The organism is Pseudidiomarina homiensis (assembly GCF_003987225.1).
In the GTDB taxonomy this organism is placed as follows: domain Bacteria; phylum Pseudomonadota; class Gammaproteobacteria; order Enterobacterales; family Alteromonadaceae; genus Pseudidiomarina; species Pseudidiomarina homiensis.
In genome coordinates this window covers 1,549,285-1,900,389 of sequence record NZ_PIPX01000001.1, presented here as the reverse complement: position 1 = coordinate 1,900,389, position 351,105 = coordinate 1,549,285, and the positions used below count along the sequence as shown (strand labels likewise).

General features: G+C 49.6%; 336 protein-coding genes, 1 tRNA gene and 1 pseudogene (1 of these 338 only partly in view). 175 read left to right on the top strand and 163 right to left on the bottom strand.

The window, feature by feature from the left end; translation table 11 throughout:
• The first annotated feature begins 537 nt into the window (after positions 1-537).
• Positions 538-1,086, top strand: coding sequence for a gamma carbonic anhydrase family protein (locus tag CWI70_RS09110; RefSeq protein ID WP_126772566.1), 549 nt, complete (start codon positions 538-540; stop codon positions 1,084-1,086).
• Here the strand turns inward: CWI70_RS09110 and CWI70_RS09105 are convergent.
• From CWI70_RS09105 to CWI70_RS09095, 3 genes are read right to left on the bottom strand one after another with little or no spacing between them, the layout of a single operon-like run.
• A complete protein-coding gene (locus tag CWI70_RS09105) occupies positions 1,083-4,208 on the bottom strand; it encodes an error-prone DNA polymerase (RefSeq protein ID WP_126772563.1) in 3,126 nt (1,041 codons plus the stop codon). The genes CWI70_RS09110 and CWI70_RS09105 overlap by 4 nt on opposite strands.
• Positions 4,192-5,673, bottom strand: a complete 1,482-nt coding sequence (locus CWI70_RS09100) for a Y-family DNA polymerase (protein ID WP_126772561.1) — start codon at positions 5,671-5,673, stop codon at positions 4,192-4,194. Before CWI70_RS09100 ends, CWI70_RS09105 begins: the two co-directional genes overlap by 17 nt.
• On the bottom strand, positions 5,670-6,311 hold the full coding sequence (locus tag CWI70_RS09095) for a hypothetical protein (protein ID WP_126772558.1): 642 nt from the start codon (positions 6,309-6,311) through the stop codon (positions 5,670-5,672). The genes CWI70_RS09100 and CWI70_RS09095 overlap by 4 nt, the downstream gene beginning before the upstream one ends.
• 158 nt (positions 6,312-6,469) lie before the next feature.
• Between CWI70_RS09095 and CWI70_RS09090 the strand changes: the two genes are divergently transcribed.
• Positions 6,470-7,384 (top strand): acyltransferase, encoded by a 915-nt coding sequence (locus tag CWI70_RS09090; protein ID WP_126772555.1) that lies wholly within the window; start codon positions 6,470-6,472, stop codon positions 7,382-7,384.
• On the opposite strand, the gene CWI70_RS09085 is transcribed toward CWI70_RS09090, so the two are convergent.
• Genes CWI70_RS09085 through ccoG form a run of 3 tightly spaced genes read right to left on the bottom strand, consistent with a single transcriptional unit; the run spans position 7,350 to position 10,428 of the window.
• Positions 7,350-7,955 (bottom strand): thiol:disulfide interchange protein DsbA/DsbL, encoded by a 606-nt coding sequence (locus tag CWI70_RS09085; protein ID WP_126772552.1) that lies wholly within the window; start codon positions 7,953-7,955, stop codon positions 7,350-7,352. The two genes, CWI70_RS09090 and CWI70_RS09085, sit on opposite strands and share 35 nt — an antisense overlap.
• A 36-nt stretch (positions 7,956-7,991) precedes the next feature.
• On the bottom strand, positions 7,992-9,020 hold the full coding sequence (locus CWI70_RS09080) for a serine/threonine protein kinase (protein WP_241967852.1): 1,029 nt from the start codon (positions 9,018-9,020) through the stop codon (positions 7,992-7,994).
• Entirely contained in the window at positions 9,013-10,428 is a 1,416-nt protein-coding gene (gene ccoG, locus CWI70_RS09075; protein WP_126772549.1) for a cytochrome c oxidase accessory protein CcoG, read from the bottom strand. The genes CWI70_RS09080 and ccoG overlap by 8 nt, the downstream gene beginning before the upstream one ends.
• Before the next feature lie 220 nt (positions 10,429-10,648).
• Here ccoG and CWI70_RS09070 point away from each other — a divergent pair, with 220 nt between their 5' ends.
• The 6 genes from CWI70_RS09070 (at position 10,649) to CWI70_RS09045 (ending at position 19,372) form a co-directional block, all read left to right on the top strand.
• Positions 10,649-13,126 carry a S8 family peptidase gene (locus tag CWI70_RS09070; RefSeq protein WP_126772547.1) on the top strand — a complete coding sequence of 826 codons (2,478 nt, stop codon included), beginning with the start codon at positions 10,649-10,651 and terminating at the stop codon, positions 13,124-13,126.
• A 137-nt stretch (positions 13,127-13,263) separates the two neighbouring features.
• A complete protein-coding gene (locus CWI70_RS09065; protein WP_126772544.1) occupies positions 13,264-14,109 on the top strand; it encodes a DUF6689 family protein in 846 nt (281 codons plus the stop codon).
• A 5-nt stretch (positions 14,110-14,114) separates the two neighbouring features.
• The gene (locus CWI70_RS09060; protein ID WP_126772541.1) at positions 14,115-14,966 is read left to right on the top strand and encodes an FHA domain-containing protein; all 852 of its coding nucleotides are present in this window, start codon (positions 14,115-14,117) and stop codon (positions 14,964-14,966) included.
• Between the two features lie 77 nt (positions 14,967-15,043).
• Positions 15,044-18,049 carry a protein kinase domain-containing protein gene (locus CWI70_RS09055; RefSeq protein WP_126772538.1) on the top strand — a complete coding sequence of 1,002 codons (3,006 nt, stop codon included), beginning with the start codon at positions 15,044-15,046 and terminating at the stop codon, positions 18,047-18,049.
• Entirely contained in the window at positions 18,003-18,758 is a 756-nt protein-coding gene (locus tag CWI70_RS09050) for a sensor histidine kinase (protein WP_126772535.1), read from the top strand. The genes CWI70_RS09055 and CWI70_RS09050 overlap by 47 nt, the downstream gene beginning before the upstream one ends.
• Positions 18,755-19,372, top strand: a complete 618-nt coding sequence (locus tag CWI70_RS09045) for a response regulator (protein ID WP_241967851.1) — start codon at positions 18,755-18,757, stop codon at positions 19,370-19,372. The genes CWI70_RS09050 and CWI70_RS09045 overlap by 4 nt, the downstream gene beginning before the upstream one ends.
• Here the strand turns inward: CWI70_RS09045 and CWI70_RS09040 are convergent.
• From CWI70_RS09040 to CWI70_RS09025, 4 genes are all read right to left on the bottom strand, one after another.
• Entirely contained in the window at positions 19,369-20,601 is a 1,233-nt protein-coding gene (locus CWI70_RS09040; RefSeq protein WP_126772533.1) for a Zn-dependent hydrolase, read from the bottom strand. The genes CWI70_RS09045 and CWI70_RS09040 overlap by 4 nt on opposite strands.
• A gap of 43 nt (positions 20,602-20,644) precedes the next feature.
• Complete coding sequence (locus tag CWI70_RS09035) at positions 20,645-21,172, bottom strand: GNAT family N-acetyltransferase (RefSeq protein WP_126772530.1); 528 nt, start codon at positions 21,170-21,172, stop codon at positions 20,645-20,647.
• A gap of 196 nt (positions 21,173-21,368) precedes the next feature.
• Positions 21,369-21,896, bottom strand: a complete 528-nt coding sequence (locus CWI70_RS09030) for a carboxymuconolactone decarboxylase family protein (RefSeq protein ID WP_126772527.1) — start codon at positions 21,894-21,896, stop codon at positions 21,369-21,371.
• Positions 21,897-21,972: 76 nt separating this feature from the next.
• Positions 21,973-22,518: a peroxiredoxin gene (locus CWI70_RS09025; RefSeq protein ID WP_126772524.1), complete on the bottom strand. Its 546-nt coding sequence runs from the start codon at positions 22,516-22,518 to the stop codon at positions 21,973-21,975.
• Positions 22,519-22,707: 189 nt separating this feature from the next.
• On the opposite strand from CWI70_RS09025, the gene CWI70_RS09020 reads away from it, so the two are divergent.
• The 3 genes from CWI70_RS09020 to CWI70_RS09010 all read left to right on the top strand — a co-directional run bounded on the left by CWI70_RS09020 (position 22,708) and on the right by CWI70_RS09010 (position 26,907).
• On the top strand, positions 22,708-23,622 hold the full coding sequence (locus tag CWI70_RS09020) for a hydrogen peroxide-inducible genes activator (protein WP_126772521.1): 915 nt from the start codon (positions 22,708-22,710) through the stop codon (positions 23,620-23,622).
• 87 nt (positions 23,623-23,709) lie between these two features.
• A complete protein-coding gene (locus tag CWI70_RS09015) occupies positions 23,710-24,861 on the top strand; it encodes a PQQ-dependent sugar dehydrogenase (protein WP_241967850.1) in 1,152 nt (383 codons plus the stop codon).
• A 3-nt stretch (positions 24,862-24,864) separates the two neighbouring features.
• On the top strand, positions 24,865-26,907 hold the full coding sequence (locus tag CWI70_RS09010; protein WP_126772520.1) for a TonB-dependent receptor family protein: 2,043 nt from the start codon (positions 24,865-24,867) through the stop codon (positions 26,905-26,907).
• Here CWI70_RS09010 and CWI70_RS09005 read toward each other — a convergent pair.
• Positions 26,891-28,267, bottom strand: coding sequence for a sigma-54-dependent transcriptional regulator (locus CWI70_RS09005; RefSeq protein ID WP_126772517.1), 1,377 nt, complete (start codon positions 28,265-28,267; stop codon positions 26,891-26,893). The genes CWI70_RS09010 and CWI70_RS09005 overlap by 17 nt on opposite strands.
• An 11-nt stretch (positions 28,268-28,278) precedes the next feature.
• The gene (locus CWI70_RS09000; RefSeq protein WP_126772515.1) at positions 28,279-29,586 is read right to left on the bottom strand and encodes a sensor histidine kinase; all 1,308 of its coding nucleotides are present in this window, start codon (positions 29,584-29,586) and stop codon (positions 28,279-28,281) included.
• 174 nt (positions 29,587-29,760) lie between these two features.
• Here CWI70_RS09000 and CWI70_RS08995 point away from each other — a divergent pair, with 174 nt between their 5' ends.
• Positions 29,761-30,147: a DUF4168 domain-containing protein gene (locus tag CWI70_RS08995; RefSeq protein WP_126772512.1), complete on the top strand. Its 387-nt coding sequence runs from the start codon at positions 29,761-29,763 to the stop codon at positions 30,145-30,147.
• A gap of 90 nt (positions 30,148-30,237) precedes the next feature.
• Here the strand turns inward: CWI70_RS08995 and CWI70_RS08990 are convergent, their stop codons facing one another.
• Positions 30,238-30,918, bottom strand: coding sequence for a type 1 glutamine amidotransferase domain-containing protein (locus tag CWI70_RS08990; RefSeq protein WP_126772510.1), 681 nt, complete (start codon positions 30,916-30,918; stop codon positions 30,238-30,240).
• Between the two features lie 79 nt (positions 30,919-30,997).
• On the opposite strand from CWI70_RS08990, the gene CWI70_RS08985 reads away from it, so the two are divergent.
• The 3 genes from CWI70_RS08985 (at position 30,998) to CWI70_RS08975 (ending at position 34,109) form a co-directional block, all read left to right on the top strand.
• On the top strand, positions 30,998-31,495 hold the full coding sequence (locus tag CWI70_RS08985; RefSeq protein WP_126772507.1) for a PH domain-containing protein: 498 nt from the start codon (positions 30,998-31,000) through the stop codon (positions 31,493-31,495).
• Positions 31,488-33,002, top strand: a complete 1,515-nt coding sequence (locus CWI70_RS08980) for a PH domain-containing protein (protein ID WP_126772504.1) — start codon at positions 31,488-31,490, stop codon at positions 33,000-33,002. Before CWI70_RS08985 ends, CWI70_RS08980 begins: the two co-directional genes overlap by 8 nt.
• A gap of 102 nt (positions 33,003-33,104) precedes the next feature.
• A complete protein-coding gene (locus CWI70_RS08975) occupies positions 33,105-34,109 on the top strand; it encodes a hypothetical protein (protein ID WP_126772502.1) in 1,005 nt (334 codons plus the stop codon).
• Here CWI70_RS08975 and CWI70_RS08970 read toward each other — a convergent pair.
• Positions 34,106-36,688: an EAL domain-containing protein gene (locus CWI70_RS08970; protein ID WP_198677672.1), complete on the bottom strand. Its 2,583-nt coding sequence runs from the start codon at positions 36,686-36,688 to the stop codon at positions 34,106-34,108. The genes CWI70_RS08975 and CWI70_RS08970 overlap by 4 nt on opposite strands.
• A 154-nt stretch (positions 36,689-36,842) precedes the next feature.
• Between CWI70_RS08970 and CWI70_RS08965 the strand changes: the two genes are divergently transcribed.
• Complete coding sequence (locus CWI70_RS08965; RefSeq protein WP_126772496.1) at positions 36,843-37,418, top strand: gamma-glutamylcyclotransferase; 576 nt, start codon at positions 36,843-36,845, stop codon at positions 37,416-37,418.
• Here CWI70_RS08965 and CWI70_RS08960 read toward each other — a convergent pair.
• Genes CWI70_RS08960 through CWI70_RS08940 form a run of 5 tightly spaced genes read right to left on the bottom strand, consistent with a single transcriptional unit; the run spans position 37,415 to position 40,739 of the window.
• Positions 37,415-37,753: a zinc ribbon domain-containing protein YjdM gene (locus CWI70_RS08960; protein ID WP_126772494.1), complete on the bottom strand. Its 339-nt coding sequence runs from the start codon at positions 37,751-37,753 to the stop codon at positions 37,415-37,417. The two genes, CWI70_RS08965 and CWI70_RS08960, sit on opposite strands and share 4 nt — an antisense overlap.
• Positions 37,750-38,226 (bottom strand): hotdog fold domain-containing protein, encoded by a 477-nt coding sequence (locus CWI70_RS08955; protein WP_126772492.1) that lies wholly within the window; start codon positions 38,224-38,226, stop codon positions 37,750-37,752. Before CWI70_RS08955 ends, CWI70_RS08960 begins: the two co-directional genes overlap by 4 nt.
• Positions 38,227-38,236: 10 nt before the next feature.
• On the bottom strand, positions 38,237-39,190 hold the full coding sequence (locus CWI70_RS08950) for a phospholipase A (protein WP_126772490.1): 954 nt from the start codon (positions 39,188-39,190) through the stop codon (positions 38,237-38,239).
• Between the two features lie 25 nt (positions 39,191-39,215).
• Positions 39,216-40,250 (bottom strand): saccharopine dehydrogenase family protein, encoded by a 1,035-nt coding sequence (locus tag CWI70_RS08945; protein ID WP_126772487.1) that lies wholly within the window; start codon positions 40,248-40,250, stop codon positions 39,216-39,218.
• Between the two features lie 27 nt (positions 40,251-40,277).
• Positions 40,278-40,739 (bottom strand): YccF domain-containing protein, encoded by a 462-nt coding sequence (locus CWI70_RS08940; RefSeq protein WP_126772485.1) that lies wholly within the window; start codon positions 40,737-40,739, stop codon positions 40,278-40,280.
• 146 nt (positions 40,740-40,885) lie between these two features.
• On the opposite strand from CWI70_RS08940, the gene CWI70_RS08935 reads away from it, so the two are divergent.
• The 4 genes from CWI70_RS08935 to CWI70_RS08920 all read left to right on the top strand — a co-directional run bounded on the left by CWI70_RS08935 (position 40,886) and on the right by CWI70_RS08920 (position 44,810).
• On the top strand, positions 40,886-41,401 hold the full coding sequence (locus CWI70_RS08935; protein WP_126772482.1) for a BON domain-containing protein: 516 nt from the start codon (positions 40,886-40,888) through the stop codon (positions 41,399-41,401).
• Positions 41,402-41,493: 92 nt separating this feature from the next.
• Complete coding sequence (gene yghU, locus CWI70_RS08930) at positions 41,494-42,345, top strand: glutathione-dependent disulfide-bond oxidoreductase (protein ID WP_126772479.1); 852 nt, start codon at positions 41,494-41,496, stop codon at positions 42,343-42,345.
• 73 nt (positions 42,346-42,418) lie between these two features.
• Positions 42,419-44,089: a putative bifunctional diguanylate cyclase/phosphodiesterase gene (locus CWI70_RS08925; protein WP_126772476.1), complete on the top strand. Its 1,671-nt coding sequence runs from the start codon at positions 42,419-42,421 to the stop codon at positions 44,087-44,089.
• On the top strand, positions 44,070-44,810 hold the full coding sequence (locus tag CWI70_RS08920) for an SAM-dependent methyltransferase (RefSeq protein WP_126772474.1): 741 nt from the start codon (positions 44,070-44,072) through the stop codon (positions 44,808-44,810). The genes CWI70_RS08925 and CWI70_RS08920 overlap by 20 nt, the downstream gene beginning before the upstream one ends.
• Here the strand turns inward: CWI70_RS08920 and CWI70_RS08915 are convergent.
• From CWI70_RS08915 to CWI70_RS08905, 3 genes are all read right to left on the bottom strand, one after another.
• The gene (locus CWI70_RS08915) at positions 44,807-45,226 is read right to left on the bottom strand and encodes a hypothetical protein (protein WP_126772471.1); all 420 of its coding nucleotides are present in this window, start codon (positions 45,224-45,226) and stop codon (positions 44,807-44,809) included. The two genes, CWI70_RS08920 and CWI70_RS08915, sit on opposite strands and share 4 nt — an antisense overlap.
• 7 nt (positions 45,227-45,233) lie before the next feature.
• A complete protein-coding gene (locus tag CWI70_RS08910; RefSeq protein WP_126772469.1) occupies positions 45,234-45,773 on the bottom strand; it encodes a carboxymuconolactone decarboxylase family protein in 540 nt (179 codons plus the stop codon).
• 115 nt (positions 45,774-45,888) lie between these two features.
• Complete coding sequence (locus CWI70_RS08905; RefSeq protein ID WP_126772466.1) at positions 45,889-46,806, bottom strand: AraC family transcriptional regulator; 918 nt, start codon at positions 46,804-46,806, stop codon at positions 45,889-45,891.
• Positions 46,807-46,835: 29 nt separating this feature from the next.
• Between CWI70_RS08905 and CWI70_RS08900 the strand changes: the two genes are divergently transcribed.
• Together CWI70_RS08900 and lpdA are read left to right on the top strand one after the other, a co-directional pair.
• A complete protein-coding gene (locus tag CWI70_RS08900) occupies positions 46,836-49,226 on the top strand; it encodes a TonB-dependent receptor (RefSeq protein ID WP_157980890.1) in 2,391 nt (796 codons plus the stop codon).
• A gap of 11 nt (positions 49,227-49,237) precedes the next feature.
• Complete coding sequence (gene lpdA, locus CWI70_RS08895; protein WP_126772462.1) at positions 49,238-51,382, top strand: dihydrolipoyl dehydrogenase; 2,145 nt, start codon at positions 49,238-49,240, stop codon at positions 51,380-51,382.
• Between the two features lie 106 nt (positions 51,383-51,488).
• Here lpdA and CWI70_RS08890 read toward each other — a convergent pair whose 3' ends face one another.
• Entirely contained in the window at positions 51,489-52,172 is a 684-nt protein-coding gene (locus tag CWI70_RS08890; protein ID WP_126772459.1) for a DUF6920 family protein, read from the bottom strand.
• Positions 52,173-52,233: 61 nt separating this feature from the next.
• Here CWI70_RS08890 and CWI70_RS08885 point away from each other — a divergent pair, with 61 nt between their 5' ends.
• Positions 52,234-52,869: a cation efflux transmembrane domain-containing protein gene (locus CWI70_RS08885; RefSeq protein ID WP_126772456.1), complete on the top strand. Its 636-nt coding sequence runs from the start codon at positions 52,234-52,236 to the stop codon at positions 52,867-52,869.
• Here CWI70_RS08885 and CWI70_RS08880 read toward each other — a convergent pair.
• The 5 genes from CWI70_RS08880 to CWI70_RS08860 form a co-directional block, all read right to left on the bottom strand.
• Positions 52,866-53,471 carry a hypothetical protein gene (locus CWI70_RS08880; protein WP_126772454.1) on the bottom strand — a complete coding sequence of 202 codons (606 nt, stop codon included), beginning with the start codon at positions 53,469-53,471 and terminating at the stop codon, positions 52,866-52,868. The two genes, CWI70_RS08885 and CWI70_RS08880, sit on opposite strands and share 4 nt — an antisense overlap.
• Positions 53,471-53,722 (bottom strand): hypothetical protein, encoded by a 252-nt coding sequence (locus CWI70_RS08875; protein ID WP_126772451.1) that lies wholly within the window; start codon positions 53,720-53,722, stop codon positions 53,471-53,473. Before CWI70_RS08875 ends, CWI70_RS08880 begins: the two co-directional genes overlap by 1 nt.
• 54 nt (positions 53,723-53,776) lie before the next feature.
• A complete protein-coding gene (locus tag CWI70_RS08870; protein WP_126772448.1) occupies positions 53,777-54,022 on the bottom strand; it encodes a GlsB/YeaQ/YmgE family stress response membrane protein in 246 nt (81 codons plus the stop codon).
• A gap of 204 nt (positions 54,023-54,226) precedes the next feature.
• Entirely contained in the window at positions 54,227-54,562 is a 336-nt protein-coding gene (locus CWI70_RS08865; RefSeq protein ID WP_126772446.1) for a hypothetical protein, read from the bottom strand.
• A gap of 61 nt (positions 54,563-54,623) precedes the next feature.
• Positions 54,624-55,067: a cupin domain-containing protein gene (locus tag CWI70_RS08860; protein ID WP_126772444.1), complete on the bottom strand. Its 444-nt coding sequence runs from the start codon at positions 55,065-55,067 to the stop codon at positions 54,624-54,626.
• Positions 55,068-55,162: 95 nt separating this feature from the next.
• On the opposite strand from CWI70_RS08860, the gene CWI70_RS08855 reads away from it, so the two are divergent.
• Together CWI70_RS08855 and CWI70_RS08850 are read left to right on the top strand one after the other, a co-directional pair.
• Positions 55,163-55,732: a TetR/AcrR family transcriptional regulator gene (locus tag CWI70_RS08855; RefSeq protein WP_126772442.1), complete on the top strand. Its 570-nt coding sequence runs from the start codon at positions 55,163-55,165 to the stop codon at positions 55,730-55,732.
• A 211-nt stretch (positions 55,733-55,943) separates the two neighbouring features.
• A complete protein-coding gene (locus CWI70_RS08850; RefSeq protein WP_126772440.1) occupies positions 55,944-56,585 on the top strand; it encodes a hypothetical protein in 642 nt (213 codons plus the stop codon).
• Here the strand turns inward: CWI70_RS08850 and CWI70_RS08845 are convergent.
• From CWI70_RS08845 to CWI70_RS08825, 5 genes are read right to left on the bottom strand one after another with little or no spacing between them, the layout of a single operon-like run.
• On the bottom strand, positions 56,582-57,508 hold the full coding sequence (locus CWI70_RS08845; RefSeq protein WP_126772437.1) for a hypothetical protein: 927 nt from the start codon (positions 57,506-57,508) through the stop codon (positions 56,582-56,584). The two genes, CWI70_RS08850 and CWI70_RS08845, sit on opposite strands and share 4 nt — an antisense overlap.
• Positions 57,509-57,519: 11 nt before the next feature.
• On the bottom strand, positions 57,520-57,861 hold the full coding sequence (locus CWI70_RS08840; protein ID WP_126772434.1) for a hypothetical protein: 342 nt from the start codon (positions 57,859-57,861) through the stop codon (positions 57,520-57,522).
• Between the two features lie 9 nt (positions 57,862-57,870).
• Positions 57,871-58,353 (bottom strand): rod shape-determining protein, encoded by a 483-nt coding sequence (locus tag CWI70_RS08835; RefSeq protein ID WP_126772431.1) that lies wholly within the window; start codon positions 58,351-58,353, stop codon positions 57,871-57,873.
• Positions 58,350-58,616, bottom strand: a complete 267-nt coding sequence (locus CWI70_RS08830; protein WP_126772428.1) for a hypothetical protein — start codon at positions 58,614-58,616, stop codon at positions 58,350-58,352. Before CWI70_RS08830 ends, CWI70_RS08835 begins: the two co-directional genes overlap by 4 nt.
• Entirely contained in the window at positions 58,609-58,920 is a 312-nt protein-coding gene (locus tag CWI70_RS08825; protein ID WP_126772425.1) for a hypothetical protein, read from the bottom strand. The genes CWI70_RS08830 and CWI70_RS08825 overlap by 8 nt, the downstream gene beginning before the upstream one ends.
• 199 nt (positions 58,921-59,119) lie before the next feature.
• Between CWI70_RS08825 and CWI70_RS12520 the strand changes: the two genes are divergently transcribed.
• Together CWI70_RS12520 and CWI70_RS08815 are read left to right on the top strand one after the other, a co-directional pair.
• The gene (locus CWI70_RS12520) at positions 59,120-59,434 is read left to right on the top strand and encodes a type II toxin-antitoxin system ParD family antitoxin (protein WP_126772422.1); all 315 of its coding nucleotides are present in this window, start codon (positions 59,120-59,122) and stop codon (positions 59,432-59,434) included.
• On the top strand, positions 59,434-59,751 hold the full coding sequence (locus CWI70_RS08815) for a CcdB family protein (protein ID WP_126772421.1): 318 nt from the start codon (positions 59,434-59,436) through the stop codon (positions 59,749-59,751). The genes CWI70_RS12520 and CWI70_RS08815 overlap by 1 nt, the downstream gene beginning before the upstream one ends.
• Before the next feature lie 59 nt (positions 59,752-59,810).
• Here CWI70_RS08815 and glmS read toward each other — a convergent pair whose 3' ends face one another.
• From glmS to CWI70_RS08730, 17 genes are all read right to left on the bottom strand, one after another.
• The gene (gene glmS, locus CWI70_RS08810) at positions 59,811-61,643 is read right to left on the bottom strand and encodes a glutamine--fructose-6-phosphate transaminase (isomerizing) (protein ID WP_126772418.1); all 1,833 of its coding nucleotides are present in this window, start codon (positions 61,641-61,643) and stop codon (positions 59,811-59,813) included.
• Between the two features lie 5 nt (positions 61,644-61,648).
• Positions 61,649-63,013 (bottom strand): bifunctional UDP-N-acetylglucosamine diphosphorylase/glucosamine-1-phosphate N-acetyltransferase GlmU, encoded by a 1,365-nt coding sequence (gene glmU / locus CWI70_RS08805; RefSeq protein WP_126772415.1) that lies wholly within the window; start codon positions 63,011-63,013, stop codon positions 61,649-61,651.
• 177 nt (positions 63,014-63,190) lie between these two features.
• The gene (locus tag CWI70_RS08800; RefSeq protein ID WP_126772413.1) at positions 63,191-63,607 is read right to left on the bottom strand and encodes a F0F1 ATP synthase subunit epsilon; all 417 of its coding nucleotides are present in this window, start codon (positions 63,605-63,607) and stop codon (positions 63,191-63,193) included.
• Positions 63,608-63,623: 16 nt separating this feature from the next.
• Positions 63,624-65,009: a F0F1 ATP synthase subunit beta gene (gene atpD, locus CWI70_RS08795; protein ID WP_126772410.1), complete on the bottom strand. Its 1,386-nt coding sequence runs from the start codon at positions 65,007-65,009 to the stop codon at positions 63,624-63,626.
• Between the two features lie 39 nt (positions 65,010-65,048).
• Positions 65,049-65,921 carry a F0F1 ATP synthase subunit gamma gene (gene atpG, locus CWI70_RS08790; protein ID WP_126772407.1) on the bottom strand — a complete coding sequence of 291 codons (873 nt, stop codon included), beginning with the start codon at positions 65,919-65,921 and terminating at the stop codon, positions 65,049-65,051.
• Between the two features lie 57 nt (positions 65,922-65,978).
• The gene (gene atpA, locus CWI70_RS08785) at positions 65,979-67,520 is read right to left on the bottom strand and encodes a F0F1 ATP synthase subunit alpha (RefSeq protein WP_126772405.1); all 1,542 of its coding nucleotides are present in this window, start codon (positions 67,518-67,520) and stop codon (positions 65,979-65,981) included.
• Positions 67,521-67,534: 14 nt separating this feature from the next.
• A complete protein-coding gene (atpH, locus tag CWI70_RS08780; protein WP_126772402.1) occupies positions 67,535-68,068 on the bottom strand; it encodes a F0F1 ATP synthase subunit delta in 534 nt (177 codons plus the stop codon).
• Positions 68,069-68,086: 18 nt separating this feature from the next.
• A complete protein-coding gene (atpF, locus tag CWI70_RS08775) occupies positions 68,087-68,557 on the bottom strand; it encodes a F0F1 ATP synthase subunit B (protein ID WP_126772400.1) in 471 nt (156 codons plus the stop codon).
• Positions 68,558-68,605: 48 nt separating this feature from the next.
• The gene (atpE, locus tag CWI70_RS08770) at positions 68,606-68,839 is read right to left on the bottom strand and encodes a F0F1 ATP synthase subunit C (RefSeq protein ID WP_034733567.1); all 234 of its coding nucleotides are present in this window, start codon (positions 68,837-68,839) and stop codon (positions 68,606-68,608) included.
• 53 nt (positions 68,840-68,892) lie between these two features.
• A complete protein-coding gene (atpB, locus tag CWI70_RS08765) occupies positions 68,893-69,750 on the bottom strand; it encodes a F0F1 ATP synthase subunit A (RefSeq protein WP_126772398.1) in 858 nt (285 codons plus the stop codon).
• Between the two features lie 16 nt (positions 69,751-69,766).
• The gene (locus CWI70_RS08760) at positions 69,767-70,153 is read right to left on the bottom strand and encodes an ATP synthase subunit I (protein ID WP_126772395.1); all 387 of its coding nucleotides are present in this window, start codon (positions 70,151-70,153) and stop codon (positions 69,767-69,769) included.
• 74 nt (positions 70,154-70,227) lie between these two features.
• On the bottom strand, positions 70,228-71,133 hold the full coding sequence (locus CWI70_RS08755) for a ParB/RepB/Spo0J family partition protein (RefSeq protein ID WP_126772392.1): 906 nt from the start codon (positions 71,131-71,133) through the stop codon (positions 70,228-70,230).
• A gap of 14 nt (positions 71,134-71,147) precedes the next feature.
• Positions 71,148-71,945 carry a ParA family protein gene (locus CWI70_RS08750; protein WP_126772390.1) on the bottom strand — a complete coding sequence of 266 codons (798 nt, stop codon included), beginning with the start codon at positions 71,943-71,945 and terminating at the stop codon, positions 71,148-71,150.
• Between the two features lie 6 nt (positions 71,946-71,951).
• Positions 71,952-72,593, bottom strand: a complete 642-nt coding sequence (gene rsmG / locus CWI70_RS08745; protein WP_126772387.1) for a 16S rRNA (guanine(527)-N(7))-methyltransferase RsmG — start codon at positions 72,591-72,593, stop codon at positions 71,952-71,954.
• A 20-nt stretch (positions 72,594-72,613) separates the two neighbouring features.
• On the bottom strand, positions 72,614-74,515 hold the full coding sequence (mnmG, locus tag CWI70_RS08740) for a tRNA uridine-5-carboxymethylaminomethyl(34) synthesis enzyme MnmG (RefSeq protein WP_126772384.1): 1,902 nt from the start codon (positions 74,513-74,515) through the stop codon (positions 72,614-72,616).
• Positions 74,516-74,893: 378 nt separating this feature from the next.
• Positions 74,894-75,349: a flavodoxin domain-containing protein gene (locus CWI70_RS08735; protein WP_241967849.1), complete on the bottom strand. Its 456-nt coding sequence runs from the start codon at positions 75,347-75,349 to the stop codon at positions 74,894-74,896.
• A 30-nt stretch (positions 75,350-75,379) separates the two neighbouring features.
• Positions 75,380-76,816 (bottom strand): GGDEF domain-containing protein, encoded by a 1,437-nt coding sequence (locus CWI70_RS08730; RefSeq protein ID WP_126772378.1) that lies wholly within the window; start codon positions 76,814-76,816, stop codon positions 75,380-75,382.
• Positions 76,817-76,974: 158 nt separating this feature from the next.
• Between CWI70_RS08730 and CWI70_RS08725 the strand changes: the two genes are divergently transcribed.
• From CWI70_RS08725 to CWI70_RS08700, 6 genes are all read left to right on the top strand, one after another.
• On the top strand, positions 76,975-79,422 hold the full coding sequence (locus CWI70_RS08725) for a M1 family metallopeptidase (protein WP_126772375.1): 2,448 nt from the start codon (positions 76,975-76,977) through the stop codon (positions 79,420-79,422).
• Positions 79,419-79,934, top strand: coding sequence for a DUF6702 family protein (locus CWI70_RS08720; RefSeq protein ID WP_241967848.1), 516 nt, complete (start codon positions 79,419-79,421; stop codon positions 79,932-79,934). The genes CWI70_RS08725 and CWI70_RS08720 overlap by 4 nt, the downstream gene beginning before the upstream one ends.
• A gap of 15 nt (positions 79,935-79,949) precedes the next feature.
• The gene (locus CWI70_RS08715) at positions 79,950-80,408 is read left to right on the top strand and encodes a hypothetical protein (RefSeq protein ID WP_126772372.1); all 459 of its coding nucleotides are present in this window, start codon (positions 79,950-79,952) and stop codon (positions 80,406-80,408) included.
• Positions 80,405-81,523 (top strand): PQQ-dependent sugar dehydrogenase, encoded by a 1,119-nt coding sequence (locus CWI70_RS08710; RefSeq protein ID WP_126772369.1) that lies wholly within the window; start codon positions 80,405-80,407, stop codon positions 81,521-81,523. The genes CWI70_RS08715 and CWI70_RS08710 overlap by 4 nt, the downstream gene beginning before the upstream one ends.
• Positions 81,524-81,541: 18 nt before the next feature.
• The gene (locus tag CWI70_RS08705) at positions 81,542-83,788 is read left to right on the top strand and encodes a PAS domain-containing protein (protein ID WP_126772366.1); all 2,247 of its coding nucleotides are present in this window, start codon (positions 81,542-81,544) and stop codon (positions 83,786-83,788) included.
• Positions 83,789-83,894: 106 nt separating this feature from the next.
• Positions 83,895-84,524 (top strand): YiaD family glycine zipper/OmpA-like lipoprotein, encoded by a 630-nt coding sequence (locus CWI70_RS08700; RefSeq protein WP_126772364.1) that lies wholly within the window; start codon positions 83,895-83,897, stop codon positions 84,522-84,524.
• Positions 84,525-84,571: 47 nt separating this feature from the next.
• On the opposite strand, the gene CWI70_RS08695 is transcribed toward CWI70_RS08700, so the two are convergent.
• The 5 genes from CWI70_RS08695 to flgA form a co-directional block, all read right to left on the bottom strand.
• Positions 84,572-86,257, bottom strand: coding sequence for an FUSC family protein (locus CWI70_RS08695; RefSeq protein ID WP_126772361.1), 1,686 nt, complete (start codon positions 86,255-86,257; stop codon positions 84,572-84,574).
• Positions 86,238-87,380: a dicarboxylate/amino acid:cation symporter gene (locus CWI70_RS08690; protein ID WP_126772359.1), complete on the bottom strand. Its 1,143-nt coding sequence runs from the start codon at positions 87,378-87,380 to the stop codon at positions 86,238-86,240. The genes CWI70_RS08695 and CWI70_RS08690 overlap by 20 nt, the downstream gene beginning before the upstream one ends.
• Positions 87,381-87,440: 60 nt before the next feature.
• Positions 87,441-87,896, bottom strand: coding sequence for a flagella synthesis protein FlgN (locus CWI70_RS08685; protein ID WP_126772357.1), 456 nt, complete (start codon positions 87,894-87,896; stop codon positions 87,441-87,443).
• Entirely contained in the window at positions 87,896-88,177 is a 282-nt protein-coding gene (gene flgM, locus CWI70_RS08680) for a flagellar biosynthesis anti-sigma factor FlgM (RefSeq protein ID WP_241967847.1), read from the bottom strand. The genes CWI70_RS08685 and flgM overlap by 1 nt, the downstream gene beginning before the upstream one ends.
• An 81-nt stretch (positions 88,178-88,258) precedes the next feature.
• Positions 88,259-88,918, bottom strand: coding sequence for a flagellar basal body P-ring formation chaperone FlgA (flgA, locus tag CWI70_RS08675; RefSeq protein ID WP_157980888.1), 660 nt, complete (start codon positions 88,916-88,918; stop codon positions 88,259-88,261).
• Positions 88,919-89,125: 207 nt separating this feature from the next.
• Here flgA and flgB point away from each other — a divergent pair, with 207 nt between their 5' ends.
• From flgB to flgL, 11 genes are read left to right on the top strand one after another with little or no spacing between them, the layout of a single operon-like run.
• On the top strand, positions 89,126-89,533 hold the full coding sequence (gene flgB / locus CWI70_RS08670; protein WP_126772352.1) for a flagellar basal body rod protein FlgB: 408 nt from the start codon (positions 89,126-89,128) through the stop codon (positions 89,531-89,533).
• Between the two features lie 10 nt (positions 89,534-89,543).
• Positions 89,544-89,939, top strand: a complete 396-nt coding sequence (gene flgC / locus CWI70_RS08665) for a flagellar basal body rod protein FlgC (protein ID WP_126772349.1) — start codon at positions 89,544-89,546, stop codon at positions 89,937-89,939.
• A gap of 8 nt (positions 89,940-89,947) precedes the next feature.
• Positions 89,948-90,625: a flagellar hook assembly protein FlgD gene (locus tag CWI70_RS08660; protein ID WP_126772347.1), complete on the top strand. Its 678-nt coding sequence runs from the start codon at positions 89,948-89,950 to the stop codon at positions 90,623-90,625.
• A gap of 11 nt (positions 90,626-90,636) precedes the next feature.
• The gene (flgE, locus tag CWI70_RS08655; protein WP_126772344.1) at positions 90,637-91,815 is read left to right on the top strand and encodes a flagellar hook protein FlgE; all 1,179 of its coding nucleotides are present in this window, start codon (positions 90,637-90,639) and stop codon (positions 91,813-91,815) included.
• Between the two features lie 18 nt (positions 91,816-91,833).
• Positions 91,834-92,577, top strand: a complete 744-nt coding sequence (locus CWI70_RS08650) for a flagellar basal body rod protein FlgF (protein ID WP_126772341.1) — start codon at positions 91,834-91,836, stop codon at positions 92,575-92,577.
• 12 nt (positions 92,578-92,589) lie between these two features.
• Positions 92,590-93,372, top strand: a complete 783-nt coding sequence (gene flgG, locus CWI70_RS08645; protein ID WP_126772340.1) for a flagellar basal-body rod protein FlgG — start codon at positions 92,590-92,592, stop codon at positions 93,370-93,372.
• 19 nt (positions 93,373-93,391) lie between these two features.
• Positions 93,392-94,054, top strand: coding sequence for a flagellar basal body L-ring protein FlgH (locus CWI70_RS08640; protein ID WP_126772338.1), 663 nt, complete (start codon positions 93,392-93,394; stop codon positions 94,052-94,054).
• 21 nt (positions 94,055-94,075) lie between these two features.
• Positions 94,076-95,179, top strand: coding sequence for a flagellar basal body P-ring protein FlgI (locus CWI70_RS08635; RefSeq protein WP_126772335.1), 1,104 nt, complete (start codon positions 94,076-94,078; stop codon positions 95,177-95,179).
• On the top strand, positions 95,179-95,484 hold the full coding sequence (locus CWI70_RS08630; protein WP_126772333.1) for a rod-binding protein: 306 nt from the start codon (positions 95,179-95,181) through the stop codon (positions 95,482-95,484). The genes CWI70_RS08635 and CWI70_RS08630 overlap by 1 nt, the downstream gene beginning before the upstream one ends.
• 58 nt (positions 95,485-95,542) lie before the next feature.
• Positions 95,543-97,150 carry a flagellar hook-associated protein FlgK gene (gene flgK / locus CWI70_RS08625; protein ID WP_126772330.1) on the top strand — a complete coding sequence of 536 codons (1,608 nt, stop codon included), beginning with the start codon at positions 95,543-95,545 and terminating at the stop codon, positions 97,148-97,150.
• Positions 97,151-97,161: 11 nt separating this feature from the next.
• The gene (flgL, locus tag CWI70_RS08620; protein WP_126772328.1) at positions 97,162-98,358 is read left to right on the top strand and encodes a flagellar hook-associated protein FlgL; all 1,197 of its coding nucleotides are present in this window, start codon (positions 97,162-97,164) and stop codon (positions 98,356-98,358) included.
• On the opposite strand, the gene fliR is transcribed toward flgL, so the two are convergent.
• From fliR to fliF, 13 genes are read right to left on the bottom strand one after another with little or no spacing between them, the layout of a single operon-like run.
• Positions 98,355-99,137 (bottom strand): flagellar biosynthetic protein FliR, encoded by a 783-nt coding sequence (gene fliR, locus CWI70_RS08615; RefSeq protein WP_126772325.1) that lies wholly within the window; start codon positions 99,135-99,137, stop codon positions 98,355-98,357. The two genes, flgL and fliR, sit on opposite strands and share 4 nt — an antisense overlap.
• Before the next feature lie 11 nt (positions 99,138-99,148).
• The gene (fliQ, locus tag CWI70_RS08610; protein WP_126772322.1) at positions 99,149-99,418 is read right to left on the bottom strand and encodes a flagellar biosynthesis protein FliQ; all 270 of its coding nucleotides are present in this window, start codon (positions 99,416-99,418) and stop codon (positions 99,149-99,151) included.
• Positions 99,419-99,430: 12 nt separating this feature from the next.
• A complete protein-coding gene (fliP, locus tag CWI70_RS08605; RefSeq protein WP_126772319.1) occupies positions 99,431-100,174 on the bottom strand; it encodes a flagellar type III secretion system pore protein FliP in 744 nt (247 codons plus the stop codon).
• Between the two features lie 4 nt (positions 100,175-100,178).
• The gene (gene fliO, locus CWI70_RS08600) at positions 100,179-100,556 is read right to left on the bottom strand and encodes a flagellar biosynthetic protein FliO (protein WP_126772316.1); all 378 of its coding nucleotides are present in this window, start codon (positions 100,554-100,556) and stop codon (positions 100,179-100,181) included.
• On the bottom strand, positions 100,556-100,960 hold the full coding sequence (fliN, locus tag CWI70_RS08595; RefSeq protein WP_126772313.1) for a flagellar motor switch protein FliN: 405 nt from the start codon (positions 100,958-100,960) through the stop codon (positions 100,556-100,558). Before fliN ends, fliO begins: the two co-directional genes overlap by 1 nt.
• The gene (gene fliM / locus CWI70_RS08590) at positions 100,950-102,035 is read right to left on the bottom strand and encodes a flagellar motor switch protein FliM (RefSeq protein WP_126772310.1); all 1,086 of its coding nucleotides are present in this window, start codon (positions 102,033-102,035) and stop codon (positions 100,950-100,952) included. Before fliM ends, fliN begins: the two co-directional genes overlap by 11 nt.
• A gap of 9 nt (positions 102,036-102,044) precedes the next feature.
• Positions 102,045-102,539 carry a flagellar basal body-associated protein FliL gene (gene fliL / locus CWI70_RS08585; RefSeq protein WP_126772307.1) on the bottom strand — a complete coding sequence of 165 codons (495 nt, stop codon included), beginning with the start codon at positions 102,537-102,539 and terminating at the stop codon, positions 102,045-102,047.
• A gap of 32 nt (positions 102,540-102,571) precedes the next feature.
• A complete protein-coding gene (locus CWI70_RS08580; protein ID WP_126772304.1) occupies positions 102,572-104,005 on the bottom strand; it encodes a flagellar hook-length control protein FliK in 1,434 nt (477 codons plus the stop codon).
• A 10-nt stretch (positions 104,006-104,015) separates the two neighbouring features.
• Positions 104,016-104,465: a flagellar export protein FliJ gene (fliJ, locus tag CWI70_RS08575; RefSeq protein ID WP_126772302.1), complete on the bottom strand. Its 450-nt coding sequence runs from the start codon at positions 104,463-104,465 to the stop codon at positions 104,016-104,018.
• Positions 104,458-105,819 carry a flagellar protein export ATPase FliI gene (gene fliI / locus CWI70_RS08570; protein ID WP_126772300.1) on the bottom strand — a complete coding sequence of 454 codons (1,362 nt, stop codon included), beginning with the start codon at positions 105,817-105,819 and terminating at the stop codon, positions 104,458-104,460. The genes fliJ and fliI overlap by 8 nt, the downstream gene beginning before the upstream one ends.
• Positions 105,803-106,540 (bottom strand): flagellar assembly protein FliH, encoded by a 738-nt coding sequence (locus tag CWI70_RS08565; protein ID WP_126772298.1) that lies wholly within the window; start codon positions 106,538-106,540, stop codon positions 105,803-105,805. Before CWI70_RS08565 ends, fliI begins: the two co-directional genes overlap by 17 nt.
• Positions 106,527-107,546, bottom strand: a complete 1,020-nt coding sequence (gene fliG / locus CWI70_RS08560) for a flagellar motor switch protein FliG (RefSeq protein ID WP_126772295.1) — start codon at positions 107,544-107,546, stop codon at positions 106,527-106,529. Before fliG ends, CWI70_RS08565 begins: the two co-directional genes overlap by 14 nt.
• Entirely contained in the window at positions 107,539-109,329 is a 1,791-nt protein-coding gene (gene fliF / locus CWI70_RS08555; protein ID WP_126772293.1) for a flagellar basal-body MS-ring/collar protein FliF, read from the bottom strand. Before fliF ends, fliG begins: the two co-directional genes overlap by 8 nt.
• Positions 109,330-109,523: 194 nt before the next feature.
• Between fliF and fliE the strand changes: the two genes are divergently transcribed.
• On the top strand, positions 109,524-109,844 hold the full coding sequence (gene fliE, locus CWI70_RS08550; RefSeq protein WP_126772290.1) for a flagellar hook-basal body complex protein FliE: 321 nt from the start codon (positions 109,524-109,526) through the stop codon (positions 109,842-109,844).
• Between the two features lie 31 nt (positions 109,845-109,875).
• On the opposite strand, the gene CWI70_RS08545 is transcribed toward fliE, so the two are convergent.
• The 4 genes from CWI70_RS08545 to CWI70_RS08530 all read right to left on the bottom strand — a co-directional run bounded on the left by CWI70_RS08545 (position 109,876) and on the right by CWI70_RS08530 (position 113,212).
• Positions 109,876-110,226 carry a flagellar protein FlaG gene (locus tag CWI70_RS08545; RefSeq protein WP_126772287.1) on the bottom strand — a complete coding sequence of 117 codons (351 nt, stop codon included), beginning with the start codon at positions 110,224-110,226 and terminating at the stop codon, positions 109,876-109,878.
• Between the two features lie 96 nt (positions 110,227-110,322).
• Positions 110,323-110,682 (bottom strand): hypothetical protein, encoded by a 360-nt coding sequence (locus CWI70_RS08540; RefSeq protein ID WP_126772285.1) that lies wholly within the window; start codon positions 110,680-110,682, stop codon positions 110,323-110,325.
• Positions 110,683-110,751: 69 nt separating this feature from the next.
• Positions 110,752-111,945 carry a FliC/FljB family flagellin gene (locus CWI70_RS08535; RefSeq protein WP_126772282.1) on the bottom strand — a complete coding sequence of 398 codons (1,194 nt, stop codon included), beginning with the start codon at positions 111,943-111,945 and terminating at the stop codon, positions 110,752-110,754.
• Positions 111,946-112,099: 154 nt separating this feature from the next.
• Entirely contained in the window at positions 112,100-113,212 is a 1,113-nt protein-coding gene (locus CWI70_RS08530) for a FliC/FljB family flagellin (RefSeq protein ID WP_126772272.1), read from the bottom strand.
• A 208-nt stretch (positions 113,213-113,420) separates the two neighbouring features.
• Between CWI70_RS08530 and CWI70_RS08525 the strand changes: the two genes are divergently transcribed.
• From CWI70_RS08525 to CWI70_RS08455, 15 genes are all read left to right on the top strand, one after another.
• Complete coding sequence (locus CWI70_RS08525; protein ID WP_126772271.1) at positions 113,421-115,124, top strand: HD domain-containing phosphohydrolase; 1,704 nt, start codon at positions 113,421-113,423, stop codon at positions 115,122-115,124.
• Between the two features lie 119 nt (positions 115,125-115,243).
• Entirely contained in the window at positions 115,244-116,602 is a 1,359-nt protein-coding gene (gene fliD, locus CWI70_RS08520; RefSeq protein WP_126772270.1) for a flagellar filament capping protein FliD, read from the top strand.
• A gap of 15 nt (positions 116,603-116,617) precedes the next feature.
• A complete protein-coding gene (gene fliS / locus CWI70_RS08515) occupies positions 116,618-117,016 on the top strand; it encodes a flagellar export chaperone FliS (protein ID WP_126772269.1) in 399 nt (132 codons plus the stop codon).
• 63 nt (positions 117,017-117,079) lie between these two features.
• Entirely contained in the window at positions 117,080-117,382 is a 303-nt protein-coding gene (locus CWI70_RS08510; protein WP_126772268.1) for a flagellar protein FliT, read from the top strand.
• A 59-nt stretch (positions 117,383-117,441) separates the two neighbouring features.
• Complete coding sequence (gene fliK, locus CWI70_RS08505; protein ID WP_126772267.1) at positions 117,442-118,182, top strand: flagellar hook-length control protein FliK; 741 nt, start codon at positions 117,442-117,444, stop codon at positions 118,180-118,182.
• Complete coding sequence (locus CWI70_RS08500) at positions 118,169-118,438, top strand: EscU/YscU/HrcU family type III secretion system export apparatus switch protein (protein ID WP_126772265.1); 270 nt, start codon at positions 118,169-118,171, stop codon at positions 118,436-118,438. Before fliK ends, CWI70_RS08500 begins: the two co-directional genes overlap by 14 nt.
• 172 nt (positions 118,439-118,610) lie before the next feature.
• On the top strand, positions 118,611-118,916 hold the full coding sequence (locus CWI70_RS08495) for a flagellar transcriptional regulator FlhD (RefSeq protein WP_126772263.1): 306 nt from the start codon (positions 118,611-118,613) through the stop codon (positions 118,914-118,916).
• 10 nt (positions 118,917-118,926) lie between these two features.
• Complete coding sequence (gene flhC, locus CWI70_RS08490; protein WP_126772261.1) at positions 118,927-119,472, top strand: flagellar transcriptional regulator FlhC; 546 nt, start codon at positions 118,927-118,929, stop codon at positions 119,470-119,472.
• 56 nt (positions 119,473-119,528) lie between these two features.
• On the top strand, positions 119,529-120,395 hold the full coding sequence (gene motA / locus CWI70_RS08485) for a flagellar motor stator protein MotA (protein ID WP_126772259.1): 867 nt from the start codon (positions 119,529-119,531) through the stop codon (positions 120,393-120,395).
• Positions 120,395-121,294, top strand: coding sequence for a flagellar motor protein MotB (gene motB / locus CWI70_RS08480; RefSeq protein WP_126772257.1), 900 nt, complete (start codon positions 120,395-120,397; stop codon positions 121,292-121,294). The genes motA and motB overlap by 1 nt, the downstream gene beginning before the upstream one ends.
• 70 nt (positions 121,295-121,364) lie before the next feature.
• Entirely contained in the window at positions 121,365-122,507 is a 1,143-nt protein-coding gene (gene flhB / locus CWI70_RS08475; protein WP_126772256.1) for a flagellar biosynthesis protein FlhB, read from the top strand.
• The gene (gene flhA / locus CWI70_RS08470) at positions 122,504-124,591 is read left to right on the top strand and encodes a flagellar biosynthesis protein FlhA (protein ID WP_126772254.1); all 2,088 of its coding nucleotides are present in this window, start codon (positions 122,504-122,506) and stop codon (positions 124,589-124,591) included. Before flhB ends, flhA begins: the two co-directional genes overlap by 4 nt.
• Positions 124,588-126,684, top strand: coding sequence for a flagellar biosynthesis GTPase FlhF (gene flhF, locus CWI70_RS08465; protein ID WP_126772252.1), 2,097 nt, complete (start codon positions 124,588-124,590; stop codon positions 126,682-126,684). Before flhA ends, flhF begins: the two co-directional genes overlap by 4 nt.
• A gap of 5 nt (positions 126,685-126,689) precedes the next feature.
• On the top strand, positions 126,690-127,175 hold the full coding sequence (locus tag CWI70_RS08460) for a hypothetical protein (protein ID WP_126772250.1): 486 nt from the start codon (positions 126,690-126,692) through the stop codon (positions 127,173-127,175).
• 16 nt (positions 127,176-127,191) lie between these two features.
• Entirely contained in the window at positions 127,192-127,896 is a 705-nt protein-coding gene (locus tag CWI70_RS08455) for an RNA polymerase sigma factor FliA (RefSeq protein ID WP_126772248.1), read from the top strand.
• A 9-nt stretch (positions 127,897-127,905) separates the two neighbouring features.
• On the opposite strand, the gene mnmE is transcribed toward CWI70_RS08455, so the two are convergent.
• From mnmE to rpmH, 5 genes are read right to left on the bottom strand one after another with little or no spacing between them, the layout of a single operon-like run.
• Positions 127,906-129,279, bottom strand: coding sequence for a tRNA uridine-5-carboxymethylaminomethyl(34) synthesis GTPase MnmE (mnmE, locus tag CWI70_RS08450; RefSeq protein ID WP_126772246.1), 1,374 nt, complete (start codon positions 129,277-129,279; stop codon positions 127,906-127,908).
• Positions 129,276-130,964 (bottom strand): membrane protein insertase YidC, encoded by a 1,689-nt coding sequence (yidC, locus tag CWI70_RS08445; RefSeq protein ID WP_126772244.1) that lies wholly within the window; start codon positions 130,962-130,964, stop codon positions 129,276-129,278. The genes mnmE and yidC overlap by 4 nt, the downstream gene beginning before the upstream one ends.
• Positions 130,961-131,245 carry a membrane protein insertion efficiency factor YidD gene (yidD, locus tag CWI70_RS08440; protein WP_126772242.1) on the bottom strand — a complete coding sequence of 95 codons (285 nt, stop codon included), beginning with the start codon at positions 131,243-131,245 and terminating at the stop codon, positions 130,961-130,963. The genes yidC and yidD overlap by 4 nt, the downstream gene beginning before the upstream one ends.
• A complete protein-coding gene (rnpA, locus tag CWI70_RS08435) occupies positions 131,176-131,571 on the bottom strand; it encodes a ribonuclease P protein component (protein ID WP_126772240.1) in 396 nt (131 codons plus the stop codon). The genes yidD and rnpA overlap by 70 nt, the downstream gene beginning before the upstream one ends.
• Positions 131,572-131,706: a 50S ribosomal protein L34 gene (rpmH, locus tag CWI70_RS08430; protein ID WP_055439485.1), complete on the bottom strand. Its 135-nt coding sequence runs from the start codon at positions 131,704-131,706 to the stop codon at positions 131,572-131,574. It abuts the gene before it with no gap.
• Between the two features lie 324 nt (positions 131,707-132,030).
• On the opposite strand from rpmH, the gene dnaA reads away from it, so the two are divergent.
• Genes dnaA through gyrB form a run of 4 tightly spaced genes read left to right on the top strand, consistent with a single transcriptional unit; the run spans position 132,031 to position 138,118 of the window.
• On the top strand, positions 132,031-133,422 hold the full coding sequence (gene dnaA, locus CWI70_RS08425) for a chromosomal replication initiator protein DnaA (protein WP_126772238.1): 1,392 nt from the start codon (positions 132,031-132,033) through the stop codon (positions 133,420-133,422).
• A 58-nt stretch (positions 133,423-133,480) separates the two neighbouring features.
• Positions 133,481-134,581 (top strand): DNA polymerase III subunit beta, encoded by a 1,101-nt coding sequence (gene dnaN, locus CWI70_RS08420; RefSeq protein WP_126772236.1) that lies wholly within the window; start codon positions 133,481-133,483, stop codon positions 134,579-134,581.
• A 22-nt stretch (positions 134,582-134,603) separates the two neighbouring features.
• Positions 134,604-135,686: a DNA replication/repair protein RecF gene (gene recF / locus CWI70_RS08415; RefSeq protein ID WP_126772234.1), complete on the top strand. Its 1,083-nt coding sequence runs from the start codon at positions 134,604-134,606 to the stop codon at positions 135,684-135,686.
• Positions 135,687-135,697: 11 nt separating this feature from the next.
• Positions 135,698-138,118 carry a DNA topoisomerase (ATP-hydrolyzing) subunit B gene (gene gyrB, locus CWI70_RS08410; protein WP_126772232.1) on the top strand — a complete coding sequence of 807 codons (2,421 nt, stop codon included), beginning with the start codon at positions 135,698-135,700 and terminating at the stop codon, positions 138,116-138,118.
• A 68-nt stretch (positions 138,119-138,186) separates the two neighbouring features.
• Here the strand turns inward: gyrB and glyS are convergent, their stop codons facing one another.
• Positions 138,187-140,256: a glycine--tRNA ligase subunit beta gene (gene glyS / locus CWI70_RS08405; protein ID WP_126772230.1), complete on the bottom strand. Its 2,070-nt coding sequence runs from the start codon at positions 140,254-140,256 to the stop codon at positions 138,187-138,189.
• Between the two features lie 3 nt (positions 140,257-140,259).
• The gene (gene glyQ / locus CWI70_RS08400) at positions 140,260-141,165 is read right to left on the bottom strand and encodes a glycine--tRNA ligase subunit alpha (RefSeq protein WP_126772228.1); all 906 of its coding nucleotides are present in this window, start codon (positions 141,163-141,165) and stop codon (positions 140,260-140,262) included.
• Positions 141,166-141,264: 99 nt separating this feature from the next.
• Here glyQ and CWI70_RS08395 point away from each other — a divergent pair, with 99 nt between their 5' ends.
• Together CWI70_RS08395 and CWI70_RS08390 are read left to right on the top strand one after the other, a co-directional pair.
• Complete coding sequence (locus CWI70_RS08395; protein WP_126772226.1) at positions 141,265-141,879, top strand: DNA-3-methyladenine glycosylase I; 615 nt, start codon at positions 141,265-141,267, stop codon at positions 141,877-141,879.
• Positions 141,872-142,351, top strand: coding sequence for a GNAT family N-acetyltransferase (locus tag CWI70_RS08390; RefSeq protein WP_126772224.1), 480 nt, complete (start codon positions 141,872-141,874; stop codon positions 142,349-142,351). Before CWI70_RS08395 ends, CWI70_RS08390 begins: the two co-directional genes overlap by 8 nt.
• A 300-nt stretch (positions 142,352-142,651) precedes the next feature.
• Here CWI70_RS08390 and tusA read toward each other — a convergent pair whose 3' ends face one another.
• From tusA to fadB, 3 genes are all read right to left on the bottom strand, one after another.
• Complete coding sequence (tusA, locus tag CWI70_RS08385) at positions 142,652-142,888, bottom strand: sulfurtransferase TusA (RefSeq protein WP_258240746.1); 237 nt, start codon at positions 142,886-142,888, stop codon at positions 142,652-142,654.
• Between the two features lie 96 nt (positions 142,889-142,984).
• Positions 142,985-144,151 (bottom strand): acetyl-CoA C-acyltransferase FadA, encoded by a 1,167-nt coding sequence (gene fadA / locus CWI70_RS08380; RefSeq protein ID WP_126772220.1) that lies wholly within the window; start codon positions 144,149-144,151, stop codon positions 142,985-142,987.
• An 11-nt stretch (positions 144,152-144,162) separates the two neighbouring features.
• Positions 144,163-146,304: a fatty acid oxidation complex subunit alpha FadB gene (fadB, locus tag CWI70_RS08375; RefSeq protein WP_126772219.1), complete on the bottom strand. Its 2,142-nt coding sequence runs from the start codon at positions 146,302-146,304 to the stop codon at positions 144,163-144,165.
• A gap of 113 nt (positions 146,305-146,417) precedes the next feature.
• Here fadB and CWI70_RS08370 point away from each other — a divergent pair, with 113 nt between their 5' ends.
• The 3 genes from CWI70_RS08370 to CWI70_RS08360 are packed head-to-tail and all read left to right on the top strand — an operon-like array spanning position 146,418 to position 150,486.
• Complete coding sequence (locus CWI70_RS08370; protein ID WP_126772217.1) at positions 146,418-148,412, top strand: transglycosylase SLT domain-containing protein; 1,995 nt, start codon at positions 146,418-146,420, stop codon at positions 148,410-148,412.
• Positions 148,393-149,025 carry a YigZ family protein gene (locus CWI70_RS08365; protein WP_126772215.1) on the top strand — a complete coding sequence of 211 codons (633 nt, stop codon included), beginning with the start codon at positions 148,393-148,395 and terminating at the stop codon, positions 149,023-149,025. Before CWI70_RS08370 ends, CWI70_RS08365 begins: the two co-directional genes overlap by 20 nt.
• 9 nt (positions 149,026-149,034) lie before the next feature.
• Positions 149,035-150,486, top strand: coding sequence for a TrkH family potassium uptake protein (locus tag CWI70_RS08360; protein ID WP_126772213.1), 1,452 nt, complete (start codon positions 149,035-149,037; stop codon positions 150,484-150,486).
• Here the strand turns inward: CWI70_RS08360 and trkA are convergent.
• The 4 genes from trkA to def are packed head-to-tail and all read right to left on the bottom strand — an operon-like array spanning position 150,483 to position 154,616.
• On the bottom strand, positions 150,483-151,859 hold the full coding sequence (gene trkA, locus CWI70_RS08355) for a Trk system potassium transporter TrkA (protein ID WP_126772211.1): 1,377 nt from the start codon (positions 151,857-151,859) through the stop codon (positions 150,483-150,485). The two genes, CWI70_RS08360 and trkA, sit on opposite strands and share 4 nt — an antisense overlap.
• Positions 151,856-153,154, bottom strand: a complete 1,299-nt coding sequence (gene rsmB / locus CWI70_RS08350; RefSeq protein ID WP_126772209.1) for a 16S rRNA (cytosine(967)-C(5))-methyltransferase RsmB — start codon at positions 153,152-153,154, stop codon at positions 151,856-151,858. The genes trkA and rsmB overlap by 4 nt, the downstream gene beginning before the upstream one ends.
• Positions 153,147-154,103 (bottom strand): methionyl-tRNA formyltransferase, encoded by a 957-nt coding sequence (gene fmt, locus CWI70_RS08345; protein ID WP_126772207.1) that lies wholly within the window; start codon positions 154,101-154,103, stop codon positions 153,147-153,149. Before fmt ends, rsmB begins: the two co-directional genes overlap by 8 nt.
• A gap of 6 nt (positions 154,104-154,109) precedes the next feature.
• Positions 154,110-154,616 carry a peptide deformylase gene (def, locus tag CWI70_RS08340; RefSeq protein WP_126772206.1) on the bottom strand — a complete coding sequence of 169 codons (507 nt, stop codon included), beginning with the start codon at positions 154,614-154,616 and terminating at the stop codon, positions 154,110-154,112.
• 81 nt (positions 154,617-154,697) lie between these two features.
• On the opposite strand from def, the gene CWI70_RS08335 reads away from it, so the two are divergent.
• From CWI70_RS08335 to hemF, 6 genes are read left to right on the top strand one after another with little or no spacing between them, the layout of a single operon-like run.
• The gene (locus CWI70_RS08335) at positions 154,698-155,810 is read left to right on the top strand and encodes a LysM peptidoglycan-binding domain-containing protein (protein WP_126772204.1); all 1,113 of its coding nucleotides are present in this window, start codon (positions 154,698-154,700) and stop codon (positions 155,808-155,810) included.
• A gap of 39 nt (positions 155,811-155,849) precedes the next feature.
• Positions 155,850-156,914 (top strand): DNA-processing protein DprA, encoded by a 1,065-nt coding sequence (gene dprA / locus CWI70_RS08330; protein ID WP_126772202.1) that lies wholly within the window; start codon positions 155,850-155,852, stop codon positions 156,912-156,914.
• Between the two features lie 2 nt (positions 156,915-156,916).
• A complete protein-coding gene (locus CWI70_RS08325) occupies positions 156,917-157,390 on the top strand; it encodes a DUF494 family protein (protein WP_126772200.1) in 474 nt (157 codons plus the stop codon).
• A complete protein-coding gene (locus CWI70_RS08320; protein ID WP_126772198.1) occupies positions 157,391-157,786 on the top strand; it encodes a DNA topoisomerase family protein in 396 nt (131 codons plus the stop codon).
• Positions 157,787-157,799: 13 nt separating this feature from the next.
• The gene (gene tsaC, locus CWI70_RS08315; RefSeq protein ID WP_126772196.1) at positions 157,800-158,351 is read left to right on the top strand and encodes an L-threonylcarbamoyladenylate synthase type 1 TsaC; all 552 of its coding nucleotides are present in this window, start codon (positions 157,800-157,802) and stop codon (positions 158,349-158,351) included.
• A gap of 2 nt (positions 158,352-158,353) precedes the next feature.
• Entirely contained in the window at positions 158,354-159,271 is a 918-nt protein-coding gene (hemF, locus tag CWI70_RS08310) for an oxygen-dependent coproporphyrinogen oxidase (protein ID WP_126772850.1), read from the top strand.
• Here the strand turns inward: hemF and CWI70_RS08305 are convergent.
• Positions 159,268-159,681 carry a group II truncated hemoglobin gene (locus CWI70_RS08305; protein WP_126772194.1) on the bottom strand — a complete coding sequence of 138 codons (414 nt, stop codon included), beginning with the start codon at positions 159,679-159,681 and terminating at the stop codon, positions 159,268-159,270. The two genes, hemF and CWI70_RS08305, sit on opposite strands and share 4 nt — an antisense overlap.
• A 1-nt stretch (position 159,682) precedes the next feature.
• On the opposite strand from CWI70_RS08305, the gene aroE reads away from it, so the two are divergent.
• Positions 159,683-160,519 (top strand): shikimate dehydrogenase, encoded by an 837-nt coding sequence (gene aroE / locus CWI70_RS08300; protein ID WP_126772192.1) that lies wholly within the window; start codon positions 159,683-159,685, stop codon positions 160,517-160,519.
• Here aroE and CWI70_RS08295 read toward each other — a convergent pair.
• Positions 160,516-160,794, bottom strand: a complete 279-nt coding sequence (locus CWI70_RS08295; protein ID WP_126772190.1) for a hypothetical protein — start codon at positions 160,792-160,794, stop codon at positions 160,516-160,518. The genes aroE and CWI70_RS08295 overlap by 4 nt on opposite strands.
• A 575-nt stretch (positions 160,795-161,369) precedes the next feature.
• On the opposite strand from CWI70_RS08295, the gene polA reads away from it, so the two are divergent.
• The gene (gene polA / locus CWI70_RS08290; protein ID WP_126772188.1) at positions 161,370-164,144 is read left to right on the top strand and encodes a DNA polymerase I; all 2,775 of its coding nucleotides are present in this window, start codon (positions 161,370-161,372) and stop codon (positions 164,142-164,144) included.
• A gap of 193 nt (positions 164,145-164,337) precedes the next feature.
• Here polA and CWI70_RS08285 read toward each other — a convergent pair whose 3' ends face one another.
• Positions 164,338-165,240: a DMT family transporter gene (locus tag CWI70_RS08285; protein WP_126772186.1), complete on the bottom strand. Its 903-nt coding sequence runs from the start codon at positions 165,238-165,240 to the stop codon at positions 164,338-164,340.
• Positions 165,230-165,844: a ribosome biogenesis GTP-binding protein YihA/YsxC gene (gene yihA, locus CWI70_RS08280; protein ID WP_126772184.1), complete on the bottom strand. Its 615-nt coding sequence runs from the start codon at positions 165,842-165,844 to the stop codon at positions 165,230-165,232. The genes CWI70_RS08285 and yihA overlap by 11 nt, the downstream gene beginning before the upstream one ends.
• 113 nt (positions 165,845-165,957) lie before the next feature.
• Between yihA and CWI70_RS08275 the strand changes: the two genes are divergently transcribed.
• The 3 genes from CWI70_RS08275 to CWI70_RS08265 all read left to right on the top strand — a co-directional run bounded on the left by CWI70_RS08275 (position 165,958) and on the right by CWI70_RS08265 (position 168,047).
• Positions 165,958-166,584, top strand: coding sequence for a c-type cytochrome (locus tag CWI70_RS08275; protein WP_126772182.1), 627 nt, complete (start codon positions 165,958-165,960; stop codon positions 166,582-166,584).
• Between the two features lie 532 nt (positions 166,585-167,116).
• Positions 167,117-167,596 carry a Der GTPase-activating protein YihI gene (gene yihI / locus CWI70_RS08270; RefSeq protein WP_126772180.1) on the top strand — a complete coding sequence of 160 codons (480 nt, stop codon included), beginning with the start codon at positions 167,117-167,119 and terminating at the stop codon, positions 167,594-167,596.
• Entirely contained in the window at positions 167,589-168,047 is a 459-nt protein-coding gene (locus tag CWI70_RS08265) for a DUF2489 domain-containing protein (RefSeq protein ID WP_126772178.1), read from the top strand. The genes yihI and CWI70_RS08265 overlap by 8 nt, the downstream gene beginning before the upstream one ends.
• On the opposite strand, the gene CWI70_RS08260 is transcribed toward CWI70_RS08265, so the two are convergent.
• Positions 168,040-169,341 (bottom strand): metal-dependent hydrolase family protein, encoded by a 1,302-nt coding sequence (locus CWI70_RS08260; protein WP_198677671.1) that lies wholly within the window; start codon positions 169,339-169,341, stop codon positions 168,040-168,042. The genes CWI70_RS08265 and CWI70_RS08260 overlap by 8 nt on opposite strands.
• A gap of 164 nt (positions 169,342-169,505) precedes the next feature.
• Here CWI70_RS08260 and cysE point away from each other — a divergent pair, with 164 nt between their 5' ends.
• Positions 169,506-170,318 (top strand): serine O-acetyltransferase, encoded by an 813-nt coding sequence (gene cysE / locus CWI70_RS08255; protein ID WP_126772174.1) that lies wholly within the window; start codon positions 169,506-169,508, stop codon positions 170,316-170,318.
• A gap of 65 nt (positions 170,319-170,383) precedes the next feature.
• Here the strand turns inward: cysE and CWI70_RS08250 are convergent, their stop codons facing one another.
• Both CWI70_RS08250 and CWI70_RS08245 read right to left on the bottom strand, forming a co-directional pair.
• The gene (locus CWI70_RS08250; RefSeq protein ID WP_126772172.1) at positions 170,384-170,590 is read right to left on the bottom strand and encodes a cold-shock protein; all 207 of its coding nucleotides are present in this window, start codon (positions 170,588-170,590) and stop codon (positions 170,384-170,386) included.
• Between the two features lie 199 nt (positions 170,591-170,789).
• Complete coding sequence (locus CWI70_RS08245; RefSeq protein ID WP_126772170.1) at positions 170,790-171,338, bottom strand: hydrolase; 549 nt, start codon at positions 171,336-171,338, stop codon at positions 170,790-170,792.
• Between the two features lie 108 nt (positions 171,339-171,446).
• Here CWI70_RS08245 and CWI70_RS08240 point away from each other — a divergent pair, with 108 nt between their 5' ends.
• From CWI70_RS08240 to CWI70_RS08225, 4 genes are all read left to right on the top strand, one after another.
• On the top strand, positions 171,447-172,490 hold the full coding sequence (locus tag CWI70_RS08240) for a GGDEF domain-containing protein (protein WP_126772168.1): 1,044 nt from the start codon (positions 171,447-171,449) through the stop codon (positions 172,488-172,490).
• Positions 172,491-172,551: 61 nt separating this feature from the next.
• Positions 172,552-173,565: a GGDEF domain-containing protein gene (locus tag CWI70_RS08235; protein WP_126772166.1), complete on the top strand. Its 1,014-nt coding sequence runs from the start codon at positions 172,552-172,554 to the stop codon at positions 173,563-173,565.
• 57 nt (positions 173,566-173,622) lie between these two features.
• On the top strand, positions 173,623-174,117 hold the full coding sequence (gene purE, locus CWI70_RS08230; RefSeq protein WP_126772165.1) for a 5-(carboxyamino)imidazole ribonucleotide mutase: 495 nt from the start codon (positions 173,623-173,625) through the stop codon (positions 174,115-174,117).
• The gene (locus CWI70_RS08225; protein WP_126772163.1) at positions 174,114-175,199 is read left to right on the top strand and encodes an ATP-grasp domain-containing protein; all 1,086 of its coding nucleotides are present in this window, start codon (positions 174,114-174,116) and stop codon (positions 175,197-175,199) included. The genes purE and CWI70_RS08225 overlap by 4 nt, the downstream gene beginning before the upstream one ends.
• Here the strand turns inward: CWI70_RS08225 and CWI70_RS08220 are convergent.
• Both CWI70_RS08220 and CWI70_RS08215 read right to left on the bottom strand, forming a co-directional pair.
• Positions 175,182-175,838: an alpha/beta hydrolase gene (locus CWI70_RS08220; RefSeq protein WP_126772161.1), complete on the bottom strand. Its 657-nt coding sequence runs from the start codon at positions 175,836-175,838 to the stop codon at positions 175,182-175,184. The genes CWI70_RS08225 and CWI70_RS08220 overlap by 18 nt on opposite strands.
• 3 nt (positions 175,839-175,841) lie before the next feature.
• Positions 175,842-176,438, bottom strand: a complete 597-nt coding sequence (locus CWI70_RS08215) for a DUF502 domain-containing protein (protein WP_126772159.1) — start codon at positions 176,436-176,438, stop codon at positions 175,842-175,844.
• A gap of 51 nt (positions 176,439-176,489) precedes the next feature.
• Between CWI70_RS08215 and CWI70_RS08210 the strand changes: the two genes are divergently transcribed.
• Complete coding sequence (locus CWI70_RS08210) at positions 176,490-177,050, top strand: glutathione S-transferase family protein (protein WP_126772158.1); 561 nt, start codon at positions 176,490-176,492, stop codon at positions 177,048-177,050.
• 36 nt (positions 177,051-177,086) lie between these two features.
• A complete protein-coding gene (locus CWI70_RS08205) occupies positions 177,087-179,252 on the top strand; it encodes a prolyl oligopeptidase family serine peptidase (protein ID WP_126772156.1) in 2,166 nt (721 codons plus the stop codon).
• A gap of 97 nt (positions 179,253-179,349) precedes the next feature.
• On the opposite strand, the gene CWI70_RS08200 is transcribed toward CWI70_RS08205, so the two are convergent.
• Entirely contained in the window at positions 179,350-181,407 is a 2,058-nt protein-coding gene (locus CWI70_RS08200) for a tetratricopeptide repeat-containing diguanylate cyclase (RefSeq protein ID WP_157980887.1), read from the bottom strand.
• A gap of 312 nt (positions 181,408-181,719) precedes the next feature.
• Here CWI70_RS08200 and CWI70_RS08195 point away from each other — a divergent pair, with 312 nt between their 5' ends.
• Positions 181,720-183,879, top strand: coding sequence for a S9 family peptidase (locus CWI70_RS08195; protein ID WP_126772152.1), 2,160 nt, complete (start codon positions 181,720-181,722; stop codon positions 183,877-183,879).
• A 1-nt stretch (position 183,880) separates the two neighbouring features.
• Here the strand turns inward: CWI70_RS08195 and CWI70_RS08190 are convergent, their stop codons facing one another.
• Complete coding sequence (locus tag CWI70_RS08190) at positions 183,881-184,597, bottom strand: YebC/PmpR family DNA-binding transcriptional regulator (protein WP_126772150.1); 717 nt, start codon at positions 184,595-184,597, stop codon at positions 183,881-183,883.
• 127 nt (positions 184,598-184,724) lie between these two features.
• On the opposite strand from CWI70_RS08190, the gene CWI70_RS08185 reads away from it, so the two are divergent.
• The 6 genes from CWI70_RS08185 to CWI70_RS08160 all read left to right on the top strand — a co-directional run bounded on the left by CWI70_RS08185 (position 184,725) and on the right by CWI70_RS08160 (position 193,684).
• The gene (locus tag CWI70_RS08185) at positions 184,725-185,600 is read left to right on the top strand and encodes an MBL fold metallo-hydrolase (protein ID WP_126772148.1); all 876 of its coding nucleotides are present in this window, start codon (positions 184,725-184,727) and stop codon (positions 185,598-185,600) included.
• 6 nt (positions 185,601-185,606) lie between these two features.
• Entirely contained in the window at positions 185,607-186,533 is a 927-nt protein-coding gene (locus tag CWI70_RS08180; RefSeq protein WP_126772147.1) for a YeiH family protein, read from the top strand.
• Positions 186,534-186,551: 18 nt separating this feature from the next.
• On the top strand, positions 186,552-187,319 hold the full coding sequence (locus CWI70_RS08175; RefSeq protein WP_126772145.1) for an EAL domain-containing protein: 768 nt from the start codon (positions 186,552-186,554) through the stop codon (positions 187,317-187,319).
• Between the two features lie 265 nt (positions 187,320-187,584).
• Entirely contained in the window at positions 187,585-189,798 is a 2,214-nt protein-coding gene (locus CWI70_RS08170; protein ID WP_198677670.1) for a glycosyl transferase family protein, read from the top strand.
• Positions 189,786-192,806, top strand: coding sequence for an NfrA family protein (locus tag CWI70_RS08165; protein ID WP_126772143.1), 3,021 nt, complete (start codon positions 189,786-189,788; stop codon positions 192,804-192,806). Before CWI70_RS08170 ends, CWI70_RS08165 begins: the two co-directional genes overlap by 13 nt.
• Positions 192,728-193,684 carry a DUF4434 domain-containing protein gene (locus CWI70_RS08160; RefSeq protein WP_126772141.1) on the top strand — a complete coding sequence of 319 codons (957 nt, stop codon included), beginning with the start codon at positions 192,728-192,730 and terminating at the stop codon, positions 193,682-193,684. The genes CWI70_RS08165 and CWI70_RS08160 overlap by 79 nt, the downstream gene beginning before the upstream one ends.
• 4 nt (positions 193,685-193,688) lie before the next feature.
• On the opposite strand, the gene CWI70_RS08155 is transcribed toward CWI70_RS08160, so the two are convergent.
• Both CWI70_RS08155 and CWI70_RS08150 read right to left on the bottom strand, forming a co-directional pair.
• Complete coding sequence (locus CWI70_RS08155; protein ID WP_126772139.1) at positions 193,689-194,306, bottom strand: glutathione S-transferase family protein; 618 nt, start codon at positions 194,304-194,306, stop codon at positions 193,689-193,691.
• Between the two features lie 26 nt (positions 194,307-194,332).
• Positions 194,333-195,274 carry an META domain-containing protein gene (locus tag CWI70_RS08150; protein ID WP_126772137.1) on the bottom strand — a complete coding sequence of 314 codons (942 nt, stop codon included), beginning with the start codon at positions 195,272-195,274 and terminating at the stop codon, positions 194,333-194,335.
• Positions 195,275-195,432: 158 nt separating this feature from the next.
• Between CWI70_RS08150 and CWI70_RS08145 the strand changes: the two genes are divergently transcribed.
• Positions 195,433-196,200, top strand: coding sequence for a thioredoxin domain-containing protein (locus CWI70_RS08145; RefSeq protein ID WP_126772135.1), 768 nt, complete (start codon positions 195,433-195,435; stop codon positions 196,198-196,200).
• A gap of 6 nt (positions 196,201-196,206) precedes the next feature.
• Here the strand turns inward: CWI70_RS08145 and trxC are convergent, their stop codons facing one another.
• Positions 196,207-196,638: a thioredoxin TrxC gene (trxC, locus tag CWI70_RS08140; protein WP_241967846.1), complete on the bottom strand. Its 432-nt coding sequence runs from the start codon at positions 196,636-196,638 to the stop codon at positions 196,207-196,209.
• 137 nt (positions 196,639-196,775) lie between these two features.
• Between trxC and CWI70_RS08135 the strand changes: the two genes are divergently transcribed.
• Both CWI70_RS08135 and CWI70_RS08130 read left to right on the top strand, forming a co-directional pair.
• Positions 196,776-197,441 (top strand): cupin domain-containing protein, encoded by a 666-nt coding sequence (locus CWI70_RS08135; RefSeq protein WP_126772133.1) that lies wholly within the window; start codon positions 196,776-196,778, stop codon positions 197,439-197,441.
• A gap of 59 nt (positions 197,442-197,500) precedes the next feature.
• Complete coding sequence (locus CWI70_RS08130; protein WP_126772131.1) at positions 197,501-198,187, top strand: dUTPase; 687 nt, start codon at positions 197,501-197,503, stop codon at positions 198,185-198,187.
• Here CWI70_RS08130 and CWI70_RS08125 read toward each other — a convergent pair.
• From CWI70_RS08125 to CWI70_RS08115, 3 genes are read right to left on the bottom strand one after another with little or no spacing between them, the layout of a single operon-like run.
• Positions 198,184-198,879 (bottom strand): SDR family oxidoreductase, encoded by a 696-nt coding sequence (locus CWI70_RS08125; protein ID WP_126772129.1) that lies wholly within the window; start codon positions 198,877-198,879, stop codon positions 198,184-198,186. The genes CWI70_RS08130 and CWI70_RS08125 overlap by 4 nt on opposite strands.
• A 15-nt stretch (positions 198,880-198,894) precedes the next feature.
• Positions 198,895-199,641 (bottom strand): thioredoxin family protein, encoded by a 747-nt coding sequence (locus CWI70_RS08120; RefSeq protein WP_126772127.1) that lies wholly within the window; start codon positions 199,639-199,641, stop codon positions 198,895-198,897.
• A complete protein-coding gene (locus CWI70_RS08115) occupies positions 199,635-201,029 on the bottom strand; it encodes an amidase (protein ID WP_126772125.1) in 1,395 nt (464 codons plus the stop codon). The genes CWI70_RS08120 and CWI70_RS08115 overlap by 7 nt, the downstream gene beginning before the upstream one ends.
• 115 nt (positions 201,030-201,144) lie before the next feature.
• Here CWI70_RS08115 and CWI70_RS08110 point away from each other — a divergent pair, with 115 nt between their 5' ends.
• The gene (locus CWI70_RS08110; protein WP_126772124.1) at positions 201,145-203,580 is read left to right on the top strand and encodes a S9 family peptidase; all 2,436 of its coding nucleotides are present in this window, start codon (positions 201,145-201,147) and stop codon (positions 203,578-203,580) included.
• A 46-nt stretch (positions 203,581-203,626) separates the two neighbouring features.
• Here CWI70_RS08110 and CWI70_RS08105 read toward each other — a convergent pair whose 3' ends face one another.
• A complete protein-coding gene (locus CWI70_RS08105) occupies positions 203,627-204,070 on the bottom strand; it encodes a YaiI/YqxD family protein (RefSeq protein WP_126772122.1) in 444 nt (147 codons plus the stop codon).
• Between the two features lie 62 nt (positions 204,071-204,132).
• Here CWI70_RS08105 and CWI70_RS08100 point away from each other — a divergent pair, with 62 nt between their 5' ends.
• The 3 genes from CWI70_RS08100 to CWI70_RS08090 all read left to right on the top strand — a co-directional run bounded on the left by CWI70_RS08100 (position 204,133) and on the right by CWI70_RS08090 (position 206,839).
• Entirely contained in the window at positions 204,133-204,840 is a 708-nt protein-coding gene (locus CWI70_RS08100; protein ID WP_126772120.1) for an SGNH/GDSL hydrolase family protein, read from the top strand.
• A 54-nt stretch (positions 204,841-204,894) separates the two neighbouring features.
• On the top strand, positions 204,895-205,380 hold the full coding sequence (locus CWI70_RS08095; protein WP_126772118.1) for a protein disulfide oxidoreductase: 486 nt from the start codon (positions 204,895-204,897) through the stop codon (positions 205,378-205,380).
• Between the two features lie 79 nt (positions 205,381-205,459).
• Positions 205,460-206,839 (top strand): M23 family metallopeptidase, encoded by a 1,380-nt coding sequence (locus CWI70_RS08090; protein WP_157980886.1) that lies wholly within the window; start codon positions 205,460-205,462, stop codon positions 206,837-206,839.
• Here the strand turns inward: CWI70_RS08090 and CWI70_RS08085 are convergent.
• The 5 genes from CWI70_RS08085 to CWI70_RS08065 all read right to left on the bottom strand — a co-directional run bounded on the left by CWI70_RS08085 (position 206,806) and on the right by CWI70_RS08065 (position 210,575).
• Positions 206,806-207,498 (bottom strand): class I SAM-dependent methyltransferase, encoded by a 693-nt coding sequence (locus tag CWI70_RS08085; protein ID WP_126772114.1) that lies wholly within the window; start codon positions 207,496-207,498, stop codon positions 206,806-206,808. The genes CWI70_RS08090 and CWI70_RS08085 overlap by 34 nt on opposite strands.
• Before the next feature lie 154 nt (positions 207,499-207,652).
• On the bottom strand, positions 207,653-208,648 hold the full coding sequence (locus CWI70_RS08080) for a branched-chain amino acid aminotransferase (RefSeq protein WP_126772112.1): 996 nt from the start codon (positions 208,646-208,648) through the stop codon (positions 207,653-207,655).
• A 102-nt stretch (positions 208,649-208,750) separates the two neighbouring features.
• Positions 208,751-209,278, bottom strand: a complete 528-nt coding sequence (locus tag CWI70_RS08075) for a CC0125/CC1285 family lipoprotein (RefSeq protein ID WP_241967845.1) — start codon at positions 209,276-209,278, stop codon at positions 208,751-208,753.
• A 2-nt stretch (positions 209,279-209,280) separates the two neighbouring features.
• The gene (locus CWI70_RS08070; protein ID WP_126772110.1) at positions 209,281-210,048 is read right to left on the bottom strand and encodes an RseA family anti-sigma factor; all 768 of its coding nucleotides are present in this window, start codon (positions 210,046-210,048) and stop codon (positions 209,281-209,283) included.
• Entirely contained in the window at positions 210,045-210,575 is a 531-nt protein-coding gene (locus CWI70_RS08065) for an RNA polymerase sigma factor (RefSeq protein ID WP_126772108.1), read from the bottom strand. Before CWI70_RS08065 ends, CWI70_RS08070 begins: the two co-directional genes overlap by 4 nt.
• 168 nt (positions 210,576-210,743) lie before the next feature.
• Here CWI70_RS08065 and CWI70_RS08060 point away from each other — a divergent pair, with 168 nt between their 5' ends.
• Positions 210,744-212,096: a S8 family serine peptidase gene (locus tag CWI70_RS08060; RefSeq protein ID WP_126772106.1), complete on the top strand. Its 1,353-nt coding sequence runs from the start codon at positions 210,744-210,746 to the stop codon at positions 212,094-212,096.
• Positions 212,097-212,103: 7 nt separating this feature from the next.
• Here CWI70_RS08060 and CWI70_RS08055 read toward each other — a convergent pair whose 3' ends face one another.
• The 4 genes from CWI70_RS08055 to CWI70_RS08040 all read right to left on the bottom strand — a co-directional run bounded on the left by CWI70_RS08055 (position 212,104) and on the right by CWI70_RS08040 (position 216,546).
• Positions 212,104-213,024, bottom strand: a complete 921-nt coding sequence (locus CWI70_RS08055) for a hypothetical protein (protein ID WP_126772104.1) — start codon at positions 213,022-213,024, stop codon at positions 212,104-212,106.
• A 66-nt stretch (positions 213,025-213,090) separates the two neighbouring features.
• A complete protein-coding gene (locus CWI70_RS08050) occupies positions 213,091-213,687 on the bottom strand; it encodes a hypothetical protein (protein ID WP_126772102.1) in 597 nt (198 codons plus the stop codon).
• Positions 213,688-213,839: 152 nt separating this feature from the next.
• A complete protein-coding gene (gene katG / locus CWI70_RS08045; RefSeq protein WP_126772101.1) occupies positions 213,840-215,993 on the bottom strand; it encodes a catalase/peroxidase HPI in 2,154 nt (717 codons plus the stop codon).
• Positions 215,994-216,156: 163 nt separating this feature from the next.
• Complete coding sequence (locus tag CWI70_RS08040; protein WP_126772099.1) at positions 216,157-216,546, bottom strand: nuclear transport factor 2 family protein; 390 nt, start codon at positions 216,544-216,546, stop codon at positions 216,157-216,159.
• Positions 216,547-216,734: 188 nt separating this feature from the next.
• Here CWI70_RS08040 and CWI70_RS08035 point away from each other — a divergent pair, with 188 nt between their 5' ends.
• The 4 genes from CWI70_RS08035 (at position 216,735) to CWI70_RS08020 (ending at position 221,502) form a co-directional block, all read left to right on the top strand.
• Positions 216,735-217,841, top strand: coding sequence for a threonine aldolase family protein (locus CWI70_RS08035; RefSeq protein ID WP_126772097.1), 1,107 nt, complete (start codon positions 216,735-216,737; stop codon positions 217,839-217,841).
• 19 nt (positions 217,842-217,860) lie between these two features.
• A complete protein-coding gene (locus CWI70_RS08030; protein ID WP_126772095.1) occupies positions 217,861-218,667 on the top strand; it encodes an SDR family oxidoreductase in 807 nt (268 codons plus the stop codon).
• 90 nt (positions 218,668-218,757) lie between these two features.
• Positions 218,758-220,344, top strand: a complete 1,587-nt coding sequence (locus CWI70_RS08025) for an ABC-F family ATPase (protein WP_126772093.1) — start codon at positions 218,758-218,760, stop codon at positions 220,342-220,344.
• A gap of 72 nt (positions 220,345-220,416) precedes the next feature.
• Positions 220,417-221,502 (top strand): DUF2891 domain-containing protein, encoded by a 1,086-nt coding sequence (locus CWI70_RS08020; protein ID WP_126772091.1) that lies wholly within the window; start codon positions 220,417-220,419, stop codon positions 221,500-221,502.
• 22 nt (positions 221,503-221,524) lie between these two features.
• Here CWI70_RS08020 and CWI70_RS08015 read toward each other — a convergent pair whose 3' ends face one another.
• The 7 genes from CWI70_RS08015 to CWI70_RS07985 form a co-directional block, all read right to left on the bottom strand.
• Positions 221,525-221,911 carry a nuclear transport factor 2 family protein gene (locus CWI70_RS08015; RefSeq protein WP_157980885.1) on the bottom strand — a complete coding sequence of 129 codons (387 nt, stop codon included), beginning with the start codon at positions 221,909-221,911 and terminating at the stop codon, positions 221,525-221,527.
• A gap of 74 nt (positions 221,912-221,985) precedes the next feature.
• Positions 221,986-223,224, bottom strand: a complete 1,239-nt coding sequence (locus CWI70_RS08010) for an RNA polymerase sigma factor (RefSeq protein WP_126772087.1) — start codon at positions 223,222-223,224, stop codon at positions 221,986-221,988.
• A gap of 5 nt (positions 223,225-223,229) precedes the next feature.
• A complete protein-coding gene (locus tag CWI70_RS08005; protein WP_126772085.1) occupies positions 223,230-223,574 on the bottom strand; it encodes a YciI family protein in 345 nt (114 codons plus the stop codon).
• Between the two features lie 8 nt (positions 223,575-223,582).
• The gene (locus CWI70_RS08000; protein WP_126772083.1) at positions 223,583-224,047 is read right to left on the bottom strand and encodes an SRPBCC family protein; all 465 of its coding nucleotides are present in this window, start codon (positions 224,045-224,047) and stop codon (positions 223,583-223,585) included.
• 113 nt (positions 224,048-224,160) lie between these two features.
• Positions 224,161-224,595 (bottom strand): YybH family protein, encoded by a 435-nt coding sequence (locus CWI70_RS07995; RefSeq protein WP_126772081.1) that lies wholly within the window; start codon positions 224,593-224,595, stop codon positions 224,161-224,163.
• A 16-nt stretch (positions 224,596-224,611) separates the two neighbouring features.
• The gene (locus CWI70_RS07990) at positions 224,612-225,460 is read right to left on the bottom strand and encodes a CopD family protein (RefSeq protein ID WP_126772079.1); all 849 of its coding nucleotides are present in this window, start codon (positions 225,458-225,460) and stop codon (positions 224,612-224,614) included.
• Positions 225,457-225,810, bottom strand: a complete 354-nt coding sequence (locus CWI70_RS07985; protein WP_126772077.1) for a copper resistance CopC family protein — start codon at positions 225,808-225,810, stop codon at positions 225,457-225,459. The genes CWI70_RS07990 and CWI70_RS07985 overlap by 4 nt, the downstream gene beginning before the upstream one ends.
• A 124-nt stretch (positions 225,811-225,934) precedes the next feature.
• On the opposite strand from CWI70_RS07985, the gene CWI70_RS07980 reads away from it, so the two are divergent.
• On the top strand, positions 225,935-226,141 hold the full coding sequence (locus CWI70_RS07980) for a hypothetical protein (protein ID WP_126772075.1): 207 nt from the start codon (positions 225,935-225,937) through the stop codon (positions 226,139-226,141).
• Positions 226,142-226,457: 316 nt separating this feature from the next.
• Positions 226,458-227,507 (top strand): isopenicillin N synthase family dioxygenase, encoded by a 1,050-nt coding sequence (locus CWI70_RS07975; protein WP_126772073.1) that lies wholly within the window; start codon positions 226,458-226,460, stop codon positions 227,505-227,507.
• Between the two features lie 7 nt (positions 227,508-227,514).
• On the opposite strand, the gene CWI70_RS07970 is transcribed toward CWI70_RS07975, so the two are convergent.
• Complete coding sequence (locus CWI70_RS07970) at positions 227,515-228,252, bottom strand: endonuclease/exonuclease/phosphatase family protein (RefSeq protein ID WP_126772072.1); 738 nt, start codon at positions 228,250-228,252, stop codon at positions 227,515-227,517.
• 193 nt (positions 228,253-228,445) lie between these two features.
• Between CWI70_RS07970 and CWI70_RS07965 the strand changes: the two genes are divergently transcribed.
• Complete coding sequence (locus tag CWI70_RS07965; RefSeq protein ID WP_126772070.1) at positions 228,446-229,273, top strand: MipA/OmpV family protein; 828 nt, start codon at positions 228,446-228,448, stop codon at positions 229,271-229,273.
• A gap of 8 nt (positions 229,274-229,281) precedes the next feature.
• Here CWI70_RS07965 and CWI70_RS07960 read toward each other — a convergent pair whose 3' ends face one another.
• Complete coding sequence (locus tag CWI70_RS07960; RefSeq protein WP_126772068.1) at positions 229,282-231,108, bottom strand: SLC13 family permease; 1,827 nt, start codon at positions 231,106-231,108, stop codon at positions 229,282-229,284.
• 479 nt (positions 231,109-231,587) lie between these two features.
• On the opposite strand from CWI70_RS07960, the gene CWI70_RS07955 reads away from it, so the two are divergent.
• The 13 genes and pseudogenes from CWI70_RS07955 to CWI70_RS07900 all read left to right on the top strand — a co-directional run bounded on the left by CWI70_RS07955 (position 231,588) and on the right by CWI70_RS07900 (position 239,714).
• On the top strand, positions 231,588-231,830 hold the full coding sequence (locus CWI70_RS07955) for an AbiEi antitoxin N-terminal domain-containing protein (protein ID WP_241967844.1): 243 nt from the start codon (positions 231,588-231,590) through the stop codon (positions 231,828-231,830).
• A complete protein-coding gene (locus CWI70_RS12540; protein ID WP_420849348.1) occupies positions 231,757-231,939 on the top strand; it encodes a type IV toxin-antitoxin system AbiEi family antitoxin domain-containing protein in 183 nt (60 codons plus the stop codon). The genes CWI70_RS07955 and CWI70_RS12540 overlap by 74 nt, the downstream gene beginning before the upstream one ends.
• A 51-nt stretch (positions 231,940-231,990) precedes the next feature.
• Entirely contained in the window at positions 231,991-232,386 is a 396-nt protein-coding gene (locus CWI70_RS07950; protein WP_126772066.1) for a hypothetical protein, read from the top strand.
• 11 nt (positions 232,387-232,397) lie between these two features.
• Positions 232,398-233,024: an RHS repeat-associated core domain-containing protein gene (locus CWI70_RS12480; RefSeq protein ID WP_241967843.1), complete on the top strand. Its 627-nt coding sequence runs from the start codon at positions 232,398-232,400 to the stop codon at positions 233,022-233,024.
• A gap of 58 nt (positions 233,025-233,082) precedes the next feature.
• Entirely contained in the window at positions 233,083-233,427 is a 345-nt protein-coding gene (locus CWI70_RS07940) for a hypothetical protein (RefSeq protein WP_126772065.1), read from the top strand.
• A gap of 66 nt (positions 233,428-233,493) precedes the next feature.
• Entirely contained in the window at positions 233,494-233,985 is a 492-nt protein-coding gene (locus CWI70_RS07935; protein ID WP_126772063.1) for a DUF411 domain-containing protein, read from the top strand.
• Between the two features lie 2 nt (positions 233,986-233,987).
• Entirely contained in the window at positions 233,988-234,206 is a 219-nt protein-coding gene (gene tatA, locus CWI70_RS07930) for a twin-arginine translocase TatA/TatE family subunit (protein ID WP_126772061.1), read from the top strand.
• Positions 234,196-235,953 (top strand): copper resistance system multicopper oxidase, encoded by a 1,758-nt coding sequence (locus tag CWI70_RS07925; protein WP_126772059.1) that lies wholly within the window; start codon positions 234,196-234,198, stop codon positions 235,951-235,953. The genes tatA and CWI70_RS07925 overlap by 11 nt, the downstream gene beginning before the upstream one ends.
• Positions 235,954-235,964: 11 nt before the next feature.
• Complete coding sequence (locus tag CWI70_RS07920) at positions 235,965-236,708, top strand: copper resistance protein B (protein WP_126772057.1); 744 nt, start codon at positions 235,965-235,967, stop codon at positions 236,706-236,708.
• A gap of 26 nt (positions 236,709-236,734) precedes the next feature.
• Positions 236,735-237,085 carry a copper resistance CopC family protein gene (locus CWI70_RS07915; protein ID WP_011234483.1) on the top strand — a complete coding sequence of 117 codons (351 nt, stop codon included), beginning with the start codon at positions 236,735-236,737 and terminating at the stop codon, positions 237,083-237,085.
• Positions 237,085-237,930, top strand: coding sequence for a copper resistance D family protein (locus tag CWI70_RS07910; RefSeq protein WP_126772055.1), 846 nt, complete (start codon positions 237,085-237,087; stop codon positions 237,928-237,930). Before CWI70_RS07915 ends, CWI70_RS07910 begins: the two co-directional genes overlap by 1 nt.
• A gap of 134 nt (positions 237,931-238,064) precedes the next feature.
• Positions 238,065-238,382 (top strand): annotated as a pseudogene (locus tag CWI70_RS07905) (YybH family protein); the annotation flags it as partial.
• 21 nt (positions 238,383-238,403) lie between these two features.
• Positions 238,404-239,714, top strand: coding sequence for an APC family permease (locus CWI70_RS07900; protein ID WP_126772053.1), 1,311 nt, complete (start codon positions 238,404-238,406; stop codon positions 239,712-239,714).
• 26 nt (positions 239,715-239,740) lie between these two features.
• Here the strand turns inward: CWI70_RS07900 and CWI70_RS07895 are convergent, their stop codons facing one another.
• The 4 genes from CWI70_RS07895 to CWI70_RS07875 form a co-directional block, all read right to left on the bottom strand.
• Positions 239,741-240,487 (bottom strand): MauE/DoxX family redox-associated membrane protein, encoded by a 747-nt coding sequence (locus CWI70_RS07895; RefSeq protein WP_034732797.1) that lies wholly within the window; start codon positions 240,485-240,487, stop codon positions 239,741-239,743.
• Positions 240,488-240,815: 328 nt separating this feature from the next.
• Positions 240,816-242,105 carry an ISL3-like element ISPpu12 family transposase gene (locus CWI70_RS07885; RefSeq protein WP_126772047.1) on the bottom strand — a complete coding sequence of 430 codons (1,290 nt, stop codon included), beginning with the start codon at positions 242,103-242,105 and terminating at the stop codon, positions 240,816-240,818.
• Positions 242,106-242,126: 21 nt separating this feature from the next.
• Positions 242,127-242,639 carry a signal peptidase II gene (lspA, locus tag CWI70_RS07880; protein WP_126772045.1) on the bottom strand — a complete coding sequence of 171 codons (513 nt, stop codon included), beginning with the start codon at positions 242,637-242,639 and terminating at the stop codon, positions 242,127-242,129.
• A gap of 3 nt (positions 242,640-242,642) precedes the next feature.
• Positions 242,643-243,539: a cation efflux transmembrane domain-containing protein gene (locus CWI70_RS07875; protein WP_126772043.1), complete on the bottom strand. Its 897-nt coding sequence runs from the start codon at positions 243,537-243,539 to the stop codon at positions 242,643-242,645.
• Between the two features lie 95 nt (positions 243,540-243,634).
• On the opposite strand from CWI70_RS07875, the gene cadR reads away from it, so the two are divergent.
• The 11 genes from cadR to CWI70_RS07815 all read left to right on the top strand — a co-directional run bounded on the left by cadR (position 243,635) and on the right by CWI70_RS07815 (position 256,027).
• Positions 243,635-244,042 carry a Cd(II)/Pb(II)-responsive transcriptional regulator gene (gene cadR, locus CWI70_RS07870; protein ID WP_126772041.1) on the top strand — a complete coding sequence of 136 codons (408 nt, stop codon included), beginning with the start codon at positions 243,635-243,637 and terminating at the stop codon, positions 244,040-244,042.
• Positions 244,043-244,170: 128 nt separating this feature from the next.
• Complete coding sequence (locus tag CWI70_RS07865; protein WP_224798370.1) at positions 244,171-244,881, top strand: FAD-binding oxidoreductase; 711 nt, start codon at positions 244,171-244,173, stop codon at positions 244,879-244,881.
• 660 nt (positions 244,882-245,541) lie between these two features.
• Positions 245,542-246,831, top strand: coding sequence for a TolC family protein (locus CWI70_RS07855; RefSeq protein ID WP_241967840.1), 1,290 nt, complete (start codon positions 245,542-245,544; stop codon positions 246,829-246,831).
• Position 246,832: 1 nt separating this feature from the next.
• On the top strand, positions 246,833-248,359 hold the full coding sequence (locus CWI70_RS07850; protein WP_126772038.1) for an efflux RND transporter periplasmic adaptor subunit: 1,527 nt from the start codon (positions 246,833-246,835) through the stop codon (positions 248,357-248,359).
• On the top strand, positions 248,352-251,474 hold the full coding sequence (locus tag CWI70_RS07845; RefSeq protein ID WP_126772036.1) for an efflux RND transporter permease subunit: 3,123 nt from the start codon (positions 248,352-248,354) through the stop codon (positions 251,472-251,474). Before CWI70_RS07850 ends, CWI70_RS07845 begins: the two co-directional genes overlap by 8 nt.
• Positions 251,475-251,576: 102 nt before the next feature.
• Positions 251,577-251,945 (top strand): hypothetical protein, encoded by a 369-nt coding sequence (locus tag CWI70_RS07840; protein ID WP_126772034.1) that lies wholly within the window; start codon positions 251,577-251,579, stop codon positions 251,943-251,945.
• Between the two features lie 96 nt (positions 251,946-252,041).
• Complete coding sequence (locus CWI70_RS07835) at positions 252,042-252,380, top strand: P-II family nitrogen regulator (protein ID WP_006956222.1); 339 nt, start codon at positions 252,042-252,044, stop codon at positions 252,378-252,380.
• A gap of 57 nt (positions 252,381-252,437) precedes the next feature.
• On the top strand, positions 252,438-252,809 hold the full coding sequence (locus CWI70_RS07830; protein ID WP_126772032.1) for a cation transporter: 372 nt from the start codon (positions 252,438-252,440) through the stop codon (positions 252,807-252,809).
• A 27-nt stretch (positions 252,810-252,836) separates the two neighbouring features.
• Positions 252,837-253,295, top strand: coding sequence for a hypothetical protein (locus CWI70_RS07825; RefSeq protein WP_006956218.1), 459 nt, complete (start codon positions 252,837-252,839; stop codon positions 253,293-253,295).
• A gap of 79 nt (positions 253,296-253,374) precedes the next feature.
• Complete coding sequence (locus CWI70_RS07820; protein WP_126772030.1) at positions 253,375-255,636, top strand: heavy metal translocating P-type ATPase; 2,262 nt, start codon at positions 253,375-253,377, stop codon at positions 255,634-255,636.
• Between the two features lie 37 nt (positions 255,637-255,673).
• Positions 255,674-256,027 carry a cupredoxin domain-containing protein gene (locus CWI70_RS07815; RefSeq protein WP_034732779.1) on the top strand — a complete coding sequence of 118 codons (354 nt, stop codon included), beginning with the start codon at positions 255,674-255,676 and terminating at the stop codon, positions 256,025-256,027.
• A 391-nt stretch (positions 256,028-256,418) separates the two neighbouring features.
• Here CWI70_RS07815 and CWI70_RS07810 read toward each other — a convergent pair whose 3' ends face one another.
• On the bottom strand, positions 256,419-257,477 hold the full coding sequence (locus CWI70_RS07810) for a nucleotidyl transferase AbiEii/AbiGii toxin family protein (protein WP_241967839.1): 1,059 nt from the start codon (positions 257,475-257,477) through the stop codon (positions 256,419-256,421).
• Entirely contained in the window at positions 257,477-258,097 is a 621-nt protein-coding gene (locus tag CWI70_RS07805) for a DUF6088 family protein (protein ID WP_126772026.1), read from the bottom strand. Before CWI70_RS07805 ends, CWI70_RS07810 begins: the two co-directional genes overlap by 1 nt.
• A gap of 635 nt (positions 258,098-258,732) precedes the next feature.
• Here CWI70_RS07805 and CWI70_RS07800 point away from each other — a divergent pair.
• Positions 258,733-260,523: a GmrSD restriction endonuclease domain-containing protein gene (locus CWI70_RS07800; protein ID WP_034734392.1), complete on the top strand. Its 1,791-nt coding sequence runs from the start codon at positions 258,733-258,735 to the stop codon at positions 260,521-260,523.
• Between the two features lie 101 nt (positions 260,524-260,624).
• On the opposite strand, the gene merA is transcribed toward CWI70_RS07800, so the two are convergent.
• The 3 genes from merA to merT are packed head-to-tail and all read right to left on the bottom strand — an operon-like array spanning position 260,625 to position 262,747.
• Complete coding sequence (gene merA, locus CWI70_RS07795; protein WP_126772024.1) at positions 260,625-262,028, bottom strand: mercury(II) reductase; 1,404 nt, start codon at positions 262,026-262,028, stop codon at positions 260,625-260,627.
• Between the two features lie 55 nt (positions 262,029-262,083).
• Positions 262,084-262,383, bottom strand: coding sequence for a mercury resistance system periplasmic binding protein MerP (merP, locus tag CWI70_RS07790; protein ID WP_034818174.1), 300 nt, complete (start codon positions 262,381-262,383; stop codon positions 262,084-262,086).
• A gap of 13 nt (positions 262,384-262,396) precedes the next feature.
• The gene (merT, locus tag CWI70_RS07785) at positions 262,397-262,747 is read right to left on the bottom strand and encodes a mercuric ion transporter MerT (RefSeq protein WP_006956211.1); all 351 of its coding nucleotides are present in this window, start codon (positions 262,745-262,747) and stop codon (positions 262,397-262,399) included.
• Positions 262,748-262,821: 74 nt separating this feature from the next.
• On the opposite strand from merT, the gene merR reads away from it, so the two are divergent.
• Positions 262,822-263,265, top strand: a complete 444-nt coding sequence (gene merR, locus CWI70_RS07780; protein ID WP_126772022.1) for an Hg(II)-responsive transcriptional regulator — start codon at positions 262,822-262,824, stop codon at positions 263,263-263,265.
• 51 nt (positions 263,266-263,316) lie between these two features.
• On the opposite strand, the gene CWI70_RS07775 is transcribed toward merR, so the two are convergent.
• The 5 genes from CWI70_RS07775 to CWI70_RS07755 form a co-directional block, all read right to left on the bottom strand.
• Positions 263,317-263,652 (bottom strand): YnfA family protein, encoded by a 336-nt coding sequence (locus tag CWI70_RS07775; RefSeq protein WP_126772020.1) that lies wholly within the window; start codon positions 263,650-263,652, stop codon positions 263,317-263,319.
• A gap of 2 nt (positions 263,653-263,654) precedes the next feature.
• On the bottom strand, positions 263,655-264,542 hold the full coding sequence (locus CWI70_RS07770) for a cation diffusion facilitator family transporter (protein WP_126772018.1): 888 nt from the start codon (positions 264,540-264,542) through the stop codon (positions 263,655-263,657).
• Between the two features lie 62 nt (positions 264,543-264,604).
• Positions 264,605-267,802, bottom strand: a complete 3,198-nt coding sequence (locus CWI70_RS07765) for an efflux RND transporter permease subunit (RefSeq protein ID WP_126772016.1) — start codon at positions 267,800-267,802, stop codon at positions 264,605-264,607.
• A gap of 11 nt (positions 267,803-267,813) precedes the next feature.
• Positions 267,814-268,959, bottom strand: a complete 1,146-nt coding sequence (locus CWI70_RS07760) for an efflux RND transporter periplasmic adaptor subunit (RefSeq protein ID WP_126772014.1) — start codon at positions 268,957-268,959, stop codon at positions 267,814-267,816.
• 3 nt (positions 268,960-268,962) lie between these two features.
• Entirely contained in the window at positions 268,963-270,213 is a 1,251-nt protein-coding gene (locus CWI70_RS07755) for a TolC family protein (protein ID WP_126772013.1), read from the bottom strand.
• 477 nt (positions 270,214-270,690) lie between these two features.
• On the opposite strand from CWI70_RS07755, the gene CWI70_RS07745 reads away from it, so the two are divergent.
• Positions 270,691-271,653, top strand: a complete 963-nt coding sequence (locus tag CWI70_RS07745; RefSeq protein ID WP_157980884.1) for a HindVP family restriction endonuclease — start codon at positions 270,691-270,693, stop codon at positions 271,651-271,653.
• Between the two features lie 189 nt (positions 271,654-271,842).
• Here CWI70_RS07745 and CWI70_RS07740 read toward each other — a convergent pair.
• From CWI70_RS07740 to CWI70_RS07730, 3 genes are all read right to left on the bottom strand, one after another.
• A tRNA-Arg gene (locus tag CWI70_RS07740) sits at positions 271,843-271,919 on the bottom strand.
• A 105-nt stretch (positions 271,920-272,024) separates the two neighbouring features.
• The gene (locus tag CWI70_RS07735) at positions 272,025-273,581 is read right to left on the bottom strand and encodes a serine hydrolase (RefSeq protein ID WP_126772009.1); all 1,557 of its coding nucleotides are present in this window, start codon (positions 273,579-273,581) and stop codon (positions 272,025-272,027) included.
• A 46-nt stretch (positions 273,582-273,627) separates the two neighbouring features.
• A complete protein-coding gene (locus CWI70_RS07730; RefSeq protein WP_126772007.1) occupies positions 273,628-274,701 on the bottom strand; it encodes a beta propeller repeat protein in 1,074 nt (357 codons plus the stop codon).
• 133 nt (positions 274,702-274,834) lie between these two features.
• On the opposite strand from CWI70_RS07730, the gene CWI70_RS07725 reads away from it, so the two are divergent.
• Positions 274,835-275,293: a flotillin family protein gene (locus tag CWI70_RS07725; protein ID WP_126772005.1), complete on the top strand. Its 459-nt coding sequence runs from the start codon at positions 274,835-274,837 to the stop codon at positions 275,291-275,293.
• Positions 275,294-275,298: 5 nt separating this feature from the next.
• On the opposite strand, the gene CWI70_RS07720 is transcribed toward CWI70_RS07725, so the two are convergent.
• The 5 genes from CWI70_RS07720 to CWI70_RS07700 form a co-directional block, all read right to left on the bottom strand.
• Positions 275,299-276,441 (bottom strand): GGDEF domain-containing protein, encoded by a 1,143-nt coding sequence (locus CWI70_RS07720; RefSeq protein ID WP_241967870.1) that lies wholly within the window; start codon positions 276,439-276,441, stop codon positions 275,299-275,301.
• A 95-nt stretch (positions 276,442-276,536) separates the two neighbouring features.
• A complete protein-coding gene (locus tag CWI70_RS07715) occupies positions 276,537-277,814 on the bottom strand; it encodes a sugar MFS transporter (RefSeq protein WP_126772001.1) in 1,278 nt (425 codons plus the stop codon).
• Positions 277,815-277,816: 2 nt separating this feature from the next.
• The gene (nagA, locus tag CWI70_RS07710; protein WP_126771999.1) at positions 277,817-278,941 is read right to left on the bottom strand and encodes an N-acetylglucosamine-6-phosphate deacetylase; all 1,125 of its coding nucleotides are present in this window, start codon (positions 278,939-278,941) and stop codon (positions 277,817-277,819) included.
• Positions 278,941-279,936 carry a glucosamine-6-phosphate deaminase NagB-II gene (gene nagB-II, locus CWI70_RS07705; RefSeq protein WP_126771997.1) on the bottom strand — a complete coding sequence of 332 codons (996 nt, stop codon included), beginning with the start codon at positions 279,934-279,936 and terminating at the stop codon, positions 278,941-278,943. The genes nagA and nagB-II overlap by 1 nt, the downstream gene beginning before the upstream one ends.
• On the bottom strand, positions 279,933-280,847 hold the full coding sequence (locus CWI70_RS07700; protein ID WP_126771996.1) for a glucosamine kinase nucleotide-binding domain-containing protein: 915 nt from the start codon (positions 280,845-280,847) through the stop codon (positions 279,933-279,935). The genes nagB-II and CWI70_RS07700 overlap by 4 nt, the downstream gene beginning before the upstream one ends.
• 112 nt (positions 280,848-280,959) lie before the next feature.
• Between CWI70_RS07700 and CWI70_RS07695 the strand changes: the two genes are divergently transcribed.
• The 4 genes from CWI70_RS07695 (at position 280,960) to CWI70_RS07680 (ending at position 286,066) form a co-directional block, all read left to right on the top strand.
• Positions 280,960-282,243, top strand: coding sequence for a hypothetical protein (locus CWI70_RS07695; protein WP_126771994.1), 1,284 nt, complete (start codon positions 280,960-280,962; stop codon positions 282,241-282,243).
• A gap of 122 nt (positions 282,244-282,365) precedes the next feature.
• Complete coding sequence (locus tag CWI70_RS07690; RefSeq protein ID WP_126771992.1) at positions 282,366-283,934, top strand: sodium:solute symporter; 1,569 nt, start codon at positions 282,366-282,368, stop codon at positions 283,932-283,934.
• Between the two features lie 9 nt (positions 283,935-283,943).
• On the top strand, positions 283,944-284,876 hold the full coding sequence (murQ, locus tag CWI70_RS07685; RefSeq protein WP_126771990.1) for an N-acetylmuramic acid 6-phosphate etherase: 933 nt from the start codon (positions 283,944-283,946) through the stop codon (positions 284,874-284,876).
• A complete protein-coding gene (locus CWI70_RS07680; RefSeq protein ID WP_126771988.1) occupies positions 284,873-286,066 on the top strand; it encodes an exo-beta-N-acetylmuramidase NamZ family protein in 1,194 nt (397 codons plus the stop codon). Before murQ ends, CWI70_RS07680 begins: the two co-directional genes overlap by 4 nt.
• On the opposite strand, the gene CWI70_RS07675 is transcribed toward CWI70_RS07680, so the two are convergent.
• On the bottom strand, positions 286,063-286,911 hold the full coding sequence (locus CWI70_RS07675) for a MurR/RpiR family transcriptional regulator (protein WP_126771986.1): 849 nt from the start codon (positions 286,909-286,911) through the stop codon (positions 286,063-286,065). The genes CWI70_RS07680 and CWI70_RS07675 overlap by 4 nt on opposite strands.
• Positions 286,912-287,030: 119 nt before the next feature.
• On the opposite strand from CWI70_RS07675, the gene CWI70_RS07670 reads away from it, so the two are divergent.
• Together CWI70_RS07670 and CWI70_RS07665 are read left to right on the top strand one after the other, a co-directional pair.
• Positions 287,031-289,769, top strand: coding sequence for an FAD-binding and (Fe-S)-binding domain-containing protein (locus CWI70_RS07670; RefSeq protein WP_126771984.1), 2,739 nt, complete (start codon positions 287,031-287,033; stop codon positions 289,767-289,769).
• Complete coding sequence (locus CWI70_RS07665; RefSeq protein ID WP_126771982.1) at positions 289,766-290,923, top strand: M14 family zinc carboxypeptidase; 1,158 nt, start codon at positions 289,766-289,768, stop codon at positions 290,921-290,923. Before CWI70_RS07670 ends, CWI70_RS07665 begins: the two co-directional genes overlap by 4 nt.
• Here the strand turns inward: CWI70_RS07665 and CWI70_RS07660 are convergent.
• Positions 290,910-292,733 carry a glycoside hydrolase family 3 N-terminal domain-containing protein gene (locus CWI70_RS07660; RefSeq protein ID WP_126771981.1) on the bottom strand — a complete coding sequence of 608 codons (1,824 nt, stop codon included), beginning with the start codon at positions 292,731-292,733 and terminating at the stop codon, positions 290,910-290,912. The two genes, CWI70_RS07665 and CWI70_RS07660, sit on opposite strands and share 14 nt — an antisense overlap.
• Before the next feature lie 455 nt (positions 292,734-293,188).
• Here CWI70_RS07660 and CWI70_RS07655 point away from each other — a divergent pair, with 455 nt between their 5' ends.
• The 7 genes from CWI70_RS07655 to CWI70_RS07625 all read left to right on the top strand — a co-directional run bounded on the left by CWI70_RS07655 (position 293,189) and on the right by CWI70_RS07625 (position 304,567).
• On the top strand, positions 293,189-296,065 hold the full coding sequence (locus CWI70_RS07655; protein WP_198677669.1) for a TonB-dependent receptor domain-containing protein: 2,877 nt from the start codon (positions 293,189-293,191) through the stop codon (positions 296,063-296,065).
• Between the two features lie 95 nt (positions 296,066-296,160).
• A complete protein-coding gene (locus tag CWI70_RS07650; RefSeq protein WP_126771979.1) occupies positions 296,161-297,669 on the top strand; it encodes a tryptophan halogenase family protein in 1,509 nt (502 codons plus the stop codon).
• Positions 297,666-300,134, top strand: coding sequence for a penicillin binding protein PBP4B (gene pbp4b, locus CWI70_RS07645; RefSeq protein ID WP_126771977.1), 2,469 nt, complete (start codon positions 297,666-297,668; stop codon positions 300,132-300,134). Before CWI70_RS07650 ends, pbp4b begins: the two co-directional genes overlap by 4 nt.
• Positions 300,135-300,246: 112 nt before the next feature.
• Complete coding sequence (locus tag CWI70_RS07640) at positions 300,247-300,591, top strand: helix-turn-helix transcriptional regulator (RefSeq protein ID WP_126771975.1); 345 nt, start codon at positions 300,247-300,249, stop codon at positions 300,589-300,591.
• On the top strand, positions 300,578-301,846 hold the full coding sequence (locus CWI70_RS07635; protein ID WP_198677668.1) for a type II toxin-antitoxin system HipA family toxin: 1,269 nt from the start codon (positions 300,578-300,580) through the stop codon (positions 301,844-301,846). The genes CWI70_RS07640 and CWI70_RS07635 overlap by 14 nt, the downstream gene beginning before the upstream one ends.
• A gap of 99 nt (positions 301,847-301,945) precedes the next feature.
• Complete coding sequence (gene olsF, locus CWI70_RS07630) at positions 301,946-303,682, top strand: bifunctional ornithine lipid synthase OlsF (protein WP_126771973.1); 1,737 nt, start codon at positions 301,946-301,948, stop codon at positions 303,680-303,682.
• A gap of 60 nt (positions 303,683-303,742) precedes the next feature.
• Entirely contained in the window at positions 303,743-304,567 is an 825-nt protein-coding gene (locus CWI70_RS07625; RefSeq protein ID WP_126771971.1) for a prephenate dehydratase, read from the top strand.
• An 84-nt stretch (positions 304,568-304,651) separates the two neighbouring features.
• Here the strand turns inward: CWI70_RS07625 and cydB are convergent, their stop codons facing one another.
• Positions 304,652-305,653 carry a cytochrome d ubiquinol oxidase subunit II gene (gene cydB / locus CWI70_RS07620; protein WP_126771969.1) on the bottom strand — a complete coding sequence of 334 codons (1,002 nt, stop codon included), beginning with the start codon at positions 305,651-305,653 and terminating at the stop codon, positions 304,652-304,654.
• A 2-nt stretch (positions 305,654-305,655) separates the two neighbouring features.
• Entirely contained in the window at positions 305,656-307,047 is a 1,392-nt protein-coding gene (locus CWI70_RS07615) for a cytochrome ubiquinol oxidase subunit I (RefSeq protein ID WP_126771968.1), read from the bottom strand.
• A gap of 206 nt (positions 307,048-307,253) precedes the next feature.
• Between CWI70_RS07615 and CWI70_RS07610 the strand changes: the two genes are divergently transcribed.
• The 3 genes from CWI70_RS07610 to CWI70_RS07600 all read left to right on the top strand — a co-directional run bounded on the left by CWI70_RS07610 (position 307,254) and on the right by CWI70_RS07600 (position 310,397).
• Complete coding sequence (locus CWI70_RS07610; RefSeq protein WP_126771966.1) at positions 307,254-307,754, top strand: TIGR00645 family protein; 501 nt, start codon at positions 307,254-307,256, stop codon at positions 307,752-307,754.
• A 114-nt stretch (positions 307,755-307,868) separates the two neighbouring features.
• Positions 307,869-309,950: a S9 family peptidase gene (locus CWI70_RS07605; RefSeq protein ID WP_126771964.1), complete on the top strand. Its 2,082-nt coding sequence runs from the start codon at positions 307,869-307,871 to the stop codon at positions 309,948-309,950.
• Positions 309,951-309,959: 9 nt separating this feature from the next.
• Positions 309,960-310,397: a YqaA family protein gene (locus CWI70_RS07600; RefSeq protein WP_126771963.1), complete on the top strand. Its 438-nt coding sequence runs from the start codon at positions 309,960-309,962 to the stop codon at positions 310,395-310,397.
• Here CWI70_RS07600 and CWI70_RS07595 read toward each other — a convergent pair.
• The 5 genes from CWI70_RS07595 to CWI70_RS07575 form a co-directional block, all read right to left on the bottom strand.
• Positions 310,363-311,466, bottom strand: a complete 1,104-nt coding sequence (locus CWI70_RS07595; protein ID WP_126771961.1) for a dipeptide epimerase — start codon at positions 311,464-311,466, stop codon at positions 310,363-310,365. The genes CWI70_RS07600 and CWI70_RS07595 overlap by 35 nt on opposite strands.
• 12 nt (positions 311,467-311,478) lie before the next feature.
• Positions 311,479-312,921, bottom strand: a complete 1,443-nt coding sequence (locus tag CWI70_RS07590; RefSeq protein WP_198677667.1) for an SH3 domain-containing protein — start codon at positions 312,919-312,921, stop codon at positions 311,479-311,481.
• Between the two features lie 74 nt (positions 312,922-312,995).
• Positions 312,996-314,099 (bottom strand): alanine racemase, encoded by a 1,104-nt coding sequence (alr, locus tag CWI70_RS07585; protein ID WP_126771959.1) that lies wholly within the window; start codon positions 314,097-314,099, stop codon positions 312,996-312,998.
• A 14-nt stretch (positions 314,100-314,113) separates the two neighbouring features.
• Positions 314,114-315,712 carry a serine hydrolase gene (locus CWI70_RS07580; protein WP_126771958.1) on the bottom strand — a complete coding sequence of 533 codons (1,599 nt, stop codon included), beginning with the start codon at positions 315,710-315,712 and terminating at the stop codon, positions 314,114-314,116.
• Between the two features lie 15 nt (positions 315,713-315,727).
• Positions 315,728-317,104, bottom strand: a complete 1,377-nt coding sequence (locus tag CWI70_RS07575) for a Na+/H+ antiporter NhaC family protein (RefSeq protein WP_126771957.1) — start codon at positions 317,102-317,104, stop codon at positions 315,728-315,730.
• Positions 317,105-317,223: 119 nt separating this feature from the next.
• On the opposite strand from CWI70_RS07575, the gene CWI70_RS07570 reads away from it, so the two are divergent.
• From CWI70_RS07570 to CWI70_RS07560, 3 genes are all read left to right on the top strand, one after another.
• The gene (locus CWI70_RS07570; RefSeq protein WP_126771956.1) at positions 317,224-318,069 is read left to right on the top strand and encodes a MurR/RpiR family transcriptional regulator; all 846 of its coding nucleotides are present in this window, start codon (positions 317,224-317,226) and stop codon (positions 318,067-318,069) included.
• Positions 318,070-318,188: 119 nt separating this feature from the next.
• Positions 318,189-320,306 (top strand): TonB-dependent receptor, encoded by a 2,118-nt coding sequence (locus CWI70_RS07565; protein WP_126771955.1) that lies wholly within the window; start codon positions 318,189-318,191, stop codon positions 320,304-320,306.
• Positions 320,306-321,343, top strand: coding sequence for a PepSY-associated TM helix domain-containing protein (locus CWI70_RS07560; RefSeq protein ID WP_126771954.1), 1,038 nt, complete (start codon positions 320,306-320,308; stop codon positions 321,341-321,343). The genes CWI70_RS07565 and CWI70_RS07560 overlap by 1 nt, the downstream gene beginning before the upstream one ends.
• On the opposite strand, the gene dinB is transcribed toward CWI70_RS07560, so the two are convergent.
• Complete coding sequence (dinB, locus tag CWI70_RS07555; protein ID WP_126771953.1) at positions 321,340-322,422, bottom strand: DNA polymerase IV; 1,083 nt, start codon at positions 322,420-322,422, stop codon at positions 321,340-321,342. The genes CWI70_RS07560 and dinB overlap by 4 nt on opposite strands.
• Before the next feature lie 140 nt (positions 322,423-322,562).
• Between dinB and CWI70_RS07550 the strand changes: the two genes are divergently transcribed.
• Positions 322,563-322,946, top strand: a complete 384-nt coding sequence (locus CWI70_RS07550) for a c-type cytochrome (protein WP_126772831.1) — start codon at positions 322,563-322,565, stop codon at positions 322,944-322,946.
• A 195-nt stretch (positions 322,947-323,141) separates the two neighbouring features.
• A complete protein-coding gene (locus tag CWI70_RS07545; protein ID WP_126771951.1) occupies positions 323,142-325,718 on the top strand; it encodes a sensor domain-containing phosphodiesterase in 2,577 nt (858 codons plus the stop codon).
• On the opposite strand, the gene rep is transcribed toward CWI70_RS07545, so the two are convergent.
• Positions 325,715-327,727 (bottom strand): DNA helicase Rep, encoded by a 2,013-nt coding sequence (gene rep / locus CWI70_RS07540; protein WP_126771949.1) that lies wholly within the window; start codon positions 327,725-327,727, stop codon positions 325,715-325,717. The two genes, CWI70_RS07545 and rep, sit on opposite strands and share 4 nt — an antisense overlap.
• A 127-nt stretch (positions 327,728-327,854) precedes the next feature.
• Here rep and CWI70_RS07535 point away from each other — a divergent pair, with 127 nt between their 5' ends.
• Complete coding sequence (locus CWI70_RS07535) at positions 327,855-328,106, top strand: accessory factor UbiK family protein (protein WP_126771947.1); 252 nt, start codon at positions 327,855-327,857, stop codon at positions 328,104-328,106.
• Here CWI70_RS07535 and CWI70_RS07530 read toward each other — a convergent pair.
• Positions 328,103-328,768 (bottom strand): hypothetical protein, encoded by a 666-nt coding sequence (locus tag CWI70_RS07530; RefSeq protein ID WP_198677665.1) that lies wholly within the window; start codon positions 328,766-328,768, stop codon positions 328,103-328,105. The genes CWI70_RS07535 and CWI70_RS07530 overlap by 4 nt on opposite strands.
• 80 nt (positions 328,769-328,848) lie before the next feature.
• Here CWI70_RS07530 and CWI70_RS07525 point away from each other — a divergent pair, with 80 nt between their 5' ends.
• The 3 genes from CWI70_RS07525 (at position 328,849) to CWI70_RS07515 (ending at position 334,978) form a co-directional block, all read left to right on the top strand.
• Complete coding sequence (locus CWI70_RS07525) at positions 328,849-329,592, top strand: ferredoxin--NADP reductase (RefSeq protein ID WP_126771944.1); 744 nt, start codon at positions 328,849-328,851, stop codon at positions 329,590-329,592.
• A gap of 133 nt (positions 329,593-329,725) precedes the next feature.
• Positions 329,726-332,992 (top strand): VPS10 domain-containing protein, encoded by a 3,267-nt coding sequence (locus tag CWI70_RS07520; RefSeq protein WP_126771942.1) that lies wholly within the window; start codon positions 329,726-329,728, stop codon positions 332,990-332,992.
• A gap of 69 nt (positions 332,993-333,061) precedes the next feature.
• Positions 333,062-334,978 carry a TonB-dependent receptor domain-containing protein gene (locus tag CWI70_RS07515; RefSeq protein ID WP_126771940.1) on the top strand — a complete coding sequence of 639 codons (1,917 nt, stop codon included), beginning with the start codon at positions 333,062-333,064 and terminating at the stop codon, positions 334,976-334,978.
• On the opposite strand, the gene CWI70_RS07510 is transcribed toward CWI70_RS07515, so the two are convergent.
• On the bottom strand, positions 334,961-335,494 hold the full coding sequence (locus tag CWI70_RS07510) for a PepSY-associated TM helix domain-containing protein (protein ID WP_126771938.1): 534 nt from the start codon (positions 335,492-335,494) through the stop codon (positions 334,961-334,963). The genes CWI70_RS07515 and CWI70_RS07510 overlap by 18 nt on opposite strands.
• 90 nt (positions 335,495-335,584) lie before the next feature.
• Entirely contained in the window at positions 335,585-337,312 is a 1,728-nt protein-coding gene (locus CWI70_RS07505; protein WP_198677664.1) for a bifunctional diguanylate cyclase/phosphodiesterase, read from the bottom strand.
• 192 nt (positions 337,313-337,504) lie between these two features.
• Between CWI70_RS07505 and CWI70_RS07500 the strand changes: the two genes are divergently transcribed.
• Positions 337,505-339,040 (top strand): YifB family Mg chelatase-like AAA ATPase, encoded by a 1,536-nt coding sequence (locus CWI70_RS07500; protein WP_126772829.1) that lies wholly within the window; start codon positions 337,505-337,507, stop codon positions 339,038-339,040.
• Positions 339,041-339,054: 14 nt separating this feature from the next.
• Here the strand turns inward: CWI70_RS07500 and ltaE are convergent, their stop codons facing one another.
• Complete coding sequence (gene ltaE / locus CWI70_RS07495; protein WP_373567103.1) at positions 339,055-340,068, bottom strand: low-specificity L-threonine aldolase; 1,014 nt, start codon at positions 340,066-340,068, stop codon at positions 339,055-339,057.
• A gap of 20 nt (positions 340,069-340,088) precedes the next feature.
• On the bottom strand, positions 340,089-340,682 hold the full coding sequence (locus CWI70_RS07490) for a hypothetical protein (protein WP_126771934.1): 594 nt from the start codon (positions 340,680-340,682) through the stop codon (positions 340,089-340,091).
• A 66-nt stretch (positions 340,683-340,748) separates the two neighbouring features.
• Between CWI70_RS07490 and CWI70_RS07485 the strand changes: the two genes are divergently transcribed.
• From CWI70_RS07485 to CWI70_RS07470, 4 genes are all read left to right on the top strand, one after another.
• Positions 340,749-341,807 (top strand): PLP-dependent cysteine synthase family protein, encoded by a 1,059-nt coding sequence (locus CWI70_RS07485; protein WP_241967838.1) that lies wholly within the window; start codon positions 340,749-340,751, stop codon positions 341,805-341,807.
• Positions 341,808-341,810: 3 nt separating this feature from the next.
• Positions 341,811-342,974 carry a cystathionine gamma-synthase gene (locus tag CWI70_RS07480; protein ID WP_126771932.1) on the top strand — a complete coding sequence of 388 codons (1,164 nt, stop codon included), beginning with the start codon at positions 341,811-341,813 and terminating at the stop codon, positions 342,972-342,974.
• A gap of 93 nt (positions 342,975-343,067) precedes the next feature.
• Complete coding sequence (locus CWI70_RS07475) at positions 343,068-343,277, top strand: hypothetical protein (protein ID WP_126771930.1); 210 nt, start codon at positions 343,068-343,070, stop codon at positions 343,275-343,277.
• Positions 343,278-343,301: 24 nt separating this feature from the next.
• Positions 343,302-343,736 (top strand): VOC family protein, encoded by a 435-nt coding sequence (locus CWI70_RS07470; protein ID WP_126771929.1) that lies wholly within the window; start codon positions 343,302-343,304, stop codon positions 343,734-343,736.
• 23 nt (positions 343,737-343,759) lie between these two features.
• Here CWI70_RS07470 and CWI70_RS07465 read toward each other — a convergent pair whose 3' ends face one another.
• A complete protein-coding gene (locus CWI70_RS07465; RefSeq protein WP_126771927.1) occupies positions 343,760-344,677 on the bottom strand; it encodes a pyridoxal-phosphate dependent enzyme in 918 nt (305 codons plus the stop codon).
• Between the two features lie 139 nt (positions 344,678-344,816).
• Here CWI70_RS07465 and CWI70_RS07460 point away from each other — a divergent pair, with 139 nt between their 5' ends.
• Genes CWI70_RS07460 through CWI70_RS07450 form a run of 3 tightly spaced genes read left to right on the top strand, consistent with a single transcriptional unit; the run spans position 344,817 to position 346,015 of the window.
• Positions 344,817-345,074 carry a type II toxin-antitoxin system ParD family antitoxin gene (locus CWI70_RS07460; protein ID WP_126771925.1) on the top strand — a complete coding sequence of 86 codons (258 nt, stop codon included), beginning with the start codon at positions 344,817-344,819 and terminating at the stop codon, positions 345,072-345,074.
• Positions 345,064-345,387, top strand: coding sequence for a type II toxin-antitoxin system RelE/ParE family toxin (locus CWI70_RS07455; protein ID WP_126771923.1), 324 nt, complete (start codon positions 345,064-345,066; stop codon positions 345,385-345,387). The genes CWI70_RS07460 and CWI70_RS07455 overlap by 11 nt, the downstream gene beginning before the upstream one ends.
• Positions 345,388-345,397: 10 nt before the next feature.
• Positions 345,398-346,015, top strand: coding sequence for a YjaG family protein (locus tag CWI70_RS07450; protein ID WP_126771921.1), 618 nt, complete (start codon positions 345,398-345,400; stop codon positions 346,013-346,015).
• Here the strand turns inward: CWI70_RS07450 and CWI70_RS07445 are convergent.
• Entirely contained in the window at positions 346,012-346,290 is a 279-nt protein-coding gene (locus tag CWI70_RS07445; RefSeq protein ID WP_126771919.1) for a DUF1145 domain-containing protein, read from the bottom strand. The genes CWI70_RS07450 and CWI70_RS07445 overlap by 4 nt on opposite strands.
• A complete protein-coding gene (gene rsmD / locus CWI70_RS07440; RefSeq protein WP_126771917.1) occupies positions 346,287-346,919 on the bottom strand; it encodes a 16S rRNA (guanine(966)-N(2))-methyltransferase RsmD in 633 nt (210 codons plus the stop codon). The genes CWI70_RS07445 and rsmD overlap by 4 nt, the downstream gene beginning before the upstream one ends.
• 123 nt (positions 346,920-347,042) lie before the next feature.
• Between rsmD and ftsY the strand changes: the two genes are divergently transcribed.
• The 5 genes from ftsY to CWI70_RS07415 form a co-directional block, all read left to right on the top strand.
• Positions 347,043-348,401 (top strand): signal recognition particle-docking protein FtsY, encoded by a 1,359-nt coding sequence (gene ftsY / locus CWI70_RS07435; RefSeq protein ID WP_126771915.1) that lies wholly within the window; start codon positions 347,043-347,045, stop codon positions 348,399-348,401.
• Positions 348,398-349,075 carry a cell division ATP-binding protein FtsE gene (gene ftsE / locus CWI70_RS07430; protein ID WP_126771913.1) on the top strand — a complete coding sequence of 226 codons (678 nt, stop codon included), beginning with the start codon at positions 348,398-348,400 and terminating at the stop codon, positions 349,073-349,075. The genes ftsY and ftsE overlap by 4 nt, the downstream gene beginning before the upstream one ends.
• A complete protein-coding gene (gene ftsX, locus CWI70_RS07425) occupies positions 349,072-350,052 on the top strand; it encodes a permease-like cell division protein FtsX (protein WP_126771911.1) in 981 nt (326 codons plus the stop codon). The genes ftsE and ftsX overlap by 4 nt, the downstream gene beginning before the upstream one ends.
• 164 nt (positions 350,053-350,216) lie before the next feature.
• Positions 350,217-351,083 (top strand): RNA polymerase sigma factor RpoH, encoded by an 867-nt coding sequence (gene rpoH, locus CWI70_RS07420; RefSeq protein WP_126771909.1) that lies wholly within the window; start codon positions 350,217-350,219, stop codon positions 351,081-351,083.
• Positions 351,084-351,086: 3 nt separating this feature from the next.
• Positions 351,087-351,105, top strand: the beginning of a protein-coding gene (locus tag CWI70_RS07415) for a YkgJ family cysteine cluster protein (RefSeq protein ID WP_126771907.1). Its footprint extends 233 nt past the window's final position; 19 of the gene's 252 nt are visible here — the first part of the coding sequence; it begins with the start codon at positions 351,087-351,089; its stop codon lies beyond the right edge, outside the window.

Sequence of the window (351,105 nt, the reverse complement as noted above, 5' to 3'; positions counted from 1 at the left end):
GGCCTGCCGCCAGCGTTCAATCTGAGCCATGATCAAACTCTTCAGTTTAAAAGTTTAATCGACCCATTGAATTTCATGACTTAAGCTTTATTTTGTTAAGCACTTCGTTCAATCAGTCAGGTGTACCATCTAAGGTACTTGTCGCATCCGAAGATGCTTTTCTCTGCCTGAATCCGGTAAGTGCCCACACAGTTTGCTTGGCTTGATATATTGTTAAAGAACGTTTCGCTTCGTTGAGCGAGGCCGCGTATTCTACATGGCCCTTGTTTTCTGTCAAGCCTTTCGGCGTAATTTTTTCTGACTGAAAACTTCTGCTTTTGGCGGCTTCGTTGCCTGCCTCAAGCGTGGAGCGCATTTTAGAGATTTAAGTGCGCACGTCAAGCGCCTTTTTGAAGTTTTTGCGTGTTTTTTTGCTGACTGCTGGTTTGTTGTGCAGATCGCTGTATTTTTAGCTCAACTCGCGCGTTATAAGGGTTTCTGCTAGGCTAAGAAGTATCAATTTCGATCAAAAAGCTAACAATTTAAGGAGTAGGTCCCATGAATGGTGATATTCGTAGTTATCAGGGCATCGAGCCGACCATTGGGGAACATGTCTATATTGATCGCAGTGCGGTTATCGTCGGCGACGTCACGCTGGGTGAAAACAGCAGTGTATGGCCACTCGTTTCCGCGCGGGGGGACGTCAATTACATAAGTATTGGCGCACGTACCAATATCCAAGACAATTGTGTGCTACATGTCAGCCGCAAAAGCAGTGGTAATCCAGACGGTCATCCTTTAGTTATTGGGGACGATGTCACCGTGGGTCATCATGTGATGCTGCATGGCTGTACGATTGGTTCCCGTATCCTTATTGGTATGTCAGCGGTGATCATGGACGGTGTGGTGGTAGAAGATGACGTTATTATTGGGGCAGGGAGTTTAGTGCCGCCAGGTAAAACGCTACGCAGCGGCTATCTCTATGTAGGCAGCCCAGTGCAAGAAGCACGTCCGCTTACCGATGAAGAAAGGGCGTTTTTACCTGCGTCTGCTGCCAACTATGTAAAACTTAAAGATGAGTATGCTTTAAACGTACATTCCGTTTAGTGAAAGTCACGCGAACGCTTCCCTTCCATCTCGAGTTGCGCCAGCAATGGCGCGCCATCTTCTAAGCGCCCGGCAATAACGTGAATGACCTCGCCATGTATTTCGACAGTCCCCACAACTTTTAATAACCTTGCAGTAAGGTATTCCTGGCGCTGGGCGCGGGCCGTTGCTTGCCATATCACCACGTTCACCATACCCGTTTCATCTTCTAAAGTAATAAAGGTCACACCACCCGCCGTGCCTGGTCGCTGTCGACACGTAACCAATCCCGCCACTTGTACGATTTGTTGATGGCGGCAACCTGCCAGCTCAGCAGCTGTGCGCACACCAGCTAACAACCGACGTTCACGCAGTAATGCGAGAGGGTGGCGACGAATAGAGGTGCCCAACACCCGATAATCTGCCGCTAAACTCTTCACTTCGGTAGGTGGCGTTAGCTCTAAGACATGTCTATCTTGGCAAGCACTCGTTTCGCCATCAACAAACAAAGGTAACTGTTCAACTTTCTCGGCAAGCGTCTGCCACTGACTTTGATAACGGTGTCCAGTTATTTTCTTCAATGCATCGGCGGCAGCAAATCGTTGTAATAATGCAGGACTTGCGCCAGCGCGGCGTAAGGCACTTAATGAAGCAAAGCCTGCTGCAGGGCGGAGCGCCAACACAGCTTGCACTTGTGTTTCGTTCAACCCGCGAACTAAACAAAAACCTAGCCGTAAAGCCATACCATTTTGCATTGGCACCAGTTGATGGTGCCAAGTACTGGTTTGAATATCGACCGGCAAAATGGTGACATCATGACGGCGCGCATCTTGGATCAGCTGATCCGCCGAATAAAACCCCATCGGCAAACTGTTCAAAAGACCACAATAGAACGCTGCAGGGTAATGGTACTTAAACCACGCCGATGCATAAGCTAAGTTAGCAAAACTCGCCGAATGTGACTCTGGAAAGCCGTACTCGCCAAAACCACAAATTTGCTGGTAAATGCGCTGGGCAAAATCAAGTCGATAGCCACGTTCCTGCATACCCGCAATCAAACGTTGTTCGAATTGCTGTAGCTCGCCGGTACTACGCCAGTTGGCCATAGCACGGCGTAATTGATCTGCCTCGCCACCACTAAACCCAGCTGCCACCATAGCCAGCTTGATCACTTGCTCCTGGAAAATCGGTACGCCCAAAGTGCGCTCGGTCACTTGCCGTACCTCTTCACTCGGATAGGTCACCGCTTCTTCGCCCGCACGGCGCCGTAAATAAGGATGGACCATGTCACCTTGAATTGGCCCTGGCCGCACAATGGCGATTTGCACTACCAAGTCATAAAAGGTAGCTGGGCGCAGCCGTGGCAACATATTCATTTGTGCGCGTGACTCGATCTGGAATACGCCTATGGAGTCGGCGCATTGCAACATCTGGTAAACCTTAGGGTCTTCGGTAGGAATACTGGCTAAATCCAGCGGCCGTTGATAGTGCTCGGCAACCAATTGCAACATGCGTCGCAAGGCCGACAACATGCCCAAAGCTAGAACATCAACCTTGATCAACTTTAGTGTTTCTAAGTCGTCTTTGTCCCATTGAATCACAGTACGATCAGCCATACTGGCACGCTCAATAGGCACTAAATCGGCTAATGGGCCAGCAGCAATGACAAAGCCGCCCACATGCTGTGATAAGTGCCGCGGAAAGCCTCGTAGCTGTTCGGTAAGTTGCAATAACCAACGTCCGCGCTCGGTATGCGGTAAACCTTTTTGTAGCAATGCCAATTGCTCATACCAAGGAGTGTCTTGGTCGCGACGATCTATTTGTCGCAAGTAGTGCCCGAGTTCTTGCTCATTAAAACCAAGCGCCTTACCGACATCCCGAAAGGCACTGCGTAACCGGTAGCGAATCACCGTAGCCGCCAACGCTGCACGATCACGACCGTACTTCTTATAGATGTATTGAATGACTTCTTCGCGGCGCTGATGCTCAAAGTCGACATCAATGTCGGGGGGTTCATCACGCTCTTTCGAAATAAAGCGTTCAAACAAGACATCGACTTGGTCAGGATTAACCGCTGTGATTTGCAGGCAGTAACAAACAACAGAGTTGGCGGCAGAACCACGGCCTTGATACAGAATCCCACGCTGCTGAGCAAACTGCACAATGTCATGAATCGTTAAAAAGAAATACTCGTACTTTAATTCGGCAATAAGACTCAGTTCTTTCTCTAGCTTTGCCTGTACGTCGCTTCGCAAACCATCTGGAAAGCGCTGTTTGGCGCCTGCATAGACAAGCTGACGCAGGTGCTCTGTGGCGCTCATGCCCTCGAGGACGAGTTCGGCAGGGTACTCGTAGCTAAGCTCACTCAATTGAAAATCACAACGCACCACAATCGTATCGGTAGCATATAACCACGACTCTGGATAACAACGTTTTAGCTGTGCCGCCGAACGTAAATAATGCTCAGCATTCGGGCGTAAGTTGGCACGACCCTCAGACAACGTTTGCCGATAACGAATCGCCGTCATCACATCATGCAATTTCTGCCGCTCAGGTTCAGGGTAAAGCACTTCGTCAACGGCAACGACTGGGAGCTGACTGATGCGTTGGTAATGCTGATATGTGCGTACTTCACTTACATCCGTGGCCTGATAGTGCCGTGCATAGGCCAACCATAAGCGCTCCGAAAAAGCCGTACGTAGCTTACTCAAGTGTTCGCTAAAGCGCTGTTCTTGAGGACGCCAAAGCAGCAAACAGTCGTCGAGTCCCTGTAAAAAATCACTGATCTCAACCTGATAACTACCTTTGGCGCAGCGGCTACGGCCTAAGGTTATTAAGCGGCAAAGTTGACCGTACCCTTGGCGATTTTGCGCTAACACGATGAGTGTGCCGACGTCAGCCACGACAAAGAAACTGCCAATTAAGAGCTTAAGTTGGTGAGCTAGACCTTTCATCGCGATGAAGGCTCGCACGACACCTGCCACTGAACACTCGTCAGTAATCGCTAACGCTCGGTAGTCAAGCTGCACTGCACGTTGAATATACTCATGCGGATGTGCCGCACCATACAAGAAACTGTAGTTGGTGACACAATTAAGAGCGCTCGGGCGCCACTGTTCGCCGCTGTTAGCTATACCAACCATGCAAATACCACTGTTCGCTGCTTTCGTTGCTCTGGTAGCTTACGCAAGTGCGGTAGATCCAACCTTGTCGTTGCCACCTATCCAGCGCAATAAAGTAATCGCGCACCATACTTTGCCCATCCCACCAACCGCTTTGAATGCGTTCTGGGCCCCACTGCAATTGCCAGTCACTAACGTTGATCGGCTCGGCTTCAGGCAATAACCACAGCGGCCGCGGCAAATGCGCGGATATTGCCGTTTTCATTTGCGCTGCGGCACTCGTTTGCCATTGCTGCGCCAGCTCTGGTCGCCAGTCCTGCACCCATTGTGCTTGTTGCACGGCTTGCTCACCTAAACGCGCTTGCAGCTTACCCAATAACGCTTGCAACTGCCGTTGCTCGTTACGCTGCGTATGGGCATCTTGCTGGGCAGGCAAGCAACTGCCGTGCTGAACTTCCCGGGCACTAAAGTCTTCCGCACGTAAGCTTAATTCCAAAGCGGGAGTCTTTAACTGCTGCCGTTCTAACTGGAGCTGCACCAATTGCAACATGTCGCGCTGCCGCCATAGAGGCAGGGCAAACGCCACTCGCACAAAGGTCTGTCGTTTATCACGGTGGTGTGCAATCAGCGCCAACTCTGTCACGCTCAGTTGCCGTACTTGTAAAAACGCCTCTAATTGTTGCAATAGCCGCCGTAACGGAAACAAAAGCTGTTGCCAACTAGCGACTTCGGTCAATAAATCGAGACACTCACGGAAGCGTAATGGCGGGTGATACCATTGCTGCGGTGGTAACAATTCACCTTTTAATTGCGCCATATAACTGAGCATATTGCGGCCAAAGCGCGCACCTAATTCAGCAACAGGAAGGTGTAACAACGCTCCAAGTCGCTCAATACCGACCTCTTGTAACTGTTGTTGTTGCTGCGCTGGCAATAAGCTTTGCGCTATGGACACTTGCCCAAGCTCATGCTGTAAAACCGCCTTATCGGCGCTCAGTATGTTTTTACCTGATTGTGCCAATAACTGCGCAACCAAGGGGCTGTAACCCGCCGCTACAACATACTCCACAGCAATACAATGCAAGCGCCGTTGTAGTTGCCGCTGTACCCCAACATAACCTCCGTACATACGTTGTAGATCATGCACGGCCAGCAATAAGCCATGCGGTGGGTACAGCGCAATCTGTGCAATATCTTGATGTAGCCACTGCGCCAACCGTCTAAGCACTTGTACTTCACGATCTTCGTCGTAATCACGTTGCTGTAAATCAGGCAACAAAGTACTTGCTGTCACCTCAGCCATACCCACACGTACACCTCCTGCGACTGCTGCACGATTCACTTGCACCACCTGGCGTCGACGCTGACCATCACTAGTACAGAGTACCTGTGGCCGCTGTTGCTGCTCCTGACTCTGCAAACTCAATTGCTCATCAAGCAACAACTGCGGTACATGCAAGAACCACCAAAGTTTGGCTTGTCTCATGCTGATAGCCGTCGCCGCTCCGGCAAGTGGCGCTCTACACTGCAAGGAAAAGCGGGCAAAGGCCAACCGGCACGCCGCTTGAGTACCGCAACCTGAAGTTGTTCAGCCGCCCAACTGAGTTGTATGCGATTCACATAAGCACGGGCTTCGGTGGTTTGTTGCCATGGCGTGATGACAAAAGCGAGTTGCTGGTGCTTAGCGGCGCTTTGCTGCAAACGTCGTACAGCGCTGGCATCGACCGTGTTAAACCACGCCACCACCACGCCTAACGCTTCGCTCTGCAATGCTTGCTCAAATGCCCACAAAGCTTGCTTTTGTTCACTTTCGTGGAGCCATAATGGTGCTTGCTTAAGTTGCTGATAACGCAAACCAGGCCAATAAGGCTGACAAGGCGGATTCAACCATAGGCAAGGCTTGTTTTGCGCGAGCAACACCGGCAACAACAAAGCCAGCTCGCCCTGAAAGTCACGCTGCACCTGTACTTCATGAACTGCCCCACGCAGCCAACCACCACCCAGCCGCCGATCGAGCTCTGCCCAACCACTACTGACTAACTGCTCTGGCGCTAACTGTTCAGCGGCTTCACGTCCCTGCCAGACCCATCCTTTGTGCACTAAATCTTGTAAAGGGTGTGCCATAACAACCTCGCAACTACTGTATAGATATACAGTATAACTGTAGCTGTTTTCTTCGCCACTGGCAAGTGCATAGATGGCTCTTTCAGACCGAATTAAAGTTGAGCTTTACCCCGCAATTTCCGTATGATGAGATGATACTTGGCTGGTCGGGATCTCTTATGCTTACGCTATTATTAGCGCCTTTTCGCGTCATCATTAACTTCACTTTTGGTGCGCTTGCCACTGCGATTATCGGCCTTTTAGTGATCTTGGTCGGATTACCTAAGCTGCTGCTCCCCATTCCAGTCATTCAGCGCGGTTTATCGACCTTTGCCAATGGCCTCTTTCGCCTATGGGGTTACGCTATGTCAATGATGTTCCGCCTCACCCAACCGATGCACTGGCATATTCAGGGTGATGCGCAGTTACATCGCGACCGTTGGTACATGATTTTATGCAATCACTTAAGTTGGGTAGATATTTTGGTACTCATGCACTTAGCATCGCGCAATATGCCGATGCCACGGTTTTTCTTAAAACAGCAATTGTTTTGGGTACCGATTATTGGACTTGGCTGCTGGACGCTCGATATGCCGTTCATGAAGCGTTATAGCCGCGAAAAAATTGCTCGCAAGCCGCATTTGAAAGGGCGTGACATTGCCACGACGCAAAAGAAGTGTGCTAAGTTCCGGCATATTCCCACCACCGTGATTAATTTTTGTGAGGGCACGCGCTTCACACCTGAAAAGCATAAGCGCAAAAAAAGCACGTTCAAGCATCTATTACCACCGAAAGCAGGTGGCACAGCATTTACTCTACAAACCATGGGCGAGCAATTCGATGCAATCTTGGACATCACCATTGTCTATCCGTCGAGCAAACGTCCAGCCGTGTGGTTGTTGCTTAGCGGCCAGCTACGCGATATTTATGTGAATGTCGAAACCATTCCAATGCAGCCAGAACTTATTGGTGATTACTTTAACGATGGGGACTTTAAAGACACTTTCCAGCGCTGGTTAAACCAACGCTGGAAGCATAAAGATGAGGTAATTGAGGAGCTTACTTCTCGAGCAGATAACCCGCCGCAGCAATAAAGTCGTCGGCAAAATTCTGGCTTTCGCTGAAACCTTGCGGAATCAACTTATACTTGCCGTTGACGATAAAGGTTGGTGTTGAGTTCACACCGTAGTTGGACGCTTCACGATCCATCTTGTTCGCCATACCGCGTACACCAAAGCTATTAATCATCTTGTTGAAGTCGGCTTTCTCAACACCGTTGGTGGCAAAAATAGCTTCAAAGTCTTCTTTGCTGCCAATCATATTGCCTTGCGCAAAGTTACGCTGAAAGATCGCTGCCGAAATTTCTTTCTCTTTATCGAGTCGCTGCGCTAACGCCCACGCTTGGTTCATCATCATCCCTTGACCTTTATAGTTGATGAACGATACATGCGACTTTTCAAACGCTTGGGGGTACTTCTCTGCCATAGCTTGAGCGATCGGCTCAAAGCGATAGCAAGCGCCACAGAAAAACGAGAAATATTCAGTAATGATTGGCTCTTCAGTACCCTGTTCAGCGATCACTTCGTAGTGTACGCCTTCTTCAAATTGCTGCGCAGCGGCAGGGAACAGCATCAAGGCCAAAACGGCAAACAACAACTTCTTCATTTGGTTATTTCCTGTAGTTACTAATAGTTACTTAACTTAAAAATTAAAATTCGGGCGCAATTCCAACGGCGCTTCTTGCAACGCAGCATACTGTTCTTTGAGTGCCAACACTTGTTGTTCCCAGTAGCGTTGCTCAGCAAACCACGGAAATGCGCGTTGAAACGCTGCGTCTTCCCAGCGCCGCGCCAGCCACGCCATGTAGTGTATGATGCGAAAACCGCGTAAGGGTTCAATCAATTGCGTTTCACGCTCATCAAAATCACAAAATTCTTCGTAGCCGCTCACCAACGCATCAAGCTGTTGCCAGCGTTGCTGACGATCATCACCCGCTAACATCATCCAAAGATCTTGGACCGCAGGGCCCGTCATGGCGTCATCAAAATCAACAAAGGTCAGCAAGTCATCACGCAACAGCATATTGCCAATATGGCAGTCGCCATGCAAACGTTGTTGATCAAAACCGCTGAAATCGGTCTCAAGCAATAAGTCGCTCAACGGTTCAGCAATGGCCCAGAATGCGCTCTGCAGATTGTCGGGGATAAGCGGGGTCTGTCGCAACGTGACCAACGAGGCACTGACATGATCTTCAGCAGTCAGGCGCTTTCGATGTTTAAATTCACCTTGCCGCGCCACCGCATGTAAACGGCCAATTTGCCGACCAATACGCTCAAGCTGGTCGACATCGCCTGGCTCAACAGCACGCCCACCAACGCTAGGGAAAACGCTAAAGCGGTAGCCTTCAAAGCTATGCAAGGTGGCACCATCAAGCACTAAAGGCGCCACCGCAGGCACGTCCTCGGCAAGGAGCTCTGCGGTAAAGGCATGTTCTTCGAGAATCTGCTCATTGCTCCAGCGTGCTGGCCGATAAAACTTGGCCACATAACGCTTTTGGTCGTCCGCAATGAATTGGTAAACCCGGTTCTCGTAGCTATTCAGTGCCAGCAGACCCGACGTAGGATCAACACCCACACTGGCAAGGGCATTGGCGATAAGGTCCGGTGTCAAACCTGAAAAGCTAAAATCACTGCCAGCATCCATGCGCTGGTCGTCCTCACGATTACTCATAAAGGAAGCTCGTTTCGTGTTGCTCGGTGACTTCACCATCAGTACTGGTCACCACAAAGCGAATATCGTGAACGCGTTGAGTCACATCGTCTGGATGCACCGCCAACGTGACCGGCACTGTAGCGATACTGCCGCCATCAATGGTGACTGTGGTGTTGCCGCTTAGCTGGGTGCGTTCGAAGCCTGCAACGTCGATGGTAAACGTCTGTGGTAGCTGCGACTTGTTCAGTACTTTCAGCGTGTAAACGTTCTGCACCCAACCTTCCATGCTGATGCTATAAAGCTGGTTACGATCACGCAAGACATCGACTTCGAGAGGTTTGCGGGTTGAAATATCCCAAATCAACAAGCCCGTCATGGCAACCATCACCACAAAGTAACCCACCGCTTTGAAACGTGTTTTGCGCGTGCGGCCACCTTTCAGATTGCGTTCAGTTGTAAAACGAATCAGCCCACGCGGGTAATTCATTTTATCCATCACGTCGTTACAGGCGTCCACACAAGCTCCGCAGTTGATGCACTCGTATTGCAAACCATTGCGGATATCGATACCTGTCGGACAAACCTGCACGCACATGTAGCAATCAATGCAGTCGCCTAGCCCCTGCTCTTTGTGGTCGGCTTTACGCGAACGCGGCCCGCGCGGTTCACCACGATTCGGGTCATACGAAACAGTCACCGTGTCTTGATCGAACATCGCCGATTGGAAGCGTGCGTAAGGGCACATGTGGGTACACATAATTTCGCGCATCCAGCCCGCGTTACCGTAAGTACAAAACGTGAAGAACAAGACCGAAAAAATCGCCCAGAAGCCGACGTTAAACGTCCAAAAATTCACGAATAGGTTGCTAACATCGGTGAAATAACCGACAAACGTCATTGAAGTCAACAAAGCCACCAAGAGCCATGCTGCATGCTTACCGGTTTTACGCCACAGCTTGTCAACATCCCAAGGTCGACGATCTAATGCGATTTGCTTGTTGCGTGGACCTTCAAATTTCTTTTCAATCCACATGAAAATAAACGTCCACGTGGTCTGCGGGCACATAAAGCCACACCAAACACGGCCGTATAAAGTCGTAACAAAGAAAAGGGCGAACGCAGCAACAATAGAAATCCATGCGAGAATAGTGAGGTCTTGCGGCCACAGCGTCATGCCGAAAATACGGAAGCGTTGGTTGGCAATGTCGAGGAGTACCGCTTGATCGCCATTCCACTGGAGCCAAGGAATAGCAGCAAACACAAACAACAGTAAAAAGCCAAAGGTGCGACGGAAGTATTCGAGCTTACCTTTCACGTCGCGCACATAAATCCGGCTGCGCGGCGAGTAGTCGTTGTTTTTCTTGTTCGGATCGGGGCGTTGGATCTTCACTTTATCCGCCGCCATGACTTTGACTTTCTGCTCCATAACCGTACACCGCCCTCAGCTATTTCCACAAGATATAAGGGGATTATACGCTTATTTATTGACAAATATCAGTGCGTCAGATCAATCAAAACGTCCAATTTGCTTGCCAAAAAGGAAATTCCTTTGCAGGCAAGATAGGGGATCTCCCCTATAGAGACAGGCCACAATCGCAGCAATGATAACGGTGTACAAAAATCCAGCAGAACAGGACAACGTTATCATGAAGAAATTTACCCTATCGACGATCGCAGCGTTAACCCTTGCCGCTGCTCCCGGTCAAGCAATGGCCGAAGCGGTTATCGGCGAACAGCTGCAAGCGAAGTTACCCAGCTTATCAGTGACTGACACCGTAATGGCCGTCGTCACATATAACCAAATGGAGCCCGTCACGGAGTCTCAGATTCAGCAACTGCTCAATTTGGGACTCACCGACGGCGTGCAATTCTCAACACTGCCTATTATTGGTGTGGTCGCAACGCGTCAACAAATTGAAGCCTTAGCGCAACAGGATGATGTGCGGTCAATTTGGCTCAACCGCGAGCTCGAATACTTTAATGCCGACGCACGCAAAATTACCGGTGTTGAGCAATTGCAAAGCACTGAATTCATGCAGCGCAATAACACGACGTTTACCGGTAAAGGCGTGACCATCATGGTCAATGACTCGGGCATCGACGCCAGTCATCAAGACTTGTTTTACGGCGACACTGTTGTACAAAACGTGCAAGCAGTAACCCATGCGCAGGCGATTAGCTTGGTGGCACCAACCGGTGGCTTTGTGCTGGAAGACCAAATTAATACTGACCTCAATGTCGGCCATGGTACACACTGTGCCGGTACTATTGCCGGTTCAGGTGTGATGTCTGATGGTAAATACATGGGGGCCGCCCCCGATGCTGAGCTGGTCGGTTATGGCTCTGGTGCAGGTGTATCGATTCTCGATGCCGTCGGTGGTTATGATTATGCGCTGAGTAATGTGTATGCCTTTAACTCACCGATGCGCATCATGAGTAACTCGTGGGGCTCAAGCGGTAAATTTAGCCCTGACAGCCCGGTCAGCATCGCTTCTTACAAAGCCTACAAGCTAGGTATTTTATCGGTATTTGCGGCGGGTAATTCAGGTCCGGGTGAAGACAGCCATAACCCGTACGCACAAATTCCTTGGGGCCTCTCGGTCGGCGCCGGTGACAAGTTTGGTAACCTAGCTGGCTTTTCGTCACGTGGATTAAAAAGCGAGTCGGGTACATTTACCATGCCTGACGGCAGTGAGTGGACCTACAACAATGAAGTTACTATTGTGGCACCGGGCGTCGATATTATTTCAACGCGCGCCAGCACTAACTTGGTGTCCAACGGTGGTGACGCTGACTTAGACGCCATCGAAACCGAATACGTGCCGTTCTACACCATGATTTCCGGCACCTCAATGGCAACGCCTCATGTGGCTGGCATTATTGCGTTGATGATGGAGGCCAACCCAACGTTATCGCTGTTAGAGATCAAGCGACTTCTACAAGAAACCGCAACCAACATGCCTGGTTACGAAAAATGGGAAGTTGGCGCCGGCTATGTCAATGCGAAAGCCGCAGTCTCTGCAGCACTCAACTATGACATGGACTACGCCCAAACCGTAAATAACTTAAACAGTTTCAATGCTAATGCCCTGATCACGCCAAGTGACCGCGTGGAAAACTTTGAAGTACTGTATGCGCCAGTCGGCGAACCCGAAACCTTCAGCTTTGAAGTGGGTGAAGATGTCGCTTGGGTGAAAGCCAGTGCCGAAACCTTAGCCAACACCACGAAACTAGTGTTAGTTGCCCCAGATGGCACCGAGTACTTCGGTAACCTAACCTTGCCAGTGCTCGAAACCGGCATGCGTGTTTCTGCTCCGGGACAGGTTGGTACATGGCAGGTTTATGTTTACGGCCTAACTTCGCTGTCAGGTGTTGACCCGGATCCGTTAGATGTCACCAATGGTCCAGGCATTCCAGAAGTCATTGCTGGTACCGTCAGCTTCGAACTAAGTGGCGGCTATGACGGGGTCGATGACATTGAAGGTCATCCGCAGCAAAACGCTATTGAATTCGCCGTTTCTGAGCGCTTGATGGACGGTTTCCGAAATGGCAAGTTCCGTCCTGATCAAGATCTGAAGCGTAAAGACCTTGCGCAATATCTCGTCATGGGTGGCGCCATTCGTCAGTACCGCGACTTATTGAATGAGTCACAGCCCCTGATTCAAGATGTCAACGCTACGTCTATCGCTTATGCCGAGGCGGTTTCTGTGAACGGTGCTGCGCTGAAAGATAGCGATCAGGTACAAGCTCCTGTCATGCTCACACAAAACGGTAGCTTCGACCCTAACGGCAGCGTGAATAAGCTCGATTTGGCCTATTCGCTGGTGCAAACCTTAGGCTTGCAAGCAGAAGCAGAAGCTTTTGCCAGCAACGCGGATATTGTCTTCGACTATCAAGGACAAACTCTAGTGTTAGCTGATCAACACCTGATTCCAGCGCATCTGAAAGGCTACGTGCAAACAGCTCTGAACTACTCATTGCTCAACGTGAACTTTACCGTGAATCAAGGCCCCTTCGACCTTGAGCCACAACTCGAAGTGCGTTTCGCACCAAGCACTACTCTCAGTCGCGCAGGTTTCGCGGTAACAATGGGACGGTTGTATAGCAACTACTACGGAATGTAGTCGAGGACAAGGAGTCCACCCTTTGAGGGGCTCATCTGAGCCCCTTCTCTTTTGCCAAAAGTAATGACTTTTTCGCCAGAAGAGAGTAAGTTTAAAGGGCAAATGTAACAAAATGTAACTCATACGAGGGTATTTGTATGTTACCTACTAGCTCCATCAAAACAGTCTTTGGCGTGGTTGCGGCGCTATTTTTCGCATGTTCCTCGATGACTAGCCGCGCGGAAGTGTTGGACTTAACGATTCAACCACAGAGCAATAAAGTAGAGACCTCGGTTCAGCTCACCGAGCTTATCGGCTTTGATCTCACCATCACATTTGAGAACGCCGTCGGCCTCACAGCGCAGAACTTCACGGTGAATGCGCAGCTGATCGACCTCAACGATCTTACCATCCTGAATCGCTTACCGGACTCGTTGCTGACAGGAATTCCATCGGCTTTTCCCGTACTGATTTCGATTGAACCAGATCCAGCGAAAGGCTTTTCATTTAGCGGTGCATATGAAATTGAGCTGTACACCAAATCGCTCCATTACACCGCAGGCTCACCGTTACGGATGTTTCATTCACACAACAATGGTGAGTTTGAGGACATCACTACGATGACAGGTTCAGGCAGTTACCGCGTGAGAACGAATGGCGGTCAATTTTCAGATTTCATCATCGTCGCCGACCTACGTGATATCAATACCGTCATTTCTACCAAGGTCAATCGATTAGCTGACTACGTTGACTCCGTATCGCACTCGCTTACAGCGATAGCAAGTCAAACTTTGAGTGATGCTATTGCCAGCATCGAAGTCGCCCTTGCAAGTGGTAATTATCAACAAGCACAACAGGCGACCAATGCTCTTATCCAGTTAATGCGCGCAGACGACGGTACACTTTATCCTGATGTTTGGCGTTCAGCTGGCGACCTAGAGAATATCCGCGGTCGTATTCTTAGTATGGCGAATACGCTGCGCTATAGTTTGAGAATTAGGTAGCGCCAATGCCTGCACTCTTTGATTGCGTCTACCAAAACCGTTTTGCGCCTCGAATTTCCTTATTCGAGGCCAAATCTTACGTTGTTGGCCGTGATCCGGAGTGCGACATCGTTATCGAACACCCGACAGTATCCAGACGCCACTGTGTCATGACTTTTCATGATGGCCAGTGGCGCATTCAAGATTTACAGAGCACCAATGGCTTAAACTTCCTCGGCAAGCGCCATAGCAAACTTGCCTTGGAACAACGTTTAGTTTTTCAATTGGGGTCTGTGACCTGTGTGCTGCAAGCAAAAAACGCACAGGAGCTGACAGTAAACCTTAACCGCAGAATCTGGGGCCAACAGCAGCTCCGCGCCTTCAATACCCGTTGGCGAAACCAGCATGACGTCGCCGCCTTGTTGCCCGCCTTGCAGTTTAACTTGGCACAAATTCTTGGCAGCGACCGCTGTGCGGTACTTTTATTTAACGCTACCCACGAAGCCACCTTAGCTAGCGACTTTCCCGGCTGGATGAAAACCAGTGACTTTGACGGAACGACAACATTGATCAATGCCGCAGTGAAAAATAGGCGCCCCTACGTTGTCAACAATGCACTTTTACATGAGCAGCTCAAACACCGCGCAAGTGTGCAAAAAGCGCAGATTAAGGCAGCTTTTGCGTACCCCATTGAGGTGGAAGGTAAAGTCATTGCGGTGATTTATGCTGACAGCCTTGAAGATCAGCATTATTTTACCGATCACGATATTGATTTAATTGATAATTTTTCATCTATGCTGGCGTTTCAACTACAGCTCAAAAGCCTTGATCAGCAATTAGATGTATTGGCCGCTGCGGCAACATCACTGGCCGTCTAAACTATAATTCATTCGCCACTTCTCCGAACTGTGTTAAGTTGAGGCTGTAGCGTTTCAACAACAACCAGTGATATTCGATGACAGATGTAAACGATTCATCAACACAGCCATGGCATGCTGAACCTACACGCCCAACTGATCTAGCGCTGCTAGCACCTGGAACCATGCTTGCTGAGCGTTTTCGTGTCGTGCGGCTATTGGGGCATGGTGGACAAGCACGCGTCTACGAGGTCTTCGATACTGTCCTCGAGCAACCGTGTGCGTTAAAACTCTTGGTCACCAACGAACACCTTTCGACCGATGCTATCGAACACTTGCGCAATGAAGTCTTGCTCACGCGGCAAATCAACCATCCCAATGTTGTCCGCGTACACGAATTTTATGTGACCGAGAACTATGTGTTCTTCACTATGTCGCTGATCACCGGCACGCCGCTTACCGATGTCATTGACAGTAGCATCCACGCAAAAGACGTTATTCACTGGTTTCGGCAACTTCTTAGTGCTTTGCAAGCCTGCCATGAAACCGGCATTATTCACGGTGATATTAAGCCCGCCAACTGTATTGTGAATGACCAAGGTGACTTGATTGTGGTCGACTTTGGCATTGGTAGACAAGACCATCAATCGCCGACAACTCATTTCAGTGCCGGCTATACCGCCCCAGAACTCGCTCAATCACACCGCGCAACCCACGCCAGCGATCGCTATGCCCTTGGCAAGGTCCTCGCCGCGCTACTCCAGGCCGGCGAACAGAAATCATGGGCAAGTGTAGAGCTGAAGCACAGTCGATTGCGCAAACTTGCCGAAAACCTTCAAGCCGACGAGCCAGAGCAGCGCCCGTCACTCGCCAGCTGTACCTCGGCCTTGGCGCCGCAGCAGCGCCATCACGCGCTGACGCTTAGTGTCATTGCCATCATGATACTTGTGTTTGCGATGCTATGGTTTTTCCAGCCCGCACAAAATGAGTCGAACGCATCCTCTGAAAAGCAAGTTTTTACGCTAGCGATAGCGAGCGATGACCCTACCATTGCCATCGCACAGTTAACCCATTTGATGCTACAAACCGAACCACAAATCTATTCAGTTGAGCCTAATGCAGTGGCCGAGCTCACCAAACAACTCGGTATTCGCGTACTCGATTCAGCGCGCGAGCGTACACGTCTTGCTGAGCTCACCGATGCGCAATATGTGTTGGTACTCAACCAGCAAATCATTGCCGAGCAACCGCATTTGTTAGCCTTGTTGTTGCGTTTCCCGGGCGAAGAAGTACTGCTCAACGAAACCTTTCTACTTAGCCAAGAAACACCTCGACAACTTGCCCAGCAGGTGGCGACGCAAGTGAGTGCGCAGTTAGGAGCAGGGCAAAGCTCCGCAGAGCTTACACTTAACGACAAAGTAGCTGACTACCTTGAACAACTGCAAAACGCCCAAAATGTTGGCGATACAGAACGCGCGCAAGGGATCTTGAAAACCATGATCGAAACGCCTGAAGTAGGCGATTTCTGGCGTCAGCAGGCACGCGCACAACTCGCCATGTCGGAACAAAATTATACCCTTGCAGCGCAAGTGCTGGACGGCGTTATTGCCAATTACCCAGATCGTGCGGATGTGCTTGAACAACGTGCACAGGTGGCCACTGCGCTAGGAGATTTGCAAGCCGCAAGAACGTTCTACCGACAAGCCCTAGCACTCGACCCTATGCAACCCATGTGGTGGTTTGAGCTTGCTAAGTTAAAAATCATTCAGGGCGAAATGAAAGAGGCCATTTCGCAAGAACTGACCCAAGCTTTACTCGGTTTTCGGCAGCAAGAAAACCAACAAGGACAGGGACTCGTGCTGAATGCTTTTGGGGTCGCCTACCTGCGCTTGGCCGAAGTTGAGCAGGCGCGCGATTATTTTGAAATGGCCTTGCCATTTCGAACTGCCGACAACCAACCGGTTGAACGAATTACCACGCTCAGTAATATCGCCACCACAGCCGCTATACTTGGCGATTACGCCGCTGCCGAAGAAGCTCTGCGAGAAGCACGCGATCTAGGATTGCAGACCGGAGATGAACTCGCTGTTGCACACATTGAGAACGAGCGAGGATTATTATTTGAAGAGCAGGGGCTTTACCAACAAGCGTTGAAGCATTATAAACGCGCTCTCGATTTGCGGTTGCGCTCGGGCGATGACTACGCACGCAGTCAAAGTATCAATAATGTCGCCTTTATCAACTTCCTACTCGGCGAATTCAGCTTAGCTGAAGTTTACTGGCGACAAGCGCTCGACATCGCTCGGGCAATTGATGAAACAGCAACCCTACATAGTATACAAATAAGCCTCGCGCACTTACTGATCTTGCAGGGGCAGTTCAAACAAGCGGAACACCTACTCGCTGAACTCATCAGCACCACCGACAAGAGCCCTGATGCGCAATCGAACACACAACTACAAGTCAGCCGATTGAATTTTGCCTTAGGCCGCATGCAAGCGGCGGCAGAAGCCGCCGACGCTTCGGTTAAGATAGCTGAACAACTGAGTGACCAAAGGGGGCTTACCGAAAGTTTGTTGTGGCAGGCCGAGATTGCCTTACACCTTAACCAAACTGGTTTGAGTAGCGAGATTTTAGCCACCTTGCGACAGCACCAAGAGCATTTTAACCATGAGCAGCAACTTGCCTTTGACTGGCTGCAACTAATGAATGGTGAGTTGCAGATGTCACCGCAACAGTTTGCCGAGCGAGTTCTACAGACGAACCTATCACGCCTGTTAGAAATGAAAATCCTCTCGGAACTTATCTACAACTTCGAGTTTTCGAAAAACCAAGCGACTTGGGCACGACTCGAAACGATCCTTAATGAAACCATGTATGATGCGTACTTTATTACCTTAGCGGCACGTGGCGACACTGAGTCACATCAGATCTTATTGAATAAAATAAGAAGTTTCCCTAGCTACTGGCGCAATTTTGAACTACTTCAAGTACTATCTAATCCATCTACGGAAACTTTGGCGCAGGAAGCTCTCGAACAACTACTAGAAAACATGAATGACAGCCAACGAAAAGCCTATACAGAACAATTTAACCTCCAGTGAGCTACTGGCGGCGATTGAGGAGCTGCGGGAACAACAAAAATCACTGCAGCACCGACTCGACGCTGAGCAAGCACAGTTGCAACAACTGGCGAAGCGTTTATGGCTGCAACAGGAGCATGAGCGTGCGCGGCTAGCCCGCGAGTTACACGACGATTTGGGACAACAACTTACCGGCATCGCCACCCAACTCTCGCAGTTGTCTGCTACTGACGAACGCCTTACGACCATCTATCAGCATGTTAAACATGCTATTGAGAGCACTCGCACACTTTCGCGACTACTGCATCCGACCTTGGTTCACGACCTTGGCTTACAGGCCGGTATTCAATGGCTTGGCCGCCAACTCCTCGCGCCTGCGGGAGTCCATTTACAGCTTGACTATAATGTTACACATCAACTCGAGAGTGATGTGGAGTTGTTTTTCTTTCGTATACTCCAAGAAGCAATGGTGAATACCGTCAAGTATGCAAAAGCTTCGCAATTTGAGGTCTTTTTCAGTCAATCTGAAACCGCATTATTGCTACTTTTGCGGGACAATGGTCAAGGGTTTGACGCAGCTCAAACGGCTTACGGTGTCGGGCTACAAAGCATTCACGATCGCACACAAGCGTTCGATGCAATGCTCAAACTGACCACGGCGCCGGGCAAAGGCTGTGAAATTCAAGTCCAGCTTCCCTACCAAAACGTAACTGTTGAGGAGGCGCCGTGATACGACTCATACTTGCCGACGACCATGTAATGGTGCGCCAAGCAATCGCCACAACCCTTCAAGCGACTGGGCAATTCGACATCCTCGCCGAATGTGATGATGGCGTCGCGTTGGTGAGCGCGGCCTTGCGCCACGATGCTGACGTTATCCTTATGGATATTTCCATGCCCAAAATGAACGGCTTCGTCGCTTTGGAAAAAATTCTGCATCACCGTCCAAAGAGTAAGGTGATTGCCCTGAGCATGCACAACGAGCCCGAGTACATCGACGCAATTCGTCATGCTGGAGCGGTAGGTTACGTATTTAAGGACGCACCAACAACAACCCTCCTCGAAACTATTCAAACCGTCCTTAACGGCAAGACAAGCTTTCCGCTAACTGAAAACGCTGCAGGTGCGGAGTTACACCAGCCGCTTGCAGCGTTAACACGGCGCGAACGCGAAGTGTTTTTTCTTGTTGTTGCTGGTCGTTCCAATAAGGAAATTGCGAACTTGTTGGCGATGTCTGCGAAAACCGCCGAGAATCACCGTGGTAAGTTGTTCAAAAAGCTCAACGTAAACACCACCGTTGAGCTCATTCATTTTGCGGCCAAACACGGCCTTTTAGAGTCTTAGTTCTCGGCTAAGTTAGCTAAGACCGAATGCAACAATACATTGGTACCCGCTTCAATGTCATGCCAATGCGACCACTCATCGGGAGCATGACTCACGCCATTGACTGAAGGGATAAAAATCAGGCCTGCGTCGGTGATTTCGGACAAAAACTGCGTGTCGTGACCGGCACCACTGGGCATTCGCAAATAACTGTAATCGAGCGCTTTGACTTGCTCTTCAATGAGATCGGTAAGTTTTGCCGAGCAGGGTTTAGGGGCTAACCAGCTGGATTGTTCGTATTCGAACATCAGTCGATGTTTGCGAGCAATCGCCGACAGAGCTTTACGACAAGCGTTGGCGACTTCTTTCATAACCTCTTCGTCCATGTCGCGACCGACAATGGTAAAAATAGCTTCGCCTGCCACCGTATGTGGATAACCTGGTTTCAGCTCGACTTTACCCACAGTGATACGCGTTTTGTCGGTACCGTTTTCGGCGATGATACGCTCAATTTCGTGAGCAAAGTCGGCAAGTCCCATAAAAGCATCGCTGCGCATATCCATGGGTGCTGTGCCAGCGTGGTCGGCCTTGCCTTTTAAGTGGACAATCCACTTAAACACGCCGGAAATACCTTCAACGACACCAATTTGCAGATTTTCTTGGAATAAAACTGGGCCCTGTTCAATGTGTAGTTCAAGATAAGCTTTAAGTTGTTCGGGCCGCCATGCTGCATCGAGTGCATCCATCGCATTTAAGCCTTGCGCAGCCATGGCATCTTTTAAATACACACCGTCAGCGTCATGCGCAGACATAATCCAGTCAGGGTTGAGCTTGCCAGAAATCGCTTGGGCGCCAAGCATGCCACCGAAACGCCCTTCTTCTTCTGCGGTGGCTACACCCCAAACTGGTGTTTCGGTCACCACTTGGTTTTCATCCAGGGTCTGCATGACTTCTAGCGCAGCTAAAACGCCAAGTGAGCCGTCGAAAATACCGCCCGCAGGCACCGAATCAATGTGTGAGCCCATCAATACTGCTGGCTTATTGAGTTCCCCACGGCCGAAGAACACATTGCCCGCGCCGTCCATATAGGTTTCATAACCGGCTGCTTTGGCTTTTTCTTGCAGCCAGCGCCGGCTTTCCATATCGGCATCGCTATAACCCGGCCGATAGATGCCGCGATCTTCTTCGTTGTAGCCAATTTTGGAGAGTTCGATGAGGTTAGCTTTCAGACGTTCGCAATTAATCTGCATAGTACTCCTTGAAACTCGATGTTTGCTGTTTGCTAACAAAAGCTTAGTTACTGAGGGGGGATTGGGCAAGTGGGATGCGGTAGCGTTGAATGACCGACTCGTGGGTGGCGTCGGTGATTTCGGAGTGTAGTTTGCCGCCATTCGCGAGGATCATCGCCGCTGACGCTGGATTACTTTTCTCGCAGTGGATATGGACCTCGTGGATGCCTCTTTGCTGAGCTTGCTCAAGGGTCAGCTTTAGCAAGAGCGTGCCGAGGCCTTGCCCGCGGTGACTGGGGCGAATGCCTAAGCCGATGTGTCCACCTGCGCGTTCGATTTGCGGCGTTAGGTAATGTCGGAGGTTGCTGACGCCGATGAGTTCGTCATTATCGATTAGCCAATAGGTCGTGCTTGCGGCATATCCCTGCGGTAAGTCTTCGCCTTGGCGGAAGGCTTCAATGCGCGCCAGCATAGCGCCGAAGTTCTGATGGTCAAAATCCAGCGGAAACGGGTAGCGTTCTTCGTCACCTAGTTCCGTGATGTAGGCGCAATAGCTGGCTTGGTACTCCGCTGATGGCAGTATTAATTGCATAGAATAGATAAACATGGACGAAAAGGAGAGTTTAACCCGTAGTAGAACTACGGGCTACCACAATCCACGAATAGCGAAGCAAAAAAAAGCCCGGCGCGAAGGCCGGGCGAAAGGGTATAACAACCAGATCTCAGGGAAGTCGATGGGTAATCTACCGCACGACTATGACAAACATGTGACTGCAGCCGAATATTTTTTAAGCGATTCGGCGCGCTGTTGCTGCAGCGTTAAGTACCGCAGCCATTTTGATCGAGTTTTGAATCACTTGTGCAGAAATATCATGCTTCAGCAAGACGCCTACGTGTGAATCAATGCACATTCCACAGCCGTTTAGTGCAGAAACGGCAAGTGAGTACAACTCGAAATCTGCTTTATCAACACCAGGATTCGCCATGCCGTTCATGCGTAGGCCTGCTGGCATTTTACTGAACTGCTTATCGCTGCTCAGGTGTAAAAAACGATAATAAACGTTGTTCATCGCCATCAAGGTCGCGGCAAGTTTTGCTGCACCAACAACGTTTTCTTCAATTTTGCCTTCGGCTTCGGCTGAAACTGCAGCCGTCAACGCGTCATCACCAATCGCATAGGCGAGTGATAAAGCGGTACCGTAAAATTGGGTTGGGGTCATGCCAGAGGTATCGACATTGCCGAAAATGCTCGACAAGTTCAATTTGGTGTCTTTACCGTGGTCGCCCAAGCCTTGTTTATAATCTGCAATGCTCATAAATTCCTCCGTAAAAAAAGTGCCGCCGAAGCGGCACTCAAAGTGACATCATCAAATGTGGGGGTAATGATGTCGCTTACAGGGTGTCGCCACCAACTGCGCGGTTACATGGGCACAGCTCGTCAGTTTGCAAACCGTCCAAGATACGCAGGATTTCAGCTGGGTTACGACCGACGTTCAGGTTGTTCACCGACACGTGTTGGATTACGCCGTGCGGATCAACTACGAAAGTTGCGCGCAATGCTACGTTCTCTGCTTTGTCACGTACGCCCAAGCCATCAACCAATGAACCATTGTCAGCGAATGAGTACTGGTTCAAGCTTTTCAGGTCTGGGTGCTCACGACGCCATGCCAGCTTAACGAATTCGTTATCGGTGCTGCCGCCCAATACCACTGCATCACGGTCAGCAAATTCTTCGTTCAATTTCGCGAACTCAACGATTTCAGTTGGGCAAACGAAAGTAAAATCTTTCGGATAGAAGAAAATGATTTTCCACTTGCCTGCAAAGCTGTCGTTGGTGATGGTTTCAAACGCGCTCTCGCCATTTTCTTCTGGCATATTGAAGCCAGGCTTCGCTGCTACAACTGAAAACTCTGGTAATTTATCGCCTACGGTTAACATATAGGTGTACTCCTTGATTAAGCGTTAAGTGTTAAATAAGAAATCGGGTGGCGTTTCGTGTTACGCCATCTCGGTACGGGGAGAATGATAGGGGGTAGGATGGATTTGTTAAAACGAATAAAACGGATTATAGTAATCGGAAAATATGATTGAACCTTGAGAACAGGTTCCGACATCGTGGGGGATTCGATGAGTAAGTTACCAAGCTTAAAAAACTTGAGCTATTTGCTGGCGCTGCATCAGCACCAAAACTTTAATCGGGCGGCACAAGCCTGTCACGTCAGCCAGTCAACACTCAGTAGCGGTATTCAAAACCTAGAAGAGCAATTGGGCTGCCAGCTGATTGAACGTGACCATAAATCCTTCTTGTTCACTGGCATGGGCGAAGAAGTCGTCAGACAAGCGCGTAAGATCCTTACCGAAACTGAAGAATTGCTACATTTTGCCCAAAGCCAAGGTAAAACCATGGAGGGACCGCTGCGCTTGGGCTGCATCCCCACCATTGCGCCGTTTTTGCTTGGTGAACTGAGTAAGTTTGTGCATCAGCATCATCCACAGCTGCACCTTAATATTCGTGAGGACACCACCGCCAACCTGCTGCAGTTACTCCGCAACGGTGAACTAGATGTGCTCATTCTTGCTTTACCGATGGATATTCAGGGTAATCAAAGTTATTTGCTCGGGCGCGACCCGTTCAAGCTGGTTATGCATAAGTCGCTTGCTGACAACTTGCAAGAACCGGTGGCCTATGATCAGTTACCCGACGAATCGATTTTTTTACTAGAGAAAGAGCATTGCTTAACTGGCCACGCTGTCGCGGCCTGTGAATTAGCCGACTCGAGTAAAATTAATCCGTTTACCGCAACCAGCTTACATAGCCTTGTACAAATGGCTGACGCCGGACTCGGCGCAACCTTTATCCCGCAGATGGCCATTGACCGCGGCATTCTGAATGGCACTGACCTTGTTGCCTTACAACCTAAAGGACAACAAGCGGCTCGCGATATTGGTTTAATTTACCGTTCAACGACAAACCGCCGACAAACATTTCGCAAGCTTGCTGAAATCATTGCCGACTTGTTGCCTGAACGCACTTTGCAGTAATTCGGTCGCATTGCAGATAAAAAAAGCAATCCAAATCACGAATTTGACTATAGTAATGGGTACGCTACAGAACTTAAGGAGCACACAATGTTGCACAGCATGTTCAAACCCGCCGCTTTAGCCCTCGCTACTGCGAGCCTCGTCTTTGCCAGCAGCGCCAGCGCTGAAACTGCGCAAACGGAACGTCATAAAGTTGAGGCGACCACTATCGCCGAAGGCTTAAGCTTTCCGTGGGGCATTGCCTTTTTGCCCAACGGTGATGAAGCCTTGGTTACTGAAAAGTCGGGCACGCTGCGCCGTGTCGGCATGAACGGCGTGATCAGTGACGCCATTACCGGTGTTCCTGATGTCGTTTATAAAAGCCAAGGCGGTCTACTCGACGTGGCTATCGACCCGAACTTTAATGACAACAACTATGTTTACTTAAGTTATTCCGAAGCCGACCCTGACGGTGGTGAAGGCAACAGCACAGCAGTTGCCCGCGGCAAGCTGATTGGCAATAATTTACAAGAGGTCGAAGTGATCTTCCGCGGTGCCCCGAAATATAAAAGCGGCGCGCATTTCGGCTCACGTTTGGTGTTCTCACCAGACGGCTACCTGTTCATCACCTTAGGCGATCGCTATTCCGCCATGGATGATGCCCAAACGCTAGATAACCATCACGGTAAAGTGGTGCGCATTTGGCCAAATGGCACGGTCCCCGAAGATAACCCGTTTGTCGGTAAAGACGACGCCCTTGATGAAATTTGGTCTTATGGCCACCGCAACGTACAAGGTGCAGCCATTCACCCTGATAGCGGTGAATTGTGGACCGTAGAGCACGGTCCGAAAGGTGGTGACGAGATCAATATTCCACAAGCTGGCGAGAATTATGGTTGGCCGATCGCCACCTATGGTGTGGACTATGATGGCAGCATCATCAGCGACCAAACTCATGCTGAAGGCACGGTACAACCACACTATTACTGGTTGCCATCAATTGCGACCTCGAACATGATCTTCTACACCGGTGATGAGTTCCCAGCTTGGCAGGGTGATGCGCTTGTTGCGGCATTGAAAACCATGAAGGTGGCGCGTCTTGATCTTGAAGGCAACCGCGTGATGCACGAAGAATCACTGTTCGAAGACCTGATCAAACAGCGTATTCGTGATATTGAGCAAGGTCCTGACGGGGCCATCTACCTTGTCACCGACGACCGTAACGGTAAACTCATTCGTATTAGCAACGCTGACGAGTAAACTATGCACTTTCCATCGAAGTTAGCGCTGGCTGTAGCCAGCGCTAGTATGGTTTTTCTGCCTGTAGGTATTCGCGCAAGCTTCGCCCAAGAAGCTGACAATGCACCGATCGAACGCATCGAAATTACTGCCAATCAACGTTCTTCCACGCAGACGACGCCTGCCGCCGTCACCAACTTAGCCACTGACCAGCAACTTCCCGGTTTGCGAATTGACGCTGCCGAGCTGCTTGGCGGTATCGCTGGCGTACAAAGTGACTCGCGCGCCAATTATGCGCAAGATACACGTATTACCTTACGCGGTTTCGGTGCGCGTTCAGCTTTTGGCGTACGGGGCGTGTTGTTGCAACTTGATGGCGTACCGTTAAGCATGCCTGATGGGCAAGCGCAGACCTCCAGTATTCTGTTAGATGAGCCTGATAACGTCCAAGTTATCCGTGGTCCATTAGCTGCCTTATATGGCAATGCCGCTGGCGGTGTCATTGATTGGCGTAGTGCTACACCGCGGACTACCGCGACGCAAATTGATCTGATGGCAGGCGGCAATGACACCCAACGGCTTTTTATCCAACAAGACCTAGTACAAACGGACAGCGCTTTGCGTTTTGCCGCAGCGACGTTTAGTACCGACGGCCCGCGTCCGCACAATAGTGCGGAGCGCCACCAAGTGGCGGCCCGCTGGTACCAGCAGCTGAACGACACCACTCGCCTCGTCGTGCGTCTCGATAATAACAACGCGCCACACCTTCAGGACCCAAGTTCACTTACGCCAGATGCATGGCGCGCTGACCCTACGCAAACGGTCGAACGAGCCTTCACCTTTAACACCCGCAAAAGTATTCATCACCAACAAGCTTCGGTGAGTATTGAGCATGACACAGCCGAGCGTTCAGCAACGGCTACTTTCTGGCGCGGCTGGCGTGATGTCGAACAGTATTTACCTTTTCCTGGCAGCGATCTGAACGGCGATGGCGCAGTCATCGATCTACGTCGCGACTTTATTGGTATGAATGCCAATTACCAATGGCGGCCTTTACGTCTGCCAGAGTGGCAGTTTAGTAGTGGCCTACAAATTGCCGAACAGAATGACCGTCGGTTTGGTTACGTTAATGATTTTGGCGAGCGCGGCGAAATACGTCGTAATGATGACGGCGTAGTGCGCACCAAGTCGGTGTATGGCTTAGCTGAATGGCAGGTAGCACCCGCTTGGAAACTGTTAAGCGGAGTGCGTTACAACGACACTGAGTTTGCCGTCGATGACTTTTATGTTATCCCAGAAAATCCTGATGATAGCGGTGCCGCAGACACGCAAGAAACCAGTTGGATGGTCGGTTTTAATTACGCGCTTAATGACGCACTCTCATTTTATGTGAGTCGCGGTGCTGGCTTTGAAACGCCCACCTTGACCGAGCTTGCGTACCGCAACGACGGTACTGGCTTGAATACCGAACTCGGTCCAGCCAATAACTTACAGTGGGAAGCTGGACTGAAATGGCAAACGAATACCGCACAAGCGCGGGTAATCTGGTTTGATATTCAAACCAGCAATGAAATCGTCGTCGATCAAAACAACGATGGCCGTACCACCTATGTGAATGCCGAAAACACCTCACGGGAAGGTGTTGAAGTTGAGCTGCAAGCGCAATTAGCTGAGCGTTGGAGCACGCGAGCCAGTGCCACCTACCTTGATGCAACCTACAGTAATGGCGCCCGCCTGCCCGGCATTGCGCGCCAGCAAGCCTATTGGCAAGTGGCGTGGCAACCTAACGAACGTCAACGCCTACAGCTTGTCGGCGACTATCGCGGTGAGGTTACTGCCAACGATGCCAATAGCGTCTTTGCACCGAGCCATACGCTGTGGCATTTGGCTTATCAGCACAGTTGGCGGCATAACAACATGCAGCTGCAACCTTGGCTAAAACTGCATAACCTAACCGACCGAGATTATGTTGGTTCGGTGGTGGTCAATCAGGGTAGCGGTCGCACATTCGAGCCTGGCATAGGTCGCGAAGTACAGGCCGGACTGCGCATCAACTATCTTTGGTAGTGTCGTCGGCGAGCCATCGGTAGAGGGTTCGCCGCGTGATCCCCAATATTTTAGCTGCACTTTGCTTATTGCCGTTAGTGGCTTGCAAAACTTCTTGCACATAGCGTTCCTGCACTTCTTGCAGACTTGGCCAAGCCTCCACAGCACCGCTGGTTGAAGCAACAACGCCCATTGGAGTATTGCCATGCTCTCGCATCCGCTCAGGAAAGTGCTCCGGCTCGATTCGCTCACCATCACAAAAGGTGTAGGCGCGTTCAATCGCATTTTGCAGCTCCCTGACGTTCCCCGGAAAAGAATACGTTTGCAATAAGGCTTGTGCTGCATTAGAAAACCCAACTACATGCTTATCTTGCTGTTGCTGTAGCTGCTCAAAAAAGTGCTGGGCAAGGACTAAGCGATCATTGCCACGCTCGCGTAACGGCGGAACTTCGATACGAAATGTCTCAAGGCGATAAAATAGGTCAGCTCGAAAGGCGTTCTCATTGACCCGTTCTTCAAGGTTTTGGTGCGTCGCTGCGATGATGCGCACGTCGACCTGCTCTTCACGATCACTACCCACCGCTCGTAAAGTTCCTTCTTGTAGCACCCGCAACAATTTCGCCTGCAACGGCAGCGGCATTTCACCAATCTCGTCGAGCAATAACGTTCCGCCGTCAGCTTCTTTTAGTAACCCTGAACGCTCTCGCTGCGCACCTGTGAAGGCTCCGGCGGCATGGCCAAAGAATTCACTTTCCATCAATTCGGCCGGGATGCCAGCACAGTTTACGGCCAGAAACGGCTGTTCGGCGCGCGGACTCAACTGATGCAAAGCCTGCGCGACCAGTTCTTTACCGGTGCCACTTTCACCCTGAATCAACACCGCACCATCGGCTTGTGCGACCTGTTCAATGGTGTGGTACAGCTGCCGCATCACTCGGCTTTCCCCGACAATTCCCGCCGGACCTAGCACGGCACCACCGCGTGAACGGTAATGCGCTACTTCACGCTGCAACTGATGATAATCAAGAACCCGTGCGACACTCATCAATAGGTGTTCAAGGTCGAGCGGCTTGGTCAGAAAGTCATCTGCGCCCTGCTTCAAGGCGTCGACCGCCTGCGATACGGTGCCAAACGCAGTAATCAAGATGAATGCCGGCCGCTCGCTCTGGCGTTGCAACTCGGCAAGCAACTCCATTCCGGATGCTCCTGGCAAGCGAATATCACTAATCACGAGTTGTGCAGTATCACGCCGTTCACTTTGCAGAAACAGTTCGGCACTTTCATAAGCCTGCACCTGATAGCCTTCGGCTTCGAGTTCTTCATGAAGGAGCTCGCGTAAACCGGGGTCGTCTTCCACAACTGCAATATGTGCTTTTATCATCGCTCCCCCTGCTAGCCGGCCTGCGTAAATATGAGCCGCGCTTCACAACCACCAGCGGCACGGTTTCGCAACGTGAAACGTCCACCATGGGCATGGACGATATGTGCGACAATAGCTAAACCTAAGCCGGTGCCTTCACCAATAGGCTTGGTCGTCGAAAACGGTTCTATCAGCTGCTCCATGGTGGAATTCGTCGGTAGGCCTTCGCCATCATCAGTGATACTGATCACAATGGCGTCAGCGCTCTGTTCACAACTTACCCGCACTTCACTGTGGGCTGCTTGTGCGGCATTACGCAATACATTCACTAAGGCGAGCTCCATGCGTGCCGCATCACACTGTAATGTGATGGCAGGGTCAATCTCAGCAATGACAATCTGCGGTCCTTGCTCAGTTTGCTCATGTAAAATGGCTTGCTGTGCATTTGCTACCACATCACTTAGATGATGACGTTTGCGCGCACTTACTGGGGTACGACTGAAATCCAGCAACTGTTGCACAAGATCAGTAAGGCGCTCTACTTGGCCACGAATTGCCACCAATTGACGTTGACTATCCGCGTCAGCATGACGCTGCAATAAGCGCTTCGCGCGCCCAGCAATTACCGTTAATGGAGCACCCAATTCGTGCGCTACACCACGTGCGAGTTGACCAATCGCTGCCATCTTTTCATGTTCGCGTAAACGCTGGTCAAGCTCCTGTTGCTGCTGTCGTCGCGTTAAAAAATAACCAACGGTTAAAATCGTCAGCAAGGCTAAGGCCACCACACCCCACGCTAACCAAGCAATGTTTTCCAATTGCTTAAAACTACGATCAAAGTCTTCAGCACGACGGTTTAACTGCATAAAGCCAATAAGGCGTTCAGCTCGATCATGTACGGGAATAAATTGCGAATAGACATCTCGGCCTGCCACTTCACGATAACTGTCTTGCTGTTCGCCAGTAAGAATCAGCTGCTCGGCCAACACACTTTCAGACAAGTCGCGCTCGGTCACACCAGCTGACGCCACTAACTCGCCATTAGTGTCATAAACCGAAGCACCATAAACGCGACCAATCGCAAACACTGCATCAAGTTGTGCTTGGACACGAGCGATGTCGTTATTCATCAAGGCATCACTTATCGGTAGTCGGATAGCTCGCCCTAAAAGCTCAATATCATCCCGCAAACGTTCGTCTTGAAATTCACGAGCCTGTTCTAAAGCAATATTGATAGCCAACCCGGACAAGGCAAAAAGCGGAAGGACCAAGTAGAACAGGAACACCCGTTGCCAACGCGTCGCGATCTGCTGCAGTCGAAAACTGTATCTTTTTGTCACACGCACCTCAAAAATGTCACTGACAAAAGTATACACTCGTGCGTCTATTTTTTCACCTTCAAACCTAACTTATTGATTATCACGATGTAAAAAGTTGGCACGGGCATTGCTTAGTTATTAATGAACGTAAATTACGTGAACATAAACTATTGAACCGACAAAGGAGTTCAGACTATGAAACTACAAGTACCAACCGTTATCGCCGCAGCCGTTTTTGCCGCTTTTGCTACGACCGCTGCGACGGCAGCTCCCGTTGCTCAGCAAGCCGCTCAAGGTCAAGCAATGCAACAGCAGCAACCGCAAGTTGAGATCACTGATGCATTGTTAGAGAAGTTTGTTGTTGCCATGAGTGATGTACAAAAAGTGAGCCAAAAGTACTCTGACCAATTCCAAAATGCTGAGAATGCCGAAGAAGCGCAAGCGATTCAGCAGAAAGCGCAGGAAGAGATGTTGGCTGCTGTAAACGATGCTGGCTTGTCACCTGACGAGTACAACGCGGTGATTCAACGGGTTCAGCAAGATCCTGAATTGCAACAGCGTTTGCAAGAAATGACTGAATAAGTCGTTTTTATTTCGCGCAACACTTGCAGAAAAAAGAAAGCCAGCCTTGTGACGAGGCTGGCTTTTTTCTTGTTTACTCAAGCAAGGTCGTTACGAACTTAAACGTTGAATCAACTCCCGCGCAACTGCCTCTGAACTTGCTGGGTTCTGGCCGGTAATCAAATTACCATCGACCACCGCGAGAGGTGCCCAATCTTCAGTTTTTTGATAGTTGGCGCCCAGCTCAATGAGTTTATCTTCGAGTAAGAATGGCACAACTTCAGTTAACCCTACACCAGCCTCTTCGCTGTTGGTGAAGCCACTTACTTTCTTGCCTTTCACTAATGTCTGGCCTTGTTGATCTTTGGCGTTCACTAATACTGCAGGCGCATGACATACCGCAGCAACGGGTTTACCTTGGCGCCAGAACTTTTCAATCAGTTGCAAGGATACTTCGTTGTTTACCAAGTCCCACAAAGGACCGTGACCGCCAGGATAGAAGACCGCATCAAAATCGTCAGCGTTAACCTCATTGAGTTTCAATGTCGTCGCCAGTTGGTCCATCACCGCTTCATCTTCAAATAAACGCACGGTCGCTGGCGTTTGCGCATCTTCTTGCTGACTATTCGGATCGATAGGAGGCTGACCGCCCAACGGTGACGCCAAAGTGATCTCAGCACCAGCATCTTTAAATGCATAAAAAGGGGCCGCAAACTCCTCTGCCCAGAAGCCGGTTTTGTGCCCGCTGTCTCCGAGTTTATCGTGCGAGGTCAGAACCATTAAAATTTTCATGGGCTTACTCCTGTATTTTTGCGAGTGTATCTAGTTAAATGGGGTTTCTTATTACGATTTCAAGCAAGGATCTGATCACATGAGCATTGCCTGGGTAGCCCCCGAACCGAGTTACCGCTCTTACTTACAAGTGCGTTCATTACTGTCGATGCTCATCTTGGCTGGTATGGTTGCTGGCGCCTTTTTTACTGGCATTTACCCAGCTGATGTATTCCCGCTTTGGTGGGCAGGAGCGATATGGGCCGTGCTCACTTTGTTCTTCAGCGTATTCTTTGCCTCGCGACGTTTCCTCTTCACCGCTTATGCGCGCAGCCCTGAAGGTATGCACTTGAAACGCGGCGCGCTGTTTCGCAAAATCCGCGCGGTACCTTTGAATCGCATCCAGCATGTTGAATTCAAGCAATCGTTTTTAGAGCGACTGTTCGGCATTGCTCGCCTGGCCATGTATACCGCGGGTAGCGGTGGCGCAGATTTGACCATTCCGGGTTTGGCTCCCGAATATGCGTTGCAACTCAAAACCGAGTTGTTGACCACCATCGCTAACGAACCTGAGCAGGAAGAAAGCAACAATGAGTGAACTTGCTTGGCAACGCACGCCGCTGATCACCATTGCATTCTTTTTACTCAAACAGCTTAAACAGTTCGTCACCAATATTTCGAACTTGATTCCGGTATTGGCGGCCGTTTTTGTTGCGGGTAAGAATGCTGTTTGGCTCCCGTTTGCTCTTGCTGGCGGCTACCTTGTTTTCACTATAATCAATGCGGTTTTACAACAACGGTTCTTTTTGTATGCGATTGCCGATGACGCAGTCCATATTCGATCAGGCTTGTTCAACCGCCAGCATTTAACGCTGAAGTACGAGCGAATTCAGCAGGCTGAAATCCATGAAGCATGGTACTTTCGTCCCTTTAAACTGACCATCTTAAGTGTTGATAGCGCCGGCTCCGCAGGCAAGGAAGTCATGATCCCAGGGCTAACTATGCCACTGGCGCAAGAGCTTCGCCAACGTATGCTGGAAGCCCAAGATGCTCCCCAAAGCACAAACACTGCAAGCAGCACTACTGCGCCATATGACGAAGCCGACGTTGAACAACATTTTCCGGTGAGTGAAATCATTCGTGCGGGGATTATTGACAATAAACTCTTCGTGTTACTCGCGGTTTTGATTTACCCCATTAGCCAATTAGACTTACTCGAAGACTACGTCGTGCCATGGGTGCAAGCAAATGTCTCTTGGCTTAATGACGACAATGCCTGGCTACTCGTCAGTGGAGCGGTCGTCGCTGGCTTAGCGGTATTGTTTTTGCTGGCGATTATCGTCAGCTTGATTACCTATCATGATCTAAAGCTCAGCATTCGTGGCGAGCGGTTTCAGGCGAAATCCGGAGCGCTGTCCATCCGTACCCTAAGTTTCCGCTATCCCAAGTTGCAAGCAGTGTATTTGCGCCGTAATTTACGTGCTCGCTTGTTAAAGCGTAGTGTCGTTCGGGTAAGCCAATTACAACCGCGACAAGCACAAGGCGGTGCACAACAAGGCGGGCAACAGTTTATTTTGCCAGTGGTTGACGCTGACTTTTTAGCGCGCTTTCGCCTTCTGCTGCGCCTACCCGACAGCGCCCAAGTAAATTGGCAACGCCTGTCCAACTTGGCCTTACTCGGGCCCAGCGTGTGGCTGGGGGTGCTTGCACCGGTCGCCGCCGGAGTGCTCTTTTTCGCCCTAGAAAGCGGGGTTCTAGGGTTAGTGCTAACAGCGCTCGGTTGGTTACTGTTACAAACGCTGGTGGTTTTGCGCTGGCGCAACTATGGCTATAGTTTTGTCACCAGTGACACACAACCAAAAGAACAGTGGTTCGTGGTGCGCCGCGGTATTTTTAGCCGTAATGAAAACTGGTACCCGCGCCACAAAGTACAACAAATCGATGTTGAACAGGGCCCGTGGCTACGTTTGCTTGGTTTTTCGCATCTCGTACTTCATACCGCTGCCGGTTCTGAGTCCATTGAGTTCTTAGCCCGCGACGAAGCGCTTCGACTGCAAGAAGAATGGACACAAGAAATTGCCCGCAACCACCGACGCTGGATGTAGTAGACACAGTTTGTAACGCTTCACACTCGCCAATTGGTCATTTTTTTGCCAATCTAAAAGAGGTGAATGTTTAGCAACAGACCCAAACAGAGGAAATACATCATGTACAGTGATGACGATTTACGCTCCGCCGTTGCTGCGGGCGTGATTAGCGACAAGGACGCCAACGCTCTACGTGATTACGTAGAACGCCAACGCGCCACACATTTTCAAGACGAAGAACATTTTCGTTTAGTTAGCGGTTTCAACGATATTTTTGTAGTCATTGCTGCAGTGTTAGCGCTTGCCGCTTTATGGACGTTGGGTAATCTTGTCGCACCATGGTTAGGCGGCGGTGCCGTTGCTATCGCTAGTTGGCTTCTCGCTGAATACTTCACCCGCAAACGACGGATGGCACTACCTTCGATCGTTTTATTATTTGCCTGTCTTGCCGGTGTTTTTGCTGGGGTCTTCATTAGTTTGATGGACATCTGGCAGGAGTCTCCTGTGGTGCCCTTGTTAGCCTTCTTACCCACCACGATCGTCGCTTGTGCTCACTGGTTTCGTTTTCGTGTGCCCATTACGCTCGCTGCAGGTGCGGCGACCACCGTAGGCTTGATCGTTTCGTTATTAGCTTGGGCTTTTGCCTTTTCTGACGAGTTACTCAAAGTCATTTTGTTTGTCGCGGGACTCGCAGTGTTTTCGTTAGCCTTGTACTGGGACCGTAGTGACTTGGAACGCCAAACTCGCCGAGCTGATGTGGCTTTTTGGTTGCACTTACTTGCCGCGCCACTCCTCGTCCATCCGATTTTCGTCACCCTTGCCGGCAACGATATGAATGTCGGTTTAGCGCAAGCCTTGCTGACTATTTTGGTTTATTTGGTGCTAGCGGGCGTATCCTTGGTCATTGATCGCCGCGCCCTGATGGTATCGGCATTGTCGTACGTCATTTATGTCTTCAGTGCACTGCTCAACAGCTATGGCCTCGTCTCAGTGAGTACGGCATTAATTGGCTTAGTGGTCGGCAGCGGACTGTTATTACTTGCCGTGTTTTGGCATCCATTACGCAGTTCATTGGTGAAAGCGTTGCCGCAACGTCTATCGACAAGCGTACCGGCTATTCGTTAAACGTCAGAAATCGCCAACGACTGCTTAAAGCGCTCCACCCAATGCGTTGCGGGTTGCGGGCGCCCATATAAGAAACCTTGGAATTTTCGACAGCCTAGTTGACGCAACGCATCAGCTTGGCTGTCAGTTTCAACGCCTTCCGCGACCACTTCTAAGCCTAAACTTTCACCCAAACCAACAATAGTTTCGACAATCACCGCATCATTCACATCGGTCAGTACATCGCGTACAAACGATTGATCGATCTTCAACTGGTAGATAGGTAGACGCTTCAAATACGCCAATGACGCATAGCCGGTACCAAAGTCATCGAGCGAAAAGCGCACGCCTAAGCGACCTAGTTTCGACATCCGCTCAATTGTCAGCTCGACATTGTCAATCAACATATTTTCGGTGATCTCAAGCTCCAAACGGCCGGCAGGAACCTGATAACGCTGTAAGCAAGATGCCACGTAGTCGACAAATGCCGCTTGCCGAAACTGTTTGGGGCTAATATTGATAGCTAATTGTAAGTCACACAGCTTGGTATCATTTGCCCACTGTTGCAACAGCACACAGGCTTGTTCAATCACCCAGTTCCCTAGCGGAACAATCAAGCCACTGCTTTCAGCTACCGGTATAAACTCACTAGGCGGCACTTGACCGAACTCTTCATCTTGCCAGCGCAGCAACAGTTCACCGCCCGTCACGCTGCCTTCATTATTCACCTGGGGCTGTAAATAAAGCTCCAATTGACGCTCGTCGATGGCGCGCCGCAATGCCGTCTCCAAATGCAGTCGCCGATTAATTGACTGCTGCATTTCCGGATTGAATAATCGAATGGAGCCCGTACCTAAACGCTTCGCTTCACTTAATGCGAGATCAGCATTCTTTATGGTTTCAGCGGCACCACCATTGCTATCAGAGAACATACTTATGCCGATACAGGCCGCCGTGGTGTGGCTACGTACCCCTAAATCTATTGGTTCTTGGATTGCTTCCACCAATTCATTTGCCAAACGCCGGGCAGTTAGAATCGCTTCATTGCGGTCCGGGCCCAAGTCTTCGAGCACGACCACGAAGTCATCGGATCCCAAGCGCGCCGCAAAATCGGTATCTTCAATACTTCGCTCTAGGCGTTCAGCAACAGCTCGCAGCAGCCGGTCTCCAACAGGGTGACCCATGCTGTCATTGACCAGCGTAAAGTCGATCAAATCGACCGCTAACACTGCACCTTCGAAACCGGTTCGACGGTAACTCGCCAAGGCATGATCCAATTGCTGAATAAGTAACTTACGATTCGCTAAACCCGTAATACCATCGTAATATGCCAGTTGATTAAGCTGTTCTTGAATACGTACATGCTCGGTAATGTCGGTCGAAATACCGCAGAGCGCATAAATGTTTTCGTTGGCGTCCCGCAGTGGGATCTTCACCGACAAAAACTGCCGAGTATCACCTTCACGGGTCGTGTTGTGTTCCTCATCGACTAGCCGCTCACCATACTCGATAACTCTTAAGTCATTGTCACGTAGGTATTCTGCGGTAACCTCGTCGAACAGATCGAAGTCTGACTTGCCGATAATCGATTCTTCCGTTTCGCCCAGCAGTTCGCAAACGCGCTTGTTGGCGTAACGGTACTTTAACTGGGCGTCCTTTACGAAAATGTAGGCTTCGACCGAGTTTAAAATCACATTAGAGCGTTGCTCGGTTTCAAGTAATGCACGCGACTTGCGGACCACTTGATGGCGTAGAAACGCAACCACCAGAATTGCGAAAGCGAGTAACCCTACTAGTCCAGGGAGCAACCATGGTGCGAGAGGAGACACTTCAGCAGGGGCATAGACACCCCACTTTTGCATCATCGTGTGATAAGGCGAATTGGTATCAGCACGCCACGTTGCCAACCAACGGTCGACGCTATTTAACACCGGCCGCAGCTCAGCCTTCGGCGCAGTGGCGAAGAATAAACGGCTTGGCTGAAACATCACCGGCGTTGCTTTCATACCAAGTTCACGCGCACGCTGATCACCATACAGATGATTCACCGCGACAAGATCAACACGGTCCGCCAGCACCGCGGCAAATCCTTCATCGAACGAACCGACCGGAACAAACCGTACATTAATACCAAAATTACGTACTAAGTTCTGCAAGTATTGGCTTTGTACTGAGTCACGTAATACCGCAACTCGCATGCCATCCAGTTCTATTAAACTGGTAACCGTTCCGCTGGACTGGGCATAGAGTTGCGACCAACTGTGTAGAACAGGAATTTCATGAAACAGGAAAGTTTCGTCACGGATATCGGTAATCGCAACATCCGGCATAAGGTCGATCTCGCCCGCCGCCAGAAACTGCAAACATTGCGACCACGAACACGGAACAATCTCGATTTGCCAATCTTCACGATCAGCAATTTCATAGAGAATTTCGCCGAAAACGCCAGAAAGTTTTCCATCTTCGTCGATAGTTACCTTGGGTGGGTTTTCATAGGCACCGACACGAAGTACTTGCTGTGCTGCCACAGGCGACACAGCAAAAAAGGCGAAAGCGGCAAGTAAGAGTGGCGCTAGATAGGGCCGAACAACAAGCGGCATGAAGATTTTGTTTCCTCGATAGAAGTTACTTTTATCTATAGCAGATAAAGCTGCTTTCTGCCCAAGTATTACGTGCTTAGCGAGCGTATTTTCGCAACTGCCGAAGCGTTTTGTTAGACTGACTTTCTCCTTCGTCGCAGGTAAAGAGTCCGCCATGTCGCACAACACTATCGCTATTAATCAGCAGCAACAGCCTCTTGACCACCTCGAAAGCGTTTGGTTGTTTGGCTATGGTTCTTTGATTTACAAGGCCGACTTTCCCTATCTACAACGCCATCCTGCGGTTATTCACGGCTGGCAACGACGTTTCTGGCAAGGCTCCCATGATCATCGAGGTACGCCCGAAGCTCCGGGGCGTGTGGCAACCCTCATTGAAGTTCCCGAGGCACGATGTGCGGGAATGGCTTACGAAGTTACCCCTGACGTATTCGCCCACCTTGATCATCGTGAAAAGAATGGTTATCTACGTTTTTTCACGACCTTTGCATGGCTTGATGAACCCGCCACCGTAGAGGGCTTAGTGTACGTTGCAGGACCTGATAACGCGGCGTACTTAGGCCCAGCAAGCGAAGCTGAAATTGCCACACAGATTGCCAACTCGGCGGGGCCAAGTGGACCAAACAGTGAGTATTTGCTGAAACTTGCCGATGCTTTAAGAGCGTTGGGCGAACACGACGAACACGTGTTCACCATTGAAGCGGAATTAAAAAAGCTACTGCAGCAAGGTTAGGCTTTCTTCACAAACTCGGTTTTGAGTTTCATTGGGCCTATGCCATCGATTTTACAGTCGATATCATGGTCACCTTCGTCAGTAAGGCGAATGTTTTTGACTTTGGTACCGACTTTCACCACCAGCGATGAGCCTTTCACCTTTAAGTCCTTGATGACCGTGACGGTATCACCATCAACCAGTTCATTACCGTTGGCGTCACGATAAACCTTTTGTGCTGGTGCTGTCGGTTCGGTGGCGGACCATTCATGCGCGCACTCGGGGCAGACCAGCATTGGACCATCTTCGTAGGTATAAGGCGAATCGCACTTCGGACAGGCTGGCAGTTGGCTCACGTTGGGTTCCTTTTCGGTTTGGCGGAAATATAGATCATAATTTCGCCGACAATGACCGCTGTGCCATCTGCACGAAAACCCTTCACTTGCACGGGTAAGTCACCTTCACGCCAAGCATCGGCAGGGGTCTCTGCGATGATGCGAATATCACTGTCGGCTTTGGCCGTGTAGTTTACTGTCATTCCCTTGGGGATCCAACGTAAATGCTTAGGAATACTGGCTTCTGCTAAAGCTCCCATAGCCATTTCGAGGCCATTGCATAGCGCAATGGCATGTACAGTACCAATGTGATTTTCGACCGCCTTGCGCTTCTTAAAACACAACTCGCAGAAATTCGGCTGTAATTCCGTGATCAGCGGTTTAATACTGCGGAAATAAGGAGCTTTTCGCGCAAAAAACGCACTAAATAGCTGCCGTCCAAACGGATAACGCAAACACTTGTGGTAGAGCTTTAATAGATAATTTTCACTCATTACCTAAGCCTTAGATATTCAACAACAAAAAGCCAATGCCAATACGGTTTTGGCGGTGATTATAGTCAATTAACGTTTCGCCATAACCAGAGAAAAACTGAATATAAAAGCGCAGACCATCAGGCTTATTGCTGTTAACTGGATGGGTAAAGTCCAGCTGCCATGAACCGCGATCCCACGACAGTTCGCGCGTGATTCGGGTCACGCTGTAGGTACTCAGGTCATTGCGCCAAGAAAAACGGTTTTCAAAGTTACCGCGAAAGCGAATCAAATCCGGGTTATCGTCATCATCACCGGTTTCGTTGACACGCTGCTTATAGGTGGTTTCCCATAACAAGTCCCCCCATTGCACCGCGCCGCCAAAGTGAAAGTAGTTCCAACTACGCGAGTCAGGCTTCGTTTGACCATTGGACTCATGCGCAAAGCCCACTTTGGCAAAGCGCACTCTAGCCGGACCAGGAATAAAATCTAAATCATCAGACCAGGGTACAATGTAAAAAACATCGGGATTGTAATTGGTACTCCGAAACGGCGATGACTCATCGCCATTCCAAGCTTGCCATAACGACGTCTGCGTGTACGAAACCCACAAGTCAGCGTTCGGCAACAGCAAGTTTTCGAATAACTTGGTTCGCAACGAGATCTGTAGCTTCACCTCGTTCGGTTTGTAGCTATTAAGCGTCTCTGAAGATGGCCCTCGCGAGGGTGATTCCGGCTGCGTGTTAATCTCCGAACTATGGTGGATTGGCAAGATAAAGTTCGGTTCATAGGTGCGTAGCTGAAAAATCCCACGCTTATGCTCTTCATCAAGCTCCCACAAACGACTGACTAAGTCTTCGGTATCAAACTCTTGCCAACTTAAACCTTTGCTTTGTTGTGGTTCTTCGTTTGCCGCATCATCAGCAACAGCCGACGTACTCATCAAACCAACCCCAAGCACTAGCGCACTCACCCATAACCGCATGGTTTGCTTTCCTTCTTCGCCGAAATTAGTCCGTCACTCGATAACGTTCGATAAGTTCCGCACCACAAAGTTTGGCCGGAGTGTAATAACCACCCTCAGGGTTATGTTCAAGTAACCACAATGTCACATCAACCGCACCACGACTGGTTAGCTTATAGCCATTCATTACCTTTTCTCGCTTACTGATCACTTTGCCCTCAGCATTGGTGGCTTCACCCCATACAAAAGTATGAGCTTGTTCAAGCTGCTTTTCGCTGGGCCCAGCGGGTTGTTGCTCGATCTTTTTCTCGAGCCAGTTCTTCATCCACTCGAAACGTAACAGCCAACGGAAGTAATTCATGCGTTTTAAGCGTTTCACCAGATTAGGCGAGGCCGGAATATACACTTCGATCGAGCCGATGCCGGTGGTGTAATAAGCCGTTGAAACATCTCCCCAAGGAATCGTCATGGCCAGCTTTTCACCGTTACCAAAATCGATTTTGCGCGTCTTATACGCTAGTGGCACCGTTTCGATCTTACCGTTACGCCGTACAGCGCCGCCTTCACCTAGTCTTCGGACGCTGGTTTTTGCCGTACCGCGACTCATGCGTGATGCTGAATCGAAACCCAGCGTCAGCGCTGTAGCATCGGGCATCTCGGCCTTCAATTGCGCGGCAACACAGTCAGTGGGAATCACATCGAAGCCAACACCAGGGCAGAGCACCACATTCGCTCGCTTTGCCTCATCATGTTTACTATGTGCCAACTCGAATACAGCTAACTCTCCAGTGATATCTAAATAATGCGTGCGCGTCGCGATGCAAGCATCCATCATCGGCGCAGCAGTCACGTCAAATGGCCCTGCACAATGCACGACCACCTGTTGCTCAGCCAAGGCTTGGCGCAAAGCAACAGGGTCTTCAAGATTCACGACTTGATAAGGCAAGTCGAGCTTGTCGGCAACAGCTTTTAACTTTTGTTCATTGCGTCCGGCAAGTAACGGCGTTTGCCCACATTCTTTAGCGTATGCGGCCACCAACTCTCCGGTGTAGCCGTAAGCTCCGTAGATCATCCACGACATGTTGTTCTCCTGATTTGTGTTTCGCTGTTACTTTTCGTTACGTACTTTATTAACGTATGACTCAGCATTTTTTTGCCGCGCGGCTTTCGCTACTTCTTTCGGAACGATCGTCTGGCCAATCGGCAACAAGGCGATCATGGCTAGCTTCAAATGTTGGATTCCAAACGGAATACCAATAATGATAATAAACATTCCTAGTGCAGCGACTAAATGACCAAGCGCCAGCCACCAACCAAAGAAAATAAGCCACAGGATATTGCCGATGGAACCAAAAATACCGGTACCAATATCCGTTCTTTGAGTGAGTTCGCGCCGGCTCATCGCCTCATAACCGAACGGTAAAAATGCAAACCGACCGATCACAAAACAAGCTTTACCCCATGGAATACCGATAATCGAGATAAAAGCGATTAATCCGGCCAGCCACCAGCCAAGGCCCATGACAAACCCACCAAATATCAACCAAAGTATATTACCGAGAAGCGCCATTCGTTACCTCGTTATTTTAATAACTTTAACCACTTTACTTTCGCACAGTCCCAGCGTAACGCAAATTCGGGGTAAATAATCTCGCAAAATTGTAAATACGAGCTACATTTAACAACGGAAGTTAACTAAAAACAGGGGGTTATTAGATGAAAAAAATGAATCGTTTAGCTTTATTGGCGTTATTTTCGAGTTTGACCCTAGCGGCGTGTAGCCAAGCCGAGCAAGAGTCGGCAGAGAATCAAACCGAACAAGCAATGGAGCAAACCGAAGCAGCAGCAAATGAAGCCGCTCAAGAAACCGAGGAAGCTGCTGAAGAAGGCGCTGATGCCGCCGGTGATGCTTGGGATGAAACCAAAGATGCTGCTGGTGATGCTTGGGACGAAACCAAGGATACAGCTGGTGATGCATGGGACGAAACCAAAGAAGCTGCCGGTGAAGCGGGCGACTTTTTAAGCGATGCTGCCATTACCGGCCGCGTCAAAGCTGCACTGGTTGAAGCGGACCAGATCGAAGCCATGAACATCAATGTGGAAACCATCGATGGTAACGTGGTTCTAAGTGGCATTGTTGCAAGCGCAGACATTGCGGATCTTGCGGCGCAAATCGCTGAAGGTATTGAAGGCGTGCAATCCGTTGAAAACGATATCGAAGTACAAAACTAAGTGCATCGATACAAAACTAACGGCAATTGATTGATCTAAAAAGTCCGTATTCGGTTATGCTGAATACGGACTTTTTTTATGGAGGTTGATCAATGAGTGATGCTATCTACCACCCCCCGAAAGTATGGACATGGGACCAAGAAAGCGGCGGCAAGTTTGCGAAAATAAACCGTCCAATCGCTGGTGCAACGCACGACAAAGAATTGCCGGTTGGTGAGCACATGCTGCAACTCTACTCACTCGCCACGCCAAATGGTGTTAAAGTCACCATTTTGCTAGAGGAGCTCTTAGAATCAGGTATCACCGACGCAGAATATGACGCTTTTTTGATTGATATTAGCGAAGGTGAGCAATTCAGCAGTGGCTTTGTCGAGCTCAACCCGAACTCCAAAATTCCAGCACTATTAGACCGCAGCACACAACCGCCGACGCGAGTGTTCGAGTCAGGTTCAATCTTGCTTTACCTTGCTGAGAAATTTGGTGCGTTTTTGCCCACCACCCCTGCACAACGCACCGAAACCTTGAATTGGTTATTTTGGCAAATGGGTGCGGCACCCTTTTTAGGCGGTGGTTTCGGTCACTTCTATGCTTATGCACCAGACAAATACGAATACCCTATCAACCGTTACACCATGGAAGTGAAGCGACAGTTTGATGTCCTGAATCGTCAACTCGCTGCGAACCGCTATATTGCCGGAGACACCTACACCATTGCCGATATGGCTATCTGGCCGTGGTACGGTGCGGTGGTGAACAACGAAGCCTATGATGCGGCCGAGTTTTTGCAGGTCCAAGAATACGAGCATGTGTTGCGCTGGGTTAAAGAAATTGGCGAGCGGCCTGCGGTGAAACGTGGCCGCATGGTTAACCGCGCATGGGGTGACGAGAATGAACAAGTTCGGGAACGTCACAGCGCCGCCGATTTTGCGGGAAAGAATTGTTAAACTTTGTTGAATTTGTAGACAAATCTTAGGGTAGCGCCTATTTGTTAAGAGTAACTTCCATGAGGCGCTGCCAGTGAACATCGGTAATTATCTATTTCGTAAATACACCCAGCCACAACGGCTGCTCCTTATTGTCGTGCTGATGTCGGCGGTCGCCGGTGTGACCGCCCTCGTCTGGATTACCGGCGGGATAAAGTACGTTTACTCCCATTCCATGTACATTCCTATCGCCATCGCCGGCATTATTTTCGGTTATAAAGGCGGTATTATTATTGGTTTGATCGGTGGTATAGCCCTTGGCCCTTGGATGCCAATTAATACTGAAACTATGGAGATGCAAGACACCATTAATTGGGTGTACCGCACTTTCTATTTTGTTGCTGTTGGCACGCTCGCTGGCTTATCGAGTGATACCAGTCGACGCTACATCGAGCGTCTAAAGCAATTAGCACGCCGTGACCCGGTAAGCAAATTACCGAACCGTAAAGCACTTTTAGAACGTCTACAGGATCTACGCGACAGCCATGAGCTTACCACCCAGAATTATTTTCTCGTCACCTGTAGTATCGACAATGGCATGGCGTTACGTTCAGCGTTTGGCTTTACCGTTATCGATGCGATTATTCAAAGCTACGCTAAAGCCCTACAAGCTATGTCGGCGCATCAACCCGAAGTGTTTCGTATTCACGCAGGCCAACTTGCCGCTTTATTCCCAAACATCGCCGCCAATGACACCGATGCAGTCATGAATGAATGCCTTTCGACGCTACGCGAGAATGCGAACTTCGAGAATCTCTCTGTTTATGTAAATCGTCACTTGGGTGGTGTCTTCCTCAATGACTTATCTATTGAACCAGCGACGTTGTTACAGCACGCCGAAATAGCGATCGCACGTGCCAACGACAAGATGATGGACTCTTTTATTTATACTCCAGAGGTTAGCGAAACGATTAGCAAGCACCTAGCGTTAATGGCGGAGGTGTCGGAAGGCATTGAGCGCGGTGATTTTCTTATGCATTATCAACCGAAACTTGAGCTCGCAAGCGGTAAAGTGTTTGGTGTTGAGGCACTGATACGCTGGCATCATCCTGAAAGGGGTTGGATTCGACCCGACGAATTTATTCCCAGCGCTGAACACAGCACGCTCATTCTCAAAATTAGTGAATTCGTTCTGCGTGAAGTCATTCAACAAACCAGCGCTTGGCAAAAACAGGGGGTTTACTTACAAGTCGCCATCAATGTTACCGGTCACGATTTACTGCAGCCAGGATTTTCACAGATGTTGTTTGATTTGTTGAGTGAATACGACGTCGATGGCAACTGGATTGAAATTGAGATCACCGAAGGCACGCTCATTGAGGATATTGATGATGTTGTCGCTGAATTGTTGAAGCTCGCGAAAGCCAAAATCACCGTATCCATTGATGACTTCGGTACTGGCTATTCATCGCTACAGTACTTGTACAAATTACCTATTTCATTACTCAAAATTGATCAAGTCTTCGTCAAGACGCTACCAGACGACGAGGGCGCCAGTCATATTTGCGCCGCAGCCGTCGTGCTGGCGCAAAAGATGGGCATTAAATCATTGGCTGAGGGGGTAGAAACCGAAGCCCACCTTAATTACCTGCGCGAGCTTGGTTGCGATTATGGGCAAGGCTATCTATTCTGTAAGCCCCTAGGAGCAGACGAATTCATCGATTGGTATCGGAGTCATCAAGATCATGAGCAACAACTGGGATGAGCGCTACAACACAGAGGAATACATCTACGGCACTGCTCCAAATGATTTTCTCCAAGAACATGCAACCGACCTGTTAGCTCCTCACGAGCAAGCTCATGTGTTATGTGTTGCTGACGGAGAAGGCCGCAATTCCGTTTACCTCACTGAATTAGGTGCGCACGTTTGCGCCATGGATATTTCTAGCGTTGCGCTTAAGAAAGCAGTCAAGCTTGCCGAGCAGCGTGGTGTCAGTATCCAAACCGAAGTCGTCGATCTTACTCAGGCAGAACTGCCGAAAGCTCATTACGATGGCATCGTGGCTATTTTCTGCCACTTACCAGGATCTGGCCGTGCCCACCTTTATGAACAAATTGCTGCGAGCCTAAAGCCCGGCGGTTTTTTCTTGCTGGAAGGCTACACAACTGCGCAAATTGGTCGCGGTACCGGTGGCCCTGACAACGCAGATTTAATGATTTCCAAAATCGAGCTCGAGCGCGCATTCAAAGGCTACACGATTCAGGTCAGCCAAGAGATCGAACGCGACATCCATGAGGGCGATCGCCACAATGGTCGTGGCGCAGTCTGTCAGTTTATCGCCCGCAAACCCCAGCAGCGTCAGCAAAGCTATCAATTCAGTGCCAATCGAGACAAAGCCTCCCATCGCATGCGCTATGTGGAAGGCTCAGCCGCCACTGACGGTGAATGCACCCTCTGCAAAGGACCACTCACTAGTGATGATTAAAGCTCGGTTTTGCTAAATAACGTGAAGCGGTCATAGGATCGCAGGTAAAACAACACAAAGCAGGCTGCCCACATCGGCCACGCAGCGAAGAACAGTAAGTTATTGAAGGCGTCGAAATAGGAAGGCATGGACGACAACGTTGAAACACCATGTAAGACAAAGATGAGTCCGTAGGTTAGGGTTTTCCAAAGTCCCAACACAAAGGCAACGCATAAGGCGATCTGTAGACCCCCGAGCACCGCTGCCAAGGTAGCTGATAAATCACCGATGCCGTAAAAATTCTCAAACACTGCGGCGGTGTGACTTGGATTCACAAACTTATCGAGCGCCCAAACAAACATAACGATGAAGACACCAAGGCGCAGAGCAAGTAAGCTCCACGCCAGTTTTTTCTGTAATTGTGTCGAATCTGTCATAGCGCCCTCACTTAAAGTCTTGAAATGCTTCATCCACCGGCGTTTCAGCCACATGGTTGGTATAGTTACTCATGGTTTTTTGCGCAATACCGAGTATTACCGCCAACACATGCTTGGGCTCGTAACCAGCCTCAGCAAAATCCTTAAATGCCTGCTGATCAACGTTGCCACGAGCATCCAGCATACGTTCGGTAAAGACCCTTAATGCCTGCAGCTTGTCATCGGCAAGCGCTTCACCTTGCTTAATGTTTGCTGTGATAGCGTCATCCGCACCCATTTGCTTCGCAATGGCTGTGTGGGCTGGCACGCAGTAATGGCAATCGTGGTAAACATTGATCGTTTGCCAAACCACGGTTAGCTCATTTTTGTTAAAACCCGCCTCTTGAAACAAGCTATCTAGCGTTTGATAGGCTTCCAGCAGCTGCGGTGAGCTTGCCATGACAGCGAACAAGTTGGGTACCATTCCCATACTATCTTGCGCTGATTGCAGACGTTCTTTACTGCCATCGGGAGCTGACTCAATCGAATGGAGCTTAAATTTTTGCATAGTTGACCTCCTTAAAGGTTTCGAATTGCGCAAAGCTTAGATAATGCTTCGCGTTATTTCGAGCGCCGAAAGGTGGTTCCGGTGATTTGGTAGGGTATTAAGGTGATTTAGTTACTTAACGCTGTTCGCGAAAAGCTTGTGCAGTGCAGCCTAAGTAGCGCTTAAAAAAACGGCCAAACGCTGTCACCGATTGATAACCGATAGCCCATGCGATCGACTCGACCGCTAATGTGCTGCTGCGCAATAAATATTTAGCGCGTTGTAAACGAATCGCATCCAAAAGCTTTTTCGGGCTTAGCGCGGTCGTCTTCACGCAACGTTCAGCAAACGCACTTACCGATAAATGAGCCTGTTCCGCCATTGCTTCCACGCTCCAGTCATGACCTGGGTTGGCAAGTATTGCGGCAACCACAGGAGCTAATGCACGGTCTTGCAACGCGGCGAAGAGTCCCGGGGAGTGATGCGTCGTCTGAATAACTTGACGTAACAACTGTACAGCTAAAATTTCGCTTAGCCGCTGTAATACCGTTCGATAGCCTGGTTTGCGTTGTTGGGTTTCGGTACGAACCATCTGTAACAGCTGCGCGAGTTGCTCAGTTTGTTGTCCAGCAGGCACGACCAACCATGGCGGCAACAGCTGAAACACCAATTGATTTGACTCACCTTGATCCTGCAACTCATAACAAACAATACCTTGCTGATCGTGTTCAGCAATGCAATGTTGCGCTAACTGTTGCAAATCCATATCGGTGGGCAGCGCATGTTGACTCAAAAAGTGCGAAACACCTTGGTTTACAAAGACCACATCACCAGCTTGCAGACGTTGTTTGGAGTGTTCATTGCCCGTCACACCAAACCAGCATTCACCTTGAGATAAAACATGAAAACCTACTTTTTCTGGTTGTTTGGCCTGAATTGACCAAGCACCACAAAGACCTGATTCAAAATGCAGTTCAGTCCCCAAGGCTACAGAACTTAGCAGTAGCTCAATGGATTCCGTCGTTTTAGTTGGTTGCTCAGGCGTTTCGGTCATTTACCTACTACTCTTAAATCGCTGATACTATGTACGATACTAATAAACTTATTCAGGCGTCTACGCGTAGTCTAAACCTATTCATCTGTTTTGGAGAGCTTTCGTTGAAACTATTACCCCTTTACGCCGCCTTATTTATCCCGTTAAGCGCAACAGCACAACAAGAGCAGCCTGATGAAGTCATTGAGGTGCGCGGTGAGCAACGAGAAATTGTGCTCCCGAGTGAACAAGAGGTAGAGGGCGTATTTGGTGCCAATGAACAACTGCAGGATATCCCTCGTTCAGCCACAGTGATCACCGAATCGCTTTTGCGCGAGGCAAACATCGACGATTTGCATGATATTGCCAAGTTTGCGCCTAACAGCCATGCTGCAGCTGGATTTGGTAACCCATCATTACCCAGTATGCGCGGCCAACTTGGCGAGCTCTTCACTGGCGGTATGCGCCGCCAAGCCGGTAATAATGGTTTAGGGATTCCGCTATCGCTCAACGCTTATGAAAGTATGGTCGTCGTGAAAGGCGCACCGCCAGTAATGCTGGGCACTACACAACGGGTCGGCGGCTTTGTGAACCTGTTACCGAAGCGCGCACGCACTGACACTTCACGTACCGAACTAAAGGCGCGTGTTGGTGAATGGGATCAGTACCGCTGGCAGGCCGATCACAACACCGTCATTGAAGAAGATCGTCAAGCCTTTCGCGCCAGCGTAGAAGTGATCGACGAAGGCAGTTTTTACGACTATACCCACCTGCGCAGCGACGACTTATTACTCGCCTATGAATGGACGCCATCCAACAGCACCCGTTGGTCGTTGAATTTTGAGTATTATGACGTCGATTGGACCGATAATGCGGGCATAAACCGGCCCACGCAGGATCTCATTGACGCCAACCTCTACATTACCGGTCAGGGACAGCAGCCAAACGGCTCTTATGTGCCAGGCGCTGGCGCAGTCATAAGCCCAACAGGTTTAGTTGCAATTGATCGGAGCACTGTGCTGACCGATCCATTAGATACCAACACCGCCGAAACCTATTTGCTGCATTCCGTTATTGAGCAGCAACTTAATAGTGATTGGTTATTGCTCAATCGTAGCTACTTTCAATACCTAGAGCGCGAAGGCATTAACCAAAACAGTTTTGTCGAAATTGTTGATGGTGCGCACACCTTTGAGCATCGCGTCGAGCTCCACTACGGTGAAAACACCAGCTTTGGGGCAAACCTTCGCTACAACGATGTGCTAGGTTACAGCCAGTTTACGACCGAAGCCGATAACCCTATTGATTTGACCGGCTCCCTCGACCAACGACGTATTCCATTAACGGCCGAACAGCAGGCACGCTTGGTGGAATTGCGCCCGAATTTATTTGTGTCACCCGGCGCCCAATACGATCTGAATAACGATGGCGTTGGCGATTTTAATCTTTCTGATACCACTGACTCGACCAGCTACCAATGGGGCTTGTTCGCGCAACAAAAGTGGGCGGTGACCAAGCAATTTCGCCTCACCTTGGGCCTGCGCGCCGATTACTATGACGTTGAAGCACGCGATCCTCTGGCGCCAGCGGGTGTGACCGCCAAACAAGACAGTTATAGCGATTGGCTCACCGCAGCGAGTTTTGCTGCGCAGTACAACTGGTCACCTGATCTTGTGGTTTATGCGACCGCTTATGATAGCGATTCCACCTCGAACTCCATGGCCGGCGGCAACGTCTTGAATGCGGCTGGGGTTATCGATTCGCAGAATTTTGCTACTGAAAATCGGCTCTACGAAGTTGGCGTCAAGTACGCCCCGAGTGGGGCGCGTTGGTACGCCGATGCGGTGTGGTTTGAGCAAACCCGCAGCCTGCGTAACCGTGATGGCTCCAATAGCGGCATCGCCAGCGAGGGCGTTGAATTGCAGTGGCATTATCGCCATGAGCAAGGTTACTGGGTAACGCTCGCCGCCAGCTATATCGATGCGTACTGGGACGATTCGGCCTCCTTTCAAGGCACCCGTCAAGTTGCCGATGCTTTCGATAACTCTCGTCCCGATATCATTGCAGGAACCGGTGTCGGCTCGCCGAGCTTTACCATCTTTCCAGCGTCTAATCAGCAACTGCAAGGCGTTCCCGAGGTACAGGCAAGCGCTGTTGCTGGCTGGCAAGTCTCAGACGCATGGTCGCTTGGCGGCGACTTAAGCTACACCAAGTCCTATCCGCTCGATTTTTTACAAACGGTGATGATTCGTGACCAACATCAGCTGAACCTGCACACGCAATATCGCTTTACCCCCCGATTGAGTGCGCGCTTAGACGTTATCAACGTGACCGATCAAGACAATTGGGCGCCGGTATTCGAGGGTGGTTACTTTGGCGCCACCTTGGCATTTCCTTCGCTACCTCGACATGCTCAGCTAAGCTTAAGCTATCGCTTTTAATAGGAATTTAAATGTCACTGAAGAAGTTACTCTTTATTGCAATCGTTGCTGCACTGGTCGCTAGTGTTTTTGTTTTCGACTTGACGCAATATCTAACACTAGAACAACTCAAGCAGCAGCGTGAGCAGCTGACCGACTTATTTACTAAGCAACCGCTACTTATGTTTGGTAGTTACTTTGCGTTGTACGTGCTTTGCACCGCGCTATCAATTCCGGGTGCCACTATTCTGACCCTCGGTGCTGGCGCGATTTTTGGTCTTGCTTGGGGGCTTTTGCTCGCCTCATTTGCGAGCTCTGTTGGCGCGCTTCTCGCCTTCCTTAGTGCCCGCTGGCTATTGCACGACTGGGTACAAGAACGCTTTAACCAACGCCTAAAAGCCGTCAATGAAGGCGTGCAACGTGACGGTGCTTTTTACTTACTCAGCTTACGTCTAGTACCGCTCTTTCCATTCTTTGTGATTAACCTAGTGATGGGGCTTACCAAGATCAAAACCTGGACCTACTACTGGGTCAGCCAAGTGGGCATGCTTTTAGCGACCGCCGTCTATGTTAACGCCGGTACACAGCTCGCTGAGGTTGAGAGTCTTGGCGATGTGTTGTCAGCCGACTTACTTGGTGCGCTGGTATTGCTTGGCTTAGTACCGCTGATGGCGAAACTCATTCTAACCTTACTGAAGAAGCGTCGAGTTTATCAAGGGTACACCAAGCCAGCTTCGTTTGATAATAACTTAATCGTTATTGGTGCAGGCTCTGCTGGGTTGGTAAGTGCTTACATTGCTGCTGCGGTGAAGGCCAAGGTCACGCTTATTGAGAAGAACGAAATGGGCGGCGATTGTCTAAATACCGGCTGCGTACCATCAAAAGCTTTATTGCATGTCGCTAAGTCTATTCGGCAGGCTCGGGCTGCGCAGCGGCTTGGTGTGCAGACCACGATTGAAAGTATCGACTTTGCGCGCGTGATGGATGAGGTGCAAAACGTTATTCAGCGTATCGCACCCCATGACTCCGTTGAACGCTATACCGAGCTCGGTGTCGACGTGATGAAGGGCGAGGCGACCCTTACCTCACCTTGGCACGTGAAGGTGCGTACCGCAGAGGGAGAGCAGACGATTTCTAGCCGCAGTATCATCATTGCGTCGGGCGCTCGGCCTCTGGTTCCGCCATTTGACGGGCTTGAGCAGGTAGATTACCTAACCTCGGATAACCTGTGGCAGTTGCGTAAACTGCCTGAACGTTTGTTGGTACTAGGTGGTGGCCCGATAGGTTGTGAGCTTGCGCAAGCGTTCCAGTTGCTAGGTAGCCAAGTAACTCTAGTTGAAATGGCCCCGCGGGTGCTGAGCAATGAAGACACTGACACCTGTGCTTTGCTGCAAAAACAGTTACGTGAAGATGGCGTGGATTTGCGTTTGAACCATCGTGCCGAGAAATTTGTGGTGGATGAAAGTGGTCAAGCAAAACTACTGACAGAACACGAAAACGAAACTGTGGAGCTCGCTTTTGACCGCGTCCTCATCGCCCTTGGTCGGCAAGCCAATACGCAAGGCTTTGGACTCGAAGAATTAGGTGTTCAAGTCGACAAAACCGTGCACGTGAATCAGCTGTTGCAAACCAACTTTCCCAATATTTATGCTTGTGGTGATGTGGCGGGACCCTATCAATTTACTCATGTTGCTTCACATCAGGCTTGGTATGCAGCCGTAAACGCTCTGTTTGACCCCTTTAAGACCTTCCGCGCAGACTATTCAGTTATCCCTTGGGTGACCTACACAACGCCTGAAATCGCCAATGTTGGGCTCACTGAACAAGCAGCAGAGCAACAAAATGTCAGCTACGAAGTTGTCGAATACGACATCAGCGACATGGATCGAGCCATTGCCGACCAACAAGATTATGGCCGTATCAAGGTTCTAACCGAGCCCGGTAAAGATAAAATTCTAGGCGTTAACATTGTCGGAGCGCAAGCAGGCGAGCTGCTGGCCGAATATGTCTTAGCGATGAAGCAAGGGATCGGTCTGAACAAGATTCTTGGCACTATTCACAGCTATCCAACCATGTCGGAAGCCAATAAATATGTGGCGGGGCAGTGGAAACAGGCACATAAGCCGGAGAAATTATTGAATTGGGTGACAAAGTTTCACCGCTGGCGCCGCGGTTAGGCATGTCACTCGATCACCTACTGGCGACCGTTTACGCAGTTGGTTGGGGGCGACCGTGCGACGTTATTCCGATTCTACAAGAACGGGTCAAAGCGCTACTGACTGATTAAGCTAAATCATAGTCTGCGTCCGCAATATCGCCGCGCCAAACCCATTCCCACTTACCATCTATTTGCCATCCTACTTCACCAAAAAACGGAATACGCATACCCTGAACTTCGCGATAATCGGCAAAACGGCCGCGCCATGGGCAGCGCTTGTAGCTTTTGCCAAAGCGGCCAAAGCGCGCTGGCGTGTAAATTTCTTGCACTGCACCGTTCTCGGCAAAGGTAAATTCCAGCTCCACGTGTACGCCGTGATCGTCAATACTGGCGATGGCTCGGTGGTCGTCTACTACACGCCATTGCACACCAGCTGCGGGCAATAAATTGGTTGGGCACCAAACACCTTCGGCTAAATACCTGTGTAGAGCACCTTCATTTAATTCTGGCTTATCGCGTTCAGCTGCGAGAGTTAACCACGAGAACAACTGCACCTTTCCAGAACCCACACCAGCAGCATAACTGTCTGTTACAGCCACACTAAATGGTCCCCAAACTGCGACTTTTGCCTGCCACTCGAACGCACCTCTGGTAAAGCGTTGCTTGGCTATAAAATGCAGCCATTTATCGCGCTTCATATCGGTACGTAAGACTCCAGTTTGCCGCAAGCGCGCTTCGTTCACTTGCCTTATTTGCGGCAAGGCATACGCAAAATAACGTTGCACCGGTGCGGGAAGTTCGTGTGTCATGACAATGCTTTCCTGTTAAAATAGCGCTCACAGTTACCTTAGCATTTATTTGGAAATAACCATGAGCAGTTGCTGCGGCATTGATAGCCAAGCACAAATTGACAGCGCCCAACGCAAGCTACTTTGGACCGTATTAATTCTGAATGCGGTGATGTTTTTCGTCGAGTTCATTGCTGGCTGGATAGGGCAATCGAGTGGCTTGATTGCTGACTCACTGGATATGCTGGCCGACGCCCTCGTTTATTCGGCAAGTCTTTATGCCGTTGGCAAAACCTTAAAACACAAAGCCAATGCAGCCTTGTTGAACGGCAGCTTACAACTCGTGCTGGCGACATTGGTCGTACTCGATGTGATTAAACGTTTTCTATTTGGCAGCGCGCCCAGCGCAGATGTTATGCTGTCAGTGGCACTTCTCGCTTTGGTGGTAAACGTGATCTGCTTTGCAATGCTCTATCGCTTCCGCAATGGCGACATCAATATCCGCGCAAGTTGGATCTGCTCCCGCAACGACATGCTTTTAAATACTGGTGTCATCTTCTCTGCGCTGCTGGTCAGTTCACAAAATGCCGCTTGGCCAGACTTACTTATTGCGCTCGTTATCGCCGCAATCGTTATCGTCTCAGCCATTGGGATTGTGCGCAACGCCCTGCAAGTACGCCGTGGCGAAGCTGACAAAATCGAAGACTGCTGCGGTTAGTCTGTAGCAGCTTCAGAAACGCACTTAGGTACAGTTTGCAGTGCATGCTGCCATGCGGCTGGGCCATCAAAGTCGGCAATCAAGCCGCCTTTCTCTTCAGGCATTGCACTAAAAGCTTCCATACCGTGCTTAATCATGTAATCAGGGTGGTATTGCGGCGCACCCAAACTTTGTAGCTGCCCGCACAGTTCTGGTGCTTCTATGCGCGTAGCAATTGCCTCTTGCAACTTCACCAGTTCACTTTGTTGAGCCTTGGTGAATGCGTTCATGCGAACCACCATCAGCGCTTGGTGCGCCGTTTGGTCGCTGACGCGCAGGGTATCGTAAAAGCCATAAGTCATCGCCACCGTATAAAGATCAGCGGCCTGTAGGTAGTTTTCTTGTTCGATGCACTGCGCTACACCCGCGATCAGGTCGACTGGATTATGCTTGGCGGTAACCTCGCTGAGCTGTACACAAGCCAGCGGTTGCGGACTCTCTAAGTTGCGCTCAGACTCAAGGTTTAAAATAGCACTTTGCCCTTGCTGAGCTGGTTTATTGGCAAGCACTGCCCAAATCGCTGCCACTACGAGTGCGGCCAAAATCGCCAATTTGATCTTCATTATTTCACCATCACTTTACCGCCAACTATTTTATAGGCTGGCGTACCACGGATCATTGTTTCACGGGCAAATTCCTGCCCGCAGCCAGGGCATATCCCGACCTCGGTTGTGTGATCTTCCACAATACGTTCAACAAAACACTTCACCAGTGCGCCTTTACCGCCTTTGCGGTATTTATATAAAGGCGTTCGACACTTGTTGCAGCTGATTTGAACCGTACGAAGCGGTTGTTTTTTGCGAGGTTTAGCCATGCCGAATCATGTTAATGACTGGCATGGCAAATGCAATCGAAACAGGAAGGAGCGCTAAGCTTTTTTCAACGCGCGTACAATGACGAGTAAAACAATAGCGCCAATAGTGGCTACAACAATACTACCAATCAGCCCACCATTACTTGAGAGGCCGAGTAAGCCGAACAAGAAACCGCCCAACATGGCACCTATAATGCCGATAACAATGTTGCCCAAAATGCCGAAACCACCGCCTTTAACCAGCGTTCCTGCTAACCAGCCAGCGATAAGACCTACCAATAAAAACCATAAAAAGCTCATTGGAATTTCCTTCTGTTGCTATAGGTGATTGAGATAACTCACTCTTAAACATAGCAAAGAAGTTGAATTTTGGTAGGTGTTGACGAGCTCTTTACGTTTTAACGACTTGAACCAAACTCTTGTAATTTTTGCGCTAATTTTGTTCTTGTTCGTCGCAATAGCGTCGCCGCAAGCGCAAGTACAATCCCAATAAGTAAACGCATATTAGTCCTGATCTGTAATCGTTAAACGTAGTCCCGTAGAGCCAATCATGACTGACGCTGGCTCATTCGGCTTTATGAGTAGACTCGGGGAAATATCACTTTGATTGGTCTTTAAACGCGTTGTCACTGCGTAGAACGCATCTTGTTTGCGTACCGTCATACTCAAATCAAAGGTGTTTGAAACGGATACCGCGGCTTCTTCACCTTCTTTCACGATCAGCGTTGGTGAAGCAATGACTTCATCCTTATCAATAACCTCAACAGCTACATTGTAATCTTGTGCCAACGCTGAACCGCACAGCAGTCCAACCATCCATATCCATTGTCTTCGTTGCATTTTTAACTTCCTCTATTGATTTATGCGGCTAACGCTAACAACAACCCTATAACATTTTGTTTTAATTCACCATTGTTACCTGATGTCGTTCGCCAATAGCCAATACTTTATCAAGATCGTCTGGCATCGCTTGAATGGTGTCGTTAATTTCTTTGAAGAAGAGATGTGAATGGCTCGGAGATTCGAATGCAATTAACAAACCTTCTTCGTCCGACAACCCTTTAAAGGCGTGCACCGTATTCGCGGGAACAAGCACATACCCGCCTGCAGCTAAATGGTGTCGTTCGTCGCCAATTTGCAGCTCTACCTCACCTTTGAGTACGTAAAATGCCTCATCCCAGGGATGTTTATGAGGCGGAGCACCTAAACCTTTGGGCACCGTATTAAGTAAGCTTGAATAACGGCCCTGAGTGTCTTCACTCGTACAAAGAAACTTCACTCGCATACCTAATACATTTAGCCACTCACCTTGGTTATCATGCATAATCACAGAACGCGTAGACATTGAATTTCTCTCCCCACGTAAATAGCGGTGGCTTAAATGTAGAAAATGCCCTACGATAAGTCAAACTGACATACATAATGACATTAAAGGTGTTTATGAGTGCTCTATTAGAGAAAAAGGCTGCGTTTACCGTTAAACTTTTACTCGATGCGGCCTGCGAGTTAATTGAAACGCATGATATCAGCGAGTTAAGTTTCAAAATGGTTTCCGCACATGCTGATATCTCACAGCGCACCATGTTTCGACACTTTACCTCCCGTGATGCTTTTCTTGATGCCTTAACTGAGCGACTCTACAGCGAACTAGGGCTCCCCGATATCCCCTCATCAATTGATGCATTGCCAAACTATGTTGCCACCCTTTTCAACAAATTGGACGCACAGCCGCGCAAGGTAGAGGTTCTACTGAGTGCCGACCTCTTGCCCCGAGTACTTGCAACCACAGCTAAGCAGCGACTTCGATCGTTAACTATTTTATTGGCACAGAGCTTTCCAAAGGCAAATGAACGCGACATTACAATGACCGCTGCTAATCTACGCTACGTAATGAGTGCAAGCAGTTGGCACTACTACCGAATGTCTTTTGAGTTCGATCTGGACATGTCAATTCAGTGTGCGCAGTTGGTACTGAAGCAAAGCCTGGATTATCTAGCAGCACAGCACTAGCACGTTAACGGCCAACCCTCGTAGATGAACATTCCACTTTGCTCCGGCAGCGACTTTTTTCTTCGAAAAATTCGCAGCTTGAGTCATTTCCAGAAATAAAATTGCGCAATATATGCCTTAGTGTCATATACTATGTCATTAGTTTCCGTGCAGTGTCACTAATTATGTTTCTTCGGAAGCTGTTATGTCCTAACAGAAAGGAGGAATACGCATGAAACTTATCCTACCCTTGGCAATTGCTATGGCTGCAACGATGCCAACCAGTAGCGTGGCTCAGACTTCCGGCGATGGTGCGCAACAAGGCAAAAGCGCAGAGCTTGCCCGCGTGATCGCTGCAACCAATCAATACCGCGACGTCGAGGTCGCTCTGCAAGCGGGCTACATTAGCTCGGTCGATATGGGCGCAGGCTGCTCGACAGCAACAGGTGGTGGACACCCCAGCCAACTTGGCGCAATGGGAATTCATTTCGTGCAACTGGCGGGCTTTGGCGAGCCCGACGTCGATTTTGAGAATCCTAATGTGCTGGTGTACATACCCAAAGAAGACATGCCCAGCTGCACCTATTCTACCGGCGAAGTACTGAGCAATGAGGCTTGCCGAAATAACTTGTCGTTAGCGGCCGTGGAAGAATTGGTGTTCGCGCATCTTATTCCCTCGGATAACGGTGAATATTGGAATAATGTGCCGCAGTTCGGCGGACAGGACTTTTACTACCTGCATGACAACCCAGAAACCACCTGGGTCGACGAAGCTCATGGCTTTCCGCCACATTATGCGCTGCATATCTGGCTATTTGAGAATAACCCAGCCGGATTATACTCACCGTGGAATCCTAACGTGAGTTGCTATTAATGTTGTGCAAACTCTTTGAGTTTTTGGCTGAGCTGCGCCGCAACTTGTTCAAGTTCGGCGCGCTCACTTTCGTCGTCACTCATAGCTTTCAGTATTTGCGCTTGACCGTGCCAACGTTGTAGTCGATTGATGAGGTTCTGCCGCTGTAGATGCTTTTTAGCATCGCTTGTTTCATCGAGTTGTTGCTTAAGTTGCGCGTATCCGTCTAAAGATCCCTTCACCTCATTCGTCAATTCGGAGATGTACTTGTCCTCTTCCTCGTTAAGTACCAACTGCGTACCCACCCCATTCGTTAAAAAGTCATAGAGCGCGGTATTACCAAAAGTGATCGCATTGCCAAATAACTCCTTATGAACTTCTGGCCCAAGCGCCGCATGGGTGTACCACTTATCCAGAACTTTACCATTTGTTTGTTTAGCCATGACGATACGCCAAAGTTTCTCACCATTCACGTCGGCACCTAGCTCTATGAGTTTGTTGAATTGATCGAGCGTCAAATCGTGAGGCGCATTGCCCGCAGCAGACTGTGCAACCGTATAGGGTCCCCAAAAACGGAAGTTCGTAATCAACTCGTCGGCCGCCATATCGCCCCTCTCTATCAGAGCGATGATAAAGTCGACTCTTATCTTTTTTAGCTCAGGATTATTAGCAAAAATAGCTTCGAGTTCATGCGCCGAAATGTGCGGAAAACGTAATAGGGCTTGTTCGACCAAGCTCAAATCCTTATGTTCAATGGTGTCATTTGTCCTCGCAAGTTCTGGCTGTGCGGTATTCTCCTCGTTAGAATTCCGCTCGTGACGTGACAGCTCCACACTGGTCGATAGCTCGCTAACGTCAGGATCGGGTGACGGCGAGTTGAGCGTCATCAGCCAAATAGTGATCGCCGTTGTAAGTACTAAAATAACCCCGAAGACGAATCGCATGGCATCATTACCTAAAGCTCTTCTAATGACTTCTTCAACTTAACCCCATCGACAACCATGTACCATTTGCCGTTTTCAAGGTAGGGCGGTTGACTCACTTCAAAGGTGGTAGCGAACAGACCAATACCAACTTCAAAATCATTACCCTTAAAGCTCTTCATTGGTCCGTTAATACTCACTTTGCCGCCATCTTTTAACCGCTCATAAGCAACAGTGCCGTCAGCTAAGATCAACAGGTACATCTCTGGACTTCGCCATTCACCAACGTAATCGAGCTTTTCATTTGGCACGGGCTGGCTACAACCGACAAGACCGGCGAGGGCGATGATAAAAATAGCTAAATACTTTTTCATAACCTTTCTCTAGGCGTTCTTTAAATCGTCAAATGTGGTCGTGCGCGTATTTACTTTGGCGCCAATATGAACAACGACCTCGCGGGCGCCAGCGCCCAACGCCAATTCACGTAACACACGATCTTCAATACCCGTCAAACCACCTTCGGTTTTCTCTAGCTGGTGCATCACAACACGCGGTGACGGCCGAATTTTTGACTTATGAATCTCGAAAATGCCGTACTGTAATACCTTTTCTGCCAACAAAAAGTCCGCGACAAAGCTACGCGTATGTAGGAATGGATTCTCAATCTTTAGGTTCGGATCTGTCATTTCGCGTGCAGCTTTACCAATCGCTTTAATCTTCTCTTTGTTGTTTTCATTAGATATGGCAATCCATGGCTCGTATTCAAAACCTTCGTGATTGTCGAAGCGCCGCATAGTGATGCGTTGCTGACTTAATTCGACCACAACATCAAACGAGAATAGGCTGCGTAGTGCTTTGAATATCATTGGCTAACTAATCCTGGGCGAATTTCGGCTTCTACCAGATCGCCAACACGTTGGGTACTTTTAAAGCTAAGTAAATTGTTGAAGTCGAAGCCTGTGACCTCCACACGCTCATCACTGGACCAGTCAATGACATAACTGAGGCCCTTAGGGTGACCATCGAGGCTTACCAAGAGCTCGCGTTCATCGGTATCTTGTAAATCAGCGACCACAATATCCGTTTGCCAATTGGTGGTGGCGCCGGCGTTCCATAAAAACTTAAACATTCTGTTCCTGTTCTTGTTCCGTACGGTAAGCAATGCCGCCGGTTTTCTGCGCGACAAGGTTATACATCCATGCCGCAATGAGCGCAAAGATGTACGTGGTAATACCGTAAAACAAAGGGGCGAGCGTTATGCTAAATAAGGAGAACCCGAACGTGACAGCGACACCACCGTCTGCGCCACTAATAGCAGAAATAACAGCCATTAAAATGGATAGCGGGAACAAAATTACAACCGATACTCCTGCTGCAACCATTCCGCATACCACACCAGCCTTGTGCGGAGCTATGTACGAAAGCCTTTTCATTGACTGCTATTCCTTTCACATTTGATTTACATATTTGTCGCTTTGAAACTAGCATTCTAGTCATTGTTTTTCCAGACTACTTGAAGCCTTTTACTGCTGATTATTAGGCATTTTCAATTTGACCTTATTGAGTCGATATACCAATATATATTAATTATTGGTATTAAATGCTATTAATTATTCAGCGAACGAGGCAAATATGGCAAAGAACACGAGCATCAGTCTAGGGCACCACTTTGATCAATTTGTCGATGAACTTGTCGCTAGCGGCCGCTATGCGTCTGCAAGCGAAGTCGTGCGAGCAGGTTTACGTAAGTTAGAGGAAGAGCGCGATCGCATGGTCTTAGGCGAAGGCGTCGCTAGTGGCACTGCGACATACAATTACCGAGCCATTTTTCGAAAACTGAATGACGAACGCGAGCAATGGCTAAAAGACAATGCCAAGGCTATTAAAGCCTACAACGAAAAGGTTGAATCAGGCGGTACATTTAGCGATAGCGTAAGGAAGTTCTGATGTCTCAATTTTGGGCGTACCATAATCCGAACCCTAGAACGCGCGATGAATATCCTTTTTTGCTTGAGATTCAAAGTGACTTATTAGGTGATTTGAAAACAACCGTGGTGATCCCGCTAACCCCATCCCTAGGCGCAGTAATCACTCCTATGGCAAGACTTAATCCAATGTTCAATATAAACGGAAAGGATTATATTGGAATGATGCAAGAAATAGCTGGGCTCGAACGGAAATACCTAGGAGAACCAGCTGCAGATTTAACCGAATACCATGCTGATATTATTGCTGCTTTTGATTTCTTGATAAGTGGCGTTTAACAAGCAGCGACGAATTAAAAAAGGCGCCGTAGCACCTTTTTTTGATCCGAAACTCAAAATCACTCCACCGTCACCGATTTCGCCAAGTTCCGCGGCTGGTCGACGTCGGTGCCTTTAATGATGGCAACGAAGTACGACAGCAACTGTAGCGGAATGGTATAAACGATCGGAGCGATCAGCTCGTCGCAATGACTGACGTTGATCACGTGCATGCTATCGTCGCTTTTGAAGTTGGCGTCACGGTCAGCGAACACATACATGATGCCGCCGCGGGCACGGACTTCTTCAACATTCGACTTCAGTTTCTCAAGTAGCTCGTCATTCGGCGCAACCACGATGACTGGCATTTCGGCGTCAATCAATGCCAATGGCCCGTGCTTGAGCTCACCTGCGGCGTAGGCTTCAGCGTGAATGTACGAGATCTCTTTGAGCTTCAGCGCACCTTCCATCGCAATGGGATATTGCGAGCCACGGCCTAGGAAAAGACTGTGATACTTGTCGGCAAATTGTGGCGCTAGCGCTTCGATTTCGTCGCTCAACAACAATGCTTCTTCCAACTTCGCAGGCAAGGTCTTCAGGCCTTTGACAATCACATCTTGTTTGTCTGCGTCCAGGCCACGGGATTGCCCAAGGGCTAACACCAGCATCATTAAGCCTACCAACTGCGTGGTGAAGGCTTTGGTTGAGGCCACACCGATTTCCGTACCGGCGCGGGTCAGGTAGGCGAGGTCAGACTCGCGAACCATCGAAGAGGTCGACACGTTACAGATGGTCAAAGAACCTTTGTAGCCGAGCTCTTTCGACAAGCGCAATGCGGCCAAGGTATCGGCAGTTTCACCAGACTGTGAAATCGTCACCAGCAAACTGTTTGGGTGCACATGCGACTGGCGGTAACGGAACTCGGAAGCAATTTCGACATTACATGACACGCCAGCAAGCGCTTCGAGCCAGTAACGCGCAACCATTCCAGCGTGGTAAGAGGTGCCGCAGGCCACAATTTGCACGTGCTCAACACTCTTCAACAGCGCCATTGAGCCTTCACCGAAAGCGTTGTCAGCGACACGCCCATCGATCAACCGGCCCTCTAGCGCGTTGCGCACTGCCGCTGGCTGCTCGTGGATCTCTTTGAGCATGAAGTGGCGATAATTGCCTTTGCCGCCAGCGTCATATTGGCCGTCAGACTCGTGCACCTCACGTTCAATGCGCGCTCCTTGCGCATTATAAACTTTTACGTCAGTGCGAGTAATATCAGCCATATCACCTTCTTCAAGGTACATAAACTTGCGCGTGACTGGTAATAGCGCCAACTGATCAGAGGCGATAAAGTTCTCGCCAATACCAAGGCCTATTACGAGTGGGCTGCCTGAACGCGCCACCACTAAGCGACCTGGTTCTTGGCAATCCATGACCACAGTGCCATAAGCTCCTTCGAGTTGCTTCACCGCCGCTTGCACCGCTTCAAATAAGTCGCTGTGCGTCTTTTTCTCGTGGTGGACCAAGTGACAAATCACTTCGGTGTCAGTGTCAGAACGGAATTCGTAACCTTGTGCACGCAATTGCTCACGCAGTTTGTCGTGGTTCTCGATAATGCCGTTATGGACAACGGCAATACAGTCGTTTGAAATATGCGGGTGGGCGTTTGCTTCAGTCACGCCACCATGGGTTGCCCAGCGCGTATGCGCGATACCTGTAGTTCCACTCAGCGGATGTTCACCGACTGCATCTTTCAATTCTTGCACTTTACCTGTACGACGAATGCTTTCAATAACGCCATCTTCGCTCAATACGGCAAGGCCAGCAGAGTCGTAACCACGGTATTCAAGGCGCTTAAGGCCTTCCAGCAGGATTTCGCTAATACGGCGCTCAGAAGTAGCGCCTACGATTCCACACATACGTCTTATCCTTTCTTTTGCGGGCGTTGCCAGCCCGTCATATTGCGTTGTTTACCACGGGCGATACCCAGCTCGGCATCCTCCACGTCCTTGGTAATGGTTGAGCCAGCACCAACTGTGGCTTGTTTGCCAATGCGAACCGGCGCAACCAAAGAGCTATTGGAGCCGATAAAAGCACCATCATCGATTTGGGTGGTGGACTTATTCACGCCATCGTAGTTGCACGTGATGGTACCTGCACCAATATTCACGTGCTCACCGATGATGGCATCGCCTAGATAGGTGAGGTGATTGGCTTTTGAACCCTTGCCAAGCTTCGACTTCTTCATTTCAACAAAGTTGCCTACCTTCGCGCCCTGCTCAAGTACCGAGCCTGGACGCAAGCGAGCATACGGGCCAACTTCGCATTGTTCGCCAACTTGCGCATCTTCAACGATGCTGTGCGACTTAATGCGTGCACCCGCAGCAATGCTGCAGTTACGCAAAATACAGTTGCTTTCAATGACAACGCCTTCGCCAAGCTCGACATGACCCTCAAAGATGACGTTCACATCGACCACCACGTCATTGGCAATAGTTACCGTGCCGCGCACATCAACACGGGCGGGGTCGAGCAGAGTAGCGCCATCGATCATTAGCTGCTCTGCTTGGCGTTGTTGATACGCGCGCTCAAGCGCTGCAAGCTGTACGCGGTTGTTCGCGCCCTCGACTTCATGGATGTCTTGCGGTTGGGTCGAAGCAATTTGTACGCCTTCTTGGGCGGCCATGGCGACGATATCCGTCAGGTAGTATTCGCCCTGAGCGTTATCATTCGATAAAGCGCTTAACCAACGTTTTAATGCCTTACCCTGAGCAAGCATCATGCCTGTATTAGCTTCTGTAACTTTCAACTGTTCAGAGGTTGCGTCTTTTTGTTCAACGATGCCCGTAATGTTGCCAGCAGCGTCGCGCAAAATGCGCCCATAGCCAGTTGGATCAGGTAAAGTCACCGTCAACAAAGCTAATTCGGTTGTTTGTCCAGCCGCAACCAGTGCCTGTAAGGTTTCGGTACGCGTCAATGGCACATCACCGTAAAGAATCAGCACATGCTCGTCATCCCCTAGGTGCGGTACCACTTGCTGAACGGCATGCCCAGTGCCAAGTTGCTCTGCCTGTTCGACAAAACTCAACTGTTGCCCACCAAGACGCTCTAACAGTGCCTCAGCACCGTGACCGTAAATCACGTGAATAGCGCTCGAATCGAGCTGCCGTGCGGTATCAATCACATGTTGCACCATCGGCTTATGAGCAACCGGATGTAGCACTTTAGGTAAGGCTGAACGCATACGCGTGCCTTTGCCAGCAGCCAGAACCACTACACTCAATGCCATGAATTCGTCCATTTTTCAGTTGGTGAATTGGAAAGCCCTATTCTAGCGGGATTACAGGAAATTAACAGGAGGAAAATTACTAAGTAGCGCTTGGTCTTAACGACTTTGCAGAATATTTGCAAAAACAAAAAAGCCCAGCTCGAGGCTGGGCTTTTGCTTCTATTAGGCTGGACCAGATTATTTGCGGATTTTGCGAATAATCTGCAATTGTGCCAACGCCCGAGACAATTCTGCCGCCGCTTCTGCGTAGCTAAGGTCAGAACTTGAATCTGCGATTGCTTCTTCAGCACGTTTCTTCGCATCAAGTGCTTGTTGTTCGTCAAGCTCTTCACCGCGAACGGCTGTATCAGCCAAAACCGTGACGTTGTGTGGCTGCACTTCCAGCACACCACCAGCAACGTAGATGATTTCTTCGTCACCGCCTTCTTTCACGACGCGCACCATACCTGGTTTGATTTTCGTGATAAGTGGCGCGTGACCTGGGTAAATACCCAGCTCACCTTCGCTACCGGTCACTTGCACGGTCTCTACGGCGCCACTATAAAGGCTATCTTCCGCGCTGACCACGTCAAGGTGTACAGTTTTTGCTGCCATTTAAACCTCCCGGTTCTTACATTTTCTTGGCTTTTTCGGCCGCTTCTTCGATGCTGCCAACCATGTAAAACGCTTGTTCTGGAAGGTCGTCGTAATCACCGCTTAAGATGCCTTTAAAGCCAGCAATAGTATCTTTCAACGCAACGTATTTACCAGGCGCGCCGGTGAATACTTCTGCGACAAAGAACGGCTGTGACAAGAAACGCTGGATCTTACGTGCACGAGATACCGTCAGTTTGTCTTCTTCTGACAACTCGTCCATACCCAAGATGGCAATGATGTCTTTCAGCTCTTTATAGCGCTGCAATACAGACTGTACGCCACGTGCTACGTCATAGTGCTCTTTACCGATAACTTGCGGGTCAAGCTGACGTGACGTTGAATCCAGTGGGTCAACCGCAGGGTAGATACCCAAAGACGCGATATCACGTGACAATACAACGGTCGCATCCAAGTGCGCGAAGGTTGTTGCTGGTGATGGGTCAGTCAAGTCATCCGCAGGTACGTATACGGCCTGGATTGACGTGATTGAACCGGTCTTGGTTGAAGTAATACGTTCCTGAAGTACACCCATCTCTTCAGCAAGTGTAGGCTGATAACCTACCGCTGATGGCATACGACCCAACAATGCTGATACTTCTGTACCGGCTAGGGTGTAACGATAGATGTTATCAACGAAGAACAAGACGTCACGACCTTCGTCACGGAACTTCTCTGCCATGGTCAAACCGGTCAACGCTACACGTAGACGGTTACCTGGAGGCTCGTTCATCTGACCGTAGACCAATGCTACTTTGTCGAGTACGTTTGAATCTTTCATCTCGTGATAGAAGTCATTACCCTCACGCGTACGCTCACCAACACCTGCGAATACTGAGTAGCCGCTGTGCTCGATAGCGATGTTACGGATAAGTTCCATCATGTTGACGGTTTTACCTACACCGGCACCACCGAACAAACCGACTTTACCGCCTTTAGCAAACGGGCAAATCAAGTCGATAACTTTGATGCCTGTTTCTAACAGCTCGGTAGAGCTTGATTGCTCTTCGTACGACGGTGCGGCACGGTGAATCGACATGCGCTCTTCTGCGCCAACATCACCGGCTTCATCGATTGGCTCACCCAATACGTTCATGATGCGGCCGAGGGTTTGTTTACCCACTGGCACCATGATTGGTTCGCCTGTATTTTCTGCTGTAATTCCACGACGCAGGCCGTCAGTAGTACCCATTGCGATTGTCCGCACGATACCACCACCAAGCTGCTGCTGCACTTCGAGGGTCAAACCCTTGAGGTCACCGTCGGTCACCTTCAGCGCGTCGTAGACCTTTGGCACGCTTGATTGTGGAAATTCAAAATCCACAACCGCGCCAATTATTTGCACGACCTTACCTTGACTCATGACATTTCCTCTAACTCTAAAATTCTTGCAAGCTTCGCCTTAAACCGCTTCGGCGCCCGATACAATTTCCGAAATTTCCTGCGTAATCGCTGCCTGGCGTGCTTTGTTGTACACCAACTGCAACTGATCGATGAGGTCTTCGGCGTTGTCGGTAGCGGCTTTCATTGCCACCATCCGCGCAGCCTGTTCACTCGCGATATTATCAACCACACCTTGGTAAACCGTTGATTCAACGAAACGGCGAATCAAGGTATCAAGGATTGATTGTGGCTCAGGCTCATACAGGTAGTCCCAGCTACCTGATTGCACGCGATCACGCTCTTCGTCGTCAGCTTTTGGCAACGGTAGCATCTGCGCTATCGTTGGCTCCTGCGTCATGGTGTTGACAAACTTGTTGTACACCAAGAACAAGCGGTCGATTTTGCCTTCATCGAAAGCATCGAGCATCACTTGCACGGTTCCGAGCACATCGTTCACACTTGGCTTATCGCCAAGGCCTGATGTTTGCGCCAGTAAACGGCCTCCAAAGCGTTTAAAGAAACCCGTTGCCTTGCTGCCAATCGCCGCGAAATCAACTTCAACACCGTTTTCTTGCTGTGCTTTTGCGTGCTTGACCACCTGTTTAAATTGATTGGTGTTCAAACCGCCACACAAACCACGGTCCGTTGAAATCACGATATAACCAACTCGCTTGGCATCACGTTCTTCTAAGTACGGATGCTTGTATTCGAGGTTGGCATGGGCAACATGGCCGATCACTTTGCGAATGCTGTCGGCATACGGACGGCTAGAAGCCATACGTTCCTGCGCCTTTTTCATTTTGGACGCAGCTACCATTTCCATCGCACTAGTGATCTTCTGAGTATTATTAATACTCCCGATCTTGGTTTTTATCTCTTTACCGCTGGCCATGATAATCTCCTGTTAACTCAACGACGTGTGGCCACTCTTTAGAAGTGGCCACGTTGCTTACCAAGACTGCGTCTTCTTGAAGGTTTTCAGACCTTCGTGCAGCTTAGCTTCGATGTCGTCGTTATAGTTGCCAGTTTTATCAATATCAGCCATCAGATCGGCGTACTCGCTCTTCATGTACGAAATTAACGCACTTTCAAAGTCGAGGATTTTGTCCTGCGCCACATCTTTGAGGTAGCCTTTTTCAGCTGAGAAGATAGACACTGCCATCTCTGCAACGCTCATTGGCTCATATTGGTTCTGTTTCATTAGTTCAGTAACGCGCTGACCGTGTTCAAGCTGTGAACGTGTTGCTTCATCAAGATCCGAAGCAAACTGAGCGAACGCCGCAAGTTCACGATACTGGGCCAAGGCCAAACGAATACCACCACCAAGCTTCTTAATGATCTTGGTTTGTGCTGAACCACCTACCCGCGATACCGAGATACCTGCGTTTACAGCAGGGCGGATACCAGCGTTAAATAAGTCAGTTTCTAAGAAGATCTGACCATCGGTGATTGAGATCACGTTGGTTGGTACGAAGGCTGAAACGTCACCGGCTTGGGTTTCAATGATTGGCAAAGCGGTCAATGAACCGGTTTTACCTTTCACTTCACCATTGGTGAATTTCTCTACGTAGTCAGCATTCACTCGCGCTGAACGCTCAAGTAAGCGTGAGTGCAAGTAGAACACGTCACCTGGGTAAGCTTCACGGCCCGGCGGACGACGCAACAACAATGAAATTTGACGGTAAGCAACAGCTTGCTTCGACAAATCATCATAAACAATAAGCGCGTCTTCACCACGGTCACGGAAGAATTCACCCATGGTACAACCTGAATAGGCTGCAAGGTATTGCAACGCTGCTGATTCAGAAGCAGAAGCTGCAACCACAATGGTGTTTTCCAGAGCGCCATGCTCTTCAAGTTTGCGCACTACCGCAGCGATGGTCGATGCTTTCTGACCGATAGCTACGTACACACACTTAATACCAGAGTTCTTCTGGTTGATGATGGCGTCAACTGCCAAAGCGGTTTTACCGGTTTGACGGTCACCGATCACCAACTCACGCTGGCCACGACCGATTGGAATCATCGCATCGATAGACTTATAACCAGTTTGTACTGGCTGGTCTACTGATTGACGTTCGATAACGCCCGGTGCGATTTTTTCAACAGGTTCGAAACCGTCGGCTTCGATAGGACCTTTACCGTCGATTGGCTCACCCAAGGTGTTCACAACGCGGCCCAATAGTTTACGACCTACTGGTACTTCAAGGATACGGCCTGTTGATTTAACTTTAACGCCTTCTTGCAGGTCCGCGTACGGACCCATTACTACGGCGCCTACAGAATCGCGTTCTAAGTTCAACGCGATGGCGTAACGATTGCCAGGAAGCTCAATCATCTCACCTTGCATACAGTCAGCAAGGCCATGAATGCGGATAATACCGTCGGTTACCGAAACGATAGTACCTTCGTTACGAGCTTCACTGACCACTTCGAACTGTTCAATACGTTTCTTGATCAGTTCTGCGATTTCATTTGAATTCAGTTGCATGCTCAAGTCCCCAATTAGGATTGCAGTGCATGGGCAAGCCGATCGAGCTTACCGCGCACCGTACCGTCAATCACGGTGTCACCAGCTTTAATGTATAAGCCGCTGACAATCGCTGCATCGACACTGCAATTCAGCTTAACTTTGCGTGAAAAACGTTTTTCTAACGTCTGTGCTAGATTGTCCTGCTGCTTCTTGGTCAATTTGACCGCAGCGGTTACATCTACAGTGACTTCTTTCTCATAATCTGAGCGCAGTTCACCGTAGAGTTTCTCGACAGCAGGTAAGGCTTTCAAACGGCTATTTTCCGCCATCAAGCGCACGAAGTTTTGGCCTTTTTCATCCAATTGTTCGCCGCAGACGTTAATGAAAACCTCTACCTTTTTCTCTAGCGTTTCGGCACTACTCAAAAAAGTGGCCATACCTTCATCGCTCGCAACTGCGGCAGAGAAAGCAATCATGTCATGCCATTTTTCGATCGCGCCGTGCTCTAGTGCAAAATCAAAAGCTGCTTTTGCATAGGGGCGAGCAACCGTAGTCAATTCTGACATTTGCACAAACCCCTTTGGTTAGAGTTCAGCGACCAGTTTTTCAACGATGTCACTGTGAGCGTCTTTATCAATTTCACGCTCAATGATTTTGCTAGCACCAGCAACAGCTAATACTGCTACTTGCTTGCGCAGCTCTTCGCGTAAGCGGTTGCGCTCTGCTTCGACTTCAGAGTGGCCGGCAGCAACGATTTTCTCGCGCTCTTGCTCGCCACGCTTCTTGCCGTCTTCGATTGTTTCGTCCGCACGTTTTTTCGCTTGGGCGATAATCTCTGCAGCTTGCGCTTTCGCGTCTTTCAGTTCGTCAGCAACTTTAGCTTGCGCTTCTTCGAGGCTTTTCTCAGCTTTTTCACCAGCTGCAAGGCCATCGGCAATCTTCTTCTGACGAGCTTCAATCGCATTGTTTAGCGGTGGCCAAACAAACTTCATGCAGAACAGCACGAAGACGATAAACGCGATTAATTCACCGATCAGGGTCATATTTAAACTCATAGACCCACCCTCCTATTCGTTCAGTTGTTCGAAATGATGTAACGAGCCTTACAGAACGAACAACAGAACCATGGCGATACCAACACCGATCATTGCTACCGCATCGATCAGACCCGCCAAGATGAACATTTTAACTTGCAGAGAAGGCGCTAATTCTGGCTGACGTGCACACGCTTCCAAGAATTTACCACCCATGTTACCGAAACCAACTGCAGTACCGATTGCACCGAAACCGATCAATAGTGCTACAGCGATATATTTAAGACCTAACATTAGTTCCATTGTTTTCTCCGATATTTCAAAGGTTGAAGTTAAAAATAAAAGTTAATACAAAACTAGTGACTTTCTGAGCTGGCCATACTCAAGTAAACAATGGTCAGCATCATGAATACAAACGCTTGCAGCACGATAACCAGAATGTGGAATACGGCCCAAACAAAATGCAATGGCAACTGCATGAGGCCAATCGCACCAATCAAGATGAAGATCAGCTCACCGGCATACAAGTTACCGAACAGACGCAGGGCGAGCGAGAATGGCTTCGCAACCAGCGCAATGGTTTCCAACAACAAGTTGAAAGGAATGAGTAAGACTTGCACGACCATGTTACTTGAGTTGAATGGGTGCAAGGTCAGCTCCTTAATAAAGCCGCCAATACCTTTCATGCGAATTCCGTAACCGATCATCAGTAAGAACACGCCAAGTGCCAACGCTGCGGTCATGTTGATGTCTGTGGTCGGTACGATCTTCATGTAAACATCGTGCGAGTCAACGCCGAAGCCTGTCTCGCCAACCCAACCTGCAAATGCTGGCAGGAAGTCCACTGGGATCAAGTCCATCAAGTTCATCAGGAAGACCCAGACGAAGATGGTTAATGCCAATGGTGCAATAAGCTTACTTTTACCGTGGAAGGTGTCGCGCACGTTGTCCGAAACGAACTCAACGATCATTTCGATGAAACACTGGAATTTACCAGGAACACCGGTATTCGCTTTTTTCGCTGCGCTACGGAAAATCATTAAGAACAGGATGCCCAGTCCGATCGACCAAGCGAGTGTGTCTATGTGCCACGTCCAGAACCCTGCTTCACTACACGCTTTGTTAAAGGCTAAACCATTTTCGGTAGAGCACATTTTGGCGTTAGTTAAGTGGTGCTGAATGTGACTCTGGAGCGTTAACTCTTCTGCAGCCATCTTAATTCCCACAAGTTTAAGTTGATTTTAAAAACAAAATCGGCGCCAACCATTGCACGATCAAAACTGCTATGTAGCCGCTACAAACCGCAACTAGCGGGAGCGAGGTCAACAATAGCAGTGCGACCAGCAAGATTACTGTGAGGCTAATTTTCAGCGCCTCACCGGCAAAAAAATTACTGACGACTTGTTGCGCCGCACGCGCGCCGCCTTGAGCAAAAGCGCGCCATGCAAAAAGTGCTGTTGGAAGCATGACGGTTAGGCCACCGCCAACAACACCCCAAAAATATTCATACGATGTCGCCAAAGAAAACGTGCAGGCCAATAAAAACAAGGTACCTGCTTGGGCACGCAACAGTTTTACAGCGAGCTGTTTTCCGGCTTGTGTTAACGTTCCACTCACGGGCTCAGAACCTCAGTTAAAAGCCCGCGATAGTATAAAGATTTGCGCTCTAATTGCAACAAAATGCAAACGGCTTAAGTATCATCAGGCAACTGAAAGTGGGTGAGTATGCCGTCAAGCTCATCTAAACTACTGTAATTTATCACCACTTTGCCTTTGCCTTTGCGGCCGTGGTTAATCGCAACTGCAGCACCCAAGCGATCGCTCAAACGCTGTTCCAAGCGTTGAATATCGGCATTCGGTTTTTGCGGTTCAACTGGTTTTTTCGGTTCCAGCGTAAGTCGCACCAACTTTTCTGCCTCACGCACAGTCATCGCTTTCGCAGCAATAGTACGCGCAACTTCGCTTTGTTGTTCACCCTGAAGGGCAAGAAGTAGTTTGGCGTGGCCATGTTCAATGTCACCACGTTCAAGGAGGGTTTTGGTTTCGTGTTCTAAGTTGTTTAAGCGTAATAAGTTAGTGACGGTTGCACGCGATTTACCTACTGCGTCAGCAACCTCTTGATGGGTCAGTTGAAATTCATCCAATAGACGTTGCAGGGCAGTTGCTTCTTCCATCGCATTCAGATCTTCACGCTGAATGTTCTCGATCAATGCAATAGCAACTGCAGCTTCATCAGGTACGTGTTTAACCAAACAGGGCACTTCGCTCAAGCGCGCCATTTGTGCCGCACGCCAACGCCGCTCGCCCGCGATAATCTCGTACTTATCTTTCTCAATTTCGCGCACCACAATCGGCTGAATGATGCCTTGTGCTTTCACCGACGCAGCAAGATCTTCGAGGGCTTCTGGCGACATATCTTTGCGCGGTTGGTATTTGCCTGGCTGCAAAAACTCAATCGGCAATTTTTGTAATTCGCCTTTGCTGATGTCCTGTACGTCATTGCCCTCAGGCTGCTCATGTTCGTGCTCGCGAGCATGCTTACTGGTGGTTAATAACGCGTCCAAGCCGCGTCCTAGTCCTCGTTTCTTGGCAGACATAGCTCGTGGTTTCCTCAGGCTTCAGCCGCTGCTTCGGCTTTTTTTAATTGTTCTGCGCGGCGAATCAGTTCGCCTGCTAGCGAGAGATAGGCTTTTGCCCCGGTTGATGATTTGTCGTAGTACATGGCTGGAGCACCAAAACTTGGCGCTTCAGCCAAACGCACGTTGCGTGGAATCACCGTGCGATAAACCTTATTGCCGAAATGCGCTTTAAGTTGTTCTGAAACATCGTTGGCTAAGCGATTACGCGGATCATACATGGTGCGCAAAATACCTTCGATTTGCAGCCGCGGATTCACCGCTTCAGCTAAGCGCTCGATAGTATCCATTAGGGCAGTTAACCCCTCGAGTGCGTAATATTCGCACTGCATAGGAACCAAAATGGAGTCGGCTGCCGCCATGGCGTTCACCGTCAACATGCTTAGTGACGGTGGGCAATCAATAAAAATGAAGTCGTAATTATCACTCACTGGTTTGAGTGCACTGGCCAGTCGTTGCTCACGGGCAAATTCTTCCATGAGTTTAACGTCAGCTGCGGTCACGTCGCCGTTGGCGGCGATCAAATGATATTTACCGTTCGTTTCGGTAACAACTACATCTTGAAAAGGCTTTTGATCGACCAGCAACTCGTAAGCGGTATTTTCGATATCGTATTTATCGATGCCACTACCCATGGTGGCATTGCCTTGTGGATCGAGATCAATCAACAATACTTTACGCCGTGTTGCGGCCATCGATGCCGCCAAATTCACCGCCGTGGTGGTTTTACCCACGCCGCCTTTCTGATTTGCAATGGCAATGATTCTACCCACGGGCGTTTAACCTCTTGTTGAGATGATAACTAAGTGACGCTCTGCATCGACTTCAGGTACTTGCAGCGCAATGACGTCGTCCACCTGAAATTTTTCGGCTGAAAAATCAGTCGCTAACGCAGTGATTTCAGCTTCAGGATAGACGCCTTTTAAAGCGTAAAACTTACCTTGTGGCTTTGGCAAGTGCTGACACCAATTCAGCATATCACTAAGCGAGGCAAAGGCTCTACTGATGACTCCATCAAATTTAGTTGGATCAGCAAAATCTTCCACGCGGCTTTGCACAGCTTTAACATTCTTAAGCCCCAGTTCGTGACAGACCTGACGAATAAAGCGAATGCGCTTACCTAAACTATCAAGTAATACAAACTCTTTATCCGGTTGTGCAATCGCGAGCGGCAAGCCTGGCAATCCAGGTCCGGTGCCAACGTCGATAAAACGTTCACCCTGAAGATAAGGTAACACTACCAGACTATCGACAATGTGACGACTCAGCATTTGCTGTGGATTACGTACCGACGTCAAATTGTATGCTTTATTCCATTTATCCAGCAATTCCACCAAACGCACGAGTTGCTGTTGCTGTTGCTGTTCAGGTGCAATGGTGAGGCCTGCACGCTCAATAAGTTCTGCTAATTTTTTCTGCATGCTCGTTTCGATAACCACTGTTAGGCGCTTTTGCGCAACAATCCTTGTTTTTTCAAATGAACTAATAACATTGAAATAGCCGCCGGAGTGACGCCTGAAATACGCGCTGCTTTACCGACTGTTTCAGGTTGATGCTCATTCAGCTTGGCAATCACTTCATTTGATAAACCTTTGATGCCCGCGTAATCAAAACCCATCGGCAAACGCGTATTTTCATGGCGTTGCTGTTTTGCGATCTCGTCTTGTTGGCGCGCGATATAACCAGCGTACTTGGTTTGAATTTCGACTTGTTCCGCGGCTTCGTGATCCGTAAGGCCTGGACCCAACACATCGATCGCCATCATCGCTTGATAGGTAATTTCTGGTCGACGTAACAGATCTTCACCGTTTACTTCTTTCGTGATTGGCGTTTTCACCAGTTCGTTAACCGCTGTAACAGCTGGGTGATCTTTGTGGATCCAAGTACTACGTAAGCGTTGTTGTTCTTGTGCAATAGCTTCCATTTTTTCGTTAAAGCGTGCCCAACGAGCATCATCAACCAAGCCAAGTTCACGGCCTTTTTCGGTTAAGCGCATGTCAGCATTATCTTCACGCAGCAATAAGCGATACTCCGCCCGTGAGGTAAACATGCGATAAGGTTCTTTGGTACCTAACGTCGAAAGATCATCGATCAGTACACCCATATAACTATTGTCACGACGTGGTGCCCAACCTTCTTTGTCTTGTGCTTGCAGAGCAGCGTTTAAACCGGCTACCAAACCTTGTGCACCGGCTTCTTCATAACCTGTCGTGCCATTAATCTGGCCAGCAAAGAACAAACCATGGATGTACTTGGTTTCTAAGGTTTGCTGCAGATCACGTGGGTCAAAATAATCATATTCAATGGCATAACCTGGGCGCGTAATATGCGCATTTTCAAAACCTTTAATTGAACGAACCAATTCAACTTGCACGTCAAATGGTAAGCTCGTTGAAATACCATTTGGATAGACTTCGTGCGTATTTAAGCCTTCCGGTTCAACAAAGATTTGATGCGAAGTTTTATCGGCAAAACGCATCACTTTGTCTTCTATCGATGGACAATAGCGTGGCCCAACACCTTCAATAACACCTGAATACATCGGCGAACGATCTAAACCACCACGAATGACATCGTGGGTGCGATCGTTGGTATGAGTGATGTAACAACTAATTTGTTGAGGATGATCTTCCGATTTTCCCATAAACGAGAACAACGGTGTTGGTGTATCACCGGGTTGTTCTTGCATCACTGAAAAATCTATTGATTTTGCATCAATACGAGGTGGTGTACCGGTTTTCAAGCGATCAACACGTAAAGGTAACTCACGTAAACGCTTCGCTAATGCATTTGCTGGAGGATCGCCAGCGCGGCCGCCTTGATAATTTTCTAGACCAATATGAATTTGGCCACCCAAAAATGTGCCAACCGTTAAAACGACCGTTTTCGCACTAAATTTCAGACCCATTTGGGTGACAACGCCAACGACACGATCGTTTTCAACGATCAGATCATCACAAGCTTGCTGAAATAGATTTAAATTCGGTTGATTTTCAAGTAATTCGCGGATTGCAGCTTTGTACAATACACGATCGGCTTGTGCTCGCGTAGCACGAACTGCTGGGCCTTTGGATGAATTCAGCGTACGAAATTGAATACCTGCACGATCAGCTGCTAGTGCCATAGCGCCGCCTAAAGCATCGATTTCTTTGACCAAATGTCCTTTACCAATACCACCAATGGCTGGATTACATGACATTTGACCTAAGGTTTCGATGTTATGCGTCAACAATAGCGTTTGACAGCCCATACGTGCGGCAGCAAGTGCTGCTTCAGTACCAGCATGTCCACCACCAATGACAATAACGTCATAATGCTGATGGTAAGTTGGAGTATTCGACATAAACGTAATCCTAGAGCCTTACGAGCAAAAATTGTAGCCGTATAGTTTAACCTGAATTAGCTTGGATCGAAACGGTTAAATTTCGTTCAGTTGCTTGTTCGGAAATTTTTTTTTAGCGGTCTTAAAGATCTAAAAATAACTTAAGATCTTTTGTTTAGATCTTTTATTGCTATTACTACTAGTGCGGAGAATTCTGTGGATAAGCATCTGCAGGCCTTAATGACTAAGGATCAAAACGATCCGTAAAGTTGTGATCAATACATGATCCTTGTTCTGATCAACCTGTGCGTAACTTGCTTGGTTATCCACAGACATAGTTATCAACAGTTTTGTACAGTGTGTATCTACAGATCTCAGAGGATCTTATACAGTGATTACTCACAAATGCGCGAGTAGAGATCCTAGCCATGTTGATGCTTTTTCCTCCGGATCGTCTTGTGACATGTCTATTTCGAGGCGTTCGATTACTCGTTTAGCACCAGCATTGGCAAGCTTTTCATCAAAATCACGACCTGCAGCACAATAGGTGTCGTAACAACTATCGCCAACCGCAATAACTGCGTATTGCAAAGGTTCTAAACGCGGTTTTTTGGCATGCAGATCGTCAGCAAACGCCAACATACTGTCGGCGTAATCACCTGCGCCGTGGCTGGCAATACAGCCGATCCATAAGGTTTCGTCAGTTATCGTTTCTACTAAGTCGGTATAGTCTGGTTCGTAATGAACACGTGCAGTGTAGCCCTGTTGTTGGAGCTGATCGGCGAGTTGATCAGCCAAATATTCGGTGTTTCCTGAAGTGGTAGCGACCAGGATTTCAATAGATGTAATAGCCATGATGGCAACCTTAAAACGTACAAAAGATACTTAAGATGATACCACTTGATCGCGACCTTTGCGTTTAGCTTCGAGTAAAGCTTGGTCGGCACGTTGCAAGGCTTCATTGATGGATTCGTGGGCTTGGATCTCAACAATACCAAAACTCGCTTTGATCGGTACTAAACCCTTGGGCGTTGGGATAGCTGGGAGTGAATGCCGCAGGCGTTCTGCAGTAGTAGTGGCCTGAGCTAAGTTTTGCTCGGGTAATAAAATTAAAAATTCGTCGCCACCAAAGCGGGCAATCAAATCACAGTTACGAATGTGAGTGCGTACACTTTGTGCGGCCATGATAAGCGCTTGATCACCGATTAAATGACCGTGGGTGTCGTTGATGTTTTTAAACTGGTCAAGATCAAACACAATAAGGGCGAGCGGGAAATCGTTACTGCGCTGTCCTTGCAGTTTGGCCTCGGCGATTTCAATAAAATGCGCTCTCGTCGCAACGTGTGTCAGCGCATCTATTTGCGTTTGATGGTGTAGGCGTCGATTTTGATTCAGTAGCGAAGGAACTGCCAGACCAAAGTATGCGTTAGCGGCAACAACACACATCGCAAACTGGTAGGTAAGTGCATGTTCGTCAACGCCATAAAAACCGAACCATAGTGCTATCACCACGCTAACAAGTGCTAAAGAAAATACGGTTTGTTCCATGCGCTCGGTAAACACAATCCACATTTGTGGGATGCTAATAAATAAAATGAAGTAGGCAATAGCCGGATGCTCGTAATGGTGGTCAGCGATAATGACAAGCCCTACCAAAACCAGCATCAAGGTTATCTTATGGCTCCACATCGGACGTTTGCGTTGGTCACTTGCACGACGTTCGTTCGTGGGGCGTAGCCATGAAATATCGTGATTCCAAAGTCGGCTTAAAATTAAAATAAAGAAAGGCGTTAGAACGACTGCCCCTGCGAGGTCGCCGACCCACCAGTTGATCCAAGAGTCGCTTGCTTGCACCCAATCCATGCCGTCAATAAAGAGAAAAGCCCCAATTCCAAGCCAAGCGGCTAAGAGCGTCGTCAACATGGTCACAACGAGAAAATAGAGGATACGTTGGGGGAGTTGCTGAATATCCCATTTACCAACGGTTTGTCGGAAATACAAACCGCCGATTCCGTAGGCAAGCGTATGAGAGAGCGCTAACATCAGACTATTATAGGCTTGTTCGATATAGGGTAGCGCACTATCGAGTTGCAGATACATCCACATGCCGACAATGAGGGAGGCCATCAGTATCGGTAAAAAAGCGCGCGTACCCATTAAGATGAACGCTGCAAGCGACAGCCCTGCTGGTGGGAACCAAAGGCTAATAAAAGGTTGGTATTCCATTAGTGTGGCCGACCACCACACCAATACCCAAAGCGCAATAAAGGCTAGGTAGCGAAAAGACGAAGCAGAAAATTGTCGGATAGCGGGCGCTGTCACAGTGGAGATCCATCTTCTTACTTTTATTTAACTAACTTTATGTAAAGCACATTTAGCGATAAAAGGAAACTTTTTACGACCAACGCAATGGTTTGAACAAGCTCGCTTTGGTACTTTAAGCAAGTGATTTTAAAATACTTCGAAAAAAGAGAGCTCCCATGCATCGTTCAAGTTTCTGGTTAGCCTTTGCGGCGATAACCGTGGCAAGTTTTGGTTCGATTGGTGATGTGTCAGCATCAGCAATTCAACAGACAAAAGGCGATTTTGAAGATAAATTTCGCCAGTTAGATGAAGTGTTACCCACTCCTAATGTTTATCGGAGTGCAGCTGGCGAACCAGGCGAAAGTTACTGGCAACAGCGCGCAGACTATGACATCAACGTACGTTTGGATGAAGAAAAACGTCGACTTGATGCGGCCGAAACGATCACCTATTACAACAATTCACCCTACACACTGAAATATGTATGGATTCAATTGGATCAGAACATTTTCCGTGATGATTCACGTGCCGAGCGCAGTGCAACTTTTGGTAGCCATCCCGATACTGATCTAAACGGCATTGATAAACCTGCACGGCTTTCGTTAGGTCAGTTACGACGTCAGCAGTTTATGACCGATAATGAGCTCGGTTTTGCCATTGATAAAGTTGCGACGGCCAGTGATGAAGCTTTAAGTTTTACTATTGTTGGCACCAACATGCGCGTTGATTTGGCAGAGCCACTGGCACCTGGTGAGCAAACTGAACTAGCCATTGATTTTGGCTTTAACATTGTTGAAGAAGATGCCGTTGGTGCGCGTTCGGGTTACGAACATTTTCCTGATGATGCACGTGAAGGTGGCAATGACATCTTTTTGCTAGCGCAATGGTACCCGCGTGTTGCGGCGTTTACGGATTACGAAGCGTGGACCAATAAAGAATTTTTAGGGCGTGGTGAATTCACCATGGAGTTCGGCGAATTTAATGTCGCCATTGACGTCCCAGCTGACCATATTGTTTCGGCCAGTGGCGTGTTGCAAAATCCGGAGCAGGTGCTTACTGCGACGCAGCGCGAACGTTTAGAAGAAGCTCGTACGGCGAAGCGACCGGTTTTTGTGGTCACCGCAGAAGAGGCTTTAGAGAACGAAAAGGCGGGGACAGACGAACGTAAAGTATGGCGTTTCAAAGCAGAGAATGTGCGCGACTTTGCCTGGGCTTCATCACGTAAATTTATGTGGGATGCTAAAGGTTATCAACAAGGCGGTGATGTGCAGCCGGAAGTCATGGCAATGTCGTTTTACCCGAAAGAAGGTGGCGATCTGTGGAAGAAGTATTCCACCGAATCGGTGATTCATACCATGGAAGTCTACAGCCGTTTCTCGTTTGATTATCCCTACCCAACGGCGCAATCGGTGAACGGTCCAGTCGGTGGTATGGAATACCCAATGATTACCTTTAACGGTCCGCGTACCGAGTTACAAGACGACGGTAGCCGAACTTATTCATTGGCCGAAAAACGCTTCTTGATTGGCGTGGTGATTCATGAAATTGGCCATATCTACTTTCCGATGATTGTGAATTCTGACGAACGCCAGTGGACCTGGATGGATGAAGGACTTAACAGCTTCTTAGACGGCGTTGCTGGGCGTGAATGGGATCCGCAAATTCCATGGGGTGTTGAACCGCGTGGCATTATTGATTACATGAAGTCGTCGGTACAAGTACCGATCATGACGCAATCGGATAGTGTATTGCGATTGGGCCCGAACGCTTATACCAAACCAGCTGCGGCATTGAATATTTTGCGTGAAGTCATTCTAGGCCGTGAGCTGTTCGATTTTGCTTTCCGCGAATATGCACAACGTTGGATGTTTAAGCGTCCAACGCCGGCTGATTTCTTCCGTACCATAGAGGAAGCATCGGGAGTTGATCTTGATTGGTTCTGGCGCGGTTGGTTCTATACCACCGATCATGTCGACATCAGTCTCGATCGTGTTTACAAATTGCGTTTAGATACAAAAGATCCTGATATCGATTGGCAGCGTCGTCGGCAAGAAGAAGCCGATAAACCGGTTTCGTTTTTTGTTCAGCGTAATGAAGCTGCAGGACGTAAAACATGGGTGGAACTCAATTCTGATGTACGTGATTTCTACGACGAAAATGATCGCTTCACGGTAACCAACAAGCAGCGTAACGCGTATCAGAAATTCCTTGAGAAGCTCGAGCCATGGGAGCGTCAGGTGTTTGATCGCGCGATTGCTGAAGACCAAAACTATTACGTTCTCGACTTTTCGAATGTTGGTGGTTTGGTGATGCCAATTTTGTTGCAGATGACCTATGCTGACGGCACAACCGAAGACTATCGTATTCCCGCAGAAATTTGGCGTCGCAATGCGAAGAATGTCAGCAAACTTATTGTGACGGATAAAGAAGTCGTGAGCTTTGCTGTTGATCCGAATTGGGAGACCGCAGACGTGGACATCGAGAATAACTACTATCCGCGCAAGATCATTGAGTCTCGAATTGAAGCATACAAGTCAGAGCGCGGCACTGACCACATTAGCCGTGACTTGATGCAAGAAGCGAAATCAAAACTCAAAGCTGACGAGAGCGATAACGACGAATGATGCGCTGTGCATTTTTCTTGATGGTAATGTTGATGTTGGTGGGCAGTGCTACTGCCCACCAACTCAAATCGGCCGTCACTACTATTTTGTTCAATCAGCGTACGGGCAACATTGAAGTGATGCATCGCTTTGTGTTGCACGATGCAGAGCATGCAATGAGGGAGTTATTTAATAAGAAGCAAGCAGATATTCATACCGATGAAGAAACGCGTGCGTTATTTGCTGCTTATGCACTTGAGTCTTTTCATCTTGCTTCTTTAACGGGACAACCGATCACCCTTGAGCCGGTCGGGTATCAGGTCGATGGTCGTGACTTTTGGGTATATCAAGAAACCGCAATTCCTGCAGATTTGCAAGGACTGGCGGTGCGGCACAAAGCATTACAAGAGCTTTGGGCTGAACAGCAAAACTTAGTTAATATAGAAGGCAAGGGTGCGATTAAGAGTCTACAATTCAATGCAAAAGATGAATGGCTAACGGTCTCGTTTAGTGACGATTCCGCAGAAGATTAGCACCGAGGAGGTGCCATGCTAAAGACCTTAATTGCTTTTGTTATCGCCGTGGTTGCCGGTGCTATTGTCGGTAGCGTCATCCAGACCCAGTTTAATCTAGCAGCACTTATCGAACTTTCAGTTCCGATTTCTTTAGATACTAGAATTTCAACGATAATTCACGATCTTCTTAATTTTTCGCCGATTTTCGCTGCAATTTTAGCGCTAGTTTTACTTGTTGCGCTACCGATTGCGGCAGTTTGTAGTCGTAAATTAGGTGGGTCCGAGCGTTGGTGGTTCATTAGTGCCGGCTTCTTCGGGTTATTGTGCTGCTTTGCCGTGGTTAACTCTCTTGCTCCGATGCCAACCTTGATAGCGGCGACACGCAGTTGGGCTGGGCTCGGGGCTATGGCACTCAGCGGGGCTTTTGCGGGGTGGATTTTTGATCGTTTATGGCATCCTCTGCCACGTGAACTTGCGGAGCCTCTAGCATGATGAAAAGCTTTTTTTTAGTCCTTGTCATAGCGTTCACGAACGTTGGTATTAGCCAGGCGGCGGATAACGAGACGTTCCAGGTCGAAGTTGTTACTGATAGCCTAAGTTTTCCTTGGTCACTACAAGAACTACCCGAACAACGCGCTGGTTGGTTGGTAACCGAACGTGGCGGGCGCCTAATACACGTCGCCGACGATGGCTCAGTCAATGCGATACCCTTGCAGTTGCCAGAGCTCTTTGTCGCTGGCCAAAGTGGTCTGTTTGACGTGATTTTAGCGCCGGATTTTGTGCAGACCCGTGAGTTCTATGTCAGTTATTCCTGTGGTTCTATCAACGCTAATACAACCTGCTTAGCGCGGGCAAAACTGTCGTTAAACCCACCGTACACTACGTCAGAAGTGCAACAGATATTTGTCGCACAACCGTTGCGTAAAGGCGCCGCTCATTACGGTGGACGTATGGCTTGGTTGCCAGACGACACTTTGCTACTGACTTTGGGCGATGGCTTTGATTATCGCGAACAAGCGCAAAACTTAGCGAATCACCTCGGTAAGGTGGTTCGTTTACAGCGCGATGGCAGCGCCGTTTCGGACGGGCCGTTTCCAACGAAGGCTGACGGTTTTATCTTTAGCTACGGGCATCGTAATAGCCAAGGTATAGTGTATGACGCTCAACGTAAGACCATTTGGCAACATGAGCATGGACCGAAAGGCGGTGACGAAATTAATCAACTGCAAGCCGGTAAGAACTATGGTTGGCCGATTGCCAGTTATGGCGTTGATTACACTGGTGCTATGGTGACCCCATACCAAGAATTACCCGGAGTGACCCCGCCTCTGCACCAATGGACCCCGTCACTGGCACCGTCAGATATGGCTCTTTATGCTGGCCAGCTGTTTGCTGATTGGCAAGGCGATTTGTTGGTGACGCATTTGGCCGGGAAAACATTACAACGGCTGCGTTTAGTTGACGGGCAGTGGCAAGTGATGAGTGAGCACGCTTTTGCTAACGGCAGTCGTTTACGAGCCGTTGAAGTGGCTCGAGATGGCGCTATTTGGCTTGCTACTGACGCTGAAAATGGACAATTATTAAAGCTGACCCCGAAAGGACGCTAATTCACCAAGGAGTGGGCTATGCCCAACATTGACAAGACTCAACCATCAGTTCGTCCATCACCTGAGCAACCATGGTGGAGCAAGGCCATTGTTCTACTGGCGATGCTATTCGTATTTTTGCTTGAGGCGCAAACCCAATTAGGGTTCGCCCATGGCTTTTTACATTTGCCTATAGTGCTGTTCTGTTTGTTTGCTGCTTCACAACAATTCGCTCGCGGCGTTGCTTGGGCGTCGTGTTTATTGATCGTATTGGGTTATCTCATTTCGCCACCGCCGCCAATAGGATTCTCTGAATTATTCGTGGTGGGCAATCGCCTAGGTGCGATCGTTGCGATAATAGCGCTGTACATTATCTACACCCACTACTACATGCGCTTAAAAAGACAGCAGGATTTTGCTTATTTTGTCGAAAGTTTACCGATTCAGATTTGGACCGCAACGCCGCAAGGTGAGGTCGATTTTGTTGGTGATAAGTTAGCCGCTTACGCTGGTAAACCAAAAGCAGTCATCGTTCCTGACTGGCTTAGCGTCGTACACCCTGATGATCACGAACATACCATTGAGGTCTGGTCAGCTGCGGTGCAACACCAGCACAAATACGAAGTTGAATTCCGTATGCGTCGTTACGATGGACATTATCGTTGGCATTTGACCGAAGCTGTTCCCGAGTACGATGAGGCCGGTAATTGTGTGCGTTGGCTGGGTTCGTCAATCGACATTCATCATCTTAAAGAGGTCGAAAAAGAGGTAACCATAGCATTAGAGCGCTTTGATTTGATGTCGAAGGCGACCAATGATGCAATTTGGGACTGGGACTTCACGACCGATAAAGTGTGGTGGAATCAGGGCTTTGAGGACATGTTTGGCTACGATAGAACGACGTTAGAGTCAGGTCCGGAGTCGTGGTCGAATCGTATTCACCCCGACGATTTAGATGAGGTGTTGCATAGTATTCATGATGCGATTGATAGCGACGCAACGCGTTGGCAGATGGAATATCGGTTCATGCACGCAAATGGCGAACCAATAACAGTCATGGATCGGGGGTTTATCGCTCGCAACGCCGACGGTAAAGCGACCCGCATGGTTGGTAGCATGATGAATATTACCGAACGGCGGCAATTAGAACAGCGCTTACAGCAAGCACAAAAACTTGAAGCGGTGGGTCAGCTTACTGGTGGCGTTGCGCATGACTTTAATAATTTATTGACGGTTATACTCGGCAATAGTGAAGTGCTCGATCTGCGTCTTAGCGAACAGCCAGAGCTCAAAGCGTTGGCGCAAATGAGCTTGACCGCAGCTGAGCGCGGCGCCGAATTGACGCAACGCTTGTTAGCCTTTGCCCGGCGCCAACCGTTGGAGCCGACCACGGTTAATATCTATGAGACGGTGGTCGGCATGGAGCCGTTACTAAGGCGTACGTTACCTGAATCGATTGCACTTGAATTTACCGTTACTGAACAGCCTTGGCCGTGCCAAGTCGACGTCCATCAGCTGGAGTCGGCATTGCTAAATTTGTGTTTGAATGCCCGCGATGCGATGCCCAAAGTTGGTCGCATTGTTGTTGATTTATACAACCAGTCGTTCGACGAAGATAGCGCAGACATGGCTCGAGGTGACTATGTTGCTGTTGCGGTATCGGATAATGGTGTCGGTATGAGCGCTGATGCCGTTCAACAGGCCTTCGAACCATTCTTCACGACCAAAGAAGTAGGTAAAGGGAGTGGTCTAGGCCTGAGTATGGTGTACGGCTTTATGAAGCAATCCGGCGGTCACGCTAAGATCTATTCAGAGCCAGGTGAAGGTACGACGGTTCGATTGTTTTTCCCTCGCGTTGATGCGGAACCCGAAATTAAAGCCAGCGAAGATGATGCGACGCTCCTGGATACCGGTCATGAACGGATTCTTGTGGTTGAAGATAATGATTTGGTGCGGCAAACCTTGGTAAGCCAACTGCAGGGCCTCGGTTATCAAGTTACTGCAGCGGAAAATGGCGATGCAGCTTTGCGTATTTTGCAGCAAGGCGAGCGTTTCGACCTGTTATTTACAGACGTTATTATGCCGGGCTCACTCAATGGCCCGCAGCTCGTTGCAAAAGCCAATGACATCGATAGTTCGATGCGTGTGCTCTACACCTCAGGTTATACCGAAAACGCGATCATACATCACGGTCGCTTAGACGAAGGCGTTCAGCTGTTGAGTAAGCCTTATCATGCGAAGGAATTAGCGGAAAAAGTACGTAAAGCGCTTACCGTGAAACGCTAGTGATAAAGTGCTTTGTGACCCTTAAAAATTATGTAAAGCAACCACGCAGATTTTTACCTTTGTGCTACTTTGTAAAGACACATTGTAAAGACGAAGAGGTAGCTTTATGAAAGTTTGGATTCCAGTAGTTGTAGCTTCAGCAGTGGTTTTAGCAGGCTGTCAGACACCGATGACAAACACCCAAAAAGGTGCCGCGATAGGTGCTGTGGCGGGTGCGTTGATCGGTAAAGGCACCGGCGACCACGATAAGAGTCGCTACGTCTGGGGTGCAGCAGTAGGCGCCTTGGCAGGAAGTGCCATCGGTAATTACATGGATCGGCAAGAACAACAGTTCCGCGAAGAGCTTTCAGGTAGCGGCGTTGAAGTGATTCGTGATGGCGACAATATTCGCTTGCAATTACCAAGTAATATCACCTTCGCGACGGATAGCTCGCAAATCGCATCGAACTTCGATCCGATCTTGGTGGATGTTGCCCGGGTACTACAGCAATATGAAAAGACCACAATGGTGGTAGAAGGACACACCGACAGCACGGGTAGCGCTGATTACAATCAGCAATTATCAGAGAGCCGTGCATGGTCGGTAAGTAATCACTTGGCCCGTAATGGTGTCGACACACGTCGTATCACCATTATTGGCTATGGTGAGAGCCAGCCGGTAGCTACAAATGATACGGCAAGCGGTCGTCAACTGAACCGACGGGTTGAGTTGCGCATTGTTCCAAATCGTGCGTAGCAAAGGATTGGAGAGCAAAGTGGAAGCGCGTCTTTGGGCGCGCTTTTTTATTGCATTTGATTCAGTTGTTGTTGGACGCGGATCAAGTAACGAGCAGCCGTGAGTTTGTCGTTAAAACCCAGTTTGTCGGCCATTTGGTAGAGTTTAAATAAGCGATGGTAGAAGCGTGCGCGATAGCGCTTTAGCTGCTGGGCCGTAAGACGTCGAGCTTCGAGTTCATCGAGCTCGCGCTCCAAAGCTTTCAGTAAATGGCGTTGACGAGAGCGTAAATTGGTCGGAAAAACTAACTTAAAACTCGCCATGGCGAGTAAAGGTGCGGCAACCACAGCAATGGCTATACCGACAGCTGTGTAGGGTTCAAAGTGATAGTGCAACGAAGGTTGCATGAGTAGTAAAAACACTAAGTTAAAGTCCATGGCACCGGGCGCAGTGCGATTGTGCGACAACGGCAAACCGGCGACGAGTATGACAGGCATCACTACCGCCAACATGCCCAACAGCGAGTCAATGTGGGGCCATATAAAAGCTTGGATCGTTAATGCAACGCCGGCACCTGCGGCCTGACCGAGGAACACGTAGTACATGGTCTTGGCTGGATTCTCCATGGTGGAGAACAACGTGAGCATGACTGAGGCGCCGAGTAATAAATAAGCGAGTTGCATCCAACCGGTGTAAAACCATGCAAAACTGATCAACAGCATCACCGCTAACGTGCGCAACGCAGCTTGTTGTGCACCCCGCCAATCGCGGTGCAGCAACACAGAGAAACGATGGTGTGAACGTGCAGTCGAGCCACTCTCACGAAACTGAATGCGATCTTCAATCGCCTCGCTGAACTCTTGAAACTCAAGTTGTAGCGTACTGCCTTGGATAAGTTCTAGCGTGGTCTGCAAACCTTTACGAATTGGTCGCACTTCATTGTCGATAAAGGCTTGTGCAGTATCACGCAGGGCTTGTGCCAAATTTTCGCGGTGTTGCACCGAACTGGTTTCAAGTTGCGCAAGTAAACCAAGCTGTGCATTGAGCAATCGCCGCAGAAGCTTGGCCGACAAATGCGCTGAGGGAGAACCTGCACCATGGTCAGCAAGCTGCGTTTCAAGGTGCGCAAGGTTGGTAATTTGGTCATGTAGCGGGATTTTATCAATCGAGCCTTGATCAAACGCGCGAGCTAGTGTTCTTAAAGTCTCTGCAGTTTGCCGCCGGACTTTATTCACGAGGGTTTGTTCGGCGCGTTTGTAGGTAAAAAACCAACCGACAATCAGTGCCGTTAAAACGCCAAGCAACACCGTGAAGAGACGGTCAAGGCCAAGTGGAAGTAGGGCGTCCGGCGCGCGCGAGAGAAGCACCACCATCGATGCCGAGTAGCCGGCTAAGACTGCACCGTAAGAAATAAGTCCGTGCAGCAAGTTGGCGCCGTAGACACAAAGGACCACCCACAACGTCAGGCCGATGCCTTTAAGTAAAACGGCATCTCCGGCAACCATGACGATACCAATACCAATGCTGGTGCCAATGAGTGTGCCAAGGCTTCGATAGCCGGCTTTTTCGAACAGTAAACCACGGGTGGGTTGTGATACCCCCCAAACGGTCATTGCGGCCCATTGTGGATGCTCTAACCCAAACACCCAAGCAAGCAGTAACGCCAAACAGGCCGCTATACCGGTTCGTGTGCCGAACCGGAAGCGGGAATAGTCAAAACCGTAATTTGCTAAGCTAGTTTTTAGTTGGCTCATCTACAAGTAGCGCAATCGCTCCATCTCCGGTGACATTACAGGCCGTGCCGAAACTATCTTGCGCCATATACAGGGCAATCATCAAGGCAATCGCTGTTTCGCCAAAGCCTAGCATAGAACCGAGTAAACCGACTGCCGACATCACTGCGCCGCCGGGCACGCCAGGCGCCGCCAACATCACCACCCCGAGCATAAAGATGAACGGCAATATCGTAAAAAACGAAGGTATAGCGAGGGCATCATGTAAGAACATGACGGCTAAGGTGCAGCTTACAATGGTAATCGTTGAGCCGGCTAAGTGGGTCGTTGCGCACAAAGGCACAACGAAATTAGCAACGTCATCATTCACTTTGTTGGCTTTTGCACAGCGCAAACTTACCGGAATTGTCGCTGCGCTCGACATGGTGCCCAGCGCGGTGAAATAGGCTGGCAACATGTTCTTTAACAGGTGCAATGGACTGCGTCCATGACGCAGGCCTGCCAGTATGTACATTGTCGTAAGGTAAACCCAGTGCAAGGCGACGGCCATCAGTAGCACAATGCCAAAGGTCTGCAAGGTTTGAAAGACAGTTCCAGCATGTGCCATACCGGCAAACACACCGGCGATGTAGAATGGCAACAGTGGAATAATCACTTTAGCTAAGAGTCTCTCGATGATGTCTCGGCCTTGATCAGAGAACTGCTTGAGAAGCTCCGCTCGCGTTGCCGCGATGCCTAAGCCAAAAATAAATGCCAGAGCTAATGCAGTCATGATGCCGAACACCGGAGGCAAATCAACGGTGATAAAAGGCTCTAGAGCTTGAGTGCTCGTTTCTGTTCGGGTGCCTGCCGCCGTGAGCATCGGAACTATGAACCGCGCTAGCCAATAGGCTGCAATGCCCGCAAGGATTGTGGATAAGTACGCGATAATAAGTGTACGGCCGAGAAGTTTTCCAGAGTTTTGCGGTAATCCAGCGATACCGCTGGTGATGAAGAATAGAATGAGTAATGGAATCGTGAAGAATAACAGCTCACCAAACAAGCTCTTGAAGGTTAACAGCAGTTGGGTGAACCACTCCGGCATGTACAAGCCAATCACAATACCAAAAACTATACCAAGCACTAGTTTAACAATTAGACCCATGTTGTTGCTCTCGTTGTGGGGTGATGTCGGAACGAACTAGGGGTCTAGTGTACCTGAAAATTAGGCTTTTGAACTAAGGCGTTGGACTTTTGCGGATTGACTACCCGATGAGGAATACGTAGGGGCGTGTTCGGCTGAACTCTCGCGCAACAAATTGAGCATTTGTTGATTGTGGCGCAGGCGGTGATCGATAAGCTCGCCATTGAGGCGGTTGAGTTGTGCAACACGCTGGGCAACTAAACGCATTGCATTCCAGTCGTTTACGGTATTTTCTTGTACCGCAAAAGCTTGCATATCACGTGGTGAATTACTAAACCCAGCTTGTTGAGCAAACTCGTCGCGTTGGTGTTCCAAACGCTCAAGTTGCTCGTACAATGGTGTTTTATCTGCCGCAACTTGGGTAAGCGCTTCACCGTCAATCGAGCCTTGACTCAACAGCTGTTGCTCGTGTTCGAGGAGCTGCTTGAGCTTTTCAAGTAACTGATGTTGCTGCTGTACGACAGAGCTTAGCGACATTAGGACTGGCCACTCTCGGTGAGTTCCTGCAATAACGCATCGGCGATTTGGTCTGTCCGCATCGTGAGCTGACCGTCACGGATAGCTTGACGGAGCTCATCCACACGAGCTTGATCAATGTCCATGCTGCTATCTTGAGCCGTCGTGCTAAAGTGCGTGACGACTTCAGCAGCTTGTTGTTGTGCCGCTGAGGAATCAGTTGCTTTCTTCGCTTGTTCAGATGAACGTTGCGAGTCAACTTGATTTAAATTGTTAGGTGGTTGAAATCCATTGATTTTCACGAGAAATCACCTCTTTTGGAATCGCTGTCTACCCTTAACTATCGGCGGCTCAGCACATTTCTTTAGGGTAGAAGCGAAAAATTATTTTGCAACTTCAGCCTTGTTCTCACCGACGATTTTAACGTTCAGCGTTTTACGATTTTGCAATTGCACCCGAATGATATCGCCGATGGCACCTTGGTTTAAAGCTTTTGCTTGCTGTTCCACGTGGAACCCTTGTCCAGCATAGCGCACGGTAATCATGTCGCCGTAGTTTATCACGTTTGTTTGGTTCAGGAGCGACTCGGTAAGTGCTGCTCCTGCATTGATCGAGCGGCGTAGTGACCAGTTCGACGTAAGGCTCTGTAATGACACGTGTTCGGCAAGCAACACATCTTGCGGTAGCTTACGCAGATCACCCGTTACCATGTTGATGTCCGCCGCCGTTAACTTTTGCTCCGCCGCAATGGCGCGCGCTGTCACCCAGTAGCTCGCACTCGCTGAAACGTCGACTTGGAGAAAAAGCGGTCGTTGTGCTGCAGCTTCACAGCTCACCTTGAGAACGACGCGACCCAATACCTTATCGGGACGATGGGTAAAGTTGAGTAATGGTTGGCTGCAAGCATTGAAATAAAGCGCAGCGGCATCCGCGTTGCGGATGCTAACGTCAATGTTTTGGTACGCAGGGTCAGCATGGCGTTGCAAAAAGCTCGTTACGCTTTTTTGCCACGACGGCTGCTGCCGCGAAGGCTCTTCAGCCATTGCTGGCGCACTTATTATTAGCAAGACCCACAGCGAGGCCAGCCTGCGAAAACGCATATCAAAACCTATTCAGCATAAGAACTGCACAAAGTATAAGCAGGGGTGAGTTTTTAAAACGTTCGAAATAGGACTTAAAAAATCCCCTTTTCTTTGCTTTGTCTTCCAATTGAGCGCTGTACTCTGCATCGTGTAATGGAGGGTTTAGTCATGATTGACAAGTTATCGAACGCACTACAATTTCAACAACAAGCTTTGGCGTTACGTGAACAGCGGCAACATGTGTTGGCCGACAATATTGCGAATGCGGACACGCCCAACTATAAAGCCCGCGACTTTGATTTTAAAGCTGAATTGCAACGCGCAACAGCTCAGCAAAGCGGCCCCGTTAGTGTGGCTAAAACCCATGCGGGGCATATGTCAGTAGGCGTCTCGAACACCCCCGATGTAGATCTTATGTATCGTAATCCAGCGCAGAATCGCCTTGATGGCAACACCGTTGATATGGACAAGGAGCGCGCAGCGTTTCTTGAAAATTCACTGCGTTATCAAGCGGACATTCAGTTTATGGATGACAAAATCAGCGGCCTGCGCAAGGCCATGCAACCTGAGCAATAGGAGCTAGCAAATGGCTGATTTCTCTATTTTAGATATTTCTGGCTCAGCACTGTCTGCGCAATCCAAGCGGATGAATGTGGCCGCGAGCAATTTAGCGAATGCGAATAGTGTCGCTGGGCCAAATGGTGAACCGTACAAAGCGAAGCAAGTGATTTTTGAGCAACAGTTAGCCAGTGGTGGCGTAGCGGTAAAAGAGGTCGTAGCTTCAGAAGCCCCTCCTCGTATGGAGTACAAGCCTGGGCATCCGCTTGCGAATGACGAAGGTTACGTGGCGATGCCAAATGTCGATCCGGTTGCTGAAATGGTGAATATGATTTCTGCCAGCCGTTCTTATCAAGCAAACGTTGAGGTAATGAACACCAATAAAGATTTGCTGATGCGTACACTCACCATCGGTAAAGGCTAGGAGGCGTGATGAATACCATCGACAGTAATGTGCTGAATCAAATCAACCAAGCACCGAAATCTGAGCAAATTGCATCCGATAGCGAGAGCATGCGGAACAACTTTATGACCTTGTTGGTCACGCAATTGCGCAATCAAGATCCATTGAACCCAATGGAAAATAACGAAATGACTTCGCAGTTAGCGCAAATCAACACGGTGAGCGGGATCGAGTCATTGAACACGACGATGCAAAACATCAATGGCCAGATTGAAGCCGGCCAAGCGATGCAAGCCTCGGCCATGATTGGTCGAGCAGTGTTGGTCCCAGGGCAGCGCATCATGGTTGGCGCGGAAGCCAATGACATTACGCCGTTCGGCTTCGAGCTCAACAGCCCAGCTGAAAGCGTAAAGGTCAATATTTTCAATGAAAGCGGAATGTTAGTTCGACAGATGGATCTCGGCAGCGTTGGGTCAGGCACCCAGACGTTTACTTGGGATGGTCAGATGAATGATGGCAATACTGCGCCCGCAGGTGCATACCGTTTTGCGATTGAAGCCAACAATGGCGAGCAAGCTGTCACTTCAGAAACATTTAATTACGCTCAGGTCATTGCGGTAAGTAACAGCGCCGAAGATGGCGTTCGTTTGGACTTAGGCGGAATTTTTGAACCTGTGCGTTTACAAGACGTACGGCAAATCATTTAAGGAGCTCGATTATGGGTTTTTCACAAGCACTTTCAGGTTTACGCGCAGCGGCAACGAATCTTGATGTCGTTAGTAATAACATTGCGAACTCACAAGTGGTTGGTTTCAAATCAGCCCGCGCACAATTTGCTGACGTATACGCCAGTGCGCAGGTGGGTTTGGGTACTCGAGTAGCTGGTATTTTCCAAGACTTTAGTGATGGCAACATCGAAGCGACGTCACGTAACATGGACTTAGCGATTGCCGGTAAAGGCTTTTTCCGCATGGATCAGCAAGACCAAATCCAGTTCTCTCGTAATGGTCAGTTCACCATTGATAAAAACGGCTACATTGTCAACGCAGACGGCGCACGATTAACGGGTTACCCACGCGGTGAGGGCTTCGGTGGTCAACCTGAAGTTCTGCAAATTCCTTCTGCTGGACTTGAGGCGAACCAAACTGCCAACGTATCGGGTGTCTTCAACCTCGATGCAGGAAGCCCTGTTTTGCCTGCCGGCACGTTTGATATCAACGATTCGGACACCTACTCGTATGCCAACTCAATCACTATGTACGACTCCCTGGGTAATGCGCATCCGAGCATGATGTACTTTACCAAAATTGGTGATAACCAGTGGGAAGTCCGCATTTCACGTGGCGGTGAGCTGGCTCCTGAAGTGGGACAAATTGACTTCGATACCAATGGCTTGCTCGTCAACCAAACGAACATGGATGCCTTTACTTTTGCGCCGGGCGCCGGTGCGGCGAATATGTCGGTTGATTTTGAACTTGATGGCACCACCCAATTTGCCAATCAATTTGAACAAACAGAAATCGCTCAAGACGGTTATGTCTCAGGCACCTTGATGCAAGTTGCCGTCGATGAAAATGGCGGCATTATCGGCACCTATTCAAACGAACAACAGGTGACTTTAGGAACCGTAGCTTTAGCAAACTTCCAAAGTCTTGAAGGCTTAAAGTCAGTTGGTGGTAATGCTTGGATTGAAACAAAAAGCTCGGGTATCCCGATTCTTTCAGTTCCTGGTGAAGGTCAGTTTGGTTCGTTGATGTCTGGTGCAGTAGAGGCGTCAAACGTCGACTTAACGCAAGAGCTAGTCGCCATGATCATTGCGCAGCGTAACTATCAAGCGAACGCGCAAAGCATCAAAGCGCAGGACGAAGCCTTACAGACAACCATGCAGTTGAAGTAAGACTGAAGGGGTAAACCGATGGACGCAATGATCTATACCGCAATGAATGGTGCGCGCCAAACGCTCGATGAGCAGACGGTGGTCACGCACAATTTAAGCAACGTTTCGACCACAGGCTTTCGCGCGCAGCTTGCTGCTGCGCGAGCTGTCCCGGTAAACGGCGTCGGTGTGCATGATACGCGCGTGGCATCGGTTGCCGCAACGGGGCTATTCAACAACCAGCAAGGCGCACTGCAAACGACCGAGCGCGAGCTTGACGTCGCTTTGGCGGAAAACAATTGGCTGGCGGTACAAACACCAGCTGGCGAGGCTTACACCAAGCGTGGTGACTTGCAAGTTGATGCCAATGGCCAGTTAAGCGTCAACGGCATGCCGGTGCTGGGCGATGGTGGGCCTATCATGATTCCGATGGGCACGCAGTTATCGATTGGCGACGATGGCACCATAAGCGGTATTGGGCTTGGTGGCGATCCGAATGAACTGGTCCCTTTTGATCGCATGAAATTAGTACGGGTCGATCAACCCAATCAACTTGAACGTCGTGAGGACGGCTGGTTCCAGTCGCTTAGCGGTGCTCCTTTGGCGCGCGATGAAAACGGCAGTTTACGTTCGGGCGCCTTGGAAAGTAGCAACGTCAATGCGGTTGAAGCCATGGTGGCGATGATTGATACCCAGCGACGTTACGAACTCAATATGAACGTTATCAAAACCGCAGATGAATCTGCTCAGCAGGCCAACAGCTTGCTCTCGGTGAAAGGTTAAAGGGGGTTACCCATGATTAAGTCACTATGGATCGCGAAAACCGGGTTAACTGCCCAGCAACAACAGCTTGATGTGATTACCAACAACTTATCGAACGTTAACACGTCAGGTTTTAAGCGCTCGCGCGCAGTTTTTGAAGACTTGCTGTATCAAAACATGCGCCAACCAGGCGCAATGAATAACGCGCAAGATTCATTACCTTCAGGCTTACAAGTAGGTTCTGGGGTGCGCACAGTCGCCACCGAGCGTTTGCATACGCAGGGCGCACTGAATAACACCGGTAACTCTCGCGACCTCGCGATTAACGGTAAAGGTTACTTTCAAGTATTGATGCCTGATGGCTCGCGCGCGTACACACGCGATGGCAGCTTTCAGATCAACGAAGATGGACAAATGGTGACCGCCAACGGATTACCTTTAGAGCCAGCGATTTTTCTGCCTGCCAATGCGCTGAGCGTCACTATCGGCCAAGACGGTATTGTAACCGTGACCCAACCTGGCAGCCCGCTGGGTAATCAAGTTGGGCAAGTGACGTTGAGTACGTTTATGAATGACGCTGGGTTGGAAGCTCGCGGCGGCAACCTTTACGTCGAAACTCAATCTTCAGGGGCGCCGGTTGAAGCGCTGCCAGGTTATAACGGTGCAGGTACCTTGTATCAGGGGTATGTCGAGGCATCGAATGTGAACGTTGTGGAAGAAATGGTCAACATGATCCAGACCCAACGTGCATACGAAATTAACAGCCGTGCGATTTCAACCAGTGACGAAATGCTGGCGCGTTTAGGTCAGCTTTAAACGCTGAGGAGTGTTGCACATGCGGTTCGTAAACCTTTACATTATTGCGCTGCTTGGGTTGGTCGGTTGTTCTTCAGTGCCCGAGCCCGTGGTCGTTGAGCCTTACGAACCTGTCGCGATCCCAGCACCGCAGCCAGCAGAAGCGAATGGTTCCATCTACCAGGCCCAGATTGGTTACGTTCCCTTGTTTGAAGATCAACGGCCGCGTCTAGTCGGTGATGTGATTACCATTGTCCTTGAAGAACAGGTCAATGCGACGAAATCGTCGTCGTCAAATGCAAGCCGCTCAAGCAATGTAGGTGTTGATCTTGAAGGACTACCGGATGTGCTCCAAGAGCTTGCTGATTATGGCTTTGAAGTCGGCAGCGCGAATGATTTCAATGGTTCCGGCGGTTCGAGTGCATCCAACCAATTTTCGGGCGTCATTACCGTTCAAGTCACGCAAGTCTTACCTAACGGAAACTTGCAAGTGCGTGGTGAAAAACAAATTGCGATTAACCAAGGAACTGAGTTTATTCGCTTTTCCGGAATCGTCAATCCGCGCATGGTGAGTGGCCAAAACACTGTGTTATCGACCCACGTCGCCGAAGCACGCTTAGAGTATATCGGTGATGGTTATATTACCGGTGCACAGCGCATGGGCTGGTTACAGCGCTTTTTCAATTACGTGTCGCCACTGTAAAGCAAACGAGGTCATGTCGTTATGTTGTCTGTAAAAAAGGCTTTTTTCTTACTCGCTTTATTGCTCACTAGCGAAATAGCCTGTGCTGAACCGATTAAGCAATTAGCGGACTTTGCTGGCGTACGGCCCAACAACCTTGTTGGCTACGGTCTTGTCGTGGGCCTCGATGGTAGTGGTGACCAAACCATGCAAGCGCCATTTACCGGGCAAAGTATGGTGAATATGTTGTCACAGCTTGGGGTGACGATTCCGCCGGGAACCAATATGCAATTGCGTAATGTGGCGGCAGTGATGGTGACCGCGACGTTGCCCGCATTTGCCAGACCTGGGCAGCGCCTTGATGTGGTGGTGTCATCGATGGGGAATGCGCGTAGTTTACGCGGTGGAACATTGTTAATGACGCCACTCAAAGGTGTAGATGGGCAAGTTTACGCCTTGGCTCAAGGTAATCTACTTATCAATGGTGTTAGCGCTGAAGCACAAGGGGCCTCGGCGGTGATTAATCAACAGGCGGGTGGACGAATCACCGGCGGTGCTATTGTTGAGCGTTCAGTGGCGCTGGATTTAGGCCGCAATGCCGGCATGCTGCAATTGAATCTCAAGCAACCGGATTTTGCCACTGCCCAGCGCATGATGGATGCCATCAATCAAGAGTTTGGTTTCGGAACCGCAGAAGCCTTAGATGGCGGTACGTTGCAACTACAGGGGCCAACCGATTCAAGTCAACGTGTGCGTTTTATGGCACAAGTTCAGCAACTGAACGTTAATCCAAGTGCGCAGTCACCTCGTGTGGTGTTGAATTCGCGCAGTGGTGCGGTAGTCATTAGCGGGCCGGTGCGGTTGCGGCAAGCAGCCGTTGCCCACGGTAACTTGTCGGTCACCATCAGCTCCGAGCCATTTGTCAGTCAGCCAGGACCATTGAGTGGCGGCGATACTGTGGTGGGTACCACTAGCGACATTACTATTGAACAAGAAGCGGGCACGTTACGGGTTGTTGAAGGTGTCGATTTAATGGCTGTTGTCGATGCATTGAACAGTCTTGGCGCGACGCCAAATGACCTGATGGCGATCTTGCAAGCGTTGCAAACGTCGGGCGCTTTGCGTGCCGAGTTGGAGATTATCTAATGGCAGATATGAGTGCACTACATGGTGTAGCAATGGATGGTAAGCAGCTGGATTCGTTAAAAACGTTGAATCAACGAAATCCCGAGAAAGCTGCTGAACAAGCCGCGCAACAATTCGAGGCTCTGTTTATCCAGCAGATGATGAAAACCATGCGACAAGCGGGCGGTGAGTCAGAGTTCTTTAGCAGTAATGCCATGCGCACTTACACTGACATGCTAGATCAGCAGTTTTCGAGCGAGCTTGCGCAACGCGGCATTGGCCTTGCCGAGCAGTTACTTGGCGAGTTACAACAAAAAGCAAAATAACCCTTAAGTTTTTGCTGTTTCGGCCGATGCTAAAAGTAAGTTGCAGAGGAATGATTGCATGAGCATTTTTTCAATTGGCTTAAGTGGTTTGCGCGCGGCGCAAGCGGGTCTCTACGCCACCAGTAATAACATCAGTAACGTCAACACTGACGGTTATAATCGAGAGTTGGTAAACCTCTCTGAGAACCGTATGCAAGGTGTCGAAGTCGATGGCATTACGCGACAGTTCAATCAGTTTGTGGCGACGCGCCTGAACGCTGCAAGTGGCAGCTATGAATCGTTGGAAACTTACTATTCTCAGGTACGCCAAATTGACAATGTATTGTCCGATGAGCGCTCGGGCTTGAATGCGGTCATGGAAAAGTTTTTTGGTGCGCTAAGCCAGTTTGCTGGCAATCCGGCAGACCCATCAGCACGCGAAGGCGTACTCGGCACTGCAAGTACGCTTACCGCTCAGTTTCGTTCTTTTGATAACTATCTGCGCGACATCGAAACCAACGTTAACTCGCAAGTGAAGTTCGAAGTCGACGCAATTAATACAATGACGGGGCAAGTCGCTTCGTTAAACGAAGAAATTCTAATGGCTCGTGCCGTTTCTGGGGTCGCACCAAACAGTCTATTGAACCAACGTGATCAAATCGTGCACGAGCTGAGCCAGAAGATGGATGTGCGTGTTTATGAGCAAAAGTCAGGCTCGTATACCCTATCGTTAAGCAATGGTTCGCCGTTGGTTGCAGGTGATCGTGTTTATCAACTGGAAACAGTGACCGATCCTGCGGACCCATCGCGGGTAAGCATTATGTACAACGACGTGGCGGGCAATCCAGTTGCATTAAAGGATAGTGTTTTTAGTCGCGGTGCTGTAGCTGGTTTGTTGGAGTTTCGCGCGCAAAGCTTAGATAAGATTCGTGACCAATTGGGTCAGATGGTCGTGGCGTTTGCCTCGGCCTTTAATGAGCAACACATGGCGGGTACCGACCTTAACCAGCAGCCGGGGCAGGCAATGTTCTCGCTCGGACAAACGGTCACCAACACCAACCTTCAAAATGCTGGTACAGCGACCGCAACAACGACCATTACTGACCCGCAAGCCTTGCTGGCGACGGGTTACGATGTTAAGCAAACCGCAACTGGGCTAGAAGTCACGCGTTTAGATAACGGTAAACAAGTCGCCGCAACCTTTGACGCAGGAACGAATACCTTGTCGTTTAATGGTCTTGAAGTTGCCTTTGATGCCGGAACATTGGTCGATGGCGATCGCTTCCGCGTGAATCCTTTGCGCGAGCAAGCTGCTAATTTTGACTTATTGCTTACCGAAGGTTCTGAGCTCGCGGCCGCGCAGTCGAATGCGAGTGGTGATAACCGCAATGCGCTGGCATTGAGTCAACTGCAAGGTGACTTGATCGTCGAAGGTAATGCGACGGTGAGCCAAGCCTACGGCGCTATGATTAGTAGTCTCGGCAACCAGATCAATGTGGTGCAAGCCAATATGGCTGCGCAGCAAGGGCTTACCGAGCAACTTGAAGGTCTGCAGCAATCCGAATCTGGAGTCAATCTTGACGAAGAGGCAGCGAACCTTATTCGCTATCAACAGTATTACCAAGCCAACGCCAAAGTCATCGAGACGGGCTCGACCTTGCTTGATACGATTTTATCGCTTAGATAACGGAGCTGGACATGCGTATTAGCACCCCCACCATGTACAACTTGAATGTGTCGTCGATGAACCGACAACAGGCCGAGTTCAGTCAAATCAGTCAGCAAATTGCGAGTGGCAAGCGAGTTGTGAATATTGCTGATGATCCGCAGGCGATGACGCAGGCGGTGAATATTAGACAGTCCAAGGCTGTAACTGAGCAATATGCTGAGGCGCGGGTTGGTGTGCGGAATTCACTTGCACAAGAAGAAAACGTGCTCAATACCGTTAGCGATGTTTATGCACGTGCGAAGACGCTGCTCGTACAAGCATCTAGCGATACCTTGGCTGACCCTGATCGCGCGGCAGTAGCGAGTGAACTTAAGGGGCTGTATGAGTCGCTGCAGGGGCTTGCAAATACGCGTGATGGTAATGGCCGTTATTTGTTTGGTGGGTACCAAGATGATACCGCGCCGTTTATCAAAAATGGCGCGGGTACCGTCGACTATGTTGGCAATACCAATGTCCGTGAACAGCAAATTGATGGCGACCGCCGCATGGCGATCGGTCATAGCGGTCAAGATGTATTTCTAAATGTGCATAACAGCGCAAATTACGGCGTGCAAGCCGATGCAGCGAATCAAGGCGCGTTGCGTTTTGATAACGTGAATATTATTGACCCTAATGATCCTAATTTCGGCCAACAATACGACATTACGTTTGAAGAAAATGCTGGGCAATTACAGTACCGCGTTAACGGTGGCGCAGCCATTGATTATAATGATCCGATGAAAATTCCATTGGACGGCATTGAGCTCGAGGTCAACGGTGTTCCAGTGGCGGGTGATCAGCTCACAGTGGCGCGCGGCGCCGACTTGAATACCAATATTTTCCGCACCTTTGAACAAGCTATCGCAGTGCTTGACCAGCCAGCGGCGACGGATAATCAAAAGGCCAATCGTGCCAATCAGATTCGCTCGGCAATGCAGCAATTCGATAATAGTTTGGATAACGTTTTAACCACCCGTGCCGAAGTGGGAGCGCGTCTCAATGAGCTAGACGGCCTCGATACGATTGGTGGTAATCGTGAGCTTGCCTATGAGCAAGCGTTATCTGACTTGGTCGACCTTAATTATGTTGAGGCCAGTGCGGAGTATAGTTTACGTATTGTCGGCTTACAGGCGGCGCAAAAGACGTTTGTTTCGATGAAAGAAATGAGCCTGTTTAAGTTCCTTTAAGGGCCAACGAACAGCGTATCTAAAAAGTTAAAGCCGAGCTGGAATAGGTTTTGTAAGTAATAGCCCAGCTCGGTCATTAGCACCACTAATAACACCATTCCTAACGTCAGTGACATCGGAAAGCCGACTGAGAAAACGGTTAACTGTGGCGCTGAACGATTCAAGATGCCCAAGGTTAAGTTGACGATGAGCAACGCACCAAAGACCGGTAAGGCAAGCAATATCCCCGAGCTAAATACCATCCCCCCAAGTCGCGCAATCGATTCAAAGACGCCGCTTTCGAAAGAGCCAAAACTCGCGATGGGCATCCAAGTAAAAGACCGTACTACGATTTCGAGCAAGATAAGGTGTCCGTCGATCGTGACGAACAGAAGTGTTGCGAAGACATAAAAAAAGCGCGAGAGAATCATCGTATTGGCGCCGCTGTCGGGCGAAAAGAAGGTCGCGAAGGCTAGTCCCATTTGCAAACCGATATACTCGCCAGCGGCCTGTACCGCGGCAAAGGTAATTTGCACCACGAAGCCAATGGCAACACCAATAATCAACTGTTCAACGACAATGCCAAAACTTGCCCACGACAACAGCGGAATGTCGGGAATAGCAGGAAGCAGCGGTGCAATGATGATGCTAATTATCGCGGCAACGCCAAGCTTCACCCGGTTCGGCACGCTGGAGTGACTCAGCACCGGAGCAATGAGGAGCAAGCCACTAAAGCGACAAAAAGGCCAAAAGAATAGACTTATCCAGGCTTCGAGTTGGGCAAAGGTGATCGAAACCATAACGTACTGCCTTACTGCAACATGTTAGGAATGTTAGTAAAGAGACGCGTCGTAAAATCAATAATGACTTGTAAGAGATAGGGACCAAGAATCACGAGTACCGCCAAAACACCGAGGATTTTTGGAATAAACGATAAGGTCATTTCATTGATTTGCGTAGCCGCCTGGAACAGGCTGATCAATAGGCCGAGTAACAGCGCAGTTATCAATAACGGTCCAGCAAGGTGCAAACACACAAGCATGGCTTGGTAGGCGATGGTCATGACGGTTTCTGGAGTCATCGCACGACCTTGCTATAAGTAGAAGCTGTTGGCTAATGAACCAATCAGCAGTTGCCAGCCGTCAACCAGCACAAACAACATAAGTTTAAATGGTAGTGAGATTGTGGCCGGAGGCACCATCATCATACCGAGAGCCATCAGTACACTTGCGACAACTAAGTCAATGATTAAAAACGGAATAAAAATCGTGAAGCCGATTTGGAAAGCGGTTTTCAGTTCGCTAGTAACAAACGATGGCACGAGGACCTGAAAGGGTACATCAGCAGGGGTCTGAATAGGACCAACGGCAGCGAGCTCGGCAAACATGGCTAAATCGGACTCACGCGTTTGTGCCAGCATGAATTCCCGCATGGGTTGACCAGCGAGCTCTAAAAAGCGCTCAAAGCCGATGCTTTCTTGGCTGAACGGGAGCCATGCAACGTTATAAACCTCAGTAAACACCGGACCCATGATAAAAAAGGTTAAGAACAGCGCCAGTCCAAGTAGTACCTGATTTGGCGGTGCAGATTGGGTTCCCATTGCGGTGCGCAACAGACTGAAGACGATAATGAGCCTAACAAAACAGGTCATCATCAACAGTACGGCTGGTAGAAAAGTAAGGCTACTGAGAAAAAGTAGTGTTTGTAGGGGTAATGACCAACGCTGGCCGCCGTCATCCGTAGGTTCACTTATCGGCCCAGGGATCGACTGCGCAAAGGCTGTTTCGGGCAGCAGCACTGCGAGCACAAATAAACCAAACAGAACGACGCGCAGCATTAGACTAACCTCTATTTTTTTGCTTTGTTAATTGCTGCTGTAAAGCCGCTTGGAAGCGTGTCGCAAAGGAACCCGACGACGGCTTGGGGATTTCTTGTGGCGCCATTTCGTGCAATTTGGTGATGCTTTGCGGGGTGACCCCTAATACGAGCCAGCGCTCGTCGACTTCGACAATCATCACGCGCTCTTTCGCACCTAGATGACTGACGCTAACTATTTTTGTCCATTTTTGTGCATTGTTGCCGTTTAAAGCAACGCGCTTAAAGACCCAGCCACAAAATAAAATCAGTAGAATAATCAGCAAGAGGATACCGACAACTTGCCCAAATAAGGCAAGACTGCTGGTCATTTCTAAAGGTTGTGGCGAGGTAGTCGCAGTCATTATCGGTTCAACTTTTGTACACGTTCTGATGGCGTGACAATTTCGGTGATGCGGATGCCATATTTATCATCTAAGACGACAACTTCACCTTGGGCAATCAAATAACCGTTGATAAGAATATCCATGGGCTCGCCGGCTAAGCCGTCGAGTTCGACGACGGAACCTTGTGCTAGCTCTAAGAGTTGTTTGATCGTGATTTTGGTACGTCCAAGCTCAACGCTAAGCTTCACCGGAATGTCCATAATCAGATCAAGATCATTCATTGCTGGCTTGGTAGCGCTATTCGCGACGGTTTCGCTATGCGTGGTTTCCGCTTCCGCTAATGCTTCATCCCAAGGTTGCTCTTGATCCTCGGTTTGTTCCGTTGCTTGAGCCGTCTCTTGGCTTTTGTCTTTATTCGTCATGATCATACTCCTTGGCGCGCATTGGCGAGAACACGCTGTTCTTGCGCTCCTTAAAAATTGAATCAGGGAAACGATGATTATTCAGTACGCGCTTCACTTTTAGCGCACGGTTTTCATCGGTGCTACCGAACTCGCATTCCAGCATGGGCAAGCCATTAACGGTCGCTAGGACTGTTTCCGGAAGATCGATAGGAAGCACATCACCGGGTTTGAGCGACATCACCTGAGGTAACCGTAGTGGCAGTTCGACAAAGTCGGCAATAAGCTCGACATGTGACTGTTGCACCTCATGACTGATGCGTTCCCGCCAAGCCTGGTCATTGCGATTACCGCCAAGATCCGCGCGCAAATTTGTGAGTTTTTCCCGCAACGGCTCAACCATTGCGTATGGCATGCAAATCGAGAAATTACTCTCGAGCTGCCCCACCTCTAAATGAAATGTCGTCGTGACCACTATTTCGCTCGGTGAGCTGGTAATCGTCGCAAACTTTGACTGTATTTCGGAACGGATAAAACTTATGTCGAGCGGGTGTACTGCACGCCAAGATTCTTGATAGGCGTCCATTGCTAAATTCAGGACGCGAGTAATGATGCGCTGCTCCGTGCCAGTGAATTCACGCGCTTCGTTACGCGTCATAAAACGGCCATCACCACCAAATAGGTTTTCGACAATCAATGACACGAGTGCATGCGGAAAGACAATCAATGCGCTGCCACGCAGAGGTTTCATCGAAATCATATTGATATTCGATGGTGACGGTGTGGCCTCAGCAAAATCACTAAACCGTTGGTAACGTACAGACTCTACAGTGATGTCGGCGTTGCGTCGCAATAGGTTAAACAAATTCATGCGAAACTGGCGCGCAAACCTTTCATTAATGACTTCTAGAGTATGTAAGCGCTCACGTACAATGCGTGCCTGAGAGGCTGGGTCAAAGGGCTGTTGAGAGACCTTTTTTTTGGTTTTGCTGGACAACTTTTGCGACGGATCAGGCGCAGCTTCGCCACGTCCGACATCGGACGTAGCAAGCATAGCGTCAAGTTCGTCTTGCGAAAGTTGGTGGCCGTTACTCATGTTCTTCCTTTACTGCACAATAAATTCGGTAAAGAGCACATCATTGATTTCAATGGGTTCATCGCCGTTGTACGGTTGGCTTAACGTGCTAGCAATCGATTGTGCGAGCGTCTTCTTGCCTTCCGATTGGGCAATCTTCTCTGCACGTTGACCTGACAATAAAACCAGCAAGCGGTTGCGCACCTGTGGCATATTTTTGTTCAGGGTTTCTTTAACCTTGTCGCTCGGTAATTCAAGGGTTAGCCCAGCATAAAGTAGCCGCGGACCAAATTGATCACTCGCTAGGTTCACGGTAAACGGTGAAATCGAAAGAAAGACTGGATCAGCACTTTCCTGCTCGACAGGTTGTCCATTCCCGGCTGCAGCTTGCGCTGCAATCGAGCGTGTGTCCCATAGCAGCCAAGTATTTAAAGCTACTAGGATCATCATAAAAAACACGAGCACATAAAGCAGTTTTGAACTCGATTTTGCTTGTTGTGCTGCTTGCTCTTTCTTTGTTGCCATTACTGCGCTCCTTTATTTCTACGCATTCCTATCTATGCATAAAGATCCACGCGACCATCATCTGGAACACGGGAACTTTGGTTAGCCGCCATTTCTTCACTATTATTTTCGGCGGATTCGCGCAAATCTAAAGGGTTGTTTGGCGATTGTCGAGTCGATTGTTGTTGCTCCTGCTGGCCAGACTGCTGCCAAGAGCTTTGTTGCTGACTGACGGTACTGTCAGCCAACTGTAAGCCTTGGGCTTGCAACGCTTCACGTAACATTGGTAAGGCGTTTTCTAGAGCGCCACGAACGTGTTGGCTATGCGTCAAAATGTGCAACTGTGTTGCTTTGTCATCTTGAATCAATTGAATCTGCAGTGGGCCTAGATCCGCTGGCCGTAAATGCAATGTCATTTCATTCTGATTGCGCATCACCATTTGCACGACCGAGTCATTAAGTTGTGCTTGCCACGCTTGAGTTCCGACCGACGGTTGTAATACCGATGCTTGGTTCACCGCAGCAGGCATTTGCGCTCGCTCAGTGGTGACGACTTGAATAGTTTGTAGTGCGTGCGGTTGGCTTGTTTGCGCTGACTCCGACGCCGATAACGTTGCCGAAGTACTTACGCCGGTTAAATTTTCAGCTGCAAATGCGGCCGACGATGATGTACTTGTTAATGTTGGAACTTGCTGTTCGGCAGAACGGTTCGCATTGGTCGCAGTCATTTGCGCTGCTTTTAAGCTTTCTGTCGCCGCACGAGATGAATCGCGCGCGGCAGCATTGCCACTAGCGCTTTGCTGTTCGGCTGCGCGAGCTACTTCTACGCGCTGCTGCATACGCTCATGTTGTGCCAGCTCTTGGCTCATCATGGAGGCCTGACCGTTGGCTGGGCTCGCAGTTGCCGTTGCATTGGTCGTTACAAGAGTGCCTGCCATTTCTTTACGGGCTAATGCAGCCTGTTCGGTAACTTGCTGGGCGGCATTCGTTTTATTTTGTGGGGTGGCCTCGGCCGATGCTTGCACACCGTCGGCAGGAGCCGGGTTCGTTCCGTGAGAATGTGCTTTAGGATTCCCCGAATTGGTCAGGGCAGCAGTAGCAATGTCACGTTGGCCGATCGGTAAAGGGTCGAGAGCTGCGTTATTCGCCCGCACTGTTGCGGTAAGCTCTGGTTTTGGCAGTTGCTGAACGTCGCCTTTAGAAGGCTCTTGCGCACGCTGGGCTACCAGTTGCAATTGCGCATTTTGCATTGCTAACCACTGTGCTGCGTCGGGCGATACCATTGCTTCGATGTCTTCAACCGAGGAAAAATCACGCGAGGCGAGTTGCATAGCGTTCTGGCCAGCTGTTTGTTCGGTTGGCTGGGATGAAAGCGCCTGAAAAACATCAGCGAACGCACCTTCGCCTCGCGTGTGGGAGTCTTGGTTCGCATCTTGACGCGCACTAAAGGCGTGCGTCAGAGCTTTCAGTAAAGCGAGTTGAACCATGTGTGTATCCTCAAGTTGTTTTGCGTCGATGGCGCAAATACATCGTCAGTGATAATTCGTCGTTCTGCCGTTGTTCGGCACGTTCACGTTGCTGTTTTATGCTTGCGTGTTGACGCTCTTGCAAAAGGTCAAACGATTGCCAGCGACGCTGTTTTTCTAACCACTTTTGCTTACTTTTCGCAACGCGTTCTTCATTTTGTGTTAGTGCTTCTTGGGCCTGCGCGATAGCTCGGTCAAGACTGGCCAAGAAGGCGCGATAGGTACCAAGCATGGTCGACTGAATACCAATCCGCATTTGCTGCTGTAGCTGCAGAGCGTACTCGTGACGATACTGCTGAAGCATTTGTAACTGTTGCGCAATCTTTTCTTTGTTATTGCGGTCCTCAGCAAGCAATTGCGCCGCTTGCGTGCGTGCTTTCTCAGCTTGTTCAGTCAAATGAGCTAATGCGACACTATTCATTATGCCCTCCTAAAAGCAAATCTAAGCTTTTAATAGCGGCCTCAAAAGTGGCTTGTTCATCCATTTGCTGCTGCAAAAACGACTCGATGCGGGGGAATTTTTGCACCGCTTGGTCAAGCAATGGATCGTGTCCGGGACTGTAAGCCCCAACACTGACAAGGTCTCGGTTGCGTTGGTAGACCGAGAATAGCTTTTTGATTTTTTGCGCGGCGATGACTTGTTGTTGTTGCACGACTGCCGGCATCACACGGCTAATCGAAGCTTCGATGTCGATCGCTGGATAATGACCGCTGTCGGCGAGTTCTCGTGACAACACGATGTGACCGTCGAGTATGGCGCGGGTTGCATCCGCAATAGGATCTTGTTGATCATCGCCCTCGGTGAGCACGGTGTAAAAAGCGGTAATCGAGCCACTCCCTCGGCGGCCATTACCTGCGCGCTCAACCAAAGCTGGTAGCTTGGCAAAAACGCTGGGCGGATAGCCTTTGGTGACTGGTGGTTCGCCAATTGCTAGCGCAATTTCACGTTGTGCCATGGCATAGCGCGTAAGGGAATCCATAATCAACAGGACGTTCTTACCCTGATCACGAAAGTCTTCCGCCAGCCGTGTGGCATAGGATGCGCCTTGCAATCGTTGCAGCGGCGAGGCATCAGCTGGGGCTGCCACCACCACCGAGCGTTGGCGCCCTTGCTCACCTAAGATACTCTCAATAAATTCTTGAACTTCGCGGCCCCGTTCACCGATTAGGCCGACGACAATGACATCAGCTTTGGTGTAACGCGCCATCATACCGAGCAGGACCGACTTACCTACCCCAGAACCAGCAAAAAGACCGATACGTTGGCCGCGGCCCACGCTAAGTAACGCATTGATGGCGCGGATACCAACGTCAATGGGCTGTTTAATGGGCGCCCGTTGCATGGGATTGATTTGTGCCGAGGCTAATTCGCCGTAACGTGTTCCTTTTGCTAACTTTTGCCCGTCCAACGGGCGACCGGAACCGTCAACGACCCGTCCGAGAAGTGCTTCACCAAGCGGAAAGCGGCGCTTTGTCGTGGTACCGCCCATCGGGATGACGCGCGCTCCAGGGGTGAGGTTTTGGACCGATTCAAGCGGCATTAAAAACGTAATGTCATCCGCGAAGCCAACAACTTCTGCTTCAAGAGTGATGTGCTCGCCAACAATTTCACAGGCACTGCCAACCGGAAGTTTCAAGCCGACGGCTTCGAGGACCATGCCAGTAGCGCGGACCAGACGCCCGCAAGCAAACCAGCGTTGGTGGTCGGCCACCCGCTGAGAAACACTTGCAAGAGTACTTTGCCAATGGCTTATGGAGTTAGCTGTGCTGTTCACTACGCCCCCGCAATTGACTGATGATACGTTCCCAACGCGCTTCAATGGTGGCGTCGATTTCGCCCTGAGAGCTGACCAAGCGACAGCCGCCACGCTCAAGCTTTTCGTCTTGTCGGACGCGCCAACCGTGCGTTTTCAGCTCGTCATTGAGATGCTCTTGTACTATCGGTGCGTCCTCTGGGTGCAACAACAAGGTTGGACGGTCTTTAATAAATGGGTCTTCGTGAATGATTTCGCGCACCAGCGTTAGAATTTCTTCGGGGTGCGTTTGCAATGCCTCGCCGGCAAGTTGGCGACCGACAGTCACAGCCAACTGCACGAGGCTTTCGGCGAGCTGTTCGTCAATGCTTTGCAATGCACCCTCAAGCTCTGAGAGCATGGTATTTAGCGGGCTCAAGGTCGTTTGGCAACGCTCCTCAAAAGCCTGTGCGACTTCTTTTTCGGCAGTTTCTTTGCCTGCGCTATAACCTTCTGCGGAGCCTTTTTCAAAGCCTTCTTGGTAACCTTTTTCGTAAGCCTCGGTGCGCGCTTGTTCACGCAGCTGCTTGAGCTCTTCTTGTGCCTTAAACGAACCTTTTTGCGGCGTTTTTGTAACCGCAGGAGATGCGCTTTCTGCTTGCAATGTTTTAAACGACCATGCTTGCCACTCGCCTTCTGGCTGCGCTGCTGGCTTTTGCTCTAACGGCTGTGCCGCTTTGGTAAAAGGCTTAAACGTAGGCATCGTCACCACTGCTTAGGACAATTTCACCGCTATCGGCCAAGCGTCGAACAATTTGCAAAATTGCTTTCTGCTCGGTTTCGACTTGCGAGACGCGAATAGGACCGCGGGTTTCCATTTCTTCACGGATGATTTGGCCTGCGCGCTGCGACATGTTGCGCAAGAACTTATCAACCAATTCATTAGGCGCACCTTTGAGTGCAACCACCAACGAAGATGTTTCGACTTGGCGTAGCAATACTTGAATACTGCGGTCGTCCAAATCGAGTAGGTTTTCGAATAGGAACATTTCGTCGATGATTTTTTGTGCCAATTCGTCGTTGTAGGCACGAATGTTTTCCAAGGCAGTGTCTTCTTGGCCGGTGCTGAGCAAGTTGAGGATTTCAGCGGCAGTACGGACGCCGCCCATTTTACTGCGTTTCAGCGACTGGCCGTCAAGCATACCGCCAAGTACTTCGGTAAGTTCTTGCAAGGCTGCAGGCTGCACACCTGTGAAAGATGCAATACGGAGAACTACGTCATTACGTAAACGTTCTTCGAAGAGTTCCAAAACCCCAGCGGCTTGCGCTCGGTCAAGATGAATCAAAATGGTTGCAATGATTTGCGGATGTTCGTCCTTGATCATTTCGGCAACTTCCGGAACGTCCATCAAATTAAGAGCGTCAATGCCAACGCCGCCCACCTTATGCTCCAAGACATCTTCGATCAGCGTGTTGGCGCGATCGGCACCTAATGCTTTGGTAAGTACCGAGCGAACATAGTCGTCGTATTTGTCTAACGCCGGTGTGTTCGACAAGTCTTGATGGAAAGCTTCAAGGACGCGTTTTATCTCGGCATGCGAGACGTCATTGAGCTTGGTCATTTCTTTACTGATTTTTTGAATCATATTTGGCGGGAAGTGCTTGAATACTTCCGCCGCAGACTCTTCTTCGAGCATGAGCAGCATCAAGGCGGCACGGCGAATGCCCGACATTTCTTGGCGTTGGGTGTCGTTCGTGGCGTTAGACATGGTCATCCTCGTCAATCCAATTCTGCAAGATTCGCGCGACTTGGCGCGGATTCGTCTCTGCGGCCTCTTTAGCCTTCGTTAGTGCTTCGTTGTAGCTTTGATTCGAGTTCTTTTCAGGCCAGTTAAAGTCGTCTTTGACTGGCTCTTGGCGAGCTGCTTCAGTACTTGTTGCTCGTTCACGGACTGTCGCGTTGCTTGCTCCAGTGGGCTCGTCGTCATCGCCAACTACAGCACGGAGTTGACCGCGTTGAGCAGGGCTTGCGCTAGCTTCGACAGCGGCTTGGCGGCGGCGCAGCAGAGGTCGCAACACCAGTAAGTAGAAGAGTAATGCTGCGACGCCAGCGGCAACGTATTTGATGATTTGTTTAATCAAGTCGAGTAATGCTTGTTGTTCGTACCAAGCGCGCACGACAGGATCTTCTTGTTCTGGAACAAACGCCGTGTTCACCACCTCAAGTTGGTCACCACGTTCGGCCGAGAAGCCCATGGCTTGACGGATGAGGCGTTGAATGTATTCGATTTCTTCGTCGCTGCGTGGCACCAGAACTGGCTGACCTTCTTCATCGGTGCTGGTGCGATGGTTGACGACGACGGCAACCGATAGGCGCTGTAATACACCTTGTTGGTGCTGAATATGTGAAATGGTGCGGTCGAGCTCGTAATTCACGACCTGATCTTGCTGTAGACGGTAGTTGCCGTCAGCGTCGTTATTGGCGACCGCTTGCTCGTTGTTTTCCGCATTCGCTGCGTTGCTTACAGGGGATGGCTCTACACCAGGTGGCGTGTTGGTCAATGCGCCGGGAACGCCTTGTGCTCCGTTGCCATTGCCGTTGACGTTCAGATTGCGCTGAATACTACGAATTGCCGCGGTTTCTGCGGTCGGATTCGGGGTATAACGTTCCTCAGTAGCTTCCCGCTTGGAAAAGTCTACTTCGGCAACAACTTGCGCTTGCAGATTATCGACGCCGAGAATAGGTGTCAGGATAGCCTCAATGCGCTGTTGATACGTACGTTCAATTTCACGCACATAATCGAGCTTTGTTCCGCTTAAGGCATCATTGTCCGCCTTTTGCGAAAGCAGGGCGCCGTGCTGATCGACAACAGTGACCTGATCAGGAGCAAGGTCGGCAACACTGCTCGATACCATGTGCACGATGGCCTGAATCTGCCCGTCACCAAGCTTTCGCCCTGGGTGCAAGGTTAGCACCACAGACGCTTTTGCCGGCTGACGGTCGCGCACAAACACCGAGTCTTTCGCCATGGCCAGATGGACGCGGGCGCGCAATACTGGGCCTAATGCTTCCATCGAGCTGGCAAGTTCGCCCTCAAGCGCCCGCTGAAAGTTTACTTTTTCAGCGAATTGACTAATACCGAAGGCTTGGTTGTCGAGTAATGAAAAACCAACGTTGCCAGCGTTGGGAAGCCCCTGTTCAGCGAGTTGCAAACGCAAGCGGTGTACTTGATCACTAGGAACGGAGATAGTGCCATTGGCATCAATTTGATAGGGGACCTGGCGACTATCAAGTTCAGTGATAATACGACCACCATCGGCCTCGCTTAAATTACTATAAAGGACTCGGTATTCCGGTGCTGAGACCCACAAGAGCAGTACAAAAATCAAGCCAATGAATGCGGCCCCACCAAGCAGTAGCGGTACAAGACCGTTTTCTTTGATCGCCATCAACCAAGCAATCGAGCCATTTGTGGCTGCGCTGTTGTTGCTGTCGTTTGGCTGCGGCTTGGTGGCTCCGGCGGCAGTCGCTGTTGCTTGGGTTGCTTCCATATCGCTGATTGACTCTTGGGTTGTAACACAAATGAAAAACGGATTTATCTAGAGCACATTATGCGGATGTGAAGGCAAGGCAAAGAAAAGAAAAGCGTACTTTTTTACGGCCTTTTACTTCTTTCGACCATGAAGCAAGCTGTTACCTTAGCAGCTGTAAAAAGTTACAGAACCGGCGTGGAAGGTAGTAAAAAATGAGTGTACCAGCGATTCAAACGGCACTAAATAAAATGCAAGCCCTGCAAAGCCAAGCGACGACGCAGCCTCAAACAGCTGCGCAAGAGCCGGCTAAAAATGGTTTTGCTGGCGAGTTAAAACAGTCCATTGAACGTATTAACGAGTTGCAACAAACAGCGGGCGCAAAAACCACAGCATTTCAGTTAGGCGACCCTAATGTGTCGCTCAACGAAGTGATGGTGGCGAAACAAAAAGCTGGTTTGGCCTTTGATATGGGCGTGCAAGTGCGCAACAAGCTGGTCAGCGCCTACAAAGAAATCATGAATATGCAGGTTTAATTCTGTTCATCCTAGAAATAAGCTGCGCGAACTAAGCTTGTTCGCGCACCAGTAAGCCAGACATTTCTGACAAGTGCTGCGAAATGCGTAGCACCTCTTCTGATGGAATTTGCCGAATCACTTCGCCTGAATCACGGCTGACCACTTGAATGATTATGCGGTCAACGGCGTCATTCATTTCAAAATGAATCCCGTAATTGTTCATTACTTCATTGATTTGTTGTACCGGTTTCACCAGCTCATCGCGCTTGAGCTCGCGTTGAACTTCACTTTGGCGCACAGCGGGGAGTTGTTGTAATACCCGATCCAAGCGTTGGCGCTCTGCAGCCGCATGCGTTGCAGGCCAATTTTGGGTGGTAGCGTCATTAATGGGATTTGCCATGATTTGTCTCCGCAATTGTCCCCTCGTTTGGGGTCTCTAACGATGACTATCGGCAAGTTTGAACAAAACTTTAGCTGCGGTTATGTAGATAGTTAGCTAAAGCGAAATATTGAAGTGCGCAGCAATTTTGTCGACACGTTGGTAGAGTTTCCAAGCCGCAGTTACCGCTGTTTGTTCCCGCTCATCGAGCTCGAGTACAGTTTCGTCATGTTCTAAATCAGCGACATTAATGACGTTTTGATGGCGCTTTAGTAAGTGCTTCATATTCATCTTGATCATCATCAACTCAAGCTCAAACTCATTTTTCAAGGTTTCGAGCTGAAACTTACGCGTCGGCGTTGGTGCTTTCCAAATTAAGTCGTCGAGTCGCTTTTCAATGACATGTTCGATGGTCCGTAACTTTGGCATAAGCTCGGTTACTAAGCTACGAACTGTAATGGTCGTGTGTTCTGGCATGATACAACCTTAATTGTTTTTAACATCAAACTCCGCTGGGAGTTAACTAGACGACTTAGGTGGGCGGCTTTACCCTAATAAAGATAGCACTGATTGCGGTACCTGGTTGGCCTGAGCTAATACCGATGTGCCCGCTTGTTGCAGAATCTGGGCGCGTGTCATATTGGCAACTTCAACCGCGTAATCAGCGTCTTCAATTCGCGAGCGGGCGGCGGATAAATTAGTTTCATTGGTTTGTAGGTTTGAGATTGCAGATTCAAACCGGTTCTGTATAGCGCCTAAGTCAGAACGCAGCGTATCGACATTTGCGATCGCTTCGTCAATTGTACTTAATCTATTTACCGATGCCGCCGGCGTTACGTCAGCACTGGTGTAATCGCCAACTTCCCAGATAAAATTTAAATTGGTTGCCGACTCTGTGGTCCGGTCAAAATTTGCCGGCGTATAGACTTTAAAGTTACCGCCTCCTTCGTCGACGTATCCCATCGACTCAAGTTTCGCAATATCGTTACCGGTTACCGTAATATTGTCTTCGATGTAGAAGTCACCCTTGTCGTCGGCTATAGCATAGATGTCGTTAACGACCACGGTGTTTTCTAGGTCTAGCAAAGTAGCCCATTCGGCGCCTGTTGGGGTGGAGGAAACGCTAGTAGATGATAACGTTGTATCGTTACCAAACTTTGCTTTTAGCGCATCTGTAATGTTCATGCCTACGCCATCATCACCGAGTTGTGGGCCGTTAAAGACGATGCGGTCAAGGTTTAGCGTTTGCGAGTCGACTTGCTTCAAGCCAATGGCAATGGCTTCACCGTCGTTGGCTCCTACTTGAATGTTGAGCTGCTGATCGCTTGCCAAGACTCTTACACCGTTAAATTCGGTTTGTTTAGAAATGCGATTGATTTCGTCTAAACGTTGATCTATTTCAGCACGGATGGAGGCTAAGTCCGCCGATGAGTTAGTGCCGTTCAAGGATTGCACACTCAATTCGCGAATACGTTGTAAATTGTCATTGACCTGATTAAGCGCACCTTCAGCGGTTTGTGCCGCTGAAATACCGTCGTTGGCATTACGTTGTGCTTGGGCGAGTCCACTTATTTGAGCTGACATGCGGTTGGCAATTGCTTGGCCTGCAGCATCATCTTTTGCGCTATTTATACGTAAACCCGAGGATAGACGCTCCATAGCTGTTGTTAATGATGACTGCGATTTATGTAAATTCTGTTGCCCAATCAGCGACGTAATATTGGTATTGATTACGGACATTTGGGTTTCCTTAAGAAATGGGCTTAGCTACTGCCGGCTGTTATAAAAGTCTGGACTCTTAAATTCGTATTCCTAAGTTATCGCTTCCCGACCGTAATAACTTAAGCAAAAAGGCGCTTCATGTAGAAGCGCCTTTATAAATATCATTAGGATGTTAACCCAATAATGATAGTACTGATTGTGGAACCTGGTTCGCTTGCGCAAGAACCGAAGTACCCGCCTGTTGTAGAATCTGCGCACGCGTCATGTTCGCAACTTCTACCGCGTAGTCAGCGTCTTCGATACGTGAACGCGCTGCTGCCAAGTTAGTTTCGTTGGTTGCTAAGTTAGTGATAGCAGATTCGAAACGGTTTTGGATAGCACCAAGGTCTGAACGTAAAGTATCAACTTCGCTTAATGCTGAATCGGTCGCCGCAAGTGGAGAAGCTGTGCGCTCAGCAAGGATAGTAGCAGTATCTGAGTCGAAGTTTACGGTGAGTGTACCGTCGTTAGTTCCGGCGCCGGCGGTTCCATCACCAATCGTAAATGTTGATGAATCTACAGCAATGTACGCATTGTTGCCGTCGACATCGGTACCTGAAACATACCAGTTACCACTCTCATCTTGAGATAGACCTGTTGCTGTGAAAGCCGTACCTGCGCCGCCGTCTGTTAAAGTTAAGTTACCAGCAGGGACATCGTCACCATCACCGTCGACAAAATCGCCGGTTGCAAGAGCGGTAAGGCCTGTTGCATCAACGCCATTCACGTTAAAGGTGTCCATGTTTAACGTTTGTGCACTGATTTCTTTAAGGTTTACGTCGATTTTCTCACCGTCGTTGGCACCTACTTGAATCGAAAGCGCTTGATCGGTCGCAAGAACTTTCACGCCGTTAAAGCTGGTTTCTTTAGAGATACGGTCGATTTCACCAAGACGCTGAGTGATTTCAGCTTGGATTGAATCTAAGTCGTCTTGTGAGTTAGTGCCGTTTTCGGCCTGAACGCTCAGCTCACGGATACGCTGTAAGTTGTCGTTGACCTGGTTCAAAGCACCTTCAGCGGTTTGCGCGACAGAGATACCGTCGTTAGCGTTACGCTGTGCTTGTGACAAGCCGGTGATTTGAGCTGACATACGGTTCGCGATAGCTTGACCAGCTGCGTCGTCTTTAGCGCTGTTGATACGCAGGCCTGAAGACAGACGTTCCATAGAAGTTTGCAATGCAGATTGCGACTTCATCAGGTTTTGCTGACCAATCAGCGAGGTGATGTTGGTATTGATTACTGACATAGTCTTATTCCTTCTGTTTCCAAATTTGGCCGCCAAGTTTGGCCTGCCGTCACAGGGGTTATCGGTGGCTGGAAAAAAACCTTTAGAACAATTTACAAAAAAATTTTTGCGGCGTGTTGCACAATGGTGCTAAAGAACTGCGAAGAGTTGACGATAACTAAAGCTAAACAACCCTTCGGATAAACAATGTGCGAATAAGGACTCTTGGGTGAACAATGCGGTAAAAGGCTCTGACGAGTTTACAACCATAAGCAACGGACTACAGATGGCAACCTACCTTGAGGCGCTAGGGCAACCTGGTGTGGCGGCGTTGCGATTGGAGAGTGGCAATACGGAAGAGCATCCGCTGGTCGTCGCAGATGAAGAAACTGATGTGCACTTAGTGTTTGAGTTCACGGCTATTAGAGATGTAGTACCAGCCCTGCGTGCTGGCGCAAAGTTCACCGTGTTTGGTTATACTTCTGGTGGCTTTGTTCGTACCGAACCGATGAAGGTGAAAGGGTTTGAGAGCAAAGACGGACGCTTGTTTGGCACGGTCGACTGGCCGGAACAAATTGAAGTGAAGCAGCGTCGTGCGAGCTTTCGTGCCACTTTGCGCGTTGGCATGGAAGTTGGCGTTTATCTGCGCAGCTCAGATCACGAAGGTGATGAAACCGTCGAATTACAAGGTGACTTGCGTGATTTATCTGCCGATGGCTGTCTCGCTGAATTTAGTATTTATGATGGCGCCTCCAAGGTGTTGCCGAATCAGTCGACGGTTATTGAGTTGTATTTTCCAAATGGACGAACGCTTGAGCTGATGGCAGGTGTGCGCCATGTGCGCACTGATAATGATCGGAAAGTACTGGCGGTCGGCTTCGAATTTCAAAACGTCGATCAAGAACTGCACAAAGAGCTATGGAATTTCGTTAAAGAAATTGAGCGGGAGTCGAGCCGCAGTGCTGGTGGTGGCGATAATCGCACGCCATCAGAGTTATTTCGTGTCAAAGATCCGGAAACAACGAAGTTGGGTCGGCGACGTAGTCACGATTACCCCACGCCCACCGCAAAGCGTTTGGCGACCATTGCCGGCTATCTTGATAGTCAGATGATTTTGCTCAAACAAGAAGGTGTGTTTGACCCCTATCAGTTATCGGTACAAACCGATCATCTATTAGATTTATTAAAAGAAGACCGAGAGGGCGTATTGTTCGCCTTGCATTGTTTGTACCGCGAATCGCGCTGGGTGCAACACGGTATCGCGGTAGCGGCACGTTTAGGTGATTTACTGTACAGCATGAAGGTTCCGCATACGGTGCTCAAAGCTGCTACTGCGGCAGCGATGGTACATGACTTAGGTAAGGGGGTCATCAATCAAGACATCTGGCGTGCAACGACGTTGAGCAGGCCGATGTACCTTGATATGCAAGACCATGTGCCGCAGGTGCTCGATGCAGCGAAGAAGATCAAATGGTTGGCGCCGGCGATTCGCGACAATGTGATAGGGCAGGTGAACGAGCGCTTGGATGGCAGTGGCTATCCACAGCATCTTAAGGGTGAGGCGATAGGCCAGTTGGCGCGGGCGGCGATGGTTGTTGACGCTATGGATGCGATGCAGCGCAGTCGCCCCGATCGGGCTGCGGTACATGCCATTAGTGCGCTTGCTCAGCTCCAAGCGGTGAGTGGGCGTTATGACCCTATATGGATAGAGCGTTACTTAAATCGATTTGGGCGGCTACCGATAGGGAGCTTATTGAAGTTTGAAGGTGGCGTCCTGGCTTGGGTCGTTGGGCTTGATCGGCACAACCGTGTCGAACGTTTGCGCTTAACACCACACAAGAATCATCCCGATCATAAACTTGGCGAATTGATTCAAGGCAGTAAATTAAGAGAGCTGGGCAGTATTCGAGATGTCTTAGTCGTCGATGACTAAAGTTTTTCTTTAAGGTGTCGATAAAAGTGAAAATGGCCCTTATAAAAGGCTTTTTTATAAGCTTTGGGTGGCAAAGTTTCAGGCACACTGGCCTGACACGATAGAAGAGGTGTTTGATTATGGCATCAATAGCAGCGTTAGGTGTAGGCTCCGGCCTTGACTTAAATGGCTTGCTCAGCCAACTCGAATCGGCGGAGCGGCAGCGACTGCAACCGTTGGCGCAACAAAAAGCGAGCTACCAAGCGCGCATCTCTGCGTATGGCAAACTTGAGGGTGCGTTGGCGCAGTTTCAGACGGCGCTGGGTTCGTTAGGCAAAGCTGAGACCTTTGCGGCAGTGAAAAGTAACGTCACAGGCGATGCTGTAACGGCTGCGGCCAACTCGTCGGCGGTACCTGGTAGTTATAACGTGTCCGTTACCAGTCTTGCCAAGTCTTACAGCGTGGCAACGTTAGGCTTGGACGATAAAGCTCGTGATTTAGGTGCTGGCAGTGTCGATTTTACCCTCGCCGATGGTACTGCTCACTCGGTTGCTATTGGCGCTGATGCCTCATCGTTAGAAGATGTTCGGGATGCCATCAACAGCGCACAAACAGATGTGGTTGCCAGTATTGTAAACGATGGTGACGCAGCGAACCCTTATCGTTTGGTGTTGAATTCAGCAAAGACCGGCGTCGACGCTGGTGTACAGAGTTTAACCTTTATCGGCATGGGTGGTGAACTCAGTAAAGATGCAGCCACTGAACAACTTGCCGCAAATGCTCAGTTCAGCGTTAACGGTTTGACCATGCAAAGTGCGTCGAACCAAGTTGACGAAGCGATCGCAGGTTTAACGCTTAATCTTGCGAAAGAAAACGAGACTGCGGTGATTACGGTTACTCGTGACAACGCCGCGATTGAAAAGTCAGTCAACGATTTCGTTAAGGCTTATAACAGTTTAAATAGCACTGTGCGTGATTTAGGGGATTACAACCCTGAGACACAAGTCGGCGGTCGTTTGCTAGGGGATAGCAGTTTACGCATGGTGCAATCGGAATTGCGCTCAATGTTCAGTGAAACGGTCGTTGAAGGTTCGGCATTCACGTTTTTGTCTGACTTAGGTATTTCGCGTGAGCTTGACGGCTCGTTAAAAGTCGACAGCGAGCAGTTGAAAACAGTCACTTCAGATCAGTTACAAGACCTCCAGAGCTTCTTCGCCGGGAGCGACGTTAACGAAGGCTTTAGTGCACAGTCAAAGGGCGTTATTGATCGATTGCTGGACGAAAATGGCTTGATTGCAACAAGCACTGAAGGCATGAAAAGTGCGATTACGCGAATTGATGAACGCATTGAACGTGAAGAGGTTGCGATTGCCCGAACGGTCGAACGTTATCGTACGCAGTTTGCCAAGCTCGATAGCATGATCGCCAACATGAACTCCACCAGCGCTTATCTGACGCAGCAATTTGATGTCATGAACGCGCAGTTAGGCCGTAAATAGTAAGGGAGAATAGAGATGTACGGAATGCGAGGAGCAGCAGCTTACGGACGGGTTAATGTGGAAAGCCATGTATTGAGTGCGAGTCCACATAAGCTGATTGAGTTGCTATTTGAAAACTGTTTGCGCCAGATTAAGACGGCGCGTGTTCATCTTGAGCAAAAGCAAATTTCGGCTAAAGGTGAAGCGATAGGCAAGGCTCTCGATATCGTCAATCAGGGTTTGTTAGCGGCGGTCGATAAGGATAAAGGTGGTGAGGTTGCCGAGCGACTCGAGTCACTTTATTTGTATGTTGGCGAGCTGTTAGTGCAAGCGAACTTGCGTAATGATGCGAGTAAGCTCGACACCGCTGAGACGATTTTGTCGCAGTTAGCGGGCGCCTGGAAGGAAATCGCTACTGAGGCTGCAGAGGCCTAGATTATTGTGGTTACGCAACCAAAACTTAAACCAAAGGAATCGATAACTCCAACGGAGGTGCTTATGTCCTATCAAGCCCTATTGGAACACTCGAACAAAATGCTCGATAGTGTTCGTAACGGCGACTGGGATACGCTGATTGAAACGGAAGTCGAATACGTGCGTGAAGTGGAACGTTTAAGCTACGCTGAGAGCGGCGTTGAACTTTCCGATGAACAAAAGCTGCAAAAAATGACCTTGTTGCATACCATCATGGACCAGGATCGCGAGATCCGTGAGCGTCTGATTGAACGGCGTGCCAAGTTAGAAGAGACTTTGTTAAGTATGCAAAAAAAGCAGCAACTTGAGCATAGTTATCGCAATTGAGCAGCATAACGCCTTTATTGGATACATTGGTCCATCAAGTCGCCAAGCAAAAAGCGACAATGGACCTTCTACCTCGTGGTGCACCTCCGGTGGTGCCAGCGCAAGCTACCGCGAGTACGACAGAATTTAGTCAAGCTGGACAGCAGTTTTCTCGGTTATTACAGATTATTGAAGGTTTACAACAAAAACTGCCATCGCAAACCCCTGGCCGAGCCATTCGGCCAACGGCAAATCAGCCTATCTTTCCTAGCAGCCATGTTTTAAGTGTTGCATCGCTAGCTGACCGATTAGCATCATTGACGCGTAATTCTGGATTATTTTACGAAGCTTTTTTAAGCCAGTGGGTTAAAAATAAAGTGCCTTTCGAGGTGGTTCGTCAACAACCTCAAAATCTTGCGCAAAATCAACAAATAAAGATCGCTTCGCAGCAGCTTGAGATGATAAGCTCTGGCGTGGTTCGCTTCGAGTTTGATGTGAGTCCGGACATTCAGTTGTTTGGCGTTATCCAACCGGACGTTCATCCCTTGTTAAAGCGCTGGCAGCAAGAGCAAGCGCAGCCCCAAGAGCATGATGAAACGAATGACTGGACAACAGAGTTGCGCATCACTTTCCCAATTCTTGGCACCTTGCGGGCGCGTTTGCGCATGCAAGACGCTCAACTTAGCATTGAGTTGCAGTGCGACGAAGAGTGGCGCGACAAACTAAAAGCTGCGAGTGAAGCGTTTCGAGAACGGTTGATCAACGCCCATGGCATCAAAGTGTCGTCGCTGATCGTTAGGGGGGCCAATGAGCGAACCTAAAGGCAACGACAAAAAAGCGATCGCTTTGCGGTATCAAGCTTTTGAACCGGCGCCGAAGGTTGTCGCTAAGGGCGACGGTTTGATCGCTGAAGAGATCATCCGTCGTGCCCAAGAGCATGGTATCTTTGTGCACGATTCACCCGAATTGGTGAACCTTTTATCGCAAATTGAACTTAACGATTATGTACCGCAAACGCTTTGGGAAGTTGTTGCAGAATTGTTGGTTTGGGTCCGATCTATTGAAATAACTCGTTGATACTTTCCTCGTCTGTCTGCTTTTTATACACAAAGTTAACATTTCTCTAGTCCAAGTCGCTGAAAAAGTCCTTGCGCTTTGCATCTTTCTAATGTAAAAGTTTTACAAAGATCGTGAAAAGATCGCAGAACGTGTTCTCGCGATCGCAAGTTTGCTAAAGAGGAATGACATTATGACGCAATCAAAAGTTTTAGCAGAGCTACAAGAGTTGAACTTGAACTACTTGTTGTTGGTGCAAAAACTTGTCACTGAAGATCGCGATGCGGCGATTTTTAGATTAAAGATCGACGAAGATCTTGCGGACTTGATTGCTGAAATGTCGGTGAAAGACCTTACTTTATTGGCACGCCAGCCGCAAAGTTGGTTACGCCCTTGTGTTGATGCAACGAATACATTGAAAGAGATTCTCTCAAACTCGCGTGCACCAAGCATGCGCGAAACCCATTTAGCGATGCTGATGGCGTCCGCTAGCGCGTAAGGTTACAACGATGGCGACTCGCAAACTACTCGAAGAACTCAGCCAAGTTCAACTGGCGATCGAGCTCATTGAGCTCGGTGCGCGGCTGCAGGTACTCGAGTCCGAGGTTGGCCTAAATCGCGGTCGTTTAGTTCGCTTGTATAAAGAAGTTTCAGGCAAGTCGCCGCCGAAAGGAATGCTGCCGTTTTCCACAGATTGGTTCATGACTTGGCAGCCCAACATTCATGCTTCGTTCTTTTATACGATCTACTCACGCCTGCGTGAAGGGCAAGATCTTGAACGTATGCAAGCGTTTATCAAGGCCTATCGCTTGTATCAAGAGCATATGCGTCTACAAGATGACGAAGAGGTGCTGGCATTGACACGAGCGTGGACTTTGGTGCGCTTTTTCGAGAATGGCATGTTCCAGTTGTCTAAGTGTAATCAGTGCCAATTAAATTTTGTTAATCATGCGCATACACCGGATGACGACTATGTTTGTGGCGTCTGCCAACCGCCATCAAGAGCTGGTAAGCCTCTTAAGAAAAACCGCACAAAATCGGTAAAACAAATTTAAGTTCCAGCGCCTAAGGCCGATAAGTTTAGTAAATAAGATACTAGAAGGATTCGGTCGTGCTCATTCCATTAGGTTTCTTCATTGTTATTGCCTGTGTATTCGGCGGCTTTGCCCTTGCCGGTGGTGCACTAGGCCCGCTTTTTCAACCGCTCGAATTCGTTATTATCGGCGGCGCGGCAGTGGGCGCCTTTATTGCGGCCAATAATGGCAAGGCGATTCGCGCAACCTTAAATGCTTCAAAAAAACTCAAGGCCTCAACTCGTTATAACAACGAAACCTACTTGTCGTTGCTTTCAGTCATTTACAAATTACTCAACAAAATGCGTCGTGATGGCATGTTGGCGGCAGAGCAAGATGTTGAAAATCCGCAAGAAAGTGCAATTTTTGGCGAGCATCCGGATATTTTGGAAGATCCAATGTTGGTTAATTTTATCACCGATTATTTGCGCTTAATGATCAGCGGTAATATGAATCCTCATGAGTTAGACGAATTGATGCTGCATGAGATTGAAACCATGGAGCAAGAGGGCGAAATTCCGTCCGATGCGCTAACCAAAGTAGGTGATGCCATGCCTGCCTTTGGTATCGTCGCAGCAGTACTCGGCGTGGTACGCGCCCTTAGTACTGCCGATGTTCCGCCCGATGTTATGGGGACGATGATTGCACACGCCTTGGTGGGTACATTCTTAGGTATTTTGCTGGGTTATGGATTTATTAATCCACTAGCGAGTCGGATTGAGCGGCAAGTTGCAGAAGTCATCAAAACCTTACAAGTTATCCGCGTCACGTTGCTAGCAAGCATGCACGGTTATGCACCTCAGTTAGCGATTGAATTTGGTCGAAAAGCTTTGCATGTAGAAGAACGCCCAAGCTTTACTGAATTGGAAGACCACGTTCGAGGCAATGCAACGGAGTCTGCCTAATGGCTGATGAAAAACAACCCATCATCATTCGTCGCCGAAAGGCGAAGAAACACAAGCATCATGGCGGCAGTTGGAAAATCGCGTTGGCCGACTTCATGACGGCTTTGATGGCGTTGTTTTTGGTCATGTGGATTTTGTCGATGTCGAGCGAAGAGGAACGGCAAAGTATCTCGGAATACTTTCGAACGCCGCTGGTTGTTGCAATGGCCGGGGGCGACAAAGCCTCCGCTAGTACCAGTGCTATAAAGGGTGGTGGTGATGATCCAACGCACATGAAGGGTGAGGAAGCACGCATTGACCTGCGCCGTGAAACTCGTCCCGCCGATATCCGTCGGCACTTTAATGAAATTCAGCGAAAAGTCGAAGCGGCAATCGAAGCTGATCCGGTATTGCGCGCGTTGAAGGCGCAGTTGCGCTTTGATATCACTCGTGAAGGGTTGCGTATCATGATGCTCGATACTGAAGCCCGTCCGATGTTTGAGTTGGGAAGTGATAAAATCGCGCCTTACATGGAGCGGCTGTTACGCACCATGGCTCCGCTACTTAATGAAATACCAAATGAAATCACCATTAGTGGCCACACCGATTCGCTTCCTTACGCTGGCGGTGAGCAAGGTTATAGCAACTGGGAGTTATCTGCTGATCGGGCCAATGCTTCGCGCAAGGCCCTACTTGAAGGTGGCTTTAAGTCTGAGCAACTACTCCTGGTCATGGGGGCGGCAGACAGGATTCCGCTGGATGGTACGAGCGCCGATGACCCGCGTAATCGACGCATTACCATTGTGATCCACACACCAGAATCTGCCGACTTTATTCGTCGCCAAGGATTTTTCCCTCAGGATCAAACTGCCGAGGCGGCAATAAGCAAAGGTGAACTGCGTAATAGTGCTGCGCCATAAACTGAAATAAGCGGGATTTTTCCCGCTTTTTTAGCTCTTCAATTCGCTTCTTAGTCGCCATAATGCTTGCATGGCACAAGAAGAATCTAACGACCAAGAAAAAACAGAAGAACCCTCCGCGCGAAGATTACAAAAATCGCGTGATGAAGGTCAGGTCGCTCGCTCGCGCGAGCTGACCACTTTTGTGATCTTGTTCGGTGGCGTTTTGCTGCTGTGGAGCATGAGTTCGCCGCTTTTTAATCACTTGGGCGTGGTCATGGAACAATCGTTCTTGTTTGATCGGCAGCAAGTGACGGAGCCTGGCCCCATGCTCCAGAGCGTATTGCGGCTCGGCGAGCAGGCGCTTTGGGCGGTTCTACCTTTGTTTGCAGTGATGCTGGTTCTCGCCGCTGTCGCTCCAGCGCTTCTAGGCGGTTGGGTTGCCTCAGCGAAGGCGTTGCAACCGAAGTTTAGCAAGCTCAACCCGATAAAAGGGGTTAAGCGGATTTTTTCCGGACAGGCACTGGCAGAATTAGGCAAAGCGATTGCGAAAACAGTGTTGGTTGGTGGTGTACTGGCGTTATTTTTGTGGGTTGAGCGCTTTAGTTTCATGGAACTGTTGCGCCTACCGGTCAAGCAAGCACTGGTATCAGCATTAGAGCTCGCGGCCACGGCATGTTTGTATATGGTCTTGACGCTGATTGTTGTCGCCCTCTTTGATGTGCCGTATCAGCTCATGAGTCACACCAAGAAGTTACGCATGACCAAAGAAGAAGTGAAGCGCGAGAATAAAGAAACCGATGGTGACCCGCATATCAAGGCCAAAATTCGCCAACAGCAACAAGCCATGGCACGCCAGCGCATGATGAGCGAAGTACCAAAAGCAGATGTTATTGTTACCAACCCGACCCATTTCGCTGTGGCACTTAAATATGACGAAGCAACCATGGGCGCTCCGCGTGTCGTTGCTAAGGGTACTGACTTAGTGGCCCAGCGTATTCGTGAATTAGCCAATGAACATCGCATTCCTCAGCTAGAGATGCCGCCGTTGGCACGCTCGCTGACCAAGCATGTTGATATCGGTCGCGAGGTCCCTGTGGCCTTATATAGTGCGGTAGCAGAGGTATTGGCGTGGGCGTTTCAAGTGAAAAAAGCGCAAGTAGGTCAGGCGGCGACACCACCTGAACCCTTAGCGATTTCGATTCCTGAAGATTATGAGGTACCGGCACAATGAGTGTAGCGTTTAGAGAAGTTATGCGCGGCCTTCGTTATGACCGACTGCAAGTGCTGGTCGGCCCGGTCCTTATCTTGATGATTTTGGCGATGATGGTATTACCGTTGCCGCCCTTCTTGTTGGACTTTTTGTTCACCTTCAATATCGCGCTCTCACTGATGGTCTTATTGGTGAGCATGTTTTCGGAAAAACCTTTGGAATTTGCCGCGTTTCCTGCGGTGCTATTGTTCTCAACCTTGTTGCGTTTGTCGCTTAACGTTGCGAGTACTCGAGTGGTGTTGATGGAAGGGCACCAAGGTGGTGATGCGGCTGGTAAGGTGATAGAGGCGTTTGGGCAATTCCTCGTGGGTGGTAATTTCGCGGTCGGCTTAGTGGTGTTTTTGATCCTGGTGATTATTAACTTTATGGTCATCACCAAAGGCGCCGGACGTATCGCTGAAGTAGGTGCACGGTTTACCCTTGACGCCATGCCCGGCAAACAGATGGCGATTGATGCGGATCTTAACGCTGGGCTGATCGGCGAAGAAGAAGCCCGTAGCCGTCGACAAGAAGTCGCTCAGGAAGCCGAATTTTATGGCTCCATGGACGGTGCGAGCAAGTTTGTGCGCGGCGACGCCGTGGCGGGTATGGTGATCATGGTCGTCAATATTATTGGCGGCCTGTTGATTGGCGTCATGCAGCATAATATGTCGATGGGCGACGCGGCACACACCTACGTGCTGTTGACGATTGGCGATGGTCTTGTGGCACAAATCCCAGCGCTCATTATTTCAACTGCTGCCGGTGTAACAGTATCTCGGGTAAATACCGAGCAAGATGTCGGTCAACAATTGATCAAACAACTTTTTGTTAATCCAAAAGTTCTCATGTTGGCGGCTGGAGTAATTGGCTTGTTAGGCTTAGTGCCGGGCATGCCGAATTTTATTTTCTTGTTGTTTACTGCGATGTTAGGTGGCTTTGCTTGGTTTCTCTATCGCAAACAAGAACAACACCGCGTGCAGGCCGCAGCAGACAATATATCGGCCGAACCGCCTGCTGCTTACAGCGCACCCGAAGCAAGTTGGCAAGACGTCAACTTGGTCGACACTTTGGGTATGGAGGTTGGTCATCGCTTGATACCATTGGTTGACGATAATCAGCAGGGTGAACTGTTGGCCCGTATCAAGAGCGTGCGAAAAAAATTCGCACAAGAAGTTGGCTTTTTACCACCCGTAGTTCACATCCGAGACAACCTCGAACTCAAGCCAAATGTTTATGTCATCACGCTCAAAGGCAGTGAAGTAGGGCGTGCCGAAATTTATCCAGAAATGTGGTTGGCGATTAATCCTGGACAAGTCACCACTGAAATTGAAGGCATCGAAACCACGGATCCAGCCTTTGGCTTGCCTGCCTTGTGGATTGAAAGTGAGCAACGAGAGCACGCACAAATCTACGGTTATACAGTTGTCGATTCAAGCACTGTGGTGGCGACTCACCTTAATCATTTGCTACAAGTTCATTCGGCAGAACTGCTTGGTCGCGAAGAAGTTCAAAAACTGGTTGATAAGCTTGGCGAAGAAAATAAAACCTTGGTCGATGATGTCATTCCGAAGTGCGTGACCGTGACCAACTTACAACGGGTACTTCAGCGTTTGCTTGACGAAGATGTTTCGATTCGTGATTTACGCACGATTTTTGATAAGTTGGCGGAATTTGAAGGGCAACAGCTCGATGTCCAGCAACTCACGGCGGAAGTACGTATCGCGTTAGGCCGCATGATTACCCAAAAATGGTTCGGTGGTGCGGCTGAACTTGAAGTGATTGGACTAGATGCGAACCTTGAGCAAATGCTCATGCAGGCATTGCAGCAAAATAGTGCACTCGAGCCGGGGCTTGCCGCGACATTGCAGCAACAGGCACAACAGGCAATACAACGCGCACAGGCTATGGGACAACCACCAGTTCTGGTGGTACCCCATGCATTACGTGAGTTGATGGCGCATTTCTTGAGACGCCAAGTGAGCGATATTGTTGTTGTTTCTCAAGCGGAAATTCCGCATGATCGAGGCATCAAAGTGGTACAAATAATTGGAGAGCGTCAATGAGCTTGAAGCGGTTTGAGGCTCAGAGTCATAAAGAAGCAATGCGTCTTGTGCGGGCAGCCATGGGCGCTGACGCGATTATTGTGACCTCGCGTAAAACAGCGCAGGGGTTCGAGGTTTTCGCGTTACGCGAGGAAGACCTTGATAACGTGGTCGGTGAAGCCCCCGCCGAAGCTGCATCGGACATAACCCGTCAGTTGTTGCATGATGTGCAAGAAATGCGCAGTTTGCTGCAACAGCAAATGAATCAGAATCCTCCAGAAGATAAACGCAAGTGGAGCTATTTAAAGCTCCGTTCGTCCGGTTACTCAGAAGCACTCGCGCGTGAATTAATCACCTTAATGCCGCAGCACTTATCACGTTCAGAGACCCGTAGTGAGGCCATCGAAGCGTGGCTTACGCAACAACTTGCAGCGCGGTTACAGCATCCGCAGCAGGATTGGGATTTACTGCAACATCAAGGTGTAATTGCGTTAGTCGGCCCTACAGGTGTTGGGAAAACCACGACCACAGCGAAACTTGCTGCGCACTATGTGATGCAAATGGGCAGCGAGAGTTTACTCTTGGTGACCACAGATAGTTATCGTGTTGGAGCACAACAGCAGTTAGCAACTTACGCAGAGTTACTCAATGTTGAGTTGTTTGCGATGACCGATGACAGTGATTTAGAAGTGTTGGCCGAAAAAATTAAGAACAAGCGTTTGGTGCTGGTGGACACGGTGGGTATGAGCCAACGTGATCACCGATTGACCCAGCGGATCGCCTCGTTTTCGGTGCCCGAGTTAGGTAGTAAACCGCGTCTTGCACTGCTCCTCAATGCGGCATCACAACAGGCGACGTTGCACGAAGTCGCCAGCGTTTATCAAACGATCGCAGAACAACTAGAGCTGCCGTTGCGCGATTGTATATTGACCAAAACAGATGAGGCATCATGTCTTGGTGGGGCGCTGGATACGGCGATGCATTTTGGACTGTGCTTGCAAGCTGTTTCGGGCGGCCAGCAGGTACCAGAGGATATACAGGCGCCTGATTTTAATGCCTTGGTTGCAGCGTCGCTCACGGTAACCGCAGAAACCCATGCGTTCGCAGAGTCAGAAGGTGCTCAGTTGTCCTCTGGGCTGTCGCCCGACAGTTATGCTTTAGTGAGTCACGCGCAGGTGATTCGCCAGTGCGTCGAAGGGCTTGCTGCTGTCGTGCCAGACTTTGCTGAAGTATCTGCGCGGATCGGCGATGCCTCGACGATTGGAGAACTTCCTCGCCAGTTGCCGCAAGCTACGGCGTGGGCTTTGTGGTCGGCGCCGCGTCCGTTTCAAGGTTGGGGGCAGCTTACGCCTCATATTGCGTTAGACTCAGCGGGATTGCCGTTAGTGGATGCTGTGCTCCAGCATTTATGTGATGACGCTGAGGTTTTGCAACCCAACCAAGGGCACTTGTTTGACTATTTGCCGAATGTGACGCAGTTGATGGCTCTTGAGCAGGAACAAGTTGCGTGGCTGGCAAAGCCAAGTCGCAATCACCATGTGGTGAGTCAAGGTGAGAAAAATTCTTGTGTTAAGGTCATTGCTCGCAATGGTATTGATCTTGATCAGTGGACGATGACGTACCGCGGTGAGCAACGCAAAGTAAAATTACGCATTGCCGCAGTGAGTTTGCAGCGTGATAGCGAGGAAACATTACAGTTACTTGGCGTGAAGGTGAGTGCCGGGAAAGCGAAAGGCAGTCAGTTTGAGCGGTTTTTTCTTGTTCATTCAGCGTGCACAGCGGAGCAAACGCGCTGTCTCGTAGATTACATGCTACTGAATGATGAGCTTCCTCGATTGACGCGTCTCGCTTGGCAGCAGTTGGAAAGTAACGCCGCCATTACGGAAAATTCGGTTGAGGCCAATAACAAACGGCTCTATCTTAGTGGCGTCTTAGCCGCTTTGGCGAGCCGTGTGGAGCACACGCAGCATCAAGGCGGCAGTCAAGTTCGTGCGCAATTAATGGCGCTGACACAGCGTTCAGGTAGAATCGAGGCCAGTAAGCTAATGTCGGCGATGTGGCAAGTTATTCAGGCCCATGAGGCGTTCCGCGTCGTGTATCAACAAGAGCAGTAACCCCTATGACCGATCAGGCAGCAAGTTTAAGAGCGTGGGCGGCAAAACAAGAGCGGCCAAACGAAATACAGGACACTGTACCAGCAACAAATGCCGATGCGGCCAAACGCACGGTAATGGTACTTGATAACACTCCCGCAGGGAGCGTTAAGGCGACTGAAAATTATACTAACGTGTTTACCCGTTGGGCTGACCAAGGTCGCAAGTGGGTCGGGTCCCCAGCGCAATGGCAATTCGTACAGGTTGGGCCGAATCATCCTGAACTAACGGATATAGCGCAACAATGTCGGTATTGGGCGATTTGGATTGATAATGACTTGGACGGATTTAAACGTGCTTATACCTGTTTGAAAGCCCTAGCAGCAACGGGACAGGTTAAGCAGGTGTTAGCGTTACATGAGCCAATACGCTCACGGCGCGGCCTACTTAGTAATCTGCAGCAGGTCGCACAGAACTATTTTGATCTCCAGTTGTTGGTCTTCTCGGATTAAAGCCGGATAAAAGCCTATGTATACAGCGGAAGGTAAATTAAATAAGCATCATTTAGTGGAGCAGTATTACCCGCTCGTGCGCCGCATTGCGTTTTCACTTAAAGTGAAATTGCCGGAGAGCGTAGATGTCGACGATCTTATTCAATCAGGGCTCGAAGGCTTGTTGGTAAGCGTCGATCGTTTCGACCCTGAGTCTGGTGTGGCATTTTCAACGTTTGCGCATCAACGCATCAAAGGTGCAATGATCGATGAGCTACGTAGCCGAGATTGGTTACCACGTAGCGTGCGGCGCAGCGGACGCGAACTCGAAGCGTGCATGCGGCGTTTAGAGCAAACGTTAGGGCGACCGCCAGAAGAACGCGAAATTGCTGAAGCGATGGGGCTCGACATCGACGCCTATCGTAGCTTGTTGAGCGACACTAACAATGGCCTTGTGCTTTCTCTTGACGAACTGACCTCCGCCGGCAGCCATATGGAAGTAGGCGATGGAGCTGTCGACGACCAACCTGAGCAACAACTCGGCGCTGCCGAGCTGCGCGGACTGGTTATTCATGCCATCGATGCTTTGCCTGAGCGCGAAAAGCTGGTCATGACGCTGTATTACCAAGAAGAGCTTAATTTGAAAGAAATTGGTGCGGTATTGGATGTGACGGAGTCGCGCGTATCGCAATTACATAGTCAGGCCATTAAGCGCATTCAAGGGCGGTTGAGCGCGCAGTAAGAGCCGCTGTTATTTACCGATACAGAACGAACTGAAAATTTTGCCAAGCAAGTCGTCGGAGGTAAATTCGCCGGTGATTTCGTTTAAGTGTTGCTGCGCTAAACGCAGTTCTTCAGCAAGAATCTCACCTGCAACCTGCTGCTCTAGAGCGTCTTGACCAGTAAGTAAGTGCTCACGTGCTTTTTCTAACGCAGCGAGGTGACGACGCCGTGCCATAAAGCTGCCTTCGCTGGTCGCTTGATAACCGACACAATGTTTAAGGTGCTCACGCAACAGTTCGACGCCATGGCCAGTCTTGGCAGAAAGGTGTAGTACTGGTACGCCACCAATGTCTTCGAGTTGTACCGGCTCTTCGTTTAAATCGACTTTATTACGGATAACGGTATAGGGTAGTTCCGCTGGCAGCTGCTCGAAAAACTCGGGCCAAATATCGGCAGGGTGTACGGCTTGCGTTTCAGTCGCATCGACCATAAAGAGCACACGATCTGCGCCGCGAATTTCGTCCCATGCGCGTTGAATACCGATTTGCTCAACTTCGTCGGGACTCTCGCGTAGACCTGCGGTATCGATGATGTGCAATGGCATGCCATCAATCTGAATATGTTCTCGCAGTACGTCACGTGTGGTACCAGCGATCGAGGTTACGATGGCTGATTCGCGGCCAGCGAGAGCATTTAACAAGCTCGACTTACCGGCATTCGGGCGTCCTGCAATAACCACTTTCATGCCCTCACGTAGCAGCGAACCTTGCTTCGCTTGCACCATGACCTGCTGCATGTGATCTAAAATGGCTTCAAGGTCAGTTGTGACTTTGCCGTCACTAAGAAAGTCGATTTCTTCGTCGGGAAAGTCGATAGCGGCTTCGACATACATACGTAAACGAATGACTGCGTCGACAAGCTGATCAATTTCGTGCGAGAAGCTACCTTGTAAGCTCTGTAAGGCCGCTTTTGCCGCTTGCTCTGAAGTGGTATCGATGAGGTCGGCTATCGCTTCAGCTTGCGTTAAATCGAGTTTGTCATTCATGAAAGCGCGTTCACTAAATTCACCGGGACGCGCAGGACGCACATCGGGTAAATCTAGAATCGCTTTGATGATCATATCAATGAGTACTGGACCGCCATGGCCTTGCAACTCAAGCACATCTTCACCGGTAAACGAGTTCGGACCAGCAAAGAACAATGCTATACCTTCGTCGAGCAAGTCGCCTTGGGCATCACGAAAGGGGAGGTATTCGGCTTTTCGCGGTGGTGGGCAGTGGCCTAGCAACGTTTCGGCAATAGCGCGCGCTGCAGGGCCACTAACACGTACGATACCAACCCCGCCGCGTCCAGGCGGGGTGGCTTGGGCAACAATGGTATCGTTACTTAGCTCGAGGCTCATTTCTTCTTACGACGCTCCATCATGCCTTTTTTCTCAAGGCCGCGGTAAATCCACTGCATCTGACCGATGGTGATCAGGTTGTTACTCAACCAGTACAACACTAGACCTGATGGGAACCATAAGAAGAACACCGTGAAGATTACCGGCATGTACTGCATCAGTTTCTGCTGCATTGGGTCGGTTGCCGGCGTAGGCTGTAGCTTCTGCATGAACCACATCGACACACCCATTAATAATGGCAGGATGTAGTACGGGTCTTTCGCTGACAAATCTTCAATCCAGAGGAACAGTGGCGCATGGCGCAGCTCGACACTTTCGAGGAGTACCCAGTAGAGCGACAAGAAGATCGGTAATTGCAGCAACATTGGCAAACAACCACCCAGCGGGTTCACTTTTTCTTCTTTGTAGAGCTTCATCATAGCTTGCGACATCTTCTGACGGTCGTCGCCATGACGCTCTTTTAGCGCCTGCATCTTCGGCTGAATCATGCGCATTTTTGCCATCGACACGTATTGGGCTTTGGTCAATGGGTAGAGCACAGCTTTAATGATAACGGTTACTGCGATGATCGACAGACCCCAGTTGATCAAGAAGCTTTGTAAGAACTGCAACAGCTTAAAGATGGGCTGAGCGAGCCACCATAAGAAGCCATAATCGACGGTTAAATCGAGGTTTTCCGCAACCGCGGCCATGGCGTCTTGGTCTTTCGGTCCAACGAATAAGGTAGAGCGAATTTCGGCTTCACTATTTGGCGCGATGGTCGCGGTAGGGTAAATCACTCGCATCAGCGCTTGGTTACCACCAATCACGCTCGACGAGAGCTGCTTTGTACCGTTAGCGCGTGGAATCCAAGCACTAACGAAGTAGTGCTCTAACATGCCTACCCAACCGGCTTCGGTTGAAATACGCAGAGGTTTGTCGCGCATGTCATCAAAGTCGTATTTTTCGTAACGGTCTTCGTCCCATGAATAGGCGCCACCTTTATAGGTAGGCATCATCATGCTACCGCCAGCTTCAGTGATGATTTGCTTTAACTGAGCATAAAACTGTACTTCTTTATGCGCAGTACCGGCGTTTTGCACTGAATAAACGACGTCAATGGCATAAGAGCCCTTATTGAAAACGAAGGTTTTGGTAATTTTTGAGCCATCGTCCATGGTGTACGTCATTGGTACGCGGAGCGTATCGCCAGTCATTTCATAGCTGTCACGTTCCACGTAGAACAATGGGCGACCATCGGACGAATCGGTACCGTCTTTGCCGACGAGGCCTGACTGAGCAATGTAGAGCTGCGTTGGGTCATCATGAAGGAGTTCAAAACGAGCCTTTGAATCTTGCGTGCGGGCAAACTCTAGAAGTTGTGCGTTGACGATATCACCGCCGCGTAAGGCAATAGCAACATCAAGCACGTCAGTGGTAACTTGTACCCGACCACCAGAAACAGCCTCAGCTACTGTAGGAGTATCGCTACCAGTCGAATTGGGTACGCTGTCATCGCGTAGGCTTGGATCTGCGCTCGGTACTGCACTTTCTGTAGTGGCAGAGGAGTTAGCAGTATTCGCTGTTTGAGAAGCTTGTTGGGCCGCTTTTTGTGTACCAGGAGCGGTATCAATGACCCAGTTCTGATAGAGGAAAAAGCTCACTACCAAAAAAGCAATAAACAATATGGAACGTGGCGAATTCATAAGTCCTTCGTCTCTGTTTTACTTTCGTTCTTTGAGTCCGATGCGTTTGTTTCGGGCACCGGGTCGAAGCCGCCCGGATGACCGGGATGACATTTACTAATGCGTTTACTGGCAAGCCAGAAGCCCCGCATCATACCATGCTTTTGTATCGCTTCGATGGCGTATTGCGAGCAGGTGGGTTGAAACCTACAGCGCGGACCTATCAGTGGGCTTATGAACCACTGGTAGAATCGGATGCAGCCGATAGGTACTGCACGCACCGCTTGCTTAATGTTCGCCATAAATAATCGAGCCGTTGTTGCAAAGCATCATTTTCCAGATCGGCAATACCGCTTTTTGCGATAACGATAATGTCGAATGGCGGTATTTTATGCTGTTTCAGCCTAAAATTCTCGCGAATCTTGCGTTTTATTCGATTTCGATCAACTGCACGCTTTGCGCGTTTCTTTGAAATCGTCACGCCGAGTCGAGGATGGCTGAATTGATTTGGAGTTGCGAGCATGGTGAGTTCAGCTGTGACAGCTTTCACCGGGGGGCTATTGAAGACTTGCTGAAATTGAGCGGGAGTTAGCAGACGTAACTCCCGACCATAGGAAAACTGCTTCAATTACGCAGACAGGACTTTGCGGCCCTTGGCACGACGACGTGCCAAAACTTGGCGGCCGTTCTTCGTTGCCATACGAGCACGGAAACCGTGAGTGCGCTTGCGCTTCAATACGCTTGGTTGAAATGTTCTTTTCATAACGTTACTTCCGTAATCGGGTTACCTAAAAATTTAGAGCGCGAATTCTATCGGTAAAAAGGATCAAAGTCAACGCAAAAAGCTATCCACAATTAGAAAAGAAGAATGATTCTTATTGTGGATAACCTTCCCGCAATTGGTCGCATAATTTGCCGTTCAGACTAGCGAATGACGCTCGAGTTCAGTACAATCAATAGCAATAAATTATACAAAAAATCGTGATCGATTCTCGTCTTTTTCGTGAAGAACTGGTGCAAAAGTGGGAGCACTGGAGAGGATCGCTATCGCTACAGAATTGCAGGGCAGAAATGCAGGGAGTAGAGAGTGAGTAAATCGCTTTGGGAACATTGTACTGAGCGCCTACAAAGCGAGCTGTCGACGCAACATTATAATACTTGGATCCGGCCATTACAGGCGGATCTGAGTAATGATATCTTGACGCTTTATGCTCCAAATATGTACGTTGTCGATTGGGTTAAGGATAAATACCTAAGTCTTATCAACGACTATTTAGGCGAAGCTGCAAAGGATAAAGGTGGCGACGCCCCGAGTGTATCCTTTGCCGTTGGTGGCGTGGAACGCAAAACGAATGGCGCTGTTGATAACAAGAATAAAGTTGAACCTCGCCGCACAGCAGTTGAGCGACCGTCCCGTCGACAAAGCCCTTGGGATGAAGCGACTCCAGCTCCTGCCTTTGAAAGTAATATCCATCCAGAGTACACCTTTGATAACTTTGTTGAAGGTAAATCGAATCAACTCGCTCGTGCAGCAGCATCGCAAGTGGCCGAAAATCCAGGCGGTGTTTATAACCCGCTGTTTGTCTACGGTGGTACAGGTCTAGGTAAGACACACCTGCTTCATGCGGTTGGTAATGCCATTATGGCCAACAAAAAGGGCGCCAAGGTTTTCTATATGCGTGCTGAGCGGTTCGTCCAAGATATGGTGAACGCGCTTAAGAATAACTCGATCAATGAGTTTAAGCGCTATTACCGTTCGGTTGACGCATTGTTGATAGATGATATTCATTTCTTTGCTAACAAAAAAGGCTCTCAAGAAGAATTCTTCCATACTTTCAATGCGTTACTTGAAGGCAACCAACAAATCATTATGACCAGTGACCTCTATCCGAAAGAGATTGAAGGGGTAGAGGATCGTTTGCGCTCGCGGTTTGGTTGGGGTTTAACCATTGCGATTGAGCCGCCTGAATTGGAGACACGCGTTGCGATTTTGATTCGTAAGGCGCAAGAACGAGGCATTACGTTGCCACACGAGGTGGCGTTCTTCATTGCCAAGCGGTTGCGCTCTAACGTTCGCGAATTAGAGGGTGCATTGAATCGTTTAGCGGCTAACGTCAATTTGACTGGCCGACAGATTACGATTGATTTCGTGCGTGAAGCACTAAGAGATTTGATTGCAGCGCAAGAGAAGTTAGTTACTATAGAGAATATTCAAAAAACGGTCGCCGAGTATTACAACATCAAAATGGCAGATTTACTGTCGAAGCGCCGTACACGGTCAATAGCGCGTCCGCGACAATTGGCTATGGCGTTAGCGAAGGAGCTTACCAATCATAGCCTTCCTGAAATTGGTGATGCTTTCGGTGGACGCGACCATACAACAGTTCTGCATGCGTGTCGTAAAATACAAAACCTAAAAGACGCGCAGCATGATATTAAAGAAGATTATAGAAACTTGATCCGAACGTTATCAGCCTAAACCAAGCTGTGAGTGTAAGGCCGGTGCGCAGGGATACGAAACACAGGGGAATGACGGGATGAAATTTACCATCAATCGTGATGCGTTTTTAAAGCCTCTCCAAGTGGTTAGTGGAGCAGTTGAACGTCGTCATACAATTCCAATTTTATCGAATGTACTGATTCAAGTTGCTTCGGATCATATTCGTCTTACAGGTACTGACTTAGAGGTTGAGTTGGTATCGGTGTGCTCAATCGAAGGTGGCGAAGAAGGGCAGCTCACGGTTCCCGCGAAGAAGTTGGTGGATATTGTCCGAAGTCTTCCGGATCACGCTGAGGTTGAAGTTAGCGCGAGCGGAGAAAAGGCGACCATTCGTTCGGGCCGTAGTAAGTTCACGTTAGCGACGTTGCCAGCCGAAGACTTTCCGAATATTGATGACTGGGATAGCGACATCCAACTTGTTACTTCGCAAGGTGTGTTACGCGACTTAATGGAGCGAACTCACTTTTCGATGGCGAATCAGGATGTGCGTTACTACCTAAACGGAATGTTGTTTGAAACTGACACAAACACTTTACGCACTGTTGCCACCGATGGGCATCGGTTGGCGATGAGTTCAGTTGAGATCCCGCAACCTAACTTACCAGGCCGGCAAGTTATTGTTCCGCGCAAAGGTATCATGGAGTTGATGCGCTTGCTGGATGATGGTGATAACGAGGTGAAAGTAGCGATTGGTGCTAACCACATTCGTGTTGAGACCAATGGCATGTCATTTACCAGTAAGTTGGTGGATGGCCGCTTTCCTGACTATCGTCGGGTGTTACCGCAAGGTGGTGATAAAGTCGTGGTTGCTGACCGTGATGTGCTCAAACAAGCGTGCTCTCGCGCAGCGATTTTGTCGAATGAAAAATACCGAGGTGTACGTGTAAACCTGAGTTCAGGGGAGATGTGCCTTACCGCTAATAACCCTGAACAAGAAACAGCTGAGGAAGTCATCGAAGTCGACTATCAAGGGGATAGCCTAGAGATTGGTTTCAATGTTAGCTATCTGATTGATGTTCTAAATACGATTCACGGTGAAAAGATCAAGATGACGTTATCGGGCCCTGACGCAAGTGGATTGATCGAAGATAATGAAGATGATGCTTCGTTGTATGTCGTTATGCCAATGCGCCTGTAGCAGCTAGTGATTAACGGGCTTTATGTATATTGACGCACTGACGCTAACAAACTTCCGAAATTTTGAAGAAGCGAAGGTGGTGCCGGGGCGTCAAGTTAATCTTTTGATCGGCGCAAATGGCAGTGGCAAGACAAGCCTACTGGAGTCTATTTACTGCTTAGGTTCGGGGCGTTCTTTTCGTCCGGGAAGTTATCGGCAAATCGTCCAACATGAAAAAGAACGTTTTGTCATTTTTGCGAAAGTAACCGATCAAAAGGGTGAGGCGCACAACGTAGGCTTTCAAAGAGAATCATCTGGCGAAGTTAAGATACGTTTAGATGGGGAGGTTCTACGTAAGTTTGGACCGATGGCGAAAATGGTGCCTGTTCAATTGATGACGCCGGAGACGGTCGAGTTGATTTTAGGGGGGCCAAAGGTCCGTAGGCAGTTCATCGATTGGGGAGTGTTCCACGTGGAACATTCTTTTGTGGATGACTTTACCAAGTTCGCCTATCTGTTAAAGCAGCGTAATTCGCTGCTTAAAAGAAGACAGAAAAATGACGAAAATGTTTATTGGGATAAGAACTTCGCTGAGTATGGTGAACGGGTAGCGAAGGCTCGGCATCAATATGTTGAGCGTTTTGCACCTATTTTAGTTGAAAGGCTTAAGCACTTTTTACCCCAATACACATTTAAGTTTCAGTTGAAGAGAGGGTGGGATAGCTCACTTAGCCTTGCAGAGGCAATGGCGCACCATGAGGATGCCGACTATCGCTATGGACATAGTACGGTTGGCCCTCATAAAGCTGAATTGCGAATGACTGCAAACGGTGAGGATGTGAAGAGTATTCTTTCCCGCGGGCAACTGAAGCTCTTGGTCGCAGCATTAAAAGTGGTGCAAGGAGAGTACTTAAGTAGCGAAACAGGAGTACAATGTATCTACTTGGTAGATGACATTACGGCGGAGCTAGATAGTACAAGCCAAGAAAAGTTTTGTGAGGCCCTGGTGGCCACGAAAGCACAATTATTCGTTTCAGCGATAAATCAGGCGGAATTGCCTGAACTAATAAAAAGTGCTGATACAAAGATGTTCCACGTGGAACATGGAACCGTCAAGGAACTATAGAGAAACTAATTATGGCAGAAAATAATTACGATTCGTCCAGTATTAAAGTCCTTAAAGGGCTAGATGCCGTGCGCAAACGTCCGGGTATGTACATCGGTGACACCGATGATGGAACCGGACTTCACCACATGGTTTTCGAGGTGGTGGATAACTCCATTGACGAAGCATTAGCTGGACACTGCAAAGACATCGTGGTGACAATTCATTCCGATGGCTCGGTTTCAGTTCGAGATGACGGGCGAGGGATTCCTGTAGACTTGCACCCAGAAGAGGGTGTTTCTGCGGCCCAGGTTATCATGACGGTACTGCATGCTGGCGGTAAGTTTGATGATAACTCCTACAAAGTCTCAGGCGGTTTGCACGGCGTGGGCGTTTCGGTTGTGAACGCATTATCAGACAAACTACAGCTGACTATTCGCCGCCAAGGGCATGTCTATGAGCAGTTCTATAGCTTAGGCGACCCAGATGCTCCGCTGAAGCAAATAGGTGACACCGATAAAACAGGTACCGAATTGCGCTTTTGGCCGAGCGCAACAATCTTCAGCGATGTCGAGTTCCACTACGATATTCTAGCGAAACGCTTACGGGAACTCTCATTCTTGAACTCAGGCGTCTCGATTATCCTTCAAGACGAGCGCAGCGACCGTAAAGACCACTTCAAATATGAAGGTGGTATCGCCGCATTCGTTCAATACCTTAACGACAAAAAAAACCCGATTCATCCGAACGTCTTCCACTTTACCTTAGAGCGTGAAGATGGCATTGCAGTTGAAGTTTCGATGCAATGGAACGACTCGTTCCAAGAGAATATTTTCTGTTACACGAACAATATTCCACAGCGCGACGGTGGTACGCACTTGGCTGGCTTCCGCGCTGCCTTAACACGAACGCTCAACTCCTACATGGAGAAAGAGGGGCTGAACAAGAAGTACAAAACCAACGCAACCGGTGACGACGCGCGTGAAGGTTTGGTCGCAGTGGTATCGGTGAAAGTGCCGGACCCTAAGTTCTCGTCACAGACGAAAGAAAAACTTGTTTCTTCAGAAGTGAAGTCTGCTGTAGAACAAGCGATGAATGAGAAGCTCGCTGACTTCTTATTAGAGCAGCCAAACGATGCCAAAATCATCGTGGGCAAGATTGTCGATGCCGCTCGTGCGCGTGAAGCAGCACGGAAAGCGCGTGAAATGACACGTCGTAAAGGTGCGCTCGACATCGCTGGATTACCGGGCAAATTGGCGGACTGCCAAGAAAAAGACCCTGCACTCTCTGAACTCTATATTGTGGAGGGTGACTCTGCGGGTGGCTCGGCGAAGCAGGGGCGTAACCGTAAATTCCAAGCGATTTTGCCTCTGAAAGGTAAAATCTTGAACGTTGAAAAAGCGCGTTTTGATAAGATGCTTGCGTCGCAAGAAGTTGCGACACTGATTACGGCGCTTGGTTGTGGTATCGGTCGTGATGAATATAACCCAGATAAAACACGTTACCACCGCATCATTATCATGACCGATGCCGACGTCGACGGCTCGCACATTCGTACGTTGCTGTTGACCTTCTTCTATCGTCAAATGCCCGAGCTCATCGAACGTGGCTACATGTATATCGCGCAGCCGCCGTTGTATAAGGTTAAAAAAGGTAAGCAAGAAACCTATATCAAAGACGATCCGGGCTTAATTGTTTATTTGACCAGCATGGCGCTCGAGAATGCGTCATTGCATGTGAACGCAGACGCTCCAGGCATTTCTGGAGCTCACCTTGAAACATTGGTGAATGACTATCAGCTTGCGCAGAATGCGATTAAGCAACGTCTATCGCGCCGTATGCCGGAAACCTTCCTGCAGCGTTTACTTTATGCTCCGCGTTTAACAGAAGAGCTGTTGAAGGACCAAGCGGCTATGCAGAAGTGGGCTGAGACACTGCAAGGTGATTTAACCACGCGCGAAACCAATTCTGCGACCTATACGCTTTCGGTGCAATTTGACGAAGAGCGTTCGCTGCACTTGCCAGTGGTTACCGTACGCCAACATGGTATCGATAAAGACTATCCACTGAACTTCGAATTCTTAATGTCTCGTGATTACGACCAGCTCGTCAGCATCGGTGAGAAGATCAATGGTCTCGTCGAAGAGGGCGGTTATGTTCGTCGTGGTGACAAAGAGAAACCTATCAGTGACTTTGTCGAAGCGGTTGAATGGCTAATCAACGAATCCAAGCGTGGTGTTTATATTCAGCGCTACAAAGGTCTTGGTGAGATGAACCCTGAACAGTTATGGGAAACCACCATGGATCCGGAAACGCGCCGTATGTTGCGTGTGACCATTGAGGACGCCATCGCGGCAGATCAGTTGTTTGTGACCTTGATGGGCGACGAAGTTGAACCACGTCGTGACTTCATTGAAACCAATGCTCTGAAAGTAGCGAACTTGGACGTTTAGTCTAGCGTTTGCTAGCAAGACCAAAAAAAAGGAGCCAAACGGCTCCTTTTTTATTACTTATCAATAGCTTATTGATTAAGCACTGAGATATCTGCAATCTGCAAGAACAAGTTGCGTAAGCGTTGCAGCAGGGCTTGGCGATTGGCACGGACTGCATCATCATCGGCATTGACCATAACGCTATCGAAGAATGCGTCTACAGGCTTCTGTAGCGCCGCTAGCGCCTTCAATGCGCCGGTGTAATCACCTTGCTCTAGGGCATGGCCAGAACTCATTTCAGCCTCCTCTAGGGCTTTTACCAGCGCTATCTCTTCTTGTGCCGTCAACAGACCGCTATCGACTTTATCGGCGATAGGACTATCGACCTTTGCCAAAATATTGGCAACACGCTTGTTCGCGGCAGCCAGCGCCTCGGCTTCAGGTAACTCGCGGAAGCTGGCGACAGCGCGGACGCGCTGATCGAAGTCGACCGGAGCAGTAGGTCGGCGTGCCAAAACAGCTTGAATCACGTCAACGCTAATGCCTTGTTCTTGATACATCGGGCGGTAGCGGCCAAGCAGGAATTCAAGGACTTCCTCGGCGGCATTCTCATTGCTGAGCAAGCCGTGAAAGCTGTCACGCGAAAGGCTAATAAGCTCGACTAAGTCTAAAGGTAGGTCCTTTTCAACAACAATGCGCAACAAACCAATGGCCGCTCGACGCAAGGCAAACGGGTCACGATCGCCTTTTGGTGTTTGTCCGATACCAAAGATACCAACCAACGAGTCAAGTTTATCAGCAAGAGCAACAGCGCAACCAGCCACGCTTTGTGGCAGCGTATCGCCGCTGAAGCGTGGCAAGTAATGCTCATAAATCGCTTCTGCAACACCTTCAGCTTCACCGTCGTTGCGGGCGTAATGCATGCCCATAACACCTTGCGTTTCTGGGAACTCAGACACCATTTGCGACACCAAGTCGGCTTTACATAAGTAGCCTGCGCGCGCGGCAACGTCACCGGCTTGCCCAAGCTTTTCGGCAATACCTGCGGCGACTCGGGAAATACGATCTGACTTATCTTTGATGCTACCCAACTGCTTTTGAAACAACACATTGCCAAGGGCTGGAACACGGTCAGCAAGCTTCGTTTTCTTATCGGTTTCAAAGAAAAACTGTGCGTCAGCTAGGCGAGGGCGAACCACACGTTCGTTACCGGCAATGACTTGTGCAGGGTCTTTGCTGTCGATATTGGTCACGAAGACGAATTTTGACAGCAGGTTGCCTTCACTATCCTCCAGAGGGAAATACCGTTGGTCGTCTTTCATGGTGACAATAAGCGGCTCTTTGGGAACGTTCAAAAAACCTTCGTCGAAACTCGCGGTCAGCGCCGCTGGCCATTCAACCAAAGCAGTGACCTCGTCGAGTAACTCAGCATCGTCGCGAATCGTGCCATGCGCGGCTTTAGCTGCGGCACTGATACCCTCCACAATGCGTTGCCTACGTTTGGCGAAGTCAGCAATGACGTAGGCTTCTTCAAGTGTCGCCTCGTAGTCGTCCGCGTGCTTCAAGGTGGCACCCTGCGGGCAATGGAAGCGATGCCCCAGTACATGGTTTGAAGCGGCAACGCCAAGCACCGTGCCAGGAATAAGCTCATCACCGTGCAGCATGGTTACGGTATGCACTGGGCGAATAAACTGCACTGCGCTTGCGCCCCAGCGCATTGGCTTCGGAATAGGCAACTGCGCTAAAGCTTTTTGCACGAAGTCGGGTAGCAAATCTGCCAGCGGCTGGCCCTTGACCTCGGCCTTGTATAACAGCCATTCACCTTTGTCGGTCACTAGGCGTTCGGCTTCCGCAACACTAATACCATTGGACCGTGCCCAGCCTTCGGCGGCTTTGGTAGGATTACCCTCGCCATCAAAAGCCACATCAACGGATGGGCCGCGCTTTTCGACCACCTGGTCGGCTTGCTGTGCCGCCACGTCTTTAATCTGTACGGCTAAACGGCGTGGGCTTGCAAACAAGTGCATGGCACCTGTGGCAATGTTGTGCTCCTGCAATTGGCGATGCAGCGCTTCACCAAAAGCTTCACTTAAGCGTTGCAGTGCTTTCGGTGGTAATTCTTCAGTACCGATTTCTACGAGTAGGGTAGCTGTTTGCACGACTTAGGCTCCTTGCTCTGCCAGTGGAAATCCAAGCGCTTCTCGCGCAGCGTAGTAGGCTTCGGCACAACCCTTGGCCATGGTGCGAACGCGCAAGATATAGCGCTGGCGTTCGGTCACTGAAATCGCATGACGGGCGTCCAACAAATTGAAGGCATGTGAAGCACGCATTACTTGTTCGTATGCGGGTAGCGGAAGGTTCGCAGCTAGTAAGTGCTCACATTCTTTCTCGCAAGCATCAAAACGAGCAAACAAAACGTCCACGTCGGCGTGTTCAAAGTTGTAGGTTGATTGCTCAACTTCGTTTTGGTGGAACACGTCGCCGTATAAAATCTTACCGCGTGGGCCATCGGTCCAAACCAGATCGTAAATACTATCGACACCTTGAATGTACATTGCCAAACGCTCAAGGCCATAAGTAATTTCGCCGGCCACTGGCTTACACTCAAGCCCACCAACTTGCTGGAAATAAGTGAACTGCGTCACTTCCATGCCGTTCAGCCAAACTTCCCAACCAAGCCCCCATGCGCCTAGCGTTGGTGACTCCCAGTTGTCTTCCACAAAGCGAATGTCGTGGACCAAGGGGTCAAAGCCGAGCATCTGCAGTGAGCCTAAGTAAAGCTCCTGGATATCTTTTGGTGATGGCTTCAAAATCACTTGGAACTGATAGTAGTGTTGCAAACGGTTAGGGTTTTCGCCGTAACGGCCATCCGTTGGGCGGCGGCACGGTTGCACGTAGGCATAGTTGGCTGGTTCTGGGCCGACCGCACGGATAAAGGTCATTGGATGGAAGGTGCCTGCACCTACTTCCATGTCGAGGGGCTGCACAATTGCGCAACCTTGCTGCGCCCAGTAATCTTGCAGCGCGAGGATAAGCGCCTGAAAGGTTTTTACATCATAGCTAGCCATGGGTTGGTCTCGTACTTAGATCTTTACGGAAAATTGGCGTAAATTATAACCTTTATTCAGCCTTGGTGACAGGGCATGGCTACAGGAGCCAAGTGAAAAATGCCAGACAACTTGAAGCGGTGCAGTTGGTGCGGTGATGACCCGCAATATATGCGTTACCACGATAAGGTATGGGGACGGCCAGTGGCCGACAGCCAAGAGTTGTTCGCCAAGCTCTGTTTAGATGGTCAGCAAGCTGGTTTGAGTTGGATAACGATTTTGCGCAAGCAAGACAATTACGAACAGGCGTATTGTGATTTCGATCCCGAGCAAATCGTACAACTTCCAGAAAGTTACAAAGAAGATTTGATGCAGAATGCGGGTATTATTCGTAATCGGCTTAAAATCGAGTCTATTTTTAAGAATGCGCGGGCCTATCTGCAATTACGTGAGCAAGGTATCGCGTTTAATGACTTTCTGTGGCAATTCAGCGATGGAACGCCACGAATTTTCGCTCGGCAGGGGGGCGACATACCGACTTCTGACGAGGTTTCTGATAGGATGGCCAAAGCCTTAAAGAAAGCGGGTTTTAGCTTTGTGGGCACGACAATCTGTTACGCATTTATGCAAGCGGTGGGCATGGTCAACGACCATGTGGTGCACTGTCATTGCTACGACGAAGTATGTCGTGAAATGCGTGATTTTTCTCTAACAGCACGAGAGCATCATGGTTGAAATTATTTTAGCGGATTACCAAAATCCGAAGCACCGCCAAGCGGTAGTTGCGATGTTAAATGATTATGCGCAAGACCCAATGGGCGGCGGCGAGGCATTGCCGGAAGAAACCAAGGAAAACTTGGTCGATGAAATGGCGAAGCGCGATTATGTTTTTTCGCTATTGGCCTTTGTCGACGATGAGCCGGTAGGTTTGGCTAACTGTGTGGAAGGTTTTTCGACTTTTGCGGCTAAGCCAGTGATGAACATCCACGATATTGCTGTTATCAAGGACTTCCGCGGCAAAGGCATTGCTAAGCGTCTGCTACAAGAAGTAGAAACCCTAGCGCAATTCCGTGGCTGCGTGAAGCTCACGCTCGAGGTGCTGCAAGGCAACGAGCCAGCAAAAATCGCCTACGACAAATTCGGCTTCAAGCCCTACCAACTCGACGAAGCCAACGGCAAAGCCGAGTTCTGGCAAAAGTACATCTAAGCGGCGAAGGCCTTTGTGTGAGGTTGCAGCCCAAGTACCAAGGGACGCCGTGAACCCTTCCCTGGGGGCTTGTGTGCCGCATCCCTGCGGCAGTGCGAAGGCCTCCCTGCGAGGTTCTAACTCAAGTAGCAACGGACGCCGTGAACCCATCCTTGGGGGCTTGCCTGCCGCATCCCTGCGGCAGACACCCTTGCTACTCGAGTTAGAACCTCACATCCGGCCTTCGCTTTTCGAATAACGAATAACGCTTTTCGCCCTAAACAAACAGCGAACAGCAAATAGCAAACATCGCTCTTCGCCTCACCCCTTACGGATCACGTAGCGATACGGCGTAGCTGCAGTTTCGGCGAGCACCAACTCATGATCCATAAAACGGCAGAAGCTGGGGATGTCGCGGGTGGTGGCTGGATCGTCGGCGATGACTTCGAGTAGGGCACCCGACTCGAGTTTGCGGATGGCGGCGCGGATCAGCATCACTGGCTCGGGGCAACGTAGGCCGAGGGTGTCGAGGGTTTCGGTGCTGGTTTCTGACACGATTTTTCCTTTTGAGTCCGCTGATAAAACAAAAACGCCGCATCCCAACGGGATACGGCGTTTATTTTACGGTAAATCCGTGTTGTGCAAAAGCGCGGCTTAGTCGAGGCGCTCAAACACGGTGGCGATGCCTTGGCCCAAGCCGATACACATGGTGGCTAAGCCGAGGGTGGCGCCTTTGTCTTCCATCAGGTTGAGCAAGGTGGTCGAGATGCGCGCACCTGAACAGCCGAGTGGGTGACCGAGGGCGATGGCGCCGCCGTTAAGGTTTACTTTTTCATCCATCTTATCGAGTATGCCGAGGCCTTTGAGCACCGGTAATGATTGTGCGGCGAAGGCTTCGTTAAGTTCGAATAGATCGATGTCATCGATGCTCAAGCCAGCGCGTTTCAAGGCTTTTTTAGTGGCTGGTACTGGACCGAAGCCCATAATCGATGGATCGCAACCAGCGACGGCCATGGAGCGAATTTTCGCCCGTGGCTTCAAGCCAAGGGCTTTGGCTTTGTCGGCGGACATGATCAGCATGGCTGCGGCGCCGTCTGACAGCGCAGAAGATGTACCTGCGGTCACGGTGCCGTTGGCCGGGTCGAATACTGGACGCAACTGCGATAAGCCTTCGACTGTGGTCTCTGGGCGAATCACTTCGTCGTCTCTAATCAGGCGTAATATGCCGTCGGCGTCGTGCCCTTCGATGGGCAAGATTTCTTTAGCGAAGCGGCCGTCGACGGTGGCTTGATGCGCCCGTTGATGTGAGCGCGCGCCAAAAGCGTCTTGTGCGGCGCGGTCGATCTCGAACTTGCGTGCCAACAACTCGGCGGTCATGCCCATCGAGCCAGAGGCGCGGGCGACGGACTTGTTCATGCCTGGGTGGAAATCGATGCCGTGAGTCATGGGGACGTGACCCATGTGTTCGACACCGCCAGCGATGAAGATGTCCCCGTCGCCGGCCATGATGGCGCGTGCTGCGTCGTGAATGGCTTGCATGGATGAGCCACAGAGGCGGTTCACAGTCACTGCGGCAACATGGTGCGGAATGCCCGCAATCAACGCGGCGTTACGGGCTACGTTGAAGCCTTGTTCTAGGGTCTGCTGTACGCAGCCCCAGTAGATGTCTTCGAGTTCGTTCACGTCGACTTCTGGGTTACGCTCCAGCAGGCCTTTCATCAGGTGCGCAGAGAGGTCCTCGGCACGCACGTTGCGAAATACGCCGTTTTTCGAGCGCCCCATTGGGGTACGAATACAATCGACAATTACTACGTCTTTCATAATTTCCTCCGTTAGCCTGCAAAGTACGATTTACCGGCTTTCGCCATTTCACGCAGGCCATCGGTGACTTGATACATTTCACCTAAATGCGCGTATTTGTCGGCCAGCTCAACAAAGTTGGCCAAGCCCATGGTTTCAAGGTAACGGAATGGGCCGCCACGGAACGGCGGAAAGCCTAATCCGTATAAGAGTGCGATGTCGCACTCTGCCGCAGACCCGACGATGCCTTCTTCGAGGCAGCGTACACATTCGTTGACCATTGGTACCATGGTGCGGGCAATGATTTCTTCGGCACTGAGTTCTTTGCCTGAAATTCCCAGCATTTCATAAACTTCTGGTGCTTTTTCTTTGCTAGGGCGGCCCTTTTTGTCGACGCCGTAGTTGTAGAAGCCTTTGCCATTTTTCTGACCGTAGCGGTCGGCGGCGGCAAGCTTGGCAATGGCACTGCTGGTATCACGAGGCATGCGTGATGGGAAGCCATCAGCCATCACCACGGTGCAGTGATCGGCGGTGTCGATGCCAACCACGTCCGACAGATAAGCAGGACCCATTGGCCAGCCAAACTGACGCTCCATAACCTTGTCGATGCCGGCGAAATCTACGCCTTCGTCGACCATACCAGCGAAGCCGGCGAGGTAAGGGAATAATACGCGGTTGACCAAGAAGCCAGGGCAATCGTTGACGACGATTGCGGTTTTACCCATGCGTGCGGCGTACGCCACAACGGCATTGACGGTATCGTCGGAGGTTTTCTCGCCGCGGATAATTTCGACCAATGGCATTTTGTGCACTGGGTTAAAGAAGTGCATGCCACAGAAGCGTGAAGGATCTTTCAGGTTCTTCGCTAAGCGGTCGATGGAAATGGTTGAGGTGTTCGACACAATGATAGCGTCATCGGCGACAACATCTTCCATACCCGCCAGCACTTTGCCTTTCACGTCTGGATTTTCGACCACGGCTTCAACGACGATGTCGACGTCTTTGACGGCTTCATCGAGCAGAGTAGGGGTAATCGATGACAAGATTTTGGCCATCTTTTTATGGTCAATTTTGCCGCGCTCAACCAACTTACCAAGAATCTTGCTGGCTTCGCCCATGCCTTGGTCTAAGGCTTCTTGGCGAATATCTTTCATTACCACCGGCACGCCTTTGTAGGCTGACTGGTAGGCGATACCGCCACCCATGATGCCGGCGCCAAGGACTGCTGCTGACTTGATTTCTTTGGTCGCTTGTTTGGCCGCTTTCTTGGCTTTACCTTTGACCATTTGGTCGGCCATGAAAATGCCAACTTGTGCCTGACAAGCGTCGGTTTGCGTGAGGCCAACGAACGCTTTGTTTTCGGCATTCAATGCTTCTTCACGGCCATGGCGTGCACCATCTTCAATCGCTTTGATGGCGGCGTGTGGTGCCGGGTAGTGCTTGCCAGCTTTCGCTGCCACCATCCCTTTAGCGGTGACCAAGGTCATGGTGAGCTCGGTGTCATTGGCTTGCAGAGCTTCGAGTTTTGGCTGGCGCTTCGCCTGCCAATCAAGATCGCCGGCGATGGCTTGCTTGACGATATCTAAAGCTGCGTCACGTAGTTTTTCTGGAGCTACTACAGCGTCAATCAGGCCAACTTTCTGCGCAGCCGCCGCTGAGTTGTTTTTACCGGTGGTGATCCACTCGAGGGCGTTATCTGGCCCAATGATGCGAGGTAAACGCACTACGCCACCGAAGCCAGGAATCAAACCGAGTTTTACTTCTGGCAAGCCGATGGTTGCGGTGGTATCGGCAACGCGGTAGTCACAAGCGAGCGTGGCTTCACAGCCGCCGCCAAGCGCAAAGCCGGTCACTGCCGCAACTGTTGGTACTGGCAGATCTTCGAGCTGATCAAAGACGCGTGAGGCTTTGTGTACCCATTTCTTGGTTTGCTCGACATCTGCGAACAAGGTTTGGAATTCGGTAATATCAGCGCCTACAATGAAGGTAGGTTTGCTACTGGTGACAATAACGCCACGCAGGTCTTGGGTTTCGGCGAGTTTCGCTAAAGCCTGACTGAATTCTTCCAAGGTTTTCTGGTCGAATTTGTTAACTGAGCCAGCGGCTGCAAATTGCAACTCGGCAATGCCGTCAGTAACAAACTCAACCCGAATGCTATCACCCTGATAAATCATAAAAGGTCTCCTGATTTTCAGATTGCTTTCGGTTAGCGTATGATTAGTCGTTACGAGAGTTTGGCTCGAATAGGCTCATTTTTCAATGATTATTTAAACGAGCGTTTGAAATTATGCGGACATTAAGTGGTACAAGTTGTGCGCTTCTGTTTACAGCCTTCGCAAGTTTGCTGTGGAGCTCGAGCGGCTGGTCTGAGCCGAAAATTCACGATCCTGTGTTGGCGAATATCGAACAACGGAGCGAGCAACGTGAGCTGTTTGTGAAAGCTGAGTATGCTGCTAAACGAGGACGCTTAATTGAATATCAACAACTTCTTGAGCAACTCACGGATTATCCGCTGACACCCTATCTAGAACTTGAACGCCTGCAGCAAGTGGGCTATCTCGCAAATGAAGACCGCGTATTACGCTTCTTTAATGCCATGCAGAAAACGCCACTCGATTGGCAGCTGCGTACGCCGTGGTTAGATTACTTAGCCCGTAATAATGAGCAACAGCGCTTTCTTCGGGATTTTCGCCACCCCGGTCGACTCGACCATCGTTGTTATTTTTGGCGCTTTACACTTACCCAAAAAACGCAGCCACGTGCCGCAGTAATGCGCGCAGTTGATCAGCTTTGGCAGACGGGGGAATCCTTACCCAAGGAATGCGATCCGTTGTTGGCGACATGGAACAAAGCTGGTAATCGTACGGAAGAACTTGTTTGGCGGCGGGCCAGATTGGCAGCCGAAGATGGCAAGCACACCCTGTTACCTTATCTAGCTGGTCTCGTTGAGGAGCCTACACGGTCGCTGATTTTGAGTTATCGACAGGTACGCCGAAATCCCGCTAACTTAGTGCGCGAGCTCGACGCTTTGGCTGAGCAGAAAGGCAAGGCACAAGAACGCGCGGCACAAATTGTCGCTTATGGGCTCGGTCGTCTCATTTGGCGTGACCCTGATGTCGCCCTCAAGACCGTCAGTAACTTACCTGCAGGGATCAAACTTTCATCCGCCCAGTGGACGGAATTAGAGCAAAAATTTTCGGTGGCATTGAGCGCAAAGAATCATGAACAAGCACATAACTGGCTAACGCGTCTCGAACCGACCGAACATGACAGTCAAACATTACAGTGGCAGCTGGCCGAGTGGGTTCGAGAGGGCGCTTGGCGCTCCTTTATTGACGACCCAGTTGCCGAAATGGCAACCGCAAGTGGCAGTGCACAATGGCGTTATTGGCGGGGCCGGGCATATGAAGAGCTGGGCCAAACGCAACAAGCTCTTGCGCAGTTCGAAGAAATAGCAGATCAGCGTAATTATTACGGGTTTCTTGCCGCGACCAAGCTGGGCACACCATTGCAGCTAGCACGTGAACAAATTAATTATTCGGCCAGTGATCTGGATACGGTAAGACAGCTTCCAGGAGTGCAGCGCACGTATGAATTTTTGCAGTTGCAACGTTACCTGGACGCACGCCGCGAGTGGTATGAATTGTTGCAGCACACCAGTGCGCGTGAGCAAGAGTTGATGGCGGTCTTGGCATCGCAGTGGGGATGGCATGATCAGGTCATTTATACCCTAGGGCAACTTGGCGAATTTGGGGCTATTGAACAACGTTTTCCTTTCGCTTATGCAAATGAACATCGCGAATATGCACAGTCTGCGGGAATCGATTTGGAATGGGCTTTGGCGATTTCGCGGCGCGAAAGCTCGTTTCGTTTCGATGCTTATTCCCATGCCGGAGCGCATGGTTTAATGCAGTTGTTACCGAGTACAGCTAAATATATTGGACGCCGTGATTACAGTCGGTTCGACTTGTATAACGTAAACACCAACATTCTGCTGGGAACACGGTACTTGGCCGATCTAAAGCGTCGCCTAGGCGACAATTGGGTACTGGCGACGGCAGCCTATAACGGTGGTATTTATCGCGTGACTGAGTGGATACCACAAGAGAATATGGCGATGGATCGTTGGATCGAAACTATCCCCTACAAAGAAACACGAGACTACGTAAAGAATGTTCTAGCGTATCAGCAAATTTACTTGTTACTTTCGGAGCAAGCTCCAGCGAATCGATTTGCTGATGTTGCGACTATGAAGATAAGCCGTGAAAGCGTTGGTTTATAGTGCTGTGCAACATTATCTAATTCCAAAAACTGCGGTTGTCGTCGAGCTTGAAGTTAAGCAAAGTCGTTTTATCACCTCACTAAAGCCAGTGGTATCACTTACCGAGCATCAAGCGCACATTGCTGAGTGTCAACACCGCTGGCCGGGTGCCAGTCATTATTGCAGTGCTGCGGTAGCTGGTGCACCTAACGCGAGTCAGCAGTATGCAATGAGTGATGATGGTGAGCCAAGCGGTACCGCCGGGCGGCCGATGCTCAATGTTCTTCTGAAGCAGGAGGTAGGCGAACTCTCTGTGGTCGTGACACGCTATTTTGGCGGTATCAAATTGGGTACCGGCGGACTGCAGCGGGCTTATTCACAAGCTACGGTCGATGTTTTACAAGCGGCAGAATTTATTGAAAAAAAGGTACGCAAAGCAGCTTATATACACTACGATTATGCTGATCAAAAAATAGTATCGCATTGGCTTGCCCACTATGATGCTGTGACGCAACATCAGGACTTTGCTGCGGCTATCGAGCACGACCTTGCGGTAGCTGAAAGTGACTTCGAAGACTTAGCCGAAGCCTTAAAAAATGCGACACAAGGGCGTGTCGAACTAAAAGAATCTTGAGGAACCGCCGTGCGCTTTCGAGGTATTTTACGAGTACTGGGATTATTGATTTGTGTGTTTAGTGTGACCTTGCTGCCTCCGGCGGCGGTTGCATTGTATTTCGGTGACGGTGGCGGAACGGCGTTCATGCTGGCGTTTGCAATTAGCTTGGTGATCGGCTTCTTTGTTTGGTACCCAAACCGTAGCATCCACACCGACCTAAAAGTTCGCGATGGTTTTCTGTTGACGGTACTTTTTTGGACGGTTCTTGGTATGGTCGGGGTTATGCCACTGTGGTTTGCAGAAGAACTTCCTCTGTCATTTACCGATGCGGTGTTTGAGTCGTTTTCCGGGTTGACGACGACTGGCGCCACTGTTATTCAAGGCATTGAAACGCTCCCTCATAGTCTCTTGTTCTACCGCCAACAACTGCAATGGCTTGGCGGTATGGGGATCATCGTTCTTGCCGTGGCTATCATGCCGATGCTCGGTATCGGCGGTATGCAGCTTTATCGGGCGGAAATCCCGGGGCCACAAAAAGATACCAAAATGACCCCAAGGATTGCCGATACTGCGAAGCACCTTTGGTACATTTATGTAGCGCTAACTGCCACCTGCGCGTTTGCTTACTACTTGGCTGGCATGAATTGGTTCGATGCCATCGGGCATGCTTTTTCAACCATAGCCGTAGGTGGTTTCAGTACTTACGATGCAAGTATGGGGTACTTTGATAGCAGTACAATTAACACGATTTGCGTGGTGTTCTTACTGTTGTCATCAATCAACTTCGCACTGCATTATGCGGCAGCCACGAACCATTCCATAATGAACTACTTGCGCGACCCAGAAGTGCGCGCTTTTCTTGGGATTCAAGCCGTTCTCGTATTTTTAGTGTTCGCAACTGTCTTGGTGCATAAAGAATTTGCGGATACCGGAACGGCTTTTAATCAAGCGATGTTCCAGGCGGTTTCAATTAGTACCACCGCGGGCTTTGCGACCACAGACTTTTCTGCGTGGCCGCTGTTTTTGCCAATAATGTTGATTTTCGCCAGCTTCATTGGTGGCTGCGCGAGTTCAACCGCAGGTGGTTTAAAGGTTGTGCGGGTCGTATTATTGTTCCGCCAAGGCGTACGCGAACTCAATCGGCTCGTGCACCCTGCGGGAGTTTACTCGGTCAAGCTTGGCAATCGGGTGTTACCACAACGGGTGGTTGAAGCGGTGTGGGGCTTTTTTGCAGCCTATGCGTTGGTGTTTGTCGTCATCATGGTGGGCCTGTTGGCGACCGGGTTGGATGATATTACTGCGTTTTCTGCAACCGCCGCGTGCTTAAATAATTTGGGCCCAGGTTTAGGTGACGTTGCGGCGAATTATGCAACGATTCCCGATACGGCGAAGTGGTTACTTGTGGCCGCGATGCTGTTTGGTCGCCTTGAAGTGTTTACGATTTTGGTATTGTTGACACCAACGTTCTGGCGCTCTTAGAAGAACAGAGCGCTTGGCTGGAACAGGCGTTCAACTTCACGAATATACTTTTTGTCGACCAAGAACAAAATCACGTGGTCGTCAGGCTGTAACATCGTATCGTCATGCGCAATCATAACTTCATGGCCACGAACAATCGCGCCAATGGTGGTACCTGGAGGGAGCTTGATTTCACTAATCACGCGACCAACCACCTTCGAAGTCTTCTCGTCACCATGGGCAATCGCTTCAATTGCCTCGGCAGCACCTTTACGCAATGAATAAGCGTTAACGATGTCACCTTTACGAATGAGTGAGAGCAGGGCAGATACCGTTGCCCGCTGTGGCGATATGGCAATATCAATCACATTATCTTGGACTAAATCGACGTAGGCTTGGCGTTGAATGAGCACCATGGTCTTTTTGGCGCCCATTTTCTTGGCAAGCATGGCCGACATGATATTGGCTTCATCATCGTTGGTTACGGCAATGAAGACATCGACATCTTCAATATGTTCGTCACTCAACAACCGTGAATCTGAAGCGTCACCTTGTAAAATCGTAGTGTGGCGTAACTGTTCATTAAGAACTTCCGCACGCTCACTATTATGCTCGACCAATTTAACATGATGATTTTCTTCGAGCATACGAGCCAAGCCCGCGCCCACGTTACCACCGCCCGCGATCATGACCCGTCGATACTGATGCTCAAGCTTTTGCATTTCCTCCATTACCATACGCACGTAACGCGTATCCGTAATGAAAAACACCTCATCACCAGCTTCGATGATGGTCGTACCCATAGGTTTTATGGCTTTACCTTGCCGAAATATTGCAGCGACGCGCGTCTCGACATTGGGCATGTGTTCCTTCAACGACGAAATCGCATGGCCAACCAATTTGCCGCCGTAATAGGCTTTTACCGCAACTAGGCTCGCGCGCCCACCAGCAAACTCCATAACCTGCAGGGCTCCTGGGTAATCCACTAGTCGCTTTATGTAATGTGTGACTTGCTGTTCAGGCGAGATAATGTGATCGACGGGAACATCATCTTTATGGAACAGGCGATCTTTGAAGTCGATATAAGCTTCTGAGCGAATTCGTGCAATGCGTTGTGGCGTTTTAAATAGCGTGTATGCAATCTGACAAGCAAGCATATTGGTTTCGTCACTCGGGGTGACAGCAATCAGCATATCGGCATCTTCGACGCCGGCATTGCGGAGTACCCGCGGGTGCGATGCATATCCTTGAACCGTACGAATATCATTGGTTTCGGACAGCTCAGTTAAGCGCGCTAAGTCAGTATCCACAACGGTAATATCGTTGTCTTCGCCAACGAGGTTCTCCGCGAGGGTACCCCCAACTTGTCCACCACCTAAGATGACGATTTTCATAGTTGTTTTTCCACTATTGCGTAGAAGAAGCCATCACCACCTTGTTCACCCGGTAAGCGCTGCCAACACGTCGCGCCATCGGGCGCGGTTGGTAACGCAGATGCGTCGGCATGGCGTTGCATAAACGCTTCTATTTGTTGTTTATTCTCTGCCGGTAAAATTGAACATGTGGCGTAAACTAACCTACCACCCGGACGCAGCATTGGCCAGAGTGCATCGAGTAACTCGCATTGTGTTTGTTCGAGTTGCGCAATATCGCTTGGTCTCCGCAGCCATTTGATATCTGGATGACGGCGGATGACGCCAGTGGCAGAGCAGGGTGCATCGAGTAAAATGCGATCATAAAGTTCGCCATCCCACCATTGCTCATGCTTGGCTGCGTCGCCACACAACACGTGTGCATGGAGTTGCAGTCGATCAAGGTTCTCGCGGACGCGTTGCAAACGTTGTTCATCAATATCTAACGCATGTACCGTGGCCTGCGGTGCCAATTCAAGAATATGCGCAGTCTTGCCACCTGGTGCGGCGCAACAGTCTAGTATGCGTTCGCCGTCTTGAGCTTCGAGTAGTCGAGCAGCTTGTTGCGCGGCGATGTCCTGCACTGAAAACCAGCCTTCCGCGAATCCTGGGAGTTGACGGACGTCTACCGCGTGCGTGAGCGGAATACTTGCACTTTCGTTTGACCGCTCGGCTCTTAGTTCAGGGTCATAGGCGTCGAGAGCGGTAATAAAATCGGTAACACTAACCTGTTGTATATTGACGCGCAGCCACATTGGCGCCTGCTCATTATTGGCAGCAAAAATGGCTGGCGCTTGAGCGGGGTAGGCGTATTGAATTTGTTCCGCTAGCCAGCGTGGGTGGCCATGGTTCAAATCTTGATCGGCTTGCAACTTGCTTAGCAGTGTATCTCGTTGGCGCTGTAAATTACGTAAAATAGCGTTGACTAAGCCTTTCTGTCGACGTTTTTTGAGCAGCTCTGTGGCATCGACCGTGGCGGATACAGCAGCATGGTCCGAAGTTCGCATAAAAAGGAGTTGGTAAGCGCCCACTAACAACAAGTGGTGCAATATTAAAAGGTCTTTCTTCAATGGCTTACTAACAAAAGATGCTATTGCGGCATTAAGTAAGGGCAAATGACGAAGTACGCCGTAACACAACGACTGCACCATAGCTCGATCGCGGCCGTCAAACTGCTCAGTATGTTGCGGGAGCGTTTGGCTTAGTGAGCGTCCGTGTTCTAGAACATCGAATACGATACGTGCTGCTGCGGCTCGTGAAGCGGCGCCATTACTCATGGTTAGCTCCAGCGAGTTGGCGACCGACTGGAAAATGTTCGGCGCGACCGTTGAGAAAGTCTGCCGCAGGCATTGGCTTCTTCCCCGCTGGCTGCAATTCAAGAATGCGTAAGGCGTTTTCTTGAGTTTTCACGACGATGCCTGTTTTGTCTGCGGATAACACCGTTCCCGGTAGAGCCTTAGAAGTATCAGGAAGAACTTCGGCGCGCCAGATTTTCAGTGTTTCGCCGGTCGCGCTGCGCAGCCAAGCCACTGGCCACGGATTAAATGCGCGCACCCAACGCTCTAAAACAACAGCAGGTTGTTGCCAATTCAGTTGCGCTTCTTCTTTACTGAGTTTGTGGGCATAAGTAACACAAGTCTCGTCTTGTTGCTGCGCTGTACTTAGTTTTTGCGGTAACTCGTGTAAACATTCGAGCAGCGCAGCTGGGCCCAACTTAGCTAGCTTTTCGTACAAACTCGCCGAAGTCTCTTCTGCGGCAATAGGGAGTGCTTTTTCGAGTAATACCGGGCCTGTATCTAAGCCGGCTTCCATTTGCATGATGGCGACACCTGCATGCGTGTCACCTGCCCAAATCGCACGTTGAATTGGTGCAGCACCACGCCAGCGCGGCAACAGTGAGCCGTGCACGTTAATACACCCATAGGTCGGTATCCGTAACACTGCTTCGGGCAAAATGAGGCCATACGCCACGACAACCATTACATCGGCGTGATAGTTAGCTAACTGCGCCTGAACGTCAGGGTCTTTAAGCGATACCGGTTGCTCAACCGCAACATCATGCGCCAAAGCAAGCTGCTTAACCGCACTTGCTTGTAGCTTTTTGCCACGCCCAGCAGGACGATCGGGCTGAGTATAAACCGCTACAACTTCGTGCTCTTTCGCAGCAAATAGCGCTTCTAAGTGGCCCGCAGCAAACTCAGGGGTTCCGGCAAAAACGATGCGCATCAGTGGTTATACCGCATGAAGTCGGGCTTCTTTTTCGAGCTTTTTACGAATACGGTCGCGTTTTAAAGGCGATAAGTAATCGACAAATAACTTGCCATTCAAATGATCGAGTTCATGTTGAATGCAAATTGCGAGCAATCCTTCGGCAGTTAAGGAAAACGCTTCACCGTTTCGATCAAGGGCTTTCACCGTCACTTTGCTGGCGCGTTCCACTTTGGCATAAACGCCAGGAAACGATAAACACCCTTCTTCGTTAGCAAATAATCCGTCTTTTTCAGTAATCTCTGGATTAATAAAAACTAACGGTTCGCTCTGATCTTCACTACAATCAGCTAGAAAAAGGCGTTTATGCACATTGACTTGTGTTGCCGCAAGGCCTACACCATTAGAGTCGTACATAGTTTCGAACATCGCATCGATTGTATCGCGTAGACTATCATCTACACTAGTAACTGGTTCTGCGACGGTGCGTAAACGTTCGTCAGGGTATTTTAAAATAGTTAATTTAGTCATAACTCGTCATTCGCTAGTTTCATCTTGCCTAATTTTAACGTAATTTGGGGATGAAAACACGAGTTTACAACGGAGCTCAACATGACTACGTGGCGATTCCAAGCGATTGCGGTCATCGGTTTTTTGCTGGTTGCTCCAGCAACGGCCCTCGCAACCCAACAACAAGAGACCTCGGCTACCACAACAACGCGTGGTGACGTCATCCGTTTACGTGAAGATGCGCCGCAGGAATATGTGGTAAAAAAAGGCGATACCCTATGGGATATCTCCGCAATGTATCTTAACGACCCATGGCATTGGCCCGAATTATGGCGGGTCAATAGTGATATCGCTAATCCGCACTTAATTTATCCCGGTGATCGTTTGCTTCTTAGTTGGGTAAATGGACGTCCGCAGCTCAGTCGCAAGGTTACCAAAACACTTGACCCCGAAGGCAAGTTAGAGCCGAAAGGGAATCCAATCCCAACGTTCGACCGCGCCGCATTAGAGCCATTTTTAGATGGTCATCATATTGCGTTGCGTGGTGAAATTTCGCGGATGCCACAAATTGTTGGCGATAACCGTGGGGCACCACGAATTAACGGTATGGCGCCGGTTTTCATCAAGGGAAATGTTGAACTTGACCGCAAGTATCGCGTGTTTACGCAAGTGGATAGTTTCGGTGACCAAGTGCTGTTACGTGACGTCGCTGGCGTACGTGTAAATCTTCATCACGTGGATTTAATTGAAGGTGAGCTCATTAGTCCGGAGCGTGAAATTCGTCGCGGTGACGTTATTTTGCAGCCGCAAAACACCGATCTCCCTGACATCATTGTGCCGACCAACGGTGCGCCGGTCGATGGCCATGTCGTAGGTTCATTGAATGCGCGTAATAAGCACGGCAAGTACGATATGGTCGTACTCGATAAAGGCGCGGCCGACGGTGTAGAGATTGGTCAAATGTTCCAAGCGATTCGCCCTGGAGTTCGGGTGTTTATGGATGGCGAAAAGCCAGAGTTTGTGAATTTGTATAAGCCTTACGACGATATATCGAGAAAGTGGCGAGACACGCTTCGTCTACCCGATCAAGCGGGTGCAGAGCTGTTGATAGTGAAAACTTTCCCGAATATGAGTATGGCAATGGTCGTTGAAGCCCACGAATGGTTTGAGGTCGGCACTTATTTTGTCCCGAAAATTCTAACGACTAACGACTAACGACTAACGACTAATGAATCACACGCACAAGGAAGTGCTATGGAACCCTCTCTCGCAGAGCTTTTGGCGTTATCACGTCTGACTGCCGCTGATCGCAATCGTGTCCGTAAATTAGCGAGTTTCGCAAAGTGCCGAGCATTACTCGCTCCCTATCTGGATAGCTTACCGGAGCGCTACCTCGACCATCTTCAGCGCTGGTTAGCGGAGGGCGGTAGAGCAAGCCCCACGCGCTTTGTTGTGCATTGGTTTTCGTCCATGTACCCAGAACGTTTACGCAACATACATAATCCACCATTAGTGCTCTTTGTCGCTGGAAATATCGACTATTTAGCTGCACCTCAAATTGCTCTAGTGGGAAGCCGTGCCGCTAGCCATGAAGGACTAGTTGAGGCGGCCTATTTCGCGGAGCAACTCACCCGAGCAGGGCTACTTGTGAGTAGCGGGTTGGCGAAAGGAGTTGATCACTACGCCCATAAAGGCGCGTTAAAGGCTGGGCCGACGCTGGCTGTTTTAGCCACGGGGCCAGATATTGCAGCCCCGACTCAACATCGGCAGTTGCAACAACAAATTGAGCAGAGCGGCTTGTTGGTTTCCGAGTTCGCCCCCGGCATGTCGGCACAACGTGATCATTTTTCACGACGTAATCGTATTTTAAGTGGCCTAGCACTCGGCGTTCTTATTATCGAAGCGAAGTTGCAAAGCGGCTCATTGGTTACTGCGCGCTTGGCGTTAGAACATGACCGCTCATTGTTAGTGTTACCAGGTAGTATTTGGAACCCGCATCGGACAGGGAATTTGCAGCTATTACAGCAAGGTGCTGCATTGGTGGTAAAAGTTGATGACGTGTTCAACGAATTGAATTTGAAACGTCTGACCCCATATAGTGATGAGGGCAGTGCTAGCGCGGGTGAAAATAATTGCGACCGAAGCTTGGCAAACCCACAATTGTTGGCTAATGTGGGCTATGAGGCTACATCGATAGACACTATCGTAGCGCGCAGCGGACTACCGGTCGCTGTGGTTTCAGAGCAGTTAGTGTTATTAGAATTAGAAGGCCGAGTAGCTTCAGTCGCCGGTGGTTATATTAGAGTGGGGAGGCGCTAAAGATGTTTGATATCCTCATGTATCTGTTCGAGAACTTCATCCACTCGGATGTTGAGGTGGTGGTGAACCATGATGAGCTCACCGACGAACTCACGCGGGCGGGCTTCCGTCAGCAAGAGATTCACAAGGCGCTTGCGTGGTTAGAGCGTTTGGCCGACCTTCAGGACAGTCAAACCAAACCCTATCTTAATCGTTCTCAAAGCAGTGCGACACGAGTGTTTACGGCTGAAGAAACAGCGCGCTTGGATTGTGCAAGCCGCGGCTTCTTAATGTACCTCGAGAATCTAGGTGTCCTTGACTTTGCGACCCGCGAGATGGTCATGGATCGCGTTATGGAACTCGATATGCCAGAAGTGACACTAGACGATCTGAAGTGGGTGGTGTTGATGGTGCTATTCAATGTGCCAGGCTGTGAAGATGCCTACAATCAGATGGAAGGACTTTTGTTTGAGGAACCGGAAGGTCTCTTGCATTAAATGACCGACAACTTTCTTGAACCTCAACCACTGGGCGTTCCTTGCCCCCGGTGCCAGCGCGAACTGCAACTCAAAAAAGGCCGTTATGGCCTTTTTGTTGGTTGCAGTGGCTATCCAGACTGCGACTACATGACCTCCGCTGATTTTGACCCAGGTACAGATGTCCCTTGTCCGAATTGCGAAAAAGGCAAACTGGTACAGAAAACCAGTCGCTTCGGTCACTCTTTTTATGCTTGTGATGCGTATCCAGCATGTAAGTTTTCCGTTCCGCTGCCACCTGTGGCAGAATCATGCCCTACCTGTAACTATCCGTTGTTACTGCGCAAGAAAACCGCCGCTGGCGAACGTCTTATTTGCGGTAACGATGATTGCGATTACAAATCAGAGATGCGTTGAGTAGGAGAATGAAATGGACTGGCAAGCAGCAAAAGAGGCCTTTGCCAACGGGGAGTTGTTAGCGTACCCCACTGAGGCTGTGTTTGGTTTAGGCTGTGACCCGCGCAATGAACAAGCCGTAGTGAAACTTCTGGAACTCAAGCAAAGACCAATTGAGAAAGGTCTCATTTTACTCGCTGCTGATTACAGCCAGCTCGTGCCCTTTGTCGCTGATCTTAAAATTCCTCAAGATAAACGCTTTAGTGTGTTTTCCCATTGGCCAGGGCCAATTACGTTGCTGCTTCCGGCGGCACCGACGACACCCGACTGGCTTACTGGGGGTAGTGATAAAATCGCTGTGCGCGTGACCGCACACGAACCGGCCCGCCAGTTATGCCGAGCCCTAGGTAGTGCCATTGTGTCTACCAGCGCTAATTACTCCGGTGAGCCAGCATTAACCACAGCAGCTTCGGTACAGCATGCGTTTGCTGACCGAGTGGCGTGGGTGATGGATGAAGCCGTTGGCGGTGCAACGAGTCCATCGAAAATTATTGATCCGCTTACCAACCAAATTTATCGAGCTTAATGATGAGTCACCCGGCGTTAACAGAAGTCATCAGCTATTTACAGGGCCTCCAAGACCGTATTTGCCAAGCGCTTGAAACGGCCGATGGCGGTGCTACCTTCGCAGAAGAAAGCTGGCAACGTGAAGGCGGCGGTGGCGGTCGTTCCCGCGTATTACGGGATGGCGATGTACTGGAGCAGGGCGGTGTTGGCTTCTCGCACGTTTTTGGCGAACAGATGCCAGCTTCCGCGACTGCGCATCGGCCCGAGCTTGCTGGCCGAAACTTTAATGCCTGTGGGGTTAGTCTGGTAATGCATCCAAGTAATCCTTATGTGCCTACCAGTCACGCTAACGTGCGTTTCTTTATCGCGGAAAAAGACGGAGCTGAGCCCGTTTGGTGGTTTGGTGGCGGCTTTGACTTAACACCCTTCTATCCTTTTGATGAAGACATTAAGCACTGGCACCAAATAGCGAAGCAAGCGCTGGAGCCTTTTGGGTCTGACTTGTATCCAAAGTTCAAAGCGTGGTGTGACGACTACTTTTGGCTAAAGCATCGTGATGAGACGCGCGGCGTTGGCGGTTTATTTTTTGATGATCTCAACGACCGGCCATTTGAGGAGTGTTTCGCCATTATGCGAGCGGTGGGCGATGCTTATTTAGAGGCTTATCTCCCCATCATTGAACGCCGCAAATCGACCCCGTTTGGTGACCGCGAACGGCAATTTCAATTGTATCGCCGTGGACGCTATGTTGAATTTAATTTGGTCTGGGACCGCGGCACGTTGTTCGGTTTACAAACCGGTGGCCGCACCGAATCGATTTTAATGTCAATGCCACCGCTGGTGCGCTGGGAGTATGGCTACTCACCTGAGCCAGGCACCCCCGAAGCTCGGCTTTACGAGAATTATCTGCGCCCACGTGATTGGCTGAATGAGCTTTAGTCAGTGTTAATCATGTGATGCGCAAGGCGTGTAAACTGTTGCTTTAATTGCATATGCAGCAATGGATCGGCAACTTGCTCGTCAAGCACTTGATACATACATAACAACCACTGGTCACGCATGTCGATGTCAATGCGAAACGGTAGGTGACGCGCACGTAGCTGCGGGTGGCCGTATTTAGCTGTAAACAATTGTGGGCCGCCAAACCAGCCGCTGAGAAACTCGAAAAACTTTTGTCGAATCGAAGTTAGCGGCTGCGGGTGGAGTTCGAGTAGATCTTTGGCTCGTGGGTCGCTTTCCATAATATCGTAAAAGCGATCGGCCATGGCTCGTACCCCTTGTTCGCCACCAAGTTGTTGGTATTGTGAAGCAGGTTCGCTGGTTTTTTTACTTTTCAAGAATGACAACATAATGAAATTTACAGTCTTTGGTAATCCGATTGCACATAGTTTATCGCCGATAATACATCAACAGTTTGCTAAACAACTGCGTATCGAGCTTGAATACACGCGCAGTTTAGCATCGAAATTAGGTTTCGCAGAGGCGGTGGCGAAGTTTTTCCGTACTGGCGGTGCTGGTGCTAACGTGACTGTCCCTTTTAAAGCTACGGCAGCAAAATTGGTGACCCACCTAACCCCCCGTGCAGCGCGAGCCGGCGCTGTTAATACGCTGATCCCGTTGGGCCGCGGGCAGCTTGCCGGCGACACGACCGACGGCGAAGGATTGGTACGTGATCTGCAACGCTTGTTGAAAAGCGCTGATGTCTGTTGTGAGGTACTGATTATTGGCGCAGGTGGGGCGGCGAGCAGCGTGATTGAACCGCTGCAGCAGGTCGGCGCAACCATTGTCATGGCAAACCGAAGTAGTGCAAAGGTTACCGCGCTACAACAAGACTTTGGTGACTTGCAAGCCATGTCGTTTGCGGAGCTGTCAGCGCCACCGCCGACAGGCTCGAACAGTCGGCCCCGTATTATCATCAACGCCACCTCGGCTTCGTTAACAGGCACCGAGTTACCAATCCATCCTAATTGGTTTGCAGACAGCGCTTTAGCTTATGACATGATGTATGGAAGGGTGCCGACGCCGTTTTTGCGACAGGCGCAACAAGCTGGCGTCGAGCAGAGTGCGGACGGTTTAGGGATGTTAGTTGAGCAAGCGGCCTTAGCTTTTGCCTTATGGCATGATGGGCAGCTGCCGAACACGGAAGTCGTCTTACCGACTATACGTGCGGCGCTCGAACCTCGTTAATCACGGATTTGCAGCGTAGGGTTAAGATTCACTTCACCGCTTTGATCAACGGTTGCATATTCGCGGCTGCGTCGAACAACCGCTATCGGGCCATTCGCCATGTTACGAATGAACGCTAGTTCGAAGCCGAACTTACTGAGTTGATAAACGCCAAACTTTTGATCCATCGATAAACGTTGCCACCATTCTTTAGTGTCAAAATCGCCGCGCCGACGTTCTTGTGGCGTAGTCTCTATCGCGTCAGTTAGCGCAGGACTCATTGAATCTAACTCCATAACAAGATTACTCGTGTAACGTCACACCTTATCTTTCGACGACGGCGACGGACCAATTTATGCTTTGTCGCTTTGCCTATGAGAACTCTAATATGACGATGATCATAGAAAAGTTCAACCCTTAATTCTGATTACAAAATCATCTAATGACGCACTTCTATATGCGAAAAACATTCTAAAAATCTTTACTGGCGAGCTAGCAAAACCGACCACATGTGGTAGTCTTACTGTTCGGTTGGATAACACATCAACCTCAGCTTCATGAGATTCGTTATTCTTAATAGGTATGCGATTCGTGAAGCGAAAGATCAGTTTCCACAACTGACACACTATAAAAAAATAAAGCTGTCAGGGAATGTGAAGTCTAAAAATTCCCATATATACCAATAGGTTATAGCTCAAAGACATCGTACGGCCTCGCCGTTTATCACGATGGGATATCTTATTGTCAACAGACTTATCCACATGCTATCCACATTTTTCGCGAGGTCTGAAGTTCTATCGGAACTGGCGAGAACTTAGGGACTGTGGCATGCTTAGCGGCATCAATTAAACAGCTAAAAAGCATGTAAACTATGGCCGCAAAAGAATCGCCTCAGGTTCCCGAAAATCCTTTTATTCTCGTTGATGGGTCGTCGTACTTATTTCGTGCGTTTTACGCCCCTCCACACATCACGACAAGCGCTGGCGAGCCTACCGGAGCCATCTTCGGTGTGGTCAACATGCTACGCAGTTTGATTAAGAAGTATCACCCGTCGCACATGGCTGTGGTGTTCGATGCTAAGGGTAAAACCTTTCGCAATGACATGTATGAAGAATACAAGGCAAACCGCCCGCCGATGCCCGACGATCTACGTTCGCAAATTGCGCCGTTGCACGCGATAGTTAAAGCGCTGGGCTTACCGCTACTTTGCATCGATGAGGTTGAGGCCGACGATGTCATCGGTACATTAGCGCGGCAAGCCGGAGACCAAGGTCGCTTTACCTTGATCAGTACTGGCGACAAAGATATGGCGCAGTTGGTGAATGAGCACGTTATGCTTATTAATACCATGACGAATACTTTATTGGATGATGCAGGCGTCAAAGATAAGTTTGGTGTGGAACCAGGCCAGATCATCGATTACTTGGCTCTTATGGGCGATAGTTCAGACAATATTCCTGGTTTGCGAAAGGTCGGTGAAAAAACAGCACTAGCTATGCTACAAGGCATGCAGTCGATTGATGCGATGTATGATGCGCCAGAGAAGGTCGCTGAACTCGGTTTTCGCGGTGCTAAAACGATGCCGGAGAAGCTGCGAGAGCACAAAGATATCTTGCTGTTGTCACGTGAGCTCGCCACTATCAAGCTCGATGTTGACCTTGATGGGATAACGCCAGAGGCGCTGCAAATTCAGCCTGCCGACCGCGATAAACTTAGGGAACTCTATACTGAGTTAGAGTTTAAGCGCTGGTTAGATGAGCTGATGCAAGAAGGGCCTGTGACTGAGCAGTCGAGCGACAATCAAGATAACTCGAGTGCAGCGACGGTCAGCCACGATGATTACGACGTTGTGCTTGACGAAGAAGCTCTTGACGGTTGGTTGGCGAAACTTGAGAGCGCAGAGGTGTTTGCTTTCGACACTGAGACGACGAGTTTGAACTACATGGAAGCTGATTTAGTTGGCTTATCGTTTGCGTGTGAACCCGGAAAAGCCGCTTATGTGCCCGTTGCGCACGATTACCCGGGAGCGCCGGAGCAATTATCACGGGACTTGGTGCTGCAAAAACTCAAACCACTGTTGGAAAATGATAAAGCCACAAAAGTCGGCCAAAACTTAAAATACGATAGCCACATTCTGCGTCGCTATGGAATTAAGTTGGCGGGAATCAAAAACGACACCATGCTGGCCTCTTATGTGTTTAATAGTGTTGCATCACGGCATGATATGGACAGTCTAAGCTTACAACACTTAGGACATCGGCCAGTTTCCTTTGAAGACATCGCAGGCAAAGGTGCTAAACAGTTAACGTTTAATCAGATCGGTCTCGACGAAGCGGCACCTTATGCGGCGGAGGACGCGGATGTAACGCTGCGTCTGCACGAAAAATTATGGGCTGCGGTGAGCAAAGAAAAATCGCTCTTGAGTGTACTGACTGAAATTGAGCTGCCCTTATTACCTATTTTAGTGGATATGGAGCAGCGGGGTGTGCAAATTGACGCTCACTTACTGGCAAAGCAGAGCAATGAAATAGCACTAGAACTGGCGCAACTGGAAGAGCAGGCATACACCATCGCTGGCGAAGAATTTAACCTAGGTTCACCGAAACAGTTGCAAGCTATTCTTTTCGAAAAGCTTGAGTTACCGATTCGTAAGAAGACGCCCAAAGGCGCTCCGTCGACCGCCGAAGATGTGCTGCAAGAATTGGCGCTTGACTACCCGCTTCCCGACGTCATCATGAAGCATCGAGGCTTAAGCAAGCTGAAATCGACCTACACGGATAAATTACCAAAGATGGTTAACCCGCGTACCAGTCGCATTCATACTTCTTATCACCAAGCCGTTACTGCCACTGGGCGATTGTCGTCGAGCGATCCAAACCTGCAGAATATTCCAATTCGAACGGAAGCTGGGCGTCGCGTTCGTAAGGCGTTTACTGCCCCTGCGGGTTACCGCATCATGGCTATTGACTACAGTCAGATTGAGCTGCGTATTATGGCGCACTTGTCGCAAGACAAGAATTTGCTTGAGGCGTTCTCGAAAGGGCGTGATATCCACAAGGCAACCGCTTCAGAGGTTTTCGGTGTCGGGTTAGACGAGGTTACAAGTGAGCAACGTCGCCGCGCTAAAGCGGTCAACTTTGGGCTGATCTACGGCATGTCAGCGTTTGGTTTAGCTCGTCAACTCGATATACCGCGCAATGAAGCACAGCTCTATATGGACAAATATTTTGAGCGCTTCCCAGGCGTACAGGACTACATGGAACGGACGCGACAACAAGCTAAGCGCGACGGATTTGTTGAAACGTTATTCGGACGACGTCTGCATCTACCCGAAATTCGCGCTCAAAACGGCGCTCGCCGCAAAGCTGCGGAGCGCGCAGCAATCAATGCCCCAATGCAAGGTACTGCTGCCGACATCATAAAGTACGCGATGATCAAAGTAGCCGAATTTATGCGTAAAGAGGTGACCGAAGAACAGGCGTGGCTGATCATGCAAGTTCACGATGAATTGGTTTTTGAAGTAAAAGAAGAGCATGTAGAATCGTTGCAGAAGCAATTAGTCGATATCATGGAAGCCGCGGTCAAACTTGACGTGCCATTAATTGCCGAAGCTGGCGTTGGTGCTAATTGGGATGAGGCTCACTAAGGCGGTTTTGTTGGGATAAAAACTTTTTTTGGGAAATTTGGATTTTTTTTGAACTAATCAAAAAACAACCAGTCAGAATTAGTGAAAGGCGCATTAAACGAGTTTATTTGTTCCGTTTGCGAAGTCCTTTCAGAGATGTTCTCTCCCTGGATTGTAAGTTTTTTGCCCGGCCATGAGCCGGGCTTTTTCTTTTCTAGCGTTGCGCATTGAAAGGTTGGCGCTTGCGTTTATTCGCGATCCAAACACCACTCAGTATCGCCGCAAGTCCAAAACCTTGTTGAAGGAAAAACGGCTCGCCATCGAGAATACCAAGGATTAGGGCGACGATGGGGATGAGGTAAGTCACCGAACTTGTAAAGGTGGTATCGGTGAGTTTAACCACCGTATTGAAGATGACTAACGCCATTGCCGTACCAACAACTCCGAGAACCAGTATCGCACCCAACGGGAACCATAACTCGGGATGCGTAACTTGTGCGGCAAAGGGCGTCGCTACAAGCAGATAAATAAGCGCTGCTGGCGCAACTAAAAACAGCGAGACGCCGGTAATCGTTAAGGCTCCAAGGTCTGGAATATGGTGTTTGATCAGATTTAAATTCAAGCCATAACAGATAGTGGCGGCAATAATGAGTAGCCCATAGCGATTGAATTCGAAATTACCGCTCGCGGTTGCGGTGACTAAGAGTAACGTACCTATCAAGCCAATAATGACGCCGAACCACTGCTGCGTTAAGGCTGTTTGCTTGAACAGAATGACACCAATGATTAATGTGGCTAACGGCGTAAATGTATTCAGTACCCCAGTTACCCCTGAAGGTAATTCGGTTTGCGCAAACGCGAATAAGAAAGCTGGAATAAAGCTACCGACAAGGCCAACGCATATCAGCTTAAGCCAGTGATGTGGCTGCACGGTTTGGAAGCGCTTGAGAATAAACGGTAGCAAGACAAAACCAGCTGACGCGATACGAATCGCTGCTAATTGGTCGGGAGTAAAGCCAAGGAGCCCTTTTTTAATAAGCAGGAAGGAGCTCCCCCAGATGAGGGCGAGTAAGCCAAGAAGTAGCCAAGCCTTGAGCGGCGGTACTTCATTCGTCATTCTGCACTAACCATTCGGTTAGCTTGGCTTCAACTTGCGGCAGACCAAGCTTGCTTAGCGAGGAAAACATTTCGACGGTAACGTCACCACCAAAGACCAATACGGCTTCACGCGCCTTCAGCAAGGTTGACTTGCGGGGGCCGGGTTTGAGTTTGTCGGCTTTGGTAAGCAAAACCAGAACGGGAATCTCGGAGTCCGTTGCCCAATGCAGCAATTCTTGGTCAACATCGCGGAACGGATGACGAATATCCATGAGCAACACCAAACCACGCAGTGATTCACGTTTCTGTAAGTATTCACTTAACGCTTGCTGCCATTTTTCTTTGACCGCAATCGGAACCTTGGCATAGCCATACCCAGGTAAATCGATAAGGCGCTTACCAGGAAGAACCTCAAACACGTTTATCAACTGCGTGCGTCCAGGTGTTTTACTGGTTCGGGCAAGATTACGCTGACGTGTTAGCGTGTTGAGCGCACTCGACTTGCCCGCATTTGAGCGGCCAGCAAAGGCGATCTCGACACCGTCATCACTTGGTAATTGACGGATATCTGCTGCACTGGTGACAAACACCGTAGGTTGAAAGTTAAGGTTTGTTGATTCCATGAGTTCTAAGATGCTTTGAAGGAATGCTTATACTATCACGATTAGGCGTTTAATCCTTAGAAGTTTTGTGTAAAATAGCGACTGTTACAACATCCAGAGCAGAGATATCGATCATGAAAAAAATCGCATTGTTCGTTGGGCTGTACCTTGGTTTCACTGGCGCCGTGATGGCTGCTGAAGGTGATGCCGAAGCAGGCAAACAAAAATCACAGGTTTGTGCTGCATGCCATGGCCCGACTGGTAGCTCGCCTTCAGATATGTATCCAAAACTGAACGGGCAGCATGCTTCGTACATCGAGAAACAACTGCACGATTACAAACTTGCGGCCGAAACCGGTGGTGAGCAAGGCCGTGCCAATGCCATTATGCAAGGGCAGGTGGCCAACTTGAGTGAGCAAGACATTGCTGACTTAGCGGCGTACTTCGCAAGTCAAGATCCGATGCAAGGCACTGCACCGGAAGATGTGGTTGCTGCAGGCCAAGCGTTATACATGGGTGGTGATGAAGAACGCAAAATTGCCGCATGTGTAGCTTGTCATGGTCCACGTGGTGACGGTATGGGCTTAGCTAACTTCCCTGATGTTTCTGGGCAGCATGCTGCTTATTTGAAAACGCAATTGGAAATGTTCCGCAGCGGCGAGCGAGCGAATGACCTTAATGGCATGATGCAAGATGTTGCCGCGAAACTTACCGATAAAGACATCGAAGTGCTGTCGCAGTATATTCAAGGATTGTATTAATTTAGCGGCGTGCACAGCCTAGTTACCTAGAAAAGCAGCATATCGATGCTGCTTTTTTGTTTTTATGTTATCGAAAATGCGGATAAAGCCTTTAAAAACCAAGCTATAAACTTATAGGGTATAAAAAAAGCATTTTTTAGATCATAAAAATCATTGAATAAATATTTCGATTCAGTAGTCTGAATGCCATTCAAGATTTAGGGAATCGCTGCGAAAGCGTCACCCGACGGTTGCTAAGGCGACTTACAGTTTTAATCCAGGGAATAAGAATAGGCCAGGAGGCCATCTTTAACCAAGCAAACAATAACAATCATAATGCTCGGTTAATGCGCGACAAAATAACAATAATAATAAAAAACCTCACGGAAGTTATAATTAAGAACACGGATGAATTGACAACCGTTCTCGTGAATCGCACGTGCGCTGTGTGAGAAAGAGAGAATACCCTAGGCGATGCTTCGGCATCGCCTTTTTATTTTGTGCCGCTGTAAGTTAAACTACGCCTATCAATTCCATTGGAACCTCATCGTTTATGACCCGTAAAAAGAAAACGCGCAAAACTGGCCCACTCGCTGCGCCAAAGAAAGCCAAAGAAGAACTTAAGCGTAGTGCCCCAGAGCCGAGCAAGCACAAAGGGAAAGGCAAAAAGCCTGGCTCGCGCTTTAATGTTGCCACTACTAAAGCTTCGGCGACGAGTAAGGGCAGCCAAAGCAGCGCAGATCCGCGGTTTGGCAGTAAAAAGCCGATTCAACTGGTTAACGCAAGTACGCCGACTGATGCGACCACAGCTAAGCCGAGCTTTAATCGGGCGGCAGCAGAGGCGGAGTTGCAAGCACTTGAAAACGATCCGCGCTTGCAACAGCTCCTGAACGCAATCGAAGAGGGCGAAGATCTAAGCGCAGCCGACGAAGCGTATGTAGATGAGCGCACCGAACGTTTCGAGCAACTGGCCAAGCAACTGGGTCTGAGCCTTGACGAGGATGATGACGAGTGGGAGGACTTCGATGACTAATTTACCATGGTGGGGTTGGGCGGTACTGCTGATCGGCGTAATTATCATTGCGGTTTTAGCTTTCATCGCTGGGCGCATGTTAAGTCGACTACAAAGTCAAACTCAACGTCGAGATGAGGCGATCGGTAAACGTAACGAACGTTTGCATGAAAGTATCGTGACGATTGCAAAAGCAATGGACCAAGGACAATGCCCGTTGTCGGAAGGCGCACTTCGTTTAGTGGTTTTATTAGATTTGCCGGTAGAGCCGGAAAAAGTTGATTATGCCGAACGCTACAGTGGTCTACACACTATGTATGAGCGCATAAAGCACATGCCAACCCATGAGGCTCGCAAGCAGTATCCGAAAGCCGAAATTCGTAAAATGGACGACGAGCGTGAAGGCTATGAAAAAGAGCTGGAAGACGTCATTTTAAGTGACGTCCGCCAGCTACTGAAGGACTTTAGTTAAGGCTATCTTTATAAATCTTGCCGTCTTTCATAACGAGGTTTAGGTTGTTCAACGTGTCGATGTTCTCGAGTGGATTACCTGAGGTCGCAACGACATCGGCACGCTTGCCAACTTCAAGGGTACCAAAATCGTCGATGGCACCTAGCAAGGTCGCAGCTTCGTAGGTAGCAGCTTTGATCGCTTCCAGCGCTGGCATGCCAGCCTCAACCATATAACCAAATTCACGCGCGTTCTCACCATGATCAAACACGCCGGCGTCGGTGCCAAACGCGATTTTCACACCTTGTTTGTAAGCTTCGGCAAAGGTGCCTTGGATTTTAGGGCCAATAGCTTTTGCTTTCGGCACCACTAACTCAGGGAAGTACCCCGGGATTTTTGCCCGTTCGGCTACTGACTTGCCAGCCGTGATGGTTGGCACGTAGTAGACACCTTTTGCTTTCATGGCATCCATCACTTCTTGGTCCATATAGGTGCCATGCTCAATTGAGTGTACACCGGCCTTAATGGCTCGGAGCATGCCTTCTTTGCCATGCGCATGCACGGTAACTTTCATGCCATAATCGCGCGCTGTTGTCACGATGCCTTCAATTTCATCCATCATGAACTGTGGGTTTTGACCACTTTTGGCGACGCTAAGAACGCCACCGGTAACAGTTAATTTAATCAAGTCAGCGCCGTCTTGATAGCGGGCGCGCACTGCTTCGCGTGCCTCATAGGGGCCGTTGATAACGCCGTCAGCCGGTGTCGGTGAAGGATAGAGATCCTCCTTTGCGCCATTTGTAGGGTCGGCGTGACCACCTGTTGTGGCAATGGACTTGCCAGAAGTGAAGATACGTGGGCCTTCAACTTTACCGGCATTCACGGCGTTACGTAGCGCAATGCTGGCATTATAAGAGTCACCCAAGTCGCGCACGGTAGTGAAGCCGGCATGTAAGGTTTTCTTGGCGTAGTTTACCGAGTCAAGCGTGACGTCAGCAGCACTCTTGGTAAACTTGTGGATGTAGCTACCTTCCGCCATTTCCGAGGTAAGGTGGGTGTGCATGTCGATAAAACCAGGCATGACCGTGCCGCTGCGGCGGTCAATGACGTCATCGTTGGCGGTGGCTTGTTGAAAGCCATCAACGATTGCCTTGATGCGACCGTCAGCGACGACAATGGTTTGATCCTCGACCGGTGCTGCGCCCGTACCGTCAATTAGTTGTCCCGCATAAATGAGCGTGTCAGCGTAGGCAGCTGTGCTGGCTGCGAGCAAGCTCGCCGTTACTAAGGCAAGGGGCGTTTTGGTGATGCTCATGGGAATCCTCTGTTTGCTGCTGATGAAAACTTCACCTTACGCCTTTCCGCTCAATGATGGCAAGCCAAGTGCCTTGTAAATACCGCAGAAATCAGCACGGTTAACGCAAGGGGGCGGAAATTGGTATACTTACACCCCAAGTACCAGCTTAGGATTAGAGCCTTATGTTTCAACGCATCCGCGAAGATATTCAAAGCGTTTACGCCCGCGACCCTGCGGCGCGCAATTGGTTTGAGGTGTTAACCACTTATCCAGGGCTACATGCCATTTGGTGGCACCGCTTGAGCCACAAGCTTTGGAGCTGGCGTTGTTATTGGTTAGCGCGATTTACATCAACGCTAGCTCGCTGGCTGACGGGAGTCGAAATTCATCCTGGCGCACGGATCGGCCGCCGCTTTTTTATCGACCACGGCATGGGCGTGGTCATCGGCGAAACCGCTGAAATCGGTGATGATGTCACGATTTATCATGGGGTAACCTTGGGGGGTACTAGTTGGAATCAAGGTAAACGTCACCCAACCCTGAAGGACGGTGTCGTCATAGGTGCTGGGGCCAAAGTTCTCGGCCCAGTTACGATAGGCAAAACTGCGCGAATTGGCTCAAACGCAGTTGTCGTCAAAGATGTACCTGACGAGACCACCGTGGTGGGAATCCCTGCGCGTGTCGCTCATACAACCGTCAGCAAAGAGGTTAATGACCGTCGTGCGGCAATGGCTAAGCAATATGGTTTTGATGCCTATGCGATTTCGCCTGATAATCCCGATCCAGTGGCGACGGCGATCGGCCGCATGTTGGATCATGTGCATTTGCTTGATCAGAAAGTGGCGGATTTGTGCTGCGCAGTGAACCAGTTGGGTGGTAATGTTTGTGAGGAAATTCCAGAGGTGGATATGGACGATATGGATTTTCTTTCGGCCGAGCAAGAAGCTGCTGAGCGACGTAAGCAAGAACCCGAGTCAGAACAGGAAAAGCCATAAAAAAAGCCGCTCAATGAGCGGCTTCTTCAAATTCGTTTCGCTAAATGCGTTGCCAAAGCAACGTCTTACATAGGTACTACGTTTTCAGCTTGTGGACCTTTAGGGCCTTGAGCAATGGTAAACTGTACAGTTTGACCTTCAGCTAAGGTTTTGAAACCTTCAGACTGGATAGCGCTGAAATGTACGAATACGTCTGCGCCTTGCTCTTGCTCGATGAAACCGAAACCTTTAGCTTCGTTAAAGAATTTTACTTTACCAGTTACAGTAGACATGCTGAATATTCCTCGTAATGCATGTGAAAATCTAGGGTCTTGCTAATAAAAATACGTGTATTACTTGGGACTTACAAAACGAGGTACAGCAATAGACTTCGTAACAGGCCACAATTAGACAGCCGAATTTTTCTAGCGGCGTTCAGTATACGCTCAATAAAGCCCCTGTCAAATGAAGTTTTTTAGCAAGATCTAAAGCTTAGCCGCGAATCCAGTTTTTAGTAATGTGGCGGAAGGTGTCGTTGCCACTGCGATGCAGCCATTCATACGCGGCCATTTCAGAAGTAATCATCTCAATGCCGTGCTGGCGCATACGCTGTAAACCAGCTTGTTTGTCAGACTCACGCCGTGAGCCGACAGCGTCTTCGACCACATAAACCGAATAGCCAGCAGCTTTCATATCAATGGCCGTCTGTAAAATACAGACGTGCGTTTCCATACCCATCAAAATAATCTGGCGCTTTTCTGACTGTTTTACGGCATCAACAAATGCGGGTTCTTGCCATGCGCTGAAATGCATCTTTTCAATCACGCGAGAATTTTCAATGACCGCTGCTAAATCGTCTACACTTATTCCTAAGCCTTTGGGGTATTGTTCGGTTACCAACAGGGAAACCGAAAGTTCGTTAGCAATTTCGCCCAACCAACGCATACGACCTATGAGTTGGTCACGCTGATGAATGACAGGCGCAAGTTTTTCTTGTACGTCGACAATAACAATAAGGCTGTCGGTGGCGTCGAGTAGCATAGGTATAACCTCACAAATACTTGTGCAAAAGATAATAGCATTGTGCCGTATTCAGCTTGCTATTCCTAGAACTTGGCGATAGCTTTGAGGCAAAGGATTGGGAAACTCATGCAGCGGACAGTCAAGACTAACCACGCATCTGCAGATGAGCTGTTGCAGAAGTTCAAGATTAAAGTGACCGGCAATATTATTTGGGCGGGTGGTATCACCGAGCTCTTGCTGTCGATCGCGCAATTCTTGTTAGGTAATACCATGCAAGCGTTGATTATCTTGGTGGCGGGCGTTTTCTTTACCGTCATGGCGTGGCTCTACCAAAGTCGTCGCATTCCTCTTCCCGTTCGCATTGCTTTTGTTGCGCTGCTCACTGTTATTAGCGTCATGTCGATTCATTTAAATGGACATATTGGCGTTTATTGGACCTATCCTTTACTGGTTGCGTGCTTTTTTGTTTTCAGCGGTGCGGCAGGTATTCTTTCGGCGTTATTGCTGACCATCATTTTTTCGACGACTGCGATGTTAACGATGCCAATGGATGATGGTTGGCGTATCGCTGCAACGCTCATCATTATCTGCGTTTTGGGTTCGGTGTTTGTGGTGCTCTTGGCAGAACTGCAGAAGCTATTGCGACAGATGGTGGTGACCGATACCTTGACTGGGCTGCAAAACCGTCACTTGGTGACGCAAGTGCTAGAAAAATCGATCTACAGCCATTCGCGCTATGCCAGGCCAGCAAGCATCATCATGGCCGATCTTGATCATTTTAAACAACTTAACGACCAACACGGCCACTTATTTGGCGATCAAATTCTCAAGCAAGTGGCAGAACGCATGCATACCGTCTTGCGCAAAGAAGATCAGCTGTTTCGTGTTGGCGGCGAAGAGTTTTTGATTGTCTTGCCAGCGACCAAGTTAACCGAAGCGATGCATGTTGCCGAGAAGTTGCGAGCGTTGATCGCAGATAGTGCGTTTAATGGAAAAACTGCGACAGTGACTGTAACCCTCTCACTGGGCGTTGCTGAGCTTGTTACTGGACAGTCATGGGTGGATTGGCTAAACGCTGCAGATACTGCTTTACTTGAAGCCAAGCGTAAGGGCAGAAATCAAGTGCGCAAAGCAAGTAACGCGGCCCGTGAAGCGAGTGTTGAAACCTAGCTAGGCAAACTGCGACAAAGCGGTTAAAGTTAACAATATTAAAACGAATACGGACATAATTATGACGCCAGTAACGACAACCAATCCTTCAGCTACTTTCGATTTGTGGCAACATTTTCGCTTACTTGCCATGCGTACCATTTACTTCGGTTCAGGTTTGGTGATTGCTGGCACAGCAGTTTATTCGTTGCTTGATGGCGGATTGGCGGCAGCCGCAGCGCTGTTCTGTGTTGCCGTGGGCTTTATTTTGATTGGCTACTTGTACCGTCACGAACTGGCACCACAGTGGATCAATTTCCTAGTGATTTGTTGTCTCGGCACTCTTGTTAGCGTGTCGATGAAGTCGGCCGGCATTATGGGGGTGTATTGGATGTACCCTATTTTGGCGATGGTCTTTTTTATGTTCGATAAGACCATATTTGTACTGGTGATCATGCTTATTTATGCACTTTTTGCTGCGGTGATTTATCAAGTATTGCCGTTTGATTATGCATGGCGTGTGGCGATTTCGATGCTGGTATTGATAGGTGTCGGTGCTGCTTTCTTGATTATGATGAGCAGTATGCAAAAGAAATTATTTTCGGCGGCGGCAACCGACTCGTTGACTGGCTGTATTAAGCGCGAGTACCTGAGCGACATGGTGCAGCAAGCGATCAATAAAGCGCAACGTTCAAAGCAGCCGGTGTCACTACTGCAAATCGATATGGATTCGTTTCAAAGCGTCAACGACCGCTACGGTTATTTGTTTGGCGATAAAGTGCTTGAAGAAGCAGCGCGCCGAATTCGCGGAGCAGCTCGGCAGCACGACAGTGTGATTCGCAGCAGCGGCGCTGAGTTTGTTGTATTAATGCCCAACACTGCACGTAAGCAAGCGGCTGATGTTGCAACAGATATTTTGGATCGAATCCGGCATGACCCTTTCACGGTGAAGTCGCTTACGGTTACCGTAACGGCCAGTGGTGGCCTAGCTGAATTCAAGCAGGGGCAGCAATGGGGTGAGTGGATGGAAGCAGCAGATTCTGCGTTGTATCAAGCGAAAAGTCAGGGCCGCAACCGGCTAAAAGTCGCACAATAAATTTGCACCGAGCGGCGTGCCTAGCTACAATTCGCTCCTTTCAAAAAGGAGCAGCTCATGGCACCCGTTCTTATTCTAATGGGCTCACAGTCAGACTGGCCCGTCATGCAACATGCCGCACAGATGCTGAAAGACCTCGGTGTCGAGTGGCGCGCTGAAGTTGTGTCTGCACACCGCACCCCTGATTTACTCAAATCTTCGATGGCACAAGCTGAGCAAGATGGTGTTCCCGTGGTTATTGCTGGCGCTGGTGGCGCCGCTCATCTACCTGGGATGCTTGCGGCCTACACGGCTATCCCTGTGCTAGGTGTGCCGGTGCCAAGTAAGCAGCTCAAAGGGCTTGATAGCTTGTTGTCGATTGTACAAATGCCGAAAGGTGTAGCTGTTGGTACTTTGGCGATTGGTCAAGCTGGCGCAGCGAATGCAGGTTTGTTGGCGGCACAAATTGTTGGCACCCACGACGCTAAAATACGCGACAATGTAAATGCATTCCGTAAAGCTCAAAAAGAAAAAGTCATGAACGGTCCCAAACTGGAGTTACCTGACGCATGAAGGTTTTGTTTGTCGGTGACGGTCAACTAGGTCAAATGCTCGGCGCTAGCGGTATTAGCCACGGCCACGAGTGCCTGCTTTATAGTACGCGTACTCAAGAAGTTAAGCCGCTGTCTGCACATGTGTCGCTACCGTGGAGCTTAGCTGACGCTATTGAGTGGGCTGATGTGGTGAGCTGGGAGCACGAGGCTATCCCCGCGGACGTTATCGCTGCTGCGCACGACAAGTTCCTGATGGACCCGGCGCGTATCAAGAGTCTTACCGATCGTCGGGCCGAAAAGAAGTTATTTGATGATTGCCGCGTAGGTACATCACCTTGGCAGAGCTATGGCACCGTTAGTGAGCTTGAAAAATTACTAAGTAAGGCAGAACAGCCGCTCGTTTTGAAAGCGGCACGTGGCGGTTATGATGGCAAGGGCCAGTGGCGCTTCAGGCCTGGTGATGATGTGTCAGCATTAGCTGCGGAAGCAGGCAAAGAGCCGGGCATCGCCGAACACATGATTCCATTCCATAAAGAAGTTTCATTGGTTGGCGCGCGCGGTAAAGACGGTAGTGTCTGCTGTTATCCCTTAATCACCAATGTCCACACCCAAGGTATTCTGAGCTATAGCTTAGGCGGCATCGACGATGTACCAGATGCGTTGCAACAGCAAGCTGAAGAAGCCTTCCATCGCCTTACCACTGCATTAAATTACGTGGGTGTGTTTGCGATCGAGTTCTTTGTGGTGGGTGAAGGTAAAGACGCTGCCCTACTTATTAATGAAGTGGCGCCGCGGGTGCACAACTCGGGGCATTGGACCATGAGTGGCGCGAACTGCAGTCAGTTCGATTTGCATATGCGCGCGCTGACGGGCATGCCGTTTCCACAACTACACATCGAACCGACGCTTATGCTTAACGTTATCGGCGCACAGCAGATTCCGGTCGGACTATGGCACCATCAAGATGCGCAGTGCCACTGGTACAACAAAGAACCTCGACCCGGGCGCAAAGTAGGGCACGTGAATATTCGTACCGCAAACCTTGCGACCGCAAAGACTTGGGTGAAACAGTGGCGTGAGCGTCTACAGGTGCTTGCTTAACCACTTATTGATCGCATCAATTTGCTCAGTGCAAACCTGATGCTGCATCGGAAAACTTTGATAATCGGCTTGGTAACCCTGCTCGGTGAGCCATTGATAGGCATGCTTGCCGAGCGCTTCGGGTACGACTGGATCTTGGCTGCCATGTTGAATCAAAATAGGTAACTCGCGGTTCACAGGATTGAGTTCGATACTTTCGTGGGTTGCCAAGTAGGTTGATAATGCCATCAAGCCGCCCAACTTTTCATGATGGGTCAATGCGGTCTCATAGGCCACAGCGCCGCCTTGTGAAAATCCCGCCAAAATAATGTGTTCAGCAGCGATGCCACGCTCTTGCTCGCGTTGAATTAATTCCCGAATTGCCGCGGCGGACGCGCGCAGCTGAGTGTCATCAACTTTACGCGCAATCGACATCTCTAAAATATCGTACCAAGCAGGCATGCGCATGCCGCCGTTTATGGTTACCGGTATTTGCGGAGCGTGCGGAAAGACAAAGCGAATGTGAGCACCTGCCGGCGCTTGAATGTGCGGTACAATGGGGGCGAAGTCATTACCATCGGCACCAAGTCCATGCAGCCAGATAATACTGCGGTTGGCGGTTTCATTCGGCTCAATTTCGACACACGGCAAATAGGCCATTTACTACTCCTTGGCTTGTTTTTTCCCTAACCCTGCACTGATGGTTAACTGCAATGCATCGGCGGGACTCATATCAATAGCTTCAATACAGCTACGCGGAACCATGACCATGTAGCCGCCGACATTGTAACTCATTGGCAAGAACACCGCGACGTGGTCCTCTTCAAGGAATTGTGCCAAACGGTCACCATCATCGCTTTTCTTGGTAACGATGCCGATCAACCTTAGGTCCCCGCCCGGGAGCGTGACCAAAACCACCGACTCATCGGCGAAATTTTTGCCGGACATCATTTCAATAACGTCGTTGATAGTGCCATAAACGGTGTTAAGCAACGGCATTTTGTTCATTAACTTACCCGGCAACTCCCAAAGGTTGTTAATAAAAGCCCAGCGCGCACTAAAGCCAATAAGAAAGGCAATACCTAGAAAGCTAATAAAGGCTAAACCAGGGAAGTAAAAAGTTTCGCCGAGTACAGCAACCCAAATGGGCCGTAACCACCTTTCTATAGTGACTAAAAGCCACCGCACCACAGCGATGGTGACGATAATAGGTAACAGTACTGCAAGACCTTTAAGTAAATACTGTATGGCTTTTTTCATTATGCTACTCTCTTGTGAGTTTGTTCTAGCTTAGCTTTTTCAGGACCCAACATGAAACTATTTGGCAGCTATACCTCACCATTTGTGCGTCATTGTCGAATTGTATTGGCGCTTAATGAGCAAAAATTTGAACTAGTACCGACGGACTACGCCCAAAGTGCGCAAAATTCGCCAGCCAAACGCGTACCCTTCTTTACTCATAATGGGCTAAAATTGCACGATTCGTCGTCGATTTTACGTTATCTTCGCACTTTAGCGGGACAGGGCTTTTGCGACGACATTGAAGATTTTGATTTGTACTGTTTGGTCAACACCGCACTCGATACCACCATTAACTTGTTTTTACTCGATCGTGACGGTGTGGCTATCGAAGATATTGGCTACTTGCAACGTCAACAATCGCGAGTCATTGCGATTTTAGATGAATTAAATGATCGTGACTGGCCGGCAGCAGATCCGCAAAATGATGCCCACTTACGCTTAGCGTGCTTTTTGAGTTGGGCGCAATTCCGCGAGCGCTTGGACATTCACCAATGGCCGAACTTACAAGAATTTCTAGCAAGCGTGAACCAACAACCATGGTTTGCAAATACGCACCCAGCATTAAGTTAAATGACATAAGTTAAAACAATAACGAAGGAAGATCTCATGCGATTTATGATCACCCTAGCGAGCGTAGCAGTCCTAGCTGCATGCTCGCCGCAACAAGAAACGAGCACCCCTGAAGTGGCTGAAAAAACAACAACGGTAAATACCCAAATTACCTACCCAACGACGTTCCGCGGTAACGTGACCGACGAATACTTTGGCACTGTTGTGGCGGACCCGTACCGTTGGCTTGAAGACGACCGTAGTGAAGAAACGGAAGAGTGGGTTAAAAAGCAAAATGAAGTGACGTTTGATTACTTGGAACAGATTCCATATCGCCAAGAAATTGAAGAGCGTCTAACGGCAATGTGGAACTATGAAAAAATCAGTGCGCCATTTAAAGAAGGTAACTACACCTATTTTTATAAGAATGATGGCCTGCAAAACCAAAGCGTTTTGTATCGCACCGATGCTGAGGGTAATACGGAAGTTTTCTTAGATCCAAACACCTTTAGTGAAGATGGCACTACATCGCTGGCGAGCATTAGTTTTTCGAAAGACGGTTCGATTGCCGCTTACTCTATCTCTGAGGGCGGTAGCGATTGGCGAAAAATCATCATCATCGATGCCGAAACCAAAGAACAGCTAGAGCCTGAGCTCGTGGACGTCAAGTTTAGCGGCGTCTCTTGGTTCGGCAATGATGGCTTCTATTACTCAAGTTACGATAAGCCTGAGGGCAGTGAGCTCTCAGCGAAAACTGACCAACACAAATTGTACTACCACAAGCTCGGAACCGAGCAAGCCAATGATGAATTGGTGTTTGGCGGCACCGAGGCCGAGAAACACCGCTATGTACAAGGGTTTGTGTCAGAAGATGACAATTATCTTTATATTTCGGCAGCAATTTCGACTTCAGGAAATAAGTTATTCCTGAAAGATTTGAGTGCTGCTGACAGTGAGCTCGTTGCGGTACAAGGGCACACCGACGCGGATACTTATCCATTGGATAACAAAGGCTCTACGCTGTACCTATTGACCGACCTCGATGCGCCAAACAAGCGTGTGGTGACAGTCGATGCTAGCAACCCTAGCCCTGACAACTGGCAAGACTTCATCGCAGAAACTGAAAACGTGTTAAGCGTTGGTACTGGCGCTGGCTATATTTTCGCTGAGTACATGGTTGATGCGATCTCTAAAGTCGAGCAGTACGATTACGACGGCAATAAAGTTCGTGACGTCGAATTGCCAGGTGTTGGTAGTGTTGGTGGTTTAGGTGGCAAGGCTGATGCCGAAGAACTTTATTACACCTTCACCAATTACAACACTCCGAGCACTATCTACAAGTTCGCCCCAGCAACAGGCGAATCGACAGTGTACGAGAAGTCAAAAGCCGACTTCGATAGCGATGCCTATGTATCGAAGCAGGTGTTTTACACCTCAAAAGATGGCACTGAAGTGCCGATGATCATTACTCATAAGAAAGGTCTCGAGCTAAATGGCACGACACCAACCATGCTCTACGGCTATGGTGGTTTCAACGTTAGCCTGACACCATCATTCAGCATCACCAATGCGCTGTGGCTAGAAATGGGTGGCGTCTATGCGGTAGCTAACCTACGTGGTGGCGGTGAATACGGCAAAGCATGGCACGATGCTGGTACGAAAACGCAAAAGCAAAACGTGTTTGATGACTTTATCGCCGCAGGTGAGTACCTGATCGAGCAAGGCTACACGTCACGTGAGCGTTTAGCGGTACGCGGCGCGTCAAATGGTGGTTTGCTCGTGGGCGCAGTAATGACGCAACGTCCGGATCTAATGCAAGTGGCACTGCCAGCTGTAGGTGTTTTGGATATGTTGCGTTATCACACCTTCACCGCTGGCGCTGGTTGGGCTTATGACTACGGCACAGCGGAAGACAGTAAGGAAATGTTTGAGTATTTGTATGGTTACTCGCCGGTGCATAACGTAGAGCAGGGTGAAAACTACCCGGCGACGTTGATTACCACAGGTGACCACGATGACCGTGTAGTTCCAGCGCACTCATTCAAGTTTGCTGCCGAACTACAGGCGAAAAATACTGGGCCAAATCCGCAGTTGATTCGCATTGAAACCAATGCCGGTCATGGCGCGGGTACGCCGGTTTCAAAAACCATCGAGCAGTACGCAGATATCTATGGTTTCACTTTGTACAATATGGGTGTTAAAGAGCTAGAAGAACTTAAATAAAATAGCTTAAATTTGATATGAATCCAAAAAAAGGCCTCCACTTGGAGGCCTTTTTAGGTAGCGAGTCTTATTTGCAATGTAAACGCAGGAATTGTGATCAAGTATTATGGCGTGGGCCGTGCAACGTAATCGCAGATACAAGGTTTTGCTCGATGGCCTTAGCAAGGTCGGTATCGAGCACTTGGTGAGCTTGGGCAAACGGGACGTTCAGACTAACGATTCCCCATGCTTGGTTACGCCCGTGAACCTTGCCTGCATAGAGCGCCTTATCGACGAGTTGCAGCGTAGCTTCCCAGTCCATCTCGGCCTGATTCAGATCAGCAAAGGGATAGCTAATAAAACCTGCGGTGGCGGTCACTGGAAGCTCTTCTTTCTCGGTTTTTATCGGTTTACCGGCAATCGCTTTTAGCATCCGCAGCACAAATCGCGGTAAAGCGTCTTTGTCAGTATTCTTTAAGTAAATAAGAAACTCTTCGCCACCCCAACGAATAACTTTATCGTTATCACGGCAAACGTCTAGCAGCCGTTGTGCAACAGCGCGGATAACTTCATCACCGGCACTATGGCCGTGGTGATCGTTGATGCGTTTAAAGTAGTCGATATCAAGCAACACCATCGCATCATTGCTCGGTTGCTGTTCGCGTTCCTGACGCTGCAACTCTTGTTGCATGGCACGGCGGTTTAACAGGCCGGTTAAAGGGTCGCGTAACGATTGATCGGCCAGTTGTGCGTTGGCTTGTTTCAGTGCCTGATTCGAACGATGCGCAGCACGATAAAGATAGAAAGCTAACGCAGTCAGTAAGAGTGCAACAACAACGCCCAAGATTAAAATAACTTGCTGTTGTCGCTCGTTCTCGAGCAACTGATCGCTCAGTTCTTTTTGACGTTGGAGTAATTCTATTTGCTGAGCTTTATCTTTCGAGTCATACAAATTCTGTAGCTCGGTGACATTCTTTTGCAGCTCAGTATTGAAGACACTTTCACGGAGTTGGCGTTGTTCAGTCAAAATGGCATTCGCCTGTTGGTGACGGCTTGCCATGGTCAGTGCTTCAGCATATTCACCGAGCAACATTTCAAGTTCACTGTTGCTCCACTTGCCGCGTGCTTTTTCGACGACATTGCGCATTGCGCTGAGGCCTTGCTCGTACTGACCTAAATGAACATCGATGAAGCCCAAGTTAAAGCGAATCAACTCTTCATTGATAACGTCATTATTTTCTACGGCTAATGTGAGTGCTTCTTGCAGTACTTGAATACCGGCCTCGAAGCGCTTCGTTCGGATTGCTAAATCGCCAAGGTTATTGAGCACCGAGGTTTGCATGTAACCCCAGTCGGGGTCATTTTTGATGTCGCGCTCGAGCTGACTGTAGATGTCGAAGGCCTGATCATATAAACCCTGTTCGGTCGCCGTTACCGCTCGTAAAAAAGTGATCTCAGGGCCATACATGGCCTCGAGTCCAGCCTCGTTCATAATCGCTTCAGCGGAATCAATTTGCTCAATAGCCTGCTCGTAGAGCTTCTGCTTATTGTAAATTTCGGCGATACGCAGTTTCAGAAAGATGCGTCGAATCGGAGTTCGTTCATCATCCGTTTCATTCACCGCCGTTGATGCTGCAATTAAGTGCTCCAGCGCGCGCTCGGTATTATTTTTTTCTAAGTAAATACTACCGATAAGATTATTGGCGAAGTAGCGTACGCGTGGAAGCTGCGCTTGTTCCAGGTGAACCGTGGCAGTGTTGATAAGGGTATAAGCCTCAGTCAGCTTACCCTCGATATTTTTAATCAGTATTCGGGTTGCAGCAACTTCAGCTTGCGCGTCAGGTAGACCTGAATCACGCGCGATGATTTCGGCCTTATCTATGAGATCGTAGGCCTTATCGACTTGGTCAAGGTAAGTAAATGACAGCGCTATGTAGGATAGCAAGCGGACGCGACTCATGGGCGCGGTGTCGTCATCAAGGTTTTGCCGAAGTTCTTGCATTTGCTCGAGCATAGCTTGCTCGGAATCGGCTTCGATTAGTAACCGGTCGAGCTCAGCTTCAAGGTTTGCGTCCAGTTGTGGCGGTGCAATGTCATCATTACTGGCGGTAGCCAGAGGAATTTGCGTCTGCGCATGCGCGAAAGTGCCGCCCCAAAAGAGCAACAGTGTGATCATAAGGGTGCTACAACCCTTTAGACAGGCCATAACGTTTTGCTTACGGGGTGTGCTAAACAACAAAAAGACTTCCAAGTTCAAAATTCGGTCGTACCATAACGCTCTGGTCGGATGAGCTCAATAAATAAGCGACTAACGACATTTATGAGCGTTGACCTGTTCCGATGTTTTAATCATGTTAACCTAACGCATCTTTACATTGATGTCGATGCCAACGAGTATGAATAAACGTCATTTTAGTTCATTCTATAACCAATACATCGAGTTAACTAAGAAAAAGTCCAGAAAAATAATGATAAAGAGAGCTAGATCATGTTAATTGAATCATTTAAGACGCCAAGAACTTGGTTGCTAGCGACAGCGTTGACGGCATTGGTGGCCTGTCAGCCAAATACGTCGCCTGCGGATAATGCGCAGCAAAGTGCTGCTCCAGTAGCCAAACGTGAGCCTTACACGGTGGTTTCACCGCATGGAGAACGTGTCGATCACTATTATTGGTTGCGCGATGATGATCGCAAAGACCCTGAAGTGCTTGCCTATTTAAACGCAGAAAATGACTATTACGATGCTTACCGTCAAGACTATCAAGCACTCACCGATGAACTTGAACAAGAAATAATAGGCCGAGTGAAGCAAGACGATAGCTCGGTGCCGTATCAGCGCGGTGATTACCTTTACCAGACTGAGTATGAGGCTGGCAAAGAATACCCTATCTACTCGCGCACACATGTTGAGTCTGGCGAGAAGCAAATCATTGTTGACGTTAATGTATTAGCCGAGGGTGAATCGTTTATGCAGGTTTCGAATCTGCAAGTGAGCCCGGATCAGAATAAAGTCGCTTATGTGGTTGATAACGTAGGTCGTCGTCAATACGAACTGCACGTGAAGGACTTAACCACCAACGAAGTGACTGAAACAGGCATTGACGGTATTTCGGCTGCGATCGCGTGGGCGAAAGACAACGAAACACTCTTCGTGATTGAAAATGACCCGCAAACTTTGCTGTCAAAACGAGTAGTGAAGTATCAATTGGGTCAGCCTCTCGAGACCGCAGAAGTTGTTTATGAAGAGCAAGACGATACCTTCTATATGTGGGTGAGTAATAGCTCGGATGACGAGTATGTGATGATTCAGCTCGATGCCACGGTTTCTGATGAAGTGCATGTGCTTGACGCTGATACACCAAACGGTGAGTTTCAAGTGTTGGCGCCGCGCGAGCGCGACTTCAAATACTCAGCGGACCACATTGATGGGCGCTGGATCATTCTGACCGATTACCAAGCACCTAACTTTCAGGTCATGGAAGTGGCACATGCAGCTATTGGCGATAAGAGTAAATGGCAGCCGCTGGTCGCGCATGATGACGCGGTCTTTATTCACGGCTTTGAGTTATTTGCGAATTACCTCGTGCTGAACGAGCGTCGCGAAGGCTTGCGACAAATCCGTGTAGTGCCATGGGCGAATCCTGAGCAAAGCTATGTGGTGAACGCCAACGAAGCAAGCTATGTGATGACCTTCGAAACCAACGTTGAGCAGAACACCGAGGTGTTGCGCTATAACTACACGTCGTTGGTGACGCCGACAGTGACTTATGCAATGAATATGGCGACGCAAGAGCGCGAAGTGTTAAAAGCCACTGAAGTGCCAAACTACGACGCCACCAAGTATGCGACGGCACGCACTTGGGCAACTGCTGATGATGGCACCCAAGTACCAGTGTCATTGTTATATAAGAAAGACTTCAAGCAAGACGGCACCGCGCCATTGTATCAGTATGCGTATGGCTCTTATGGCTCGACTTCTGAGCCGTGGTTCCGTTCGTCAGTGTTCTCGCTTGTTGATCGCGGTTTTGTCTACGCGATTGCACATATTCGAGGTGGCCAAGAAATGGGCCGCTATTGGTATGAAGATGGCAAGTTAGAAAACAAAAAGAACACGTTTACCGATTACATTGATGTGACTGAACATTTGGTGGCGGAAAAATATGCCCATCCAGACAAAGTGTTTGGTATGGGTGGCAGTGCTGGTGGCTTGCTCATGGGCGCAGTCGCCAATTTGGCGCCAGAGCAGTATCGCGGCTTAGTGGCTCATGTGCCGTTTGTCGATGTCGTGACGACCATGTTGGATGAGAGTATTCCTTTGACGACCAACGAGTTTGACGAGTGGGGTAATCCGAAGAACCAGCCTTACTATGATTACATGTTGTCGTACTCACCCTATGACCAAGTCAGTGCGCAAGACTACCCGGCCATGCTGGTGACGACCGGTTTACATGATTCGCAAGTGCAGTATTTTGAGCCAGCGAAGTGGGTGGCAAAATTACGTCATCACAAGACGGATAACAATCCGTTGATGATGAAAACCAATATGGAAGCAGGTCACGGCGGTGCTTCAGGACGCTTTGCGCGCCTGAAGGAAACCGCCGAAGAGTATGCGTTTATTTTGGATTTACTCGAAAATCCAGAGAAGTAAATCAGTACTGAGCGTTGTGATAGATGTTTTGTACATCATCACAATCGTTCAGCATGTCGAGGAATTTTTCCATCATGGCGACATCGTCACCGGCGATGTCGGTCATCACCTGCGGTAAATACTGAATTTCGTCGACTTCAAATTCGAGGTCGGCGAACGCTTCTTGCAACGCGGTTTTGGCCTTGTGCCACTCCGTATGTGGGGCAAACACAGTGATGTGGCCATCTTCCGCTTCAATATCGGTGACATCAACATCTGCCATCATGAGCGCTTCAAGCACGGCATCCTCGTCTTCACCGGCAAACTTTAAAATAGCGCAGTGATCGAACATGTGCGCGACACTTCCGGGCGCACCAATCTTTGACTTGGTTTTGGTGAAACAGTTACGTACTTCGCCATAGGTTCGTGCGTTGTTGTCGGTTAAGCATTCCACCATGACCATGCAGTTACCCGGGCCAAACCCTTCATAAACCGCTGGCGCGTAATCTTCACCAGCACCACCTTTCGCTTTGTCGATCGCTTTGTCGATAACGTGCGCGGGTACCTGGTCCTTTTTCGCTCGCTCGATCAGGCTGCGCAGTTGCAGGTTAGATTCAGGCTCAAAGCCGCCTTGCTTAGCGACAACATAAATTTCTCGTCCATATTTACTATAAACTTTACTTTTAGCCGCCGCGGTCTTCGCGATCGACTCCTTGCGGTTTTGAAAGGCGCGACCCATAGTGAACTCTCACTGCTGTTATTGGAAAGGCGCAATTTTATACGCACAATGCAATGTGATCCAGTTTAACTCTTGCCCTGAATGACGTATTTTAGCCGTAGCTGATGTATTTGAAGGAGAGGTAACCATGACCAACACAAGTCAAGCGCAGGTAAAAGCGTTTCTTGATGACGATAGCGAAACCTTTAGCTATGTGGTGTGGGACGCAAGTTCACTAGCGGCTGTCATTATCGATCCCGTACTCGACTTCGACTATAAATCTGGGCGAACTGCAACGACAGGCGCGCAACGTTTGGTTGATTTTGTGCGGGCGAATGACCTAAATCTTGAGTGGATACTCGAGACCCATGCGCATGCAGATCATTTGTCTGCCGCGCCGTTTATCAAGCGTGAACTTGGTGGGCGTATTGGGATTGGTGAGCACATTCAAGAGGTGCAGAAAATCTTTAAAAATGTTTTTGATCTCGAAAAAGAGTTCTTACCAAATGGCGCCCAGTTTGATCACCTGTTCAGTGATGGCGAAAGCTTTACTGTGGGTACGATGACTTTCGAAGTGATGCACACTCCTGGCCATACACCGGCAGATATTGCCTATATTATTGACGGTGAAAAAGCATTCGTCGGCGATACCTTGTTTATGCCCGACGTAGGTACAGCACGTTGTGATTTTCCTGGCGGCAGCGCGGCAACTTTATTTCGTTCGATTAAAAAATTACTGGCCTTACCCGCAACGACGGAGATTTACATCTGTCATGACTATCCGCCAGAGGGACGCGAACATGAGTGCCGGACGACAGTTGCGGCCCAGCGCGAGCATAGTAAGCACGTACATGATGGTGTCACCGAGGAGGAGTTTGTGCGCATGCGTGAAGAGCGTGATGCCACGTTGGCAATGCCGCGGCTGATTCTTCCATCCATTCAAGTCAACATCCGTGCGGGCGAAATGCCTCCCGCCGATGACGAGGGTAAAGTGTATTTAAAATTACCCATCAACCAGTTGTAAGCCAACATGATCGCCTGGATGGGTGTTGGACTGGTTGCTCTGCTTGCGCTTGGTGGCTTTATAGCATCGCCACTAGCGCTAGTCATCGGCTTTCTGCTGGCGGGGTTTGGCTGGGTGCCACGGCATTTTAATCCGGCTCAGCGGGCAAAGCAGTTATTGGCCATTGCTATCGTATTACTGGGTTTTGGTATTCAGCTTGAGACGGCGCTGGCGGTGACAGGCGATGCGCTTGGCTTAATAGTGGCTTCAATTGTCCTCACGTTAGCGTTGGCGCTACTCGTAGGTAAGGCATTAAAACTCGAGCTGAGTACTGCCCACTTAATTGGTTCTGGCACGGCTATTTGCGGTGGTAGCGCAATAGCAGCCGTTGGGCCGGCTATTCGGGCGCGCAGTGACCAAATGGCACTGGCGCTGGCGGTGGTTTTTATTCTGAACTCGCTGGCATTACTGGTGTTTCCGCTGGTAGGCCACTATTTCGAGCTGGATCAATACACCTTTGGCCTTTGGGCGGCCGTGGCGATTCATGATACGTCTTCGGTGGTCGGGGCGGCGCAAGCGTATGGTGATGAAGCGTTGTTGGTTGCGACGACCGCAAAACTGGCTCGTGCGTTATGGATTGTGCCGCTGGTTATCCTTTCGGCCTTAGTGTCGGCACGCTACAGTGACAAGCAAGGACAGTCGGCGTGGGTGCTGCCATGGTTTATTTTTGGCTTTCTCGGCGCAACTTGTATCGCGACGTTTTTACCGAGTGGCGAGGCAGTGTACGCTTGGTTATTCCTCGTTGGGAAACGGCTTTTAGTTTTCTGTTTGTTCCTCATTGGGCTAAGCTTAACCTTAAAAAGAATTCGAGCTGCCGGCTTCAAACCATTGTTATTAGCTAGTATTTTGTGGATAGTGGTAGCAATTGGAAGCTTAGCTTGGCTGTTACAGTAATAACTATGAAGGATGCGCATGACGATACCCGAAAGTATTGGCCAACAGACCTGCCGTGATTGTTTGGCGGGGAAAGATCTTGGTTTTGCCATTGAAATGGCGTTTCAACCCATTGTTGATATTAAAACGCAAAGCATTATCGCCTATGAAGCTTTAGTGCGCGGTCCAAATGGCGAGGGTGCTGGTTGGGTTTTCGAACGTGTGACTCATGATAATCGTTACTATTTTGACCAGGCCTGTCGGGTAAAAGCGATCGAAACAGCGGCGGGCTTGGGTTGCAAAGAGTTTTTGCATATTAATTTTCTTCCCAACGCAGTTTACAGCCCAGAAACCTGTATTCAGGCAACGATTGAAGCCGCCGATTTGTATGGTTTTGATCTAACAAAACTTGTCTTCGAGGTAACGGAAGGCGAAGAAATCATTAGCAAATCTCATTTGCAACGTATCTTTTCAAGTTATAGTGCGCGCGGTTTCCAAACCGCCATTGACGACTATGGCTCCGGTTATGCGAGCCACCAGTGGTTGGTAGAATTACGCCCGCATATTCTGAAACTCGACCGCACGCTGATTATCGACATTGACCAACACCCAAAAAAGCAACAAGAGGTCAAGCAAGTACGTGCTCAATGTGAGTTACAAGGCACACGTATTTTGGCTGAAGGTATCGAAACAGAGGCAGAAATGCGGACGCTTGCAGAACTAGGTGTGCGTTACATGCAGGGTTATTTATTTGCGAGGCCCGAATTTAAAGGGTTGCCTCCGGTTGAGTTTCCCAGCATGAGCTAAATCGAAATGCGAAAGCTTATCTTTTAAAATTTTGTCACCCCCATCTATAAATTATAAAAAATGTTATAGGCCCTCAAAATGAGTATGGCTACTGTCAGATAGCATCTTTCGAAATCTGTACTACTATTGCTCATAAAATCAACAGATTTTAGGTTGCAACTTTTGTTGCGTTTGTGGGCAGTTCACTTGCAAATTTCTAACACCGTAAAAGAGTGAAAGAGCGCAGTGAGTTGAGTGCAACTAACCGTTGCCGGGGGCTCCTTTTATGACATGGTTTGATGTTTTTGTCCTTTACCTCTATGGGTTAAAGTGGCTTGCAATAGGTGTGATGGTCGTTTTGTTTATTTTCGGCCTAGATGACCTTTTCATCGATTGCTATTACTGGATTCGTAATCTTTATCGCAAGTTAACCATCTATCGGAAGTTTGATTACTCTGATCCTGACAAGCTATTAAATGAGCCCGAAAAGCCGTTGGCGATCATGGTGCCAGCGTGGCACGAAGTAGGCGTCGTGGATAAAATGGCAGCAAGCGCCGCCGCGTCGCTCGATTATGAGAACTATCAAATTTTTGTCGGAACCTATCCTAACGACCCAGAGACCCAAGCTGAAGTTGACCACGTCGTCGAGCACTATCCAAACGTTCATAAAGTGATCTGTGCGGAGCCGGGGCCTACCAGTAAAGCGGATTGTCTGAATAACATCATTGCTTCGATCATTGAGTTTGAGAAAAAAACTAAAATCGAATTTTCAGGTTACATTCTGCACGATGCTGAAGATGTCATATCGAGTATGGAATTGCGGCTTTTCAACTATTTAGTTGGCCGCAAAGACATGATCCAATTGCCCGTTTATCCGTTTCCGCAGCGCTGGTATGAGTTTACCGCTGCGCATTATCTTGACGAGTTCTCCGAACTTCATGGCAAAGACATTATTGTGCGTGAGTCACTTGCGGGACAGGTACCGAGTGCTGGTGTGGGCACATGTTTTAGCCGTCGTGCGATCATGCACCTACTTAAAGAGGGTGATGGTCTACCCTTCGATGTCCGGTCATTAACTGAAGATTACGATATTGGTTTTCGCCTGAAAAACTGGGGCATGGAGGAAATCTTCGTTCGCTATCCGGTGAAGCTTGAACAAGCCCAATTACGCGAGAAACACGCTGGTGTTGGGCGTCGTGATGGCAATGTAGTGTGTGTGCGCGAGTATTTTCCGACCACCTTTACCGCTTCCGTGCGACAAAAGACGCGTTGGATTATCGGCATCATCTTTCAAGGTTCACGTAAACTAAAGTGGACCAAAGATTGGCGAATCAACTATTTTTTATGGCGTGACCGCCGCGGCGCACTTGCCAATATCGTTAGTTTTTTGGCGATGGTGGTTTTCATCCAACTGTTAGTGATTTGGACTGTTGAGCAATTTGTTCCAAGCACCTATCGGGTACTATCGATCTTCGAGAACGACCCGCTGGTAGTGTTCTTCTTGCTTGCTAACTTGTTCTTCTTGGTCAATCGATTGGTGCAACGCTTTTATTTTGCCAAGCAATACTACGGTTGGTTTCAAGGCTTCATGTCTATTGTGCGTATTTTCTGGGGTACGCTGATTAACTTCACAGCGAGTTTACGGGCTATTAAACAAGTCCTGCAACATGGCGACCCGCGTAAAGTTGCTTGGGACAAGACTTCGCATGTGTTTCCTGTGGTCGCGCCGCCGCGCAAACAACCACTGGGTTCGATATTGATAGAGAATGGTGTGCTTACCGAAGCTGAGCTTGAGCTTGCATTACTTGAACGACCAGCAGGTATTCGGTTAGGGGTTTACTTGGTGACGGCAGGCTTTGTCACGCTCGACGAACTAAGCGAGGCGATTGCGGTGCAAGAATACAGCTCGTTCCAAGCCTGCGACCCGTTCACATTGGATGAGAATCTGATGAAAGCGCTCCCTGCGGATATTGCCTTTAAATATTCGATTATCCCGCTTGCTGAAGACGGGAAAACGCTCATCGTTGGTCGCGAATATGCGCTTAGCCCCGTTGCCGAAAGTGCGATAAGTCGTAAGCTTAAACGCCCCGTTCGCGGCTGTGTGACAACGCAGGGAGCGGTAACTTTAGGTCTGCGTTACTGGTACATGGATGATAAAAGCGCTGACCCACGTGCAGCGCTCAGCGACGCGCAAACATCAAGCGGCCTTAGTAAGGAAGAAGTACGCCTGCTACGTGACGCTTACTTTATCCGTCAAGTACCTTTCGGCACGGCCTTAGTACAATCTAGGGTGATTGACCCAGCGGTGATGGCGCAAGTGATGATGGCTTTTGATCGACGCGGTGAAACGCGCTTAGGTGATTATTTGGTTCGTGAAGGTTTTATTAGTGATGAGCAACGTGATGAAGCCTTGGCGTACCAAGAGCGGCATCAGATTGAAATGAAAAAACTTTTAGCTGAGGCGGTTGCTGGCCAACCGGGTATCACATGCGTGTTCTAAGTATAGTGGCCGCAATGGCGGCGATGGCGCCACAAGCCATGGGTGACTCGATTTTTATCGGTCTGACGGATTACCAAGAGTTTCGTACCTACCCGTATGTTGATAAAGCCTATCGGCTGCAGCAGGAAGAACGCTATCAGGCCGCTTTAGCCGAGCTTGATCGAGCGATAGCAATTGCGCCTGAGCATGAGCCGTTTTACCAATATGCGTTTGAATTGGCGATGTTGAATCAGGATATTGAGCGAGCGCGACAGTACCTCGGCGAAATTCCTGAGCGCAACCGCGTGGCGCTGCGTCAGCGCATGCTCCGCAGCGCAATGGCACGAGAGGTTCCGGCAGCGCCGGATATGCCAATTTTTTTGGCAGACCTTACGCCAAATCAGAAGCTTGAGCTCATTCAGCAAGGTTTGTATCAACTCCAGCAAGAGCAAAGTAAAGAGGTCGCTTGGGCGTGGCTCAATGCGTTGCCGCCTGAGTTGTGGACACCGGAACTTAACCTTATCGCCGCACGTATTGCTGCCGATGTAGGTGCTTTTGACGCCGCGGCACAACAATTCTCACGCTATGCCAAGCATGCAGAACTTGCGCCGGCAGAGATTGCGGAGTTTGGGTATGTGTTGGTTGAAGCGAATGATGAAGCAGGTGCCTTTGCCTTAGCACAACGTTACCCGCAAGCGGCTGGTGGTGTGATACGTGAACTGGCCTACAAGGCTTTGGGACGCAACGATCACGCTGGTGCGTTGCGCTATTTTGGTTGGCTACAGGAACGTGGCTATTTGAGTGCAAGCGATGTTAAGCAGTATTACTTCCTACTCGAAGAAGACGGCCAATTGGAGGCTGCATTAGCGTTGTCCGAACAAGCCCAAACCAGCTGCTTAGAGCAAGTTCAGTTGATGCTGAAGATGGACAACACCAGTGGCGCCCGTGAGCGCTTCGTCAATTGTTCAGTGCAAGAGAACCCTATCGTCTGGTTGTCGTTGGCGGAGCGTCTGGAACTTTATGACGCAGTGCAACGCACGACCTTTACGAGTTCAGCGCTGCAGCAACAGCGGCGCCAACTGCTGATGAATTACTACCATCAACAGCAAGCATGGCAACGGCAAGTCGAGTTACTTGCTGATACGGCTGCAAATGAAGCCGAGTTAACGTATTTGGCGATGGCTTATGACCGTTTGGGTGATAACCGTAATGCTGAAACAACATGGCTGTCGATTTGGCGTAACTACCAAGATCCTGCGGCGCTCGAGAAGGCGACGTATCTACTTTGGCAACGCGGTGAGGCAGAACAAACTATCGCTTTATTGGAAGAAGGTTTTGCCAAAGTTAATCTCGCAAGTGCGCCAGGTCGTGTGCTGGTCTCGCGCTATGTAAATATCCTTTATGGACACCCAGAAGCGATTGCGGTTGAGCGGATTAAGTTACTGTCACGCAGTAATGCCGACCCCGTAGACGTTGCGGAACTTTGGCGTTTGCAAGGTAATTGTGATGAAGCGTTAGCGGCGCTGGCGCAAGTCAGTAAAGAGCGCGGTATTCGGACGCGCGCAGAATGTTTGATTGACCGTGATCCAGAAGCTGCCTATGAAGCATTGCAGTTGGCTATTGGTCAAGAGCCTTCAGCAGGTGATCTGCGGTCGTTAGCGAGTTTGGCCGAGCGTGTGGGCGATAATGCTGCAGCAGTAGGCTATCTCCAACGTATTCCGACTGCCGAACGAGTTTCTTCGGATGAATTAGCGATTGCGCGGTTGACCTACTTACAGGGTGACTTGGCAGCGGCTGAGGCTGCATGGCAGGCGGCGCGGCAAGAAAACGAGCTGGATTGGTGGCTACTCGGGGTGGATATTGCGCAAGCACAACAGGATGATGAAAAGACCTTGTTACTGCTTGAGCGCGCCGATGAACGTTTTGATTCGCCGTTGTTGGTGGAAGAACGGGCGCCGATTTATCGTAAACGAAATGACTGGCCTGCGCTTGAAGCATTGTATCGCGAAGCGGTGGCAACCTATCCCGATAATAAACACTTCCAAGCGGAGCTTGCCTATAGCATTTATGAGCGGGATCCACTTGAATCAGCTGATTATTTTGACCGAGCTTTGCTGGGTTATGAAGAGAACTCGCAAGTGAAGCATCTGCACCAAGCTGCGTATGCTTTTAATTATCGGGGCGACAATGAAAAAACGCGTCACTATGCAGCAGCAGCGATCGACAAGATGCTCGTCAGCGATGATCCAGATGAGCTCCAGCTCATCAAGGCACAACGTCTACACCGTGACGTTGAAAGTCAGTGGGACTTTACTGTTGCAGGTTGGGCGGGTGACAGCAGTCGCGCCAATGTTGGGCAGGGTATCGACGCGCAAGGCGATTATTTTATGCAGGTTCAAGCCGCCTATGCGTTTACTGAATCACAAACGAGCATCGGTGGCCTTGGCGCACAGCTAAGTTTACTGCAAGGTGGCGAGAGTGATTTCTTTGAAACTCAAGAGCTGGATGTAGGTCTAACTTGGAAGCCTTCAAAAACCTTTAACTCAGTGCTTGCCGTCGGTTTGCGTCAGCAACTTGATGGCGACGAAGAATTGAAACCTTACCTTAGGGCCTCGGTCGATATTTTGAGTCCGTGGAGTGGTAGCAAATGGTGGGAGCCGCAAAGCGAGCGGGTGTGGTACAACTCGTGGTTTGTTGACGGGATTTACTTCCCCGACGATGACCAACATGCGTTTTATACGCGACTTGAATCTGGCCCGGTATTTTCATTGGCCCAGAGTCATCGGCAAGCCTTGCGTTTCTATGGTTTTGCGCAAGGCGATACGTCGCGCGACTTAGTCGCCATTGGTGATGCTGACGATACACGCGCGGGTCTTGGGGTAGGCTGGATGTCAGAGTGGTTTCAGTCTGACTATAATGGTTACAATTTGCGAATGGAGTTAGGTCTTGAATGGCAGCACGTAGTATCAAGCGACTTTGCCGAAGACAGCGACAACGCGTTTATTGTGCGTTTTCAGCTTTACTTCTAACTGTATTCTTGGGCGGTGCATCACAAGTTACAGCGAATGACGAACTGCAGCTGGGGGTGATGTACCAACCGCTCAACCGCGACGCTGATTTAGGCGCCCACGGGTGGCGCTATTTGTTGCAACAGGTGATTGCGCGTGACATCGACTTTGGCGTGTTGCAATGGACACAATACGGTGCAGAAGGCTTTCAACAGCCGCGGCCGTGGCTGGTTGAAACTGCTACCCTGTGGCAACATGAAATGCCGCTATGGTTAGGGCTCCACACCGAGCCGGAGTATTTTGCTGAGATGGCGAAAGGGGCCGCGGCACAACAAGTCTTCTTTGAAGCCTATCTGCGCAAGGTCAATGCGAGTGTGGCGCAATGGCAGCTATGGACGCAGCAACACCGAGAACAATTTCTCGGCTGGTATGTGCCACTTGAGTTAAGTGATGCTTATTTTGCGAGCGCAGCGGAGCGAGCGCAATTGCACAGCTTTTTAGCAGACCTAAAGCAACGTCTTGGGCCAACACCTACTGCCATCAGCCTGTTTTTGAGTGCCGCTATGGCGCCGGAAGATCTTGGCGAATGGCTAGTCGAATTGCAGGACCTTGGTTATGAAGTTTGGCTGCAAGACGGCGTAGGAACGCAGGCTTTGTCGGAGACCGATCGCCGGCAATACTTTGCCAAGTTAAATTGCAAAGTGGTGCTGATTAACGAAGCCTTTGTACAAACTTCCCAACAGCCTTTTCAGGCCCGTCCCGCCCGCAACGAAGAGTTAAAACAGGCAATGGCAGAGCAGCCAGATTGCCATCGCCGTATTCTATTCTCGCTACGCTATTTGCCGGAAACTTCGGGCTTGTTGTATTTGAGTGACGTCACCAAACCGCCGCAAAGTTAAAGGCTTAGACCTGCGCCGACGGACGCTCTTTCAGCTGCTGATACCACTTGTTTAAGTGGGGTAGGCTGTCATCAACTCTTAGCTGGATAACCCGAGCAAACGCTGTGACCGCAAAGGCGGTAAGGTCTGCTGCGGTAAGTTTGTTACAACAAATATAATCTTTATCGGCGAGATGCTGGTTTAAAAATTCCATGAACTTTTGCGTGTCCTTCACACAAGACTCACCCCAAGTTGGGTTAGGTGTCATGCGATCTTTGAAGTAGCCACTGGTGTGTTGAAAGCCCATACCACAAGGCACGAAATAGTAGTAATCAAGCCAACGTAGCCATTGTTCAATGAACGCCTGTTCGGTCGCCGATTCACCGAGTAATTTAGGGCTATCCGGATAGGCCTCTTCAAAATAGCGGCAAATGGCCATGGTTTCGGCAATACAGGTGCCGTCGTCGAGTTCCAATACGGGTACTTTCTTCATTGGATTTTTGGCGACAAACTCAGGTTGTAAGTTCTCGCCTTTTTGAATGTCGACTTCGACGCACTCGACCTTATCTAACAAGCCCTTTTCGGCGAGGAACATACGCACGCGGCGCGGGTTGGGAGCTGTTTTTGTCTCATAAAGCTTCATTTTTCGGTCCTTCTTGTCGGTTACTCTTACCAGAGCTTTAGCGGAACTTGCTGTAATTGCAGATAATCCCCATTCGTTAACTGTAGTTGCAAAGTATTGTCACTAAATACTTTCACGTTAGTGACTTGTTGGAGATCGCGCAAGAACGCATCTTCAAATGCCATAGCGGGCGGTGAACACATACGCTTGGTTACGGCTAAAGGAGCAAACCGCAGACCCTCGCCTGTGATTTCATAGCGACCATTTACATAGTTGCAACCGGCGAAGCCACTGACACGTTGGTCTGAGTGAAATGTGAGTGACGGAGGCTGGTCGAGGGTGCTTGGGGCATCCATGAGTTGCCAGCTTGCACCGGCAATTAAACGATCAGGGTCACCGGCACAGCCACGCAGTATTTCATCGTTAGTCCTTAGCTCGGCGTGGTAAGGAAAGCTTTGGCCGCTCATCGTATCGTAGCAAACCTGTTGTTCGAGCGTTAACAGCCAACCATTATCGAGCCTTATATCGATCAGCAAAGGATGAAGCTGCTGCGCGTCAGCTCGCGTAATGGCAAAATTGGCCTCGCTGCCGGGTTGGCGTAAGGTGGCTTGCTCGCCGTTGATTGCGAGTAGCCAAAAGGGTTCGTTCCCGCGTGCGTTGAACTGTTGCGGAAGTGTGCCTTCAACAACGCAAAGCGGCAGAGAAAAAGCGTCTGAACTAAATTGCGCTTCGTTACCTTTGCTCCAGAACTCCGCACCGTTTTCAAGATGGGTATAACGAGCTCCTGAGGCGCTGCGGGTAGCCTTAAGATCGAGCGTTTGCGCATTTTCTGCACCAAACCGTAGCGTCAAGGTTTCGCCGTTAAGCTCGGTGGTTAACGGCAGGGCACCGCATTGGTACGTCACCTTATTTCTCGGTTGCTCACTTGGACTACAGGCGAGCACGAAAAGGGATGTTGCGACAATGCTTAAACCACGAAGAACGGACATGTTGAAGTACCTTTTATTGTTACAACGGAGCTATAACCTCATTATTGCTTGTTTCGGCCGCCTTTACGAGGGTCAGAGACCGTTACAACGTATCTAAGACGTGACTTTTTGCCTCGTCTGCGTTGAAATGGGGTAACAGAATAACAACGAGGCAGATTATGACTTTTAAAGTAAAATTCATTTTAGCGAGTGTGGCTGCGTTGGTGCTTTTAGCATGCCAACCTGCGCAGGAAACAAGTGGTACGACGAAAGATGACGCACAAGCGAGTGAAAGCGACAATGGTGCGACATCTAAAGTCGCACAAGAGCTTGATCCGACACCTGATGTCGTACAGGAGTTTAGCGCGACAGATTTTGTCGAGGGTAAGGATTATCGCATTCTCGACGCAGCGCTAACACTCGCTGATTTTGAGAAATCGCCGGGCGAAGCCGGCTTCGTTATGGAGTTTTTGTGGCCAGGCTGTCCGCATTGCCAACATTTCAATCCAACTATTAATGCCTATGCATTGGAGTATACCGACGTAGCGGTAGTGAAGCGTGCAGCTCCAGCCAACGAGCGTTGGGCCTACGACTCACGCGTCTTCTACACGCTACGTGAAGTTGCAGATACGAACCTCGATGATGAAATGATCGAATTTTATCAGCGTACCCGCGAAGACCATAACCGCCTACCAAGTCCCGAGGATATTCAGGGCTTTATGGCAGAACACGGAATTGATGGTGAAGCGTTTGCTGCAGCGTTTGAAAATCCAGCGCAAACAGACAAGTTGCGTAAAATCATGACTGACATGATGGATGCCGAAATTACCAGTGTGCCGACGCTTGTCGTCAACGGCAAATACGTGATTACGGCATCGGCGCCGCACTCTCCGGCTGAGTCGCAGCGTTATTTCGCGCTTGTGAATCACTTACTCGAACTTGAATAACTCCGTTTAAAGGTGCTGTTGCAGCCATTGCTTAAATTGCTGTGGCGGCAACGCACCTGCCTGCCGTACCACTTCCTGCCCATTCTTGATAATCATTAATGTAGGTATGCTTCGAATCGCAAAGTGCTGGGCCAAATGGGGTTCGGTTTCGGTGCTGACTTTCACAAAGCGCGCACGCTCGGCATACGCCTTGGCAACCTCGCTGAACGTCGGGGCAAACTGCTGACAGGGGCCACACCAACTTGCCCAGAAATCAATAACCACCGGTAGATCACTGTCTCTATGCGCACGAAATTGATCAGCATTCACGGCAAATGCTTCGCCAGTAAAAAGCTTCTGCCTACAGAAGCCGCACTTGGCGTCAGCGCGATTACGATCCGCCGGAAGTCGATTTTTCTTATGGCAGTGCGGGCAGGCAGCGATGATGGAGTCTGACATGAATAGAATTCCTAATCTATTTTAGTGATAAACGAAATATAGTGGCGTATTCGCTTAATTCAAGTTGCTTTCAGCGATCCATTAGCTAGGTTTTATAGTAAGAACTGGGTGAGTATATAAAAGAGGAAAGTTGTTCCATGCTGAATATGGATTTCTCACAGCGCGTCGTTATTGAAACCGCACGAGCTGAGTGGCAGCCCAGTCCGGCTGCAGGTATAGAACGAAAACTACTAGAACGTGAAGAGGCGGAGCGCGGGCGAGCTACCAGCATCGTTCGCTACGCACCGCGATCACGTTTTGCCACCCATCAGCATCCATTAGGCGAAGAAATCTTCGTGCTTGAAGGTGTGTTTTCCGATGACACCGGTGATTATCCGGCGGGCACTTATTTACGCAACCCACCAGGCTCTGCCCATGCGCCTTTCAGTGAGCAAGGCTGCACGCTATTTGTGAAGCTACATCAGTTTTCCCGCGCGGATCGGGAGGTCGTGCGCATCAACACGAACACAGCTCCTTGGCTGCCGGGACAAGGTGGCTTGCAAGTGATGCCACTGCACAGCTTTGAAACCGAGCATGTTGCCTTGGTGAAGTGGCCCGCTGGTGAGGTTTTCAAGCCCCATCGTCATTATGCGGGCGAGGAAATATTGGTCCTGTCTGGCGAATTTATCGACGAACATGGGCGTTATCCGCAAGGCACTTGGCTGCGCAGTCCTCATGCCAGCAAGCATACGCCCCGCGTTGAAGAAGAAACCATTATCTACGTAAAAACCGGTCACTTACCCGTGCCAGAACTCGCCTATTAACGGCGTCTTGTGCTATTTTGGCGTTAACCAATCAGACCTTCAATGAAGAGGACCAACTCATGACGCCAGCACAAGCGCGCCAACTTGTGGCTATGCAAATTGCTTTCAATCAGGTTATCGACTCGGACTATCCTGAAGCTCCCAAGGTAAAACGTGATGACGTGAAAGCGATACTTGTCGAGCTCGGCGAATATTTTGAGCACACCGCTTACAAATGGTGGAAGAAGCAGGAGGCGGATTGGGCGCAGGCGAACATGGAGCTTATCGACATTCTTCATTTTGCGATTTCCGATGCGGTTGAACATGCTTGCGAGCAAGGCAAAGATGTTGTTGCTGCGACGGAATATGTCGCACAGATTTTGCTTGCTGGTGCCGAAAACCATGGCAACGTGCAGGACGGTAAAGAACTCGTGGCGGCCTTAGCGCAAGATGGTTCAGCGCAACAGCCGCTGGTTTGCGGACCGGTGTTTTTCGACAAGCTGATGACCATGTTGGTGGATGCCTACGGTGATGCCGATAGCGTGTACTTAACTTATATTGGCAAAAATGCGCTGAATAACTTACGCCAGCAACGCGGCTACAAGCAGGGCACTTATATCAAGATGTGGCACGGTGAAGAAGACAACGAAGTAATGATGCGTCTACTTAGTGAACACCAAGACGCGATTATTGCGGCCGAGCAACCGCTGGTGCATGCCCAAACCTTATTGCTCGACCACTATGACCGTGAGGTCGCTTCCGCCTAATTGCGATAAGCTGGCATCAAGTAAACTTCGCGGACGCTATTGCGCGGGTGCGCATTGAGCGCAAACAGCACGGCGTCCGCCACGTCTTGTGGATCAAGCTTATCGGGCTTAGGTTCGTCAAAAAACGGTGTATTAACCATGCCTGGAGCAATGGTTGTGCAACGGCCGTCCCACTCTTTCATTTCTTCCGCTAAGTTTTGTGCGAAACCATGCACAAACCATTTGGTCGCACCATATACCGAACCTTTGATAGTGTTGCGTCCAGCGGCAGAACCGGTCATCAGAAAATGCCCAGTGGTTTTGCGTAGATGCGGCAGGGTAAGGCGAGCGGTGTAAAGCAAACCGTTGATGTTCACGTCAATCATGGTCTTCCACTCGTCGGCGTTGCCGGTTTCGGTGCCTGGTGTTTGCACGCCGGTCCCCGCATTTGCGAATACCGCATCTAATTGGCCAAACTTTTCCAGACCTTTCACCACCACTTGCTCGAGCGACTTGTAGTCGCCCGCATCAGCAGCGATACCGATGGCTTGATCACTACCGATCTGGTCGACGAGTTCATCGAGAAGTTCTTTGCGGCGGGCAGTGAGAATGAGTTTGAAACCCTCGCGGGCAGCCGTTAATGCGGTGGTTCTACCAATACCACTCGAGGCACCGGTGATCAGTAGTACACGGCCTTTTTTGTGTTCTGACATAGCTGTTGCTCCTTGTTACTGCGCGGATTCTTCCCAGCTTTGCGGGGCAAACTGGGGGAGTTCAGTTGCTTCAGTTTGTTGACTCAGTTTAACAGTTGCGTCAAATACCTTATTACGGAAATCGGCCAGTTCAGACCACAATGCCATGAATTCGGCTCTCGATGTCTTGCGGTCCGACGCCATATAAGCTTGCATCAGCGGGCTTACCGTCTGAAAGCCAGCACGCACACGAAGTGCTTGTTGCGCCTCAAACGCTTGCACGCGTTGCTGCCAAGCGTTGTTTGGCGCTGGTGCCGTGAATGAACGCTCTAAAAAATAGGCATCAAACTCGTCGCCACTGCGCGAAGCTGCATTCGTCCAGTGTTGCCAGTCGGCTTTGTTCAGTACTTGGCCAGTCTCAGGATCGATGATCATGACCGTCGGCGTACCATAGTAAGTGGGCTGACCATAGGCTTGGGCAACGTTAAAACCGCGGTCAACATAGCCAACGTCATAAGGTTGCACGACGAAACGTTGCTGTAGCTGGCGTTTGAATTCCGCCTCAGAAAAATGCGCCATCAGCGCTTGGCTATCGTGGCACCAGTCGGCACCCAACACCAGCATGAGCAGCTTGTCTTCGGTTGCGGCTTTGGTTTGTGCTTGTTGCAGTTCGGCAAGGCTTGGTTGCTGGCCGGCGAAGTAGGGCTCATCGCTGGCAGCAACTACAGAAGCGCTGGCAAAAGCACAGGTGAAAATGAGTACTGCGAACAACGTTTTTAGCATCGTTTAACCTCAAGTTTCGGTGGTATTGGTTGGTAGCCTTCAGCTTCGAGCAGCTGCGCTAAATGGAGCAATGTGGGCTCTTGGTGGTGCGCTGCGGCAAATGACAAGCCAACGGGCAGGCCGCCTTCGGTGAGTCCTGTCGGTACGTTAAGTACGGGCTGCCCAGTTAAGTTGTAGAGCATCACAAACGGAAAGCAGTAGTCGACATAGGGCACAGCTTCACCGTCTAAAAGAATCGCTTCATGTTGGTGATTATGCGGAAAAGCTGGGCCTAATGCGGTAGGACTTAAAACCACGTCAACTTGGGCGTAAAGCCGGTTGATTTCGGCGATCACTTCGTCGCGTTCTTTCAAGGCTGCACTTAAGCGCTTCAAATTTAAACCAAGCCCAGACTTCAGAGCCTTCGTCGCTGGCAGACTGGAACGTTTTAAAAGCTTACTGTACTGCCAGTAGATAAGCTTACGCACAGGCCAACTCATGGTTTGCCCCATCACGAAGCCAAAGAGCTCAACCCATAGCGTGAGTAGCTGGCGGGCGAGTTGTGGGTCTATGGTGATTTTCTCTACACAAGCACCTTTGTCACGTAGGTCACGGATCGTTTTGTCCAATGCATGACTCACGTCGTGTCCAGGGCCTAAGCCCATAAAACTATCGATATAGCCAAAGCGATAGCCGGCCAAGTTCTCGGGCGTTACTTGTGGACGTGCAATGGGTAGATAAAAGCGGCGTTGCCAATCAGGTTGATACAACACGTCGTAAGCGGATTTTAACAGTGATGCACTGCGCGCTAACGGGCCAGTGCTGTTCATCAGGTGGATGCCGACGTCGTGCCCGGGCAACGGTGGTATGTGACCATCGTGCGCATTTCCGTTTTCGGTCGGCTTTAGGCCATAGAGTCCGCAGAAATTCGCGGGATTACGGATTGACCCACCAATATCACTGCCAAGCTCAAGGTCAACTAAACCCGCCGCCAGTGCCGCAGCGCCACCACCTGTGCTGCCGCCCGGTGTGCGACTGAGATCGTAAGGATTATTAGCGGTGGGGTAGAGCGGACCAAAGGTTTGCGCGTCGGCTAATAACGCCGGCACGTTGGTTTTACCTACGATCACCGCACCCGCATCGATGAGTCGCTGCACCAAGGGTGACGTTGTATCCGCACGATAGTTGCGCAGCGGCGGATAGTTAATGGTAGTAGCGGTACCTGCCAGCTGATAACACTCTTTGATCGAAACCGGTAAACCATGCAACGGCCCTTGCGGTTCGGCCTGATCACACTGTTGCGCTGTTGCAAGCGCCGACTCGTGAAAAAGCTCAACGAAGGCGTTGAGTTTCGGGTTGAGCTTCGCAATGCGCTCAAATCGCTGCTTTATACTTTCTTCGTAAGACATGGCACGCTCGCTATGCGGTTAAAGCCCAAATTGCTGCGATTGTTGTCGGGCTTCAATGACTGATCGCTTCGATTTATGTGTTAGCTTAAAGTAAACACAAGAAAGGATAATAACAATGCTAAAAACGTTGAAAGTAAGCTCATTAGCGTTGGCTATCGGTGCCGGCGCCTTATTGAGTGTGAGTGGCGTCACGGCAGTTGAGGCCAACCCCGTTAAGTTAACGTATCAAGAACCTGATCAAGCGATTATTGATATCGTTGATGCGGCTCCGTCACCAGGCGGCAGCTTAAGCCCAGATGGCGACGTGCTCTTAGTGACTGGCTACCCAGCACTACCGACCATCGCCGATGTCGCTGCGGAACAGTTAAAGCTTGCTGGGCGTCGTATTAACCCAGCCAACTACACGGTCAGCCAAGCGCGCTACATTAGCGAATTAAAGTTGGTTGATGTCGATGATGGTAGTGAATTAAAGGTCGATGGGCTGCCTAGCGATCTGAAACTTCTGGGTGCGAGCTGGGCGCCGAACGGCGACTATATTGCAGTGGCACAGCAAACGGTCGATAGCGTCGACCTGTGGCTTATCGATGTTAATGCCGGCACCGCCAAGCAATGGTCGAGCACACCTTTGAATGCCGTCTGGGGACCGCGTTTAGAGTGGCGTCACGATAGCAGCGGCTTGTACAGCTACACGGTAGCAGAAGGCCTGGCGAAACCTAAGCCATCCAATGTACCGACGGGTCCAGTTGTCACTGAGAGTGCAGGGCGTAATGCGCCGGCGCGGACCTACCAAGATTTGTTGCAAAACAAGACTGACGAAGCCTTATTCGACTACTACTTTACCAGCCAGATTCGTTTCTTTGCGGTGAATGGCGATGAGCAAAAGATTGGTTCTCAGGCCATTTATAACGGCGTAAGCGTGTCTCCAAGTGACGATTATTTGCTGGTGAGCGAAATTAAGCGTCCTTATTCTTATGCGGTACCTTATTATCGCTTTCCAGAAACGACCATGGTCTGGAACTCAGCGGGAGAAAATGTCTACACTGTTGTCGAGCAAGGCTTAGCAGATAACCTGCCGATTGCATTTGATGCTGTAGTACAAGGTCGTCGCTCAGTGCAGTGGCGTAACGATGCCGACGCTACGCTCGTGTGGGCGGAAGCCACCGACCAAGGCGATCCCGCAGTTGAGGCTGAAATACGTGATCAAGTATTCCAGCAAGCCGCTCCTTTTGAAGCTGAACCGCAAAAGTTAATCGATCTGAGCAAGCGTTTAGGTCGTGTATTGGCTGCCGATGAAGAAACAATTCTGATTTGGGAGCGCTGGTGGGCCGATCGGGACGAAAAGCTGTGGCTTGTCGATGCCACCTCTGACGCTGAACCGCAATTGGTTTGGGATCGCTCATGGGAAGATCGCTATAATGACCCAGGTCAGCCTTTTACCGTTGACGTTGATGGTCGTCGCTTGTTGCATGTACAGGACGGCAAGGTGCTGTTAACGGGTACTGGCGCTTCGCCCGAAGGTGACCGTCCGTTCATTGACCAGTTTGATTTGCAAAGTGGTGAGAAAGAACGCCTGTGGCGTAGCGAAGCGCCTTATTTTGAACGTCCAGTCGATTTGATTGACGCTGGTGAAATGACGTTCTTAACGCAACGCGAAGGTGTCGAAGATCCAGCAGACTTTTTTGTCCGTGACGTTGATGACGCTGAACTGACAGCCTTGACCGAAACAGCCCACCCAATGCCGCACACCAAAGGCATCACGCGTGAAATGATTAATTATGAGCGCGAAGATGGACTGGCGATGTCGGCGGAGCTGTATTTACCAGCCGGTTATAACAAGGAAACCGACGGCCCACTGCCGACGATGATTTGGGCCTACCCGCGCGAATATAAGAGCTCATCTGCCGCCGCTCAGGTGTCGGGTTCACCTTATGAGTTTGTCCGTATTAGTTACTGGGGTCCGCAGTATCTTGCCACTCAAGGCTATGCGGTATTAGCGAACGCGACCATGCCGATCGTCGGTGAGGGCGAAAATCGTCCTAACGATACGTTTATTGAACAGTTGGTGATGAATGGCCGTGCGGCGATCAAAGCCGGTGTTGACCGTGGTGTAACCGACCCTGAGCGCGTAGCGCTTGGTGGCCATTCCTATGGCGCGTTTATGACGGCAAATATGCTGGCGCATAGCGATTTGTTCACCACCGGTATAGCTCGCAGTGGCGCCTACAACCGGAGCTTAACGCCGTTTGGCTTCCAACGCGAAGAGCGCACCGTTTGGGACGATACTGATTTATACATTGGTATGTCACCGTTCTTCCATGCGCACAAAATCAACGAACCTTTGTTGATGATCCATGGCAGCAACGACAACAACTCAGGCACCTTCCCGATGCAGTCAGAACGCTTGTATCAGGCAGTGAAAGGCCTTGGCGGTACCGCGCGTTTGGTGATGCTACCGCATGAGTCACATGGCTATCGTGCTCGCGAATCGGTACTGCATATGTTGTGGGAGCAGACGCGGTGGCTTGATTTGTACTTAAAAACAGAGAAATAAGTGAAGAAACCCGCCGCTTGGCGGGTTTTTTTATGTCACTAAAGGCTTAGGCGCGCGCCAAAATGCGATCAAGGTGGTTGGCGAATTCCATGCGGTCGCGTTGACTCAGTGGCGGCGGACCACCGCTTTGAATACCGCTGGCGCGCATGGTATCCATGAAATCCCGTACGTTCAGGCGGCCGCGAATGTTGTCCTTGGTGAACAGCTCGCCACGCGGGCTAAGAGCTTGTCCGCCTTTTTCGATGACTTCGGCGGCCAACGGGATATCTGCCGTAATGACCAGATCACCGGCTTCGCAGCGCTTGACGATTTCATCATCGGCGACGTCGAAGCCACTGGTCACGGTTAACGTTTTGATGAACTTGGAAGCGGGCACGCGTAAGGGCTGATTCGCCACCAGCAATAGCTCAAGCTGCTTGCGCTCTGCCGCACGGTATAAAATATCTTTAATCACCGTTGGACAAGCATCAGCATCAACGTAGATTTTCATACGTCTCTCGTATTATGGTTTTAGCCATAGTTTAGCACGCCACTGACAGGACCCTTAGCCTCATGCGTAAACTTTTATTCGCTCTTGCTGCTCCGCTGCTCCTCGTGCAGGGCAAGCGAGTACGCCAGACAACGCCACGTCTGCCGGAGCCGCCCGGCCCACGCCACGGACAACGAGAGGGAGTGCAGCCCTCCCAGTCGTTGTTGCTGATAGGTGACTCAGCGATTGCTGGGGTGGGGTGCGACGCGCAAGCCGAAGCGGTGACTGGAAAGTTAGTCGCGGCGTTGAGTGAACACCGTGCGCTGGAGTGGCAGCTGGTGGCGCAGTCGAGCCTGACTTGTGCGAAGGTGTTGGCGTTGCTACAAGGGACCGAATTGAGAATTGCTGCACCTGATGCGGTGCTCGTCTCGGTTGGTGTGAACGACGTAACAAAGCGCACCTCAGTGAGCCAATGGCGTACGGATTTAGAACATCTCACGCACTATTTAAGCGAGCAGTTAGGGGCGAAAAGAATTATCTATACCTCGCTACCACCGATGCACAAGTTTCCCGCGCTGCCGCAGCCACTACGTTGGTTTGTTGGGCGGCAAGCGTTGGAATTGAACCACCATCTAGCAGCGCATTGTCAGACACACGCAAACACTGAACTGTTAAAGTTCGACTTGCCTTACGCACCTGAATTCATTGCTGCGGATGGCTATCATCCGTCTGCGCAGGCAGCTGCTATCTGGGCGCAGGCTGCCGAGAACATGATTATGGAGTTTCAATAACAACCTGAAAGGTATAGAGTTAGCAGCAACTTTTAAGCTGCTTAATGATAAAAAATGATTCGCAAGACACTACTTTTTATTTTGTTGGCACTGGTCGTCGTCACGGTCATGGATCTATGGCGTGGCAAAGATCTTCCGAAAGGTGCATTACCCGATACGCGTTGGGTGACGCTAAACGAGCAGCATATTGATTTGGTTGAGCAAAGCTATGGGGAGCCGGTAATTGTTTACTTCTGGGGCTCTTGGTGTCCTGTGTGTCATGTGCTGACACCTAGTGTGGACTGGGTCGATAACTATTTACCGGTGGTCAGTGTAGCCATGAGTTCTGGCTCGCCGAATCAAGTGCAGCGTTATTTGCAAACCAACAATTACGAACTTGCTGTGGTCAACGATCCCGACGCGGCCATTTCTCACCAGTGGGGCGTGCCCGTAACACCAGCTTTTGCCATCGTCCGCAATGGCGAGATTCACTCGTTCACCGCAGGCGTAACCACCCCGTTAGGGCTCTATGCGCGTTGGCTTTGGGCCTACTTGGCGTAAAAAGCGAGTAAACCTGACTGTTGTTCACCAGCGGTTTTTGAGTAGAATGGCGCTTGAATTAAAAGAGCTAGGATACCGAATGCGAAGATTGTTAATTGCGCTGGGCTTCACAGTTGCTTATTTGCAGCTAGGTTGTAGTGATGCGCCGACAGAGGTTTCAGTTGATGAAGCTACTGAAACTCAGCAAGAACCAGCGCAAGCCAAGCAGCAGGGGGACACGCCTTATGTTTTGCAACCGACAGAACGTGCTAAGGCAACGCTCGATGTTGACCACACTAGGCCGTTAGCGAAAGATAGCGTTACTGCGGAGCGCTCGTTCACCCCGATGTCCAACGAAGCGCATTGGGTCACGCTAAAAAGTGGGCAGACCGTATCATCACTCCTTTCGAAGCAAGGCTTTAGTTCGCAACAAATAGCGAACTTGGCTATTGCGCTGCGCAAAGTCGTGCCATTAAACAAACTTCAAGCAGGTAGCATCATCGCCATCGACGAAGTTGCTGGGCAGCGGCAAGTGAGTTTGGCGGGCGAATATGCGATTCGGGTAGATGCACTGCTGCGGGGCGATGACTGGCAGGTCACCAAGACCAAGGTTCCGACCCGCATTGAAGTTGCCGAGCATGCCATCGTTATTAATCACAGCTTATATGGTGATGGTGCGGCAGCGGGAATTCCTGGTGATGTGATCAATAGTGCTTTGCTCGCATTATCTCATTTCATTGATTTCCAGCGGCAAGTTTATAGCGGCAATCGCTTTGAAGTGGTATTTGAACGCACGCTTGTGACTGAAGACGAAGCTCTATTTGCCCATCAGCAAACACCGTTGAAACCGACCTATTTACGCTTCAAAAACAGCGACGACGATTTACGTTTGTATCGCTATAACGACGCGTTTTATCTTGAAGATGGCCGCCTTGCTGAGAGTTTTCTGTTGAAAACACCTTTAAACGGCGCACGCTTATCGTCGCATTACGGCCAGCGCAAGCACCCGTTGTTGGGCTACACGCGTATGCATAAGGGCATTGATTTCAGTGCTCCGGCGGGCACGCCCATCATGGCAGCAGGGAACGCCACAGTAAAACGTGCAGATTGGTACAGTACTTATGGCAATGCTGTCGTACTGCAACATGATGACGGCTACGAAACCCTATACGCACATTTGAAAGGCTTCGCCAGCGACATCAAGCCCGGCGTTAAAGTGAAACAGGGTCAGGTTATTGGATTTCTGGGTAATACCGGTCTTTCGCAAGCGCGTCACCTGCACTATGAAGTCTACAAAAACGGTAAAAGTGTGAATCCGTTGAACTTGAAAAAGCTCACTACCGAACGTTTGGCGGGGCAAGAGCTTGCGCAATTTATCGCATTTGTCGAAGGCCTTGAAGACCGTACGATGCGCCTAGCCCAATTTGCCAGCGGCGACAGTGCTATTTATCTGCCACCGCTGACGGCTGAGGCCCGCTGATGTATTAGTCTTGTTGACGGAGCTCGCCGAAAGAAAATCACGCGCTGACTAACAATTTCGCACTCGAGTCCGAAGTGGTTGGCGAGCCATTGCATGGTTTTGGGCGTGTAAAAACTGACGTGGGTCGGGTCGTTCTTGTATTGCCAAGCCAAAAAAGCTTCCGGGGTTTCGCGGGTAAAGAGTGACGTCATCACCGCTAACAATGCACCTTCTTTGAGCAAACTTACTAAGGTTGGCCAGCTCGTCGCAGGTGTATTGAAATGCTCTACAACCTCAGTACAGGTCACTAGATCATAACGCTGCTCTAATGGTGCTTTGTCCGGGTAATAAAAAATATCGTAGAGGGCCATGTGAATTCCGGCCTCTTCAAGCATCAGGTTGAGTGTAGGGCCTGGACCGCAGCCAAAGTCGAGGCCTTCGGCTCCAGCAGCCACGCGCTCAAGGAGCGGCTCGGTGAGCAAGCGAAGAAAGCGACGATAACCTTCATCACTTGGGTCGTTTTGGTGAAGGTCGTAGATTTGCTTTTCGGAATTTCCTGTTAACTTTGCACGTGGATCGGCGAAAATAAGCTCACATTCGCCACATTTGAAGTACCTTCGTTGTTTATCCTTCGTGAACTCGGTAGCCGTATTTTGGCATAAGGTGCACATAACGGTCATGACGGACTCTCAACATACAATGCTGAAACACTCTGACCTTTCGCATTAATGCTATTGACCGACCAAGCGCCTATAACAGGCTTCGATTCAGCATTTGGCTTACGTCGCTTTTGGCAATTCAACTCTTGAATAATAAACGGCATGGTTGGGAACTTTAAAGGCGCGTCAACCAGCGATGCGCGTCTTCCGTTTCACCCCACTGCACTGCGTTAAGTGCTTTACGCAGCTTTTCAGTGGTGGGACCTTGTTGGCCGCTGCCGACGGTATATTCTTTGCCGTTTTCAATTAGGGTTCCTACCGGTGTGAGTACGGCGGCGGTGCCTGACAGAGCTGCTTCGGTACCTGGCTTACTGGCGCGTTCCAATAATTCATCCACGCTCAGCTCGCGTTCACTTACGGTCATGCCCATATCGCGGGCAAGCGTCAGAATGGAATCGCGTGTGATGCCGTGTAAAAACGTGCTATCGAGCGCTTTGGTAATGATCTCATTGCCATCAATTAGCAAAAAGTTAGCGGCACCAGTCTCTTGCACGTCACCGTCGGGGCAAAATAGCACTTGGTCGGCGTTTACCGCTTTACGTGCGGTCAAAATAGGCTGCAAGGCACTAGCGTAATTACCGCCGCTTTTGATCATGCCCATGTGTGCAGCGCAGCGTGAGCCGTTCTGCTCGAGTAGCAGGCGTAGCGGGCGAATGCCGCCAGAAAAATAGTCGCCAACGGGTGATAACAGTACATAGAGCATCGACGTCAGACTCGGGTTCGCAGCCTTACCAATCGCCGGTTCGGTGCCAATGTGCGTAGGGCGAATGTACATCGAGCCAGGTGGTGCAGGAACTTTATCGGCAAAATGCTGGACGATGCCAACAATCATGTCTTCAAGTTGCTGAGCAGAGGGCTCGGGCAACGACAACAGGCGACTACTTTGGATCATCCGAGCAATATTGGCATCCATACGGAAAATAGTGATCGAACCGTCTTCATGACGGAACGCCTTGAGGCCTTCAAAGCAAGTGCTAGCATAGTGCAAAACATGGGCGCCGGGATGTAAGCTGATGTGGTCTGCAGCAACAACTTCGGGCTTACTCCACTGCTCGCCGTTAAAGGTGCTGAGTGCCATTTCAGGCATAAATACGGTACCAAATGCTGCCATGTTTTTTCTCACTGCGTTACAAAATGAGCAATGAGTGTACTTTGGACCTTGTCTATCTGCAAATCGCCGGCCCTAATTCAGGGCCGGCGTTGGTGGTAGGGCTTAGTCTTCTTTTGGACTCAAATGTTGTCTAACTTCGAGTGCATCGAAGCTCGCATCGGTATCGGGGCGTACACCTTTGCCAAGTTTAATCTCGAGAATACTTTTGATGTCTTGTGAACGATCCCCGCCAATGTGGACGCCAGCGCTGAAAGTACTGCGTGGATAAGAGGTTGTGGTGCATGACACCAAGCCGCAGCGGGTGACGACATCTCGTGAATCGGCATAGCGCAGGGTGCTGCTGGGTTCAACGCGCTCGTTATCGATGAGCGTTTCACGGTGCGTTACGACAAACCAGTCGTAGCCGTTTTGCAGGGTTACCTCGGCCGCGCGTAACAGCGCATAATCCATTGCTTTGTCGGCGTCAGAACCGCGCGCTTTAAAGGTGACCCGATACTGAGTATCCGTCAGCTGAGTCGCATCGTAGCCATAGCCGCTGGAACCTTCTGCAGCGCGGTAGTCGGGTTGCGAACTACACGCCGCGAGTACTACTGAAACGAGTGCAATTGACATAAGTTTGATGATATTCATAGCTATTCCTCCATTGCTGCTTCATTTGCTTCCGTCGCTGGTGCATCAACGCGCCAATGCGAATTCAGGGCAGCGTCTTCGGTTGCTTTAGAAAAAGGTGCGGTGGCCATGACCGCATCCAAAACTGTGTCGAGCATCTGTTGGCCTGAGGCAGTAGTATAACTTCCGCTTACCGGATTAGTGTAGCTTATCGCCTCGGCAACCGGTTTCCAGCTGCCGTCACTGCGGCAATGAATCGCTGTCGTGGTATAGCCGGCTTGCTCATTGTTTAGCTCATAATGTCGGCAGTAATCCCCCATGTGATTCTTAAACGTAAGTTGTGGGGTCATGGCTACCGCTGTATTAAGAGTATAGGTATGTCCGCTGGCTTTATTTTCAAGCACTTGATCAATGGCTTGTGCGAGCTGGCTCCCTGCGGTGCTCATGGCATGGTCGTTAAACCACATGCCAGCGCTAATACCAATCACCATCGCCACACTTGCTGCCAGCGCCACCTGACGTTGCGCAAATTGCCGCATGGTTTGCCATGGGCCGGAGACAACTCGCGCTGGCTCATCATCCTCGGTCAGCATCTGCGTAATTTTATCCGGCACCGGTGTTTGGCTTTGTTGGTCGGTATGTTGGCGTAGTCGTTCATCGACCATGACCAACGCGGCCAGTCGTGCGGCTGCGTTCTCGTCTTGTGTAAGAAGTTGACGAACTTCTTCCATCTCTTCAGCAGGGAGCTCGTTGTCGAAAAATGCAGATAATTTTTCAGTGTTAATGCTCATGACGAAGCTCCTGATTGTTGGTGGCTGAAAGCATCGGTGGCGAGACCCATAACTTCCGCTAGTTTGCTTCGGGCACGCGCAAGCCTACTCATGATAGTTCCAGTGGGAACGCCAATAATGGCAGCGGCTTCACGGTAACTTAAGCCTTGCACGGCAACGAGCGCGATAATCGTGCGCTGCTCATGTGGTAGTTGGTGCAATGCGGCATTAATATCCTGCAGCTCAAGCTGATCACTGACTTGGGTGTCGACCGCTTCGCTTGTAGCTTCTTGCAGCTCGGGTTGTTGCGTGGCTTTCTCTCGCACCTGTCGCGCTCGATGCTCGTCTAGCCACAAGTTGCGACAAACCTTAAAAGCCCATGGCATGATCTCGACCTGCTCGGGAATGCCTTTGCTCAATAAGCGTTCTAAGGTTGATTGCAATAAATCATCCGCGTCGGCCACATTCCCGCACAGCGAAATAGCAAACCGACGCAATGCGGGTAGCAGTTCGTGTAACTGTTTTTTTAATGAGACTGTGGTCGTCATTGTTGGCCCTCGGTTGTCTTCTGCCAATTACATGGCGTTCTTTCAGCTATGCTATGGTGATAACGTTTCAGCGAAATACTTATTCCAGCATAGACGGAATTTTTTTGCAGTCAGCACGTTATCTCCCTACGCATAGGTAAAAAAGAGTTAAAGTTGTGAAGGTGTTTCATGGTTAAAAATTCGAATCGACGCGGTTTCGCGCACAGCTTACTTATCACTTTTGGTATGGCTACCACGTTGGCTGTGCCAGCAGGTGCGCAGGTTCTGCAAGATCCGTTACGCGACGTTGTGAAACCCGTGGAGCAGGTGCGTCAACAGGTTGAGCAGCGTTTGCAAGAGCGCCTGCTGGAAGATGCCAGGCTAGATGCTGAGCTCGCCGATGTGGTTGATGTTGTTGAGTTAGCCGAAGACACGGCGCGACGGACGCTGCAGTCAACGACGGGTGAAGCGCTATTCGTTGAGGTGACACTGCCTAACGGCGACCCCGTTATCGAGCGTGAGTGGTTGGTGCTAGCAACCTCTGACACACAAACCAGACTCCGAGCGCTGGGTGCAAACGTAGTGGCTGAGAAAGAGTTGTCGGCGCTGGGGATGACGCTGCTGCGTTTTCGCGTGCCTGAGCAACTGGACTCGCGCGAGCAACTCGAACAACATTTGCCGGCGCAAAGCCACGGAAGCTTGAGTCGACATTTTGTCTATCGCGCACAAGCTTCCGGAGAAGATGCTCAGCCAAGCCATTCTGACGCACAACTACAGCAAACGAAATGGTGTGATGCAGAAGTAAAAATAGGCATGGTGGACACTAAAATCATGACCGAGCATGCAGCATTTGCGCATCAGCCTATTACCCAAAAGACTTTTACCGACGCTCGCTTAGAGCAGCCGCTGGCGCACGGTACTGCAGTGGCGGGTTTACTGGTGGGACGTTCTGCTAAGTATGCCAGCTTATTACCCAATGCACGCTTGTATAATGGCGCGGTTTTTTATCGTCAAAATGCGCTGCATCAGGGGGCGGCGCTGATGCCGCTGCTCGAGGCGTTGAACTGGCTTGCCGAAGCACAGGTAAAAGTGATCAACGTTTCGCTAACTGGGCCACACAGCCCATTATTTGCGCAAGCAGTGAAACAGTTAGCAAACCAGGGGATTGTTTTGGTTGCCGCTGCCGGCAATAACGGCCCGCTTGCCCCAGCCGTGTACCCTGCGGCCTATGAAGATGTTATTGCTGTAACAGCAGTTGCTGCGGATCACGCTATTTATCGTTGGGCCAATCAAGGTGATTACATTGAGTTTGCGAGCCTAGGTGTGCGTATCACCACGGCTCGGCGCGATGGCAATACTGGCTTTGAAAGTGGCACCTCAATGGCCGCGCCAGTCGTGGCGGCTGCCGCAGCGTGCTGGTTGGAAAACAATTCTGGCGCATCTTTAGCTGCGCTAAGAAGCTTTTTGCAAGGTTCCGCTGAAGATTTAGGCGAGACAGGCCACGACAGCGTTTTTGGTCATGGCCTTATTTACCTTGAATAAGGTAGGCCTAAAAGTGAACACTGAAGTTCAAGCTCGCCGTTGTTTCCTGGTAGTCAACGTCAGTGAAGTTCGACTGGTTGTCGACGTACTCGAGTTTAGGAGTGAATCGAAACGCCTCGCTTAATGGGATCTGCCACTTCGCCTGCACAGACTGACGTTGCTCGTCGCGCGCACTATTTCGATCGGGCATTGGCTGCACATAGTCGCGGTTTTCCAACTGCCAGCCCAGCTGCCAAGTATGCTCATTGCCCCACAAAGGTGCGCGCGTTTGCCAACGTACGCGAAGGGTCGAACCGTTATAACTGAACTGCGGGTCATCGGCGGTTTCATCGTGATCGGTATAGCCCAGCGTGATAAAGCTTTTTGCTGATGGCGTGAACCAGTAAACATCTCCGCTATAGGCCTTGGCGGTCGCGTTACGTTCGCTCAAATTCGCAAACTGCTTGTCGGTGTCTTCGTAAGCGAAGCGAGTAAACCATTGTTTGCCCCAAAGGCGCGACAGGTAAAGCGTATCGAGTTGGTAATCAAGAAAGTCAGAACTGGCGAGTTTGGCATCGGCGTCGTGTCGGCTCATGCCGATTTTGACCACGTCGAAATCGTAGCTTACTTCGCCATTCAACGTGGTGATTGCCAGATCGAACGCGGTGAATTCTTGATAGGCGTAATCGCTGTGCTGCGCACCTGCTTTGACTTCAAGCTTGCGCCATGGGCGCCATTGCAAGCCAAGCTGAGCTTCTGTCACAAGGGCTTGGTCTGAACGTTCGGTATTTTGGTCAAGTTCTCGAATATTTACGTTGCTGTCGTACTGGTAGCCTGCTTGCAGTTTACCCGACCAATCGAAAGCATCGTCTTTGGCTTGTATGGGTGCTGCGGCCGACAATGCGAGCATGAGGCTGCAGCTAGATAGGGTGATCTGTGTCGATTTCATAATAACCTCCGCAGAGAAAAAGCAGCCGACAGAGCGCCGGCTGCGTGGTTTAAGTCGCGCGTTAGCTTAAATGCCCAAGCCGCCGCGAATGCTATCGCGAACTGTTGCATCGACCGTAGATTCCACTGCGGTTTCCACTGCAGTATCGACCGTACTCTCCACCGTTTCGCCGACAGCATCTTGCACTGCAGCTTCAGATGCTGTGCTCACAGCGGTGGATACCACCGTATCGACACTGCCATTCACAGCAGAGTTAACGTCGTTCAGCGCTGCTTCGGCTGAGGCTACTGACTCAGCTGTAGCTGACGTGAGGGCGTTGGTTGCCACTTCAGTGTCAGGTAGCTCGGCTTCGGGCATTTCGGCTTCATTTTCCGCCGGGTCTGCGTCGTTTGAGCTTTCTTCACTGTCGTCAGTCGGTTGCTCAGTTTGGCCTTCAGCTTGCACAGAAGCATCAGCTTCAACGTCTGCTGAAGTATTTGCTTGTGCAGATGTATTAGTTGATTGGCCGTTCTGGTTTTCAATTGCAGCAGACTGCTCCGTTGAGGTTGAAGCCGAAGCCGAAGCTTGGGCGTTCACCGAAGCTGAACCTATATCGGCCATAGCTGCGGTTGAAGTTAGGGCTAATGATAATGCGATAACACTTGGTTTGATGATCGTTTTCATAATGATTTCTCCTGTTTTGTCGCAAAGACATCAAGGTAACGATTCAAACCGAGGCATATTCCTGAAAGGGATGTAAAGCTTGGGTAAACACGGAGAAAGAAAAAAGCCTCACACTTTCGGGCGAGGCTTTTGGCGCGTTTTATTGCGAGATTTTAGATATCAAAGCGATCAGCATTCATCACTTTTGTCCATGCGTTTACGAAGTCTTTCACAAACTTCTCTTGCGAATCGTCTTGCGCGTAGAGTTCGGCGTAGGAACGCAGTACCGAGTTTGAGCCAAAGACTAAATCAACGCGAGAGGCGGTGTACTTGGTCTCACCTGACTTACGTTCGACAATGTCATAGGAGTTCCAGCCCGTTGGCTTCCAGCTGTACTTCATGTCCACTAAGGTCACGAAGAAGTCGTTGGTTAAGCTGCCAACGCGGTCCGTGAAAACACCATGCTTGCTGTCGCCGTAGTTGGTACCAAGTACACGCATACCACCAATCAACACGGTCATTTCGGGTGCGCTCAGGCCTAACAACTGCGCGCGGTCGAGCAAGAGTTCCTCACCGGTGACTTCGTAATGCTTTTTCTGCCAATTACGGAAGCCATCGTGCACTGGCTCTAGCCATTCGAAGCCTTCAACGTCGGTTTGCTCAAGTGTAGCGTCGCCACGACCTGGGGCAAAAGGTACTTCAATGTTGTAACCGGCTTTTTGAGCTGCCTGTTCAACGGCATAGTTACCGCCGAGTACAATCACGTCGGCAATACTTGCGCCGGATTCGGCAGCAATGGGCTCGAGCTTGGCCAAAACCTTCTGCAAGCGCTCCGGTTCGTTGCCCTCCCAGTCTTTTTGCGGCGCTAAGCGAATGCGTGCCCCATTGGCACCACCGCGCATATCTGAGTGACGGAAGGTTCGTGCACTGTCCCATGCTGTTGCTGCCAGCTCGCTAATCGACAAGCCAGTTTCCGCAATTTTCGCTTTCACTGCGTTGACGTCGTAGTCTTTCGAGCCCGCAGGAATAGGGTCTTGCCATAGCAATTTTTCGTCTGGCACATCTGGGCCAATGTAACGGTCCAACGGCCCCATATCGCGGTGAGTGAGCTTGTACCAAGCCCGCGCAAATACTTTCGAGAAGTACTCTGGGTCGTTGTAGAAACGCTCTGAAATCTTGCGATACTCAGGGTCCATTTTCATGGCCATGTCCGCATCGGTCATGATCGGATTACGGCGAATCGACGGATCTTCAGCATCAACCGGTTTGTCTTCTTCCTTGATATCGATAGGTTCCCATTGCCATTTTCCGGCAGGGCTCTTTTTCGATTCCCACTCGTAGTTGAGTAGCAGATAGAAATAACCATTGTCCCACTTGGTCGGTTCGGTGGTCCACGCACCTTCGAGGCCACTGGTGACTGCGTCACGGCCAATGCCACGAGTTTTGTGGTTGTTCCAACCAAGCCCTTGCTCTTCGACATCAGCAGCTTCAGGGTCAGGGCCTAAGTTTTCTTCTTTACCATTACCATGACATTTACCGACGGTGTGACCACCGGCAGTCAGGGCGACGGTTTCTTCGTCGTTCATGGCCATACGCTTGAAGGTCTCGCGCACATCTTCAGCGCTCTTCAACGGATCAGGAATACTGTCACGGCCCTCGGGATTCACGTAAATCAAGCCCATTTGCACCGCTGCTAAAGGGTTCTCCAATGATTTGCCGTCGTCTTTATCGCCGTAACGCTCTTTGGTAAGCCACTCTCGTTCTGAGCCCCAATAAATATCTTTCTCTGGATGCCAGATATCTTCGCGACCGAAGGCAAACCCGTACGCAGGCAAGCCCATTGACTCATAGGCCATAGTGCCGGCGAGGATAATCAAATCCGCCCAGCTGATCTTGTTGCCGTACTTCTTCTTGATTGGCCATAATAGGCGGCGCGCCTTGTCGAGGTTGGCGTTATCTGGCCACGAATTCAGCGGCGCAAAACGCTGGTTACCCGTACCGGCGCCTCCACGACCGTCAGCAACACGGTAGGAGCCGGCTGCGTGCCAGGCCATACGGATCATCAAACCACCATAGTGACCCCAATCGGCTGGCCACCAATCTTGGCTGTCGGTCATCAGTGCTTTGACGTCGTTCTTCAACGCTTCAACATCAAGTTCTTTGAGGGCTTCACTGTACTTAAAATTGGGATCGAGGGGATTGGTCTTGGTGTCGTGCTGATGCAAAATGTCGAGATTGAGGGCATTCGGCCACCAATCCATATTTGATTTGCCCGCGGCGGTATGACCGCCATGCATCACTGGGCACTTGCCACTACTGTTGCTCATCAAAAGCTCCTTTGGCTACTCTACTTAAGGCCGTTCTACTTATGGCTGTTCTACTTCTTAAAGTTGATGATTTAAGCGTAGTCGGTGAAACCAAAAGAGTAAACGCTAATAAAGCGACCGCTTTAATAGGTTTTTTCGATACATATGGCGGCGCCAAGTTGAATTATTGCAGCGGCTGTTGGTGGACAGCCGTGTCGGTGTATTGCTGAAATGACACGGCCTTGCCATCTTCGAACTTCCAAACATGGGCGAAGGGTGCTTTAAAGCTTTTGCCGGTTGCCTTATAGACAGCGCTGTACTCGCCTAAAGCCACGACCGTTGAGCCTTCAGTGATGAACTCGTGCGGAACAGCGGTAAAATCATCCCACTCACCACCGATCTTCATAAATACGTTCTCAAGCACGGCATCTGACCCGACGAAAACACCGCCGTAGGGGCCGCCTTCGGCTTCAGTCCAACGAATGTTGGGTGCAAGCGCACCGAGAACCGAGGGAATGTCGCCTTTGGCAAAGTTGCGATAGACGTTTTGAACCAGATCGAGTGCAGTACTCATGAAAACCTCTTCAGGTAGTGAGTTGAGGTTTAAAGGTAGTTCAGTTCGTGTGATACGACAAACCAATGGTCGATCGGAATTTGCTATGTCGTTTCTGGCTTCATTTCTTGTACTATCTCAATTTCAACGAGCTGTTTAAGATAAGCAGGAGCGGCACCAATAAACTATTTAGAAAACTGGCAAACATAATGAAGCAACTCAAAGAAAACTACCAACGAGCAGCGAGCGCAGCAAAGCACTCGATTTTGCGCCATCCGACACGAACCATGGCCGAAACTTTAAGGACTTGTGCGGAACGTGCGGAAGCTTACGATAGCCCTGATGTTTATGGTTCTGGCGAAGTCATAGAGCAATTCGAGGCGCGTATTGCCAAGTTGTTGGGCAAGCCGGCAGCGGTGTTTCTGCCCAGTGGTACCTTGGCGCAACCGCTGGCGTTGCGGATTCATGCAGAAAAGAGTGGGCGCAAAGGTGTGGCGTTGCATCCGACCTCGCACTTGGTGTTGCATGAACAGGATGGCTATCAGCAGCTCTGGGGATTGCAAGGTCAGCAAGTAGGGCACACTGACAATGTATTAGCGGCCAGCGATCTGAGGGCAATAGACGACCCTTCGCAACTTGCGGCGCTGCTGCTCGAACTGCCCATGCGCGAAATTGGCGGACAACTCCCGAGCTGGGATGACCTGCAAGCGCAGGTGCAATGGGCACGCAAAAACAACATCGCAGTGCATCTTGATGGCGCGCGTTTGTGGCAGTGTGAACACTATTACCAGCGTAACTTTGCGGAAGTCTGTGCGCTCTTCGACAGCGTCTACGTCAGTCTTTACAAAGATCTCGGTGGCATTGCTGGCGCTGTCCTCGCTGGCTCAACAGAATTTGTCGCACAGGCGCGCGTTTGGTCAAGGCGTGCGGGTGGTAATTTAATTTCAATGTACCCCTATGTGCTGGCGGCCGCGCAGGGACTTGAAGAAAATCTTAGCGTGATGCCGAAAGCCGCAGCATTTGCACAAGAGCTAGCGCCGTTGTTTGCAAGTATTCCGGGCGTAAGCGTTAACCCTGAGCAGCCGCAGGCGGCCATGTTTCATTTGCATATTGATGCTGATGAGGCCGCGCTAATTGAAGTAGTGACGCGTTATGCAGAACAAGAGGGCGTTGTAGTTTTGCCGTTACCGCGAGCCCAACACAACGGCCGTTGCGTTTGTGAAATAACCCTCGGCCGCAATGCCTTACAACAATCGGCAAGTTTCTGGCACGAGCATCTACGTGCCTGTTTAACGACTATACTGAAGCAACGCTAACAAAAACGGAACGAAGCTGATGGGCAGACTCAACGCTAAAGTTATCATCATTACGGGTGCTGCCCGCGGTATTGGAGAGGGTGTTGCGCGCGCCTACCATACAGAGGGCGCAACGGTTATTTTGACCGACATTTTAGTGGATGAAATTAATGCACTTGCCAAAGAATTAGGCGAGCGGGCCTTCGCTTACGAACTTGATGTCAGTAAAGAAGGTCAATGGCAGGACTTGATGGGTTGGGTCGAAAGCAAATTCGGGCGCCTCAACGGACTGTTTAACAATGCGGGTATTACTGGCCTCGAAGCGGCTACAGGCCCTCACGATCCCGAAAACGTTTCATTGGAAGATTGGCACCGCGTGCATGCGGTCAACTTAGACGGCACTTTCTTGGGCTGTAAGCATGCGATTCAATTGATGCGTCGCACCCAAAGCGCTGGCAGCATCGTCAACATGTCATCACGCTCTGGACTAGTCGGTATTCCTGGAGCTGCAGCTTATGCCTCTTCAAAAGCGGCAATACGCAATCACACCAAAACCGTAGCGTTGTATTGCGCGCAGGAAGGGCTTCCGATCCGCTGCAACTCCATTCACCCCGCCGCTATTATGACGCCCATCTGGGAGCCCATGCTAGGTGAAGGCGCACAGCGCGAAGAAAACATTAAAAAAATCGTCGCCGACTGCCCCATGCACCGCTTTGGCGAAGTCAGCGAAGTGGCCGCCGTCTGCGTGCTGCTCGCCTCCGACGAAGCCAACTACATGAATGCTTCTGAAATTACAATTGATGGTGGCGTGCTCGCCGGTAGCTTTAATGCCAATGCGGGAGATTAACTGCAAAACTTCCTTTGTAATTTGCCGCTAAAACACGTAGATTACGCGCCTATTTTTTGGTCTGCCTTAGGGCAAGAAGAGAGTGCCTACGTGATTTCTGCTGCAAACGTCACCATGCAATTTGGTGCAAAACCTCTATTTGAAAACATTTCTGTAAAATTTGGCGAAGGGAACCGCTATGGTCTGATTGGCGCCAATGGCTGCGGTAAATCTACGTTTATGCGTATTTTGAGCGGCGAGCAAGAGCCTTCGGCGGGGAATATTTCGATTGAGCCTAATATGCGCGTCGGTAAATTGCGTCAGGACCAGTTTGCCTACGAGCAATACAGTGTGGTCGACACGGTGATCATGGGGCACGAAGAGTTGTGGCAAGTCAAAGCCGAGCGCGACCGCATTTACAGCCTGCCGGAAATGAGTGAGGAAGACGGGATGGCGGTTGCTGATCTAGAAGTCGCTTTTGCCGAAATGGATGGCTACACCGCAGAATCACGCGCCGGTGAACTGCTTTTAGGCGTAGGTATTCCGCTCGAAGCGCACTTCGGCTTGATGAGCGAGCTGGCGCCAGGCCTGAAACTGCGTGTTTTGCTAGCGCAGGTGCTGTTCTCTGAGCCAGACATCATGCTGCTCGACGAACCGACCAACAACTTGGACATCAACACCATTCGCTGGCTCGAAGGTGTGTTGAACGAGCGCCAAGCGACCATGATTATCATCTCGCACGACCGCCATTTCTTGAATAGCGTATGTACGCACATGGCCGACATCGATTACGGCGAGTTGCGCGTTTATCCGGGCAACTATGACCAGTACATGTTCGCGGCCACGCAGGCCCGCGAGCAACTGCTCAACGATAATGCTAAGAAGAAAGAAAAAATTGCTGAATTGCAGCAGTTTGTCAGCCGTTTCTCGGCCAATGCTTCAAAAGCCAAGCAGGCCACCTCACGTGCCAAGCAAATCGAGAAAATTCAACTGGCGGAAGTGAAAGCCTCAAGTCGCGTCAGTCCTTTCATTCGTTTTGAGCAAGAGAAAAAGCTGTATCGCTTAGCCCTCGAAATGGAAGGTGTGCATAAGAGCTTCGACGACCTGCAAGTGCTGAAAAACATCAGCGCCATGATCGAAGTCGGCGAGAAAGTAGCGATTATCGGTGCCAACGGTATCGGTAAAACGACCCTGCTTAAGTGTCTGGTCGACCAATATCAGCCTGACAGCGGCCTCATCAAATGGTCTGAGAACGTTAATATTGGCTATTACGCACAAGACCATGCTGATTGGTTTAAAGAAAAACTGACGGTCTTTGACTGGATGAGTCAGTGGAAGCAACCGCATCACGACGAACAAGCCGTGCGCGGTGTGCTAGGGCGCATGTTGTTCTCGCAAGACGACATCAAGAAGCCCGTCACCATTCTCTCGGGTGGCGAAAAAGGCCGTATGATCTTTGGCAAACTGATCATGCAGCGGCCCAACGTGCTGATCATGGACGAGCCGACCAATCACTTGGATATGGAGTCCATCGAAGCGTTGAATTTAGCCCTCGAGCACTACGACGGCACGCTAATTTTCGTCAGCCACGACCGTGAATTCGTATCGTCGTTGGCGTCGCGCATCATCGAACTGACCGACCAAGGCATGCGCGACTTCGCCGGCACGTACGACGAGTATCTTAAGCAGCAAAGCTAGGTTTTTAATCACGTTTTGTAATATGCTGGTCTGCATGTCCATTCATGAATTCAGATCAGCAAGGTTGATACCATGACGAAACGCGCACTTTTTTTCTCTTCGATGCTGCTAGCTACAGGGTTTGTCAGCCAAACGGCGCTGGCAGCTGAGCCTTCGCACCAGCTAACACTCAGTGAAGCCGACAAGCTCATCACGCTACCGCTGCACTGCGTTGAAACGCCTTACCCCTATAAAACCGGGATTACCCTAGGTAGTGCAGAAGATCTAAAAGAGCCGTCAGAGCACCATCCGATTTTTTATGGTTGCTTTGACTGGCACAGTGCCGCCCATGGCTATTGGTCGCTCGTGACCTTACTGCGCCAATTTCCAGATATGGAGCATGCCGCCGAGGCACGCGCAATTTTAGAGCGTAATATCACTGCCGAGAACGGTAAGCGTGAGGCGGAGTTTTTCAGTAAAGACATCAACAAATCTTTTGAGCGAACTTATGGTTGGGCCTGGCTACTCAAGCTATCGGATGAGTTAAAAGCGTGGGATGACCCGTTGGCTGAGCAACTCGCCGCGAATTTGCAGCCTTTGGTTGATGTGATCGTGCAACGCTACACCGAGTTTTTGCCAAAACTGGTGTACCCGGTGCGCGTGGGTGAGCACACCAACACGGCGTTTGGTTTAAGTTTTGCCTATGACTATGCGGTGAACCATGACTTAACCGAACTGCGGGATTTAATTGCACAGCGCGCCCGAGACTATTATATGGCGGACGAAAACTGCCCGATTGCGTGGGAACCCAGTGGCTACGATTTTATTTCACCGTGCCTTGAAGAAATTGGCTTGATGCAGCGAGTGTTGCCCGCCGACGAGTTTTTGCCATGGCTGCAAGCGTTTATGCCGCAGCTAGCCAACAAAGACTACAGCCTGGAAGTTGGCAAAGTGAGCGACCGTACCGATGGCAAGCTCGTGCACCTCGACGGCTTGAACTTTAGCCGTGCGTGGAATTTATACGCATTGGCCAACGCTTATCCGCAATACGCGCATTTAAGCGCAGTGGCCGATCAGCACATGACCTATTCGTACCCCAACTTACTTGGCGATAGCTACGAAGGTGGCCACTGGCTTGGCAGTTTTGCCATTCAGGCATTGAACCAAGCGCAGGATTAACCTGCGCTTTCCTCAGGGGTCGTTAATCGCCTGCTGATGGGCATGCCATCGACTCACCATATTTAGTGAGATAGGCCGTAAGCTTTTTGATTTTTTCACCGTCTAATTCGTATACATCACAAAAAGCGAAACGCTCAGAGCCGAGCTCGCAGCTAACCTCAAGATCACCGGTCAGCATTGCACGATTGCCGTCCAGTAAAAACTGATGATGGGTGATGGTCGCTTTGCCACCATCCCCGCAATCCATATTATTCAGCCAATCGGCGAAAGCTGCTTTGCCTTTGATAACGTCGTCGCTATTGGCCATACCGAAGCGAACGTCATCGGTAACGGCGTTTAAAATGACTTCGGTATCGAAGGTTGCCCATGCGTTGCTGAAGCGCCGTAACATTGTTTCGATAGTTTGCATGATCATTTTCCTCTTGTTGAATCATAGTGCGTCATGAAATTTCATAACGTATGAGTAAGTCGAACGAGGAAGGCTTAATTCGACGTCAGCAGTTCATTGAGTTGTTCGTGCAAGTAAGTGCGTTCTGAATCTTGTGGCGTCAAGGTCAGTGCACGGCGATAGCTTTGTTCGGCAGCCACGGTATCACCAAGCTGTCGCAGTAGGTCGGCATGAAAGACATGAAAAAATCGATAGTCGGACAAGGTTTGGCTGCAATTGAGCTCCTGAATCAGTTCTATCGCAGCTTGTGGGCCGGATAATTTACTTACGACAACAGCACGATTGAGCGCCACGACCGGGGACGGGTGTCGCTGTAGCAATAAATCATAAAACGCTAGTATTTCTCGCCAATCGGTCTGCGCATAACTTTTGACATCTGCATGTAAACCGGCGATCGCGGCTTGCAGGGTGAAACGACCAATATCAGCACGTGGTAGGATTTCACGAAGCAAGGTATCGGCCTCTTGAATTTGCGCAGGATCCCAAAGTTCGCGGTTTTGTGCTTCTAGAGTTAACAAGCGGCCATCATTACTCAGCCGTGCGTGGTGGCGAGAATGTTGAAACAGGAGTAACGCTAGGAGTCCTTGCGCTTCTGTATGTTGCACATAGCGTACAAGTTGTCGCGCCAAACGCAACGCCTCGTCCATTAATTTGCCATTGATCAGAGCGTCGCCACTCGAACAAAAGTAGCCTTCATTAAAAACCAAATAGATGACCTGTAAGACAGCATCCAGCCGCTCAGTCATCTGTGTTGTTTCAGGGATCTCAAATGGAATTCGTGCTTGTCGGATTTTCTTTTTGGCGCGAACAATACGCTGCGCCAAGGTACTTGTGGGTTGTAAGAACGCTTGTGCAATTTGCTCGGTGGTCATCCCACACACCTCGCGTAAGGTAAGTGCAATGCGAGCAGGTTCGGCAAGGGCGGGGTGGCAACAGGTAAAAATCAACCGTAACTGGTCATCTTCGATGGCTCGCGCATTGGGTGCGGCTGCTTCTTCCGTAAGATCGCCGAGCGTCGGTAATAATTCGCGAAAACGTTGATCCCGGCGAAGTTTGTCGATGGCCTTAAAACGTCCGGTGGAAATCAACCATGCTCGTGGTTGTTCAGGAATGCCATCGTTCCGCCATTGCGTGACGGCAGCCGAAAAAGCCTCTTGCAAGGCTTCTTCGGCCAGCTCAAAGTCACCAAGCAAGCGAATGAGGGTGGCCAGAATGCGCCTAGATTCCTGCTGATAAATCAGTGCAATCTGTTGCTCCGTACCTAGCCCTGGCATTTGTGTTAAACGTCTAGCTGGCGGACGGGACGCACCTCGATACAACCGACTCGCGCCGCTGGAATACCTTTTGCGTAGTCTATTGCTGCATCAAGGTTACTTGCTTCGATCATATAGAAGCCGACAAGTTGCTCTTTGGTTTCCGCGAAAGGACCATCGGTGATGGTCACTTTGTCACCGCGAGGGCGGATCGTGGTTGCTGTTTCCACCGACTGTAAAGCTTCACCCACTAAAAATGAGGCAGCGGCATCCGTGCGCTGCGTATAGGCAAAACATTCAGAATCTTCAGGGCTTTCCGGCAAGTTATGCAACTCAGCTTCATCGGCATACACTAAACATAAATATTTCATATAATGGCTCACTCTTCGGGAAAATCCGGCACGTCAGGTTCAACCAAGTTGGCAAGTTGTGCTAGCGATTCTTGCCAACCGGCATAACAGAACTCTACCGGAATTTCGGCAGGAATACCGGCTTGCTCAATTTTCAGTTCAGTACCGCAAGCGACAGGTCTGAAGGTCACTAGAACATCCATCACCTCGGCCATCGGGCCACTATCAAAACTATCTTTATGACGGATGCGTTGGTTCGGAACAATCTCCACGTACTTTACCGTAAACGAATGACTTGAACCGGTTGTGAAGTTATTGAACGACATGTTGTAGCCGCCACCTTCGCGCACGTCAATTTCATGAATAGTGCCCGTAAAGCCGTACGGAGGCGACCAATATTCCAGTGCGCTCTTGTCTGTAAAGGCGCGATAAACCCGTTCTACAGGGGCTTTCAGAATGCGATGTAGGTGTACAGTGCCCGTTGGTTTGCTCATGGGAATTCTCCTTTAATACGTTGTTCACTATAGTTATCGAACAACAAAAGGTGAATTCGACATTCGGTAACTGCCAATATGCACTTACATCGACTGAACTGAAGCAGTGCGCGTTAATTCGACCAATGAATCAGAATGATCTGCCAATTTAATGAATCAAGTTTTTTGGCTGTAACTGTCTCATTCATCGTTAAATCAATTGTCTTTTCGTTATAAGTTCCCGAGACTTTATAGCGCGAGGTAACGACGGCAATCTCGCCAGCGTTACGCGTCTCGCGTTCAAGCAATTCAAATGTCACATGCTGACTAAACTTGATGTCTGAAGGTAAATGGTGCGAGCGATATTCCGCTAGCGAGCGTTCGACGCCACTGCCTTCAAAAATCAGTACGTCTTTGGCGAGAATGTCGCTGATGACGTCAACTTTTCCGGCGGCCAATGCCGCGCGAAACTGATCGACTGCTTCGCTGGGATCTTGTTGTGCAGTCGCACTCATCGGTATCGCGATGAAGAGCATCAATGCGCCGATGAGACCTCGTCGAGTGTTCATATGGGTTGTTCCTAATTTAGTTGGGAGAAAATGCGCTGCTGAGTGCAGCAGCGATAGCTAAAATTGCAATGGCGAGTACGATTTCCCAAGTCACTGAAGTTTGCAGTCGCTTAGCTTTAGCAGGCGTTTTTAGCTGTGGTACGAACACCAGTTTATGCAGTGCTGCAAGAAGCAAAATCAATATCACTAAACTTAGTTTCGTTAAGAACACGATATCGTAAGAGCTAACAGGGGGGCTAGGTAGCCAATGACCACTGGCACTTCGATACAGGAGCGCGCCCGCCAATAGAAGGACAGGAACTGACCCGCTCATATGTGCGCCAAACTTCATCATAACGCTTTGCGCTTCAGCGATGGGTAAGGATGTCGCCAATTTGCGCAAGGGATAGAGGCTACCAAACCAAAACCAAGCGACCAAAAGGTGCGCGAGTAGCGCTAACTTACCCCACCATGCGGCGGTACTAGCGTGTCCCATGCTCAAGAAACTAATACTCAAGGCGCCTAGTGTCACCAAAAACGTTATGGTTTTTAGGTGTGAGGATTGGATTGCACAATAAATGAGCCAAGCCAAGACCCCCGCCATTTGGAGCTGGGTAAAGAGGCCGACTGGGCCAGCCCACATGAAGCGTATATAGTTGGTGTCGAACAATCCGGAAAGGCCTTCACCAGCAAAATTACCGACATTGATAAAGAAATAAAGCACACTCATTAGCAAGAGTGCTACTCCCAATACCAATCCCTTCTTATCGACTTTGGGGCGAGCAAGATCGGCCAAATAGTTAATATAGGGTGAAGCGATTAGAGTTGCATTCAGGACAAAGATAACAGTTAGGATAACAACACCGACTCCAGTCCAAACTGTCATTTGTTCACCGAAAAGCTAAAGTCACCTGTTAATTTGTGGCCGTCGCTACCCATGGCTGTCCAATAGATCGTATAGCTACCGGTAGGCAAATTAGCTTTGACAGGGACCGAAAATGCTGTTTGAGGAGTCATGCTCATTGCGTGGTCGAGCGGAAACATTGTGCCATCTTCAGCATGTAACTTTACTTTCGCAAGTCGAACTTCACCGGCAAAACGCAGCGAAATGACTTTCGGCGTCTCCGTGATAACTTCTTCAGCGGCTGGCTCGCTTGATATAAGACTAACGTGGGCGCTGGCATGGGCACTGAAAAGTAGGCTTACGCAAACTAAGATCTTCAATACGTTTTTCATCATCACTCCTAATTGGTGAGGCTGGCTATTCGCTATTTAGATTGACTTCTATCGCACAGACTTTTGCAAACTTAACATTTACAGACTAACGTCATTTATAGGTATGATACCTAAGAGGTGTTCAATGATGAATCACGAAATGTTTGCCGGTTTAGGTTTTCTTTGGCTGTTGTTGGTCTCGGCTATTATTGTTATTCCCCTATGGCGCATTTGTCAGCGTATTGGTTACGCGGGACCGCTGGGACTCTTAATACTGATTCCGTTCGTTAATATTGCGCTGATTTATTTCATCGCGTTTGGCCCTTGGAAACAGTCAGAAGACAAGAGTTAAATTGCGGCTGAGTTTTGTTGATAGCGATCAACTAAAGCTGGAATATTTGAGTAGATACTCCAATGAGGCTTCTATACGCTCATCAAACCCTCATCTATGAGATGACTTGAGAGCCGAACATGAAGATAGTGTTGATCAGCCCGTTTGCTAGGCATCGGCTCGGAGCATTGCGTTGTAATCGTGCTTACGGCAACCAGAGTTGCGTGGACTTAGGTTGCTATAGCAAATCAATCTAGCTTAGAAAGATTGGTTCGTTCATTAATTGTACGGGGCGGCCTATAGTGAGCGCAGTTACGCTAACGAGGAGCGCTTAATTATGGACGCTGCGACACTACCGATTATTTCTATGGCACAGCTTGATTCTGCCGAAGGCTTGGCTAAGTTGCGTCATGCCGCCAGTGAAGTCGGCTTTTTTTACTTGGTCGATCATGGTTTAGGAAGCGACGCGCAGCAAGACTACTTGGCGTTGAGCCAACAATTCTTTCAACTCTCGGCCGCAGAGAAGCAGCAGGTTGATATGATTCATTCGCCACATTTTCGTGGGTACAACGCCGTCGGCAATGAAATGACCGCAGGTCGGCTTGATGCGCGCGAACAGTTCGACTGGATGAATGAGGAGCGCGCGCTTGCGCCAGAACAGCTGCGCGCGCCATGGCAAAAGCTTATCGGCCCGAACTTATGGCCTGACGGCATGCCAGCACTTAAACCGGCGCTGTTGACGCTGCAAAGTAAGCTGAGCGACATTACAGTTAACGTGTTACAGAAGCTTGTTGAATCGCTGGGTGTCGACCGCAACGCACTTGATGCCACCATTGGTGAGCAGCCGTACACGCATGCCAAGCTCATCCGCTACCCAGCGCAGCAGTCGACGCAGCAGGGCGTTGGTGCCCACAAAGATCCGGGTTATCTAACTCTGGTGATGCAAGATTCACAAAGTGGGCTCAAGGTGGAGAGAGGTAACGATTGGGTCGATGTCGAACCCATCCCCGGGGCGTTGGTGGTGAATATCGGCGAACTGTTGGAGCTCGCATCGAATGGCTTCTTGAAAGCAACAAATCACAAAGTTGAGAGTCCAACGCAAGGCGTTGAGCGTTATTCGATTGCGTTCTTTATGGCGGCGCAATTGTCAGCGACCGTACCGGTGCTGTCATTACCGCCTGAACTAAAGGCGCGAGCAACAGGACCTTCGATAGATCCGAATAATCCGTTACTCACAGATGTCGGCAACAACGTGTTGAAAGGGCGCTTACGTTCGCACATGCACGTTACTCGCAAACATTATTGCGACGACCCTCTACGGGATTTGCTCGCGAAAAACTTTGCGTACATGCCAACAGCTGATATTTGCGACGAATGTCGCATTTAAAGGGGCGCTACAACGTAAACCGTGCATAAAGGGGGTTATGGTCGGACACCTTACTGGTATCGATCGCTGACGTTTCTTGCAGGGTAAGATCGCGATAGAAAATGAAATCGAGCGGGTGTTGCCGATAGGTTTTGATGAGGTGGGGGTCGGCCATAATCGCTTGCTTGAGGCCGACACTTTGACAAAATTGCAGCAAACTCAAGCGGCGTTGACGGCTCCACACGTTAAAATCACCAGCCACAATAAGTGGCCCCTTGTGTTCTAATAAATCTTCTTTAATGAGCTCTATTTCTTGGGAAAATTGGTTGGTACGAACAAAGTTGATCGCGTGGACATTGACGACTAAAAGTGAACCACCCTCTGCTAAAGCATGATAAGAAAGCATATAACTTTTGTGGGTAGCGAACAGACCTTCGCGCTTTCGGCTGAGTCGTGCTTGCGCCTCCCTAAAGGCAAACTGGCTCGCCGTGAGCACGCCATAAATAGAGCGACGTGTTTGTATATTCGGCGCAACAGCATAAGACCAATGGGGCAATAGCCAATTGTCTTTTGCACTCAGCTTCGCTTCTTGAAGTAATAAAAATAAACAAGGAAAGTCAGTTAAAACGCGTTCCAGAGTATGCTGAAACTCTGGTGTCTCGGTAAGCTTCTGAGTATTCCAGCACAACACACCAAACGCTTCACCATGGACAATAGGTTGTTCGTGTATGAACTGCTTAGGGCTCACTATTTTGGGTTTAAGCACACTTCCGCCTTGTTAATAATTCGCACGCTTTCTACGCCACTTATACCACTACCTCAGACACGAGTTGAGTGTGTCAGGTTCAATTCACAAGTTATGGCAGGCCACAATGTGTGATCTAATCTCAAAAATTGTACGTTCTGCTAAGCTGAATAAGTAGTCAGCATAGCCCAACACATTCTGGAGTGGCGTCGACATGAAAAAATTTACAGGTTTATTCTTGGCATTATGCATCGGTGGCATCGCCAATCAGTCAGCATTAGCGCAGGAAAAAGAAACCGCGTTGGTGCCGTTACCGTCGTTGGACGACTTCACGAAGGGCGAGAACGGCTGGGCCTTCGGACTAGGTGGCGGCATTGAATACGAGTCTGCCTACGAAGGTTCAGATGAGTTCGGTTTTGAAGTTGACCCTGCCGGTGCCGTGCAGTGGCGCAGCGGTGACAATATTTTCTACTTTGCCGGTGAAGCGTTGGGCTGGCGCGGTCTGCGTGCTGAAAATTGGCTATTTGAGGCTACGGTTGCCTTTGAAGAGGGTCGCGAAGAAGGTGACTCCGATGACGGTTACTTGGATGGCCTTGGCGATACCGAAGAAGGCACAGAGATCGTGTTGCAGGCACGCCGCGCCTTCGATGCCGATTGGCGCTACTGGTTAGATGGCCGTGTCATCACCGGTGATAACGGCAATATAGGTATTTTCGGCGTCGGCCGCCGCTTTGGCGAACAAAACGATGGCACCGGTTCTGAGCTGGCACTTGTTGCGGTCTATCATGACAGTGAACGCGCCAACCGAGATTTTGGCATCACCGCATCACAGGCAGCTGCATCGGGACTCGATGAAACCTATCTGGATAGTGGCCTGCGCTCATTTGGCCTGCACTACAACTATCGTCAGTATCTCAATGAGAACTGGTTGATTTACGTCGAAGGACTCTATGAGCGCTACAGTAGCGACGTTGAAGAAAGCCCAATCGTACGTAACAACTATGAAGCGGAGTTAGGCGTCGGCTTTATTTACATTTTCTAGATGCTTCGCTAAAGCGGCCACACGACCAGAAGCAGCGGCATAGAAACGGCGACGACGAGCACTTGAACAGGTAGACCCAGCTTCCAGTAGTCGCCGAATCGGAAGCCGCCGGGGCCCAAGATGAGCGTATTATTCTGATGCCCAATCGGTGTTAAAAACGCACAAGAAGCGCCAATGGCAACGGCCATCAGAAATGAATCGGGGTTGACGTCGAGTACGGATGAAATGCTGATGGCGATGGGGCACATGACCGCTGCGGTGGCGGCATTATTCATTAAGTCGGACAGGAACATCGTCACCAACAAAATAGCCAGCAAGCCAATGATGGCGTTGCCTTGCGCAACGCTGTCGACCAAGAAAGTGGCGATGAGCGCCGCGGTTCCCGTTGATTCCATTGCCCCGGCAACTGGAATTAAGGCTCCCAAAAGAACAATGACCGGCCAGTCGACTGCTTCGTAGACTTTGCGTAGCGATACCGTGCCCAATGCCATCGAGGCAAGTACACCTAGAGAGAATGACACAGCGGCTGGCAGCCACCCGAGTGCGGCGATGGCGATGGCGCAGAGCATGATTGAACTGGCTTGCCAAATCTTGGCGTTGCTTGGAATGCGGAGCTCGCGTTGCGCTAATGGCACGCAGCCGTTGTCGGCGGCAAACTCCGCAATAGCTTCAGGTGGACCTTGCATCAACAGCAAATCACCCGATTGAAAATTGATTGCGCGGAGCCGCTTCATCGAACGCTTACCCTCGCGCGAAAATGCGAGCAAATTAATGCCATATCGCGTGCGCAAAAGGATGTCTTTGGCGGAGTGTCCGACGAGTCGGGAGCTAGGTTGAACGACTAACTCAAATAGAGCGATCTCGCTTTTTTTGCTTTCTTCGCTGTCGCCGTCTTCTTTTTCGGATTTGGTGTGCTCGTTGGCGTCAGTCTCTTCTTCGTCATCTTCGACCGACTCTTCAAGCTTAAGACCCAGAATGGATAAGACATCCTTGAGCGCGTCGGCTTCCGCTTCGAGCATCAATATGTCGCCAGCATGAACGCGACGCCCAGGATTTGCAGCAATGATCTCGACTTCGTGTTGCACAATGCCGATTATTTGTGCATCGATATCTTTCAGTTCAGCCTCGATTTCATGTAACGCGAGGCCGTCAGCTTTGCTGTCGTCTTCGACCCGAACTTCGGTGATGTAAGCACCTGACTCAAAGCCTTCGAGTCCCGATTGTTTGCGTGCAGGCACGAATCGCCAGCCAATAACGGCGATAAAAATCACGCCTGCAGCCGCCACGGCAAGGCCAATCGGAGTGAAATCAAACATACCGAAACTACCTAAGCCTGCTTCTTCGCGAAAGCCGGACACAATGATGTTAGGTGGAGTTCCTACCAGCGTGGTCATGCCTCCTAGAATGGTGCCGAAGGCGAGCGGCATCAGCACTTGCCCCGCAGTCAGTTCGAGCCGTTGCGAAACATGCACGGCAACAGGCATTAACAACGCCATAGCGCCGACGTTATTCATAAAGCCCGAGAGCAGGGCACCTAAACCGATCAGGGCGCTAATGCTCGCGGTCGCGCCCGCATTAGCTGGCAAAGCGACGCGTGTTAGTGCATCAACCGCGCCTGAATTTTGTAGGCCTTGACTCAATATGAGCACACAGGCCACCGTGATGACGGCTGGATGACCAAAGCCGTTGAACGCTGCCGTACCATCGACGAGCCCAGCAATAACACAAGCTAAAAGCGCCGCCAAAGCAACCATGTCGTGCCGCCAACGACCGAGCAAAAACATCACCACGGTTGCCAGCAGAATGCCGATAATAAGCCACTGATCTAACGTCATAAGTCTATGACTACCTCGGGTTCATAAGGAAATGGCGCACCCGACAGGAGTCGAACCTGTGACCTCTGCCTCCGGAGGGCAGTCACGGGTTCGGTGGTAAATCGTTAAAGCTAGGCGTAGCAAGGGATTAAACGGTGTTTTGACTTTCTGTGTTGCGTCGAAATCGACACTTTTGAGACCGTTTAATGACAAAATTGGTCACAGGATACCGACTCTGAAATTTCAATTTTTGACCTTTGCCTCGCGACAAAAAAATTCTGAACCTTCCGAAAAACCTGAGTTTTTAGGTGGAAAAAATTCCACCTTTTTGGCTTGGTTTTAGGCCAGAAGGAACAGGAAATATTTAGTCGGGTGACAATTTATCTAAATCCTCGATAGGCTTTGGGGTTTGAAATTTAATAAAAATTAGCACCATTAGTACTGACATAATTGAAAACATAAACCAACCTGTAGTTTGAAATGATTAACAGGTTGGTACCATGAGTGCGGATATATCATCAAAATTAAACCGGCTGCTGAGCTCCCAACCATTGGGCGTCGTGCTCTGTTCATCTTGGCTTGTTGAAAATGGCTACAGCCTCGACTTGCAGCAACGCTATAAAAAAAGCCAGTGGTTTGAGAGCATCGGGGCGGGTGCATTAATACGCTATGGCGACAAAAGTGAAACGCTTATTTCTTTATCTGGCCGAGAAAGCAAATCACGACTGGGTGCAATATCTTGATTTAAGCCGTGTAAACCTAGGCTCGGGTAAGCGTGCGATAGTAGCCAACGGTGTTTACATCCCGAAATACCAAATCACTGTACCAAAGGAACTGGAGTCAATGGAATGAACGAAGCTTATAAAAGACAGGTAAAGCTGCTACTCGATGTGTTGCCGGAAATTGCGAAAGAGGTTTACTGATGAAATCAAACGGGGCTTGTTATTCGCGCTGATTAGTAGCAATCGACCAACACATGAAATGCTTGCCCTCAACTTACTTGACCAAAGGGCAGCTTTTGAGAACCGGTTTGAAGGCATGAGTAATGTTGTATTTAATTATACTGATTTTGAAGCAACACGAAACAAGCTGATAAAGACGATACGTCGGAGTTTGAACGAGGCGGATAAGCAATTTCTGCTTAGTTTTAACGGCTTAGAACCGGACTGGTCTGTTTATGATTATCATCAATTTCCATCGGTAAAATGGAAGTTGATGAATTTGGCGAAGTTTAAAAGAGAGAGCCCAGAGGTTTATCAACTACAGATGGAAAAGCTTGCCGCCTTGTTAGTGAGTTGAGCATTCTATTTATGACTGCGCTGATTTTTCGGGGGGATTACAGTAGCGGTTATTTTAGTTATGATGCGCTTGGCAACATCATCAGTAAGACCGTAGGGAACGAAAATATCAATTATCACTACAATAGCTCCAATCGATTGGCTAGTGTGTCGGGTGCAGTTTCGCGAACCTTTAGCTATGACAGCCGTGGCAGTGTGACTTCAAATGGAACGCGTAGTTTTAACTATAATCGGGCTAACCGTTTAATCAGCTCTGATGGTATCACCTATCAATATGATGGTCATGGTCGACGCGTGTCGAAAACCTCGGGTGGAATTAAGACCTACAGCCTGTATAACCAACAGGGGACGTTACTGGCGACCTACAGGAATGGCAATTACATTGAGTATTACCATTTAGGCTCGCAACTGGTAGCGCGCTATAACGATGCGCCACAGCAGTCGGATGGTCTCGGCTACACAGGTCATTTGGAAGACGATGACCTTGAGCTGACGTATATGCAGGCACGATACTATGATCCAGTTATCGGTCGTTTTTACAGTAACGATCCTATTGGATTCCGCGATGGGCATAGCTTTAACCGCTATACCTACGCGAACAATAATCCTTATAAGTACATTGATCTGCTCCTTATTTGACATTCGTTTAAATGACGTTAAACTAAAATTTATTAACTTGCAAAAAAGCAGGGTGCTCGTGCACATTCGAATTCTGTTAGTAATGGCAGTGTTATTAGTGTCGATGTCGTTTTCGCAAACGGCAGATGCTCACGCATGCCATGATGACGGGCAAATGCAGCACAGCATGGTGCAGAAAGCGGACGCAAGTGATTGTGAGCATGAAGAGCAAAAGCACAATTCGTGCTGTGCTGACATGACCATTCGACATTGCTCCGGTGGCTCAGTTTTGTTTGTCGGACAGTCTCCCTCGTTTAATGCCGCTGCAGTTGATTTCTCTACTAAAGTCGACGCACCCGTTGACACCTTCATTCGTGCTAAACACGCGTCTAATTTATTCCGCCCCCCAATAATTATCGCTTAATAAGTTACTAAAAATTTAGCACACGCTCGGCGTGTTCCTTTAAAACTTATTTGTCGGTGAATAATTATGTCTATCAAACGCAATATCGCTGTTTTAGCGATGCTGTTTTCCGTGCCTGTGTCTGCAACTGGTTCAGAGGAGCGGAAGCTAACCGTTCTAAAAGATCCGAACTGCGGTTGTTGTGAACAGTGGTTACGAGCTTTACCGGATAGCTTTAGTGTGTCTGTACAACATCCGGACAACCTGACTCAACGAAAACGTGATGCCGGTATTAGTGCGGAGGCTCAATCCTGTCACACCGCTATTTCCGATAATGGCTATGTCTTTGAGGGGCACGTTCCTCCTACATTGGTTTCTCATTATTTAGCTGGGAAGAAGTCAGCCAATGGCATTGGCCTAACCGTCCCTGGCATGCCTGTCGGTTCTGTTGGCATGGAGATGGGAACTCGGTTTCAGCCTTATACAGTCTATGAAATCAAAAAAGATGGCTCAGTGACACCTTATCAGCAGATAGCAAGTTTAGAGCAGCAGCAAGCACTTTCAAATGGAGGGCTTTAGATATGGGTTTTGGCGGCTTGAGTATGGTTCAGCTAGGAATTTTACTAGTTATTGTCATCCTTCTTTTTGGTAGCAAAAAGCTACGAACCCTGGGCTCCGATCTTGGTAGTGCGATTAAAGGGTTTAAATCATCGGTTTCTGATGAGCCGTCTGGTAAGGAACAGGACGTTCAACGTTATCAAAATTTAACCTCAAAAGAGGCGCGTCATAATGAGCAATGAGTTTAACAAAGGGCGTCGAAAGTTTATTAAATCTGCATTCACTATGGCGTCTGCTTTAGCAATCGCCAAAGTAGCGCCAACTTGGGCTGCTCCTCAGGGACGCAGTTTTAAAGATCAGATCCTGACAAACGATGAGATTGATCTCACCATTGCAAAGTCCCCACTGCTCGTGGGAAATAAAGTAGGAACACCAATAACCATCAATGGCCAAATGCCGGGCCCTTTGATTCGTTTAAAAGAAGGGCAGCGAGCAAAGCTAAATGTGACTAACCGGTTGTCGGAAGACACGTCAATTCACTGGCACGGAATTATATTGCCGGAGAATATGGATGGCGTGCCTGGCGTATCTTTCGAAGGGATAAAGCCAGGACGAACGTTCAAATACCGCTACGATGTCGAGCAAAACGGAACTTATTGGTATCACAGCCATTCCGGTTTGCAGGAGCAATTGGGACACCTGGGGCCGTTAGTGATTGAACCGAAAGACGGAGACATTGGTGCAGATCGAGAACATACCATTATTCTCAGCGACTGGACATTCGAAGATCCGGATACCGTGTTTCGTAACTTGAAAGTTGCGGAGGGGTACTATAACTATCAAAAACGTACGATATTTGAGACCTTCGAGGACGTGCGCCAGCATGGGTTAGAGAAAACCTGGAAGCAAAGAGAAATGTGGGGACAAATGCGGATGAGTCCTCGCGATATCGCTGATGTGACAGGGAGTACATACACCTACCTGATGAATGGTCGCGATTCAGCAATGAACTGGTCAGCATTATTTAAACCAGGTGAGAAAGTGCGACTTCGTATTATCAACGGCTCTGCGATGAGCTATTTCGATGTACGTATTCCTGGTCTAGAGATGACTGTAGTGGCGGCAGATGGTCAACCGGTGAAGCCTGTGTCTATTGATGAGTTTCGTATCGGAGTGGCTGAAACCTATGATGTCATTGTTCAGCCAAAGCATAACAAGGCTTATACGATTTTTGCGGAGAGCTTTGACCGTAGTGGCTATGTCAGAGGCACATTAACACCAGAAATTGGCCTTGAAGCAGAAGTTCCTGAGTTACGCGCGGTGCCTGAACGTGGTATGGCCGCGATGGGAATGGGGGCCATGGCGATGTCAGGAAATAAGGAAGAGAAAGGTATGATGAATATGAGCGGCACAGACGGTCATATGAATCATGAAATGATGCATAAAAAAGAGCTTCCTGTGGAAAACATTAAAATTGAGCACAGTGAAGGTGGTCACGGAGCTGCTGCCGCCATGATAGCTATGAATCCGACCAGTCGTCTCCATGAACCGGGCATAGGTTTGGATAATGTTGACCATAGAGTCTTAGTGTATAGCGATCTTATTGGCGCCCAAGAATGGCCAGATAAGCGGGAACCAGAGCGCCAGATTGAACTGCATTTGACCGGTAATATGGAACGGTATATGTGGTCGTTTGACGGGAAGAACTACACCGAAGTTGACGGCCCTGTGCAGTTCCGTCACGGCGAGCGCTTAAGGTTGGTGATGGTTAATGACACCATGATGGATCATCCAATCCACTTACACGGTATGTGGATGGAACTTGAAAATGGACAGTATCCTCGTCCTCGTAAGCACACCATTAGTTTAAAACCAAGCGAGAAAGTATCACTACTGATATCCGCTGATGCACCGGGAAGCTGGGCATTTCATTGTCATCTGCTTTATCACATGAAAGCGGGCATGTTTCGTGTGGTAAATGTGGCATAAGGAGGAAGGCTATGTACGCTAAATCATTGTTGTTCACTACAGCACTTCTACCCGCAGTGGCAATGGCGGGACATGCAGAGGAAGGCTGGCCAGAGCCCGTTAAAGAATATTACACCGGGCAGGTATTATTTGACCGGCTGGAATTAACGCGAACAGACGAGGAAGAGAACGTTGCCGTTTGGGACATGATGGCTTGGTACGGTGGTGATTATCATCGGTTTGTCTTCAAAAGTGAGGGGGAAAATATTCAAGATGACGGAGAGCCCACTGACTTGGAAAGTGCTGAGTTGTTATACGGCTACCTGATGTCTCCGTTTTGGTCGTTTCAGGCCGGTGTCGGTACGCGAGGCTCCTTATCGTCCGATGCCTCTATGGAAAATTATGCCGTTGTTAGCTTCATGGGGCTGGCTCCGTATTGGTTTGAAATGGACAACTCGTTGATGGTGAACGAAGAAGGCGATGTCCAGTTTGTCAGCGAAACTGAATATGAGTGGCAGTTAACGCAAACATCGTACTTACAGCCTCGCATTGAGTTTACAGCCAACCTGACAGATTCAGACAAATATGAACGGCAAAGTGGCTTGAGCAACTTGCGTGTGGGGTTGCGTTATCGTCACGAAATCAGTCGTGAGTTTGCACCCTACATTGGTGTTTATTGGAACGGCGCGTTAGGCAACACGGCAGATGAAATGAAACGAATGGGTGAGGACACCACAGAAACAGGCGTGGTCCTTGGGGCCAGGGTTTGGTTTTAATTGATAATAAACAAAGAGGAAACAACATGAAAAACATACTTAAGTTAGCCTTCGGTACCACGTTATTTTTTAGTGCATGGGCCAGCGCTCACGTCGGCCTAACATCCAGTAGCCCGGAGGACGGTGCGACTTTGTCCGAGTCACCAACGGAAATTACGATGAATTTTTCCGGTGATGTTCGTCTGGCTAAAATTATGCTGCACTCAGATGACGGTAAAATGCATCCGCTGGACTTTTCGATGAGCATGACTCCCAAAGCAGCGTACGAAATTGCTGTTAAAAACAATTTGGCGTCAGGTGGTTATACGGTTTATTGGACGGCAATGGGTGGGGACAGTCATAAAATATCGGGTGATTTTAGCTTTGAGGTGAAATGATGACCCTTTGGAGTGTGGCCAGCGTTTTAACGTTGGCCTTTATATTCTGGCTTAACGCGGTGATGACCGCCTCGCCTTATATCGTTTATTTGTCCGGTTTAAAAAAGCAGTCTGAACGAAAGAATAGCCTTGTTGCGTTGCTTCTATTACTGGCAAGCCTTCTGTATTTTTTTCTGAAAGTCGGTAGTTTTGCTGCTGAAGGCTTTGCCGGCATGATTGACACGACCTACATGCAGTTTATATGGACCGGCCCTGTTGGGTTGTTCATCCAACTTCAGGTAACCGTTGCTGTTGTCTGGATTTTTTACTCTGTTGTTAAGGTAACAAGCATACAGTGGATGCTATATGTTGCGGCGGTTGGACTCATGGGATGGAGTTTTTTAAGTATCGGCCACGGTAGTGATGCCGTCTGGTGGAGCAAGTTAGCGCTTTTAATACACCTGCTAATTGCTTGGGTTTGGTTCGGCAGTCTTAACTCATTACGTAAGCTAGCAACCTCTGTATCGCCTGATAAGTCGAAAGCGATTATGGAGCGTTTTGGAATGCACATGTCTGCAGCGGTTCCGATACTCCTGATTGCGGGGGTGGTTATGTATCGAAGTGCAACCGGACAGTGGATACCAGAGCTGCCATTAACATCATACGACACGGTATTACTGACGAAGCTTGTGTTTGTGGCGTTGATTCTTCTTGTTGCCGCACGGCATAAATTAAAGCTGGTACCCCAGTTGAATAATGAGTCGGCTGCGAAGCGACTGAAGCAATCGATAACGGTAGAAATGGTATTGGCTGTCACTATTTTTATCCTGGCCTCTGCGCTAAGCAGCGCGTTTTCCCCCGGTTAATGTAAGGAATAAGAAGAATGAAATTACTTGTGAGTGTTTTTATGGTTTCGGTAATGTTTATTTCAGCGCCCAGTAGCGCCGAAAAACTATCTGAGCCGACCGCTGTGCTTGATGCATTTTGAACTGCTTTAACTGAAGGTGACACGGAGGTCGTTAAAGACGTGCTTTCCGATGATGTGCTTATCTTTGAAGGTGGTGGTGTTGAACGATCCTTGGCCGAGTACAGTGCTCATCACCTTAAGTCAGATATTAAGTTTAGCCAGGCGGTTCCTTCACAGTTGCTTGAAAGGACAGTACAAGAAGCCGATGGCCTTGCTGTGATCACTTCTCGGTATAGCGTTTCCGGGGAGTATAACGGGCGTGAGGTTGATTTAACGATGAATGAAACCGTAACCTTATCAAATACGACTGAGTCTGGCTGGAAAATTATCCGGATCCATTGGTCCAACTGAGTTCAATCACAGGAGCTGATTATGGCAGAACACGATCATGAACACGGACATCAGGATTATCAGAAAAGCAGCCTGAGTCTTTGGGGGGCGGTGTCGCTGGGGACTGGTGTGATGATTGGCGCTGGTATTTTTGCACTGACCGGACAAGTTGCTCAGCTGGCAAGAGAGTGGTTTGTCCTGGCGTTTGTGTGCGGCGGTATCATTGCCGGCTTTAGCGCTTACTCTTACGTTAAGTTGGCGAAAGCCTATCCGTCAGCGGGCGGTATTGCGATGTTCCTCAGTAAAGCTTATGGAAAAGGAAGTGTGACGGCGATATTCGCACTCTTGATGTACTTTTCTATGGTCATTAATGAAAGTTTAGTCGCTCGGACATTTGCGTCTTATACCAGCCAGTTAATTTCTTTTGAAGCGCAGTGGCTTATTCCGTTGTTGGCAGTGGGTTTGCTGGTCTTTGCGTTTTTTATCAATATTTTGAGTAATCAGTTTATTCAAACGTTCTCGTTTTTTATGGCCTTTGTTAAGACTTTAGGGTTGGTCATTTTAGCGGCTGGTGGTTTGTGGGCCTCAGGCATTCAGTTTGAATCGATATCGGCTATTCCAGAAGAAGCTACGGGTGGCGGTATTTTAGCGGGGATTGCTTTAAGCATACTTGCGTACAAAGGGTTTACAACAATAACCAATAGTGGCGGTGAAATTGTTGAGCCTAAGAGAAATGTCGGGCGTGCCATTATTATTTCGCTGATTATCTGCGCGTTAATATACGTTCTGGTCACTCTGGCGGTTGGCTCAAGCCTGTCCATAGATGAGATTGTGAAAGCGAAAGACTATGCGCTTGCTGAGGCAGCGAGACCCGTCTACGGTGAAACTGGACTCTGGATTACGGTTGGGTTTGCGATTGTCGCCACAGTGTCCGGTGTGATTGCCAGCGCGTTCGCCGTTTCAAGAATGTTAGCTATGTTGACCAATATGAAGCTTGTGCCACACAGTCATTTCGGTATGCCAGGTTCCATTCAGAAGCACACGCTGGTTTACACCATTGTTATGGCTATGATCTTAGCGGCATTCTTCGATTTGAGTCGAATTGCGTCACTGGGCGCTATTTTTTATATCGTGATGGACATTGCGATCCACTGGGGCGTATTACGGCATCTAAGGCAAAAGGTGAATGCCAATATTTACATACTTGTCAGCGCAATCACGCTAGACGTCATCGTTTTAGTCGCTTTTATATGGGTGAAATGGACGAGCGATCCGCTGGTGATTTGGGCGTCTCTTATCGGTATGGCATTGATTGCCGCTGGTGAGATTTTGTTTTTACGTAAAAAGCGTTAAGAAAAAGAGCGCTATGCGCTCTTTTTCTAGTTCATTGTAAAAAACATCCAGACAGCCATAGCGACCATCATGAGGTTTTCAGTGAGCGAAATGAAGCCTAACGGCACATTACTGGAGCCACCGACACAGGCACATTTTAGCTCGCGTTTGTCGACATAAACGGCTTTAAACACCGATATAGAGCCTACGATGCCGATGAATAATGCGACGGGTATGGATATGACATGGGCGAATTCGGCTGCCATTAACAGACCCGCCAAGCCTTCGGCATAGGGATAAATACGGCCATAAGGCACCCATTTTTTGGCGAGAAGATCGTAATTGAGAAACATGGTAGAGAATTTCTCTACGTCCTGGAGTTTGAGCAAGGCCAGAACCACCATAGAGAAACTGATGAACCACTCGATGGTTTGTACGGTAAATACGCGACCAAAAGACAACCACGACGTGGCTACAGAGAGGAGTGCCGTCATAATAAATAATGCAATAACGGGCCGGTAACTGGTTGCGTCAGGGTCAGGAAGAGGCTTTCCAAGAAAGGCTCGAACCTCCTCGTACCCACCGATACGTTTATCACCAATAAACACTTGTGGAGTGGTATCGACGTCGTGCTTTTTCTTGAATTTGTCGGTTTCTTCTCGGCTTTCCAACAGGTTGTCGTCCACATCGTAACCGTTGGCTTTAAGTAAGTGCCTGGTTTTTAAACCAAAAGGGCATTGGTGGTCAGGTGTCGACATTCTGTAAAGCGTGGCTTTTTGAGTTGATTGACTCATAGTGACGTCTCCTTACTTAAAAATGGTACATCTATATACGCATTATAGTCGCTGGAGGATTAGCATCTCTAATTGTGAGATTAAAAATTCATAAAAATTGAAAATATATTTTAAATTTTGAAAAACTGGACAACTTTTTTTGATGGCTTTTTAACCGTTTATAAGAGCTGATTTTAAAAGAGTTAGGATATTTAAGGGGGGTAAAAGTTGAATATACAAGCTCTACAAGCGCTGCTATTAAAGAGCTTTGTATACAACTTTAGTTTTTTTGGGTATACGGATTTAATGGTTGATGGGGCACCTTCACCCCATCAATCTGATACCACCCTCAGATGGTTGATAGATCGACTCCGTAGTTGAGTTCCTCTGCGAAGTCCGGCAGTCCGTAACCGATGGTTTTCTTGTAGAAAGGAGAGACCTTCGCAGTCGGTGCCTTCTTCTTGTGCTTCGTGGTGTAGAGCATTCGTGCCCGCATCACCTCGAAGGAGTAACCGCGCCCTTCACGGTTCTTGTCCTTGGCCAGTCGGTTGATGGACTCCGTGTAAGCGTTGGTGACGGGCATGTCCGTCTCGAAGTAGGTCATGGTCTCTTCGCGCCAGTTTCCCACTGCCCTGACCAGATCGCTCCAGACTTCCTTTTGGCCCTTCGGGATGGTGGCTATCCACTCGTCCAGGGCGGCTTCTGCCTGGAGCCGTGTGGTGGCGTCCCAGATGCCGTAGAAGCGCTCCTTGTGCTCGTAGGCGGCCAGCAGTTGCGGGAACGCGCCTGTCCAGGTCTCCATGATGAGGCGCTCCCGGTCTGAGACTTCGTGAGCGCGTTTCAGCAGGATTTTCCGGTCTCCCTTGAGAGTCCGGCTCTGGGACGGTTTCAGCTCCTTTCTGAGGCCCTTGCGCACTCTCTCTAGGGCATCGTTGGCCATGCGCACCACATGGAACTTATCGACCACGATACGGGCCTGGGGCAGCACAGCCTTGACCGCTGCCCGGTAGGGGTTCCACATGTCCATGCTGACGATCTCGACCTTCTGCCGGTCTTTCAGCTTCATCAGGTAGTTGGTCACCACGTCCTGGCGGCGGGTGGCCAGCAGGTCGAGCAGGGTTCGCTCCTCAATGTTGGTCAGAATGAAGCGGTAGCGCTTGTTCAGGTATAGCTCGTCAATGCCCAGGATGCGGGGCGTCTCGAAGCGGTGCCAGCGCCCCAGGAACTCGGCGCGGGCGTTGAAGATGTCGCGCACCGTCTTCTCGTCCAGGCCGGTCTGTGCCGCCACAAAGGTGTAGGGGTGGTTGAAGGATTCCTTCTCCACGTACTCATGCAGCCGCAGTGTCATACGGAATCCGTCCACCATCTCCGGTAGCTGGGGCCTGAATGTTGTCTTGCAGGCCCGGCAGGTGTATCGGCGGCGGACCACCCAGAGAGTGACCCGCTTGCCGTGGATGGGCAGATCACGATAGGGAACGTCACGCTTGCCGAACCGTACGAACTCACCCTGCACGCCGCATTCCTCGCAGGCGATGGGATCGGGAACGTCCACCTGGAAGTGCATTTCGTCGTCGGTTGATTTGCAGCCCAGTACTTGGTATTGCGGCAGGTGAAGGATGTTGTCGGGAAGTTCGGTCATGGTGTTGTATAGGCGTAGGTGTCAGTCAGATCCATCCGGCTCGGCATTGGTGTTTGCTTTTTTACCCAACAAGCTGCTGGAAACGAAAAGTAAGGCACCGAGGACAATTGCAATATCAGCCAGGTTGAAGGCCGGCCAATGCCAGTCTCGCCAATAGAAATCAAAGGAATCGACAACATAGCCGCGAAAGACCCGGTCAATCAGGTTGCCCATGGCGCCACCGAGGATAAGACTGTAAGCGATGGCTTCTCCTTTATGACGATTTTCAAGGATCAGCTTGATCAGAAAAATCGAGACCACTACCGCGATTCCGATAAAAAAGTAGCGCTGCCAGCCTCCACCATTCGCAAAAAGACTGAATGCGGCACCGGTGTTCCATAGGTGCACCCAGTTAAAGAACGGGGTCACCGAAACAGACTCGCCATAGGCCATTGATTGCTGCACCAGCCACTTTACAGCCTGATCAGACGCTGCCAGCAGGCCCGATATGGACAATAGGGCATACGGCGAGAGCTTTTTGCCAATAATGAGCATTATTTAACCCTTCAACGCCAAAATGCGTCTGGCACCGTTAAGTACAATGCTCCCCGCGATGGTGCCGATAATCAGATCCGGATAATTGGAACCGGTCCACGCGACCAGGGCGCCGGCGGTGATGACCCCCAGGTTGATCACCACGTCGTTGGCCGAGAATATCCAGCTTGCCTTCATGTGCGCCCCGCCTTCCCGATGTTTGGATATGAGCAGCAGACAACTGGTATTGGCAATCAATGCGACGAATGCGATAGCCATCATCACCAGCGATTCAGGCGCACTACCGAATACAAAGCGTCTCACCACCTCTACGAGCACGCCCACAGCCAAGATCAGTTGCAGTACACCAGCAAGATGCGCGGCACGTACCTGCATTTTCACGCTATGCCCAACCGCATAAAGGGCAAGCCCGTACACCGCCGCATCGGCAAAATTGTCCAGGGATTCTCCAATCAGGCCGGTGGACCGGGCGATCAGACCGGCAGTCATTTCCACCACGAACAGAAGTGCATTGATGCCGAGCAACCAGCGCAGGGTTCCGGATTCTTGCTTAGCAGAAGCTGCCGAAAACTCGGCGGCCTTGATGGTCTCCGGATTTGCAGCAACGCTTTCCTGAAGCGCGGCGCCTAGCCCCAAGGTCTTCAGTTTCGAGGTGACGGGCTCGACCTCGCCGTCATGCACGACCTTCAGCCGGCGGTTCGACAAGTCGAAGGACAGCGCCCGAATCTCCTCAAAGCCGTTCAGGGCTAGGCGAATCATTCGTTCTTCTGATGGACAGTCCATCTTCGGCACGGCATAAACACTGACCCATCTCCCTGGCGCCTCGGAGGAGGCCTGTATATCGGTATCCGCTGCGGACGTTGCATCACCGCCACAGGCGCCACCAAAGGATTTGCTCATGATACGACTCCACTTGAACAATGTTGTGGTACCATTTTAAACTATAAAGCTACTATAAGGTCAATAGAGTAAAGAATCCGTTGGGGAGGAGGCTGATGCGCATTGGTCAGTTGGCGCAGTTGGTAGGGGTCGAAACACAGACGATCCGCTTCTATGAACAGCAGGGCTTGTTGCCGCCGCCTGATCGGCAGGACAACGGTTACCGTGTCTATACCGAGAGACACGTTGAGGGGCTGGCCTTCATCCGTCGCTGCAGAATCCTGGGCCTGTCACTGGCTGAGATTCACGAACTACAGAGCTATCAGGACGACCCTCATCAGCCTTGTACCGCCGTCAACGCCTTGCTCGATGATCACATCTCTCATGTGCGGTCGCAGATAACCGCTCTGCAAGCGCTTGAGAAACAACTCGTTTCACTGAGAGCGAGTTGCAACGATGACCGGGAAGTTGAGGCGTGTGGGGTTCTTGCTGGAATTAGCGAAGGAAACATGCACCAGCAGTAGGTGAAGCATCAACCAGATAATCCGATGAGATGCCGGTCTGTCTCACTCTCATGCAAAGGTAAGATCAACCATTTAATCCGCTTACCCCAAATTATGAAGTAAAGTTACATAATGAGGGGGTTAGTGATATAGCTTTAACACTCGATTCAAAGCGTCAACTGACTCCATCCATTATGGAGCTTACCTTTGTGAGTTCAGAGCCCGTTAATTATGAAGCCGGGCAGTTTATGCAGTTTCGTATTCCACACTTAAACGAAATATTGTCACGACATTACTCTGTTGCTACGCGGCCTCACCCGACTCGATTTGTGTTTAACATAAGGCAGCTGCCATCGCCAAGCGAAGGGGTACCGCCGGGGGTGGGATCAAATTACTTATGTAATTTAGAAGCTGGCGCTCGTGTCGATGCCGTTGGGCCATTTGGAGACTTCCAACTGGCAAAGCAAAACTCTCATACACAAGTCTTCATCGGGGGCGGCGCGGGTATTGCACCGTTGAGAGCGTTAATACAAAGTGAATTAGCAGCAGGCTCTCCTCGTCGCTGTATCTTTTTTTACGGCGCACGATATGAAAAAGAGCTCTGTTATAGGGATGAGTTCGAAAGAGATGAGCGGTTAAATTATATACCGGTACTTTCAGAGGTTGCTAAATCAGATGAGTGGGCCGGGCACACTGGCTTTGTGCACGAAACCGCAATGAAATGGTTGGCAGATGAAAACAAAAACACATTGGACGTTTACGTGTGTGGTCCTCCACCAATGCTGAAAGCAACGTTAAAGTCTCTTGCTGACTTTGGCGTTCCGCGAGAACAAGTAAGGTTCGATGACTTTGGTATTTAGAGCTTGAAAGCGCCTGAGTTAGCAATAAATCTGGGTGGTGATGTAGAAGTCGTATCACCATCTGGGTTGACTACCTCGTTATGGGTACTTCCTTTAATTGATTGATCTTTATCAGCCAAAAGAGATACAATGCAAGCATGTTTTTATAGTGAAGCTTCGCATGTATCGTTTAATCATTGTCCTACTGCTATTAGTAGTAACAACAATGTCATTTTCACAAACTATCAGTACGGAAAAGGCATGTATGCACGATTCTACTGAGCAAGTTTGCGATCTTGCGGGTTGCGAAGTGTCACATTCTCTTACCGATAACTGTTGCTCTGATTCAATGATGCGACATTGTTACAGCCCGTCGATTACTGTCGTTTATTCTGAGCAATCCACCGTTCCGCCTATTGAGAAGCTGGTTTTTAACGCTTCCTCATTCTTAGATACGAATATTAAAGAAAAGCACTCTCTCTCGCTATTTCGGCCCCCAATCTACTCTTAAAAAGTACTAAATTTCTCGCTCCTGGCGCGTTTATCGTCCAGGTAAAAGCACAGCTATAAGCTTTGGTTCGGTCATTGTCGTTACGACGTCGTTCGTCGTCCTCGTTACGGTCCGACTCATAACTTGGTCTGTGTTTAATTTAAAAATTCACAGTTTTTGAGAGTAACAATATGAAACTTTTAAGAAGAATGGCTTATTTAAGTGTTCTGACTGTAGTGGTGCCAAATGTCGTTAATGCACAAGAGCCGCTTTTGAATTTGCAAGAAGCAGTGAGTATCGCTGTACAAGAAGATCCTTGGTTAACGGCAAGTAAGCAAACCCAAGAAGCATTCGCGAGTGAAGCAATAGCCTCTTCCAGTTTGCCTGACCCTCAAATATCGCTCACGGCTGCCAGTTTCCCGGTTGACAGTTTTAGTTCAAGACAGGAAGGAATGACCCAGTTAGTCGTCGGTGTTTCACAAGCATTTCCCAGAGGAGACACTTTATCGTTGTCTCGTAAGCAGAAAAACCAATTAGCTCAAAAACAACCGTTTTTGAGAGCGGATCGTATTGCAAAGGTCAAAACAACGGTCACGAAGTTGTGGTTAGATGTTTTTTTCTCTCAGCAAAGTATTCGCTTGATTGAATCGGATAGAGCGCTTTTTGAACAGTTAGTGTCGACGGCTAAGGCGAGTTATACCAGTACCGAGGGAAAAGCACGGCAGCAAGATGTTATTAGAGCCCAACTTGAGCTTACACGCCTGGATGATAGGTTGACGTCACTGCGACAAAAAGAGGAGCAACTTCAAAGCGAATTGTCGGAATGGATAGGTGTTATAGCGAAATCAACGTTACCGGATGACCTTCCGAGTCTTACGCTGAAGAAGACATTGCTATCACCTTCGACAATACCGAATCAAGCCTTGTACGAATTGATAAAAGAACACCCGGTTTTGCAAGCGACCGATCAAGACATTTTGGCGTCGGAGACGTCTGTCGAGCTCGCTCAGCAAGGTTATAAACCGCAATGGTCAGCCAATCTGAAATATGGCCATAGAAACGACGATCCAAGCGGCAATGACCGTGCCGACTTGCTGTCAGTCGGGGTTACGTTCGATGTCCCTTTATTTACTGATAACAAACAGGATAAGCAGGTACGCTCAGCAAAGTTTAAAACGGAAGCAAAAAAAACTGAGAAGTTATTGGTTGCCAGACAGTTAATAGCCAATTTACGCAGTACGTTTTTACAACTGAACCGTTTGAATGAACGTGCTGCCCTATATCACGAAGAGCTACTTCCACAAATGTCCGCCCAGTCTGAAGCCGCATTGACTGCCTACAACAATGATGATGGCGACTTTGCCGAGGCGGTACGGTCACAGATTGCGGAAGTCAACGCAAAAATTGATGCATTAGCAATCGCCATCAACCGCCAAAAATTGATTGCCGAAGCAAACTACTTATTACTTTCAGGAGTGTAAAATGAAAACAGTCCCCAAATCTCTTATAAGTTTAGCTGTAGGCTTTGCAGTTGGCGCTGGCGCTATTGGCTATGTAATGCAATCGACTGAAGTGTCTGATCGTTCATCGGGCAATGCAGAAAAAGAGCCGTTATATTGGGTGGCTCCGATGGACCCCAATTATCGTCGAGACAAACCAGGAAAGTCTCCAATGGGGATGGACCTTATTCCTTACTATGGTGATGATGCAGAAGAGAGTTCACCTGGTACGGTGAGAATTGATCCCGACGTTATTAATAACCTTGGGGTTACAACTGCAACGGTCACCGTTTCGAGACTCAACCTGGATATCGAAACGGTCGGTTATGTTCAGTTTGATGAGAACCGAGTGCTGACAGTAAGTCCCCGTGTTGAAGGCTGGATTGAGAAGCTTTTCGTAAAAGCGGCTGGTAACTCGGTTAAAGCCGGCGAGCCTTTATACAGTATTTACTCTCCTGAAATGGTTAATGCGCAAGAGGAGCTTGTATTGGCCTCGCAAAGAGGTAATCAGGTGCTAATTGATGCCGCTGAAGAACGCTTAAGAGCTCTGCAAGTCTCTGAATCTGAGATTAAGAAGTTAAAAGAAACTCGTAAAATTCAGAAAACAATCACGGTAAAAGCAAAGCAGTCCGGGGTATTGGATAGACTGACTGTGCGTGAAGGTGCGTTTGTAACGCCGAGTATGAATTTAATGACCATTGCTCAACTGGATAAAATTTGGGTTATTGCAGAAGTCTTTGAGCGGCAATTGAACCAGGTTGAGGTAGGCAATGACGTTCAAATGAACCTTGAGTATGCTCCAGGTAAAGAGTGGCAAGGAAAGGTTGATTATGTCTATCCGTCACTTAACCCTAAAACTCGGACGGGACAAGTTCGAATTCACTTCGACAACCCAGATGGTTCTTTAAAACCGGGCATGTTTGCGAATCTTAACATTAAGGCTGGTTTAGGCGACAAAAACTTAATCATCCCTAAAGAAGCGCTTATCCGAATGGGTGGTTCGAACCGAGTTGTACTGGCACTGGGTGATGGGAAATTTAAAACAGTTAATGTTGACGTTGGGCGGTTAGGGAGCTCGCGAGTTGAAATTTTATCGGGTCTTATGGCAGGTGATGACATCGTTACTTCAGCTCAGTTTTTGATTGATTCTGAGTCCAGTAAATCCTCTGACTTTAAGCGCATGCAACATGACACTGATGCTGATAACGAGAGCCATGGCAGTATGTCAAGTGACGCAGCAGCTCAAGCTGTCTGGGTTGAAGCAACCGTTAAAAATGTTATGCCTCAGCACTCGATGGTTACGCTGGAGCACGGTGAGATTTCTGAATGGGACTGGCCTGCAATGACGATGGACTTCGATGTTGCTTCGGATGTTGAACTTTCTCAGCTTAGCACGGGGTTATCCTTGCATGCGGAAATAACGCAAGTCGGGAAGCAACAGTACCAGCTCACATCGATTCATATTCCTGAGCAAAAACAAGTGACAGAGCAGGAGCATAACCATGATTAAGTCAGTCATTCGATGGTCAGTGAGTAACCGTTTTTTCGTTCTTCTGGCGACATTAATCCTCGTGGGTGTTGGTGCTTTTGCGGTTAAGAATACGCCCGTAGACGCACTGCCGGACTTGTCGGATGTCCAGGTGATCATTAAAACCAGCTATCCGGGTCAAGCGCCGCAGGTGGTAGAAGATCAAGTAACCTATCCATTAACAACCGCTATGCTGTCTGTCCCCGGCGCTAAAACCGTCCGTGGATATTCGTTTTTCGGCGACTCCTATGTGTATGTCATTTTTGACGAAGATACAGACGCTTACTGGGCGCGTTCGCGAGTACTGGAATATTTGTCTCAGGTTGCTCCGACACTGCCTTCTAATGCAAGACCGCAATTAGGCCCTGATGCAACAGGGGTTGGTTGGGTGTATTTGTATGCCTTGGTTGATCGTACGGGTAACCACAATTTGAGTGAGTTACGCAGTATGCAGGATTGGTTTTTAAAGTATGAACTGCAAACGGTCGAGGGGGTTTCGGAAGTTGCCGCCCTCGGCGGGATGGTAAAGCAGTACCAGGTGAAAGTGGATCCGGAGAAGCTGCGCGCATTCGATATTCCTCTTGCTCACATACAAAATGCTATCCAGCGAGGTAATCAGGAAGTGGGGGCGTCGGTGGTTGAAATGGCGGAAGCTGAGTATATGGTCCGGGCCTCAGGCTATATTGATGGTGTGTCAGACTTAGAGAGTATCCCGCTTGGCGTTGATGAAAATGGCACGCCATTATTGCTTAAAGACGTTGCTGATGTGGGTGTGGGCCCCCAAATGAGACGCGGTATCGCCGAACTCAACGGTGAGGGAGAAGCCGTGGGTGGTATTGTGGTAATGCGTTTCGGAGAAAATGCCCAAAAAACGATTGATGGCGTTAAACAAAAGTTGGAAGAATTAAAGTCTGGGCTACCAGAAGGTGTCGATATAGTCACTGTCTATGATCGTTCGGGGCTTATCTCGGATGCCGTGGAAAGTCTCTGGAAAAGTTTAATAGAAGAACTCGCTATTGTCGCGTTTATCTGTGTGATATTTCTCTTCCATGTCCGCTCCTCGCTGGTTGCCGTTATCAGCTTGCCTTTGGGTATTTTAACCGCGTTTATTGTCATGTATTGGCAAGGAATTAACGCGAATATTATGTCACTTGGAGGAATCGCAATCGCTATTGGCGCTATGCTCGATGGTGCCATCGTCATGATTGAAAATATGCATAAGCATATGGAAAAAACGCCACTGACAGCAGAGAACCGCTGGCGGGTGGTTGCCGCCTCTGCTTCAGAGGTGGGCCCTGCTCTTTTCTTTAGCTTGCTCATTATTACCGTCAGCTTTATGCCGGTATTTACCTTAGAAGCCCAGGAAGGGCGGATGTTTTCTCCGCTTGCTTTCACGAAAACTTACGCAATGGCAGCCAGTGCAGCCTTAGCGATTACCGTTATCCCCGTGTTGATGGGATATTTTATCAGAGGAAAGGTAACACCTGAGGGGAAAAACCCGCTTAATCGGTTATTGATCGCCGGGTATAAACCGCTTTTAAAAGGCATTTTGAAATACCCCAAGACAGCAGTTGTCGGAGCGCTTGTTATCTTGGCCGTTGGTGTCTGGCCGATTGACAAAATTGGTAGTGAATTTATTCCAGATTTGGATGAGGGCGATTTGATGTATATGCCCACTACCTATCCCGGATTATCAATTGGTAAAGCAAGGGAGCTGTTGCAGCAAACCGACAAGCTCATAAAAACGGTACCGGAAGTGAAGACGGTTTTTGGCAAAATTGGTCGAGCGGATACCGCCACTGATCCGGCACCCCTAACGATGATTGAAACCTTTATTCAACTGAAACCGAAAGATCAGTGGAGAGACGGTATGACCACTGAGAAGTTGAAAAAAGAACTGGATGCGCTTGTAAAGTTTCCGGGGCTGACCAATGCGTGGGTTTACCCCATTAAAACTCGCATTGATATGCTATCGACAGGTATCAAAACGCCGGTAGGTATAAAAGTTGCCGGAGCCGATCTTAATGAAATTCAGACGATAGGGCAGCAGCTTGAAGCAATACTTGATGATGTCGATGGTACGGCTTCTGTTTATTCAGAGCGAGTGGCAGGTGGACGCTATGTCAAAGTTGACATAGAAAGAGAGCAGGCTGCACGTTATGGCTTGAACATTGAGGATGTGCAGCAGGTCGTTGCCACGGCTATTGGTGGAATGAATGTTTCAGAGACCATTGAAGGGCTTGAACGTTACCCAATAAACTTGCGCTACCCTCAAGATTACCGTGATTCGCCGGAAGAATTAAAGAAGCTACCTTTAGTTACGCCAAACGGGCAGCGTATTAGTTTGGCGGATGTGGCTGATGTCTACGTTGAACTTGGACCGCCGGCAATTAAAAGCGAAAACGCAAGACTTAATGGCTGGACTTTTGTCGACATTGAGGGAGTTGATGTCGGCACTTATGTTGAAAAAGCAATGAAGGTTGTAGAACAAGAACTCGAGTTGCCAGCAGGGTATTCAGTTACCTGGTCCGGGCAGTACGAATATATGGAAAGGGCAAAGGAAAAACTGACTTACGTGATTCCGTTAACGCTCGCGATTATTATCGTTCTTTTATATATGAACTTTCGAAACGCTACAGAAATAGCCATTATATTGGGAACTTTGCCTCTCGCATTGGTGGGGGCAATCTGGCTAATGTATCTTTTAGATTATAATTTCTCAGTTGCTGTAGCGGTTGGTTTTATAGCTCTAGCAGGTGTCACTGTAGAAATAGGAATACTAATGCTGACTTACCTAAACCAGTCCTATAATGAATATGAAAAAAGTCAGTTAGAGCATGGTAAAGCATTAACGAAAGACGGTCTCTCTCTTGCCGTAATGGAAGGGGCTGGACTTCGTGTTCGCCCCGTCATGATGACGGCCGTTTCTACAATTGCTGGTTTATTGCCTATAATGTTCAGTACAGGGACTGGGGCTGAGGTGGTTAGTAGAATAGCCGCCCCGATGGTTGGAGGAATGATCAGCGCTGTTATCTTAACCTTGCTCGTATTACCTGCTGTTTACTATTTGTGGCGAAAGAAAGACGTTAAGGCTTGATGATACCTTACTCTGTAAATATCACCTGCGCACCTTTGATCTCGATCAATGATGTGCAGGTGGTAGTATGCTAATTTATAGCATGGCAATAGGAGCGCACATATGTTTCAAGCAAAATTTTTAGTTGTGCTTATGTTAGGAATAGTGATACAGCTATCCGTCCCAGCCGCTCCTGCTTATAACAATGCTTCCAATGTACAGCACGAAAAAAGTGTTAGCCATATGGATGTTAGCAACGAAAGCAAAGATAACTTTCATTGCGATGAAAGTGAGCAATCTATCATTGACGACTGTTATTGCTGCGTAGCTGATAAATGCTCTATGGATGAAGAGTGTAACTCTGCGAACTCACCTCTAGTATTTATTCAATTCGACACCTCGATAAACTCTCCTAGCAACTTGCCACATCCCTTGTCTTATAAAGCTGATGTGAAGCAAATACTCTTCGATATTTACTACCCTCCGAAATAGCACTACTAAATTACAACTCTAGATTTTCTCGAAATTTAAGTAACTAGACTAAACACAGTCCATAAGCTATATGTTTTAGGGCTTTTAGGGGGGTATATGAACCTATCTAAAATTACCGCTATTTTTGATCAACTTCGACAAGACTCAGTGGAAGAGGCTCTCATCGGCCGTGGCGTTAGCGGCTTTACGCTGTTTCCTGTGCGAGGACGGGGTTACTACTTCGATAGCTATAACGATGATCACTTAGTTGATCACGTACAGCTTGAAGTTTATGTGAACAGTGATGATGCGCGTGATGTTGCCCTCTTGGTAGTTGAAGCGGCCCATACTGGGGTATCTAACGAGGGATTAGTTTCTATCTCGCCAATCGATGAATTGTTCTGGGTTCACGATAAACGAGCAGCCACTAATAAAGAGCTTTCGTTACAAAGTTAACACCGAGCAAATGTTGCCTGAAACGTATTGGTAGTTTTAATTAACAGGACAGTATTGATGTCAAATAACGATCATAGAGCAGGAGTGCGGGGAATTAACTTAGTAAACCGCACTTTAAAGCTAAACGCAGAGAGTGTGAAAGAAGTTCGCAAAGCTATCAAAGAAATTGACTTGTTGGTTGGTCTCGATAGCGTTGCCTATGACTCTGAGCATAACTTGTTATTGGTAGCTTATGATGCCTCTAAAGTGGATCTCAATGTTATAGAGGAAAAGCTCAGGAAGTTTGGTGTTGAAATAAATAGTGGGTGGTGGACTCATCTGAAAGAAGAGTACTACAAGTTTATTGACCAAAATATTAAAGATAATTCGGAACATACACCGTGGAGTTGTCACAGAAGTCCGCCAGTTAACAAAAGCAAACGAAAGTAACGATTAATTATAGGTAAGGAGTAAAAAATGCAAATAGAAACAATCAAAGATGTGCTGAGTTGGACCGTTGATTTCCACAAAAACCTGAAGGAGTGTGTTACTCACTGCTCTAAACAAAACCAAGATGAACGAGCTCGGATGATTCTAAGCTACGTGTCGGGTCATGAAGCTAGCTTAGAGCGAATGGTTGAAGGTTTTTTGAATACAGCCAACCTAAATGCATTAGACACTTGGTGTTATGACTATATTGGGAAACATCCCATCGTTGAGCATGGGCACTGCGATTCGCCTTTTAAAGAGTTAGATACCGATCACATTATGGAGAAGGTTGTAAACCATCATGAGCAAGTCATAGAACTGTATGAACACCTATATTCCCGTGTTGATATAGATAGCGCAAAAGAGCTGCTAGAAACGGTAAAGAACGTTGAAGAAAATGAAATTAAACGAATGGTGCAAACTGCGAATCGATTTTCGGATATGTAGTGAGTGACGGTTTTATCGTTGGTACTTTGCGGGAAATAGCTGTTGCTTGGCTCGTTTCCCGTCAATAAGGAGCACTGGTATGGGTGTAAAAACTGAGGACGTTCGTAGTCGTTCCATTGAGGAACTCATTATCGAGGGAGCCGGTTGCGCGAGTTGTGTTGGCAAAATCGAAAATGCATTAAAGTCTGTATCCGGCGTGGAAAATGCAGAGATGAACTTTGCCCAGCGAACGGTCAGTGTGACTGGAACAGCAAATCCGAGCGCTTTAGTGAAAGCAGTAGAGAGGGCGGGGTATAGCGCTAAAGTAGCCACGTCCGAAAGTGACGGTGATGCGTTGGCAGAAAAAGAGCAAGCCGACTGGGCTTACTACAAGCGGCTGATGCGGGAGATGACCGTTGCGCTGTCGTTAGGTGTACCTCTCATGATTTATAGCCTTTTTGTTGGTGAAATGACGGTGACCACTGCCACAGAGCGTGTGACATGGTTAGTCGTAGGTATTCTAACGTTAGGTGTACTTTACTTTTCGGGCAAACACTTCTTCGTCGGTGCCTGGCAATCTTTGAAAAATCATTCCGCTAATATGGATACGCTGATCGCACTTGGTACTGGTACCGCCTGGTTGTATTCCATGGTGGTTGTATTGGTTCCGCACCTGGTTCCGGAAATGGCGCGTCACGTATACTTTGAAGCGACCGCAATGATTATCGGTTTGATCAATTTGGGGCTGGCACTTGAACTGAAAGCTCGTGGGCGCACGTCCGAAGCCATAAAACGTCTCATTGGTTTGCAGGCGAAAACCGCAAGGGTGATTCGTGACGATAAACAATTGGATATCGCTATCGAAGACGTACTCGAGGAGGACGTAGTACGTGTTCGTCCCGGAGAAAAAATCCCTGTTGATGGAAAAGTTATAGAGGGAAGTACCACCGTTGATGAATCTATGCTAACGGGTGAACCCATGCCCGTGGAAAAATCAGTTGGTGATGACGTTGTGGCGGGCACGATAAATAAAAGTGGTTCCTTTTTGTTTCAAGCGACAAGAGTCGGAAAAGATACAGCACTTGCTCAAATTATTAACATGGTGAAACGGGCGCAAAACTCTAAGCCCCCAATCGGTCGTCTTGCCGATATTATTTCAGCTTACTTTGTGCCAGTCGTTATGATTATCGCTGTTATCAGTGCTCTAGCTTGGCTTAACTTTGGGCCTGAGCCGGCACTGGCCTTTGCTGTGGTATCAGCGACCACTGTCTTGATTATTGCTTGCCCTTGCGCATTAGGCCTGGCGACGCCTATGTCGGTAATGGTGGGTGTAGGAAAAGCCGCAGAGGCAGGTGTGCTGATTCGCAATGGCGAAGCATTGCAAACAGCGTCGAAAGTATCGGCTATGATCCTGGATAAAACGGGCACCATTACACTTGGTTCTCCTAAAGTCACCGACGTATTAGTAGCGAGTGAGTACGATGAGCAAACCGTACTGCAACTTGCAGCGACACTTGAGTCTGGCTCTGAACATCCGCTAGCACAGGCGATAGTTGAGTCAGCCAGGGAAAGAGGGATTAAGACAAGTAAGGTCTCGAACTTCAACGCCATCGCTGGTCATGGCGTGGAGGCAGAAGTTGACGGGAAGTCCCTCCTTTTCGGTAATGAAAAGCTGTTGCGTGAACGTCAAGTTGAGCTCGGTAACTTTGTTGAAAAAGCCCAAGGCTTAGCTGCTGAAGCTAAGACGCCTATGTACTTTGCCGTTGATAATGAGTTAGCTGCAATTATTGCAGTTGCCGACCCGATAAAAGACGACTCCGTAGCCGCCATTAAACGTTTGCAAGATAACGGTGTGCGAGTAGTGATGCTTACTGGTGATAATCGCGCGACAGCAGAAGCAGTTGCTGAAAAAGTAGGAATTAAAGAATTTTTCGCTGAAGTTCTGCCGGAAGAAAAATCAAAAAAGGTTCAGGAGCTGCAGATGGAGGGCGAAATCGTTGGCATGACGGGAGATGGTATTAATGATGCGCCAGCACTAGCTATTGCCAATGTAGGCTTCGCGATTGGCACGGGAACGGACGTCGCTATTGAAAGTGCTGATATTACATTGATGCGCGGGTCGTTGCACGGGCTTGCCGATGCGGTCGCGGTGAGCAAGGCCACACTGAGCAACATTAAACAAAACTTATTTGGTGCTTTTATTTACAACGTAGCAGGTATTCCTTTTGCCGCAGGCGTTCTGTATCCATTTTTTGGAATGCTGTTGAGTCCGGTTATTGCAGGTGCAGCAATGGCTTTTTCTTCTCTTACGGTAGTGAGTAACGCTAACCGGTTACGTTTTTTCAAAGCCAAGAAACATTAACGCACCTTCTAACACTGACGCATTCAGGAGAATAAACATGTTATTCATTAATATTGCTGGTATCACTTTGATCGCGCTGATCGTCTGGTGGTTTTGGCTTTACAAGCCCCAGCAGCTGAAGCTGGGAGAAGGTGATTTGGTGATTGCCGTCGAAAACGGTATTTACTCGCCTTCGAGAATAAAAATACCTGAAGGTAAACCGGTTGAACTTAAGTTCCTGCGGAAGGATCAATCGCCTTGTTCTGAAACTTTGCTCATTCCCAAGCTAGAAATAAGTGAAACGTTGCCTTCTAACAAATTAAAGCAAATTCAAATACCAGCGCTGGAACCCGGAGAGTACGACTTTCATTGCCAGATGCAAATGTATCGGGGAAAGCTAGTTGTCGGTTAAATGGCTTAAGGAAGAAAATCGCGACAGGCTAGGTAAATGGCGCACCCGACAGGAGTCGAACCTGTGACCTCTGCCTCCGGAGGGCAGTCGTGGGTTCGGTGGTAAATCGTTAAAGTTAGGCGTGGCAAGGGCTTAAGCGGTGCTGTGACTTTTTGTTTGGCGTCGAAATCGATACTTTAAAGACCAATTAATGACAAATTTGGTCACAGAATACCGACGTGGAAATTTCAATTTTTGACCTTTGCCTCGCGACAAAAGATTCTGAACATCCGAAAAATCCTGAGTTTTTAGGTGGAAAAAATTCCACTTTTTAACCGGACTTTAGGTGTGTAGATTAGCCTATAATTTAATAATGCCAACAAACGAGATCGCTTTATTCCAAATATCGGAACTAACGCCGTTCGTTCAAAAAGCGATTAATTAGGTCTTGATGTTCGGCTAAACGCTCAATAATGTCAGCAAAGCTATCAGGGGCACTGAAGAACATTCCACCGCTTACGGACTGGTCGTAATCTTTTTTGATATCTTCGAGCAGCCGCCCCGTTGGAATTAACACCAACTCACCAGAAAGAATGGCTTCAAAGGAAACGCCTCGAGTAGCCCACCTTGCCGACTTCATCGCTACCACGTCCTGCAGTGCTTCCATGTTTTGGTACGAACCTTCATAGAGATTTTGCAGAATACAGTCTACATCGTACCAATGTCTGGACAACCGCACCGTATCAAGCGGGTTTTCTTGCGTGCAGAATTGATGAAGTGCGGTTAGCTTTTCCCAAATAATGTAATCCGGGTGGTAAGCCTCTACTGTAGCTATCGGTAACGTATGGGACCCTGCAACCGCATCTATTTCTGAGAGGTAAGTCGTTACCGGTTTAGAAACCGTCGGCCGGCCCCGATTACGGCCGCCAAATTCGAGCAGTATATGCTCTAACTGATAAGAATCATCTTGGAATGCCACATGTGGGAAGTGAACGTCGATTTTCTCACCACCAGAGTCTTCTTCAATTTCAGCGCTGAGTCCCTCAATGCCATAATCTGAAAGTCTGCTATTCAATCTTTGAACAAACTCGTTGGTCCAGCCTTCTAAACGCTCTCTCTGCTCACGTCTAAATTTACGTTGCTGACTCGGATTCCGTGTTGTCTGCGTCCAAGCAGCAGCTTCATCATCTGATTCTGCTAAGTCAGCCCAATGAATCGATAAATCAATATCCTCAGAGAATCGCTCAATGGTGCTATAGCACTTGCTCAGGGCTGTTCCACCTTTGAAGGCCACATCATGGCTATCTAATAAATCCTCTTCGTATAGCAACCGCAAAATTTCGGTTACCCAAATATCTTTCTCTAAAAAATTAGCGGCCAAACCTCTTGCGGAGTTCTGTGCTGCATAGTCGAGGATTAATTTTAGTTCCGCTCGTTTCGCTTCAGTTCTATAGTAATCAAATATGTCCATCACACTGTCGCACTCTCAACTTGCGCTAGCTTTTGGCGCCATTGCGAATTCAGCGTAGAATGCTTGAGGTTGCTGAGAACACGCTCCTTCTCACTTCCCGTCAACGATAACCGCTTAAATACCTTGCGGAATTGCTCGGGCTTGAAGTGTTCTGGCTCCATCACCGAAAGGCCTCGAAGAATCATACCTTCAGGTTGGTTCAGCCACTTAAGCTTACTCGATGCGACGTGCTTCACTTCAACAGTTGAATTCCCCACTTTAAATTCACGCGATGGGCCGTTCGTCCAATAAATGGTTCGGGCAGGAGCCTGAGTTTGCAGTCCAATGCGATATGCCGCTTCAAAGCCATTCGAAACAAGTTTGTACCCGTAATTTCTCGCCCAAGCTTTTGCGACCTCTTCTGGGCTGGGCATTACCTTCGCCCCCGGTAAGTTTTCTATTGACTTAGGACGAACGTAAAAGCCTTTTGACACACGCACAATCTCGCCTGACTTCGCCAATCGGCTAAAAGCCTTCTGGACAGCACTTTCCGTGCCTAGCTCATAAAATCCCTCTATGGAAAAAGGAACACCTTTTCTCATGCGAGCAATCCGAGACTCAATTTGTGCGGTGATAGACATTGAGATAATCCTGACTATGAAATGCTGTGTTGATTAAATATACACCTTTAATTGCCCAATGTACATGGTCATTGATGTCAGGATTGTTTGATCCACCTAACCAATTATTTGGGTAAGGGTAAGACGGTGGCTGTAAATACTTCTAAAGACTCGAGATGCGTACTTTTACCTATGTCGAGTCTATCGACGCAACAGGATTGTTTGTCGATTATTTCGTGTTTTATCGACATGAAAGGCCGTTGGATGAAGTAAAAATATTTGGGTCATATTCTGCATTTTTTCGCTATTATTCAACTTTCCCCCTAAAATTGCTTCGATTCTTAGGGGGATTACAGCGATCCCGAACTGGGAAAAGTTGAAACTCGGTTTATTTAGATAAAATATCAACTAAAGTTATGGTAAGGCCTGATTTTTCCCGACTCTTTTAAGGTCACAAGACACTCTACGAGTGGGCTGTATTATTTGATGGGATAGTTACACTGGAACGTTAATACTTGATGTCTTGAGAGGGAAAATGTAATCCTCAACTTAATTAGAAACTATCAAAGATAATCCACCTTACTGTGAATGAGTGTCCTGAAACGAATGGACTCTTCACACAAATTCACGATTTAAATTAGAAAGTGTGGGACGACATGGCAAAATATGAAGTAAAGCAAACAGCGATCAGTCAAATTCTTGCTGACGTTCGTAGCGATAAAATAGCAATTCCGGAACTACAACGACCATTTGTTTGGAAAACATCTCAGGTCAGGGACTTAATTGACTCACTTTACAACGGTTATCCGGTTGGTTATCTGATAACGTGGCAATCTGTTGGCGCCAAATTAAAGGGGGGAGCTGTCGCAGCACATCAACAAATACTAATCGATGGCCAACAACGAGTAACAGCGTTGAGGGCCGCAATTGCGGGACAAACGGTGATTGGTAACCGTTATGAAAAAAAGCGGATCGCTATTTCGTTTAATCCTGTAACGGAAGAGTTTGCGACGAGAACGCCAGCGATTACCAATAGCTCCCAATGGATTCACGATATTAGTGAGTTTTTTTCCGGTTCCAGTCAGCTGAGCTTTCTGAGAAATTATTTCGCTAAAAATCCAGATGTTGATCAAGACCAAGTTGAACAAGCCTCGGCGAGACTCGCCGCTGTTGAGCATGCGCAAGTAGGTGTCATTTCATTGGCAGACGATTTGGATGTAGAAACGGTTGCAGAGATCTTCGTTCGGATCAATGCCAAAGGTGTTCCGCTATCAAGTGCTGATTTTGTAATGAGTAAGATTGCCACGTACGGCAATGAAGGGCGCAATCTTCGGAAGCTAATTGATTATTTCTGTCACCTGACGGTCTCTGGGCACGCATTTGATGATATTAAAGAGAACGATGAAGAGTTCGCAAAATCGGAGCATATTAGGAAAATTCAGTGGTTAAGTAATCAAACGGACGAGTTATTTCAACCTGACTATACCGATGTCATTCGTATTGCCGGTCTAGTTGGATTTAGTCGTGGTAAAGCCGGAGCAATTGTTAGTGAGCTATCCGGGCTTGACCCACAAACGAGAAAAATTGATGAAAATCTTATTCCAGCCGCGTATTCTCGTTTTGCGGAAGCATTAGATCTACTTGTGAGTAAGACGCATCTCGAGCGATTTGTAATGATGATCAAGTCTGCTGGGTATATCGATGCCAGCATGATTGGGTCAAAGAATGCATTGAATTTCGCATATGCACTTTACCTGCGCCTTCGGTTGGACGATCAGCTGAATGAGGGAGAGAGAGCAAGAATTGTAAAACGCTGGTTCGTTATGACATTACTGACCGGAAGAGCCGTGGGAAGCTTTGAATCCACGTGGGAAACTGACTTACGTCGTATTAAGGACCACGGTGCGGAACAATACTTACGCACTCTTGAAGCCTCAGTTCTAAGTGATAGTTTTTGGGATGTAACTTTAGTTCAGGAGCTCGAGTCACCAAGCAAGCGTAGTCCTGCATTCCAAACATATTTAGCAGCAAGAGTTGCAAAAGGAGGGCGGGGATTCCTTTCAAAGTCGATTAATATCGCACAGATGATCGAGGGGCATGGCGATATGCACCACATAATTCCCAAGAATCACCTTATTCGTCATGGATTCCCGAAACAGGGAGATTACAACCAGATTGCAAACTTTGCGTTGACAGAAACAGCAATCAACATCGCGATTAAAGACCTACCACCGAAAGAATACATGTTAATGGTTCTTGAACAGATTGAATCCGGAAATTTAAGACTTGGCGAAATTTGTGATCGAGAAGATTTACAGAGAAATTTAGCCGAAAATGCTATTCCTGAGCTCATATTCAATACTACCGCAGAAAATTACAAAGAGTTCCTAGCGGGACGCCGTTTTTTAATGGCAACAATGATCAAAGAGTATTATGACAGCCTTTGATCTTAAAGATGAGAAAACTTATACATGATTGTCTTCAATCTATTTAAAACTCAATGGCGGCAAGGTGTCTAGCAAATCAGTGTCGATTCAGCTAGGTTATCTCACCCAGCGCAGCAAGATAATTGGCTAACATCTTTAGTAAACGTTTGAGCGCATAATTTTAAGCCTTCTACCATCGTAAGGTATGGGAAGAGCTCATCAGCCAACTCATTGACTGTCATTCCTGCTCTTATCGCCATTACAGCAGCTTGAATCAACTCACCGGCTTCTCCTGCGACGACTTGAACACCGAGCAGTCGGCCGCTGCCACTCTCTGCGACAATTTTTATAAACCCTTGGGTATTGAAGTTAACCAATGCCCGTGGGACATTTTCAAGGCTCAACGTGCGGCTTTCGGTGACGTAACCACCAGTTTTAGCATCAGCTTCTGATAAACCCACCGTGGCGACTTGTGGATCAGTAAAGATAACCTCGGGCATTGCACTGAGATCAAGATGCGCATCACCGCCCGTCATGTTAATAGCGGCTCGGCTGCCGCCTGCGGCGGCGACATAGACAAACTGCGGCTGATTCGTACAGTCGCCTGCCGCATATACTCTTGAGTTAGAGGTTTGCATGCGCTCGTTAATCGTTATTGTACCGCGTTCAGTTTGTACACCGATGGTTTTTAAATCGAGGTTTTCCGTATTGGGCGTACGGCCTGTGGCCACGAGCAGTTGTTCTGCTTTTAATGTTCCGGCATTGGTTTTGAGAATGAAGTGTTGTCCGTCGTAACGCACTTCGCTGGCTTCTGTATGCTCAAGCACATTGATGCCTTCGCGATCAAAAACAGTCGCTATTGCTTCACCAATGGCAGGCTCGTCTTTGGATAACACCCGACTGCGAGCCAAAACAGTAACTTCACTACCGAGACGCGCGAAGGCCTGTGCTAATTCAAGAGCAACGACCGAGGCTCCAATAATAGCGAGGCGTTTAGGAATGTTACTTAGCTCTAATGCGCTTGTCGAAGTAAGGTAAGGGGTTTCAGCTAAGCCGGGGATGGGGGGTTGTGCGGGTCGGGCCCCGGTGCCGATAAAAGCACGGTCAAAGTAAACCGTTTGCTCACCGCCATCGCGAAGTGATACGGAAAGAGTTTCATCGTTTATAAAGCGGGCTTCGCCGTTAATAACGGTAATGGCGGAATTCTCTCTAAGAATACTCTGGTATTTGGATTCACGGAGTTCTTCTACCCGAGCCTGTTGTTGCTCGAGGAGAGCTGATCGATTTACCTTAAGAGTATGAGTACTTAAGCCTTTATCAAAAGGGCTTTCTCGCCGCAGTTGGGCGATATGAGCCGCTCGGATCATGATTTTAGACGGGACACAGCCAATATTGACACAAGTTCCGCCAATAGTACCTCTCTCAATGAGCGTCACTCGGGCACCTCTCTCGGTCGCTTTGAGTGCCGCAGCCATCGCACTGCCGCCGCTACCAATGACAGCAATGTGTAAATTGTTATTACTCATAACGGTTACTCCTTGGTCTTTCAGTTTTACAGCAGCTATAAGGCATTGTGATGTTTCATGACTGATTTTTTGGTGCCGTTGCTTTCAGTGTTGATGGGTATCCTGCATTTGTCGTTGCTTCAGTGAGCTGCTTAACTGACGTTTTTTCGTCGTCGAATGTCACGGTTGCATCCCGCTCTTCAAAACGGACATCGACGGCGCTCACACCTGCAACTTGGCCAAGTGCAGCTTTGACAGTAATTGGGCAGGTGACGCATGTCATACCGGGTACTGATAGCGTAACCGTTTTCTCAACCGCCAATGCGGGCATGCTAAACAGTAAAAATAAAATGGTTGTTATCATTGTTTTTTTCATCGTGTATTGCCTCCTAGTAAAAGAAAGGAACAACATAGGGGTAAGCCAATGCTGTTAAAGTAAGCACCGCAACGAGCCAAAACATCACTTTGTAGCTCTTACGAGCACTTGGCGTTGCGCAGGTGTTATCAGGGTTGCAGTCATCAGCACGCCGGTATATTCGACGCCAGGCAAAGAATATGGCAATCAATGCAATGGCAATAAAAATGGGTCGATAAGGCTCAAGTGCTGTGAGGTTCCCAATCCAGGCCCCGGATACACCGAGTGCAAGTAATATGAGGGGACCCAGACAACACGCAGATGCCAGAGTCGCTGCGATCCCTCCCGCGAGAAGAGAGCCCCGACCAGATTTTGAATTTGACATAAGAGTAACTCCTTCGGGCATTTTGCTTTAATGTGTTAATCTTAGACCCGTACCTCACTACGGAAGCAATAGCTATGTTAAAAAAACGCAACGTAATGACAATTGGCACGCTGGCCAAAACAGCCGGCGTGGGCGTGGAAACGGTGCGCTATTATCAGCGCCGAGGGCTAATGAGCGAGCCGGAGAAGCCGTATGGGGGGATCCGACATTACGACGAACAAGCGCTTGCTCGGCTTCATTTTATTCGCGCGTCTCAATGGCTCGGATTTAGTCTGGATGAAATTGGTGAGCTATTAACTCTGCAAGATGGCGCTCATTGCGATGAAGCACGGGAGCTTGGAGAGCAAAAGCTCACCAGTGTTCGTCGAAAGATATCGCACTTACAGCAAATTGAACGAGCGTTGAATGAGCTGGTGCAAAAATGCAGCGCCGGACACGGAGATGTCTATTGTCCACTGATGGCCTCGCTTAATGACGGGGTTGAGGACGCTACCACGGACAAACATAAGGTGTGTTAGTCTGTGTAGTAAAACTTTTGAGCGGAGTTCTTTAACTGAATTGCTTTATTGCTAACGCCAGCCATACACAAGAATCCCCATACCGGTTAGCACAAACGCCGTGCCAATCAGGTCGAAATTGGATAGTGGCGATTTATCGACAATTCGCAGCCAGACTATGGCAGTTAACACGTAAATACCACCATAAGCTGCGTAGACCCGCCCGCTTTCCGCTGGATGAAATGTTAATAAGTAAGCAAATAAAGCCAAGCTTATTGCTGCCGGAATGAGCAACCAAACGGAATGACCTTCTTTGAGCCATAGGTAGGGTAAATAGCAACCGACAATTTCGGCAATTGCGGTTGCAATAAATAACCCGAGCGTTTTCAATAAAAATAATGCACTCATTATCAGTTGTCCCTACACGCTTCATTAGGATCTTCTAGTTCTACCGTTGTATGGCTTAAAGCATAGGGCGCAAGGACGTTATCGATGCGCTGTTTTAAATCGCTACGGGTCTCAATGTCAAGGTTTTCAGTTAGCACCAAATGAACTGTTAATACATGCTCCTCGCCGTCTAGTGACCAAAAATGAAGATGGTGTAGGTCAGCGACATGAGGTAGCTCCAGTAAAGCGTCCGCGACTTGTTTGTAGGTTTTTTTGTCTGGCGTGGCCTGTATGAAGAGTTTCAGTGTTGCCCACAGGTTGCGTAGTACATTCACTAAAATAAATAGAGTAAAGCCAATCGACAATATAGGGTCGAGAATCGGCCAGTCTACGAACAGCAGAACAATACCAACGATAAGTACAGCAACCCAGCCGAAAACATCCTCCAGCAAGTGCCAGTTAATAACGCGTTCGTTTAACGTTTTGCCCTCTGACAATTTGTAAGCAGCAAATCCATTAACTGTAATGCCAACGACGGCTAAAGCAATCATGCCATCAGCGACGGGCATCTGAGGGTTCCAGAGTCTGGGAATTGCTTCCACAAGTACCCAGGCAGAGCCTGCGATTAACACAACGGCATTAATAAATGCACCGGCAAGATTCAGTCTTTTATAACCGTAGGTAAAGTGTTGGTTAGCCTGTTTTTTGCCAAGTTTATTTAGTATCCACGCGAGACCTAACGACAGGCTATCGCCAAGATCATGAACGGCATCAGCTAAAATGGCGGTACTGTTGGTAAGAAAACCACCAATGAACTCAATAATGGTAAAAACAAAGTTAAGCAGGAATGCCCAACCTAATCGGTTGGACGGCATGTCCTTTGAGTGATCATGGTTATGGTGATGTCCCATAATACGTTACTCTTTTAATAAAAGGGGGCGACAATAACCGCCCCCTTAAATGCTATTGAACCCTAACGGCTCAGATCCTTAATTTTTTGTTTCGAAAACCAAGGATAGAGCACGGGTAAGATAACCAATGTCAGCAGAGTAGCTGATACCAAACCACCAACAATGACGGTAGCCAGTGGGCGTTGAATTTCAGCCCCTGCACCGGTTGCAAACAGCATGGGAATGAGTCCTAACGCTGAGGTTATTGCTGTCATTAACACCGGGCGTAGTCGCGACCACGCGCCATCAAACACGGCATCATTAACCGCATGCCCATCGGTTATTCTCTGGTTAATACTCTCGACCAGAACCACACCGTTTAGTACCGCCACACCAAACAGTGTGATGAAACCCACGGCGCTGGGCACCGATAAGTACTGTCCTGACACATAGAGTGCCACAATACCGCCGATGACTGCCAATGGTACATTCACCAAAATCAACATGGCTTGACCCATGGTGCCGAAAGCAAAATAAAGCAGCAGGGCGATGAGTGCCAGCGATATGGGAACGACAATGGACAAGCGCTCCTGTGCTCGTTGTTGACTTTCGAACTGGCCACCAATATCGACTGAGTAACCGGTTGGTAAATCCACCTTCTCGTCAATCGCCTTCCGAATATCGGCAACCACGCTGCCCATGTCACGACCCTGAACGTTCGATTGAATCACAACGCGACGCTGTACGTCATCACGACGGATTTGCGGTGGTCCTGATTCAATTGCGACGTGGGCGACTTCGCCTAAGGTTACCCAGGCCCCTGAGGGAGTTAACAGGCGTAACGAACGAATAGACTCCGGCGTATCGCGGAATTGCTTGGCCAGCCGCACGTAAATATCATAGCGCTCATTACCGCGAATGATCTGGCCTGCCGAAGCGCCACCCAAGCCATTGTCGACAACGCTCAGTACATCGGTGACATTTAAGCCGTAGCGTGAGAGTTGCTGGCGTTTCGGCGAAACCACGAGTTGTGCTTCACCTTTTATTTGCTCCATCGCTACAGCAACCGCCCCGTCAACTTGCTTGACGGCACCTTCTATTTCCTGGCCTTTACGGGCCAACACGTCAAGCTCGGGTCCAAATAGTTTGATGGCTAGCTGCGATTTTACACCTGAGAGCAGTTCATCAACCCGTGTTGCAATAGGTTGTGAAAAATTAAACAACAAGCCTGGGTGAGCATCTAGTTTTGCCTCCATTTTTTCTTGTAAGGCGTAGCGATCGGATGCCGTTGTCCATTCAGACTGCGGCTTAAGACCCACATATATCTCGATGTTGCTGATAGGCTCTGGATCGCCGCCCACTTCAGCTCGTCCAATGCGGCTGAGTGCGTAGGTGGTTTCCGGGAACGACATCAGGATTTTTTCAAGCTTCGGAGCCACCTCTAAGGCCGTTTCAAGGTTAGAGGAGGGGGCTAATGTCACGCGAATATTAATCGTGCCTTCTTCCAATTCGGGCGCAAATTCTGTGCCGAGACGAGGCACTAACACCAAAGCGCCGACAAACAGCACACCGGCCAGGGTAATAACAGCCTTTTTACTGCGTAACGCCACCGATAATAGTCTTTTATAACCATTATCTAGTGGTTTAAGCAGTTTATTTTCACGAGGCTTAATACCCCGACTGAAAAAGTAACTGGCTAATGCCGGTACAACCATGATGGCCACAAAAACCGCGGAGATAATGGCCAACATAATACTGATAGCCATGGGCTCAAATAATTTAGCTTCAACACCCTGAAAACTAAACAGTGGCATAAAGACCACCAAGATAATCATGGCGGCAAAGAATACCGGTCGTGCCACTTCGTTCGCCGCTTCCTTAACTCGCAGCTTGATACCATGGCTATCGAGTTTGGCTGCCTGAGGATCTGGGTCGCGGTGCTCTGTGCGTTGCTCGGCGTCGTCTTGGTGTTCACTATCCGGACGACTTAAGTGCTTAAAGATGTTTTCAACCATCACCACGGAGCCGTCGACCAGCATACCAATGGCAACAGCAATCCCGCCCAGCGACATCAGGTTAGCTGACATGCCCATCGCGGACATTACCATCAGGGCAATGGCGATAGAAACGGGAATGGACAGTAACACTAAAAAAGTAGCGCGTATGTTGAGCAAAAACAGTGCTAATACTGCGATAATAAAGACAAAGGCAATGAGCAGTGAATACGCGACCGTAGATACGGCTTTTTGTATTAAATCGGCCTGATCATAATACGGCTCAAAGGTGACACCCTCGGGTAATGCTTGCTGAATAAGCGGAATGCGCTTTTTAATACCGTCGATGGTGGCTTTGGTATTCGAGCCCATGCGTTTGAGCACAATACCCGACACCACTTCGCCCAGCTGGTTGACCTCGCCGTCGACTTTACGCGACATTGAGACCGCTCCCTGGCGAATTTCACTGCCGATTTCGACGTCGGCAACCTGGCCCAGTGTTACGGAAACGCCGTCAACGGTTTTGAGCGGTATTTGTTGTATCTGCTGTAGACCTTTTTTACCGCTTTCCAGCCAGCCGGTGCCGCGAATAACCAACTGCTCCTGACCGCGGGGCATATACCAACCACCAACGTTACCGTTATTCTTGTTGACCGCGCCCATGACGTCTTGCTGGGTAAGGTCGTAAGACAGCAGCTTGGCGGGATTGAGGTTAACCTGATATTGCTTAACTTCACCGCCAAAGGACAAGACTTCGGTAATTCCCTCAACGGGCATCAGTAGCAGTTTAACCACATAGTCGTTAAGACTGCGTAGCTCCATGCTACTGACACCAGAGCCCGGCTCGGCAAGTAGCAGATACTGATAAACCTGGCCGAGACCGGAAGAGTTAGGGCCCATTTCGGGCGTGCCGACTCCCTCTGGAATCAAATCCTTTGCCGCTTGCAGCCGCTCGAATACCAGTTGCCGGGCAAAGTAGATATCGACACTCTCGTCAAATACCACGGTAATGCCCGATAAACCTGTTTTTGAGATTGACCGAACTTCTTTGACGTCGGGCAGGGCATACATCACCGACTCTATCGGATAGGTAATAAGCTGCTCGACTTCGGTCGCTGCTAATCCGGGGGCTTCCGTATTTACCGTTACCTGAACATTGGTAACATCGGGGAAGGCATCCAGATTAAGTTTGGGAATATTAAAAAATGACGCAATGCTGATGCTGAATAAAGCCAATACCAATAACAGGCGATTGGCGACAGCAAACTGAATAATGCGCTGAAACATACAACCTCCTGTTAGTGGTTATGTGGGTCAAAACCGCCTTTAGCGATTTGTGAGCGAACGAAAAACGCGCCGTTGTCTACGTATTTTGTGCCTTCCTTAACGCCTCGAATAACTTTCCACGGACCCTTTTCATCAACCAATTCGACTTTCTTCGGTTCAAACTTTCCGGGTTCGTGCTCAATGAATATCTGCCAGTCACCATCAGATGCCCGCATTAAGGCTGAGTCCTTAACTGCAAGCACCGGTCCATCCGACTTGACTGAGAAATAAACATCCGCAAATAAACCAGGGTGTAATTGGTCCTTTTCGTTATTTACCGCAAGTCGTACCGTTCGGGTGCGGGTTTTATGGTCTATTGTGTGGCCTTCCTGAATGACTTTTGCCGCAAAGCGCTGATTGTCGACACTCACTGTAACAGGATCACCAAACTGCACATTAAGGTCAGCTGAGCCTGGTAGACGAGCATTAACCCACAAGGTTTCTTCTTGCAGCACTTCAACCAAGTGATTTCCGGCATTAACTTGCTGGCCTTGCTTGAAGTTATCGCTAACCACAATCCCGCCAATTTCTGAGGTCAGTTGGTATTCGCCGATAGGGTAGTCAGGTTTACTTAAACGCTTAATATCACTGGCTGACATACCAAATGCTTTGAGTTGCGCTTGCGCTGAGGTAAAGGCGTTTTTCGCTTCAACAAAGCGTTTTTCACCAACCGTTGACTCACCGAGTGACTGCACGCGTTGCCATTCGTTAAGTGTGACCAAATACTGACTTTGCGCCTCCGCCATGGTGGCGCTGAAGAGGGTGGCTAGTGGTTCACCTTTTTCGACGTGGTCGCCAATACTGACAAAACGTTTGAGAACGGTCGAATCGATGCGCGGACTCACGATATAGCTATTAAAGTCGTTAGCAACCACCTCGCCCGGGGCATAAACCGGATATTCAATAACTTGAGTTTGCAAGGTTCGCGTGGTGATATCTGCCATAGACAGCTGCTTGCTGGATAGCTCCACGCCTGGGCTTTCCTTATGTTCACCTTGCTCGTGTTTGCCTTCTTCCTTGTGGGTATCTTCTTTTTCGTCGTGTCCGTGTTCATCCTGCGCCATAACCGAAAAGCTAAGCGCAAGTGCTATTGCTGCGTATAAAGGTTTTACTGACATCGTTTACTCTCCAATCTCTGCGTTTGTTGGCTGGCTTAACGGCGATAACGTCAGTGCTTTACTGAGTTCGCCCGAACGGTACAACCATTCAATGGCGGCCAACCGATATTGTGTTTGCAGCGCTATCCCTGCAAATTGGCTATCGAGCTGCTGTTGCATAGCGGTGAGGTAGTCTGTGGTGGATAGGTCACCGGCGAGCCAGGACTGTTCAATCACCTGCATCGACTCATCCTGCCGAGATTGAAAGTCTTTTTGCCAGCTTTGCCACTGTTTTTTCACAAAACGATAATTGTTAAGAGATGATTTCAGTGCTGCTTGCCATTGTTGCCTTAGTGCAATCAAACGTTTTTCTTCAGCAACAGCTTCGCTATTGGCTGCGCGTACCGCATCGCTGTAGTTATTGCGAATCTGTAGTGGAATGCTGAATGATAAGCCAACTACTGTTTCGTTATCGCTCTCGCCCGCTTCGACGCCTATGGTTGGGTTGGCGGTGGTTAACGAGCGTTTCCAGTCGACATCGGCGCGCTTTAATTGCCATTGCAGGTAAGCGGCTTTTAACGCTGGATGTTGTTGCCAACGAGTCGTTAACGCAGGTTCAACGTTAAATAGCTCCTCATTAATGGAGAGTTGACCGACATCAGACGTTGTTAGCAGAGCGTTTAACTCTGCTTCAGCGGATTGCAGTTGTTGATAAGCAGCTGCCGTTTGTTGCAGTTGCCGACTTAGTGCGAGTACCGTCAGTTGTTCGTCGACGGCACCTAAGTCACCGGCTTTACGTCGTTCGGCAACCAGGCTTATCGCCTGTTTAACGATTTTCTCTTGTTGCTCGGCCAGTGCGTAACGCTGTTTTGCATCCAGCCATTGCACATAGGCATTCAACAAAGTTTTAGCATGCGATGTCGCCGACTGGCGATAAATACTCACTGCCATAGCCGTCATGGCGTCACTCTGACTGGCTCTTGCTTCATTGCGAGTGCTCCAGTCCAGCGTTTGGCTTAGGCCAACAGTGTAATTATTGATGTCACCCTCGCGCTCTAAGCGTGACGATAAGCTAGGGTTGTACAAAGGTTGATTTAATTGTTTGCCCTGTTGGATCAGCGCTTCAGTCTGCTGTTGAGCGGCTTCAACACTGGGGTGTTGCTGCACAGTTTTTTGCCATTGATCGGGCAACTGTTGTGCATTGGCGTAGCTTGAACTTATTGCCAGACTAACGGCAATAAACAAGCGTTTGCTATGTGTCGAAAACGGACCCATAGATAGACTCCTCAGTCATATTACTGCGTAAAATAATGATTTTCTTGCGCTGCTAAAGCAGCTTATTAGGCAGTTATGAGGAGATAGGAGGCCGGAACAGCGGCGATGATAGAGGGTTAGTGTAAAACTCAGTATACCCAGGACGTATTGTGCCCATTCGTGGTAAAGCGAGAGTTTTTTCAGCCTTCATGGCATATAAATGAAATGAACCATGGCAGTGACAGCAATGATGGCAGTCAAAGCTGATTTCGCCACTTTTAGGGAGGTTTCGCTTATCGATGTGCGATTCGTCATGCTCAAAATTGAGGTGTTGCTCAGAAGATGACTGGTGAGATTGATGCACGTCAGCAACCGACTGACTGATTTGAGTCAGAACGGCAGCAAGCACCAGTAATAAAAATCCCAGTCTAAGCATCATTACCTACAGTTCTAAATAAGCAGCTTAACGGTACATTAATTAAAAATAGTTCTCAACTAGTGGCGATTCACACAAATACTTCTGCTGTATACCTATGCACGAATCAAGAGCTTCAGGTAGAAGCGCGAGAAGAAGGTTTTGATTTTATATTTGGTACCGATGTGGCAAATAATGAATTGAGTTTTTTATTCGAGTCAAAATTCGAGCCTTACCAAGAATATTCAAGGACAGACATTAAAGGAATTGATCTCGTACTAAAACTCGGTGACTCATTTATTCGAGCCTTGGAAGTTAAGCTTACAGTTATTCCGGACAATACCACTGCAAACGACAGAGAGTCTGACTGGGGTACCGAGTTGGTGATTAGACCTGCAAGTACTTCTTACGCCGCGCTAGGTATTTTTGATTCGATAAAACCATTTAGAGCGAGACTAAAGGAAATCTTAGAGCCTACCTGTTCGACAATTCAACATTGGGATAATACTGTTGAAATGTTGAGTAAAAGGGAGGAAATCATTGGGTGTTTAAATAAAATATTTACAGAGTTTAAAGACTACCAAAAACCTTTTTTATTACATCCAATATGGAAGACATTGGGTAAGTCACCGATTATTGATAAGGGTAATGCATATGATATTTTTGTTTGGAGCGACTTTGCTATTTGCCGTACCTTTATTGATTGCGCATCAAGAGAGCGAGATGTGGGGAAAGTTACAAGGCTTTATAGATCAACGCTAAGGCTTGCAAGGATTCTTTACGAACTAACACAAACAGATAAGGTAAATATTCATAATATTTATACTCAAATGGCTTTCAACCTGCAGACTGACAAAGAATTTGCTCTGAATGGTAAAATGACTCGTAGATTTATGAATCATCCTCGACGTTATAATCCAATTATGAAATTATCTAGCATCACAAATGTGATTATGAATGGCGGGCACAAAGAGTTAAGTCCAGAACGTCGTTTTGATCAAAGCTTGTATTATACAGCACAGGAATTATTTAAAGACGATGCTTAAAATTGAATATTGTTGTTTATGCTTAAGAGAAAACGACAGAATTTGCTTCCTAAATCGATTAAGAGCAAGAATGTTGTGCGAAGGTCATGAAACTTGGAGGCAAAACCTTAACAAGTCACAATTTTGGCACAGAATCGGCACAAAAGCCTCAAAGTTAGTACTTGCTATCAATGTCAGGCTATAGAATTATGGCGCACCCGACAGGAGTCGAACCTGTGACCTCTGCCTCCGGAGGGCAGCGCTCTATCCAGCTGAGCTACGGGTGCGCATCAGAGTCTTAATGCGGGGGAGCTTGCGAACAAGCAGGCGGGAATTCTAGGGAATATCGCTCTGCTTGTCCAGTTAAAAGCCGTTATCGATGCGGTAGCTGGTTATTCTTTGCGCGTTAACCGCAGGTTATGAAAATCAAAGCTGAAGTCCGTAAAGTCGGCGACAGCTTCCATGCGAGCGCCTTGCACGCTGTTGTCGCGGCTGACTTTGAAATCAATAAAGGCATCGGCTTCGAGCAGTGGCTCATCCCAGCGTACGACAAAGGTGTCGCCGTTGTAGTGTTCAAGGCTACCTTTGAGCAACTCGGTATGGGTGAAGTCCATGCGCAATTCGCCGTCCACCAATGTCAGCTCTATGTCGCCGTACCATGGATCGTTGTACGTGCCTGCATAGTTGGCTAACGGCAGTGATTCACGCACTTGTTTTGGGGTCTCGAGCACAAAGCCGGCTTTGCTGGCCATGAACTCTTGATGAACCGCTTGCATTTCAGTAAGCCATTCGCGGTCAGGCAAGTCGAGTAAATCCTCTAAGGCTTCTTCAGTGACCACGGTGAGCGCACCGAAGGCTTGTTGGTTGCTCAACACGACCATGCCAAAGTTGTGTTCCGGAATCAGCGTGGTGAGGGACAGCATGCCTAAAATACCGCCACTGTGCGAAACGTGTTTCACGCCGTGGTAGTCCTTTAGGAACCAACCAAGACCGACACCACGAAATTGGGTAGCGGGATTGCTGTCTGCGGGCAGAGGCGTAGCGACGTTCCACATGGTATTTTGTGTTCCTTGGCTAAACAGGCGTTCACCGCTAGGTGCGACGCCATTGTTCAGCTGAGTAAGTAACCACTTACTTAGTTCGTTGACGCTGCTCGCCATCGCACCAGCAGAGCTGAAGTCTTCCAAATAATCGAGTGGGAAGCGATGCAAGCCGCCTTCGTACTCGACGGTGCCGACGGCGAAGTTGTCGTTCTCGGCGGGAATGTTAGAGAAACCGACGCGGGTGTTGTTCATGCCTAACGGCTGTAAAAAGGTTTGCGTGATGTAGTCGCCATACGGCATACCACTTACCCGCGCGATGATTTCACCGGCGGTGACAAACATTAGGTTATTGTAGGCGAATTGCTGGCGCAAACTGCGCTGCACAGGTACATGGGCAAGACCCGCAAAGAGGTCGTCGATGGTTTTGTCGGTATTCGGCCAAATCATCAAGTCGCCCGCACCTAAGCCCAGCCCTGAGCGATGGCTTAACAGGTCACGAATAGTGAGCTGGCGCGTAATGTCTTCATCGGCCAAACGAAATTCCGGAATGTGCTCAATGACTTTGTCGTCCCACCCCAGCTTGTCTTGCTCCACCAGTGTGGCGATGGCTGCGCTGGTAAAAGCCTTGGTGTTTGAGGCGATGCCAAACAAAGTATTGGCATTGACCGCCTTGCCGCTGGCTATGTCGCGCACGCCAAAACCCTCAGCGAGAATGACCTCACCGTCTTTGACCGCGACCACCGCAATGCCGGGAACGTTGAAGGCCTCGAGCACAGCTTCGGCGTTGGCTCGAATGTCTTCTGCACTTTGTGCTTGTGCTGATGGTGTGTAGCCTAGAGAGGTTAGGGTTAATGCAGTGACAACTGCACCGACGGCGAGTTTTGTACGTAAAAAGCTCAGAGTCATGGTAGGTACCTAATCATGAACGAAATTTATCTAAGATTACGGCATTTTAACCGCACTGCAAATCACTTAAGTCTACTGATTTGATGCCATTCTCCCAAAGCCCCAAGTAAAGTTTGGTGGTATCCACTTCATCGACCAACATGAGGCTTTTGACGCCGCCACGGCTGGTTGCTTCGCTGAAATCATTGCGGTGCCAAGAAAATCCATTATCGGAGCTGCATTCAACAATAAGATCTTGCGTCGGAGAGCCTTTGTCATAGCCAGCGGTGTAGAGCACCCCAGAATCGGCTAAGACAATGTCGAAATAAAAGCGATGATTGACGTCACCAAGTGGCAGGGTCCAACTGGCGCCATGGTCTGTGCTGCGAACAATGCCGCCTTCACCGCTAAACAGCACGAGTTGCTGATCGGTGGGATGAATTAATCCACCTTTGAATGAAGAAGGGTTAGGCAGTAGGTCGTCCCAGCGCTGCTGCTCCTGGGTGTCTCGGTCATAACGTACAAGAAAACCGTTCTCGATAGCGCCTTGACCACCATACCAAACGGCATTGTCGACAGGGTCGATGCGGAGCAAATTCAGGCCGGTCGCAAAGGCATCCCAGCGACCAGCCAAGAGTATCCAGTCTTGCGCACTGCGATCGGCCACCGCCAGCGCATCAGCGCCAAGGGCATAAATTTGATCCGTCGTGCTGTCGTAACGCAAAGCGCGAATAGGGGTGTGCTCGGTACCGCCGAAATTATGGCTCACTGCTTGCCAAGTCAGGCCCGAATCCGTGGTGACATAGAGCGGAGCAGGCGCTGATTCATCACCGGCAAAGGCGGCGAGGTAGTGACCCTCGTCGATAATGGTAAGTGCGGTTACTGGTTCCGACAGCGGCGAGCGTGTTTGCCATTGTGCATCAGCGTCGGCGCGCCATAATAGACCCGAAGTTGTCGCCGCCAATTGTGCCTCGCCATCTAAGACGAGCGCGTCAACGGTCTGCGAACCACTAAGCTCGGTGCTGAGTGTGGAACTAACCGGTGGCGGATTACCAGCGTCTGGCGGCGTGTCGTCACTGCCTCCGCCACAGGCAGTTAAGGTGAAAATTCCAAGTGCAATGACGATCCATAGGCTTTTCATAGCGGTGCTCCTTTTTTAGCAAGATGTGCTTATGTCGGGAATTGTGACAGCCAAATGAAAAGTTCGAGTTAAGGTCGTGGCGCTCCGATGTGGCCTATCTATACTGAAACTCAAGCAACTCGGAGGATAACTTATGAAACAAGTAAAATTACTGGTAGTAAGTGCATTGTTAGCTGGTTTTGGTGCTATGAGCGCAGCGCAGGCATTCCCTTGGCAGCAGGAATCGAATGACGCGAAAGAGCAGGCCAAAGACATCGCTGAAGCGCAACGCGAAGCGGCTAAAGATCGAGCTGAAGCGAATCGTGAGGCCGCAAAAGATCGGGCCGAAGCCGAGCGTGAATACGCTAAGGATGTCGCCGAAGCTGATCGCGAGCGTGAAAAGATTGTGCGCGAGATGGAAAAAGAGCAGCTCGAAGCCGAACGTGAGTATCGTAAAGATGCGTTAGAGGCGCAGCGCGAAGCTGAAAAGGACCGTGCTGAAGCTGAGCGTGAGTATCGCAAAGATTTGAAGGAACAGCGTAAAGAAGTGCGCAAAAATGCGAAAGAAAAAGCGAAAGACGACAACGGTGATAACCGTCGGCAGCGCTATTAATAGCTTTACGCGAACTTAAATTGATTTCGGCCGCTGGCTTTCGCCTCGTAGAGCGCTGAGTCAGCGGCATTTAATAGGTCGCTTAGTTCACGTCGGCTTGAAATGCTGAAAATACCGCCAATGCTGACGGTGAGCTCGATGGCTTGATCCTCATAAGCAAAGACTTGCTGCGAAATACGCTGGCATAAGCGATAACTGAGTAATTCAGCTTGATTGCGGTCGACGTCACTTAGGGCCAACGCAAATTCCTCGCCGCCAATGCGCGCGGCCACATCGTTATCACGCACACTTTCCCGAATAATCTTCGCGACTTCTTGTAAGCAGGCGTCACCCGCAGCATGACCGTAATTGTCGTTGATTTCTTTAAAGTGATCTAAGTCGAGCATAAGTACACAGAACGGCCTGCGCAGTACGCGATTTTTTGCGAGTAACATGCTGCCCCGCTCAAAGAACGCACGGCGATTGTAGAGTTGTGTGAGCTCGTCAAAGTTAACGATCTCGAGTAGTCTACGTTCGCTCATGGCAAAGGCGAAGACTGGGAATAGCGTTACGGTGCCTGTGGTTAGCAGCAAATGAGTGATGAGAATGAGCTTCAGAATCGGCTCCACGGTAACGTATTGAGTAGCACCTAGGTTTTGAAATAGCATGCCTGCCATACCCAACATCAGCCCGCCATGCAGCAAAAACAGTAAAAACAAGACGTTACGAGAGAGCGCCGGCGCTTGTCGTATCGTGAGCATATAGGCAGCGGCAAACAAGTAAATTGCCGCGGTAATAACCGCAGTTAACGTTTGGGCATGCAATGGTGACGTGTAAAGGTAGACGAGGGGCAGCGCACTGTAGCTCATCACCAGTGCTACGAGCTTTAACGAAACCGGGCCCTGGACTTGGTATTGGCGCAGTCCATGCAAAGCTAACAATGGTGCAAAAATGATGCACAAGTCGGCCATAAAGACCGTCAACCAAGGTTGGTCATCAACAATCGCACGCATACTGGTAAGCATGACTGCGATCGCAAACACAGCGCAGGCTAATGACCATGTGAGAAAGCTTTTCTGCGAGCGGCGCACCTGATAAATAATAAACATTACCCCAGCTAACAAGACGTTGAGGGCAATGGTCGTAATAATCAGGGTTGGAAGATGCATTTCCACGGGCGCACGGACTCTTTTTTTTACTTCTTATAATGAACAAGAATAGCCCGAAAGACCCGATTTAACAAAGCCTACCCAACAAAAAGTAGTTACCAACTGCGTTTTTTGTGACCTTTGATGCCGTACCAGCCGATGATTAAGTAGCCCACCAGTAATAGGGCGTAGGCACCTTTATTGCCAAGGCCTTCAGCGAGACCGCCGTAGACGAGCGGTAGAATGGCACCGCCAGCAATGCCCATAATGAGAATCGCGGAACCACGCGCGGTGAACTTACCTAAATCGGCTAAAGCTAATGGCCAAATGGCTGGCCATACCATCGCGTTGGCAAAGCCAAGTAGCGCTAAAAATGCGACTGAATCTGGGACCAGTGGCACGCCGCTCCAACCCCAAAGGACGCTGGCGATGGTGGTGCTGCTATCGGAGCTAATCAGTAGTAAGCCGGTAAAGATCAAGCCTAGCAGCGCTGATCCCGTTAGCGCGCCTTGTTGACTTAGCCAGCGCGGAATAAGCACTAACCCGAGCAAATAACCTACTACCATCGCGGTCATTACGTATGAGGTCAGGCTTGAATAGTTAGCGAGGCCGAGCTTCGAACCGTACATGCCAATCGTGTCGCCCGCAATAACCTCAACGCCAACATAGAAGAACAAAGCAACCGCACCCAAGACCAGTTGTGGATACTTGAGCACCGACTCATGTACCGCTGCGCCAGAGGGTGTTTCTTCTTTAATCTTCGGCAGACGCACCATAAAGAAGGCAAGGGCTAACACAAACATGGCCACCGCCATGCCAACGTAAGGCGGAATGATTTTGGCAGCCATGGCACTCACTTGGGTGGCGCGTTCTGCCGCGCTGAGTTCGGCAACGCTGGCCGCACTCACGTTAGGGAAGTCGGCCAATACTAACCAGGTGAAAAAGAGTGGAGCGATGACGCCTGCCGCTTTGTTCAAAATACCCATGATCGCAATTCGTGCCGCCGCGGACTCGTGCGGACCAATGCGCACGATGTAGGGGTTCGAGGCCGTTTGTAGAATAGTGAGCCCGGAACCGACAACAAACTGTGCAAGCAAGAAAATGCTGAAGTAATGCGTTTGCGCGGCGGGTACGAATAGTAACAAACCACAACCAATCAGTGCTAAACCAACGACCATGCCATTCTTATAGCCGGTACGGTCGAGTACCCATGACATGGGTAGGGCCATGACCACGTATGCAATGTAAAAACAGAAAGCGATCAGTAGGGCTTGGAATTCATTGAGATCTGAGATGATTTGCAAAAACGGAATTAACGCTCCGTTCAACCAAGTCACGAAGCCGAAAATGAAAAACAGTAAACCAATCACAAGCATTGGAATAAAAGTGGCCATCGTTAAGCGTCCTGTTGCGTGGGTTCACCGAGCAACCACAGTTGCGCGATGTTTAAATGTTCGTCGAGTAGCATGAAATTAGCTTGTTGACCTGGTGCAATATGGCCTACTTCATGAGCAATACCGAGCATTTTTGCGGGGGTGCTGCTGGCCATTTCAATTGCATCAGCGAGAGGTACTCCGCACATGTTCACCGTGTTTCTTACCGCATCAATCATGGTTAAGCAAGAACCTGCAAGTGTGCCATCTGGCGTCGTTAACTTGTCACCGTCACGCTGAATTTTGGTGTCAAAGAACGGTACTTCGGTAGCGTCAGTGGCGGCTAATGCCATGGCATCGGTGACCAGCATCATTTGTTCCTTACCCTTGGCGCGAAAAGCAACTTGGCAAGCTTGCGGGTCAATGTGATAACCATCAACGATGATGCCCGCATATGCGTCGCGGGCAAGGCAAACGCCAACCATACCTGGAGCGCGGGAGTGAAGCTGTGACATCGCATTGTACAAGTGGGTAAAGCCTACAGCACCGGCATCGAGCGCTTGGTTGACTTGTTCGGCACTGGCGTCGGAATGACCTAAGAAAACTTTGATCCCTGCTGCAGTTAGCTTTTGAATGACGCTCACCGGAGCCGTTTCTGGGGCTAGCGTTACCATCACTAGGCCAAGTTCTGGGTCGGTGAGAATTTCTAATTCTGCAGCGCTCGGCTCGCGAATAGAGTTCTCAGGATGCACGCCTTTGCGTTTTACGCTTAACCAAGGACCTTCAAAATGTATACCAAGAATTCCCAGAATGCCTTGTTGTTTGGCATCCTTGATAGCTTGTGCGGCGTCGACCATGGCCTCAATGCTATCGGTAATGAGCGTCGGCAACATGCCGGTCGTGCCATGCTGCAAGTGCGCAGCCATGATGTGCTGCAGGGCTTTAGGTGTGCGCTCTTGGTTAAAGAGCACACCGCCACCACCGTTAACCTGAACGTCGATGAAACCCGGCACCAGGCGTCCGTGGTAGGTCGGCAAGTCATGCTCGGTAGGCGCATCTTGAAGCGTCTTGACGCGGCCATGTTCAAGGGTGATGAGTTGGTTGTGCGCCCAACCGTTGGGCGTTAACACGTAGTCGCAAACAAACATTAGTGTGTTTCCGTTACTTTTTTCAGGCCAGGTGGCGCATCAGGATTAAGCCCGAGTTGCCGCGCGGCATGTTCGATATCAAGATAAAAGCGCTGCATCACCGCAAGCGGCTGTAAGCGCCGGTGCACCGCCTCTGGCGCTGGCATTTGCACGATGTGCGCTCCACGCTTTTGAATATCAGCCAGTTGCCGTTGATGCATGTCGCTACCTTCGTCATAGATATGGACATTAAAAACGCTAAGATGCTTTTCGACCAGAGTTACCGGGCCATGCAAGAATTCTGCACTACTGAAAGCTTCAGCATGAATACCAAGAACTTCCTTAAGTTTCAAAGCAATTTCCCGGGCAATAGCATAGCCAAAGCCCCGTCCAAGCACGACACAATGACGCAAGTTCTGCAATTGCTCGGCATGCAAGCAGGCGGGAGCCTTTTGCGTTGCTTGCAGTTGTTGCGGCAAGTTCGTTAATGCTTGTTTGAGCTCGTCGTTTTGCTGCCAATAAGCGCAAATCTGTGCAAGCGCACTAAGACTTGCTAAGTAACTTTTGGTCGCGGCTACGGCGAGCTCGGGACCGGCATGCAACGGCAGCACGGTGTCGGCTAATTGCGCTAAAGGTGAATCGGTAACGTTGACGATGGCGACAAGTTTGGCGCCGCCAGCTTTGGCCCGTTTGGCTTGCTCAACAATATCGGGGCTCTGCCCTGACTGTGAAATACAAATAGCGAGGCAGCCGTTAAGCTTCAGTTGACTGTTATAAACACCGGCGACGGAAGGTGCTGCTGCGAACACCGGAACACCTGCTTCAACTTCAAATAAATACTTGGCGAATACGCCGGCATGATCTGAAGTGCCACGGCCAATCATCATGATGCCAGTGGGCGGTTGTTGTCTTAGCTCTGCGCCAAGTTGCTCGCAAATGGCGGCATTGGCTTGTAACTGCGCCTTGATGACCTCAGGGGTGGCTTGCGCTTCGATGTGCATACGACTTTCGGTCATAACTTCGCTCCTTCTGTGAACGCGCCGTGTTGATACAGTAAGATTGCGCCCCACTCTGGGCCGTGTGTGCTGGCGGTGAGACTGGCTTGAATGTCTGCCTCAAGCTGGTGTTGGAGCGCGTTAGCAACGCCACCAGCGAGCACCAGTTGACCACCGCTCTGTGCTATGGCCTTGCGGGCGATGGCACTGAGGTAGCTACTGCCTTGTTGTACCAAAGCTTGGGCAATCGGGTCTTGTTGATTGGCGAGCTCGAGCACAATAGGGCAGAGTTCACCAAATACGCCGGGGTTGGCTTGATTGAGTTTGTCGACCAGGTCGGTCGCGCTGTGGGCTTGATAATGATTGCAAACGGCCGTGGCGAGCGCACCTTTTTGCTGTATATCGTCGATCGCTTCGAGGGTGTGAATGACCGCTTGCTTACCCAGCCATGCGCCGCTGCCTTTGTCACCAAGTAAGAAGCCATGCCCACCGTATTGGGTAAGTTCGCCGTCCTTCAGCGCTGCGGCACACGAGCCAGTGCCAATGACCAGCACTGCACCGTTAGCACCGTCGTGAGCGCCATAAAGGGCAGAGTGCAGGTCTGAAGTGAAGTAAAAGCTATGAAATGGGTGCTGCCATCGCTTTAGAGCGTTGCTTGCTGACGGCAAGTTGGCACCAGCAAAGCCGCCGCACACCAGTGTTTGTTGCAGCGCTTCAGGGGGTAAGTTGGCGTGCTGAAGAGCTGCACTAACGGATGCGAGAATGGATTGCCGCGCGACTTCGCCGTTGCGTGCAATGTTGGCCGATCCAGCGACGCCGGCGCCAAGTAAATTCCCTGAGGGGTCATAGAGCTCGGCACGGCACTTAGTGCCACCACCATCGACACCGGCGTAAAAAAGCGGTGCTTGCTCTGACGTATTCTTCTGCGACATAAACTATCTTTCTTTAAGTGTTCGTGTTTTGTTATAGCAGACATACTGCCATACTTTGCCACCTGATTTGTAATACTTTATTCTTGTTTTGGGAATAATAAGGAATTGAACGATGAAAAATTCAACAAAATACATCTTCGGGATCTGTGCGCTATTGCCTTTAGTGGCATGCACCGCAGAAGAACCGAGCGGATTATCGTATTACGAGCAGATCATGGGAGCGGCCCCACTTCAGCCGGAGCATGCGGAGCCACGGTGGCAAGCCTGTGCACCCAAGGTAGCGGCGACCGATGAGCGTTATGCAACAACTGTTGAAACGGGAACCGATGCGGGCTGGGTAACGCGTAGCGCGCATGACTGGGACTATTTTGACGCAAATGCGAGTGACGGCAAGATTTTGGTCATCGACTATGCGCACAAAGCGGGTGAATTAGCGTTTCGTTACTTAGCAAACGATGAAACGCACGATGACTTGTATGAGCCTTGGAGCTCATCAAAAATTATGGCCTATTCTGGTGCCATGTCGTTGTTGAGCGACAACTTTGCGCAACCGGATACGGTCGTCGGCGAGGTTAAACTAGCCGACTTAATTACCAGCGTGCATAGCTATGAGGTTTCGGGTGCCGCCGATGGTAACTCGAACGCCATTGCGTATTATTTTGCCAATGTCGCCGGCCGCGATTATTTGACCGCATTATTTCACGATGCGTGGCTGAACATTGGTCAGCCCGAGGTGAAATTTCGTGGTGCCTATGGCCCCTCTGCTTTTGCCCCGAGCGATAGCTATTGGCGCACACCGTCACGCTCGGTGAGCGCGCAAATTGTTGCGCGCGACAGTGACCCCGGCGCTTTGAGTTATCGCTGCGATGATTGCGGTTTAACGGGTAATAAACCCATGACCACTTTAGCTTCGGCTGAATTCTTAAAACGCTTAGCGACCCATAAACGCGTGCCGGAAACGCGCATGCCAGGGTTAAGCGATGATGCCGTCATGATGTTGTTCTATGGCCTAGGGCATAGTGAAAATAGTGCGAATGCCGGTGGTATGATGGCGGGAGCTAGCCTGACGCCGCACCGCGCGATCGCGCAAGCGCTGCAGGCTGAATACCCCGAACTTGAAGGCTTAAGTGTGCAAGACACGCTCGATACAGCGACGAATGGCAATTGGCGTATTTTCCATAAACTTGGCGCAGGCCCTAGTGAAACCCGTGGTACCAGTGAAGTCGTTGCCTTAGCGCATATCTGCTTACCGCTCGCCGACGGTACTCGAGAGTTCACTGTCGCCGCGCAAGCGAGTGTTAACGACAATACCGAAGCTAACGTCGGTCACGCTGGCGCTAAACTCGAAACGTTGCTGCGCCGCACCGTGCAGCAACTCATCAGCGATCGCCCCTAAAACGTTTGCGCTCGCAAAGGGAGGGTAGCCCTCCCTTTTTATTCCAAATTTATATTCCGTATATACATTCACGATGGAATAATTTATTTTAGGGGCATAATGATTAGAAAAAGCGAAGGACGATGCTAGGTCAATATTCTTTAGCCGATGTCATGGTGTTCGTGGCGTACGGGTTAGTGTTACTGGGCAGCGGCTGGCTGTTCAATCGCAAGAGCCAATCGACGCAGGACTACTTTCTTGGCGGCAATAAAATGTCGATGTGGGTGGTGGCGATCTCGGTACTCGCAACGTCGCAGTCGGCTGCGACTTTTTTAGGCGGGCCGGATCAAGGTTACCGCGGCGATCTTACCTATTTAGCAACCAACATCGGTGCGTTCATTGCGGTAGGGTTCGTGGCGATATTCCTCATCCCGAAGTTCTACGAACAGCGGGTTTATACGGTCTACGAACTGCTTGAGCAACGTTTCGGCGAACGCGCTAAACGTGAAGCCGGAATGATGTATCTGTTCGGCCGCGTGTTTGCTAGCGGTGCTCGACTGTACATGGCGGCGATTGCGGTTGCCATGATCCTGTTTGGCAATATCGACGCCGAAAGTGTCATTACGGCGACGCTCCTGCTGACCTTTATTGGACTCATCTATACTGTTTACGGCGGTATCCGCACGATTATCTATTCAGACGTACTGCAAGCCGTTGTTTATGTTAGTGCTGCCATCGCCGTCATCATTGTGCTCTACAATGCCATCCCGGTAAGTTTTGGCGAGCTTATTCAAGCACTGCAAAATCCAGCACCGGGTGAGTCTTCAAAGCTTACGCTCATCGACACTAACGTTGATTTTAGTAGCTCCGGCGTATTCAACATTTGGTCGGTGCTTACCGGTTTTGTGCTATTGAATATCGCCGCATTTGGCCTCGACCAAGACATGACGCAACGCGTGCTCACCTGTAAAGACGCAAAAGAAGGCAGTAAAGCCATTCTCATGTCCGTCGTGATGGTGATCCCAGTGATGCTGCTGTTTATCATTATTGGTTTGCTATTGTTTATTTACTACCAGCGTCCGGACATTATGGCGAGCGGGCAAACAGATGGCCCTGTGCCAACGTTTGCCGGCGAAGCGGTGACCATTTTTATGTACTACGTACTGACCGAAATCCCTGCAGGGGTACGAGGACTGGTGACCATCGGTATTATCGCGGCAGCACTGTCGACGCTGAACTCAGGCCTGAACTCAATGTCGAGCGTGGTAATTCAGGACATCTACCGCCCGTGGCAACAGCGTAAAGGCAAACAACACAACGACGCGCACTATGTTAAGGCCGGCCGTATAGGTATGGCGGTTGTCGCAGCTGCACTCGGCTTGATGGCTTGCCTGTGCTATTACTGGCAGCAATACACGGACACCCCACTGCTACAATTTGCATTAAGTGTAATGGTGTTTTCTTACAGTGGGCTGTTGGGCGTCTATTTTGTCACCTTATTTAGCAAGCGTGGCAGTCGCCGCTCAGTGACGACAGCTCTTGTTGTAGGGTTTTTAGTGCCACTGTTAATGCAACCCTATACGCAGCAGCTCCTGTTGCCGGCAGAGTGGGTGACCGATATTGGCTTCACCTGGCAATTGATGATCGGTACCGCAATTTCTACGCTGATTTGTTTGGCCGGAAGTCAAACAAACGAAGCTCCAAGCAAGTGAAGAGTGACCATGGAAGACGTAAACAAAACTGAAGATTTACTGGCACAATTAAACGGTATCGTTTCCGAGGGACGAAACCCGGACACGTTAGATATTGACCTACTTTCAAGTGAGGCAATACTTCGCAAAATTAACCATGAAGATGCGCAGGTTGCGCCTGCAGTGGCCACGCAAATTCCGCAGATTGCGCAAGCGGTTGATGCCATCGTCGACAAGCTGCAAAGCGGTGGCAGGTTATTTTACATAGGCGCGGGCACCAGCGGCCGCCTCGGGATCCTCGATGCGGTGGAGTGTCGGCCAACCTTCAGCGTACCGGATGACTTGGTACAAGGGCTTATTGCTGGCGGTGAACATGCGATTCAATTTGCTGTAGAGGGTGCAGAAGACGACCGCGCAGCGGGCGTCAATGATGTGAAAGCTGTGAATTTAACGGCTAACGATGTATTGGTTGGACTTTCGGCCAGTGGCCGTACGCCTTATGTGGTTGCTGCGCTTGAATACGCCAATAGCATTGGCTGTGTAACGGCTTCGGTGACCTGTAATCCAAATTCGCCATTGATGACCACTGCGAAAATCGGCATCTGTCCAGTGGTTGGCCCTGAAGCCCTGACGGGCTCGACGCGAATGAAGTCGGGAACAGCACAAAAACTGGTGCTCAATATGCTCAGCACGGCGAGCATGATCCGACTTGGCAAGACGTATGAAAACCTGATGGTGGACGTTAACGCGAGTAACGAAAAGCTCCGCGCTCGCGCCATCCGAATCGTCATGCAGGCCACAAGTTGTGAACGAAACATCGCCGAAAAAGCACTAAAAGATGCCGATAATCGGGCAAAATTAGCAATTTTAATGATTCTTACTGGGTTGTCGGCGGACCGTGCCGAAAGCCTACTTGCCGAACAGCACGGGTTCTTACGTCGGGCCGTGGAGTCGAAACAATGAAAGCATGGCTAAGCCTCTTTGCCGCAACTGCACTTTTTTTAAATGCCTGTAGCGACGCGACGACACCCCAAACGTCAATTGCTATTACCGTCGGCGCGGAACAAGCGGAACGCTATGTGCCGCAACTTGACGGTAAGAAAGTTGCTTTGGTGGTGAATCAAACCTCACGAGCTCACGACCAACACTTGGTCGACTACCTGCTCGCGCAAGGCATCGACGTGACGAAAGTGCTCGCGCCGGAACATGGGTTCCGTGGTGATGCGGGAGCCGGTGAAACGATTAACGATGCGGTTGATCCAAGCACTGGATTACCGATTTTGTCGATCTACGGCAAAACCAAAAAACCTAGTGCCGAAATGCTCGCCGGCGTGGATACCATTATCTTTGATATCCAAGACGTTGGGGCGCGTTTCTATACCTACATCAGCACCATGCATTACGTGATGGAAGCGGCCGCAGAGCAAGGCATCGAGATGCTCGTGCTCGACCGCCCGAATCCCAACGGCGCATTTGTTGACGGACCGGTGCTCGAAAAAGAGTTTCAATCGTTCGTCGGTATGCACGAAATTCCGTTGCTGCACGGTATGACGGTGGCGGAATTAGCACAGATGATTAAGGGTGAAGGCTGGATCAATAACGCCGATCAGTTAAAGCTCACAGTGGTTCCGGTGGCAAATTATGCGCGTGATATGACCTATGACTTGCCTATCGCCCCAAGCCCAAACTTGCCGAGCGCCCAGGCCATTCAGCTTTACCCATCGTTGTGCCTATTTGAGCCTACTGCGGTGAGCATTGGTCGTGGTACCGACTTTCCGTTTCAGGTGCTGGGGCATAACGAAATTGCCTTGGGCGAGTTCCAGTTTAGCCCGCGCAGTATGCCGAAAAGTGCGCCGCAGCCTAAGCTCGAAGGACAACAGCTGCGGGGGCAAGATTTAAGAACGAGCGCGATCAAAGGTTTTGACTTGGCGCCATTGCTGGATGCTTATGCTGCTTTCAAAACAGCAGGAAAGGCGGATGAGTTCTTCACCTCAGCCGATTTCTTCGACAAACTTAGTGGCACTGACGAATTACGTAAAGCCATTGTCGCTGGACAAAGCCAAGCAGAGATTAGAGCGAGCTGGCAGGCTGACCTTATGCGTTTTAAGCAGCAACGTCAGCCGTATTTGTTGTACCCAGATAGCAACAACTAGCTTTTGCGCAGGCGCTGAAAGGCCTGATTGGTGCGTGACAAGGTGTCGCGCCCTAACTCAGAAGCTTGAATCAAGGCGATGAACAGCAGGTCGATGACCAAGTTCTGCGCAGTGCGGGCATGAATGGAAGATAAGCGCGTGGGTTCGCTTTCCGCCACGGAATACAAATTGACGTCGGCGAGTTGGGTGATCGGCGTTTTACCGTAGCGCGTAATGCTGATGACGCTACTACCGTGCCGTCGCGCTTCTTTAACCACACGGGTGACTTCGTGAGTGCTGCCAGATTCACTGATGGCTACCACAACGTCACCAACATTAAAGGTCGCCGCATTGGCCAACTGAATATGGCTGTCGGAATCAGCAATCGCATGCAGGCCAAGCTTCTGTAATTTGTACGACAAGTCCTTAGCTACTAACGCAGAGCCGCCAATACCGGCAATGAGAATGCGCTGGGCATCGAGTAATTTGCGCACCGCTTGGGCAAAAGCTGCTTTTTCATTGAGATTACGGGTTTCACTCAAGACGTTGATTTTGCCGGCCAAGAGCTTGTCGGCCATGTCGTTAAAATCGTCTTCGAGGGTAATTTCACCGTGTAATCGCGCACTTTGATGGGCTTTTTTGTTCAGCGCGTCAATAACTGACAATTTAAACGCTGGGTAACCACGATAGCCAAGCTTTTGCGCGAATTTCACCACACTGGATTGGCTAACGCCAACGGTGCTGGCCAATTGTTGCGACGACAGATCGCGTAACGCACTGGGCGATTCGAGGGTAAACGCAGCAAGTTTCGATTCACTGGCAGACAGTGAACTTTGTACAGCTTTAATCTTTGCAAATGCGGACATCGTGTCCCACCTTTAGGTTTCGAGCGTTAGCGACGAAAAGCTAACGGAATTTTTTATTCAAATATAAACTAGTTACACTGAATATCAAAACGCACCGTGAAACTCATGCAGGAGCGCCCGTGACCGCAGCACTCGATAACTTTCAACGTCAACTCAGCAAGGTGATTCCAGCACCACGTTTGCTTACCAAGCTGAGCCAACGTATCGCCTTCAGCACCGATGCGAGCTTTTACCATAAAGTACCGAAGTTGGTCGTGCAGATTGCTACACGCGAAGAGATGCAGGTGTTACTACGTTCGGCGCAGCAGTATGAGGTCGCAGTGACGTTTCGTGCGGCAGGTACCAGCTTGTCCGGGCAGGCCATCAGTGACTCAGTGTTGGTGCTGTTGACCCGTGATTGGCAGCACAGTGAAGTGCTCGAGCAAGGGGCGAAGATAAAACTGCAGCCCGGCGTGATTGGTGCTCATGCCAACCATAAACTTGCGGCCTACGGCCGTAAGATTGGTCCCGATCCGGCGTCCATTAATACGTGCCAGATTGGTGGCATCGCGGCAAACAATGCTTCGGGCATGTGCTGTGGCGTCAAACACAACAGCTACCATACTCTCGATAGCATTAGCTTTGTGCTGGCCGATGGCACCCACGTGGACACGGGGAATGCGGAGTCCGTGGCGGCTTTCCGCACAAGTCATAAAACGCTTTTGCAAAATTTGGAAGAGCTTGCCGAACAGGTGCGGGCGAACCCTCAGTTAAGTGACACTATCGCCACCCAGTTTCGGTTAAAGAATACGATGGGATATGGTCTCAATGCGCTGCTCGACTACCATGATGGGCTCGACATTTTGGCCCATTTGCTGATTGGCTCCGAAGGTACTTTAGGTTTTATTGCTGATATCACCTACCGCACCGTGGCGGTACCGCAAGCGAGTGCTACCGGACTGTATTTATTCCCCGACAGTCATGCCGCCTGTGCGGTCATCCCGGCGCTCAAGGCGATCGGCGTTGAAGCAGTTGAACTCATGGACGATCGTTCGCTGCAATCGGTGCAACCACTGCTGGCTAAATTGACGCCAGTGACACCGCCGCAGGGTGCGGTAGCGCTGTTGATCGAACTCGGGCGCGATGACCACCAGACGTTGCAGCAAGCGCTTCAACAGCTTGAGCAGCGTCTAGAGGGCTTCCAAGCCTTGTGTCCAATGAGCACTGATGTAACCACGGGGCAAGCGCTATGGCAGATCCGAAAAGGACTATTCCCTGCGGTGGGCGCTGTTCGTGAGCGTGGCACGACAGTGATTATCGAAGACGTGGCGGTACCCTTAGAGGCTTTGCCAGATGCGGTGATCGCTTTGCAAGATCTGTTTGACCAACATGGTTATCACGAGGCCATTATTTTTGGTCACGCATTGGATGGCAATGTGCATTTTGTCTTCACGCAAGGTTTTGAAACGCAGCAAGAAAAAGCGCAGTATGCGGCCTTTATGGACGCTGTCGCAAAACTTATTACCGAGCGCTTTGCTGGTACGCTAAAAGCGGAACATGGTACGGGCCGTAATATGGCACCCTACCTTTATGCTCAGTGGGGCGGTGATGGTTTAGCCGTGATGCAACGTATTAAAGCCTTAGTCGATCCGCAAGGTATTCTAAACCCTGGGGTGATTCTTAATGACGACCCACAAGCACATCTACAGGATCTGAAATTAATGCCGCCGGTGAATGCCACCGTGGACGCTTGTATTGAATGTGGCTTTTGTGAACCGCAGTGTCCGTCGTTGCACTACACGCTAAGCCCGCGGCAGCGGATTGCGTTGATGCGACGTAACGCCAATCGCTCTGCAGCCGAGCAGCATGCGATCAACAACGATTTTCAGCATTTGGGTATCGACTCTTGTGCGGCAACTGGACTCTGTGCGACGGCGTGTCCGGTGGGCATAAATACTGGCGCTTGGGTGCAAGAACTCCGGGCTGAACAGGCGCAACACCAGCGAACAGCGAATTGGATTGCGGATCATCAGCAAGGCCTCGAGAGCATTGCACGCTTTGCTTTAACCGCAGCTAGGCCATTGAGTAAGTTACAACAAAAACGTCCTGCGTTACCGCCCGCGGCGCAACAGCAAAAGGCCACACCGGCGACCGCTGCGCGCACAGACAAGGTCATTTACTTCACCACCTGTCCAAATCGCGTATTTGCGACCGCCGGACAGGAGCCCTTGGCGCAAGTTGTCGAGCGTTTATGTGCCAAGGCGGGGATTCATTTGCAAGTCGTCGAGCCCAAAGGTCATTGTTGCGGGCAACCCTACCTGAGTAAAGGCTACCCAAACCAAGCGGAAGACAAGCAGCAGGCGTTACGTGATTATCTGTGGCAACTGACCGAGCAGGGGCGTTATCCAGTTGTTTTTGACGCCAGTCCCTGTGCTTTGCAGGTGCACGATCTCGAGGGCATTCAATGCTACGAACTGGCGGCGTTTTTACAGCAATGCGTTGCCAGTAAGTTGCATATGACACCATTGGCAGAGCCTCTAATGCTGCATGTCACTTGCAGTAGCCGTCATCTCGATCAAGGACAATCGTTACGCGTGTTGGCGGCACAATGCAGTACGCAAGTCATTGAACCCGAACAGATTCAATGCTGCGGCTTCGCTGGCGATAAAGGCTTTAGCCAACCGGAGCTGAACGCAAGCGCGCTGGCGCCATTAGCTGAACAAGTCCCAGCGCACTGTAAACATGCGGTGAGTAACAGTCGTACGTGCGAAATTGGCTTGAGTCACCATGCTGGACCAGCTGAGCTGTCCTACCGTCACATTGCTTACCTTCTCGATGAGCTCAGTAGTGCCAACGAGCAGACCAAGGATCTTGTATGAACCACCCGAATCAAACTTTTGCCGAGCTCGAACAACGCTGGCAGACGACCCATTGGCCGAACTTGAATAAACGTCAGTTGGTTTATGCTGATATTAGGCCAGTGCTCGATGAGCTTGCCGCCACCACAGCGCTCGCACATAAGGTGATCGGGACGTCGTATTTAGGTACTCCCATACGGCGCTTTACGCTTGGCCAAGGGCCGCTGGTGGTACTGGCGTGGACGCAAATGCATGGTAACGAATCAACCGCAACCGCGGCCGTGCTCGATTGGCTAAAGCTTCTTTCACAGCATTGCCCAGCGGATCTTCCCGATGACTGGCAAGATCTTATGACCTTGCACGTTATCCCTATGCTGAATCCTGATGGTGCGGCTGCAGGTACCCGTGAAACAGCGCAGGGCATCGACATGAATCGTGATGCACTGGCGCAACAAACGCCTGAAGGTCGACTGCTCTGGCAGCAAGTACAGCAGCTTAAGCCCACGGTGGCCTTCAATTTACACGATCAAAATCCGTATTACGCAGCAGGTGAAGGTGGAGACCCAGCGACAATTGCGTTTTTAGCGCCTGCTTACCATCCGGATAAGCATGTGGATGGTCCGCGCCTCAGAGCCAAACAGCTGATTGCTCACATGCGACAAATATTGTCGCACTGGCTGCCGCAGGGAATTGGTCGCTATGACGATACCTACTCGCAACGTTCATTTGGTGATGCCATCGCTGGTACGGGTGCGAGTACGATCTTGATTGAAAGTGGTGAACATCGTCACGACCCGAATCGGCAAGTGGCGCGTAAACTTAATGTCATGGCGCTGCAAGCGGGGCTGTCGGCGCTCCTGAGTGGTGTTTATCAAGACTATGGCTTAGCAGATTACTACGCCATTCCGGACAACGTGAGTGACGGCTTTGTTGACGTGAAAATGACCAACCTGACGATTGATGATGGCGAGCACCCAAGCTATCAGGTGGATGTCTGTCTGAATCGCTGTAACGCTTCACCAAGTTATGTCATTGAGTTTGTTGGTGATAGCCGCGGTCAGCAGGGCTTGGAAGAAATCGATGGCAGCGGTGTGAAGTGGCAACAGCTGCCCCAGTTGGGCGCTGTTGCCGATACGTTACTCGCTTTTGTTCGGCAGCAGGTTACTCCACGGTGACCGGTAAGTTTCCGCGCGCCTGACGCCCGAGTAATACTTCTACCAATGCGGTAAAACTCGCGCTGCGCACGTTACCGGCGCTGTTCATCGCCGCGCTATAGTCGTACGTCGCCAATGCGGCGTCGGCGACTGCACGGAAGTCACTGGCAACATACGGCGTGCGTAAAGCCACAAAAACAGTCGGTTGTTGGCGCGCATGGGTGAACGCCATTAGCTCCTGCAACCAGGCATGCTGCTCGGCTTTACTCGGACGTTCGCGCCAACTTGCTAAATCATCCATTCCACCCATTTCGGCTAAGCTGTGGTGGGGCGTAATATCACCGACGATGACCGCAGCATCAGCCCGCCACTCGAACCAAGGTTGTCCGGCGGGTAGCTCCGCTAAACTTAAGCAGTCACTACTGATTGTCGGGCGTTGCTCGGCAAGAGCAGAGGTGAACGCTTGGCAACGTAAGGTATCAGGCATGACTGCATACCAGTGCTCGGCCGTGAGAGGCAAAATGCCGTTGTCATAAATTTCAGTTGTCGCGTCGTACGCAAGCGCCTGCTCAACTTGTACGTTTTGCGCCAAAGGCAACTGCTTAAGGCTTTCCAAGCGATCTTCTAACGTCTGAGAGGCTTGCTTTGTTAAGCCGTAATCTGTTTTTAACTGGGCAATGCGCTGCGCTGAGTTGGCAAGCGCCTTAGTGTCAATCTCACCTGCGGCCACGGCTTGTTCTAACCCAGCAAAATACTGCCAAAACCCGTCAATGTCGTCAGGTGTGCGAATGGTGTAAGGCATTAACGCAATATCCGCACCGGCCTTAAACGTCGCAATGGTGGCTTCAAGCGGCGCGTAATAATGCGCAATACCTGCCATATCTAACGCGTCGGTCACAATTACGCCGTTAAAGCCCAATTCTTCACGTAGCACACCGGTCAGAATCTTATGTGACATGGTGGCGGGAACAATGGTCGCTTCGCCGTTGGTCGCTGTGAACTTGGTGTCGTCCAGTGCAGGATATTGAATATGCGCCGTCATCACCATTGCTGGTGGTGTGTCGCTACTGATGATGTGCTTAAACGGCAGCAAGTCAACTGCGTCGATGGTGGCGCGCTCATGTTCAACGCGCGGTAAGCCAGTGTGGCTGTCAACGTGCGTATCACCGTGGCCAGGAAAGTGCTTGAGGGCACTCATGATGCCGTGGCTTTGCAAGGTCGCAACGGTCGCCTGACCGAGTGCTGCTACCTGATCTGGATCTTCGCCGTAACTGCGAACATTGATCACCGGATTAGCGGGGTTAACGTTGACATCAACTGTTGGCGCAAAATTGAGATTAAAACCGAGCAAGCTGAGCTCTTTCGCAATGCCTGCAGCAACCTGTTCAGCATAACCTGTACCTTGTGCGGCGTAGGTTGCGCCAAGCGCCATGTTGCCGCCGAAGCGCGTTGAAATGGCGGGAGGTAGTCGTGCAACACGCCCACCTTCCTGATCCACGGCAATAAACAAAGGTGGCAACCCCGCATCCCGCACAACTTTCTGCATTTGTGCAATAAGCGTCGTAATCTGCTGACCTTCCACTAAGTTGTCGGCAAACAGAATAACGCCGCCAATGTGGCCTTCGCGCAGTACGTTGGCTAAAGCGTCCGGTAACTCCGTGACTGCGGCTTTGCATTCTTCGCTGGCGGTACCGTCGTTACAGAAGTAACGGAAGTCGAGCATAAGCTTCTGGCCAAGCTGGAGCCTTACCTGCTCAGCGGTGTTAGGTTCTTGAGGGGTGCAGGCCGCTAGGAAAATCAGGCTTAACAGCAGGGCAAAATTGCGAATCATGGCTATACTCTTTGCATAAAGTTGCACGGAAAAGATGAAGGTATCCTACGTGAGCTCGGTCAAAAAATAAATTATTCCATGAAAAACTTCATGGCTTATTCTTTCAGGAGTAATAAAGAGAAGCGTTGTTAGATTTTCTCGGTATAAATTCTTTACGAACTCAAATTTTAAGGATTGTCACATTCCGCAACAAATTCGCCTTAAGTGATTAAGTTTAGGTAATTAAAGAGGAATTTTGGCGCATGAATAAGTCGTTTGAACGCTACGACTAAAAAATGCACAGCAAATTGCTTGGAATAATTTATTATTTACATTATAAGAATATGTGATACTTTCAATATATTGATGGTTCTACCATCTGTTGTAGTAATTCTTTGTCGATGACGGCAAAGGGTATAACAAGAAGACGTACTGACGATACGTACCAGATTCTTACAACGAGCGGAGATTGCAAAGTGAAACTCAATAAAATAGCACTCGTGCTGGGGTTGACGACAAGTATGAGCGGCCTCGCTTATGCTCAAGATGTCGATCAAGAAGAGAACACACAGCAAAACGAAGAAGCAGAAAAAGTCGAACGAATCCAGGTGACTGGTTCGAGCATCAAACGTACAGCAATGGAAGGCGATCTACCGCTAACCATTATTTCGCGTGAAGACATCGATGCCCAGGGTATTACCACAGCTGAACAACTTATGTTGCAGTTGAACGTGGCTTCAAACTCTAACGATAACTTGGCCAGTAACACCGGTATCGTAAGTGGTGAAGAACGTGGTAACAACGGTGCTTCAAGCGCAAACTTACGTCAACAAGGTGCTGGTTCTACCTTGGTTCTATTGAATGGTCGCCGTACAGCTACGCACGGTTTGAAAGGCCGTTCAGTTGACTTGAACTCAATTCCATTTTCAGCCATCGAGCGCGTAGAAATTTTACGTGACGGCGCGTCAGCGGTTTACGGTACTGATGCCATCGGTGGTGTTATCAACTTCATTTTGAAGAAAGATTTCCAAGGCGCGCAAATCGGCGCTTTTGCTGATCACACTGAAGCAGGCGGCGGTAATATCTATCGCTTCAACGTGTTAGCTGGTACGGGTGACCTCTATTCAGACGGTTACAACGTTATGGCGTCTTTGTCGTACCGTACAGCAGAACTTCTGCGCGGTGTTGATCGCGACTTCACCAGTACGTTCCAACCTGAGAGCGGCTTGTCTCCGGATACTCGTGGTACGCCATTTGCGTCTCTTAACGACCGTTGGAGCGGGAACGATCCAACACACCCAAATTACAACCTCATAGGTGAAGGATTAACTAATCCGGAAACGGGTTTGGAAAATGACGTCTTAAACGTTTTAGCATTACCAGGCATGCCAGGTTGTGATGTTTATCCAAATATGGATGACGACGGCGCAGCATTATGGAACCGCGCGCGCAATGAAGGTGTGAGTTGTGCATGGGATTATCCGCGTGCGTCAGCATTACAGCAACCAATTGATAGCATTGATTTCGTGAGTCGCGGCACAATGACCTTGGGCGACAGCGCTGAAGGTTTTGTGGAGTTCATGGGCTCTGAAGTGACTTCTCAAAAGGTATTTGAGCCGAATCAAATTACGCCTTGGTCGATTGGCACAGAAGGTTGGTATCCAAGTACCGGTGAATCTTACGATTATATCGTAGACGCTTTGAGTGATTATTATGGTGCTGACCAGTTAAACATCGGTGCACCAATTGCTTATCGCTGGCGTTGTATGGACTGTGGTCCGCGTGAAATCGAAACAACAACCACAGCGATGAAGATTCAGTTTGGTGTTGAAGGCCAAATTGGCTTTTGGGACTACCGTGTTGGCTTAGGTCACGCAACCAACGAATCTGAATCACAACTTGGTGGTGGTTATCATTACACTGAGTTGCTCGCGCAAGGTATTGGTAGCGGTGCAATTAACCCATTCCTTCTTCCTGGCCAGTCGCAATCTGATGCAGGTATGGCGGCACTAGCAGCGGCTTCTGCTGAAGGGGTTATGCTCTACGGTGGTAAAACCACGTTGACGCAGTTTGATGCATCAATTACTGGTGACTCTGGTTTCAACCTAGGTCTCGGTGGTGACAATATCTATGTTGCCGGTGGTGTAGATATTCGCCAAGAAGGTTATGAGTTCAACGGTGACCGTCGTGCGGCAGAAAATCGCCCTGATATCTATGGTGCACCTTTCGATAATGCCAACGAACTGGATGACGTTGACCGTACCGTTAAAGCCGTTTACGCCGAAGCATTGGTTCCAGTGGTACAAAACTTTGAGCTTAACTTAGCGGCTCGTTATGACCACTACGATGGTTTTGGTGGCACAACCAACCCGAAAGTTGGCTTTGTCTACACGCCAACCGAATCACTATTGGTTCGTGGTGCATACAGTACCGGCTTCCGTACACCATCGTTTAACCAGCTGTTTAACGGTGTTTCAGAGCAACCGTATACCGGTCAGGACCTTGCAGATCCTCGTGACTGTCCAAACGGTGAAGTTGACCAGAGTGATCCAAACTGTGATACGCCAATTCAGCCAACGCGCTTGTTTGGTGGTAAAGAAGATCTGGGTCCTGAAGAGTCGAAGCAGTCAAGCTTCGGTATCGTCTATGCCCCAACTGATAACCTATCAATGAACATCGATTGGTGGGAAATCATCATTGACGGCACCATCCAGATCCCTGGTTTCCGTGACTTGCTCGAAAACTACGAGTTGTTCGAAAGTAACTTCATCCGCGATAGTGAAGGTAACTTGGTTACCATCGACTCGCGTTACATTAACGCCGGTGAACGTCAGACCAGCGGTATTGAAGTTGGCTTACAGGCCAACGGTGAAATGAACGAAGGCTTGTGGAGTGTGAACTTCAACGGTAGCTACTTGATTGAAGATAAGAAAAAGCTACTTGATAATGCGCCTTGGGGTGAAAACCTCGTAGGTACACACTCGCGTGGTAACATTCCACTGCGTTGGAAGCACACTGCAACCTTTAACTATACGAAAGGTGATCTGAGCCACAGCTTGACGCAAATTTATCGTCACAGCTATGACGACGAAACACCACCAGGTGTACGTTCAGGTGAAGCCGATCCGTTGTACTATGACGGTGAAGTGGGTAGCTACTTAATCTACAACTACAGCGTACGTTACATGGCGCTGGAAGATTGGGACGTTACCTTCGGTATCAAGAACCTGTTTGACCGCGATCCACCGTTCACTGCGCACCAGAACGACTACTCGCCGGGCGCAGCGTTCGACCCTCGTGTAGCCGACCCACGCGGTCGTTCGTACACCCTACAATTGACTTACAACTTCTAAGAACACTTAGAACGTAAGTGGTAGGAAAGAAGAACTGCGGTCAGCTTCGGCTGGCCGCAGCTATTTTGGCCTTCAGTCGCTAGGTGAATGCGTCCATGACACAGCCTTATCACATCGTCATTCTTGGAGGCGGTTCGGCCGGTTGGATGACCGCTGCAGCACTTTCCAAAGTTCTTGACCGCCAGCATTACAAAATCATTCTCGTTGAGTCTTCTGCCATAGGTACGGTCTCGGTGGGCGAAGCCACGATTCCGGGTATTCGCGAGTTCAATCAACTGTTACAAATCGACGAGAATGAGTTTTTACGCGAGACGCAAGGCAGCTTTAAGTTAGGGATTGCCTTTGAGAATTGGCAGAATATTGGTGATGAGTACATGCACCCGTTTGGTCCCTATGGGATCACACTCAACGGCGTGCCATTTCACCATTACTATTTGCGCCACGAACGTGAAGTAGGGGCAGGCGATGCTATGCCATTGCATGAGCTGAACCTTGAATGGAGCGCTGCTTTAGCCCATAAATTCACGCGGCCGATTGCCGATAAACGCAGCCCGCTAGGGCACATCAAATATGCCTATCATTTCGATGCTCATGCTTACGCGCGCTATTTGAAAAAGTATGCGACGGCACGCGGTGTCGTCGCCCTTGAAGATCGGATGCAGACCGCCAAGCAGCATCCCAACGGAGCCATTGCCTCGTTGATGTTAGAAAAACAAGGCGAGCTTGCTGGCGACTTTTTTATTGATTGCAGCGGCTTTAAAGCACTCCTAATCAGTGAAACGCTTGGGGTAAGTTACCACGATTGGCGCAAGTGGATGCCCTGTGACAGTGCCGTGGCATTGCCGGGCGAACACGACGCAGCAGATATTTTGCCGTATACCCGCTCGATTGCCCATCACGAGGGCTGGCGTTGGAAAATACCGTTACAACACCGTACCGGTGAGGGCTGGGTGTATTCAAGCCGCTTTACTGATAGCGATAAAGCGGAACGCGAATTCCGCGAAACCATTGGTAATTTTGATAGCACGGCGAATCACTTGCGTTGGATTAATGGCCGTCGCGATGAAGCGTGGAAGCATAATGTCTGCGCCATTGGTTTATCCGCGGGCTTTATTGAGCCGCTGGAATCCACCGGCTTGCAGCTTACACAATCTGGCATTATGCGCTTGATTAGCTTGTTGCCGGGTAAAGGCTCTATGACTGAGCGAGCGCAAGCGTTTAATCGCTATACCGCAGAAGAAATTACCAATATTCGCGATTTCGTCATGTGTCACTACAAACTTACGGACCGCGATGATTCGGAATTTTGGCGTTACTGCCGTGATATGGAAATACCCGATTCACTGCAAGAGCGGTTGGACCTATACCACGAAAACGGGAGCATATTCCGTAACAGCAACAACGAACTTTTTAATGAAATTAGCTGGTTCTCGATGTTCCACGGACAGGGTTTAACGCCTGCACAAGTTCATCCGATTGCCGAACAAATGCCAGCTGAGACGATGCAACAGCATCTAGCAACCGTGCAGCGTATTTTTAAACAGTCGGTAGCGCAGTTACCGAGCCATGCAGACTTTATTCGGAAACATTGCCAAGCATCATGAAGTTGTTATCGAACTCAGTAAAACTAGGCCTTATTGCCACCTTATCAGCGCTTGCGCTTAATAGTTGCAGTAGCACTGACTATGAACAAATGCCATCGGCGAACCAAAGCCATCGGGTGAAGTCGTTAGTTCTGCACTATACGGCCATTGATTATGAAAAAAGTGTACGGGCTTTGGTTGAGCCGAAGGGGCTTAGTTCGCACTACCTTGTGCCTGAGCGCGGTGATCCCAGCTATCCGGAAGACGAGATCAACGTCTATCAGTTGGTTGATGAGCGCGAGCGAGCGTGGCATGCAGGGGATTCGTATTGGCAAGGCCGGACGGAACTCAATGACACGTCGATTGGCATCGAGATTGTCAACGTGCCGCAATGTCAGTGGGACACCAGTCAGCAAGCAACACGTGCCGAGCATGGCGAAAATCGTTTGTGTACGTTCCCTGACTATGATCCCGCACAGATTGAAGCAGTGGTTGAATTGTCGCAGGAAATTCTTGCGCGACATCCCGATATTCATCCTACGGCGGTGGTGGGGCATTCCGATATTGCGTTTATGCGCAAAAACGACCCAGGCCCGCGTTTTCCGTGGTACCAGCTTTACCAGCAGGGCGTTGGCGCTTGGTATGAGCAAGACACCTTAGCGCGCTACTGGCGCCAGTTTAACCAAGAGCCCGTGCGCATCGGCTTATTACAGGCGGCCTTAAGAACCTACGGTTATGGCGTGACTGAAACCGGTGTGTTTGATGAACAAACGCGTAGCGCCTTGTCAGCGTTTCAGATGCACTTTTTGCCGTGGAGTGTGAACGGCAAGAACGACAGCCAAACCACTGCCGCTGTATTCGCTTTGCTTGAGCGTTACTTCCCTGAACAACTCGAGCCTTTGTGGCAACGCTACCAAGCCGAGAATGCGGCGGAGCTCGCGAACGTTAAAAAGGTTAAACAGGGCCAAATCGATGCCGTTTTCCCTGAGCCAGAAGCACAACGTTCGAGTCGCGAATGGGTCAATGATAAATTGCGTTTTAAAGCTTACGCTGGACGTAGCGAAATTACCTTGTCGGCTGAGCAAGACGTGACTGCCGAAATTCAAATTAATGGCGAAACCTTAAACTTAGCGACGCCGTTACAAGGCGACAAAACTTATAACTATTCGCTAAAGCGGCGCACGATAAATGGCTTGAATACGCTGTTCGTGAAATCCGTGCAGCCCGAGGGCGTGGAAGTTCGGGTGCAGATCCCTTATCCGACGCTGATAGACGCCACCGCTGAATACCGCAATGCCTTCCGAAAAGTCGACGCATTGATTGAGCAAGATATTGCCAATGGCTTTCCCGGTGCGGTGTTGGTGGTTGTTAAAGATGGCAAAATCATCAAGCAAAGCGCATATGGGTATGCCAAACGTTACGACGAAAACGGTGAGCTGCTTGCTGCGCCGGCGCCGATGACGCTGGCAACGGGGTTTGATGTTGCATCGAACACTAAGTCCTTTGCCACCGCGATGGCGATGATGCACTTGGTTGAACGCGGGCTGTTGGATGTGAATGCGCCGATTTACCACTACTTGCCAGAATACCGCGGACAAGGGCGTGAAGCACGACGCATCCGTGATTTATTAAATCATCAGTCGGGTTACGGTCCGCAAGTACATTTCTTTGACCCAGAGAATAAGCTCGGCAAACTGTTTTACTCACGCGACAAAGAAAAAACGCAACGTCTGATCACTACCAAAGTGCCATTTAAAGTAGGTAATGGCGTACAGGCAACCTACAGCGATACGGGTTTCAAGCTGTTAGGCACTATCGTTGAACGCATTACCGGCATGCCCTTGGATCAGTACGTTGAACAGAACATTTACGCGCCACTTGGCCTAAACAACAGTCTATTTACACCGTTGCGTAAGGGCCGTATGCCAAGTGAATTCGCCGCAACTGAGTTGAACGGCAATACCCGCGGCGGGCGTGTTGAATTCCCGGGTATACGCACCTATACCTTGCAAGGCGAAGTGCACGACGAGAAGGCTTTTTATTCAATGGAAGGTGTTGCTGGGCACGCGGGTCTGTTTTCCACTGGACCTGATCTTGCGGTGTTGGTGCAAACACTGCTGAACGGTGGTGGCTACGGCAATGTGCATTTGTTTGAAGAAAGTGTCCTCGATATTTTCACCGCTCCCCATGCCCGCGATCGTAGCTTTGGCTTAGGCTGGCGCCGCGCTGCCGATGGCGAAACCCGTTGGCACTTCGGCCCTTATGCAAGTCATGAGGCGTTCGGCCATACCGGCTGGACCGGCACCGCCACGGTCATCGATCCAGCCCTCGATCTTGGCATCATTTTGTTGACCAATGCACGCCACTCGCCGATCGTCGCAGAAGGTGACGGCTATGAATTTTTGGGCAAGCAGTTCGAAACCGGCAATTACGGTAGCGTCATCACCGGTGTTTACGAGGCTGTATTAAATATTGATCAAAAGTGACCCTCATATGAATCGATAAATTAATCTATGATTCATATAACGGTCAAATTATTGACGGTCACCAAAAGCTGGTCTACGCTTAAGTTAGTAATAACTAACCTACGAGTAGAGCATGCCCAAATCTATCGCGCGAACCTATTCACGTTATACCGAGGATGCACTGGCCGTGTTGGCGAGCCTGATTCGGTCGGCGCGTGTGCAACAACGTATTAGTGCGCAGCAATTGGCCGAACGCGCCGGCATTTCGCGTAGCACCTTACAACGCATTGAGAAAGCTGATCCTAAATGTGAAATCGGCATAGTTTTTGAACTGGCGAGCTTGCTGGGAATTGCTTTGTTCGACGCGTCGCCGAGTTCAGGTGAATTACGGCGTTATCGCACCTTACAAGAAGAAAAACTGACCCTGTTGCCGGAGCGGGTCCGTCAGCCCGCACGAGAGGTCGATGATGACTTCTAGCCTGAAAGACTACAGCGAAGCTTACGTTTGGGTATGGTTGCCAGAATCAGCGGCTCCTATTGTTGCAGGCAAGCTGGAAGCGTATGGACAGCAACTGCGCTTCAATTACGGGCAAAGTTATTTGGACCGTGCCGAGCAACAATACGCCATTCCACTTTATTTACCAGAGCTACCGTTACGCAAAGGGCGATTAGAAAATTTGCCTGGACTGAGCATGCCCAATTGCCTACGCGATGCCGCGCCTGACGCGTGGGGGCGCAGAGTGATCCTCAATAAGTTGGTGGGAAGGGGGTCACAGAGCAGTGATACTGCTGAACTCGGCGAGCTGGTTTACTTACTGGAGTCGGGTTCCGATCGAATAGGCGCCTTCGATTTCCAATTGTCGCCGACGGAATATGTACCGCGCTCAGCCAAGAATGTCCCATTAGAGGAACTCGTCAAATCAGCAGAGCGTGTCGAGCAAGGGATACCCTTAACGCCAGAGCTTGACCAAGCCCTGTTTCACGGCAGTTCTATCGGTGGTGCTCGACCGAAGGCGCTGATTGAAGCGAATACATGCAAGTATATCGCGAAGTTTTCGTCGTCAACGGACACCTATAGCGTGGTGAAAGCCGAGTACATTGCGATGCGGCTTGCTGACGAAGTCGGGCTTGATGTTGCGCCGGTTAAACTGGTTAAGGCAGCCAATAAAGATGTACTGTTAATCGAGCGCTTTGATCGCCAACAGCACCCTGACGGTTGGCGTCGCAAAATAATGGTATCGGCGCTAACTTTACTTGAGCTTGACGACATGATGGCCCGTTACGCCAGCTACGAAACACTTGCCGAAATCATTCGTCATCGTTTTATCGAGCCAAAGGCGACCTTGCATGAGCTCTTCCAGCGTTTGGTATTTAATATTCTGGTCGGCAACACCGATGATCATGCGCGCAATCATGCAGCATTTTGGGATGGCAAGGACCTCACCCTGACACCTGCTTATGACATTTGTCCTCAAGGCCGTGCAGGCAATGAACAGAGTCAAGCCATGCTCATCCATGGCCGTGATAATCGCAGTTCTTTAAGTACCTGCTTAAAAAGTGCTGCAAGTTATTTGCTCACTGAAGCCGAAGCGAAAGCTATCATGAAGCAGCAAATAGCCACTATCGAACAACGGTGGGTCGCTATTTGTGACGAAGCAGAGTTCAATCAAGTGGAACGAAAATTACTTTGGCGTCGGCAATTTCTCAATCCCTATTCCGTTGACGTCCCGTAAGCGGCTTGTCATAAAACATTCATTGCTCTGGCACAGAACTGTCATCGACCTTCGGCAAGCTAGCGTTGTTTTCACAGCGCACTGCGCAACAAGGTAGCCATGCTGAATGTCGAGCAACTGATCCAACAAAAACTGCCGCCGATGCTGCATCACCCAGCGGTTGCACCTTGGTTGAAGCGCCCCGTCAGTAAGCTCCTGAAACGTCTCTTACACGCTGAAGATTTGCGTCAGTTCACCACCGACTATGGGCACTTACGTGGCCGCGACTTCCTTGAACAGGTACTGGATTACTTTGAGTTTCGCTACACTGTTGCCGATCGTGAACGCGAGCATATTCCCAGCCAAGGCAAATTAGTCATCATCGCCAACCATCCGATTGGCTCGCTTGATGGTGTAGCGCTGCTTAAATTGGTGGCCGAAGTGCGGCCTGATGTGAAAGTTATCGCTAACGACATGTTGTGGAGCCTTGAGCCACTGGGCCCGATGCTACTGCCTATTACCAATATGGGTGGGCGCGCGGGGCGGCAGCAAATTAAAGCAATACATGAGCACCTTGCCGAAGACAAAGCGGTGATCGTGTTCCCCGCTGGCGAAGTTTCACGCTTACGTCCGCAGGGGGTACGTGATACCCGTTGGGAAAGCGGCTTTTTGCGTATCGCTGACAAAGCACAAGCGCCTATTCTGCCGATCCATGTCGATGGCCGTAATTCTTGGAGCTTTTACGCTTCGTCGATGATGTACAAGCCACTGTCGACGTTGTTACTGGTGGAAGAAATGTTTCGGCAACGCGCTGGCGTGCTACATTTTCGTATTGGCCGTTGTATCGCGTATCGCCATCACCACCGCACCGATCTTAGCTTGAAAAACCGCGTCCACATGCTGCGCAAACATTTATACCGAGTCGGCAGCGGTAAATCTGGCATGTTCCCAACCGAGCAAGGCATTGCGCTCGCTGAACCACGTTTGGCGTTGCGTGATGCCTTGCACGACTGCGACTACTTGGTAACAACACCAGATGGCAAAGATCTGTACTTCACTGACTATCGGACGGATTGTCCACTCATGCGCGAACTCGGCCGCGTACGCGAGCTAACCTTTCGTGCCATCGGTGAGGGTACGGGGCAGCGCCGCGATTTGGATCGTTACGATGTACAGTTTAGTCATTTATTGCTATGGGATGCCCACGCGATGGAAATCGCTGGCAGCTACCGTTTGGCGCCAGTGGCGCCCATGACGACTCAGCAAAGCTATGAGAGCTTGTACACCGCGAGTCTGTTTCAGTTTAAGCCGACCATGGAACGCTATCTCGTACAGGGTATGGAATTGGGGCGCAGCTTTATTCAGCCGCAATACCGCAATCGGTACAGTTTGGACTATTTGTGGCAGGGCATTGGTGCCTATGTGCAAAAGCATCCCGGGGTGCGTTATTTGTTTGGACCTGTGAGCTTATCAGGTGAGTTCCCGCGCGCAGCACAAGCCATGATCGTGTGGTTTTATCAACAATGGTTCCCGCCCTTACAAGAGGTGGCTACGCCTAACCAGCCGTTTATCTACACACCTGAAGAAGAGCAGTGGCTCGCGGCGCTTTTCGAGCACCGTGACTATGCGGTAGATCTGCAAACACTGAAATCAGAGCTGCAGCATTTAGATGTTAAGCTTCCGCCTCTGTTTAAACAGTACAGTGAACTTTGCGAACCCGGCGGCGTACAGTTTGCTTGCTTTAGCGTCGATCCGGCCTTTAATAACAGCATCGATGCATTACTTATTGTGGACTTGCATCAACTTAAACCGCGTCGTAAGCAGCGTTACTTGCAAAACGCGGTGTCGCAGCACTAGCAATCCTAAGCGTTCCTGTTTACCTTAAGAGACTGTCTTCAGCGAACCACGAGATTATTCATGCGCATTGCTACATTGGGCCCCGCCGGTACCTTTTCAGAACTTGCCGCCTGTGAATTTGGACGGCAGTTAAACGATTATACGTTAGCGTTTTACCCAGCTTTAGCGCGCGTTCTGAAAGCGTTACCGCACGACGCTGATCTCGCCGTGGTGCCCATCGAAAACATTGTCGAAGGCATGGTATCACCGGTCATCGATACCTTTGTAAAACGGCCGTTGGAGATTGTCGGTGAGTTGAGTATTCCGGTGCGCTTTTCACTGGTAGCAAACCATCCACAGCCCGAGAAAATCTACGCACAGTTTGTCGCGCAAGGGCAGTGCAGCGACTGTTTGAGCGCTTACAATGTGCCGATTATGAATACCGCCAGCAATAGTGAAGCGCTGCAATTGCTGCAACAAAGTCGCGAACCTGCGGCAGCCGTAGTGCCGGAGCACTGTCTTGGCGAGCACCATTTTACGCATGTTGAGCATGACATTACCGACTATGCGCACAATGAAACGCGCTTTGTTGCTGTGCGCGAACCGCGCGGCGAGCATGAAGCGCCGCAAGCAGGTGTGAACTACAAAACCTCACTACTGATCATTGACGATACTGATCACCCAGGCTTGTTGGTTGAACACCTGCAAGTATTTGCCGCTTACCGAGTAAACCTAACCTCACTGGTATCCCGTCCGACCGGGCAGAAATTCGGGCAATACCACTTCTATCTAGAATGCGAAGGGCATCGCGATGACACCGCGATTCGTGCCGCGCTAACGCTGATTCAGTTACGTAATAAGGTGCTCGTTTTGGGGAGTTATCCTAAAGCAGCACCCAGCGGATAAGTAGGCCGACAGTAGTGACGGCGGCCACGCCAAGGAGCCAAAGCAAGAGGAACCAGCCGAGGCGTTGCCAGGTTTGTTTTGCCATTAGTCGTGATACCCCGAATCAGCACGCACTTTGCCGCGAAACACCCAGTAGGTGTAGCCGGTATAGGCAAAGATGATCGGTAACAAGACGGCGGCACCGACCAGCAGAAACACTAAACTGTTATCCGGTGCTGCGGCTTCCCACAAGGTGATTTCTCGCGGCACTAAGTAGGGGAAGATGCTCACGGCGAAGCCACTATAAGCAATCAAAAATAAGCCTAGTGACCACAAGTACGGACGGCCTTGTTGCTTCTTGGTAAGCGAGTTCAGCAGGCCTATGGTCAACACCACCAACAATACGGGTAAGACCCATAAGCCGATAGAGGTCGGGAAGCTGAACCAGCGCTCGTAAATGTAGGCGTCTTGCCAAGGTAAGAACAAGCTCACGAACACGATACAGGCGAATAGACCGACACCTGCTTTGTAGGCGAGCGGATAAGCGCGTTCTTGCAACGCGCCTTCGGTCTTCATGACGAGCCACGTGGCGCCCAGTAAGAGGTAGCCAACCACCACGGCGAAGCCGCAGAACACGGTAAACCACGTCAACCAATCGAACCAGCCACCGGCATAGGCGCGATCAACAACTTTTACTCCCTGCAGCATGGCACCGAGCATAATGCCTTGGCTCATGGCCGCAACAAAAGATCCAACGATAAAGGACCAGTCCCAAAGTTTTTTACCGCGCTTGGTCTTGAAGCGGTATTCGAAAGCGACGCCGCGGAAAATGAGGCCAAGTAACATGGCAATAACGGGCATGTATAAAGCGGGCATAAGCACGGCATAGGCTAACGGGAACACCGCCAGCAAACCGCCGCCACCGAGCACCAACCACGTTTCATTGCCGTCCCAAACGGGGGCAACGGTGTTCATCATAATGTCGCGCTCTTCTTCCTTGTTAAACCAAGGAAAGAGCATGGCGACGCCAAGGTCGAAGCCGTCTAAGGCAACGTAGGCGAAGACTGCAACCGAAATCAGAATAGCCCAGATAAGTGCGTAATCCATGCTTAGTCCTCCTCGTGCATTAGGCGTTCAGCCGCCATGCCGCCGCCGTAGTCAGGAATGTGTACATTTTCGGGATCACCGGCCATTTTGCGCAAGATATAAAAGGTCCCAGCGCCAAATACCAAAAAGTACACCACGATAAAGGCCAGTAGACTGCCGCCAACGCCCTCTGCGGCAATCGGGGAAGCCGCATCTTCTGTACGCAATAGGCCATAGATCACCCACGGCTGGCGGCCAACTTCAGTCACGATCCAGCCGGCGACGACGGCAACAAAGCCCGAGGGAGCCATGGCAATGGCAGCTTTATGCAACCACGACGCATCGTAGAGTTTACCGCGGGCGCGTTGCACGCCGGCCCATAGGCCGATCACGACCATAAGCAAGCCAAGTCCGACCATGATACGGAACGCCCAAAACACCACTGGCACTGGTGGCCATTCATCGCGCGGGAAGGCGTCCAGGCCAGTGACTTCGGCGTTGACGTCGTGCTTGAGAATTAAGCTCGCCAAGCCGGGAACCTTGATTGCATAGTCCACTTCGGCGGTTTCCATGTTAGGCATACCAAACAAATACAACGGTGCTTGGGTTTCGGATTTAAAGTGACCTTCCATGGCCGCGACCTTCGCAGGTTGGTGTTCTTGGGTATTCAAACCGTGCAAGTCGCCAACAAAGACTTGCAATGGCGCAACCAGTAGCGCCATCCACATGGCCATAGAGAACATTTTGCGCGCCGCAGCATTGCTGCGTTCTTTGAGCAAGTGCCAAGCGCCAACACCGCCAACTACAAAGGCAGTCGTTAGGTAAGCAGCAAGTAGCATATGCGCTAAGCGATAGGGGAAGCTTGGATTAAAAATAACCGCGAACCAATCTTCGACGACAAATTGACCGACGTCATTCATGGCGAAACCAGTGGGCGTCTGCATCCAACTGTTCACCGACAAAATCCAGAAGGCACTAATAGCGGTGCCAATGGCGACCATAAGGGTGGCGAAAAAGTGCAGCTTTTCTCCGACGCGGTTCATGCCGAACAACATCACCCCTAGAAAACCAGCTTCAAGGAAGAAGGCAGTGAGCACCTCGTAGCCCATCAATGGGCCAATGACTGGACCGGCTTTATCGGAAAACACGGACCAATTGGTACCAAATTGATAGCTCATCACAATCCCGGAGACCACACCCATACCGAAGGCCACGGCAAAGATCTTGACCCAATAACGGAAGAGCTTTTGGTAAACAGGATTACGGGTCTTTAGGTATAAGCCCTCGAGCACGGCAAGGTAACTGGCAATACCAATGGTGAAGGCAGGAAAAATAATGTGAAACGCAACGGTAAAAGCGAACTGAAAGCGCGCCAACAACAGTGCATCAGCATCGGAGAAAAGACTTTCGACCATGCGACAACCCCTACATAATTTAGGAACTACTTAATTGTAGGAGGTCTGCTAGGAATTTATAGGTAAAAACCTTACTTTTTGCAGGATTATTATTGAGGCGTTGGCCTACCTTAAGTATGGCAAGCTGAAGATTAGATCTCGTCAGCCACACAGCAAGGCGTTACACTAATACCACTTATTTGATTGAGCTTAGTTTTGGAGTTTGCATGGAGCGTTTGGTCGAAAACCTGATGTACAGTCTGCGCTGGTTACTGGCGCCGATTTATTTGGGCCTGAGTTTGGCGGTGATGCTACTGGGAGTGAAGTTTTTTCAGGAGCTTTTTCATGCGATTCCGCTTATTTTTACGATGCCTGAAGTGGATTTGATTCTGCTCACGCTAACTTTGATCGACATCGCCTTGGTTGGCGGTTTGCTGGTCATGGTCATGCTCAGTGGTTACGAAAATTTCGTTTCAACCCTCGACATTGATGGTGGTACCGAAAAATTGGCTTGGTTAGGCAAGATTGATTCGGGTGGCCTGAAAAACAAAGTTGCAGCGTCGATTGTTGCCATTTCATCGATTCACTTGTTGAAGGTGTTTATGAACGCCGACAATGTCGATGTAGAAAAGATCAAATGGTACGTGATTATTCACCTGACTTTTGTTGGCTCAGCGTTCGCGATGGGCTACCTCGATAAGCTCACACGTAAGAAAGGTGACGACTAATCTCTTAATTCGTCACCTTGGTCGTTAATCGTTGCCTAAAGCGCTGATAGTTCGGTAGGCTCATGACCTATCCTTTATCAACAAAAGCAAATCAACAGGCAACGAGAGCGACCTATGAACGCAAAACTTTTCTTTTCTTTGAGTTTGCTTGCTACCAGTATGGCGAGCGGGCCTGCTTTGGCACAAGAGCAAGCGGCAACTGCAGATCACACTGTTGCGGTAACCAGTAAACTACAGGCGGAAGACATTTTTGCCTTGGAATTTGCCAATGATGTGCAAATTTCGCCGGACGGCCGTTATGTGGCTTACGTGCGCAATAGTTTCGATATCATGACCGACGGCACGCGTCGCAGCCTGTGGTTAGTGGATACCCAATCCGGTCAACACACCCCGTTGTTTGCCGATCAGCATAGCTATGGTAATCCAAGCTGGTCGCCCGATGGCAAGCGCTTGGCCTTCACTTCAAACCGTTCAGGGCGTAACCAGATCCATGTATTCTGGGTTGAGGAACAGCGCACGGCGGCAGTAACTGAAGTTCAGCAAAGCCCAAGTCAATTGGCTTGGTCACGTGACGGCAAGCAACTTGCCTTTATGATGGCGGTGCCGGAACCGAAAAGTGATTTCGCCAAAAGCGTGAAGTCAGTAAAGAAACCAGAGAAAGCCAAGTGGGGCAAAGCACCGATTATTGTCGAACGGACTTTGTACCAGCGTGACGGCCGCGGTGTGATGCCGTCGTCGTATAGCCAAGTATTTGTTGTACCAAGCGAGGGCGGTAGCGCGCGTCAGGTCACCACTGGACCGTTTCAGCATCGCGGCCCGCTGACGTGGCTCGCCGATAATTCAGCTATCGTTTTCAGTGCGAACCGCACTAAAGACTGGGAGTATCAGTCGCGCGAGAGCGACCTGTGGCAAGTCAGTCTCGCTGATAACAGTCTGACTCAGCTCACCGACTGGCCGGGCGATGAATACGCCAGCACGCTATCGGCGAACGGTGAGCAGCTAGCCTTTTTACATGGCGGCAACGCTGCGGAACCCTATCGCAATGCGAGTTTGCATCGCATGGTGTTGAGCTCGGGCGCGGTGGAAGCCATTGTTGATGACTTTGACCGTTCACTCGAAAGTCCACAGTGGGTGGGCAGTGATCAGTTGACCGTACAATACGCCGATCGTGGGCGTATCAAGGTCGCCGACGTAAATTTAGCCGGTGAACTTAGCACCCGCGTGAACGATGTCGGTGGTATCTACGCCAGCCGTCCTTACACCATGGGCATGTACTCAGTTGCGGCCGATACCGGCGCGATTGCTTATACCCAGGCCTCAGCTTATGACCTCGCCAATGTTGCCGTGCAAATTGAGGGAACAGTGCGTAGCTTGACCGCTTTAAATGATGATGTGCTGGCGCATCGCGACTTAGGCGAAGTGCGCGAAATCAATTACCAATCGTCGTTTGATGGAACTGACATCCAAGGCTGGTACATTTTGCCGCCGGGTTATGAGGAAGGTAAGCGCTATCCAACGATGGTTGAAATTCACGGTGGACCACACCTGTCTTACGGGCCGTTCTTCGCCGCTGAACATCAACGCTATGCTGCTGAAGGCTATGTAGTGTTGTATGTGAATTATCGCGGTAGCACGTCTTATGGCAAAGATTTTGCCATGTTACTCGACGGCCATTATTCCTCTGAACGCGACTTCGCCGACCATATGTCAGGCATCGATAAACTCATCGATATGGGTATTGCCGACCCCAACAACTTGTTCATTGCTGGCGGCTCGGCGGGTGGTATTGCCACTGCCTATGCGGTGGGTCTAACCGATCGCTTCAATGCTGCAGCGGCGACTAATCCGGTCATTAACTGGGTGAGTAAAACGCTGACTGCGGACAGCTCTATTGGGCAGATCCAGAATCAGTTTCCCGCGCTGCCGTGGGAAGATCTTGAGCATTACTGGAAACGTTCGCCATTGTCGCTGGTCGGTAACGTCAAAACACCGGTACTCTTATTCACAGGCGAGAAAGATCGCCGCACGCCAATGGCTGAGACCGAGCAGTTCTATCAAGCACTGCAGTTACAAAAAGTGCCTACAGTGATGGTGCGCGTACCTGATGCTTATCATGGCGTCACGGCGAAACCATCGCGCATTATCGCGAAAACCGAGCACACGCTGGCTTGGTTTAAGCGTTATCAGAAAGACTAAGGTGCGGTCATGTACCTAAGTTTGTTCATGGTGGCCTTTTTAGCGGCTACCTTGTTGCCAGCACAATCAGAAATTCTGGTGGTGACGGCACAGCAACTTGGGTACAACCCTTGGCTGATTTGGCTGGTGGCCTCGCTGGGGAATACCTTAGGTAGTGTGGTGAATTACGGTTTAGGCCGTTATTTACTGCATTACCAAGACCAACGTTGGTTCCCGTTTAAAGGTAAAGCGTTAGCGCGCGGACACTGGTGGTTTGAGCGCTATGGCAAGTGGTCATTATTACTGGCGTGGGCGCCGTTTATTGGCGATACACTGACGTTCATCGCGGGGATGCTTCGGCTGCGATTTTGGCAATTTTTAGTGATTGTGTGGATAAGCAAAGCAGGGCGCTATGCCCTGCTGCTTGGGGCGCTTAGCTTTCTAGGTTTATCGGCTCAAGACCCTTAACTGACTGTACGCCTAAGCCGGGCGCGTCACTTATCGAAATCTCTGACTCTTTAAATTTCACGCTACCTTCAACAGGGTCAAAGGCACACAGCGATGGCCCATCAAGATCGATCTTAGTGATGACATTCGACTTGGCGACTGCCAAGTGAACCGCCGCAGAAACGCTGATGCTCGACTCCAGCATACAGCCAATCATACACTGCATGTCGTAGACAGAGCAGATGTCAGCGATTTTGATCGCGTTGGAAATACCGCCGGTTTTCATAAGCTTAATATTGATAATGTCAGCCGCCCGCATTTTGATAAGCTCAATCACCTCACGCGGGCCAAAGCTACTTTCATCGGCCATAACTGGGGTATTGACGCGCTCGGTAATGAATTTCATGCCGTCGATGTCGCGCGCTTTCACCGGTTGCTCGACCAGTTCTAAGCGCACGCCGGCATCTTCCAGCTTATTCAACGCGTAGACCGCTTCTTTTGCAGTCCAACCTTGGTTGGCATCGAGGCGTAACAAGGCTTTGCCTTCGACGGCAGCGTAAATTGCTTTGACGCGTTCAATGTCGACACCAATATCTTTGCCAACTTTGATTTTTAAGGTTTCAAAACCGCGATCGATGGCTTCAAGCGAATCTGCGACCATTTTATCGATGTAGTCGACGCTAATGGTGATGTCGGTGGAAATGGTTGGCACGCCGCCACCTAACATCTTGTACAACGGCGCATCGTAGAGTTGACCCCAAAGGTCATACACCGCCATTTCAACCGCCGCTTTCGCACTGTAATTGCGAATAATACAGTTTTGGATCAAGCCAACAATGTGGTTAAGCTCGGAAATTTCTTGGCCCACAATTTTTGGCTTAATGATGCGGTCGATCGCTTCAATAATCGAGCCATGCGTGTCGCCAGTAATCACCGCTGTCGCTGGCGCTTCGCCATAACCCACATGTCCAGTGTCGGTATGCACCATCACCACAATGTCTTCAATCGATTCAACAGTGCGCAGAGCCGTTTTGAAAGGCGTTTTTAACGGCACGCGTAACTTCGCAAGTTTGATATCAGTAATTTTCATAAGTTGTCCTGTTTAGCGTACCGACTTGATCGCGTAGATGCGGTCAAGGTAGGTGTCATTTTTGCCAAAACCTAGTGTGGTCAAAGGTGTGACCGAAACGCCGTTGAGCGTGCCTTCGTAGTAGTCGCCATTGCTATCAGTGTAGCTTAGACCGTGCACGTCATGAATGACGTAATGTTCGCCATTGAGCTTGCCAAGGTACATCACCACATGGCCAGGAAGGTAAATCAAATCCCCCACATTGGCGTTATCGAGGCGTTCGAGCTTCTCTTGGTTACTGCTGCTGTCGTCATACACCACATTTTGACCGTAGTCGCCGTAACCTTGCTGACTCGAGTTACGTGGCATAGCGATGCCCATGCTGCGATAGACCTCAAGCACGAAGCCAGTACAGTCACGGGCGTTGTAATCATGGCCCCAACCATAGCGTTCACCTAAGAATTTAAAGGCTTGGGTGATAACGTTGGCTTCGGTATAGGGTATATACCCAACGTTAACGTCGTTATGTCGCGGGATCAGTGCAGGCGTAAAGGCCAAATCGCCATTGGCATCACGGATTGGCATTTCAACGGTGTAGCTGGCAAATGGGTTTTGCCCATGCACGTTATGGCCGGTTTGCTCAGCGCTTAACAATGGCAGTCGCGTACTCATGTCGAGCTGGACTTCTGACACTGCTGGCATGCTCGGCGTGTAATTGGTATGCACTTTCGCTTCCGTTATGACAGCAAACGGTTCTTTTTCGGCGAATGCCAAAACCTCTTCGCGCGGTCCAATCGCCACGTGCTTGGCTTGAATCCAAGCTAAGTAGTGATACGACTGCGCCAAATACCATTCACCGTCGCTGCTCGTATGCAAGATTGCCAGCGGCATACCTGGGAACACGCCAGTTTCTTGAAAGCGATCGATGTCGGTATCGAGATCTTCACTGTACAATTTATCGAGCGTTGGGAAAGTGCGCATTGGAGTGCGTCGGACGACTAAACCGAAGCGAACCGGGTTCGTCTCGGCAATACCGGCAAAGTTACTTGCGTCGCGATAAGCTTGCAGTTCGTCAGTGGTTGCTTGACGACCATCGGCGTAGTGCCGTGGGTAGCTTGGCAAGCCACTGATGCTATCAATTTTTGTGGTTAGTTCGGCTGCGGAATAGGCGTCAGGTAGTTCGTTTAAATACACCATCTCGTCTTGCAAGCGATACGAGCGTGCGTTGAAGTCGGCGATTTCGTCGGGCGTCATGACTAGCGCATGCGGTTGTTCGACACGTTGCAGCCAAAATTCGGGCTCTAAATAGCGCTGCTCGACACCAATGACGTCGGTGGAATAGTTGGGTAACTGCTGTGTTGGTGCAGCTGCGACCGCCGCTGAAGCGTCGGGCGTTGAGCTGGTAGTCGCTTGCTCTGCTTGGCTGCAAGCCAGCAAAAGCGGACTGATGGCGAATGCGAGTGCAAGTTTTTTCACAGTAACTCCCTAGCGAGCATGTTGAATCTCATTGAAGGAATATTATTCCTATACACGCTCTATTTTGGCATAAATTATTTATAGTGGCGAGGAACTCTTTCACTTACCCGTGTTAATAGCTCATAAGTGATGGTGCCAATGGCGTCTGCGACCGTTGCAACCGACAAATGAGGACCCCAGAGTTCGGCTTCGTCGCCAACGTTTACTTGCGCTAAGTCAGTCACATCGACCGTTATCATGTCCATTGATACCGTGCCCGCTAGTGGTACCTGCTGGCCATTCAGCCACACCGGTGTGCCATTGGGTGCGTGGCGTGGATAGCCATCGGCATAGCCTATCGCCAGCGTTGCAATACGACTGTCGCGTTCCGCGACCCAAGTACTGCCATAGCCAACCGCGGCACCTTTTGGAACCTCGCGAATCGCCATAACCGGGGCAACTAAGCGCATACTCGGTAGTAAAGACATTGGGGTAGCGCTGTCGGTGGGGTCAACGCCATACAGCATGATACCAGTGCGACACCATTGTGAGGCTTCGTCGCCCAAATCGAGCACACTACTGAGCAGAGCCGCAGTGTTCGCGGCACTCAAAGCGCGAGCGGGCGTCGTGCGCGCACAAACTTCATTAAAACGGTCAAGCTGTGCTTCATTAAGCGGATGATGAGTGACATCGGCATTGGCAAAGTGCGTCATGAGCGTGACGCTTGCTATTTGTGGGCAGTTTTCAAGTTGTTGACTAACTCGCTCAACCTCGTCAGGACTAAAGCCTAACCGGTGCATGCCAGTGTCAGCTTTGAGCCAGACGGCGAGCGGCTTTACCAGCCGTGCTTGCAAAATCGCATCGAGCTGTTGTTGCTGGTGCACCACGGGTTGCAAGTTGTAGTGGGCGCAGACCGGGAGTTCAGCTTCGGAAAAACAGCCTTCAAGGAGCACGATGGGTTGTGTAAAACCGGCATCACGTAGTTTCAATGCTTCATCGATAAAAGCGACACCGTAGGCATCCACGCTGCCATTAATGGCGTGCGCGACTTCGACGGCGCCATGGCCGTAACCATTCGCTTTTATCACCCCCAACAACTTACAATGGCCCGCATGTTTGCGAGCCATTGCAGCGTTATGACGCAATGCGTCGGAATCGATTTCGGCCCGTGTCGGGCGAAAATGTAAGCCATTACTCATGCAGTTTGCACTTCCTACTCAGACTGAGGCTGTTTGCTAAAATTCAGGTCTTCGAAATCGAAGCTCCAATCCGCGTCGGGATCAATCGGTGCCATGATCATGCCCTCGATGTCACCACGTAACGAGCTGGTGAAACGCACAAAGGCATCGGCATGGTGCGTGCGGTCGTCCCAGCGTGCGGCAAAGGTATCGCCTTTGACATGAAAAAGCTCGCCGGCCATGCGTTCGGAGCGATGCGACGTCCAACGCAGCTTGTTGTCCTGCCAAGTGACACTGACGTGACCAAACCAAGGGTCGACATATTCACCGACCACCCGAGCAGCTTGCTCAGCAGTTACCGGGCTAGTTTCGGGCTCTGCAAAGCTCGCGGCGCGGCGCTGGCTGACTTGCTCGCGCCATTCTTGCACTGCTGCTAACCAATCGCGTTCAGGTGCATCGGTATAGGCTTTGATAAGCGTCTGCATCATCGCGGTGCGGGCATCGCTGTGCGAGCGGTTCAGCAACACTAAAAAAGCGGTGTCGAGTTCGGGGAAAAACGACAAATAAGCATTCATGCCGTGCAGCGTACCGGTGTGGTGAATGCGTAATAAGCCGTCGACATCGTGCATACGCCAGCCTAAACCGTAAGCAGCAAAATGCGTATTATCCCATTCATAAGCGCGTGAGCCGACATTCATAATCGTTTGTGGCGACCACATTTCGGCATGTTGCTTGGCGCTAATGAGCTGCTTTTGCGCGCCATCTTCGGTGACGTAAGCCCCTCGCGCATTATGCATTTTCATCCACTTGGTCATCGCTTGTAGCGAGCAACGAATGCCACCGGCCGGCGCGGAAGTTAAGTAATCATCGGCAAAATCGCGACGTACGACTGTGGGTTCTTCGTTTAACCAGCCGTGTGGTTGTGCAATATGCTTTTTGTAGTCGTCGGGCACGGGTCCGGCAAAACAATACTCCATCCCGAGCGGACGCATCAGGTTTTCCTCGACAAAGGTCTCCCAACGTTGCCCAGTGACGCGTTCAGTCAGTTCTCCGGCAATCACATAAAGAATATTGTCGTAGGCGTACTTGGTACGAAAACCGCCTTCCATAGGCAGGTAACGCAAGCCGTTTAAGATATCTTCGCGGGTAAAGTTGTTCGGTGTTGGCCAAAACATTAAATCGCCGGCACCGAGGCCAAGCCCGCTTTTGTGAATCAATAGGTCGCGAATGGTGAAATTGCGCGTGATCCAAGGGTCTTGCACGCGGAACTCCGGAAGGTGATCAATCACCGGGTCGTCCCAGCTAATCTTGCCTTGGTCGACGAGCAACGCGAGCGCTGCGGTAGTGAAGTTTTTCGTAACCGAAGCGATTTTAAACAACGTCTTTTCGGTCACGGGTGCGGATTCATTGACTTCTTGTACACCGTAACTTTCGGCGAACACGACCTGATCGCCCTCAACAATACCAACAACCATGCCAGGTACCGTATAGGCATTCATGACACGTGCCGCAGTTTCGTTGATTTTCTCAGGTGTGATCTCGCTTGGCTCGGCGGCAACGGTGCCGCCGAGTGCAAGGCTAGCGCTGAGCGCTAGACTGCTGATTAAAGTTCGTTTAGTGCTAAGAACTGACATACCTGTAGCTCCTTATTAAATCATGACTAAACTAGTGACCACGTAGAGTACTAGAGTGATCGAGCCGGCGGTAAGTGCGTACGGCAACTGCGTGCGCACGTGCTCAAGCAGATCACAGCCTGACGCCAGCGCCGAGACTGCGGTGGTATCTGAAATGGGCGAGCAATGGTCACCAAACACGCCACCACCAAGCACTGCTGCAAGCAGCAACGGGGCAGGCAGGTCAAGCGCTAGGATCATCGGCGCCGCAATCGGAATGAGAATGGCGAAGGTGCCCCACGAGGTCCCCGTCGTAAACGAAATCAGCGCGCCAGCAATAAACAACATCGGCGCAATCAAGAACAGCGGTAAGAATTCGCCAACTAAGCCAGCCAAAAAGACGCCCGTACCGAGCTCACGTAAGCTTGCGCCGAGTGCCAATGACAGTAGGACAATCGAAACTAGAGGTAGCAATTCGCTCATGCCTTTAAAGCCGATATCGACCAGTTGCTTGTGGCTGTTGCGGCGACTGGTAATCAACATGAAATAGGCCACTACACATGCCAATACGGTTGCATAGAGTACCGATTTGGAACCGTCACCTTGGGTAATGTCGCCACCGCCCGTGCCAAACATAAAGGCCACCATGCCCACGACCATGACTGTAAGTGGGACCAACATGAAGCGCGCTTTGCTATTGCTCGGCACATGCTCTGGAATATCCTTATGTTCTTCAGGCTGTTGTTCTTCAAGTTTACGCATTGGGCCATGTACGCGCCCGCTAAAGGCAGTGTAGAACACAATAATTAGCGTCACGAGTGCATAAAAATTGAAAGGAATAGTGCTCCACAAGGTGCTAACGCTTGAGCCTGGTAGATCTTGTTGATCCAGCATGCCAAGAATGTACGCACCCCAACCATTGAGTAGAATCAAAATACAAATTGGGGCACTGGTACTATCGATAATGTAGGCGAGGCGCGCCTTACTCATGCCGAGCTTTTCGAACAAACCACGCGATAGAATACCGGCCGTTAAGACACTGAGATTCGATTCAATGAAGACAAAAATACCGGTAAAAACGGTCATTAAGCTTGCCGATCGTTTGGTACGGCCTAGGCCCTTGGCAAGCAGCGCTTCCACCGTTGCGGCAACCCCACCAGACTCGCGAATATAAGCGAGTAATGCGCCAACCATAAGGCTAAAAATCAAGATGCGAGTATTCCCCGCCGAGCCAAATACCGAAATAATGCGTTCAATCGTGGCCACAAACGTGTAGATTAACGGTTCACCGCCTTGCCAGGTTAAAAGTAGTTCGGAGGTAACAATGGCAAGCAAAAGAGCGACAATAACCTCTTTGCGCCAGAACACCACGATAATTGCTACCAACGGGGGTAGCACGGACATCCAGCTCATAAAAGCAACCTTGGTTTTGTAGTTGTAGGTGGATTTTTGCCGACCATATTGCCAACCAGTAATAAATTATTCAATATGGTCTACTCACTTTCATAGATTATGAAGATAAGCGTGCGCCTATGTCTTGTTTACTGAAAATCCGCGCCATGCGTGACGATATGTCACTTATAGAACGCAAATTAGCTGATTTTATTCTCGATAACACGCACTTATTACGCGACTACTCGTCGCAACAATTGGCCGATGCAATAGGCGTTAGCCAATCGAGCGTGGTTAAGTTTAGTCAAAAACTCGGTTATCGAGGCTATCCTGATCTGAAGTTTGCCGTGAATGAAGCTGTTGTTTCAGCATCGAACCAGCAGCGTAGCGTGGCAAGCCATCCATCACAAGAGCGTTCTATTGCCAGCTCCTTTCGCGAACTGCGTGACGCGACTTATGCTGTGTTGCAAGGTGTTGCAGATTTGAACGAGATTGAAAAATTACAGCAGGCGCTAAAGTTGTTAATCGCTGCGGACACGATCCAAGTGGCCGGATTTGGTAAATCGGCGATTGTAGCTAAAGATTTTGTTTTACGGCTGATGCAAATGGGCAAAGTTACGTTAAGTAGCACCGACCCAGCTTTACAGATCCAAATGGCAACAACATTAAGTGAAGGCAACGTGCTTTTTGTGGTCAGTGATGGCGGGCAGAATAGCGATATCCTAAAAATTGTACGGCAAGCGAAAAGTAAAGGCGCTAAGGTGATTTCACTGACGCGCTATGGCAACAACCCTACCAGTATTTTGGCGGATATTCCGTTATTCGCTTTAGGCGGCGATACGCACGTGCGGACTGACAGTTTACTTATGCAACTGGGCATGCAACATCTGTGTCATGTTTTATATGTGCAAATGTGCCAAGCACTTAAAGTCGACAGCTTGTTAGAAGAAAGCATGAATTCACACAATTTACTCGATACAAAATAGCTCTAACCCAAAAGTAAATACAAACTATTCCCATTTAGGTATTGATCTATAAATGCGAATCGTTATCATTGGCGCACTTTATTTATTCCGTAACTTTTGCGCCGATAGGATTCGTGATCATGCAGAAATCTTTGTTGAGTCTTACCATTGCCACCTTGTTGGCAAGCCCTGTATTCATGCCTCAAGCACAGGCCCAAGCGAGTAGTGAACCGGTAAGCGCTGATGAGCGCATCAAGATTACCGCAACACGCACTGAGCAGACGGCGGCAAGTGTTCCGGCAACGGTAACGGTGATTGATGGCGAAGACCTACGCCAGCAACTCGCAAGCGCCGATTCACTATCTGATGTGCTGGGCAATTTGGTACCTGCTTTTTCACCATCACGGCAGAAACTCACCAGTTCTGGTGAGACCTTGCGTGGCCGTGAGCCACTTTATCTGATCGACGGTGTACCGCAGTCGAATCCTTTGCGTAATGGTGCGCGCGCGGCTTATACCATTGACCCACTGATGATTGAACGGGTAGAAATTATTCACGGTGCGAGCGCCATCCAAGGGTTGGGTGCGAGCGGCGGTATCATCAACATTATTACCAAGTCAGCAACCCAAGGCGCTGAGCATGAAGTAACGGCTGGCTTTAGCGCGCCAACCAGCGAGTCAAACGACGGTTTGGGTTATCGCGCAGGTTATCTGGTACGTGCCGCATCAGGTGATGTTTCAGCGGTGGCAGGCGTGCAGTTGCGTAGCACCGGCATGTATGTTGATGGTAACGGCGACTTCATTGGTGTTGATACTGCGCAGGGCGATACCATGGACTCGGAAAGCTACGATGTCTTTGCCAAGTTGGGCTATCGCATTGATTCGCAGCAAAGCATTGAAGCGATGATCAATCACTTCGACATGGAAGGTAATGGTGATTTCTCGTCACAAGGCGGCGACCGTGCGGCTGGCGAGCCGACCCTTTCAATAGAAGAGCCAACCGCAGGTGATGCCCCGCGAAATAAAGTTACCACTGCGACGTTGACGTACCGCAACGCTAGCGTGTTAGGTGCGGATTTAAATTGGCAGTTATTTTCGCAGGACTTTTCGGCACTCTACGGCGGCGGTACTTATGGGACTTTCCAAGACCCTGCCTATGGTGAAAACCTGTTCGATCAGTCGCGTAATGACTCTGAGAAGTATGGCTCGCGTTTGACCATGAACTGGGCCAACGTCGGTGATTCACCCATTGATATGACTGCAGGCTTGGATTACCTGAACGACACGACGTTTCAAGAGCTAGCGCAAACAGGACGCAAATGGGTACCCGAAACGAGCTTCAAAAACTGGGCACCGTTTACCCAGTTGCGCTATCAGGCAGATGGTTTAACGTTAAGCGCCGGCTTGCGTTATGAATACGGCAAGTTAAACGTGGATGACTTTACCACTCTTGCAAGCTACGGCAGTGTCTTTGTTGAAGGTGGCGAACCATCGTTCAATGAGTTACTACCGAATGCCGGTGTGGTCTACGAGCTTACCAACGACTGGCGCGTGTTTGCGAGCTACTCAGAAGGCTTCAGCATGCCTGATGTTGGCCGCGTTTTGCGCGGTATCAATGAGCCAGGCTTGAGCGTAAACAGCTTTTTAGATTTACAGCCAGTGATCGCTGATAATCGTGAAGTAGGGATTGAGTATCGCAGTTCGGCAATGGCTTTTAGTGCCAGCTACTTTATGTCCGACTCTGACCTAGGGGCACGTTTACAAGCAGACGCCGAAGGCTTCTATAGTGTCAAACGTGAACGTACCGAAATCGATGGTTATGAATTGAGCGCGAGCTACGCCTATTCGCCCGATACCAACTTTGGTGTGAACTATGCCAAAACCAATGGTGAGTACGACAGTGATGGCGATGATCGTGTTGATGCGGAACTCGGTGGCCGAAATATTGCGCCAGAGCGCGCCAATCTATTTTGGGAGCAGCAGTGGGGCGCATTAGTCAGCAGTCGTGTGCAATATAATATGTTGTTCGATCGCGACATTTACAGTGGTGCGCAGGCCATCAATAACTTTGAGGGCTATGAAACCTTAGATGCGCAGGTGTTGATCGAAACGCTCGATTACGGCCAGTTTACGGTCGGTGTTGAGAACTTACTGGACGAGTTTTACTTTACCTACTACGCCCAAACAGTAGGGCCTGACTCACGTAACTTCGCTGGTCGTGGCCGTACCGTTAGCGTGAATTGGAGCTACCAATTCTAATGTGGCGTCATGGTTTTGGCCGAGTACACAAGTGGCTCGGCCTTACCCTTGCTTTGTGGATGGTGCTGGTCGCGTTGACCGGCACTTTGCTGTTGTACAAGACCGAACTTCTACAGCTGCAGTATCCGCAGTTGCGTAATACCATAATGCCTTCCATTGCCGAAGCTGCGACGGTCTACGATCGTTTTTCTGCAGGATATGCGTTTTTACCCCGTGCCGACAAACCTTGGATCGAGGTAGTGGATGGAGCAGGCACTATCTTTTATTTTAATGGCGCAGGTAAACAGCTGCTAACGCGACCAATGTTCGGTGACTGGGTGTCGTGGATGGTCGAATTTCATCACCACTTATTGTTACATGAGCTTGGTAAAGACATCATGGGCGTACTGGGACTGCTGAGTCTCATACTGGTTATTACTGGTGTTGTGCGTTGGTGGCCTCGGCACTGGAGCTGGCGCGTTCTTTCTGTGCGCTTTGCAAAGCCGAGCCAACGCCAGTTCATCGCGACCTTGTGGCAATTGCACCGCAGTAGTGGGGTGATTTTCATCGTCCCCATCACGGTCTTGCTTATCACCGGTACCGCGATCATGTATCCGACGGCTGTAAGTAGCGGATTAGCTCGATTACTACCAGAAGCCGAGGCGGTGCAGGTAACACCCTTTCCTCAGCAAGATGCCGCTAACTGGCAGCAGCGATTGAACATTGCTCAACACTATTGGCCGCAACAAACCCCACGCTTGGTGTACTTAACGCCGACCGCCGAAGGTCAGTATCGTATGCGCCTACAGCATGCAGAGGAATGGCATCCTAATGGCCGCAGCTACTTAGTTTTTGCTGATCATGGCCCCTTGGTGCGTGCTGACGACGTGCGTAGTAAGTCCTTCGGCTTCCAATTGTCACAAATGGTCTACCCGTTGCATGTGGCCGCGGTTGGCGGCAGCTTTTGGCTTATCGCGACGCTGTTGGGTGGCTTGGTCTTGATGCTGTTACCGCTCACTGGGGTGTGGTTTTGGTGGCGTCGGCGTTTACACCGTTAGTCGAGATCCAGCTCTAACTGTAATTGTTCGTCGGGGTCAGGTAGGGTGATACTAATACCGATCAGGCGGACACCGCGCTGCTGGCGCCGATCCCAAGCTTCGCGCAAAAGCTGATAAAACAAACTCGGTGATGCATTTTTGGCTGTTTTAGAAACCGTTGTTTGTTGAAAATCACTGAATTTGAGCTTTACCGTTTGACTCTTAATCGGCACGTCCTGCCAACGTGATTGGCCGGTACGTTTTTGCAGTTGCGGTAAAAGAACTTGGTCGAGAAAACTTTCCACTTGGCGCAAATGCTGGAAATCATGCCTGAGGGTTTCTTCGCAACCGATACTTTTTCGGGTGCGCTCGGTCACCACTGGTCTGGGGTCATGACCGCTGCAACGCTGATACAAAAGCCAACCGGCTTTTTCGCCTAGTAAGCGTTGTAAGCGATTGATATCTGCTTGCTGAATATCCTTACCTAAATAAAAACCTGCATTTTGTAAGCGCTCCAGACTTTTGGGCCCGACACCAGGAATACGTTTCAGGCTTAACTCGCCAATGTAAGCGACAACTTGATCTGGAGGTACAACAAACTGTCCGTCCGGCTTGCGTTCTTCACTGGCGATCTTCGCCACCATTTTCTGACAGCTAATTCCAGCCGACGCGGTGAGTCCCATGTCGCGTAATCGCTTGCGTATCGCTTCCATGGTTAAGGAAGCACTCCCTTGGAAGGTTTGGTTGTCGGTTAAGTCGAGATAGAACTCATCAATTGACGCCGGTTCAACGATCTCGGTAACGTCACGTAACACAGCGAGAACTTGTTTTGATAACTCGCGATAATAGCGGTGATCAGGTGGTACAAAGTGCAAGTGTGGACATAAGCGGCGCGCATGTGCGCCTGACATGGCGCTACGTACGCCAAACTCTCGTGCTAAATAATTGGCCGTAGCAACGACACCGCGTTCGCTCCCACCGCCGACCGCAAACGGTTTGTTGCGTAGGCTCGGATCACGCAGAACCTCGGCACTGGCAAAGAAAGCGTCGAGATCTAATAGAGCAATTTTCCGCGTAATAGTATTTGCTGGAGAAGACATGCAACGAAATGTTTAACCTTGGACGGAATCTGGCTATAATCGCAACAACTTTGTGAGCGTGCAAGCTCATCGATATGCAACAGGAGTCCACTGTGAACGTATTTAAAGTCGTAAAATCTGGTCGTTTCCTCGCCGCTGCAATGGCATTTGTGGTCGGCAGCGCGGGTGCCACTATGTTACCGCAAGATAGCAACGAAGACATTGCAAAACGTATCGCGCCGATTGGTCAAGTCCGCACCGGTGACGCTGCCGCTGCTGCTGACAGTGGTGCAAGTGCGGGTGGCGCACGTTCTGGGGAACAGGTTTACAACACCTATTGTGCAGCTTGCCATACCGGTGGCGTGCTTGGTGCACCGAAAATGAACAATGCAGCTGATTGGGAACCGCGTCTTGCGCAAGGCATGGAAACCGTATTGAAACACGCTATTGAAGGCTATAACGCTATGCCTCCAAAAGGTACCTGTGGCGATTGCAGTGATGACGAAATTCAAGCTGCTATTGATTATATGGTTGCCGATATTTAGGGACGAACCACTTGTATAACAACACAAAAAACCGCTTCGGCGGTTTTTTTTATTCGCTATTCAGCAAATGAATGGCGAAAAATACATCAAAGTCCTTTCTTGTAAGCAAATGTAAAGATATAATCGGGCGATTGTTTGTTCACAAAAAAACATAAAAACAGATTAAAAAATAAACAAAGAGCTTACTAAAAGCCGATGAACAACAGCCAGCAGCCTCAAGTTGATCAACCTGAAATTACGCGCCTGCGTAAGGCTGTTGTACGCCTGAAAAACATAGCCTTAAAGTACCGTCAATCAGAAGTGGTACAAAAAGCTTTATTCCGTATTTCCGAGCTCGCGTCTTCCGCGCGAGACATGTCCGAATTTTATCCTGCACTGCATGCCATTATTGATGAGTTGATGATGGCGAAGAATTTCTTTGTCTGCTTGTATGACAATGCGGATGATACGGTTCGATTCGTCTACTTTGTTGATGAATATGACGCCTTACCTAGTAACGAAGAATTTCCCGCCGATGTTTTGCGTCAAGGGTTGACGGGGTATGTGATGCGTACCGGCGAGCCCTTTTTGCTGAATGAACAGAACTTCAGTGAGCTGGTTGCGCAAGGTGAAATAAGAGATTTAGGTTCACCGCCGGTGGACTGGCTAGGCGTGCCGTTGTGTAGTGGCGACCGTGTGATTGGTGCCATGGTGGTGCAAAGCTACACGAAGGACGTGGGCTATACGACGAACGATAAAGAGCTCTTTATGTTCGTCTCACAGCACATCGTGAATGCGCTAGAACGTATTCGCCAGCGCGAGTTTATGCGCGAAGAGATCGATCGGCAAACGGCGAATCTGCGCGATATTAACCGCAACCTCGAAGAGCAAATTGCCGAACGTAAACGCGCCGAGAAGCTTTCGGCAGTCCTTTATGCGATTTCAGAGCTCACCAATACCTCAGAAAACATGAGTACCTTCTTTGCGCAACTTCATGCGCAAATCGGCCAGCTCATGAACAATGATAACTTCTTCGTCGCATTGCTTGACGATGATCAACGGCACATCCGCTTTCCTTATTACGTGGATGAACGCGACCAGCAACTGGTGGATAGTCGACCGCTTGGTAAGGGCATGACCGAGTATGTTATTAAAACCAAACAGCCGGTGTTCATTGATGAAGAGGCTTATGCGCGATTGGTGCAACAGGGAGCTGTCGAGGGGCCGACAAAGTATTATGGTTCACAGCCAACCCAATGGTTAGGTTCTCCGTTGGTTGTCGACGATGAAGTGATTGGGGTTCTGTCGGTGCAAACGTACAAGGACCAAGTGAACTACAAGCAAGACGATCTCGAAGTCCTTAACTTTGTATCGCAGCATGTAGCGGTGGCCCTCGAGCGTCGCCGTAATGCGGATGAAGTGAAGCGCGTAAATGCTTTTCTCGAGAAGAAGGTTGCTGAACGCACCGAAGAGCTCGTAAATGAGATTGAACGGCGGAAAAAAATCGAAGAAAAGCTCTTCTACGATGCCCACCACGATACGTTGACGGGTTTACCTAATCGCTCCATGTTCACTGAGCGTTTACAGCAAGCATTGAACCAAAAACGTCGTTTCCCAACGCATAATTTTGCCGTGTTATTCGTCGACCTTGATCGTTTCAAAGACATCAATGATTCTCTAGGTCATTCGGCCGGCGATGAGTTTTTGCTTGAAGCGAGTCGGCGTATCGGTGAGTGCGTACGAGATAATGACACCGTTGCCCGTTTAGGTGGTGATGAGTTCGTTATATTACTCAACTTAATCCACCACATTGATGATGCTCGCGAGGTCGCCGGACGTATTATTGAGCATATGCGCAAACCTTTCGTGTTTGGCGAAACTGAGCATTATTCCGGTGCCAGTGTGGGGATTGCCGAGTGCAAGTCACGCAACGACTCCGCAGAGCGTTTACTGCGCGATGCTGACGCGGCGATGTACCAAGCCAAGAGCATGGGGCGTGGACGCTACGTGGTGTTTGATGAAAGTATTCACAAAGACCTCGTTGCCTCGTTACATCGTGAAACTGAATTACGTCATGCCCAGTTTGACCAAGACTTTGTCTTACAACAGTTTGATTTGGTGTCATTAACTACCGAGCAGCCGCGTGCTCGCGAGGTACTCGTGCGCTGGCAGCGTGGCGATCAACTTTTGACTGCGCAAAGCTTTTTAAATGTGGCCGAAAAGACCGGGATGATCTTGCAGCTTGATCACTGGATGCTTACCCGCTGTTGCGAGATTGTGCAGGAAGAAAGGTTAACGATTCCTATCTACGTGAGTCTTTCAACGAAACATCTCTATAAACTCGCTGACGTGAAGGCGTTGCTAGAGATTATCCGTAAAGTTGGTGTGAAACCTGAATTGCTGGTGTTTGAATTCAGTGAAACGGAGTTGAATGACAATTCCAAGCGGCAACTGACAGCTTTGCGGACCCTAGCGGATGCTGGAGTTGGGTTAGCTTTGAATGAATTTGGCCGCAGTTCGGGGGCTTTACAGTATTTGTTAAATTACCCATTTACGCATGTGAAACTCGATCCACGTTTCGTTGGTGAAACCGCACGCTCGGAGCGAGCAGGAGTAATGGTACGTAACGTTGTCAACCTTTGCCAAGAGTTGTCCATCACGATTGCTGCCGCCGGTGTCGATACCCCCGAACAGCTTCAAGCGTTGCGTAGTGCTGGTGTGCAGTTGGGTGTCGGCAAGCAATTAGGCGAACCTCGCTGGTTACCGACCAAGAGCAAACAAGAAGCGATTTAATTTTTTAATGCGCTGCGCAACATCGCTAGACCGCTCGCACGTGTTTCTTCTTCTTTTTCGGCTGTTATCGGTGTTTTTCCTTCCCACTCCAAGTCATCCTGCGGTAATTCAAATAAAAATCGACTTGGCTCTGGCCGGATCACGTCACCGTACTGTCGGCGTTCTTTGGCCATAGTGAACATCAGCGACTGTTGCGCACGGGTAATACCAACATAGGCTAAGCGCCGTTCTTCTTCGACCATATTGTCATCAATGCTCGACTGGTGAGGTAACAAACCTTCTTCCATCCCAACCAAAAACACATGCGGGAATTCAAGACCTTTCGAGGCGTGCAGGGTCATAAGTTGCACCTGATCACCGCCATCCTCTTCTTCGTGGCGGGACATTAGATCACGTAGGCAAAGTTTGGCCACTGCTTGCTCGAGATTTAATGGTTCATGCTCGTCGTCACCCTTAAGCATTTCGCCGACCCAACGCAAAAGCTCACTGATATTTTTATAGCGCATTTCGGCGGCGGCTTGGCTGGGACTCATTTCGTAAAGCCATTCTTCGTAGCCAATCTCTTTAATCAAATGGTACAGGGCTGACATGACTTCGGAGCTGTCGTCGCAGCGGCGTGCCGTTTGGCCGATGAGGTGGGTAAAAAGCTGTACCGACTGGTATTCACGACTACCTAAGCGGGTTTTTAACGCCTGATGTTGCGCTGCTTCGAGCAGGCTACAATGCAGCTCATGCGCCAGTTCACCAATGCGTTCAACGGTATGCGGGCCAACCCCTCGCTTGGGTACATTGACGATACGAATAAACGCAGTATCGTCGGTCGGGTTCACCAGCAACCGCAAGTAGGCCATGATGTCTTTTACTTCAGCGCGAGCGAAGAAGCTTTGGCCGCCGGTCATGCGGTACGGAATACGGTTGGTTAACAACGCCTTTTCGAATATTCGTGATTGGTGATTACCGCGATAGAGCACGGCAAAGTGCGAGTAGGGCGTGCGTTCTAAAAAGCGCCGACGCACTATTTCGGCGACCACCCGTTCGGCTTCATGCTCTTCATTACGGCCGTAGATCACTCGCAGCGGTACCCCGTACTCCATTTCCGAAAAGAGCTTTTTGTCGAACACGTGCGGGTTATTTTCGATCAGAATGTTCGCCGCTTTTAAGATACGGCCGTGCGAGCGATAGTTTTGCTCGAGCTTGATCACCTGTAAGCTGGGAAAATCTTTTTGCAATAGTGCAAGATTCTGCGGCTGCGCGCCACGCCAAGAGTAAATAGATTGGTCGTCGTCACCAACCACCGTGAAGCGTGCGCGTTCGCCAACGAGTAACTTCACCAACTGGTACTGTGAGGTATTGGTGTCTTGGTATTCGTCGACTAACAGGTACTGGAATTTTTTCTGCCAGCGTAGACGCGAATGCTCATTCGTTGCCAGCAATTGTGTCGGTAGCAAGATCAAGTCATCAAAGTCCAACGCATTACAGGCGCGCATATTCTGTTGGTAACGGCGGTAAAACTCGGCAAACTCTTCTTCATCGGGCGTCTTGGCGTGCGACAGTGCTTGCTGCGGTGTCAGCATCGCATTTTTCCAGTTGCTGATCTGGCTTTGCAAGCGCTTGAGCGTGTCCTTATCACCATCCAATTCCGGTTCGGTAAGGGCTTTCAGCAAAGCAAAAGAGTCTTGGTCGTCAAACAGCGAAAACCCTGACTTGAGGCCAAGTTGCTTCACTTCTTTACGGATAATACTTAAGCCTAAAGTGTGGAACGTCGATACCGTGAGGCCACGGGTGTATTGGCGCCCAAGGGTTTGCCCTACACGTTCTTTCATTTCACGGGCAGCCTTGTTGGTAAAGGTGACCGCAGCAATGTGGCGGGCTTGGTAATTGCACTTGGTGATCAAGTAGGCAATTTTCTCTGTGATCACGCGCGTTTTGCCACTACCAGCGCCGGCGAGCACGAGAACGGGGCCGCTAATCGCTTTTACGGCTTCTTGCTGGCGCGGGTTGAGCTGCATGGAGTTCCTTTTCTTTATACTTCACGTTATTGACGGAGCACAGTGGCTGAACGACAGAACAGCAGATTTTAGCGCAAACTCCTGCTAAGCTAAAAGACTATTACGACATTCGCCCTAGGAGTTTGAAATGGATGCGAAAAAAATTGAAGACATCGCCAAGCAGATTAATGACAGCATTCCATCTGGCGTAAAAGACTTTGCTGGAAATATGGAGCAACGCATCAAGACTATCTTGCAACAGCAACTGAGTAAGCTAGATGTGGTCACCCACGAAGAGCTTGATGTGCAGCAGCAATTATTGTTGCGCTTACGCCAGCGTGTTGAGCAACTTGAACAGCAGGTTCAACAGCTACAACAAGGCACCGAGAACAAAGATTAACGTTGCTTGCGGCAAGTAACCCAGTCGGTATCCAACTTGAGTTTAGGTGCCATGGCTGGCAACTTGCTTTTCGCCGCGTCGAGCTTTTGTCGGTAATCAGCAAAAGTGAGCTCGTTATCCAGTAAGGCATTCACGTCGCGCTGCATAAAATAAGCGCGACGACCCACCGCATATAACCCTGATTCTTTCTCTGCTCGCAATAATGCAGTTGCGTTACGGCTCACTGCATCGGCACAGCATGCCTGCACCGCATTGCGATAGTTACGAATCATTGAGTCTGGGACTTTCATTTCTTTGGGGTTACTGGCAAAACGACGCAAGGCTTCGATTTCTTCGTAGGTTTCCGCGGTAATACCAAGCACCTTGTCCAACAGTTGCAGCGTATCCTGCGCCAAATAATAGTTGAGCTCGGTCATTCGCTGAGCTGCGATGGGCTTTTCATCTGGGCGAAAACGTTCTTCAGTTAGCAATGTTCGCCAGGTCTCGTTCAAAAACCGCAGTTGCTTCGGATCGGGGCGTTGGGCATCAAGCTGCGCCATGGTCGTGGCAAATTCACAGACCTGAGGCTGCGAATAGCGCACAACTTTTGTTGCTTGTTGTTCACCACAACCACTGATGGCAAGCAGACTGAACAGCATTATCAGCCACATTTTCCCGCGCATAACCTAGCCTCGAAACAAAGAAAAGCGTACTCTATCAACAAAGTTAGCCCAGCGATACACGAAACACAAAAGGTGAACACATGGCCCAATGGATGACCGGCGAAGTGGTTGAAAACTACGCTTGGAACAATGAACTTTTCAGTTTGCGTGTGAAAGTGCCCGAACCGTTCGAGTTTATTGCCGGTCAGTTTGTGCGCTTGGGTTTGCAAGAGGGTGAGCAGCGTTTTCAACGGGCGTATTCTTTGGTGAACGGACCGCAAGAGCCGATTCTCGATTTTTTGGTGAACCGAGTGCACGATGGCGAGTTTTCACCGCGCCTACACGATCTGCGCGCTGGCCAAGCGATTCAAGTGAGCCAACCTCCGACCGGATTCTTTACGCTTAACGAGGTGCCAGAGGGCGATAGCTTATGGTTAATCTCTACCGGCACTGGTATTGGCCCGTATTTGTCGATGCTCAGCACTATGATTCCCTATGAGCGCTTCAAACGTATTCACCTTATCCATGCTGTCCGCTATGCCGATGACTTGGCGTACCAAGCGCAAATTCTTGACTGGGTTGCGGCGCATCCTGGACAACTTGCTTATCAGCCCGTTGTTAGCCGTGAAGACTCGGCTGGCGCGTTGCGTGGCCGCATCCCCGCATTGATTCTCGACGGTCAACTCGAGAAAGCTTTGGGTGACACGCTGGATGCAAACGCACAAGTGATGCTCTGCGGTAACCCCGACATGATCCGCGACGCCAAGCAAGTACTCGCCGACAAAGGCCTACCGAAAAATCTGCGGCGCAAACCGGGCAATGTGACAGTGGAGCATTACTGGTAAAGGCTATTTTTTACTCCGTTGTTTATTGATTCATTAGCCTCCCATACTTGTGCATTGGTCGCTTATTCCATTGAATCACGCTACGCTAGCTTATAGTTTAAACAACCTAACGACCTCAAACTAGGCAATAATAATGAAAACAATCCTAAAAGCCGCAGTGGCTGTCACGATGGCGCTGTCCTGTGCGTCCACTCTTGCAGATACATCAGAAAACGATGACGGTATTTTTAGTAGCAATACCTTCAAGACCATGGCGTTAAGAGGCATAGGCCCTGCCTATATGTCAGGGCGAATAGCAGATATTGCCGTCGACCAAACCAACCCCTCTACTTGGTACACAGCGGTCGGCTCTGGCGGTGTTTGGAAAACGACGAACGCGGGCACGACCTGGACCCCCATATTCGACAGTCAAGCGGTTTACTCCACCGGAGATGTAACTATTGCGCCAAGCGATTCAACTATTATTTGGGTCGGTACCGGCGAAAACAATGGTGGCCGCCATATCAGCTTTGGCGATGGTGTCTATAAATCGCTTGATGGAGGTCAAACATGGAAAAATATGGGGCTGAACAAGTCAGAGCATATTTCTGACATCATCATTCACCCTACGAACCCTGACATTGTGTGGGCTTCAGCCCAAGGACCTTTATGGACCAAGGGTGGTGAACGCGGTTTGTACAAAACTACCGATGGCGGTAATAGCTGGAAGCAGGTACTTACCCCCGAGGATGAATGGACAGGGGTCACCTCTTTACTAATTGATCCGCGTAATCCAGATAAACTTTATGCGGCGACGTGGTCCCGTCAGCGCACGGTGGCAGCGTATGTGGGTACAGGGCCTGGCGCTGGCATCTATACCTCGGACGATGGCGGTGAAACCTGGACCGAGTTAAAAACCGGTTTGCCAACAGGCAATCTAGGTAAGATAGGTATGGCCATTTCACCAATGAACCCTGATGTTTTGTACGCCACGATAGAAATCGACAACCGTGAAGGTGGCTTCTATCGCTCAGCAGATAAAGGCGCAAGCTGGACGAAAATGTCAGATGAAGTAGGCGGCGGAACGGGGCCTCATTATTATCAGGAAATATTTGCCGATCAGCATCAATTCGACCGTGTTTACATCGCAAGTAATTACAGCAAGGTGTCTGATGATGGAGGTAAAACCTGGGCGCCTATCGATACCACCCATAAGCATGTGGATGATCATGCCATGGCCTTTCACCCTACTGACCCTGATTTTGTGTTAATCGGGTCTGATGGTGGTATCTACATGTCGCACGACAGAATGAAAACCTGGCGGTTTATGGCTAACCTGCCGATCACTCAGTTTTATAAAGTAGCGCCAGACGATTCAACACCGTTTTATAACGTTTATGGAGGCTCTCAAGACAACTCGACGCAGGGCGGCCCATCGCGTACCGCTCGTAAAGATGGAATTAAAAATAAAGATTGGTTTTTAACTCTTGGCGGCGACGGCCACCAACCAGCGGTTGAGCCTGGCAATCCAGATATCATCTATTCCCAATGGCAGCAGGGTAATTTAACTCGTGTCGATATGACCACCAAAGAAGGTGTTTATATCAAGCCACAACCTTTACCCGGCGATCCAGCGGAGCGTTTTAATTGGGACGCACCTATTAACGTGTCAGCCCACGATCCTAAGCGTATCTATTTTGCCTCTCAGCGTGTGTGGCGTTCAGATGATCGCGGTGACAGTTGGACTCCACTATCTGGCGATTTAACCAAAGATGGCAACCGCATGCACATGCCCATGATGGGACGTACCTGGTCGGTAGAAGCGGGATGGGACCTCTATGCTATGTCGGAATACCATACCATTGCCAACTTTGCTGAGAGCCCAGTAGATGAAAATATTCTTTGGGCTGGGACCGATGACGGCTTAATCCAAGTTACCTCTGATGGTGGTAAAAACTGGAAGGAAATCGACTTAGATGACATCCAAGGTGTGCCAGCGACTGCCTACGTGAATGATATTCGCGCTGACCTCTTTGATGCCAATACAGTTTACGTCGCACTGGATAACCACAAGTATGGTGATTATAAGCCGTACCTGATCAAGTCGACCAATTTGGGTCGAAATTGGACTTCGTTAGCCGATGACTTGCCAGAGAAACATCTTGTTTGGCGTATTGTGCAAGATCACGTAAACAAGAACCTCATGTTTATCGGTACCGAATTTGGCGTCTTCTTTACCGTTGATGGTGGTAAAGAGTGGGTTGAACTTGATGGAGGTATACCAACAATAGCGACCCGTGACGTGAAAATTCAGCGTCGTGAGAACGACTTAGTGGCCGGAACATTTGGCCGCGGTATCTATATACTCGATGACTATGCGCCACTTCGAGGTTTGACGGAAGCTAGCATGGAGCAAGACGCATTGTTATTTGCTCCTAGTCGCCCGGTTAAGTGGTTCCAACTTGATGGTAACCACAGTGATACCGATGGTAATGATGCTTTTATCGCGAAAAACCCTGCGCATGGAGCTACGCTGACTTACTATTTAAAAGACAGCCTGTTAACGAGCAAAGAGAAGCGTCAAAAAGCTGAGAAAAAAGCTATTGAAGAGAACAACGAGTTTCCTAAATACCCAAGCTGGGAAGCGGTGGAGGCAGAAAATCAAGAGCCTAAACCTGCCGTGTATCTTGAAATTTCAGATGCCAATGGTGAGTTCGTAGACCGAGTCGAGGGAAGCACTACGAAAGGGCTTCACCGCGTCACTTGGGATATGAACTACGCGAACACTACAGCGATTGTTGGTGAAGAAGGTAGACGTTCTGGAGGCGCATTGATGGCATTGCCTGGCGCGTACTCGGCCACCTTATTTAAGCGTGAAGGGACAACCGTTACACAGCTTACCGAACCGGTAGAGTTTGTGTTGGAATCTATCTACGAAGGAGCACTCGAAGGAGCGCCTGCAGAGGTGCGTGCTAAGTATGATAGAGCGGTAGTAGCAGCGCAGAAGCGGGCAATTACCACGACAACCGTACTCAATAACGTGAAAGAGACCATGGCGTTATTACGCGAGGCAATTGATCGTACGCCTGGTGACATCGCGCAACTTGAAACGCAGTATGGTGAGCTCCAAGCAGAGATTCACGCGGTGAATCGAGCGCTCTACGGCCTAGAATCTCGTGATCGCAAAGGTGCTAAGCCGGCCAACATTACCAGCCGTTTGGGGTATGCAAGGTCTGCAATGGGCTCTTCTTATGGCCCCACGCAGCAGCACCAAGACCAGTTAGGCTATGCTAATGAAGGCTTGGATGATGTCAGCAAACGCGTGAAAGAGCTGCAGGAAACGAAAGTGCCTACGCTACAACAGCACGTCGTTGATGCTGGTGGCCCGTGGACACCAGGCTTACCTGTGATTACGCAATAGACTTACAGCTTTATTGTGATTGGAACGGCGGTGCTAGCACTGCCGTTTTTATTTTTGCTGCGGGATAACATGAACTTTAATTCTTCAGTGCTTCTGCGAGCTTATAGCTTCCTCGCGCTTAGCTGTGTGTTAGTGCCGAGCTCGACTGCACAAACTGCACCGCAAGTAGAGCGGGTTACCGTAACTGCGGAGCGTCCTTATTACCACGAAACGCTGTCACGTATTTTCACACAGTACGATTATGATCAAGAAAACTTGGTGAGTCCCACGCATCTAAATGATTTGCTCACACAGTCGCCATTAATAAGCCTCAACGGTCAGGGCGGACAACTACAAAACATCAGTATCCGCGGTTTTTCTCGCTGGCGAATTCAGTCATTAATAGACGGTGTCCCTATTCTAAGTGACCGCCGAGCGGGGGCGAGTGTTGACTTTATTCCTCCTTCTTTTATTAGCTCGGTAGCCGTTATTCCGGGAGCCGCCTCGACCTACTTAGGATCAGGCGCTATTGGTGGTGCGGTGAATTTGCGAATTAAAGAAGCACTTGCACACCAGTTACAAGTTGGCTGGAGTAGTAATCAGAGCGGGCAAGACTATAGCTATACGGACTTTCATCGAAATACCGATTGGAAAGTGGCGTATCGCAACGCAGGTAATGGTAAAGATGCACACGGCATGACGCTATTCGACCAATACGAGCAGGCCGCGCTCTTTGTCCGTCACCGTCCAGAAGAAGGGATGCTAAAAGAAGCTTGGTCACTCTACTCAGACAGTCAAGATATCGGTAAATCGAGTAGCGACTTCCCACAGAATAAAATCACCACATATCCAACCAATCGACACTGGCTTGGCAAGCTAAATTTTGCCTTCGATAATGTAGTGGCAAACGACAGCGGCTCTGTGGTTACCGGCAATCTATGGTGGCATCAATCGCAGTTAGATAGTAACACGCTGCGCCCGGGGGATCGTATTAATCAAAGCAACACTAAAGCCCTGAACTTTGGCGCAGATATAGGCAGTAAGGCAAAACTAGCCCAATGGCAAATGAACTGGCAATTACAACTCAACGGCCGGGAAAATGTAGTCATTGATGAACGTGAGTTAACTCTGGCAGAGCAACTGGTGTATCGTGTGCAGTCGCTTGCTGCAGATGAGCTGGCATTGGCAGGCGTCGTGGATACATCCCGTCGCATAAATAATGTTGCGCTCGCGGCGGGTGTGCGCCTCGATTGGTTGCGGCAAGAAAATAAGGGGCAGCATAGTACGAACACCAACATCAGTGGCTTTGCGGGAGCTAACTATGCGCTCACGCCACACTGGTCAGCTAACCTGTATATTTCGAGTGCGTTTAGAAATCCAACATTGACCGAGCGTTTTTTCTCTGGCGAAACACCAAGAGGAACAGTGCGTGGTGATGCCAGTTTAGCGACTGAACAAGCCATTAACCTGCAAGGTGCATTAGCTTATAACAGTCGTCAATTGAGCGGCGACATTAGTGTGTTTTATCAACGCATTGATAATTACATTGAACGCTTATCACTGAATAAAGATGTGTTGCAGTATGCCAATCTCGACCGCGCTACCGTTAAAGGCGTGAATTATCAATTAAGCTGGCAACCTAGCGACAGTCACTTCAATCTTGCCTTAAGTGGTGCATGGGTGAAGGGAATAGACGAGGCGGGGAATACCGTTGCTGATATTCCCGCCAACACGCAACGCATTGATCTTAAATATCAATTTGATGTGATGCGAGTATTTGCCACATTGCAGTACAGGGCAGATAAAACACGGTTGGCGGCGGGTGAGCGTAAACTAGAGAAAGCGTATATCGTCAATGCTGGGGCCTCGTGGCAACTGACTGAGCACACTGTTTTCAGCACTAGCATACGTAATGTAACCGATGAACTCTATTATGTGAGCGCCGATGACCAAGCCGCGTTTGCTCAGGGAAGGAGTGTGCAGTTCACCTTAACGATGTCGCTGTGATCTATAGTAGTGTTTGCGGTATTTACTCTTCAACGTGGTGACTAACATCACCAGCCCTGTTATCCATAATACGAAGAGTAAAATAGCCGCGGGCAAAAACACGTAGAGTTTAGCACCCTCAAAAAACCAGCTGCCATCATGAATGGCTTCAATCGTGTCGGCACGGCGGTAGGCTACTTGCAGTACATCACCGCTCTTTGCATCTAGCTGTACTTCCCAGTGGTTATTTCCGCGTACTTTAATGATGCCTTTGCTTGGCCTAACATCTAGCCTATCGATATCATCCCAGCTCTTAAGCTCTGCCTGAGGGACTTGCGCAACTGCATCGATAATTTCAGCAAAGCTTAGTGAAGGTTCGCCTTCTGCCATTTTTTGCGTAGGAGGCTGGATCCAATCGACTTCTTTTTTAACTTGTAATAATAAACCGCTACCAATGACGATAACCACAGGAATAAAAATGCCCAGGGATATCCACAAATGCAGTGTGCGGCTTGCTCTACGAAGTGACGTTGACATTTTTGATCCCCCAGTTGAGTAGCGAAGATACTAAAAAATCACACCACAATAAATGGCAAAGTACCATTATGCGACTTTCCGGCTCCCCATTTACTCATTGGTCAAACTCGAAAGGGTTTTCTGATGGGTGTGGTAGACAGCAATCCCATCTTTCGCTTTCTTTGCGCGCCCTTTCATTTGCGCAGCGGTGCTGGCGATATCCTGATGTGAGAGCGAGGTCCCTGAGGGAATTGCGATAATAGCAACACAGAAATCGAGGAGTGGAAACTTGCGGAAACGACCATTTCTCGCACGACCTACCATACCATTATCTTTTAGATGCGGAGCCTTGTAAAAAGATTTTACTTGCTCTTGGAATGCTTTCTTTAAATAGTTAAGTGTTTGGAGATTTGGTGAGCTTTCTTGGCTAATAACAATAAAGTCGTCGCCGCCAACATGCCCTACAAAATGATGACTCTTGGGGAAATACTCTTCGAGTAGGTTTGCAAACAACTGAAGTACGGCATCGCCGCGATGATAACCGTATTCATCATTAAAAGGTTTAAAGAAATTCAGGTCAAAATAAAGCACTGAGAAGGGTTCACCATCATGTACGTATTGATCAATAGTTTGATTAATCGGTACGTTTCCTGGCAAAAGCGTGAGAGGGTTTGCGTAGCGTGCGTTTTGAATTTTGAGCTCTGTGATGCGGCGAAGTAAACTAGCGACTGGAATAATGCCTGCATATTCGTCTTGGTTAGTGGCTATCAAGATTTGTTGCTCGAAGGTGTCTTCGTTTTCGGTCAACAATGCACTGGCTTGCTCGAGAGGTGCCCGAACATCGACGACTAAGAAGTTGGCTTGCATCACAGTACGTGCTGGCTTACGTGCAAATAAGGGACGCCCAAATGGTGTTGACATCAGCTCCATAAATTGACCGCGACGAATAATACCAACGGTTTTACCTTGGTCTACCACAGGGATTGCGATTAAGCGTTTATTTTGCTCGAAATAATCTAAAATATCGGCGATACAGCGGTCGCTACAGATCACCGTGGTCGATTCAAGTAAGGTGCTTAGTGCGTCGTAGCGGTCCGCCACGTCATCATGGCTGATACGTTCGGTTAAGGTGTGTACCGCTATGGGCGAAGGGCTTGGTCGGCCAATCAAAAAGCCTTGAGAGGCATAGATACCCAATTTCTGTAATTGTCTTAACTCCTCTTGCGTCTCTATACCCTCAGCGATGACTGTCGCATGTAGATTCTTCGCCAACGTGACGATGTGCTGAACGAATTCTCGTTTATACGGACTATTGTTGATATCACTTATAAAGTAGCGGTCGAGTTTTACATAATCGGGGCGCACTTCAGCCCATAATTTAAAACTCGAGTGACCTGCACCTAAATCATCAATAGCAAACCGGTAACCGACGGCACGCAAACGATGCATTTGTGCTTTAAGCTCTTGAATATTTTCAATAGGATAATGTTCAGATAGCTCAAGTATGATGCTGGCAGCCGTTTGTTCTGGGAGAGCATTTAAAACAGCTAAACAATCGGGCTGTAATAGTAAATTCGGGTTGATATTGATGAATAAAGACCCTGAAAACTGCTTGGCATCGAAATTGCGCACTGCAGCAATTAAACAGTACTGCTCTAAAGTATCACGTAGCGCGAGAGCCTCGGACTCCGCGAATAATGTGTCGGGACGTTCCAAGCGATGTCCAACAGGCCCGCGAATTAAGCTTTCATAACCGATTAAATGTGAGCGGTAGGTGTCGATTATTGGCTGATAATGTGTCGTTAATGCCTGTGTTTTAATAAGTTCGACAAGTGACATAAGCTGCGTCTCTGCTTGTGATAGGAAGTAATTTAACCAAGCTTTATTACACAGAAATGACGACCGAACACCACGCCTATAGCGGCGCATAGAATGACAACGATTGAGGTCATAACGCACAGGTACCGCTAGTTCGACTGCGCTAGACTTATGGTTTTAGCCATGGAGGGCAGGGTTATGGCAGGGACGACAATTTCAATTGCACGGGTGTTTACGCGTGCGCTCTATGGTATGGAAGCCCCTCTGGTAACGGTAGAGGTTTGTTTGGCCTCGGGATTGCCAGCTTTTGCGGTGGTGGGCATGCCGCATGCTGGGGTACGCGAAGCGCGGGATAGGGTACGTTCGGCGATTCAGGCGAGCGACTTTGAATTTCCGCGTGGTAGAAAAATAACCGTCAATCTAGCTCCTGCAGACTTACCGAAGCACGGTGCGCGTTATGACTTAGCGATTGCTATTGGCATCTTGGTTGCCGACGGGCAAATTAGTGAAAGAGCGGTGGTTTCTCGTGAGTTTTATGGCGAGCTCACACTGAATGGCGAACTACGCGGCGTGCCGGGAATACTGCCTGCTATGCTGGCCTGTCGCGAGCAAGGGCGCGAAGCTGTGATTCCCTTAGCTAATCAAACCGAAGCGAGCGTGGTGCGCGAGCAACAATGTGTTGCTGCTGAAAGCCTACGCGATGTTTCCGAGCATTTACGTGGGCCTCATCATTTACCTCATTTACCGCCATTACAGCCTAACGAGCAACCCCATTTTTATGGTGATTTAGCTGATGTTATAGGCCAAGAGCAAGCCAAGCGAGCATTGATTTTGGCGGCGATGGGCGGGCACCACGTGCTGTTCGTAGGGCCACCGGGTACTGGTAAAACGATGCTGGCGCAGCGCTTATTAGGGTTACTGCCACCACTTTCCGATACCGAAGGTCTTGAGGTTGCCGCGATCCGCAGTGTTGCAGGGCATAATTACAATGCTGAACATCCCAGCGCATGGCTCGAACGCAACTTGCGTTCACCGCATCACTCTTGTTCTGCGGCGGCTTTAGTGGGTGGCGGCTCGCCACCACAACCTGGCGAGATTTCGTTAGCGCATAAGTCGCTATTGTTCCTCGATGAACTCCCTGAATTCTCGCGGCACGTACTTGATTCGCTGCGCGAGCCATTGGAGTCAGGGCAGGTGTCGATCAGCCGCGCTGGCTACCAAGCAACCTTTCCGGCGCAGTTTCAATTAGTGTGTGCTCTGAATCCTTCACCCTGTGGACACTTTGACGGCACCTTAGCGAGTGCTCGTGCCACACCTGATCAAATAACGCGTTACCTCGGTAGGCTCTCGGGGCCTTTGCTGGACCGCGTGGATATGCAAGTAGATGTACCGCGGCAGCCCGATGTATTGAAGCAACAACATCAACAGCAACAGCCACAGACGCCAGCATTGCGCAAGCAAGTAAGCAAAGTCCGGGAGTTACAAATGCGACGCCAAGGTTGTTTGAACTCGGAACTCAAGACCGCCCAATTGGCTGAGTATTGCCGTTTGAGCGACGACGACCATAGCTTTCTGGTTGCGGCTATTGAACGGTTTAAGCTTTCGCACCGCGCTTACCACCGCGTTTTACGCTTGGCGCGCACCATCGCTGATGCCGCCGAGGTTGAGCACATGAATAAAACCCATTTGGCGGAAGCGTTAAGTTACCGCGCGCTGGATCGCTTGCTACAACAGTTACAGGAGCTCTGATGCTCGTTGGCGAATTAATTCTGAGCCAGTGCGTTGCGGAACGCTGCAACAATTTGCTCGATTGCTGTCGCAGGGATGCCTAAATGGGTGACAAGGCGCATGCGCTGAGCGGTGCCTACCACAATATCGTGTTTGCGTAAGTGTTCACTTACTTTCTTAGCTTGCTCGGCAGACTCGAAGTTCACATAGACCATGTTGGTTTGCGCTGGCTCGACGCGAAGGCCTTCCAGTTGGCTTAAGCCTTCAGCGAGAGCCAAGGCATTGGCGTGGTCATCGGCTAAACGCTCCACATGATGCTCGAGTGCGTAGTCCATAGCGGCTGCAACGATGCCCGCTTGACGCATACCGCCGCCAAGCATTTTACGCCAACGGTGTGCGCGGGCGATGAAGTCTCGATCGCCGGCTAAAACTGAACCAATGGGTGTGCCGAGACCTTTCGAGAAGCAAATCGACACGCTATCGAATGGCTCACAAAGCTCCTTTAGGGAGCTGCCGGTGGCGATAACCGCATTAAAAATACGCGCGCCGTCTAAATGTAACTGCAAACCGTGTTTATCAACCAAGGTCCGAGCTTGCTGCATGTAGGTTTGCGGAATAACTTTACCGGTATGCGTATTCTCAAGCGCTAACAACCGCGTAATCGGAAAGTGCGGGTCATCAGGTTTAATACGCTTTTCGACGGCGGCTAAATCTAAGGTGCCGTCAGCGTCGACTTCAAAGGGTTGTGGCACAATACCACCAAGCACCGCGGCGCCGCCGGCTTCGTAGCGATAGGTGTGGTATTCCTGACCGACCAAATACTCCTCACCGCGTTGGCAATGACTTAGTAAGGCCAACAAGTTGGTTTGCGTACCGCTACTGGCAATAAGCGCTGCTTCCTTGCCAGCCATAGCAGCAACTCGCTCTTGCAAGGCATTAATCGTTGGGTCATCGCCGAAAACATCATCACCAACAGGTGCCGCAGCCATAGCTTCGCGCATGGCAGCGGTGGGTTGCGTGACGGTATCGCTACGTAAATCAAGAATCACACACGGCTCCTTCAATAAGACTAAGGCTGATAACCCCAAGCGGCTGGTGGCTCGGCTATTGGTTGCGACAAGTCGACCGCCACCCTAAATTCGCGGCCTGGGCGAGTGAGCTCATAATACATGGTCTCGCCCTCGAACGAGATAATCCAAGTGTTGTTGGTCGAGACATCGAGGCCGTTTAACGTAAATAAGGCTTTGCTGGCTTCGTCAACCGGAAAGGCTTGCATGTTCTCGTCACCACTAGCCACAGTATGACCACCGTACGGCGAAACATCATCTGGGGTGCCGTCTTCATGTAGGTGAATGTGCTGGAAATCGATACCTTGTTCGGTGCGCGTGAGCACCCACGTGCGAGAGCGGTCTTCACCGACGTGCAACGGCATACGAATGACGTTGGCTTCACAGTCGCGAATATGTACCACAAGTTCCTGCTGCCATGCCTCACTAGGCTGATTGTCAGCGACCACTTCGGCGGCATAGGCTTTGCCACAATAGGGTTGGAACTTAGCCATAAAGGCATCATGGGTTGATGGTTGCGGTGGTTGGCATGCCGCGACAGCTAATGTCGCACAAGCAAGTAGGCCAGCTTTGCAATTTACTGATGGTAGAGTCATGTTGCCCCCTTGGGCAGTCGGTTCGCAAAAGATAAAACTAATGTGCCATAACTTATAGCAAAAAGCATGATGCAAGTAGCGTCTGTGATTGGCATCTTAGGGCACCATCGTGCGATAATGCGGCAACTTTGCAAAGAGAATGGACCAAATAACATGCGAGTTTATCAAAACGTACTCGAAATGATTGGCAACACGCCAATGGTGAAAGTCAGCAACATGGACACGGGTCCATGTGAGCTCTATCTCAAGCTGGAACTCATGAATCCAGGTGGGTCGATAAAAGACCGCATCGCTGTAAGCATGATTGAAGCTGCCGAAAAAGAAGGCAAGCTCAAGCCGGGCATGACGATCATTGAAGCCACGGCGGGTAACACCGGTCTCGGCTTAGCTTTGGTTGCGGCGAGCAAAGGTTACCCTTTAAAAATCGTGATGCCTGACAAAATGTCGGCTGAGAAGGTCAATAACTTGAAAGCTATGGGCGCAGATGTTGTGCGCACGCGCTCAGACGTACAAAAAGGTCATCCTGAGTACTATCAAGATATGGCGGCGCGTTTAGCTGAGGAAAATGGCTACTTTTACGTGAACCAATTTGCCAACGAAGCCAACGTTAAAGCGCATTATGAAACAACTGGGCCGGAGATTTGGAACCAAATGGAGGGCGATCTAGACGCCTTTGTTTGTGGCGTTGGCTCAGGCGGTACGCTTACCGGTATCGGCCGTTATTTGCGAGAACAAAACGCTGACATCGATTTGGTTTTGGCCGATCCAGAGGGGTCCATTTTAGAGCCATTAGTGAACCGTGGCGAAACAGTAGAGGCGGGGAGCTGGCTTGCTGAAGGTATTGGTGAGGACTTTATACCTGACATTTGCGATATCAAATTAGCCAACAAAGCTTATGCGGTTAGCGACAAAGACGCATTTCAAACAGCGCGTGAGTTACTCGTAAAAGAAGGCGTGATGGTGGGTTCATCAAGCGGCACCTTGATTACTGCTGCATTACGTTATTGTCGTGAACAGACCGAGCCGAAGCGTGTGGTGACCTTGGCTTGTGACACGGGTAACCGCTATTTATCGAAACTATACAATGACGAGTGGATGGCCGCTCAAAATCTGCTGGAGGAGTAAGGAATGGCAGACGCTAAGAAGATGAAATTCGCAACCAAGACTATTCATGGCGGCCAGGCACCTGAGCCAGCGACCGGCGCCGTGATGCCACCGATCTTTACTAGCTCGACGTACATTCAGGAAAGCCCAGGCGTACACAAAGGTTTTGAATATTCGCGCTCGCATAATCCAACCCGATTTGCTTGGGAACGTGCAGTGGCAAGCCTTGAAGGCGGTAGTCGCGGATTCGCTTTTGGTTCTGGTATGGCGGCAACGTCAACCATTATGGAATTGCTCGATAGCGGCGACCATGTGGTAGCAATGGACGATTTATACGGCGGAACTTTCCGTTTGTTTGATAAGGTTCGTGGGCGCTCTGCTGGGCTTGATTTCTCTTATGTGGATTTGAGCGATATCAGTGCAGTTGAAGCGGCGATCACTGACAAAACCCGGATGATTTGGGTAGAAACACCAAGTAATCCAATGCTGAAACTGGTCGACATCGAAGCGATCGTGAACGTGGCAAAAGGCCGCAACATTATCGTGGTCGTCGATAATACGTTTGCAACGCCCTATAACCAACTGCCATTAGCTATCGGTGCTGATATTGTGATGCACTCGGCGACAAAGTACCTGAACGGTCACTCAGACATGGTGGGCGGTGTAGCGGTCGTTGGTGATAACGAAGAGCTTGCGGAACAAATGGCATTCTTGCAGAACTCTGTTGGTGCGGTCGCGGGTCCATTTGATAGCTACCTTGCGTTACGTGGCGTGAAAACCTTAGCGCTACGCATGAAAGCCCATAACGAAGCGGCAATGACCATCGCCCAGTGGCTTGAGCAGCACCCACAAGTAGAGAAAGTTATTTTCCCTGGTCTTGAAAGTCACCCGCAGCACGAGTTGGCGAAACGCCAAATGTCAGGCTTTGGTGGCATGATCTCGATTCTACTCAAAGGCGACATCGAAAAGGCGCGTCGCTTCCTTGAAAGTGTGGAGATTTTTGCACTTGCCGAGAGTCTCGGTGGAGTGGAAAGTTTGATTGAGCATCCGGCGATCATGACCCATGCTTCGATTCCAAAAGAGAACCGGGAAAAATTGGGAATTCTTGATAATTTCGTACGTATTTCGGTGGGCATCGAAGACGTAGAAGATTTAATTGCTGACTTAGATCAGGCGCTAAGCGCTTGATATTAAAAGAGCATTTACATTCTTTTACAATTGCGTGAAGTTACGGTAGGCTAATCCGACAATAAAAACAGACACAGAAACAAGGGTTATCCTATGCCTCTTAGCCTTCTTTTATTACAAGGTTTAGTGGCGGCATTGTTGTTTTATGTGCTGGTCGGTCGTCATTATCGCCAGCCATTGTGGAGTATGCTTGCCGTACTATTGTGTGGAATGGTTCCACCACTGAATTGGATGTTATTAGTAACTGCCGTGGGTGTGCGTATGTGGCGTCGCCCAACTGCAGTGATGACACTCAAACACTAAAAATCTTACATACGAGATCCGTTAATGAGTTCAGTCGATTCTGCCTTACGACCTTTTCATTTAGCGATTCCAGTTGATAATATTGCTCGCGCTCGCGAGTTTTATGGCACCATTCTTGGTTGCAGCGAAGGTCGCTCAGCCGAGGAATGGGTGGACTGGGATTTTTACGGTCATCAACTCGTGACTCATCTTGCCCCTGAGCGCACTGGTGTTGCGCATCATAATCCTGTTGACGGCCACGCAGTTCCGGTTCCGCATTTTGGTGTGGTCTTAACCATGGACGACTGGCGCGCTTTAGCTGACCGTGTTGCCGCAGCTGGTATCAAGTTTGTCATTGAGCCTCATATTCGGTTTGAAGGCCAGCCAGGCGAACAAGCAACAATGTTTTTCTATGACTTTAGCGGAAATGCGTTGGAGTTTAAGGCGTTTGCTGATCTGTCGGGGCTCTTCGCGAAGTGACGAAAGACGCTGTTTGCTGTTCATTAAGACTTAGCGCAGTTGCCGCCACTGATGATGACGCCTACTTGTTTTTCTTTGAAGATCTCGGGATAGCGTTTGAGGGCGGCGATGACGGTGGCGCTGCTGGGTTCTATCCACATACCTGTGGTTGCTTCAACTAACTCTTGTGCTGCTTGTGCTTCGGCATCGCTCACGAGCAGAATATCTGAAACTTTTTCTTTGATGATCGCAAAAGTGTGTTTGCCTAAGCTGGTAAGTAGACCGTCACAACTACTTTGCGGTGGCATGGCGGGCTGAATTTCGCCAGCCTCAAGGGACTGTTTACCGTCACTGGCAAGCTCAGGCTCTACGCCATAGCAAGAAGCGTCGTAATGTTCAGCAACCAAGCAACTGCCACTCAACAAACCGCCGCCACCGAGCGGTGTCACGATGCCCCATAGATGCGGATACGCTTCCATAAGTTCCAAAGCAGCGGAGCCTTGGCCAGCGATGATATCCGGATGGTCATACGGCGGGATGACGATTGCCCCCTGCGCCAACTGTTCAGCAATAAAAGCCTCACGAGCCTTCATGCCGGGCTCTATGGCGATGATTTCTGCTCCATAGCGCAGCATATTGGTGCGTTTCACCGGTGAAGCGTTCTTAGCGACGCCGACGGTCACATGAACACCGAGCAGCTGGCCAGCGGCAGCAAGCGCCGCGCCGTGGTTACCCGAAGATACGGTAACGACGCCTTGGGCACGTTGTTCAGGGGACAGTTGCAGCAGTGCGTTACATGCGCCGCGAAACTTAAAAGCGCCGCTCTTTTGTTCATTCTCGCACTTAAGGTAAACGTGGCAGCCCAAAGCTGTATCTAATGCTTGGCTCTGTTTCACCGGCGTTCGAACCGCCCGTGCGGCAATACGATCCGCCGCCGCACTCACTTGCTTAAAATCAACCATGGTCCACCCTGTAGCCCGCAGTTCTACTGCGGGGCAAGCTCGAGAAATTCCTCAATACATCGAGTGTACTGACGAAAATCGCAGGGTACAATCCTTTATCTTTGCTATACTGTGTTAACTATTCACACAGGAGATAGTCATGGCGAATTCATCTCGGTCGCGGACAACAAGCATCACCATAGGTGCTCAGCTCGATGAGTTTGTCGAAGAGCTTGTGAACTCCGGTCGCTATGGCTCAACCAGCGAAGTGGTGCGTTCGGCGTTACGGTTGCTGGAACAGCAAGAAGCACAGGTCAATGCCTTACGTTATGCATTAGAGGCTGGCGCCGCAAGCGGCGAGAGTGAATTATCGCTTGATGCGATTGCGCAACAAGTGAAACGTAAGCATGGCCTATAAATTATCGCGACTTGCGGCGGCAGATTTTGCCAATATCTATGGCTACACCTTACTCCAGTTTGGCGCAAAACAAGCAGATAAATACCTTCATGAACTTAAACAAAAGCTTGAAATCCTTGTTGCTTATCCGCAGTTAGGAAGGAGTTGTGAGGAATTATTTGCGGATTCATTGGGTGACTTACGTCGGCACGAGCATCATCAGCATACTATCTATTATCGATGCGACACGGACGACATTTTTGTCGTGCGAATTCTACATCAACAAATGAATGCATCGGATTACTTAGCCAGAACACCATCAGATACAGATTAAGGATAACACTTTGGCACTTAACACTTTTCAGCGACTGCGCGAACTCGATTTTGGTTACCAGGTTTTGGCGGCTTTGTACTTGTGCGAACGCATGTATCCAAATTATGAATTGTTTCATCAAGTCACGGGATTTGGCGACCCGCAGCCGTTGCGTGGTGCCCTGAACGCTTGCTGGGATTGGAGTTGGCAAGGCAAGAAAGTGAAAGTGAATTTCAGTCGCTGGCAAGAGAAGGTCGACGATATAACGCCAAGTGAGCACGGCCACGACATGTTGGGAGTGTATCCGGCGATGGATGCCTGCACTGCGATTAGCATTATGTTGCAAGGTTTTATCGATAAAAATGAGGCGGATCTCGTTAGTGTTGCCAAGGTGTCGCAAGCTGGCGTGGCGAAGTTTTTAGAGTTGACCGAGGGTGCAGAAATGGAACCCGATGCGCGCCGCCAAATGCTCCGCGAGCATGAGCTTGCGGTCTACGAAATCGAAGTGCAGCAAGCGTTGGTCGATTTTTTAGAGGCTATGCAGGCGAGTAAAGCGCCACCAAGCCAAGCGATGGTGCGCCAATTGCAAGAAATGGTGGTGACCGAAGGGATCACCAACATTGGTATGGAGCGAGATAGCGAAAGCTAAGACGCTTTACGTTTCGGCTGGGCTTGCACGATCGCTAACCAGCCGATAACACCAAATAACATAATCTGCCAGTAGTCACCGCGGCGCCATTGGATGTGTTCGCGGTAAACCGTCGCAAACATCAGCAGCTGTAATAGATGTAGGGCAATCAGCAAGAACAATAAAATAAGAAATAGAGCATAGCCTTTGCCGGGAAAAGGCCACACCAAATTGGCCAACATAGCGCCCCAAATCACTGCAAACACAACACGGCCTACCCAAACTAAAGCACTCATTCTTTTTCCTCGTTCGACTCGCTTGAGTCCTTTACTAAAAACAGTCGATAACAGACTTGCCCTGCGATTTTCTCACGTTCCAGTGACCAGTTTGCGGGCACCTGTAGCGGCCACTCTTTCTCAGTTTCCAAATAGACCCAGCTAGCGTCATGCACATAGCCGTTTTCTTGCAAAAGTGCGCAGCTCGGTGCAGCTAAGTCGCTGCGAAAGGGCGGGTCGACAAAGACAATATCGAAGGGTGCTGCGGCTCGGGTTTTTAACTTGTTAAGCGCATCAGTATTTTCTACGGATAGCGTTCCCACACATTGCGGATTGAGCTCTTGCGCGTGCTGGCGCAGGGTTTGCGCCGCTTGCCGTTGCTGCTCAATAAGCACCACCTCGCTGGCGCCGCGCGACAGCGCTTCAAAACCCAGCGCTCCAGTGCCGGCAAACAGGTCGAGGCAGCGTTGCCCGGCAATGTCGAATTGCAGCCAGTTAAACACCGTTTCGCGCACGCGGTCGGTGGTGGGGCGCAGGCCAGGCAAGTCTGCGATGGCTAACTTCCGGCCACGCAAAGTACCGCCAATAATTCGCAACTGGCTGACACTAGCGCGTGCTGTTTTTTTCTGCTTGTGTGACTGCCGTCGCATGCTAAAGTAACCCTCAATTCAGACTGTCGCGAGCGGCAAGTGCAGATGCCGTCGGCCAGCGTACATGTTAAACTGGCGCCATTGTAAACTGACTCGCAGTGAACTTCCAAAGGTAAACAAGGCATGGCTAAAGGATCATTTTTTTCGCGTTTGTTCAAAAAAGACAAAGAAGAAACGCAGCAGGACAAAAGCGAACAGCAGGAATCGGCATTTGTAAATGAAAACCCAGTCAATGAGCCTGAACAAGATAAAGCGACTGACGAAGCCTTTCGAGAGCCTGAGCCTTTTGTTAATGAAACGCCGGTAAATGAAGCGATTCCCGATGATGTTTCGCCAGAAACTGTCGATGAAATTGATGAGCACAAAGAGCCCTTAGCGGCAGAAGAGCCCTCAGCGGCAGAAGAGCCCTCTGTGGCCGAAGTTGTTGCCCCCGATGCTGCAGAAATTTGCGCACAAGTCACCGCCGAGAGTCGCGCTGAGCAACCGTTGCCAGAACCAGAGCCCAAGCCTGCCCAAGAGCAATCGAAACGAAGCCTGTGGAAGCGTCTAACCAGCGGCTTAAAGAAAACCTCGACCGCCATTGGTGACGGATTATGGGGTATCTTCAAAGACAAAAAAATCGATGATGAGCTGTTTGAAGAGCTCGAAACCCAGTTACTTACGGCTGACATTGGCGTGCCAACGACCATGCGTATTGTGGAACGCTTAACTGAACAAGCAGATCGCCGCCAGCTCAAAGATGCTGAAACACTGTATCAGCTGCTGCAAGATGATATGGTCGACATACTCAAAGAAGTCGAACAGCCGCTAGAGTTGCCGCAAAACGCAGAAGGGCCTTATGTGATTTTGATGGTCGGCGTGAACGGTGTCGGTAAAACCACCACGATTGGTAAGCTAGCGCAACAATTCCGTCAGCAAGGCAAATCAGTGATGTTGGCCGCCGGCGATACGTTCCGTGCTGCTGCCGTTGAGCAATTACAAGTTTGGGGCGAGCGCAACGCTATTCCGGTGGTTGCTCAGCATACCGGTGCAGACAGTGCTTCGGTTATCTACGATGCAGTTGCAGCGGCCAAGGCGCGCAATGTCGATGTACTTATTGCTGATACGGCAGGGCGTTTGCAGAACAAAGCGCATTTAATGGACGAGTTGAAGAAAGTCGTGCGCGTGATGAAAAAACTTGATGAGAATGCACCTCATGAAGTGATGTTAACACTCGATGCGGGGACCGGTCAGAATGCCATTAGCCAAGCCAAACTGTTTACTGAGGCGGTAGGCGTGAGTGGCATCACTTTGACGAAACTTGATGGCACCGCTAAAGGTGGGGTGATTTTCGCAATTGCTGACCAGTTTAATATTCCGATTCGTTATATTGGCGTAGGTGAGGGTATTGACGACTTACGCCCATTCGAGGCGAAGCCATTTGTACAAGCCTTGTTCCAAAGAGCTATCGAGGAATCAAAAGAGGAGCCGCAGGGCGAATGATTCAATTTGAGCAAGTCAGTAAAGTCTATGCCGGCGGTTTTCAAGCGTTAAAAAACGTCAGTTTTTCGCTTGAAGCGGGTGAAATGGCGTTTTTAACCGGTCATTCAGGGGCAGGTAAAAGTACTGTACTTAAGCTCATCAGCTTAATGGAGCGGCCGACGACTGGGCGTGTGCTCATTAACGGGCATGATTTAAAACGTATTAAGCGCAATCAAATTGCTTACGCTCGGCGTGATATTGGCATGATCTTCCAAGACCATCGCCTGCTGATGGACCGTACTGTTTTTGACAATGTCGCGTTGCCTTTGTTGATCGAAGGCTACAGCATGAGCGAAGCACGTAAACGCGTGCAAGCTGCGCTCGAGAAAGTCGGTTTAGGCGATAAACTCCGCCACTATCCCATGATGCTCTCCGGTGGTGAACAGCAGCGGGTGGGTATTGCTCGTGCAGTGGTGAACAAGCCACCACTCCTGTTGGCCGATGAACCCACCGGTAATCTCGACCCGAAACTGTCGGCTGAGATCATTAAATTATTTGAAGAGTTTAATCGGGTTGGCGTTTCCGTACTCATTGCGACCCACGATTTAAGTCTCATTGCACGCATGCGTTATCGTACCCTGACCTTGAAAGAAGGCCGTATGATTGATGATGGCCTAGCGGAGGAGTCAGCATGAGTGTGCTTTTTCGCGCGCGTCAGCAAGGCGCTCAACAGGTGAAAATTTCTGCATGGCGGCGCTTTGTGACGTTCTGGCTGCACCACGCTCAACAATGCATTGGGAGCTTAGGTGAACTGGCACGTTACCCTTTTGCATCGTTGATGACCATGGCAGTGCTAGGACTTAGCTTGACCTTGCCAGCGACGCTGTACGTGATTGTGAAAAACACCGACAGTGTGGGTGCAAACTTTCAGCAGGCCTCCGAAATAACTGTCTTCTTAAGGCAGGATTTGAATCAACAACAAGTTTCGACGTTTGCCAAGCGTATCGAACTCAATGAAGCGGTTGCGCAGACGAGACTTATTGATAAAGCGACTGCGTTGGCTGAATTCCGTGAACGTTCTGGCTTTGGTGAGGCACTTGAAACACTTGATACAAATCCATTACCCGACGTATTACTTGTTACGCCGCAAGAAGAGCATCGCTCCCCGGCCGCAGCTGAAGCTTTGCTACAAGAGTTAAAGCAACAGCGAGAAGTCGATGAAGCACGCCTCGATGTCGGTTGGTTGCAACGTTTTCAGGCGATTGTCCAACTCGTTCGTGATGGCTTTCTCGGACTTGCATTATTGCTCTGTATTGCGGTGGTACTGATTGTTGGTAACACCATTCGTTTGAACATCAGCAGCAAGCGCGATGAAATCATGGTGATGAAGCTTGTCGGCGCAACCGACGCCTACATTCAGCGACCTTTTCTTTACACCGGTTTGTGGTATGGAATTGTCGGCGGGGTGATCACTTGGTTAGCAACCGCCGCATTATTATGGTGGCTGAGTGGGGCGGTCCGAGATATTGCTGATCTTTACGACAGCCAATTTCGTTTAACAGGTCTCAATCTGGCTGAAATGGGCGTGATTTGGGCGTTAGCCATAGGCTTGGGCCTGCTAGGATCGCACATTGCTGTAAGAAAACATGTCAGAGCTATTGAACCTCAGTAAAATAGCCCCATGTAAGTAACAAGATGATCACGAGGATCCCATTGTCAGCAGCGTCAGATTTGCTAGAATGAGGGAACTTTTCAGGCTAAAAAGGGTCTGAATCGGTGACTGCAAAGAACGCAATCCAGAGTCGGCAGTCACCAGCAAAGAGAGGATGTTGTTGCATGAGCACTGAAATGACAAACATGGCATTAGCAGTACCGCAAAGCGGCGGAAGCCTTGAGGCTTACATTTCGTCGGTCAACCGCATTCCTATGCTTACTGCTGAAGAAGAACATAGTTTGGCAGTACGGTTAACTGAAGAAAATGATTTAGAAGCTGCTCGCCAGCTCATCATGTCGCATTTACGCTTCGTGGTGCATGTGGCGCGTAGTTATTCAGGTTATGGCCTACCGCAGGCCGATCTGATTCAAGAAGGAAACATCGGCCTAATGAAAGCCGTGCGTCGCTTCGACCCATCGGTTGGCGTACGCTTGGTGTCGTTTGCCGTGCATTGGATCAAAGCTGAAATTCACGAGTATGTGCTGAAGAACTGGCGTACGGTGAAAATCGCAACCACCAAAGCACAGCGCAAGCTATTCTTTAATTTGCGTAAAATGAAGAAACGTTTAGGTTGGTTTACGCAAGAAGAAGTCAATAACGTTGCGGAGACTCTTGGTGTAAGCACGTCTGAAGTAATGGAAATGGAAGCGCGTATGAGCGCCCATGACCAAGCGTTTGAGCTTAGCTCTGATGATGACGACGCGCGCGAAGGTTCAACTTATTCGCCAGCGCAATATCTTGAAGATAAGCGCTCAGATTTGGCTGAAGAAGTTGAACAAGAGCAATACCAAGCTTACACGCAACAGCGTTTGCTATCAGCTATCAAGACCCTTGATGAGCGTAGCCAAGATATCGTACGCGCACGTTGGTTAGACGAAGAGAACAAGACGACGTTGCAAGAACTTGCTGACAAGTATGAAGTCTCTGCTGAACGTGTACGTCAACTTGAAGCGAATGCGATGAAGAAGTTACGCATGGCCATGGCGTAAGCCGTGGACTGCCGTGTCGGTT

Bases quoted from the DNA above. Each gene is read 5' to 3' on its own strand.
- CWI70_RS09020 (WP_126772521.1), top strand. From the start codon at position 22,708: ATGAGTAAGTTACCAAGCTTAAAAAACTTGAGCTATTTGCTGGCGCTG.
- CWI70_RS08065 (WP_126772108.1), bottom strand. From the start codon at position 210,575: ATGACGACCACAGTCTCATTAAAAAAACAGTTACACGAACTGCTACCC.
- CWI70_RS08260 (WP_198677671.1), bottom strand. From the start codon at position 169,341: ATGAGCATCACCAAAACGCCCCTTGCCTTAGTAACGGCGAGCTTGCTC.
- atpD (WP_126772410.1), bottom strand. From the start codon at position 65,009: ATGAGTCAAGGTAAGGTCGTGCAAATAATTGGCGCGGTTGTGGATTTT.
- CWI70_RS08265 (WP_126772178.1), top strand. From the start codon at position 167,589: ATGACTAATTTACCATGGTGGGGTTGGGCGGTACTGCTGATCGGCGTA.
- CWI70_RS07800 (WP_034734392.1), top strand. From the start codon at position 258,733: ATGGCAAAATATGAAGTAAAGCAAACAGCGATCAGTCAAATTCTTGCT.
- fliF (WP_126772293.1), bottom strand. From the start codon at position 109,329: ATGGAAGCAACCCAAGCAACAGCGACTGCCGCCGGAGCCACCAAGCCG.
- CWI70_RS08390 (WP_126772224.1), top strand. From the start codon at position 141,872: ATGGTTGAAATTATTTTAGCGGATTACCAAAATCCGAAGCACCGCCAA.
- CWI70_RS08905 (WP_126772466.1), bottom strand. From the start codon at position 46,806: ATGACCGAAACGCCTGAGCAACCAACTAAAACGACGGAATCCATTGAG.
- CWI70_RS07460 (WP_126771925.1), top strand. From the start codon at position 344,817: ATGGCGAATTCATCTCGGTCGCGGACAACAAGCATCACCATAGGTGCT.
- CWI70_RS08195 (WP_126772152.1), top strand. From the start codon at position 181,720: ATGTTAATTGAATCATTTAAGACGCCAAGAACTTGGTTGCTAGCGACA.
- fliO (WP_126772316.1), bottom strand. From the start codon at position 100,556: ATGACTGCGACTACCTCGCCACAACCTTTAGAAATGACCAGCAGTCTT.
- CWI70_RS08055 (WP_126772104.1), bottom strand. From the start codon at position 213,024: ATGAAATCGACACAGATCACCCTATCTAGCTGCAGCCTCATGCTCGCA.
- fliQ (WP_126772322.1), bottom strand. From the start codon at position 99,418: ATGACTCCAGAAACCGTCATGACCATCGCCTACCAAGCCATGCTTGTG.
- CWI70_RS09040 (WP_126772533.1), bottom strand. From the start codon at position 20,601: ATGCAGATTAATTGCGAACGTCTGAAAGCTAACCTCATCGAACTCTCC.
- CWI70_RS08105 (WP_126772122.1), bottom strand. From the start codon at position 204,070: ATGAAAATCTACGTTGATGCTGATGCTTGTCCAACGGTGATTAAAGAT.
- CWI70_RS08130 (WP_126772131.1), top strand. From the start codon at position 197,501: ATGACGCCAGCACAAGCGCGCCAACTTGTGGCTATGCAAATTGCTTTC.
- murQ (WP_126771990.1), top strand. From the start codon at position 283,944: ATGGAAGACGTAAACAAAACTGAAGATTTACTGGCACAATTAAACGGT.
- CWI70_RS08915 (WP_126772471.1), bottom strand. From the start codon at position 45,226: ATGACAGATTCGACACAATTACAGAAAAAACTGGCGTGGAGCTTACTT.
- CWI70_RS08990 (WP_126772510.1), bottom strand. From the start codon at position 30,918: ATGAAAATTTTAATGGTTCTGACCTCGCACGATAAACTCGGAGACAGC.
- pbp4b (WP_126771977.1), top strand. From the start codon at position 297,666: ATGAAGTTGTTATCGAACTCAGTAAAACTAGGCCTTATTGCCACCTTA.
- CWI70_RS07695 (WP_126771994.1), top strand. From the start codon at position 280,960: ATGAAAAATTCAACAAAATACATCTTCGGGATCTGTGCGCTATTGCCT.
- CWI70_RS08030 (WP_126772095.1), top strand. From the start codon at position 217,861: ATGGGCAGACTCAACGCTAAAGTTATCATCATTACGGGTGCTGCCCGC.
- CWI70_RS07515 (WP_126771940.1), top strand. From the start codon at position 333,062: ATGAACTTTAATTCTTCAGTGCTTCTGCGAGCTTATAGCTTCCTCGCG.
- flhA (WP_126772254.1), top strand. From the start codon at position 122,504: ATGAGTGTAGCGTTTAGAGAAGTTATGCGCGGCCTTCGTTATGACCGA.
- CWI70_RS08455 (WP_126772248.1), top strand. From the start codon at position 127,192: ATGTATACAGCGGAAGGTAAATTAAATAAGCATCATTTAGTGGAGCAG.
- CWI70_RS08710 (WP_126772369.1), top strand. From the start codon at position 80,405: ATGATGAAAAGCTTTTTTTTAGTCCTTGTCATAGCGTTCACGAACGTT.
- CWI70_RS07625 (WP_126771971.1), top strand. From the start codon at position 303,743: ATGCGCATTGCTACATTGGGCCCCGCCGGTACCTTTTCAGAACTTGCC.
- CWI70_RS07900 (WP_126772053.1), top strand. From the start codon at position 238,404: ATGGCAGAACACGATCATGAACACGGACATCAGGATTATCAGAAAAGC.
- cysE (WP_126772174.1), top strand. From the start codon at position 169,506: ATGTTTCAACGCATCCGCGAAGATATTCAAAGCGTTTACGCCCGCGAC.
- ftsY (WP_126771915.1), top strand. From the start codon at position 347,043: ATGGCTAAAGGATCATTTTTTTCGCGTTTGTTCAAAAAAGACAAAGAA.
- CWI70_RS07770 (WP_126772018.1), bottom strand. From the start codon at position 264,542: ATGGGACATCACCATAACCATGATCACTCAAAGGACATGCCGTCCAAC.
- CWI70_RS08500 (WP_126772265.1), top strand. From the start codon at position 118,169: ATGAGCGAACCTAAAGGCAACGACAAAAAAGCGATCGCTTTGCGGTAT.
- CWI70_RS07895 (WP_034732797.1), bottom strand. From the start codon at position 240,487: ATGAGTCAATCAACTCAAAAAGCCACGCTTTACAGAATGTCGACACCT.
- trkA (WP_126772211.1), bottom strand. From the start codon at position 151,859: ATGAAAATCGTCATCTTAGGTGGTGGACAAGTTGGGGGTACCCTCGCG.
- CWI70_RS08630 (WP_126772333.1), top strand. From the start codon at position 95,179: ATGGCAGATATGAGTGCACTACATGGTGTAGCAATGGATGGTAAGCAG.
- CWI70_RS08460 (WP_126772250.1), top strand. From the start codon at position 126,690: ATGACCGATCAGGCAGCAAGTTTAAGAGCGTGGGCGGCAAAACAAGAG.
- alr (WP_126771959.1), bottom strand. From the start codon at position 314,099: ATGAGTAATGGCTTACATTTTCGCCCGACACGGGCCGAAATCGATTCC.
- merR (WP_126772022.1), top strand. From the start codon at position 262,822: ATGTTAAAAAAACGCAACGTAATGACAATTGGCACGCTGGCCAAAACA.
- fliS (WP_126772269.1), top strand. From the start codon at position 116,618: ATGTACGGAATGCGAGGAGCAGCAGCTTACGGACGGGTTAATGTGGAA.
- CWI70_RS08935 (WP_126772482.1), top strand. From the start codon at position 40,886: ATGAAAAAAATGAATCGTTTAGCTTTATTGGCGTTATTTTCGAGTTTG.
- CWI70_RS08080 (WP_126772112.1), bottom strand. From the start codon at position 208,648: ATGGCAGCATTTGGTACCGTATTTATGCCTGAAATGGCACTCAGCACC.
- CWI70_RS07510 (WP_126771938.1), bottom strand. From the start codon at position 335,494: ATGTCAACGTCACTTCGTAGAGCAAGCCGCACACTGCATTTGTGGATA.
- fadB (WP_126772219.1), bottom strand. From the start codon at position 146,304: ATGATTTATCAGGGTGATAGCATTCGGGTTGAGTTTGTTACTGACGGC.
- fmt (WP_126772207.1), bottom strand. From the start codon at position 154,103: ATGCGCATCGTTTTTGCCGGAACCCCTGAGTTTGCTGCGGGCCACTTA.
- CWI70_RS09070 (WP_126772547.1), top strand. From the start codon at position 10,649: ATGAAGAAATTTACCCTATCGACGATCGCAGCGTTAACCCTTGCCGCT.
- flgG (WP_126772340.1), top strand. From the start codon at position 92,590: ATGATTAAGTCACTATGGATCGCGAAAACCGGGTTAACTGCCCAGCAA.
- CWI70_RS08305 (WP_126772194.1), bottom strand. From the start codon at position 159,681: ATGTTGTCATTCTTGAAAAGTAAAAAAACCAGCGAACCTGCTTCACAA.
- CWI70_RS08885 (WP_126772456.1), top strand. From the start codon at position 52,234: ATGAGCAGTTGCTGCGGCATTGATAGCCAAGCACAAATTGACAGCGCC.
- lspA (WP_126772045.1), bottom strand. From the start codon at position 242,639: ATGCTCATTATTGGCAAAAAGCTCTCGCCGTATGCCCTATTGTCCATA.
- atpE (WP_034733567.1), bottom strand. From the start codon at position 68,839: ATGGAACTAATGTTAGGTCTTAAATATATCGCTGTAGCACTATTGATC.
- CWI70_RS08325 (WP_126772200.1), top strand. From the start codon at position 156,917: ATGTTTGATATCCTCATGTATCTGTTCGAGAACTTCATCCACTCGGAT.
- CWI70_RS07455 (WP_126771923.1), top strand. From the start codon at position 345,064: ATGGCCTATAAATTATCGCGACTTGCGGCGGCAGATTTTGCCAATATC.
- CWI70_RS07480 (WP_126771932.1), top strand. From the start codon at position 341,811: ATGGCAGACGCTAAGAAGATGAAATTCGCAACCAAGACTATTCATGGC.
- CWI70_RS07470 (WP_126771929.1), top strand. From the start codon at position 343,302: ATGAGTTCAGTCGATTCTGCCTTACGACCTTTTCATTTAGCGATTCCA.
- CWI70_RS08175 (WP_126772145.1), top strand. From the start codon at position 186,552: ATGACGATACCCGAAAGTATTGGCCAACAGACCTGCCGTGATTGTTTG.
- yihI (WP_126772180.1), top strand. From the start codon at position 167,117: ATGACCCGTAAAAAGAAAACGCGCAAAACTGGCCCACTCGCTGCGCCA.
- CWI70_RS07475 (WP_126771930.1), top strand. From the start codon at position 343,068: ATGCCTCTTAGCCTTCTTTTATTACAAGGTTTAGTGGCGGCATTGTTG.
- CWI70_RS07765 (WP_126772016.1), bottom strand. From the start codon at position 267,802: ATGTTTCAGCGCATTATTCAGTTTGCTGTCGCCAATCGCCTGTTATTG.
- CWI70_RS08015 (WP_157980885.1), bottom strand. From the start codon at position 221,911: ATGCAAACTATCGAAACAATGTTACGGCGCTTCAGCAACGCATGGGCA.
- CWI70_RS08540 (WP_126772285.1), bottom strand. From the start codon at position 110,682: ATGCCAGAACACACGACCATTACAGTTCGTAGCTTAGTAACCGAGCTT.
- CWI70_RS07520 (WP_126771942.1), top strand. From the start codon at position 329,726: ATGAAAACAATCCTAAAAGCCGCAGTGGCTGTCACGATGGCGCTGTCC.
- recF (WP_126772234.1), top strand. From the start codon at position 134,604: ATGTATATTGACGCACTGACGCTAACAAACTTCCGAAATTTTGAAGAA.
- trxC (WP_241967846.1), bottom strand. From the start codon at position 196,638: ATGTCAGACTCCATCATCGCTGCCTGCCCGCACTGCCATAAGAAAAAT.
- CWI70_RS08240 (WP_126772168.1), top strand. From the start codon at position 171,447: ATGCAGCGGACAGTCAAGACTAACCACGCATCTGCAGATGAGCTGTTG.
- CWI70_RS07985 (WP_126772077.1), bottom strand. From the start codon at position 225,810: ATGAAAAACGTATTGAAGATCTTAGTTTGCGTAAGCCTACTTTTCAGT.
- flgL (WP_126772328.1), top strand. From the start codon at position 97,162: ATGCGTATTAGCACCCCCACCATGTACAACTTGAATGTGTCGTCGATG.
- CWI70_RS08090 (WP_157980886.1), top strand. From the start codon at position 205,460: ATGCGAAGATTGTTAATTGCGCTGGGCTTCACAGTTGCTTATTTGCAG.
- CWI70_RS07485 (WP_241967838.1), top strand. From the start codon at position 340,749: ATGATGCAAGTAGCGTCTGTGATTGGCATCTTAGGGCACCATCGTGCG.
- CWI70_RS07665 (WP_126771982.1), top strand. From the start codon at position 289,766: ATGAACCACCCGAATCAAACTTTTGCCGAGCTCGAACAACGCTGGCAG.
- CWI70_RS08205 (WP_126772156.1), top strand. From the start codon at position 177,087: ATGCGATTTATGATCACCCTAGCGAGCGTAGCAGTCCTAGCTGCATGC.
- CWI70_RS08095 (WP_126772118.1), top strand. From the start codon at position 204,895: ATGATTCGCAAGACACTACTTTTTATTTTGTTGGCACTGGTCGTCGTC.
- CWI70_RS08180 (WP_126772147.1), top strand. From the start codon at position 185,607: ATGATCGCCTGGATGGGTGTTGGACTGGTTGCTCTGCTTGCGCTTGGT.
- merA (WP_126772024.1), bottom strand. From the start codon at position 262,028: ATGAGTAATAACAATTTACACATTGCTGTCATTGGTAGCGGCGGCAGT.
- CWI70_RS09035 (WP_126772530.1), bottom strand. From the start codon at position 21,172: ATGCAATTAATACTGCCATCAGCGGAGTACCAAGCCAGCTATTGCGCC.
- CWI70_RS08155 (WP_126772139.1), bottom strand. From the start codon at position 194,306: ATGAAGCTTTATGAGACAAAAACAGCTCCCAACCCGCGCCGCGTGCGT.
- flhC (WP_126772261.1), top strand. From the start codon at position 118,927: ATGGCGACTCGCAAACTACTCGAAGAACTCAGCCAAGTTCAACTGGCG.
- flhF (WP_126772252.1), top strand. From the start codon at position 124,588: ATGAGCTTGAAGCGGTTTGAGGCTCAGAGTCATAAAGAAGCAATGCGT.
- CWI70_RS08715 (WP_126772372.1), top strand. From the start codon at position 79,950: ATGCTAAAGACCTTAATTGCTTTTGTTATCGCCGTGGTTGCCGGTGCT.
- cadR (WP_126772041.1), top strand. From the start codon at position 243,635: ATGCGCATTGGTCAGTTGGCGCAGTTGGTAGGGGTCGAAACACAGACG.
- CWI70_RS07855 (WP_241967840.1), top strand. From the start codon at position 245,542: ATGAAACTTTTAAGAAGAATGGCTTATTTAAGTGTTCTGACTGTAGTG.
- CWI70_RS08835 (WP_126772431.1), bottom strand. From the start codon at position 58,353: ATGATATTCAAAGCACTACGCAGCCTATTCTCGTTTGATGTTGTGGTC.
- fliN (WP_126772313.1), bottom strand. From the start codon at position 100,960: ATGACGAATAAAGACAAAAGCCAAGAGACGGCTCAAGCAACGGAACAA.
- CWI70_RS07830 (WP_126772032.1), top strand. From the start codon at position 252,438: ATGTCAAATAACGATCATAGAGCAGGAGTGCGGGGAATTAACTTAGTA.
- aroE (WP_126772192.1), top strand. From the start codon at position 159,683: ATGAAATTTACAGTCTTTGGTAATCCGATTGCACATAGTTTATCGCCG.
- CWI70_RS07960 (WP_126772068.1), bottom strand. From the start codon at position 231,108: ATGACGTTAGATCAGTGGCTTATTATCGGCATTCTGCTGGCAACCGTG.
- CWI70_RS07995 (WP_126772081.1), bottom strand. From the start codon at position 224,595: ATGAACACTCGACGAGGTCTCATCGGCGCATTGATGCTCTTCATCGCG.
- CWI70_RS08100 (WP_126772120.1), top strand. From the start codon at position 204,133: ATGCGTAAACTTTTATTCGCTCTTGCTGCTCCGCTGCTCCTCGTGCAG.
- hemF (WP_126772850.1), top strand. From the start codon at position 158,354: ATGAGTCACCCGGCGTTAACAGAAGTCATCAGCTATTTACAGGGCCTC.
- CWI70_RS08980 (WP_126772504.1), top strand. From the start codon at position 31,488: ATGAGTGAACTTGCTTGGCAACGCACGCCGCTGATCACCATTGCATTC.
- CWI70_RS08800 (WP_126772413.1), bottom strand. From the start codon at position 63,607: ATGGCAGCAAAAACTGTACACCTTGACGTGGTCAGCGCGGAAGATAGC.
- fliK (WP_126772267.1), top strand. From the start codon at position 117,442: ATGGACCTTCTACCTCGTGGTGCACCTCCGGTGGTGCCAGCGCAAGCT.
- CWI70_RS09030 (WP_126772527.1), bottom strand. From the start codon at position 21,896: ATGAGCATTGCAGATTATAAACAAGGCTTGGGCGACCACGGTAAAGAC.
- CWI70_RS08275 (WP_126772182.1), top strand. From the start codon at position 165,958: ATGAAAAAAATCGCATTGTTCGTTGGGCTGTACCTTGGTTTCACTGGC.
- CWI70_RS08565 (WP_126772298.1), bottom strand. From the start codon at position 106,540: ATGCCTACGTTTAAGCCTTTTACCAAAGCGGCACAGCCGTTAGAGCAA.
- CWI70_RS08320 (WP_126772198.1), top strand. From the start codon at position 157,391: ATGACCGACAACTTTCTTGAACCTCAACCACTGGGCGTTCCTTGCCCC.
- fliL (WP_126772307.1), bottom strand. From the start codon at position 102,539: ATGGCAACAAAGAAAGAGCAAGCAGCACAACAAGCAAAATCGAGTTCA.
- CWI70_RS08900 (WP_157980890.1), top strand. From the start codon at position 46,836: ATGTACGATACTAATAAACTTATTCAGGCGTCTACGCGTAGTCTAAAC.
- CWI70_RS07660 (WP_126771981.1), bottom strand. From the start codon at position 292,733: ATGATTCGCAATTTTGCCCTGCTGTTAAGCCTGATTTTCCTAGCGGCC.
- yidD (WP_126772242.1), bottom strand. From the start codon at position 131,245: ATGGCGAACATTAAGCAAGCGGTGCGTGCAGTACCTATCGGCTGCATC.
- CWI70_RS07845 (WP_126772036.1), top strand. From the start codon at position 248,352: ATGATTAAGTCAGTCATTCGATGGTCAGTGAGTAACCGTTTTTTCGTT.
- CWI70_RS07965 (WP_126772070.1), top strand. From the start codon at position 228,446: ATGAAAAAATTTACAGGTTTATTCTTGGCATTATGCATCGGTGGCATC.
- CWI70_RS08945 (WP_126772487.1), bottom strand. From the start codon at position 40,250: ATGTCGTGGATGATCTACGGAGCTTACGGCTACACCGGAGAGTTGGTG.
- flgC (WP_126772349.1), top strand. From the start codon at position 89,544: ATGGCTGATTTCTCTATTTTAGATATTTCTGGCTCAGCACTGTCTGCG.
- CWI70_RS08650 (WP_126772341.1), top strand. From the start codon at position 91,834: ATGGACGCAATGATCTATACCGCAATGAATGGTGCGCGCCAAACGCTC.
- CWI70_RS08890 (WP_126772459.1), bottom strand. From the start codon at position 52,172: ATGACACACGAACTTCCCGCACCGGTGCAACGTTATTTTGCGTATGCC.
- CWI70_RS08860 (WP_126772444.1), bottom strand. From the start codon at position 55,067: ATGTCTACGCGTTCTGTGATTATGCATGATAACCAAGGTGAGTGGCTA.
- CWI70_RS08245 (WP_126772170.1), bottom strand. From the start codon at position 171,338: ATGCTACTCGACGCCACCGACAGCCTTATTGTTATTGTCGACGTACAA.
- CWI70_RS07610 (WP_126771966.1), top strand. From the start codon at position 307,254: ATGGAGCGTTTGGTCGAAAACCTGATGTACAGTCTGCGCTGGTTACTG.
- merP (WP_034818174.1), bottom strand. From the start codon at position 262,383: ATGAAAAAAACAATGATAACAACCATTTTATTTTTACTGTTTAGCATG.
- CWI70_RS08035 (WP_126772097.1), top strand. From the start codon at position 216,735: ATGAAGCAACTCAAAGAAAACTACCAACGAGCAGCGAGCGCAGCAAAG.
- CWI70_RS12520 (WP_126772422.1), top strand. From the start codon at position 59,120: ATGGCAAAGAACACGAGCATCAGTCTAGGGCACCACTTTGATCAATTT.
- CWI70_RS09010 (WP_126772520.1), top strand. From the start codon at position 24,865: ATGCACTTTCCATCGAAGTTAGCGCTGGCTGTAGCCAGCGCTAGTATG.
- CWI70_RS08295 (WP_126772190.1), bottom strand. From the start codon at position 160,794: ATGGAGTTAGATTCAATGAGTCCTGCGCTAACTGACGCGATAGAGACT.
- CWI70_RS08145 (WP_126772135.1), top strand. From the start codon at position 195,433: ATGACTTTTAAAGTAAAATTCATTTTAGCGAGTGTGGCTGCGTTGGTG.
- rsmG (WP_126772387.1), bottom strand. From the start codon at position 72,593: ATGCAGAAAAAATTAGCAGAACTTATTGAGCGTGCAGGCCTCACCATT.
- CWI70_RS08755 (WP_126772392.1), bottom strand. From the start codon at position 71,133: ATGTCTGCCAAGAAACGAGGACTAGGACGCGGCTTGGACGCGTTATTA.
- CWI70_RS09085 (WP_126772552.1), bottom strand. From the start codon at position 7,955: ATGAAGAAGTTGTTGTTTGCCGTTTTGGCCTTGATGCTGTTCCCTGCC.
- flhB (WP_126772256.1), top strand. From the start codon at position 121,365: ATGGCACAAGAAGAATCTAACGACCAAGAAAAAACAGAAGAACCCTCC.
- def (WP_126772206.1), bottom strand. From the start codon at position 154,616: ATGACTAAATTAACTATTTTAAAATACCCTGACGAACGTTTACGCACC.
- glyQ (WP_126772228.1), bottom strand. From the start codon at position 141,165: ATGGCTAGCTATGATGTAAAAACCTTTCAGGCGCTTATCCTCGCGCTG.
- CWI70_RS07720 (WP_241967870.1), bottom strand. From the start codon at position 276,441: ATGCATCTTCCAACCCTGATTATTACGACCATTGCCCTCAACGTCTTG.
- CWI70_RS07760 (WP_126772014.1), bottom strand. From the start codon at position 268,959: ATGTCAGTAAAACCTTTATACGCAGCAATAGCACTTGCGCTTAGCTTT.
- CWI70_RS08160 (WP_126772141.1), top strand. From the start codon at position 192,728: ATGGCAGCACGTAGTATCAAGCGACTTTGCCGAAGACAGCGACAACGC.
- CWI70_RS07465 (WP_126771927.1), bottom strand. From the start codon at position 344,677: ATGGTTGATTTTAAGCAAGTGAGTGCGGCGGCGGATCGTATTGCCGCA.
- nagB-II (WP_126771997.1), bottom strand. From the start codon at position 279,936: ATGACCGAAAGTCGTATGCACATCGAAGCGCAAGCCACCCCTGAGGTC.
- CWI70_RS08005 (WP_126772085.1), bottom strand. From the start codon at position 223,574: ATGAAATATTTATGTTTAGTGTATGCCGATGAAGCTGAGTTGCATAAC.
- CWI70_RS08970 (WP_198677672.1), bottom strand. From the start codon at position 36,688: ATGCCGCTTGTTGTTCGGCCCTATCTAGCGCCACTCTTACTTGCCGCT.
- CWI70_RS07595 (WP_126771961.1), bottom strand. From the start codon at position 311,466: ATGAAAATTACTGATATCAAACTTGCGAAGTTACGCGTGCCGTTAAAA.
- CWI70_RS08635 (WP_126772335.1), top strand. From the start codon at position 94,076: ATGTTGTCTGTAAAAAAGGCTTTTTTCTTACTCGCTTTATTGCTCACT.
- CWI70_RS08150 (WP_126772137.1), bottom strand. From the start codon at position 195,274: ATGTCCGTTCTTCGTGGTTTAAGCATTGTCGCAACATCCCTTTTCGTG.
- yihA (WP_126772184.1), bottom strand. From the start codon at position 165,844: ATGGAATCAACAAACCTTAACTTTCAACCTACGGTGTTTGTCACCAGT.
- CWI70_RS08855 (WP_126772442.1), top strand. From the start codon at position 55,163: ATGAGTGCTCTATTAGAGAAAAAGGCTGCGTTTACCGTTAAACTTTTA.
- CWI70_RS09100 (WP_126772561.1), bottom strand. From the start codon at position 5,673: ATGAGACAAGCCAAACTTTGGTGGTTCTTGCATGTACCGCAGTTGTTG.
- CWI70_RS08040 (WP_126772099.1), bottom strand. From the start codon at position 216,546: ATGAGTACTGCACTCGATCTGGTTCAAAACGTCTATCGCAACTTTGCC.
- CWI70_RS09060 (WP_126772541.1), top strand. From the start codon at position 14,115: ATGCCTGCACTCTTTGATTGCGTCTACCAAAACCGTTTTGCGCCTCGA.
- CWI70_RS07825 (WP_006956218.1), top strand. From the start codon at position 252,837: ATGCAAATAGAAACAATCAAAGATGTGCTGAGTTGGACCGTTGATTTC.
- CWI70_RS07850 (WP_126772038.1), top strand. From the start codon at position 246,833: ATGAAAACAGTCCCCAAATCTCTTATAAGTTTAGCTGTAGGCTTTGCA.
- CWI70_RS09055 (WP_126772538.1), top strand. From the start codon at position 15,044: ATGACAGATGTAAACGATTCATCAACACAGCCATGGCATGCTGAACCT.
- CWI70_RS07955 (WP_241967844.1), top strand. From the start codon at position 231,588: ATGAGTGCGGATATATCATCAAAATTAAACCGGCTGCTGAGCTCCCAA.
- CWI70_RS07810 (WP_241967839.1), bottom strand. From the start codon at position 257,477: ATGGACATATTTGATTACTATAGAACTGAAGCGAAACGAGCGGAACTA.
- CWI70_RS08870 (WP_126772448.1), bottom strand. From the start codon at position 54,022: ATGAGCTTTTTATGGTTTTTATTGGTAGGTCTTATCGCTGGCTGGTTA.
- CWI70_RS08110 (WP_126772124.1), top strand. From the start codon at position 201,145: ATGCTAAAAACGTTGAAAGTAAGCTCATTAGCGTTGGCTATCGGTGCC.
- CWI70_RS08955 (WP_126772492.1), bottom strand. From the start codon at position 38,226: ATGAGTGAAAATTATCTATTAAAGCTCTACCACAAGTGTTTGCGTTAT.
- CWI70_RS08850 (WP_126772440.1), top strand. From the start codon at position 55,944: ATGAAACTTATCCTACCCTTGGCAATTGCTATGGCTGCAACGATGCCA.
- CWI70_RS07975 (WP_126772073.1), top strand. From the start codon at position 226,458: ATGGACGCTGCGACACTACCGATTATTTCTATGGCACAGCTTGATTCT.
- CWI70_RS07675 (WP_126771986.1), bottom strand. From the start codon at position 286,911: ATGTCCGCATTTGCAAAGATTAAAGCTGTACAAAGTTCACTGTCTGCC.
- CWI70_RS07635 (WP_198677668.1), top strand. From the start codon at position 300,578: ATGATGACTTCTAGCCTGAAAGACTACAGCGAAGCTTACGTTTGGGTA.
- CWI70_RS07915 (WP_011234483.1), top strand. From the start codon at position 236,735: ATGAAAAACATACTTAAGTTAGCCTTCGGTACCACGTTATTTTTTAGT.
- CWI70_RS07690 (WP_126771992.1), top strand. From the start codon at position 282,366: ATGCTAGGTCAATATTCTTTAGCCGATGTCATGGTGTTCGTGGCGTAC.
- CWI70_RS07490 (WP_126771934.1), bottom strand. From the start codon at position 340,682: ATGACTCTACCATCAGTAAATTGCAAAGCTGGCCTACTTGCTTGTGCG.
- fliR (WP_126772325.1), bottom strand. From the start codon at position 99,137: ATGGTTTCGATCACCTTTGCCCAACTCGAAGCCTGGATAAGTCTATTC.
- atpG (WP_126772407.1), bottom strand. From the start codon at position 65,921: ATGGCCAGCGGTAAAGAGATAAAAACCAAGATCGGGAGTATTAATAAT.
- CWI70_RS07550 (WP_126772831.1), top strand. From the start codon at position 322,563: ATGGCATTTGTGGTCGGCAGCGCGGGTGCCACTATGTTACCGCAAGAT.
- rpoH (WP_126771909.1), top strand. From the start codon at position 350,217: ATGAGCACTGAAATGACAAACATGGCATTAGCAGTACCGCAAAGCGGC.
- CWI70_RS08170 (WP_198677670.1), top strand. From the start codon at position 187,585: ATGACATGGTTTGATGTTTTTGTCCTTTACCTCTATGGGTTAAAGTGG.
- CWI70_RS09080 (WP_241967852.1), bottom strand. From the start codon at position 9,020: ATGAGTAATCGTGAGGACGACCAGCGCATGGATGCTGGCAGTGATTTT.
- fliM (WP_126772310.1), bottom strand. From the start codon at position 102,035: ATGAGTAACGGCCACCAACTTTCGCAAGACGAACTTGACGCTATGCTT.
- CWI70_RS08225 (WP_126772163.1), top strand. From the start codon at position 174,114: ATGAAGGTTTTGTTTGTCGGTGACGGTCAACTAGGTCAAATGCTCGGC.
- CWI70_RS09090 (WP_126772555.1), top strand. From the start codon at position 6,470: ATGCTTACGCTATTATTAGCGCCTTTTCGCGTCATCATTAACTTCACT.
- fliG (WP_126772295.1), bottom strand. From the start codon at position 107,546: ATGTCTAACGCCACGAACGACACCCAACGCCAAGAAATGTCGGGCATT.
- CWI70_RS08995 (WP_126772512.1), top strand. From the start codon at position 29,761: ATGAAACTACAAGTACCAACCGTTATCGCCGCAGCCGTTTTTGCCGCT.
- CWI70_RS12540 (WP_420849348.1), top strand. From the start codon at position 231,757: ATGGCGACAAAAGTGAAACGCTTATTTCTTTATCTGGCCGAGAAAGCA.
- katG (WP_126772101.1), bottom strand. From the start codon at position 215,993: ATGAGCAACAGTAGTGGCAAGTGCCCAGTGATGCATGGCGGTCATACC.
- CWI70_RS07815 (WP_034732779.1), top strand. From the start codon at position 255,674: ATGTTATTCATTAATATTGCTGGTATCACTTTGATCGCGCTGATCGTC.
- CWI70_RS08185 (WP_126772148.1), top strand. From the start codon at position 184,725: ATGACCAACACAAGTCAAGCGCAGGTAAAAGCGTTTCTTGATGACGAT.
- CWI70_RS07935 (WP_126772063.1), top strand. From the start codon at position 233,494: ATGTCTATCAAACGCAATATCGCTGTTTTAGCGATGCTGTTTTCCGTG.
- dinB (WP_126771953.1), bottom strand. From the start codon at position 322,422: ATGTCTTCTCCAGCAAATACTATTACGCGGAAAATTGCTCTATTAGAT.
- CWI70_RS08705 (WP_126772366.1), top strand. From the start codon at position 81,542: ATGCCCAACATTGACAAGACTCAACCATCAGTTCGTCCATCACCTGAG.
- CWI70_RS08950 (WP_126772490.1), bottom strand. From the start codon at position 39,190: ATGCGGTTATGGGTGAGTGCGCTAGTGCTTGGGGTTGGTTTGATGAGT.
- CWI70_RS07735 (WP_126772009.1), bottom strand. From the start codon at position 273,581: ATGACTCTGAGCTTTTTACGTACAAAACTCGCCGTCGGTGCAGTTGTC.
- CWI70_RS08120 (WP_126772127.1), bottom strand. From the start codon at position 199,641: ATGCTAAAAACGTTGTTCGCAGTACTCATTTTCACCTGTGCTTTTGCC.
- CWI70_RS08690 (WP_126772359.1), bottom strand. From the start codon at position 87,380: ATGGGTCTAATTGTTAAACTAGTGCTTGGTATAGTTTTTGGTATTGTG.
- CWI70_RS08075 (WP_241967845.1), bottom strand. From the start codon at position 209,278: ATGAATATCATCAAACTTATGTCAATTGCACTCGTTTCAGTAGTACTC.
- CWI70_RS09095 (WP_126772558.1), bottom strand. From the start codon at position 6,311: ATGGCACACCCTTTACAAGATTTAGTGCACAAAGGATGGGTCTGGCAG.
- cydB (WP_126771969.1), bottom strand. From the start codon at position 305,653: ATGGATTACGCACTTATCTGGGCTATTCTGATTTCGGTTGCAGTCTTC.
- CWI70_RS09065 (WP_126772544.1), top strand. From the start codon at position 13,264: ATGTTACCTACTAGCTCCATCAAAACAGTCTTTGGCGTGGTTGCGGCG.
- atpH (WP_126772402.1), bottom strand. From the start codon at position 68,068: ATGTCAGAATTGACTACGGTTGCTCGCCCCTATGCAAAAGCAGCTTTT.
- rsmB (WP_126772209.1), bottom strand. From the start codon at position 153,154: ATGAGTAATGGCGCCGCTTCACGAGCCGCAGCAGCACGTATCGTATTC.
- CWI70_RS07575 (WP_126771957.1), bottom strand. From the start codon at position 317,104: ATGAGCTGGATGTCCGTGCTACCCCCGTTGGTAGCAATTATCGTGGTG.
- CWI70_RS08825 (WP_126772425.1), bottom strand. From the start codon at position 58,920: ATGAAAAGGCTTTCGTACATAGCTCCGCACAAGGCTGGTGTGGTATGC.
- CWI70_RS08545 (WP_126772287.1), bottom strand. From the start codon at position 110,226: ATGGCAAATCCCATTAATGACGCTACCACCCAAAATTGGCCTGCAACG.
- fliD (WP_126772270.1), top strand. From the start codon at position 115,244: ATGGCATCAATAGCAGCGTTAGGTGTAGGCTCCGGCCTTGACTTAAAT.
- CWI70_RS07840 (WP_126772034.1), top strand. From the start codon at position 251,577: ATGTTTCAAGCAAAATTTTTAGTTGTGCTTATGTTAGGAATAGTGATA.
- CWI70_RS07505 (WP_198677664.1), bottom strand. From the start codon at position 337,312: ATGTCACTTGTCGAACTTATTAAAACACAGGCATTAACGACACATTAT.
- CWI70_RS07615 (WP_126771968.1), bottom strand. From the start codon at position 307,047: ATGGTCGAAAGTCTTTTCTCCGATGCTGATGCACTGTTGTTGGCGCGC.
- CWI70_RS07570 (WP_126771956.1), top strand. From the start codon at position 317,224: ATGTCTTGTTTACTGAAAATCCGCGCCATGCGTGACGATATGTCACTT.
- CWI70_RS07700 (WP_126771996.1), bottom strand. From the start codon at position 280,847: ATGTCGCAGAAGAATACGTCAGAGCAAGCACCGCTTTTTTACGCCGGT.
- CWI70_RS08985 (WP_126772507.1), top strand. From the start codon at position 30,998: ATGAGCATTGCCTGGGTAGCCCCCGAACCGAGTTACCGCTCTTACTTA.
- CWI70_RS07715 (WP_126772001.1), bottom strand. From the start codon at position 277,814: ATGGCCACTTTTATTCCAATGCTTGTGATTGGTTTACTGTTTTTCATT.
- CWI70_RS08535 (WP_126772282.1), bottom strand. From the start codon at position 111,945: ATGTCCGTAATCAATACCAATATTACGTCGCTGATTGGGCAACAGAAT.
- CWI70_RS08165 (WP_126772143.1), top strand. From the start codon at position 189,786: ATGCGTGTTCTAAGTATAGTGGCCGCAATGGCGGCGATGGCGCCACAA.
- CWI70_RS08210 (WP_126772158.1), top strand. From the start codon at position 176,490: ATGAAACTATTTGGCAGCTATACCTCACCATTTGTGCGTCATTGTCGA.
- CWI70_RS07650 (WP_126771979.1), top strand. From the start codon at position 296,161: ATGACACAGCCTTATCACATCGTCATTCTTGGAGGCGGTTCGGCCGGT.
- CWI70_RS08200 (WP_157980887.1), bottom strand. From the start codon at position 181,407: ATGATCACACTGTTGCTCTTTTGGGGCGGCACTTTCGCGCATGCGCAG.
- CWI70_RS08660 (WP_126772347.1), top strand. From the start codon at position 89,948: ATGAATACCATCGACAGTAATGTGCTGAATCAAATCAACCAAGCACCG.
- CWI70_RS08250 (WP_126772172.1), bottom strand. From the start codon at position 170,590: ATGTCTACTGTAACTGGTAAAGTAAAATTCTTTAACGAAGCTAAAGGT.
- fliJ (WP_126772302.1), bottom strand. From the start codon at position 104,465: ATGAATAGTGTCGCATTAGCTCATTTGACTGAACAAGCTGAGAAAGCA.
- CWI70_RS07730 (WP_126772007.1), bottom strand. From the start codon at position 274,701: ATGAAAAGCCTATGGATCGTCATTGCACTTGGAATTTTCACCTTAACT.
- CWI70_RS08495 (WP_126772263.1), top strand. From the start codon at position 118,611: ATGACGCAATCAAAAGTTTTAGCAGAGCTACAAGAGTTGAACTTGAAC.
- CWI70_RS08910 (WP_126772469.1), bottom strand. From the start codon at position 45,773: ATGCAAAAATTTAAGCTCCATTCGATTGAGTCAGCTCCCGATGGCAGT.
- CWI70_RS07530 (WP_198677665.1), bottom strand. From the start codon at position 328,768: ATGCGCGGGAAAATGTGGCTGATAATGCTGTTCAGTCTGCTTGCCATC.
- CWI70_RS07525 (WP_126771944.1), top strand. From the start codon at position 328,849: ATGGCCCAATGGATGACCGGCGAAGTGGTTGAAAACTACGCTTGGAAC.
- CWI70_RS07755 (WP_126772013.1), bottom strand. From the start codon at position 270,213: ATGGGTCCGTTTTCGACACATAGCAAACGCTTGTTTATTGCCGTTAGT.
- CWI70_RS07980 (WP_126772075.1), top strand. From the start codon at position 225,935: ATGATGAATCACGAAATGTTTGCCGGTTTAGGTTTTCTTTGGCTGTTG.
- CWI70_RS08725 (WP_126772375.1), top strand. From the start codon at position 76,975: ATGCATCGTTCAAGTTTCTGGTTAGCCTTTGCGGCGATAACCGTGGCA.
- CWI70_RS08020 (WP_126772091.1), top strand. From the start codon at position 220,417: ATGACGAAACGCGCACTTTTTTTCTCTTCGATGCTGCTAGCTACAGGG.
- CWI70_RS08975 (WP_126772502.1), top strand. From the start codon at position 33,105: ATGTACAGTGATGACGATTTACGCTCCGCCGTTGCTGCGGGCGTGATT.
- flgB (WP_126772352.1), top strand. From the start codon at position 89,126: ATGATTGACAAGTTATCGAACGCACTACAATTTCAACAACAAGCTTTG.
- CWI70_RS07535 (WP_126771947.1), top strand. From the start codon at position 327,855: ATGGATGCGAAAAAAATTGAAGACATCGCCAAGCAGATTAATGACAGC.
- CWI70_RS07640 (WP_126771975.1), top strand. From the start codon at position 300,247: ATGCCCAAATCTATCGCGCGAACCTATTCACGTTATACCGAGGATGCA.
- CWI70_RS07545 (WP_126771951.1), top strand. From the start codon at position 323,142: ATGAACAACAGCCAGCAGCCTCAAGTTGATCAACCTGAAATTACGCGC.
- CWI70_RS08395 (WP_126772226.1), top strand. From the start codon at position 141,265: ATGCCAGACAACTTGAAGCGGTGCAGTTGGTGCGGTGATGACCCGCAA.
- CWI70_RS08135 (WP_126772133.1), top strand. From the start codon at position 196,776: ATGCTGAATATGGATTTCTCACAGCGCGTCGTTATTGAAACCGCACGA.
- glmS (WP_126772418.1), bottom strand. From the start codon at position 61,643: ATGTGTGGAATCGTAGGCGCTACTTCTGAGCGCCGTATTAGCGAAATC.
- rpmH (WP_055439485.1), bottom strand. From the start codon at position 131,706: ATGAAAAGAACATTTCAACCAAGCGTATTGAAGCGCAAGCGCACTCAC.
- CWI70_RS07925 (WP_126772059.1), top strand. From the start codon at position 234,196: ATGAGCAATGAGTTTAACAAAGGGCGTCGAAAGTTTATTAAATCTGCA.
- tsaC (WP_126772196.1), top strand. From the start codon at position 157,800: ATGGACTGGCAAGCAGCAAAAGAGGCCTTTGCCAACGGGGAGTTGTTA.
- gyrB (WP_126772232.1), top strand. From the start codon at position 135,698: ATGGCAGAAAATAATTACGATTCGTCCAGTATTAAAGTCCTTAAAGGG.
- CWI70_RS08580 (WP_126772304.1), bottom strand. From the start codon at position 104,005: ATGGTTCAACTCGCTTTACTGAAAGCTCTGACGCACGCCTTTAGTGCG.
- CWI70_RS08510 (WP_126772268.1), top strand. From the start codon at position 117,080: ATGTCCTATCAAGCCCTATTGGAACACTCGAACAAAATGCTCGATAGT.
- lpdA (WP_126772462.1), top strand. From the start codon at position 49,238: ATGTCACTGAAGAAGTTACTCTTTATTGCAATCGTTGCTGCACTGGTC.
- dprA (WP_126772202.1), top strand. From the start codon at position 155,850: ATGGAACCCTCTCTCGCAGAGCTTTTGGCGTTATCACGTCTGACTGCC.
- motB (WP_126772257.1), top strand. From the start codon at position 120,395: ATGGCTGATGAAAAACAACCCATCATCATTCGTCGCCGAAAGGCGAAG.
- CWI70_RS08335 (WP_126772204.1), top strand. From the start codon at position 154,698: ATGACTACGTGGCGATTCCAAGCGATTGCGGTCATCGGTTTTTTGCTG.
- polA (WP_126772188.1), top strand. From the start codon at position 161,370: ATGGCCGCAAAAGAATCGCCTCAGGTTCCCGAAAATCCTTTTATTCTC.
- rsmD (WP_126771917.1), bottom strand. From the start codon at position 346,919: ATGCGACGGCAGTCACACAAGCAGAAAAAAACAGCACGCGCTAGTGTC.
- CWI70_RS08685 (WP_126772357.1), bottom strand. From the start codon at position 87,896: ATGTCGCTAAGCTCTGTCGTACAGCAGCAACATCAGTTACTTGAAAAG.
- nagA (WP_126771999.1), bottom strand. From the start codon at position 278,941: ATGTTTGTTTGCGACTACGTGTTAACGCCCAACGGTTGGGCGCACAAC.
- CWI70_RS07725 (WP_126772005.1), top strand. From the start codon at position 274,835: ATGAAACAAGTAAAATTACTGGTAGTAAGTGCATTGTTAGCTGGTTTT.
- CWI70_RS09025 (WP_126772524.1), bottom strand. From the start codon at position 22,518: ATGTTAACCGTAGGCGATAAATTACCAGAGTTTTCAGTTGTAGCAGCG.
- CWI70_RS08840 (WP_126772434.1), bottom strand. From the start codon at position 57,861: ATGAAAAAGTATTTAGCTATTTTTATCATCGCCCTCGCCGGTCTTGTC.
- CWI70_RS08000 (WP_126772083.1), bottom strand. From the start codon at position 224,047: ATGAGCAAACCAACGGGCACTGTACACCTACATCGCATTCTGAAAGCC.
- yghU (WP_126772479.1), top strand. From the start codon at position 41,494: ATGAGTGATGCTATCTACCACCCCCCGAAAGTATGGACATGGGACCAA.
- fliP (WP_126772319.1), bottom strand. From the start codon at position 100,174: ATGCTGCGCGTCGTTCTGTTTGGTTTATTTGTGCTCGCAGTGCTGCTG.
- yidC (WP_126772244.1), bottom strand. From the start codon at position 130,964: ATGAATTCGCCACGTTCCATATTGTTTATTGCTTTTTTGGTAGTGAGC.
- ftsE (WP_126771913.1), top strand. From the start codon at position 348,398: ATGATTCAATTTGAGCAAGTCAGTAAAGTCTATGCCGGCGGTTTTCAA.
- CWI70_RS08865 (WP_126772446.1), bottom strand. From the start codon at position 54,562: ATGCAACGAAGACAATGGATATGGATGGTTGGACTGCTGTGCGGTTCA.
- CWI70_RS08060 (WP_126772106.1), top strand. From the start codon at position 210,744: ATGGTTAAAAATTCGAATCGACGCGGTTTCGCGCACAGCTTACTTATC.
- CWI70_RS08085 (WP_126772114.1), bottom strand. From the start codon at position 207,498: ATGACCGTTATGTGCACCTTATGCCAAAATACGGCTACCGAGTTCACG.
- CWI70_RS07875 (WP_126772043.1), bottom strand. From the start codon at position 243,539: ATGAGCAAATCCTTTGGTGGCGCCTGTGGCGGTGATGCAACGTCCGCA.
- CWI70_RS09110 (WP_126772566.1), top strand. From the start codon at position 538: ATGAATGGTGATATTCGTAGTTATCAGGGCATCGAGCCGACCATTGGG.
- atpF (WP_126772400.1), bottom strand. From the start codon at position 68,557: ATGAGTTTAAATATGACCCTGATCGGTGAATTAATCGCGTTTATCGTC.
- CWI70_RS07580 (WP_126771958.1), bottom strand. From the start codon at position 315,712: ATGTCAGTTCTTAGCACTAAACGAACTTTAATCAGCAGTCTAGCGCTC.
- CWI70_RS08735 (WP_241967849.1), bottom strand. From the start codon at position 75,349: ATGGCTATTACATCTATTGAAATCCTGGTCGCTACCACTTCAGGAAAC.
- flgE (WP_126772344.1), top strand. From the start codon at position 90,637: ATGGGTTTTTCACAAGCACTTTCAGGTTTACGCGCAGCGGCAACGAAT.
- CWI70_RS08070 (WP_126772110.1), bottom strand. From the start codon at position 210,048: ATGAGCATTAACACTGAAAAATTATCTGCATTTTTCGACAACGAGCTC.
- CWI70_RS08695 (WP_126772361.1), bottom strand. From the start codon at position 86,257: ATGAGCCAACTAAAAACTAGCTTAGCAAATTACGGTTTTGACTATTCC.
- CWI70_RS09015 (WP_241967850.1), top strand. From the start codon at position 23,710: ATGTTGCACAGCATGTTCAAACCCGCCGCTTTAGCCCTCGCTACTGCG.
- CWI70_RS08815 (WP_126772421.1), top strand. From the start codon at position 59,434: ATGTCTCAATTTTGGGCGTACCATAATCCGAACCCTAGAACGCGCGAT.
- CWI70_RS07990 (WP_126772079.1), bottom strand. From the start codon at position 225,460: ATGACAGTTTGGACTGGAGTCGGTGTTGTTATCCTAACTGTTATCTTT.
- ftsX (WP_126771911.1), top strand. From the start codon at position 349,072: ATGAGTGTGCTTTTTCGCGCGCGTCAGCAAGGCGCTCAACAGGTGAAA.
- fadA (WP_126772220.1), bottom strand. From the start codon at position 144,151: ATGAAAGACGTAGTAATTGTCGATTGTATTCGTACCCCAATGGGGCGC.
- merT (WP_006956211.1), bottom strand. From the start codon at position 262,747: ATGTCAAATTCAAAATCTGGTCGGGGCTCTCTTCTCGCGGGAGGGATC.
- CWI70_RS09105 (WP_126772563.1), bottom strand. From the start codon at position 4,208: ATGGTTGGTATAGCTAACAGCGGCGAACAGTGGCGCCCGAGCGCTCTT.
- CWI70_RS07560 (WP_126771954.1), top strand. From the start codon at position 320,306: ATGTGGCGTCATGGTTTTGGCCGAGTACACAAGTGGCTCGGCCTTACC.
- CWI70_RS08845 (WP_126772437.1), bottom strand. From the start codon at position 57,508: ATGCGATTCGTCTTCGGGGTTATTTTAGTACTTACAACGGCGATCACT.
- CWI70_RS09050 (WP_126772535.1), top strand. From the start codon at position 18,003: ATGACAGCCAACGAAAAGCCTATACAGAACAATTTAACCTCCAGTGAG.
- CWI70_RS07835 (WP_006956222.1), top strand. From the start codon at position 252,042: ATGAACCTATCTAAAATTACCGCTATTTTTGATCAACTTCGACAAGAC.
- CWI70_RS08940 (WP_126772485.1), bottom strand. From the start codon at position 40,739: ATGGCGCTTCTCGGTAATATACTTTGGTTGATATTTGGTGGGTTTGTC.
- CWI70_RS08235 (WP_126772166.1), top strand. From the start codon at position 172,552: ATGACGCCAGTAACGACAACCAATCCTTCAGCTACTTTCGATTTGTGG.
- CWI70_RS07600 (WP_126771963.1), top strand. From the start codon at position 309,960: ATGTACCTAAGTTTGTTCATGGTGGCCTTTTTAGCGGCTACCTTGTTG.
- rep (WP_126771949.1), bottom strand. From the start codon at position 327,727: ATGCAGCTCAACCCGCGCCAGCAAGAAGCCGTAAAAGCGATTAGCGGC.
- dnaN (WP_126772236.1), top strand. From the start codon at position 133,481: ATGAAATTTACCATCAATCGTGATGCGTTTTTAAAGCCTCTCCAAGTG.
- CWI70_RS07910 (WP_126772055.1), top strand. From the start codon at position 237,085: ATGACCCTTTGGAGTGTGGCCAGCGTTTTAACGTTGGCCTTTATATTC.
- CWI70_RS08875 (WP_126772451.1), bottom strand. From the start codon at position 53,722: ATGGCTAAACCTCGCAAAAAACAACCGCTTCGTACGGTTCAAATCAGC.
- CWI70_RS07920 (WP_126772057.1), top strand. From the start codon at position 235,965: ATGTACGCTAAATCATTGTTGTTCACTACAGCACTTCTACCCGCAGTG.
- CWI70_RS07605 (WP_126771964.1), top strand. From the start codon at position 307,869: ATGAACGCAAAACTTTTCTTTTCTTTGAGTTTGCTTGCTACCAGTATG.
- purE (WP_126772165.1), top strand. From the start codon at position 173,623: ATGGCACCCGTTCTTATTCTAATGGGCTCACAGTCAGACTGGCCCGTC.
- CWI70_RS08220 (WP_126772161.1), bottom strand. From the start codon at position 175,838: ATGGCCTATTTGCCGTGTGTCGAAATTGAGCCGAATGAAACCGCCAAC.
- CWI70_RS07805 (WP_126772026.1), bottom strand. From the start codon at position 258,097: ATGTCTATCACCGCACAAATTGAGTCTCGGATTGCTCGCATGAGAAAA.
- tatA (WP_126772061.1), top strand. From the start codon at position 233,988: ATGGGTTTTGGCGGCTTGAGTATGGTTCAGCTAGGAATTTTACTAGTT.
- CWI70_RS12480 (WP_241967843.1), top strand. From the start codon at position 232,398: ATGACTGCGCTGATTTTTCGGGGGGATTACAGTAGCGGTTATTTTAGT.
- CWI70_RS07445 (WP_126771919.1), bottom strand. From the start codon at position 346,290: ATGAGTGCTTTAGTTTGGGTAGGCCGTGTTGTGTTTGCAGTGATTTGG.
- mnmG (WP_126772384.1), bottom strand. From the start codon at position 74,515: ATGTCGAATACTCCAACTTACCATCAGCATTATGACGTTATTGTCATT.
- flgA (WP_157980888.1), bottom strand. From the start codon at position 88,918: ATGGCTGAAGAGCCTTCGCGGCAGCAGCCGTCGTGGCAAAAAAGCGTA.
- CWI70_RS08720 (WP_241967848.1), top strand. From the start codon at position 79,419: ATGATGCGCTGTGCATTTTTCTTGATGGTAATGTTGATGTTGGTGGGC.
- CWI70_RS08215 (WP_126772159.1), bottom strand. From the start codon at position 176,438: ATGAAAAAAGCCATACAGTATTTACTTAAAGGTCTTGCAGTACTGTTA.
- mnmE (WP_126772246.1), bottom strand. From the start codon at position 129,279: ATGAGCCTCGAGCTAAGTAACGATACCATTGTTGCCCAAGCCACCCCG.
- CWI70_RS09005 (WP_126772517.1), bottom strand. From the start codon at position 28,267: ATGATAAAAGCACATATTGCAGTTGTGGAAGACGACCCCGGTTTACGC.
- CWI70_RS08965 (WP_126772496.1), top strand. From the start codon at position 36,843: ATGTCGCACAACACTATCGCTATTAATCAGCAGCAACAGCCTCTTGAC.
- CWI70_RS08010 (WP_126772087.1), bottom strand. From the start codon at position 223,224: ATGCCAGGGCTAGGTACGGAGCAACAGATTGCACTGATTTATCAGCAG.
- CWI70_RS08530 (WP_126772272.1), bottom strand. From the start codon at position 113,212: ATGTCAGTAATCAATACCAACATCACCTCGCTGATTGGTCAGCAAAAC.
- flgK (WP_126772330.1), top strand. From the start codon at position 95,543: ATGAGCATTTTTTCAATTGGCTTAAGTGGTTTGCGCGCGGCGCAAGCG.
- glmU (WP_126772415.1), bottom strand. From the start codon at position 63,013: ATGGCATTGAGTGTAGTGGTTCTGGCTGCTGGCAAAGGCACGCGTATG.
- CWI70_RS07775 (WP_126772020.1), bottom strand. From the start codon at position 263,652: ATGAGTGCATTATTTTTATTGAAAACGCTCGGGTTATTTATTGCAACC.
- CWI70_RS08190 (WP_126772150.1), bottom strand. From the start codon at position 184,597: ATGGGTCGCGCCTTTCAAAACCGCAAGGAGTCGATCGCGAAGACCGCG.
- CWI70_RS08880 (WP_126772454.1), bottom strand. From the start codon at position 53,471: ATGAAGATCAAATTGGCGATTTTGGCCGCACTCGTAGTGGCAGCGATT.
- ccoG (WP_126772549.1), bottom strand. From the start codon at position 10,428: ATGGAGCAGAAAGTCAAAGTCATGGCGGCGGATAAAGTGAAGATCCAA.
- fliE (WP_126772290.1), top strand. From the start codon at position 109,524: ATGAGTGTACCAGCGATTCAAACGGCACTAAATAAAATGCAAGCCCTG.
- atpA (WP_126772405.1), bottom strand. From the start codon at position 67,520: ATGCAACTGAATTCAAATGAAATCGCAGAACTGATCAAGAAACGTATT.
- CWI70_RS08370 (WP_126772217.1), top strand. From the start codon at position 146,418: ATGCGGACATTAAGTGGTACAAGTTGTGCGCTTCTGTTTACAGCCTTC.
- CWI70_RS08115 (WP_126772125.1), bottom strand. From the start codon at position 201,029: ATGTCTTACGAAGAAAGTATAAAGCAGCGATTTGAGCGCATTGCGAAG.
- CWI70_RS07565 (WP_126771955.1), top strand. From the start codon at position 318,189: ATGCAGAAATCTTTGTTGAGTCTTACCATTGCCACCTTGTTGGCAAGC.
- olsF (WP_126771973.1), top strand. From the start codon at position 301,946: ATGCTGAATGTCGAGCAACTGATCCAACAAAAACTGCCGCCGATGCTG.
- CWI70_RS07885 (WP_126772047.1), bottom strand. From the start codon at position 242,105: ATGACCGAACTTCCCGACAACATCCTTCACCTGCCGCAATACCAAGTA.
- CWI70_RS08700 (WP_126772364.1), top strand. From the start codon at position 83,895: ATGAAAGTTTGGATTCCAGTAGTTGTAGCTTCAGCAGTGGTTTTAGCA.
- CWI70_RS08050 (WP_126772102.1), bottom strand. From the start codon at position 213,687: ATGAAAACGATCATCAAACCAAGTGTTATCGCATTATCATTAGCCCTA.
- CWI70_RS07820 (WP_126772030.1), top strand. From the start codon at position 253,375: ATGGGTGTAAAAACTGAGGACGTTCGTAGTCGTTCCATTGAGGAACTC.
- CWI70_RS08125 (WP_126772129.1), bottom strand. From the start codon at position 198,879: ATGTCAGAACACAAAAAAGGCCGTGTACTACTGATCACCGGTGCCTCG.
- CWI70_RS08640 (WP_126772338.1), top strand. From the start codon at position 93,392: ATGCGGTTCGTAAACCTTTACATTATTGCGCTGCTTGGGTTGGTCGGT.
- atpB (WP_126772398.1), bottom strand. From the start codon at position 69,750: ATGGCTGCAGAAGAGTTAACGCTCCAGAGTCACATTCAGCACCACTTA.
- CWI70_RS07680 (WP_126771988.1), top strand. From the start codon at position 284,873: ATGAAAGCATGGCTAAGCCTCTTTGCCGCAACTGCACTTTTTTTAAAT.
- CWI70_RS08830 (WP_126772428.1), bottom strand. From the start codon at position 58,616: ATGTTTAAGTTTTTATGGAACGCCGGCGCCACCACCAATTGGCAAACG.
- CWI70_RS08920 (WP_126772474.1), top strand. From the start codon at position 44,070: ATGAGCAACAACTGGGATGAGCGCTACAACACAGAGGAATACATCTAC.
- CWI70_RS08285 (WP_126772186.1), bottom strand. From the start codon at position 165,240: ATGACGAATGAAGTACCGCCGCTCAAGGCTTGGCTACTTCTTGGCTTA.